The sequence below is a fragment of the Azotobacter tropicalis genome (genome assembly GCF_059739045.1).
Map to the genome: position 1 here is coordinate 341,185 of NZ_AP046059.1, position 438,816 is coordinate 780,000.

311 protein-coding genes, 4 tRNA genes, 2 rRNA genes, 48 pseudogenes and 1 riboswitch (2 of these 366 cut by a window edge) are annotated in these 438,816 nt (G+C 65.3%); of the genes and pseudogenes, 171 read left to right on the plus strand and 194 right to left on the minus strand.

What is annotated here, in order from left to right; all coding sequences use genetic code 11:
* Both Atro_RS01610 and Atro_RS01615 read left to right on the plus strand, forming a co-directional pair.
* Positions 1-454 carry the 3' end of a UbiD family decarboxylase gene (locus Atro_RS01610; protein WP_497926147.1) on the plus strand. It extends 1,061 nt beyond the left edge of the window, so the window shows 454 of its 1,515 coding nt (coding positions 1,062-1,515); its start codon lies off the left edge, out of view; the stop codon is at positions 452-454.
* A complete protein-coding gene (locus Atro_RS01615) occupies positions 451-1,053 on the plus strand; it encodes a UbiX family flavin prenyltransferase (RefSeq protein ID WP_497926148.1) in 603 nt (200 codons plus the stop codon). Before Atro_RS01610 ends, Atro_RS01615 begins: the two co-directional genes overlap by 4 nt.
* Positions 1,054-1,205: 152 nt before the next feature.
* Here the strand turns inward: Atro_RS01615 and Atro_RS01620 are convergent.
* The 3 genes and pseudogenes from Atro_RS01620 to Atro_RS01630 form a co-directional block, all read right to left on the minus strand.
* A pseudogene (locus Atro_RS01620) lies at positions 1,206-2,543 on the minus strand (class II 3-deoxy-7-phosphoheptulonate synthase); the annotation flags it as partial.
* Positions 2,544-3,088: 545 nt separating this feature from the next.
* A complete protein-coding gene (locus Atro_RS01625; RefSeq protein WP_497926149.1) occupies positions 3,089-4,318 on the minus strand; it encodes an MFS transporter in 1,230 nt (409 codons plus the stop codon).
* A gap of 170 nt (positions 4,319-4,488) precedes the next feature.
* On the minus strand, positions 4,489-4,767 hold the full coding sequence (locus Atro_RS01630) for a peptidylprolyl isomerase (protein ID WP_497926150.1): 279 nt from the start codon (positions 4,765-4,767) through the stop codon (positions 4,489-4,491).
* A gap of 122 nt (positions 4,768-4,889) precedes the next feature.
* On the opposite strand from Atro_RS01630, the gene Atro_RS01635 reads away from it, so the two are divergent.
* On the plus strand, positions 4,890-6,044 hold the full coding sequence (locus tag Atro_RS01635) for a PilT/PilU family type 4a pilus ATPase (protein ID WP_497926151.1): 1,155 nt from the start codon (positions 4,890-4,892) through the stop codon (positions 6,042-6,044).
* A 45-nt stretch (positions 6,045-6,089) separates the two neighbouring features.
* Here Atro_RS01635 and Atro_RS01640 read toward each other — a convergent pair whose 3' ends face one another.
* Both Atro_RS01640 and xthA read right to left on the minus strand, forming a co-directional pair.
* Positions 6,090-7,469 carry a substrate-binding domain-containing protein gene (locus tag Atro_RS01640; RefSeq protein ID WP_497926152.1) on the minus strand — a complete coding sequence of 460 codons (1,380 nt, stop codon included), beginning with the start codon at positions 7,467-7,469 and terminating at the stop codon, positions 6,090-6,092.
* Between the two features lie 134 nt (positions 7,470-7,603).
* Positions 7,604-8,416, minus strand: coding sequence for an exodeoxyribonuclease III (xthA, locus tag Atro_RS01645; RefSeq protein WP_497926153.1), 813 nt, complete (start codon positions 8,414-8,416; stop codon positions 7,604-7,606).
* 136 nt (positions 8,417-8,552) lie between these two features.
* Here xthA and Atro_RS01650 point away from each other — a divergent pair, with 136 nt between their 5' ends.
* From Atro_RS01650 to nfuA, 10 genes and pseudogenes are all read left to right on the plus strand, one after another.
* Entirely contained in the window at positions 8,553-9,191 is a 639-nt protein-coding gene (locus tag Atro_RS01650; protein WP_497926154.1) for a GNAT family N-acetyltransferase, read from the plus strand.
* A gap of 75 nt (positions 9,192-9,266) precedes the next feature.
* Positions 9,267-10,991, plus strand: a complete 1,725-nt coding sequence (locus Atro_RS01655) for an autotransporter assembly complex protein TamA (RefSeq protein WP_497926155.1) — start codon at positions 9,267-9,269, stop codon at positions 10,989-10,991.
* A complete protein-coding gene (locus tag Atro_RS01660) occupies positions 10,988-14,683 on the plus strand; it encodes a translocation/assembly module TamB domain-containing protein (protein WP_497926156.1) in 3,696 nt (1,231 codons plus the stop codon). Before Atro_RS01655 ends, Atro_RS01660 begins: the two co-directional genes overlap by 4 nt.
* Before the next feature lie 150 nt (positions 14,684-14,833).
* Positions 14,834-16,206: pseudogene (locus tag Atro_RS01665) on the plus strand (alanine/glycine:cation symporter family protein).
* 177 nt (positions 16,207-16,383) lie between these two features.
* On the plus strand, positions 16,384-17,691 hold the full coding sequence (locus Atro_RS01670; RefSeq protein ID WP_497926157.1) for an MdtA/MuxA family multidrug efflux RND transporter periplasmic adaptor subunit: 1,308 nt from the start codon (positions 16,384-16,386) through the stop codon (positions 17,689-17,691).
* Positions 17,688-20,783: an MdtB/MuxB family multidrug efflux RND transporter permease subunit gene (locus tag Atro_RS01675; RefSeq protein WP_497926158.1), complete on the plus strand. Its 3,096-nt coding sequence runs from the start codon at positions 17,688-17,690 to the stop codon at positions 20,781-20,783. The genes Atro_RS01670 and Atro_RS01675 overlap by 4 nt, the downstream gene beginning before the upstream one ends.
* Before the next feature lie 64 nt (positions 20,784-20,847).
* The gene (locus tag Atro_RS01680) at positions 20,848-23,955 is read left to right on the plus strand and encodes an efflux RND transporter permease subunit (protein WP_497926159.1); all 3,108 of its coding nucleotides are present in this window, start codon (positions 20,848-20,850) and stop codon (positions 23,953-23,955) included.
* Positions 23,952-25,490, plus strand: a complete 1,539-nt coding sequence (locus Atro_RS01685; RefSeq protein ID WP_497926160.1) for an efflux transporter outer membrane subunit — start codon at positions 23,952-23,954, stop codon at positions 25,488-25,490. Before Atro_RS01680 ends, Atro_RS01685 begins: the two co-directional genes overlap by 4 nt.
* A 66-nt stretch (positions 25,491-25,556) precedes the next feature.
* A pseudogene (locus tag Atro_RS01690) lies at positions 25,557-27,829 on the plus strand (fatty acid cis/trans isomerase).
* Between the two features lie 108 nt (positions 27,830-27,937).
* Positions 27,938-28,522, plus strand: a complete 585-nt coding sequence (gene nfuA / locus Atro_RS01695; protein WP_497926161.1) for a Fe-S biogenesis protein NfuA — start codon at positions 27,938-27,940, stop codon at positions 28,520-28,522.
* A 164-nt stretch (positions 28,523-28,686) separates the two neighbouring features.
* On the opposite strand, the pseudogene Atro_RS01700 reads toward nfuA, so the two are convergent.
* The 3 genes and pseudogenes from Atro_RS01700 to Atro_RS01710 all read right to left on the minus strand — a co-directional run bounded on the left by Atro_RS01700 (position 28,687) and on the right by Atro_RS01710 (position 29,892).
* Positions 28,687-28,952, minus strand: a pseudogene (locus tag Atro_RS01700) (DUF1652 domain-containing protein).
* 209 nt (positions 28,953-29,161) lie between these two features.
* Entirely contained in the window at positions 29,162-29,662 is a 501-nt protein-coding gene (locus Atro_RS01705) for a hypothetical protein (RefSeq protein ID WP_497926162.1), read from the minus strand.
* A gap of 53 nt (positions 29,663-29,715) precedes the next feature.
* The gene (locus Atro_RS01710; RefSeq protein ID WP_497926163.1) at positions 29,716-29,892 is read right to left on the minus strand and encodes a hypothetical protein; all 177 of its coding nucleotides are present in this window, start codon (positions 29,890-29,892) and stop codon (positions 29,716-29,718) included.
* Between the two features lie 221 nt (positions 29,893-30,113).
* On the opposite strand from Atro_RS01710, the gene Atro_RS01715 reads away from it, so the two are divergent.
* From Atro_RS01715 to Atro_RS01725, 3 genes and pseudogenes are all read left to right on the plus strand, one after another.
* Positions 30,114-30,947, plus strand: a complete 834-nt coding sequence (locus Atro_RS01715; RefSeq protein ID WP_497926164.1) for an undecaprenyl-diphosphate phosphatase — start codon at positions 30,114-30,116, stop codon at positions 30,945-30,947.
* Between the two features lie 13 nt (positions 30,948-30,960).
* Positions 30,961-31,609 (plus strand): annotated as a pseudogene (locus tag Atro_RS01720) (DUF1294 domain-containing protein).
* A gap of 34 nt (positions 31,610-31,643) precedes the next feature.
* Positions 31,644-32,156 (plus strand): DUF1993 domain-containing protein, encoded by a 513-nt coding sequence (locus Atro_RS01725; protein ID WP_497926165.1) that lies wholly within the window; start codon positions 31,644-31,646, stop codon positions 32,154-32,156.
* 53 nt (positions 32,157-32,209) lie between these two features.
* Here the strand turns inward: Atro_RS01725 and Atro_RS01730 are convergent, their stop codons facing one another.
* Together Atro_RS01730 and Atro_RS01735 are read right to left on the minus strand one after the other, a co-directional pair.
* Positions 32,210-33,799 (minus strand): ABC-F family ATPase, encoded by a 1,590-nt coding sequence (locus Atro_RS01730; RefSeq protein WP_497926166.1) that lies wholly within the window; start codon positions 33,797-33,799, stop codon positions 32,210-32,212.
* 1,876 nt (positions 33,800-35,675) lie between these two features.
* Positions 35,676-36,389: an SOS response-associated peptidase gene (locus Atro_RS01735; RefSeq protein ID WP_497926167.1), complete on the minus strand. Its 714-nt coding sequence runs from the start codon at positions 36,387-36,389 to the stop codon at positions 35,676-35,678.
* A gap of 262 nt (positions 36,390-36,651) precedes the next feature.
* Here Atro_RS01735 and Atro_RS01740 point away from each other — a divergent pair, with 262 nt between their 5' ends.
* Positions 36,652-37,230, plus strand: a complete 579-nt coding sequence (locus tag Atro_RS01740) for an antibiotic biosynthesis monooxygenase (RefSeq protein WP_497926168.1) — start codon at positions 36,652-36,654, stop codon at positions 37,228-37,230.
* 519 nt (positions 37,231-37,749) lie between these two features.
* A complete protein-coding gene (locus Atro_RS01745) occupies positions 37,750-40,236 on the plus strand; it encodes a bifunctional diguanylate cyclase/phosphodiesterase (protein ID WP_497926169.1) in 2,487 nt (828 codons plus the stop codon).
* Positions 40,237-40,262: 26 nt separating this feature from the next.
* On the opposite strand, the gene Atro_RS01750 is transcribed toward Atro_RS01745, so the two are convergent.
* Both Atro_RS01750 and gspG (Atro_RS01755) read right to left on the minus strand, forming a co-directional pair.
* Complete coding sequence (locus Atro_RS01750; RefSeq protein WP_497926170.1) at positions 40,263-41,453, minus strand: type II secretion system F family protein; 1,191 nt, start codon at positions 41,451-41,453, stop codon at positions 40,263-40,265.
* A gap of 11 nt (positions 41,454-41,464) precedes the next feature.
* Positions 41,465-41,893 carry a type II secretion system major pseudopilin GspG gene (gene gspG / locus Atro_RS01755; protein ID WP_497926171.1) on the minus strand — a complete coding sequence of 143 codons (429 nt, stop codon included), beginning with the start codon at positions 41,891-41,893 and terminating at the stop codon, positions 41,465-41,467.
* Positions 41,894-42,277: 384 nt separating this feature from the next.
* Between gspG (Atro_RS01755) and Atro_RS01760 the strand changes: the two genes are divergently transcribed.
* Positions 42,278-42,895 carry a lytic transglycosylase domain-containing protein gene (locus Atro_RS01760; protein WP_497926172.1) on the plus strand — a complete coding sequence of 206 codons (618 nt, stop codon included), beginning with the start codon at positions 42,278-42,280 and terminating at the stop codon, positions 42,893-42,895.
* Here the strand turns inward: Atro_RS01760 and queD are convergent, their stop codons facing one another.
* Positions 42,896-43,252, minus strand: a complete 357-nt coding sequence (gene queD, locus Atro_RS01765; protein ID WP_497926173.1) for a 6-carboxytetrahydropterin synthase QueD — start codon at positions 43,250-43,252, stop codon at positions 42,896-42,898.
* A 319-nt stretch (positions 43,253-43,571) separates the two neighbouring features.
* Between queD and Atro_RS01770 the strand changes: the two genes are divergently transcribed.
* Genes Atro_RS01770 through Atro_RS01780 form a run of 3 tightly spaced genes read left to right on the plus strand, consistent with a single transcriptional unit; the run spans position 43,572 to position 45,831 of the window.
* The gene (locus Atro_RS01770) at positions 43,572-43,850 is read left to right on the plus strand and encodes a PepSY domain-containing protein (RefSeq protein WP_497927738.1); all 279 of its coding nucleotides are present in this window, start codon (positions 43,572-43,574) and stop codon (positions 43,848-43,850) included.
* A complete protein-coding gene (locus tag Atro_RS01775) occupies positions 43,850-44,515 on the plus strand; it encodes a response regulator transcription factor (RefSeq protein WP_497926174.1) in 666 nt (221 codons plus the stop codon). The genes Atro_RS01770 and Atro_RS01775 overlap by 1 nt, the downstream gene beginning before the upstream one ends.
* Positions 44,512-45,831 carry a sensor histidine kinase gene (locus Atro_RS01780; protein WP_497926175.1) on the plus strand — a complete coding sequence of 440 codons (1,320 nt, stop codon included), beginning with the start codon at positions 44,512-44,514 and terminating at the stop codon, positions 45,829-45,831. The genes Atro_RS01775 and Atro_RS01780 overlap by 4 nt, the downstream gene beginning before the upstream one ends.
* Positions 45,832-45,934: 103 nt before the next feature.
* Here Atro_RS01780 and nuoN read toward each other — a convergent pair whose 3' ends face one another.
* The 24 genes and pseudogenes from nuoN to cspD form a co-directional block, all read right to left on the minus strand.
* Entirely contained in the window at positions 45,935-47,407 is a 1,473-nt protein-coding gene (gene nuoN, locus Atro_RS01785; protein ID WP_497926176.1) for an NADH-quinone oxidoreductase subunit NuoN, read from the minus strand.
* Between the two features lie 8 nt (positions 47,408-47,415).
* Positions 47,416-48,944: pseudogene (gene nuoM / locus Atro_RS01790) on the minus strand (NADH-quinone oxidoreductase subunit M).
* A gap of 27 nt (positions 48,945-48,971) precedes the next feature.
* Entirely contained in the window at positions 48,972-50,819 is a 1,848-nt protein-coding gene (gene nuoL, locus Atro_RS01795) for an NADH-quinone oxidoreductase subunit L (protein WP_497926177.1), read from the minus strand.
* Positions 50,816-51,124, minus strand: coding sequence for an NADH-quinone oxidoreductase subunit NuoK (nuoK, locus tag Atro_RS01800; RefSeq protein WP_497926178.1), 309 nt, complete (start codon positions 51,122-51,124; stop codon positions 50,816-50,818). The genes nuoL and nuoK overlap by 4 nt, the downstream gene beginning before the upstream one ends.
* A 4-nt stretch (positions 51,125-51,128) precedes the next feature.
* Positions 51,129-51,629 carry an NADH-quinone oxidoreductase subunit J gene (gene nuoJ / locus Atro_RS01805; protein ID WP_497926179.1) on the minus strand — a complete coding sequence of 167 codons (501 nt, stop codon included), beginning with the start codon at positions 51,627-51,629 and terminating at the stop codon, positions 51,129-51,131.
* A 13-nt stretch (positions 51,630-51,642) separates the two neighbouring features.
* On the minus strand, positions 51,643-52,191 hold the full coding sequence (nuoI, locus tag Atro_RS01810) for an NADH-quinone oxidoreductase subunit NuoI (RefSeq protein ID WP_497926180.1): 549 nt from the start codon (positions 52,189-52,191) through the stop codon (positions 51,643-51,645).
* Positions 52,192-52,202: 11 nt separating this feature from the next.
* Positions 52,203-53,192, minus strand: a complete 990-nt coding sequence (gene nuoH / locus Atro_RS01815; RefSeq protein ID WP_497926181.1) for an NADH-quinone oxidoreductase subunit NuoH — start codon at positions 53,190-53,192, stop codon at positions 52,203-52,205.
* Positions 53,189-55,902: pseudogene (gene nuoG, locus Atro_RS01820) on the minus strand (NADH-quinone oxidoreductase subunit NuoG). Before nuoG ends, nuoH begins: the two are co-directional and overlap by 4 nt.
* Positions 55,903-56,061: 159 nt before the next feature.
* Positions 56,062-57,411 (minus strand): NADH-quinone oxidoreductase subunit NuoF, encoded by a 1,350-nt coding sequence (nuoF, locus tag Atro_RS01825; protein WP_497926182.1) that lies wholly within the window; start codon positions 57,409-57,411, stop codon positions 56,062-56,064.
* Positions 57,408-57,900 (minus strand): annotated as a pseudogene (gene nuoE, locus Atro_RS01830) (NADH-quinone oxidoreductase subunit NuoE). Before nuoE ends, nuoF begins: the two are co-directional and overlap by 4 nt.
* Position 57,901: 1 nt before the next feature.
* Positions 57,902-59,682 (minus strand): annotated as a pseudogene (gene nuoC, locus Atro_RS01835) (NADH-quinone oxidoreductase subunit C/D).
* 73 nt (positions 59,683-59,755) lie between these two features.
* Positions 59,756-60,430 carry a NuoB/complex I 20 kDa subunit family protein gene (locus Atro_RS01840; protein WP_039803889.1) on the minus strand — a complete coding sequence of 225 codons (675 nt, stop codon included), beginning with the start codon at positions 60,428-60,430 and terminating at the stop codon, positions 59,756-59,758.
* A 10-nt stretch (positions 60,431-60,440) separates the two neighbouring features.
* Positions 60,441-60,854 carry an NADH-quinone oxidoreductase subunit A gene (locus Atro_RS01845; RefSeq protein ID WP_497926183.1) on the minus strand — a complete coding sequence of 138 codons (414 nt, stop codon included), beginning with the start codon at positions 60,852-60,854 and terminating at the stop codon, positions 60,441-60,443.
* 429 nt (positions 60,855-61,283) lie between these two features.
* Positions 61,284-63,248, minus strand: a complete 1,965-nt coding sequence (locus tag Atro_RS01850; protein WP_497926184.1) for a PhoX family protein — start codon at positions 63,246-63,248, stop codon at positions 61,284-61,286.
* A 177-nt stretch (positions 63,249-63,425) separates the two neighbouring features.
* Positions 63,426-65,021, minus strand: a complete 1,596-nt coding sequence (locus tag Atro_RS01855) for an isocitrate lyase (protein ID WP_497926185.1) — start codon at positions 65,019-65,021, stop codon at positions 63,426-63,428.
* 280 nt (positions 65,022-65,301) lie between these two features.
* Positions 65,302-66,110: pseudogene (locus Atro_RS01860) on the minus strand (secretin N-terminal domain-containing protein).
* A 123-nt stretch (positions 66,111-66,233) separates the two neighbouring features.
* On the minus strand, positions 66,234-66,659 hold the full coding sequence (locus tag Atro_RS01865) for a GNAT family N-acetyltransferase (RefSeq protein ID WP_497926186.1): 426 nt from the start codon (positions 66,657-66,659) through the stop codon (positions 66,234-66,236).
* Positions 66,652-67,817 (minus strand): annotated as a pseudogene (locus tag Atro_RS01870) (ribosomal protein uL16 3-hydroxylase). The gene Atro_RS01865 and the pseudogene Atro_RS01870 overlap by 8 nt, the downstream one beginning before the upstream one ends.
* A gap of 78 nt (positions 67,818-67,895) precedes the next feature.
* Positions 67,896-69,266 carry an adenylosuccinate lyase gene (purB, locus tag Atro_RS01875; protein ID WP_497926187.1) on the minus strand — a complete coding sequence of 457 codons (1,371 nt, stop codon included), beginning with the start codon at positions 69,264-69,266 and terminating at the stop codon, positions 67,896-67,898.
* Positions 69,267-69,364: 98 nt separating this feature from the next.
* Positions 69,365-69,988, minus strand: a complete 624-nt coding sequence (hflD, locus tag Atro_RS01880) for a high frequency lysogenization protein HflD (protein ID WP_497926188.1) — start codon at positions 69,986-69,988, stop codon at positions 69,365-69,367.
* Positions 69,985-71,103 (minus strand): tRNA 2-thiouridine(34) synthase MnmA, encoded by a 1,119-nt coding sequence (mnmA, locus tag Atro_RS01885; protein ID WP_497926189.1) that lies wholly within the window; start codon positions 71,101-71,103, stop codon positions 69,985-69,987. The genes hflD and mnmA overlap by 4 nt, the downstream gene beginning before the upstream one ends.
* Before the next feature lie 71 nt (positions 71,104-71,174).
* The gene (locus Atro_RS01890) at positions 71,175-71,609 is read right to left on the minus strand and encodes an NUDIX hydrolase (protein ID WP_497926190.1); all 435 of its coding nucleotides are present in this window, start codon (positions 71,607-71,609) and stop codon (positions 71,175-71,177) included.
* A 266-nt stretch (positions 71,610-71,875) separates the two neighbouring features.
* Positions 71,876-74,101 carry an NADP-dependent isocitrate dehydrogenase gene (locus Atro_RS01895; protein WP_497926191.1) on the minus strand — a complete coding sequence of 742 codons (2,226 nt, stop codon included), beginning with the start codon at positions 74,099-74,101 and terminating at the stop codon, positions 71,876-71,878.
* Positions 74,102-74,700: 599 nt separating this feature from the next.
* A pseudogene (gene cspD / locus Atro_RS01900) lies at positions 74,701-74,978 on the minus strand (cold shock domain-containing protein CspD).
* A 226-nt stretch (positions 74,979-75,204) separates the two neighbouring features.
* On the opposite strand from cspD, the pseudogene clpS reads away from it, so the two are divergent.
* Both clpS and clpA read left to right on the plus strand, forming a co-directional pair.
* Positions 75,205-75,566: pseudogene (gene clpS / locus Atro_RS01905) on the plus strand (ATP-dependent Clp protease adapter ClpS).
* A gap of 29 nt (positions 75,567-75,595) precedes the next feature.
* Positions 75,596-77,866, plus strand: coding sequence for an ATP-dependent Clp protease ATP-binding subunit ClpA (clpA, locus tag Atro_RS01910; RefSeq protein WP_497926192.1), 2,271 nt, complete (start codon positions 75,596-75,598; stop codon positions 77,864-77,866).
* 69 nt (positions 77,867-77,935) lie between these two features.
* Here the strand turns inward: clpA and infA are convergent, their stop codons facing one another.
* From infA to trxB, 4 genes are all read right to left on the minus strand, one after another.
* The gene (gene infA / locus Atro_RS01915) at positions 77,936-78,154 is read right to left on the minus strand and encodes a translation initiation factor IF-1 (RefSeq protein ID WP_002553999.1); all 219 of its coding nucleotides are present in this window, start codon (positions 78,152-78,154) and stop codon (positions 77,936-77,938) included.
* Positions 78,155-78,256: 102 nt separating this feature from the next.
* Positions 78,257-78,964: an arginyltransferase gene (locus Atro_RS01920; RefSeq protein ID WP_497926193.1), complete on the minus strand. Its 708-nt coding sequence runs from the start codon at positions 78,962-78,964 to the stop codon at positions 78,257-78,259.
* Positions 78,965-79,044: 80 nt separating this feature from the next.
* Complete coding sequence (gene aat, locus Atro_RS01925) at positions 79,045-79,725, minus strand: leucyl/phenylalanyl-tRNA--protein transferase (RefSeq protein WP_497926194.1); 681 nt, start codon at positions 79,723-79,725, stop codon at positions 79,045-79,047.
* 59 nt (positions 79,726-79,784) lie between these two features.
* Positions 79,785-80,732, minus strand: a complete 948-nt coding sequence (gene trxB, locus Atro_RS01930) for a thioredoxin-disulfide reductase (RefSeq protein WP_497926195.1) — start codon at positions 80,730-80,732, stop codon at positions 79,785-79,787.
* Between the two features lie 441 nt (positions 80,733-81,173).
* On the opposite strand from trxB, the gene Atro_RS01935 reads away from it, so the two are divergent.
* The 6 genes from Atro_RS01935 to cysG all read left to right on the plus strand — a co-directional run bounded on the left by Atro_RS01935 (position 81,174) and on the right by cysG (position 89,197).
* Complete coding sequence (locus tag Atro_RS01935; RefSeq protein WP_497926196.1) at positions 81,174-84,065, plus strand: DNA translocase FtsK; 2,892 nt, start codon at positions 81,174-81,176, stop codon at positions 84,063-84,065.
* A gap of 28 nt (positions 84,066-84,093) precedes the next feature.
* Positions 84,094-84,717 (plus strand): outer membrane lipoprotein periplasmic chaperone LolA, encoded by a 624-nt coding sequence (lolA, locus tag Atro_RS01940; protein WP_497926197.1) that lies wholly within the window; start codon positions 84,094-84,096, stop codon positions 84,715-84,717.
* A gap of 14 nt (positions 84,718-84,731) precedes the next feature.
* Positions 84,732-86,057: a replication-associated recombination protein A gene (locus Atro_RS01945; RefSeq protein WP_497926198.1), complete on the plus strand. Its 1,326-nt coding sequence runs from the start codon at positions 84,732-84,734 to the stop codon at positions 86,055-86,057.
* A complete protein-coding gene (gene crcB / locus Atro_RS01950; protein ID WP_497926199.1) occupies positions 86,054-86,428 on the plus strand; it encodes a fluoride efflux transporter CrcB in 375 nt (124 codons plus the stop codon). The genes Atro_RS01945 and crcB overlap by 4 nt, the downstream gene beginning before the upstream one ends.
* A gap of 20 nt (positions 86,429-86,448) precedes the next feature.
* Complete coding sequence (gene serS / locus Atro_RS01955) at positions 86,449-87,729, plus strand: serine--tRNA ligase (RefSeq protein ID WP_497926200.1); 1,281 nt, start codon at positions 86,449-86,451, stop codon at positions 87,727-87,729.
* 73 nt (positions 87,730-87,802) lie between these two features.
* Positions 87,803-89,197: a siroheme synthase CysG gene (gene cysG / locus Atro_RS01960; protein WP_497926201.1), complete on the plus strand. Its 1,395-nt coding sequence runs from the start codon at positions 87,803-87,805 to the stop codon at positions 89,195-89,197.
* A gap of 36 nt (positions 89,198-89,233) precedes the next feature.
* Here the strand turns inward: cysG and Atro_RS01965 are convergent.
* The 7 genes and pseudogenes from Atro_RS01965 to Atro_RS01995 all read right to left on the minus strand — a co-directional run bounded on the left by Atro_RS01965 (position 89,234) and on the right by Atro_RS01995 (position 92,719).
* Positions 89,234-90,219 (minus strand): annotated as a pseudogene (locus Atro_RS01965) (glycosyl transferase family protein).
* The gene (locus tag Atro_RS01970) at positions 90,216-90,551 is read right to left on the minus strand and encodes a TusE/DsrC/DsvC family sulfur relay protein (protein WP_497926202.1); all 336 of its coding nucleotides are present in this window, start codon (positions 90,549-90,551) and stop codon (positions 90,216-90,218) included. Before Atro_RS01970 ends, Atro_RS01965 begins: the two are co-directional and overlap by 4 nt.
* Entirely contained in the window at positions 90,548-90,844 is a 297-nt protein-coding gene (gene tusB / locus Atro_RS01975) for a sulfurtransferase complex subunit TusB (RefSeq protein WP_497926203.1), read from the minus strand. Before tusB ends, Atro_RS01970 begins: the two co-directional genes overlap by 4 nt.
* Positions 90,844-91,203, minus strand: coding sequence for a sulfurtransferase complex subunit TusC (gene tusC / locus Atro_RS01980; protein WP_497926204.1), 360 nt, complete (start codon positions 91,201-91,203; stop codon positions 90,844-90,846). The genes tusB and tusC overlap by 1 nt, the downstream gene beginning before the upstream one ends.
* A 1-nt stretch (position 91,204) precedes the next feature.
* Positions 91,205-91,597, minus strand: a complete 393-nt coding sequence (gene tusD / locus Atro_RS01985) for a sulfurtransferase complex subunit TusD (protein WP_497926205.1) — start codon at positions 91,595-91,597, stop codon at positions 91,205-91,207.
* Positions 91,598-91,688: 91 nt separating this feature from the next.
* Entirely contained in the window at positions 91,689-92,360 is a 672-nt protein-coding gene (locus Atro_RS01990) for a Bax inhibitor-1/YccA family protein (RefSeq protein WP_497926206.1), read from the minus strand.
* A gap of 197 nt (positions 92,361-92,557) precedes the next feature.
* Positions 92,558-92,719, minus strand: a complete 162-nt coding sequence (locus Atro_RS01995) for a hypothetical protein (RefSeq protein ID WP_497926207.1) — start codon at positions 92,717-92,719, stop codon at positions 92,558-92,560.
* 221 nt (positions 92,720-92,940) lie between these two features.
* Between Atro_RS01995 and Atro_RS02000 the strand changes: the two are divergent.
* The 4 genes and pseudogenes from Atro_RS02000 to Atro_RS02015 all read left to right on the plus strand — a co-directional run bounded on the left by Atro_RS02000 (position 92,941) and on the right by Atro_RS02015 (position 101,125).
* Positions 92,941-94,952: pseudogene (locus Atro_RS02000) on the plus strand (alpha-1,4-glucan--maltose-1-phosphate maltosyltransferase).
* Between the two features lie 26 nt (positions 94,953-94,978).
* Positions 94,979-98,305: a maltose alpha-D-glucosyltransferase gene (treS, locus tag Atro_RS02005; RefSeq protein WP_497926208.1), complete on the plus strand. Its 3,327-nt coding sequence runs from the start codon at positions 94,979-94,981 to the stop codon at positions 98,303-98,305.
* Positions 98,302-100,505: pseudogene (gene glgB / locus Atro_RS02010) on the plus strand (1,4-alpha-glucan branching protein GlgB). Before treS ends, glgB begins: the two are co-directional and overlap by 4 nt.
* An 86-nt stretch (positions 100,506-100,591) precedes the next feature.
* On the plus strand, positions 100,592-101,125 hold the full coding sequence (locus tag Atro_RS02015) for a hemerythrin domain-containing protein (RefSeq protein WP_497926209.1): 534 nt from the start codon (positions 100,592-100,594) through the stop codon (positions 101,123-101,125).
* A 24-nt stretch (positions 101,126-101,149) separates the two neighbouring features.
* Here Atro_RS02015 and Atro_RS02020 read toward each other — a convergent pair whose 3' ends face one another.
* Both Atro_RS02020 and cadR read right to left on the minus strand, forming a co-directional pair.
* Positions 101,150-101,845, minus strand: a complete 696-nt coding sequence (locus tag Atro_RS02020; RefSeq protein ID WP_497926210.1) for a P-loop NTPase family protein — start codon at positions 101,843-101,845, stop codon at positions 101,150-101,152.
* Positions 101,846-101,939: 94 nt separating this feature from the next.
* Positions 101,940-102,360: pseudogene (cadR, locus tag Atro_RS02025) on the minus strand (Cd(II)/Pb(II)-responsive transcriptional regulator).
* 104 nt (positions 102,361-102,464) lie between these two features.
* Here cadR and Atro_RS02030 point away from each other — a divergent pair.
* From Atro_RS02030 to Atro_RS02055, 6 genes and pseudogenes are all read left to right on the plus strand, one after another.
* On the plus strand, positions 102,465-103,106 hold the full coding sequence (locus Atro_RS02030) for a cation efflux transmembrane domain-containing protein (protein ID WP_497926211.1): 642 nt from the start codon (positions 102,465-102,467) through the stop codon (positions 103,104-103,106).
* A gap of 289 nt (positions 103,107-103,395) precedes the next feature.
* Positions 103,396-103,713: a DUF6482 family protein gene (locus tag Atro_RS02035; protein WP_497926212.1), complete on the plus strand. Its 318-nt coding sequence runs from the start codon at positions 103,396-103,398 to the stop codon at positions 103,711-103,713.
* Positions 103,706-105,256: a cryptochrome/photolyase family protein gene (locus tag Atro_RS02040; protein ID WP_497926213.1), complete on the plus strand. Its 1,551-nt coding sequence runs from the start codon at positions 103,706-103,708 to the stop codon at positions 105,254-105,256. The genes Atro_RS02035 and Atro_RS02040 overlap by 8 nt, the downstream gene beginning before the upstream one ends.
* A gap of 115 nt (positions 105,257-105,371) precedes the next feature.
* The gene (locus tag Atro_RS02045; RefSeq protein WP_497926214.1) at positions 105,372-107,990 is read left to right on the plus strand and encodes an ATP-binding protein; all 2,619 of its coding nucleotides are present in this window, start codon (positions 105,372-105,374) and stop codon (positions 107,988-107,990) included.
* A pseudogene (locus tag Atro_RS02050) lies at positions 107,987-108,684 on the plus strand (response regulator). Before Atro_RS02045 ends, Atro_RS02050 begins: the two are co-directional and overlap by 4 nt.
* Before the next feature lie 59 nt (positions 108,685-108,743).
* The gene (locus Atro_RS02055) at positions 108,744-110,642 is read left to right on the plus strand and encodes a potassium transporter Kup (RefSeq protein WP_497926215.1); all 1,899 of its coding nucleotides are present in this window, start codon (positions 108,744-108,746) and stop codon (positions 110,640-110,642) included.
* Positions 110,643-110,671: 29 nt separating this feature from the next.
* On the opposite strand, the gene Atro_RS02060 is transcribed toward Atro_RS02055, so the two are convergent.
* The 3 genes from Atro_RS02060 to nfsB form a co-directional block, all read right to left on the minus strand.
* Entirely contained in the window at positions 110,672-111,487 is an 816-nt protein-coding gene (locus tag Atro_RS02060; protein WP_497926216.1) for an IS5 family transposase, read from the minus strand.
* A 75-nt stretch (positions 111,488-111,562) separates the two neighbouring features.
* Positions 111,563-112,459 carry a hypothetical protein gene (locus Atro_RS02065; RefSeq protein ID WP_497926217.1) on the minus strand — a complete coding sequence of 299 codons (897 nt, stop codon included), beginning with the start codon at positions 112,457-112,459 and terminating at the stop codon, positions 111,563-111,565.
* 243 nt (positions 112,460-112,702) lie between these two features.
* Complete coding sequence (nfsB, locus tag Atro_RS02070) at positions 112,703-113,356, minus strand: oxygen-insensitive NAD(P)H nitroreductase (RefSeq protein ID WP_497926218.1); 654 nt, start codon at positions 113,354-113,356, stop codon at positions 112,703-112,705.
* 149 nt (positions 113,357-113,505) lie between these two features.
* Between nfsB and Atro_RS02075 the strand changes: the two genes are divergently transcribed.
* Entirely contained in the window at positions 113,506-114,432 is a 927-nt protein-coding gene (locus tag Atro_RS02075; protein WP_497926219.1) for a LysR family transcriptional regulator, read from the plus strand.
* Positions 114,433-114,436: 4 nt separating this feature from the next.
* On the opposite strand, the gene acuI is transcribed toward Atro_RS02075, so the two are convergent.
* Positions 114,437-115,423: an acrylyl-CoA reductase (NADPH) gene (acuI, locus tag Atro_RS02080; protein ID WP_497926220.1), complete on the minus strand. Its 987-nt coding sequence runs from the start codon at positions 115,421-115,423 to the stop codon at positions 114,437-114,439.
* A 237-nt stretch (positions 115,424-115,660) separates the two neighbouring features.
* On the opposite strand from acuI, the gene Atro_RS02085 reads away from it, so the two are divergent.
* Positions 115,661-115,876: a hypothetical protein gene (locus Atro_RS02085; protein ID WP_497926221.1), complete on the plus strand. Its 216-nt coding sequence runs from the start codon at positions 115,661-115,663 to the stop codon at positions 115,874-115,876.
* A 61-nt stretch (positions 115,877-115,937) separates the two neighbouring features.
* Here the strand turns inward: Atro_RS02085 and Atro_RS02090 are convergent, their stop codons facing one another.
* A complete protein-coding gene (locus Atro_RS02090; RefSeq protein WP_497926222.1) occupies positions 115,938-116,534 on the minus strand; it encodes a TetR/AcrR family transcriptional regulator in 597 nt (198 codons plus the stop codon).
* A 210-nt stretch (positions 116,535-116,744) separates the two neighbouring features.
* Between Atro_RS02090 and Atro_RS02095 the strand changes: the two genes are divergently transcribed.
* From Atro_RS02095 to Atro_RS02105, 3 genes are all read left to right on the plus strand, one after another.
* Positions 116,745-117,080: a carboxymuconolactone decarboxylase family protein gene (locus Atro_RS02095; RefSeq protein WP_497926223.1), complete on the plus strand. Its 336-nt coding sequence runs from the start codon at positions 116,745-116,747 to the stop codon at positions 117,078-117,080.
* A gap of 70 nt (positions 117,081-117,150) precedes the next feature.
* Entirely contained in the window at positions 117,151-118,026 is an 876-nt protein-coding gene (locus Atro_RS02100; protein WP_497926224.1) for a DMT family transporter, read from the plus strand.
* A 373-nt stretch (positions 118,027-118,399) separates the two neighbouring features.
* Positions 118,400-119,254, plus strand: a complete 855-nt coding sequence (locus Atro_RS02105) for a GNAT family N-acetyltransferase (RefSeq protein ID WP_497926225.1) — start codon at positions 118,400-118,402, stop codon at positions 119,252-119,254.
* 18 nt (positions 119,255-119,272) lie between these two features.
* On the opposite strand, the gene Atro_RS02110 is transcribed toward Atro_RS02105, so the two are convergent.
* The 12 genes and pseudogenes from Atro_RS02110 to Atro_RS02165 all read right to left on the minus strand — a co-directional run bounded on the left by Atro_RS02110 (position 119,273) and on the right by Atro_RS02165 (position 135,863).
* Entirely contained in the window at positions 119,273-120,241 is a 969-nt protein-coding gene (locus tag Atro_RS02110; protein WP_497926226.1) for a lysylphosphatidylglycerol synthase domain-containing protein, read from the minus strand.
* Positions 120,238-121,482 (minus strand): cardiolipin synthase ClsB, encoded by a 1,245-nt coding sequence (gene clsB, locus Atro_RS02115; protein WP_497926227.1) that lies wholly within the window; start codon positions 121,480-121,482, stop codon positions 120,238-120,240. The genes Atro_RS02110 and clsB overlap by 4 nt, the downstream gene beginning before the upstream one ends.
* Complete coding sequence (locus Atro_RS02120; protein ID WP_497926228.1) at positions 121,479-122,246, minus strand: endonuclease/exonuclease/phosphatase family protein; 768 nt, start codon at positions 122,244-122,246, stop codon at positions 121,479-121,481. The genes clsB and Atro_RS02120 overlap by 4 nt, the downstream gene beginning before the upstream one ends.
* Positions 122,247-122,419: 173 nt before the next feature.
* Entirely contained in the window at positions 122,420-123,754 is a 1,335-nt protein-coding gene (locus Atro_RS02125) for a zinc-dependent alcohol dehydrogenase (RefSeq protein ID WP_497926229.1), read from the minus strand.
* 36 nt (positions 123,755-123,790) lie between these two features.
* On the minus strand, positions 123,791-124,204 hold the full coding sequence (locus Atro_RS02130; RefSeq protein ID WP_497926230.1) for a CBS domain-containing protein: 414 nt from the start codon (positions 124,202-124,204) through the stop codon (positions 123,791-123,793).
* A gap of 173 nt (positions 124,205-124,377) precedes the next feature.
* Positions 124,378-126,555: a glycogen debranching protein GlgX gene (gene glgX, locus Atro_RS02135; RefSeq protein ID WP_497926231.1), complete on the minus strand. Its 2,178-nt coding sequence runs from the start codon at positions 126,553-126,555 to the stop codon at positions 124,378-124,380.
* A gap of 238 nt (positions 126,556-126,793) precedes the next feature.
* On the minus strand, positions 126,794-127,075 hold the full coding sequence (locus Atro_RS02140; protein ID WP_497926232.1) for a DUF2934 domain-containing protein: 282 nt from the start codon (positions 127,073-127,075) through the stop codon (positions 126,794-126,796).
* Between the two features lie 16 nt (positions 127,076-127,091).
* Positions 127,092-129,860 carry a malto-oligosyltrehalose synthase gene (locus tag Atro_RS02145; protein ID WP_497926233.1) on the minus strand — a complete coding sequence of 923 codons (2,769 nt, stop codon included), beginning with the start codon at positions 129,858-129,860 and terminating at the stop codon, positions 127,092-127,094.
* A complete protein-coding gene (malQ, locus tag Atro_RS02150; protein WP_497926234.1) occupies positions 129,861-131,936 on the minus strand; it encodes a 4-alpha-glucanotransferase in 2,076 nt (691 codons plus the stop codon). It lies immediately after the preceding gene.
* Positions 131,923-133,713, minus strand: a pseudogene (treZ, locus tag Atro_RS02155) (malto-oligosyltrehalose trehalohydrolase). The gene malQ and the pseudogene treZ overlap by 14 nt, the downstream one beginning before the upstream one ends.
* A gap of 15 nt (positions 133,714-133,728) precedes the next feature.
* Positions 133,729-135,273 (minus strand): glycogen synthase GlgA, encoded by a 1,545-nt coding sequence (glgA, locus tag Atro_RS02160; RefSeq protein ID WP_497926235.1) that lies wholly within the window; start codon positions 135,271-135,273, stop codon positions 133,729-133,731.
* A gap of 359 nt (positions 135,274-135,632) precedes the next feature.
* Positions 135,633-135,863: a hypothetical protein gene (locus Atro_RS02165; protein WP_497926236.1), complete on the minus strand. Its 231-nt coding sequence runs from the start codon at positions 135,861-135,863 to the stop codon at positions 135,633-135,635.
* Positions 135,864-135,961: 98 nt separating this feature from the next.
* Between Atro_RS02165 and Atro_RS02170 the strand changes: the two genes are divergently transcribed.
* On the plus strand, positions 135,962-137,620 hold the full coding sequence (locus Atro_RS02170; protein WP_497926237.1) for a SulP family inorganic anion transporter: 1,659 nt from the start codon (positions 135,962-135,964) through the stop codon (positions 137,618-137,620).
* On the opposite strand, the gene Atro_RS02175 is transcribed toward Atro_RS02170, so the two are convergent.
* Positions 137,607-137,795, minus strand: a complete 189-nt coding sequence (locus Atro_RS02175) for a ribbon-helix-helix protein (protein WP_497926238.1) — start codon at positions 137,793-137,795, stop codon at positions 137,607-137,609. The genes Atro_RS02170 and Atro_RS02175 overlap by 14 nt on opposite strands.
* 229 nt (positions 137,796-138,024) lie before the next feature.
* Here Atro_RS02175 and galU point away from each other — a divergent pair, with 229 nt between their 5' ends.
* Positions 138,025-138,864 (plus strand): UTP--glucose-1-phosphate uridylyltransferase GalU, encoded by an 840-nt coding sequence (gene galU / locus Atro_RS02180; RefSeq protein WP_497926239.1) that lies wholly within the window; start codon positions 138,025-138,027, stop codon positions 138,862-138,864.
* A 46-nt stretch (positions 138,865-138,910) separates the two neighbouring features.
* Here galU and Atro_RS02185 read toward each other — a convergent pair whose 3' ends face one another.
* Positions 138,911-139,333 (minus strand): VOC family protein, encoded by a 423-nt coding sequence (locus Atro_RS02185; RefSeq protein WP_497926240.1) that lies wholly within the window; start codon positions 139,331-139,333, stop codon positions 138,911-138,913.
* Positions 139,334-139,418: 85 nt separating this feature from the next.
* On the opposite strand from Atro_RS02185, the pseudogene gorA reads away from it, so the two are divergent.
* Positions 139,419-140,776 (plus strand): annotated as a pseudogene (gorA, locus tag Atro_RS02190) (glutathione-disulfide reductase).
* A 30-nt stretch (positions 140,777-140,806) separates the two neighbouring features.
* Here gorA and Atro_RS02195 read toward each other — a convergent pair.
* Entirely contained in the window at positions 140,807-141,283 is a 477-nt protein-coding gene (locus tag Atro_RS02195; protein ID WP_497926241.1) for a copper chaperone PCu(A)C, read from the minus strand.
* 211 nt (positions 141,284-141,494) lie between these two features.
* Here Atro_RS02195 and Atro_RS02200 point away from each other — a divergent pair.
* From Atro_RS02200 to Atro_RS02230, 7 genes and pseudogenes are all read left to right on the plus strand, one after another.
* Positions 141,495-141,584: transfer RNA gene (locus tag Atro_RS02200), tRNA-Ser, on the plus strand.
* Between the two features lie 131 nt (positions 141,585-141,715).
* Positions 141,716-142,359: pseudogene (gacA, locus tag Atro_RS02205) on the plus strand (response regulator transcription factor GacA).
* Positions 142,359-144,181 (plus strand): annotated as a pseudogene (uvrC, locus tag Atro_RS02210) (excinuclease ABC subunit UvrC). Before gacA ends, uvrC begins: the two co-directional pseudogenes overlap by 1 nt.
* 33 nt (positions 144,182-144,214) lie before the next feature.
* The gene (gene pgsA, locus Atro_RS02215) at positions 144,215-144,775 is read left to right on the plus strand and encodes a CDP-diacylglycerol--glycerol-3-phosphate 3-phosphatidyltransferase (protein WP_497926242.1); all 561 of its coding nucleotides are present in this window, start codon (positions 144,215-144,217) and stop codon (positions 144,773-144,775) included.
* Between the two features lie 63 nt (positions 144,776-144,838).
* Positions 144,839-144,914, plus strand: a tRNA-Gly gene (locus Atro_RS02220).
* Between the two features lie 43 nt (positions 144,915-144,957).
* Positions 144,958-145,031, plus strand: a tRNA-Cys gene (locus tag Atro_RS02225).
* Positions 145,032-145,196: 165 nt separating this feature from the next.
* Positions 145,197-145,283 (plus strand) — tRNA-Leu (locus Atro_RS02230).
* A gap of 71 nt (positions 145,284-145,354) precedes the next feature.
* On the opposite strand, the gene Atro_RS02235 is transcribed toward Atro_RS02230, so the two are convergent.
* Positions 145,355-146,296 (minus strand): tyrosine-type recombinase/integrase, encoded by a 942-nt coding sequence (locus Atro_RS02235; protein WP_497926243.1) that lies wholly within the window; start codon positions 146,294-146,296, stop codon positions 145,355-145,357.
* A 577-nt stretch (positions 146,297-146,873) separates the two neighbouring features.
* Here Atro_RS02235 and Atro_RS02240 point away from each other — a divergent pair.
* From Atro_RS02240 to Atro_RS02255, 4 genes are all read left to right on the plus strand, one after another.
* Positions 146,874-147,676, plus strand: a protein-coding gene (locus tag Atro_RS02240; RefSeq protein WP_497926244.1) for an IS5 family transposase whose coding sequence is annotated in 2 segments (ribosomal slippage) — positions 146,874-147,204 and positions 147,204-147,676 — 804 coding nt in all. Because the reading frame shifts where the segments join, the coding sequence is not laid out codon by codon here.
* Between the two features lie 49 nt (positions 147,677-147,725).
* Positions 147,726-148,166, plus strand: a complete 441-nt coding sequence (locus Atro_RS02245; RefSeq protein ID WP_497926245.1) for a hypothetical protein — start codon at positions 147,726-147,728, stop codon at positions 148,164-148,166.
* 462 nt (positions 148,167-148,628) lie between these two features.
* Complete coding sequence (locus Atro_RS02250) at positions 148,629-148,784, plus strand: hypothetical protein (RefSeq protein WP_497926246.1); 156 nt, start codon at positions 148,629-148,631, stop codon at positions 148,782-148,784.
* A complete protein-coding gene (locus Atro_RS02255; protein ID WP_497926247.1) occupies positions 148,781-150,436 on the plus strand; it encodes a glycoside hydrolase family 32 protein in 1,656 nt (551 codons plus the stop codon). Before Atro_RS02250 ends, Atro_RS02255 begins: the two co-directional genes overlap by 4 nt.
* A gap of 142 nt (positions 150,437-150,578) precedes the next feature.
* Here the strand turns inward: Atro_RS02255 and Atro_RS02260 are convergent, their stop codons facing one another.
* The 18 genes and pseudogenes from Atro_RS02260 to Atro_RS02345 form a co-directional block, all read right to left on the minus strand.
* A complete protein-coding gene (locus Atro_RS02260) occupies positions 150,579-150,923 on the minus strand; it encodes an MFS transporter (RefSeq protein ID WP_497926248.1) in 345 nt (114 codons plus the stop codon).
* Positions 150,924-151,082: 159 nt separating this feature from the next.
* Positions 151,083-152,705 carry a glycoside hydrolase family 32 protein gene (locus Atro_RS02265; RefSeq protein ID WP_497926249.1) on the minus strand — a complete coding sequence of 541 codons (1,623 nt, stop codon included), beginning with the start codon at positions 152,703-152,705 and terminating at the stop codon, positions 151,083-151,085.
* 80 nt (positions 152,706-152,785) lie between these two features.
* Positions 152,786-153,256: a type II secretion system protein M gene (locus Atro_RS02270; protein ID WP_497926250.1), complete on the minus strand. Its 471-nt coding sequence runs from the start codon at positions 153,254-153,256 to the stop codon at positions 152,786-152,788.
* Positions 153,257-154,414, minus strand: a complete 1,158-nt coding sequence (gene gspL, locus Atro_RS02275; RefSeq protein ID WP_497926251.1) for a type II secretion system protein GspL — start codon at positions 154,412-154,414, stop codon at positions 153,257-153,259.
* Positions 154,407-154,661 (minus strand): hypothetical protein, encoded by a 255-nt coding sequence (locus Atro_RS02280; RefSeq protein WP_497926252.1) that lies wholly within the window; start codon positions 154,659-154,661, stop codon positions 154,407-154,409. The genes gspL and Atro_RS02280 overlap by 8 nt, the downstream gene beginning before the upstream one ends.
* Before the next feature lie 8 nt (positions 154,662-154,669).
* Positions 154,670-155,350, minus strand: coding sequence for a type II secretion system minor pseudopilin GspK (gene gspK, locus Atro_RS02285; protein WP_497927739.1), 681 nt, complete (start codon positions 155,348-155,350; stop codon positions 154,670-154,672).
* 100 nt (positions 155,351-155,450) lie between these two features.
* Positions 155,451-156,077: a type II secretion system minor pseudopilin GspJ gene (gspJ, locus tag Atro_RS02290; RefSeq protein WP_497926253.1), complete on the minus strand. Its 627-nt coding sequence runs from the start codon at positions 156,075-156,077 to the stop codon at positions 155,451-155,453.
* Positions 156,074-156,439: a type II secretion system minor pseudopilin GspI gene (gene gspI, locus Atro_RS02295; protein WP_497926254.1), complete on the minus strand. Its 366-nt coding sequence runs from the start codon at positions 156,437-156,439 to the stop codon at positions 156,074-156,076. The genes gspJ and gspI overlap by 4 nt, the downstream gene beginning before the upstream one ends.
* Positions 156,436-156,954 (minus strand): type II secretion system minor pseudopilin GspH, encoded by a 519-nt coding sequence (gene gspH / locus Atro_RS02300; RefSeq protein WP_497926255.1) that lies wholly within the window; start codon positions 156,952-156,954, stop codon positions 156,436-156,438. Before gspH ends, gspI begins: the two co-directional genes overlap by 4 nt.
* Positions 156,917-157,293: pseudogene (gene gspG, locus Atro_RS02305) on the minus strand (type II secretion system major pseudopilin GspG). Before gspG (Atro_RS02305) ends, gspH begins: the two are co-directional and overlap by 38 nt.
* A 67-nt stretch (positions 157,294-157,360) precedes the next feature.
* Complete coding sequence (gene gspF / locus Atro_RS02310; protein ID WP_497926256.1) at positions 157,361-158,578, minus strand: type II secretion system inner membrane protein GspF; 1,218 nt, start codon at positions 158,576-158,578, stop codon at positions 157,361-157,363.
* A 5-nt stretch (positions 158,579-158,583) separates the two neighbouring features.
* Positions 158,584-160,098, minus strand: a complete 1,515-nt coding sequence (gspE, locus tag Atro_RS02315) for a type II secretion system ATPase GspE (protein ID WP_497926257.1) — start codon at positions 160,096-160,098, stop codon at positions 158,584-158,586.
* A gap of 6 nt (positions 160,099-160,104) precedes the next feature.
* On the minus strand, positions 160,105-161,991 hold the full coding sequence (gspD, locus tag Atro_RS02320) for a type II secretion system secretin GspD (protein ID WP_497926258.1): 1,887 nt from the start codon (positions 161,989-161,991) through the stop codon (positions 160,105-160,107).
* A gap of 406 nt (positions 161,992-162,397) precedes the next feature.
* Entirely contained in the window at positions 162,398-163,174 is a 777-nt protein-coding gene (locus Atro_RS02325) for an outer membrane protein assembly factor BamD (protein ID WP_497926259.1), read from the minus strand.
* A complete protein-coding gene (locus Atro_RS02330; protein ID WP_497926260.1) occupies positions 163,155-163,865 on the minus strand; it encodes a type II secretion system protein N in 711 nt (236 codons plus the stop codon). Before Atro_RS02330 ends, Atro_RS02325 begins: the two co-directional genes overlap by 20 nt.
* Positions 163,866-164,415: 550 nt before the next feature.
* A complete protein-coding gene (locus Atro_RS02335) occupies positions 164,416-166,005 on the minus strand; it encodes a glycoside hydrolase family 68 protein (RefSeq protein ID WP_497926261.1) in 1,590 nt (529 codons plus the stop codon).
* 488 nt (positions 166,006-166,493) lie between these two features.
* Positions 166,494-167,789, minus strand: a complete 1,296-nt coding sequence (locus Atro_RS02340; protein WP_497926262.1) for a dicarboxylate/amino acid:cation symporter — start codon at positions 167,787-167,789, stop codon at positions 166,494-166,496.
* 111 nt (positions 167,790-167,900) lie between these two features.
* Positions 167,901-168,776 (minus strand): alpha/beta fold hydrolase, encoded by an 876-nt coding sequence (locus Atro_RS02345; RefSeq protein WP_497926263.1) that lies wholly within the window; start codon positions 168,774-168,776, stop codon positions 167,901-167,903.
* Positions 168,777-169,034: 258 nt separating this feature from the next.
* Between Atro_RS02345 and Atro_RS02350 the strand changes: the two genes are divergently transcribed.
* Complete coding sequence (locus tag Atro_RS02350; RefSeq protein ID WP_497926264.1) at positions 169,035-169,949, plus strand: LysR substrate-binding domain-containing protein; 915 nt, start codon at positions 169,035-169,037, stop codon at positions 169,947-169,949.
* 64 nt (positions 169,950-170,013) lie between these two features.
* Here the strand turns inward: Atro_RS02350 and leuD are convergent, their stop codons facing one another.
* From leuD to Atro_RS02365, 3 genes are all read right to left on the minus strand, one after another.
* Positions 170,014-170,622 carry a 3-isopropylmalate dehydratase small subunit gene (gene leuD / locus Atro_RS02355; protein ID WP_497926265.1) on the minus strand — a complete coding sequence of 203 codons (609 nt, stop codon included), beginning with the start codon at positions 170,620-170,622 and terminating at the stop codon, positions 170,014-170,016.
* Between the two features lie 3 nt (positions 170,623-170,625).
* Positions 170,626-172,047, minus strand: coding sequence for a 3-isopropylmalate dehydratase large subunit (leuC, locus tag Atro_RS02360; protein ID WP_497926266.1), 1,422 nt, complete (start codon positions 172,045-172,047; stop codon positions 170,626-170,628).
* 141 nt (positions 172,048-172,188) lie between these two features.
* Complete coding sequence (locus tag Atro_RS02365) at positions 172,189-173,415, minus strand: YbfB/YjiJ family MFS transporter (protein WP_497926267.1); 1,227 nt, start codon at positions 173,413-173,415, stop codon at positions 172,189-172,191.
* A 129-nt stretch (positions 173,416-173,544) separates the two neighbouring features.
* Here Atro_RS02365 and Atro_RS02370 point away from each other — a divergent pair, with 129 nt between their 5' ends.
* On the plus strand, positions 173,545-174,441 hold the full coding sequence (locus tag Atro_RS02370; protein WP_497926268.1) for a LysR family transcriptional regulator: 897 nt from the start codon (positions 173,545-173,547) through the stop codon (positions 174,439-174,441).
* A gap of 950 nt (positions 174,442-175,391) precedes the next feature.
* Positions 175,392-175,745: a cyclophilin-like fold protein gene (locus Atro_RS02375; RefSeq protein WP_497926269.1), complete on the plus strand. Its 354-nt coding sequence runs from the start codon at positions 175,392-175,394 to the stop codon at positions 175,743-175,745.
* Positions 175,746-175,824: 79 nt separating this feature from the next.
* On the opposite strand, the gene Atro_RS02380 is transcribed toward Atro_RS02375, so the two are convergent.
* From Atro_RS02380 to Atro_RS02410, 7 genes and pseudogenes are all read right to left on the minus strand, one after another.
* Positions 175,825-176,289, minus strand: coding sequence for a (R)-mandelonitrile lyase (locus tag Atro_RS02380; protein WP_497926270.1), 465 nt, complete (start codon positions 176,287-176,289; stop codon positions 175,825-175,827).
* A 54-nt stretch (positions 176,290-176,343) separates the two neighbouring features.
* Positions 176,344-178,584: a xanthine dehydrogenase family protein molybdopterin-binding subunit gene (locus tag Atro_RS02385; protein ID WP_497926271.1), complete on the minus strand. Its 2,241-nt coding sequence runs from the start codon at positions 178,582-178,584 to the stop codon at positions 176,344-176,346.
* A gap of 4 nt (positions 178,585-178,588) precedes the next feature.
* On the minus strand, positions 178,589-179,035 hold the full coding sequence (locus tag Atro_RS02390) for a (2Fe-2S)-binding protein (protein ID WP_497926272.1): 447 nt from the start codon (positions 179,033-179,035) through the stop codon (positions 178,589-178,591).
* Positions 179,036-179,241: 206 nt separating this feature from the next.
* Entirely contained in the window at positions 179,242-180,150 is a 909-nt protein-coding gene (locus Atro_RS02395) for a LysR family transcriptional regulator (protein WP_497926273.1), read from the minus strand.
* A 101-nt stretch (positions 180,151-180,251) separates the two neighbouring features.
* Positions 180,252-181,445: an MFS transporter gene (locus tag Atro_RS02400; RefSeq protein ID WP_497926274.1), complete on the minus strand. Its 1,194-nt coding sequence runs from the start codon at positions 181,443-181,445 to the stop codon at positions 180,252-180,254.
* A 229-nt stretch (positions 181,446-181,674) separates the two neighbouring features.
* Complete coding sequence (locus tag Atro_RS02405; RefSeq protein WP_497926275.1) at positions 181,675-182,568, minus strand: LysR family transcriptional regulator; 894 nt, start codon at positions 182,566-182,568, stop codon at positions 181,675-181,677.
* Between the two features lie 118 nt (positions 182,569-182,686).
* Positions 182,687-182,968: pseudogene (locus tag Atro_RS02410) on the minus strand (NAD(P)-dependent alcohol dehydrogenase); the annotation flags it as partial.
* 20 nt (positions 182,969-182,988) lie between these two features.
* Between Atro_RS02410 and Atro_RS02415 the strand changes: the two are divergent.
* A complete protein-coding gene (locus Atro_RS02415; protein WP_497926276.1) occupies positions 182,989-183,306 on the plus strand; it encodes a hypothetical protein in 318 nt (105 codons plus the stop codon).
* A 109-nt stretch (positions 183,307-183,415) separates the two neighbouring features.
* On the opposite strand, the pseudogene Atro_RS02420 reads toward Atro_RS02415, so the two are convergent.
* The 3 genes and pseudogenes from Atro_RS02420 to Atro_RS02430 form a co-directional block, all read right to left on the minus strand.
* A pseudogene (locus tag Atro_RS02420) lies at positions 183,416-184,291 on the minus strand (LysR substrate-binding domain-containing protein).
* 67 nt (positions 184,292-184,358) lie between these two features.
* Positions 184,359-184,673: a hypothetical protein gene (locus Atro_RS02425; protein WP_497926277.1), complete on the minus strand. Its 315-nt coding sequence runs from the start codon at positions 184,671-184,673 to the stop codon at positions 184,359-184,361.
* A gap of 61 nt (positions 184,674-184,734) precedes the next feature.
* Positions 184,735-185,001 (minus strand): hypothetical protein, encoded by a 267-nt coding sequence (locus tag Atro_RS02430; protein ID WP_497926278.1) that lies wholly within the window; start codon positions 184,999-185,001, stop codon positions 184,735-184,737.
* Between the two features lie 772 nt (positions 185,002-185,773).
* On the opposite strand from Atro_RS02430, the gene Atro_RS02435 reads away from it, so the two are divergent.
* Both Atro_RS02435 and Atro_RS02440 read left to right on the plus strand, forming a co-directional pair.
* Positions 185,774-186,667 (plus strand): LysR family transcriptional regulator, encoded by an 894-nt coding sequence (locus tag Atro_RS02435; RefSeq protein WP_497926279.1) that lies wholly within the window; start codon positions 185,774-185,776, stop codon positions 186,665-186,667.
* A gap of 1,870 nt (positions 186,668-188,537) precedes the next feature.
* Positions 188,538-189,554, plus strand: a complete 1,017-nt coding sequence (locus Atro_RS02440) for a substrate-binding domain-containing protein (RefSeq protein ID WP_497926280.1) — start codon at positions 188,538-188,540, stop codon at positions 189,552-189,554.
* Between the two features lie 92 nt (positions 189,555-189,646).
* Here Atro_RS02440 and Atro_RS02445 read toward each other — a convergent pair.
* Both Atro_RS02445 and Atro_RS02450 read right to left on the minus strand, forming a co-directional pair.
* A pseudogene (locus Atro_RS02445) lies at positions 189,647-189,774 on the minus strand (IS5/IS1182 family transposase); the annotation flags it as partial.
* Positions 189,775-190,028: 254 nt separating this feature from the next.
* Positions 190,029-190,961: a LysR family transcriptional regulator gene (locus Atro_RS02450; RefSeq protein ID WP_497926281.1), complete on the minus strand. Its 933-nt coding sequence runs from the start codon at positions 190,959-190,961 to the stop codon at positions 190,029-190,031.
* 92 nt (positions 190,962-191,053) lie between these two features.
* Between Atro_RS02450 and Atro_RS02455 the strand changes: the two genes are divergently transcribed.
* Both Atro_RS02455 and Atro_RS02460 read left to right on the plus strand, forming a co-directional pair.
* The gene (locus Atro_RS02455; RefSeq protein ID WP_497926282.1) at positions 191,054-191,833 is read left to right on the plus strand and encodes an NAD(P)H-dependent oxidoreductase; all 780 of its coding nucleotides are present in this window, start codon (positions 191,054-191,056) and stop codon (positions 191,831-191,833) included.
* A 6-nt stretch (positions 191,834-191,839) separates the two neighbouring features.
* Positions 191,840-192,154, plus strand: a pseudogene (locus tag Atro_RS02460) (LysR substrate-binding domain-containing protein); the annotation flags it as partial.
* Positions 192,155-192,320: 166 nt separating this feature from the next.
* Here Atro_RS02460 and Atro_RS02465 read toward each other — a convergent pair.
* From Atro_RS02465 to glcC, 3 genes are all read right to left on the minus strand, one after another.
* Entirely contained in the window at positions 192,321-193,352 is a 1,032-nt protein-coding gene (locus Atro_RS02465; protein WP_497926283.1) for a substrate-binding domain-containing protein, read from the minus strand.
* 44 nt (positions 193,353-193,396) lie between these two features.
* Positions 193,397-193,702, minus strand: a complete 306-nt coding sequence (locus Atro_RS02470; RefSeq protein WP_497926284.1) for a hypothetical protein — start codon at positions 193,700-193,702, stop codon at positions 193,397-193,399.
* Between the two features lie 169 nt (positions 193,703-193,871).
* Positions 193,872-194,651 (minus strand): transcriptional regulator GlcC, encoded by a 780-nt coding sequence (gene glcC, locus Atro_RS02475; protein ID WP_497926285.1) that lies wholly within the window; start codon positions 194,649-194,651, stop codon positions 193,872-193,874.
* A 265-nt stretch (positions 194,652-194,916) separates the two neighbouring features.
* Here glcC and glcD point away from each other — a divergent pair, with 265 nt between their 5' ends.
* The 5 genes and pseudogenes from glcD (at position 194,917) to Atro_RS02500 (ending at position 201,359) form a co-directional block, all read left to right on the plus strand.
* Positions 194,917-196,416 (plus strand): glycolate oxidase subunit GlcD, encoded by a 1,500-nt coding sequence (gene glcD / locus Atro_RS02480; protein WP_497926286.1) that lies wholly within the window; start codon positions 194,917-194,919, stop codon positions 196,414-196,416.
* Positions 196,416-197,468, plus strand: coding sequence for a glycolate oxidase subunit GlcE (gene glcE / locus Atro_RS02485; RefSeq protein ID WP_497926287.1), 1,053 nt, complete (start codon positions 196,416-196,418; stop codon positions 197,466-197,468). Before glcD ends, glcE begins: the two co-directional genes overlap by 1 nt.
* A gap of 6 nt (positions 197,469-197,474) precedes the next feature.
* Positions 197,475-198,691, plus strand: a pseudogene (glcF, locus tag Atro_RS02490) (glycolate oxidase subunit GlcF).
* A 35-nt stretch (positions 198,692-198,726) separates the two neighbouring features.
* A complete protein-coding gene (locus tag Atro_RS02495) occupies positions 198,727-199,125 on the plus strand; it encodes a heme-binding protein (RefSeq protein WP_497926288.1) in 399 nt (132 codons plus the stop codon).
* A 56-nt stretch (positions 199,126-199,181) separates the two neighbouring features.
* Entirely contained in the window at positions 199,182-201,359 is a 2,178-nt protein-coding gene (locus tag Atro_RS02500) for a malate synthase G (RefSeq protein ID WP_497926289.1), read from the plus strand.
* A gap of 220 nt (positions 201,360-201,579) precedes the next feature.
* Here the strand turns inward: Atro_RS02500 and Atro_RS02505 are convergent, their stop codons facing one another.
* A complete protein-coding gene (locus Atro_RS02505; RefSeq protein WP_497926290.1) occupies positions 201,580-202,689 on the minus strand; it encodes an LLM class flavin-dependent oxidoreductase in 1,110 nt (369 codons plus the stop codon).
* 652 nt (positions 202,690-203,341) lie between these two features.
* On the opposite strand from Atro_RS02505, the gene Atro_RS02510 reads away from it, so the two are divergent.
* The 9 genes and pseudogenes from Atro_RS02510 (at position 203,342) to Atro_RS02550 (ending at position 217,383) form a co-directional block, all read left to right on the plus strand.
* The gene (locus tag Atro_RS02510) at positions 203,342-205,624 is read left to right on the plus strand and encodes a molybdopterin guanine dinucleotide-containing S/N-oxide reductase (RefSeq protein WP_497926291.1); all 2,283 of its coding nucleotides are present in this window, start codon (positions 203,342-203,344) and stop codon (positions 205,622-205,624) included.
* 909 nt (positions 205,625-206,533) lie between these two features.
* On the plus strand, positions 206,534-207,394 hold the full coding sequence (locus Atro_RS02515; protein WP_497926292.1) for a hypothetical protein: 861 nt from the start codon (positions 206,534-206,536) through the stop codon (positions 207,392-207,394).
* Between the two features lie 155 nt (positions 207,395-207,549).
* Positions 207,550-207,894: pseudogene (locus tag Atro_RS02520) on the plus strand (acetoacetate decarboxylase family protein); the annotation flags it as partial.
* A 517-nt stretch (positions 207,895-208,411) separates the two neighbouring features.
* A complete protein-coding gene (locus Atro_RS02525) occupies positions 208,412-209,947 on the plus strand; it encodes a patatin-like phospholipase family protein (RefSeq protein WP_497927740.1) in 1,536 nt (511 codons plus the stop codon).
* Position 209,948: 1 nt separating this feature from the next.
* Entirely contained in the window at positions 209,949-211,673 is a 1,725-nt protein-coding gene (locus Atro_RS02530; RefSeq protein ID WP_497926293.1) for a GMC family oxidoreductase N-terminal domain-containing protein, read from the plus strand.
* 144 nt (positions 211,674-211,817) lie between these two features.
* Positions 211,818-213,311, plus strand: coding sequence for a metallophosphoesterase (locus tag Atro_RS02535; protein ID WP_497926294.1), 1,494 nt, complete (start codon positions 211,818-211,820; stop codon positions 213,309-213,311).
* A gap of 2 nt (positions 213,312-213,313) precedes the next feature.
* Entirely contained in the window at positions 213,314-215,281 is a 1,968-nt protein-coding gene (locus Atro_RS02540; protein ID WP_497926295.1) for a CHAT domain-containing protein, read from the plus strand.
* A 195-nt stretch (positions 215,282-215,476) separates the two neighbouring features.
* Positions 215,477-216,208 (plus strand): annotated as a pseudogene (locus tag Atro_RS02545) (IS5 family transposase).
* A gap of 338 nt (positions 216,209-216,546) precedes the next feature.
* The gene (locus Atro_RS02550) at positions 216,547-217,383 is read left to right on the plus strand and encodes an HDOD domain-containing protein (protein WP_497926296.1); all 837 of its coding nucleotides are present in this window, start codon (positions 216,547-216,549) and stop codon (positions 217,381-217,383) included.
* A 64-nt stretch (positions 217,384-217,447) separates the two neighbouring features.
* On the opposite strand, the gene Atro_RS02555 is transcribed toward Atro_RS02550, so the two are convergent.
* The 5 genes from Atro_RS02555 to Atro_RS02575 form a co-directional block, all read right to left on the minus strand.
* Positions 217,448-219,223 carry an acyl-CoA dehydrogenase C-terminal domain-containing protein gene (locus tag Atro_RS02555; protein ID WP_497926297.1) on the minus strand — a complete coding sequence of 592 codons (1,776 nt, stop codon included), beginning with the start codon at positions 219,221-219,223 and terminating at the stop codon, positions 217,448-217,450.
* Positions 219,224-219,293: 70 nt separating this feature from the next.
* Positions 219,294-220,166 carry a 3-hydroxybutyryl-CoA dehydrogenase gene (locus tag Atro_RS02560; RefSeq protein WP_497926298.1) on the minus strand — a complete coding sequence of 291 codons (873 nt, stop codon included), beginning with the start codon at positions 220,164-220,166 and terminating at the stop codon, positions 219,294-219,296.
* A gap of 155 nt (positions 220,167-220,321) precedes the next feature.
* The gene (locus tag Atro_RS02565; protein WP_497926299.1) at positions 220,322-221,986 is read right to left on the minus strand and encodes a cation acetate symporter; all 1,665 of its coding nucleotides are present in this window, start codon (positions 221,984-221,986) and stop codon (positions 220,322-220,324) included.
* Positions 221,983-222,312: a DUF485 domain-containing protein gene (locus Atro_RS02570; protein ID WP_497926300.1), complete on the minus strand. Its 330-nt coding sequence runs from the start codon at positions 222,310-222,312 to the stop codon at positions 221,983-221,985. Before Atro_RS02570 ends, Atro_RS02565 begins: the two co-directional genes overlap by 4 nt.
* Before the next feature lie 136 nt (positions 222,313-222,448).
* Positions 222,449-224,071 (minus strand): acyl-CoA synthetase, encoded by a 1,623-nt coding sequence (locus Atro_RS02575; protein ID WP_497926301.1) that lies wholly within the window; start codon positions 224,069-224,071, stop codon positions 222,449-222,451.
* A 182-nt stretch (positions 224,072-224,253) separates the two neighbouring features.
* Here Atro_RS02575 and Atro_RS02580 point away from each other — a divergent pair.
* Both Atro_RS02580 and Atro_RS02585 read left to right on the plus strand, forming a co-directional pair.
* Positions 224,254-226,058: pseudogene (locus tag Atro_RS02580) on the plus strand (PAS domain-containing sensor histidine kinase).
* A gap of 568 nt (positions 226,059-226,626) precedes the next feature.
* A pseudogene (locus Atro_RS02585) lies at positions 226,627-227,247 on the plus strand (response regulator transcription factor); the annotation flags it as partial.
* A 73-nt stretch (positions 227,248-227,320) separates the two neighbouring features.
* Here Atro_RS02585 and acuR read toward each other — a convergent pair.
* Entirely contained in the window at positions 227,321-227,953 is a 633-nt protein-coding gene (gene acuR, locus Atro_RS02590; RefSeq protein ID WP_497926302.1) for an acrylate utilization transcriptional regulator AcuR, read from the minus strand.
* Between the two features lie 235 nt (positions 227,954-228,188).
* Between acuR and Atro_RS02595 the strand changes: the two genes are divergently transcribed.
* The 3 genes from Atro_RS02595 to Atro_RS02605 all read left to right on the plus strand — a co-directional run bounded on the left by Atro_RS02595 (position 228,189) and on the right by Atro_RS02605 (position 234,403).
* Positions 228,189-230,648: a patatin-like protein gene (locus tag Atro_RS02595; protein WP_497926303.1), complete on the plus strand. Its 2,460-nt coding sequence runs from the start codon at positions 228,189-228,191 to the stop codon at positions 230,646-230,648.
* 307 nt (positions 230,649-230,955) lie between these two features.
* Positions 230,956-232,779: a monovalent cation:proton antiporter-2 (CPA2) family protein gene (locus tag Atro_RS02600; protein ID WP_497926304.1), complete on the plus strand. Its 1,824-nt coding sequence runs from the start codon at positions 230,956-230,958 to the stop codon at positions 232,777-232,779.
* Positions 232,780-232,789: 10 nt separating this feature from the next.
* Positions 232,790-234,403 carry an FMN-binding glutamate synthase family protein gene (locus Atro_RS02605; RefSeq protein WP_497926305.1) on the plus strand — a complete coding sequence of 538 codons (1,614 nt, stop codon included), beginning with the start codon at positions 232,790-232,792 and terminating at the stop codon, positions 234,401-234,403.
* Here Atro_RS02605 and Atro_RS02610 read toward each other — a convergent pair whose 3' ends face one another.
* From Atro_RS02610 to Atro_RS02655, 10 genes and pseudogenes are all read right to left on the minus strand, one after another.
* Complete coding sequence (locus Atro_RS02610) at positions 234,404-235,690, minus strand: tyrosine-type recombinase/integrase (RefSeq protein WP_497926306.1); 1,287 nt, start codon at positions 235,688-235,690, stop codon at positions 234,404-234,406.
* A 137-nt stretch (positions 235,691-235,827) separates the two neighbouring features.
* A complete protein-coding gene (locus tag Atro_RS02615) occupies positions 235,828-237,009 on the minus strand; it encodes an acyl-CoA dehydrogenase (RefSeq protein ID WP_497926307.1) in 1,182 nt (393 codons plus the stop codon).
* 40 nt (positions 237,010-237,049) lie between these two features.
* A pseudogene (locus Atro_RS02620) lies at positions 237,050-238,251 on the minus strand (3-oxoadipyl-CoA thiolase).
* On the minus strand, positions 238,248-239,771 hold the full coding sequence (locus Atro_RS02625) for a 3-hydroxyacyl-CoA dehydrogenase (protein WP_497926308.1): 1,524 nt from the start codon (positions 239,769-239,771) through the stop codon (positions 238,248-238,250). Before Atro_RS02625 ends, Atro_RS02620 begins: the two are co-directional and overlap by 4 nt.
* A 156-nt stretch (positions 239,772-239,927) precedes the next feature.
* Positions 239,928-240,857: an electron transfer flavoprotein subunit alpha/FixB family protein gene (locus Atro_RS02630; RefSeq protein WP_497926309.1), complete on the minus strand. Its 930-nt coding sequence runs from the start codon at positions 240,855-240,857 to the stop codon at positions 239,928-239,930.
* Positions 240,857-241,606: an electron transfer flavoprotein subunit beta/FixA family protein gene (locus tag Atro_RS02635; RefSeq protein WP_497926310.1), complete on the minus strand. Its 750-nt coding sequence runs from the start codon at positions 241,604-241,606 to the stop codon at positions 240,857-240,859. Before Atro_RS02635 ends, Atro_RS02630 begins: the two co-directional genes overlap by 1 nt.
* Positions 241,607-241,636: 30 nt before the next feature.
* The gene (locus Atro_RS02640; RefSeq protein WP_497926311.1) at positions 241,637-242,779 is read right to left on the minus strand and encodes an acyl-CoA dehydrogenase family protein; all 1,143 of its coding nucleotides are present in this window, start codon (positions 242,777-242,779) and stop codon (positions 241,637-241,639) included.
* 13 nt (positions 242,780-242,792) lie between these two features.
* A complete protein-coding gene (locus Atro_RS02645; protein ID WP_497926312.1) occupies positions 242,793-243,974 on the minus strand; it encodes an acyl-CoA dehydrogenase family protein in 1,182 nt (393 codons plus the stop codon).
* 64 nt (positions 243,975-244,038) lie between these two features.
* A pseudogene (locus Atro_RS02650) lies at positions 244,039-244,878 on the minus strand (enoyl-CoA hydratase/isomerase family protein); the annotation flags it as partial.
* 61 nt (positions 244,879-244,939) lie between these two features.
* Positions 244,940-245,716 carry an enoyl-CoA hydratase gene (locus Atro_RS02655; protein ID WP_497926313.1) on the minus strand — a complete coding sequence of 259 codons (777 nt, stop codon included), beginning with the start codon at positions 245,714-245,716 and terminating at the stop codon, positions 244,940-244,942.
* Between the two features lie 190 nt (positions 245,717-245,906).
* On the opposite strand from Atro_RS02655, the gene Atro_RS02660 reads away from it, so the two are divergent.
* The 7 genes from Atro_RS02660 (at position 245,907) to Atro_RS02690 (ending at position 253,195) form a co-directional block, all read left to right on the plus strand.
* On the plus strand, positions 245,907-247,577 hold the full coding sequence (locus Atro_RS02660) for an AMP-binding protein (protein ID WP_497926314.1): 1,671 nt from the start codon (positions 245,907-245,909) through the stop codon (positions 247,575-247,577).
* Positions 247,578-247,624: 47 nt separating this feature from the next.
* Positions 247,625-248,392, plus strand: coding sequence for an SDR family NAD(P)-dependent oxidoreductase (locus Atro_RS02665; RefSeq protein ID WP_497926315.1), 768 nt, complete (start codon positions 247,625-247,627; stop codon positions 248,390-248,392).
* 17 nt (positions 248,393-248,409) lie between these two features.
* Complete coding sequence (gene badI, locus Atro_RS02670) at positions 248,410-249,192, plus strand: 2-ketocyclohexanecarboxyl-CoA hydrolase (RefSeq protein WP_497926316.1); 783 nt, start codon at positions 248,410-248,412, stop codon at positions 249,190-249,192.
* Positions 249,193-249,249: 57 nt separating this feature from the next.
* Positions 249,250-250,389, plus strand: coding sequence for a cyclohexanecarboxyl-CoA dehydrogenase (gene aliB, locus Atro_RS02675; protein ID WP_497926317.1), 1,140 nt, complete (start codon positions 249,250-249,252; stop codon positions 250,387-250,389).
* Positions 250,390-250,460: 71 nt separating this feature from the next.
* Entirely contained in the window at positions 250,461-250,946 is a 486-nt protein-coding gene (locus Atro_RS02680) for a MarR family winged helix-turn-helix transcriptional regulator (RefSeq protein ID WP_497926318.1), read from the plus strand.
* Positions 250,947-251,177: 231 nt separating this feature from the next.
* Positions 251,178-252,455 carry an OprD family porin gene (locus tag Atro_RS02685; RefSeq protein WP_497926319.1) on the plus strand — a complete coding sequence of 426 codons (1,278 nt, stop codon included), beginning with the start codon at positions 251,178-251,180 and terminating at the stop codon, positions 252,453-252,455.
* Positions 252,456-252,499: 44 nt separating this feature from the next.
* Positions 252,500-253,195, plus strand: coding sequence for a nitroreductase (locus Atro_RS02690; RefSeq protein ID WP_497926320.1), 696 nt, complete (start codon positions 252,500-252,502; stop codon positions 253,193-253,195).
* Positions 253,196-253,204: 9 nt separating this feature from the next.
* On the opposite strand, the gene Atro_RS02695 is transcribed toward Atro_RS02690, so the two are convergent.
* Positions 253,205-254,236, minus strand: a complete 1,032-nt coding sequence (locus tag Atro_RS02695) for a DNA-binding protein (protein WP_497926321.1) — start codon at positions 254,234-254,236, stop codon at positions 253,205-253,207.
* A 176-nt stretch (positions 254,237-254,412) separates the two neighbouring features.
* Between Atro_RS02695 and Atro_RS02700 the strand changes: the two genes are divergently transcribed.
* Both Atro_RS02700 and Atro_RS02705 read left to right on the plus strand, forming a co-directional pair.
* Positions 254,413-255,384 carry a site-specific integrase gene (locus tag Atro_RS02700; protein WP_497926322.1) on the plus strand — a complete coding sequence of 324 codons (972 nt, stop codon included), beginning with the start codon at positions 254,413-254,415 and terminating at the stop codon, positions 255,382-255,384.
* Between the two features lie 232 nt (positions 255,385-255,616).
* Positions 255,617-256,177, plus strand: coding sequence for a phosphoribosyltransferase family protein (locus Atro_RS02705; protein ID WP_497926323.1), 561 nt, complete (start codon positions 255,617-255,619; stop codon positions 256,175-256,177).
* Positions 256,178-256,192: 15 nt separating this feature from the next.
* On the opposite strand, the gene Atro_RS02710 is transcribed toward Atro_RS02705, so the two are convergent.
* Both Atro_RS02710 and Atro_RS02715 read right to left on the minus strand, forming a co-directional pair.
* Positions 256,193-256,825, minus strand: coding sequence for a dienelactone hydrolase family protein (locus tag Atro_RS02710; protein ID WP_497927741.1), 633 nt, complete (start codon positions 256,823-256,825; stop codon positions 256,193-256,195).
* Positions 256,826-256,848: 23 nt separating this feature from the next.
* Positions 256,849-257,529: a phosphoribosyltransferase gene (locus tag Atro_RS02715; RefSeq protein WP_497926324.1), complete on the minus strand. Its 681-nt coding sequence runs from the start codon at positions 257,527-257,529 to the stop codon at positions 256,849-256,851.
* Positions 257,530-257,645: 116 nt separating this feature from the next.
* Between Atro_RS02715 and Atro_RS02720 the strand changes: the two genes are divergently transcribed.
* Positions 257,646-258,125 carry a BCAM0308 family protein gene (locus tag Atro_RS02720; RefSeq protein WP_497926325.1) on the plus strand — a complete coding sequence of 160 codons (480 nt, stop codon included), beginning with the start codon at positions 257,646-257,648 and terminating at the stop codon, positions 258,123-258,125.
* 21 nt (positions 258,126-258,146) lie between these two features.
* On the opposite strand, the gene Atro_RS02725 is transcribed toward Atro_RS02720, so the two are convergent.
* Entirely contained in the window at positions 258,147-258,971 is an 825-nt protein-coding gene (locus Atro_RS02725; RefSeq protein WP_497926326.1) for an FAD/NAD(P)-binding protein, read from the minus strand.
* Between the two features lie 217 nt (positions 258,972-259,188).
* Here Atro_RS02725 and Atro_RS02730 point away from each other — a divergent pair, with 217 nt between their 5' ends.
* Positions 259,189-259,812: an Hsp20/alpha crystallin family protein gene (locus Atro_RS02730; protein ID WP_497926327.1), complete on the plus strand. Its 624-nt coding sequence runs from the start codon at positions 259,189-259,191 to the stop codon at positions 259,810-259,812.
* 207 nt (positions 259,813-260,019) lie between these two features.
* Here Atro_RS02730 and groL read toward each other — a convergent pair whose 3' ends face one another.
* The 3 genes from groL to phnN all read right to left on the minus strand — a co-directional run bounded on the left by groL (position 260,020) and on the right by phnN (position 263,218).
* Positions 260,020-261,633: a chaperonin GroEL gene (gene groL, locus Atro_RS02735; protein ID WP_497926328.1), complete on the minus strand. Its 1,614-nt coding sequence runs from the start codon at positions 261,631-261,633 to the stop codon at positions 260,020-260,022.
* A 3-nt stretch (positions 261,634-261,636) separates the two neighbouring features.
* Positions 261,637-262,578, minus strand: a complete 942-nt coding sequence (locus Atro_RS02740; protein ID WP_497926329.1) for a universal stress protein — start codon at positions 262,576-262,578, stop codon at positions 261,637-261,639.
* Between the two features lie 91 nt (positions 262,579-262,669).
* Positions 262,670-263,218 (minus strand): ribose 1,5-bisphosphokinase, encoded by a 549-nt coding sequence (phnN, locus tag Atro_RS02745; RefSeq protein ID WP_497926330.1) that lies wholly within the window; start codon positions 263,216-263,218, stop codon positions 262,670-262,672.
* Positions 263,219-263,499: 281 nt separating this feature from the next.
* Between phnN and Atro_RS02750 the strand changes: the two genes are divergently transcribed.
* A complete protein-coding gene (locus tag Atro_RS02750; RefSeq protein ID WP_497926331.1) occupies positions 263,500-264,120 on the plus strand; it encodes a thermonuclease family protein in 621 nt (206 codons plus the stop codon).
* Between the two features lie 8 nt (positions 264,121-264,128).
* On the opposite strand, the gene Atro_RS02755 is transcribed toward Atro_RS02750, so the two are convergent.
* Genes Atro_RS02755 through Atro_RS02770 form a run of 4 tightly spaced genes read right to left on the minus strand, consistent with a single transcriptional unit; the run spans position 264,129 to position 268,523 of the window.
* Positions 264,129-264,731: a nucleotidyltransferase family protein gene (locus Atro_RS02755; protein ID WP_497926332.1), complete on the minus strand. Its 603-nt coding sequence runs from the start codon at positions 264,729-264,731 to the stop codon at positions 264,129-264,131.
* Complete coding sequence (locus tag Atro_RS02760) at positions 264,728-265,744, minus strand: XdhC family protein (protein ID WP_497926333.1); 1,017 nt, start codon at positions 265,742-265,744, stop codon at positions 264,728-264,730. Before Atro_RS02760 ends, Atro_RS02755 begins: the two co-directional genes overlap by 4 nt.
* Positions 265,744-268,056 (minus strand): xanthine dehydrogenase family protein molybdopterin-binding subunit, encoded by a 2,313-nt coding sequence (locus tag Atro_RS02765; RefSeq protein ID WP_497926334.1) that lies wholly within the window; start codon positions 268,054-268,056, stop codon positions 265,744-265,746. The genes Atro_RS02760 and Atro_RS02765 overlap by 1 nt, the downstream gene beginning before the upstream one ends.
* Entirely contained in the window at positions 268,053-268,523 is a 471-nt protein-coding gene (locus tag Atro_RS02770) for a (2Fe-2S)-binding protein (RefSeq protein ID WP_497926335.1), read from the minus strand. The genes Atro_RS02765 and Atro_RS02770 overlap by 4 nt, the downstream gene beginning before the upstream one ends.
* 250 nt (positions 268,524-268,773) lie before the next feature.
* On the opposite strand from Atro_RS02770, the gene Atro_RS02775 reads away from it, so the two are divergent.
* Positions 268,774-269,676 carry a LysR family transcriptional regulator gene (locus Atro_RS02775; protein WP_497926336.1) on the plus strand — a complete coding sequence of 301 codons (903 nt, stop codon included), beginning with the start codon at positions 268,774-268,776 and terminating at the stop codon, positions 269,674-269,676.
* A 100-nt stretch (positions 269,677-269,776) separates the two neighbouring features.
* Here the strand turns inward: Atro_RS02775 and Atro_RS02780 are convergent, their stop codons facing one another.
* From Atro_RS02780 to Atro_RS02815, 8 genes are all read right to left on the minus strand, one after another.
* Complete coding sequence (locus tag Atro_RS02780) at positions 269,777-271,222, minus strand: efflux transporter outer membrane subunit (protein ID WP_497926337.1); 1,446 nt, start codon at positions 271,220-271,222, stop codon at positions 269,777-269,779.
* A complete protein-coding gene (locus Atro_RS02785; protein ID WP_497926338.1) occupies positions 271,222-272,793 on the minus strand; it encodes a DHA2 family efflux MFS transporter permease subunit in 1,572 nt (523 codons plus the stop codon). Before Atro_RS02785 ends, Atro_RS02780 begins: the two co-directional genes overlap by 1 nt.
* Complete coding sequence (locus Atro_RS02790) at positions 272,790-273,896, minus strand: HlyD family secretion protein (protein ID WP_497926339.1); 1,107 nt, start codon at positions 273,894-273,896, stop codon at positions 272,790-272,792. The genes Atro_RS02785 and Atro_RS02790 overlap by 4 nt, the downstream gene beginning before the upstream one ends.
* A gap of 3 nt (positions 273,897-273,899) precedes the next feature.
* A complete protein-coding gene (locus Atro_RS02795; RefSeq protein WP_497926340.1) occupies positions 273,900-275,138 on the minus strand; it encodes an NAD(P)-binding domain-containing protein in 1,239 nt (412 codons plus the stop codon).
* Between the two features lie 78 nt (positions 275,139-275,216).
* Entirely contained in the window at positions 275,217-279,254 is a 4,038-nt protein-coding gene (locus tag Atro_RS02800; RefSeq protein ID WP_497926341.1) for a non-ribosomal peptide synthetase, read from the minus strand.
* A gap of 707 nt (positions 279,255-279,961) precedes the next feature.
* On the minus strand, positions 279,962-282,106 hold the full coding sequence (locus Atro_RS02805) for an LTA synthase family protein (protein WP_497926342.1): 2,145 nt from the start codon (positions 282,104-282,106) through the stop codon (positions 279,962-279,964).
* Between the two features lie 244 nt (positions 282,107-282,350).
* Positions 282,351-282,992, minus strand: a complete 642-nt coding sequence (locus Atro_RS02810) for a c-type cytochrome (RefSeq protein ID WP_497926343.1) — start codon at positions 282,990-282,992, stop codon at positions 282,351-282,353.
* Between the two features lie 69 nt (positions 282,993-283,061).
* A complete protein-coding gene (locus Atro_RS02815; protein WP_497926344.1) occupies positions 283,062-283,379 on the minus strand; it encodes a hypothetical protein in 318 nt (105 codons plus the stop codon).
* A 452-nt stretch (positions 283,380-283,831) separates the two neighbouring features.
* Here Atro_RS02815 and Atro_RS02820 point away from each other — a divergent pair, with 452 nt between their 5' ends.
* From Atro_RS02820 to Atro_RS02835, 4 genes are all read left to right on the plus strand, one after another.
* On the plus strand, positions 283,832-284,023 hold the full coding sequence (locus Atro_RS02820) for a DUF2933 domain-containing protein (protein WP_497926345.1): 192 nt from the start codon (positions 283,832-283,834) through the stop codon (positions 284,021-284,023).
* Positions 284,010-284,660: a methyltransferase family protein gene (locus tag Atro_RS02825; protein ID WP_497926346.1), complete on the plus strand. Its 651-nt coding sequence runs from the start codon at positions 284,010-284,012 to the stop codon at positions 284,658-284,660. The genes Atro_RS02820 and Atro_RS02825 overlap by 14 nt, the downstream gene beginning before the upstream one ends.
* 75 nt (positions 284,661-284,735) lie before the next feature.
* Entirely contained in the window at positions 284,736-285,167 is a 432-nt protein-coding gene (locus Atro_RS02830) for a hypothetical protein (RefSeq protein ID WP_497926347.1), read from the plus strand.
* Between the two features lie 119 nt (positions 285,168-285,286).
* A complete protein-coding gene (locus Atro_RS02835; protein ID WP_497926348.1) occupies positions 285,287-287,656 on the plus strand; it encodes a heavy metal translocating P-type ATPase in 2,370 nt (789 codons plus the stop codon).
* On the opposite strand, the gene arsJ is transcribed toward Atro_RS02835, so the two are convergent.
* From arsJ to Atro_RS02855, 4 genes and pseudogenes are all read right to left on the minus strand, one after another.
* Entirely contained in the window at positions 287,600-288,880 is a 1,281-nt protein-coding gene (gene arsJ, locus Atro_RS02840) for an organoarsenical effux MFS transporter ArsJ (RefSeq protein WP_497926349.1), read from the minus strand. The two genes, Atro_RS02835 and arsJ, sit on opposite strands and share 57 nt — an antisense overlap.
* Positions 288,881-288,998: 118 nt before the next feature.
* Positions 288,999-290,002 (minus strand): annotated as a pseudogene (locus tag Atro_RS02845) (ArsJ-associated glyceraldehyde-3-phosphate dehydrogenase).
* A gap of 37 nt (positions 290,003-290,039) precedes the next feature.
* Entirely contained in the window at positions 290,040-290,753 is a 714-nt protein-coding gene (arsH, locus tag Atro_RS02850; protein WP_497926350.1) for an arsenical resistance protein ArsH, read from the minus strand.
* 25 nt (positions 290,754-290,778) lie between these two features.
* Entirely contained in the window at positions 290,779-291,135 is a 357-nt protein-coding gene (locus tag Atro_RS02855; RefSeq protein WP_497926351.1) for a metalloregulator ArsR/SmtB family transcription factor, read from the minus strand.
* A 222-nt stretch (positions 291,136-291,357) separates the two neighbouring features.
* Between Atro_RS02855 and arsB the strand changes: the two genes are divergently transcribed.
* The 3 genes from arsB (at position 291,358) to gcsR (ending at position 295,822) form a co-directional block, all read left to right on the plus strand.
* Positions 291,358-292,437 carry an ACR3 family arsenite efflux transporter gene (gene arsB / locus Atro_RS02860; protein WP_497926352.1) on the plus strand — a complete coding sequence of 360 codons (1,080 nt, stop codon included), beginning with the start codon at positions 291,358-291,360 and terminating at the stop codon, positions 292,435-292,437.
* A gap of 11 nt (positions 292,438-292,448) precedes the next feature.
* The gene (arsA, locus tag Atro_RS02865) at positions 292,449-294,209 is read left to right on the plus strand and encodes an arsenical pump-driving ATPase (RefSeq protein ID WP_497926353.1); all 1,761 of its coding nucleotides are present in this window, start codon (positions 292,449-292,451) and stop codon (positions 294,207-294,209) included.
* A gap of 95 nt (positions 294,210-294,304) precedes the next feature.
* Entirely contained in the window at positions 294,305-295,822 is a 1,518-nt protein-coding gene (gene gcsR, locus Atro_RS02870; RefSeq protein ID WP_497926354.1) for a transcriptional regulator GcsR, read from the plus strand.
* Between the two features lie 201 nt (positions 295,823-296,023).
* Here gcsR and Atro_RS02875 read toward each other — a convergent pair whose 3' ends face one another.
* Positions 296,024-296,512 (minus strand): LEA/WHy family protein, encoded by a 489-nt coding sequence (locus Atro_RS02875; protein ID WP_497926355.1) that lies wholly within the window; start codon positions 296,510-296,512, stop codon positions 296,024-296,026.
* Between the two features lie 534 nt (positions 296,513-297,046).
* On the opposite strand from Atro_RS02875, the gene gcvP reads away from it, so the two are divergent.
* The 3 genes from gcvP (at position 297,047) to gcvT (ending at position 302,651) form a co-directional block, all read left to right on the plus strand.
* Complete coding sequence (gene gcvP / locus Atro_RS02880) at positions 297,047-299,911, plus strand: aminomethyl-transferring glycine dehydrogenase (RefSeq protein ID WP_497926356.1); 2,865 nt, start codon at positions 297,047-297,049, stop codon at positions 299,909-299,911.
* A 123-nt stretch (positions 299,912-300,034) separates the two neighbouring features.
* Positions 300,035-301,411: an L-serine ammonia-lyase gene (locus Atro_RS02885; RefSeq protein WP_497926357.1), complete on the plus strand. Its 1,377-nt coding sequence runs from the start codon at positions 300,035-300,037 to the stop codon at positions 301,409-301,411.
* A gap of 115 nt (positions 301,412-301,526) precedes the next feature.
* Positions 301,527-302,651, plus strand: coding sequence for a glycine cleavage system aminomethyltransferase GcvT (gene gcvT, locus Atro_RS02890; protein ID WP_497926358.1), 1,125 nt, complete (start codon positions 301,527-301,529; stop codon positions 302,649-302,651).
* Between the two features lie 453 nt (positions 302,652-303,104).
* Here the strand turns inward: gcvT and Atro_RS02895 are convergent, their stop codons facing one another.
* From Atro_RS02895 to Atro_RS02940, 10 genes are all read right to left on the minus strand, one after another.
* Positions 303,105-303,821, minus strand: coding sequence for an ABC transporter ATP-binding protein (locus Atro_RS02895; protein WP_497926359.1), 717 nt, complete (start codon positions 303,819-303,821; stop codon positions 303,105-303,107).
* Positions 303,818-304,693 (minus strand): ABC transporter ATP-binding protein, encoded by an 876-nt coding sequence (locus Atro_RS02900; RefSeq protein WP_497926360.1) that lies wholly within the window; start codon positions 304,691-304,693, stop codon positions 303,818-303,820. Before Atro_RS02900 ends, Atro_RS02895 begins: the two co-directional genes overlap by 4 nt.
* Entirely contained in the window at positions 304,690-305,967 is a 1,278-nt protein-coding gene (gene livM, locus Atro_RS02905) for a high-affinity branched-chain amino acid ABC transporter permease LivM (protein WP_497927742.1), read from the minus strand. The genes Atro_RS02900 and livM overlap by 4 nt, the downstream gene beginning before the upstream one ends.
* A gap of 2 nt (positions 305,968-305,969) precedes the next feature.
* Positions 305,970-306,884, minus strand: a complete 915-nt coding sequence (locus Atro_RS02910; protein WP_497926361.1) for an ABC transporter permease subunit — start codon at positions 306,882-306,884, stop codon at positions 305,970-305,972.
* A gap of 152 nt (positions 306,885-307,036) precedes the next feature.
* Complete coding sequence (locus Atro_RS02915; protein ID WP_497926362.1) at positions 307,037-308,152, minus strand: branched-chain amino acid ABC transporter substrate-binding protein; 1,116 nt, start codon at positions 308,150-308,152, stop codon at positions 307,037-307,039.
* Positions 308,153-308,379: 227 nt separating this feature from the next.
* Positions 308,380-309,189: an N-formylglutamate deformylase gene (hutG, locus tag Atro_RS02920; protein ID WP_497926363.1), complete on the minus strand. Its 810-nt coding sequence runs from the start codon at positions 309,187-309,189 to the stop codon at positions 308,380-308,382.
* A complete protein-coding gene (gene hutI / locus Atro_RS02925) occupies positions 309,182-310,393 on the minus strand; it encodes an imidazolonepropionase (RefSeq protein ID WP_497926364.1) in 1,212 nt (403 codons plus the stop codon). Before hutI ends, hutG begins: the two co-directional genes overlap by 8 nt.
* A 123-nt stretch (positions 310,394-310,516) precedes the next feature.
* On the minus strand, positions 310,517-312,196 hold the full coding sequence (hutU, locus tag Atro_RS02930) for a urocanate hydratase (RefSeq protein ID WP_497926365.1): 1,680 nt from the start codon (positions 312,194-312,196) through the stop codon (positions 310,517-310,519).
* A gap of 375 nt (positions 312,197-312,571) precedes the next feature.
* Positions 312,572-312,847: a hypothetical protein gene (locus tag Atro_RS02935; protein ID WP_497926366.1), complete on the minus strand. Its 276-nt coding sequence runs from the start codon at positions 312,845-312,847 to the stop codon at positions 312,572-312,574.
* 263 nt (positions 312,848-313,110) lie between these two features.
* The gene (locus tag Atro_RS02940; RefSeq protein WP_497926367.1) at positions 313,111-313,539 is read right to left on the minus strand and encodes a hypothetical protein; all 429 of its coding nucleotides are present in this window, start codon (positions 313,537-313,539) and stop codon (positions 313,111-313,113) included.
* A 479-nt stretch (positions 313,540-314,018) separates the two neighbouring features.
* Between Atro_RS02940 and Atro_RS02945 the strand changes: the two genes are divergently transcribed.
* The 5 genes and pseudogenes from Atro_RS02945 to Atro_RS02965 all read left to right on the plus strand — a co-directional run bounded on the left by Atro_RS02945 (position 314,019) and on the right by Atro_RS02965 (position 319,073).
* Positions 314,019-314,201: a hypothetical protein gene (locus tag Atro_RS02945; protein ID WP_497926368.1), complete on the plus strand. Its 183-nt coding sequence runs from the start codon at positions 314,019-314,021 to the stop codon at positions 314,199-314,201.
* Complete coding sequence (locus Atro_RS02950; RefSeq protein ID WP_497926369.1) at positions 314,198-314,761, plus strand: winged helix-turn-helix domain-containing protein; 564 nt, start codon at positions 314,198-314,200, stop codon at positions 314,759-314,761. Before Atro_RS02945 ends, Atro_RS02950 begins: the two co-directional genes overlap by 4 nt.
* Before the next feature lie 19 nt (positions 314,762-314,780).
* Positions 314,781-315,536: pseudogene (locus Atro_RS02955) on the plus strand (AfsR/SARP family transcriptional regulator); the annotation flags it as partial.
* Between the two features lie 563 nt (positions 315,537-316,099).
* Entirely contained in the window at positions 316,100-318,382 is a 2,283-nt protein-coding gene (locus Atro_RS02960) for an AAA family ATPase (protein ID WP_497926370.1), read from the plus strand.
* Between the two features lie 430 nt (positions 318,383-318,812).
* The gene (locus Atro_RS02965) at positions 318,813-319,073 is read left to right on the plus strand and encodes a hypothetical protein (RefSeq protein ID WP_497926371.1); all 261 of its coding nucleotides are present in this window, start codon (positions 318,813-318,815) and stop codon (positions 319,071-319,073) included.
* Between the two features lie 284 nt (positions 319,074-319,357).
* Here Atro_RS02965 and Atro_RS02970 read toward each other — a convergent pair whose 3' ends face one another.
* Positions 319,358-320,374, minus strand: coding sequence for a substrate-binding domain-containing protein (locus Atro_RS02970; RefSeq protein ID WP_497926372.1), 1,017 nt, complete (start codon positions 320,372-320,374; stop codon positions 319,358-319,360).
* 388 nt (positions 320,375-320,762) lie between these two features.
* Between Atro_RS02970 and Atro_RS02975 the strand changes: the two genes are divergently transcribed.
* Positions 320,763-322,463, plus strand: coding sequence for a diguanylate cyclase (locus Atro_RS02975; RefSeq protein WP_497926373.1), 1,701 nt, complete (start codon positions 320,763-320,765; stop codon positions 322,461-322,463).
* Positions 322,464-322,469: 6 nt separating this feature from the next.
* Here the strand turns inward: Atro_RS02975 and Atro_RS02980 are convergent, their stop codons facing one another.
* Positions 322,470-322,925, minus strand: a complete 456-nt coding sequence (locus tag Atro_RS02980; RefSeq protein WP_497926374.1) for a hypothetical protein — start codon at positions 322,923-322,925, stop codon at positions 322,470-322,472.
* A 156-nt stretch (positions 322,926-323,081) separates the two neighbouring features.
* Here Atro_RS02980 and Atro_RS02985 point away from each other — a divergent pair, with 156 nt between their 5' ends.
* The 6 genes and pseudogenes from Atro_RS02985 (at position 323,082) to ahpF (ending at position 330,814) form a co-directional block, all read left to right on the plus strand.
* Positions 323,082-323,489: an MbcA/ParS/Xre antitoxin family protein gene (locus tag Atro_RS02985; protein ID WP_497926375.1), complete on the plus strand. Its 408-nt coding sequence runs from the start codon at positions 323,082-323,084 to the stop codon at positions 323,487-323,489.
* 3 nt (positions 323,490-323,492) lie between these two features.
* Positions 323,493-324,164, plus strand: a complete 672-nt coding sequence (locus Atro_RS02990) for an RES family NAD+ phosphorylase (protein ID WP_497926376.1) — start codon at positions 323,493-323,495, stop codon at positions 324,162-324,164.
* A 1,002-nt stretch (positions 324,165-325,166) separates the two neighbouring features.
* Entirely contained in the window at positions 325,167-326,696 is a 1,530-nt protein-coding gene (hutH, locus tag Atro_RS02995; protein ID WP_497926377.1) for a histidine ammonia-lyase, read from the plus strand.
* 16 nt (positions 326,697-326,712) lie between these two features.
* Positions 326,713-328,081 (plus strand): annotated as a pseudogene (locus tag Atro_RS03000) (formimidoylglutamate deiminase).
* Positions 328,082-328,209: 128 nt separating this feature from the next.
* On the plus strand, positions 328,210-329,040 hold the full coding sequence (locus Atro_RS03005) for an alpha/beta fold hydrolase (RefSeq protein WP_497926378.1): 831 nt from the start codon (positions 328,210-328,212) through the stop codon (positions 329,038-329,040).
* A gap of 208 nt (positions 329,041-329,248) precedes the next feature.
* Entirely contained in the window at positions 329,249-330,814 is a 1,566-nt protein-coding gene (gene ahpF, locus Atro_RS03010; protein ID WP_497926379.1) for an alkyl hydroperoxide reductase subunit F, read from the plus strand.
* Between the two features lie 85 nt (positions 330,815-330,899).
* On the opposite strand, the gene Atro_RS03015 is transcribed toward ahpF, so the two are convergent.
* Positions 330,900-332,015, minus strand: coding sequence for an alpha/beta fold hydrolase (locus Atro_RS03015; RefSeq protein ID WP_497926380.1), 1,116 nt, complete (start codon positions 332,013-332,015; stop codon positions 330,900-330,902).
* 333 nt (positions 332,016-332,348) lie between these two features.
* Here Atro_RS03015 and ppnN point away from each other — a divergent pair.
* From ppnN to Atro_RS03055, 8 genes and pseudogenes are all read left to right on the plus strand, one after another.
* Positions 332,349-333,721 (plus strand): annotated as a pseudogene (gene ppnN / locus Atro_RS03020) (nucleotide 5'-monophosphate nucleosidase PpnN).
* Between the two features lie 135 nt (positions 333,722-333,856).
* The gene (locus Atro_RS03025) at positions 333,857-335,839 is read left to right on the plus strand and encodes a hypothetical protein (protein WP_497926381.1); all 1,983 of its coding nucleotides are present in this window, start codon (positions 333,857-333,859) and stop codon (positions 335,837-335,839) included.
* A gap of 554 nt (positions 335,840-336,393) precedes the next feature.
* Positions 336,394-337,418 (plus strand): annotated as a pseudogene (locus tag Atro_RS03030) (LacI family DNA-binding transcriptional regulator).
* Between the two features lie 69 nt (positions 337,419-337,487).
* Positions 337,488-338,270 (plus strand): sugar phosphate isomerase/epimerase family protein, encoded by a 783-nt coding sequence (locus tag Atro_RS03035; RefSeq protein WP_497926382.1) that lies wholly within the window; start codon positions 337,488-337,490, stop codon positions 338,268-338,270.
* Positions 338,263-339,212 (plus strand): annotated as a pseudogene (locus Atro_RS03040) (sugar kinase). The gene Atro_RS03035 and the pseudogene Atro_RS03040 overlap by 8 nt, the downstream one beginning before the upstream one ends.
* Before the next feature lie 62 nt (positions 339,213-339,274).
* Positions 339,275-340,573: an MFS transporter gene (locus tag Atro_RS03045; RefSeq protein ID WP_497926383.1), complete on the plus strand. Its 1,299-nt coding sequence runs from the start codon at positions 339,275-339,277 to the stop codon at positions 340,571-340,573.
* A gap of 13 nt (positions 340,574-340,586) precedes the next feature.
* Positions 340,587-341,576 carry a 2-hydroxyacid dehydrogenase gene (locus tag Atro_RS03050; RefSeq protein ID WP_497926384.1) on the plus strand — a complete coding sequence of 330 codons (990 nt, stop codon included), beginning with the start codon at positions 340,587-340,589 and terminating at the stop codon, positions 341,574-341,576.
* A 231-nt stretch (positions 341,577-341,807) separates the two neighbouring features.
* Positions 341,808-343,070 carry an OprD family porin gene (locus Atro_RS03055; protein WP_497926385.1) on the plus strand — a complete coding sequence of 421 codons (1,263 nt, stop codon included), beginning with the start codon at positions 341,808-341,810 and terminating at the stop codon, positions 343,068-343,070.
* Between the two features lie 78 nt (positions 343,071-343,148).
* Here Atro_RS03055 and Atro_RS03060 read toward each other — a convergent pair whose 3' ends face one another.
* A complete protein-coding gene (locus tag Atro_RS03060) occupies positions 343,149-344,501 on the minus strand; it encodes an MFS transporter (protein WP_497926386.1) in 1,353 nt (450 codons plus the stop codon).
* Between the two features lie 190 nt (positions 344,502-344,691).
* Complete coding sequence (locus Atro_RS03065; RefSeq protein WP_497926387.1) at positions 344,692-345,915, minus strand: fumarylacetoacetate hydrolase family protein; 1,224 nt, start codon at positions 345,913-345,915, stop codon at positions 344,692-344,694.
* A 122-nt stretch (positions 345,916-346,037) separates the two neighbouring features.
* Between Atro_RS03065 and Atro_RS03070 the strand changes: the two genes are divergently transcribed.
* The 4 genes and pseudogenes from Atro_RS03070 to Atro_RS03085 all read left to right on the plus strand — a co-directional run bounded on the left by Atro_RS03070 (position 346,038) and on the right by Atro_RS03085 (position 352,038).
* The gene (locus Atro_RS03070; RefSeq protein ID WP_497926388.1) at positions 346,038-346,997 is read left to right on the plus strand and encodes a LysR family transcriptional regulator; all 960 of its coding nucleotides are present in this window, start codon (positions 346,038-346,040) and stop codon (positions 346,995-346,997) included.
* 220 nt (positions 346,998-347,217) lie between these two features.
* Positions 347,218-348,770, plus strand: a pseudogene (locus Atro_RS03075) (UxaA family hydrolase).
* A gap of 118 nt (positions 348,771-348,888) precedes the next feature.
* Positions 348,889-350,469 carry an aldehyde dehydrogenase (NADP(+)) gene (locus tag Atro_RS03080; RefSeq protein WP_497926389.1) on the plus strand — a complete coding sequence of 527 codons (1,581 nt, stop codon included), beginning with the start codon at positions 348,889-348,891 and terminating at the stop codon, positions 350,467-350,469.
* A gap of 294 nt (positions 350,470-350,763) precedes the next feature.
* The gene (locus tag Atro_RS03085; protein ID WP_497926390.1) at positions 350,764-352,038 is read left to right on the plus strand and encodes an OprD family porin; all 1,275 of its coding nucleotides are present in this window, start codon (positions 350,764-350,766) and stop codon (positions 352,036-352,038) included.
* A gap of 66 nt (positions 352,039-352,104) precedes the next feature.
* Here the strand turns inward: Atro_RS03085 and denD are convergent, their stop codons facing one another.
* Positions 352,105-353,064, minus strand: a complete 960-nt coding sequence (gene denD, locus Atro_RS03090) for a D-erythronate dehydrogenase (RefSeq protein ID WP_497926391.1) — start codon at positions 353,062-353,064, stop codon at positions 352,105-352,107.
* A 174-nt stretch (positions 353,065-353,238) separates the two neighbouring features.
* Between denD and Atro_RS03095 the strand changes: the two genes are divergently transcribed.
* From Atro_RS03095 to tpiA, 8 genes are all read left to right on the plus strand, one after another.
* Positions 353,239-353,973, plus strand: a complete 735-nt coding sequence (locus Atro_RS03095; RefSeq protein WP_497926392.1) for a FadR/GntR family transcriptional regulator — start codon at positions 353,239-353,241, stop codon at positions 353,971-353,973.
* Positions 353,974-353,977: 4 nt separating this feature from the next.
* Positions 353,978-354,886 carry an L-threonate dehydrogenase gene (gene ltnD, locus Atro_RS03100; RefSeq protein ID WP_497926393.1) on the plus strand — a complete coding sequence of 303 codons (909 nt, stop codon included), beginning with the start codon at positions 353,978-353,980 and terminating at the stop codon, positions 354,884-354,886.
* A gap of 3 nt (positions 354,887-354,889) precedes the next feature.
* Positions 354,890-356,167 (plus strand): 3-oxo-tetronate kinase, encoded by a 1,278-nt coding sequence (gene otnK, locus Atro_RS03105; RefSeq protein ID WP_497926394.1) that lies wholly within the window; start codon positions 354,890-354,892, stop codon positions 356,165-356,167.
* Positions 356,164-356,805: a 3-oxo-tetronate 4-phosphate decarboxylase gene (gene otnC / locus Atro_RS03110; protein WP_497926395.1), complete on the plus strand. Its 642-nt coding sequence runs from the start codon at positions 356,164-356,166 to the stop codon at positions 356,803-356,805. Before otnK ends, otnC begins: the two co-directional genes overlap by 4 nt.
* A 7-nt stretch (positions 356,806-356,812) precedes the next feature.
* On the plus strand, positions 356,813-357,589 hold the full coding sequence (gene otnI / locus Atro_RS03115) for a 2-oxo-tetronate isomerase (RefSeq protein WP_497926396.1): 777 nt from the start codon (positions 356,813-356,815) through the stop codon (positions 357,587-357,589).
* A 319-nt stretch (positions 357,590-357,908) separates the two neighbouring features.
* On the plus strand, positions 357,909-359,216 hold the full coding sequence (locus Atro_RS03120) for an MFS transporter (RefSeq protein ID WP_497926397.1): 1,308 nt from the start codon (positions 357,909-357,911) through the stop codon (positions 359,214-359,216).
* Positions 359,217-359,585: 369 nt separating this feature from the next.
* Positions 359,586-359,708 carry a hypothetical protein gene (locus tag Atro_RS03125; protein WP_497926398.1) on the plus strand — a complete coding sequence of 41 codons (123 nt, stop codon included), beginning with the start codon at positions 359,586-359,588 and terminating at the stop codon, positions 359,706-359,708.
* Positions 359,705-360,481, plus strand: coding sequence for a triose-phosphate isomerase (gene tpiA / locus Atro_RS03130; RefSeq protein WP_497926399.1), 777 nt, complete (start codon positions 359,705-359,707; stop codon positions 360,479-360,481). The genes Atro_RS03125 and tpiA overlap by 4 nt, the downstream gene beginning before the upstream one ends.
* A 168-nt stretch (positions 360,482-360,649) precedes the next feature.
* Here tpiA and Atro_RS03135 read toward each other — a convergent pair whose 3' ends face one another.
* Positions 360,650-361,474 carry an inositol monophosphatase family protein gene (locus Atro_RS03135; protein WP_497926400.1) on the minus strand — a complete coding sequence of 275 codons (825 nt, stop codon included), beginning with the start codon at positions 361,472-361,474 and terminating at the stop codon, positions 360,650-360,652.
* A 265-nt stretch (positions 361,475-361,739) separates the two neighbouring features.
* Between Atro_RS03135 and Atro_RS03140 the strand changes: the two genes are divergently transcribed.
* Positions 361,740-362,828 carry an MBL fold metallo-hydrolase gene (locus Atro_RS03140; RefSeq protein ID WP_497926401.1) on the plus strand — a complete coding sequence of 363 codons (1,089 nt, stop codon included), beginning with the start codon at positions 361,740-361,742 and terminating at the stop codon, positions 362,826-362,828.
* Positions 362,829-362,870: 42 nt separating this feature from the next.
* Here the strand turns inward: Atro_RS03140 and Atro_RS03145 are convergent, their stop codons facing one another.
* On the minus strand, positions 362,871-363,788 hold the full coding sequence (locus tag Atro_RS03145; RefSeq protein WP_497926402.1) for a LysR substrate-binding domain-containing protein: 918 nt from the start codon (positions 363,786-363,788) through the stop codon (positions 362,871-362,873).
* A 328-nt stretch (positions 363,789-364,116) separates the two neighbouring features.
* Between Atro_RS03145 and Atro_RS03150 the strand changes: the two genes are divergently transcribed.
* The 10 genes and pseudogenes from Atro_RS03150 to Atro_RS03195 all read left to right on the plus strand — a co-directional run bounded on the left by Atro_RS03150 (position 364,117) and on the right by Atro_RS03195 (position 379,281).
* Positions 364,117-364,866, plus strand: a complete 750-nt coding sequence (locus Atro_RS03150; RefSeq protein ID WP_497926403.1) for an SDR family NAD(P)-dependent oxidoreductase — start codon at positions 364,117-364,119, stop codon at positions 364,864-364,866.
* 81 nt (positions 364,867-364,947) lie between these two features.
* On the plus strand, positions 364,948-366,246 hold the full coding sequence (locus tag Atro_RS03155; protein WP_497926404.1) for an MFS transporter: 1,299 nt from the start codon (positions 364,948-364,950) through the stop codon (positions 366,244-366,246).
* Positions 366,247-366,265: 19 nt separating this feature from the next.
* On the plus strand, positions 366,266-367,108 hold the full coding sequence (locus Atro_RS03160; RefSeq protein ID WP_497926405.1) for a transketolase: 843 nt from the start codon (positions 366,266-366,268) through the stop codon (positions 367,106-367,108).
* Positions 367,108-368,117 (plus strand): annotated as a pseudogene (locus Atro_RS03165) (transketolase family protein). The gene Atro_RS03160 and the pseudogene Atro_RS03165 overlap by 1 nt, the downstream one beginning before the upstream one ends.
* 234 nt (positions 368,118-368,351) lie before the next feature.
* A complete protein-coding gene (locus Atro_RS03170; RefSeq protein ID WP_497926406.1) occupies positions 368,352-369,617 on the plus strand; it encodes an OprD family porin in 1,266 nt (421 codons plus the stop codon).
* 217 nt (positions 369,618-369,834) lie between these two features.
* A complete protein-coding gene (locus Atro_RS03175) occupies positions 369,835-370,770 on the plus strand; it encodes an AEC family transporter (protein ID WP_497926407.1) in 936 nt (311 codons plus the stop codon).
* 852 nt (positions 370,771-371,622) lie between these two features.
* Positions 371,623-374,091, plus strand: coding sequence for a glucan 1,4-alpha-glucosidase (locus Atro_RS03180; protein ID WP_497926408.1), 2,469 nt, complete (start codon positions 371,623-371,625; stop codon positions 374,089-374,091).
* Between the two features lie 76 nt (positions 374,092-374,167).
* Positions 374,168-374,692, plus strand: coding sequence for a sugar dehydrogenase complex small subunit (locus tag Atro_RS03185; RefSeq protein WP_497926409.1), 525 nt, complete (start codon positions 374,168-374,170; stop codon positions 374,690-374,692).
* Positions 374,693-374,694: 2 nt separating this feature from the next.
* A complete protein-coding gene (locus Atro_RS03190; RefSeq protein ID WP_497926410.1) occupies positions 374,695-376,272 on the plus strand; it encodes a GMC family oxidoreductase in 1,578 nt (525 codons plus the stop codon).
* Positions 376,273-376,689: 417 nt separating this feature from the next.
* Positions 376,690-379,281, plus strand: a complete 2,592-nt coding sequence (locus tag Atro_RS03195) for a M10 family metallopeptidase C-terminal domain-containing protein (protein WP_497926411.1) — start codon at positions 376,690-376,692, stop codon at positions 379,279-379,281.
* Between the two features lie 196 nt (positions 379,282-379,477).
* On the opposite strand, the gene Atro_RS03200 is transcribed toward Atro_RS03195, so the two are convergent.
* Together Atro_RS03200 and Atro_RS03205 are read right to left on the minus strand one after the other, a co-directional pair.
* The gene (locus Atro_RS03200) at positions 379,478-380,380 is read right to left on the minus strand and encodes a DUF2950 domain-containing protein (protein WP_497926412.1); all 903 of its coding nucleotides are present in this window, start codon (positions 380,378-380,380) and stop codon (positions 379,478-379,480) included.
* Positions 380,381-380,394: 14 nt separating this feature from the next.
* Positions 380,395-381,762: a DUF3300 domain-containing protein gene (locus Atro_RS03205; RefSeq protein ID WP_497926413.1), complete on the minus strand. Its 1,368-nt coding sequence runs from the start codon at positions 381,760-381,762 to the stop codon at positions 380,395-380,397.
* A 233-nt stretch (positions 381,763-381,995) separates the two neighbouring features.
* Between Atro_RS03205 and Atro_RS03210 the strand changes: the two genes are divergently transcribed.
* The gene (locus tag Atro_RS03210) at positions 381,996-382,397 is read left to right on the plus strand and encodes a hypothetical protein (RefSeq protein WP_497926414.1); all 402 of its coding nucleotides are present in this window, start codon (positions 381,996-381,998) and stop codon (positions 382,395-382,397) included.
* A 54-nt stretch (positions 382,398-382,451) separates the two neighbouring features.
* On the opposite strand, the gene Atro_RS03215 is transcribed toward Atro_RS03210, so the two are convergent.
* The 11 genes and pseudogenes from Atro_RS03215 to zwf form a co-directional block, all read right to left on the minus strand.
* Positions 382,452-383,066 (minus strand): cell wall hydrolase, encoded by a 615-nt coding sequence (locus Atro_RS03215; protein WP_497926415.1) that lies wholly within the window; start codon positions 383,064-383,066, stop codon positions 382,452-382,454.
* Between the two features lie 85 nt (positions 383,067-383,151).
* On the minus strand, positions 383,152-384,219 hold the full coding sequence (locus Atro_RS03220) for a hypothetical protein (RefSeq protein WP_497926416.1): 1,068 nt from the start codon (positions 384,217-384,219) through the stop codon (positions 383,152-383,154).
* 134 nt (positions 384,220-384,353) lie between these two features.
* Positions 384,354-385,250 (minus strand): hypothetical protein, encoded by an 897-nt coding sequence (locus Atro_RS03225; protein WP_497926417.1) that lies wholly within the window; start codon positions 385,248-385,250, stop codon positions 384,354-384,356.
* Between the two features lie 167 nt (positions 385,251-385,417).
* Positions 385,418-387,390, minus strand: a pseudogene (locus Atro_RS03230) (DNA topoisomerase III).
* Between the two features lie 526 nt (positions 387,391-387,916).
* Positions 387,917-389,155: a maltoporin gene (locus Atro_RS03235; protein ID WP_497926418.1), complete on the minus strand. Its 1,239-nt coding sequence runs from the start codon at positions 389,153-389,155 to the stop codon at positions 387,917-387,919.
* 580 nt (positions 389,156-389,735) lie between these two features.
* Positions 389,736-391,361: an NADP-dependent glyceraldehyde-3-phosphate dehydrogenase gene (locus Atro_RS03240; protein ID WP_497926419.1), complete on the minus strand. Its 1,626-nt coding sequence runs from the start codon at positions 391,359-391,361 to the stop codon at positions 389,736-389,738.
* Between the two features lie 76 nt (positions 391,362-391,437).
* Positions 391,438-392,750, minus strand: a pseudogene (eno, locus tag Atro_RS03245) (phosphopyruvate hydratase).
* The gene (locus Atro_RS03250) at positions 392,743-392,874 is read right to left on the minus strand and encodes a hypothetical protein (protein WP_349618597.1); all 132 of its coding nucleotides are present in this window, start codon (positions 392,872-392,874) and stop codon (positions 392,743-392,745) included. Before Atro_RS03250 ends, eno begins: the two are co-directional and overlap by 8 nt.
* A 15-nt stretch (positions 392,875-392,889) precedes the next feature.
* Positions 392,890-394,335 (minus strand): pyruvate kinase, encoded by a 1,446-nt coding sequence (gene pyk, locus Atro_RS03255; RefSeq protein ID WP_497926420.1) that lies wholly within the window; start codon positions 394,333-394,335, stop codon positions 392,890-392,892.
* A 72-nt stretch (positions 394,336-394,407) separates the two neighbouring features.
* Positions 394,408-395,097 carry a bifunctional 4-hydroxy-2-oxoglutarate aldolase/2-dehydro-3-deoxy-phosphogluconate aldolase gene (locus tag Atro_RS03260; RefSeq protein WP_497926421.1) on the minus strand — a complete coding sequence of 230 codons (690 nt, stop codon included), beginning with the start codon at positions 395,095-395,097 and terminating at the stop codon, positions 394,408-394,410.
* Between the two features lie 110 nt (positions 395,098-395,207).
* Positions 395,208-396,677 carry a glucose-6-phosphate dehydrogenase gene (zwf, locus tag Atro_RS03265; protein ID WP_497926422.1) on the minus strand — a complete coding sequence of 490 codons (1,470 nt, stop codon included), beginning with the start codon at positions 396,675-396,677 and terminating at the stop codon, positions 395,208-395,210.
* A gap of 174 nt (positions 396,678-396,851) precedes the next feature.
* Between zwf and Atro_RS03270 the strand changes: the two genes are divergently transcribed.
* A complete protein-coding gene (locus tag Atro_RS03270; RefSeq protein WP_497926423.1) occupies positions 396,852-397,721 on the plus strand; it encodes a MurR/RpiR family transcriptional regulator in 870 nt (289 codons plus the stop codon).
* A gap of 6 nt (positions 397,722-397,727) precedes the next feature.
* Here the strand turns inward: Atro_RS03270 and edd are convergent, their stop codons facing one another.
* The 4 genes from edd to Atro_RS03290 all read right to left on the minus strand — a co-directional run bounded on the left by edd (position 397,728) and on the right by Atro_RS03290 (position 405,366).
* A complete protein-coding gene (gene edd / locus Atro_RS03275; protein WP_497926424.1) occupies positions 397,728-399,554 on the minus strand; it encodes a phosphogluconate dehydratase in 1,827 nt (608 codons plus the stop codon).
* Positions 399,555-399,771: 217 nt separating this feature from the next.
* A complete protein-coding gene (gene gntR, locus Atro_RS03280; protein ID WP_497926425.1) occupies positions 399,772-400,803 on the minus strand; it encodes an HTH-type transcriptional regulator GntR in 1,032 nt (343 codons plus the stop codon).
* A gap of 626 nt (positions 400,804-401,429) precedes the next feature.
* A complete protein-coding gene (locus Atro_RS03285; protein ID WP_497926426.1) occupies positions 401,430-403,175 on the minus strand; it encodes a purine-cytosine permease family protein in 1,746 nt (581 codons plus the stop codon).
* A gap of 676 nt (positions 403,176-403,851) precedes the next feature.
* Positions 403,852-405,366 (minus strand): mannitol dehydrogenase family protein, encoded by a 1,515-nt coding sequence (locus tag Atro_RS03290; RefSeq protein WP_497926427.1) that lies wholly within the window; start codon positions 405,364-405,366, stop codon positions 403,852-403,854.
* A gap of 657 nt (positions 405,367-406,023) precedes the next feature.
* Here Atro_RS03290 and Atro_RS03295 point away from each other — a divergent pair.
* The 7 genes and pseudogenes from Atro_RS03295 to Atro_RS03325 all read left to right on the plus strand — a co-directional run bounded on the left by Atro_RS03295 (position 406,024) and on the right by Atro_RS03325 (position 415,267).
* Positions 406,024-406,950, plus strand: coding sequence for an AraC family transcriptional regulator (locus Atro_RS03295; RefSeq protein WP_497926428.1), 927 nt, complete (start codon positions 406,024-406,026; stop codon positions 406,948-406,950).
* A 533-nt stretch (positions 406,951-407,483) separates the two neighbouring features.
* A pseudogene (gene gpmI / locus Atro_RS03300) lies at positions 407,484-409,018 on the plus strand (2,3-bisphosphoglycerate-independent phosphoglycerate mutase).
* A 162-nt stretch (positions 409,019-409,180) separates the two neighbouring features.
* On the plus strand, positions 409,181-410,362 hold the full coding sequence (locus tag Atro_RS03305) for a lactonase family protein (protein WP_497926429.1): 1,182 nt from the start codon (positions 409,181-409,183) through the stop codon (positions 410,360-410,362).
* A gap of 406 nt (positions 410,363-410,768) precedes the next feature.
* A pseudogene (locus Atro_RS03310) lies at positions 410,769-411,589 on the plus strand (NAD-dependent epimerase/dehydratase family protein).
* A gap of 38 nt (positions 411,590-411,627) precedes the next feature.
* Positions 411,628-412,521, plus strand: coding sequence for an SMP-30/gluconolactonase/LRE family protein (locus tag Atro_RS03315; RefSeq protein ID WP_497926430.1), 894 nt, complete (start codon positions 411,628-411,630; stop codon positions 412,519-412,521).
* Between the two features lie 294 nt (positions 412,522-412,815).
* Positions 412,816-414,129, plus strand: a complete 1,314-nt coding sequence (locus tag Atro_RS03320; protein WP_497926431.1) for an MFS transporter — start codon at positions 412,816-412,818, stop codon at positions 414,127-414,129.
* 280 nt (positions 414,130-414,409) lie between these two features.
* The gene (locus tag Atro_RS03325; protein WP_497926432.1) at positions 414,410-415,267 is read left to right on the plus strand and encodes an aldose 1-epimerase; all 858 of its coding nucleotides are present in this window, start codon (positions 414,410-414,412) and stop codon (positions 415,265-415,267) included.
* A 1-nt stretch (position 415,268) separates the two neighbouring features.
* Here the strand turns inward: Atro_RS03325 and Atro_RS03330 are convergent, their stop codons facing one another.
* The 3 genes from Atro_RS03330 to Atro_RS03340 are packed head-to-tail and all read right to left on the minus strand — an operon-like array spanning position 415,269 to position 420,315.
* Positions 415,269-415,565: a DUF2149 domain-containing protein gene (locus Atro_RS03330; RefSeq protein WP_497926433.1), complete on the minus strand. Its 297-nt coding sequence runs from the start codon at positions 415,563-415,565 to the stop codon at positions 415,269-415,271.
* Positions 415,562-416,014 carry a MotA/TolQ/ExbB proton channel family protein gene (locus Atro_RS03335; protein ID WP_497926434.1) on the minus strand — a complete coding sequence of 151 codons (453 nt, stop codon included), beginning with the start codon at positions 416,012-416,014 and terminating at the stop codon, positions 415,562-415,564. Before Atro_RS03335 ends, Atro_RS03330 begins: the two co-directional genes overlap by 4 nt.
* Before the next feature lie 2 nt (positions 416,015-416,016).
* The gene (locus Atro_RS03340; RefSeq protein ID WP_497926435.1) at positions 416,017-420,315 is read right to left on the minus strand and encodes a cobaltochelatase subunit CobN; all 4,299 of its coding nucleotides are present in this window, start codon (positions 420,313-420,315) and stop codon (positions 416,017-416,019) included.
* 106 nt (positions 420,316-420,421) lie between these two features.
* A riboswitch (cobalamin riboswitch) is annotated at positions 420,422-420,554 on the minus strand.
* Positions 420,555-420,829: 275 nt separating this feature from the next.
* On the opposite strand from Atro_RS03340, the gene cfa reads away from it, so the two are divergent.
* The 5 genes from cfa (at position 420,830) to Atro_RS03365 (ending at position 425,467) form a co-directional block, all read left to right on the plus strand.
* A complete protein-coding gene (gene cfa / locus Atro_RS03345; RefSeq protein WP_497926436.1) occupies positions 420,830-421,993 on the plus strand; it encodes a cyclopropane fatty acyl phospholipid synthase in 1,164 nt (387 codons plus the stop codon).
* A gap of 14 nt (positions 421,994-422,007) precedes the next feature.
* Positions 422,008-422,229: a DUF2970 domain-containing protein gene (locus tag Atro_RS03350; RefSeq protein ID WP_497926437.1), complete on the plus strand. Its 222-nt coding sequence runs from the start codon at positions 422,008-422,010 to the stop codon at positions 422,227-422,229.
* Positions 422,230-422,448: 219 nt separating this feature from the next.
* Entirely contained in the window at positions 422,449-424,107 is a 1,659-nt protein-coding gene (locus tag Atro_RS03355) for a nitrite/sulfite reductase (RefSeq protein ID WP_497926438.1), read from the plus strand.
* The gene (locus tag Atro_RS03360) at positions 424,091-424,588 is read left to right on the plus strand and encodes a DUF934 domain-containing protein (RefSeq protein ID WP_497926439.1); all 498 of its coding nucleotides are present in this window, start codon (positions 424,091-424,093) and stop codon (positions 424,586-424,588) included. Before Atro_RS03355 ends, Atro_RS03360 begins: the two co-directional genes overlap by 17 nt.
* A 120-nt stretch (positions 424,589-424,708) precedes the next feature.
* Positions 424,709-425,467 (plus strand): IS5 family transposase, encoded by a 759-nt coding sequence (locus Atro_RS03365; protein ID WP_497926440.1) that lies wholly within the window; start codon positions 424,709-424,711, stop codon positions 425,465-425,467.
* A 78-nt stretch (positions 425,468-425,545) separates the two neighbouring features.
* Here the strand turns inward: Atro_RS03365 and Atro_RS03370 are convergent.
* The 3 genes and pseudogenes from Atro_RS03370 to sohB all read right to left on the minus strand — a co-directional run bounded on the left by Atro_RS03370 (position 425,546) and on the right by sohB (position 428,311).
* Positions 425,546-426,687: pseudogene (locus Atro_RS03370) on the minus strand (IS3 family transposase).
* Between the two features lie 295 nt (positions 426,688-426,982).
* The gene (locus Atro_RS03375; protein ID WP_497927593.1) at positions 426,983-427,081 is read right to left on the minus strand and encodes a transposase DNA-binding-containing protein; all 99 of its coding nucleotides are present in this window, start codon (positions 427,079-427,081) and stop codon (positions 426,983-426,985) included.
* A gap of 207 nt (positions 427,082-427,288) precedes the next feature.
* Positions 427,289-428,311 carry a protease SohB gene (gene sohB, locus Atro_RS03380; RefSeq protein ID WP_497927594.1) on the minus strand — a complete coding sequence of 341 codons (1,023 nt, stop codon included), beginning with the start codon at positions 428,309-428,311 and terminating at the stop codon, positions 427,289-427,291.
* Between the two features lie 203 nt (positions 428,312-428,514).
* On the opposite strand from sohB, the gene Atro_RS03385 reads away from it, so the two are divergent.
* Both Atro_RS03385 and Atro_RS03390 read left to right on the plus strand, forming a co-directional pair.
* On the plus strand, positions 428,515-429,225 hold the full coding sequence (locus tag Atro_RS03385) for a histidine phosphatase family protein (protein WP_497926441.1): 711 nt from the start codon (positions 428,515-428,517) through the stop codon (positions 429,223-429,225).
* Positions 429,226-429,281: 56 nt separating this feature from the next.
* Complete coding sequence (locus tag Atro_RS03390) at positions 429,282-429,596, plus strand: SCP2 sterol-binding domain-containing protein (RefSeq protein WP_497926442.1); 315 nt, start codon at positions 429,282-429,284, stop codon at positions 429,594-429,596.
* Between the two features lie 205 nt (positions 429,597-429,801).
* On the opposite strand, the gene Atro_RS03395 is transcribed toward Atro_RS03390, so the two are convergent.
* Positions 429,802-430,604 (minus strand): IS5 family transposase gene (locus Atro_RS03395; protein WP_497926443.1). Its coding sequence is split into 2 segments (ribosomal slippage): positions 429,802-430,274 and positions 430,274-430,604, totalling 804 coding nucleotides; the frame shifts between segments, so codons are not numbered across the junction.
* Positions 430,605-430,699: 95 nt separating this feature from the next.
* On the opposite strand from Atro_RS03395, the gene Atro_RS03400 reads away from it, so the two are divergent.
* Positions 430,700-431,553, plus strand: a protein-coding gene (locus tag Atro_RS03400) for an IS5 family transposase (RefSeq protein ID WP_497926444.1) whose coding sequence is annotated in 2 segments (ribosomal slippage) — positions 430,700-431,039 and positions 431,039-431,553 — 855 coding nt in all. Because the reading frame shifts where the segments join, the coding sequence is not laid out codon by codon here.
* Between the two features lie 73 nt (positions 431,554-431,626).
* Entirely contained in the window at positions 431,627-432,727 is a 1,101-nt protein-coding gene (locus Atro_RS03405; RefSeq protein ID WP_497926445.1) for an IS630 family transposase, read from the plus strand.
* Between the two features lie 208 nt (positions 432,728-432,935).
* On the opposite strand, the gene Atro_RS03410 is transcribed toward Atro_RS03405, so the two are convergent.
* A protein-coding gene (locus tag Atro_RS03410) for an IS3 family transposase (protein ID WP_497926446.1) occupies positions 432,936-434,092 on the minus strand; the annotation gives its coding sequence in 2 pieces (ribosomal slippage) (positions 432,936-433,834 and positions 433,834-434,092; 1,158 coding nt in all).
* A gap of 53 nt (positions 434,093-434,145) precedes the next feature.
* Here Atro_RS03410 and Atro_RS03415 point away from each other — a divergent pair.
* Positions 434,146-434,328 (plus strand): annotated as a pseudogene (locus Atro_RS03415) (IS630 family transposase); the annotation flags it as partial.
* Between the two features lie 231 nt (positions 434,329-434,559).
* Here the strand turns inward: Atro_RS03415 and Atro_RS03420 are convergent.
* From Atro_RS03420 to Atro_RS03430, 3 genes are all read right to left on the minus strand, one after another.
* The gene (locus tag Atro_RS03420) at positions 434,560-436,242 is read right to left on the minus strand and encodes a FimL-related protein (RefSeq protein ID WP_497926447.1); all 1,683 of its coding nucleotides are present in this window, start codon (positions 436,240-436,242) and stop codon (positions 434,560-434,562) included.
* Between the two features lie 264 nt (positions 436,243-436,506).
* Positions 436,507-436,622 (minus strand): 5S ribosomal RNA (gene rrf, locus Atro_RS03425).
* A gap of 156 nt (positions 436,623-436,778) precedes the next feature.
* Positions 436,779-438,816 (minus strand): 23S ribosomal RNA (locus Atro_RS03430) (it continues 854 nt past the right edge of the window).

Genomic DNA, 438,816 nt, shown 5'->3' on the forward strand with positions numbered 1-438,816 from the left:
CATGCCGGGCCTTCTGAAGAACGTCTACGCGCATACCGCCGGCGGCGGCAAGCTGCTCGCCGTGCTGCAGGTGGCCAAGCGCCGGCCGGGCGACGAGGGCCGCCAGCGCCAGGCCGCGCTCATCGCCCTGGCCGTCTACCGCGAGCTGAAGAACGTCATCCTGGTCGACGAGGACGTCGATCCGTTCGACTCCGACGACGTGCTCTGGGCCATGCAGACGCGCTACCAGGGCGACGTGGACACCATCTTCGTGCCCGGCGTGCCCGGCCATGTGCTCGATCCGTCGCAGATCCCCGAGTACAGCCCGTCGATCGCCGCGCGCGGGCTGACCTGCAAGACCATCTTCGACTGCACGGCCCCTTGGCATCTGCGGGAGCGCTTCGAGCGGGCGAAGTTCCGCGAGGTCGATCCGCATCCCTTCGCCCCCGCGCTCTTCCCGAAGGCCTGCCCATGAACGCGCAACGTCTGGTCGTCGGCATCAGCGGCGCCACGGGGATCGTCTACGGCATCCGTGCCCTGCAGATGCTCAGGAGCCTGGAGGTGGAAAGCCACCTGGTGGTGTCGCGCGCCGGGGAAATGACCCGCGCCTACGAAACCCGGCTCAAGCGCGACGAGCTGTATGCGCTGGCCGACCATGTGCATCCGATCGGCGATGTCGGCGCGAGCATTTCCAGCGGCTCGTTCCGGACGCTGGGCATGCTGGTGGCGCCCTGTTCGGTGCGTACCCTGGCGGAAATCGCCAGCGGCGTGACCTCCACGCTGCTGACCCGCGCCGCCGACGTGGTCTTGAAGGAGCGCCGGCGTCTGGTGCTGATGGTCCGCGAGGCGCCGCTGCATGCCGGGCATATCCGCAACATGCTGACGGTCACCGAGCTGGGCGGCATCATCCATCCGCCGGTGCCGGCCTTCTACACCGAGCCGCAGAGCATCGCCGACATCGTCGATCACTCGGTGGCTCGGGCGCTCGACTGCTTCGGTCTGGACGTGCCGGGCAGGCCGCGCTGGGGCGAAGACCTCGCACTGTCGCCGGCAGACCGGGGCCGGAGCGCCTGAGCGCGCCGGGGGCGAATTTCGCTCCCGGCGCCGCGACCATGACCGTCACCGGCGAGGTGCGGTCATGGTCGGTGTCGTACCTGGCCTCAGCGCACTTCCAGTAGCCGATGCCCGCGGTTCGATCGCTTATAACCCTGCCGGGGGAGTTGGGGGCGCACCGGCTTGATCGATTCAGCGATGAGAAAAGCCAGCTCGAGAGCCTGATCGGCATTCAGGCGCGGATCGCAGTGGGTGTGATAGCGATCGGACAGGCGATCTTCGGTGACCGTCCGGCTGCCGCCGATGCATTCGGTGACGTTCTGCCCGGTCATCTCGATATGGATGCCGCCGGCATGGCTGCCCTCGGCCTGATGCACGGCGAAGAACTGCCGCACCTCGCGCAGGATGCTCCCGAACTCCCGGGTCTTGTAGTTGCCGGCCTTGATGGTATTGCCGTGCATGGGATCGGAACTCCACAGCACCTGGCGGCCTTCGCGCTGTACCGCGCGGATCAGCGCCGGCAAGTGCTCCTCCACCCGGTTCGCGCCCATTCGCGCGATCAGGTTGAGACGGCCCGGCTCGTTGTCCGGGTTGAGGATATCGATCAGCCGCAGCAGCCCTTCGGGGTCGGTGGTCGGCCCGACCTTGACGCCGATCGGGTTGCCGACCCCGCGCAGGAACTCCACGTGGGCGCCGTCCGGCTGGCGGGTGCGGTCGCCGATCCACAGCATGTGCGCCGAGCAGTCGTACCACTCGCCGGTCAGGCTGTCCTGACGGGTCAGGGCCTGCTCGTAGTTCAACAGCAGCGCCTCATGGGCGGTGAAGAAATGGGTCTTGTGCAACTGCGGCGTGCTCTTCAGACCGCAGGCGCGGATGAAGGCGAGGCTTTCGTCGATACGGTCGGCGAGCTGTCGGTACTTCTCCGACAAGGCTTCGTCGGAAATGAAGTCGAGGTTCCACTGATGGAGTTGATGCAGGTCGGCGAAGCCGCCCTGGGCGAAGGCGCGCAGCAGGTTGAGGGTGGCGGTGGACTGGTGGTAGGCCTGCAGCAGGCGCTGCGGGTCCGGCGTCCGGCTTTTCGCGTCGAAGTCGATGCCGTTGACGATGTCGCCGCGGTAGGCGGGCAGGGTGACGCCATTCACTGTCTCGCTGCCGGCCGAGCGCGGCTTGGCGAACTGGCCGGCCATGCGGCCGACCTTGACCACCGGGCAGCCGGCGGCAAAGGTCATGATCACCGCCATCTGCAGTAGCACCTTCACGGTGTCGCCGATCTTGGCCGAGGAGAACTCGGCGAAGCTCTCCGCGCAGTCGCCGCCCTGCAGCAGGAAGGCGCGCCCCTGGCTGACCTCGGCGAACAATTGGCGCAATTCGCGGGTCTCGCCGGCGAAGACCAGCGGCGGATAGGCGGCCAGGGTCTGCTCCACCTGGGCGAGGTGGGCGGCATCGGGGTATTCGGGTTGCTGCTGGACGGGTTTGCCTCTCCAGCTGTCGGGATTCCAGGGGTGCTTCATCATCAGGTCCTTTGATTGGATAACGGCAAGGTGGATGTAACTGCTGGGTCGCGAAGTGATGCCGAGTCCTGCCGAGGCAGGCTCAGCGCTAGAACCACTCATTAACCATTGATTACGTTTACCGTTTACACCTGTGCAGAGGGTGGCTTGCGTCCTACCCAACCGGTGTCGGCGATGGCGAATGCGCTCTGGTTGCACCCGGGCGGATGTCCCTTCGAAACTCCCGCTCACCGCGTCCACGAAGACTGCACGCTTGCCCCCGTGGCGGCCTGCTCTGCTGCTGGCATGCCGCTCGGCATGCTGCCTCTGGGCAGGTGCCTAGAAGTAATGCACGCCCTGCGCAGAACGGGGCGGGCGGCCGACAAAAGGCACTGTCCGCACCGGAATTGTCGACAGGCGGCCCTTTGCGCCGCTACCGGAAGGCCTGGCTGATAGCGCGATGAGGGCACCGGCGAGCGGTCGCCGAGGGGGATACGGGACCCGGAGTCGCCCGGCCTCCTGGCGGAGGCAGCGGCGCCGGCCCGTCCCGGCTGGAGAGCGCGGCGCTAATCCGCCTCGACCGCCGCCAGCTCCGCCTCGACTTCACGGGGTTGACGGGCGCTGCGGTATTGCAGGGCCAGGGTCAGGCCGAGTCCGGCGAAGGAGGCCAGCGCGCAGACCAGGAAGATCGAACGGAAACCGTGGCTGCCGATCAAGAGACCGATCAGCGGACCGGCGACACCCAGCGCCAGGTCGAGGAACAGCGAATAGGCGCCGATCGCCGCGCCGCGGTTCGAGGCCGGCGTGCTCTTCACCGCCTCCACGCCGAGGGCCGGGAACACCAGCGAGAAGCCGAAGCCGCTCAGCCCCGCGCCGAGCATCGCCGACAGCGGACCGGGCGCCGCCCAGAGCAGCAGCAGGCCGGCGGCTTCGACCAGCAGGCAGGCGATGCCCACCCGGTAGCCGCCGAGACGGTCGATCGCCTGGGCGAACAGCAGGCGGGCGGCGATGAAGCTCAGGCCGAAGGCGGTCATCGCGTATTCCGCCCAGGCCCAGCCGCGGCTGTCGTAATACAGGGTGATGAAGGCGGCGATGGTGCCGTAGCCGAGGGTGCCCAGGGCCATCGCCAGTCCATACGGGCTGACCCGTCCGAGCACGTTCATGAAGCTCAGCCGCTCGCCGGCGACCACCGGCACGCCGGCCTTGCGCCAGGCCAGGGCGAGCCCGAGCAGGGCGATCAGCAGCACGCTGGCGCCCATCCAGGGCAGGCCGAAGCGCTCCACCAGCCAGACGCCGAACGGCGCACCCAGGCCGATCGCGCCATAGCTGGCGATACCGTTCCAGGAGATCACCCGGGCGGTGCCCGCACTGCCGACTTGGCCGATGCCCCAGGCGATCGCGGAGGCGCCGAGCACGCTGTGGGCTGCGCCCAGTACCAGGCGGCTGAGCACCAGGGTGAGCAGGCTGAGCAGCGGCAGGGCCAGCCAGAGCGTCGCCAGCAGCATCAGCAGGCCGCCCAGAGCGCAGCCGGTCAGCCCGTAGATGACGCCCTGCTTGGGGCCGGCGGTGTCGATCACCCGGCAGGAAAACGGGCGCACCAGCAGGGTGAGCAGGTACTGCAGGCCGATCACCAGACCGGCGACCAGGGTGCTGAAGCCCAGCTCGTGGTGGATCAGCCCCGGCAGGACCGCCATGGGGATGCCGATGCTCATGAAGCCGAGAAAGGAGAAGCAGACGATGGAGAGGATCTGCAGGGTGTCGCTCGGGACGGGCGTCGTGTCGGACTCGTGGGACATGGGATTTCCGGGCTGGAGGCTCTGGTGAGGTATGTCATCAGACAACTATTTTGACGACGACGCAACCGATGAGCGGCATCCGTGGATGATGCGTTCCCGAGCCCGGCAACGGAAGCCGCCCGCTGACAAGGCTGTGCGCTGATCGCCCGGCAAGCAGCGGGGCCATCCCTTCAGTCGCGATAGAACACCTGCACCAGGTGGTAGCCGAACTGCGACTTCACCGGGCCGTGAATTTCGCGCAGGGCCTTTTTGAAGATCACCTGGTCGATCGACCGCACCATCTGCCCCGGACGGACCTCGCCGAGGTCGCCTCCGCGCTTGCCCGAGGGGCAGAGCGAGTGGCGGCGGGCGAGCTGGGCGAAGTCCTCGCCCCTGGCCAGGCGCTGCTTCAACTGCGCGGCTTCGGCCTCGCTGCCGAGCAGAATGTGACGTGCCATCGCTTTGGCCATAGAAGGAGTCCTCAACTTGGAAGTCTGCGCATTGTGCCAGATCGAAAGGGCTGGCTAGAGTGCCGCGAGCCGGTTTGACAACCGCTTGATTTTCAACGACATATGCCTCGCGGACCTATTCCATGGATATTCAATCGATGCTGAGAGTCCTGGCCACCCAGGACGGTTCGGACCTTTACCTGTCCACCGGCGCGCCGCCCTGCGCGAAGTTCAACGGCGTGCTCAAGGCGCTCGGCCAGGAGCCGCTGCAGCCGGGCGCCGTGGCGAAGATCGCCGAGGGGCTGATGGACGCCGAGCAGCGCGTCGAGTTCGAGCGCGATCTGGAAATGAACCTGGCGATCTCCCTGCCGAACATCGGCCGCTTCCGCATCAACATCTTCAAGCAGCGCAACGAGGTGTCCATCGTCGCGCGCAACATCAAGCTGGACATCCCGTGCTTCGAGGACCTCAAGCTGCCGAAGATCCTCCTCGACGTGGTGATGGAGAAGCGCGGTCTGGTGCTGTTCGTCGGTGGCACCGGCTCGGGCAAGTCGACCTCCCTGGCGGCGCTGATCGACTACCGCAACCGCAACAGCGGCGGGCACATCATCACCATCGAGGACCCGGTGGAATACGTGCACCGGCACAAGAAGTCGATCATCAACCAGCGCGAGGTCGGGGTGGACACCCGCAGCTTCCACGCCGCGCTGAAGAACACCCTGCGCCAGGCGCCGGACGTGATCCTGATCGGCGAGATCCGCGACCGCGAGACCATGGAGCACGCCCTGGCCTTCGCCGACACCGGCCACCTGGCGATTTCCACCCTGCACGCCAACAACGCCAACCAGGCGCTGGACCGCATCATCAACTTCTTTCCCGAGGAGCGTCGCCCGCAGTTGCTCAACGACCTGGGCAACAACCTCAAGGCCTTCGTCTCCCAGCGCCTGGTCAAGACCCAGGACGGCAAGCGCCGGGCCGCGGTGGAGGTGCTGCTCGGCACGCCGACGGTGCGCGACCTGATCAAGCGCAGCGAGCTGTCCGAGATCAAGGAGATCATGGCGAAGTCGCGCAACCTGGGCATGCAGACCTTCGACCAGGCGCTGATCGAGCTGGTCAACGAAGGCGCCATCGGCGAAGAGGAGGCGCTGAAGAACGCCGACTCGGCGAACAACGTGCGCCTCCAGCTGAAGCTGCACCGCGACGGCGGGGTGGCCGGCGCCGACAAGAAGGCCGGGGAAAGCGCCTGGCAGGGGCTGAGCCTGGAGGTGGAGGAGCCGGAGGAGGCCGGCAAGGCCTGATCGCCCGGGCGGGGCGCCGCGCGGGCGCCTCGGCCTGCGCCGCGGTCAGTACACCCAGACCTCGACCCGGCGGTTCTTGATCCGGCCTTCCTCGCCGCTGTTGGCGGCCACCGGCAGGGCGTCGCCGAGCCCGACGATCTCGCGGAAAGTCGCGCCGCCCTTGGCCAGTTCGCGGCGCACCGCCATCGCCCGCAGCTTCGACAGCAGGGCGCTGCGCTCGCTGTCCTGCTTGGGATCGCCGAAGCCGACCAGCACCACCGAATTCTCCAGCTTGCCCTTCTCGCGCAGGTAGGCGAGCACGCGCTCGACATCGCGCAGGGCCTTGTTGTCGAGCAGGGCGCTGCCTTCCTGGAAGCGGAAGTTCACCGACAGGCGCTGCGCCCCGCGGGCCAGCTGCAGGTAGCTCTGCGGCATGCCGGCGTGCGGATCGACGTGCACCGCCTGCACCCGCTGGGCGATGAAGCCGCTCTGCGCGACCACTTCCTGGCCGCGCGGGCTGTGGGCGAACTCGACCAGCGCCTTGACCCAGGGGCCCGGCTGCTTCGGCGGGTTATAGAGGAATAGGCGCCGCGACAGGGGATAGTCCTCGGTGGCGACCAGGCTGGGCTCGGGCGGCATCGGCCGGGAGTCGCCGGCGGAGATCGCCAGGGCCTTGGCCTGGCGCACGTAGGGCAGGCCGATGAAGCCGATGCCCGCCAGGTCCTGAGTCACCGCGCCGGACAGCTGGCTGCTCGACTCGAAGCGCCGGGCCTCGGCGGCGAGGCTCTTGCCCTGGGGCTTGAGCACCAGTTCGTTGAAGGTGTCGAAGGTGCCGGAGTGGGCGTCGCGGGCATACAGGTGGATCGCGCCGCCGCGCCCGCCGAGTTCTTCCCAGGTCCTCACTTCGCCGGCGAACACCCGGGCCAGCTGTTCCAGGCTGAGGGCGCGCAGCGGGTTGTCCGGATGGAGGATGACCGCCAGGCCGTCGATGGCGATCACCTGCTCGGCTTCGAGGCTGCGCATGTCGCCCAGCGCCGCCAGCCCGGCGGCCTCGCCGTCCTTGATCGGCCGCGAGGAGGCGGCGAGGTCGGCGCTGCCCTCCTGCAGGGCGACGAAGCCGGTGCTGGAGCCGTGGGCGCTGATTTCCGCCAGCACCTGGCGGCCCTGGGCATCCAGGCCGACGACCCGCTGCTCGTTCGCCGACGCGCCATTCTCGACGTGCACTTCGCGCAGGCCCTGTTGCTCGAACAGGCCGACCAGCAGCGCCGGGCCGAGTTCGGCGCCGATGGTGTTGGAGCCCTGGATGCGCAGCACGGGAGACGGCGCGGCGGGCGTGGACTGGGCCGCCGCGACGCTCCATGGCAGGCTGGAGCAGAGCAGGGCGATCAGCAGGGAACGGGCAGGGCTTCGCGGGAAACGGGCAGGCACAGGCAGGGCGCGCGACATGGCTGGGGCACCTTCTTACTACACAGGTGGGAGGGTGGCGCGAGAATAAGTCGGTTTGGTTGCACTTCCGTGACAGTCGATCGGCGGTGCCGGCCGCCGTGCCGGGCTGTGAACCCGGTCACGGTATGTCGCGATCAGTCGATTTCCAGCCACACCGGCGCATGGTCGGAGGGTTTGTCCATGGCGCGCAGTTCGCAGTCCACGCCGGCACCGCGCAGGCGCGGGCGCAGGGCGCGGGAGGTAAGGATCAGGTCGATGCGCAGACCGCGCCGGGGATCGTCCTCGAAGCCGCGGCTGCGGTAGTCGAACCAGCTGAAGTGGTCGCAGACCTCCGGGTGCAGCTCGCGGAAGCTGTCCTGTAGGCCCCAGCCCTTGAGCCGGGCCATCCATTCGCGCTCTTCCGGCAGGAAGCTGCACTTGCCGGTGCGCAGCCAGCGCTTGGCGTTCTCCGCGCCGATGCCGATGTCGCCGTTCTCCGGCGCGATGTTGAAGTCGCCCATCAGCGCCAGCGCCTGGTTGGGGTCGAAGCGGCTCTCCAGCAGGGCCTGCAGGTCGGCGTAGAAGCGCGTCTTGGCGGGAAACTTCAGCGGATGGGCACGGCTCTCGCCCTGCGGGAAGTAGCCGTTCATTACGGTGACCGGCTGGCCGGCGGCGTCGGCGTAGACGCCCCAGATGAAGCGCTTCTGCGATTCCTCGCCGTCCTCGGGAAAGCCCTTCTGCACCTCCAGCGGCGGCTGCCGGGACAGCAGGGCGACCCCGTAATGGCCCTTCTGCCCGTGGTAATGCACGTGATAGCCCAGCGCCTCGATCTGCTCGCGAGGAAATTGCTCGTCGGCGACCTTGGTTTCCTGCAGGCCGATCACGTCCGGCCGGTGCTTTTCGATGAGTGCCGAGAGCTGGTGCGGGCGGGCGCGCAAGCCGTTGATGTTGAAGGAGACGATCTTCATGAAGGGCTGCCGGTTCGAAACGGGGGCGCCATGCTAGCCGATCGCTCCATCGCCAAGCCAGCCGCCTGGCGGCACCCGGGGGCCGATGCTAACGTGCAGGGAGGGGGAAACGAACCGCCGCCAGGAGGCCCTGCCCATGACCGCGCCTGCCGAAGTCCGGCTCATCGACGGCGGATACCTGCGCGAGTCCTGCTCGCTGCTCTACCAGGCCTACCGCCGCACGCCGACCTTCACCTACCTGCTCGAGTCCGACCGGCCCGGCTACGAACAGCGGGTGCGCGCCACCGTGCGCGAGCTGCTGTCGCGGCATTTCGCCGACGACCTGCCGGCGCTCGGCCTGCTGCTCGGCGAGCGGCTGATCGGCGTGGCGCTGATCTCCCCGCCGCAACGCCGCCTGGAGATCACCGAAAGCTGGAGCTGGCGGCTGCGCATGCTGCTGACCGCCGGCTTCCGCTGCACCCGGCGTTACCTGGACTACCACGAGGCGGTGATCGCCTGCCTGCCGCCGGGCGCCTACCACATGCTGCCGCTGATCGGCGTGCGCCCGGAGTTCCAGGGCTGGCGCTACGGCGAGCAGCTGCTCGGCGCCCTGCACCGCTGGTGCGCCGGGGACAGCAACTCGCGGGGCATCGTGCTCGACACCGGCGACCCGCACTATCTGGAGTTCCTCCGGCGCCAGGGCTACCAGGAGATCGGCCAGGTCGAGCTGGGCCCGGTGCACGAGCACATCCTCATCCATCCCAATCCGCAGCCGCTGGTGGAGACGGGCGCCTGAGCACGCGCAAGCGCCATGTAAACGCTTGGTAAGGGCGGTCGGAGCGGTCGAACAGCCGTGCTAGCATCCGTGGCCATGAGAGTTTCCATCCGTACAGGGACGTTCCTGGGCCTCCTGTTCTGCGCTTCCGCGGCGTTCGCCCAGGCTCGTCTGGAGGTGCAGGTCGAACCGGCCAAGAGCAGTCTGCGGAAGAACATCGAAGGCTATATCGGCGAACTCGGCGAGCGCGACGAACAGGCCCTGCGCATTCTCGCGCCGGCCGCCGAGGAGCGGGCCCGCAGCGCGGCCGAGGCGCTCGGCTACTACCAGGCGCAGATTTCCAGCGAGGTTCGTCCCGGCGCTCCGCCGACCCTGTTCCTGCACGTGATTCCCGGCGAGCCGGTACGCCTGCGCCACGTGGAGATCCGCGTCGAGGGGCCGGCCGCGCAGCTCGAGGCGTTCCGCGTGCCGCAGGGCTCGCACTTCAAGCCCGGCGCCCAGCTCAACCACGGGCGCTACGAGAGCGCCAAGCGGAGCATCCAGAACCAGGCGTCGCGCCTGGGCTTCTTCTCCGGCCACTTCCTCCGCCAGCGCCTGTTCGTCGACCCCGCCGCCGGTGTCGCCGACATCGAGCTGGTCTACGCCAGCGGGCCGCGCTACCGGCTGGGCGAGGTGGTCTTCCAGGGCGAGACGCCGTTCGACGAGGACTTCATGCGGCGCATGGTGCCTTTCAAGGCCGGTGCACCCTACGATGCCGGGCAGATCGCCAAGCTGCAGGAGAACCTCCAGACGCTCGGCTACTTCGAGGGCGTGCGAGTCGATGCCAACCCGGCAGGCGTCCGCGACGGAGTTGTGCCGGTGGTGGTCCAGCTGCAGATGCGCGAGCCGCGCAGCTTCGGTATCGGCGCCGGCTTCTCCACCGACGTCGGCCCGCGCGGCCGGGCCAACTGGACGCGCCGCTGGGCCAATGCCCAGGGGCACAGCTACGGCACGGAACTGGAGCTGTCGCAGCCCAAGCAGAACGTCGGTCTCTGGTACGACATTCCCCTCGACCCGCCGATGACCGACAAGCTGCGCTTCGTCGGCGGCTATCAGTACGAGGAGCTGGCCGACACCGACACCCGCAGCCGTCTACTCAAGGTTGGGCCGGAGTGGCACCGGCGCCTGGACAACGGCTGGCAGCAGGTGTTCTCGCTGAAGTGGCAGCATGAGGAGTTCCGCTACGGCGACGATAACGGCCTGAGCACCCTGCTGCTGCCGGGCGTGGCCTATTCCTACCTGGAGAGCGACCATCCCCTCGACCCGAGCCGCGGTTACCGCCTGCAGGTGGAGATGGCCACGGCGGCCGAGGGGCTGCTGTCGGACGCCAGCCTGCTGTACAGCTCGGCCATGCTCAAGGGGCTGACCACCCTGGCGGGCCGGCACCGCCTGCTCGGCCGGCTGCAGTTCGGCGGCAATTTCACCGACCAGTACACCACGGTGCCGCCGTCGCTGCGCTTCTTCGCCGGCGGCGACCAGAGCGTGCGCGGCTACGACTACCAGACGCTGTCGCCGGCCAACTCCGACGGCGACCATGTCGGCGGCCGCTACATGGTCGCCGGCAGCCTGGAATACCAGTATGCGCTGCTGGAAAAGTGGCGCGTCGCCACTTTCGTCGACCAGGGCAACGCCTTCAATTCCGAGACCTCGCCCGATCTCAAGACCGGCATCGGCTTCGGTGTGCGCTGGGTGTCGCCGGTCGGTCCGCTGCGCGTGGACGTGGCCCACGGCATCGACGACAACGGTTTCCGCCTGCACTTCTCCATGGGACCGGAATTATGAGAGGCCTGAGACTGGCGCTGTACGGCCTGCTGGCGGGGCTCGTGCTGCTCCTGGTGGCGCTGGGCGGGCTGCTCGGTACGGGCGCCGGCAGCCGCTGGCTGCTCGGCCGGGTGCCGGGGCTGCAGGTGGAGGATTTCTCCGGACGCCTCGCCGGCAGCTGGCAGGCCGATCGCCTGAGCTGGCGGCAGGGCGAGCGCCGCGTCGCGCTGAGCGAGGTCGCGTTCGCCTGGCGGCCGAGCTGCCTGCTGGGCCTGACCCTCTGCATCGACCGGCTGGTCGCCGGGCAGGTGGACCTGGAGCTGCCGCCGGGCGAGGAGAAGGAGGCGGGCGGGCCGCTGCAATTGCCGGCGCTGAAGCTGCCGCTGCAGATCCGCCTCGGCGAGGTACGCATCGGCCGGCTGCTGCTGAACGGCGGCGAACAGGGACAGGCGCTGCAGCTGGCGGCGCACTGGGACGCCGAGGGTCTGCGCATCGACGCGCTCAAGGCCCGCCGCGGCGAGCTGGCGCTCGACCTGCAGGGCCGGCTCGTGCCCACGGCCGGCTGGCCGTTGACGGCGAGCGGCAGCCTGCGCCTGCCGGCGCCGGAGGGCCAGTCCTGGGAGCTGGACCTGCAGGTGGAGGGCGACCTGCAGGAACGCCTGCGCCTGCAGGCCGACAGCCGGGGCTATCTGGCCGGACGGCTGAGCGGCGAGGTCCGGCCGCTCGCCGAGCACGTGCCGGCCAGTCTCAAGCTGAGCGCCGACGGCTTCAAGGCGGCCGCCGCGCTGCCGGATACCCTGCGCCTGGAGCGGATCGAGCTCGGCATCGAGGGCGACCTGCAGGCAGGTTACGCGCTGCAGGGCGGCGCCCGCCTGCCGGGCGAGGGCGGCGCGGTGGCGCTGTCCCTGCAGGGACGGGTGACAAGCGAAGGGGCTGAGCTGGCGGTGCTCGGGCTGGATGCCGGCGACGCGCGGCGCGTCGAGCTGGCCGGCAGCCTGGACTGGCGCGACGGGCTGGCCGGCGAGCTGCGCATCGACTGGCGCGACTTCCCCTGGCGGCGGTTCTATCCGACCGCCAGCGAGCCGGCGGTGACCCTCAAGCGCCTGACCGGCGAGTTGTCCTACCGCGACGGCGGCTATCTCGGCAACTTCGATGCCGCCCTCGAGGGGCCGGCCGGCCCCTTCAGCCTGGCCAGCCCGCTGAGCGGCGACTTCACCCAGCTGCACCTGCCGCAGCTCAGGCTGGTCGCCGGCCAGGGACGGGCGCAGGGCGTGCTCGGCCTGCGCTTCGCCGACGGTTTCGGCTGGAATGCCGACCTGCAGTTGAGCGACTTCGACCCCGCCTACTGGCTCGCCGAGCTGGCCGGCCGCCTCGGCGGTCCGCTGAAGAGCCGGGGCGAATACCGCGACGGCCGCCTGCAGCTGGATGCCGCCGTCGATCTTTCCGGCCAGTTGCGCGGCCAGCGGGCGCGCCTGCTGCTCGAGGCGCAGGGCGCGGATGCCGCCTGGGCGCTGGCGAAGCTCGACCTGACGCTCGGCGCCAACCGCCTCCAGGGCAGCGGACGGCTCGACGAGCGTCTGAGCGGGCGGCTGGAGCTGGCCATGCCGCAGCTCGGCCAGCTCTGGCCGGGGCTGCAGGGCAGCGCCGACGGGCGTCTCGATCTGGCCGGCACGCCGGCGGCGCCGCAAGGCAAGCTCGACCTCGCCGGCCGCCGGCTGCGCTTCGGCGAGCGGCGCCTGGACAGCCTGACGCTGAGCGGCACGCTCGACGCCGCGCAGCGCGGCCGCCTGGCCCTGGACGCCGGCGGCATCCAGTCCGGCGCTACCCGCCTGGGCCGGCTCCAGGCGCTGGGGCAGGGCGACCGGCGCACGCAGAGCCTGACCGTCGACCTCGACGGCCCGCAACTGACGCTGGCGCTGGCCCTCGACGGCCGCCTGGAGGAGCTGGCGCGGGGCTGGAACTGGCGCGGCCGGCTGAGCCGCGGCGAGGTGCGCAGCGGCGGCCAGGACTGGCGCCTGCAGGACCCGGCGCGCCTCGAACGGCTGGCCGATGGCCGGCTGAACCTCGCTGCGCATTGCTGGCGCTCCGGCCCGGCGAGCCTCTGCGGCGAGGACCAGCGGCTGCTGCCCGAGCCGCGGCTGAACTACCGGCTGCGCGATTTCCCGCTGGACAGCCTGGCGGCCTGGTGGCCGCGGGATTTCGCCTGGCAGGGCCGGCTGAACGGCGAGCTGCGCCTCGACCTGCCGGCCGCCGGTCCCCGCGGGCAGATCCGCCTGGACGCCGGCGGCGGCGTGCTGCGCCTGCGCAAGCAAGGCCGCTGGCAGGAGTTCGCCTACCGCGAGCTGGTGCTCGACAGCCGCCTGCAGCCGAAGCGCATCGACGCCCGCCTGGCCTTCGCCGGGCCGCAGCTGGGCGAGCTGGCGGTCCGCACGCAGATCGACCCGCGCGGCAGGAACAAGCCGCTCTCCGGCGAGTTCGTCCTGCGCGGGTTGAAACTGGGGGTGCTGCAGCCCTTCGTCGCGCCGGTCGAGGAGCTGGAGGGCACGCTCGACGGCAGCGGCACCCTGCGCGGCAGCCTGCTGCAGCCGCAGGTTGCCGGACGTCTCGACCTGCGCGGCGGGCTGGTGGCCGGCAGCACGCTGCCGACCCGCCTCGAGGACCTCGCCTTGCAGGCGCAGATCGTCGGCGACAGCCTGCGCCTGAACGGCGGCTGGCGCAGCGGCGAGCACGGCCGCGGCAGTCTGGACGGCACTCTGGACTGGCGCCAGGCGCTGACTCTGGACCTGCGCATCCGCGGCAGCCGCCTGCCGGTGAACGTGCAGCCCTACGCCGCGCTGGAGGTGGAGCCGGACCTGCAGGTGCGCCTGGTCGGCGCCGCCGCCGAGCGGCAACTGGCGCTGAGCGGCACGCTGGACGTGCCGCGCGGGGCGATCACCCTGCGCGAGCTGCCGGCCTCGACCGTCCGGGTTTCGCCGGATGCGGTGGTGGCCGGTCGCGAGGTCAAGCCGCGCCGGCAGCTGGCCATGCGCATGGACGTCGAGGTCGAGGTCGGCCGGGACAAGCTGGCCTTCAGCGGTTTCGGCCTGAACGCCGATCTGGCCGGCCACCTGCACATCGGCGATCACCTCGACACGCGCGGCGAGCTGAACCTGAACAACGGCCGCTACCGTGCCTACGGCCAGCGTCTGGACCTGCGCCGCGCGCGCCTGCTGTTCATCGGCCCGATCGACCAGCCCTACCTGGACATCGAGGCGATCCGCAAGGTCGACGACGTGGTGGCCGGCCTGCGGGTCGCCGGCAACGTCCTGGAGCCGCGTACCGAGGTGTTCGGCGAGCCGGCGATGGGCCAGGAACAGGCGCTCTCCTACCTGCTGCTGGGCCGGGCGCCGGGCAGCGCCAATGCCGGCGAGAGCAATATGCTGGCCAGCGCCGCGATCGGCCTCGGCCTGGCCGGCAGCTCCTCGCTCACCGGCAGCCTGGCGAAAAACCTCGGCATCGAGGAGTTCGAGGTGGGCACCCAGGGCACCGGCACGGAAACCAGCGTGGTGGCCAGCGGCAAGCTGTCCGAGCGCCTCAGCCTGATCTACGGGGTCGGCGTGTTCGAGCCGGTGAACAGCATCGCCCTGCGCTATCAGCTGACCCGCCAGCTGTACCTGGAGGCGGCCAGCGGCCTGGCCAGCTCGCTGGACATCTTCTACAAGCGCGACTTCTGAACGGGCCGCCGCTGTGGGCCGGAGCGGGGCGGGGGCAGGGCCGGAAGCCGTTCGTGCGCGGGCCGCCGAGCAAGCGGACCAAGCGTGCCGGCCTGCTTCGTGCTTCCATTGTCGGCTCGAACCGCCGTGCAACCACGAAGGAGCCTTCCGATGGAGTCCATCCACACCCTGGTCAACGCGCTCAACGGCATCGTCTGGGGGCCGCCGATGCTGGTGCTGATCCTCGGCACCGGCCTGTTCTTGCTGCTGATGCTGCGCTTCATGCCCTGGCGGCGGCTGCCGACCGGCTTCGCCCTGCTCTGGCAGGGGCGCGCCAGGGGGCGGGCAATACCGGCGAGATCAGTCCGTTCGAGGCGCTGATGACCTGCCTGGCGGCCACCGTCGGCACCGGCAACATCGCCGGGGTGGCCACCGCGATCTTCCTCGGCGGCCCCGGCGCGCTGTTCTGGATGTGGTGCACCGCGCTGGTCGGCATGGCCACCAAGTACTGCGAGGTGGTGCTGGCCGTGCACTACCGCGAGCGCGACGACCACGGCGAGCACGTCGGCGGGCCGATGTTCGCCATCCGCAACGGCCTCGGGCCGAAGTGGGCCTGGATGGGCGGCGCCTTCGCGCTGTTCGGCGGCCTGGCTGGCTTCGGCATCGGCAACATGGTGCAGGTCAACAGCATGGCGCATGCCCTGCAGGACAGTTTCGGCCTGCCGACCTGGGGCACCGGCCTGGCGACCATGGCGATCACCGCGCTGGTGATTCTCGGCGGCATCAAGCGCATCGGCCGGGTTGCCGAGGCGCTGGTGCCCTTCATGTGCCTGACCTACGTGGCCGCCGCCCTGGTGGTGCTGGTGGTCAACGCCGAGGCACTGCCCGGCACCTTCGCGCTGATCTTCGAGCATGCGTTCAGTCCGGCGGCGGCCAGCGGCGGCTTCGCCGGGGCGGCGGTGATGGCGGCGATCCGCTACGGGGTGGCCCGCGGCGTGTTCTCCAACGAAGCCGGACTCGGCACCGCCGGCATCGCCCAGGCCGCCGGCACCACCACCAGCTCGGTGCGCTCCGGGCTGATCGGCATGCTCGGCACCTTCATCGACACCATCGTGGTCTGCAGCATGACCGGCCTGGCGATCCTCAGCTCCGGCGTGTGGACCGGCGGCAAGAGCGGCGCGGCGCTCTCCGCGGCGGCCTTCGAGTCGGCCATGCCGGGCTTCGGCGCGGCGCTGCTCAGCCTGGCGCTGGTGATCTTCGCCTACACCACCGTGCTCGGCTGGAGCTTCTACGGCGAGAAATGCTGGGAGTTCCTCTGCGGCACCCGGGCGATCCTGCCGTTCCGGCTGATCTGGGTCGCGGCGATCCCCTTCGGCGCCATCGCCCAGCTGGACTTCGCCTGGCTGGTGGCCGACACCCTCAACGGCCTGATGGCGATCCCCAACCTGGTCGCGCTGCTGCTGCTGAGCCCGGTGGTGCTCAGGCTGACCCGGGAGTATTTCGCCGAGCAGCGGGCGGTGGCCGGGGGGCGCGCCTCCGGCTGACTGCCGGGCAGGCAGCTCTGGACGGAGGTCTTTTCCGGCCTCCGGACGGCCGGCTATCGCTCCGTTGCGCGCTCCGGACCGCCGGCGGCGAGAATAAGGTAAAAGACCCGTAAAGGCCCTTTGCTTGGTCGAGGCGACTACTTATCGTTCAGCCTCCCTTGAAAGTGGTTGTCCGTCATGTCCGAGCCGAACCTCACTCCTCCTTCTCCCGCTCCCCGCCGCCGCTGGCCCTACGCGGTGCTGGCGCTGTTCGTCGTCGGTGCGCTGGCCGCCTGGTGGCAGTGGCCGGCGCTGTCCGGCCTCTGGGCTTCGTCCGCGCCGACGGCAGCCGGTTCCAAGGCGGGTGGGCCGGGCATGGGCCGGCCGGGCGGGGCTGGTCCGGGAGGTCCCGGCGGCCCCTTCGGCGGGCCGGTGCCGGTGCGGGTGGGCGAGGTGAAGCTGGGCGACTTCCCGGTCGAGCTCAAGGCGCTGGGCACGGTCACCGCCTACAACACGGTGAACGTGCGTTCGCGGGTCGACGGCGAGCTGGTCAAGGTGCTGTTCCGCGAGGGGCAGCAGGTCAAGGCCGGCGACCTGCTGGCGGTGATCGATCCGCGCCTCTACGAGGCGGCGCTGAAACAGGCCGAGGGCACTTTGCAGCAGAACCGCGCGCAGCTGCGCAACGCCGAGCTCGACCTGGCCCGCTACAAGGGCCTGTACGCCGAGGACTCGGTCGCCAAGCAGACCCTCGACACCCAGGAGGCGCTGGTCGCCCAGTACCAGGGCACGGTGCGCTCCAACCAGGCGGCGGTCGAGGAGGCCCGGGTCAACCTGGACTACACCCAGGTGCGCGCGCCCATCGCCGGGCGCCTCGGCCTGCGCCAGGTGGACGTCGGCAATCTGGTCAGCAGCGGCGACACCACGCCGCTGGTGACCATCACCCAGACCCTGCCGATCTCGGTCAGCTTCACCCTGCCCGAAGGCGAGCTGCCGCAGGTGCTGGAGCAGCTGCACGCCGGCCAGCGCCTGAGCGTGGAGGCCTGGGACCGCAGCGAGCGCAACCGCCTGGCGCTGGGCGAGCTGGAGAGCCTGGACAACCAGATCGACCTGACCACCGGCACCGTGCGCCTCAAGGCGCGCTTCGAGAATGCCGAACAGCGCCTGTTTCCCAACCAGTTCGTCAACGTCCGGCTGCGCGTGACCACCCGCCAGCAGGCCACGCTGGCGCCGGCGGCGGCGCTGCAGTTCGGCTCCGCCGGCACCTTCGTCTACGTGGTCAGCGACGGCAAGGTGCAGCTGCGCTACATCACCGCCGGTCCCGGCGACGGCACCACCACGCTGATCGAACAGGGCCTGAGCGCCGGCGAGCGGGTGGTGCTGGAGGGCACCGACCGCCTGCGCGACGGCGGCAAAGTCGAGGTGATCGACGACAAGCGCCAGGCCAACGGCGAGTCCTCCCAGCCCGCGCCGGCCGGTCGGCGTCAGGCAGCGAAGCCCGACGCATGAACATCTCGCGCCCCTTCATCCTCCGTCCGGTCGCCACCACGCTGATCATGGTGGCGATTTTCCTCTGCGGGGTGATCGCCTACCGTCTGCTGCCGGTGTCCGCGCTGCCCGAGGTGGACTATCCGACCATCCGCGTGCTGACCCTCTATCCGGGCGCCAGCCCGGAGGTGATGACCAGCGCGGTGACCGCCCCGCTGGAGCGCCAGTTCGGCCAGATGCCGGGCCTCAAGCAGATGACCTCGACCAGTTCCGGCGGCGCCTCGGTGATCACCCTGCGCTTCAGCCTGGAGGTGGACCTGGACGTCGCCGAGCAATCGGTGCAGGCGGCGATCAACGCGGCCAGCAACCTGCTGCCCGACGACCTGCCGACCCCGCCGGTGTACAACAAGGTCAACCCGGCCGACACCCCGGTGGTGACCCTGGCGGTCACCTCGGCGACCATGCCGCTGCCGGAGATCAACGATCTGGTCGATACCCGCATGGCGCAGAAGCTGGCGCAGATCAGCGGCGTCGGCATGGTCAGCCTGGCCGGCGGCCAGCGCCCGGCGGTGCGCATCAAGGTCGATCCGCAGGCGCTGGCCACCTACGGCCTGAACCTCTCTGACGTGCGTGCGCTGATCACCGCCTCCAACGTCAACCAGCCCAAGGGCAATTTCGACGGCCCGACCCGGGTGTCCCAGCTCGACGCCAACGACCAGCTGAAATCCGCCGACGAATACCGCGACCTGATCCTCGCCCACCAGAACGGCGCGACCCTGCGCCTGAAGGACGTGGCGCGGATCGTCGACGGCGCCGAGAACGAGCGCCTGGCCGCCTGGGCCGACCGTAACGCGGCGGTGCTGGTGAACATCCAGCGCCAGCCGGGAGCCAACGTCATCGAGGTGGTCGAGCGCATCCAGGCGCTGCTGCCGCAGATCGCCGCGACCCTGCCGGCCAGCCTCGAGGTGATTCCCCTCACCGACCGCACTCAGACCATCCGCGCCGCGGTGCGCGACGTGCAGTTCGAGCTGGTGCTGGCGGTCGGCCTGGTGGTGCTGGTGACCTTCGTCTTCCTGCGCAAGCTGTCGGCCACGGTGATTCCGTCGATCGCCGTGCCGCTGTCTTTGATCGGCACCTTCGGGGTCATGTACCTGGCCGGCTTCTCCATCAACAACCTGACGCTGATGGCGCTGACCGTCGCCGCCGGCTTCGTGGTCGACGACGCCATCGTCATGCTGGAGAACATCGCCCGTCACCTGGAGGAGGGCGAGACGCCGCTGCAGGCCGCCCTCAAGGGCGCCAGGCAGATCGGCTTCACCCTGATCTCGCTGACCCTCTCGCTGATCGCCGTGCTGATCCCGCTGCTGTTCATGGCCGACGTGGTCGGCCGGCTGTTCCGCGAGTTCGCCATCACCCTGGCGGTGTCGATCCTGATCTCCCTGCTGGTTTCGCTGACCCTGACGCCGATGATGTGCGCGCTGTTCCTCAAGCCGGAGGCGCCGGCGGAACGCCAGGGCCGTTTCTACCGCGCCAGCGGCGCCTGGATCGACGGCCTGATCGCCGGCTACGACGTCGCCCTGCACTGGGTGCTGCGCCACCAGGCGCTGACCCTGCTGATCGCCGTGGCTACCCTGGGCTTCACCGTGCTGCTCTACCAGGCGGTGCCCAAGGGTTTCTTCCCGGTCCAGGACACCGGGGTGATCCAGGGCATCTCCGAGGCGCCGCAGAGCATTTCCTTCCGTGCCATGAGCGAGCGCCAGCAGCGCCTGGCCGAGGTCATCCTGCAGGACCCGGCGGTGGCCAGCCTGTCCTCGTACATCGGCGTGGACGGCGACAACGTCACCCTGAACAGTGGGCGCCTGCTGATCAACCTCAAGCCGCATGCCGAGCGCGAGGTCACCGCCAGCCAGGTGATCGAGCGGCTGCGTCCGCCGCTGGCCGCGGTGCCGGGCATCCAGCTGTTCCTCCAGCCGGTGCAGGACCTGACCATCGAGGACCGGGTCAGCCGTACCCAGTTCCAGTTCAGCCTGGAGTCGCCGGACGGCGATCTTCTGGAGCAGTGGACGCCGAAGCTGGTCGAGGCGCTGAACGCGCTGCCGGAGCTGACCGACGTGGCCAGCGACCTGCAGAGCCGCGGCATGCAGGTCTACCTGAACATCGACCGCGACGCCGCCGCGCGCCTCGGGGTGACGGTTTCCGCCATCGACGATGCGCTCTACGACGCCTTCGGCCAGCGGCAGATCTCGACCATCTACACCCAGGCCAACCAGTACCGGGTGGTGCTGGAGAGCCGGGCCGTCGACAGCCTCGGCCCGGCGGCGCTGGACGAGGTGCACGTGGCCAGCACCGAGGGCGGCCAGGTGCGCCTGTCCTCGCTGGCGCGCATCGAGGAGCGGGCGGCGGCGCTGCTGGTCAACCACATCGGCCAGTTCCCGGCGGTGACCCTGTCGTTCAACCTGGCGCCGGGCGTCTCGCTCGGCCAGGCGGTGGCGGCGATCGAGCGGGTGCAGCAGGAGATCGGCCTGCCGGGCGGCATCGAAAGCCGCTTCCAGGGCGCCGCCGAGGCGTTCCGCGCCTCGCTGTCGAGCACCCTGCTGCTGATCCTCGCCGCGGTGGTCACCATGTATATCGTGCTCGGCGTGCTCTACGAGAGCTACATCCACCCGATCACCATCCTCTCCACGCTGCCTTCGGCGGCGGTGGGGGCGCTGCTGGCGCTGCTGCTTTCCGGCAACGACCTGGGACTGATCGCGATCATCGGCATCATCCTGTTGATCGGCATCGTCAAGAAGAACGCGATCATGATGATCGACTTCGCCCTGGAGGCCGAACGCCATCAAGGCATGGAGCCGCGGGCGGCGATCCATCGCGCGGCACTCTTGCGCTTCAGGCCGATCCTGATGACCACCCTGGCCGCACTGTTCGGCGCCATCCCGCTGATGTTCGCCTCGGGCTCCGGCGCCGAGCTGCGCCAGCCGCTGGGGCTGGTGCTGGTCGGCGGCCTGCTGCTCAGCCAGCTGCTGACGCTGTTCACCACGCCGGTGATCTACCTGGCCTTCGACCGCCTGTCGCGGCGCTTCACGGGCCGCAGCGCGGCGGGGGTGGCGGTATGAGGGCGCTCTCGCTCCCGGCGGGCGCGGATACATGCGCGATGGCAGTGGTGACGGAGGGCAGGCGATGAACCTCTCCGCCCCCTTCATCCTGCGTCCGGTGGCGACCCTGCTGCTGAGCCTGGCGATCCTCCTGCTCGGCGCGGTGAGCTTCGGCCTGCTACCGGTGGCGCCGCTGCCGAAGATGGACTTCCCGGCGATCACCGTGGAGGCCAGCCTGGCCGGGGCCAGTCCGCAGATCATGGCCTCCAGCGTGGCGACGCCCCTGGAGCGGGCCCTCGGCGGTATCGCCGGGATCAGCGAGATGACCAGCCGCAGCAGCCAGGGCAGCACGCGGATCATCATCCTCTTCGACATCGGCCGCGACATCGACGCCGCTGCCCGCGAGGTGCAGGCGGCGATCAACGAGGCGCGCAACCTGTTGCCCAGCGGCATGCGCAGCATGCCCACCTACCGCAAGGTCAATCCCTCGCAGGCGCCGATCATGGTGCTGTCGCTGACCTCCAAGGTGCTCGACAAGGGCCAGCTCTACGACGTCGCCTCGACCCTCGTGGCGCAGAAGCTGTCGCAGGTGAGCGGGGTGGGGGAGGTGCAGGTCGGCGGCAGCTCGCTGCCGGCGGTGCGGGTCGAGCTGGAGCCGCGTCTGCTCGACCAGTACGGCATCGCCCTCGACGAGGTGCGCCAGGCGATCGCCGCGGCCAACGTGCGCCGGCCCAAGGGGGCGGTGGAGGACGACGAGCGCCACTGGCAGGTGCAGGCCAACGACCAGCTGGCGCGTGCCGCCGACTACCGGCCGCTGGTGATCCGCTACCAGAACGACGGTCCGGTGCGTCTGAGCGACGTGGCCAAGGTCCACGACGGCGTGGAGGACCGCTACAACAGCGGCTTCTACAACGACGAGGAGGCGGTGCTGGTGGTCGTCAACCGGCAGGCCGACGCCAACATCATCGAGACCATCGCCGAGATTCGCGAGCGTCTGCCGATGCTGCGCGCGGTGATCCCGGCCAGCGTCGAGCTGGAGGTGGCGATGGACCGCTCGCCGGTGATCCGCGCCACCCTGCACGAGGCCGAGCGCACCCTGCTGATCGCCGTGGGCCTGGTGATCCTGGTGGTGCTGGCCTTCCTCGGCCACTGGCGCGCCGCGCTGATTCCGGCGCTGGCGGTGCCGGTGTCGCTGGTCGGCAGCTTCGCGGTGATGTACCTGTGGGGCTTCTCGCTGAACAACCTGTCGCTGATGGCGCTGATCATCGCCACCGGCCTGGTGGTGGACGATGCCATCGTGGTGCTGGAGAACATCGCCCGGCACGTCGAGGACGGCGAGAAGCCGCTGGCGGCGGCGCTCAAGGGCTCGCGCGAGGTGGGCTTCACCCTGCTGTCGATGAACCTGTCGCTGGTGGTGGTGTTCCTTTCCATCCTGTTCATGGGCGGCATCGTCGAGCGGCTGTTCCGCGAGTTCTCGATCACCCTGGCGGTGTCCATCCTGATCTCCCTGGCGGTCTCGCTGACCCTGACGCCGATGCTCTGCGCGCGCTGGCTCAAGTCCGGGGCCGAGGCGCGCGCGCCTCGGCGCCTGGGGCGCTTCGCCGGCCGCCTGCAGGCGCGGGTGCTGGCCGGCTACGCGCGCAGCCTGGACTGGACCCTGCGCCACTCGAAGCTGATGCTGTTCGGCCTGCTGGCGACCATCGCCCTGAACGTCTATCTCTACGTCGCGGTGCCCAAGACCTTCCTGCCGCAACAGGACACCGGCCAGTTGATCGGCTTCATCCGCGGCGACGACGGGCTGTCCTTCCAGGTCATGCAGCCGAAGCTGCAGGCCTACCGCAAGGCGCTGCTGGCCGATCCGGCGGTGCAGAGCGTGGCCGGCTTCATCGGCGGCAAGGGCGGGATCAGCAATGCCATGGTCATCGTGCGCCTGAAGCCGATCGCCGAGCGCGGCCTCTCCGCCCAGCAGGTGATCGACCGCCTGCGCAAGAGCCTGCCGAAGATTCCGGGCGGCCAGCTGTTCCTCATGGCCGACCAGGACCTGCAGTTCGGCGGCCGCCAGGGACGTAGCTCGGAAAACGAGTACGTATTGCTCTCCAGCGACCTGGAGCTGCTGCGCACCTGGCTGCCCAGGGTCCGCGAGGCCATGGCCGCGCTGCCGCAGCTCACCGACATCGACGCCAACCAAGGCGAGGGCGCCCAGCAGATCCGCCTGGTGGTCGACCGCGAGAGCGCCAAGCGCCTCGGGGTGGACATGGACATGGTCACCGCGGTGCTGAACAACGCCTTCAGCCAGCGGCAGATCTCCACCATCTACGAGGACCTCAACCAGTACAAGGTAGTGATGGAGATCGACCCGAAGTACGCCCAGTCCCCCGAGGCGCTGGACATGGTCCAGCTGATCACCGACGACGGCCAGCGCGTGCCGCTGTCAGCCTTCGCCCGCTGGGAGCGCGGCCTGGAGGAGGACCGGGTGCAGCACCAGGGGCAGTTCGCCGCGGAAAACGTCGGCTATTCGATCGCCCCCGGCTACAGCGCCCTGGAGGCCAGCCAGGCGATCCAGCAGGCGGTGGCGCGGGTCGGACTGCCCACCGACGTGCAGGGCATGCTCGGCGGCACCGGCGGCGCGCTGATGCAGGCGCAGAAGGCCCAGCCGCTGATGATCCTCGGCGCCCTGGTGGTGGTCTACATCGTCCTCGGCATCCTCTACGAGAGCTACGTCCACCCGCTGACCATCCTCTCCACGCTGCCCTCGGCGGGCGTCGGCGCACTGCTGGCGATCGAGCTGGTCGGCGACCAGTTCAGCCTGATCTCGCTGCTCGGCCTGTTCCTGTTGATCGGCGTGGTGAAGAAGAACGCCATCCTGATGATCGACCTGGCGCTGCAGCTGGAGCGCCAGGAGCGGCTCAGCCCGCTGGAGTCGATCCGCCGTGCCTGCCTGCTGCGCTTCCGGCCGATCCTGATGACCACCCTGTCGGCCATCCTCGGCGCCCTGCCGTTGCTGCTGGACACCGCCGAAGGCGCGGAAATGCGCCGGCCGCTGGGCATCGCCATCGTCGGCGGGCTGGTGCTCAGCCAGTTGCTCACCCTCTACAGCACGCCGGCGGTCTACCTGTTCTTCGACCGCCTGCGTCACCGCTTCAACCGCTGGCGCGGCGCGCGCAGCGATGCCGCTCTGGATACCTCGTTATGACCGCATCCGTTTTATCCGTTCGACGGAGCCGCCTGGCCTGCTCGGTGGTGCTCGCCCTGGCCCTGGCCGGCTGTACCCTCGGCCCGGACTATGAGCGTCCGCAGCTGTCCACCCCGGACACCTTCAAGGAGGGCCAGGGCTGGAAGCTCGCCACGCCGGCCGACGAAGCCGAGCGCGGTCCCTGGTGGGAAATGTACGGCGATTCCCTGCTGAACGATCTGATGCGCCGGCTGGACGAGTCCAACCAGACCGTCGCCCAGTCGGTCGCCCAGTACCTGCAGGCGAAGGCGGCGGTGCGGGCGGCGAAGGCGGACTTCTTCCCGACCGGCCGGGTCACCGTCGACGAGACCCGCTCGGCGACGGCCAGCGGCGGCGGCGGTACCTCGCGCCTGCCCGACGGCTCCACGGTGAGTTCCGGCGGCGGTGGCGGCGATATCTCCAACAGCTACAACGCGGTCAGCAATATCAGCTGGGAACTGGACTTCTGGGGCAAGATGCGCCGCCAGCTGGAGTCGGATCGCGCCGGCCTGCAGGGCAGCGCCGCCGATCTCGCCGCGGTGCGCCTCAGCCAGCAGTCCACCCTGGCCCAGAGCTACCTGCAACTGCGCGTGCTGGACGGCCAGCGGCGCCTGCTCAAGGCCACGGTGGAGGCCTATGCGCGCAGCCTGCGCCTGACCGAGAACCAGTACCGTGCCGGGATGGTCACCAAGTCCGACGTGACCCAGGCGCTGACCCAGCTGAAGAGCACCGAGGCGCAGGCCATCGACCTGGACTACCAGCGCGCTCAGCTGGAGCATGCCATCGCCGTGCTGACCGGGGTGCCGCCGGCCGAGTTCGCCATCGCCGAGCTGGACAGCCTGCCGACGCTGCCGGAAATCCCCACGCTGCTGCCCTCGCAGCTGCTCGAGCGGCGCCCCGACGTGGCCTCGGCGGAGCGCGAAGTGATTTCCGCCAACGCGCTGATCGGCGTGGCCAAGGCGGCGCGCTTCCCGACCTTCAGCCTGAGCGCGGCCGGGGGCTATCGTGCCACCCACACGGACAACTGGTTCGAGAAGGACAACCGCTTCTGGAACATCAGCCCGGAGATGGCCCTGACCCTGTTCGACGGCGGCCTGCTGCGCTCCCAGGTGGATCAGGCGCGGGCCACCCACCAGCAGGCGGTGGCGACCTACCGGCAGACCGTGCTGGACAGCTTCCGCGAGGTGGAGGACTACCTGGTGCAGCTGAGCGTGCTGGAGCGCGAGAGCCTGGCCCAGCAGGAGGCGGTGGAGGCCGCCCAGGAGTCCCGCCGGCTGATGGAGAACCAGTACAAGGCCGGCACCGTCGACTACACCAGCGTGGTCGACGTGCAGACCGCGGCCTTGTCCAACGAGCGCACCAGCCTGACTCTCCTGAGCAACCGGCTGACCGCCAGCGTACAACTGATCGCCGCCCTCGGCGGCGGCTGGGACAGCGCCGAGCTGGACGAGCTGGAGAAGCTCGACGAGCGACTGGAGCAGGCGCGGGCGAAGCAGGAGGGATCGGAAGAGGACTGAAGGCCTCTGGCGATGACAGGATGCGCATTGCGGTTAGAATGCCGTCCCGCTTCCTGGACCTGCCTCATGCCGCTTCGCCTTTTCCTTCTCCTGCTGCTGGCGCTCGGCGCCGCCGTGGTGCGGGCCGAAGAGATCTCCTACCGCCGCGACGTCCAGCCGATCTTCACCGCCAAGTGCGTGGCCTGCCATGCCTGCTACGACTCGCCCTGCCAGCTCAACCTGGGCAGCGGCGAGGGCGCGCGGCGCGGCGCCCACAAGCTGCCGGTGTACAACGGTCTGCGTACCGAGGTTCAGGAAACCACCCGGCTGTTCCTCGATGCCGAGGGCGAAGCGGCTTGGCGGCGCAAGGGCTTTCATTCGGTGCTCGGGACCGACGGCCAGGCCGCGCTGCTGGCGCGCATGCTGGAGCTCGGCCGCAGCCAGCCGCTGGCGCACAACGCGCGGCTGCCGGAGGACCTGGAGATCGGCATCGGGCGCCAGAACAGCTGTCCGCTGCCCGGCGAATTCGAAGCCTTCGCTCGCGACAATCCCCGGCCGGCATGCCTTTCGCCGTCACCGGCCTGACCGACGACGAATACGCGACCCTGAAGCAATGGCTGGCGCAGGGCGCGCCGGTCGACGCGGCGCCACTCGAGCCGTCGCCGGCCGAGGCGGCGCAGATCGCCGACTGGGAGCGCCTGCTGAATGCACCGGACAAGCGCTCCCGGCTGGTCGCCCGCTGGCTGTACGAGCATCTGTTCCTCGCCCATCTGCATTTCCAGGGCGGCGCGCCGGGGCACTTCTTCCAGTTGGTGCGCTCGCGCACGCCGGCCGGCCAGCCAGTCGAGCCGATCGCCACGCGGCGCCCCAACGACGACCCCGGCAGCGACTTCCACTACCGGCTGCGGCCGATCGCCGACGTGATCGTGCACAAGACGCACATCACCTATCCGCTCGGTCCGCAGAAGCTGGCGCGGGTGCGCGAGCTGTTCCTCGCCGGCGACTGGCAGGTGGCCGAACTGCCGGGCTACGGCGCCCAGCGCCGCGCCAACCCGTTCGAGACTTTCGCGGCGATTCCGGCCGAGGCGCGCTATCGCTTCATGCTGGACAACGCCGAATACTTCGTGCGCACCTTCATCCGCGGCCCGGTGTGCCGCGGGCAGATCGCCACGGACGTGATCCGCGATCACTTCTGGACCCTGTTCCAGGCTCCCGAGCAGGATCGTTACCTCACCGATGCGCAGTACCGCGACGCCGTGACGCCGCTGCTCGCGCTGCCTGGCCAGCTCGACGACATCGCCGGCCTGTGGAGCCTCTGGGGCACCTATCTGGAGCGCTTCAAGCACTACGAGAGCCAGCGCCGCCAGGCCTATGCCGAGCACCCGGCAGAATGGTCGGATCTGTGGAGCGGCAACGACAACGCGCTGCTGACCATCTTCCGCCAGCACGATAGCGCCTCGGTGCGCAAGGGGCTGGTCGGCGCGGTGCCGCAGACCCTGTGGTGGCTGGACTTTCCGCTGTTCGAGCGCACCTACTACCAACTGGTGGCGAATTTCGACGTGTTCGGCAATGTCTCCCACCAGCTGCAGACACGCCTGTACTTCGACCTGATCCGCAACGGCGCCGAACAGAACTTCCTGCGCCTGCTGCCGGCCGGTACGCGCCAGGCGATCCTCGACAGCTGGTACGAGAACAGCGGCCAGCTCAAGCTCTGGCTGGCCTATACCGAGATCGACGGCCAGACACCCTCGGCCCTCGGACTGCCGCAGCAGCAGCCGATCCGCAGCTTCGCCGCGCACCTGCTGGAGCGGCATGCGGCGATCAATGCCCGGCCCGACCCGTTCAACCGCTGTCGCTCGGCGCATTGCTACCGCCCCGTGGTGGCGCGTGAGCTGCAGTACGCCGAACAGGCGCTCAGCCGTCTGGCCAGCCGGCCTGCCGCCAGCTTGCCGGCCGTGCTCGAGCTGCCGGAGGCCAGCCTGCTGCGTATCGAGTACGGCGAGGGGCGGCGGGAGATCTACAGCCTGCTGCGCAACCGTGCCCACAGCAACGTGGCGTTCATCTTCGGCGAGCATCTGCGCTATCAGCCGGCGCTGGATACCCTGACGCTCTATCCGGGGGTCATGAGCAGCTACCCGAATTTCCTGTTCAACGTTCGCGCCGACGAGGTACCGGAGTTCGTCGCGGCGCTGGAGCAGGCGAGGGCGCGGGCGAACTTCACGGCCGCGGTCGAGCGCTGGGGTATCCGTCGCAGTCATCCCGAGTTCTGGCGCTATTTCAACGATCTCTCGGCCTGGTTGCGGGAAACCGAACCGCTGGAGGCCGGGGTGCTGGACATGAACCGCTACCAGAATCTGTAAGGTGACCCGTCTGTGACGGTCCTTCGCGATTAATCCGACAAGCACACTAGGACTTTATCCACCAGGATGCTTGTCGTACACTCGTGAGCATATTCGCGAGGAGCTGCCATGAGCGCTATCACCATCACCGACGCCGCACACGACTATCTGGCCGAACTGCTGGCCAAGCAGAGCGGCACCGACATCGGTATCCGCATCTTCATCACCCAGCCCGGCACGCCCAGCGCCGAAACCTGCATCGCCTATTGCAGGCCGGCCGAGCGCAATCCGGACGATACCGCCCTGGCGCTGAAGAGCTTCACGGCATGGATCGACTCCGTCAGCGAGCCCTTTCTCGAGGATGCGGTGGTCGATTACGCCAGCGACCGCATGGGTGGCCAGTTGACCATCAAGGCGCCGAACGCCAAGGTGCCGATGATCGACGAGGACAGCCCGCTGGGCGAGCGGGTCAACTACTACCTGCAGACCGAGATCAATCCCGGCCTGGCCAGCCACGGCGGCCAGGTGAGTCTGGTGGACATCGTCGAGGAGGGCATCGCCGTGCTGCGTTTCGGCGGCGGCTGCCAGGGCTGCGGCATGGTCGACATGACCCTGAAGGACGGCGTGGAGAGGACCCTGCTGGAGCGCATTCCGGACCTCAAGGGGGTGCGCGACGTCACCGACCACAGCAACCGGGAAAACGCCTACTACTGATGGCAGCCGGTCGAGAGAAATGAAAAAGGCGGCCGAGGCCGCCTTTTCCGTTTGTTTCGCTTGGCGAGGGATGCGTTTCTGCCGTTCGGCTTCCTCTGTTGCACCCTGTCGCCTGCCGCAAAGCCCTGCCGAAGCAGGGCTTCTCATTCAATGGCGTTCGACGATCAGTCCGGCATCTTCCACGGGCCAGGTTGAAGCCTTGCCGAGTCAGTTCCTGACGGGTCTGCTGGATGACGGCAGCGAGTTTCTGCGGGTCGGAATAGGTCGAGCAGGGAATACGTTTATGACCCAGCGTCCGCGTATTGGCGTGGTCGACCACGGTCAGGTTCAGTTCGCTGTTGATTTCCTGGGACCAGGCGATGCATTGCAGGGGTTTGAACGCGCGGTTGGCGATCAGAAGGGCTTCGTTGAAACGGAGCGGGTTGGTCATGGATCGATCCCTCTTTGAGTACCATGATGAGGCCGTCTGACGCGGCCGTTTATCGTTACAGGCAGTTGAAAATCCATGTCACGCGCACGTGACAAGGGGTTTGGAACTTACCTGGGCGAACGGGTTCCTTCCGCTGCCCTGAAACTTACATGACATGGTTGGAGTATAGATCGGTATCCACCGAGTAATTCAAATTTTTCCGACGAATGTCAGCCCAGGGTGTCCGCCTGGCGGTAGAGCAGCAACAGCTTGCGGGTGATGGTGTTCTGGATGTCGATCCGCTCGAAGTTGGACAGGTGGTTGAGCTTGCTGACCTGAAGGCGATGCAGGTGGAGGTAGGGCAACTGCTGGCCGAATTCGCGCAGGTCGCCCTTCATGAGGATGGGCAGGAAGACGTCGCCGAGGCGCTTCTGGTTACTGATGATCTGCGCCAGCGCCTGTTTGAAGGGCATGCTCTTGGGCATCGACTCGCCGTCCTTCAGGTGTTTCGCCAGCATCAGGCCGGGTTTGCCGAAGACGCGGCCGGGCAGGACGAAGAGGCCGGTCGGTCGCACGGCGAGCGCATCGATGCCGTGCAGGGTGTCGTGGAAGGCGTAGGGGTTGGGCAGCACCACCATCTTGCGTCCGAGATCGGCCGGAAAGTGCAGGTTGTAGTTGGTGTACAGCTGGCGCACCGACTCCGAATAGACGCACAGGCGGTTCTCGAACAACTGGATGAAGCGCTCGGCCAGTTCGCGACGGGCGATATGGTCCAGCTCCCAGATCAGGTCGGGTTGATCGGTTTGCTGAAATCGACTTCCTGATGCTTCATGCTGCTCATGCGTGACTCTTTCTTGCGATCTAGTAATGAAGCTGCCGAGCGGGCGGCAGAATACCTGGCAAGCAACGGGCCGGAGAGCGCTTGCACAACCAGGCTGTGCTGCTGGCGATCGGTGTCCAATTAGCACCCGCGTCCACAGCATTCCAGCTCGCCCGCCTAATGCCAAGGAGCTATGTCTCAACTGCTGCAATCGCCATGGATTGAAGTTTGCGGCAGTTGCCGTTCCGCTCTGCTAGCATGCCGGCCCGCAAGAGGGGCGGGCAAGCGGGGTTCCGTTTCCTCCTGTACAGATCATTGGCCGGCGGATGGCCGGTCGCATTTTCGCATTTCGGAGGGGACCGATGGAGCTTTGGCTCGCTGCGCAGGCGTTCATCTTGGGGGTTGTCGAGGGATTGACCGAATTTTTGCCGATATCCAGCACCGGACACCAGATCATTATTGCCGATCTGATCGGCTTCGGCGGCGATCGAGCCAAGGCGTTCAACATCATCATCCAGCTCGGGGCGATCCTCGCCGTGGTCTGGGAGTTCCGCCAGCGGGTTTTCGGGGTGATCCTCGGTCTGCCGCGCGAGCGGCAGGCGCAGCGCTTCACCGCCAATCTGCTGATCGCCTTCTTTCCGGCGGTGATTCTCGGCGTGGCCTTCGCCGATCTGATCGAGCACTGGCTGTTCAATCCGATTACCGTGGCCAGTGCGCTGGTGATCGGCGGGCTGGTCATGCTCTGGGCCGAGAAGCGTCAGCACGCCGTCGAGGTGCATGCGGTGGACGACATGAGCTGGAAGCACGCCCTCAAGATCGGCTGCGCTCAGTGTCTGGCCATGATCCCGGGCACTTCGCGCTCGGCCTCGACGATCATCGGCGGCCTGCTGTTCGGCCTGTCGCGCAAGGCGGCGACCGAGTTCTCCTTTTTCCTCGCCATGCCGACCATGGTCGGCGCCGCTGTCTATTCCGGCTACAAGCACCGTGCCCTGTTCGAGAACGGCGGCGATCTGCCGGTCTTCGCTCTGGGCTTCGTCACCTCGTTCATCTTCGCCATGCTGGCCGTGCGTGCCCTGCTCAAGTTCATCGCCAGCCACAGTTATGCGCTGTTCGCCTGGTATCGCATCGGTTTCGGTTTGCTGATCCTCCTCACCTGGCAGCTCGGCGTGGTCGATTGGAGCACGGCGCAGGGCTGAGGACGAAAGACGCATGGAGCGACGCGGCATGCTGAAGAGCTGGGATGATCGCAAGGGCTTCGGTTTCATCCAGCCGGAGACGGGGGGGCGAGCCCTTGTTCGTGCATATCTCGGCGATGCGCGGCGACCGCCGGCCCAGGGCTGGCGAGAAGGTGCTCTTCGTCGCCGGACGCGATCGCGAGGGGCGGATGCAGGCCAGGCACATGCGTCACGCCGAGTTGAGCCTCGACTGCCCATCGATCTGCGAGTCGCGCCTGGCGACGGGTGGGGTGCGCAACCTGCCGGGCAAGCTCCTGGTCTTCTTGGCGTTCTGCGCATTGCCGCTCGGCGGTGCGCTGCAACTGGTGCGCGACGGTTCATTCTGGGTGCCGGGCGGCTACGCGCTGTTCAGCCTGGTCAGTTTCCTGCAGTACTGGCTGGACAAGCGTCGCGCGGCAACGGGTCGCTGGCGCATACCCGAGACCAGCCTGCACGCCGTCGAGCTGCTCGGCGGCTGGCCCGGTGTGCTGCTGGCGCAGCAGGCGTTCCGCCACAAGACCCGCAAGGTCGCCTATCAGCTGGGGTCCTGGGGCATCGTGCTGCTGCACCAGGCGGTCTGGATCGATTACCTGTATTTCCAGCGGCTGTTCGCCTCGGCCATCGCGCAACGCTTTCTCGGCTAGGCTGGTATCTCCCAACCCTTCAAGGAGCCGCACCATGCCGCTGTCCATGTATCAGGCGTCGATTCCCGTGTTTGTCCGCATGCTGGGCAACCTGTCCGCCATCCTGCATAAAGCCGAGGCCTATGCCGAAGCACGCAAGATCGCCCCTGCGGTACTGGTCAACGCGCGTCTGGCGCCGGACATGCTGCCGCTGAGCAGTCAGATCCAGATCGCCAGCGACACCGCCAAGGGCTGTGGCGCACGCCTGGCCGGCGTGGAGATTCCCAGCTACCCGGACACCGAGAGCAGCTTCGCCGAGCTGCAGGAGCGCATCGCCAAGACGGTGGCGTTTCTCGAGAGTATCGATGCCGCGCAGCTCGACGGCAGCGAGGAGCGGCCCATCACGCTGAGCTTTCCCAAAATGGAGCTGAGGTTCAGCGGCAGCGAATACCTGCTCGGTTTCGTCCTGCCCAACTTCTATTTCCACCTCACCACGGCCTACGCGATTTTGCGCCACAACGGCCTGGATATCGGCAAGATGGACTTTCTCGGCAAGCCGCCGGCCTGATCCGGGCAAAAAGCCCTGCGCGCGGCAGGGCTTGTTCCTTCTGCCGCACGTGCTCAGATGAGTACGCCCTGGCTGCGCAGGTAGTCGTCGTAGCTGCCGCTGAAGTCGGTCACGCCGCTTTCGGACAGTTCGATGATGCGGGTCGCCAGCGAGCTGACGAACTCGCGGTCGTGGCTGACGAAGATCAGCGTGCCCGGGTAGTTCTCCAGCGCCAGGTTGAGCGCCTCGATGGATTCCATGTCGAGGTGGTTGGTCGGCTCGTCCATCACCAGCACGTTGGGCTTGGCGAGGATCAGCTTGCCGAACAGCATGCGTCCCTGCTCGCCGCCGGAAATCACCTTCACCGATTTCCGGATGTCGTCGTTGGAGAACAGCATGCGTCCGAGGGTGCCGCGGATCAGCTGCTCGCCGCCCTGGGTCCACTGGCCCATCCAGTCGAACAGGGTCATGTCCTGTTCGAAGTCGTCGGCATGGTCCTGGGCGAAATAGCCGACCTCGGCGCTTTCGGTCCACTTCACCTCGCCGGACAGCGGCGGCATCTCGCCGACCATCGTGCGCAGCAGGGTGGTCTTGCCGATGCCGTTGGGGCCGATGATCGCTACCCGCTCGCCGGCCTCGATCTGCATCGACAGGTTCTTGAACAGCGCATTGCCGTCGAAGCCCTGGCCGACCTTCTCGAGGGTCACCGCCTGGCGGTGCAGCTTCTTGGTCTGCTCGAAGCGGATGAACGGGCTGACCCGGCTGGACGGTTTGACCTCTTCAAGCTGGATCTTGTCGATCTGCTTGGCGCGGCTGGTGGCCTGCTTGGCCTTGGAGGCGTTGGCCGAGAAGCGGCTGACGAAGGTCTGCAATTCGGCGATCTGCGCCTTCTTCTTGGCGTTGTCGGCTAGCAGGCGCTCGCGGGCCTGGGTCGCCGCGGTCATGTACTCGTCGTAGTTGCCGGGGAACAGGCGCAGCTCGCCGTAGTCCAGGTCGGCCATGTGGGTGCAGACGCTGTTCAGGAAGTGGCGGTCGTGGGAGATGATGATCATGGTGGAGTTGCGCGCGGTGAGCACGCCTTCCAGCCAGCGTATAGTGTTGATGTCCAGGTGGTTGGTCGGCTCGTCGAGCAGCAGCACGTCCGGATCGGAGAACAGCGCCTGGGCCAGCAGCACGCGCAGCTTCCAGCCGGGCGAGACGGCACTCATCGGGCCGAAGTGCTGCTCCAGAGGAATACCGACTCCGAGCAGCAGCTCGCCGGCACGGGACTCGGCGGTATAGCCGTCCATTTCGGCGAACTGCACTTCGAGGTCGGCGACTTTCATGCCGTCCTCTTCGCTCATTTCCGGCAACGCATAGATACGGTCGCGCTCGGCCTTGACCTTCCACAACTCCTCGTGACCCATGATCACGGTGTCTATCACCGTGAAATCTTCGTAGGCGAATTGGTCTTGGCGCAGTTTGCCGAGACGCACGTTGGGTTCGAGCATCACCTGACCGGCGGAGGATTCGAGATCGCCGCCAAGGATCTTCATGAAGGTCGACTTGCCGCAACCGTTGGCGCCGATCAGGCCGTAACGGTTGCCGTTGCCGAACTTGACGGAAACGTTCTCGAACAGCGGCTTGGCGCCGAACTGCATGGTGATGTTGGCGGTAGAAATCAAAATCTTGTCCTGCGGAAATTCAGAGGGGGAGAGGGTTTAAGCTGTACCACTTTTGTACCAATGTGGCCTTCGGAGGGCGAACTCACATCAATCGGTGCTTGAATTGATCCAGCCTGTATGGGCGAATCATAACATTTGTACGCCATTCCCAAGTTGAAGAGCGATGAAGGCTTGGAGTCATAGGCATGGCCGGTGGAGCGCCGTGCTGGCTTGATGGCGGCGCCTGGGGCAGCTCTCCGAGGGGACCGGGGAGGGAGAGAAGATGGGTAAGGCCGGTTACGCCGGCCAGTCGGGCACTCTGTCGCCGCTGGCATGCCTACCAGCAGGATAGGGCTGATGAACCCCCAGACTTGCAGATTACTCGGACAGGCTGCGCACCTTGCTGAGCACCGTGAGACTCAGCGCGGCCACCTCTTGGCAATGGCCAGCTAACGCCGCTTGCATACCGATCTGCCGACGGTATTTCTGTATTATATACAAATAATAATCGTTCTCAATGGGTGAGTGCAGGCTAGGAAAACCGCCTCGGACAACGTGGCTTTTCGATGGGTAGAGGACGTGAGTATGGCCGGTTACGCCGGCCAGGCGGTCACTCTGTCGACATCTGCGTGACTACAGATTGATTCCGGTGTTTTGACTTCCGTGTCTTGCAGATTACTCGAACCGACCGCGCGCCTTGCTGGGAGCGTGAGGCCCAGCATGGCCCCTAGCAAAGGCCGGCTGACGCTGGCGGCATGCCGATCTGCCGACGGCAGTTGAACAGTAGTCAAGTGGTGGCGCATCGCCAGTCAAGATTCGAAGCTTTAGGAAGCGTGATGCGGACTACTTCCCAGCCTGCTTGAGAAGGCAGGGAAATATGCATGGGGGCGGGGGAAAGGCCGTCTTTCCGGCCTGTCATCTGCTCTGTCGCCGGCTGCGCAGATACAGCCCGTATAGGTGGTATCGAAAGACCTAGGCTTGCGAATTACTCGAACCTGCAGCGCGCCTGGCAGACCATGAAGGGCACCATAGGCTGACGCTGCTGGCATACCGATCCGCCAACGGCTCGGATGAATAGTAGTCTGTTGAAATAGAAAAATGTAGTTTTAATACTATCATTTTTATCTATTGATTAATTTTTTTAGGTGTTTTTACCTTTTTTATTGGTTTTGTTCCACGTTTTCGCGGTTGCCAATGAGGGGCAGGATGAGCTGCTTGGCTCGATCCGCCAGAATCACAATCACTGGAGTGGTTTTGATGCTGGTGTGCTGAGAGGAGACAGCTGTTGGCGGATGCTGGATAGGGCGGTAGAAACGGCCCGCCGAGCTTGGCTGTCCGGGACCGTCCTCCGGCGCCTGTGTCTATGTCCGTACAGGCAGGCGATTGGCAACACCCCTGCACTGGGGATGGCGGAATGGTGAGGGTTCTGGAGGCAGCCGCGGCACAGGGTCATCGCGCCGGGCCATGACCGCTGCCGAACGACCGGGCTTTGGGCTATCGACGGTTGGCTGTTCTGGCTCGCGAGCGATCCCTAGTCTGCGGTGCGCTGTCCGAAATAACCCGGCCGGTGTGCCTTTTCTGTATCGCTCTGGCTTTTTCCTTCCAATAGGCATCGCCTTTGGGTTTGAACCGGCGAGGCTTCATGGCGATACGGATCGCTGTTACCGCAGCAGCCACTACGGCAAGCACGGCGGCGCTAATCCAAAGGGTGTCCATAGAGGGGATGTCCTTGTAATCAAGCAGCAGAAGGGGAGTTCCTGGGCTCTGGCCATCAAGGCGGAGTCCGGCTCCTTATGGCCCGAGGGCTGCGGGCAGACGAAAAGGCCATGAAGGGCGCGATCTTGCCAGTTTTTGCCCTGACCTGCCCAGCACCCTGGGTTGTCGCTCCGCTCCTGGTTCAGTCTGCTTTCGCCGGTCCCAACGGCTGGATCAGCCGGGCCCCTTCGTTATGCACATTTCCCACTGCCTGTCCGACGGGATACCACTCGAACGCCTGCGCCGGCAGTCCCCGATGCAGAGCGATTTCCTCGGCCTGGGCCGGGGTCTGCTGCGGATCGATCCAGGCCCGAGCCATTTCGGCTTCCAGAACCAGCGGCTGGCGATCGTGAATTTCGCCCATCGACCCCTCGCTGGTCCGGGTGATCAGCGCGAAGCCGTCGCCCTCGCGCGCTGCTGCGCCGTCCCGCGGAAAGCGGCCGATGGCTGGGAAGAACAGCGGTTCGCCGCTCTTCAAGCGAAAAAGAAAGGGCTGCTTTCGTCCTGCACCGACGGCATCCCGCTGCCATTCATACCAACCATCGGCCGGTACCAAGGCCCGTCCGGCCTTCCAGGCCTCGCGCCAGAAGCGGCTGCTCGCCACTGTCTCTGCTCGGGCATTGATCGCCGGCGAACGCGCCTGCGCTCCCTGCGCCCAGGCTGGCGCGTATCCCCAGACGACAGGCTCCAGGCGCAAGCCATCGGCATCCGCGTGGATCAGCAGTACCCGCGTATGTGGGGCCACGTTGTAGCGGGCGATCGGTGCTGGGTCGATGCCGGCCGCCAGCGGCATCCCACTCTGCAGTGCCTGCAGGTAATCGATCGCTGCCCGATACTGCACGAATCTGCCGCACATGCCGGCCTCCGCTGCTGGTCTGTCCATCGCGAAGTATTGCCAGCGTTCGTGCCGAAGGCCAGGGAATCTGTCGGGAGGCAAGAGTTCGACCCAGCAGCTCAGGCAAGGGGCTATTACCGGGTCATTTCCATCGCTCTCGGGGCTTGGTTCCGGGCCGCCGTATGGAGTAGGTTTGAGCTGCCTTGCGGAGCGTCTTACCCAGACCCTCCGTCTCTTCGGCAGGCCCTACCCGGGTAGTCGGATACTCAAAAGGAGATACTGGATGTCTAACGACCCCGTCACCCTCATGGTGGCGCGCCGCGTGGCTCGCGGACGCTACCGCGCTTTCAGCGCCTGGCTCGACGAAGGCCGTCGGCTGGCCGCCGGCTTCGATGGTTTTCTGGGCTCCGGGGTGCTGGCACCGCCGCCTGGCGATGACGAGCACCAGATCGTCTTCCGTTTCCGCGACGAGTCCACCTTGGCCAACTGGGAGCATTCCGCCTTGCGGCATGCCTGGCTGGCGCGCGGCCGGGGCCTCTTCGACGCTCCCCACGAACACCGGGCTACCGGGCTGGGCAGCTGGTTCCACGATGCCGTGGGCAACGGACCACCGCGCTGGAAGCAGGCTACAGCCATCTGGCTGGCATTTTTTCCGGTCTCCCTGGCGTTTCAGTGGCTATTTGGCGATGCCCTGGGCACGCTGCCGCTCGTCTTGCGCATACTGCTCAGCACGCTGCTGATGACGCCGCTGATGGTCTTCTTCTTCATCCCGCTGATCACCCGCCTACTGGCGCCTTGGCTCCAAGGGCGCTCCGATGTCGGCGGGCGTCTGGAGCGCCTGCTGCGTCCTGGCCGCATATAGCGAGCTACCCGGCCCCCGGCCGCCTATTAGCGGCCGGAACCGAGTCGATGCGTACTGCTTGTCGAAGGAGCCGATGACGCGCAGTGTCTGGGACCTCTCTATCGGCCCCGTGCCTCTGAACTTGAGTTGTCCAATCAGGTGAATAGGACATCCATCGGTTGTTTTTTTGAGCCTCTCATTTCAAGACACAGCCATTACAGTGCTGCCTTGCTTATCATAGTTTGATAGCGCACATGGCTAGGCTTGCCGTGCTTCGTGCCCCCTACTGTCGTCCTGCTGGAGCCAGATCGCGCGATGAGCCCGGCGAGATGTTGCCTGTGCCGACAACCGCTCGAAATTTGAAGGTCTTCCCAATTTCGGTGAATTTCCCTGCCATCATAGATTGATACGACATCTACACTGCGTGCAGTCTCTATCAATAAGTTGTCTGCAAGACATGGAGCGCAAGCATTTTGTACTTAATAACATGGATATGTTTTATTCGACCGTTGCCTGCCTTAACTGATGATAGAGTCCAAGATGCAAGAAAATAAGCATTTTGGCAATTGTCGATTTTGGGCCTCGTTGCTGCTAGGTGGTTGGATACTGATTTTTCTATTTGGGGACGAGTTGCCGCCGATAGGGCATTTTCTAATATTCCATCAGATAATGGAAGCAGCCTCTATTATAATAAGTGTACTAATCTTCTCCATTGGCTGGCACACGTTTAAAATGCACGCCAATCGTACCATCCTGATTGTCTCCTGCAGCTTTCTAGGAGTGGCGGTTTCCGACTTTGCGCACATGCTGTCCTATGTTGGGATGCCCGATTTTTTCGGCCCCAACTCCCCGGAGAAAGCGATTGGGTTCTGGTTGCTGGCACGCTATTTAACTGCGGCTGGTATTTTAATCATGGCCTGTCAGCCTTGGCGGTTGGTTGCCTCGAATCATTTCAGCTCTACAGATAAGGAAAGATATACTGCTCTTCTGGTCACCCTGTTTTTCATATCTTTCGCCAATTTGGCCTTGCTTCTGTTTCCAGAGTCTGTTCCGAAGACTTATCAAGAAGGTATCGGTCTCACGCTATTCAAACAGGGGGCTGAGCTTACAGTTATTCTGATTCATTGTGTTAGTATCGTCTTGCTGTTGGTGCACAGGCGTGGCGATACAGGGCTCGAAGCAAGTTTTCTGGTGTGTTCTTTGTCAGTCATGGTGATGAGTGAAGCTTTCTTCACGATATATCGCAATGTCACAGATGTGTATAACTTGTTTGGACATCTTTACAAGATAGCCGCCTACCTAATTTTATATAGGGCTATCTTTGTGGAGTCTATTCTTGCGCCCTACAAGTCACTGCAGGACTCGCGGCAGCATGTTCAGGCCCTTATGGAAGCACTGCCGGATATTATTCTCGAGGCTCGTCTCGATGGCCTCATTCTTAGTGCCCATGTTCCCACGGATGGAAAGCTGTTCAAGACGCAGGTTCCGGATGCCAAGGGTTATCTTCAGGATTTGCTTCCGGTCCAGGCTGTGGAGAGCCTGACAAGCGCGATGCGGGCAACAGAGAGCAATGGTCAGGTCTCGGGCTTTAAATTCCAGCTTGGCAATGCCGGGGAGAAACTGGTTTTCGAGGTTTCAGCGTCGCGACTCGCCCATTGGCCTGATGGGAGAAGTCATTTCGTGATTTTGATTCGAGATGTGACGGAACAGGCCAAGAGTCAAGCCAAGATCGAACAAATGGCACATTTCGATGCGCTTACAGGGCTTCCAAATCGTACACTGTTCAATACACGCTTCGATTTCGAGGCCACGCGCTGCGAGAGGAGTCGGCAGCCCTTGGCACTAATTTTTATGGATCTCGACAACTTCAAGAATGTTAATGACTCGCTGGGCCACAAGGCTGGCGATGCGCTGCTGATCGAAATTGCATCTCGCTTGGAAAAGATTCTGCGCCCGAGGGATATAGTGTCTCGCCAGGGAGGAGACGAGTTCATGTTCATGCTTCCTGAGGCAGATGCGCATCTGGCTGGGCAAATGGCCGAATGCATCAAGAGATCCATCGAGCTTCCCATTCAGGTAGGACAATATACGCTGCACGTTTCTGCATCGATGGGAATTTGTATTTTCCCTCAGGATGGTCGTGATCTCGACACCTTGTCTAGTCATGCCGATATCGCCATGTATCGGGCAAAACATGAGCGGCGCAGCCATTATGAGTTCTTCACAGAGGAAATACAGGCACGCACGGCTCGGACCCTGCTGTTGGAGGGGGCGCTGCGTGAGGCGATTCAGTGGGGACAACTGGACGTTTATTATCAGCCGCAGTTCGATATAACGGGCAAGAGACTGGAAGGGGCCGAGGCGCTGGTGAGATGGCAGCATCCCGAACTGGGCTGCATCAGTCCCGCCGAATTTATTCCAATCGCCGAAGTCAGTGGACAGATCATCAAGATTGGCGATCTGGTTCTGTACAAGGCCACGCAGCAGATGAGGCAATGGTTGGATGAGGGCCTTCCTGGGGACATGAGCATTGCGGTCAATATCTCCATGGCCCAGTTTCGCGATACAGCCCTGCTGGAAAAGATCGACAGGGCGCTTGCCGAAAGCCGGTTGCCGCCATGGGCGCTCGAGCTGGAGCTGACCGAAAGCGTGGCTATGGAGAATCCAGAGACGGTTATCGAGATCGTGAGCAGTTTACGTTCCCGAGGCGTGAAACTTTCTATCGACGACTTTGGAACAGGCTATTCGTCGCTCAGCTATCTGAAAAAGTTGCAGGTGCACAAGCTGAAGATCGACCGCTCATTCGTACAGGCCATTTCGGCTGGCAGCAGCGATCAAAGCATTGTCCGGGCCATCATTGGTCTTGCCAGGGATCTGGACATGCAGACTATTGCCGAAGGTATCGAGACCGAAGATCAGCGTCTGCTCTTGGAGGCGCTGGGCTGCGATTCGGGACAGGGTTACCTGTTCTGCAAGCCGCTGCCTGCGGCGGAGTTTCTGTCCAGGCTACTCGAGCATGCCGTGTGAGCTGAGTATTCCATTCCGCCCCGAGGCTATTGAATGCTCGACGCCAGCTCGAAGATCGGCATGTACATCAGGATCACGATCACCCCGATGATCAGGCCGATGAAGGTCATCAGCAGCGGCTCGAACAGGCGCACGAACCAGTCGATCCAGCGGCCGGTCTCCTCGTCGTAAAAGTCAGCGGTGCGCTCCATCATGATTCCGAGATTGCCGGCCTGTTCGCCGGCGCGCAGCATGCGCAGGGAAACCGGCGTCGCCAGGCGGTTTTCCTCCAGCGAGCGGGACAGGGCATGGCCCTCGCGGATGAGCTCGGTGGCCTTCTCCAGGCGGAGGCGCGAGGCAGGGCCGAGCAGGCCGCGTACCATGCCCAAGGCGGTGAGGATGGGAATGCCGCCCTGCAGCAGGATGCCGAGGGAGCGGTAGAAGCGCGCCATCTCGTAGATGAACAGGCGCTCGCGGATGGTCGGGACCTTTTCGATCAGCCGGCCCAGGGCCCGGCGGACCCGTTCCTGGCGCAGCAGGACGACGAGCCCGACCAGCGTCGGCAGCAGGCCGCCGAGCAGTGCGTTCTGATGGGCGTGGATGAACTGCCCGACGCTCAGCAGCACCTGCGACAGCCAGGGCAGGTTGGAGCCGAGCCCTTCGAAGACCAGGCTGAAGCGCGGCACCACGTAGCCGATCAGAAACAGCAGCACCCCGTTGCCGACCAGCAGCAGCAAAAGCGGATAGACCGAGGCGCTGACGATCTTCTGACGCACCTCGTCCATGCGGCTGCGGTAGGCGACGTAGCGGCCCAGGGCGTCGCCGACCGCGCCGGTCTTTTCGCTGGACTGCACCAGTGCCACGTAGAGCGGGGGAAAGATCGCGGGGAACTCGCCCAGCGCCTGGGAGAGGGACTTGCCTTCGTAGAGCAGACGCACCAGATCGCTGAGGGTCTTGCGCGTCTGGGCGTCGGACTCCTTCTCGGCGAGGCTTTCCAGGGCGTCGATCAGCGCCAGGCCGGCGTTCAGCAGAGTGGTCAGCTCCTGGCTGAACAGTACCAGCGGGAAGGCTTCGCGGCGTCGCCAGCGGGCCGGCGACCAGTGCCTTTCGGCGCGCAGGCTGAGGACCTTGAGGCCTTGGTGTTCGGCCAGGCGCAGGGCGTCGGCCGGGCTTGGGGCGTCCAAGACCAGCGACACCACCTCCGCTGTCTTGCGCATGCCCTTGACCTGAAAGCGCATGTCCGGCTCCGTCACTGCCAGCTGGTGATTTCCGCGTTCTCGCCTTCGCCGCCGGGCTGGCCGTCCTTGCCCAGGGTCAGCAGGTCGTAGTCGCCGTTCTCGCCCGGTGAGCGGTAGACGTAGGCGCGGCCCCAGGGGTCCTGCGGCACGCCTTTCTGCAGGTAGGGGCCGGACCAGCGCGGCTCGTCGCTGGGCGCCGCGACCAGGGCGTTCAGGCCCTGCTCGGTGCTCGGGTAGCGGCCGGTTTCCACGCGGTAGATGTCCAGCGCCTTGCTCAGCCCCTCGATCTGCGCGCGGGCGACCTTGGTTTCCGAGCGGCCGAGCTGATTGAAGTATTTGGGGCCGACGATGCCAGCCAGCAGGCCGAGCACGACCAGCACGACCAGCAGTTCCAGCAGGGTGAAGCCCGGACTGCGGCGAGCCGGGACAAGGGTTTGCATCCGTTTCATCTGGCGGACCTCGGGTTCCGGTGACAGAAGGGGCCATATCGCGACAATGCCTGGGGCCGCCGCTGCTTCGGGAGTCTCTGCGCCGGCACCCTGCCGACAGGTTCCACATATGGCCGGAAAACGCCGGAGCGCGCTGGTGGTTCAGCAATCTTCAGGCCAGCCGCCGAAGGCCGTCTTTCGGGGAGCCAAACGGTCTTGGGCTGGGGAATTTGGGGATTTTCACCCACCATTCCCCGCTTCGGGTGAATGCTCCTGGAACCGGTAAGGCCCGACCGGCGCAGACGTACGAGGGCGTTTTCCGGGGCAGCACGATTCTTGCCTGGCTGCTGTGCCGAAAGCCACCAAATAGCAGGTGGCCGGTATCGGGAGGGAGGCATGGGACGACTGGCGGCAGTTCTGCTCGGCATGATCGCCGCACTGGGAGCGGCAGTGCCCGCGTATGGCGATATCTACCGGGAAGTGGCGGCGGACGGCAGCATCACTCTCACCAATATTCACCGGCGCGAGCGCAAGAGCGTACGCCTGCGGCGTGAACCGGCAGCGCTGCCGGCAGTGGTCACGCCTGTTCCGGCGGCGAAGCACCGGCCGGTAGCCGGAGCGCTGCCCTATGCCGCGCTGGTGACCGCCGCGGCGGCCGAGCATGGCCTGCCCGAGGCGTTGCTGCACGCAGTGATCCGCGCCGAATCGAACTACGATCCCCATGCCGTTTCGCCGAAGGGGGCGGCGGGGCTGATGCAACTGATGCCGGATACCGCTCGCGAACTGGGGGTGGCGGACGTCTGGGACCCGGCCGCCAACATTCGTGGCGGTGCCCGCTACCTGAAGCGCCTGCTGGAGATGTTCGACCAGAACCTCGATCTGGCCGTGGCGGCCTACAACGCAGGCCCAGGGGCGGTCATCGGCAGCGGTAGCGCCATCCCGCCTTTCGCCGAAACCCAGCGCTATGTGCCCAAGGTGCTCGAGTTGTATCGGCGCCTGCAGGCAGGGGGCTGATCAATCGCCACGGTACTCGCAGCCGCTGGTGCAGGTTTCATGGATGCGCACCCGGGAGAGTTCGGGCAACAGGGGCTTGAGCTGCTGCCAGATCCACTTGGCGAGGATCTCGCTGGTCGGGTTCTCCAGGCCTTCGATTTCGTTCAGATAGTTGTGGTCCAGTCGCTCGTAGATGGGCTTGAAGATCGCCTTGATCTCGGAGAAATCGCGAATCCAGCCCGTGTAGGGATCGACCTCGCCCTCGATATAGATGGCCACGCGGAACGAATGGCCGTGTAGCCGTCCGCACTTGTGTCCAGCCGGGACGTGGGGAAGGCGGTGAGCCGCTTCGAATACAAATTCTTTGAATAATTCCACTGATCGTGCCTTGAATGAGGTGATGGGACGCTTGCCGCCCTGGAGGGGCGCGTCCTGCAGGCGTGCGGGGTGGATTTTAACCCGTGAGCCGGCTTATGGTTCCAGCGGGAGCGACCGAGCGTCGCCGTTCAGCTTGAATTAAGGCGCAGGCTTCAGGCTGGCCCAAGGTGCCGCTCTTACATGCGGCAAGCCTTGCCGGCAGCTTTCCCGCTTCATTTTTCGAGGAAGTTCTCACGTGTCTTTTCGCCGTCTCCTTTGCGGGACCCGCTCTCGGCCGACGGTATGGTCATGTTCCAGGTTCGGTGCCTGGGGGTGTGCCCTGCTTTTCGCCTCATGCCTGCCGAGCGTGGGTGCGCGGGACCTGAACCAGGACCAGGCCCTGCGTCTGCGTCAGGAAGGGGTCATCCAGCCACTCGAGCAACTGGTCAAGAACGCCATGGATCGCTATCCGGGGGCTCGGCTGCTGGAGGTCGAGCTGGAGATTGAGGACGGCATCTACGTCTACGAGGTGGAACTGCTCACGGCCAGCGGCGTCGTGCGCGAACTGGAACTGGATGCCCGCAATGGCCGCATCCTGCAGGACGAGGAGGATGATTGATGCGCCTGTTGCTGGTGGAGGATTCGGTCGGTCTGGCCTATGAACTGCTGGCCGGTCTGCAGCACCAAGGCTATGCCGTGGACTGGTTGGCCGATGGCCGTGACGCTGCCCGCCAGGGGAGCTGCGAGCCCTACGATCTGATGATCCTCGATCTGGGACTACCGGGCAAATCGGGGCTGGAGGTGCTGCGCGAGTGGCGCGCCCAGGGGATGAGCACGCCGGTGCTGGTGCTGACCGCCCGCGCTTCCTGGGCGGAGCGCATCGAGGGGCTGAAGGCCGGTGCCGACGACTATCTGTGCAAGCCTTTCCATCCCGAGGAGCTGCAGCTGCGCATCCAGGCGCTGCTGCGCCGCGCCCACGGTCTGGCCAACCAGCCGCAGTTGGAGGCGGGCGGGCTACAACTGGACGAGGCGCGCCAGGTGGTTCGCTGTGGCAGCGAGGAGATCGAACTCACCGCCGCCGAGTTCCGCCTCCTGCGTTATCTGATGCTGCATCCGGGACAACTGCTCTCCAAGGGGCAGCTCGCCGAGCATCTCTACGACGGGGAAACCGAGCGCGACTCCAACGTCATTGAGGTGCACATCAACCGCTTGCGCGGCAAGCTCGGCCGGCCGGTGATCGAAACCCGCCGCGGTCAAGGCTACCGCTTCGCCGGTGTGCGTTGAGGTCGATCCAGCGCCGGCTGGGGTTCGGTCTGATCGGCGTCCTGCTGGGCGCCGGGCTCTTGCTGGCGCAGACCACGCTCTGGATGTTCGATGTGGGGCTGCGCCGCTACCTGCAGGATAATCTGCGCGAGCAGGCGGAAACCTTGCTGACGAGCCTGGTCCGCGGGCAGAACGGTATTCAGCTGGATGAGCCTCGCCTGCTGGGCGTCTATCAGCGACCCTATTCCGGACATTATTTCCGTATTGACCTTGCCGACCAGAGCTGGCGTTCCCGCTCGCTCTGGGATCATGTCCTGAACCTTTCGGCCAACCCCGGTCTGCAGGACGGACTCGCCGATGGCCCGAACGGCCAGCGTCTGCTGCTCTACCGTGGCGACTACCGGCGCTTCGGGCAAGCCATCGTGATCAGTGTGGCCTCCGACTACACGCCTATCCTGCAAGCCTACCGGCGCGTGCAATGGCTCGGCTGCCTGCTCGGACTGGGCGTGCTGATGCTGGTGGTGATACTGCAGCGGCTCACGGTGCGCCGGGCCCTGCGGCCGCTCGAGGAAGTGCGCCGGCAGGTCGAGCAGTTGCAGCGCGGGCAGCGCCAGGCGCTTGACCCCGGCGTACCGGTCGAGCTGGAGCCGCTGGTGGCGCAGATCAACCATCTGCTGCATCAGACCGAGAGCACCTTGCAGCGCTCGCGGCATGCAGTCGGTAATCTCGGCCATGCCCTGAAGACGCCCCTGGCCGTGCTGACGAGCCTAGCCGCACGGGCCGAGCTGAAGGCCTGTCCGGAGCTGCAGGCGTCGCTATTGGAACAGCTGGCGCAGATTGAGCAGCGCCTGGCACGCGAGTTGGGGCGCGCGCGGCTGGCCGGCGAGGCGCTGCCGGCCAGCCATTTCGATTGCGCGGCAGAGCTGCCCGGGCTGTTCGCCACCTTGAGGATGGTCCACAACCGGGGGCTGGCGCTCGACTGGCAGGCTCCACCGGGAGTGCGCCTGCCTTGGGATCGGGAAGATGTTCTGGAGCTGCTTGGCAATCTGCTGGACAACGCCTGCAAATGGGCCAGGACGCGGGTGAGCCTGGAGATCGGCGCAACCTCGGAGGGCTGGCTGATCCGGATCGACGATGACGGTCCGGGGATGGCCCCCGAATTCCGTGGCGAGGTGCTGAACCGGGGGATACGCCTGGACGAGCAGGTTGCCGGTCACGGGCTGGGTCTGGCCATCGTGCGGGATATCCTCGATGCCTGGCATGGCCGTCTGGCGCTGCAGGACTCGCCGCTGGGTGGCTTGCGGGTGGCGATCGAGCTGCCGGCGCGAAGGGATTGAAGCTGAGGGCCGGCGGCAGAAAAATCCGGGAAGGCGGGAAAGGGGCAGCCGGTTGGTCCCGGTGCAGCGAGGCGGATCTGCTCGCTGCACCGGGCAACCAAGGTCAGCCGACCAGCAGGCCGCTCTGCTGCACCAGCTCCAGCAGGGGTTGCGGGTAGACGCCGAGGCCGAACGCCAGCAGGGCGATGAGCAGCAGCATGATACCGCCGCTGCCCAGGTTCCAGTGGAGCGGGGCATCGCGACGCTGCAGCTTCGGTTCGACGAGGAACAGGGTGACCATCACGCGCAGGTAGTAGTAGACGCCGATGGCGCTACCGATGACCAGCGCGGCGAGCAGCCACCATAGCCCGGACTCGACGCCCGCGGCAATCACGTAGAACTTGCCGATGAAACCGGCAGTCAGCGGGATGCCGGCCAGCGACAGCATCATGGTGGTGAGCACGGCGGTCAGGTACGGACGGCGCCAGAACAGACCGCGGTACTCGTACAGGGCATCGGCGTCACGACCGCTGTAGGGCGTGGACATCAGGGTGATCACTCCGAAGGCGCCGAGGCTGGTCAGCACGTAGGAAGCCAGGTAGACGCCGATCGCTTCCACGGCCACGCCCTTGCTGGCGATCAGTGCCACCAGCAGGTAGCCGAAGTGGGCGATGGACGAGTAGCCGAGCAGGCGCTTGAGATTGCTTTGCAGCAGCGCCAGCAGGTTGCCGAGCAGGATCGAGGCCACCGCGATCAGGCTCAGCAGGTCGTTCATCCAGCCGCCGGAGGTCGCCGGGGAGATCTGGTACAGGCGCAGCAGTACGGCGAACACCGCAACCTTGCTGGCCGTGGCCAGAAAGGCCGAGACCGGTGCCGGCGCACCTTCGTAGACGTCCGGCGTCCACAGGTGGAAGGGGACCAGCGACAGCTTGAAGGCCAGGCCGATGAGCATCAGGCCGATGCCGACCTGCACCAGGGTGCCCTGTACGCCGCCGGGTGCCATGGCGTTGCCCAGGGTGGCGAAGCTCAGGCTGCCGGATTCGGCGTAGAGCAGGGCCATGCCGAACAGCAGGAAGGCACTGCCGGCGGCCGAGAGCACCATGTACTTGATGCCGGCTTCCAGCGAGCGACGGTTGAAGAAGGCATAGGCGACCATGCCATAGACCGGCACCGAGAGCAGTTCCAGGCCGATGAACAGCCCGGCGAGGTGCTGGGCACCGACCAGCACCAGCGCACCGGCAGCGGCGAGCAGGATGAGGAGGTACATTTCCTCGCGGTTGCCGGGATAGCCCGGCGAGCCGCTCTTGTCGCCCATGTAGGCATGGATCAGGGTCACGCAGGCCAGGGTGGCGACCAGGACCAGTGCCATGTAGAAGCCAGCGAAGCTGTCCATCTGCAACAGCGGGGTGATCGCCAGCGGCGCGACCTTGACCGCCGGAATGATCGACAGCAGGGCGAGGTTGAGACCTGACACCGAGAGGATGAAGGTCAGCGAGTGGTTGCGCCTCCAGGCGATGCCGAGCATCACCGCCACGATGGTGGCAGAGGTGATGAGCAGCGGCAGCAGGGCGATGAGATGTTGAGTCGTCATTTGCATGGCTCTACTTACCGGGCCGAAACGAGTTGGGTGAGGGCGGTGCTCAACCACTGCTGCACGCCTTGCATGCTGGCGGCAGAGGTGTCGAGAACCGGCTGCGGGTAAACGCCGAGGAGGATCAGCAGTCCTGCCAGGCCGAGCACCATGCTCAGCTCGCGGCCGTTCAGGCCGAGCAGTCCGCCTTCCGTCTTGGCCGGGCCGAAATAAGCGCGATGGATCATGATCAGCGAGTAGACCGAGCCGAACACCAAGCCGGTGGAGGCCAGTACGGTGATCCAGGGAGCCTGCGGGAAGGTGCCGATCAGAACCAGGAATTCGCCGACGAAGTTGCCGGTGCCGGCAGGCCGAGTGCGGCGGCGGCGAAGAACAGGCTGACCGCCGGCAGCCAGGGCATGCGACTCCAGATGCCGCCCATTTCACGCATGTCACGGGTATGCAACCGCTCGTAGAGCTGGCCGCAGAGGATGAACAGCGCGGCGGCGGAGAGACCGTGGGCGATCATCTGCACCACGGCGCCCTGCAGGGCGATCTGACTGCCGGAGTAGATGGCGATCAGGATGAAGCCCATGTGCGACACGCTGGAGTAGGCCACCAGGCGCTTGATGTCGGTCTGTGCGAAGGACACCAGGGCGCCATAGACGATGGCGAACACGCCGAGCCCCATGGCGATCGGCGCGAATTCCGCCGAGGCGTTGGGGAACAGCGGCAGGGCGAAGCGCAGCAGGCCGTAGGCGGCGGTCTTCAGCAGGATGCCGGCCAGGTCCACGGAGCCGGCGGTCGGTGCCTGGGCATGGGCGTCGGGCAACCAGGAGTGGACCGGGATGACCGGAAACTTCACCGCAAAGGAGATGAAGAAGCCGAGCATCAGCAGGAACTCGGTGCCCGGAGCCAGCTGGGTCTTCAGCAGGTCGGCGTAGTTGAAGGTGAGCACGCCGGTCTGGCTGTAGTGGACGAACACCAGGCCGAGGATGGCTACCAGCATGATCAGGCCGCTGGCCTGGGTGAAGATGAAGAACTTGGTGGCGGCAGTGATACGGGTGCTGCCCGTGCTGCCACTATGACCCCAGAGCGCGATGAGGAAGTACATCGGCACCAGCATCATTTCCCAGAAGAAGAAGAACAGGAACAGGTCGACGGCGAGGAAGACGCCGACCACGCCACCGAGAATCCACATCAGGTTGAGGTGGAAGAAACCGACCTTCTGCTGGATTTCCTTCCAGGAGCAGAGGACCGAGAGCACACCGAGCAGGCCGGTGAGCACCACCATCAGCATCGACAGACCGTCGAGAGCCAGGTGCAGCTCGATGCCGAAGCGCTCGATCCAGCTCAGCCGAAATTCGGCGGTCCAGAGCGGGGCGGCTCCCGGTGCGGGGGCCAGGGTGAAGTCCCCGGTGGCCCACAGCCAAAGGCCGAGAACCAGCAGAAGGGACATGGTCAGCAGTGCGATCCAGCGTGGCAGGGTGGTGCCGAAGCGCTCACCTTGCCAGCACAGAAGGCCGCCGATGAAGGGGATCAGGATCAGCCAGGGCAGAATCATGACGGGCTCAATTCCTTTCGCAAAATGTCAGGCCAACAGCACGATGCCGAGCAGCAGCACGGCACCGCCGACGATGGAGCCGGCGTACCAGCGCAGCTGGCCGGTCTCGCTGCGACTCAGGACCCCATGACCGTCGCGCGCCAGGCGCGGAATCACGCTGATACCACGGTCGATCGGGTCGCGGCCAAGCAGGCGGCAAAGCTGTAGATAGGGTTTGACGAACAGCTGGTCGTAGAGCCAGTCGAAGCCCCAGGCGGCATACCACAGGGGGATCAGCTTGCGTGCCGGCTCGCTCTGCTCGAGGCTGTCGAGAAGTTTCCGGTCACCCAGGAAAAGCCGCGCGGCGAAGGCGATGCCGGCCAGGGCGACGATGGCGGAGATGACCTCGAGCACGTGCTTGGCTCCACCACCGGCATGGCCGACGCTTTCCGGCAGCACGCCGTGCAGCGGCGGAGTGATCCAGGCGCCAATGAAGGTGGAGAGGACGATCAACACCGCGAGCGGCAGATCGTGGGAAATGCCGTGTCCTGCATGCACCTCACTCTTGGCCTCGCCGTGGAAGGCGATGAAGATCAGCCGGAAGGTGTACAGGGAGGTCAGGAAGGCACCGACCAGGCCGGCGAAGAGCAGCAGGACGCGGCCGCTGGCGTAGGCTTCCCAGAGAATCTCGTCCTTGGAGTAGAAGCCTGCGGTCAGCAGCGGCAGGGCCGCCAGCGCGGCGCCACCCACCAGGAAACTGACATAGGCCAGCGGCAGCTTTTTCCACAGGCCGCCCATCTTGAAGATGTCCTGTTCGTGATGGCAGGCGAGGATCACCGAGCCCGAAGCGAGGAACAGCAGAGCCTTGAAGAAGGCGTGGGTCATCAGGTGGAAGATCGCCGCATCCCAGGCCCCGACGCCCAAGGCAAGGAACATGTAGCCGATCTGGCTCATGGTCGAGTAAGCGAGGATGCGCTTGATGTCGGTCTGCGCCAGGGCGGCGAAGCCGGCCAGCAGCAGGGTTACGCCGCCGACGATGCCGACCAGCTCGAGGATGCCCGGAGTCAGCAGGAACAGACCGTGGGTGCGGGCGATCAGATAGACGCCGGCGGTCACCATGGTCGCTGCGTGGATCAGCGCCGAAACCGGGGTAGGACCGGCCATGGCGTCGGCCAGCCAGGTCTGCAGCGGCAGCTGGGCGGACTTGCCGACCGCGCCGCCGAGCAGCATCAGGGTGGCGATCCACAGCCAGTGGTCGCCTTCAGCGTACTTCTGCGGGGCCAGAGCGACCAGGTCCTGAATGTTCAAGGTGCCGAGATTGAAGAACAGGATGAACAGGCCGATGGCCATGAACACGTCGCCGATACGGGTGACGATGAAGGCCTTGAGCGCTGCGTTGCCATTCTTGCGTTCGTGGTAGTAGAAGCCGATCAGCAGGTAGGAACACAGCCCCACGCCTTCCCAGCCGAAGTAGAGGAACAGCAGGTTGTCGCCCAGCACCAGGAAAAGCATGCTGGCGATGAACAGGTTGGTGTAGGCGAAGAAGCGCGAGTAGCCCTCTTCACCGCGCATGTACCAGCTGGCGAACAGGTGAATCAGGAAGCCCACGCCGGTGACCACGCCGAGCATGGTGACCGACAGGCCGTCCAGATAGAGGGTGAAGCTCGGCGCAAAGCCACCCACGCTCATCCATTGCCACAGCGTCTGGGTGAAGACGCCGCCTTCCGGCGGGGCGCTGTGGAACTGCCAGATGACATTGGCAGCGGTCAGGGCCGAAAGGCCCACGGAGCCGACGCCGATCAGCGCCGACAGGTTCTCGGAGAGACGTCCGCGGGAGAAGGCCAGCAGCAGCCAGCCGATCAGCGGAAACAGACAGGTAAGGAATAGTAGGTTCATCCGCGCATCTCGCTGGCAGCGTCGATATCGAGGGTATGGAAGCGGCGATACAGTTGCAGCAGGATTGCCAGGCCGATGCTGGCCTCGGCGGCTGCCAAGGTGATCACCAGAATGAACATGATCTGGCCGTCGGCCTGTGCCCAGCGGCTGCCGGCGACGACGAAGGCCAGAGCGGCCGCGTTCATCATGATTTCCAGGCTCATCAGCACGAACAGGATGTTGCGCCGTACCATCAGGCCGACCAGGCCGAGGCTGAACAGCACGCCGGACAGCGCCAGGCCGTGCTCCATGGGGATTGCATGCATGGGATCACTCCTTGGCTTCGTGGCGGCCGAGATGGTAAGCGGCGACCAGCGCTGCGAGCAGCAGCATGGAGGCCAGTTCCACCGCCAGCAGGTAGGGGCCGAACAGGGCGATGCCAACGGCTTTGGCATCCACGGTCTGCTGACCGACAACGGCGCCGCTCGAGGTACCGAACAGGACGTACAGCAACTGCATCAGGAGCAGGGCGGACAATACCGCCGGGCCGGCCCAGATGCCTGGCTTGAGCCATTGCCGTTCTTGTTCGGCGATGGTCGGACCGAGGTTGAGCATCATCACCACGAAGACAAACAACACCATGATGGCGCCGGCATAGACGATGATTTCCAGCACGCCGGCGAAGGGAGCGCCGAGACTGAAGAAACACATCGATACCGCCAGCAGGGAAACGATCAGATAGAGCAGGGCGTGCACGGGATTGGTATGGGTGACCACCCGCAGGGTGGACACCGCGGCGGCCCCGGCAGCGAAGTAGAACGCGAATTCCATCTTTCCTGGGTCCTTAAGGCAGCAGGCCTTTCACGTTGATCGGCTCGGCTTCGTTCTGCGCGGTGCCTTTCGGCTTGCCGGCGATCGCCATGCCCGCCACGCGGTAGAAGTTGTAGTCCGGGTTCTTGCCGGGGCCGGCGATCAGCAGGTCTTCCTTCTCGTAGACCAGCTCCTGGCGCTTGTACTCGGCCATCTCGAAATCCGGGGTCAGCTGGATCGCGGTGGTCGGACAGGCTTCTTCGCAGAGGCCGCAGAAGATGCAGCGCGAGAAGTTGATGCGGAAGAATTCCGGATACCAGCGGCCGTCGTCCTTCTCGGCCTTCTGCAGGGAGATGCAGCCGACCGGGCAGGCCACCGCGCAGAGGTTGCAGGCCACGCAGCGTTCCTCGCCGTCGGGATCGCGGGTCAGGACGATGCGGCCGCGATAACGCGGCGGCAGGTAGACGGGCTCTTCCGGGTATTGCAGGGTGTCGCGTTTGCGGAAGGCGTGGGAGAACACCATCACCAGGCTGCGCAGCTGGGTGAAGGTGCCATGCACGACTTCGAGCAGATAGTTGAACATGGTCATTCTCCTCACTGGGCCGCCAGCACGAGCGCGCCGGTCACCAGCAGGTTGAGCAAGGTCAAGGGCAAGCAGAACTTCCAGCTGAAGGCCATCACCTGGTCATAGCGCGGGCGCGGCAGGGCGGCGCGCAGCAGGATGAACAGCATGATGAAGAAGGCGGTCTTCAGGGCGAACCAGATGAAGGACAGCTGCGGCAGAATGTCGAACGGACCATGCCAGCCGCCGAAGAACAGGGTCACCAGCAGCGCCGAGACCAGCACGATGCCGATGTACTCGCCGACGAAGAACATGCCCCACTTCATGCCGGCGTACTCGATGTGGTAGCCGTCTGCCAGTTCCTGTTCGGCCTCCGGCTGGTCGAAGGGGTGACGGTGGGTCACCGCGACGCCGGCGATGAAGAAGGTGCAGAAGCCGAAGAACTGCGGAATGATGAACCAGAGGTGCTGCGCCTGGTATTCGACAATATCGCGCATGTTGAAGGAACCCGCCTGGGCAACCACGCCCATCAGTGCCAGGGCCATGAACACCTCGTAGGAGATGGTCTGGGCCGAAGCGCGCAGGCTGCCGAGCAGGGCGAACTTGTTGTTGCTCGACCAGCCGGCGAAGAGCACTGCGTACACCGCGAGGCCCGCCATGGCGAAGAAGAACAGCAGGCCGATGTTGAGGTCGGCCACGCCCCAGGTCGGGGTCACCGGCACCACGGCGAAGGCCAGCAGCAAGGCGCTCATGGCGACAATGGGCGCCAAGGTGAAGATCAGCTTGTCGGCGAACGGCGGTGTCCAGTCCTCCTTGAAGAACATCTTCACCATGTCCGCACCGAGCTGGAACATGCCGAACGGGCCGACCCGATTGGGACCATAACGGTCCTGCCAGAGGCCGAGCAGGCGGCGCTCGACGAAGCTGAGCAGGGCACCGCAGACCACCACGGCCAGCAGGATGACGATGGCCTTGAGAACGGCGACAACGATTTCGATGAGTTCGGGAGTGATCCAGCTCATTGCGCAGCCTCCTGCAGATCGCTGGCCAGACGGCCGAAAAGCGTGGCGGGGATGCCCGGCAGGCCAGCCGGCAGGGCCACCAGGCCGATGCCGAGGTTGGCATCCACCCGCAGCGGCAGGCGCAGTTCCACGCCATCGATACGCAGGCCGAGCAGGGCGCCCTCATTGACGCCGAGACGTTCGGCCTCGGCCGCAGCCAGGGCGACATAGGGCTGTGGGATGCGCTCCTGCACGGGAGCGGCGAGCGCACTGGTTTCCTCACTGCCGAACAGGTGATGGAACGGCACCACTTGCCAGTTGCCCCGTGGCGGGTTGAAGGCTGCCGGCAGTTCGCTGAACCACGCCAGGCGGTCACCTTGTGCCTCGATCAGGCGGATGCCCGGATCGCCGGCGCGCAGGTGACCGCCCACCTCGTCCTGGAACTTGTTCCAGGCCTGCGGCGAGTTCCAGCCCGGCGACCAGGCAAAGGGGATCTGCTGGCGATCTTCTTGGCTGCCGGCATAGCCCTCCATGGAGAAGGCGAAGGGACTGTCCTGATCCTGCGGCGTGCGCGGTTCGTGCACGCTGATGTTGGCGCGCATAGCGGTGCGGCCGCTGTAGCGGTGCGGCTCGCGAGCCAGCTTCAGGCCCTTGATGCGGAACGCAGCGGTCGGCGCAGCGTTGCGGATGCCGGCCAATTGCGGATAGGCACCGGCACAGGCCTCGGTGACGTGATCAAGCTGGGTCCAGTCGACAGAGCGGCCCAGGCGGGCACTGTGAAGGGCGTGCAGCCAGCGCCAGCCTTCGCGCACCAGATTGTTGCTGTCGTAGTAGCTCGGCTCGAAGACCTGGAAGAAACGCTGGGCACGGCCCTCCTGGCTGACCAGAGTGCCGTCGGCTTCGGCGAAGCTGGCCACCGGCAGCAGCAGATGGGCGCGGGCGGTGGTAGCGGTCTGCTGGTGATCGGCAACGATCACGGCTTTCGCGGCTACCAAGGCGGCATCCACACGGGCCGGGTCGGCACGGCGATACAGATCGTTCTCCAGAATCACGACGGCATCAGCCTCGCCGCCGGCGAGCCGCTCGAGTGCAGCGTCCAGCGACTGACCGCCGAGCAGGGCCAGGCCCAAGCTGTTGGCTTCCGGCACGACCAGACTGATACCGGCGTTTTTTTCTCGCTTGTGCAGGGCCTTGGCGATGTTCGCCGTGGCTTCGAGGATGGCCTGCGAACCCAGGGAGGTGCCGGAAACCACCAGCGGGCGCTTGGCGGCCAGCAGGGCATCGGCGATGCGCCGGGCCAATTCGCCGGCCTCGGCGTCGAGGCCCTCGACGGCCGGAGCTTCGGGGTCAATGGCATGGGCCACGGCGAAGCCCAGACGGGCCAGGTCGTCCGGCGCGGCATGCACGCATTCGGCTGCCACGTCATCCAGTCGGGTCGAGGCCAGGCTGGCAATGAACAAGGGGCTCAGCGCGTGCTGGGCGATGTTCTTCACCGCCGCATCCAGCCAGGGCTGGACCTTCATGTTGGCGGCCATCTCCTCGGCCTTGCCCTTGACCGACTGGCGTAGGGCCAGGGCGATGCGGGCAGCGGTCTGGGTCAGGTCCTCGCCAAGGATGAACACCGCATCGTGGTCCTCGATTTCGCGCAGCGAGGGAGTCGGCAGCGGGCCTTCCTGCAGAATCTGCAGGGCCAGTTGCAGACGCTCTAGTTCACTGGCCTCCATACCGCTGGAGAAATTCTCGGGACCGACCAGCTCGCGCAGGGCGAAGTTGCTTTCCAGGCTGGCGCGGGGCGAGCCGATGCCGATCACGCGGCGATCCTTGAGCAGGGCGACGGACTGGTCCAGGGCGGCGTCGATGCCGAGCTTCTTGTCGTTGCCCAGGAGTGGCTGGCGCGGGCGATCGGTGCGGTTGACGTAGCCATAGCCGAAGCGGCCGCGGTCGCAGAGGAAGTAGTGGTTCACCGAGCCGTTATAGCGGTTCTCGATGCGCCGCAGCTCGCCGTAGCGCTCGCCGGGGCTGATGTTGCAGCCGACCGAGCAGCCATGACAGATGCTGGGAGCGAACTGCATGTCCCACTTGCGGTTGTAACGTTCGGAGTGGGTCTTGTCGGTGAATACTCCGGTCGGGCAGACCTCGGTGAGGTTGCCGGAGAACTCGCTCTCCAGTACGCCGTCCTCGACGCGTCCGAAATAAACGTTGTCGTGGGCACCGTAGACGCCCAGATCGGTGCCGCCGGCATAGTCCTTGTAGTAGCGCACGCAGCGATAGCAGGCGATGCAGCGGTTCATCTCGTGGGCGATGAAGGGGCCGAGTTCCTGGTTCTGGTGGGTACGCTTGGTGAAGCGATAGCGGCGCATGGTGTGGCCGGTCATCACCGTCATGTCCTGCAGGTGGCAATGACCGCCTTCTTCGCACACCGGACAGTCGTGCGGGTGGTTGGTCATCAGCCACTCGACGACGCTCTCGCGAAACTGCTTCGCTTCTTCGTCCTCGATGGAGATCCAGGTGTTGTCGGTGGCGGGGTCATGCAGGACATGACGAGGCGGCCGCGTTTGTCGTTCTCGTCGTTGTACTGCTTGACCGCGCACTGGCGGCAGGCGCCGACGCTGCCTAGCGCCGGGTGCCAGCAGAAGTAGGGAATGTCGAGTCCGAGGGACAGACAGGCCTGAAGCAGGTTGTCCGCGCCATCGACTTCGAACGTCTTGCCGTCTACGTGGATAGTGGCCATGGTTCAGTTTTCTTCAATACCCGCCGGGGCGGGTGTGGCTAATGGAATCCGGTCAGTGGCGCTGCATGGGGCAGCCGCCGACGCAGGTCGGACGGGCGCTGGAGCCCGGGGAGCCATGGATCGCGCCCCGGCCCCGTACGACCTGCGTTTCGAACAAACTCAAACCTGTGAAGCGGCGATGCTCGGCCGTGTCTCGCTGGGGGCTCCCCGCACGCCGGCCTCGAACTCCTGGCGGAAGTACTTGAGGGCACTGCCCAGCGGCTCGACGGCGCCCGGTGCATGGGCGCAGAAGGTCTTGCCCGGGCCGAGGAAGTTGACCAGCTGCGCCAGGGTCTCCAGGTCGCCGGGCTGGCCTTCGCCGCGCTCCAGGGCGCGTAGCAGCTTGACGCTCCACGGCAGGCCGTCGCGGCATGGGGTGCACCAGCCGCAGGATTCGCGGGCAAAGAACTCCTCCATGTTGCGCAGCAGCGAGACCATGTTGATGCTGTCGTCAACCGCCAGGGCCAGGCCGGTGCCCATGCGGGTGCCGACCTTGCCGATGCCGCCGGCGTACATCTGTGCGTCCAGGTGCTCAGGGAGCAGGAAACCGGTACCGGCCCCGCCGGGCTGCCAGCACTTGAGTCGGTAGCCGTCGCGCATGCCGCCAGCGTAGTCCTCGAACAACTCGCGGGCGGTGATGCCGAAGGGCAGCTCCCAGAGGCCGGGGTTCTTCACCTTGCCGGAGAAGCCCATCAGCTTGGTGCCCATGTCCTCGCTGCCGGGGCGGGCCAGGGACTTGTACCAGTCGACGCCGTTACCGACGATCGCCGGCACGTTGCTCAAGGTTTCGACGTTGTTCACACAGGTGGGCTTACCCCAGACGCCGACGGCGGCGGGGAAGGGGGGCTTGGAGCGTGGATTGGCGCGGCGGCCCTCGAGGGAGTTGATCAGCGCGGTTTCCTCGCCGCAGATGTAGCGGCCGGCGCCGGTGTGCACGAACAGTTCGAAGTCGAAACCGCTGCCGAGGATGTTCGTGCCGAGCAGGCCGGCGGCCTTGGCTTCGGCGATGGCGCGGTTGAGGTTGCGGGCCGCATCGACGTATTCGCCGCGCAGGAAGATGTATCCGCGGTAGGCCTTCAGCGCTCGGGCGCTGATCAGCATGCCCTCGATCAGCTGATGCGGCAGCTGCTCCATCAGCAGGCGGTCTTTCCAGGTGTTCGGCTCCATCTCGTCCGCGTTGCACAGCAGGTAGCGGATGTTGATGGATTCGTCGGCGGGCATCAGGCCCCACTTGATGCCGGTGGAGAAGCCCGCGCCGCCCCGGCCCTTGAGGCCGGAGTCCTTCACGGTGGCGACGATGTCGGCCGGCGACATCTCGGCGAGTGCCTTGCGGGCCGCGGAATAGCCGTTCTTCTGCTGGTATTCATCGAGCCAGACCGGCTCGGCGTCGTCGCGCAGGCGCCAGGTCAGGGGATGGGTTTCCGCCGTGCGGGGAGTGCGGTTGGCGGGACCGATGGAGGTAAGAGTCATGGATAGGCCTCCAGCAGTTGGTCGATGCCTTCGGGAGTCAGGTTGCCGAAGGTGTCGTCGTCGATCATCAGGGCCGGGCCTTGTCGCAATTGCCCAGGCAGCATACCGGTAGCAGGGTGAAGCGACCGTCGCGGGTCGTTTGGCCGGGGGCGATGCCAAGCTTCTGTCGAATGGCGCCGAGCACGCCTTCGTGGCCGCCGATGTAGCAGGTCATGCTGTCGCACACGCGGATCACGTGGCGTCCCACCGGTACGCGGAAGATCTGGCTATAGAAGGTGGCCACGCCTTCGACGTCGCTGGCCGGAATGCCGAGAATCACGGCGATCGCCGGATGGCACCGTCCGGCACCCAGCCGCGTTCCTTCTGGACGATCTTCAGCGCCTCGATGGAGGCAGCGCGCGGATCCTCGTAGTGGTGCATCTCGTGCTCGATGGCCGAGCGTTCGGTTTCGCTGAGGACGAAACGGTCGGTCTGGATAATTGAGTTCATGTCAGCGGTCCACGTCGGCCATAACGAAGTCGATGCTGCCTAGATAGGCGATCAGGTCGGCCACCATGCTGCCGCGGATCACCGAGGGAATCTGCTGCAGGTGGGCGTAGCTCGGAGTACGGATCCGCGTGCGGTAGCTCATGGTGCTGCCGTCGCTGGTCAGGTAGTAGCTGTTGATGCCCTTGGTCGCCTCGATCATCTGGAAGGACTCGTTGGCCGGCATCACCGGACCCCAGGACACTTGCAGGAAGTGGGTGATCAGGGTTTCGATGTGCTGCAGCGTGCGCTCCTTCGGCGGCGGCGTGGTCAGCGGGTGGTCGGCCTTGTAGGGGCCTTCCGGCATATTCTTCAGGCACTGCTCGATGATCCGCAGACTCTGGCGCATCTCGCCCATCTTGACCATGCAGCGGTCGTAGGCGTCGCCGTTGTGCGCCAGCGGGACCTCGAACTCGAAGTTCTCGTAGCCGGAGTAGGGGCGCGCCTTGCGCAGGTCGAAGTCGAGACCGGTGGCGCGCAGGCCGGCGCCGGTGACGCCCCATTCCAGTGCCTGCTTGGTGTCGTACTGAGCCACGCCCATGGTACGGCCGCGCAAGATGCTGTTCTGCAGCGCCGCTTTCTCGTACTCGTCAAGGCGCTTGGGCATCCAGTCGATGAATTCCTTGACCAAGCCATCCCAGCCGCGCGGCAGGTCGTGGGCGACCCGCCGATGCGGTACCAGGCCGGATGCAGGCGGAAGCCGGTGATGGCCTCGACCACCTTGTAGGCGCGCTGGCGGTCGGTGAAGGTGAAGAACACCGGCGTCATGGCACCGACATCCTGGATGTAGGTGCCGAGGTAGAGCAAGTGGTTCAGGATGCGGAAGAACTCCGCCATCATGATGCGGATCACATCGACCCGTTGAGGCACCTTGATGCCGGCCAGTTTCTCGACCGCCAGCACGTAGGGCAGGTTGTTCATCACCCCGCCGAGGTAGTCGATGCGGTCGGTGTAGGGGATGAAGCTGTGCCAGCTCTGCCGCTCGGCCATCTTCTCGGCGCCGCGGTGGTGATAGCCGATCTCCGGCACGCAGTCGACGATCTCCTCGCCGTCCAGTTGCAGGATGATGCGGAAAGCTCCGTGGGCGGAGGGATGGTTGGGGCCGAGGTTGAGGAACATGAAGTCCTCGTGCTCGCTACCGCGCTTCATGCCCCACTCCTCGGGCTTGAAGCGCAGAGCTTCCTGCTCCAGGTCCTGCTTTGCCGCCGACAGGCTGTAGGGGTCGAATTCGGTGGCGCGGGCCGGGTAGTCCTTGCGCAGCGGATGACCTTCCCAGGTCGGAGGCATCAGAATACGGGTCAGGTGCGGGTGGCCGGCAAAATCGATGCCGTACATATCCCATACTTCGCGCTCGTACCAGTTGGCGTTCGGCCAGATGGCGGTGGCGCTGGGCAGCTTGAGGTCTCCTTCCTTCAAGGCCACCTTGATCATCACGTCGCTGTTCCGGTCAATCGACAACAGATGATAAAAGACGCTGAAGTCTGCATCCGGCAAGCCACGGCGCTGGGTACGCAAGCGCTCGTCGACGCCATGCAGGTCATAGAGCATGGCGTAGGAGCGCGGCAGGTTGCGCAAGAAGTGCAGGACTTCGATGAGTTTTTCCCGGGCTACCCAAAGCACGGGCATGCCCGTGCGGGTGCTTTGTACGGTGAAGGTTTCGGCACCAAAACGGGAATTGAGTTCGGCGACCACATCTTGGTCGTCAGCCTTGTACGGCGGAATGGACAGAATGCTGTCTGCAGTCATGGTCTCGGTCGCTTTCGGTCAACGGACAGAATGAGCCTGGGCTTGCCGCGCGAATAGGCGCGGACAGGCCGGCTCAGACTTCGTCGGGGCTGCGCAGGTTGGTGACCTGGATACGCTGTTCGCGGCGCAGTTCCCGTTGCGAGGGCATCTCGGCACGATAGATGCCTTGGTCGCCGACGACCCAGGAAAGCGGCCTGCGCTCCTGGCCGATGGACTCCTGCAGCAGCATCAGTCCCTGCAGGAAGGCTTCGGGGCGCGGAGGACAGCCGGGTATGTAGACGTCTACAGGAAGGAACTTGTCGACACCCTGAACCACAGAGTAGATGTCGTACATGCCGCCGGAATTGGCGCAAGAACCCATGGAAATGACCCACTTGGGCTCGAGCATCTGCTCATAAAGACGCTGGATGATCGGCGCCATCTTGATGAAGCAGGTTCCGGCGATGACCATGAAATCGGCTTGTCGCGGTGAAGCACGAATGACTTCGGCACCGAAACGCGCGATATCGTGGGGAGCGGTAAAGGCGGTGGTCATCTCCACGTAGCAGCAGGAGAGGCCGAAGTTGTAGGGCCACAGGGAGTTCTTGCGTCCCCAGTTGACCGCACCGCTCAGCACGTCTTCCAGCTTGCCCATGAAGATGCTGCGGTTGACCTGACCCTCGGTCGGATCGGTTACGGTTTCCCGCTCGCCGATCGGATACTGCTCGTAGGAGGCATCCGGATCGATCCTAGTAAGTTTGTATTGCATTGCCAAAGCCTCATTGTTTCAGCTTCGCCTGCCGATTGCGGCGGCCTTCCGGAGCCCAGTCAAGAGCGCCGATCCGCCAGAGATAGACAAGACCCGCCAACAGAATTGCTATGAAAATCGTTGCTTCGATGAGACCGGCCCAGCCGCTTTCGCGAACCGATACCGCCCATGCGAAGAGAAATAGGGCTTCGACGTCGAAGATCACGAAGAGCATCGCGACCAGATAGAATTTGGCCGAGAGGCGCAAGCGCGCGCCGCCGGTGGGAACGATGCCGGATTCGAAGGGCTCGTTCTTGCTACGGCCCACCGCCTTGCTGCCGAGTAGGCGTGAAACACCGAGCATAAAGGCACACAGGCCTGCGACGCCTAACAGGAATACTGCAAATCCCCAGTTGTGAGACAGCGTGGCGACGGCTTCGGGCATGCCGGAACTCCTCGATCAAGGGGCGCTTGGGTATGAATGGCTGCGGCAAATTGTAGCAGCTGCTTTGGGCGGCCACTTTATGCTTCTGCAGATTCAAAAGTATTGTTCTAGATCAATTTTTTGCCGCAAAAGTACTCTCCGCGCACTCTGTCGACATGACGTCAATCACGTTGCGCGGGGTAGAAAAATCGCAATGGCAATTCGCTATTGAGTGAGAAAGCTGTATTGCTCTCGGATAAAAGAATTTCCACGATGGCCGATGACGTTCGTTTCACAATAGCTCATTTATTGGAAAGGCAAGTTTCACTGCACATGACTCGGACAAGCGGCTGCAGCCTCTCTACGTAGATGGCGAAGAACGGCTTTCAGGAGGGCGAGCTTCAGCATAAAAGCCATGACCTGCCAAGGAGGTCATGGCTCCTGGGAAAGTTACAGTACTTGACGCCATCCTTCCCGGGTAATGACTACTGTCGCCGAACGCGGGCGTTTGTTCGGGCCGTCCGGCCAGGTTTCGGTGGGATGCTGGATGTTGACGAACAGCGTCCGGAAGTCCGGAGTAGCAGTGATGCCGGTGACCTCGCAGCCCACGGGACCGACCAGAAAACGCTTCAACTCGCCGCTCGCAGGGTCGGCCACCAGCATCTGATTGTTGCCGAAGGGTCCCGACTCCAGTTGGCTGCCACTCATGTCGGTCTGGATCCATAGGCGCCCTTTGGCGTCGAACCAGAGCCCATCCGGACTGGCCAGAATGTTATCCATACTGAGCGGCTGTCCATCCGGCCCGCGGCTGTCGCTCTGCGGCCCCCCCAAGAGGAAGATATTCCAGTCGAAACGGGTGCTGCTGTAGTCCTGGCTTGCTTCCTTCCAGCGGATGATATGGCCATAGGCATTGTTGGTCCGCGGATTGGCTGAGTCGGCTTCGATCCGGTTCGTATTATTAGTGAGGGTGAAGTAGACCTCGCCGGTTTCCGGATGTACGGCGCCCCATTCCGGACGGTCCATTTTGGTCGCACCCATGGTGTCGGCCGCCGTGCGGGTGTTGATCAGGACATCGCCTTGATCGGAGAAGCTGATACCTTTGGCGGTGCAGGCGGCTTGGAAGAGCGAGTCTTGAATGTCCAGGGGTAGCCAGTCGCCGCTGCCGTCGGCATTGAAGCGAGCAACATAGAGCGTGCCTTCATCGAGCAGGCGGCTATTGTCGGGATGGCCAGGGCGGAACTTGTCGCGGCTGACATATTTATAGATGTATTCGTTGCGCGAGTCGTCGCCCGAGTAGCAGACCAGGCGGTTGCCAGGTTTGATTGGAGCGAAGATTACCCCTTCATGGGCGAAACGTCCGAGGGCCGTGTGCTTGACCGGCACGGATTTCGGATCGAAAGGGTCGATCTCGACGATCCAGCCGAAGTGATTGGGTTCGTTGCGATAGTCGCCAATGGCTAGCTCGCTCTTGCGAGTGGCATCGAAGCGCACGAATTCATCGCCCTCTAGGGTCTCCCAGGCATAGCGGCTGGTGGTGCCTACGCCATAGCGGCTCAGTTCCCGCGGTTTTTCGCTGTCCTTGCTGGCGAAGTAGCCGGCCCAATTCTCCTCGCAGGTCAGGTAGGTACCCCAGGGAGTGAAACCGTTGGCGCAGTTGTTTTGGGTGCCACGGGTAGCCGTGCCGTCGGGACTATAGCGGGTGCTCAGCAGGGCATGACCACGCGCCGGGCCGCGGATCTCCATTGGCGTGGCAGCAGTTATACGGCGACCGAATTGAGAGTCGCCTACCACTTCCCAGTCTCCGTGCGAAGTACGACGGATTTCCACGACCGAGACACCGTGGGCGTTGATTTCCTTGCGTACTTCCTCGGCGACAGTGCGTTTGCCATCGACCATTGTAGGGCCCGAGGGATGCAGAAGTTCCACCTCGATGTATTCATGGTTGAGTACCAGAAGGCCATGTTCGCTATTGTGTCCGCCTTGGCCGTGCTGGACATCGATGGGGAAGTAGTGCATGCCGTCATGGTTCATGCCGGTCTGCTCGGCCTGTTCCTGGGCGGTGTTGTTGCCTTCCTCGCGATAGGCCGGATAGCTACCGCAGATCGGGGTACCCCATGGGATGAAGGTTTTGGTCTGGAAACCTTCGGGAGCGGTAATGGTGTCGGCGCGCGTCACGGCCACCGGGGTGAATGTCAGGCGGCTGGGCTGTTTGAGCAGATCGCTGGCTTCCCCTGCATTGCAGCTCCGTGGCACGGTCACGCCGAGAAAGGCCAGCATGCCCATGGCCATACCACCGGCAATCACCTGGCGACGACTGACGCCATTGATCAGGTCGTTGATGTGCGGATTGTTCGAGTGATTGCTGGGCAGTTCGTCGCCATTACCGAACAGGGTGGGGTCTTTATCGGTCGTCATTGGGAAGCTCCGTCTAAGGGGGGATCGAACGGAGACGAACCTAACGGCTGTGTGCGACAAGAGAGTGACACACATCGAGAGCGGGAGCCCGAGCTTTCGGCGTGTGTCGTGAGAAAAAGACATCCCCCGGCAGAGCCAGGGGATGTCGGTATTGCACTAGCTACGAACAGGTTCCAATCAGTGGAACTGGTTCATGGTGTTGTCCTTACCGCTTGCCTTCAGGGCAGCTTCACCAGCGAAGTATTCCTTGTGGTTGTCGCCGATGTCGGAACCAGCCATGTTCTGGTGCTTGACGCAGGCGATGCCCTGACGGATTTCCTGACGCTGCACGCCCTTCACGTAGGCCAGCATGCCCTGGTCGGCGAAGTAGCCTTTGGCCAGGTTGTCGGTGGACAGCGCGGCGGTGTGGTAGGTCGGCAGGGTGATCAGGTGGTGGAAGATGCCGGCGCGGGCAGAGCCATCACGCTGGAAGGTACGGATCTTCTCGTCGGCAACCTGGGCCAGCTCGGTCTCGTCGTATTCGACGCTCATCAGCTTGGCGCGGTCGTAGGCGGAGACGTCCTTGCCTTCGGCAACCATGGCGTCGAACACCTGCTGACGGAAGTTCAGGGTCCAGTTGAACGACGGGCTGTTATTGTACACCAGCTTGGCGTTCGGGATGACCTTGCGGACTTCGTCCATCATCTCGGCGATCTGGCCAACGTGCGGCTTCTCGGTTTCGATCCACAGCAGGTCGGCGCCGTTCTGCAGCGAGGTGATGCTGTCCAGGACGCAGCGTGCTTCGCCGGTGCCCTTGCGGAACTGGAACAGGTTGCTCGGCAGACGCTTCGGACGCAGCAGCTTGCCTTCGCGCTTGATCACGACGTCGCCGTTGCCCAGTTCGGCTTCGGAGATTTCTTCGCAATCCAGGAAGGAGTTGTACTGGTCGCCCAGGTCGCCCGGCTCATGGGTCACGGCGATCTGCTTGGTCAGGCCGGCGCCCAGGGAGTCGGTACGGGCGACGATCACGCCGTTGTCGATGCCTAGCTCAAGGAAGGCGTAGCGAACGGCGGCGATCTTGGCGAGGAAGTCGGCGTGCGGAACGGTCACTTTACCGTCCTGGTGGCCGCACTGCTTTTCGTCGGAAACCTGGTTCTCGATCTGGATGCAGCAGGCACCGGCTTCGATCATCTTCTTGGCCAGCAGGTAGGTGGCTTCCGGGTTACCGAAGCCAGCGTCGATGTCGGCGATGATCGGGACGATGTGGGTCTCGAAGTTGTCGATCTGCGACTGGATTTCAGCGGCCTTGGCGTTGTCGCCGGCTTCGCGGGCGGCATCCAGGGCGGTGAACAGCAGGTCCAGTTCGCGGGAGTCAGCCTGGCGCAGGAAGGTGTACAGCTCTTCGATCAGCGAGGAAACGGCAGTCTTCTCGTGCATCGACTGGTCCGGCAGCGGGCCGAACTCGGAGCGCAGGGCAGCGACCATCCAGCCGGACAGGTACAGGTAGCGCTTGTTGGTGGTCTTCAGGTGCTTCTTGATGGAGATCAGCTTCTGCTGGCCAATGAAGCCGTGCCAGCAACCCAGCGACTGGGTGTAGACGGACGAGTCGGCGTCGTACTCGGCCATGTCCTTGCGCATGATGTTGGCGGTGTACTGGGCGATTTCCAGACCGGTCTTGAAGCGATTCTGGGCGCGCATGCGAGCGACGGATTCCGGGTTGATGGCGCTCCAGCTGCTGCCGAACTTCTCTTTCAGTGCTGCTACGGCCTTGATGTCGTTTTGATATGCGGACATGGTCGATCCTTCAAAGTTGGAAGTGGATAAACACGGATTCCCACCTGAACCTGCATGTAGTCGATGATCGATACGAACAACATGCGGTAAAAAACGTCGAACCTTATGGGCAGTACAAGCACGGAGTCAGCTCGGCTGGTTGGCTAGAGCAGGCTCCGGAGACCCTTGCCAGGGTCCCTGGTTAGCGGGAGCGAAGCAATCATGCCTAGGGAGGGAATCGTCGTCAATGAATTTGTAGTGTGTTTTTTATGACACTACACGAAGGTCTGATACGAGTCCTTCACTCCAGAAGCTCGACCCGCAGGCGCATGGACAGTTCTTCGTGGCTGGATGTGGAATGTTGGCGTAGTACTCCCTCCTGGTCGTTCCAGCGACTTCCGCTGCTGCTGCCGAGATCGATCCATTCGCCCAAGCGACCGCTGACCTGAGTATCCAACTGCTGGATATCGATCACCCCGGGCTGAGAGGGATTCATCTGCTCATTGCTGCTGCTCAGGGTGAGATACACGACATCGCCGGAGATCCTCGCGGTAACGTAGACGCCGCGAGTGACATCGCGGTAGTGAGTTTCGCGGTATACCTGTCCGTAGGGGCCGATCTGCGTGCTGTGCAGTGGCACGCTCTGGCCTGTCTGGATCAGTGCCGGATAGCCCTCGGTGGCCTGGATCTGCTGCAGGGAATCGCGCCATCTGTCGGTACTGCGATTCAGGATACGTATCCGGTTCTGGCCATGAGTCTGGCCGTGGCCAGCTTGGATTTCGACGTTATTCGCATCAATCGAGCCATCCACGGCATAACCGCGCCGTTCACTGCTTCTCGCTTCTCCGCTGTCGACGCTGATCAGCAGGCGCCTGGGGGAAGGTCTAATTGCTCAAGTAATTCGCGCAATTCGCGTAGTTGTGTCGCCGGAGCATTGACGATGAGTTGGTTGCCATGGGCATGAATCCGTCCGTCCTCACCAATCACCGATTGCGCCATGGGTAACAGTTCGTCGGCCATCCGGTAATTCAGTTGGATGATCTCGGTGGCGGCCAGTGCATGGGTAGCGAAAAGCATCAGCGACACGACGAGCAGTCTGCAGATCTTCATGTGGGAACTCAGCAAAAACCATTCATGCCGACATTTTAGGCGGAGGAGTGGGAGAGTCTGTGCGTTGTGCAGCTCTATCCGGGACATCCTGCCCTGCCAGGGGCAGAACGTCCGCAGGCCGGATCAGCCGGTATGGCGAACCATTTCTACATGAGGAATGCCGGCCTCGAGATATTCATCGTTGATGATCAGGAATCCGAGGCGCTCATAGAAGGGCGTGGCATGTACTTGGGCACTCAGGACCAGACGGCGAAGCCCGCGATGTTCGGCTTCGGCAATCGCTGCATGCATCAGGGCATAGCCGATCTTCAGGCCGCGCCAGTCCTTGAGGACTGCGACACGGCCAATATGCCCGTCGCGTAGCAGGCGCGCCGTCGCCACGGCGCGCCTGCCTGCGAAGGCGAGAAAATGGACGGCTCCAGTATCGTCGTCATCCCATTCCAGCTCGGGAGGAACGGCCTGTTCGGCGATGAAGACACTTTCGCGAATCCTGCGGATATCGATATTGTCATTCTGCCAGTCGGCGATTCGTACCTGGACTTCAGTCATCGGCAAACTCCAGGCTGCCCTGCATAAGCAGTTGCCAGAGGAGCTGACTGCCATCTTCATCGGCTAACCACGCGGCCACGTTGCCTGTATGCAGGGCGTCGGCGCTGCAGACTAACTTGAGCAACTCGCGCAGATGGCCGGGAAGCAGGCGGCTCTGACCGCTGGCGAACAGCAGCAGATCCTGGCCGACTTCTGACCAGGCCAGGCGGGCGCTGGGATTGCGTACCAGCACGCCGCCTTCTTGCAGGTTAGCCAGAAAGTCCCTTTCGGACATTTCCGCGCCTGTAACCAGCTCCGGATAGCGCGGTTCAGTCATGAACTGGCCGAACCAAGTGAGCAGCAGGCGCTCGTCGCCCATATGTCCCTGGATCAGCCCCTTAAGGCGATCAAGGGCATCCTGCTGGATCTGGTGCGGATCCTCGCAGGGACGTATGTCCGGATCTCCGTAGCGCTCCTCGTCGGGTAGGAATTGGGCAAGGAAGTCGGTGAAATGGGTCAGTACCTCGGCCGCGCTGGGGGCTCGGAAGCCCACCGAATAGGTCATGCAGTCGTCGACAGCAGTCCCGAAGTGGGCCAGGCGGGGCGGAAGGTAGAGCATGTCGCCGGGTTCCAGAGTCCAATCCTCGCCATTTTGGAACTCGGCAAGGATGCGTAGATCGGCATGCTTCAACAGGGGACTGTTGCTGTCGCACATCTGGCCGATTCGCCAGTGCCGCTTGCCATAGCCTTGCAGCAGGAACACGTCGTAGTTGTCATAGTGCGGGCCTACGCCACCCCTGGTGCGGCGTAGCTGATCATCACATCGTCGATGCGCCAGCTGGGCAGAAAGCAGAAGTTCTCCAGCAGTTCAGCGACCTCGGGGACGAACTGGTCGACTGCCTGGACCAGCAGAGTCCAGTCGCGCTCGGGCAGATTCTGGTAGGTTTCCTCATCGAACGGACCGCGGCGCAATTCCCATGGATGATTGCCATGTTCGATAATCAGTCGAGACTCGACTTCCTCTTCAAGCGACAAACCAGCCAGTTCGTCTGGCGAGATGGGGCTTTCGAAACCGGGAATGGCTTGGCGGACCAGCAGAGGCTTTTTCTGCCAGTAGTCGCGCAGGAATTCGCGTGTGCTGATGCCGCCTAGGAATTGAAGAGGGATATCAGAGGTCATGGCTAAGTCCTTGCTCTGTAATGAGCGCTGAAAATAAAAACGCCCGGCACAGCCGGGCGTGAAGGTAACGAGACGGAGTCAGATGCGCTTGGCTTGGGTGATCGCATTGCCAATGTAGGCGGCAGGAGTCAGCTTGCGCAGCTCGGCCTTGGCAGCCGCAGGAATATCCAGGGTGTCGATGAAAATCTTGAGGGCTTCCGGGCCGATACCTTTGCCGCGGGTCAGCTCCTTGAGCTTCTCGTAGGGATTCTCTATGCCATAGCGACGCATTACGGTCTGCACTGGCTCGGCCAGTACTTCCCAGCAGGCATCAAGGTCTTCGGCCAAGCGTGCTGCATTCAGCTCCAGTTTGCCGATGCCCTTGAGGCTGGCCTCGTAGGCGATCAGGCTGTGCGCCAGGCCGACACCAAGGTTGCGCAGCACGGTAGAGTCCGTCAGGTCGCGCTGCCAGCGGGAGATCGGCAACTTGCTGGCCAGATGCTGGAGCAGGGCGTTGGCAATGCCGAGATTGCCCTCGGAATTCTCGAAATCAATCGGGTTGACCTTGTGCGGCATGGTCGAAGAGCCAATCTCGCCGGCTACGGTCTTCTGCTTGAAGTAGCCAAGAGAAATGTAACCCCACACGTCACGATCAAAGTCGATCAGGATGGTGTTGAAGCGGGCGATGGCGTCGAACAGCTCGGCGATGTAGTCGTGCGGCTCGATCTGGGTGGTATAGGGATTCCAGGTCAGGCCAAGGTCTCTCTCGATGAATTCGCGGGCGTTGGCCTCCCAGTCGACACTCGGGTAAGCGGACAGGTGGGCGTTGTAGTTGCCCACGGCGCCGTTGATTTTGCCGAGCAGTGGCACGGCGGCGACTTGGGCAATCTGGCGCTCGAGACGATAGACCACGTTGGCCAGCTCCTTGCCCATGGTCGTTGGCGAGGCCGGCTGGCCATGGGTACGCGACAGCATCGGCACGTCGGCGAACTGCACGGCCAAGGTGCGGATAGCCTCGGCTAGCTGGCGCATCAGCGGCAGCAGTACGGTGTCGCGGCCTTCGCGCAACATCAGGGCGTGCGACAGGTTGTTGATGTCTTCGCTGGTGCAGGCGAAGTGGATGAACTCGCTGATCTTCGCCAGCTCTGGCAACTTGGCGGCCTGCTCCTTGAGCAGGTATTCCACGGCCTTGACGTCGTGGTTAGTGGTGCGTTCGATTTCCTTGATGCGCTGGGCGTGTTCGAGCTGGAAGTTTTCTGCCAGCTCGTTGAGCAGGGCATTGGCCTCGGCAGAGAACGGCGCGACCTCCGGGATGCCGGCGTGGGTGGCCAGGCGCTGCAGCCAGCGGACCTCCACCATGACGCGGAAGCGGATGAGTCCGAATTCGCTGAAGATCGGGCGCAGAGTGCTGGTTTTGCCGGCGTAGCGGCCGTCGACGGGGGACACCGCGGTGAGCGAGGAGAGCTGCATGAGAGAGGTCTCGGACAGTCGGGCTACAAAAAGGGCTGCAATGATACACGAAGGCAGATGGGGCGACCGAATGCCATCTTCGGCCGGCCGTCTCTTCCTCAGTCGCGCCGCATCAGCGGATAAAGCTCGTCGAGCAGCTTGCGGCGACTGAACACCAACTGCCAGCGATGTCCGCTGAGCTGGCGCCACAAACGTGCCGAACGGATGCCGGCGAGCAGGAGGGCGCGGACCTTGGCGGCATTGGCAGAATTCTGCAGATGGCGCATCTCGCCATGGACTTGGATGCGCTGGCGAAAAGTGCTTAGCGTGTCTTCATACAGGGAGGCGAAGGCAGAAACCACGCTTTCGTGGGTAAGGCCCAGATGCTGAACCTGCAGTTGGATGTGGTCCAGTCGTTGTCCCATGAGTTGCAACATGTCATCGCGTTTGTCCAGTTGCCTTTCCAGCGTTACCAGTGCCAGCGCATAACGCAGCGGTTCGCGTTGCAAGCTTTGCGGGTTGCGCTCGAGTGCGCTGGCCAGGGCGCGGTAGCCGTCGCGCAGGTTGAGATCATCGCCGCCGAACACCTCAAGGGTGTCCTTGGGGTTACGCACCAATAGACTGCCGAGCATGCAGGCGAGATTGGCTTCGCCAGCCTGGCCAGTCTTGGCGATTTTGTCGACCAGATAGGTTGACTCGAATACGGCACCGAGGGCGATCAGTTGTTCCTGTCTGGGAGTCATGGTTGCAGGTCCTCGTGGCTACATGGCTCGGTGCTTTCGATGACACCGCCGCCCAGACAGATCTCGCCGTTGTAGAGCACCACCGATTGGCCGGGTGTTACGGCTCTCTGGGGGGCGTCGAACAAGATTCGGAAACCTTCGGCGGTCTTTTCTAAAATGCAGGCCTGGTCGGACTGCCGATAGCGAACCTTAGCAGTCAGTCGCTGCGGAAGTGGGAAGTCGAGCGGGTTCACCCAGAATATTTCCGACACAAGCAGGGCGCGTGAGAACAGCCAAGGGTGCTGGTTGCCCTGGCCGACGACCAGTACGTTGCGGGCTAGATTCTTGGAAAGCACATACCAAGGATCATCAGTGGCATTTTTCATTCCGCCGATGCCAAGCCCCTGGCGCTGACCGATGGTGTGGTACATCAGGCCATGATGCTGGCCAATGACCTTGCCATCGGTGGTCTCGATGGGGCCAGGTTGGGCAGGCAGGTATTGCTTGAGAAAGTCGCTGAAACGACGCTCGCCGATGAAACAGATACCAGTGGAGTCCTTCTTCCTGGCCGTGGCCAGACCATGCAGCTCGGCAATGGCGCGTACGGCCGGCTTTTCCAGTTCTCCAACCGGAAACAATGATTTGGCGAGTTGTTCACCACCCACGGCGTGCAGGAAGTAGCTCTGGTCCTTGTTGGAATCCAGTCCCTTGAGCAGTTCGGTTCGGTCCTCGGTATCGCGCCGGCGCACGTAATGGCCCGTTGCAATCAGGCTGGCGCCAAGTGATAACGCATAGTTGAGGAAGGCCTTGAACTTAATTTCGCGGTTGCACAGGATGTCCGGGTTCGGTGTGCGTCCGGCCTTGTATTCGGCGAGAAAGTGTTCGAATACATTGTCCCAGTATTCGGCAGCGAAGTTGGCGGTGTGCAGCTTTATGCCAATTCTGTCGCAGACGGCCTGCGCATCCGCAAGATCTTCTTTGGCCGTGCAATATTCGGTGCCATCATCCTCTTCCCAGTTTTTCATGAAAAGGCCTTCCACCTGATATCCCTGTTGTAGGAGCAGGAGGGCGGAAACGGAAGAGTCCACGCCGCCGGACATGCCGACGATCACGCGGGTATGGGCGGGATCATGCATATGGAGAGTCGGATCCTGAAAAGGAAAGATTTTATCAGGGACGCGGGGCCGGCTGCGAAAGTGCGAGCTGCTCAGCGAATAAGGCTCAGCGGAAAGCGCTCTCCGCTCAGGTAATCATCAATGCAGCACAACACGAGTGGGCTGCGCCAGCACTCCTGTTTTGCAAGCAATTGCTCTCGGCTCAGCCAGCGAGGAGCGATGATGTCCTTATCAAGCTGATAACAGGCGACTGGCTGCAGTGGACGTGCAGCAAAGCAGACGCGCTGATAAGTTACACCGTTTAAAGCCTTGTAAAGATATATACCGATCACAGCTGTGAGTTCGACCTGCCAACCGGTTTCCTCCAAGGTTTCACGCAAGGCTGCTTCGAGCAAGCTCTCGTTAGGCTCGAGGTGTCCTGCAGGCTGGTTGAGGACTGGTCGTCCATCCTGCAGTTCTTCTACCAAAAGAAAGAGGCCGTTGTTCTCCACGATCGTGGCAACGGTGACGTGCGCCTGCCAATCCATAAGTTTGCCCAAGTGCTTGCCGATAGCTGCGCATTATACGCGGCAATGTTGTTTGCAGCGGTATGTTGCAAGCTTGCATGCTGCGGTAAAACTTGAACGGGATGGTTCCGCCTATGTGAGGGATTGTCAGGGTTGGATTTCGCCCCGGTTGGCTTGTCGTGGGATATATGGGAAGAGGCCATAAAAAAGTGCCCCGGCTGAGAAGCCGGGGCACTTGTTAGGCAGGAGGCGAGGTAACTCACCTCCCCTAAGGCTGGTGTCACACCTTATGCAAACGCTGACAGAGCTGCATTGAAGGTTGTGCTCGGGCGCATAGCTTTGCTGGTCAGCTCAGTGTTCGGGTGGTAGTAACCAGCGATATCCACAGGCTTGCCTTGAGCTGCAGTCAACTCGCCAACGATCTTGGCTTCGTTGTCGGTCAATGCTTTGGCAAGGCCGGTGAAGCGTGCTTGCAGCTCCTTGTCTTCGGTTTGCGCAGCTAGAGCTTGGGCCCAATAGAGGGCCAGGTAGAAATGGCTGCCGCGGTTGTCGATCTCGCCAACCTTGCGTGCTGGCGATTTGTTATTGTCAAGAATTTTGCCAGTAGCCTGGTCCAGGGTTTTTGCCAGGACGAGTGCCTTGGAATTCTTGTATACGTTACCCAAATGCTCCAGGGATGCGGCAAGAGCCAAGAACTCACCGAGCGAATCCCAGCGCAGATAGCCTTCTTCGAGGAGTTGCTGAACATGTTTGGGCGCCGAGCCGCCCGCGCCAGTTTCGAACAGGCCGCCACCACTCATCAGCGGAACGATCGAAAGCATCTTGGCGCTGGTGCCCAACTCCATGATCGGGAACAGGTCGGTCAGATAGTCGCGCAGGACGTTACCGGTAACGGAGATGGTGTCCTTGCCTTCGCGAATGCGGGCCAGCGAGAAGCGAGTTGCTTCGACCGGCGACATGATGCGGATGTCGAGACCGCTAGTGTCATGATCTTTTAGGTAGCGTTCGACCTTGGCGATCACTTGGGCGTCGTGAGCGCGGGCAGGATCCAGCCAGAATACGGCAGGGGCGCCGGTTGCACGAGCACGGCTGACGGCCAGCTTGACCCAGTCCTGGATCGGGGCATCTTTCACTTGGCACATGCGCCAGATGTCGCCGGTCTCGACGGCTTGCTCCATCAGCACCTTGCCGCTGGCATCGGTCACGCGCACCACGCCGTCTGCAGGAATCTGGAAGGTCTTGTCATGGGAGCCGTATTCTTCGGCCTTTTGTGCCATCAAGCCGACGTTGGGCACGCTGCCCATGGTGGTAGGGTCGAAGGCGCCGTGCTGTTTGCAGTCTTCGATAACAGCTTGGTAGACCCCGGCATAGCAGCGATCAGGGATAACAGCCTTGGTGTCGTGCAGTTTGCCGTCGGCGCCCCACATCTTACCGGAGTCGCGAATCATGGCTGGCATCGAGGCGTCCACGATGACATCGCTTGGTACGTGCAGGTTGGTGATGCCCTTATCGGAGTTCACCATCGCCAATTGCGGGCGTTGGATGTAAACCGCTTGGATGTCCGCCTCAATCTCTTTCTGCTTCTCTTCAGGAAGGGTCTTGATGCGGGCATAGAGATCGCCAATGCCATTGTTGAGGTCGAAACCGATCTGCTTTAGGGTCTCGGCATGCTTGGTCAGGGTGCCCTTATAGAACTCGGCTACAATCTGGCCAAACATGATGGGGTCGGACACCTTCATCATGGTGGCTTTCAGGTGTACGGACAGTAGAACGCCTTGCTTCTTGGCGTCCTCGATCTCGGCGGCGATGAAGCTGCGCAGAGCTTTCGTGCTCATTACCGAGGAGTCGATGATTTCACCGGCCTGGACGGTGGTTTTTTCTTTCAGGACAGTGCTGCTGCCATCGTTGCCGATCAGCTCTATTTTCACGCTGCCAGCGGATTCGATCAGGACGGCTTTTTCGCTGCCGTAAAAGTCACCGCTGTTCATGTGGGCCACATGCGACTTGGAGTTTGCACTCCACGCGCCCATCTTGTGGGGGTGCTTTCTGGCATAGTTCTTGACGGAAAGCGGAGCGCGGCGGTCGGAGTTGCCTTCGCGCAGAACGGGGTTCACGGCGCTACCCTTGATCTTGTCGTAGCGAGCCTTGACATCTTTTTCCGTATCGCTCTTGGGCTCCTCGGGATAGTCAGGTAACTTGTAGCCTTGCTGTTGCAGCTCCTTGATTGCCGCTTTGAGTTGCGGAACGGAGGCACTGATGTTGGGCAGCTTGATAATGTTGGCTTCTGGTGTGGTAGCCAATTTCCCCAGCTCAGCCAGATCGTCAGAAATTTTCTGACTGTCACTCAGATATTCGGGGAAGGTAGCAATGATGCGACCTGCAAGAGAGATATCGCGAGTTTCAACGGCGATACCTGAAGATTCGGTGAACGCCTTAACGATTGGAAGCAGAGAGTAGGTTGCCAGTGCGGGTGCTTCGTCGGTAAGCGTATAGATAATCTTCGATGTGGACATTTTTTACATTAACCCCTCTGTATTGCTACATTTGCAAGTGCACAAACTCTTGATGCTCGCAGGGTAGGCGAAGTCGCCTAAAGGCATCAATGAGCGTAAAGTCGAGGTTCCTGGAGTAGTCCCGGGTGCCTTGGGTAGTGGTTTGCCAAGAGCAATCGTTGCCAGGTTCAAGTCTGTATGCTGCTTGGGTTTAGAGTGGCTCATTCCAGAGTGACTCTGGATCCAATGTCCTTTCAGTTGCGCCGAGTATATCAGTACGACATACCTTTTGCATTCGTGGGTTTTGGTGTGTCGGCCTCTCGTTAAAGTGCCCATCTTGATAGGCTGACGAGGGGAAGCCTGCAAAGCGTTTAATTTCTTTGCTTGTCCGGTGAGGGGTGTTTCAAGACTTTACTGGGCCTGCAGCCGGGGTTGAGGCTGTCCGGATCTTAATGGCTCGCGACTTGTTGAGTCTTGTTGGGGCAGGCGAGGCGTGCTTGGCGCTGTGAGCTACAGGCTACGTGGTTCATTTGATGCAGGTCATGCCGGTGAGGCTGGTCGTGACCGGTCCAGCACGGATCAGGCCTGTTTTGAGTGCCTGATCTGCTGGCCTACCTGGCTTATAAGGTGCCGGCAATATCCGAGATGGATGAAGGTTGTGCCAGACTGAATTTGGCCGAGCTTTCGGCTTGTGTCGGGCAGGGGCGGATATTGATGGCGTGAAGCCCCTTTGGGCCTGCAGCAGCTCGAAAGTCACTGCCTGACCGGCTTTTAAGGTCTTATAACCATCCATTTGAATGGCCGAGTAATGGGCGAACAAATCTTCGTCACGGCCATCTGCCACGATGAATCCGTATCCCTTGGCGTTATTGAACCACTTGACCTTGCCGCTTAGCATGCCGACATCCCTCTGCAAAGACTCCGTCACTGGAGTATCATCCGCCTTGGCCCTCGCCAATCCCGACCTTGTGGTCGGGACTATGATGGGGCCCCGAAACACCCTATTGGGTACTCATTGTTTTTATCATCGTTTGGCCGATAGTCAAGACGGGGCTGTGCTTGGCTGCCCAAGTGTGCAAAATCCCTCTAGTATCCGTATTCGCTCAACCGGAAGCTTCTCCAGCATGTTCGCAAGCACTGAGATTCGACTAACATTCTGTCAGGATCGTCCAGAGTCTCATGGGGACGATGCTTATGGGGGGTCGTGCAGGAGTCCAAGCCTGCGCTGAAGGTTCCACCCATGTACAAGGTGGTGATGTTCAATGACGACTACACGCCGATGGATTTCGTGGTCGAAGTGCTGGAGAAATTTTTCAACCTTAACCGCGAGTTGGCAACGAAGGTCATGCTGACTGTTCATACAGAGGGGCGGGCAGTGTGTGGGATGTTTACTCGTGACGTTGCGGAAACCAAAGCTATGCAGGTCAACCAGTATGCAAGGGAATGCCAGCATCCGCTGCTCTGTGAGATCGAGAAGGACGGTTAATGCCGACCGCTTGGGTATGAGGTGAAGCTATGTTGAACCGTGAGCTCGAAGTCACTCTCAATCTTGCCTTCAAGGAGGCTCGCGCAAAGCGTCATGAGTTCATGACGGTGGAGCATCTCCTGCTGGCGCTTCTGGACAACGAGGCCGCGGCTGCTGTACTGCGGGCCTGCGGTGCAAATATCGACAAGCTCCGGCATGACTTGCAGGAGTTCATCGACTCCACAACCCCGCTGATTCCTCAGCATGATGAGGAGCGTGAGACCCAGCCGACCCTCGGCTTTCAGCGAGTGCTGCAGCGTGCAGTGTTTCATGTGCAAAGCTCTGGAAAGCGTGAGGTGACAGGGGCCAACGTGCTTGTGGCTATCTTCAGCGAACAGGAAAGCCAGGCCGTCTTTCTGCTCAAGCAGCAGAGCGTGGCTCGAATAGACGTGGTGAACTACATCGCCCATGGTATTTCCAAGGTGCCGGGGCATGGCGATCATCCCGATAACGAGCATGAGATGCAGGACGAAGAGGGCGGAGAGACTTCCGCTGCCGGTCATCCTCTAGAAGCTTATGCTAGCAATCTGAACGAGTTGGCTCGTCAGGGGCGGATCGATCCTCTGGTTGGGCGCGAGTTCGAGGTCGAGCGGGTTGCTCAAATTCTGGCACGGAGGCGCAAGAACAATCCCTTGCTGGTGGGTGAGGCTGGTGTCGGCAAGACGGCCATTGCCGAGGGGCTAGCAAAACGCATCGTCGACAACCAAGTTCCGGATCTCTTGGCGCACAGCGTTGTTTACTCTCTGGATCTTGGTGCGTTGCTGGCGGGCACCAAATATCGCGGTGATTTCGAAAAGCGTTTCAAGGCGCTCCTCAATGAGTTGCGCAAAAAGCCTCACGCCATTTTGTTCATTGATGAGATTCACACTATTATTGGAGCTGGCGCGGCTTCTGGTGGGGTGATGGATGCTTCGAACTTGCTCAAGCCGCTGCTTTCTTCTGGCGAGATTCGCTGTATTGGTTCGACTACCTTCCAAGAGTTCCGAGGTATTTTTGAAAAAGATCGGGCTTTGGCTCGACGCTTTCAAAAGGTTGATGTAGTCGAGCCTTCGGTCGAGGATACGGTGGGTATTCTTCGTGGGCTCAAGCCACGCTTCGAGCAGCATCACGGCATCGAATACAGTGACGAGGCGCTGCGTGCCGCAGCAGAGTTGTCTTCTCGTTATATCAATGATCGTCATATGCCAGACAAGGCGATTGATGTTATTGATGAGGCCGGAGCGTTTCAGCGGCTTCAGCCAGAAGAGAGGCGAGCCAAGCTTGTTGATGTGGCGCAGGTCGAGGATATTGTTGCCAAGATTGCTCGCATCCCTCCCAAGCATGTATCCAGTTCTGATAAGGAATTGTTGCGTAACCTTGAGCGGGATCTCAAGTTGACGGTATTTGGTCAGGATGTTGCCATCGACTCGCTCGCCACGGCGATCAAGCTGTCGCGGGCCGGATTGAAGTCTCCAGATAAACCGGTCGGCTCTTTCCTCTTTGCTGGCCCTACAGGTGTGGGCAAGACCGAGGTTGCTCGGCAATTGGCCAAGGCGCTGGGTGTGGAGTTAGTGCGTTTCGACATGTCCGAGTACATGGAGCGACATACTGTTTCGCGCCTGATTGGTGCTCCTCCTGGGTATGTCGGTTTTGATCAAGGTGGGCTTCTGACCGAGGCGATTACCAAGCAGCCGCATTGTGTGTTGCTGCTGGACGAAATTGAGAAGGCGCATCCGGAAGTATTCAATCTGCTGTTGCAGGTTATGGATCATGGTACGCTGACTGACAATAACGGGCGCAAGGCTGATTTCCGCAATGTCATCGTTATCATGACGACTAATGCTGGTGCAGAAACTGCGGCTCGTGCTTCGATTGGCTTTACTCTACAAGATCACTCTTCTGATGCTATGGAGGTGATCAAGAAGAGCTTCACGCCCGAGTTCCGCAACCGTCTGGATACCATTATTCAGTTTGGTCGTCTGAGCCATGAGGTGATCAAGAGTATCGTCGACAAGTTCCTTACTGAGCTGCAAGCGCAGTTGGAAGACAAGCACGTGCAGTTGGATGTTTCCGAGCAGGCGCGTGGCTGGCTTGCGGAGCATGGCTACGATGCGCAGATGGGTGCGCGGCCGATGGCTCGTTTAATCCAAGACAAGATCAAGCGCCCCTTGGCTGAGGAGATTCTTTTCGGCGAGTTGGCCGGGCATGGGGGGGTGGTGCATATTGATCTGAAGGGCGGGGAACTGTCCTTCGAATTCGAGACTACTGTCGAGGTGGCTTGAGCGCATACTAGGCTCGAATCAGAACGGAAAACGCCCGGCTATGCCGGGCGTTTTCAATTGAATCCGTCTTTAGCGGGCGCGATAGGTGATACGTCCCTTACTCAGGTCGTAAGGGGTCAACTCGACGCGCACCTTGTCCCCGGTGAGGATGCGGATGTAATTCTTGCGCATTTTACCAGAAATATGCGCAGTAACGACGTGCCCATTTTCCAACTCCACGCGGAACATGGTGTTGGGCAGGGTGTCGACGACAGTGCCTTCCATTTCGAAGCTGTCTTCTTTCGACATTCAATAAAGCCCTCGGTATGCAGTGAATGGCCCAACGTAGTTGGCACGCCGAGCAAAACGGCGTGCATTGTGCCTGAAAATGCTTGTTGACGCCAAGAGTTCTCAGGTCAAAGCGACCCAGCGATGATTAACCAATAATTCGATCGGGCGATATTGGGTCTTATAGTTCATTTTGCGGCAATTTTTGATCCAATAACCCAGATATACCGCTTGTAGGCCCAGGCGTGCCGCTTCGCCAATCTGCCAGAGAATCGCATAGCGGCCGAGGCTGCGTCGCTCTTCATTTGGATCGTAGAAGGTATAGACCGCTGAAAGGCCGTTGGGGAGTACGTCGGTTACTGCGACAGCCAGTAGACGTCCGCATAGGCGAAACTCATAGAAGCGGGAAAAAGGTAGGTCGCGTACCAAAAAGGTACAAAATTGGTCGCGGTTAGGGGGATACATGTCGCCGTCGGCATGGCGCTGTTCGATATAGCGTGCATACAGCTTGTAATATTCTTCGTTGAAACTAGGGCGCACGGCTTGTACCGAGAGATCTACGTTGCGTTTCAGGATGCGTTTTTGCTGGCGATTCGGTGAGAAGCTTTTGGCCGGGATGCGGGCCGGGATGCAGGCATTGCAGCCTTGGCAATGAGGACGATACAGGTGATCGCCGCTGCGTCGGAAGCCGAGGTCCGAGAGTTCCGCATAGACGTGCATATCCATGGGTTGGCTGGGATCGAGGAACAGTGTCGTCGCCTGCTCGTTGGGCAGATAGCTGCAGGCGTGCGGTTGAGTGGCGTAGAACTTGAGGCGAGCCAGCTCGGTCATGATCAACCCCCGGAAAGCTCTTGGCGGGCCGCGATTGTTCAGCGGCACTCATCAAGTGTATGTCAGGCTGTGGGCCTCTACTAGGCGATCCAGTCAGCTGTGCTCGGTTGGTCCAGATAACACTCCAGATAGTCGGCGAACTCATTGCGACAAATGGTGCGGGCGCCGAGGCTCTGCAAGTGCTGGGTGGGCATTTGGCAGTCGATCAGCACGAAGCCCCATTGCTCGAGTCGTTTTACCAAAGTTGTGAAGCCGACCTTGGAAGCATTGTCGACATGGCTGAACATGGATTCGCCAAAGAATAGCTTGCCGATCGCCAAGCCATAGAGTCCGCCGACTAGAGTCTCATCCTGCCAGACCTCGACCGAGTGGGCGATGCCGCGGCGATGCAGTTCCCGGTAGGCAATTTGCATTTCCGGCGTTATCCAGGTTCCATCGGCGTAGTCGCGTGGGCCCGCGCAAGCTTGGATCACTGCAGGGAAGTCGCGATCGAAAGAGACTCGGAAGCGCTCTTGGCGGAGCGTTTTGCGCAGGCTGCGAGAAACATGCAGTTCCTGAGGGAGCAACACAGTGCGCGGGTCCGGAGTCCACCAGAGAATGGGTTGTCCTGCCTGATACCAAGGGAAGCAGCCGTGCCGATAGGCCTGGATCAGACGCTCGGCGGAGAGGTCGCCTCCGACGGCCAGCAGGCCGTTGGGTTCGCGTAGGGCTCTCTCCAGGGGAGGGAAGCTCAGGCTATCGCGTTGCAGACAGGTCAGCATGTGGGCGCCGCAGTAGGAGTGAAGGAGGGCGGGCCGATACAGCGCCCGCCAGGAATTGCTCAGTTATCCAGATAGCGCTCGGCATCCAGGGCTGCCATGCAGCCGGCGCCAGCCGAAGTGATGGCCTGGCGGTAGACATGGTCGGCCACATCGCCGGCCGCGAAAACGCCTTCAATGCTGGTCGCGGTGGCGTCGCCCGCGCTGCCGCCCTTGATCGACAGGTAGCCGTCGTGCATCTCGAGCTGGCCTTGGAAGAGTTCGGTGTTGGGCTTGTGGCCGATCGCGATAAAGACGCCGGTCAGGGTCAGCGTTTCGGTGGTGCCATTTCGCGTGTCCTTCAAGCGCACGCCAGTCACTCCGGATGCGTCGCCAAGCACCTCGTCCAGCGTTTGGTTCCAGTGCAGGCGAATATTGCCGTTTTGCACCTTCTCGAAGAGCTTGTCCTGGAGAATCTTCTCGGCACGGAGCTTGTCGCGGCGATGGATGAGGTGTACTTCCTTGGCAATGTTCGATAGATACAGTGCTTCCTCCACTGCGGTATTGCCGCCACCGACCACGCAGACAACCTGATTACGATAGAAGAAACCGTCACAGGTGGCACAGGCGGAAACCCCCTTGCCAGAGAAGGCCTCTTCCGAAGGCAGCCCCAGGTATTGTGCCGAGGCGCCAGTGGCGATGATCAATGCATCACAGGTATAGGTCGCGCTGTCGCCGATCAGCGTGAAGGGTCGCAGCTGCAACTTGGCGGTGTGAATGTGGTCGTAGACGATCTCGGTGTCGAAGCGCTCGGCGTGTTTCTGCATGCGCTCCATCAGGCCGGGGCCGGTCAGGCCTTCGATATCTCCAGGCCAGTTGTCTACTTCGGTAGTGGTGGTCAGTTGGCCGCCGGGCTGGATGCCGGTGATCAGCAGGGGCTTCAGATTGGCGCGCGCAGCATAGACGGCAGCGGTATAGCCGGCCGGGCCTGAACCCAGGATGATCAGCCGCGAATGCTTGACATCATTCATAAAAAGTCCCCGTAAGCCTTTGTCACAAAAGAAAATGCATGCTCCAATTGGGCATGCATGGGAATGATTGTCGACTATGCTACACCGAAGCGCGAGAGGTCGGCAAAAGGGTGGGAGATAGGTCACTGCATGGCATTGGGCAGGCAAAACCGTACAATAAGAGGACCCCGGCGGGCTGGCATCGCCGTTTTCTTGTGAAGAGTTATCGAGCGTGCTGGCGACTTGCCGGAGTCAAAAGGTACAGCAGAAGGCCGTATAAGACAGACGAGGTGAAATCAGGCGGAAGGCGTGGCATATGCTCATGGTAAATGGGTAGTCTGAGCTTGGTTTCAACGCTGCATGATTGGCTGTGAGGATTTCCGGCTGTCGCTGCCGCCCCAAGGCTCCCGACCGACAAGTAACCTGGATGGAACGCGCCATTGGCGCAGGAAAAGAAGCGTTTTGAAGAACTCCTCTACTAAAGTACGGCTCCCAGTGTGGCAGCAACAGCTGAGTTCGCGCCTCAAGGAGGGTGCCCTGATCGCCTTGAGTGCGCTGTGCCTGTACCTCTGGATGGCGCTGCTAAGCTACGATTCATCCGATCCCGGCTGGAGCCACAGCAGCAGTGTGGCGCAGGTGCAGAATGCTGCAGGCCGGGCAGGGGCTTGGCTCGCCGATATCTTGTTCATGGCTCTCGGCTATTTTGCCTATCTCTTTCCCTTGCTGCTGGTGATCAAGACGGCCCAGGCGTTCATGGCGCGTCACGATCCCTGGCCCTTGAGTGGCTGGCTGTTCTCCTGGCGCCTGACTGGCCTGGCGATCCTGATTCCGGCGGGCTCTGCGCTGGCCTACATTCACTTCCATTCGGCTAGCGGTCTGCCGGCCTCGGCCGGTGGAGCCTTGGGTGAGGTTCTGGGCAAGCTTGCCCTGGATGCGCTCAACGTGCAGGGCAGCACATTGGTGTTTCTTTCGCTGTTCCTTTTTGGACTGACTGTATTTGCCGATCTGTCCTGGTTCAGGGTCATGGATCTGACCGGCAAGATTACGCTCGATCTGCTTGAGCTGGTGCAGAGTGCTTTCGGACGCTGGTGGAGCGTCTTGGCCGAGCGTCGGCGCCTGGTCGCCCAGTTGCACGAAGCCGAAAAGCCGGCCAAGCCCCGCAGGATTAACGTCTTACGGAGCGAGCCGTCCCATATTGTCGAGCCGCAGGTTGCTGCACCGCCAGTTCAGATGGCGGCACATGCCGAGCCGATCAAGCCCAATGTGCAGCGCCGTAGTGCTGCTGCAGAGGTTCCGGCCAGATTCCAGCGTCCGCCGGAGGCTAGTGTATCGCGCAAGCCGCGTATCGAGCCGATGACCGAAGCGCTCAAGCCGCGCATCGAGCCCGAGCTTGTCATGTCCAAGCCTCGAGTCGAGCCTGAGCTTGCTTCGCCTAAGTCCTATATCGAACCTGCATTTGCTACGCCGCCTCGAATAGAGCCTGAGCTCGCCACGCCCAAGCCCCAGCTCCACAATGAGCCCGAGGAAGTTTCCGCCTGGACTGAAGAGTTCAGTGAGTTCGATGATCTGCCGTTGGATTTCCAGGAGCACGACGCATCAGAGGAGAGCTTGCCGGCCAGTTTCCCGCGCTTCGACAAGTCCGCGTCACCGGCCGCGACACCTATGCCGCCCATGCCGGCAGTCGAGCCGCGGCCATACAGCGCGCCGGAGCCGGTCGCAGCCAGGCCGGTGGTCGAGCCGGAGCGGCGCCCGTTACCGGTCACGCCGCTATCGGAAACCCTGGCTATGGAGCCAAAGCCGCAACCCATGCCCGTATCCCTGTTTCGGGAAAGTCCTGCTTCACTCGTCGACCCTGCCTTGGAAGGCACCCTGCCGCCGCTGTCTCTGTTGGATGCCCCTGAGCAGAAGTCGCAGAACTACTCGGTCGAGTCGCTCGAAGCGCTGTCGCGCCTGCTCGAGATCAAGCTCAAGGAGTTCGGCGTCGAGGTGGTCGTCGAGTCCGTGCATCCTGGTCCGGTGATCACCCGTTTCGAGATCCAGCCGGCACCGGGGGTCAAGGTCAGCCGGATTTCCAACCTGGCCAAGGACTTGGCCCGCTCGATGGCGATGATCAGCGTGCGGGTGGTCGAGGTCATTCCCGGCAAGACTACGGTGGGCATCGAGGTGCCCAACGAAGACCGGCAGATCGTGCGCTTCTCCGAAGTGCTGGGTTCTCCCGAGTACGAGGAGGCCAAATCGCCGGTCACCCTGGCGCTCGGCCACGACATCGGCGGCAAGCCGGTCATCGCCGACCTGGCGAAGATGCCGCACCTGCTGGTGGCCGGCACCACCGGCTCCGGCAAGTCGGTAGGGGTCAACGCCATGATCCTGTCGGTTCTCTTCAAGTCGACGCCCGAAGAGGCGCGCCTGATCATGATCGACCCGAAGATGCTCGAATTGTCGATCTACGAAGGCATTCCCCATTTGCTCTGCCCGGTGGTGACCGACATGAAAGAGGCGGCCAACGCCCTGCGCTGGAGCGTGGCCGAGATGGAGCGCCGCTACAAGCTGATGGCGGCCATGGGCGTGCGCAACCTGGCCGGCTTCAACCGCAAGGTGAAGGATGCCGAAGAGGCCGGCACGCCGCTCTACGATCCGCTGTACCGGCGCGAGAGCATGGACGACGAACCGCCGCTGCTGGCGCCGCTGCCGACCATCGTGGTGGTGGTCGACGAGTTCGCCGACATGATGATGATCGTCGGCAAGAAGGTCGAGGAGTTGATCGCACGTATCGCCCAGAAGGCCCGCGCCGCCGGCATCCACCTGATCCTGGCGACCCAGCGGCCCTCGGTGGACGTGATCACCGGCCTGATCAAGGCGAACATCCCGACGCGCATGGCCTTCCAGGTGTCCAGCAAGATCGACTCGCGCACCATCCTCGACCAGGGCGGTGCCGAGCAGTTGCTCGGTCATGGCGACATGCTCTATCTGCCGCCCGGCACCGGCCTGCCGATCCGCGTGCACGGTGCCTTCGTCTCCGACGACGAGGTGCACCGTGTCGTCGAGGCCTGGAAGCAGCGTGGCGCGCCGGACTATGTCGAGGACATCCTCGCCGGCGCCGAGGAGAGCGGCAGTGGCTTCGAGGGCGGCAGCGATGGCGGCGAAGGCAGCGAGGAGGACCCGCTGTACGACGAGGCGGTGCGCTTCGTGACGGAAAGCCGGCGCGCCTCGATCTCCGCCGTGCAGCGCAAGCTGAAGATCGGCTATAACCGCGCGGCACGGATGATTGAGGCCATGGAGATGGCAGGTGTGGTGTCCTCGATGAACACCAACGGCTCGCGGGAAGTGATTGCTCCCGCGCCGATTCGCGACTGATTTCCCAAGGCCTTCCATGAGGATTGTCATGCGCCTTTTCCGCATGCTGCTGTTGTCCGCCTTCTCCCTCATCCTCCTGCCCGCGCAGGCGGACGAGCGCTCCATCCAGCGCTTGACCCAGTTGCTCGACCAGGCGCAGACCCTGACTGCGCGCTTTTCCCAGCTCACCCTCGATGGCTCCGGCACCCAGTTGCAGGAAACCTCGGGTGAGATGGCGCTGAAGCGCCCGGGGCTGTTCCGCTGGCACACCGACGCCCCGCTGGAGCAGTTGCTGGTATCCAACGGCGAGACCGTCTGGCTGTACGACCCGGACCTGGAGCAGGTGACCATCCGTAGTCTCGACCAGCGTCTGACTCACACCCCGGCGCTGCTGCTCTCCGGCGACATTTCGAAGATCGGCGAGAATTTCGAGATCACCCACAAGGAGGCCGGCGGTGTAGTGGATTTCATCCTCAAGCCGAAAGCCAAGGACACCCTGTTCGACAACCTGCGCCTGTCCTTCCGTAATGGCGTGGTCAACGACATGCAACTAATCGATGGCGTCGGCCAGCGCACCAACATCCTGTTCTTCGGGGTGAAGATGAACCAGTCGATCGATACTGCCCAGTTCACTTTCAAGGTGCCGGAAGGTACCGACGTTATCCAGGAGTGATCCGGGCGGAACCCATGGACCTGTTTCGCTCCGATCCTCCCGCCCAGCCCCTGGCCGCGCGCCTGCGCCCAGCCAGCCTGGACGAGTACGTTGGTCAGGAGCACCTGCTGGCCCGCGGCAAGCCGCTGCGCGAGGCGCTGGAGCAGGGCGCCCTGCACTCGATGATCTTCTGGGGGCCGCCCGGGGTCGGCAAGACTACCCTGGCACGGTTGCTGGCAAAGGTCACCGACGCCCACTTCGAGACGATTTCCGCGGTGCTTGCAGGCGTCAGGGAGATTCGCCAGGCGGTCGAGGTCGCCCGCCAGCAGGCGGCTCAGCACGCTCGGCGAACGATCCTCTTCGTCGATGAGGTGCACCGCTTCAACAGGTCCCAGCAGGACGCCTTCCTGCCCTACGTGGAAGACGGCACCCTGATCTTCATCGGCGCCACCACCGAGAACCCTTCCTTCGAATTGAACAACGCGCTGCTCTCGCGGGCCCGCGTCTACGTGCTTAAGAGTCTGGACGAGGCGGCCCTGCGCCGGCTGGCCGGGCGTGCCTTGAGTGAGGAGCGCGGACTGGGCGGGCGCCGCCTGAGCCTGCCGGAGGAAAGCCTCCAGATGCTGCTGGCGGCAGCCGACGGCGACGGTCGGCGCCTGCTCAACCTGTTGGAGAACGCCGCCGATCTAGTCGAGGATGGCGAGGCGATCGGCGTCGAACTGCTCGGCAACCTGCTGGGTGACAGCCGCCGGCGTTTCGACAAGGGTGGCGAATTTTTCTACGATCAGATTTCCGCATTGCACAAGTCGGTGCGCGGCTCGAATCCCGATGCTGCGCTCTACTGGTTCGCACGGATGCTCGATGGCGGCTGCGATCCTCTCTATCTCGCCCGCCGCGTGGTGCGCATGGCCAGCGAGGACATCGGCAATGCCGACCCACGGGCGCTGCCTTTGTGCCTGGCCGCGTGGGACGTGCAGGAGCGTCTGGGTAGCCCCGAGGGCGAGCTGGCGCTGGCCCAGGCCATTGTCTACCTGGCCTGTGCGCCGAAGAGCAACGCTGTCTACAGCGCTTTCAAGGCAGCCATGGTCGATGCTGCACAGCAGGGCTCGCTGGAGGTGCCGCTGCACCTGCGCAACGCGCCGACCCGGCTGATGAAGGAGCTCGGCTATGGAGAGGAATATCGCTATGCCCACGACGAGCCAGAAGCCTATGCCGCCGGCGAGGATTATTTCCCGGAAAACGTGGAGCCGCGCCGCTACTACCAGCCGGTGCCGCGCGGCCTGGAGCTGAAGATCCGCGACAAGCTGCAGCATCTGGCCGAACTCGACCGTGCCAGTCCGTGGCGGAGGAGAAAGCCATGATCGGCGTGACTCTGGCGGTGGCGGCGGGCGGCGCACTCGGCTGCCTGCTGCGCTTCGTCACCAGCAACTGGGTGTCCGCACACTGGCCGCAGCATTTCTATGCCGCCACACTGGCGGTCAACATTGCCGGCTGCCTGCTGATCGGCTATCTGTATGGCCAGTTTCTGATGCGTCCCGAAGTGCCACTGGCGCTGCGGGCCGGGCTGGTCGTCGGCTTTCTCGGCGGCCTGACCACCTTTTCATCCTTTTCCCTCGACACGCTGCGCCTGCTGGAAAGCGGCCAGGCCCCGCTGGCCTTTGGCTACCTGGCGCTCAGCGTGCTGGGCGGTCTGCTCGCCACCTGGGCCGGCCTGACACTCACCAAGCTCTGATCGATAGACGAGAACATCCCATGCTCGACTCCAAACTGGTTCGTACCCAACTGCAGGAGACTGCGAACCGCCTGGCAACCCGTGGCTTCCAACTGGACGTGGCGCGCCTTGAGAGCCTCGAAACCCAGCGCAAGGCCGTGCAGACCCGCACCGAACAGCTGCAGGCCGAGCGCAACACCCGCTCCAAGGCTATCGGTCAGGCCAAGTCGCGCGGCGAGGACATCGCCCCGCTGCTGGCCGAGGTCGACCGCATGGGCAGCGACCTGGAGGCCGGCAAGCGCGAGCTGGAGGCTATCCAGGCCGAGCTGGACGGCCTGATGCTGAGCATTCCCAACCTGCCGCACGAGTCGGTGCCGGTCGGCGCCGACGAGGAGGGCAACGTGGAGGTGCGCTGCTGGGGCACCCCGCGGACCTTCGATTTCGAGATCAAGGACCATGTCGCCCTCGGCGAGCAGCATGGCTGGCTGGACTTCGAAACCGCCGCCAAGCTCTCCGGCGCCCGCTTCGCCCTGATGCGCGGTCCCATCGCCCGCCTGCACCGGGCCCTGGCGCAGTTCATGCTCGATCTGCACACCCGCGAGCACGGCTATGAAGAGGCCTACACCCCCTATCTGGTGCAGGCTCCGGCCCTGCAGGGCACCGGCCAGTTGCCGAAGTTCGAGGAGGATCTGTTCAAGATCAGCCGCGAGGGCGAAGCCGATTTCTATCTGATCCCTACTGCCGAAGTGTCGCTGACCAACATCGTGGCCGGCGAGATCCTCGATGCCAAACAGCTGCCGCTGAAGTTCGTCGCCCATACCCCGTGCTTTCGCAGCGAGGCGGGTGCTTCCGGCCGCGATACCCGCGGCATGATCCGCCAGCACCAGTTCGACAAGGTGGAGATGGTGCGGATCGTCGATCCGGCCACGTCTTACGAGGCGCTGGAAGAGCTGACCGCCAACGCCGAGAAGGTGCTGCAGCGGCTCGAACTGCCGTACCGTGTGTTGGCCCTGTGCACCGGCGACATGGGCTTCGGCGCGACCAAGACCTACGATCTGGAAGTCTGGGTGCCGAGCCAGGACAAGTACCGGGAAATCTCCTCCTGCTCCAACTGCGGCGACTTCCAGGCCCGGCGCATGCAGGCGCGCTGGCGCAACCCGGAAACCGGCAAGCCGGAGCTGGTGCATACTCTCAATGGTTCCGGCCTGGCGGTCGGCCGCACCCTGGTGGCGGTGCTGGAGAATTACCAGCAGGCCGACGGCTCGATCCGCGTGCCGGAGGTGCTCAAGCCCTACATGGGCGGCATCGAGGTCATCGGCTAAGCCAGGCCGATCGGCACCGAACGCGGGGTGGCCTTGGCCACCCCGTTTTGTTTCATCCGTCGAGAGTCGACCCATGGACTACCTTCCGCTGTTCCACAACCTCAAGGGGCGTCGCGTGCTGCTGGTCGGCGGCGGCGAGGTCGCCTTGCGCAAGGCGCGCCTGCTCGCCGATGCCGGCGCCGTGCTGCGAGTGGTGGCGCCGCAGATCGAGGGCGCACTCGTCGAGCTGGTGCAGGAGAAGGGCGGGCACTGCCTGGTGCGGAGCTACGCAGCAGAGGATCTGGATGGCTGCGTACTGGTCATCGCCGCCACCGACGACCACGACGTGAACGCCCGGATCTCCGGCGATGCCCAGGGCCGTGGCGTGCCGGTCAACGTGGTGGATTCGCCGGCCCTGTGCAGCGTGATCTTTCCGGCCATCGTCGACCGTTCGCCACTGCTCGTCGCGGTTTCCAGCGGTGGCGACGCGCCGGTACTGGCGCGGCTGATGCGTGCGCGGATCGAAACCTGGATTCCGGCCAGCTACGGCCAGTTGGCCGGGCTGGCGAAGAAGTTCCGTGAGCAGGTCAAGCGCCTGCTGCCCAACGTTCAGCAGCGGCGGGTGTTCTGGGAGGAGGTGTTCCAGGGGCCGATCGCCGAGCGGCTGCTGGCCGGGCAGGGCGCCGAGGCCGAGCGGCTGCTCGAGGCCAGGCTCGCCGGAGCGGCGCCCAAGGCGCTCGGCGAGGTCTATCTGGTCGGTGCCGGCCCGGGCGATCCGGACCTGCTGACCTTCCGCGCCCTGCGTCTGATGCAGCAGGCCGACGTGGTGCTCTACGACCGCCTAGTGGCCCCGGCGATCATCGAGCTGTGCCGGCGCGACGCCGAGCGCATCTATGTCGGCAAGCGCCGCGCCGAGCACGCCTTGCCGCAGGAGCAGATCAACCGCCTGCTGGTGCAGCTGGCGAGCGAGGGCAAGCGGGTGCTGCGCCTGAAGGGCGGCGATCCGTTCATCTTCGGCCGCGGCGGCGAGGAGATCGAGGAGCTGGCCGCCCACGGCATTCCCTTCCAGGTAGTGCCAGGGATCACCGCGGCGAGCGGCTGCGCCGCCTACGCAGGCATCCCGCTGACCCACCGCGACCATGCCCAGTCGGTGCGCTTCGTCACCGGTCACCTCAAGGACGGCAGCTTCGATCTGCCCTGGGCCGATCTGGTGGCGCCGGCCCAGACGTTGGTGTTCTACATGGGGCTGGTCGGCCTGTCGGTGATCTGCCAGCGACTGATCGAGCACGGCCGTGCGGCGACGACCCCGGCAGCGCTGATCCAGCAAGGCACCACCCCGCAGCAGCGGGTGATCGTCTCCACCCTGGCCGAGTTGCCCGAACGGGTCGCACAGGAGAAAGTCATGGCGCCGACCCTGCTGATCGTCGGCGAGGTGGTGCAGCTGCGCGACAAGCTGGCCTGGTTCGAGGGCCGGCAGAGCGCCGACTGAGCCCTGCTGCCGGGACTCTGCCGGCGGCCTCGTCGGTCACTTCGAGCGGTCGCGAGCCTCCCAGAAACGCTGCGCCTGGGCCAGGGCTTCCTCGCGCGGCGTGCCGAGGGCGCGCAGCGCCAGGGCCATGGTGCCCAGCACGGCCAGGCGGCCGTAGTCGTCTTCGGCTTCGCCGCGCCAGAAGGCCTGCAGTTGCGCCGGGTCGAGCCGCTCGGGCTTGACGTGGCGCTGCGGGCCATGGCCGGCCATTCTTCGTCCCAGTTCTCGCCGCCGGCAGTGCCGTACAGGTGGCTGACGCTATCGGGATTGATCTCGATCTCGCCGCCGTCGCCCTTGACCACCACGGCGGTGTCGCCGAGCAGGCGGCTGCCTTCGCGGTGGATGGCCTGATAGCCGGGGTGGAAGATGCTCTGCAGGCTGCAGCGTGCGCCGAGCGGGTTGAGCATGCGTGCCAGGGAGTGGATCGGCGAGCGCAGGCCGAGGGTATTGCGCAGCTCGATCATCCGCTGCAGGTGCGGCATCCAGGCGCCGAGCGGAATGAACGCCAGGTTGCGGGCCTGCAGCGCCTGTTCGACCTCGCCCCAGTTCTGGCACAGGGGAATCTCCAGCAGGCCGAGCAGTTGCTCGCTGTAGAGGCGCCCGGCGGTGTGCGCGCCGCCGCCGTGCATGAGGATGCGCACGCCGTTCTGCGCCAGGCATTTCACCGCCAGCAGATACCAGGGCAGGTGGCGCTTCTTGCCGGCGTAGCTCGGCCAGTCCAGGTCGACGGCGAGGCCTGCCGGGGGTTGCAGACGGGCGCGCACGGCCTCGGTGAAGCCGGCCAGCTCCTTGGCGCTTTCTTCCTTGTGGCGTAGCAGCATCAGGAAGGCGCCGAGCTGGATTTCCTCGGTCTTGCCATCGAGCAGCATGCCCATGGCCTCGCGGGCCTCCTCGCGGGTCAGGCTGCGCGCGCCGCGCTTGCCCTTGCCGAGGATGCGGACGAACTGGGCGAACGGGTGTTCCGGGGGCGTGACGATATTCATAGGCAGTTGCTCGGCTTCGGCAGGCCGGCCAGCTTGGCGGCCAGTTTGGCGGGAGTACCCTTGAACAGGCGGTTCAGGTGCAGGCTATTGCCCTTTTCCGGACCGAGTTTCAGGGCGACGTATTTGATCAGGGGACGGGTCGCCGGCGACAGCTGGAACTCCGCATAGAAATCGCGCAGCAGGCGAAGGATCTCCCAGTGTTCGGTGCTCAACTCCAGCTCTTCGCGCCGGGCCAGAGCCTCGGCGACGCTCTCGGACCAGTCCTGCAGTTCGGTCAGATAACCGTCCTTGTCCAGCGCCAGGCTGCGGCCGGCGACGTTCAGCGTGTTCATAGCCAGCCGTTGACCTTGTCGTAGCGGGTGCACAGCTCGACGAAGCCGGGATAGTCCACCACCTGCACGCGCTCGGGCGCCGTGAGGTGGCGCGCCTGCAGATCCTCTTCGAGGGCATGGATGGCGATGGAGGCGGGCAGATGCTCCAGCAGCTCGAGCGGCGCGCTGCCGGGCTGCAGTGCATGGCAGGCGTCGCCGCAGAGCAGCAGGCCGTCGCGAACCCCGAGCAGGCGCAGGGTGCTGTCCAGCGGGCTGGCGAACGGCGATTGGGAAAGCAGGTGCAGGGTCGTCATCAGAGGGTGATCACCAGATCGTAACGGTCGAAGAGGTCGGCCAGTTCCGGCCCTTCCAGCGCCGTGGCCGACAGGGCCAGGGGCTGGCCGTCCAGGCCGCGCAGACGCAGGCTCTGCCGGCAGATGTAGAGATCTTCCACGCCGAACAGTGGCAGGGCCTGCAGGTTGGCGGCGAGGTCCTTCTGCTCGAGGGCGGCGGGCTGCTGGCCGGGCAGCAGCTGGAACACCCCGTCGTCGAGGAACAGCAGGCCGATGGGCAGCTCGAAGGCGCCGCCGGCCAGGGCGATGTCCAGCGCTTCGCGGGCGCCCAGGCCGCTCCAGGGGCTGTGGCGGCTGACGATCAGCATCGATTTGGCCATTTCAGGCGCCTCCGAAGCAGACTAGGCGGTCGGCCTGCTGGGCGGCCTCGTGCAGCTGGCCGAGGCCGGACAGCTCCCAGGGCGGCGTCACCGCGACCGCCGCGCGGCCATAGCGCTGCGCCTCCTGCGCATCCAGCACGCCGCGGCGCAGGGCGGCGGCGATGCACACCACCGCGTCCAGCTCGTGCCGTTCGACGAAGGCGCGCCACTGGGCCGGCAGATCGAGCTCGTCCTGGGGCGTGACGATGCTGCCGGCGGCGTTGTACACGCCGTCCTGGTAGAAGAACAGCCGATTGATCTCGTGGCCGCCGGCGAGCACGGCTTCGGCGAAGCGCAGGGCACGCCGCGACGACGGCGCATGGGGCGGGGCGAACAAGGCGATGGCGAATTTCATGGGGCGACGGCCGCGGCAACAGGAAGGAAAATGATACGCCAGAAAAGCGAAAGCCCGCATCGCGCGGGCTTTCGTGAGGCCGGGTCGGCGATCAGTCGTCGCTGCTCATGATGCCGAAGATCTGCAGCAGGCTGACGAACAGGTTGTAGATCGACACGTACAGGCTGACCGTCGCCATGATGTAGTTGCGTTCCCCACCATGGATGATGGCGCTGGTCTGGAACAGGATGCAGGCCGACGAGAACAGCACGAAGCCGGCGCTGATTGCCAGTTGCAGGCCGCTGATCTCGAAGAACAGGCCGGCCAGGCTGGCGCCGAGCAGGACGAAGAAGCCGGCGGTGATGAAGCCGCTGAGGAAGCTCATGTCCTTGCGGGTGGTCAGCACGTAGGCGGACAGGCCGCCGAATACCAGGGCGGTCATGGCGAACGCCGAGGACACCACTTCGCCGCCGTTGGGCATGCCCATGTAGTGGTTGAGGATCGGACCCAGGGTGTAGCCCATGAAGCCGGTCAGAGCGAAGGTGGACAGCAGGCCCCAGGCCGAGTCGCGCAGCTTCACGGTGAGGAAGAACAGGCCGTAGAAGCCGATCAGCACCACGAAGATGTTCGGGTAGGGCAGGCGCATCTGTTGCGCCACGAAGGCCACCAGACCGCTGAAGCCGAGGGTCAGGGCCAGCAGGCCGTAGGTGTTGCGCAGGACGCGGCTGACTTCCAGCTGCTCCGCCTGGGCGGACTGGAGGACATAACTATTGGGTTCGTGCATGGCACAGCTCCTTGATATGAGGTTCCGTGGAGATGGACCGATCATAGCAAAGGAGAGCACGTTGCCGCCCCCAGAGTTTGACAGTGTGTTTCGTACGCTCTGGTGTCTGGCTGGGTGGAGGCATGGAGGGCGGGGCGGGCGGTTCGAGCGCGCTTGCCCGCCCGCCAGTTCGCACGAGCGCGGGGCTGCTCGGCCTTTCATTGCGGCTCCTGTTCTTCCTCCCCGTGGGACAGCTTGCCGTCGTTCGGCGGGGTGTACTTGACCTCCTCGGCCGGCTCGTATTCCGGCTGCTGCGGAAAGTCTCCCGGATGGTTCCAGACCACCGGATCGGGCTGGGGAATGTCGGATCGCTGGCTCATGGCGTAATCCTCGCATCAGGTCCAAGGTCGCCGCGCAGAAGGCCGTGACGCGCGGCATTTCTTCTATAACTCATGGATGGGGGCGCCGGCTGGAGCGTTCTGCCAACAGCCGGACACAGAACTTTTTCCATGCATCCGCCATCGGAAAAAGCATGGCCGGCCAACGCCGACCGTGCCAGTCGCCGGCTTTCCCATCGCTGTCCAGCAGAGGAACGAGCCTGATGTCCAGCTCCCACGAGGTGCGCCAGCCCGGCGTGCATTGCGAGAACCACCGTCCGACCCTGGACGAGGCGCTGCGCCTGCCGCGGATCGCCATCGAGCACACCGAACCGACCCTCGACAACGGTCGCTTCGCCGTCAAGGCGATCGCCGGCCAGCCGGTGACGGTGACCAGCAGCATCTTCACCGACGGCCACGACCAGCTCGGCGCCGCCATCTATTGGCGGGCCGACGGCGAGGCGGGCTGGCACCGCCAGCGCATGAGGTTCGTCGGCAACGACCGCTGGCAGGCCGAGTTCACCCCGCTGCGCGTCGCGCGGCACCTGTTCGTGGTCGAGGCCTGGTGGGACGTCTATGAAACCTACCGGCACGAGCTGCAGAAGAAGCATGCCGCCGGCGTGCCGCTCTCCCTCGAATTGCAGGAGGGCCGCCTGCACCTGCAGCGGGCCGTCGAGCACGGCCATGGCGAGGTACGCACCACGCTGGAGGATCTACTGCGGCGGCTGGAGCGGGCCTCCCATACCGAGGCCGTGGAGCTGCTTCTCGGCGGCGAGGCCAGCGCCGCCATGGGCGCTGCCGACGCCCATCCCCACCGTACCTACAGCAATGCCTTCCCGCTGGACGTGGAGCGCGAGCGCGCCCTGTTCGCCAGCTGGTACGAGCTGTTTCCCCGTTCGCAGACCGAAAGCCCGCATCGCCACGGCACCTTCAGGGACGTCATCGCCCGCCTGCCGGCGATCCACGACATGGGCTTCGACGTCCTCTACTTCCCGCCGATCCATCCGATCGGCCGGCGTTTCCGCAAGGGCCGCAACAACAGCCTGGAGGCCGGCCGGACGATCCCGGCAGCCCCTATGCCATCGGCAGCGAGGAGGGCGGCCACGAGGCCATCCACCCGCAGCTGGGGTCGCGCGAGGAGTTCCGCGAACTGGTCGCCGCCGCCGGCGAGTGCGACCTGGAGATCGCCCTGGACTTCGCCGTCCAGTGCTCCCAGGACCATCCCTGGCTGAAGCAGCATCCCGGCTGGTTCTCCTGGCGCCCGGACGGCAGCATCCGTTATGCGGAGAACCCGCCGAAGAAGTACCAGGACATCGTCAACGTCGACTTCTACGCCGCGGATGCCGTTCCCGACCTCTGGGTGGCGCTGCGCGACGTGGTGCTCGGCTGGGTCGCCGAGGGGGTGAAGATCTTTCGCGTCGACAACCCGCACACCAAGCCGCTGCCGTTCTGGGAGTGGCTGATCGGCGACGTGCGCGGCAAGCACCCGGAAGTGATCTTCCTCTCCGAGGCCTTCACCCGCCCGCCGATGATGCTGCGCCTGGGCAAGCTCGGCTTTTCGCAGAGCTACACCTACTTCACCTGGCGCAACACCAAGGAGGAACTCGGCGCCTACTTCAGCGAGCTGAACCAGGCCCCGGCGAAGCACTGCATGCGGCCGCACTTCTTCGTCAACACCCCGGACATCAACCCGGTGTTCCTGCAGACCTCCGGGCGTGCCGGCTTCCTCATCCGCGCCGCGCTGGCGACCATGGGCTCGGGGCTGTGGGGCATGTATTCGGGCTTCGAGCTGTGCGAGGCGGCGGCGCTGCCCGGCAAGGAGGAATACCTCGACTCGGAGAAGTACGAGATCCGCCCGCGCGACTACCAGGCGCCCGGCAACATCGTCGCCGAAATCGCCCAGCTCAACCGCATCCGCCGCTACAACCCGGCGCTGCAGACCCACCTGGGCTTTCAGCTCTACAACATCTGGAACGACAACATCCTGCTGTTCGGCAAGCGCACGCCGGACCTCTCCAACTTCGTCCTGATCGCCGTCAGTCTCGACCCGTTCAACGCCCAGGAAGCCCATTTCGAACTGCCGCTCTGGGAGTTCGGCCTGCCCGACCACGCCGCCATGCATGGCGAGGACCTGATGAACGGCCATCGCTGGACCTGGCACGGCAAGATCCAGTGGACCCGCCTCGACCCCCACTACCTGCCCTTCGGCATCTGGAAGCTGACCCCGCCGAACTGAACCGCTGGCATCAAGGAGCAGAGAACATGGAGCAATCGCCCAAGCCCGCCGCCTTCCTCGAGGACCCGCTCTGGTACAAGGACGCGGTGATCTACCAGGTGCACGTCAAGTCGTTTTTCGACTCCAACAACGACGGCATCGGCGACTTCCCCGGGCTGATCGCCAAGCTGGACTACATCGCCGACCTGGGGGTCAACACCCTCTGGCTGCTGCCGTTCTACCCCTCGCCGCGCCGCGACGACGGCTACGACATCGCCGAATACCGCGGCGTGCATCCCGACTACGGCAACCTGGCCGACGTGCGCCGCTTCATCGCCGAGGCGCACCGGCGCGGGCTGCGGGTGATCACCGAGCTGGTGATCAACCACACCTCCGACCAGCATCCCTGGTTCCAGCGCGCGCGCAAGGCCAGGAAGGGCTCGGCGGCACGCAACTTCTACGTCTGGTCGGATAGCGACGACAAGTACCAGGACACGCGGATCATCTTCCTCGACACCGAGAAGTCCAACTGGACCTGGGACCCGGTCGCCGGCCAGTACTTCTGGCACCGCTTCTACTCGCACCAGCCGGACCTCAACTTCGACAACCCGCAGGTGATGAAGGCGGTGCTCGGCACCATGCGCTACTGGCTCGACCTGGGCGTCGACGGCCTGCGCCTGGACGCCATTCCCTACCTGATCGAGCGCGACGGCACCAACAACGAGAACCTTCCCGAGACCCACGGGGTGCTCAAGCGCATCCGCGCCGAGCTGGATGCCAACTACCCGGACCGCATGCTGCTGGCCGAGGCCAACCAGTGGCCGGAGGACACCCAGCTGTACTTCGGCGGCACCCCGGAGGGCCGGGGCGACGAATGCCACATGGCCTTCCACTTCCCGCTGATGCCGCGCATGTACATGGCCATCGCCCAGGAAGACCGCTTCCCGATGACCGACATCCTGCGCCAGACCCCGGACATCCCGGCCGACTGCCAGTGGGCGATCTTCCTGCGCAACCACGACGAGCTGACCCTGGAGATGGTCACCGACCGTGAGCGCGACTATCTGTGGAACTTCTACGCTGCCGACCGCCGCGCGCGGATCAACCTCGGCATCCGCCGGCGCCTGGCGCCGCTGCTGGAGCGCGACCGGCGGCGCATCGAGCTGCTCAACAGCCTCTTGCTGTCGATGCCGGGCACCCCGGTGATCTACTACGGCGACGAGATCGGCATGGGCGACAACATCTACCTGGGCGACCGCGACGGGGTGCGCACGCCCATGCAGTGGAGCAACGACCGCAACGGCGGCTTCTCCCGCGCCGACCCGGCCGGGCTGGTGCTGCCGCCGATCATGGACCCGCTGTACGGCTTCCAGAGCGTCAACGTCGAGGCCCAGCAGCGCGACGTCTATTCGCTGCTCAACTGGACCCGGCGCATGCTCGCCGTGCGCAAGCAGCAGAAGGCCTTCGGCCGCGGCACGCTGAAGCTGCTGGCACCGGCCAACCGGCGCATCTTCGCCTACCTGCGCGAATACCATGGCGCGGACGGCAGCAGCGAAACCATTCTCTGCGTGGCCAACGTCTCGCGCTCGGCCCAGGCGGTGGAGCTGGAACTGCCCCAGTTCGCCGGCATGGTGCCGGTGGAGATGACCGGCGGCAGCGCCTTCCCGCCGATCGGCCAGCTGCCCTACCTGCTGACCCTGCCGCCCTACGGCTTCTGCTGGTTCCTGCTGGCGCCCGAGTCGCAGATGCCCAGCTGGCACATCAAGCCGGTCGAGGGCATGCCCGAATTCCAGACCCTGGTGCTGCGCCGCCTCGACGACCTGCTGGTGGACCCCAACCGGCGCATCCTGGAGAGGGAAATACTGCCGGCCTACCTGCCCAAGCGCCGCTGGTTCGCCAGCAAGGGCACGCCGCCGGGCAACGTGCGCATCGTCTACACGGTGACCTTCGGCAATCTGCCGCGCCCCGTGCTGCTCAGCGAGATCGAGGCCGGCAGCGAGGGCAGCCTGCAGCGCTACCAGCTGCCGCTGGGCTTTCTGCCCGAGGAGGAGTTCGGCAGCGCCTTGCCCCAGCAGCTGGCCATGGCCCGGGTGCGCCGCGGCCGGCGGGTGGGTCTGTTGACCGATGCCTTCACCCTGGAGGGCTTCGTCCGCGCCACGGTCCAGGCGCTGCGCGAGCGTAGCGTGCTGGCCTTCGAACAGGGCGAGCTGCGCTTCGTGCCCACCGACCCGCTCGACAAGGTCGAGCTGCCGGCCGACGCCGAGGTGCGCTACATCTCCGCCGAGCAGTCCAACAGCTCGGTAGCGATCGGCAACGCCCTGGTGCTCAAGCTGATCCGTCGGGTATTCCCCGGCGTGCACCCCGAGCTGGAGATGGGCCTGTTTCTCACCCACTGCGGCTTCGCCAACATCGCCAGCGTGCTCGGCCAGGTGTGCCGGGTCGATGCCGGGGGCGAATGCACCGCGCTGATGATCCTGCAGCGCTACCTGGAGAACCAGGGCGATGCCTGGGAGTGGACGCAGAACACTCTCGACCGCGCCATCCGCGACGAACTGGCCGGTGGCGAGTCGACCCTGGAGAGCCAGTACAGCGCACTGCACGAGCTGGAGAGCTTTTCCCGCCAGCTCGGCCAGCGCCTCGGCGAGATGCACATGGCCCTGGCCGCGCCCACCGACAACCCGGATTTCGCCCCCGAAACCGCCGGCCCCGCGGATGTCGCGCAGTGGACCGAGCGTGTCGGCGCCCAGCTGGAGCAGGCCCTGGCGCTCATCACCGAGCGCCAGGCGGCGCTGGACGAGGAGGCGCGTGCCGCGGCCGGGCAGCTGCTACTGCAGCGCGGCGCCCTGCTGGCGAAGATCGGCCGGCTCGCCGGGGCCTGTGCCGGCAGCCTGCGCATCCGCGTGCACGGCGACCTGCACCTCGGCCAGGTGCTGGTGGTGCAGGGCGACGCCTACCTGATCGACTTCGAGGGCGAGCCGTCGCGGCCGCTCGCCGAGCGCCGCGCCAGGCACAGCCCCTACAAGGACGTCAGCGGCGTGCTGCGCTCGATCGACTACGCTGCCGAAATGGCCATACGCAACGCGCAGAGCGTCGACAGCTCGGAGGTGGCCGACCAGGCCCGCCGGCGCATCGCCTCGCTGTACCGGGACAAGGCCCGCCAGGCCTTCCTGGCCGCCTACCGCCAGGCCACGGCCGCCCTCGGCCATGCCTGGGCCGCGGCGGACGGCGAGGAAGCCGCCGTGGCGCTGTTCAGCCTGGAGAAGACCGCCTACGAAATCGCCTATGAAGCCGAACACCGGCCCGCCTGGCTGGCCGTGCCGCTACACGGCCTGACGAGGCTGGCGCAACAGCTACTGGATGGAGATGTGCAATGAGCCTACCGCTGACCCAGCCCGCCTACGACGATTCCCTGCTGCCCGGCGAAGACGACCTCGATGCCCTGGTGCGCGGCGAACACGCCGATCCCTTCGCGGTGCTCGGCCCCATGACGACGGCGCCGGAACCCTGGTGCGCGTCTACCTGCCGCACGCCGTGGCCGTCGACCTGCTCGAGCGCGGCAGCCAGACCAAGCTGGCCGACATGCAGGCCAGCCGGGTGCCGGGTCTGTTCGCCTGCCGTCTCGCCGAGGCGCGCCCCTACCTGCTGCGCATCCGCTGGGCGCAGGGCGAGCAACTGACCGAGGACCCCTACAGCTTCGGCCCGCTGCTGGGCGACACGGATCTCTACCTGTTCGCCGAAGGCAATCACCGCAACCTCGGCCACTGCCTGGGCGCCCAGTGCCTGAGCGTGGACGGGGTGGCGGGGGTGCGCTTCGCGGTGTGGGCGCCGAACGCGCGGCGCGTCTCGGTGGTCGGCCCGTTCAACGGCTGGGACGGCCGCCGCCATCCGATGCGCCTGCGCCACCCGGCCGGGATCTGGGAAATCTTCATCCCGCGCCTCGCGCCGGGCGAGATCTACAAGTACGAGCTGCTCGGCCCCCACGGCATCCTGCCGCTCAAGGCCGACCCGCTGGCGCTGGCCACCGAGACCCCGCCGAACACCGCCTCGGTGGTCGCTGCGCCGCTGGAGCACGCCTGGCGGGACCAGGACTGGATGGGCCAGCGCACCGCCCGCCAGGCGGCGAATGCGCCGGTGGCGATCTACGAGCTGCACGTCGGCTCCTGGCGCCGGGAGGACGATGCGCCGCCGAACTGGCGGCAGCTGATCGAGCGGCTGATCCCCTACGTGCAGGAGATGGGCTACAGCCATGTGGAGCTGCTGCCGGTCATGGAGCATCCGTTCGGCGGCTCCTGGGGCTACCAGCCGCTGTCGCAGTTCGCTCCCAGCGCCCGCTACGGTTCGCGCGAGGACTTCGCCGCCTTCGTCGACGCCTGCCACCAGGCCGGCATCGGCGTGATCCTCGACTGGGTGCCGGCGCACTTTCCCACCGACAGCCACGGCCTCGGCCGTTTCGACGGTACCGCCCTGTACGAGTACGACCATCCCTTCGAGGGCTTCCACCAGGACTGGGACACCTTCATCTATAACCTCGGGCGTACCGAGGTGCACGGCTTCATGATCGCCTCGGCGCTGCACTGGCTGCGCGAGTTCCACGTCGACGGGCTGCGCGTCGATGCGGTGGCTTCCATGCTCTACCGCGACTATTCGCGCAAGGAGGGCGAGTGGATTCCCAACCGCTACGGCGGCCGCGAGAACCTCGAGGCCATCGAGTTCCTGCGTCACCTCAACGACGTGGTCAAGACCGAGGCGCCCGGCGCGCTGGTGATCGCCGAGGAGTCCACCGCCTGGCCGGGGGTCAGCAGGCCGACCGCCGAGGGCGGCCTGGGCTTCGACTACAAGTGGAACATGGGCTGGATGCACGACACCCTGAAATACATGGCCGAGGATCCGATCCACCGCGCCTACCACCACGACCGCATGACCTTCGGCCTGATCTACGCCTTTTCCGAGCGTTTCATCCTGCCGATCTCCCACGACGAAGTGGTGCACGGCAAGCGCTCGCTGATCGACAAGATGCCCGGCGACCGCTGGCAGAAGTTCGCCAACCTGCGCGCCTACCTGACCTTCATGTGGTGCATGCCGGGCAAGAAGCTGCTGTTCATGGGCTGCGAGTTCGGCCAGTGGCGCGAATGGAGCCACGATCACGAGCTGGACTGGTACCTGCTCAACTACGCCGACCACCGGGGCGTGCAGCAGTTGGTCAAGGATCTCAACCGGCTGTACCGTCGGGAGCGGGGACTCCACCAGCAGGACTGCGTGCCGGAAGGCTTCCAGTGGCTGATCGGCGACGACCGCCACAACAGCGTGTTCTCCTGGCTGCGCTGGAGCAGCGAGGGCGAGCCGCTGCTGGTGGTCGCCAACTTCACCCCGGTGGTGCGCCACGGCTACCGGATCGGCGTGCCCCGCGGCGGCGACTGGCAGGAGGCCCTCAACAGCGATGCCGAATGCTATGGCGGCTCCAACGTCGGCAATGCCGGCGGGGTGGCCGCCGACGAACTGGCCAGCCATGGCCAGCCGTTCAGCCTCGATCTCAAGCTGCCGCCGCTGGGCGTGCTGATCATGCGACCGGCCTGAAGGGCCCGACGGATGGCCGGGCCTTGGGCTGGAGGCTCCACTAGGCTGAGGAGCTATCGGTCCTCCAGATCCCCGGGAGCCAGCCCATGAGCCAGGCCATCGACGCGCTGCGCCACGAGCACGACGCCATCCTTTCCACCCTGCAGATTCTCCGGCGCATGGCCGAGCGGGCCCGGCAGGGCAGCGCCGACGCCGGCGACATCGCCGCACTGCTCGGTTTCCTGCGGGAGTTCGTCGACAAATGCCACCACGGCAAGGAGGAGGGGCTGCTGTTCCCGGCCCTGCAACGCGTCGGCCGGCAGGCCGATCTGGTCGGCGAGCTGACCGCCGAGCACGAGCAGGGCCGCGCCCTGGTCGCTGCCCTGCGTCGGGCCAGCGCGCCGGTTCTCGACGCCGAGGCGTTCGGCGCTGCCGCCGGAGACTATGCGACGTTCCTCGAGCGGCACATCGCCAAGGAGAACGACGTGCTGTTCCCCCAGGCCGAGCGGGCGCTCGGCGCGGACGAGCTAGCGGCGTTGCAGCAGGCCTTCGCCGACTTCGAGCTGAAAGTCATCGGGCCCGGTCGGCACGAGGAGCTGCACGACCTGCTGCATCGCTGGAAGGCCGCCTATGCCGCCTGAAGGCTGACGCTGCGCTGCGGGGCCTTAGACTTCTGCCGCCTCCAGCGCCTTGTAGGCGTGGTTCAGCCAGATCTTCACCCGCTGCCGCTCCAGCAGGCTCAGGGCGTCGGGATTGGCATCGTCGCGGTTCTGCGCCGCCCAGAAGCTGTAGCCGTTGCGGTCGATCTTGCCCATCACCGGCGGGTGCAGGCGCTTCAGGTCGATGACGGCGGCGTTCAGGTCCTGCGCACGCTGCTGTACCTCGGACTCCTCCAGGGCCTTGAACTCGCTGTCGCGCAGCTGGTTGCGCACCAGCACGTAGTCGAGGCGGGTGCCGAACTGGTCGAGCAGCTTTTCCAGCAGATCCACCGAATCCTTGCCCGAGTCCATGACGTTCCAGTAACGGATGGCGATGCCCAGTTCCTCGGCCAGCTCCAGCACGCCCGACTCGTCCATCCATTGGCTGAGCGGCCGGTGGGTCTGCGCGGCGAGATCGACGAGGATGCGCTGCTCCGGCTGCTCGGCGGCGCTTTCGACGATGGCGTCGAGGCTCTGGTAGCTGTCGATGACGGTGGGCGAGGCATAGTCGCCGTAGTAGCGCAGCAGCGCGCCATGGGAGCGGTCGGTGTCGAAGCCGGTGAACGGCAGGTTGCGATCGATCATGTACTGGGCCAGCAGACGGGCAACGACTGATTTGCCTACGCCACCTTTTTCGCCGCCAACCAGATGAATGGTCGTCATGTTTTCCTCTTGCGCGGGGTTGTTCGTCGGGGAATTGTACAGGCGATCATGAGGCCTTTTCATGACCGACGGATAACGGCCCCGCCTTTTTGACTCAGGACTGCTCCGCGCGCACCTCCTCCTGGGCGGCGGCGAGCAGTTCGCGCAGGATGCCGCAGTCCCCGGCCTGCCGCCCGTCGGCGCAGCGTCCGCGCAAGGCGGACAGCTGGCGCTCCAGCGCCTGCAGGCTGGCAAGGCGCGCCCGCACCCGCTCCAGCTGGGTTTCGATCAGCCGGTCGACGTCCGCGCAGTCGGTTTCCGGATGCAGCAGGAAGTCCAGCAGGCGCCTGACTTCGGCGAGGGGGATGTCCAGCGCCCGGCAGTGGCGGACGAAGGCCAGCCGCTCCAGGTGCTCCGCGCCGTAGATGCGGTAGCCGTTGGTGCCGCGCGCGGGGGGGGAGCAGGCCGGCCTTCTCGTAATAGCGGATGGTTTCGGTGTCGACGCCGGTGGCCTGGGCCAGTTCGCCGATGCGCATGGGTTTTCCTCCGCGGGCAGTTTGCAGGAAACGATGGTAGCCGTCTTGACCCTGGAGTCACTACAGGGTGTGCAATGCCGGAAAATTTCCCGAGGAGAGGCGCCATGCCCTGTTGCACTTCCTGTTCGTCGACGCCCCCGGCCGGCCCGCGCTTTCGCCGGGCCCTGTGGGTGGCCCTGTTCGTCAACGTGGCGATGTTCGCCGTGGAGATCGGCGCCGGAATCAAGGCGGGGTCGGTGTCGTTGCTGGCCGATGCCGTGGACTTCGCCGGCGATGCCGCCAACTACGGCATCTCCCTCGCCGTACTGGCCATGGGCCTGGCCTGGCGGGCGCGGGCGGCGCTGGTCAAGGGGCTGAGCATGGCGGCCTTCGGCATCTTCGTGGTGGCCAAGGCCGGCTGGGAGGCCTTCGCCGGCATTCCGCCCGAGCCGCTGACCATGGGCGTGGTCGCCAGCCTAGCGCTGCTCGCCAACGCCGGTGTGGCGCTGATGCTCTACGCGTTCCGCGACGGCGACGCCAACATGCGCTCGGTCTGGCTGTGCAGCCGCAATGACGCCATCGGCAACCTGGCGGTGATGCTCGCCGCCGCCGGGGTGTTCGGCACCGGCTCGGGCTGGCCGGATCTGCTGGTGGCGCTGCTGATGGGCGCCCTGGCGCTCAGCGCGGGCGTCACCGTGGTGCGTCAGGCGCGCCGCGAACTGGAGTCGAGCGTGACGACCGTCCAGGTGCCGACGCAGATCCTCTGAAGCCGGCGGGCGCCCGGGCCGGCGAGGGCCGGGCGCTCCCGTTCCGCCAGCCGGGCCTTCTTCCTTCTCGTCTCTATGCTGCCTGCAGGTTCCGCCTGTTTCAGCGCTTCCCGACATAGTCGTATCCAGGTTTCCGTACGCCTGAATGATGGCAAATAGGCACTATCGTGATAATACTGTGCCTGGAGAGCCGTCTGCGGCGGCGCTCCGAAATGCCTTCCAAGGATTTGTAAAGTTGTACAGCAGCTATATTTTGTAGCGCTCTTGTACAACTTTGCGAGGCACCCAGATGAACATGCAGCAGCTTTTCGACCAGGCGCGGGACGGGTTGGTCGACGAACTCACGCTGATCTCCCTCGAAGGCGGCATCTACCTGCTGGAGGCCCAGCAGGCCGGCCGGCGCCGGCTGCTGGTCGACGATCGCGGCGCCACCCTGCACCTGCGCTCGGTCGAGCATGCCCGCGACCTGCTGCAGGGCCTGCCCAGCGTACCTTTCTACCTGCTGCACAGCGTGGTGCACACGGAGATGTGCGGTGTCGCCGATGGTCCCCAGGAGCCGCTGCGCGTGCCGATCGCCTTGCGGTCGGCCTGGATGAAAGATGACTGAGCAGCGCCTGCCCGCGCGGCGTCTGGCCTTGGTGCAGGGCGACCAGCTGTCCTTCGAGCTGGCCTCCCTGCGTGGCCTCGATCCACAGCAGGACGCCGTGCTGCTCGCCGAAGTGCGGGAGGAGGCCACGCGCGTTCCTTATCACCCGAAGAAGCTCGCCCTGATCTTCAGCGCCATGCGGCATTTCGCCAAAGGCCTGCGCCGGCGCGGCTTTCGCGTGTATTACGTGACCCTCGACGATCCGGACAACTGCGGCTCGCTGCCCGGCGAACTGTGCCGCTGGGCCGACCGGCTGCAGGCCCGCGAGGTACACCTCACCGAGTGTGGCGACTGGCACCTGGAACAGGCCTTGCGGGGCTGCGAGCTGCCGCTGGTCTGGCACGCCGATACGCGCTTTCTGTGCGGACGCGGCGAGTTCGCCCGCTGGGCCGCCGGCCGCCAGCAGCTGCGCATGGAGTTCTTCTACCGGGAGATGCGCCGCAAGAGCGGTCTGCTGCTGGATGCCGACGATGCGCCGCTGGGCGGCGGCTGGAGTTACGAGGTGCGCAACCGCAAGCCCCTGCCGGCCGGCGTCAAGGTGCCGATGCGGGTGCGCTTCGCCCCGGATGCCATCACCCGCGAGGTGCTGACGCTGGTCGGCCGGCACTTCGCCGGGCATCCCGGCGTCCTCGACGGCTTCGACTATCCGGTCACCCACGGCGAGGCGCAGGCGCTCTGGCAGCATTTTCTCGGCTTCGCCTTGCCGTCGCTTGGCGACTACCAGAATGCCATGGTCAGCGGCGAGCCCTTCCTGTTTCTCGCGCAGATCGATGCGGCGCTGAACCTCGGCCTGCTCGATCTGCACCGCCTCTGCAGGGACGTCGAGAACGTCTACCGCACAGGCCTGCTGCCGCTGAGCGCCGCCGAGGGCTTCATCCGCCAGCTGATCGGCTGGCGCGAGTACCTGCGCGGCATCTACTGGCTGCAGATGCCCGAGTACGCGACGCGCAACGCCTTCGGCAATCGACGGTCGCTGCCGGCCTTCTACTGGACCGGGCGCACGGGCATGAACTGCCTGCGCCAGACCATCGGCCAGACCCTCGAACATGCCTATACCCACCCCATCCAGCGGCTGATGATCGCCGGCAACTTCGCCCTGCTCGCCGGCATCGTTCCGCAGCAGGTCTGCGACTGGTACCTGTCGATGTACCTGGACGCTCTGGACTGGGCCGCGCTGCCCAGCACCCTGGGCCTGGTGATGCACGCCGACGGCGATTACCTGAGCTCCAAACCCTGCTGCACCAACGGCCACTACATTCGCCGCATGTCCGGCTATTGCGAGACCTGCGCCTATCGGGTCAGCGAAAGCACCGGCGAGCAGGCCTGTCCGTTCAACGCCCTGTACTGGCACTTTCTCATGCGGCATCGCGACCGGCTCGGCGCCAATCCCTACCTGGCCATGGTCTACAAGACCCTCGAACGGATGCCGGAAACCCGCCAGCAGGCCCTCTGGCGGCACGGCGAAGAGCTGCTGGCGCGGCTGGCCAGAGGCGAGGAGCTGTGAGGCTGTCCATGCCGCCGGCAGACGATCCGCCCCCAAGGTTTTTACGGCTTCTTTACGGCAGCTGACCGGTGGACTGGCGATACTGGCAGCCAAGCCGATCTACCTTTATCCGTATATGAGCCACAGCATGAACGAAGCCCGCGACCTTGCCGTCCGAAGCGCCGGGCCGGCCTCCGGGTCCCTGCGCAGCGGCCGGCTCCGGGTCTACCTCGGTGCGGCGCCCGGGGTGGGCAAGACCGTCGCGATGCTCCAGGGGGCCGCGGAGCTGGTGCACCAGGGCATCGACCTGCGGGTCGCCAGCATCGAGCCCGCTAGCCGCAGCGAGGCCGGTCGCTCCCTGCAGACCTTGCTCGCCGCATTGCCGGGGGGCCGGGAGGCGACCGGCGGGCTGGACATCGATGCGCTGCTGGCCCGGCCGCCGGCGCTGCTGCTGATCGAGCGCCTGGCCGGCGCCAATCCTCCCGGCAGCCGTCATGCCCAGCGCTGGCAGGACGTGCAGGAACTGCTCGCTGCCGGCATCGACGTGCACACCACCCTCGACGTGCTGCACCTGGAAAGCCTGAAGAACCGGGTCGAGGCCCTCACCGGGCAGCCGGTGGTCGAGACGGTGCCCGACTGGCTGCTGGAGGAGGCCCATGAGGTATTGCTGATCGATTGCCTGCCGGCCGAGCTGGCGGACCATGCCTTCGATCTGACCACCCTGGCCGCGCTGCGCGCCCTGGCCCTGCAGGTGGTGGCCGGGCGTGCCGACAGCGAGGTGCAGCGCCGCTATCGGCCTTCCGGTCGCGTGGCGCCGGCAGTGCTCGGCCGCCTGCTGGTGGCGGTGGACGGCGACGAGCAGGCCGAGCACCTGGTTCGCCACGCCAGCCGGGTGGCACGGCGCCGCCAACTGCCTTGGAGCCTGGTCCACGTGGACAGCGGCCGCCCGCGCAGCGAGGAGTCCCGCCGCCTGCTGCACGCGGCCCAGCAACTGGCCGAGCGCCTCGGCGGCGAGGTGGTCGGCCTGCTTGGCGAGGAGGTCGCCGAGACCCTGCTGCGCCATGCCCGGGAGCGCCGTGCCAGCGTGCTGCTGGTCGGCAGCCGCCGCCGCGGCTGGTTCGGCCGGGGCGTGGTGGAGCGCCTGCTGCGCCAGGGGCGCGGCCTGGAGATCGACGTGCTGGCCGCCGAGGAGGCGCCTGCCGCTCCGGCGTTCGCCACGCACGAGCGCACCGCCGGCCCGTTCGACTATGCCTTGGCGCTGCTCGCCACGCTGCTGGCCAGCCTCGCGGCCTGGGGGATCTCCCGGGTGCTGGCGCTGCCGAACATTTCCCAGGTGTTCCTCGTCGCCGTCCTGCTGGTCGCCGTGCGCAGCGGTTTCGGCCCCGCGCTGTGCTGCGCGCTGCTGTCCTTCGTCGCCTACGACCTGCTGTTCATCTCGCCGACCTTCTCGCTGAGCGTGCAGCGTCATTCGGATGTGCTGACCCTGTCGTTCTTCCTCTTCATGGCCATGCTGACCGGCAACCTGGCGACCCGCCAGCGCCGGCAGATGCAGGCGCTGCGCGAGACCCAGGCGGAAACCGCGGCGCTGCTCGACCTGACCCGCAAGCTGAGCGCCGCCACCGACCGCCGCGCGGTGCTGGCGGCGGCCGTGGAGCAGTTCGCCGCCTGGCCCGATCTCGACGTCTGCCTGCTCGGCCCCGACGGCGCCGGCGGGCTGCGGGTCGAGGCGGGCATCGCAGGCGGCCTCGGCGAAGCCGAACGGGCCGCCGCCGACTGGGTCTGGCAGCACGAGCTGCCGGCCGGCCTCGGCACCGACACCCTGCCCGATGGGCGCTGGTGGTGGTGGCCGCTGTCCGGCGAGGAGGGACCGCTGGCGTTGCTCGGCATCGCCCCCAAGGATCGCCGGCCGCTGCCGGCTCCCCGCCGGCGCCTGCTGGCCGCCCTCGGCCAGCCGCTGGCCCAGGCCCTGGCGCGGGCCCGGTTGGCCGAGGAGCTGCAGGCCGCCCGCCTGCGCGGCGAAACCGAGCAACTGCGCAGCGCCCTGCTGGCCTCGGTGTCCCACGACCTGCGCACGCCGCTCACCGTCATGCACGGCGCCATCGACAGCCTGCTGATCCTGGACGGACAGATTGGCGCGGCGGACCGTCGCGAACTACTGGAGAGCACCCGCGACGAGGCCGAGCGGCTGGACCGCTATATCCAGAACCTGCTGGACATGACCCGTCTCGGCCACGGCGGCCTCAAGCTGGAGCGTGACTGGGTGGCGCCGGCGGACATCGTCGCCAGTTCCCTGCAGCGCCTGCGACCGGTCCTGGCCCCCTTCGCCCTGGAGACCCGCATCCCCGGGGAACTGCCGCTGCTGCACGTGCATGCGGCGCTGATCGAGCAGGCGCTGGTCAACGTGCTGGAGAACGCCGCGCGCTTCTCGCCCCCCGGCGGACGGCTGCGGGTGGCGGTCGAGAGCGACGGCGGCGAGCTGTGCCTGTCGGTGAGCGACCAGGGGCCGGGCATTCCGCCGGCCGAGCGGGAGAAGATCTTCGACATGTTCTACACCGCCGCCCGCGGCGACCGCGGCGGCCCCGGCACCGGCCTGGGCCTGGCGATCTGCCAGGGCATCCTCGGCGCCCACGGCGGGCGGGTGACGGTGGGCGAGGGGCTGGACGGGCAGGGCGCGACCCTGACCCTGCACTTGCCGCTGCAGCCGCAGCCGCTGGGCGAGGCCGAGCATGAGGACGAGCCGGTGAGCGCGCCATGAACAGTGCCCAGCAGAGCATCCTGGTGGTCGACGACGAGGCGCAGATCCGCAAGTTCCTGCGCATCAGCCTGGTCGCCCATGGCTATCGGGTGCTGGAAGCCGGCGGCGGGCGCGAGGGGTGGCGCTGGCGCTCGAGGCGCGGCCCGATCTGCTGGTGCTCGATCTGGGTCTGCCGGACATGGATGGCCAGGAGGTGCTCGCCGAGCTGCGCCGCGATTCCCAGGTGCCGGTGCTGGTGCTCTCGGTGCGCGCCGGCGACGGCGAGAAGGTGCTGGCGCTGGACGGCGGCGCCAACGACTACGTGACCAAACCCTTCAGCATCCGCGAGCTGCTCGCCCGGGTACGGGTGCTGCTGCGCCGGCCGGCCCCGCCCGATCAGCCGCCGGGCACGGTGCACTGCGGCCCGCTGGCGGTGGATCTGGAGGGCAGGCGGGTCAGGCTCGACGACCGGGAGGTCGCCCTGACCCGCAAGGAGTACGAGGTGCTGGCCATGCTCGCCCGGCAGCCGGGGCGTGTCGTCACCCAGCAGCAACTGCTCAGGGACATCTGGGGTCCCACCCATGTAGAGGACAGCCACTACCTGCGGGTGGTGGTCGGCCACTTGCGCCAGAAACTCGGCGACGATCCCGCCGATCCCCGTTTCATCGTCACCGAAGCGGGGATCGGCTACCGCCTGCGCGAGCATGCGTCATGAGGCGACGATTCTTTTTCCTGCCAGGGTCTGGCGGACAGCCATTTTCCAGGAGTGCATTCATGAGCGAACTTGCCTTGCAGTCGCCCCGTCAGCAACATGCCTCGTCCGGGCTGAGCCTGCTGGTCGCGGCCGCCGGGGTGGTCTACGGCGACATCGGTACCAGCCCCCTGTATACCCTGAAGGAGGTCTTCGCCGGCCACTACGGGGTGCAGGTCAACCACGACGGCGTGCTGGGCATCCTCTCGCTGATCTTCTGGTCGCTGATCTGGACGGTGTCGCTGAAGTACGTGCTGTTCATGCTGCGCGCCGACAACGACGGGGAGGGCGGGGTGATGGCGCTGACCGCCCTGGCCCGCCGGGCGACCGCCGCCTATCCGCGGCTGAGCGGCGTACTGGTGCTGCTCGGCCTGTTCGGCACCGCGCTGTTCTACGGCGACAGCATGATCACCCCGGCGATCTCCGTGCTGTCCGCCGTCGAGGGTCTCGACGTGGCACTGCCGGGCCTCGCCCACTGGGTGCTGCCGGTGACGGTCGTGCTGCTGATCGGCCTGTTTCTGATCCAGAAGCACGGCACCGCACGCATCGGCATCTTGTTCGGTCCGGTGATGGTGGCCTGGTTCGGCGTGCTCGGCGTGCTCGGCATTCGCGGCATCCTGCAGCGCCCGGAGGTGCTGGAGGCGCTCAACCCCTGGTGGGCGGCGAACTTCTTCGCCGCCCATCCGGGCATCGGCGTAGCCATTCTCGGCGCGGTGGTGCTGGCGCTGACCGGCGCCGAGGCGCTCTATGCCGACATGGGCCACTTCGGCCGCCGGCCCATCGCCCGCGCCTGGTTCCTGCTGGTGCTGCCGGGGCTGGTGCTCAACTATTTCGGCCAGGGCGCGCTGCTGCTGGCGGATCCGGAGGCGGCGCGCAACCCCTTCTATCTGCTGGCGCCGGAGTGGGCACTGCTGCCGATGATCGTGCTGGCTACCCTGGCCACCATCATCGCCTCGCAGGCGGTGATTTCCGGTGCCTTCTCCCTCAGTCGCCAGGCCATCCAGCTGGGCTACGTGCCGCGCATGCAGATCCAGCACACCTCCAGCGCCGAGCAGGGGCAGATCTACATCGGCGTGGTCAACTGGGCACTGATGGTCGGGGTGCTGCTGCTGGTGCTCGGCTTCGGCTCGTCCGGCGCGCTGGCCTCGGCCTACGGCGTGGCGGTGACCACCACCATGCTGATCGACACGCTGCTGGTATCGGCGGTCATGCTGCTGCTCTGGAAGGTGCCGCGCTGGCTGGCGCTCCCGGTGCTGCTGAGTTTTTTGCTGGTCGACAGCCTGTTCTTCGTCGCCAACGTGCCGAAGATCTTCCAGGGCGGCGCCTTTCCGGTGATCGCCGGGATCGGTCTGTTCACCCTGATGACCACCTGGAAGCGCGGCAAGGAAACCCTCTTCGAACGCCTGGGGGAAAGCGCGCTGCCGCTGTCGGCGTTCATCGAAAGCGTGCGCCTGCAGCCGCCGCACCGGGTGCAGGGTACCGCGGTGTTCCTCGCTGCACGGGCGGACGTGGTGCCCCATGCGCTACTGCACAACCTGCTGCACAACCAGGTGCTGCACGAGCAGGTAGTGCTGCTCACGGTGGCCGCCGAGGACAGTCCGCGGGTGGCGGAGGAGCGACGCTTCCAGGTCGACAGCTACGGCGAGGGCTTCTACCGCGTGGTGCTGCATTTCGGCTTCATGGAGGAGCCGGACATTCCCAACGCCCTGCGCCTGAGCCATCTGGAGAACCTCGACTTCAGCCCCATGCGCACGACTTACTTCCTCAGCCGGGAAACCATCATCCCCACCCGGGGCATCGGCATGGCCTACTGGCGCGAAGGCCTGTTCGTGTTCATGCAGAAGAACGCCAACCGCAGCATGCGCTACTTCCAGCTGCCGGCGAACCGGGTGATCGAGCTGGGCACGCAGGTGGAGATCTAGAGCCTGTTATTAACCCGTTCGTTTCTTGATCAGCCGAGTGTTGCCAAGGCCTTGAGAGCAGTCGGCAACATCAGGCAAACAAAGGCTATGAAGTGAAAGCCCGCCAGCGTCGAGGCCAGGCGCTCGTAATCCCGACTCAGTCTTCGAAAGCGGGCCATCCAGCCGAAGCTGCGCTCGACCACCCAGCGCCGGGGCAGCAGGATGAAGCCCTTCTTCGCTTCCGTGTGCTTGATCACTTCCAGCTGGATGCCATGCGCCTCTGCCTGCCGGGCCGCCGACTCGCCGCTGTAGCCCTGGTCGGCGAAGGCAACCTCCACCGCCTCACCGGTCACCCGCTGCACCTGCTCGGCGAGGGCGGCCACCTGGGCGCGGTCCTGTTCGTTGGCGGGCGTCACCCGCAGGGCGAGCAACTGCCCCAGCGTATCCACGGCCATATGCACCTTCGAGCCCTTGCGGCGTTTGGCCCCGTCATAGCCGGCCCGTGCGCCGCTTTCCGGCGTCGACTGCAGGGTGCGGCTGTCGAGGATCACGGCGCTGGGCTGAGCCTTGCGCTTGTCCGCCACCCGGATCAACTCGCGCACATCATGCAGCAGTTCCTCGAAGACGCCGGCCTCGATCCAGCGTCGGGTCTGCTGATACACCACCTGCCACGGCGGCAGATCATGCGGCATCTGCCGCCAGAGCAGGCCGCCGCGGACGATGTAGCGCAGGGCATTGAAGACCTCGCGCAGGCTGTGGACGCGATGGGCGGAGGATTCGGGCATCAGCGCCAGATAGGGCGCCACGAAGGCCCACTCCTCATCGCTGACATCGGTGGGGTAGGGTTTTCGGGTTGTCGTCTGCATAACTGCAAACGATAACCAAAGCAGTGGTTAATAACAGGCTCTAGGGGCCGGCTCGGCGTTGTCCGGGCCCGGCACTCAGGCGCCCTTGTCGAACGGCACGAAGGGCTCCAGCGGCCTCGGCAGCGGCTCGACGGGGCGCGGCTCGAGGGTGCTGTCGCGAATGGTGTTCAGCACCCTTTTCTGGGATTCCGTGGGCGCCGTGTCCACCGCGGCGTCCATCAGGCTGAGGCCGCGCTCCCTTTCCCCTTTCTGGTAATGGGCCTGCCCCAGGCTCATGAGGAACTGCGCATCCATGGCCGTCCTGAGGCCGGGAGAAGGCCAGCCCTCGTAGGTGGCGTTCTTCTCCAGCGCCAGCTTCAGCAGCTCGATCGCCTCGGCGGGCTTCTGCTGGGCCATCTTCACATGGGCGAGCTGGCTGTAGACCGCGGGTGCCGGCTCCTTTTCGCTGGCCAGGGCCAGCCGGGCATAGTGCTCGGCCTTGGCCAGGCTGGCCGGCTCGGCCAGCCGGCCGTCGCTGGAGGCTTTTTTCAGGTAGGCGCCGGTCAATTTGCTGTAGACGCTCGGCTTGGAGTGTTCGGACAGGCCGTTCGCGAGCGCTTCCTCGAAGCTGGCGATGGCCTCTTCGTCCAGGCCGCTGCGAAACTGGCTGGTCCCCAGGATGTTCAGCAGGCAAGGGTCGCCACGGCCGAGGGCCAGCTTGCCCTTGAGGAAGGCGATGGCTTCGGCTTCGTGGCGCGTCTCCACCAGGCACCAGCCCTTGAGCCTCACATAGTCGTGCCAGTCCTTGCCGGAGGTAGGCGGAGGCTCCTTGAGCGCGTCGATCTTCGCTTGCAGGTGCGGACAGGCCTTGGACCAGCCGTCGCGCTTGACGACGGCGATCAGTGCCTGCTGCGAGGTGTCGGCGGCGTGAGCGAGGCCGGCGGCGGCCATGCCGGCGGCGAGAAACGAAATGATTGCGTCCCGGGCGCTCATCAACGGCTCCTTGTTGCCCAGTGAGAACGGTTCGCAATTTGAGCCGTTCGGCTTGCCGCGGTCAAGCGCCGTGAGTGGTGTTCGGGAGCGGTCCGTGGCATTCCAAGCCTAGCCGAAGCCGGTCCGCTGCTGGAGACGCGGCGCCTGTCGCGTCCGCCCGGCGGAGGGAATACGCAGCGTGATGGGGAAGGTCGGCAGCGCAACACCGGTCGCCGCGCTCCCGGCGGGGCGCGGCGGAGCGGTTTACAGGAGGGTGAAGATGTCCTCGGCCGGCAGGCGCGACTTCGGCAGCTTGGCGTTGAAGTCGTCGTCGCTGCGGTAGCCCAGGCTGACGATCACCACGCTGGTGAAGCCACGCTCGCGCAGGCCCAGTTCCTCGTCGAGCTTGCCGAAGTCGAAGCCCTCGATGGGCGTGGCGTCCACGCCGAGCGCGGCGGCGCCGAGCAGCAGGGTGCCGAGGGCCAGGTAGACCTGCTTCTCCATCCAGTGCTGCAGGTCCTTGCGGTCGTAGCGGTGCAGGTTGACGTAGGAGCTGCGCACGTTGCCCTGGCCGGCCTTGCCTTCCGGATTGGCGAAGCGGCCGTCGAGGTCTTCCTGGTTGAGCACGGCCTTCAGGTGAGCCGCGTCCAGATCGGTGCGGGCGCAGAGCACCACCACATGGGAGGCGTTGAGGATCTTCGCCTCGTTGTAGGCGTAGCCGTCCTGGGTCGCCTTGGCGATGCGGGCCTTGCCTTCCTCGCTGGCGGCGATGACGTGGTGCCAGGGCTGCGAGTTCACCGAGGACGGGCTGTAGCGCAGCAGGGTCTGCAACTCCTCCATGGTGCTTTCGGGCACCTTGCGGCTCGGGTCGTAGGCCTTGGTGGTGTAGCGGGTCTTGGCGGCGGTGGCGATGGTCAAGGTTCGTTCTCCTGTCGAAATTTTCCAAGGGTGCTCGGCGGTCTCCGCTCCCGCCATCGGACGCGGCGAGCGGCTGGGTGGATGTTCGGCTGTGCAGCTTTCAATGAAAAGCAGCAGAATCAGCCAACACTTTCACTTGAGGAGTGAAAATGATCCGCCTGGAGGATCTGGCCCTGTTCGTCCGTTCCGCCGCCCTCGGCAGCTTTTCCGGCGCCGCGCGGGAAGTCGATCTGTTACCCGGGCAGGTCAGCGCGGCGATCAAGCGCCTGGAGCGGGATCTGGACATACGCCTGTTCGCCCGCTCGACACGCAGCCTGCGGCTGACCGCCGAGGGCGAGCAGTACCTGCCCTATGCCGAGCGGGTGCTGGAAACCCTGCGCGAAGGCCACGAACGCCTGCACCGGGAGCGGGCCGAACTGCAGGGCCTGCTGCAGGTCAGCGCGCCCTCCGACCTGGGGCGCAACCTGCTGCTGCCCTGGCTTTCCGAGTTCTGCCGCGAGCATCCGCGGCTGACTCTGCGCCTGCTGCTGTCCGATCAGGTCGCCGATATCTTTCGCGATCCCATCGACGTGGCGATCCGCTACGGGCCCATGGAGGACGCCAGCTTCGTCGCCCTGCCGCTGGCGCCGGACAACCGCCGGGTGCTGGTGGCCGCGCCGGATTACCTGGCGCGCAGAGGGCGGCCGCAAACACTCGACGAGCTGGCCGGGCACGCCTGCCTGGTCTACCTGCTGGGCGGGCGGGCCCACGACAAGTGGGGGTTCGAGGAGGAGGGGCGCCGGCGGGTGGTCGCGGTGCGCGGGGTGCTGCTCAGCGACGACGCCGACGTGGTGCGCCGCTGGGCCATCGCCGGGCACGGCATCGCCTACAAGTCCTGGCTGGACGTCGGTGAGGACGTGGCCAGTGGCCGCCTGGAGGTGCTGCTCGGCGATTGCCCCGGCGAGCCGGCGCCGCTGCATCTGGTCTGCCCGCACCGCAAGCAGTTCTCGCCGGCGGTCCAGCAGTTCCATGCCCTGCTCAGGAGCCGTTTCGCGGAGCTGGGCGAGCGCCTGCGGCGGCTGGCCGAGGCGCCCTGAGCGCTCAGCGGTTCACATCCACCACGACCCGCCCGCGCACCTTCCCGGCGAGCAGCTCGCCGGCTACGGGAATAGCCTCGTCCAGGCCGATCTCGTGGGTGATCTCGTCCAGCAGTGCCAGGTCCAGGTCGCGGGCCAGGCGTTCCCAGGCGGCGATGCGGTCCTCGCGGGGGCGCATCACGCTGTCGATGCCGGCCAGGGTCACGCCGCGCAGGATGAAGGGCGCCACCGTGGCCGGGAAGTCCATGCCTTGGGCCAGGCCGCAGGCCGCCACGGTGCCGCCGTAGCGGGTCGCGGCGCAGGCGTTGGCCAGGGTATGGCTGCCCACCGAATCGATCACCCCGGCCCAGCGCTCCCTGGCCAGCGGCCGGCCGGGCTCGGAGAGCGTGGCGCGGTCGACGATCTCGGCGGCGCCGAGCTTCTTCAGGTAGTCGGCCTGTTCCGGCCGGCCGGTGGAGGCGACCACCCGGTAGCCGAGGCGGGCGAGCAGGGCGATGGCGACGCCGCCGACCCCGCCGTTGGCACCGGTGACCAGGACCTCGCCGTGCTCCGGCGTCACGCCGTGGCGTTCCAGGGCCAGCACCGAGAGCATCGCAGTGTAGCCGGCGGTGCCGACGGCCATCGCCTGGCAAGCCGCGAAGCCCTGGGGCAGGGGAATCAGCCAGCGGCCGTCCAGCCGCGCCTTCTGCGCCAGTCCGCCCCAGTGATTCTCGCCAACGCCCCAGCCGTTGAGCAGCACCGCATCGCCGGGTTTGAAGTCCAGGTTGTCGCTGGCCTCCACCGTGCCGGCCAGGTCGATCCCCGGCACCATCGGGAACTTGCGCACCACCGGTCCCTTGCCGGTGATCGCCAGCGCATCCTTGTAATTGAGGGTGCTGTAGTCCACCCGCACGGTCACATCGCCCTCGGGCAGTTGCGCCTCGTCCAGTGGGGTGATCCGTGCGCGGTAACCCGCTTCGTCGTCCTTCTCGATCAGGATTGCCTTGAACATGTACAGCCTCTTTGTATAGACCGATCGTCTATTAATGGGCGAAAAATATGCCAGGTCGCCCATGACGCTCCTGGCTTTTCCCGCAGCGGCGCTGCAAGCCCGCTGGATTATAGACTGGTCGTCTCTAAAGGCAAGCCTGCCCGGCAGGCGAGCGGATAAAGGCTGTTTGGGAGGTGGTCAGCCGGGTTCTGGGCTATGGTGAACCGTGAGATGGCTGAAAGGGGCAAGGAGAAAACCATGGGCCCGAGCAAGGAAGAACTGCAAAAGGAAATCGAGCAGGGCATGAGCTGGCTGGAGGCTTTCGACAGGCCGGAAACCCGGAAGGCCGAGGCGCTGTTGACCTACATCGAGAGGCTGTCGGAGCAGATCGACAGGATTTTCCTGGGTGAGGCAATGTTCCAGCGGGACGAGTCCGTACAAGCGGTTCGAGCGGCTCGTCGCGACACCCAATGATTGTTGCGCTGCAGATCCGCTGCCGACCGGAGCATGTGCCGGCAGGCTGTTCTGCGGTCCTTCAGCCTTTCAGTCCGGGCAAGATCAGGTCGCAGAACTCCTCGGCGATCTGTTCGGGCGATTTCCGGCCCCCAGGGCGAATCCACAGGTAGCTGTAGTGGTGCATCCCCAGCACCGCCTTGACCGCCACCACGTCCGCTCGCGCGAATATCCCTTCGGCCACGCCGCGCTCGAGAATCTGCGTCCAGATGTTTTCGTAGCGGCGATGCAGGGCGAGCAGTTCGGCCTTGTGCTCCCCGACGACCGCATGGACCTCGCGAAAGCAGACGGTCAACTCGGCCAGGTGCTCGACGATGACGGACATGACCGTTTTCGAGTACTCCCGAAAGCGCGTTTCGGCGGGCATTTCGTCGGCCAGCAGGGCGTCGCCTGCTTCGATCAGGAGGTGCAGGTAGCGCGTGGTGATCGCGAAGAGCAATTCCTCCTTGCTGGAGATGTGGTAGTAGAGCGCGCCGCGGCCGAGTCCCGTGGCCTTTTCGAGATCCGCCATCCCGGTGGCGTGAAAGCCCTTCGTCGCGAAGAGATCGGCCGCCGTCTCCAGAATCCGTTCTTTCGTGCCTCTGGTCCCGGAGGCACGCGTATCCGCCTGCTTCACCATGAGATTGCCCGACCTGCCTCCATAAGCGGCCCACAGTAGCGGGGCGACGAAAACATCATAACCAAACAGACCGATCGGTACATTGTGTATTGACCGATCGGTACAGGAATTCTATACCTTCGTCCGTAGTCCGCGTTTCTGAACCGGATGCCCGGCGCTGCTTCCAGGCATTCCGAATACGTTTCGTCACTTCGAGAAGGCATAAAAACAATGATGGACTGGAACACTTATCGCGACCAACTGATGGTCGGAATCGGCGAGCTGGCCGCACTGACGCCCGATACCGTGCGGGGCTATCAGACAGCCAGCGGTGCAGGCAGCAAAACCAATCACCTCGATGCGAAGACCAGGGAGCTGATTTCGCTCGCCGTTGCGGTGACCACCCGCTGTGACGGCTGCATCGCGGTGCATTCGGCGCAAGCCGTCAAGGCGGGCGCCAGCCGCGAAGAAATTGCCGAGGCGCTGGGCGTCGCCGTCGCGATGAACGCGGGGGCGGCCCTGGTGTACTCGGCGCGGGCGCTCGATGCGGTGAATCACTCCGGCTGAATACCCGCCGGCTCCCGTCGCCTGCCCGCTCGGGCAGGCTCCATGCCCTTGTTCCCGGGAAGTCCTTCCGATGGATAGAAGCCTGCAGCAGAGCGGCGTATCGGTGCCGGGCGTCACCTGGTTCTGCACCGGCCTGGCCATGCTCGCGTTCGCGGGCAATTCGGTGTTGTGCCGGCTGGCCCTGAAGCAGACGTCGATGGATGCCGCCAGCTTCAGTCTGTTGCGTGTGCTGAGCGGCGCGCTGGGGCTGTACCTGCTGTGCGCCGTGCAACGCAAGCCGCTGGCCGGGAAGGGGAGTTGGCCGGGTGCGCTGGCCTTGGCGGTTTACGTTGCGGCCTTTTCCTTCGCCTATGTCGAGCTGAATACCGGGACAGGCGCCCTGCTGTTGTTCGGTGCGGTTCAGACGAGCATGCTGGGTTATGGCCTCTGGAGCGGCGAACGGCTCGGTCCGGCAGGGATCTGCGGATTGCTGGTGGCGATCGCCGGTCTGCTCGTGCTCATGCTGCCGGGGGCGGGCGCGCCTTCGGCGGTCCCGGCCATGATCATGCTGATGTCCGGCGTCGCCTGGGGCGTCTATTCGTTGCTCGGCCGGGGTGCCGGCGATGCGCTGGCGGTCAATGCGAGCAATTTCACCAGGGCTATCCCGCTGCTGGCCTTGGCCGGTCTGCCTTTCCTCGATGAACTCCGCTGGAACTGGCAGGGGGCTTGCTACGCCGTGCTTTCCGGGGCTGTCGCATCCGGAGCGGGCTATGCCGTCTGGTATGGCGCGGTGCGCCGGCTCGCGGCGTATCAGGCCGCGTCTGTGCAGCTGACGGTCCCGGTGCTCGCCGCGTTCGCCGGTATCGTGCTCCTTGACGAAGCGCTGACGGGGCGCCTGATCCTGTCGTCGGTGGCCGTGCTGGGCGGTGTGGCGCTCGTGCTGAGCCGCAAGCCGGGCAAGCGCTGATCTGCGCCTTTGTGCGAATTCTCGGCCGCTGGCCTATCCCTTCGACATGCAAACGCCGAGGCGGCAGGCATCGGAACCTTCTTTGTCCTGATATTCCCAAAATCGGAAATCAAGAAGGGGAAGAACCTTCACCCAAAATGCCCGTGCACCACTCAGCCATAGAGCAATCGGAAGAAAGGGATGGGGCACGGAGGTTGCCGGGGAATGGACATCGAGGGGCAGGGAAAAAGCGTGGCGATGGTTCCTGAGCCGCCTCGATGGAAGCTCAGGCCCGGGCTGCCGGGAATGACCCTCGTACTACGCTTTAACTGCTGGCGGTTGTCCGCCGCGCGGCATGGCCAGCACGGGACCATATCCATCCAGGGGGAATGGCATGCAGCAGGAAACCTATGAAATCAGCATCATGCGTCGCAGCGAAGTCGATCTGGCGCTCGACTGGGCGGCCGACGAGGGCTGGAATCCGGGCATTCACGATGCGGAGTGCTTTCATGCGGCCGATCCCAAGGGGTTCCTGATCGGGCTGTTGAACGACGAGCCGGTCGCCACGATCTCGGCGGTCCGCTATGGCGACTCGTTCGGCTTCATCGGCCTCTACATCGTCCGGCCGGAATACCGCGGCAAGGGCTACGGCAAGCAGGTCTGGACGGCGGCGATGAAGTACCTGGAAGGGCGCAACATCGGCCTCGATGGCGTCGTCGAGCAGCAGGACAACTACCGGAGGTCCGGCTTCAGGCTGGCGTATCGCAACGTGCGTTACGAGGGGCAGGGTATCGCTGTCACACCCTCCGGCGAGTTCGAGTTCGTGACGCTGTCCGCCCTGCCGTTCGCCGAGGTCGAGGCCTACGACCGGGGTTTCTTTCCCGAGCCCAGGGCGGAGTTTCTCCGCCGCTGGATCGACCAGCCCGGCGGCACGGCGCTGGGAATCCTGCGCGATGGCCGTCTGGCCGGCTGCGGTGTGCTGCGCCAGTGCCGCTCCGGTTACAAGATCGGTCCCCTGTACGCCGACAGCCCGGCGCTGGCGGAGTCACTGCTGCAGCGGCTGCGCGCCGCCGTCGGCCCCGATCAGTCCTTCTACCTGGACGTGCCGGAGGTCAACCGGGAGGCGATCACGCTGGCCGAGCGGCACGGCATGAGGGTCGTGTTCGAGACGGCGCGGATGTATACGGGAGCCGATCCGGCACTGTCGCTGAACCGGCTGTACGGGGTGACGACCTTCGAGCTGGGCTGAGATCGCTGGCGCCTCGCGCTACGCCGGCTTGCCGGCCTCCTTCCGGCGCATCCGTTTCGCACGCGCCTCGAGGCCGAGGTAGACCAGGCTGGCGGCCAGCAGCGGCAGGAGGTAGTAGATCGCCCGGTAGCCGAGCAGCGCGGCCAGCAGGCTGTCGCGCTCGACCTGCTGGTGGAGCAGGGCGACGAACACCGTCTCCAGTACGCCGAGGCCGGCGGGGATGTGGGTGAGCACGCCGGCGATGCTGGCGATCAGCAGCGTGCCGAGCACTGCGCCGTAGTCGACCTGCTGCTGCAGCAGGATATGGACGACCAGCGCCATCAGCAGCCAGTTGCCGGCGCCCAGGGCAAGCTGCCAGAGGGCCAGGCGCAGGTTCGGCAGGCCGAGCGAATGCCCGCGCACGGTCAGCACGCGGCGGCGCGAGAAAGCGCAGAGCAGCAGATAGAGCCCGGCCAGGAGCAGCAGCAGGATACCCAGAAGCTGCAGGCTGGAAGGACCGATCGCCCAGTGCGCGGGCGGGCGCACGCTGCCGCTGGCGAAGGCCAGGCCGGCCAGCAGCAGGTAGGCGATCCAGTTGGTCGTCAGGCTCAGGCTGTAGATCCGGGTGATCTGCTCGGCGGGCAGGCCGAGCCGCGAATAGAGCCGATAGCGCAGGGCCAGGCCGCCGATCCAGGCGCCGAGGTTGAGGTTGAAGGCATAGCAGACGAAGGTCACCGCCAGCACCTGGCGCCGCGGCAGCCGGTGTCCGGCGTAGCGGCGGCCGAGCAGGTCGAAGCAGCTGTAGAGCAGGTGGCTGGCGGCAGCGACGGCCAGGGCCGTCAGCAGGGTGCCCGGACGATAGCCGGCCAGCGTGGCGAATACGTTGTCCCATTCGATGGTGCGCGCCAGGCGGAACAGCAGCCAGGCCATCAGCACGAAGAAGGCCCAGACGAGCAGGCGCCGGACGAGTGGCCAGTGGCGGCGCGGCCGGAGGGCGAGGGCCTTCATGGGCTGGGCCTGCGCAGGTCGTTGCCGGTGTCCGGTCGGGAGCAGCCCCGCAAGACTTCCACCTTCGGGCTGTGCGCCGGCAGCCAGCCGACCCAGGCGGGAAAGTGGCTGAGGGTGTGATAGGCGAGGAAGGCCAGCGGCATGCGCCACCAGACATCGCGGGCGATCTTCTCCTGGGTCATGAGCCGGCAGTGGGTGCGCTTCAAGCGCACCAGCCGGTCGTTCAGCTCCTGGTTGAAGGCGCGGTCGCGAATGATCAGGTTGGCCTCCAGGTTGAGCGACAGGCTCAGCGGATCGAGGTTGCTCGAGCCGACCGTGGCCCATTCCTCGTCGGCCAGGGCGACCTTGCCGTGCAGCGGGCGCTCGCAGTATTCGTGGATGAGCACGCCGTCCTTGAGCAGGTACTCGTAGAACAGGCGCGCCCCGAATTTGGCGATCGGCATGTCCGGCTGTCCCTGCAGGATCAGCTCCACCTTGACGCCGCGCCGTGCGGCCCGGCGGATCTCCCGCAGCAGGCGGTAGCCGGGGAAGAAATAGGCGTTGGCGATCACCAGCCGGCGCCGCGCCTGGCGGATGGCCTGCAGGTATTGCTCCTCGATGTCGTTGGTGTGGGTGCGGTTGTCGCGGCTGACGAAAAGGGCCTGGGCATCGCCCTCCATCGTCGCCGGCGGCTGGTCGCTGGCGGCCTTGCGGGCGCGGAGCCGGCGCCGCCACCAAAGCCGCGACGGCTCCGTGGCCGCAATGCGGGCGAGGGCGAAGCGGTGGATGTCGCGGGTCACCGGGCCGATCACCTCGACGGAATAGTCCTGCTTGGCGGTCGGGCCGAAGTCGCCCAGATGGTCGGCGGAGAAGTTGATGCCGCCAATGAAGGCGCGTGTGCCGTCGATCACCACGATCTTGCGGTGCAGGCGGCGGAACAGGTTGGTGCGCATGCCGAACAGCTTCGGCCGCGGGTCGAACATGCGGATGCGGATGCCCACCTCGCTCATCGCGGCGATGAACTCCGGGGTCAGGTCCGCCGAGCCGTAGCCGTCCACGGTGATCTCGATGTGCACGCCGCGCCGCGCCGCGGCGATCAGCTCGCGGTGCAGGTCGTTGCCGACCTTGTCCTCGAAGAGGATGAAGGTCTCGATGAGGATTTCCCGGCGGGCCTGGCGGATGGCCTCGAACACCCGGGGAAAGAACTCCTCGCCGTTTTCCAGCAGCCAAAGGCGGTTGCCGTTTCGCCAGGGAAAGCTCATAGGCGCACCTCCGCCGCGAGGGGCAGGTGGTCGGAGAGGTGGGGCCAGGGGGTGTGGGACAGGACCTTGGCATGCTGCACAGTGGCGTTGCGCACGTAGATGCGGTCCAGGCGCAGCAAGGGCAGGCGTGCCGGGAAGCTGCGTGCGCAACGACCTTGGCTGTGTTCGAAGACCTCGACCAGGCCACAGTGGCGCAGGCGGTCGTTGGCGCGCAGGCGCCAGTCGTTGAAGTCGCCGGCGACCACGATGCTCGCCTCGGCCGGCAGCGAGTCGATCAGCTCGCAGAGCAGGCCGAGCTGTTTCTGCCGGTGGCTTTCGAGCAGGCCCAGGTGCACGCAGATGGCATGCACCGGCGGATGCCCCGGCACCTCCAGTTCGCAATGCAGCAGGCCGCGGCGCTCCGGGCCGGGGACCGAGATGTCGAGATTGCGGTGGCTGCGGATGGAATATTTGGACAGCACGGCGTTGCCGTGGTCGCCGTCCGGGTAGACGGCGTTCTGGCCGTAGGCGAAGTCGCCCCACATGCTGTCGGCAAGGAACTCGTACTGCGGGGTCTCCGGCCAGTTGCGATGGCGCCGGGCATGGCGCTCGTGGGTGCCGAGCACCTCCTGGAGGAAGACCAGGTCGGCCGAAACCTCGCGTACCGCCTCGCGCAGCTCGGGCAGGATGAAGCGGCGGTTGAGCGCGGTGAAACCCTTGTGGGTGTTCACCGTGAGGATATGCAGGGATTCGACGCGCAGTTCTCCGGGCGGGGTTTGGCTCACATCACTTTTCCTTGTGCTGGCGACGGCAGGGCGCCGTGCGGAGCGGGTCGCCGATGCCGCCGGCGGATCGGCGGCATCACGGATGGCGGGGCCTGGTCGCGGCCCCGCGCTCCGGGGGGGCTGCTGCGGCCCGTCGCGGCTCGGACCCGGGCTCATGGCTTGCTGCCGGGCGCTCAGCGCTGCTGCGGCCGCGGGCTAATGGAAACCGGATCGCTGGCGGGAAAGGTCTCCTCGATGCCCTCGTCGAGCAGACTCTCCGTGTTCACCACTTCCTCGCTGCCCACGCCGCCGCTGCCCTGCACTTGCTGCGGATGCAGCTCGACCTTGATCCAGCCGTGCTCGCGCCGGTCGAAGGCCTTGATGGCGGCGATGGCATCGCTGATCGGCTTGATCTGGGTGAGGACCTTCGCCGGATCGATGCGCTTGGCGAGGATCAGCTCGATCAGCTTGGGTATGTATTTGCGGTGATGGCAGTTGCCCATGTTGATGGTCAGGTTCTTCTCCGTCGCCTGGCCGATGGGGAAGCTGTGCGCCTGCGGCGGATAGACCCCGATGATCGACAGGGTGCCGGCCTTGGCCAGCGCCTCGACCGCCCACTCCAGCGCCTGGCTGGGCGCATCGCCCGGCCGCCAGTTGGTGCCGTCGGGATGGGTTTCGGGGGCCACGGCGGCGACTTCGCGGGCGAAGCGCTCTGCCTGCTCGGGATCCAGGGCCTGCTGGCCATGCTGATGTTCGGCATCCACGCCCACCGCGTCGATGGCACGGTCGACGCCGATGCCGTCGGTCAGCCGGCGCAGGGTCTCGACCGGGTCCTCGCAGTTGAAGTCGATGGTTTCCGCGCCCTGCTGGCGCGCCATCTGCAGGCGATCCGGGCACTGGTCGATGGCGAACACCCGGGCGGCACCGAACAGCCTGGCGCTGGCGATGGCGAACTGGCCGACCGGCCCGCAGCCGAACACGGCGACGGTATCGCCGTCGCGGATCTCGGCCATTTCCGCGCCGAAATAGCCGGTGGGGAAAATGTCCGAAAGCAGGATGGCCTGATCGTCGCTGATATCGCTGGGCAGCTTGACCAGGCCGATGTTGGCGAAGGGAATCCGCGCTTTTTCCGCCTGCAGCCCCTGGAAGGGCCCGCTCGACGCGGGACCTCCGTAGAAGGCGGTGCCGGCGCCCTTGCCGTTCGGGTTGGCCACGTCGCATTGGGCGTAGTAGCCGGCGCGGCAGTAGGCACAATTGCCGCAGGCGATGGTGGAGGGAATCACCACGCGATCGCCGATCTGCAGGTTGCGCACTTCCGCGCCTAGTTGCTCGACGATGCCGACCCCCTCGTGACCGAGGATGGTGCCCGGGCGCATGTCGCCGACGGTGCCGCGGATGAAGTGCAGGTCGGTCCCGCAGATGGCCGAGGCGGTCAGACGGACGATCGCGTCGGTCGGGGCTTCGATCTGGGGTTCCGGTACATCGTCCAGGCGGATGTCGCCGATGTCGTGGAAAACTACCGCTTTCATAGGCACCTCCCCGGAGGTTGTCGGTTGGCTCCGCTATCAGTGCGCTTGCGCCACGCCGTGCAGCACGGTGTCGCTGATCGAGGGGTTGTGGCAGTCGGCGATGTTGCCCAGCGAAACCACGCCGACCAGGCGCTTCTCGCGGTTCATCACCGGCAGGCGACGCACGTGGATGTCGGCCATGTTTTCGGCGACGTGCTGCACGTCCTCGTCCTCGAAGCAGTAACACACGTTGGGGGTCATCACCTGGCGTACCGGGGTATCGCAGTCCATGCCCTTGGCCACGGCGCGGATGGCGATGTCGCGGTCGGTCAGCATGCCGACCAGGCGGTCGCCGTCGTTGACCAGCAGGGCGCCGCAATCGACCTTCTCCATCATCTCGGCCGCCTCGCGCATGCTCTGGTCGATGCGGATGGTCTGTACGTCGCGGGTCATGATGTCTTGGATTTTCATGGTAATGCCTTCCTCTCCGGTGGGTGAAAGCAGGCCTGGTCACTACTCGGCCTGGCCAGCCGAGGTACTGCCGTACCTATCAAAACAAGACTGAATCCACGGAGTGGGGTTCCCGTTTTTTCGCGAGCGGTACGGGTCGTGGCTCAGCCGGCCGGCAAGCAGCGGCCGCTAGTTCAGGCCTTCAGGCTGGCGTTCCTGATCAGCTCGAACAGCAACAGCGAGCGGCCGGTGACGCCGTACTCGGCGCCGAAGGCGAAGCGTTCCTCGTCCTCGTTCGCGGTCGGCTTGTGGGTGTCCACCAAGCGCTTCCAGTGGCTGCCCTCGGGAACCTCGGGGAGGCGGAAATTGACCAGGTCGTAATGGGCGTTCACCACCAGCAGCAGGGTGGCGTCGGCGCCGGCGCGGCGGATGCCGGTCGGCTGGGCGCGGCCGTCGAGCAGCATGCCGAGGCAGCGGTTGTGCTCTTCCTCCCACTGTTCGATGGTCATCTCCGTGCCGGCGGGATTCAGCCAGGTGACGTCCTTGACGCCCAGCTCCTCGTTGAAGGCACCGACCAGAAAGCGCCCGCGGCGCAGGATGGGAAAGCGCAGGCGCAGGCGGATCAGGCGCCGGACGAAGTTCTGCAGCGCCTTGGCGTCCTCGTCGAGGTGCCAGTCGATCCAACCGATCTCGCTGTCCTGGCAGTAGGCGTTGTTGTTGCCGTGCTGGGTGCGGGCGAACTCGTCGCCGGCGACCAGCATCGGCGTGCCCTGGGAGAACAGCAGGGTGGCGAAGAAGTTGCGCATCTGCCGGAAGCGCAGTTCGCCGATCTCCGGATCGTCGGTGGGACCCTCGACGCCGTGGTTCCAGGACAGGTTGTTGTCGGTGCCGTCCTGGTTGTTCTCGTCGTTGGCCTCGTTGTGCTTGTCGTTGTAGGAAACCAGGTCGTTGAGGGTGAAGCCGTCGTGGGCGGTGACGAAGTTGACCGAGGCGAACGGCCGGCGGCCACGCTGGTTGTAGAGATTGCCGGAAGCGGTGAGGCGTCCGGCCATGTCGGCCAGCTGGTTCTCGTCGCCTTTCCAGAAGGCCCGCACGGTGTCGCGGAACTGGTCGTTCCATTCCGCCCAGCCGGGCGGGAAGCCGCCGACCCGGTAGCCGCCCGGGCCGCAGTCCCAGGGTTCGGCGATCAGCTTGGTCTGGCGCAGCACCGGGTCCTGGCGGCAGGCGACCAGGAAGCTGTGGCGCTCGTCGAAGCCTTCCGGGCGGCGGCCGAGGATGGTCGCCAGGTCGAAGCGGAAGCCGTCCACGTGCATTTCCGTGGCCCAGTAGCGCAGCGAGTCGGTGACCATCTGCAGCACGCAGGGGTGGGAGAGGTCGAGGGTGTTGCCGGTGCCCGAGTCGTTGATGTAGTAGCGGCGGTCGTCGGGGATCAGGCGGTAGTAGGTGGCGTTGTCGATGCCGCGCATGGAGAGGGTCGGGCCGCGCTCGTTGCCCTCGGCGGTGTGGTTGTAGACCACGTCGAGGATCACCTCGAGGCCCGCGTGGTGCAGGTGGGCGACCATTTCCTTGAATTCCTGGATCTTGCCGCTGGCCAGGTAGCGCGGGTGCGGGGCGAAGAAGCCGATGGTGTTGTAGCCCCAGTAGTTTTTCATGCCCTTTTCCAGCAGGTGCTGGTCCTGGACGAAGGCATGTACCGGCAGCAATTCGATCGCCGAGACGCCGAGCTGGCGCAGGTAGTCGAGCACCTCGGGCGACATCAGCCCGGCGCAGGTGCCGCGCAGCCCTTCGGGCACGCCGGGATGGCGCATGGTGAAGCCGCGCAGGTGGGTTTCGTAGAGGATGGTGCGGTCCCAGGGGGTCTGCACCGGGCAGTCGCGGCCCCAGGTGAAGGCCGGGTCGATGACCTTGCTCTTGGGCACGTAGGGGGCGCTGTCGCGCTCGTCGAAGCTGAGATCGGCGTCCGGGTGGCCGATGGTGTAGCCGAACAGGGACTCCGACCAGTGCAGCTCGCCGACCAGCTGCTTGGCGTAGGGGTCGATCAGCAGCTTGTTGGGGTTGAAGCGGTGGCCGGCATCCGGCGCATAGGGGCCGTGTACCCGGTAGCCGTAGACCTGGCCCGGATGGGCGTCCGGCAGGTAGCCGTGCCAGATCTCGTCGGTGTATTCGGGCAGTTCGATGCGCTCCAGCTCGGTCTGCCCGGCGTCGTCGAACAGACAGAGCTCTACCTTGGTGGCATTGGCGGAGAACAGGGCGAAATTGACGCCCAGGCCGTCCCAGGTCGCGCCAAGGGGGAAGGGCAGGCCCTCGCGGATGCGCGACGGGATTTTTACCTGCGGGGCTGCGCTCTTCTTTTGCCGGGGTTGCCGATCCATGCTCGTGTCTCCGACTGCTGGGGGAAGGAGTCTTCGTCCTGTTCCGATCAACGTTGCGCCGCCCGGCAGCGGGCAGCTCGGCGCGTGCCTTCCGGCGATCGCTCATGCGGCGGGGTTGAGCGCCTGAGGCCGGACGTCATCGGCGGCAGGACGCCGTGGCCGCGCTGTCTGCGCGTCCGGCTTGGCTCGCCCTTGCCTTGGGTCGCTGAGACGTGCAGGTCCTCGAGCGGCCGGCCTCTCAGGGGGTCGCCGGCCGTGCGCGGGTGGCGCGTGGCTTCTTTGCGGGCTTGGGCTCGATCGCGGCGTTGGCTGCGGGGGCGACCTCCACCCGCTTGGCGGCCGGGCTGGCCTTGCGCGTGGCCGCCGGCTTGCGGGTACGGGGAGGCACGCTGTCCTGCGATTCGCTCTCGGCCAGCTTGCAGGCCATCTGCCAGTGACGGTCGTGCTGGCCCTCGGGACAGCCCTCGGATTGCCAGATCTGGTAGGCCAGTTCGCGGATACGGTGTTCGTTGCTCGTCATGCCATTTATCCCTGTCTTATTTATCTTCATGTGCTTGAAAGAGGCCGACCGGAAAGGTCGCCAGGGCCTCGCTCACCCACAGCTCTCCCTTGCTGTCCGGGACGGCGGCACCCGAGAAAAGCCCGCGCAGCGCGAGCCTTGTGGGGAGCCGCAGCCGGGTGTCCGCCCACTGCGCCGGCTCGATCAGCGGCTGCGGCGCCTCGCCGAGCAGACCGCTGGCCAGGCGTGGCGCCAGTACTACCGCCCATTGCCCGGCATGCCGCCGGGCAAAGGCCAGCAACCGTCCGGCGTGTTCGCCGACGATCTGCAGCGGCAGGTAGTCGCCGGCGGCGAACAGTTCCGGGCAGCGTGCGCGCAGGGCCAGGGTGCGGGCGATCAGCGCCTGCTTGATGCGTCCGTCGCGCCAGTGTTCGAGCAGCTCGGCGGGTTCGCCGCCACGGGCCAGGGCCTGGCGGCGGGTGGCGAAATCGACGGGCCGGCGGTTGTCCGGATCGACCAGGCTGAAATCCCAGAACTCGGTGCCCTGGTAGAGATCGGGCACGCCGGGCGCGGTCATGCGCAGCAGCGTCTGCGCCAGGCCGTTGAGGGCGCCGGCCGGGGCGATGCGGGCGACGGCGGCAGCGATCTCCGCGCGCAAGCGGGCGCCCTCCGGCCCTTCCAGCAGGTCGTCGAGAAAGCCGCGGCAGGCTTCCTCGTAGGCCGCGTTGGGCGCGCTCCAGCTGCTGTGCAGTTTGGCCTCGCGCAGGGCTTTCTCCTGCCACTGGCGCAGGCGCCCGGCATAGGCGCGCAGGCCTTCGGCATTGTCCGCAGCCAGCTCCAGCGGCCAGCTGCCGAGCAGGGTCTGGTAGAGCATCAGCTCATCGGCGGGGGCCGGCACCGGGTTGTCGTCAAGGCTTCGGCGCAGCGGCTGGGCCAGCAGCATCCAGTGCTGCACCTGTTCCGCGTACCAGCCGGCGCGTTCGCTGAGCACGGCCAGCCGTGCGCGGCAGTCCTCGCCGCGCTTGTGATCGTGGGTGGCGCTGGCCAGCAGGTTGCCGGGGAAGCGTTCGCGCCGGCGCAGGCAGGCAGCGTGGAAGTCCTCCGGCGGGGCGCTGAAGCGCTGGCTGTCGAAGCCGACGTCGTTGCGCGAGAGCAGCACCCCCGAGCGGTAGAGGGCGGTGTCCTCCACCGCCTTGGCGGCCGCCGGCGCGGTGACCTGCTGGAAGCGCACGCAGGCATGGCGGCGCACCTTGCGCAGCGGCCCTGGGGGCAGGCAGCGCCAGGGCTCGCCGCCGAGCCAGCGCTCCAGGTGGGCGAGCAGCGGCCCGTCGGCTTCGCCGAGGCAGGCGCGGGCGCCCTCCAGGGCCTGACGGAAGAAGGTTTCGTCCTGCTCGGAACGCCCGCAGGCGCCGATATAGGTGCGGTACACGGGGAAGTGGGCGATCAGCTCGAGCAGTATCCGGCGGATCTGGCCGAGGGTGATGTCACGGGTCATCAGGTCGCCGCGCGCCACCTGCAGCAGCGCCTGGGCGGCGCTTTCGAAATCGCCGGCCAGGGTGCCGGTGAGCACAAATTGGCGGGCCTGGTGCACCTCCTCGAGAAACTCGGCGGGCCGTCCGCTGAGGCTGTGCCAGAGCATGCGCAGCGGCCCTTCGCCAGCCGGGTCGTGCTGCAGCAGCGACAGCTGGTTCATGAATTCGTAGCCGGTGGTGCCGTCCACCTGCCAGTCGTCATGCAGCTCCTCGCCCTGGCCGAGGATCTTCTCCACGTAGATCGGCCGATGCCGTTGCTGGCCGCCGCCGAGTCGCTCCAGGCGCCGGCGCAGGCGGCGGCAGTAGCCGCGCGGATCGGCCAGGCCGTCGATGTGGTCGATGCGCAGGCCGTCGATCAGGTCTTCCTCGAGCAGCTGGAAGATCTTCGCGTGGGTGGCCTCGAAGACCCGCGGGCGCTCCACGCGCAGGCCGCCCAGCTCGTTGATGTCGAAAAAGCGTCGCCAGTTGATGTCGTCCGCCGCGGTGCGCCAGCTGGCCAGCCGGTAGAACTGATGCTCGAATAGGGCATGCAGGCGTTCCAGACCTTCCGGCCGGCGCGCGTCGTAGGCGCCGAGCATGGCCTCGATGGCGGCGAGCACATCGGGCCGGGCGGCCAGTTGCGCCAGCCTGGCCTTCAGTTCGGCGGCCTGGCGATAGCCTTCTTCGCCGGCCAGGGCATCGAATTGCGGCGCCAGGTTCTGCAGGTCCGGATCATTGGTGGCGCGCAGCAGGTTGCCGTAGCTGGGCGGGCCGATGGGAAAGCGGTGCTCGTAATGGCTGGCGTGGAAGGTGCCGGTCTGGGCATCGAACTGCAGGGGGATTTCACCGGCCTGCAGGACCTCGCCGTAGTCGCTGCGCAGGAAGGGTACCAGCAACTGGCCTTCGAGCAGCGGGTCGGGGGAGTTCCACTGGATGTCGAAGAAGCCGGCGTAGGGACTGCGTCGGCCCCATTCCAGCACGTCCAGCCACCAGGGATTGCCGGCGCCGCCGACCGCCATGTGGTTGGAGACGATGTCCAGGATCAGCCCCATGCCGCGCCCACGCAGGGCATCGACCAGGCGCCGCAGGGCCGGCTCGCCGCCCAGCTCGGGGTTGATCCGCGTCGGGTCGATGACGTCGTAGCCGTGCAGCGAGCCGGGGCGCGCGGTGAGCAGCGGCGAGGCGTACAGATGGCTGATGCCGAGGTCGGCGAAGTAGTCGACCAGCGGCACGGCGTCGTCGAGGGTGAAACCCCGGTGGAATTGCAGGCGTAGCGTGGCGCGCAGTTCGCACATTCAACCTCTCCTGTGCGACGCCTCGCGGGCTTTCGCCAACAGATGCAGGCGTCGCGCCGCGGCCGCACCGTCGAGCAGCGCTTCGGTTTCGCCTGGCAGGCGGCGCCGCCAATTGGGATGACCGTCGATGGTGCCGGGCAGGTTGGCCTGCTCGTCGAGCCCCAGGGCGTCCTCCATGGGTAGCAGGACCAGAGGCGCCGGCGTCTCGCCGAGAAAGCTCACGCAGGCATCGATCAGGCTGTCGTGGTCCAGCGGCGCGTCGAGGGCCGGCCCGCCGTTTTCGGCGAGGGTCTCGCGCAGGGACTGGCGCTCGCGCCGGCGGGTTTCCCGGGCGGCCTCGGTGGCTGCGGCGTCGGCCAGCTGCAGGCGCTCGCGCCAGTCGATGTCGCGCTCCTGCCACCAGCCGGCCAAAGGCGGCAGGTCGTGGGTGGTGCTGGTCGCCAGGGCGTTGTCCGGCCAGTGTCGCGGCGGCGGAAAGCGCCCCGCGGCATCCTGTTCGAAGAGCAGCACGCGCATGCCGAGGATGCCGCGCTCGGCCAGCATCGGGCGAAAGCCTTCCGGAACGGTGCCGAGGTCTTCGCCGAGAACCACGGCGCGGTGCCGCCAGGACTCCAGCGCCAGCAGGCGCATCAGGTCTTCCTGCGGGTAGTGCAGGTAGGCGCCGTCGCGCTGTTCGCCGCCCGGCGGGATCACCCACAGGCGCCTGAGTCCCATCACATGGTCGATGCGGATGCCGCCGGCGTGGGCCAGGTTGGCGCGGAGCATCTCGATGTAGGCATGGAAGCCGTGCTGGCGCAGGCCCCAGGGCGAGAAGGCGGACACGCCCCAGCTTTGCCCGGAGCGGTTGAGGGCGTCCGGCGGCGCGCCGACGGTCAGCGTCGACAGCAGTTCGGCCTGGCGGCTCCAGGCCTGGCTGCCGCCGCCGTCGGCGCCCACCGCCAGATCGGCGATCAGGCCGATCGGCATGCCGGCGCTGCGCGCGGCGTTCTGGGTGCGCTCCAGGCCGCGGGCGATCAGCCACTGGGCGAAGACGTGGAAGGTGATCTCGTCGGCGTATTCGCGGGCGAAGCCGGCCACGGCGGCGCTGCCCGGGCAGCGCAGGGCCGGATCCCACTGGCGCCAGTCGTACAGGCCGTGGTGGCGGACGTGGTAGGCGTGCAGCGCCTCGAAGCGGCAGTGGTTCTCCAGCGCTTCGCCGCCGTTGCGCCGGAAGCTGGCGAGATCCTGCTCCAGGGGGTTGCCGCCGTGGCGGAATTCGGCATGCAGCGCGCGCAACAGGCGCAGCTTGGCGTCGGCGGCCGCCGGCCAGTCGATCAGTTCGAGCTGCTCCAGGCGTTGCCACTCATGGGTCAGTCCGACGGCTTCGAGTGCAGTGCGTACTTCGCGCTCGCCGAGGATGCAGCCGGGGGCGCTGTGCAGGACGTTGTAGAACAGCCGGCTGGATGGCGAGTAGGGGCTGAAGCGGTGGGTGTCGGCGCTGAACATGGCATGCAGCGGGCTGATGGCGATGCCGGCGGCGCCGAGCCGGGCGGCCTGGTGCACCAGGGTTTCCAGGGCCTGGGTATCGCCGATGCCGCCGTCGCCCGGACGGCGCAGGGCATAGAGCTGGACGGCGAGCCCCCACAGGCGTGACGGCTGGCTGGCGCTCAGTTCGTCCACCCCGATGCAGCGCGAGGGGGCGACGGCCAGGGTGATCCGCTGCTCGCCGATCGCCAGCTGGTGGTAGCCGGGCTGCGCGGAGGCCGGCAGGCGAGCGTGTGCGTCGAGCCGTCCGGACTGGCGCTGCCCGTCCTCCAGAATCAGCTCGAAGGCGCTGCCCGGGGCGAAATAGGCAGACAGGTCGAGGGGCTGGTGCTGCTCCAGGGTGAGCAGCGGGGGCAACTCGCCGCCCGCCTGTCGCAGGCGGACGAGGCTGTCCTCGATCTGGCTGTCGTTGTCGGCCGGAAGGTCCAGCCCGGCCAGTATCTGCCGCAGGACCTCCGGCCGGACTTTCTGCGGCTGTCCGTTGGCGTCGACCCAGTCGGTCGCTACCCCGGCGGCGGCAGCCAGGGTGTTGAGGCGCTCATCGTTGCTCATCCGGTGTTACCAGGTAGACACGGGCCATTCGGGAGGAAGCTTGCCCTGATGCTCGTGAAACTCTTCCATGTCCTGGCTGGCGAACAGCAGCCGGCCGTGCTTGTGGGAATCCAGTACCGGTACGGCCTGGTCGCCGAGGTTCAGTTCGATGCGCAGGAGGCTGCTGTCGCCCAGGCGCCAACGCGCCACCACGGCGGCCTCGCCCAGCACGTCGGCGCCCAGGGCCGGCTGCCCGGCAGGCGCGGGACGATCTCGCGGCGGCGCAGACCCAGCAGGTGGTGGTAGAGGGCCCGCCACTCGCCATGCTTGGGATCGAGGCAGCATTGGAAGTCCGGTTGCGAGGAAGTGAAGGTCTTTTCGTCGTTGGGGTCGGGAATCCGCTCGCAGAGGGACATGTCGTGGAACGGCTCGAACCGGCAGAACTCCCGGCGCCGGCCTTCCCGCACCGCCTCGGCCAGTTCCGGGCTCTGGTGGCAGGTGAAGTACAGGAAGGGACGGTGCGTGCCCCATTCCTCGCCCATGAACAATAGGGGCACCATCGGTGAGAGCAGCAGCAGGGCGGTGGCCGCGCGCAGGGCATCGGCGTTGGCGAGGCTGACCAGGCGTTCGCCGAAGGCGCGGTTGCCGACCTGGTCGTGGTTCTGCAGGAACAGGATGAAGGCGCTGGGCGGCAGGTGCGCGCTGGGCTCGCCACAGGGTTCCGACTGCCCCTGACGGGCGATCTGGCCCTGGAAGACCAGACCTTCGCTCAGGCAGAGGGCGAGCTTTTCCGCCGCCCCCTGGCAGTAGTCCGCGTAGTAGCCCTGCTGCTCGCCGGTGAGCAGGGTGTGCAGCACGTTGTGGCCGTCGTCGTTCCACTGCGCCACATAGCCTTCGCCGAGCAGGCTGGCCTGGTTCTTCTCGTTCTCCAGCATCAGGTGCACATGGCGGCCGGGCTCGACCGCAGCATGCACCCGCTGCGCCAGTTCGGTGAGGAAGTCGCGTTCGCTGATGGCGTGCACGGCATCCAGGCGCAGGCCGTCGAAGCGGTATTCCTGCAGCCACATCAGGGCGTTCTCGATGAAGAAGTCGCGTACTTCCTGATGGCGAAAATCGATGGCATCGCCCCAGGGGGTCTGTTCGTCATGGCGGAAGAAGGCCTTGGCGTAACGGCCGAGATGGTTGCCGTCCGGGCCGAAATGGTTGTAGACGACGTCCAGGAAGACCATCAGGCCATGGCCGTGGGCGGTGTCGATCAGGTGCTTGAGATCGTCGGGCGAGCCGTAGACGGATTCCGGGCGAAGGGCAGTGCGCCGTCGTAGCCCCAGTTGCGGGTGCCGGGGAACTCGCCGATGGGCATCAGTTCGATCGCGGTGACGCCGAGTTCGGCCAGTTCAGCCAGTTGCGCCTCTACGCCGTGGAAGCCGCCGAGCAGGCCGGCGTGCAGTTCGTAGATCACCGTTTCGTGCCAGGGCCGGCCGCGCCACTGGGGATGGTGCCAGTGGTAGGACTGGGGATCGACCACCATGCTCGGGCCGTGCAGGCCGACGACCTGGGAGCGTGAGGCCGGGTCCGGAACGCTGATTTCGTCGTCGATCCGGAAGCGGTACTGGGTGCCGGCGCCGCAAGGGGCATCGAGCACGAACCAGCCGCTCTGTTCCTTGCGCATGGGCAACCGGGTGCTGGTGAGGATTTCCAGGTCGACGCGCTCGGCGTCGGGGGCCCAGAGGGCGAAGCGGGTGTTTCGCCCGTCGAGCAGATGGGCTCCGAAACGTCGGTTATAGCTGGGAGTGGACATGGGTAGGGTCTCCGTTCATGCCTCGCCATGCCGGCATTCCAGTACTTGCCGGTAGAGATGCAGATAGGGGTCTATGGTCTGCCGCCAGAAGCAGGGCACGGCCATGGCGCGGCAACGCATGGCATGGAGGAGCGGCGGTGTGGCGAACACCCGGAAGGCGCGCAGCACGGCTTCGCGGTAGCTCTCCAGGCTGGCCTCTTCGAAGAGGAAGCCGGTCACGCCGTCCTCGATGGTGTCGGCAAGGCCGCCGGTCTTGCGCGCGACGGGCAGCGAGCCGAAGCGCTGGGCATACAGCTGGCTGAGGCCGCAAGGCTCGTAGCGCGAAGGCATCAGCAGGAAGTCGGCCCCGGCGAACATGCGCCGCGCGATGACCTCTTCGAAGCCGATGTTCACCCCCACATGGCCGGGAAAGCGCTCGGCCAGTTGCCGCATGCTGTCTTCCACCTGCGGCTCGCCGCGTCCCAGCACGGCCAGTTGCCCGCCGTGCGCGACCAGGGTTTCGGCGAGCGCATGGGTCAGGTCCAGCCCCTTCTGCTGGACCAGCCGGGAAACCACCACGAACAGCGGGCCGCTGGAGGGGACGAGGGCGAACTGGCGACGCACGTGCTCGGCATGCACGGCCTTGCCTTCCCAGTCGTTGATGCCGAAGTTGCGCAGCAGATGCTCATCGGTTTGCGGTTCCCAGCTTTCGTCGATGCCGTTGGGAATGCCGCTCAGCAGGCCGTGCTCGGCCTTTTCCCGCAGAAAGCCATCCAGGCCGCAGCCGAAGTCCGGGGTGGTGATTTCCCGGGCGTAGGTGGCGCTCACCGTGGTGATGCGGTCGGCGTAGGCGATACCGGCCTTGAGGAAGGACAGTTGCCCGTGGAACTCCATGCGCTCCATCCGCAGCGCCTCGTCCGGAATGGCCAGTTCCGCGCGGCATTCCGGCCGCCACAGGCCCTGGTAGGCGAGGTTGTGGATGGTGAACACGCTGGGTGTGTTCTGTCCGCGCCAGCGCAGGTAGGCTGGCGCGAGTCCCGCTGGCCAGTCGTGGGCGTGGATCAGGTCGGGGCGCCAGCTGACACTGGCCTCGCCGGCGGCGAAGTCGGCCGCGGCGAGACCCAGGCGGGCGAAGCGGATGTGGTTGTCCGGCCAGTCCTGGTTGCGCTCGTCGCCGTAGGGCGTGCCCTCGCGCTCGTAGAGTTCGGGGCTGATGAGGACATAGACGATCAGTCCGTCCTCCAGGTCGAGGCGGCCGATCCGGCAGCGCGGCAGGGCGGCATGGCCAGCCAGGGTGCCGACCAGGCGGATGGGATGGCCGCTCTGCATGACCTGGCGGTAGCCGGGCAGCAGCACGCGGACATCGTGATGAGCGCGCAGCGCACGAGGCAGGGCGGCGGAGACGTCGCCCAGTCCGCCGGTCTTGATCAGGTCGGTGAGTTCGGAGGTGACGAAGAGGATCTTTTTCTTGTTTTCGTTTTCCTGGACGGTGCGGATCTGCGGAGTGGGCCGGTTCGTTCCGACCTGCAGGGGCTGATCCCGACGTTCGATACGCTGAGCCTGTACAGCGGCATTACTCATGGTCATCCTCCAATCAAATCTTCCTTGCCGGATCTTCCGGTCCTCTTTCTGGCAAAAGAGGTGTCCGAAAGGCCCGCTGAGGTCCGCAGTCATCGATTAATTGTTAGAAACATGCGGCCAGAGCAGCCCTCCTGGTGCAGTGACCTTCCTTCAGTCGTTTCCGAGCGCGCGCCTACTGGAGACGTTCGTCAGGCCTTCTCGGAGCCATGACTGCCTGGCGAGCGTCAGCGACTCGCCATTCATGAAGTGTGGACGCCAATCGGCGAATAGACCTTGACCGTTGATCGAATGATTGCGCCCCCACAATCCTCATGACCACGAGGGTGGGGCGATGCGTGCTGCAACGAGAAAAGTGTGGTTCAGAAATGGATTTCCGCCAGCTTGATGCCGAGCCTCTGCAAGACTTCGATAAGTCCATCCAGCTGCGGAAAGGACTCGACTTCGTCGTGCTCGTCGACCAGGAAGAAACTGCGTCCCGTGCTCAGCTGGAAGAACGCGATCCATTCCCCGCTGCGGGCCGGATTGCGGATCAGGTGGGTGGCGAAGGTCTTGCCTTCGGCCTGCAGGGTTTCGACATCCTGGCGTTTCATGGTTTCTCCGGACGAGCCGAGGGGAGTGCGCCGGGGACTTTACCATTATCATCACATGTTAATATCACGCACATGTTCCGGCTTCGGGAGGACTATTGATGATCGCAATTCGTGAGGCTTGGCAGGCCGGCCTGCTGCGGCGGGAGCACTGGCTGCGCAATCTGGTGGCCGGGGTCATCGTCGGCGTCGTGGCGCTGCCGCTGGCCATGGCCTTCGCCATCGCCTCCGGAGTGAAGCCGGAGCAGGGCATCTACACCGCCATCGTCGGCGGCCTGCTGGTTTCCCTGTTCGGTGGCAGCCGGCTGCAGATCGCCGGTCCGACCGGCGCCTTCATCGTCATCCTGGCCGGTGTGACCGCCGAACACGGGGTCGATGGTCTGCAGATCGCGACCCTGATGGCCGGCGGTATCCTTCTGCTGCTCGGCGTCAGTCGTCTGGGCTCGGTCATCAAATACATCCCCGATCCGGTCATCGTCGGCTTCACGGCCGGTATCGGGGTGATCATCTGGGTCAGTCAGTGGAAAGACTTCTTCGGCCTGCCGGCAGCGACGGGCGCGCATTTCCACGAGAAGCTCTGGCATCTGCTGCAGTCGCTGCCGCAGCTGCACCTGCCGACCACGCTGCTGGCTTTGCTCAGTCTGGCGCTGGTCATCTTCGCGCCACGCCTGCAGGCGCTGCGGCGCATTCCCGGGCCCTTGATCGCGATGATCGTTGCCACCCTGATCCAATCGTTTTTTCATTTCGACGGTGTGGCCACCATCGGTAGCGCCTTCGGCGGCATTCCCCAGGGGCTGCCGCAGCTGGGGCTGCCGGAGATCAGCCTGACACGGCTCATCGACCTGCTCGGTCCGGCTTTCGCCATTGCCATGCTCGGCGCCATCGAGTCGCTGCTCTCGGCAGTGGTCGCCGACGGTATGGGCGGCACCAAGCATGACTCCAACCAGGAGCTGATCGGCCAGGGCATCGCCAACCTGGCCGCGCCGCTGTTCGGCGGTTTCGCCGCGACCGGGGCGATCGCCCGCACCGCGACCAATATCCGCAACGGCGGCAACAGCCCGCTGGCCGGCATCATCCATGCGATCACCCTGGTGCTGATCTTGCTGTTCCTGGCGCCGCTGGCGGCGAACATTCCGCTGGCCGCCCTGGCCGCCATCCTCTTCGTGGTGGCCTGGAACATGAGCGAACTGAAACACTTCAGGCGCATGCTGAAGCGGGCACCGCGGGCGGACGCAGGCATTCTGCTGATCACCTTCGGGCTGACGGTGTTCACCGATCTGGTGATCGCAGTGAACATCGGCATGATTCTGGCCATGCTGCAGTTCATGCGCCGTATGGCGTCCTCGGTGGCGGTGCAGCAGCAGTTCGAGCCGGAGTTGGAGCCGGAGCTGCTCAATAATGGTCAGAGCCATTTACCCAAAGGGGTACTGGTCTACACCGTGGAGGGGCCCCTGTTTTTCGGGGCGGCAGAGACTTTTGAGCGGACTCTGGCCAGCACCCATACCGATCCGCATCTGCTGATCATTCGTCTGAAACGGGTGCCCTTCATGGATATCACCGGTCTGCAAACGCTGGAGGCGGTCATCCAGCAGTTGGGCAGGCGCAGAATACGGGTCAAGCTCTGCGAGGCGAGTCCGCGGGTGCAGGGCAAGCTGGAGCGGGCGGGAATACTGGAGTTGATCGGTGCCCAGAATTATCACACGAGCTTCGTCGAGGCACTGTCCGCCAGTGCGGAGAGGGCGGGAGTCACGGTTTCCTGACGGCGGGGACGCGGCTCTGCGTGGCGTAGCTGATGCCGTGGGCTTCCAAGTAGTCGCGGATCAGCTGACGGACAACTTGGGATGGCGTCTGGTCCTGGGCGGCGCACAGTTCTTCGAAGGCTTTCTTCTTGACCGGATCGATGAGTACGGTGAGACGTGCTGTCTTGCTTTCCATGGGGAATCCGTCGTGATCGTTGCCAAATTTCGTCATATGTTAATCAAACCCTGCGGGCTCCAGCTACCGTCTCCAGCGGACCGGCGAACCCCGGCCCATCCGTATGGTCTTGATTCCTATGGTGTCTGTCATGCGCGCGTGCACGCCTCTCCGGTAGGATAGCGGGTGTGGCGCTGGGCTACTCCGGACGCCCGATCAGATTTGCCGCCATTCGTTCTTAAGGACTCCCATGATCAAGAAATGCCTGTTTCCCGCCGCCGGTTACGGCACCCGCTTCCTGCCTGCTACCAAGGCCATGCCCAAGGAAATGCTGCCCATCGTCAACAAGCCGCTGATCCAGTATGGCGTCGAAGAAGCGCTGGATGCCGGTCTGACGCAGATCGCGATGGTTACCGGCCGCGGCAAGCGTGCACTGGAAGACCACTTCGACATCAGCTATGAGCTCGAACATCAGATCCGCGATACCGACAAGGAAAAGTACCTGATCGGCATTCGCCGGCTGATCGACTCCTGCACCTTCTCCTATACCCGCCAGATCGAGATGAAGGGCCTCGGCCACGCGATCCTCTGCGGACGTCCGCTGATCGGCGACGAACCCTTCGCCGTGGTACTGGCCGACGACCTCTGCATCAACCTCGAAGGCGACGGCGTGCTGACCCAGATGGTCAAGCTGTACAATCAGTTCCGCTGCTCGATCGTGGCGATCCAGGAAGTACCGCCGGAAGAGACCTCTAAATATGGCGTCATCGCCGGCGAGATGATTCGCGACGACATCTACCGGGTCAGCGCCATGGTGGAAAAGCCCAAGCCGGAAGACGCACCTTCGAACCTGGCGATCATCGGCCGCTACATCCTGACGCCGGATATCTTCGATCTCATCGAGCAGACCGAGCCGGGCAAGGGGGGCGAGATCCAGATCACCGACGCGCTGATGAAACAGGCCAAAGACGGTTGCGTGATGGCCTACAAGTTCAAAGGCAGGCGTTTCGACTGCGGCGGCGCCGAAGGTTACATCGACGCCACCAATTTCTGCTTCGAGAACCTGTACAAGCTCGGCAAGGCCTATTGAGCCTTGAGGTTATGGCAGAAGGGCCACCTGCAGGTGGCCTTCCTGCTCAGACCTGCGGCATGTGTTCCGATCCCGGTCCCAGCGGCTGGCCGTAGCTGAATTCGACATAGTTGCCGGCAGGATCGCGCAGACCACAGTAATAGCCGACCGGATAGGGCTCATCGCGCGGTGCCCAGATCAGGCAGTCGGCGGCCTGGGCATCGGCTGCGACGGCATCGACCTGCTCGCGGCTTTCCAGGGCGAAGCCGAAATGGCTGTAGTCGTCTGCCGCCAAGTGGCGCAGGTGGCCGCCCAGCATCAGTACGAAGACGAACTCATGCTCGCGGCCGGGCTCGGCCATCCAGACGATGCGCGCACCCTTGCCGGGGCGCTCGTGGAATATTTGCATGCCGCAGAAGCGGCGATAGAACTCCACGCAGGCGTCGAGATCCGGGACGTGCAGAGCGAGGTGAGTGAGCGTGGGACGCATGCTGATCTCCTCCTGATCCGGGACAAGGCGGCCGGGCATCCGGCACATGGGGTATTCTGCCAGTCCGTTGAAGGGAGAACGATGCATGGCGTACGACTTCGATCTATTTGTCATCGGTGCCGGCTCCGGTGGAGTACGGGCGGCCCGGTTCGCGGCCGGCTTCGGCGCCCGCGTGGCGGTGGCCGAGAGCCGCTATCTGGGCGGTACCTGCGTCAATGTCGGTTGCGTACCGAAGAAGCTCCTGGTCTATGGGGCTCACTATGCCGAGGACTTCGAGCAGGCGCGCGGCTATGGTTGGAGCCCGGGCGAGACGCAATTCGACTGGGCTGCTCTGGTCTCCAATAAGGACCGTGAAATTCAGCGCCTGAACGACCTCTATCGCCGACTGTTGGTGAGCAGCGGCGTCACTCTGCTGGAAGGACATGCACGGCTGACCGATGCGCACGGTGTGGAGGTGAGCGGGCAGCGCTACAGCGCCGAACATATCCTCATCGCCGCCGGTGGTTGGCCCGTGGTGCCGGACATTCCCGGACGGGAGCATGCCATTACTTCCAACCAGGCCTTTCATCTGCCGGCATTACCGGAGCGGGTGCTGGTCGTGGGGGGGGCTATATCGCGGTGGAGTTCGCCTCCATTTTTCATGGACTGGGAGCGAAAACCAGCTTGTTGTATCGCCGCGATTTGTTCCTGCGCGGTTTCGACGGGGCCATTCGCGAGCACTTGCGTGATGAAATGCTCAAGAAGGGGATCGATCTGCAATTCAATACCGATATCGCCCGTATCGATCGTCAGGCCGATGGCAGCTTGCTGGCCACTCTGCGGGATGGGCGTAGTCTGGAGGCCGACTGCATCTTTTATGCGACCGGACGCCGGCCCATGCTGGACGATCTGGGACTGGAGAGTGTCAAAATCGAACTGGATGAGCGGGGCTACATCCGGATCGATGAGGAGTACCGCAGTAGTGTGCCCTCCATCCTGGCCATCGGCGACATCACCGGCAACATACAGCTTACGCCGGTGGCCTTGGCCGAAGGTATGGCAGTCGCTCGTCGGTTGTTCAAACCAGAGCAGTACCGTCCGGTCGACTACCGCCTGATTCCCACCGCGGTGTTCAGCTTGCCGAATATCGGCACCGTGGGCCTGACCGAAGAGCAGGCGCGCGAGGCGGGATATTCGGTGAAAATCTTCGAAAGCCGCTTTCGTCCAATGAAACTGACCATGACCGACAGCCAGGAACGCTGTCTGATGAAGCTGGTGGTGGATGCCGCTTCAGACCGAGTGCTGGGCTGCCACATGGTCGGTCCGGAAGCTGGTGAGATCCTTCAAGGGCTTGCCGTGGCACTCAAGGCCGGAGCGACCAAGCAGGTGTTCGATGAGACGCTGGGCATCCATCCGACGGCGGCGGAGGAGTTCGTCACTATGCGCACCGCTGTGGATCGCTGATAACGGCGATAACTGCCGAGGTACTTGGATTTACCCGCGGTGGTGTTCATGCTCTTCGCTGGCGGGAGCATCATTGAGGACTTCGACCTCGATGGTTATCTTGCCGGCCTTCTCGAACTCCAGGGTCAGTGGAAAGCGTCCGCCGGCTGCCAGCGGCCCCTTCAGGTTGAGGAGCATGATGTGATGTCCGTTCGGGGAGAATTTCACCTCCGTGCCAGCCGGAATGGCGAGCGAGTCGACTCGCTGCATACGCATGAGCTCACCCATTCTGATATGGGTATGCAACTCGGCTCTCGCGGCGCTCGGAGTTGCAGCACCGATCAGGCGGTCGTCCTCTGTCGGGCTGTTGTTCTTCAGGTTGAAATAGACGGCACCGGCCGGCGCGTTGGGTGGCAGTGCTCGGGCCCAGGGGGCATTGATCTGTAACTCCCCGATCTGATAGCTGGCGGCAAACACCAAGCTGCAAGCGAAGGCGAGAAGGGTGGAGCACAGGATGCGAGCGAACATTCAGACGACTCTCAAGCCGGATGAGACTCAGAAACTTAGCATAATCGCTCGGCGAAGTTCTCCTTCGCAGGCGTGTGATGGAGCCTTTGCTATACACCATATGAAAATGCCTGAGATTTCATATTTATTGCCCAGTTATCTCGGAGCGTTTTCAAAACAACCGTTTGACAGTCGGGATCGATCCGGTAAAAATTGCCGTCCGCACTTATGCGGAGGTGTGGCCGAGTGGTTTAAGGCAGCGGTCTTGAAAACCGCCGAAGGGGAAACTCTTCCGTGAGTTCGAATCTCACCGCCTCCGCCACCTTCTGGTCGAGTCGACTGGCTTTGTCCGCTTGGCAAGTGACTGGTCGATCACTCTGAAGGTTTGGCTACGGCTGAATTTTGTCCAGGCAGGTCGCGCGCGGTCCGTACTGACACGAAACGAGGTGTCCGTTGATTAGGGTGCTTGTGGTCGATGATCACGATCTGGTTCGAGCTGGCATCACCCGGATGCTGGCCGATATCGACGGTCTGCAGGTGGTCGGACAGGGAAGCTCTGGCGAAGAAGCCCTGAGGAAGGCGCGCGATCTCAAGCCAGATGTGATCCTGATGGACGTCAAGATGCCGGGCATCGGCGGCCTTGAAGCGACCCGCAAGCTGCAGCGCAGCAATCCAGATATCAAGGTAATAGCGGTGACCGTCTGTGAGGAAGATCCCTTCCCACGCGTCTCATGCAGGCTGGAGCGGCTGGCTACCTGACCAAGGGGGCGGCGCTCGACGAGATGATCCAAGCCATTCGCCAGGTTTTTGCCGGACAGCGCTATATCAGCCCGCAGATTGCCCAACAACTGGCCTTGAAGTCTTTCCAGCCGCAGCAGGGCGGCTCTCCCTTCGATCTGCTTTCCGAGCGGGAAATCCAGATTGCCTTAATGATCGCCAACTGTGAGAAAGTGCAGAGCATCTCGGACAAGCTCTGTCTCTCGCCGAAGACTGTAAACACCTATCGTTATCGTATTTTCGAGAAGCTTTCCATCACCAGCGACGTGGAGTTGGCGTTGCTGGCAGTTCGCCATGGCATGGTTGACGCATCCAGTTGATGGAGCAGCTTTTCGACAGTACCGCCTTTCTAGCTCATTGCAGCAGTCATCCCGGTGTTTATCGGATGCTGGATGCGGAAGGGAAGCTGCTCTACATCGGCAAAGCCAAGAACCTAAAGAAGCGGCTATCCAGTTATTTCCGCACCACGGGGCTGGCGCCGAAGACCGCCGCCCTGGTAGCGCGGATAGCTCAGATCGAAACCACCATCACTGCCAACGAGACCGAGGCACTGCTGCTGGAGCAGACTCTGATCAAGGAGTGGCGGCCGCCGTACAATATTCTGCTGCGTGATGACAAGTCTTATCCCTATGTATTCCTGTCCGATGGAGCCTTTCCGAGACTCGGCATTCACAGGGGGCGAAGCAGCAGAAGGGGCGTTATTTCGGGCCTTATCCCAGTGCCGGCTCCATACGCGAAAGCCTGAGTCTCCTGCAAAAGGCTTTCTTGGTTCGCCAATGCGAAGATAGCTATTTCAAGAACCGGACTCGCCCCTGCCTGCAGTATCAGATCAAGCGCTGCAAGGGCCCCTGTGTCGGCCTGGTCGATCCGGCTGAATATGCCGAAGATATCCGCCATTCAATCATGTTCCTCGAAGGGCGCAGTAATGCGCTGGCCGAGGAGCTTTCGGTGGCCATGGAGCGGGCGGCTGCTCATCTGGACTTTGAGCATGCTGCCGAGTTGCGAGACCAGATCGCCCTGCTGCGCCGAGTCCAGGATCAGCAGAGCATGGAGGGTGGCAGTGGTGATGTGGATGTGCTGGCTGCAGTGGTCAAGCCCGGTGGTGCCTGTGTCCATCTGATCAGTGTGCGGGGAGGGCGGGTATTGGGCAGCAAGAACTTTTTCCCGCAGGTGGGTATCGAGGAAGGGGGCGGAGAGGTTCTGGCCGCCTTTCTCGGCCAGTACTACCTGGCCAATCCCGAGCGGGATCTGCCTGGCGAAATAATCGTCAATACCATGCATGAAGATTTCCCCGCATTCGCGTCGGCTCTTGGCGAGCAACATGACCGCGAGTTGCATATCAGGCATCGAGTGCGCGCCACTCGAGCTCGTTGGCAACAGTTGGCGGTTGCCAACGCGGAACAGGCGCTGTCTGCACGTTTGGCGCATCGTCAGCATCTGACGGCTCGCTTCGAAGCCTTGGCGGAGGCCCTCGATCTAGACGCGCTGCCTCAGCGTATGGAGTGTTTCGATATCAGTCACTCAAGCGGTGAGGCGACCGTTGCCTCCTGTGTGGTATTCGGGCCGGAGGGCGCCCTGAAAGGGGAGTATCGCCGTTACAACATTGAAGGCGTCACTGCCGGCGACGATTATGCAGCCATGCAGCAGGCACTGACCCGGCGCTTCGGCAAGTTGCGGGAGGGGGAGGGAAAGCTTCCCGACATCCTTCTGATCGATGGCGGTAAAGGACAGTTGGCAATAGCGCAGGAGGTTTTGCACGAATTGGCTGTGCCAGATCTAGTCCTGCTCGGTGTGGCCAAGGGTGTCACCCGTAAGCCCGGCCTGGAAACCCTTTATTTGAACGATGCAGCCCATGAATTCACCTTGCCGGCCGATTCGCCGGCTCTGCATCTGATTCAGCAAATCCGCGACGAGGCCCACCGCTTTGCCATTACCGGGCACCGGGCGCGGCGTGGCAAGACGCGGCGTACTTCCAGTCTGGAAGAGGTCGTCGGGGTGGGGCCGAAGCGCCGGCGCGAACTGCTCAAGTATTTTGGAGGGCTTCAGGAGCTTTCTCGGGCCAGCATCGATGAAATCGCCAAGGCGCCGGGGATCAGCAAAAAGCTAGCCGAGTCGATTTATGCGGCTTTGCACAGCGAGTAGAATGCCAGTTTACTCCGTAGCCCAGTCGTGCCGATGAACATCCCTAACATTCTTACAATTCTGCGCGTTCTGTTAATCCCGGTTTTCATCCTTCTATTTTATTTGCCTTTCACCTGGAGCTACTTGGCAGCCAGTGCCGTATTTACCTTTGCGGCCATTACTGATTGGTTTGATGGCTATCTCGCCCGGCGTTTACAACAGAGCACTCCCTTTGGCGCCTTTCTTGATCCTGTAGCAGATAAGCTGATAGTCGCTGTGGCGCTCGTGCTGTTGGTCGGGGAGCATGCCAATCTTTGGCTGACCCTTCCGGCCATTATTATCATTGGGCGCGAGATTATGGTGTCGGCCTTGCGCGAATGGATGGCTGAGCTGGGGGCACGGGCGCAAGTCGCGGTTTCGAGTCTGGGTAAATGGAAGACTGCGGCGCAAATGGTGGCTTTGGTTCTACTTTTAGCCAATCCACCTTTGTTGAACTTCTGGGTTGTGCTTGGCTATGCGTTGCTAATTGTCGCTGCCGGACTCACGCTATGGTCCATGATGCAGTATCTATTGGCAGCTTGGCCTCATCTCACTACCACAGCTGAAAAAAAATAAGTTTTCGAATCAAGGGCTTGACTGGAGACTGCGAATCTATAGAATGGCGCACGTCACCAAGACGCGGGAATAGCTCAGTTGGTAGAGCACGACCTTGCCAAGGTCGGGGTCGCGAGTTCGAGTCTCGTTTCCCGCTCCAGTTTTTCGTGCGAGATTACCGATTTAGCGGTTAATTGCTCACAGGCCGGGTGGCAGAGTGGTCATGCAGCGGATTGCAAATCCGTGTACGCCGGTTCGATTCCGACCTCGGCCTCCATACGTGGTAAAACCCCCACAAGTAAATCTTGTGGGGGTTTTTCTTCATCAGCTAGAGAATGAGCATATGGCAGGGTGAAAAGTTATATGCTTTCTCTTGTTTCATAGGCCTGAACTGTTATATTCCCAAAGGCTTAGCATAAGCCTAATCTATCGCAGAATAGTTGCCCGGATGGCGAAATTGGTAGACGCAAGGGACTTAAAATCCCTCGCTGGCAACAGCGTGCCGGTTCGATCCCGGCTCCGGGCACCAGTCATTACGCGGCCTATATCGAACATCCTCAATTAGTAAGTTTTCCGCAATTCTTAATTTTTTCCGCAATCCTATTTTGTAGGGCTAACTTTCTTTCCTTTGCGCTCGCGGATATATGCCTCAGTCATTACAACTGTTGTATGTCCCAATTGATCGCGAGCCTGAAGAATATCACCGCTCGACTCTGCTTTATCAGTCCCCGCTTTAGCCCGTAAGTCGCGTAGTTGGAATGCCGACTTTTCAATTCCGGCTGCCTCCCTGGCAATATCGAATCTTCCCCGCAACATGCTGGCCGTCATGGGCTTGCCATCTTCCGTGACGATCAACCGCGTCGACCTGACCTTGTGCCCTGCCTTGCGCGCCATGATCCTGGCGATCAGCGCGGCCAGTTCCCCGACAATCTCGATTCGCCGCTTGGCCTTGGTCTTGGCCTGGACGACCCAGATATGCCCGTCCCTGATGTCGCGCTCGTCCATCCTGAGCGTGTCGCCCACCCGCTGCCCGGTCAGATAGGCTAGGTCCATCGCATCCCGCAGGCCGATATCCGCACGGTCGTGGACCGCCTTGTACAGGGAGTCCTCGATGTAGACGTCCCTCCCGGTTTCCTTGTTACCCTTGATGCCCGCGCATGGGTTCGCCAGTGCGGTGTAGCCGCACTGCCTGGCAAAGTTCCAGATGGCGGACAGCAGCGCCTTTTCCCTGTTCGCCCTGACGGGCGCCGACTTCCTCCAGCGCAGATACTGGTGGACGTGCTGCGGTTGTATGGCGTCCAGCGGGGCAGGAGGGTCGCTAAAGAAGGCGAGTAGCTGCTTCAGTTCCCGGGCGTTGTCCTTCTGCGTGGCGGATGACTTGGTCGGCACCACCTCGACCATGTAGCGCTCGGCCACATAGGCAAAGGTGATCACCTGTCTCTTGAGGTCATCTGCCGTCCTGTCGCGCTCCAGCTCTGCGTATTTCATGATCGCTAGAGCGATCTGATGGTACAGGCCGCACTGACGCTGGCCCTGTTTCATAAATGTTGCTCATAGGCGCATTCGAGTGTGCGTGGCTAATCAGGCGGAGGGCGCCGCCTATAGTCGTTGGCCAGCCATGTGAAGCGCCCCCGGCACGCGGACATGTGCAGAGAAAGATCAATCGTCGAATGGCTACCACGGCCAGGAGGAGTCATGAGCGATAGCCTCCAGGGCAAGGCCGTCGTTATCGCGGGCGTGAGCAGTGGACTGGACGAAGCTGTAGGCGTGGGCTTGAAATTCCCCAGAGGCTTGCCGGCGCCGTCGGCAGTTGCGACGGCGTGTGTTCGACCCCGCCCCTGCCGTGAGCAGAGTCTCTGTTCTCGCCGTGCCTGGTCGTTAACTTGGGTTTGAAAAGCGAGCCTGCGGCACAGATCATTTTTTCACGCGTGATTACCGATGATAGCAATCGAAGCTATCGAGCCCGGCAACTCGCCAGTAACTATTGTGGTTATGGGCGTTGCCGGATATGGAAAGGCGAGTGTGGCCAGTGCAATCGCTAATAGTCTGAGTGACGTTCTGATTAAGAGCGGCTAACAAAACCATCCTTAGCTCCGGCCCGGAGTGAGACAATCCGGGCATGAAGCATCGAATTCAAATCAGCGAAGAGCTCTGGTCGCGCATCCAGCCACTGCTGCCTGCAGTGAAACGATCTCCCAAGGGCGGGCGGCCACGGTTAGATGATCGGCGCGCTCTCAACGGCATCGTGTTCGTACTGAGCACGGGCATTCCCTGGGAAGACCTGCCCCAGGAGATGGGCTGTGGCAGTGGCATGACCTGCTGGCGCAGGTTGCGGGACTGGCAGGAGGCTGGCGTCTGGCAGCAGTTGCATCAATGGCTGCTGAACGAGCTGCGACAGGCGGACAAGCTCGACCTGAGCCGAGCCAGTATTGATGGTGCCTGCGTCGCCAGCCCCCGGGGGGTTCGGAAACAGGCCCCAACCCGACAGATCGAGGCAAACTCGGCAGCAAACGCCACCTGATCCCTGACAGGAGCGGTACTCCGCTGGCGCTGTGTGTCACCGGAGCCAACCGCCATGACTCCATCGTGTTCGAGTCACTGGTCGATGCCCTGCCTGCCATCCGGGGCAAGCGCGGCCGGCCGCTACGCTGGCCGACCAAGCTGCATGCTGATAAGGCTTACGACTGCCGACGCTGTCGCGAGCACCTGCGCCAACGGGGCATCCAGTCCCGCATTGCACGCAAAGGTATCGAGAGCAAGGAACGGCTCGGTCGGCACCGGTGGGTCGTCGAGCGGACCCACGCCTGGCTGGCGGCCATGGGCAAGCTACGAACGCGCTTCGAACGGCGGCTGGATATTCATCTGGCCTTGTTATGTCTGGGGTGTTGCGTAATTTGCATCAGACAATTAGCGAGGTTTTGATAGCGGCTCTAAGGGTGGCAGATTTCACCTGGAATGAAATATACGGAAGATGCGAGACGGCAGCTCTTTGACAGATGCTGAGCGGGCCGCATGGCTCACATTAATTAACGAAGAGTTGCACCGTATAGTAGTCGTCGCGGAACAATTGCCAATAATGGGTCGTTCAGCCTTGAAGCAGCGCTATCGTGATGCTTTGAAGAACGGACTTTCCTCGCTGGCGATAGTATTTCTTCAGCTACCGCAGGCGATGGCTGAAAGCCGTGTTGCATCACGAACCGATCATTACATGCCGGCATCTCTCGGGGCCAGTCAATTTGCTGATCTAGAACTGCTGCAAGCCGGGAGAGGTATTGTTTCTACCGACGCAACGATACCGCTGGGGAAATTGTTACTCAGCTGGAGTCATGGTGGCATCTGCTACAGTGAAACAGCCGGTAAAACAAAACTTTATTGGATGATTATTTGGTATCTGTCTCTTTCTTTGGTCTAAATAGATAAAAAACACCACTCATTTGAATGGCGTTTTTTATTGGTTCATCGCATTTTTCCGGAAAAGCCTTCATCCACACGCGCTATGTTCTCGGTCGATCACACATCAACAACGTGACAGTACCTCCTCCAGATGACCGACTTGACCTGCGTTCGGGATGGTCTTATATTAATGATAACGTTAACTATGTCGACGGCTTCTCTTCTACGAACCCGTTTCAGACCATCCATGGAGCGTGTCGGAAAGTGGCCCCTTCATGTGAGTGAAGTGTTCTTTTCATAGGAATGGGGTACGAAAACACCCACGCTGTTTCTATGGCGGCGCGTGGATTCAAGTTCAGGCGACGGGTGTCTCGAAGCGCTCGTCCCCCCGAGAGTCCGCGGAATTCCGAGGATCCGCATCAGCTCGCAGGTGGTTGCGCGCTCAGCGGGATCCGATTCACTGAGAGCGGAGCCTCTCATTTTGCAAATCGATTTGGCGTTGGCCTGCGTGGCCGAGAATTCCTCGAGTGACGCATCCGCTTCCCAAATCCTGCTGCGAAGACGCATCGAGGATTTCGATGAACGCCTCGGCGGCAAGCTCTGCTCGGTGCTCGACACCCAATACGGAGAATCATGAACCGCAATCCCACCTCGAGGCGCGCAACTCGGCGCGCATCGGTCTGCGCGCTCGCCGCGCTGCTCGTCGCCGCGATCGTGGCGGTACTCGTGTTCGCGTCTGGTCCGGCAACCTCGTCAGGCCCCGAGCCGTCGAGCCCGCCGCCGACCCAGTCATCCAAGCTCACGCGGCCGGCCGACTGGTCGCCCTACCGGCCCGCGGTGCACCTCACCCCCGCCAAGCACTGGATGAACGATCCCCAGCGCCCGATCCTGATCGATGGCGTCTGGCACTACTACTACCTCTACAACGCCGACTACCCCAAGGGGAACGGCACCGAGTGGTACCACGCGACCTCGACCGACCTCGTGCACTGGCAGGATCACGGCGTCGCGATCGACAAGTACAAGAACGGCCTTGGCGACATCGAGACCGGCAGCGCCGTGATCGACACCGGGAACACCGCGGGCTTCGGCGCCGGCGCGGTGATCGCCGTCATGACCCAGCAGCACGAGGGCGTGCAACGGCAGTCGCTCTTCGTCTCGACCGACGGCGGCTACCGCTTCAAGGCGTATGACGGCAACCCCGTTATGGACAACCCGGGCGCCGAGCACTGGCGTGACCCGAAGATCATCTGGGACGACGCCCGCGACGAGTGGCTCATGGCGCTCGCCGAGGGCGACAAGATCGGCTTCTACACGTCGCCCGACTTGAAGCGCTGGACGTACCGATCGGGCTTCGAGCGCGACGACCTCGGCATCCTCGAGTGCCCCGACCTGTTCCGCATGTCGGTCGACGGTGACCCGGCGAGCACGCGATGGGTGCTCGCGGCAGGCGCGAACGGTGCCAGCAAGGGCATGACCACGGGAACCGTGTACTGGACCGGCAACTGGGACGGCGAGCGCTTCACCGCGGATCGCGACGAACCGCGATGGCTCGACTCGGGCGCCGACTTCTACGCCACCGTGACGTGGGACGACCCGCGCCAGGACGACGCCGAACGCCTCGCCTCTCGCTACGCCATCGGCTGGCTCAACAACTGGGCCTATGCGACCAAGCTGCCGATCGACGACTGGCACGGCGGCGCCGACTCGATCGTACGACGCATCGAGCTGCGGTCGGTCGACGGCGAGCCGCTGCTCGTCTCGCAGCCCGTCGAGGCGCTCGACAAGCTCGAAGGCAACGCCGAGGTGCGCTCCAAGATACGGGTAACGGCAGCCTCGGGGACGACGCTCCCCCAGCCGGAATCCGATGCTTACCGACTCCAGGTCGAGCTCGACGCGGCCTCGGGCGCCGACGAGGTGCGCTTCCGCGTCAAGGAGGGTGGCGGGCACTTCACGACCGTCGGGTACGACTTCGTGCACGGCGTCGCCTTCGTCGCACGCGACGCGGATGCTGTGGCCGAGCGGATGCCCGCAGTCTACCGCGAGGTTCGTACGGCCCCGGCGCCAGCGCGTGACGGCGTCGTCACCCTTGACGTCATCGTCGATGCGGTCTCGGTCGAGGTCTTCGTGAACGACGGCGAGGCCGTGCTCTCGAATCTCGCGTTCGGGGCCCCGGCGCGAACGGGCTCTCGGTCGAGTCGCTCGGCGGCGACACCGAACTGCGTTCCTTGCGACTCACGCCGCTCGCGATCGCGCCGATTGAGCGGCATATGGAGCAAGCGCCCGTAGACTGAGCGCATGACGAATCCTCATGAGCCAGTACTGTCACGTTGTTGATGTACGACCGAGTGAAAGCGCAGAGCGCGAGGATGATGGACTCACGCGGCGAACCGTCCGAGCATCGGGATGCACGTCACCCATCCCCAAGCCGCTAAGGCTTGGGTGCGTAATCTCCGTCAACCTGCCAACAACGCGACCGTACCTTGACCAGCACCTGCGAGGAGTTCAGGTAGCCGTAGGCGCGGGTGCCTTGCTCCGGGGTGGGGAAGAAGGAGGCGAAGTACACCGGGAACTGCTGCTCGTAGATCATGTAGATCCCGGCGACCCCGGTCAGGAACAGGCTGAACGCCCAGAAGCGCGGCAGGCGCAGCAACTGCAGGATGTCGGCGGTGTGTACCGGCACGGACTCGCCGCCCTGCGCCTCAGGGTTCCGGAAGACGTCCATGTCCAGCCGGGAGAGGATCAGCAGGAACGCCAGGCCGGCGGCGCTGCTCATGTAGAAGGCGATGTCCGGGTCGATGTTGAAACCACGCCGACCACGCCCGTCGCGGCTGCCCAGTCCAGCCAGCCCAAAGCGATCTATTGCGCTACTTCCGCCGGCTCGCTGTCAAGGGCGATCTCTCGCCTGTAGGGCATAGTACAGTTGCCGGCCCGGTCAGCCCCGGCGCACCGGCGGGGCGGGCGCGAGCGGGGCGACGCTCATCGAGCGGATGACCGCTAGCCCGTCGAACGCCTCGGCGGTGAGGCCGTTCGTGTCGTTCGCCCCGTACACGACCGCGCTCAGCGCGCGCTCGTCGCCATTCACGAACACCTCGATCGAAGTGCGATCGACGACGATGTCGAGATCGACAACACCGTCTCGCGGCCGGATGCGGATCGTGCGCCCGTGGCGGTACACCTCAGTCAGTTCGTCCGCGATCGCATCGCGGTCGCGGACGATGAATGCCGTCTCGGCGGCAAAGTCGTAACCGACGGTCGCGAAGTGTGTGCCATCCGTTTTGAGCTTCAGTCGTACCTCCCGGGCCGGGTTGCGCGGATCCTGCGCGATAGAGGCGCGCAACCGATAGGCGGCACTCGTTGGCTGCGAAACCGCCCTAGTTTCTCCGGGGCCGATCAGAAGCTGCTCGATACGGGCCTGTTCGCCCTCGAGCGCATTGATCGTGTCGATCGGGCGCGAGGTGAGCGCAAGCCGGCCGTCGATGTCCTTCAGGTGCACCGTGCGCACGAGCGAGAGGTGGCTGCCGCCCCATTCGCCGGCGGGGAGCCGGCGGGCGTAGTCCCAGTTGTTCACCCAGCCGATGGCGTATCGGGTACGCAGCTGTTCTTCGGTGGTCTGCTGTGGGTCAGTCCAGGTGACGGCAGCGTAGAAGTCCGACCCATTGTCGAGCCACTGGGGTTCGGCCTGATCGGGGTGGAAGTTCGTTCCGTCCCACTCGCCGGTCCAGTAGGCATACCCGGAATTCATGCCGTAGTTGAAGCCGTTCGCGCCGGTCGCGAGCACCCAGGTCGTGCGCGACGGGTCGCCCTCGACCGACATGCGAAACAGCTCCGGGCATTCCATGATGCCCAGGTCGTCGCGCCCGAAGCCCGACAGGTAGGTCCATTCCTTCAGGTTCGTGGAGGTGTAGAAACCGATCTTGTGCGGTTCGGAGACGAGCATCAGCCAGCGCGAATGCTCCGCATCCCAGGTGATCTTCGGATCGCGAAAATCCCCGCTGCCCGCCGGGTTGCGCATGATGGGGTTGCCTGCGTACTGCTCGAAGGTGTAACCGCCGTCGGTGGAGTAGAACAGCGACTGGGTCTGCACGGCATCCAATTGCTGCGTCGCGACGACAACGATCGCGCCGGCACCGAACCCGGCCGTGTCGTTCGCATCGATGATGGCGCTGCCGGACTGGATATCGCCGTCGCCGCGCGTGTACTTGTGGATCGCCACGCCCTCGTCGAACCAGTGCACCAGGTCGGTCGAGGTGACGTGGTACCACTCGGTACCGTTCCCGTTCGGGTAGTCCTCGTTGTAGAGGTAATACAAGTGCCAGCGGCCATCGAGAAAAAACGGCCGCTGCGGGTCGTTCATCCAGCCGCTCGCCGACGTCAGGTGCACCTCGGGGCGCAGTTCGCCGAGCCCCTCGGCGCTCACCCGCGAGGCGAAGACGGGGTTGCTCTCTTCAGCGGTCGCGGGTGCAGTGATGCTGGCGGCGAGCATGGCTGCGACGGCTGCCGCGACGATACATCGCGATCCTGGTAGCGCGGTGAGCCGAAATCGCTTGATGGTCATGGGGAATGCTCCTCCCACTCCTTCTTTCGTCGTTGGGCCCGGTGCTCGTCATGCCGGACGGCAGATGGGCTGTTGAGGCGTTACTTGGAAAACGTCAGCTGCGCGCCTACCCGGCCGGGCGCGGCGGCGCTGCGCAGGTCGGCCTCGAGCAGGCGGATACCGTCCCGGCTCGACTGCTCCAGCAGTTGCAGAAGCCGGCTGAAGTCGGCGTTGTCGAGGGCTAACACGACTTCGCCCGCGCCGCCGGGGGTGACGCGCTCCATCTTGAGCTGCAGGCGCGAGGTCTGATCCGCCAGCAGCCGTTCGAGGGGCTCGTCGCTCGGCGCCGACGGGGTGCCGGACGGCTGCAGGCGTTTCGCTTCTTCGCTCGCGGCACTCATCCAGACGACCAGGGCCTGCTTGCGCTCCACCTGTTCCTGTAGGCGCGTCCGCTCCGCCGCCATGGGGCGCCAGGCGAGCAGGTAGAGCAGCACGGCGAGAGCCAGCAGCGTGCCTCCCGCAAGAAGCAGTCTTTCCCGGTCGCTCAGCTCCTGTATCCAGGCTTTGCTCATCTAGTCGATCCCCTCTACGGCCATCTGGGCGATGGTGTCTTGCTGGCGCTTCTGCACCTGGCCGAGCCGGGCCCGCAGTCCGTTCTGCTCCAGCGCGGCGGCGAAGCGCTCGAAGGCGGACTGTTCAGCCGCTTGCAGCTCCAGCTCCAGGCGCCGCTCGTCTTTCGTGTAGCGCATGCCGGTCACTCTGACGGCGCCATTCTGGCGAAAGGCCGGAACGCTTTTTTCCAGCAGGCGCAGAAAGCGCGAGCCCTGCCGGCGTTGACGCAGTTCGTCGAGCTTCTGTTCCAGTTGGGCCCGCGGGTCGACGATTTTCCGCACCTCCGGAAAGGCCTCGCGGAACAGTTCGACGACCTGCTGGTCGAGCGCTTCCTTCTGGCGGGCCAGGCGATGGTTTTCGAGGCCCAGGGCGGCGAAGCCCAGGATCAGCGTCAGCAAGCCCAGCGCCGCGGGAATCCTCAGGCTGCGCAGCCGTGTTCCGGGTGCCTCCTGCAGCCGGTACTCGCCCTGCAGCAGGTCGATGGCCTGCTCGGGCGACAGGCGCGCGGCCAGCGCCGCCAGGGGCGGGGCATCCGGCGCGGCGGGCAGCACCTCCAGGGCGCCGTGCCGTTCCAGGAGCGGTCGCCAGCTCGCCAGTTCCGCGCTGGCGAACGCCAGGCCGGCCAGGCCGGCGCCGTTGATCAGCAGGCGTTCGCCCAGGGGCGTCGCGATCGGTCGCTCCGGGTCGCCGTGCAGGCTCTGGGCATCGGCGAACAGCGCCCTGGCCGGGATCGAGGCCGCGCGCAAGCGGTCGCGCCAGGACGCGATCAGCGTGCGCGCGACGATCGCCACCGGGTAGCGGTGCTCCGCGCAGGGGCTGCCCACCGCGAAATGCAGCAGGGCCGGGTCGTCGCAGAGTTGTTCTTCGAGCTGGTAGGGAATCGCCCGCCGGGCGGCGCGGCTGGCGTTGGGCAGCCGGACTTCGGTCACCAGCACCTGCTCCTGGGGCAGCAGCGCATAACAGGGATGGCTACGGGCCAGCTGCGCCAGCTGGGGAAGCTCGTCGGCATGGGCGAGCCGTCCGACGGCGACGCAGCGGGCCTCGTCCCGATTCCAGACCAGCCACTCGACGGGCGCCTCGGGCCGTGGCCCGAGACTCACCAGCAGAAATTCATTCATCGAGAGCTCCATAGTGGCGTTGGTACACGGTGGAGGTGCCGTTGCGCACCTGGATCCGTGACTGCAGCACCAGATTCGCGTCGTGGTAGTCGACCTCGATCCGGGCCAGAAAGAATTCGGAAGAGACCTTGAGCTGCGTCTTGACGGCCGCATCGACGTCGCTGGAGAGCGTGTCGTCGCCGCTCTGGCGCAGCAGCCCCCAGAACTCGTCGACACTGCCAAAGCCTTCTGCGGGCCGTTCGCTCAACCATTGCGTCAGCAGACCGAGGGGACCCGTCCCTCGAACAGGGCCGAGAGGAGCGGCGCCTGCTCCGGGCCGAGGGTATTCACGTTGACCAGCAGCTTGGTGTCGGGCAGGGCGCACAGATAAGGGCGAAGCCGGAGCAGAGAACCCTGTTCGTCGTCCCGAGCCTTGGCGGCCAGTTGGCGGAAGCCGTCGACGAAATGAAGCTCCGTCGGATCCGCCAACGGGCCGTTCGCCGGCAGATAGGCCGGCTCCAGGCCGGTGTAGAACAGGTCTTCGGCACCCTTGAGTCCGGTCGGCAAGGTGTCGTTGTCGAGCCAGTCGCGCAGCGGTTCGACCAGTTGCGCCGTCTGCGACTCGTCGGCCCCCAGCTCCACCAGCAGGCGGACGAACTGGCGCAACAGCAGCGGGTCCTTGGTTTGGGCGGCGTCCTGGGGCGTGTTCAACGTGCTCAGGGCATTGAGATTGAAGCAGGCGCTCTGGTCCTGGATGCGAATTCTGATGACGCCGCCGTCGATCGGATAGCTGAGCTGCGGATCGGCCCAGGCCTGCCGCAGGTGGGCGCGCTTGTCGGTCTTGAGGGCCGACTCCAGCAGATTGCGCGCCAGTTTCTCGCCCCCAGGGCGAACCAGTAGGCCTGCTGATATTGCTCGCGGTTGGCCGCCTGCCGGATGTTGAGCTGGACCAGCGATCCCAGGTGGGTCGCGATGAGGGAGATCAGGGCCACCACCAGCAAGACGACCATCAGCGCCATGCCGCGGCCATGCTGCCTGGCCGCCAGTGCCGAGCCCTTCATGGCGCGCTCGGCAGCAGCACGATCTGCGCTACCGCTCCATAGCGGTCGGTTTCGATGGTCAACTCCAGCGCCTGAGGGAGCATCGCGGGCGAAGCCTCATCGGCCGCGCCACGCAGCGGCGGCCACTGATCGATCCAAGTGCGGTTGTAGAAAAAGCGCAGGTCGACGTCCGCCACCGCTTCCAGCAGCGTGGTGCTGTGCCATTGCATTCCCCGCGGGGTATCGATCAGGGGCGAGCTTTCGCGAATCAGACGCTTGTCGCGCAGGCGATAGCGCACGCGCTCGAGGCCGGACCCCGGCGACGAGCGGGACAGGATGCGCCGGCCGGCCTTGTAGAAATCCAGGAGCACCCCTTGCGGATCGCCATCGGCAGGGGCCATCAGCACCTGGGTCCGAACGTCGCCCCGTTCGTTCCGTCCCTGGCGGACGACCAGTTGTTCCAGGTCCCGGCGCAGCAGCTGCTGGGCCAGCTGCAGGCGCTGCAGCGACTCGATGCTTTCGCCCACCACCTGCTGGCTGCGCAGACCGCTGTTGAGCGTCAGCGCCGCGGCGAGTCCGAGCAGTGCCAGCAGGGCCATTGCCACCAGCACTTCGAGCAGGGTGAAGCCGCCACTGCTTTTCACGGCGTCGCGCCCATGAAGGCTTGCAATTCGCTCAGCAGCCGGTCGTCGTCTGTCGTCCGGGCCGTCACCCGACGAATATCGGGATTGCCGGTTCCCTCCACCTGTTCGGTGAGGGTGAACTTGTACCCCGCCAGCTCGACCTTCCGGGTGCGCTTGCCGAGGGCCGGCCAGGCCGGCTGCAGATGCAGACTCGCCAGGTGGTTCTGGGCCGCCAGCTGGGCGAAGTAGCGGAGCTCGAGCTGCCCGGCATGCCGTCCGTGCTCGCCGACGATCTTGAGCAGGGCGCCGGCGGCCAGGGCGAAGATGGAGAGCGCCACCAGCACCTCCAGCAGCGTGAGGCCGCGCTGTCGTGACCGATTCACGGTTGCTCCAGGCGCAGATCGCCTGCGAAGCTGGCGCGGATCACCTGCGGCCACCGCGCGTCGGGATGGCCGAGGGTCAATTCGAACTCGCTGATCTGGCCGTCGCTGGCGATGAAGATCTGCGGCTCGCGCGCCTTCCCGCGCGTATCGACCGTTTGTCCCGCCATGCGCAGGCGCAGGGTGGTCCCGTCGTTCAGCGCCCGGGCCGCCAGACGCGGATCGCTGTCCACCGGCAGCCAGCGCGCCTTCTCGCGCCGGTAGAAGCGATAGCCGGCGTCGCCCAGCCACAGGCCATAGTCGCGATTGCGGTAGATGGCCTGTTCCGCCGCCAGCCCGATCTGCGCCTTGAGGCGGCGCGCATCGCTTTCCAGGCGTTGCTGGGACGGTTCCGGCAGCGCCAGGGAGACGGTGACCGTCAGCAGGCCCAGAATCGCCATCACCAGCATCACCTCCAGCAGGGTGAAGCCGCGGGCAGGATTAGTTGCCGACATCCGCCGCAAGTCCTTCTCCCCCATCTCGCCGTCCGCACCCAGCGAGTAGACGTCGAACGCCTTCTTGGTGCCCGGCTGCAGGTACTGGTAGGGATTGCCCCAGGGGTCGGTGGGCAGGCGCTTGATGTAGCCGTTGCTGTTGTAGCGCTTGGGCTGCGGGCCGGTTTCCGGTTTCGTCACCAGCGCCTCCAGCCCCTGGTCGGTGGTGGGGTACTGGAAGTTGTCCAGCTTGTACATGTCCAGCGCCTGCTCCAGCAGGGCGACGTCGGCCCTGGCCTTCTCGACCATCGCCTTGTCCTGGTTCTGCAGGACATTCGGCGCCACCAGCGCCACCAGGAGGCCGAGGATCACCAGCACCACCATGATTTCCAGCAGCGTGAAGCCCTGCTGCCGGCGCGTTCGGATCGTTGCGTTCAAGAGCGTGTCTCCTTCAAAACGAGGTCAGGTTGTTGAGTTCCAGGATCGGCATGAGAATGGCCAGGACGATGCACAGCACGATGCCGCCCATGACCAGGATCAGCGCGGGTTCGAACAGCCCGAGCAGCCAGGCGACGCGGCTTTCGAACTCCGCCTCCTGGTTCTCGGCCGCCTTGTCCAGCATCTTCTCCAGCTCGCCGCTGCGTTCGCCGTTGGCGATCATGTACACCAGCAGCGGCGGGAAGGGACCGGACTGTTCGAGGGCGCGGGACAGCGAGCAGCCTTCCCGCACCAGGTCGCCGGTGTTGACCACCGCCTGTTTCAGATAGAGGTTGGTCATCGGCCCGGCGGAGACTTTCAGACTGTGCAGCAGGTCGATGCCGCTGCCGACCAGGATCGCCAGGGTCCGGGCGAACTGCAGCGACTGCTGGCCCAGCACGAAGGTGCTGACCAGCGGCAGGCGCAGCTGTGCCTTGTGCCAGCGGGTACGTCGCCCGGCGTCATGCAGCCACCAGCGCGCCAGCAGCGCGAGGCCTGCCAGCGCCGCGAGCATGTGCAGGCCGTATTGCTGCAGGACATCGCTGATCAGAATCAGGTAGCGGGTCAGCAGCGGCAGCGTCTGTTCGGCATGGGTGAACTGTTCCACCACCTTGGGCACCACGTAGGTCATCAGCGAGACGATGACCCCCACCGCCACCAGCGTCAGAAACACCGGATAGATCAGCGCCACCTGCACCTTGCTGCGGATCTTCTGCAGCCGCTCGCCATATTCCGCCAGACGCAGGAGCACGCCGCTCAGATGCCCGGACTCCTCGCCGGCGGTGATCATCGCCCGGTACAGCTCGCTGAAGCTGCGCGGGTATTCCGAGAGGGCCGAGGCAAGGCTGTGGCCCTCCAGAATCCGCGCCCGCACGGACAGCACGGTGGCCTTCAACACGGCGTTGTTGGTCTGCCGGGTGATGGCATAGAGCGCTTCTTCCAGCGGCAAACCGGAGTCGATCAGGGTCGCCAGTTGCCGGGTTAGCAGCGCCACGTCGCGGGCCGGCAGCGGCCGGGCCAGGCGAAGCCTGCCGGCCCTGGCGGCGCGGGCCGGGCTGGCGGCCTCCACGGCAGTGGGCAGCAGGCCCCGCTCGCGCAGCAGCGTGCGGGCGTGGCGTGGCGAATCGGCTTCGATCAGACCGTTTTTGGTCTTGCCGTCGGCGGTCAGGGCGCAGTAGCTGAAGGCGGCCATGGCGGTCAATCGCTGCGAATGATGCGCAGCACTTCATCGACGCTGGTCATGCCGCGGGTAACGAGAAAGCGCGCTTCGTCCATCAGGGAATTCATCTTGCTGCTCAAATACTGTTGCATCTCCAGTTCGCCGGCCCGCTGGTTGATCAGTGCCGCCAGTCCGGCGTCCACCACGGCCAGCTCATAGATGCCGACCCGGCCGCGATAGCCGGTCTGGTTGCACTGCTCGCAGCCGTGGCTGCGATAGCCATCCGTTCCCGCCAGTTCGGGCCTGTTGAGCCACTGCGCTTCCTCTTCGCTGATCCGCGCCGGTTCGCGGCAGTGCTGACAGAGTCGCCGCACCAGCCGCTGGGCCAGCACGCCTTTCAGGCTGGACGCCACCAGATAGGAGTCGATGCCGATGTCGCGCAGGCGGGTGATCGCACCGGCCGCGCTGTTGGTGTGCAGGGTCGACAGCACCAGGTGGCCGGTCAGGCTCGCCTGGATCGCCACCTCGGCGGTTTCCGCATCGCGGATTTCGCCGATCATCAGCACGTCCGGGTCCTGGCGCAGCATCGCCCGCAGCCCCTTGGCGAAGGTCATGCCGGCGCGGGTATTCACCTGGGTCTGTCCCACGCCCTCGATGGCGTATTCGACCGGATCCTCCACCGTGAGGATGTTGCGCGAGCTGTTGTTGAGCATGCCGAGGCCGGCATAGAGCGTAGTGGTCTTGCCCGAGCCGGTGGGGCCGGTGACCAGGATGACGCCGTTGGGCTGCAGCAGCAGGCGCTCGAAGGCCCGGTGGGTGTTCTCGGGCATGCCGAGGTCGCTGAGGCTGAGGCGCGCCGTCTGCTTGTCCAGCAGGCGCATCACCACCCGTTCGCCGTAGCTGGAGGGCAGGGTGGAAACCCGCACGTCGAGGGCGCGGCCGCCGATGCGCAACGCCGTGCGACCGTCCTGCGGCACACGCTTCTCAGCGATGTCGAGCTTGGCCATGACCTTGATGCGCGAGGTCAGCAGGGTGGCCAGCTTGTAGTTGGGCGACAGTATTTCGCGCAGCACGCCGTCGATGCGAAAGCGCACCGACAGACGCTTTTCGTAGGGTTCGATGTGGATGTCGGAGGCGCCTTCCTTGATCGCCTCGGTCAGCATCGCATTGATCAGGCGAATGATCGGCGCATCGCCTTCGGCGGCGAGCAGGTCTTCGTTCTCCGGCAATTCGTCGATCAGCTCGAACAGATCGTCGTCGTCGCCGATCTTCTCGATCAGTTGCATGTCGGCCTGACCGCTCTGCTGGTAGAGCCTTCCCAGGCGCTGTTCCAGTTGCTCGGCCGTGACCGGCACCAGCGTCAGTTCCGCATCGAGGAAACGCCTGGCTTCGAGGATCGCCTCGAGAGGCGTCTGCTCGATGTGGTAACAGCTCAGGCGGCCCGCTTCGGGCTCGACGACCAGCCGATAGCGATCGGCGAAGCCGAACGGCAGCCGCGGGGGCAGAGTCGTGGCATCCGCCTGCTCTGCGACGGGAATCGCTGAATCGACCATGTCCGTTTACTTCTTGGGCGGCAACACGTTGATCGAGGTGGGGCCGAGCCCCGTCCACTCGGGCAGGACGGCCGGCGCCTCTTCCGGAAACAGCTCCACGGCACTGTCTTTGTCTGTCAGTTGTCTGTCCCGAATGGAGCCGTATTTGGCTCTGCTGACCGAGGTCAGCATCTCCTGGTCGCGAATGATGGTGGGACGTATGAAGACCATCAGATTGCGACGGGCAATCCGGCTGCCGTCCGAGCGGAACAGGCGACCCACCACCGGCAAGCTGCCCAGCCCGGGCACCTTCGATCCCGCTTCGCGGATGTCGTCGTCGATCAATCCGCCCAGGACGATGGTCGCACCGTTATCGACCAGGACGGCGGTTTTGATCTGACGCTTGTTGAAGCTGACGCCGTCATCGCCCACCTCCGCGCCCAGCGAGGAGACTTCCTGTTCGATCTGCAGTTGCACGGCACCGCCCTCGTTGATCTGCGGGGTGATGAGCAGCTTGACGCCGACGTCCTTGCGCTCGATCGTCCGAAATTGGTTGTTCGCGTCGTTGTCGTTACTGAGCGTCGAACCCGTGGACACGGGTATTTCCTGGCCCACCAGTATGGAGGCCGCCTGGTTGTCCAGGGTCAGCAGACTGGGGGTGGAGAGAATGTTCGACTTCGTATCGTCCTGCAGCGCCTTCAAGAGCACGGCGAAGTTCAGGCCCGAACCGCTGAAGCGCCCCACGCCGGCAGTCAGGCCGCCGACGTTTCGCAGTGCGCCTGCCACCGACTGCTCGCCATCGGAGGTGGCGTCCAATATGTTGTTGAGGCCATTGCCGAGATTGGTGAAGTTGGTTCCGGCCAGTGCCCGTCCGCTGCCGTTGCGATCGGCGAGCAGCCACTGGACGCCCAGTTCCTTGGCGCGTTCTTCCGACATTTCGACGATGATCGCTTCCACCATGACCTGGGCGCGGCGGATATCGAGTTGATCGATCAACTGCCCGAGATCGCGAATGATCCTCGGGCTGCCCGACATGACGATGCTGTTGGTCGCCTCGTGGGCCTTGATATGGATAGCGTCCTGATTGGTCCCGGCGGACTCCTCCGGGGAGGCCTTGTCCTTCTCTTCGCTGACGATGCCGCTGATCTTTTCCAGCACTTCCGCCAGGTCTTCGGCCTTGGCGTATTTGAGGTAGTGGACCCGGGTGTTGTTGTCGGTCTGGACCTCGCTGTCGAGTTCCCTGATGACTTGGCGGAGATACTCGCGATTCGACTTGTCGGCCCGGATCAACAGGCTGTTGGTCCGGGGATCCGCCTTGATGATGGGCATCAGGCGCGAGCCCTCGTTGCCCTTGGTCTGCTCGCGGACCAGGGCCTTCAGGGTTTCGCTCACTTCCGGTGCGGAGGCATGCTCCAGCCAGATGATCTCGGTATCGTCGCTGTCGGCCTTGTCCACCCGCTCGATGACTTCCAGTAGCCGCCGAACATTGGCCTCGCGGTCGGTGATCAGAATGACGTTGGAGGCGGGGTAGGGCGTGATGATGCCGCTCTGGTTGTCCACCAGCGGACGCAGGGTGGGCACCAGGGCGGCTACGTCGACGTTTTGCACCTGAACGACACGGGTGACGATCTTTTCGCTGGTACGTGGCAGGGTAGGGCCGCCACCCTGAACTTCGATCCCTTCCAGTTTCGCGCCTTGCTGGGGAATCACCTTCAGAATGTCTTTTCCGACATTGATGACGGAGTATCCGTTGACGCCGAGCTGCACCAGAAAGATTTCGTAGAGTTCCTCTTTCGTCACCGATTTCGGCGTGCTGATGCTGACCTTTCCCTTGACGCGCGGGTCCATGACGATGGTTTTGCCGGTGAGCTTTCCGATGCTGGCGATGAACTCCGCAATATCGGTGTCGCGCATGTCGAGGCTGTAGTCGTCGGCCCCGGCCGGGCATGCCATCAACCACGAAGTGAACAGTAATGACGCGACAAGCGCCTTGAGAGACAGTTTTCCCGGTCTGCCTGCGTACGTCGGCTGGTGTAGGTCTGAGAAGGACGCTGTCCTGCTTTCACCCCCCATCGACTGGGTAACCACTGCATCTGCGTATCGAGAAGATCCTGAGGCAGATAAGTCAGAAGTGAATGGGTATCTAGAATGCACTGCTGTATCCGTTTATTCGTCAAACCATGAAATGTCGCGTTAAACGGATCCATCCGTAATATTTCTCGGGAAACTCCGAAAAGCCTCACTTTCACGAGATCACATGCCCTGTAAGCCGCATGGCGATTATTGGTTCGTGATTTCCAGAAAAAGTCTTTTTCAGACCCTAGGGTGGCACGCTGCCTTTGCGTATCGCCCTGGTACTGTCGGCCAGCTCATTCAGGCCGAGTTGCCGATAAGCGTTGATCATCAGCTCCAGTGCGCCGCTGACGGCGGCGCTATCGGGATAGCGCTCGATGATGTAGCGACAGCGGTTCAGCGCCGCGACGGGCTGATTGCGCTGCGACTGGAGCCTGGCTGCCTGTAGTTCGTTGTCCGCCAGACGTTCCTCGACCTTGGCCAGCGTTTCCTTGGCGCGTTCGGCGTATTGGCTGTCGGGGTAACGCTGTCTCAGGCGCTCGAGATCTTCTGCTGCCTGACGAACCTGCGCGGCCGAGGGGGCGGGGCGGAGGGCCAGCAAGGCATTGGCGCGCAGATAGAGCGCATAGTCCATACGCGCTGTTTCGGCATTTTCTTCGATCACCCGAGTCGCTATCCGGGCGGCTTCCTTCGGCCGGTCGAGCTGCAGCTGGCTGTAGGCCAGGGCCAGCGCCGCCTCGATGCGCAGCTCGCCCTGCGGGTCGGTGCGCAGCAGCTCTACCAGTCGGGTCGCCGCCGCCTCGGGCTGGCGGGACTGGATGAGTTCCATGCTCTCGTCGTAGAGCGCCCGCTCTCGCGATGCCCCCTCGGGCGGGGCGGAGCGCAGGTTCTTTCCGAAGGGGGTGCAGCCAGCTGCCAGCAGCGCCAGCAAGGCGACTGAAACGAAACGGCTGGCTGATCGACAGGTCATCATCCCGGTCTGTATCTCTCTGCAAAAGAGCGGCTCAGGGAGCAATTTCGGCATCCCGCGTCCGCTTGTCCCGGCGCGCGATGAGCCGAGTACCCTCGTCAGCCGCCTCGGCTTCGTCCCGTTGCAGCGATCGGCTTGTCTGACCGGGCGCCGTGGTGACGACGGAAATCCTCGCGTTGTTCATGGTGGGCCTTTCCAGCTCGACGTATTGCTGTTGGCCGGATACCTCGAGCACCACCCGATCCGCCAGGATTTCGGCCACCCTGGCGCCGTTGTTGACGGACAGCCTGTCGTCGACGGCATAGGCGCGCTGCCGGCCGGCTTCCGCGAGAATGGCCACGGAAGCGTTCCCCTGGGAGCCCCTGACGACACCCAGAAGCTTGACGTCCAGACGGCTTTTCACCTGCGTCGCAAGCGCCTTTTGCGCTGTCTCTTCCACAAGCGGGCCGAACAGTTCGGCCTGCTGGATTGCCTTGAGATCCAGCATCGGCATATCGCCCGGCGTCGCCTCTCGTGGCTTGGCTGGCGCCACGGCGGTCGATGACTCGGGCCAAAAGAGCGTTCTGGCGATCCCCACCGCCTGGATCGAGGCAACTGCCAGCAAAATCATGCTGATCGCTTTGGGGAGCGTCGTGGCGGCTATCCGCTGCCTAATCAGGTCATTCAACATGCGTAAAGCCGTCTCGAAACGGTGCGGATCGGAATTTCGGTCAGGGGGCAGCCCGCTGGCGAGCCGCTCCTTCAAGCGAACCGCTCGGCGACGAGCAGGCTCACTCCTTGGCCTGGGTGTCCGGAACCCAGGCGGTCAGGTAGCCCTTCATATCCACGTCATGGCGCAGCCACCGTGCATGCCCGGGACTATGCAGCGCTGCGTGGGCCGCTCGGCATCGGCGAGGGAGGTGAAACGGCAATGCCGGAACGCGAAAGACGTGTCGGTCTTCACGAAGGGCTACTTTCCGACACATTCGATGGATGGCCTGGGATGGATTCTGCGGAGGGCGGAATCCGTTACCAGAGTTAACGTTATCAACAATATAACCCCACCCCGAACGCAGGTCAAGCCGGTCATCTGGAGGAGGTACTGTCACGGTGTTGATGTGCAGCCGAGCGAAAACGTGACCGATGAGCTCACGCGGCAAGACGTCCGGGCATCGGAGCACGCGTCACCCGTTCCCAAGCCGCGAAGGCCTTGGTGCGTGCCGCTCAGGTCGGCTCCGGCAACGTGACAGTATCCCGGGCACACACAGCGAGGCGCCCGGCTGGAAATCCAGCCGGGCGCCTGTTCGTGAGATCCGTTACTTCTTCTGCGGCTGATTCTGGCCGCCCGGATTCACATTGAGGTTCGCCGGGATGTCGGCCCAGCCACCCAGCCCGCCGCCGTAGGTACCGTAGGAGTAGTCGACCGCCGACGATGCCCCTTCGATGTCGATCTTCACAGTCGGTGCGAGGGTGCCGCCGCGCCGGAAGTTGCCCTCGGTGCCGATCGTGTCGATGAACGACTGCACCAGGCCGCCCGGCATTACGTAGTGCGAGTACGACTGGAAGTGGCCGAAGGGCTGGTTGTAGTCGGGAGCGAAGGGGAACCCGCCGTTGAAGTTGAGGTTCGTCGGGTTGCCGAGCACCAGCCCGGATCCCTGGTTCATCGGCTGGTAATCGCTGCGGATACCGTCGCCCACGAAGCCGTACACGCCCTCGGGGCCATCGAGGCCGGCCGCGTAGGTGCCGCGGTGGCTGATGGTGAAGAGGTAGTACTTGCCGTCCTTCATGTAGATCTGCGGCCGTTCGGTCTGGTCGGTCACGCAGTTCGCCGAGAGGATCGGCGGCAGGAACTCCCACTCGGTGAGGTCGGCGTTCTTCGCCTTCGCCAGACCGATGTTGCCGATCTGGTAGGTCGCACCCGACGCGTTCACCTGCTCGACGGTCTCGGCGTAGGGGTCGCCCTCCCGGTAGCCGAGGTCCTCCGCGTTGCACGTGGCGGACTCTCGCGGCATGGCCGAGTTGCCCTCGAAGACCATGAAGGTCTCGCCCGGGTGGGCCGGGTCCTCGAAGGTGAACGGGTCGCGGAAGTTGAAGTACGGGTTCTGCTCGCCGGTCTGGTAGTAGGTACCGTCGGCCGCCAGGAGCGGAATGACCTTGTCGAAGCCGGTGAACTTCACGCCTTCCTTGTTGGCGTGCACCTTGCCGACGCTGAGCGCGATCTGCGGGTCGTACGGCTTGATGTCCTTGCCCGCGGCGTCGCGATAGAACGCGACATCGGTGAAGAACAGCTTGATCTCGCCGCTCGGGAAGATGCGCGCCGAGCCCGACCACTGCGTCTGGTGGCTGTACGACTGGTCCTTGAAGATCTGGCCGGTGACGCCCTCGTCGAAGACGAGACCGCCGTAGGTCCAGCCGCCGTTCGCCGGCCGCAGGCTGGCGGGGATGCCGGCCGGGCGGTAGAAGTAGCCGATCTTCGCGAACACGTGGCGATCGTCGAAGCCGAGGTTCCGGTCGGCGACGAGGGAGAAGATGATCTCCTGCCCGTTGACGCTGTACTGGTTCGCGTTGGCGTCGGTCAGGGGCCAGGAGTCCCACACCCAGACCTGCCCGTTCGACATGTCGGGGAAGTCCTGCGGGACGTTGGGCATGGTGTATGCCGCGGGCATCGAACTCTGGCGCGAGACGGCCCGCGGGTCCGACATCCGCTTGATCTGACGCGCGTCGGCACGAGTCCACTTCGCGGTGAAGTTGGACTCGGGCGCGAATGCCTGCTGCGTGTGCACGGTGGGCTCGGGGCCGGGTTCCAGGTGGGGAGCCGCAACGGCTGCCGTGGCGCTGCTGAACAGTGTCGTCGCCGCGATCCCGCTGACGAGCGATCGCCGAATACGTTGGTCGATGAGTAACATCATGTTTCCTTTCGTGTTTAAAAGCGGGCGCGATCCTAACACACACACTGGTTAACGTTAACTGACTGTTTTGTTAAGGTTAACTAATGATGTTGGTTAGAAATTCGTTTGCATAAGAAGCGGCCGAAACCAGGATTCCATCGGCTGTCCCTGATCCACCCGAAGGGTTTCGCCTGAGCGTTGTGCTCGGCGATGTAGCCCGGATGGCGTATTCCAGCGCCCGCGTGGAGCGGAACCGGCCTCGCCTGTGCTGGCGGGCGGCGCACCAGCCGGTGTGGGTGGCGCCTTTGGGGAGCGTCTTCAGTATCGTGCTGACGACACGCTCGATCTGCTCGTCCAGAAGGGTTCGGGGAACTCTTGGGCGAGAAGTCCTGCCGTCCCCTACTCGATGCCTTGCGCAAGCCCTATGTGAGCGTGACCACTGCTGCCAACAGTAGTCACGCTCATCGTGGAGAGTTTCAACAGGCTGCTAACTACCGCCCAACGGCTCAATCGCGTTGAGCAACTCCCGTGAGCAGGCGACGATCGCGCTTCAAGGCGATCGGCCCCAGGCGCGAGCGGTCCAGCTCGCCTTCCCAGGCGGCAACTACTACCCCCGCGACTGCATTACCGATGATGTTGGTCAGCGACCGGCATTCGGCCATGAAACGATCCACCCCCAGGATCAGTACCATCGCCTCGACCGGCACCGTGGGCACCGTGGCCAGGCTCGCGGCCAAAGCGACGAAGCCGGCCCCGACCACTGCGCCGGCGCCCTTGGAGGTGAGCATCGTCACTATCAGCAGGGTCAGTTGCTGTTCCAGGGTCAGCGGGATGTTGCAGGCCTGGGCCAGGAACAGCACCGCCAGGGTCATGTAGATGTTGGTGCCGTCCAGGTTGAAGGTGTAGCCGGTAGGCACCACGATGCCGACCACGCCTTTCGAGCAACCGACGTCCTCCAGCTTCTGCATCAACTGCGGTAGTGCCGACTCCGAGGAACTGGTGCCCAGCACGATCAGTAGCTCGGCCTTGATGTACCCCAGCAGGCGGAAGATGCTGAACCCGGCCTGCCTAGCGATGCTGCCGAGCACGCAGACGACGAAGACGAAGGCGGTAAGGTAGAAGGTGCCGATCAACTTGAGCAGTGGCACCAGCGAACCCAAGCCGTACTTGCCGACGGTGAAGGCGATCGCCCCCAGCGCGCCGAGTGGCGCCACCCGGCTGATCATGCCGACGATGCGGAAAAATACTTCGGACGCCTGGTTGATCAACTCGACCAGCGGCTGGGCGCGCTCGCCGATCAGCACCAGAGCGATGCCGAACAGCACCGAGACCATCAGGATCGGCAGGATCTCGCCTTTGGCGAAGGCATCGAAGAAGGTGCTGGGTATCGTGTGCATCAGGAAGCCGACCATGCCCTCGCCATGCGAGGCCTGACTCACGTAGCCAGAGATGGCACTGGCATCCAGGCTATGCACGTCGACGTTGAAACCATCGCCGGGACGCACTAGGTGTGCCGCCAGCAGGCCGATCATAAGCGCCACAGTGGAAACCAGCTCGAAGTACAGCAGGGCCTTGCCGCCGACCCGGCCGACCCGCTTGATGTCCTGCATGCTGGTGATACCGGAAACCACGGTACAGAAGATGATCGGGCCGATGATCATCTTGATCAGCTTGATGAAGGCATCGCCCAAGGGTTTGAGTTCAGTGCCGGTCTGTGGCCAGAAATGCCCGATCAGAATGCCTAGCACGATGGCGATGACGACCTGAACGTAGAGGGTGCCGAGTAGCTTCTTGATTGTCATTGTTGTTGTCCTGGTAGCGCCGCGCCTGGCGGCGGATAAAAGACTCCCGTAGTGCGGGGACGCGTGGTCACGCACTGGACTGGATAAGCGCTATGGGGGAGGGCTCCGGCTTCAGAGCAGGAAGGCGAGCACTTCTTCGAGCAGCAGTTCGGGGACTTCTTCGGCCAGGTAATGGCCGGCGGGCAGCGGCTTGCCGCGTACGTCGTCGGCCACCTTGCGCCATTCGGCCAGCGGGTCGAAACATTTGCCTACCGTGCCGTCGCCGCCCCACAACGCCAGGAGCGGCGTGACCATCAAGCGCCCTGCCTCAAGGTCCGCCTGGTCGTGCTCCAGGTCGATGCCGGCACTGGCGCGGTAGTCGCCGCAAATTCCATGCGCGGTGCCGGGCAGCTTCAGGCAGCGCAGGTATTCGGCGAAGGCCTCGTCGGTGAACGGGCGCATGCCGGCACTGCGGCTGCCCATCACGCTGCGCAGATAAAGTTCCGGATCGGCCTCGATCAGGGTTTCCGGCAAGGGGGCTGGGCGGATCAGGAAGAACCAGTGCCAGTAGGCACGCGCAAAGGCTTCCGTGGTTTGCCTGTACATCGCCAAGGTCGGTGCGATGTCCAGCAGAATCAGACGGCGCACCGCAGCCGGATGGTCCAGTGCCAGCCGGTGGGCAACCCGCGCGCCGCGGTCATGGGCCAACAGGTCGAACTGGGCGAGTCCCAGGGAGGCCATCAGCTCGACCATGTCGCAGGCCATCTCGCGTTTGCTATAGACAACCTGATCAGCATCGGCCTCGGGCTTCTCGCTGTCGCCGTAGCCGCGCAGGTCGGCAGCGACCACCGTGAAGTGCCGCGCCAGCGCCGGTGCGACCTTGTGCCAGATGACATGGGTCTGCGGGTGGCCGTGGAGCAGCAGCAGACCCGGTCCGCTGCCCCCTATGCGATAGGCGATCTGCACGCCATTGACCTGGCGCGTGTCTTTCTGGAAATCGGTGAACATGGCAGTCACTCCTCATTGATTGCGCTCTCCATCCTAGGTTTTTGCAGCCGGCCATCAAGGGTGGAATTGTGATCTGACTGTTCATGAGATGTGTATTAAACCGCCGTATTGCGGCACGATTGCCGACGAAAACATGCAGTGGCGAAAGCTCGAAAGACTGCTTGGGGAGCCTTTGGTTGGGATAGGAAACGGAGGTTTGCCCGGCTCTCGGCTGTTATCTTCCGCCCTCCGTGCGAAAACCGGCCAGATAGGTATCCAATGAGCACAGTACGTGACCAATTGCCCCTGCCCGAAGACCTGCGCGTCTTCCTCACCGTGATCCGCAAGCAAGGCTTTGCCGCGGCGGCGGAAGAGCTGGGGCTGTCGCCGGCCTATGTCAGCAAGCGCATTCGAATCCTCGAGTCGACCCTCAAGGCGCGTCTGCTGCATCGCACCACCCGGCGCATCGCTCTGACCGAGGACGGCGAACGCGCCCAGCGCTGGGCGGTGCGTATCCTGGGTGACCTCGACGACCTGTTCGACGAGTTGTCCCAGGTCCGGCAGACGCCGCGCGGTCTGCTGCACATCAGCAGTACCTTCGGCTTCGGGCGCAACCACGTGGCGCCGGCCATCTCGCTGCTCGCCGAGCGCTATCCGGAACTGGAGATCCGCCTGGAAGTGTTCGACCGGGTGGTGGACATCGTCGGCGAGGGCTTCGACCTGGAGATCCGGGTCGGTGACGATCTGCCCAGCCAGCACATCTGCAAGCGGCTGGTGAGCAACAAGCGGGTGCTCTGCGCCACGCCGGACTATCTGGCGAGGTGCGGTACACCCACCAACCTGGACGACCTGCAACGCCACGATTGCCTGGTACTCAAGGAGCGCAACAATTCCTTCGGCGTCTGGCAGCTTTCACGCAATGACAAGCCCATCAGCGTGCGCGTCAGCGGCCCGCTGTCGTCGAACAACGGGGAGATCGTGCTGGAGTGGGCGCTGCACGGGCGGGGCATCCTGTTGCGCTCGCTGTGGGATGTGAAGCCGCTGCTGGAGCAGGGGCGGCTGGTGCAGGTGCTGCACGATTACACCCAGAGCGCCAATGTCTGGGCGGTCTATCCGACGCGGCTGGCCAATTCGGCGAAGCTGCGGGTCTGCGTCGAATTCCTCGAGCAGCACTTCAAGGGAATTTCCCTGTAGGCAGGTTACGGACGCACGCTGCGAACCGCGACGCCGGGGACGGCGCGCGGTTCATGGGCAGGGGTCAGGCGAGCCAGGGGTTTTCCTGCAGGTGCCGGCGTTCGAAGGCGCGGATCTGCTCGGCCCGCTGCAGGGTGCTGCCGATGGCATCCAGTCCCTGGATCAGCGCCTCCTTGCGCAGCGCATCGATCCGGAAGCCGATGGCCCGGCCGTCCTGCAGGCGGATCTGCTGGGCCGGTAGATCGACGGAGATCTGGTTGCTTTCCGGCTGGCCGACCACCCGGCCCAGCTCGCGCAGCTCATCCTCTTCCAGCTTGATGGTGAGCACGCCGTTGCGCTGACAGTTGTCGTAGAAGATGCCGGCGAAGCTGGTGCCGATCAGCGCGCGGATACCCAGCTGCTTGAGGCCCCAGACCGCATGCTCGCGGCTCGAGCCGCAGCCGAAGTTGGGGCCGACCACCAGAAACTTCGCGCCTTGCCAGGGGCTCTGGTTGAGGATGAATTCCGGGTTCGGCGCGCCGGACTCGAGAAAGCGCAGGGCGAAGAACAACCCGCGATCCAGGCCGCTGCGGTCGATGCCCTTGAGGAACTGCTTGGGCATGATCACGTCGGTGTCGACGTTGGCGGCGAGGAAGGGCGCGGCCTTGCCGCTGACGGTGAGAAAGGGTTCCATGCTTCAGGCCTCCGGAGACAGCGAGCGGACATCGGTCAGGCGACCGGCTAGGGCGGCGGCGGCGACCATCGCCGGACTCATCAAATGCGTGCGCGCACCGGCGCCCTGACGCCCCTCGAAGTTGCGGTTGGTGCTGGAGGCGCAGCGATCGCCGGCGTCCAGCACATCGTCGTTCATCGCCAGGCACATGGAGCAGCCGGACTGGCGCCACTCGAAGCCGGCGGCGAGGAAGATCTTCGCCAATCCCTCGGCTTCGGCCTGGGCACGTACGGCGGTGGAGCCGGGCACGATCATCGCCCGCACGCCGGAGGCGACCTGGCGGCCCTTGACCACCTCGGCGACCTGGCGCAGGTCCTCGATGCGGGCATTGGTGCAGGAGCCGATGAAGGCATGACTGATGGCGATTTCGTCGAGCCGCTGCCCGGGTTCGAGCCCCATGTAGTCCAGGGCGCGTTGCAGGTCTCGGCGGCGAATCGGGTCTTCTTCGCAGGCCGGATCGGGCACCCGGGCACCGATGGGGGCGGCTTGGTCCGGGCTGGTGCCCCAGGTGACCATCGGCTGGATGGCCGCGGCGTCAATCGAGACCTCGCAATCGAACACGGCGCCTTCGTCGCTTTTCAGCGCGCGCCATTTGGCCACGGCCTGCTCCCAGTGCTCGCCCTTCGGTGCGCGGGGCTTGTCCTTCACGTAGGCGAAGACCTTGTCGTCCGGAGCCATGAAGGCACCCCGGGCGCCGGCCTCGACCGCCATGTTGCAGATGGTCATGCGTGCCTCGACGCTCAGCGCATCGATGGTCGAGCCGGCGAACTCGATGGCATAGCCCGTGGCACCGGAAGCGCCGATCCTTTCGATCAGCGCCATGATGATGTCCTTCGACACCACGCCCAGTCCGAGCGTGCCCTCCACGGTCACGCGCATGGTCTTCAGGCGCTTGTAGACCAGGGTCTGCGAGGCCAGCAGGTGCTCGATCTCCGAGGTGCCGATACCGAAGCCGAAGGCGCCCAGGGCACCGTAGGTGGTGGTGTGGCTGTCGCCGGCGGCGACCACCATGCCGGGCAGGATGAAGCCCTGTTCCGGAGCGACCACGTGCTCGATGCCCTGGCGCTTGTCGAGCACATCGAACAGCTCGATACCGAAATCGCGGCAGTTCTCGGCCAGGTAGGACACCTGGCGGGCGCCGCCATCGTCGGGCATGGCGGCAATGCGCTGCGGCGCGGTCGGGTTGACGTGATCGACCACGGCGAGCGCAGTTTCCGGACGCCAGACGCTGCGTCCGGCCTCGCGCAGACCGCTGAAGGCCTGGGGGCTGGTGTATTCGTTGAGGACCTGGCGGTCGATATAGAGCAGTACGTGGCCGTCGTCGTCGAGCGGGCACAGGGTGTGCGAGTCGATGTGCTTGTCGTAGAGCGTTCGTGGTTGTTTCATTCGTTGGGGCTCGCTGTTTTATGGCCGTGCGAGAGTCCCGAGCCTGGCAGCGCAAGACCCGGAAGACTTCCCCTTCAAGAATATTGAACACTTCTTTGCCATCAATGGCGTATTCGTAATGTATTTATACACATTTCATATTCAATCAGCCGTGGTCGCGCCGGTTCCCGTGGAAGGGCGGACGATTTCCTTGAATACCAGCAGCAGATCCAGCGCCAAGGCCAGGCCAATGGCGCCCATGGCGACGGAGAACAGCAGCGCGTACTGGCCGTGGCTGGCGGAGAACAGCGCCGAATAGGCGTAGCCGGCCAGGGCCTGGAAGCTCGCGAAGGACACGGTGGCACGGCTCCAGGTGGCGTTCTGCCGGTGCTGGTCGGCGACCAGCTGATGTACGCGGGCCAGCGCCAGCGGCACGATGCCGGGCGGAAACGAGCCTATCACCAGCGCCGCGACGGCCAGCAGGCGCAGGTCGGCGACCGTCGCCAGTACCGCGAGAGCAGCGGCCTGGGCCAGCAGCACCAGGCGGATCGCCGAGCGCGCGCCCCAGCGGTCGGCCAGGAAACCGTACACCACCGGCCCGACGATGGCGCCCACCCCGTACAGCGTCCAGATCAGCGCGCCGCTATGGCTGCCGGCGTCGAGGCCACGGCTGACGTAGTCGACCAGGAACATCATCGGCGCCACCAGCCCGGCGGCCATCAGCGCGTATTGGGCAAACAGCACGTAGATGCCCGTCGAGCCGCGTACGGCGGATGCGCTCGAGCTGGCCGGCGCATGCGGGTTCTCCCGAGGCCAGCCGAACCAGCTGGTGGCGGTCAGCAGCAGCGCTACCCCGCCCAGGCCCAGCCAGGCCTGCAACAGGCCGAAGGAGAGCAGGAACGGCACCAGGCTGCCCGAGCCGGCGATGCCCAGGCCGACGCCGAGGAAGATCGCGCCGCTGGCCAGGCCGCGACGGTTCGGCGCGACATGCGGCAGGATGGTGCTTGCCGCAAGCACCATGATCACCCCGCCGGCGATGCCGGACAGCAGGCGCCAACCGAAAAACCAGGCCATGGACAGCGGTACGGCGCAGGCGAGGAACGACAGGGCCACCAGCACCATCATGGCGCGCAGCACGCCGGTGCTCGACCAGCGGGCGGCGAGCGGCCGTCCTCCCAGCGCGCCGATGAGATAGCCGGCGAGATTGGCCGCCCCCAGGTAGGCCACCACCGATGGCGAGAACCAGTGCGCTTCGATCAGCGCGGACATCAGGGGGGTATAGGCGAAGCGGGCAAGGCCGATGCCGACCAGGCTGGCGCACAGACCGGCCCAGATCGGCAGCCATGGCGAAGGGCGGTTGGTAATGAGAGAGGAGCGTTCGGCATTCATGATGACCCCCTTGCGCCTGTCGAGACGCGCAGTCAGTGGCGATAGGGGGAGCATAAGGGCGCTGATTGCTGAAATAATGCAGCGATTTCAATTGCCATACATGCAAATTTGCATCACCGAGGACTCCTCATGAACTGGGACGATGCACGGATCTTTCTCGCCCTGTGTCGCGAGCAGACCCTGCGGGGCGCGGCCCGGGTGCTGGGTGTCGACCAGGCCACCGTCGGACGCCGGCTGGCCTCCCTGGAGCACGCCCTGGGCGCCACCCTGTTCCTTCGCACCTCCGGCGGTTACAGCCTGACGGCCGCCGGCGAAGTGGCGATGGCCGCAGCGCTGAACATGGAGGCTTCAGCTGCCGAGTTGCAGCGGCAAATCCTCGGCATGGATGAGCGCATGAGCGGCGTGGTGCGGATCACCACCACGGACTCGTTCGCCATCGATATCGTCATCCCGGCGATCGCCCGCCTGCACCGGGCGCATCCCGGCATCGAGGTGCAGCTGCAGGCCTCGACCCAGCTGCTCAATCTGAGCAAGCGCGAGGCGGACATCGCGGTGCGCACCCTCAAGCCGGAGAACCCCGATCTGATCGTGCGTCGCGTCGCGCGCTGGAGCAGTGCCATCTTCGCCTCGGCGGACTACGTTCAGGCTCGCGGTATGCCCGAGCCCGGCACGGCATTCGCCGGGCATGACCTGGTGCTCTACCAGCCGTATCTGGACAGCGGCAAAGAAGTGACCCTGGCTTCCGAACCCATCACCCATGGCCGCATCGCCATGACCTGCACTTCCGGCCTGCTGGTGAGGCGCGCGGTTGCCAATGGCCTGGGCATCGGCGAGATCCCGCTGCCGCTCGGCGAGGCCGACGGTTTGCTGCGTCTGTGGCCCGCGCGCGCATGCCCGCCCTACGACATCTGGCTGGTGACCCACAAGGACGTGCGCCATACCGCCAGGGTCCGGGTGGTCATCGACGCTATCGTCGAGGCATTCGCTGCAGTAGGCTCGGAAAGCACGGCCGCGCTCCGCGTGTAGCCAAGGCCGGCTGGCAAGAGCAATCACCATGCGATGTACGTGCGAAGAACCCCTCCAGTTCAGACGCGGTATCGCGTTCTATAACGGCGCGCGGAGCGTGCGCTTCGACGAGCAGTGGGTGGCGGTTCCCCTGGCGTTGTTCCGGAGCAGCCTTCCACGCAGAGGGCGGTTGATCGGCGGTCGAACAAAGCCAGGGTCAAAGCGGGCAGGCAGAGGTTTGTCTGTCGGGACTGAACCCGTTAGCCAGCGTGGGGTGGTCACCTGGCCCGTGCCTCCCACACCACACCGGCAATGGCGACCATCGAGAGCAACGTCCAGAAGTGCAGTTCAACATCCATGGCAGACCTCCACAGCAATATCACTGAGCGATCACCAGTGACTTCTACTCCTTGGCTGCAAGGAGCGGAACTGAGTTTGTTAAATCGATTCAGCTACCGTAATAGAGGGATCGGATACTGCCACGTTGCCGATGTGCGGCCGACCGACTGTGTGGCGCGAAGAGGAAGAACCCATGCGGCGGGATGTCCTGTTCAACCTGGCGTGCCATGCGGCCGATCGGGCGATTTTCAGGTAGAGAAACTTTCCCTCGATGCCCGGCTCGTCTGAAGACGCGACTTGCCACTCGCTAAAGCATGTTTGCCCTGACTCGTACTTGTAGGCTGGGCCAGGTCAGTGCCACAGCGCAATCACGCTCCCTCGGCTCCATTCATGAGCGCTATTCATGGCTTCATTCGCTGCCAGCGGATCAATGCGTGGCGGATTTCATATATAGATGGCGCCGCGACGAGAGAACTCCAGGAGGCGCCATGCCGGTCAGGCTTTTCAGAGCGCGGTTACTACCGATAGCGGCCTTGATGGCCTCCATGGCGACGATTTCGGCCAACGCCGGAACGGGCACTGGCACAGATCATCCTGACACGCGATCGCCCGTCCTTCGCCAGGAGAACAGCATGCAGATCAGCATCGAGATAGAGGGAACCACCATCACCGCGACACTCGAGGATAGCGAGGCCGCCAGGGACTTTGCCTCTCTGCTGCCGCTTTCGCTGATGCTCGAAGACTATGCCGCCACGGAGAAGATCAGCGATCTGCCGAAGCCTTTGTCGACCAGCGGCGCGCCCGCCGGTATCACCCCCAAGGTTGGCGATCTGGCCTATTACGCTCCGTGGGGAAACCTCGCCATCTTCCACAAGGACTTTCGCTACTCCAGCGGCCTGGTGAGGCTGGGCACGCTGGATTCCGGAGTCGAACTCCTGCGTCGCCCGGGAGCCTTCAAGGTCACCATCCGCAAGCTCGAGCGCTGAGGCCGCAGCGCTGAACCCGACGGCAGCGCTGCCGTCGGATGGCAAGGGAGAGCAGCCGGGCGCTTCGCAAGGGTGGGCGTCACTGCCTGTACTGTTCGTCGCCGACCTGCTCCAGCCATTCGACATTCTTGCCATCGACGGCCTCCTGGAGGGCGATATGGCGCATGCCGTTGCTGGCGGTAGCCCCGTGCCAATGCTTGACGCCAGGGGCGATCCGCACCACATCGCCCGGCTCGATCACTCGCCTTTCCTTGCCCCATTCCTGTACCCAGCCCTTGCCGGAGGTGACGATCAGCGTCTGCCCGCGTGGATGGGTATGCCAGGCCGTGCGGGCGCCCGGCGCGAAGGTGACGTGACCGCCGCTGACCTGGCTGTATTCCGTGGGGCTGAACAGCATGTCGACCACGACGGCGCCGGTGAAGTAGTCGGCCGGGCCCGCCATGCTGGCCTGGTCGCCATTGGGTATCACCTCGATGCCATCGGCGAGCGCGGCGCCGGTGCAGAGCTGGGCGAGAAACAAGGTGGCCTGGAAGGGACGCTTCATGGTCGGCGGTTTCCTTACGGGTAGCGGAGGATGGGATGAGGCCGGGCCGGCGCATCACGCGCCAGCGAAGCGGGTCCTGGACAGGGGAAGGCTGCGCACGCGCTGCCCGGTGAGCGCGGCCACCGCGTTGATCACGGCCGGCGGGACGCTCGGCAGTCCGGGTTCGCCGACGCCGCCCATGGGCGCGCCGCTCTCGACGATGCGCACATGCACGCGGGGCATCCGGCCGGGCGGCAGGATGGCGTAGGCGCCGAAATTGCGCGCGCGGGGCATGCCGTTCTCGTACACGACCTCCTCCAGCAGGGTGGACGAAAGCCCCAGTGCCACGGCGGACTTCACCTGGGCCTCGACGATGGCGGGGTTGACGATGCTGCCGGGGTCGAAGGCCACCCAGACCTCGTGGACCACCACCGAGCCGCTTTCGATGGACACCTCGGCAATGGTGGCGACCTCGCTGCCGAACGGTGACGCCATGGCCACACCCCGGGCGCGCTGGCTGCCGTCGCCGGCGGTGAAGGGACCTCGTTTCCAGCCGCCCGAGAGCTCGGCGACCGCCTGCAGCAGCGCCTTGTGCCGCGGTTTGTCCGCCAACAGGCGCAGGCGCAGCGCGTACGGGTCCTGCTTGCCGGCATCGGCCACTTCATCGAAGAAGGACTCGTAGAAGAAGTCGTTCATCGAGTGCCCGACCGAACGCCAGAAGCCAATGCTGGGCGGGTGTTCCAGGTAGACCTGTGCCACGCGGCGGTTGGGAATGGCGTAAGGCTTCTCGGCGATGCCCTCGACCGCCGCGTCGTTGGCCTTGTCCGGCTGGCGGCCGAACCAGCGCTCGGTGGGGCTCTCGCCGACGGCCTCGGCGTACAGGGCCTGCGGCAGGCCGTTCTCGTCGATTCCGGCGCGAAAGCGCGCCAGGCCCATCGGCCGCAGCGCATCGCGCAGGAACTCCTCTTCGCGGCTCCAGATCAGTTTCACCGGACGTCCGACGGCCTTGGCCAACTGGATGGCCTGGGGAAAGGGGTTCGCCGTGCCGTAGAGGAAGTGCCGGCCGAAGAAGCCGCCCAGCGGCGAGGAGTGGAGGATGACCTTGTCGGGGGCGATGCCCGCGACCTTGGCGGCGGCCTGCTGGAACAGCTCCGGCGCCTGGTTGGGTAGCCAAAGCTCGAGGGTGCCGTCCGCGTTCCAGCGGGCCAGTGCCGATGGTGGCTCCAGTTGGCCGTGGGCCAGATAGGGCGCGTCGTAGGTCGCCTCGATCACACGGCTGGCCTGCTCCAGCGCCTTGGCGGCATCGCCGCTTTCCTCGGCGGCGATGCCCGGACCGGGAGCGGCGGCCAGCGCGGCGCGCATGCCGGCGGAGGAAAAATCGGCGGGCATGGCGTGCGGGGTGCCCGGCGCGGCGTCCTTCCAGCCGACCTTGAGCGACTCCACGGCGCGCCGGGCCTGCCACCAGCGTTGGGCCACCACCGCGACGGCGCCGGGCAGGCGATGGATCGAGTGCACGCCCGGCATCGCCTTGACCTCCGCCTCGTTGGCGATGGCCTCGGGCTCGCCGCCCATGCGCGGTGCATGCTGGACAGCCGCCAAGAGCATGCCGTCGACCTCCAGGTCGATGTTGTAGGCCACCTTGCCGGTGGACTTGTCGCGGGCGTCGAGGCGCGGCACGGGCTTGCCGATCCAGCGGAAGTCCTTCCTGGCGCGCAGGGGCACCTGCTCGGGGGGCGACAGCTCGGCGGCGAGGGCGGCCAGTTCGCCGTAGCCCAGGGTACGGCCGGAAGCCTCGTGCACCACGGTGCCGGGTTGCGTGGTGAGGCTGTCCGGCGGCACGTCCAGCCTGGCGGCGGCGGCCTGCAGCAGCATGTGGCGTGCGCAGGCTCCCAGGCGGCGCATCACCTCGTAACTGGAACGTACCGAGAAGCTGCCGCCCGTGAAGCGGGCGCCATTGACCAGCAGGTAGTCGGCTCCCGGCGGCGCGCATTCGACGGAAAAGCGCTCCGGCGTGATATCGAGTTCCTCGCCGACGATCTGTGCGAAGGCGGTGTCGATGCCCTGGCCGCCTTCGACGAAGGGGCTGCGCAGCAGGGCCGTGCCGTCCGGGCGGATTTCCAGGAAGGCCGGAATACGGGTGCCCGGCTTGATTTCGGAGGCCTGGCTCTGGGCGGCTCTGACCATCTTGGCGGGCAGCAGGACGCCCAGGACCAGGGCGCCCAGGGAGGCCCCCAGGAACCGGCGGCGGGAGAGATTGCAGGGCTTGCCGTCCGTGGGCAGGGCTTCGGAAAGCTGAGGCATGTTCATCGGCGTCATCTCCTCAGCCCTTGGCCAGTTGCCGCATGGCATCGGCAATCGCGTTGTAGGTGCCACAGCGGCAGAGGTTCACCATGGCCGCGGCGATTTCCGCCTCGCCGGGCCTGGCGTTTTGTTTCAGCAGGGCGGTCGCGGTCAGCACCTGGCCCGACTGGCAGTACCCGCACTGCGGCACCTGGTGCTCGACCCAGGCCTCGACCACGCGCTTGCCCACCGGGTCTTCTTCGATGGCCTCGATGGTGGTGATGGCCTGGTTGGCCACGCTGCTCACCGGCATGACGCAGGAGCGGATGGGGCGACCATCCGCCAGTACGGTGCAGGCCCCGCACTGGGCGACCCCGCAGCCGTACTTGGTGCCGGTCAGGCCCAACTCCTCGCGGATGACCCAGAGCAGCGGCGTATCGGGGGACACATCCACCTGGTGCTTCTGCCCATTGATCGTCAGCTCCATAGGTTTTCTCCTCGGATGGATGGGTACGCGTCAGGCATCGCAGTGTTCTTGACTCGCCGGGAAGTGGCCCGGTCGCAGTCTCCGGATATTAGTCCAGACGAAATGCCAGCCCCGATAGAGGGGAAAATTGCATGGACCTATGTGTCCCATCGATTAATCGGCATGGGACGGCGGCTGCGTGACCTGCGCGCGGGCCTGACCCCGGCCTACGTCTCGTAACGCAAGGCCGCAATCAGCAGGGACATGGCTCCCGAGGGTTGCCGGCGGCTGGGGTAGTAGAGGTGGTAGCCCGACCAGTAGGGGCACCAGTCTTCCAGTACGGATACCAGGTGACCGGTGCGGATGTAGGGCAGCGCCATGTCCTCCGGCACGTAGGCCATGCCGAGGCCGGCCATCGCGGCGTCGAGGCAGTCGTAGATGCTGTTGTAGGTGAGCTGGCCGTTCACGCGGACGTCCATCTGCCGTCCGTCTTTTTCGAACTCCCAGGCCCAGCGTCCTCCGTAGGTGGGCAGGCGCAGGTTGATGCAGTTGTGCTGCATCATGAGGTCATCCGGCGTTCCGGGGAGAGAATGGCTGGCGAAGTATCCTTTGGTGGCCACCACGGCAAAGCGGATGTCCGGGCCGATGCGTAGCGCGATCATGTCCTGCGCGACGATCTCGCCCAAGCGAACGCCGGCATCGAACCGCTCGGCGGCGAGATCGACCAGGCCACTGTCGGCAAACAGTTCGACCTGGATACCCGGATACTTCGGCAGGAATTTCTTCAGTCTGGCTGCCAGCACGCTACGGATCGCGTGATCCGAGGCGGTGATGCGGATTGTCCCCATGGGGCTGTCGCCCAGCGCCGACAAGGCGGACATCTCGGCATCGATTTCCTCCAGCTGCGGAGCGACCGTCTCCAGCAGCCTTTCGCCAACCTCGGTGGGCGAGACCGTGCGCGAGTTGCGCGCCAGCAGGCGAGCGCCGAGCTTCGTCTCCAGCGCCCGCACGGCATGGCTGACGGCCGATTGCGACAGGCCAAGGTGCGCCGCTGCCCGGGTGAAGCTCTTTTCGCGGGCCACGGCAACGAACGCCACCAGTCCGCCGAAGGACTCCCGCAGGATGTCGTCTCTCATGCCCGCTCAGTCTTCGTCATACGCATGGCGCAACCATACCACCGCCGTTCTTCAGCCAAGACGCCCTCATGTCGGGCCGGGAGCGAGCCGCGGCTCTGAGCTCAGGCCCGTGCCGGTTTCCTGATCCGGGTGCCGTTGCCGATGACCAGCGCGGAAAGGACCAGCAGGACCGCGCCTCCCACCAGGGGGGCAGACGCATTCACCTGGTCCAGGAGCTGGCCGCCCAGTGCGCCGCCCATCATGATCGCCAGCTGGATCGAGGCGACCAGCAGTCCGCCGCCGCTTTCCGGCTCGTCATCGATTTCCCTGGCCAGCCAGGTCGACCAGCACACCGGTATGGCCGCGTTCAGTGCTCCCCAGCCGACCATCATGGCCGCCACTGCCCAGAAGAGATGCCCGGCCCCCATCATGGCCAGGGTGACGGCGGCGAGGGCCAGGGGGAGATAGCGCAGGAGCGGGTAGAGGCGCTGCCGATGGAGCATGGCGCCGGCGAAGTGGGTTCCCGCGAATCCGGCCAGGCCCAGGCCGAGCAGCAAAAGCGACAGCTGGCTCGGACTCACGCCCATCTCGGCTTCCAGGAAGGGGCGGAAGTAGGTGAAGGCGCCGAACGCACCCGCGAACGTCAGCATGGTCGAGAGCATGCCCAGGGCGACGTGCCGGCGTTTGAGCAGCCCGAACAGGCGGGTGACCGGGATGGCCGCCCGCGGCGGCATCGAGGGAAGGCTCCTGGCCTGCCAGAGCAGATTGGCGATCACCAGCGGCACGAGGCCGCCGAACACGACCCGCCAGCCGAACAGTTCCCCCACATAGGCCCCGATCGGTGCGGCGAACGCCGTGGCGATGGCATTGCCCATGTAGATGGCGCCAAGCGCCTGCGGCACGCGCTCGGCGGGCACCAGGCGGATGACGGTCGCCGTGGCCAGCGACCAGAAGCCGCCGATCGCCAGTCCCAGCAAGGCGCGGGCCGTCATCAACAGGGAAAAGTCGGGCGCCAGGGCGATCATCACCAGCGACAGCAGCATCAGCAGGGTCATGCCCATCAGGACGTGCCGGCGGTCGAAGCGTCCGGCGATCGGCGCGATGAACAGGCTGGACAGCACCGCGAAGAAACCGGACACCGAGATGGCCTGTCCCGCCAGGCCCTGGGTGGCCTGCAGGTCTTCGGCGATCGGGGTCAGCAGGCTGACCGGCATGAATTCGGAGGCGATCAGCATCGCCACGCAAAGCGCCATGGAGCCCACGGCACTGCCCATCTGTCGTTGGGTCGATTCAAGTTCGAGAGTTGAAGTCGTCATCGGTTTTACTCTGGCAATGCGCAACCCGGCACCGCCTCGCGGAGGAGGAGCGCAACATGGTCGAGGTCAGGTGGAAGTGCGGCCGGGTGTGCAGGATGTCGCGAGCGGGATGGTTCGCTGGCTGCCGCTGTTGGAGCCTGATGATAGAGAGGCCGGGCTGCTCGAAGAACACCGGATGCCGAATAGAGCCATGAGCCGAAGTAATCAATCCAGCGGGTTGCGGGCGAGGCTATTCCCCATAGCGCAGCGCCTCGATCAGGATCTGCATGGCCCGCGAGGTTTCGCGCTGGCTGGAGTAGTAGAGGTGATACCCGGGAAAGGTGCGCCACCAGCTCTTCATCACCGGCAGCAGGCGTCCGGATTCGAGATGCGGGCGGGCCAGGTCTTCGGGAACGTAGGCCAATCCAAAGCCCGACAACGCGGCGTTCACGATCTGGTAGATGCCGTTGAACACCAGTTGGCCGTCTACCCGCACATTCAGCTCGCTCTGGTCCTTCTTGAGTTCCCAGGCGTACAGGTTGCCCCGCGTCGGCAGCCTGAGATTGATGCACGCGTGGTCCGTCAGCTCCTGGGGGCTGGCAGGCATCGCGTGTGCGGCGAAATACGACGGCGCGCCGACGATGGCGAATTGCAGGTCGGGCGCGATGCGCACGGCCGAGCTGTCCCTGGTCAAGCCGTCGCCCAGGCGCACGCCGAAGTCGTACCTGCCCTGGACGATATCGGTGAGGGCGTAGTCGGAACTCAGCTCCACCTTGAGCTTCGGGTAGGCGCTCAGAAGCTCGGCGAGCTTCGGCCACAGCAGCGTGTCGATGGCGTGCTCGGTGGCGGTGATGCGGAGCGTGCCGGCGGGCGTTTCGCTCAGCTCGGCGACATGCCGCAGCTCGGACGCGATGTCCTTGAACCGCGGGGCGACCACGCGCAACAGCCGTTCGCCGGCCTCCGTGACCGATACGCTGCGCGTGGTCCGCGTCAGCAGCCGCACCCCGAGCCGTGCCTCCAGTCCACGGATCGTATGGCTGAGCATCGACTGGGAGATGCCGAGCCGGGCGGCGGCGCGGGTGAAGCTGCGCTCCTCGGCAACGGCCATCAACGCGAGCAGATCGCTGTAGTGTTCCCGGGGCATCGATTCGTTCCAGGCAGGGACGGTGGGATTGTACCCGCCGGATACCCCGGCGGCCGATGGCGCCTGCCGGGGGCGAAGGTGGCTCCGGGGGGGCAGTACGCGGTGAAACCGCTCCCGGTCAAACCGCCAGGGTGGCGGAGTCGATCACGAAGCGGTACTTGACGTCGCCCTTGAGCATCCGCTCGTAGGCCTCGTTGATCTGTTCGGCCCTGATCAGCTCGATATCCGCGACGATGCCATGCCCGGCGCAGAAGTCGAGCATTTCCTGGGTTTCCGGGATGCGGCCGATCATCGAGCCGGCGATCGAGCGGCGCTTGAAGATCAGGTTGAACACATCGGGAGACGGGTGGGGCGAGGCCGGCGCGTCCACCAGCGTCAGGGTGCCATCGCGCTTCAACAGGCTCCCGGGAAGGGAAATCAGTGGCTGTGCTGGCCGACCGCGTCGCCGGGCGCCGGGGTCTCGGGTTGCCGGTACGCATCAGCAGAGTCATGAGGAAACCGATCACCAGCAGGGCGCTCAGGAACAGCAGGCCGTTGCCGGCACTCTGGCTGTCGCCCTTGACCAGGCCGATCATCGACGGGCCGACGAAGCCGCCGAGGTTGCCCACCGAGTTGATCACGGCGATCGACACCGCGGCGGTGGAGCGGGTCAGGAACAGCGTCGGCAGTGCCCAGAACGGCGACTTGAAGGCGTACAGGCCGGTCAGCGCCAGGCAGATCATGCCGATGGCGACATGAGGCTGATCGTACGAGCGGGGTGGGGGCGTGAAAATTGAAGTATCGCCAAGGGAGCGTTCGCCGATGGAGAACGCTTCAAGTACGGCTCATGGCCGCGAGAGCCGAACGGTCACTGGCGCAGGTGATCGATCAGGGTGCGCAGCGTCGGCGAGGCCGCGTCGTACTTGCGAAACACCATCAGCAACGAACGCCGCGCCCAGGGTTCGTCGAGGGTCACCATGCGCAGTCCGTGGCTGCGCAGGTACTGGCGCACCACGCTGCGCGGCAGTACCGCCAGGCCCATGCCGGCCGAGCCGGCACATGCAGTCGAAGCTGCTGATGCGTACTCGCAGCCTCAACGGCTTGCCCAGCGCCTCCACCTCGCGGGTCAGCAGGGCGTGCACCGCGCTTTCCAGGTGCGGGCCGACGAACTCGTGGTCGAGCACTTCTTCGAAGCGGATCGACGTGCGGGCGGCCAGGGGGCGGTCGGCGGGCATCACCAGGGTCAGCTCGTCGCCGCGGTAGGGCCGGTATCCAGGCCCTGGGCCGCGGTCTGCATGGCTATGATGCCGAACTCGGCGCGGCCGTCGGCCACCGCGCGGACCACTGCCGAGCCGACCCGCTCCTCGATGTCGAACTTGATCTCGGGATAGCGGGCGACGAGGCCGGCGATGTCCTCCGGGAGGAATTGCGACAGCACCGAGGTGATGGCATGGATATGGATATGGCCCTTGACGCCGCTGGCGTACTCGCTGAGCTCGTTGTCCAGCCGGGCCAGGGTCTGCTTGACCTGGCGGGCATGGAACAGCAGCGACTGCCCGGCCGGGGTCAGCTCGACACCGCGGGCGTTGCGGATCAACAGGGGCAAGCCGACCTGGTCCTCCAGTTCGCTGATGCGCTTGCTCACCGCCGAGACCGCCAGGTGCTTGAGGCGCACGGCGCGGGTGAGGTTGCGTTCCTGGGCGATGGCGATGAACAGGTCCAGGCTGGTGAGGTCGTAGCGCATGGCAGAACTTCCCGTCGAATGGCTACAGGATAACCGGCGAAACTCGCGGACAGGTCGCAGAAATCGCTCAGCGAGAGAAGGGCGTACGCTGAGGCAGTTCCCGGGCGGAGCGGCGGGCGCGTTCCGGGAGGTCCGCCATGTCCACGCCGAGCAGTTGTCCGTCCTGCTTGACGATCCGGCCGTCCACCAGCACCGTCCGGGCGTTTTCCGGCCGCGCCGAGTAGACCAGCAGCGCGGCCGGGTCGCCGCCGCCGAAGCCGCCCAATGCCGGGTCCAGCGTCATCACGTAGCCGCCCTGTACGAGCAGCGCCTCGTCCGCGGACCCGGCACCTGCCTGCCAGGACAGGCAGGCGATCAGCAGGAGGGACAGCAGGCGCGCCATGGCCGTCCTCCGGCGCAGCGACAGCGGATGCTGCGAGCGAAGCGAGAGGGCGGGCAGGATATCAAGGCTCCCCGTCACTATTATTTTTGTGCCGCACGAGCCGGCCGGCGAGCCACAGCATCCCGACAAGCAGTGCCGAACAGGCAAAGAACAGCGGAAAGACCGCCAGCAGTGCGATATACAACGCCGCCGCCAGGAGGGAGAGGAAAACATGAAGGCCCTGCCTGATGCACCTAAAGACGATAGGCACTGGCGGCTTTGGATTTGCCAGGGGCATCGGTGTGTTCGTCCAGGCTCGATCGATTTCTTTCAGATCGTTCAGGTTCATGGCTACACCTCCTTGTGGAATGCCGGAGCTGTGCTCGCGTTTTCTTCAGTTGCGCCTCCACGTACCGGTGCAGGGCGATGACGAGCAACTCGAATCCGCTACGCAAGCTCCCTCTACGCTCGCCGAGCCATCCTGGAGCGCTGCAATAGCTCGCCTGGTGGCCTGGGTAAGTCCCTTCCTCTGGTAAATCTAGGGGGCATTTTCCTTTGAATCCAATCGAAACATTCATTCCCAGCCGATGATTCGAGGAAATCACGGCCGGACAGCCCGGCCAGTGCGCGGATCGCCCGCTGGGCACCTCGTCGTCCCGGATCAAGGGCGACAGGCTTTCCGGGGCGATGCGTGCCAGGCTGATGGCCTTGAGTTGCGGGTCGATTTTTAGGAAGAATTTCCCCGAGTTTTGTTTCTATTGAGCCTGCAAATGCGCCTTTTCGATGATTTCGGTGCTGATGTCATGGGGCTTGCGGATCAGCTTGGAGGTTTCCTCCGGCGACAGACGCTGGCGCTGCGCAGACACACCCTCAAGACTGGGTCGAAAAGGGCGCGGCGGATGGTTTCACGCTGTACTCCGCGCTGCCCGACAGCTTGCAGTACTTCACCGAACTGGTCGTGCCCGTCAACCGCTACAACGCGAAACGCCTGGCATGAGGCCCTGGCCGGCGCCTGTCGTCTTCCGTTTCCTGCGGCGAGCCGTCCTATCGCACTGGTCCGGCAAGAGGAACGAAACTATTATTTTTAAACATTTTCTATTTCCTCATTATGTCCCTACCGAATGAAGCTTGATGACATAACGGCCTTCATGTCGGCGGTCCGCTGCCAGTCCATCATTCACGCTGCCGAGTCGTTGCAGCTGACCCAGCCGGCGATCACGCGACGCATCCAGAATCTCGAGCATGACCTGGGGGTCGAATTGCTCGACCGCAACACCAAGCCGCTCAAGCCGACCGTCATCGGCTTGCGTGTCTACAAGCAATGCCTGGCGATTCTGTGCGAGATGGAAAACCTGCGCGAACTGGTGGCCAGCGACCGGCCGCCCAGCGGAATGTTGCGCATCGGCGTTCCGCAGGCCTTGAGCGATGTCGTGCTGCCGCATGCCTTCAAGCAGCTGAAGGCGGCCTATCCGGACCTGCACACCCAGGTGTCCACGGATTGGGGAAGCCATCTGCTCGGTGGCATCGAAAAGGACGAACTGGATGCGGCCGTCGTGTTCTTCCCGTCCCGCAAGGTGTTCCCCGGCAGTGTGGTGGCCAACAGCCTCGGCAGCATGAACCTGCTGGTGGTCTGCGCGAAGGAGCAGGCGCCCAAGCGTCCCTGCAAGCTGGTCGACTGCTACCAGAGCGGCTGGGTGTTGAATCCCGACGGTTGCGGATTCCGCTCCAGCCTGCAGCACACCCTGATGGAGCAGGGGCTCGAGCTGCGGGTCAACCTGGAAACCTTCGGTGTCGAGCTGCAACTGGGCCTGATCGCCGACGGCCTGGGCCTGGGGCTGGTTCCTGGGCCGCTGCTGGAGCGCAGCGCCCATTACGAGCGGCTGGCCGTGGTGAGTCTCAAGGATTTCAAGCCGATGATCGACCTGTGGCTGCTGCAGCCGCGTTTTCTGGGCAACTTGCAGGAACCTGTCGCTTTTTTCCAGAAACTGATCGGGCAGACGCTGAGTTTTCTTTGATCGTTCCGAAGGAAACGGGGCCGCTTTTCCCTTGCTTGAAGAGGTGGCCTGAGGGGGAACCGGAGATCCATCGATTCCGAGCGCAGCACTTCGCTGCCGCGGTCACGATCGAGCTTGACGCTGGTGTGCGATCACACCAGTGGTCATTTTGCTTGCCTGGCCGATGGCCAACTGCCGAAAGCCTGGCAGTGAGTCCGGAGAGACGGGGACTCGAGCATGGTATGAGCGTCTCAGGCATTGCGGTCGAAGCCCATTATCGCCTTCCCATCGATCTGCCTGAGTCACCCTGCCACAGTGACGGCATGTCACGGTGACGTGGTCCGCCGTTTGGGTACACACTGCAGATGGTCATCACTGTGAGCTTTCTGCTTCTTGCACGCCTTGCCGGCATGTTGTCCTCCAGCAGCATCGCCGGCTTCTTCTTTTATCGGCTACTGCCCATGGCGCCCCCGCCACCCGTTCCTACATTCATATCCCTCTGCCCGAGCCGCCCATCCCCCAGGCGCGACCGTTCAGCCGATACGCGGTAAACGAAGCGGCGAAATGATGTTAGGGTCCTCGCCGCTGTAATTGGCAGGACGCCAGTTGCTGCTGCCGTTGTGTGCCCCCGCTGCCGCTGCCTGTCGGCCGGGGGCTTTTTATCGTTCAGGCTGCTTCCCGCGCGTGGCTGATGTAGAACGCGATAGTCCGGATGGGGCGCCAATCGACTTGGGTGTGGAGATGAGGTCTGGGAGCGCAGCGATGCACTGGACGGCCGTCTTTCTCCGGCGCACACAAAAACGGCGAGGGATTAGCCTCGCCGTTCGATGTTTCCTTCCGTCCGTGTACTCGTCATCCTGACGAATTATTCGCTTATCCTGCGACGTTCCCTTGGCTGCCATCCATGGGCCTGCGTCGTTCCATCGACGTCTTGGTGTGGGTCAATCTACCGAGACGGTCGCTGCGCACCAATTGGGCAAGTTCTCGACCTGTTGTAGGTGATGGCTTACAGAGGAGAGCAGCAGGGCTATCTCCTGTCTGTGGCGATATTTTGCTATGCAAAAAAATCCCTCCGCAAGGGAGGGGAAAAGGTACTCGTGTAAACCACGCACCTCCGAGTACATGAAGCTCTTATAAGTCTAGACAGATCACACGCGTAAACATTCAATATATTTTTGCTATGCAAAAAAAATCTATCTGGAAGCCCCTTGGGGGAGATGCTGCTCAGCCAATTAGATGGCAGGACTTTATTCTGCTTGCGCACTCGCTCGGAGAGACCACGCCTGAAGGCCTGAAAACCGCCTTGCCACGCGTTTTGGGATGAGACGGCGCTTGGCTGTTCTCTCCCATAGCCGCCATTGCCGGATCGGTGCAGCCTGTCGGGCCCAGCGCCCCGGTGTCTCGCCGATGCACAGGTGCAGTGCCGTAACCGAAACGGTGTTTACTCGCGACGCAAGGCGCGGGTAAGCTGCCCTGGCGTTTAGTAGCAGTAGGGAAACCTGCGCTGCCGCGCCGTTGGAGCCCCCGGTTCTGTCGAAAGGCAGGCCCGGGGGCTTTTCTTTTCTGTCACCAATGCAATGCAAGAAATTTGAAACGATTCAGCAGGCAGTGCACGGAGCGGCTACGCTTTCAAGGTCACTGCGGCGCCTGGAGAACTGCCGCCCTTGCCCTGACTGCTGCCCGGCGCAGTCGGGGTTTTCTTTTCATACCGCCGGCGCCATGAGGCGGTCTGTTCTTACAGAGATGGATAAAATATCTATTCTAGGGGGTCGCAGAGTGTTGTACTCAGCGATGTAGGTCCGGATGGCGTACTCCATACTCCAGAACGATCCTGCTACCGCTGAAACCTATGACACGCCAACCTGCATATTGGGACCCGCAAGGATCGGCCTTGAACAAGCCGCTCGCTCTCTGCCTTCTATCCACTATGGGTTTGCTCTGCGGATTGCTGCTCACCAGTCCAGCCACCGCCGAGCCCTTGCAGTTCGCGATGATCCCCAAACGCGTCGATCAGCGCTTCTTCATTTTGGCTGGCGAGGGCTGTGCCGAGGCTGCCCAGACCCAGGGCGATACCTGCCTATTACTGGGCTCCTCCGGGCCGGCGCATTTTCGCTTGCAGAACAAGGTGCTGGAGCAGGCCCTGGAAAGGGATCTGGATGGCATAGCCCTGGCAGTGACCCATTCGAAATGGCTGGCCGAACACGCTTTGCAATGGGCCAGCAAGTTACCGCTGATCACCTTCGATGCAGACTTGAGTCCTGCAGAACAGCACCTGCGCAGGGGCTACGTCGGGATCGACAATCTGGCGTTCGGCCGTCATCTCGGCAGGCTTGCCCAGCATTTCAGGCCCCAGGGCGGCAGGCTGTGCGTCTTGACCGGCGAATTGCAGGACACCTATCAGCAGGAGCGCCTGCAAGGCATCCGCCAGCAGCTCAGCGCTATTCCGAACCATCAATGGGGCGACCGGCTGAACGGAGAGAATGGCTGGAGCGAGCCGCATCGCTGCCCGCTGGAGCGCGCCGAGACGCCGGAAGGCGCGCTGCTCCAACTCACTACTTTGCTGAGCACCCGCCACTTCGACGCGATCATCAGCCTCGGCAATTGGCCGGTCCATCACGCCGACAGATACCGTCAGCAGGTCGGCCCGCTGCTCGCCGAACTCGATGCCCAAAATAGCCACCCGGCCATCATCATCGCCTCAAGCGAGCCGGATGCGGCACAGCGCGCATTGCTCGACGAGGGGCTGGTCCAGGCCTACCTGGACATGAACAGCCGTGAGATCGGCCGACAGAGCTACTGGATGCTCAAGCGCCTGGCACGCGGCGAGCCCATCGCCGAGAAATTTCTCATAGACAGCTACATCGTCTACCTGCCCAAAGCGCCACCGACCGTGACCGTGAAGCCATGACCATGAGGTAGGCCCAGGGCCTTCCGACGCCGAGAACCGGCCAACAGCCCGCAGGGCGACCTGTCCTGTTCCGGTGTCTTCCCAGGGCCTGTTCAGAGTCTTTTGAGTAGAGGGCACACGAAAGCCAGGTGGACGAACTGCAAGCTGGTGTTGAGCAGCCGCTCGCCGTTCTTCCACAGCCGCCTGTTTTTTCCAGCCAAGCGGAACTGCGCTCGACAATCCGGATCCAGCGGCCGGCATGTCAGTGTCGACGAGCAGGAGCAGGGCACCGTGCTGGCCTGCTGTATCCAGGCGCAGAGCGGCTTGAGTCTGAAGGTGCTGGGCAAGTTGAGGAAGTCGGTCTGCAAGGGGTCGCTTCCGCTGGCGCAGATGCCGTCGGGATCCCCGACGGGAGACAGGCACGCATGGAGCCGATTGGCGCAGGCGAGTGCCGGGCCGATCGGTTTCGAGAAGTGCAGTGCTGTGGTCTGCGGCCTAATGACCCGGCCGCATCTGTTCGATTCCCGGTATGCCGCCAATTTGCTCGGCGAGAAAGTCGACCAGTAGCCGGACTCGGGTAATGCCTGCACGCTCCGGGACAATCAGCATGCTCAGCGGGACGGCGGGCAACGCATAGTCCGGGAGGATTGCCTCAAGCCGCCCGGCCGCCAGCAGATCGTCGATAAGCCATTGATGGGCCGGTGCGATGCCTCGTCCTGCGGTCAGCGCCTCGCGCACGGCAAGCCCGTGGTCGACCCGAAATCGCCCTCCGAAGGGCACCGCATGGCGCACGCCGTCCGGCCCCTGCAAGGTGAGGATATCGCTTCCCGCCACGTTCGACATGCGGATGCCTTCATGGCCGGGCAGGTCCTGCGGGATCGTCGGCCTTCCTCGCGCTGCCAGATAATCTGGCGCCGCCACAAGTAGACGCCGGGACTGGCCGAGGCTTCGCAATTTCATGGAGCTATCGGTGAGCGGCCCCAGGCGAAGCGCGATATCGACGCCTTCCCGGACGAGGTCTACGCGCTCGTCGGTGAGGCTGAGATCGATCCCGATGTCGGGGTAGCGATCCTGAAACGCGAAGATCAACCGGCCGATGTGCAAGACCCCGATAGCCGCCGAGCAGGATATCCGAATGGAGCCGGCCGGCGCCCCGCGCGTGCCCCGAGCCTCGTCGCCAGCCTGCTCAACGAGGCGCAGAATCTGGACGCTGTTGACGTAGTAGCGACTTCCTTCGTCGGTCATCGTGACACGCCGCGTTGTCCTGCTGAGCAAAGGCACGCCGATGGCCTCCTCGAGCTCCTGCAGATGCCGCGTGATCGTCGATTGCCCTACCCCAAGCTCACGCGCGACGGCCGACAGACTTCCGCGCTCGGCTACACGGACGAAGGTGCGCATGCGCTCGAGGGTGATATCTGGCTTATCCATTATTCGGCATAGTCTTATGTATTACCAAGCTATAGAGGATAGCCTGTGCATTAGCTTACCTTTAAGTCAACGTCCCCTCTGAGGAGCTGACCATGAAGGTGCTGCTTGTTTTCGCCCATCCCGAACCGCGCTCGCTCAACGGCGCGCTCCGCGACATAGCCATCCAGGAGCTCAAGGCCCAAGGCCACGAGGTGCAGGTGTCGGATCTCTATGCTGACGGTTGGAAATCCATGGTCGACCGTGCCGACTTTCCGTCACTGGCGCCAGAGGTGCGTTTCAAGCCTGCCAAGGCCTCCGGTGAAGCGTTTGCCAACGATTCGCTCACCGCCGATGTCAAGGCCGAGCAGGCAAAGCTGTTGTGGGCCGATGTCTTGATTCTCCAGTTCCCTCTCTGGTGGTTCTCCATGCCGGCCATCCTCAAGGGGTGGGTCGACCGGGTGTATGCCTATGGGTTCGCGTACGGCGTCGGCGAACACAGCGACAAGCGATGGGGGAACCGCTACGGTGAAGGCACTTTGGTGGGGAAGCGTGCCATGCTGCTCGTGACCGCTGGTGGCTGGGAGGAGCATTACACCGCCCGCGGAATCAACGGGCCAATCGATGACCTGCTGTTCCCGATCAATCACGGCATTCTTCATTATCCGGGCTACGACGTTCTTCCGCCGTTCGTAGCCTACCGAGTCGATCGTCTCGATGAGACCGATTTCGAGCCCATTGCCGAGCGTCTGCGTGAGAGAATGCGGACGCTCGCAAGCACCCCGCCCATTCCTTATCGACGCCAGAATGGCGGCGACTATCTTATCCCGACCATGCAGCTTCGTTCCGAACTCGGCGATCCGGGCGCGACTGGCTTTGCGCTTCATCTGCAGTAGCATGTTCGCGGCGTGGTGCCGACTCCGACCGGCCAGGCGCTGCTGCGCCATGCCCGCCAGCTGATGCGCGACATGGAGCGCCTGCAGGGCGAGCTGAGCGAATACGCGGAAGGGGCGCGGGGCCACGTACGCATCCTGGCCAACGTGTCCTCGATCATGGAGTTCCTGCCCGAGGAGATCTCCGAGTTCCTGCTGGCCAACGAACATATCTAGGTGGACATCGAGGAGCGCTTCAGCCCGGATGTGGCACGCGGGGTGGCCGAGGGCAATGCCGATCTCGGCATCTGCCGCAAATCCATGGCCAGCGGCGATCTGGAGTTCAACCGCTCCGACCGTTCCGGCGACCGCAAGAGCTACCTGCTGGGCTGCATGCTGGCCGCGGCGGTGGGTTACGGGCTTGCCTGCTTCTTTTCCGACAACGCCCTACTTCCGCCTGTCCCTGGCATTCGAAACCTCGGCGCCTCGGCAATGCGCTGGCGTATGGCGCCTATCTGCTTGGCTGAGCATCCAGCGCGGGCGGCTCAGGGCCACCCGCCGTCTTGGGCAGATAGGCATGGGTATCGACGAGAATCCTTTCCGGAGCGTCGAGGCCCTGCGCCAGGCGCTTCATCATCCAGTAGGCCTGGCGGCCCATTTCACGGCTCTCGATGCTCAGACAGGCCTTGATCAGCCCCTCGTCGAGCAGAGCCTGCTGTGCCGCATCGAACTCGGGGGTGGTGACGATGAGGGCCGGGCGCATGCCCTTCGTATCGAGTTCGGCGAGCAGCGGGCCGAGTTGCCGGCGGAACTCGCCGGGGCGATGCACCGGCCAGCTGCCGAGACTGACGATGATGTCGGCTTGGGTGGAGTTCAGCAGGGTGGTGAGCTGGAACAGCACGCTCTGCTGATCATTGGCGCTATACAGCGGACAGCGGTCCAGTTCGTGCCAGCCGTTCTCGCCGGCAAGCCGTTCGACTTTGCCATCACCGCCCTCGATGCCGCGCAGCTGCTGACGGACGCCTTTGAGGCGCTCCTGGAGGTTGGGGTCCCGCGGGCTGGCGCTGAGGATGCACAGCCTTCCGCCGTGCGGCCGGAGGCGCTGGGCGAGCCGGCCGAGCTGCCGGCCGAAGGCCAGATTGTCGAGCCCGACATAACCCCGGCGCAGATGCCGTTCGCCGGGTCCCAGATCCGAGTCGAAGGTGATCAACGGTGTCTTGCCCAGCCGTTTCAGGGCATGTTCGGCCAGCCACTTCGAGTGGATCACCGACAGGGCGATGCCATCCAGATCCTGACCGAGCGCCTGCTCCAGGGCTTGGTTCTGCAGGCGGAAATGCGCCGGTCCCGCGGCGCCGAGCAGCCGGCAGGTGTCGCCTTGAGCCCGGGCGGCTTCGGCACAACCCTCGCCGACCAGACGAAAGAAGGGGTGGTCGATCCGTTTGGCGAGAATCGCGAACTGCAAGGGCTCGGCGGGAGAGGCGAGGGGCAGCCCGCAGAGCAGGACGGCAGCGCAAAGGAGACGAGAAAAGGGCTGATGCTTCACGACGAATCCTTGCAGAGTTCAGCAAAGCAGCCGAAATCATACGCTCAAATCCCCTCTTCATCAGGGCAAGGCAAGTGCCCTGGAGCCGCCTGCTGCCAGGGTGGTTCCCTGCGCCTCAACTGAAGCCGTTGTACCGCGAAGATTTGAAATTGAAGATCATCAGGAAGTTGGCCAGGAACGCACCCAGCAAGGAATGGAGCATTCTCGATGGGACGAAACAGGGCGCCGAAGTTGCCCTCGCCGAAACTCAGGTTGTTCTCGCGCTGGATGATCTCGACGAAGATCGGGCCGATGATGTTCCTGGTGAAGATCTGCAGCAGGTAGCCGTCCTGGTCGCCGTCGACCAGCACGTGGTATCAGGCTGTCGCCGATGCCGTAGATGGCCGGGTAGGGCAGGTCGCAGTTTCGATGCGGCGGCCCGCCAGTTCAGCGACCGTTGGGGGCCACGCCTGCTGCTGTTTTCGGTAATTTCAGTCTGGCGCACTGATGCCGTAAGGAGGGGGAGTCCATTTCATCGCTCTAGTTCCAGCCTTCCAGGCGCATTGTCGCCCGCACCAACCGCTGTTCCTCCTGTTCGATCTCCTTGAGGCTGTCGCGAATGCTGTGGATATGCTCACGGGCAGCCCGCTGTGCCTGGCTCGGCTGGCGCTCGCAGATTGCGTAGTAGAGACGCGCATGCTGCCGATCGATCTGCCGCTTCTGCACTGGCCGGTGATAGAGATTGTTCACCGAGGCGAATACCGTGCTCAGCATCAGTTCGCTGAGCGACTGCAGCGTGTGCACCAGGATCGGGTTGTGCGAAGCCTCGCTGATCGCCAGGTGGAACGCATGGTCCCGGCGCGCGTGCTCGCGCGGATCGGACGGCCGGGGCTCGTGGTCGAGGGCGAGCATTGCCTCGTAATGGCGCTTGAGCAGGATCAGGTCCGCGTCGGTCGCCCGTAGCGCGGCGAGCCGGGCCGACTCGCCTTCGAGCAGCGAGCGCACCTCCAGCAGGTCGTAGAGGGTGCGCGACTGGGAACTGAACAGGTGCATCAGCGGCGAGGCGTCGGCGACGCGGTTCAGGTCCGCCACGAACGAGCCGCGTCCATGCTCGGTGTCGATGATTCCCCGTCCGCGCAATATGCGCAGTCCCTCCCGCAGGGCCGAGCGCGAGCAGCCGAGCTTCTCCACCAGCCGCCGCTCCGAGGGCAATGCCTGCCCCTTCTTCAGCACACCGTCGACGATCAGGCGCTCGATGCGTTCCGCCACCTGGTCGGCGATCCGCTGCCCCTTCTGATTCCCGCCACTTCCACCGCTCATCGACCCGCTCCACAACTGGTAGGACCACAAACCGGACAGGCGAAAAATATAGGGCGCATCCTCCCACTAACCAAGTATTTACCGCCACTTCAGTCCGCGACACAGCAGAAAACTGGTATGACCAGTTTTGCGGCATATGGCGCAGCGCCGCAGCCTGAACCACTCTTGACGCGTCCATAGAGCAGCGAGTCCGACCTGGGATCTCCTTTCATCAAGGTCACGGCTTGGCTCCAACAATTACAAAAACACCACCGTGTGAATATCCATGAACATTCTCTATGACGAGCGCCTCGATGGCGCACTGCCCAGGGTGGACAAGGCCGCGCTGCTCGCCGAGCTGCGGGAAACCCTGCCCGACCTGAAAATCCTCCATGCAGAGGAGGATCTGCGGCCCTACGAGTGCGACGGCCTCTCCGCCTACCGGACCACGCCGCTGCTGGTGGTGCTGCCCGAGAGCGTGGCGCAGGTCGAAACCCTGCTGAAGCTCTGCCATTCCCGCCGGGTTCCGGTGGTCGCCCGCGGTGCCGGCACCGGCCTGTCCGGCGGGGCCCTGCCGCTGGAGCAGGGCATCCTGCTGGTGATGGCGCGCTTCAACCGCATCCTCGAAGTGAACCCCGAAGGCCGCTTCGCCCGGGTCCAGCCCGGCGTGCGCAACCTGGCCATCTCCCAGGCGGCAGCCCCTTATGCGCTCTACTACGCCCCCGACCCTTCGTCCCAGATCGCCTGTTCCATCGGCGGCAACGTGGCGGAAAACGCCGGCGGCGTGCATTGCCTGAAATACGGCCTGACCGTGCACAACCTGATCAAGGTCGAGATCCTGACGATGGCGGGCGAGCGCCTGACGCTGGGCTCCGACGCGCTGGACAGCCCCGGCTTCGATCTGCTGGCGCTGTTCACCGGTTCGGAGGGCCTGCTCGGCATCGTCACCGAGGTGACCGTCGAGCTGCTGCCCAAGCCGCGGGTGGCCAAGGTGCTGCTGGCCAGCTTCGACTCGGTGGAGAAGGCTGGCCGGGCGGTGGGCGATATCATCGCCGCCGGCATCATTCCCGGCGGTTTGGAGATGATGGACAACCTGTCGATCCGCGCCGTCGAGGACTTCATCCACGCCGGCTATCCGGTGGACGCCGAGGCCATCCTGCTCTGCGAGCTGGACGGCGTGGAGGAGGACGTCCACGACGACTGCCTGCGCGTCAGGACGGTACTCGAGAAGGCCGGCGCCACCGAAGTGCGCCAGGCTCGCGACGAGGCCGAGCGGGCCAGGTTCTGGGCCGGGCGCAAGAACGCCTTCCCGGCCGTCGGGCGTATTTCGCCGGACTACTACTGCATGGACGGCACCATTCCGCGCCGCGAGCTGCCGCGGGTCCTCAAGGGCATCGCCGAGCTCTCCGAGGCATACGGCCTGCGGGTGGCCAACGTGTTCCACGCCGGCGACGGCAACATGCACCCGCTGATCCTCTTCGATGCCAACCGACCCGGCGAGCTGGAGCGCGCCGAAGCGCTGGGCGGCAAGATCCTCGAACTCTGTGTCGAGGTGGGCGGCAGCATCACCGGCGAGCATGGCGTGGGCCGCGAGAAGATCAACCAGATGTGCGTCCAGTTCAACGCCGACGAGCTGACCCTGTTCCATGCGGTGAAGGCGGCCTTCGATCCGAGCGGCCTGCTCAATCCCGGCAAGAACATCCCGACCCTGCACCGCTGCGCCGAATTCGGCGCCATGCACGTGCACCACGGCAAGCTGCCTTTCCCCGAACTGGAGCGTTTCTGATGCAGCACGACTACGACGCCAGCGCGGCGCTGCTGGAGCAGGTCAACGACGCGCTCGATCAGGGGACTCCGCTGCGCATCCGGGGCGGCGGCACCAAGGATTTTCTCGGCCGCCCCGTGCCGGGCGCGGAACTCGACACCCGCCGGCACCGCGGCATCGTCAGCTACGACCCGACCGAACTGGTGCTGACCGCCCGTGCCGGTACGCCCCTGGATGAGATCGAGGCGGTGCTGGATGCGGCCGGGCAGATGCTGCCCTGCGAGCCGCCGCATCTGGGCGCCGGCGCCACCCTGGGCGGCATGGTCGCGGCCGGCCTGTCCGGCCCGCGCCGCCCCTGGGCCGGTTCGGTACGCGACTACGTACTGGGCACCCGGCTGATCACCGGCCACGGCAAGCACCTGCGCTTCGGCGGCGAGGTGATGAAGAACGTGGCGGGCTACGACCTGTCGCGGCTGATGGCCGGCAGCTTCGGCTGCCTGGGCCTGCTCACCGAAGTCTCCCTCAAGGTGCTGCCCAAGCCGCGGAGCTGCTTCAGCCTGCGTCTGGAAATGGGCGTCGACCGAGCCCTCGGCCAACTGGCCGAATGGGGCCAGCAGCCGCTCCCGATCAGCGCCGCGAGCCATGATGGCGAGGTGCTGCATCTGCGCCTGGAGGGCGGCGAAGGCTCGGTGCAGTCCGCCCGCCAGCGCCTTGGCGGCGAGGCGGTCGACAGCCGCCATTGGCAGGAACTGCGCGAGCAGCGCCTGTCCTTTTTCGCCGGCACGGACCCGCTGTGGCGCCTGTCGCTGCCGGTCAACACCGGCCCGCTGGCCCTGCCGGGTTCCCAGCTGATCGACTGGGGCGGGGCCCAGCGCTGGCTCAAGTCCGCTGCCGAGGCCGAACTGATCCGCAGCGTGGTCGCCGAGGCCGGCGGCCACGCGACGCGCTACGGCCAGGGCAACGACGCCTTTGCGCCGCTTGCCGCGCCCCTGCTGCGCTATCACCAGAGCCTGAAGAAGCAGCTCGACCCCAGGGGGATCTTCAATCCCGGGCGTATGTATGCGGAGGTCTGAGGCGCCATGCAAACCAATCTGAGCGAACAAGCCAAACGCCTGCCACGCGCCGCGGAAGCCGAACGCATCCTGCGTTCCTGTGTGCACTGCGGCTTCTGCACCGCGACCTGTCCGACCTATCAGCTGATGGGAGACGAGCTGGACGGTCCCCGCGGGCGCATCTACCTGATCAAGCAACTGCTGGAAGGCCACGAGGTCACCGCCAAGACGCAGCTGCACCTGGACCGCTGCCTGACCTGCCGCAACTGCGAAACCACCTGTCCGTCCGGCGTGCAGTATCACGATCTGCTGGACATCGGCCGGGCCGTGGTCGAGGCGAAGGTGGCGCGCCCCCTGGGCGAGCGCGTCCTGCGCGAGACCCTGCGCGCGGTGGTGCCGCGCCCGGCGCTGTTCCGGGCACTGGCCCAGGCCGGCCAGGCCTTTCGTCCGCTGCTGCCGCGCACGCTGCAAGCCGAGCTGCCGCGCCGGCCCCAGCCGGCCGGGCAGCGTCCGCAACCGCGCCATGCGCGCCGCGTGCTGATGCTGGAAGGCTGCGTGCAGCCCACGCTGTCGCCCAACACCAATGCCGCCGCGGCGCGGGTACTGGATCGCCTGGGGATCAGTGTCGTCCCCGTCCCCGCGCTGGCTGCTGCGGCGCGGTGGACTACCACCTCAATGCCCAGGAACAGGGGCTCGAGCGCGCCCGGCGCAACATCGACGCCTGGTGGCCGGCCATCGAGGCCGGCGCCGAAGCCATCGTGCAGACCGCCAGCGGCTGTGGTGCCTTCGTCAAGGACTACGGCCACCTGCTGGAAGGCGACCCGGCCTATGCGGCCAAGGCCGCACGGGTCAGCGCCCTGGCCCGCGACCTGGTCGAGGTGCTCGGCGGCGAACCGCTGGAGCGGCTCGGCATACGCGCCGGCAAACGCCTGGCCTTCCACTGCCCCTGTACGCTGCAGCACGCGCAGAAGCTCGGCGGCGCCGTCGAGGCCGTGCTCGTCCAGCTCGGCTTCGACCTCAGCGCCGTACCGGACAGCCACCTGTGCTGCGGCTCGGCCGGCACCTATTCGCTGACTCAGCCGGAGCTGTCGCGGCAACTGCGCGACAACAAGCTCGATGCCCTGGAAAGCGGCCATCCCGAACTGATCGCCACGGCCAACATCGGCTGCCAGAGCCACCTCGACGGGGCCGGACGCACCCCGGTCCGGCACTGGATCGAGCTGGTGGACGAAGCCCTCAATTAACCGGACAAGTTCTTCATCAACGAAGGGATAACAGCATGCAAAGCAAAGCCGTACTCGGCCGACAGGAGGTGGCCCGTATCCTCGCCGGCGCTCGTGAAGAGGCCCGGCACAACCAGTGGGCGGTGGCCATTGCCGTGGTCGACGACGGCGGCCACCCGCTCGCTCTCGAACGCCTCGACGGCTGCGCGCCGATCGGCGCCTACATCGCCCTGGAGAAGGCCCGCAGCGCGGCGCTCGGCCGTCGCGAGACCAAGGGCTACGAGGAGATGGTCAACGGCGGACGGACCGCCTTCGTCAGCGCGCCCCTGCTGACCTCGCTGGAAGGGGGCGTGCCTGTGGTGATCGACGGCCAGGTGGTCGGCTCGGTCGGCGTATCCGGCGTCAAGGCCGAGCAGGATGCCCAGGTGGCCAAGGCCGGCATCGCCGCGCTCTGAGCGCCAATCCCTATCCCCGTCCAAGGGGATGCCATCGAGCGACAGTGGAGAACGACATGACCGAGCGTGTGCAGTGCCGGCGCCTGCTGGTGGCCAGCCAGTACAAAAACTTCATCGAGCAGGAGGTGCTCCCTGGCACCGGCATCGACGCCGCGGCGTTCTGGAACGGCCTGGACGAGCTGGTGCACGACCTGGCGCCGCAGAACCGGGCGCTGCTGGCTGAACGCGACCGCCTGCAGGGCGAGCTGGACGCCTGGCACCGGGCCAACCCGGGTCCGATCGCCGATATGGCTGCCTACCGAGCCTTTCTTGAGGGCATCGGCTACCTGGTGCCTCAACCCGAGGCGGTGCGGATCGACACCGCCAACGTCGACGCCGAGATCGCCGTGCAGGCAGGGCCGCAGCTGGTGGTGCCGGTGATGAACGCGCGCTATGCGCTGAACGCCGCCAATGCCCGCTGGGGCTCGCTGTACGATGCCCTGTACGGCACCGACGCCATTGGCGAGGACGGCGGCGCCGAGAAGGGCGCGGGCTACAACCCGGTGCGCGGCGCCCGGGTGATCGCCTTCGCCCGCGCCTTCCTCGACCAGGCCGCCCCCCTGGCCCGCGGCAGCCATGCCGACGCCAGCGCCTATGCCATCAATGCTGGCACGCTGCAGGTCACCCTCAGGGACGGCAGCGTCACCGGCCTCGCCCGGCCGGAGCAGTTCGCCGGCTACCAGGGCGATGCCGCGGCGCCGAGCGTCGTGCTGCTGAAGAATCACGGCCTGCACATCGAGATCCAGATCGACCGCGCCAGCCTGATCGGCAAGAGCGACGCTGCGGGGGTCAAGGATCTGCTGCTGGAGTCCGCGCTGAGCACCATCATGGACTGCGAGGACTCGGTCGCTGCGGTAGATGCCGCCGACAAGGTGCTGGTCTACCGCAACTGGCTCGGCCTGATGAAGGGCGACCTGAGCGAGGAGCTGGACAAGGGGGGCCAGCGCATCGTCCGCCGCCTCAATCCGGACCGCCTGTACCGGGCCGCTGGCGGTGGCGAGCTGCGCCTGCACGGTCGCGCCCTGCTGTTCGTGCGCAATGTCGGCCACCTGATGACCAACCCGACGATTCTCGACGACGAGGGCCGGGAAATTCCCGAGGGCCTCCTCGATGCGGTGACCACCAGCCTGATCGCTCTGCACGATCTCGAGCGCCGCGGCAATTCGCGCACCGGCAGTGTCTACATCGTCAAGCCGAAGATGCACGGCCCGCTTGAGGTGGCCTTCGCCGACCGGCTGTTCGGCCGCGTCGAGGGCCTGCTCGGCCTGCCGCGCCATACCCTGAAGATGGGAATCATGGACGAGGAGCGGCGCACCAGCGTCAACCTCAAGGCCTGCATCGCCGCCGCCGGCTCGCGCGTGGCGTTCATCAATACCGGCTTTCTCGACCGCACCGGCGACGAGATGCATAGCGCCATGGAGGCCGGCGCCATGCTGCGCAAGGGCGACATGAAGTCGAGCGCCTGGATCCAGGCCTACGAGCGCAACAACGTGCTGGTCGGACTGAGTTGCGGCCTGCGCGGCCGTGCGCAGATCGGCAAGGGCATGTGGGCCATGCCCGACCTGATGGCCGCGATGCTCGAGCAGAAGATCGGCCACCCGAAGGCCGGTGCCAACACCGCCTGGGTTCCCTCGCCGACCGCCGCCACCTTGCACGTCCTGCACTACCACCAGGTCGACGTGCAGGCCATCCAGGCAGAGCTGGAACGCATCGACCTGGCCGCCGAGCGCGACGATCTGCTCGCCGGCCTGCTCAGCGTGCCGGTCAGCCCCGAGCGCGCCTGGAGCGCCGAGGCCATCCAGGAGGAGCTGGACAACAACTGCCAGGGCATCCTCGGTTACGTGGTTCGCTGGGTCGAACAGGGCGTCGGCTGCTCCAAGGTACCGGACATCCACAACGTCGGCCTGATGGAGGATCGCGCCACCCTGCGCATCTCCAGCCAGCATATCGCCAACTGGCTGCACCACGGCGTGGTCGGTGCGGAGCAGGTGCGCGAGACCCTGCAGCGCATGGCCCGGGTGGTCGATGCCCAGAACGCCGGCGACCCCGCCTACCGGCCCATGGCCCCCGACTTCGACAGGTCGCCCGCCTTCGGTGCCGCCAGCGATCTGGTGTTCAGGGGCTGCGAGCAGCCCAGCGGTTATACCGAACCGCTGCTGCACGCCTGGCGCCGGCGTTTCAAGCAGGAGGCCTGAGCGCCGAGCACCGCGGAGGCCCGTTTGCCGGAGCCTTCGCCAATGAGCGTTGAACGTCGGCAGCGGAGATCCCGCGCCGGCATACACGGGCCGTCAGGCTCCAGCACCGGCAGCGGCGATCCCGCTGCCGGTCTCCGCCCTCGTTGAACCTCGTGAATTATCCAGGGCTCCTGGAGGGCCGTGCTGGTCGCGCTGATGGCTCGTCAGGGCGCCACGTGCTTCAGCCGGCCAGGCTTTTCGGCGCGGCGGACTGGCCGTTCACCAGGTTGCGGATGCGCGGCAGCAGTTCCTGCCCGTACTCGACCGCATCGCGCAGCGGGTCGAAGCCACGGAACAGGAAGGTGGTCACGCCGACGTCGTAGTACTCCAAGGCGGCCTCGGCGACCTGATCGGGGGTTCCGACCAGGGAGGTCGAATTGCCCGCGGCGCCGGTCAGTGCGGCGATCTCGGTCCACAGGCGCTTGTCGTGCACGGGCTTCTGGCGCGAGAAGTCGACCAGGCGCTCGGCGCCCACGTTGCTCTTGCCGCCCTCCTTGAAGCGGCGCCAGCCGCCCTGCTGGCCCACTAGCCGGGTGGCACTTTCCAGGATGCGCCGGGAACGCGCCCAGGCTTCCTCTTCGGTCGCGCCGAGGATCGGGCGCAGCGACAGGCTGAAGCGGATGTGCTTGTCCCGGCCGTACTTGGCCGCCGCTTGGCGTACCTGGGCGATGCGCTCGCGGATGTTCTCCAGCGGTTCGCCCCACATCATGTAGACGTCCGCGTGCTTGGCCGCGACTTCCACGGCGGCATCGGAGGCGCCGGAGAAGAAGATCGGCAGGTGCGGCTTCTGCACGGGTTTCACCTGGGTCAGGTTGTCGGTGATCTGGTAGTGCTTTCCCTGATGGTCGAAAGGCTCGGTGCTCGTCCAGGTTTTCTTGAACACGTCGAGATATTCGTCGGTGCGCCGGTAGCGCTCGTCCTTGTCGGCGAGCAGTTCGCCGTCCCGCTGCAGGTCGCCGCTGTCGCCGCCGGTGATCACGTTGATCGCGGCGCGCCCGTTGCTCAACTGGTCCAGGGTGGCGAACTGGCGGGCCGCGAAGGTGGGGGTCTGGAAGCCGGGACGGTGGGCGACCAGCAGGCCCAGCCGTTCGGTATGGGCTGCGGCGTAGCTGGCCAGCACCAGGGAGTCGGGTGCGCTGGTGTTCACGGCCAGCAGGGCCTTGTCGAAGCCGCCGTATTCCTGGGCCTGGGCGAAGGCCTTGATGAATTCCCGGTCGACCTGGGGGCCGCGTGCGGCCAGGGCTTCGCTCGCTTCCTGCGGGCCGATGAAGCCGATGAATTCCAGACTCATTTCACGTGTTCTCCATTCTGAAAGGTGCTTGCCCGGTATATGGCAAGACGGATTTGCGCTGCCGTCGAGATGCTAGGAAAAGCTGCCTGTATATGCAAAAACATTATAGAAATATCTATATAATGATTTAATTTTATATAGCTGCGATGAGCGGCCACCTTCGCAGCGCAGGGCGTCGGCATGTGCGGGCTGGATTGCCTGGGGAGCCCGGACGTTCCGCTGTGCCGTGGCGGTAAGGAAGCGCGCGGGCAAGTTCCTGTCGTTCTTTTCGGTCGCGTACGGACGCAGTCAGGTCGCTCGAGGCCTACAGAAGGCATAGGCGCTATCCGTGAGGCCTCAAGTGTTTTTATTATAAAATTGCATAATAAATATATTATTTATCAGTATTTAGCAGTTTAAGCGCTGTGTCATAGGCTTGCCCGCCGTGCTTTCGAGGGGCTTCCCAGCGCCAGCCATGCCCTCTGATAGCGAGGCAGGTGGCGGCCTGGTGATGGAAGAGGCTGTTCCGATACCGCGGTGCACCTTGGGGGCGCGCCGGGTCCAGCGAGGCCGGCCAATCGTTTCGACTTTCGGGAGATTCGTCCATGACCGCGTTGACTGAAGGCGTTCGCCTTTCCTCTGGCCTTGACCGCTTGTCGGACGAGCGATCCCGATGACATATACCTCGCTGCATTGGGGGGCCTACCAGCCCCTGGTCGAGAACGGCCGGCTGGTGGAGATGCGTCCGGTGCCCTGGGATCGCGATCCGTCGCCGATCGGCGGCTCCTTGCCGGGGGCCATCGACTCGCCCAGCCGGATCCTGCGTCCGGCCGTGCGCCGGGGATTTCTGGAGCGACCGGGCCAGTCCGGCGAAGGCCGGGGGGGCGAACCCTTCGTGGAGGTCGACTGGGATACGGCGCTGGATCTGGTCGCCGCCGAGTTGCAGCGGGTCCGCCGGGAATACGGCAACCGGGCGATCTTCGGCGGCAGCTACGGCTGGAGCAGCGCGGGCCGCTTCCACCATGCGCAGAGCCAGCTGCATCGCTTTCTCAACGGCTTCGGCGGCTACGTCTCCAGCCGCGACAGCTACAGCCTGGGCGCCGGGCGCGTGCTGATGCCGCATATCGCCGGCGACATGGACTGGCTGCTGGCGCAGCACACCTCCTGGGACAACCTGGCCGAGCATTGCCAGCTGTTCGTCGCGTTCGGCGGCCTGCCGCTGAAGAACGCCCAGGTCAGCCCGGGCGGCGCCAGCGATCACCTGCTGCGCGAAGCCATCGGCAAGCTGTCGCGGGCCGGGGTTCGTTTCGTCAACCTCAGTCCGCTGCGCAGCGACCTGCAGGGGGCGGCCGACGGCGAGTGGTGGCCCCTGCGGCCGGGCAGCGACACCGCGCTGATGCTGGCGCTGGCCTATGTGCTGGTCGACGAAGGTTTGCACGACCAGGCCTTCCTGGCGCGCTACACCGTGGGTTTCGAGCGCTTTCGCGACTATCTGCTCGGAAGCGTCGACGGCCGACCGAAGGACCCGCTGTGGGCGGCGGCGCGTACCGACATTCCTGCGCCGCGCATCGTCGAGCTGGCCCGGCGCATGGCCGCCAGCCGCACCATGATCAACGTCGCCTACGCCCTGCAGCGCGCCGTGCACGGCGAGCAGCCGTTCTGGATGACCGTGGCGCTGGCGGCCTTGCTGGGCCAGATCGGCCTGCCCGGCGGCGGTTTCGGCCTGGGTTATGGCGCGATGAACAATACCGGGAGCGGGCGCAAGCCGTTTTCCGGTCCGCGCCTGGAGCAGGGCCGTAACCCGGTTCGCGATTTCATTCCCGTCGCGCGCATCGCCGACATGCTCCTGCAGCCGGGCGCGCCGTTCGACTACGACGGTCAGCGCCACCACTATCCGGACATCCGCCTGGTGTACTGGGCGGGCGGCAACGCCTTCCATCACCACCAGGACCTCAACCGTTTCGTCCGTGCCTGGCAGCGCCCGCAGACCATCGTGGTTCACGAGCAGTACTGGACGGCCCAGGCCAAGTACGCCGACATCGTGCTGCCGGCGACTACGGCCCTGGAGCGCGACGATATCGGCAGCGCCAGCTCGGACCGCTTCATGTTGGCGATGAAACAAGCCATCGCCCCCGTCGGCGAGGCGCGCCACGATTACCGCATCTTTCTCGAGCTTGCCCGGCGCTTGGGCTTTGCCGAGGCCTTTGGCGAAGGGCGCGACGAAATGGACTGGCTGCGCCACCTCTACGAGGGCTCGCGGCAACGCGCCGGGGCACAGGGCATCGAGTTGCCGGACTTCGACGGTTTCTGGACGGAGGGCCGTTTCGAGGTGCCCCGGCCGGCGGAACAGACCGTTCTGCTCAAGGCTTTCCGTGACGATCCGCAGGCCCACCCGCTGGGTACCCCCTCCGGCAGGCTGGAGCTCTACTCCGAGCGTATCGCCGGGTTCGGTTATGCCGATTGCCCCGGCCATCCGGTCTGGTTCGAGGCGCCGGAGCCCCGCTATCCGTTGCACCTGATCTCCAACCAGCCGAAGACCCGCCTGCACAGCCAGTACGATCACGGCGCCTACAGCCGGGGATCGAAGATCCGCGAGCGAGAGCCGCTGACGCTGAATCCGCAGGATGCCCTCGCACGCGGCATCGGCGACGGGGATATCGTGCGGGTGTTCAACGAGCGTGGTGCGCTGCTGGCGGGCGCGATCCTCAGCGACCAAGTACGGCCTGGAGTCGTACAGCTGGCCACGGGCGCCTGGTATGACCCCTTCGATCCGACCGAGCGGAACAGCCTGGAAAAGCACGGTAATTCCAACGTAGTGACCTGCGATGTCGGCGCATCCAGTCTCTCTCAAGGGTGTACCGCTCACACCGCGCATGTGGAGATCGAGCGCTGGGTGGGAGAGTTACCGCCGGTGACTGCGTTTCAGCCACCGCGTTTCGTCAGGCCCGGCTTATGAGGCGAGCCTGCACGCGTGGGTTTCGACAACTGACGGCCGCTCCGGTATGCGCCAGGCCATCGTTGCTTCTTTCTGTAAACAAACTTCTAACTCATACCCTCATAGTAGGCGGCCGAATGTCCCCGTGAAGACGATCACCTTTATGGGGTCTGTGTCATCCTTTTAATAACCATAATATTCTTGATACTATTTTGTCTTCTCACTGAGTATGACGAATGGATCAATCAGGGAAAGAGCAAGGGATGATGGCGCTCGCGCTTGGCGCAGACATTGCCCATCAAACGCTCGAAGCACATGGACTTCGAAATGCGATAACTCTTCGGCCTTCGGGGAGCGTAGTGGTTGGCTTACCGCCCGTAGGCCTAGGACATAAGTGGCATCCCCAGGGCGAGTCCGCCCTGTTCCAGATTTCGCCTGATATTGCCCAAATTTCTCTGAGTCTTGCTGGGCGGTTAGCGGCGCTGCAGGTGCGGGCTTCGGAGTTTTGCAGGGCCATATACAGAGCAGTGGTTCCCGGAAAGCTAATTGGCGGCGCTTTCATGCTCTCTGGATACGGGGCGGCATTTCAAGGCCGGAGCGTGTATCTATTTCAAGTTGCTCCTTACTGAAATGCCTGGGTGTTGCATTACAGGGGGGGCGGTCGCTTTAAGGTTTCTCTTCGAGAAAGATACATAAACATAATCCAGGGCTCTCGTTATCAAGGATGCCGGTGTCATGCCTTCAAGCGCCTTTATTAAAAGTAATATTTATACGAAGCGCATTGTTCCTTTTGTTGCAGGTGATGGTAGGCCGCTGAATCTCATCAATATAAGATCTTCCGAGAGAGTGCCTAGCAAAGGCCCCGTAATTTTGGTTCATGGGGCTGGTGTTCGGGCTTCTATATATCAGGCCCCCGTAGAAACGGACATCGTGGATGCACTGATAGCCAGCGGATACGATGTCTGGCTGGAGAACTGGCGTGCCAGCATCGATTTCGAGGCTAACCTCTGGACGCTTGACCAGGCTGCCTTGTTCGATCATCCGGCAGCAGTGAACACGATCATCGCCGAAACCGGGGCCCAGACAGTGAAGGCCATCATTCACTGCCAGGGATCGACCAGTTTCACCATGTCGGCTATCGCCGGGCTGCTGCCCCAGGTTTCAGTCATCATCAGCAACGCCGTCTCGCTGCATCCGGTAGTACCAGAGTGGTCATCCTTCAAGCTGAACCGGATGCTGCCCGTAGTCAAACTGATGACTCAATACCTCAACCCCCACTGGGGCGTGGAGGCTCCCACACTGGCGGCCAAGCTGATCACCTTGATGGTGAATCTGACCCATCACGAGTGTGACAACCCTGTCTGCAAGCAGGTCAGTTTCACGTATGGAAGCGGATTTCCGGCACTCTGGCGGCATGAGAATCTCAATGACGAGACCCATGAGTGGATTAAGTCCGAGTTCGGTGCTGTACCGCTGCGCTTCTTCGAGCAGATAGTTCGCTGCACCAGACGAGGCAACCTGGTATCGGTTGAGGGTTTTGCGGAGCTTCCCGAGGATTTCGCAGCCTTCGAGCCCAAGACTGAGGCCCGGTTTGCCTTTTTCGCCGGTGAAAAGAATCTCTGCTTCCTGCCGGAAAGCCAGGTCAGAAGTTATGAATATCTTTCCAAGTGGCGTCCGGCTTATCACGCATTACATTTATTGCCTGAATATGGCCACCTGGATGTATTCATGGGAAAAAACGCGGCCCGGGACATATTTCCATTGATGCTCGATGAACTTGAAAGGCAGTGACGGCACTTGCTCTAGCACTTCACGATCAAGAACTAAGGAGAGATTCGTTGTTCGACAAGATTCCGGAGCGTATAAGAAACTACGCTGGTCGCTTTTCGCTGGTTGATGGTGTGCCGTTCAAGTTGCCTGTGGCGGCCACCCACTCTCCGGCTTTGATGGCTATCTTCCCGATCAATGCGGAGAAGGCCAAGGCGTTCTTGCCCAAGGACATACATCCGTTGCGCCTATGGAAGAAGGCCCTGCTGATCGTGACGGTAATCGATTACCGGGAAACGCCCATCGGCAAGTATGTTGAGTATAGCATCGCCATTGCCTGTACCCATGGCAAGAAGCCCGCTCCCAGGTTGTTGCCGGCACTGTTCATGGATTTTTTCAAGGCCGGACAGTATGTGGTGGACCTTCCGGTTTCTTCGGAAATTTCCGTGAAGGGAGGGAAGGGGATATGGGGCATGCCGAAACACCAGGGGCATCTGAATTTCAATATCTCGGAAGAGCGCATCAGCAGCCAGTATGACCTGGACGGAAAGCTGGTCGCCTACGTCGAGATCGAGCCTCCGAAGAAAACCTGCATTCCGGTACGCACCAAGGCCTCCAACTACTGCTCGTTTCGCGGCATGTTGATGAAGTCGGACATCTTTCTCGATGCCCGCTGCGGCATTCGCCTGTTCCGCCATGCCAAGGCGGCCCGCTTTGTGATTGGCGATCACCCGCGTCTGCAGGCCATGAAGGAGCTGGAAATCGGCGATGCCATTGCCACCGTATTCTTGCCCTCGATCACCGGGACCCTGGATGATCACATCGAAAGCTGGTTTCTAGATTTCGATCAGCTGCCGGAGAAGGCTCCGGAAGGAATGGAGTCGGTTGTCGACCTGAGCCTGAGCGAGGACTGGCTGTCTCCGCCTTCCGCGCCGATTCCCCCCGTACGGATGGCAGGCACTAACCCATGTCCATGCCCGCCAATTCGTTGCCGCAGGGGGCAGCAACGTCACCCCCGATGGACCCCGAAGAGCCCTGATCCTGCCCGGAGGCGGATTGCGCCTTTCCTATGCCGCGGGTGCCTTGTCGGAGATCTTTGCGCGCGGACTCACCTTTCAGCACATGGATGCCACCTCGGGTGGGGCACTCAATCTGGCCATGCTGTTCTCGGGGCTCGGCATCGAGGAGATCTGTCAGCGCTGGCGAACCCTGCGTATGCGGGACACCTTCTCGCCGATGCCGCTGGCCAATTATCTCCTGCCTTCGAGATTCATGGCCGCCAGCGCTTCGAAGTCTTTTCGCGAGAAGGTTTATCCGCATCTGGGGATCGATTTCGAAAGACTCAGAGCTGTGGAGGGCATTCAGGGAACCTTCAACCTCTGCGATTTCTCGACCAAGACGAACCGGGTCATCCCTCATCAGGAGATGACCGAGGATTTTCTGGTCGCCAGTATGTCGCTACCGGCAACTTTGCCGCCCGTCGAGGTCGACGGTGTTCATTATCTGGACTCGGGGTTCATTCAGGACGCCAACCTGATGGAGGCCGTGCGGCGGGGAGCCAGCGAGCTCTGGCTCATCTGGGTGATGGGTAATGTCCCGCACTACCGTAGCGGCCCGCTGAACGCCTATGTGCAGATGCTGGAAATGAGCGCGAACAGCGCCCTCGTCCGGGAAATGCGGCACATCGGCGAGATAAACGAACGCATTGCTCGCGGAGAGCAGCCTTATGGTCACCGGCAGCCCATCCGGCTCCACCTGATCAAACCCAAACACCCTCTGCCTTTGGATCTGGCTCTTTATACCGGCGCCATCACCCATGGCGAGCTGATCGAAATGGGGCGGGCCGATGCGCGCGCTTATTTCGCCAGCATGGTCCCGGAAGGTGTTTCATTAGAACCTGAGACTTTAAAAATGACGGTACGGAATCCCGGTTTACAGTTCAAGGAAACCATGGCGGGCGGTTTTGTCCTGGGCGTTACCGAGGCAGCGCAAGGGCTGGCCCAAGGCACGCAGCAGAGCCAGCAGCTGGTCATGCATGCGGAAGTTGGCATCGATGACATGAGCGCCTTCGTCAACGACCCCGCGCACAGGGGGCAACTGACGGGAAGTATCGACTTCGCTCCGCTGGGAACGGGTATTAAGGCGAGTACAGGCGTATTTAACCTGTTCAAGCCCACCGATGACCCCGCCATGACTTTCATGGTCTATGAGCTGGGCTTCCGGCACGAAGGCAAGGATTACTATCTGGCCGGCCGCAAGGAAGTGCGCAACGGCCCGGTCTTCAGGTTGTGGCCGGAAACCACCACCCTCTATACCCGCCTCCATGAAGGCACGGACGCGAGCGGTCCGGTCATCGGTGCCGGGACACTGAGCCTTGGCATGACGGACCTGATGAGGCTGCTATCGACCGTCCGTGTTACCGGGGCAGATGGCCTGTCGGCACGCCTGAAAACCCTGTGCAGCTTTTTCACTTTCTTTGCCCGGTCGCTCTGGGATACCTATGTGAGGCACACCCGGAAATCGACAACGCCCGTGAATGGACTCTCCGAAAATCCTGTTCAAGGATCACAAGAATAAGATGAGCATCAAGTATGACTATGAAGCTGTCGTGATCGGCAGCGGTTTCGGCGGTTCGATCAATGCCTGTCGCCTGGCCAAGCGCTGGCCGGGAGCGGTCCTGCTGCTGGAGCGCGGCAGGCGCTATCCCATGGGCTCGTTTCCGCGTTCCCCCCACGATATAGCGAACAGCTTCTGGAATTTGCTTCCCGAGCAGAGGCAACGGCCGAAGGCCATTGCCACTCAAGAAGCTCGTGGACTGTTCGACATCAGGAATTTCGATCACATCGATGCAGTCGTCAGCGCCGGGCTGGGAGGTGGCTCGCTGATCTACGCCAACGTGTTCCTGGAGCCGCCCGAGGAGGTGTTCGACGACAACTGGCCCGCAGCTGCCAAGAAAGAAGCTCTGCAGCCCTACTATGCGATTAGCAAGGAAGTCTTGGGGGCGAGGCCGGTACCGCAGGACAGCGACCCGCGGCGCAAGGTCATTCGCACCGAGCTGTTTCAGGAGTTCGCGCAATCCGAGGGGCGCGAGTCGAAGCTGCTGGACATCAATGTATTCTTCGGCAACGACTTCGACAATCCGACCCCCATCGGTCTTCAGGAGAAGAACCGCTACGGTGCAGTGCAGACTTCCTGTGTGTACTGTGCGGAATGCGACCTGGGTTGCAATACGCACTCCAAGAACTCTCTGGATCTCAACTACCTGCATGTTGCCGAACAACGCTATGCGGCCCGCATAGAGACCGAAGCCCTCGGACAGAGGATCGTTCCCCTGAACGAACAGGGCGAGGAAGATCCGTCGGCGACCGGGGAGCATGGCTACCGGGTCTACTGGCTCGATCTCAAGAACGGGCATGCCCAGTGCAGTGCCCTGAGCCGTCGCGTGGTGGTGTCCGCCGGTACGCTGGGTTCCACCGAACTGCTGATGCGCTGCCGGGATCTCTACAAGACGCTGCCCGGTATCAGCCCGCAACTGGGGCAGCACTTCTCCGCCAATGGCGATTTTCTCTCCTTCGTGATCGATGGAAAGAAAGCGGCCAATCCGAACTATGGCCCGGTCATCACCCAGGGGACGGATTACAACCTGCTCAAGGATTTCGACCGCAAGCACGCCTTCATCCTCGAGGACGCCAGCTATCCGAACTTTGCCGCCTGGTATACCGAGGGCATCCGGCCGGGACTTTCGCACTTCCATGCCTTCGTGCGCACCGTGCGGCTGATGGCTTCTCGTTTCCTGCGGGGCCTCAGTACCGGGCATATCGGCTATGCCTTCAACGAGTTGCTCAAGGGTGGCCTGTCCTATACCAGCATCGTGCTGCTGTGCATGGGCATCGACAAGGGCAACGGCGTGATGAGCCTTTGCAAGGAAGGATTCATCCACGTGAAGTGGCCCTACAAGGAAAACATGGGCCTCTATGACGCCATCGAACGCATGGGCAAGCGCTTCCGGGACTGGACTGGCGCCAAGGTCTTCGTGCCTCTGCCGAACTGGCTATGGCCCATGAAGCGTAACGTGACCGTGCATGCGCTGGGCGGCTGCCGTCTGGCCGACAGCCCGCAGCGGGGCGTGACCAGCGCGGCGCCGGAGACCTTTGGCCAGGTGTTCGGCTATCAGGGGCTCTATGTGGCCGATGGCGCCTTGCTGCCCACCGCCGTGGGGGCCAATCCGGTGGCAACCATCAGCGCGCTTTCCGAGCGGGTGGCCGAGGGCATCACCGGTATTCGCCCCACGGCGGATCTCTGAAGAGAAGCGGCTTCTCACGGTATCCGGGCAGGGAAGACAGTTACCTGGCCGGCAGACGCGACGTCTGCCGGCACTCTGACCGGGCCTGGGGCAATCGAGCAACGTCTGCGCGCCGAGCATTGGCCGCATCAGGACTGGATTCTTATGGAATATTTTCCCGAGTTCGATGAAATCCATGTGATTTCGGACATTCACATGGGGGGCGACACCCCCGATTTCCAGATTCTCCGGGAAACGGAGCGACTCGCCGGCTATATCGGCTGGGTGGGCCAGCAATGTCCCGAGGGGCGGGTGGCGCTGGTATTCAATGGTGATGTGTTCGATACCCTCGCCGAGCGCTCCACCGGATACATCGCCATCGAGCGGGCCGTGGAAGTCGTCGGCCGCATCATGGGCGATCCTTCCTTCAAAGGCATCTGGGATGCGCTGGCGCGTTTTGTCGCGCTGGAAGGGCGAACACTGGTTTTCGTGATCGGCAACCATGACATCGAGATGTCGTTCACTGGCGTGCAGCGGCTGATCCTCAACCGGCTGGCGGGAGACGATCCGCTGAAGCGGGGCCGGATCGAGTTTTCCACCGTAGGGGCCGGCTACAGCTGCACGGTCGGCGGCGCCAGGGTCTATTGCACCCACGGCAACGAGGTGGATGCCTGGAACTACAACCATTACGAGAGTCTGGCCAGGGTCGGGCGGCGCCTGAATGCCGGCCTCGGTTTCGATCTGCGCGAGTGGCGGCCGAATGCCGGAACGCGGATGGTCAAGGAGGTCATGAATAGCGTCAAGGAGCGCTACAAATGGATCGATCTGCTGAAACCGGAAACCCAGGCTGCCGTCGGGACGCTGGTGGTGCTCGATCCCGCCCAGGCAAAGAAGATCGGCGATCTGTTCTCCATCCTGGGAGAGAAGGTGCTGAGCGAAAAGGACATGAACCAGCGCCTTTCCGCCGATGATCCAGTTTCCCGGTCGCCGGAGTCGGTCGGCACCGCCACGCCGGTGAAAGAGCCCTGGTTGGGGCCGAACCTGGGCGCGGCCTCGGTGCAGACGACCGCCGATGCGGACAGCCTGCTGCTTCAGGCCGAGATGAATCTCGGCAAGCCTCTGTCCCAGCTGGCAGAGCAGGATGGCCAGTTGGGAACCGGGCAGCTGATCGTGGATCGCCTGACCGGCTGGATGCGCAATATCACCAAGGACGAAGCCCTGCGCCGGGCCTTGAAGGATTGGCTGGCCGACGACAAGAGCTTCGACCTGCAGGATCGGGACGACACCTTCAAGGCGGTTACCGCCAATGTGGGACAGTCCGTCGACTTCATCGTGACGGGGCACACCCACCTGGAGCGGGCGATCGACATGGGGGGCGGTCGTTACTACTTCAACTGTGGCACCTGGATTCGCCTGCTGCGCTTCAGCCAGGCCATGCTCAAGGATCAGGCATCCTTCAAGCCCGTCTACGACGTATTGATGGACGGGCGTATGGATGCCATCGACAAGGCGAAATTCGGAGACGCTTCCTTCGTCATGAACCAGACCAGTGCCGTAGCCATCCGCCAGGAAGGGGGACAGGTGGTAGGTCGTCTCTACCATGTACTGGGCGACGGCACGGGGACTCCCGAAGAAGTCCGGAAATTCGCGAGGCCCTGAACATGCAGGAAGATTCCGCTATTGCCAGTGTCAAGCTGGAGCTGCTACGGAGCGGGCCGGCCCATAACCAGCTGCTGTCCCCGCTGACCACCTACATTGCGCTGTGCGGCTCCGATGGGCCGGTGACGCTGAACATGCCCTTCGAGCAGCGCCAACTGCTGAGCCGCCTGCAACGCCTGCGCTATCAGACGGACAAGACCCAGACCTCCGAGGATCAGCGCCAGTCGGAGCTGCGCGATCTGGGCGAAGTGATCGGCAAGGTGCTGGGACAGGTGCCTACGCTGCTGGCCGAGCTGGGTAGTGCCAGTTGCACCACCGGCCGGCTCGTCCACCTGCGCCTGGTGATGTCCGCCTTCGAACTGGGCATGGTGCCTTTCGAGACCGCCATCGCTGCGGAGGGCTTTCCGGGAGCCGGCTCCCCTCTGTTCCTGCAGACGCGCATGCCGATCTGCGTGACCCGCGAGTTCCGGCGTGGCCGCGCCCTGCCGCTCGAGTGGAACCGGGAGCCGCGCATACTCTTCGCCTTCGCGGCGCCGGATGGGCTGTATGTGCCGGCCCAGAGCCATCTACAGGCCCTGCGGGAAGCCATCGAGCCCTGGGTCAGAATCAAGGAAGATCCCATGGCTCGCGTCGAGGAAGTCAAAAAGCGGCTGGCGGTGCTGCCCAATGCTTCCCTCGAGCAAATCCGCATGCTCTGTGCCTCGGGCGAGTTCACCCATGTGCACATCCTGGCCCACGGCAAATCCTTCCGGCACTGCGGGGACGAGCGCTATGGCCTGGCCCTGTGTGCCGAAGGCGGTACGGCGACCGACGTCGTGGATGGGGAGCGGCTGGCCATCGCATTGATCGCTACCGATCCACTGGGCCATACTCGGCACCGTCCGACCCTGGTCAGCCTGGCCACGTGCGACTCCGGCAATGTCGGTTCGCTCCTGACGCCGGGGGGCAGCATCGCCCACGAACTGCATGCGGCGGGCATTCCCTGGGTCGTCGCTTCCCAGTTCCCGCTGTGGATGAAAGCCTCGGCCGTTGCGGTCAGGGAGCTGTATTCCGGGCTGCTGAAGGGAACGGACCCGCGCTGGGTGCTTTATGAACTGCGCCAGCGTCTGCGCACGGATGTTCCGGAAACCCACGACTGGGCCAGTATCGTGGCTTACTCGACCGTCTCCAAGGATTTCGAGCAGCAGGTCAGTCAGTTCCGTGATCAGCAGACGCGGCGGCGGATCGAGGTCAAGTTCGAGCGGATCGACGAGTTGGTCGGCGCTAACAACGAGGCTGGAGCCGAGCGTCCGACGCTGACGGAGGCCCAGAAGCAGGAACTGGCACCGCTCGCCGCGGCCATTCGCGCGGATCTGGAAAGCTGGCGGGCCGAATCGGGATGTGCGACGCCGGGCAATACGGAAATGGCCCACCGCTTTGGTATCAGTGGCGCCTGTGAAAAGCGTCTGGGCATCGCCTTCAACCAGATCGATGAATCGGCAGAGCAGCGGGCGTATGAAGCCTGCCGGGATTTTTACTTTCAAGCCTGGAGGCTCGATCCCTGCAACCACTGGCTCATCACCCAGTGTCTGGCGATACGGGCCATCTTGGCACTGCGGGATGAAGAGGGCCGCTCGCCGGACAGGATCGAGCAGGAGGCCAAGCAGCTGGCGGCCGACTACGGTGTGATCTGGCAGGCGGTTCGTCAGGTGGTCGACTGGCGCATACGCAACTTATCGGGACGTGAACAGGCTTATGCCTATAGCACGCAGGCAGAGCTGGATCTGCTGGGGACTGTCTATGCCGGCACTACGAATGGCAAGGCATTGAGAGAGCAGTTGATTTTGAACTGCAAGGCCCTGAAGGAATGCGGCGTGACCAACACCCAACCGCTGGTTTCGGCGCGTCGCCAGTTCCGGCGTTATCTGCAGGACTGGCCCAGCCCGCTGTGGAATGACCTAGCCAGAACTGCGGAGGAAAATCTGTCTTAAGACCTATCTGTTTAGTCCTGAGAAGAATGGTCGGGATTGTCTTTGAAGTACTGTTGTGGATCCTTCACTGTTCTAGATAAAACCAATGGGAGTAGCGATCCAGAGGGGCAGTAGCGTTTTTTATCGGAACACAAGGCAGCTGTAGCGGCGTCAGAGCCTGGTCAACGGCTCGGCGGGATACCGGATACTGCGGGTATGAGACACCGTTATCCCAGTGACATCAGCCGTGATCAGTTCGAGCAGATTCGTCCTCTGCTGGAAAGGGCACGCAAGAAGACCGCCCCACGGAAAGTGGACCTGTACGACGTGTTCTGCGCGGTGCTGTACCTGCTGCGTACAGGCTGCCAGTGGCGTGCCTTGCCAAGCGACTTACTCGTACTTCGCCATTTGGAGTGAGCCGCGCGACGACAGCAGCCTGCTGGCGCAGGCGCTCAAAAAATCGGGTTGGCGTGACCCGCGAGAGACGGGGGCGCAACGCCTGCAGCACGCTCTTGATCGTGGATCGCAGAGCGTGAAGAACACGGACACGGCGAGGCTGAAAGGCTATGACGCTGGGAAGAAGGCCGCGGGCATCAAGAGCCATATTGCAGTCGACACGCAGGGCCTGCCGCAAGCACTGACCACGGCAGAGGTGACGGATCGCAAGGGTGCACTGCAGGCCCTGTGCCGCTGCAAGCCTGGACTCGGACGAGTACAAAAAGCCTGCTGGCCGACAGCGGCTATGTGGGGAGGCTTTTCGCGCAGGGCGTAAGCGAAATCCTGGGCGGGTACGTCACGATACAGATAGCCAAGCGCTGGGTAGTGGAGCGCAGCTTCGCTTGGCTGGAAAAGAACCGGCGGCTGTGGAAGAACTGCGAGCGGCTGCTTAACACCAGCCTGCAGTTCATCCACTTGGCCTTCCTGAGCCTACTACTTAAAAGATTTTGAACAGGGTCTCAGGGAAGCCGAGCGCAGGGCGCTGGGCCCCATAAGCGCATCCTCGACCGTGTCGCGGCTACAGAAGCGGCAAGGCTAACCAGTTGCCGATCACACGGCTGTATCTTTTAAATCGGCATTTCAGACTCACAGGGAGACACTTTTCAGTCGGCATTGACAGGTATCAATGGTGTCAGGCTTGGCAACGTGCGAATTTCGTGATTGCTCAATGAGTTCCATGTCTTGGTCGATGGCAAAATCTCCTTGCCGATCAAACATTTTATCGATGGTCGATAAAACCGGCCGCTTTGATCGAACTTGATTGATGAGTAGGAGCAGGAAGAAACGAGATGAGCGAGCTTGCCGAAAAAGTTCAGCGAGAATTGATTGAGGCCATCGACAATGATGAGCTGATATTGCCTACATTGCCCGAGGCTGCCTTGGAAGTACGTGAGGCTGCACGTGATCCGGAGATCAGCATCGGCGCCCTCGCGAGAGTGATTGGGCATGACGCTGCACTGAGTGCGCGGCTCATCAAGGTGGCGAACAGCCCTCTGATGCGTGCCAATCGGGAAATCATCGATTTGCAGACAGCCATCGGTCGCCTAGGCATTAACTATACCTGCACGCTGGCTACCGGCTTAGCCATGGAGCAGATGTTCCAGGCGAACTCTCCTGTGGTGGACCGCAAGATGCGTGAAGCTTGGCGCAAGAGCAGCGAAGTTGCTGGTATCTGTTACATGCTGTGCCGCCACTACACCCGGCTGGTGCCTGAACAGGCGACCCTGGCCGGCCTGGTGAGCCGGATCGGCATCTTGCCTATCCTGACCTATGCGGAAACCCATGAAGAATTGCTGGCCGATCCTGAGGTCTTTGAGCAGATCATTGAGCAGGCCCATCCAGTACTCGGCGACAGAATCCTGCGCCGCTGGGAATTTCCCACTCCCATTGCCATCGTTCCCGGTGAATACCTGAATTTCGTCCGGGAGTCACCACAGGTAGATTATGTGGACATCGTCCAGATAGCGGAACTGTTGAGCTACGTCGGCACTGGACATCCGTTTACACAGCTCGACTGGAAGGGGATCTCGGCGTTTGCCAAGCTTGGCCTCGACCCCAGTCTGGACGTGCAGGCCGATGAGGACCTGAGTGCTTCGATGGATGCGGCGATGAGCATGCTTCAGTAAGGAGGCGATATTGGTGCTGAGAGGCAGCCGGCTCTACATAGGGCCTCGCCAGCTGCCAGGGACTTCAGAAGTGATCACCGGTCAGTTCTAGAAGCGGCGCGCTGCCGGCGCGGATGACAGTATCCAGGGATTGAATGCGCGGCAGCAGTTTGCTGAAGTAGAACTGCGCAGTGGATAGCTTGGCGCCGTAGAAGGCTTCGTCGCTGTCGCGACTGGCCTGAGCCACGGCTGCCATACGTGCCCACATATAGGCGTAGGCGACGTAGCCGAACAGATTCAGATAGTCCACTGCCGAGGCATTGACCAGTGCTGGATCTTTTCGCGACTGTTCGAGCAGCCAGGCGCTGACGCCTTCCAGACGCTCCACGGCGGCCAGCAGCTGGTCGGCGAACGGCCGGGAGGCGGCTGGCGCATCGGCGAAGGCGCGGATTTCTCGGGCGAACAAGCGCAATGCTTCACCTTCGTTGGCCACGACCTTGCGTCCCAGCAGATCGAGGGCCTGGATACCGTTGGTGCCTTCGTAGATCTGCGCGATGCGTACATCGCGTACCAACTGTTCCTGACCCCACTCGCGGATGTAGCCGTGTCCGCCGAACACCTGCTGTCCGTGAACGCAGCTTTCCAGGCCCGTATCGGTGAAGAAGGCCTTGGCGACGGGGGTGAGCAGTGCCACCAGCGCTTCGGCTCGACGGCGCTCGTCGTCTTCGGCGTGCTTGGCAAGATCCAGTTGCTGGGCGACATAGGTGGAGAAGGCTCGTCCACCCTCGGTCAGGGCCTTCATGGTCAGCAGCATGCGCCGCACGTCGGGATGGACGATGAGGGGATCGGCGCTTTTCTGCGGCGCCTGGGTGCCCCCCGGAGCGCGTCCTTGCAGGCGTTCGCGGGCATAGGCCAGCGCGTTCTGGTAGGAGGCCTCGGCACAGCCGATGCCCTGGATGCCGATGGACAGGCGCTCGTAGTTCATCATGGTGAACATGGTCGCCAGGCCCTTGTTCGGTTCGCCGACCAGATAGCCGGTGGCGCCGTCGAAGTTCATCACACAGGTGGCCGAGGCCTTGATGCCCATCTTGTGCTCCAGCGAGCCGCAGGACAGGCTGTTGCGCGCGCCAAGGGAGCCGTCGGACTCGACCAGGAATTTGGGTGCCAGGAACAGCGAGATGCCCTTCGAGCCGGCCGGCGCCTCGGGCAGGCGGGCCAGCACCAGATGAACGATGTTCGCCGTCAGGTCTTGTTCGCCGCCGGTGATGAAGATCTTGCTGCCGCTGATGGCGTAGCTGCCGTCGGCCTGTGGTTCGGCGCGGGTGCGTAGCAGGCCGAGGTCGGAACCGGCATGGGCTTCGGTCAGACACATGGTGCCCGCCCATTCGCCGCTGTACAGACGCGGCAGATAGCGCTGCTTGAGTTCCTCGCTGGCGTGGGCGTCCAGTGCCAGGCAGCAGCCGGAGGTCAGCGCCGAATACAGGGTAAAACTGGCATTGGCGGAATAGAGCATTTCCTCGAATTGGACGGCGAGCATCTTCGGCATGCCCAGGCCGCCGTAGGCGGGGTTGCCGGCCAGGCCGACCCAGCCGCCCTCGATATAGGTGGCGTAAGCCTCGCGGAAGCCGGCCGGGGTGGTGACCCGGCCGTTGTCCCACTGCGCACCTTCCTCGTCGCCGCTGCGGTTGAGTGGGGCGAGCAGTTCGCCGGTGACCTTGGCGGCCTCTTCGAGGATGGCGTCGGCAGTCTCGGCATCCACCGTCTCGGCCAGCGCCGGCAGGCGTGCCCAGATTTTGTCGGCAGCAAACACTTCGTGCAGTACAAAGCGCATGTCGCGCAGGGGGGCGTGGTACTCGGGCATGACGGACCTCGTTGCTTGTCATGGAGCGCTCGTCCGGTACGAAGCGGACGGCCGGTGTCGGAACTGCGGATCAGGCGTGGACGTGAAAGCCGCGGCCGCTCTTGCGGCCCAGGTAGCCGGCGGCGACCATTTCCTTGAGCAGGGTGGCCGGACGGTACTTGGGGTCGCCGAAATCGCGATAGAAGGTTTCGAGGATCGCCAGCAGCGTATCCAGGCCGATCAGGTCGGCCAGAGCCAAGGGGCCGATAGGATGGTTGCAGCCGAGCTGCATGCCGGTGTCGATGTCCTGGGCGCTGGCCAGCCCTTCTTGAAGGACGAAGATCGCCTCGTTGATCATGGGGCAGAGGATCCGGTTGACCACGAAACCCGGACTGTTGCGCACCGAGATGGCGGTCTTGCCGACATGCTCGGCGAACTCCAGCGCCCGGGCATGGGTTACTTCGGAAGTCTGCAGACCGCGTATGACCTCGACCAGGGTCATGACTGGCACCGGATTGAAGAAGTGCAGGCCGATGAAGCGTTCGGGGTTGCTCAGGGCGCTGCCCAGTTCGCTGATCGACAGCGAGGAGGTGTTGCTGGCGATAAGGGTGCCGGGCTCGATCACCTCCTCGATCGAGCCGAGGATCTGCCGCTTCAGGTCGAGATTCTCGGTAGCCGCCTCGATGACCAGATCGGATCCGGCCAGGGCGGCGTAGCTGGTGACCGGATGGATACGTGCCAGGGCGGCCTGTCGGTCCGCTTCAACGATGGTGCCCTTTTTCACCTGGCGTTCGAGGTTGGTGGACAGGGTGGCGAGACCGCGCTCCAGCGCGCGGTCGGAGATATCCACGAGGGTGACCGAAAGGCCGGCCAGTGCGCAGACCTGGGCGATGCCGTTGCCCATGGTGCCGGCACCGATGATCGCGATGCGTAGATCGCGGGCGTTCTTCAGATGATCGTTCATGCTCATGTTCCGTGTTGGCGGGATCGGCTGATTTCCTGATGGCTTCGGCCCGTAAGCCCAGGCCCCATGTTGCACACAGTAGGTGCTGGCAGCGCTGGTCGCCAGAGGCTGGAGACCGCACCCTGTCCCCGGCAGGGCACGGTCTGCTCAAGACCTCAGTGTGCGCTGGCCGCGGCAGCCCCCAGGCCGGTCTGAGCCCGGACGAACTGGTCGTCGAAGGCCGCCCGCTCTTTTTCGGCGCGAGCGCTGCGGTCGAGCTTGGAGACCACGACGATGACCAGGAAGGCCAGCGGCATGGAGAACAGCGCCGGATGATCGTAGGGGAAGATTGCCTTGGCATTGCCCAGCACCGTCACCCACACCGCCGGCGACAGGATCACCAGTAGGAGGGCGCTGGCCAGGCCGGCACAGCCGCCCCACAAGGCACCGCGGGTGGTCAGGTCCTTCCAGTACATGGCCATGATCAGCACCGGGAAGTTGGTGGAGGCAGCGACACCGAAGGTCAGACCGACCAGGAAGGCGACGTTCTGCTTCTCGAACACAATGCCGAGACCGATGGCCACCAGGCCCAGACAGATGGTGGCGATACGAGTCACGCGCATCTCGTCCTGCTCGCTGGCGCTGCCTTTCTTCAATACGGTGGCGTACAGGTCGTGGGAGATCGCCGAGGCGCCGGCCAGGGCCAGGCCGGCGACCACTGCGAGAATGGTGGCGAAGGCCGTGGCGGAGAGGAAGCCGAGGAACAGGTTGCCGCCTACTGCCTTGGCCAGGTGCATGGCGACCATGTTGCCGCCGCCGATCAGCGCTCCCTTGAGGTCGCCGCCGACGAAGTACTGGGGGTCGGTACCGACGATGACGATGGCCGAGAAGCCGAGGGTGACCACCACCAGGAAGAAGAAGCCGATGAAACCGGTGGCGTAGAACACCGACTTGCGGGCCTCCTTGGCGTTCGGCACGGTGAAGAAGCGCATCAGGATGTGCGGCAAGCCGGCGATGCCGAAGGCCAGTCCCAGCGACATGGAGGCGGCATTGAGCGGGTCGGCGAGCATCGAACCGGGGCCCATGATCGCCTTGCCGATGGCATGGGTGTCGATGGCGCGGGCGGCCAGGGTCTCGTAGCTGAAGCCGAACTCGGCCATGGCCAGCAACGCCAGGACGGTGCCGCCGGCGAGCAGCAGCACTGCCTTGATGATCTGCACCCAGGTGGTGGCGATCATGCCGCCAAAGATCACGTAGACCAGCATCAGCAGGCCGACCACCATCACGGCTACGGGATAGTCGAGGCCGAACAGCAGCTTGATCAGCTGGCCGGCGCCGACCATCTGTACCACCAGGTAGCAGCACACCACGGTCAGCGAGCCGAAGGCGGCGAAGGTGCGGATGCGGGTCTGGTCGAGACGGTAGGAAACGATATCGGCGAAGGTGAAACGGCCGAGGTTGCGCAGCCGCTCGGCCATCAGGAAGGTGATCAGCGGCCAGCCGACGAAGAATGCCACGGTGTAGATGAAGCCATCGTAGCCCTTGGCGAACACCAGGCTGGACAGGCCGAGCAGGGTGGCAGCGGACATGTAGTCACCGGCGATCGCCAGGCCGTTCTGGAAGCCGCTGATGCCGCCGCCAGCGGTGTAGAAGTCTGACGTGGAGCGGGTCTGGCGGGCGGCCCACCAGGTGATCACCAGGGTGCCGAGGACGAAGACGAAGAACATGCCGATAGCGTGCAGGTTAAGCGGCTGTTTTTCCGCCACGATCACCGGGGCGGCGAAGGCGCCGGCGGAGAACAGGCTGAGGCCGGCAAGGCCGAGGGCGCGAAGCAGACTCATGGCTGGCTCTCCTCGAGGATCTGGGCACTGAGGGCGTCGAAACGGGTGTTGGCGCTGCGTACGTACCAACCGGTGAGCAGCCAGGAGAAAACGATGACCGCTGCGCCGACCGGAATGCCGACGGTCAGCAGGCTGGCTTCGCCGAGCGGTCGGTGCAGCCATTGAGGAGCGAAAGCCACTGTCAGCATGAACAGGCTGTAGGCGCCGAGCACCAGTGCGCTCAGCGACCAGGCCAGGCGTGAGCGGCTCTGCACCAGTTGACGGAACTTCGGGTTGTTGCGGATTTGGTCGTAGCTCTGGGCATGTTGTGAAACAGGTCGGTCCATGTTGGGCTCCGGATTGTTGTTGTTGTCGCCGTACCATTCGCGTTGCGCCTTTTCGGGCGCGTCGCGTTCCGTGGCGCCCAGCCGGGGCTGGACGCCAGAATCTGCTCGATCTGTTTTTTGGCGTCGCCGGAGGACGCTAGAGCGTCTTGGCTCTCTCTCGCAGGACGTATTTCTGGATCTTGCCGGTAGAGGTCTTTGGCAGTTCGCTGAAGACCACGCGTTTGGGGATCTTGAAGCCGGCCAGGTGCTCGCGGCAGAAGGAGATGATTTCCGCCTCGCTGGTTTGTTCGTGACCGGCCTTGAGGGTGACGAAGGCGCAGGGCGTTTCGCCCCATTTCTCGTCGGGTCGGGCCACCACGGCCGCCTCGAGGACGCCGTGATGGCGGTAGAGCACACCCTCGACCTCGATGGTGGAAATGTTTTCGCCGCCGGAAATCACGATGTCCTTCAGGCGGTCCTTGATCTCCACATAGCCGTCCGGATGCCAAACGCCCAGATCGCCGGTGTGGAACCAGCCGCCTTCGAAGGCCTCGGCGGTGGCCGTGGGGTTCTTCAGGTAGCCCTTCATCACGGTGTTGCCGCGCATGAAGATTTCGCCGACGGTCCCGCCATCGCGCGGCACCGGCTTCAGGGTCTGCGGATCGGCCACCATCACGCCTTCCAGGGTGGGGTAGCGCACGCCCTGGCGCGCCTTGATTCGTGCCCGGTCGTCCAGCGGCAACTCGTCCCATTCCTCGTGCCAGGCGCACACGGTGACCGGGCCGTAAACCTCGGTGAGGCCGTAGACATGGGTGACCTTGATGCCCATTTCCTCCACTGCGCCGATCACCTTGGCCGGCGGCGCGGCACCGGCGACCATGGCGTTGACCGGGTGGTCGATGGCGGCCTTGGCCGAGTCGGGCATGTTGACCAGCGCGTTGAGCACGATGGGCGCGCCGCACAGGTGGGTGACGCGGTGCTCGTGGATCAGGGTGAGGATCTTCTGCGGGTCGACGCGGCGCAGGAACACGTGTACGCCGGCCAGGGCGGTGACGGTCCAGGGGTAGCACCAGCCGTTGCAGTGGAACATCGGCAGGGTCCACAGGTACACGGGATGGTTGCCCATCGCCCAGACCATCTGGTTGCCCAGCGAATTCAGGTAGGCGCCGCGGTGATGGTAGACCACGCCCTTTGGATTGCCGGTGGTGCCGGAGGTGTAGTTGAGGCTGATCGCCTGCCACTCGTCGTCCGGCCACTGCCAGGCGAATTCGGGATCGCCCTCGGCGAGCAGCGCCTCGTATTCCAGATCGCTGACCGGCTGGCCCTCGCCGTATTCCGGATCGTCGACGTCGATCACCAAGGGCGGGTGGGCGAGCATGCCGATGGCGGCATGGATTACCTCATGATACTCGCGGTCGGCGATCAGCACCTTGGCCTCGCCATGCTGCAGCATGAAGGCAATCGCCTCGGCGTCCAGACGCACGTTGAGGGTGTTGAGCACGGCACCGATCATCGGCACGCCGAAGTGCGCTTCCAGCATTTGCGGAGTGTTGGGCAGCATCACCGCCACGGTGTCGCCCTTGCCGATGCCGCGACCGGCGAGAGCGGAGGCCAGGCGCCGGCAGCGCGAATAGGTTTCGGCCCAGTTACGGCGGAGCGAACCATGGATCACGGCGGGGCGGTGTGGATAGACAGAGGCGCTCCGCTCGATGAAGCTCAGCGGAGAAAGAGGGATATGGTTGACGGCAGAGCGCGACAGGCCCTGTTCGAAGATCGACATGTTTCTATCCTTCCGGCTGATTATTCTTATTGCCTTCCAGCCTTACCCTTTAGGTAGGCCTGGTACATCCTTCGCAGACCTATATAGCAACCTCTATTTGATATGTAAATACTACCGAATGAATATGGTTATTCTACTATATTGGCGCATTGAAAACTTCGCTCACCAACCGGAATAAGGCCATGCCCACGCACCCTATTCCTACCAGTACCTCGCCGCTGCTGGCGCTCGACCCGCAACCGAGTCTGCTGCTGGATGTCAGGGCGCGCCCCCTCGAGCTGAATGCAGCCCTGCTGGCGTTGCTCGGCGAGTCCGGCCCGAAGGCACTGGCCGGTTGCCTGCCGGCAAATCACGTGCAACTGGTGCGCGCTTGTCTGGAACAGCAACGAGCCATTGAGGAGGTCGAGGCGCAATTCGGCGAGCGAGTCCTGCTCTGGAGCTTCATTCCCGATCCGCAGGAGAGGAGGGTGCTGGCGCGCTGTCGGGAAGCCACCACGCAGATTCTCGGCGAGCGCGAGGCGGCCCGGGCACGGCGGTTGTATCGGCTGATCACCGAGAACACCACGGACCTGATCTCCCGCCACGATCCCAGCGGCCGCTTCCTGGACGCCTCGCCGGCTTCCTGGACGCTGCTCGGCTACTGGCCGGAGGACCTGCGTGGCAAGCCAGTACGCGCGCTCGTGCATGTCCGCGAGCGAAAGCAACTGTACTGTGCCCGGGAGGCGCTGGAGCAGCATGGCTATCACACCATGAGCTATCGGGTACGCCATCGCGCCGGGCACTACCTGTGGTTCGAGACGGCCAGCCGGGCGATCCGCGACACTTATACCGGGGCGGTGGTGGAGGTGATCAGTGTGTCGCGGGACATCACTGCCCGGGTCTTGGCCGAGGAGAACAACCGGCGGTTGGCCGATGTGGTGGAGGCCAACACCGACCTGGTGCTGTTCATCGATCCGGCCGGACAGATCACCTACCTCAACCCGGCTGCCCGACGCACCCTAGGGATCGGCGAGCACCAGCCGATGCCGCCGCTCGCCGGACTTTTTGCCCGCGAGGATCTGGCCCGCCTGCAGGCGGAAGGCTGGAGCACTGCTGAGCGACAGGGCGCCTGGAGCACCGACGCACGCCTGCAGCCCAGGGGAGGGGGGCCTTGGTGCCGGTTTCGCTGGTGTTGCTGGCGCACTCGGCGGTCGGTGGCGAACGCTATTACTCGCTGGTGGCACGCGACATGACCGAGCGAGAACTGCGCGAGGCGCAGCAGCACCGCCACCAGGACGAGCTGGCGCATACCGCGCGGCTGGTCAGCCTCGGCGAACTCGCTTCGGGGCTCGCCCATGAGATCAACCAGCCGCTGGCGGCGGTAGTCAACTACGCCAGCGCCAGCCAGCGCTACTTGCAGTCCCTGGAGCACAACCCCCAAGCGGCGCTGCGCGTAGCTCAGGGGTTGGAACGCATCACCGAACATGCTCAGCATGCCTCGGAAGTGATCAAGCGGCTGCGCGCCTTCCTGCGCAAAGGGCAACGCCGTATGCAGGCGCTCGATGTGGCTGAGGTGGCACGTGGCGCGGTGCGCCTGTGCGGTTGGGAGGCGAACGCCAGCCAGGTGACCATCGAAGCGCAGTTGCCGGACGACCTGCCGCCGGTCTACGCCGATCGGGTGCTGCTCGAGCAGGTGCTGCTCAATCTGCTGCGCAATGCCATCGACGCCAATCGTGAGGCACATCCCGGACAGCCGACCAGCATCGTGCTGACCGCCCATGCCGGCAACAATAGTCAGATGGCGATCGAAGTACGTGACTGCGGGCCGGGGCTGAACGATGCCGAGCTGGAGCGGGTATTCACGCCGTTCTATACCAGCAAGCCGGAAGGCCTTGGGTTGGGTCTGTCGATGAGCCGCGGCATCGTCGAGGGGTTCGGTGGCTCTCTCGATGCACAGCGCATAGAGGCGGGAGGGCTGTCGATGCGCTGTCTGCTGCCCATCCAGTGAGGTGCACGGAGCCTTTCGTAGCCGATCGCTATATAGGCCGGGCCCAAGCCGAGCAAGTTGAGTTGACACAAAGACCCAGGCTGCACTTGCAGGCAGCGATCCCGGCATAGGCAAGCCGAACCTGCTCTCACTGCCTTCATGGCAGATTTGTACCATGTCGAGTGGTGCTCTTTCGCAGAGCCGATTTCTCATTCTGCGTAACAGCTGACGACGGCCGATTCCCTTGGGACGTTGCCAAGATTTGCTTCGGCGCATTCTTGTCTCACTCCATACTCCATAAATCGGAAGTAAAAAGGCATTCAAAGTTTCCTTGTAATCGGAAATACAAGGAAACTTCACTTATTTATCTTCTCAGTCGATTTTTCCAAAATCGGAAATCAAAAGAGGGGCAAAACTTTCCCCAAAAACCATTTACAACAAACAAACCCGTAATCAGGAAAAAGCTCGATTACAGCAATTGCCCGCGAGCGGACTCTTCTCCATGCTTGTGGCCGGCTTTCCGGGGCAGGGCGTGGCTGGCAATTTCCCGGAAAGGCCGGCCCAAGAACCACAACCCAGGAGAATTTCGATGGAGCAGGTGGTGTATGTCGTGGACGACGACCAGGGCATGCTGGACTCGACCGTCTGGCTGCTCGAATCGGTAGGGCTCAAGGCCTTGCCGTTCATCAGCGGTCGCGAGTTTCTCGACGCCTGCGACCCTAGCCTCAACGCCTGCGTGCTGTTGGACGTGCGGATGCCCGGTATGGGGGGGCTGAATGTGCAGGAGGCGATGCGCACACGGGGCATCGACCTGCCGGTGATCTTCGTCAGCGGGCACGCCGACGTGCCCATCGTGGTGCGGGCCTTCAAGGCCGGGGCCTGCGACTTCATCGAGAAGCCCTACAATGAGCAACTGCTGCTCGACAGCGTGCAGCAGGCCCTCGGCAGTTTCGGCGAGCGCCGCTCCGGAAGCCGCGGTCAGGAGGCGGTACAGACGCGGTTGGAGGCGCTGACCCCGCGCGAGCGCGACGTGCTGCTGCCGCTGGTGCAGGGCTATACCAATCGGGAAATCGCCGAGCAACTGGCGATCAGCGTGAAGACCGTCGATCTCTACCGTATGCGGGTGATGAAGCGCATGCAGGCCGAACGGCATGCCGATCTGGTCGGCATGGCCATAGCGGCTGGTCTGGTCGATCCGTTGAACCTGCGAACGCCCGTACCGGCCCTGGCCGCTGCCGGCCAGGGGGGAGGGCGCGACCTTCGGCAGACGGGGAGCCTGGCCGCTAACGCGGTAGCCCGGCGAGAAAGCCTTCGAGAAAGATATCCAGCGGCGCGCCGTTGCGGACCAGCCGGGCGCGTAGCACGGCGCCTTCCCAGCCGATCCAGAAGAACGCCGCCAGCTCCTCGCAGGTAGCATCGGCAGCCAACTGACCATGCTCCTGGGCGAGTCGCAGACAGTCCGCCAAGCGACGCTGCCAGTCGCACAGAGTAGCCTCCAGCTGCGCGCGGAAGCTCTCCGGCAGGATGGCCACTTCCTGACCGAGGTTGCCAACCAGACAACCGCGTCGGAACTCGTATTTCGCCATGCCGGCCTTGGCGTCCTCGACGAAATCGCGCAGGCGCTGAAGCGGCGGCACCTCGTCCTGCAGCAGCCAGCGGTCCAGCTTGCGGGCGAAGTAGGCGCCATAGTTTTCCAGCACCGCCTGGCCGAAGGCTTCCTTGCTGTCGAAGTAGTGATAGAAGGAGCCCTTGGGCACGCCGATGCGCTTGAGCACGGCCTCGATGCCAGTGGACATGAAGCCTTGTTCGGTGAGGATTTCCATCCCGCACCGGATCAGCGCTTCGCGGGTGTCCGGGAAGTCCCTGGCGACCTTGGGCGGGCGACCGCGACGGGGTTTGGGAGTCATGATGTTCATGGGGCGATTCTGGAGGGCTCGTCGATGAAGTCAACCGTTCCCGCCTGTATTTCCCTGGTGAAGAGGTCTTGGGGAGGAGGGTGGGCAAGGCTCCCGTGGGGCCCTGCGTAGCTGTCGAAACGCTTTCACTTTCCCACTCCCTGAACTAGCTTTGTCAACGCTCCATATCCAGAAGTCGGGCCACAGGGGGCGTCCGCAGGGCGATCGGCTCTGGCGGGCCCGGTACAGACTGACGATGAAAGAGAAAGAGCTTCGATTGGCGGTCGTCCTGTTTGGCGGCGTGTCGCTTGCGATTTACCAGCACGGCATCACGCGGGAACTTCTCAATTTGGTCCGGGCCTCGAAGCTCTACCACGGCGACAGATCCGGCGAGAGCCGGGAAAAGACGTTCCGCCGCCTTCATGAGGTTTACCCGGACGAGCCGGAGAGCTCTACCGGCGACATCTATCGCGAATTTCTGGAAGCCGTGGGAAAGGACATCAGCCTGCGGGTGATCGTCGACGTCATCGCCGGCTCTTCGGCGGGCGGCATCAACGGCGTGACCCTGGCCTCGGCCCTGGCCCACGACCGCAGCCTGAGGCCGGTCACCAGCATGTGGCTTGAGGAGGCCGACATGCTGAGCCTGCTGGCTCCCGAGGCCAAGGCGCGCCTGTGGAGCAAGTGGTATTTCGGCCCCCTGGTGCGCCCCTTGCTCACCCGGCTCGACCGCGAGGGCCTGTTGCCGGGGAAGGCCGATGCCGAAATGGAAAAGCGGATTTCGGTCTTCCTGCGCTCCCGCTGGTTCAAGCCGCCCCTGGACGGTCGGCGCCTGACCGTGCTTATCCTCGATGCCCTGACGGCGATGAAAACCTCCAGCTCGCCGTGGGAGTCGCTGCTGCCCCAGGGGGCCAGGCTCGACCTGCTGGTCACCGTCACGGATTTTCGCGGCATCGACCGGCCGATCTTCATCCACGATCCGCCGGTGGCCTACGAACGAGAGCATCGCCATCTGCTGCGCTTCGGTCTGGAACATCGCAGAACAGGACATCTTCTCAGCGATTTCGACATCGACAACTTTCCCTCCCTAGCCTTTGCCGGACGGGCGACGGCCTCCTATCCGGGGGCTTTTCCGCCCGCGCGGATTCGCGAAATCGACGATATCCTCGCGGAACGTCACATCCCCTGGCCGGCCCGCGCGCATTTTCTGGAGCGGAATTTCCGCCATTACCGCGAGCGCGGCGAAAATCCCGAGGAGGCGATCCTGCTCGACGGCAGCGTGCTCGACAACAAGCCGATCACGGCTTGCGTCGAAGCCATCCGTACGCATTGTGCCTTTCGCGAAGTGGACCGCCGCCTGGTGTTCATCGATCCCCATCCAGGCATCGGCACGGCGGCTTCCGGCGCCGGTATCCCGGGTTTTTTCGCCACCCTGCGGGGCGCGCTCTCGGACCTTCCGCGGCATGACCCGGTGTACAACGAATTGTCGCTCATCAGCCGCTACAACGTGCAGGCCAGGCGCCTGAAGATGGCGATCTCCAATGCCCGGCCCCTGGTCGCCAGACTGATCGAGCAGGCGACGGCCGGGGGACTGCGGGGACGCTTCACGGCCAACGATCTTCGCCATTGGCGGCTCTCGTCGATCAGCTTGCTGGCCGGCACCACGGTCGTCTACGACGTGTGGATGCGTTCGCTGGTGCTCGAGGCCCTAGACTTCGTCGTGCAGATCATTGCCAGCGCCTGCCAGTACACCGCCCACTCGCCGGAGGCCTGCCGGGTACAGGAGCGCATCGAGAGCTGGGCCAGGCAGCAGGGGATCATCGCCGACTCCTACGTCATGCCCGACAATCTCTACCAGAATGTCGAACTGCCGCCATACGGAAAGATGATTCTGGATTTCGGCGTGATCTACAAAAGACGGCGGTTGAATTTCGTCCTGCACGAAATCAACGATCTCTATCCGGAGGTTTCCGGCGATCCGGACAGCATCGCTCATTCGGAGTCCCTCGATCTGTTGAAGATCAAGATCCACAAGTGCATCGATGAGTTGTCCATCTACGACAATATCGATTTCCTCAGTCGTCAGGCCGTCACCAACTGTCGGGAGATCTTTCTGGAGGAGGAGGGCGAAGGCGCGGCGCGCATGAGCGAGCCGGGCACTTTCGAGGAAATCTCCCGCCTGGTCGACCGCCTGGCGCAGGAGTGCGACCTTGCCAGAACGGCGGACAATGCCGACGCTGCACTGGCGTCGCCCCTGGTGCTGAACCTTGAAGAGGCGAGCCGCAACGCCATCCTTACCGGCTATCTGGGCTATTTCTTCTGGGACATCATCCTGCGCCCGACCGTGAGTGCGTTGTCGCTGGATACCGATGCGGGACCCATAGAGGAAATCCTGGTGGACCGCATCAGCCCCGAGGATGCGACCAGTCTGCGCCTGGAAGGCCAGAAGAGCGTGCTGCTCGGCCGTTCGTTCGCCAGTTTCGGCGGCTTTCTCGGCCGCTCGATTCGCGAGAACGACTACCTGTGGGGGCGTCTGCATGCCGTGGACCGGCTTTTCGATATCCTGCTCAGCACGGTTCCGGTGAACATTCGCGGCAAGTTCGATATCAATGCCCTGAAGAAGCGGGCCTTCGAGCTGGTGCTCGAGGAGGAGGAGCCGCAGCTGCACGCGGTTCAAGCCTTGATCGCCCAGCTCAGGGAGGCTGTCGAGCGGCTTTAGTCCGTAGTCCGTTTGCCGGAGCCTTGCCATGACCGCTAAGGGCGAAGCTGTTCTGTTTATGGCCTACATGTAATTTAACATAATATACATTATGCAAACTTTAGGTTTGGCTTTCCGAAAACACGGAACACGATGATATACGGGCTTGCCTCCGAAGCTGATGCGCTTCGCCGACACAGTCACTGATTGGCATCAGCTGCCAAAAGGCCACGGCAGATGCACAATTAAAGACTCGCTCGGATTGGCTGGGCGCTCGCCGCACCGGTTCAGTTCGTCTCCCAAGGCTCGCTCATCGAGGTATTTCACAGTGGAACATGAGTCGCGCCTCTTGCAGGCCAGTGTGGTGTGTCTGCTCGCCATGGTCGTGCTCGTACCACTGGCCAAGCGCATGCAGCTGGGGGCCGTGCTCGGCTACCTGATCGGCGGCGTGCTGATCGGTCCCGGCGTGCTCGGCCTGATCGACCAGCCCGGCAGCATCATGCGGATCTCCGAGCTGGGCGTAGTGATGCTGATGTTCATCATCGGCCTGGAGTTGTCGCCGAAGCGCCTCTGGCTGATGCGTCGCGCGGTGTTCGGTGCCGGGCTGGCGCAGGTGCTGCTCTGCGGTGCGGCCATCGGCGGTGTGGCCATGGCGCTCTTCCGGCAGTCCTGGACCAGCGCCCTTGTCCTCGGTCTCGGGTTGGCGCTGTCCTCCACCGCCTTCGTCCTGCAGTTGCTCGCCGAGCGCCGCGAACTGCACATGCCGCATGGACGCCTGGCGTTCTCGGTGCTGCTGTTCCAGGACATCGCAGCGATTCCGCTGATGGCGCTGGTCCCCCTGCTCAGCGGCGTCAGCCAGCCGGACAGCGGCGAAGATCCACTGGTCGAGCTGCTCACAGTGGTCGCCTGCGTGGGTGGGCTGGTCGTCGGCGGACGCTACCTGCTGCGCCCGGTGTTTCGCATCGTGGCCAAGGGCGACCTGCAGGACATCCTCACCGCCACCGCGCTGCTGGTGGTGATGGGCAGTGCCCTGCTGATGGAGTGGATCGGCGTTTCCATGGCCCTCGGCGCCTTCCTGGCCGGCGTGCTGCTGGCCGAATCCGAGTATCGTCATGCTCTGGAAGCGAAGATCGAGCCCTTCAAGGGCATGCTGCTCGGGCTGTTCTTCCTCGGCGTCGGCATGAACATGAATCTCGACCTGCTGGTCGGGTCGTTCTGGACGGTGCTCGGCCTGGCGCTGCTGCTGATCCTGCTCAAGTTGCCATTGGTCGCCTTCGTCGGCCGGTTCGCCGGAAACCTGCAGCCCGACTCCGCCCTGCGCCTGGGCGTGGTGCTCGCCGGCGGCGGCGAATTCGCCTTCGTGATCTTCTCGATCGCCCGCAGCCACGGTCTGTTCGACAAGGAGCTCTACGACCTGCTGGTCCTCACCATCACCCTGTCGATGGCCCTGACGCCGCTGGTGGTCATGCTGCTCTCGTGGCGGTCCGGACCGGCCCGCCAGCCGGCCGCGCAGCCCCAGGAGGAGCCCTATATCGACCACGAGCCGCGGGTCATCATCATGGGCATGGGCCGGGTCGGCCAGGTCGTCGCCCGCCTCCTCCATGCTCAGCGCGTGTCTTTCGTGGGCTTCGACACGGCGGTCGAAGCGGTGGAGTTCAACCGCAAGATCAGCAACCTGCCGATCTACTACGGCAATCCCCTACGCCTGGAGATCCTGCACGCCGCCAAGGCCGAGCATGCGCAGTTCTTCGTCATCGCCAGCGACGACGGCCAGGCGAACATCCAGACGGCTCGCCTGGTCCGCCAGCGCTATCCGCACATGAAAGTGATCACCCGCGCCCTGGACTGGACGCAGTTGCATACCCTCCTGGATCTGAATGCCGGCCCGGTGCGCGAGACCTTCTTCTCCAGCCTGGAGATGGGCCGCCAGGTGCTGCTCGGACTGGGCCTCAGCGAACAGCAGGCCACCGCGCGCATCGAACGCTTCCGCCGTCACGACGAGCACATGCTGCAGGAGCTGCACAAGGTGATCAGCGACGAGGCCGCCAGCCTCAAGGCCACCCATGCCTACTTCGACGATCTCGAAAGCCTGTTCGCCCGAGACGTTCTGGAAGACCCCGTCACGCCCCCGAAATACTCCGATCCGCTCTAGGAATCCTCGAATGAGTTTCACCCTGTTCAGCCGTTATGCCTGCTTCGCCGCCTGCGTACTGCTTACCCTGGTCACCCTGCCCCTCCTCCCCGGCTCGCCCGGCCTCTGGCCACTAACCCTGATCGCCGGGCTGCTCAGCCTCGTGGGCGTCAACGATCTGCGGCAAACGCAGCACGCGGTGCGGCGCAACTACCCGGTGCTCGGCAACATCCGCTATCTGATCGAGTACATCCGCCCGGAGATTCGCCAGTACCTGCTGGAAACCGACGAGGAATGCCTGCCGTTCTCGCGGAGCCAGCGCATGCTGGTCTACGCGCGGGCCAAGAACCAGAGTGCCGACAAGGCGTTCGGCACGCTGCACGACGTCTACCAGAGCGGCTTCGAGTTCATCACCCACTCGATGCGCCCGGCCGAGCTGGGCAAGCCCGAAGACTTTCGCGTCACGATCGGCGGGCCGCAGTGCGGCAAGCCCTATTCGGCCTCGATCTTCAACGTCTCGGCGATGAGCTTCGGCTCGCTCAGCGCCAATGCCGTCCGCTCGCTCAACCTGGGCGCCAGGCTCGGCGGCTTCGCCCACGACACCGGCGAAGGCAGCATCAGCCCCTATCACCGCGAGCACGGCGGCGACCTGATCTGGGAAATCGGCAGCGGCTACTTCGGCTGCCGCAGCGACGACGGCTGTTTCGACCCCGAGCGCTTCGCCAGCCAGGCGCAGAGCGACCAGGTGAAGATGATCGAGATCAAGCTGAGCCAGGGCGCCAAGCCCGGTCACGGCGGCATTCTGCCGAAGAACAAGATCACCCCGGAAATCGCCGCCACCCGCGACGTGCGCATGGACCGCGACTGTGTCTCGCCGGCCCGCCACAGCGCCTTCTCCACGCCGCGCGAGCTGCTCGGTTTCGTCGCCCGGCTGCGCGAGCTGTCCGGCGGCAAGCCGGTCGGCTTCAAGCTCTGCCTCGGCCATCCCTGGGAGTTCATGGGCATCGTCAAGGCCATGCTGGAAACCGGCATTCTCCCCGACTTCATCGTCGTCGACGGCAAGGAAGGCGGTACCGGCGCCGCCCCCCTGGAGTTCTCCGACCACATGGGCGTGCCCCTGCGCGAAGGCCTGCTGTTCGTCCACAACACCCTGGTCGGCGCCGGTCTGCGCGACGGCATCCGCCTGGGGGCCAGCGGCAAGATCATCAGTGCCTTCGACATCGCCAGCGTGCTGGCCATCGGCGCCGACTGGGCCAACTCGGCGCGCGGCTTCATGTTCGCCCTCGGCTGCATCCAGTCGCAGAACTGCCACACCAACCGCTGCCCGACCGGCGTGGCGACCCAGGATCCGCTGCGCCAGCGTGCCCTGGTGGTACCGGACAAGGCCGAACGGGTGCGCAACTTCCATCGCAACACCCTCAAGGCCCTGGCCGAGATCGTCGCCGCTGCCGGCCTCGAGCGCCCCGCGCAACTGGAGCCCCGCCACCTGCTGCGGCGCATGTCGGAAACCGATATCCGCCAGTACGCCCAGTTGCATGCCTTCCTCAAGCCGGGCGAATTGCTCGGCGACAGTATCGGCAGCGAGTTCTACGCACGCATGTGGCGGATGGCGCGGGCCGACGGCTTCGAGCCGGCGCCTTTCTGATCAGCGGCGCTTCAGCCGCCGCGGGCGTCCGGTGGGCGTCCGCTCCGGTGCGACGCTGTGGTAGTAGATGTCATGGGTGGTGCTCGCCTTGGCATGTCCCAAGTCGACCTGCAGGCTCCTGAGCGGCCGGAGCGGCGCGTCGTAGCTGGCGCTGGTGTGGCGCAGCCAGTAGGTGCTGGCGGCGCGTAGGCTGGCGATTTCCCGCTCGCCGCGACCCTCGGCCTGCATCCGTTTGACCGCGGTGTCGAAGCACTTCTGCACGATGTTGCGGATCTGCCGGTCGGTCAGTCCGCCGCGGCCGTCCAGCTTCAACAGCAGCGGCACGTTCTCGCCGGGCTGCGGCAGCGGCGTCAGGTTGCGCGACATGCGGTAGCGCTTGAGGTAACCGAGCAGCTCGCTGCCGACCGAGATCCGCCGCTCCTTGCCGCCCTTGCCGACGGTCACGTACCACCAGGCGCCGCCTTCGTCCTGCTGGAAGGCCTGCATGGTCGGATGCCAGTCGGGACGCCCGGCCAGCTCGGAGATGCGCAGGTACAGGGAGAACAGCACGGCGACCACGAACAGCGTGCGCTCGTGCCGCTCCGCGTCCTGGTGGGCCATCCACTCCGCCGTCTCGATGACGAACGCCCATTGCAGCGGATTGAGCACCTTGCCCTCGATCGAGGGCGCGCGCTTCTCGAAGAAGCGGCCCGGCTCCTCGATGGCGCGGAACGGGTTGTCGAGCAGCGTGTTCTGCCCGACCAGGAAGTCGTAGAAGGAACAGCAAATGGTGAAGGCCTGCTTCAGCGAACTCGCCGTGACCTTGTAATGCTCTGGCGCCTGGCGCGGCATGCCGGTCTCGTCGGCGAGCTTGCGCGCCGCCTTGCTGCCGAGGCTCTCGTAGGGACGCCACTGCGGATTGGGCACCAGCTCGCCCGGCTCCTCGCCGGCGATGAAACGCCGGCGTACCGCTTGGCCGACCCACTCCATGTCCGGCTCGCGGCAGAACTCGAGGAAGGCCTCGGCGTCCTCGCGGGTCAGCTTCAGCACCGAACTCCCCTTCTTCAGCCAGCCCCACAGCAGCAGCCGCTCCACCTGGATGCGGTAGGCCTTGTAGGTGGTTTCCCAGCCGGCATAGTCGCGCAGGAAATCCCGGGTATGCAGGTAGTCCGCCTTGGCCGGGATCTCCGGCTCGAGCTTGTTGAGAAAGCGCACGACGAAGCGGTTTTCGAACACCAGGCTGCTGGGAGACAGCGCCAGGAAGCGTGCATGGGTGTCGAACAGCGGCTGGGGAACGAGTTCGGTCATCGGGCAGGGAGTTTGTCGGGTGGCTGGGCGTCTAGGTACTTATTCCGATTATAGGCATAACCGGAGTCCGCCTGCCTGCAAGAGCCTTATGAAATGCGAAAGCCCGGCGCGAAACCGGGCCTTCGCATCCAATCCGTTCAGAAGAACGCCTGAATGCCGGTCTGCGCCCGTCCGAGGATCAGGGCGTGGATGTCGTGGGTGCCCTCGTAGGTGTTCACCACCTCCAGGTTGACCAGGTGGCGGGCGATGCCGAACTCGTCGCTGATGCCGTTGCCGCCCAGCATGTCGCGGGCCAGGCGGGCGATGTCCAGCGCCTTGCCGCAGCTGTTGCGCTTCATGAGCGAGGTGATCTCCAGCGCCGCAGTGCCCTCGTCTTTCATCCGTCCCAGACGCAGGCAGCCCTGCAGGCCCAGGGCAATCTCGGTCTGCATGTCGGCCAGCTTCTTCTGGATCAGCTGGTTGGCGGCTAGCGGGCGGCCGAACTGCTTGCGGTCGAGCACGTACTGCCGCGCGGTGTGCCAGCAGGCCTCGGCGGCGCCCAGGGCGCCCCAGGCGATGCCGTAGCGCGCCGAGTTCAGGCAGGTGAAAGGCCCCTTGAGGCCGCGCACCTCGGGGAAGGCGTTTTCCTCGGGGACGAACACCTCGTCCATGACGATCTCGCCGGTGATCGAGGCGCGCAGCCCGACCTTGCCGTGAATCGCCGGGGCGGACAGCCCGGCCCAGCCCTTCTCCAGCACGAAGCCGCGGATCTCGCCGGCCTCGTCCTTGGCCCAGACCACGAAGACGTCGGCAATCGGGCTGTTGGTGATCCACATCTTGCTGCCGGTCAGCCGGTAGCCGCCGTCGATCTTCTTCGCCCGGCAGGCCATCGAGCCCGGGTCGGAGCCGTGATCGGGTTCGGTCAGGCCGAAGCAGCCGATCCACTCGCCGCTGGCCAGCTTCGGCAGGTACTTCTGCCTCTGCGCCTCGCTGCCGAACTCGAAGATCGGCAGCATCACCAGCGAGGATTGCACGCTGAGCATCGAGCGGTAGCCGGAGTCGATGCGCTCGACCTCGCGGGCGATCAGCCCGTAGCACACGTAGTTCAGGCCGCTGCCGCCGTATTCGGCGGGAATGGTCGCGCCGAGCAGGCCGGTTTCGCCCATCTCGCGGAAGATCGCCGGGTCGGTGTGCTCCCGGCGGAAGGCTTCCAGCACCCGCGGAGCCAGTCGTTCGGCGGCGAACTTGCGGGCGCTATCCTGCACCATGCGCTCCTCGTCGCTCAGTTGCTGGTCGAGCAGCAGCGGATCTGCCCAGTTGAAGCTTGCGTGGTTGGCCATGTCGGTATTCCTCGATATCGGTCTTGTTGTGAGTATGGGTTCAGTCGAGCCGCTCGACGACGCAGGCGATCCCCTGCCCCAGGCCGATGCACAGGCTGACCAGCGCATGGCGCCCGCCGCTGCGTTCGAGCTGGCGCAGCGCGGTCAGCACCAGACGCGCGCCGGAGGCGCCCAGCGGATGGCCGATGGCGATGGCGCCGCCATTGGGGTTGAGGCGCGGGTCGTCGTCGGCCAGGCCAGTTCGCGGGCGCAGCCCAGCACCTGGGCGGCGAAGGCCTCGTTGATCTCGATCGTGTCCATGTCGGCCAGGCCCAGTCCGGTGCGCTGCAGCACCTTGCGGATCGCCGGCACCGGGCCGAGGCCCATCAGCCGCGGCTCCACCCCGGCGATGGCGCCGGCGAGAATGCGCGCCCGTGGCTTGCGGCCGTAGCGCACGCCGACCGCCCGCGAACCGAGCAGCAGGGCCGCAGCGCCGTCGTTCACCCCGGAGGCGTTGCCGGCGCTGACCACACCCCCGGCGAACAATGCCGGCAGCCGCGACAGCGACTCCAGGCGGGTGTCCGGGCGCGGGTGCTCGTCGCTCGCCACGACGTTCGGCGGCTGGCGGCGTCCCTGGGCGACCTCGATGGGCAGGATCTCGTCCGCGTAGAAGCCGGCCTCGGCGGCCGCGGCGTACAGCCGCTGGCTGCGCTCGGCGTAGCGGTCGGCCGCCGCGCGGTCGATGCCCAGGGCACGGGCCACGTTGTCGGCGGTTTCCGGCATCGAGTCGGCGCCGAACCCGGCCTCTACCCGCGGGTTGGGAAAGCGCGCACCGATGGTGCTGTCGAAGGCGCGGAACTCGCGGGCGAAGGGGCTTTCGCTCTTGGCCAGCACGAAGGGCGCGCGGCTCATGCTCTCCGCGCCGCCGGCGACGAACAGCTCGCCCTCCCCGACCCGTACGGCGCGCGCGGCGTCCAGCACTGCCGCCAGCCCCGAGCCGCACAGGCGGTTGACGGTCACTCCGCCGACTCCGATCGGCAGGCCGCTGAGCAGGCCGACATGCCGTGCCAGGTTGCGCGCGTCCTCGCCGGCCTGGTTGCTGCAGCCGGCGACGATGTCCTCGTAGGCCTCGCCGGGGAACGGATTGCGTGCCACCAGCGCGCGCACCACGCTGGCCAGCAGGTCGTCCGGGCGCACTGTGGCCAGGGCGCCGGCATAGCGGCCGAAGGGCGAGCGCAGGCCGTCGTAGATATAGGCTGTCATGCCGATTGCTCCTGTCGTTCCGGGGTGGTCAGTGGCAGGCCGAGCTGCACGCGGCGGCGCAGCCAGGGGCTGACCCGGTAGCGCGGCTCCTGATACTGCTCGTGCAGGGCGTGCAGGATCTGCGCGATCCGCGCCGCGCCGAAGCGCTCGCCGAAGCCCAGCGGACCGTGCGGATAGCCCAGGGCCAGCTGCACGGCGCGGTCGAGCACCGCCGGACTGGCGATACGCCGCTGGGCGATCTCGCAGCCGAGGTTGACGATGCAGGCCAGCACGCGCTGGGCGACGAAGCCCGGCGAGTCGTCGATCACCTCCACCGGCACGCCGTCGGCACCCAGCGCCTGGCGGGCCTGGGCCAGCAGCCCGGCATCCAGCCCCGGCTGGCGCATCAGCACCCGGCGTCGGTCGAAGCCGGCCAGGGTTTCCAGGGCCAGGCTGCGCGCTACCGGCAAGCCTTGGCGGGCGATCAGGCTGCTGGCGTCCTCGCCCAACGGCGTCACCAGGCAGATGGCCCGTGCCGAGGGCTGCTCGCCCTCCTCCAGTTCGGCGCCGGCCACCGCCAGCAGCGCCGCCACCTGCCGGCGAACCCCGGCATCACGGCTATCCAGCCAGAACGGCCGTGCGATGGCCACTGGCAAGGGCGCCGGCTCGGCCTCGACCTGCGCCTGGCCGTCGAGGTAGCGATAGAAGCCCTGCCCGCTCTTGCGTCCGAGCAGGCCGGCGGCCAGCCGCGGCGCGACCAGCCAGGACGGGGTGTAGCGCGGGTCCTGGTAGAACTGCCGGTACACCGAGTCCATCACCGCCTGGGTCACGTCCAGGCCGACCAGGTCGATCAGCTCGAACGGCCCCATGCGAAAACCCAGGCTGTCGCGCATGATGCGGTCGATCTGCGCCGGTGTGGCCACGCCTTCGGCCAGAATCCGCAGCGCCTCGGTGCCATAGGCGCGCCCGGCATGGTTGACCAGAAAACCGGGGCTGTCCGGCGTGCGTGCCGGGAAATGCCCCGCCCGCTCGGCCAGCGCCGCCAGGCGCTCGATCACCGGCGGATCGGTGCGCTCGCCGCGGATCACCTCGACGATCTTCATCAGCGGCACCGGGTTGAAGAAGTGAAAACCGGCGACCCGCTCGGGATGCCGGCAGGCGCCGGCGATCCGGGTCACCGACAGCGACGAGGTGTTGGTGGCCAGCACCGCGTCGGCGGCGACCAGATCCTCCAGATCGCGGAACAGCGCCTGCTTGGCCTCGAGGTCCTCGACGATGGCCTCGATCAAGAGATCGCAGTCGGCCAGCGCCGCGAGGCTCGCGGCCGGCTGCATCCGCGCCAGAGTCGCGTCGAGCTCCGCCCGGCTAAGCCGCCCCTTGGCGGCCGCCCGCTCCAGCGTTTCGCGGTTGTAGGCCAGCGCCTGGTCGATGGCCTCGCGCCGGCTGTCGTGCAGCAGCACCTGCACGCCGGCCGTGGCGAACAGCTGGGCGATGCCGCGTCCCATCGCGCCGCTGCCGATCACCCCTATTTGTTTGAACATCCTTGCCTCCTTCTCTGTGGCGAGCCTTTCATTCGCAAGCCGAACCGCACCGCTCTCTGTAGGAGCGGATTCATCCGCGACCGAGGCAACACCTGAAGCCTCCTGCCTCCCCCGGTCGCGAATGAGTTCGCTCCTACAGAGGTCTTGGTCATGGCCTCAGAGTTGGCGCTCCAGCTCGGGCACGATTTCGAACAGATCGCCCACCAGGCCGTAGTCGGCCACCTGGAAGATCGGCGCCTCCTCGTCCTTGTTGATCGCGACGATCACCTTCGAGTCCTTCATCCCGGCCAGATGCTGGATGGCGCCGGAGATGCCCACGGCGATGTACAGCTCCGGCGCGACGATCTTGCCGGTCTGCCCGACCTGCATGTCGTTGGCGACGAAGCCGGCGTCCACCGCTGCCCGCGAGGCGCCCACCGCCGCGCCGAGCTTGTCGGCGACCCGGTAGAGCAGCTGGAAGTTGTCGCCGCTCTGCATGCCGCGCCCGCCGGAGACGACGATCTTCGCGCCGGTCAGCTCGGGACGTTCGGACTTGGCGATTTCCTCGCCGACGAAGCGCGAGAGGCCGGCGTCGCTGCCGTCGCCCACCGCCTCGATGGAGGCGCTGCCGCCCTCGCCCGCCACGGCGTCGAAGCCGGTGGTGCGAACCGTGATCACCTTCACCGCGGCGCTGGACTGTACGGTGGCGATGGCGTTGCCGGCGTAGATCGGCCGCTGGAAGGTGTCCGGCGCGAGAACCCTGACGATCTCGGAGATCTGCTCGACGTCGAGCAGCGCGGCGACCCGCGGCAGCAGGTTCTTGCCGGCGCTGGTGGCGGCGGCCAGCACGTGCCCGTAGTCGCGGCCGAGTTCGGCGACCAGCGGGGCAAGGTTTTCCGGCAACTGATGGGCGTAGGCCGGCTGGTCGGCCAGCAGCACCTTTCTCACCCCGGCGATCTTGGCGGCGGCCTCGGCGACGGCACTGCAACCGCTGCCGGCCACCAGCAGGTGGATGTCCCCGCCGATGGCCTGGGCCGCGGCGACGGTGTTCAGGGTGACAGCCCCCAGGGTGGCGTTGTCGTGTTCGGCAATGACGAGAGTAGCCATCAGATCACCTTCGCTTCGTTCTTCAGTTTTTCCACCAGCTCGGCCACCGAGCCCACCTTGATGCCGGCCTGCCGCTCGGCCGGCGCCTCGACCTTGAGCACCTTGAGGGTCGAGGCGACCGACACGCCCAGATCCGCCGGCTTGAGCGTCTCCAGCGGCTTCTTCTTGGCCTTCATGATGTTCGGCAAGGAGGCGTAGCGCGGCTCGTTGAGGCGCAGGTCGGTGGTGACGATGGCCGGCAGGCTCAGCTCCAGGGTCTGCAGGCCGCCGTCGATCTCGCGGGTGACCATGGCCTTGTCGCCGGCAAGTTCGACCTTGGAGGCGAAGGTGCCCTGGGCGTAGCCGGTCAACGCGGCGAGCATCTGCCCGGTCTGGTTGTTGTCGCTGTCGATGGCCTGCTTGCCGGTGATGATCAGCTGCGGCTGTTCCTTGTCGACCACCGCCTTGAGCAGCTTGGCCACCGCCAGGGAACCCAGTTCCTCGTCGGTCTCGATCAGGATCGCGCGGTCGGCGCCGAGGGCCAGGGCGGTGCGCAGCTGCTCCTGGGCGGCAGCGGGACCGACCGAGACCGCCACGATCTCGCTGGCGATGCCCTTCTCCTTCAGGCGCACCGCTTCTTCCACGGCGATCTCGCAGAAGGGGTTCATGGCCATCTTGACGTTGGCCAGGTCGATGCCGCTCTGGTCGGGTTTCACCCGTACCTTGACGTTGTAGTCGACCACGCGCTTTACCGTGACCAGTATCTTCATCTTGTTGTCCTCGGGTCGTCGGGGTGGAATTCAGGCGGTCTTCAGCAGCCGGGCGTAGGCCGCCAGGTGATGGTCGTCGTCGCCCAGCTGGTGGCCGAGCATGACCAGGCGCTTGGCGTGGTGGGCCAGGCTGTATTCCCAGGTCATGCCGATGCCGCCGTGCAGCTGGATCGCCTGTTCGGCGACGAAGCGCGCGGCGCGGGTGACGACGAACTTGGCGGCGGAAAGGCGCCGCTCGCGCTCCTCGCCGTCGGCCTCGTCCGCCACGCAGGCGGCGAGGATGGCCATGGAGCTGGCCAGTTCGAGTTCGGTGCGCATGTCGACCATGCGGTGCTGCAGTGCCTGGAACTTGCCGATCGGCGTGCCGAACTGCTGGCGCGTCTTCAGGTAGTCGAGGGTCAGCCGGCAGGCCTCCTGCATGCTGCCGACGGCTTCGGCACACTGGGCGGCAATGGCCCGGCCCTGCTGGTAGCGCAGCGCCGCCAGCGCCTGGCCCGGCTCGCCGAGCAGGTCGCCGGCGCCGACCGGCACCCGGTCGAGAAACAGCTCGCAGGCCTTCGGCCCGTCGATGGTCGGATAGACCCGGCGGCTCAGGCCGCTGGCGCGGGCATCGACCAGGAACAGGGAAATCCCCTGCTCGTCCCGCCCTTCGCCGTGGGTGCGCGCGGAAACCAGCAGCAGCCCGGCGCTGTGTCCGCCGATCACCACCGCCTTGCGTCCGCTCAGCTCCCAGCCGCCCTCGACCCGCACCGCGCAGGTCTGCACGTCGTGCAGCCGGTAGCGGCTCTGCGGCTCCTCCAGGGCGACCGCCAGCTGCAGCTCGCCGGCGATCACCACCGGCAGCAGGCGCTCGCGCTGTTCGGCGCTGCCCAGTTGCTGCAGCAGGCCGCCGGCGTGGATCTGCGACTGCAGATAGGGCTCCAGGCACAGGCCGCGGCCCAGCTCGGTCATGATCAGCAGGTTGTCCACGCCGCTGCCGCCGAAACCGCCGTGGGCTTCGGCGAAGGGCACCCCGGTGAGGCCCAGCTCGCCCAATTGCTGCCAGAACGCGCGGCTGAAACCCGCCTCGCTGCGGTAGAAGTGCTCGCGCTGCTCGAAGCCGTAGTGCTCGCGCACCAGGCGGGCGACGGTGTCCTGCAGCATCTGCTGCTCTTCGCTCAATCGGAAATCCATGGGGTGTTCTCCTCTACAGATCCAGGATCGCCTTGGCGACGATGTTCTTCTGGATTTCATTGGAGCCGCCGTAGATCGACAGCTTGCGCAGGTTGAAGTACTGGCTGGCCGGTCCGGCGCTGTAGTCGGCGTGCAGCGGCTCGCCGGCGAAGGCCGGGCTCAGTTCGTCCTCGAGGAACGGCAGCGCGTAGGCGCCGACCACCTTGCGCAACAGGTGGCTGATCGCCTGGCGGATCTCCGAGCCCTTGATCTTGAGGATCGAGCTTTCCGCGCCGGGCACGCCGCCGGCCTGGGCCGCGGCGAGGATGCGCAGGGTGCTGACCTCGATGGCCAGCAGCTGCATTTCCACTTCGGCGATCTGCGCGCGCAGCAGCGGCTCGTCGAGCAGCCCTTCGCGGGCGGCGACCCGCTTGAGGTGGGCCAGCGCGGCCTTGGACGGGCCGATGCCGGCCTGGCCGGTGCGCTCGTGGGTCAGCAGGTACTTGGCGCAGGTCCAGCCCTGGTTCTCCTCGCCGACCCGGTCGGCCACCGGCACCCGCACGTTGTCGAAGAACACCTCGTTGACCTCGTGCTCGCCGTCCAGGGTGACGATCGGCCGCACGGCGATGCCGGGGCTGTCCATGTCGATCAGCAGGAAGGAGATGCCCTGCTGCTGGCGAGCCTCGGGGTCGGTGCGCACCAGACAGAAGATCCGGTTGGCGTGCTGGCCGAGGGTGGTCCAGGTCTTCTGGCCGTTGACGATGTAGTGATCGCCCTCGCGCACTGCGCGGGTCTTCAGTGAGGCCAGGTCGGAGCCGGCGCCCGGCTCGGAGTAGCCCTGGCACCACCAGTCGCGGCCGTCGAGGATGCGCGGCAGGTAACGGGCCTTCTGCTCCGGGGTGCCGAACCGGATGATCACCGGCGCGACCATGTTGACGCCGAAGGAGATCGGCCTGGGCGTGCCGAAGGCGGCGCACTCCTCCTCGAAGATGTGCTTCTGCACCACGCTCCAGCCGGTGCCGCCGAACTCCACCGGCCAGTTGGCGGCATACCAGCCGCGGGCGTTGAGGAGGCGCTGCCAGCGCAGGTGATCCTCCTTGCCCAGGTGCTTGCCGAGACGCACGCGCTCGGCGATGTCGGCCGGCAGCTCGGCGCGCAGGAAGGCGCGCACCTGGTCGCGGAAGGCGAGCTCCTCGGCGCTGTAGTTGATGTCCATGGGGATTCCTCGGGTGATCGGTGGGGAGATGGCATGCGGCTCAGCCGGCGGCCTGCTCGCGGCGCGCCTGGCGTTCGGCGAAGAAGGCCGCCACCAGCGCCTCGCGCTGCGGCGAGCGCAGGCATTCCTCGAACAGCACGCGCTCGCGTTTGAGCCCCTCGGCCAGCGGCAGCAGGGTCGCCGCCTCGACGGCAGCGATGGCGCGCGGCGGCGAGAACAGCCCGGGCTGGGTTTCTTCCACCTCGCGGCGCCTGGCGGCGAACAGCGCGGCGCAGTCGCCCGCCAGCAGCTTTCCGTTGCGCTCGCCGGTACGCCGCGGTCCGCAGCGGTCGGCCAGCAGGCGTTCGGCGAAGGCCAGTCCGGCGGCCTGCGGCTCGCCCTCGAACAGCTCGTCGACCAGCCCGCAGGCCTCGGCCTCGGCGGCGGCGATCGGCGTGCCGCTCAGGATCATGCGCAGCGCCCGGGCCACGCCGACCAGGCGCGGCAGACGCTGGGTTCCCCCGGCGCCGGGCAGCAGGCCGAGCCTGACCTCCGGCAGACCGAGCGCGGCATCGCAGCGGGCGATGCGGTAATGACAGGCCATGACGACCTCCAGGCCGCCGCCCAGGGCCGAGCCGTGGAGCGCCGCCACGCTGAGCTTGCTGCCGGCCTCGATCGCCTCGACCACCTCCGGCAGGCGCGGCGCTTGGGGCGGCTGGCCGAACTCCTTGATGTCGGCGCCGGCGATGAAGGTCCGGCCGCTGCAGGCCAGGACCACGGCCCGGACGTCTGGATCGGCCTCGGCGCGGCGGAAGGATTCCAGCAGGCCGGCGCGGACGGCCTGGCCGAGGGCATTGACGGGAGGGTTGTCGACCGCGATCAGGGCGATGGCGCCCCGCCGGGCGAAGTGCACGGGAGATGACATGGGGTAGCTCCTGCAGGCGTCGTCGCCTGCTTTGTTGTTCTTGTCGAAGCGAGTGTGCGGATCAGCGGTGCGTCCACTGCGGCGAGCGCTTTTCCGCGAACGCCTGCATGCCCTCCCGGCGATCCTCGGTGGCGAAGCTGGCATGCAGCAGCCGGCGCTCGAAGCGCACGCCCTCAGCCAGGGTGGTTTCGTGGGCGCGGTTGACCGCTTCCTTGTTGAGGCGCACCGCCATCGCCGAATGGCCGGCGATCTGCGCCGCGGCGCTCAGCGCCTCGTCGAGCAGGCGCTCGAGCGGCACCACCCGGCTGACCAGCCCGTAGCGCAGGGCCTCCTCGGCATCCAGGCTGCGCCCGGTCAGGCACATATCCATGGCCTTGGCCTTGCCGATGGCGCGGGTCAGCCGCTGGGTACCGCCGGCGCCGGGCAGCGTGCCGACCTTGACTTCCTGCTGGCCGAAGCGGGCGTTGTCGGCGGCGACGATGAAGTCGCACATCATCGCCAGTTCGCAGCCGCCGCCCAGCGCCAGCCCGGCGACCGCGGCGATCACCGGCTTGCGGCAGCGGGTGACCTCCTCCCAGCCGGCGGTCACGAAGTCCTCCAGGTAGACGTCGGAGAAGCTCTTGGCCTGCAGCTCGACGATGTCGGCGCCGGCGGCGAAGGCCTTGTCGTTGCCGGTGACGACCGTCGCCCGGATCGCCGCGTCGCGCTCGAAGCGGCGCAGCGCCTCTCCCAGCTCTTCCATCAGCGCGCCGTTCAGGGCGTTATGTACCTGCGGGCGGTTCAGGCGGATCAGCCCGACCGCACCCTGCACCTCCACGCGGATGTTCTCGAACTCCATGACTCCCTCCTTCCTGCCTGGGCAAGCCTCTCGAAGCGGGGGTGCTTGCCGTCCTGGAACCGAGCTTAGGTCGCCCGAAAATAAAAGACAACATGTTGACATAAAATTCTTCAACTCCTATCTTCAGCCTCCATCAGGGAAGCCGATGCAGTGCCCGCCAGAACAATAAAACCCGTAGAGGGAGGAAGGCATGAAAGTAGCGACGAACATGCACGAGGGACGGCGTGCGGAGATGTATGCGTGCGGTGCCTGGAATGACATGATCATTACAGACTACCTGGACAGGGTCGTGGCATCCGCGCCGGATCGGACGGCCCTGGTGGGCTATCGGGTCCCAGTCGGTGACCGCCGCGTCCTGAGCTACGCCGAGCTGGACCGGCATGTCGCGCGCATGGCCGCCGGGCTGGCCGCGCTGGGGGTCGAGCCGGGCGATGTGGTGTCCTGCCAGTTGCCCAACTGGTGGCAGATGAACGCCCTGTTCCTGGCCTGCGTGCGCATCGGCGCGGTGATCAATCCGCTGATGCCGATCTTCCGCGAGCACGAGCTGCGCTTCATGCTGGCGCATGCGCGCAGCCGGGTGCTGGTCATTCCGCAGAGCTTTCGCAACTTCGACCACCGACAGATGATCGAGGGCCTGCGCAGCGAGCTGCCGGACCTGGCCCATGTGCTGGTGGTCGAGGGCGACGGCGAGCAGTCGTTCGAGCGGGTGCTGCTGGAGCGCGCCTGGGAAGCCGAATGCGACACCGCCCGCCTGTTCGCCGAGCGCCGTCCGTCCCCCGACGACGTGGTCCAGGTGATCTACACCTCGGGCACCACCGGCAAGCCCAAGGGCGTCATGCACACCTGCAACACCCTGCTCAGCCACATCCGCCCGTTCTGCGAACGGCACGGGCTGAGCGAGGACGACCGCATCCTGATGCCCTCGCCGCTGGCCCACCAGCTCGGCTTTCTCTACGGGCTGATGACGCCGGTCTACCTGGGCGCCGGCGTCATCCTGCAGGACGTCTGGAACCCCCTGTTCGCGGTGCACGTCATCGCCCAGGAGCGCCCCGGCCTGACCCTTGGCTCCACGCCCTTCCTCGCCGATCTGGTGGAGGCCGCGACCGACTACCGGGAGCAGCTGTCCTCGCTGAGGACCTTCATCTCGGCCGGCGCGCCGATTCCCGGCGCGCTGGTGGAAAAGGCCGCCGGCCTGCTCGACACGCGCATCGTCTCGGCCTGGGGCATGACCGAGAACGGCGCGGTCACCAGCACCCGGCCGGAGGACCCGCCGCACATGGCGGTGGTTAGCGACGGCCTGGCCCTGCCCTGGATGGAGGTCAAGGTGGTCGGCGAGGACGGTCGGGAACTGCCGGCCAACCAAGAGGGCGACCTGCTGGTGCGCGGCTCCAGCCTGTTCGTCGGCTACCTCGGCGAGCCGGAGCTGTACAGCGTGGACGCCGAGGGCTGGTTCCCCAGCGGCGACATCGCGCGGATGAGCGTCGACGGCTACATCCGCATCACCGGGCGCAGCAAGGACATCGTCATCCGCGGCGGCGAGAACATCCCGGTCGCCGACATCGAGAACCTGCTCTACAAGCACCCGGCGATCCGTAGCGTCGCCCTCGTGGGCGCGCCCGACCCGCGTCTCGGCGAGCGCCTGTGCGCCTACGTCACCCTGCACGACGGCAAGGCGCAAACCCTGACCTTGAAGGACGTGACCGACTATCTGCTGGAGCAGCAACTGACGCGCCAGTACCTGCCGGAATACCTGGAGGTCATGGACGAACTGCCGCGCACCCCCTCCGGGAAGATCCAGAAATTCAGGCTGCGGGAAATGGCCAAGGGCCTGTTCCTCGACGACCAGAAGCTTCACGCCTGACCCCAGGCGGTTACCCCCATTCCATCAATAAAAAGAGAGAACACACCATGAAAGGTCTGGCTGGAAAAACAGTAATCGTCACCGGCGGCGGCGGCGGCATCGGCCGCGCGGTCTGCCGGCGCTTCGCCGAGGAAGGCGCCCTGGTCGCGGTGCTCGACCGCGACGCCGATGCCGCGCAAACCACCGTCTGGCTGATCGCCGAAGCCGGCGGCAAGGCCCGCGCCTACGCCGCCGACATCACCGACTACGCGGCCATCGTCGCCACCGTGGCGGCCATCGAGCAGGAGCTGGGGATGCCCACCGTGCTGGTCAACAACGCCGGCTACGACCGCTTCATGCCCTTCCTCAAGACCGAGCCGGCGATGTGGGAGCAGCTGATCGCCGTCAACCTGACCGGCGCGCTGAACATGCACCACGTGGTCCTGCCGAAGATGCTCGAGGCCGGCGGCGGCAAGGTGATCAACGTCGCCTCCGATGCAGCCCGCGTCGGCTCCTCCGGCGAGGCCGTGTACGCCGCCTGCAAGGCCGGTCTGGTCGGCCTGTCCAAGACCTTGGCCCGCGAAATGGCGACCAAGAACGTCACCTTCAACGTGGTCTGCCCCGGCCCGACCGACACCGCGCTGCTGAAAAGCGTGGCCGACACCTCGAGCAACCCGGAAAAACTCCTGGAAGCCTTCCGGAACGCCGTGCCCATGCGGCGCATCGGCCAGCCGGAGGACTATCCGGGGATCATCGCCCTGCTCGCCAGCGACGATGCCAACTTCATTACCGGACAGGTCATCAGCGTGTCCGGCGGCCTGACCATGGCCGGTTGATTAAGGAGATCGAATCCATGAACTACGAAGACATCCTCTACGAAGAGCGCAACGGCGTCGCCACCATCACCATCAACCGTCCGGAGCGCTACAACGCCTTCCGCGGCCAGACCTGCCTGGAGCTGATCGACGCCTTCAACCGCGCCGGCTGGAACAAGGCGATCGGCGTGATCGTCTTCACCGGCGCCGGCGACAAGGCGTTCTGCACCGGCGGCGACCAGGGCGCCCACGAAGGCCAGTACGACGGCCGCGGCCTGATCGGCCTGCCGGTCGAGGAATTGCAGGGCCTGATCCGCGAAGTGCCGAAACCGGTGATCGCGCGGGTCAACGGCTTCGCCATCGGCGGCGGTCATGTGCTGCATGTGCTCTGCGACCTGTCGATCGCCTCGGAAAAGGCCGTCTTCGGCCAGGTCGGGCCGAAGGTCGGCTCGGTCGACCCGGGCTTCGGCACCGCCTACCTGGCCCGGGTGATCGGCGAGAAGCGCGCCCGCGAGATCTGGTACCTGTGCCGCAAGTACAGCGCCCAGCAGGCGCTGGAATGGGGGCTGGTCAACGCCGTGGTGCCGCACGAGCAGCTCGACGAGGAAGTCCAGAAGTGGTGCGAGGAGATCCTCGAGAAGAGCCCCACCGCGCTGTCCATCGCCAAGCGCTCGTTCAACGCCGACAGCGAGAACATCGCCGGCATCGGCGGCCTCGGCATGCAGGCCCTGAGCCTGTACTACGACACCGAGGAATCCAAGGAAGGCGTCGCCGCCTTCAAGGAAAAGCGCAAGCCCGAGTTCCGCAAGTTCTACAAGTGATCCCTCGTGCGGGAGCGGATTCATTCCGCTCCTGCGACTTCGCCATCGGAGGCAACCATGGATTTCGCATTCACCGAACAACAACAAGCCATCCGTGAAAGCGTGGCGCGCCTGGCCGCCGACGTGCTGGCGCCGCGTTACCGGCAGCGCGAGCAGGAAGGCCGCATCGAGCGCGCTGTCATCCGCCAGTTGGGCGAACTCGGCTGCCTGGGCGGCGAGCTGCCGGAGGAATTCGGCGGCAGCGGCCTGGACTGCGTCACCGCCGGCATCATCATTGAGGAGATCGCCAGGGGCGACTTCAACGTCGGCTACCTGCCGCTGCTGGCCTCGCTGAACGGGCAGATCATCGCCAGCCACGCCGAGCCGGAGCTGGCGAAAGAGTGGCTGAGCGAGATCACCGCCGGGCGCAAGATCGTCTGCATCGCGCTGACCGAACCGCACGGCGGCTCGGATGCCGCCAGCTTGCGTCTGAAGGCCGAGCGCAAGGGCGACGTCTACCTGCTCAACGGCGAGAAAACCTCGATTTCCATGGCCGACCAGGCCGACGTCGCCGTGGTGTTCGCCCGCACCGGCACGCCCGAGCAGCGCGCCGCCGGCATCAGCGCCTTCCTCGTGCCGATGGACCTGCCGGGCATCTCCACCACCCGCTTCGAGGATTCCGGCCAGCGTGCCATCGGCCGCGGCTCGATCTTCTTCGACAACGTCGCGGTGCCGGCCAGCCACCGCCTCGGCGAGGAAGGCAAGGGCTTCAGGCAGGTGATGCAGGGCTTCGACTACAGCCGCGCGCTGATCGGCCTGCAGTGCCTGGCCGTCGCCCAGCAGTCGCTGGACGAGACCTGGCAGTGGCTCACCGAGCGCCAGGCCTTCGGCCAGCCGCTGGCCGCCTTCCAGGGGCTGACCCATCCGCTGGCCGAATACCAGACCTACGTCCAGGCGGCGCGCCTGCAGTGCTTCTACGCGCTGTGGCTGAAGGACAACAAGCTGCCGCACAACGCCGAGGCAGCCATGAACAAGTGGTGGGGCCCCAAGCTGGCCTTCGACGTGGTGAAGCAGTGCCTGCTGGCCCACGGGCACACCGGCTACGGCGAGGACCTGCCGCTGGCTCAGCGCCTGCGCGACGTTCTCGGCCTGCAAATTGGTGACGGCACGGCGCAGATCATGAAAAATATCATCGCTCGCGAGTCCATCCCCAAGTGACCGCCCTCTTCCGGTCTGTCCGGGAATGCCTGTGGCTAGCGAGCGCCGCCAGTGACCACTGTGGACGCACGATGACCGACAGCCAAGCCAGAGCCATTCCCAACCGACTGTTCTTCCGCCTGTTCCAGACCGGCAACGTGCTGCAGCGCCAGGTCCAGAAGGAAATGGGGGTCAGCACGGTGCAATGGGCGGTGCTGGGCGCCCTGTCCCGCCCGGGCTACGAGAACGGCATCTCGTTCAACGAGCTGACCGAGTACCTGATCGTCAGCCGGCAGAATCTGGACGGCGTGCTCAAGCGGCTCGAGCGCAACGATCACGTGGTCCGCGTCGCCCACCCCCAGGACGGGCGCGCGCGCCTGGTGCTGATGACCGCGCAGGGTCGCGCGTTCTGGGAAAGCCTGCAGCCGAAGATCGACGAGTTCTACCGGCAGGCCCTGGCGAGCTTCGGCTTCGACGACCAGGTGAGCCTGCTGCACTACCTGAACAAGCTGAACGTCGATCTCGCCAATGTCGAGATCGATCCGGCGAAGGCCACGACCGAACCCACCGTGGACTGAGTCCCGACTTCTCCCTCACGGTGCCCGCATCCCGCTGGCACCGCCGCACGCCCCCGACCCTCCCCCGCCCGCCACCTGATATTCGTCTTTCGAGTTATTGGGTAAACACATTGACATTAATACAGGTGAAACCTAGCCTGAAAGCGTGGCCATGAACAGGTATAAGCCACGACAAAGGCCGGCATCTGCCGATGCCTTGATACCCTGACAATAAGAACAAAAGTAAACATCATGCATAAATACCCGTTTCAGCATATCAAGGGACTGAATCTGCTGACGTTGTGCGGCTGCCTGCTTCCGCTGGCCGCACAGGGCGGTTTCGTCGAGGACAGCCATCTGAGCCTGGAGCTGCGCAACTTCTACATGAACCGCGACTACCGCGACGCCGGCCTGCCCGACACGCCACGGTTCAAGGGGCAAAGCAAGGCCAAGGCGGAAGACTGGGGACAGGGGTTCATGCTGCGCTTCGAGTCCGGCTTCAGCGACGGACCGGTCGGCTTCGGCCTCGATGCGCTCGGCCTGCTCGGCATCAAGCTGGATTCCGGGGGCGGCACCAGCGGGACCGGCGCCCTGGCGCGCAATCCGCGCAGCGGCGAAGCGGCGGACGAGTTCAGCTTCCTCGGCCTGACCGGCAAGGCGCGGATCGCCCAGACCCAGCTCACGGTCGGCACCCATTCCCCGCTGATGCCCGTATTGATCCGCAACGACACCCGTCTGCTGCCGCAGACCTTCCGGGGCGCGCAGCTGCAGTCGAAGGACATCGAGGGCCTGACCCTGACCGCCGGGCAATTCCGCCAGACCCGCCTGCGCGACTCGAGCGACTACCAGGACATGAGCATGTTCGCCGACGGCGCCACAGGCGGCGTGGAGAGCGACCGCTTCGACTTCGGCGGCATCGCCTATGCCGCATCGCCACAGCTGACCGGCACCTACTACTACGCCCGGCTCGAGGACAACTACCGCCAGCACTACCTCGGCCTGCTGCACACCCAGCCCCTGGGCGAAAGCCTGAAGCTGAGGTCCGAGCTGCGCTATTTCGACAGCGACGACGACGGCCGGACCACGGTCGACAACCGCAACCTGGGCGCCATGTTCACCCTGAGCTACCGGGGACACGCCCTCGCCGCGAGCTACCAGCGGCAGACCGGGAATACCGGCCAGCCCTTCATCGCCGGCGGGGCCGATCCCTTCGTCTTCAACACCCAGACCTACCACCACTTCCTGCGCGCCGACGAGGATTCTTGGCAGGCCCGTTACGACTACGACTTCGCGGCCCTCGGCATCCCCGGCCTGACCCTGATGGCGCGCTACGTGCGCGGCAGCGACTTCGAGATCCGCCAGCGCGACGCCCACGAATGGGAACGCGACGTCGACATCGCCTACGTGATCCAGAGCGGCCCGCTCAGGAACCTGAGCCTGCGCTGGCGCAACGTCGCCTACCGCGGCAGCCGCACCACCGACATCGACGAGAACCGCCTGATCGTCAATTACGTGCTGAAGTTCTGGTGAACCGAGTCGCCCGCCACAGCATCTGTCCAGAAAGGAGAACCGGCATGCATGTCGATGAAGCCATCCAGTCGCGCCGCTCGGTGCGCCGCTTCCTGCCCACCGAGGTCCCGCAGGAGATGATCCGCCACATCCTGAGCGTGGCCTCGCGCGCGCCCAGCGGCAACAACATCCAGCCCTGGCGCGTCCATGCGCTCTGCGGCGAACCGCTGCAGGCGCTGTGCCGGGACATCATGCAGGCGGCGAGCGAAGCCGCGGAGCAGCATCGGCCCGAGTACGAGTATTACCCCAGCCAATGGGTCGAGCCCTACTTGGAGCGCCGCCGGCAGAACGGCTTTGCCCTCTACGAAGTCCTAGGCATCGACCGCCACGACCTGCCGCGGCGCGAGCAGCAGATGCTGCGCAACTACTCGTTCTTCGATGCGCCGGTCGGCCTGCTGGTGACCCTCGACCGCCGCCTGAACACCGGCAGCTACATGGACCTCGGCATGTTCATCCAGAACATCCTCGTCGCCGCCCGCGGCCAGGGGCTGCATACCTGCGCCCAGGCCGCCTTCGCCCCTTTCCATGCCGTCGTGCGCCGGCATCTGCCGCTGTGCGAGGACGACCTCCTAGTCTGCGGCATCGCCCTGGGCCACGAGGACACCCGGGCCCCGGAAAATCGCCTGCTGACCGGGCGGCAGCCGGTCGAGGAATTCGCCAGTTTCCATGGCTTCGACGCAGCCACGGAAAGGATGTGCTGAGCGCTGCGCTCAGGACTCCTCCTGCCGCTCCAGCGCCGCCTCTGGCTCGGGCGCCCTCTCCTGCAGGCTCGCCACGGCCTGGCGCAGCAACTGCAGCTCCGTGTTGGCCGCCGCCAGGCCGATGTGCAGCGCCTGCGCCTCCTGGCGCTGCGTATCGAGAGTGGCCTTCAGCTCGCCCGCATCCGACTGCAGCAGACCCAGGCGCTCCTGCAGAACCTCTTTGGCGGCATGGGACTGGACCAGCTGGCCCTGTAGCGCGGCCAGCTCGCCCGTCTGCCGTTCCAGCCGGTCGCGCTGCTCGACCAGCTCCTGCGTCCTGTAGGCGTTCTCGCTGGCCAGGCGCTCGTTGGCGCGGTTCAGCTGGGTCACCTCGTCCTGCTTGAGAATCAGGGTCTGCTGCAGCTGGCGCAGCTCCATCTGCACCTGTTGCAGTTGGGCTTCGTGGCGACGCTGCTCCTGCTCGCGCTGTTCCTTGCTGGCCTGGCGGTAGTGCTCCAGCGCCTCGCGGCTGTGGCGATGCTTTTCCTCCAGCGAGCGCACCTGCTCGTCGCGATCCTTCAGGTGCGCGGCTTGATCCTGATTGGCCTGGCGCAGGCGTGCCTGTTCCACCTCGGCCAGCTGCAGCTGCTGGCGGCTGTGCTGGTGACGTTCCGTCTCGGCCTGCAACTGGCCTGAAAGACTATCGACCTGTGCCTGCAACTGGTCGATCCGCTCCTGGGCCTCAGCCAGGCGCGCCTCGAAATCCGCCCGTTCGGCGTCGCACTGCTGGCGCATCCGCGTGGCGGTTTCCTCGGCCTCGCCCTGCAGACGCGCGGCCAGCGGCGCGATCAGGGCGGCCAGCTCGTCGCTCAGGCCAACGGCCGTCTTCGCCTGCCCGGCTTCGCTTTCTTCCAGTTCCTTCAGATAGCGGTGAATGGTGGTCTTCGAACCGGTATTGCCCAGCTCGACGCGTACCGCATCGATGCTGGGATGTTCACCGCGGGCCAGCAGCGCCTGCCGCGCCTGCATGACCAGTGCCTTGTTGATGCCGCCGCGTGCCATGGGAGTCTGCTCTCCGGCTTATTTCGTACTGTTTTACATATTACGTAATTACATACTAATTTTCATCCAAATAAGCGATCAAAATTGCAATCTCTAAGATTTGATAATGAAGGATTATCCGCTGACAGCCACGCAGGCAGCTGCGAGAATGGCGCTTTTCGTACTGGAGACGGACGATGAGCGAGATCGAGCGTTACCTGCAGGCCGGCACCCGGGAAAACACCCGGCGCAGCTACCAGACGGCCATCGAGCACTTCGAGGTGAGCTGGGGGGGATTTCTGCCGGCGACCAGCGACAGCGTGGCGCGCTATCTGGTCGCTCATGCCGACAAGCTGTCGCTCAACACGCTGAAGCTGCGCCTCGCCGCCCTGGCCCAGTGGCACATCACCCAGGGCTTTCCTGATCCGACCAAGGCACCGGTGGTGCGCCAGGTGCTCAAGGGCATCCGCGCCCTGCATCCGGCGCGGGAAAAGCAGGCCGCGCCGTTGCCGCTGCAGCATCTGCAACAGGCCATCGGCTGGCTCGATGCCGAGGCCGACGAGACTGTCACCCGGAACGACAACGCCGCCCTGCTGCGCTGCCGACGGGATGCGGCGTTACTGCTGATCGGTTTCTGGCGCGGCTTTCGCAGCGACGAGCTGTGCCGTCTGGAGGTCGAGCGCATCCAGGCGGTGGCCGGCGTGGGCATGGAGATCCACCTACCGCGCAGCAAGGGCGACCGCGACTTTCTCGGCACTACCTACCGCGCCCCGGCGCTGAAACGGCTGTGTCCGGTACAGGCCTATCTGAAGTGGATCGAGCTGGCCGGCCTGACCCAGGGGCCGGTGTTCCGCCGGCTCGACCGCTGGGGCAACCTCGGCGCGGAAGGCCTCAACCCCAACAGCCTGATCGCCCTGCTGCGGCAGATCCTCGAACGTGCCGGGGTGCCCGCCGAGTCGTACAGCAGCCACTCGCTGCGCCGCGGCTTCGCGACTTGGGCTGCAGCCAATGGCTGGGACCTCAAGAGCCTGATGGGCTATGTCGGCTGGAAGGACGTGAAATCGGCCATGCGCTACATCGACCCCACCCTGTCCTTCGGCGGATTGGCCGTTCAGTCGCTTCCTGAGCACCAAACCGCTTCCCTGGCGAAGCTCGCCGATCCGCTTTAGCCGCTTTTCTGTTGATTACAGTTTTTAGATGAGAGTGTGTTTGAGATTAATTGGGTGAAGTTTTCACAGACCATTGATTTCCGATTTCAGTAAAATTCTCGAGAAATACCCCACGTGACCCGTGCGGCTTGGAGGCTATTTTCTTGGCCGCTTGCAGCGGTATACGCTGCCCCAACATGGCTGCCCGAAGCCGATCGGCTATGGTTTCAGGGAGCTGGCAATAAGTGCGGGGATGGTAATGAGCGGCGTCGAGCGGCAGCTGTGCATCTACACTGGCGTCGAACTGGAACAGGTGCTGCAACGCATGGCGCAACAGGCCGCACAGCTGTTCCAGCCGGGACGCCCGCTGCGCGTGGTAGGTCTGCTGCGGCGCGGCGAACCGCTCGCCCGGATGCTCGGCGAGCGGCTGCGCCCCTTGCTCGGACTGGCCGAGCTACCGGTCATCCCCTTACGGGTCAAACGCTATGCGGACGACCTGACCCTGCTGCACCCCACTACCCTGCTGGAGGAAAACCCGGCCCTCGCCGGCCTGGAGCTGGCCGGCACCCCACTGCTGCTGGTCGACGACGTGCTCTATGGCGGGCACTCGCTGCTACGCAGCTGCGCCTACCTGAGCCGGCTGGGAGCCGACGAGATACGTACGGCGGTGCTGGTCGACCGCTGCGCGAGCAGCCAGCCGGTGCATGCCGATATCTGCGGGGTTCGTTTACAGATCGCGCCGGGAGATATCATCGATTGCCACGTCCCGCCCTATGAGACGGAGTTTCGCATCGATCTGCGCCGCCGCTGCTGAGGTGTGCCGGGCGTTTCAATCCGCCAGGTGCTGGAGGAACCACTGGCCGGCCAGCCGCTCCACCTCCTCCAGGGTGCCCGGCTCCTCGAACAGATGGGTCGCGCCCGGCACCACCTCCAGCGCATGCTGGCACTGCAGCCGCTCGGCGGCCTTCCGGTTCAGGGCGAGAACTTCGTGGTCCAGTTCGCCGACGATGAACAGCGCGGGCGCGTGCACCTTGTCCAGCACATCGGCCGCCAGGTCGACGCGCCCGCCACGGGAAACCACGGCGGCGACGTCGGCCGGCCGCGCCGCCGCGGCGATCAACGCGGCAGCAGCGCCGGTGCTGGCGCCGAACAGGCCGATCTTCAGGTCGCGCAACTCGGCGTTGGCGCGCAACTGGTCGACCACCCCGCTCAGCCGCTCGCCGAGCAGCGGAATATCGAAACGGAACTGGCGGGTCACCTCGTCGATGGGCTGCTCCTCCTCCGTGAGCAGGTCGAACAGCAGGGTAGCCATCCCCAGTCCGTTGAAAAAGCGCGCGACGCTGCGGTTGCGCGGGCTATGCCGGCTGCTGCCGCTGCCATGTACGAACACCACAAGCCCCTGCGCCTCCTCCGGGGCAATCAGGTCGCCATGCAGCCTGACCTTGCCCAGGGGGAAACGCATCGGATGCGGCACAACAGGACTCTTCATGCTTGTCTTTCTCCATCGTTCTTTTGGTCTGACCATGCCTGTCGCAGCAACTCCTGTACTTCACGGTCGGAAGTCTGGCTGAAATCGCGATACCAGTAGCCGATCGCGCCGAGTTCCTGCGGCGTATACAGGCAGATTACCCGATCTGCCTGCCGGAGTAGCTGGGCAACCGTTTCCGGCGCACCGACCGGCACGGCAACGATCACCTGCATCGCCCCGAGGAGCTTCACCGCCTCGATGGCGGCACGCATGGTGGCACCGGTCGCCAGACCGTCGTCAATCAGGATCACCGGCCGCTCGCGCACCGATGGCAGCGGCCGCTCCCCGCGATAGGCGCGCTCGCGGCGCTGCAGCTCCTGGAGCTCCCGCTCGGCGACGACGTCGACGGTAGCCGGCGGCACATGGGCGTAGTGGACGATGTCTTCGTTCATCACTCGCACGCCACCGCTGGCAATAGCGCCCATCGCCAGCTCCTGATGACCCGGCAGGCCGAGCTTGCGTACCACCAGGATGTCCAGCTCCAGCCCCAGGCGGCTGGCCACCTCGTAGGCCACCGGCACGCCTCCGCGCGGCAGGGCCAGCACCAGGCCATTTTCCCAGCGGCCTTCCTTCGCCAGCCGCTCAGCCAGGGCCCGGCCGGCATACACCCGGTCGGGAAAGGGAATGTTCAGGTTCATTTGCGCGGCTCCGCTGCACTTCTATGCTTTGAGTCTGGACCAAGAAATCCGCGTCATGGATGGGCAGGCGGAAATCGCGACGGATAGCCGAACTCCCGATGCAGCGAGGTGCTGTCATGGACACGCGACATGATCAACTGTACCAGCCTGAAGTCCACGATCCCTATCTCCGCCACTGGCATGCCCACGGCAATGCGCTCTGTCCGGAGTGCGGGGTTTCCTACCAGGCGGGACGCTGGTCCTGGCAGGCACTGGACGACGCCGAGCATGCCGAGCGCTGCGTTTGCCCGGCCTGCCGGCGCATCGCCGACAAAGCCCCGGCCGGCAACCTGACCCTGTCCGGCCGCTTCGTCAAGGAACACACCGACGAGATCTGCAATCTGCTGCATAACACCGAAGCGCTGGAAAAGCGCGAACATCCCCTCGAGCGGCTGATGGGCATCGGCGACGAACCCGAAGGGCTGGTGGTGACGACCACCGGCATACACCTGGCGAATCGCCTGGGGCACGCGCTGGAGGCGGCCTTCAAGGGCCATGTCGACTACACCTACAGCGACGACCGGACGGCGCTGCGGGTCCGCTGGGAACGCAACTGAATACTGGACGGCCGCGCCAGCTCAGCAGGGCCGGCGCGCATCCTGCTCCTCGGCGAGCAGGTCGAGATAGCGGTCGTAGCGATAGACCGGTCCTTCCTGACAGCTCGAGCTGCGCCCGACATGACAACGGCCGCAGCGCCCCATGCCACACTCCAGACGCCGCTCGACCGACAGCCAGACGCCCGTCGGCGGCACCCCGTGCGCCAGGCAGAGTTCGGCGACCCCCTGCATCATCGGCTCCGGTCCGCAGCAGAGCACGGCCTCCGGAGGCTGGCTGGCGAGCAGGGCCCGCAACGGCTCCAGCGGACTGCAGCCGACGCGCCCGTCCTCGCGCCGCTCGAGAATCTCGATAAGCTCCAAATGGCTTCGCCACTGCGCGCGCTCCGCGGCCAACACCTGATGGCCGGGACTGCGCGCACCGTAGACCAGGGTCAAGGCGTCCTGACGGCCTCCGCGGATCAACGCCTCGACCATCCCGGCCAGCGCCGCCAGGCCGCTGCCGCCGGCGACCACCAGTACCCGCCGGATGCCCGACAGTTCGGGCCAGCCAATGCCGAAGGCACCGCGATAGCCCAACCGTGTGCCCGGCTCCAGCCCGAACAGGGCGGAACTCACCATGCCCTCCTTGCGGATCAGCGCCGAGAAGCGTCCCTGCCAGTCCGGCGGACGGACATAGGTGAAGGGCGCCTCGCCCACGCCCGGCACCGTCAACATGAAAAACTGCCCGGGCATGACCGCCTGATCGCCGGGACGCGGCGACTGGAGAGCGAAGCTGAAGCGCCTGGCCCCCTCGCCTTCGTCGTGGAACTCGAGCAACTGCATGGGCCGCGGAACCAGGCTGACCATGATGATTCGATCCTCTGCATAGGATGCACATGACAGGCGGGGGTGCCATTACCCTGAAACAAGCGGCGGGTATGGCGAGGGAATACTATCCTTTCCGTGCAGCGCACTGTCCGGTATTTCGTCGCCTGCCCGGGGCCGGACATAGAATTCGGCCGGGCATGTGCTTGACTGTTTTGCGCTCGCACTTCTTTCCATCACCCCTGTGGAGGAAACAGTCATGGCTCAAGCAGATCAAAACGTTCCCGTCAGCCGGGAACAGCAGCCCCAGCAACCCACGTCCCTCTCCGAGTCCGGTAACGACCCCTGGCGCCCGCTGAGCAACCTGCGCCGGCAGATCGACCATCTTTTCGAGGATTTCGATCGCTTCTCGCCGTTCGGATCGATGATGGGGCGCAACGCCTTCAACTTCGGCAACATGATGGAACCCTTCGGCCGGGGCGCCGCCGGCGGCATGAACATGCCTGCGGTGGACATCGTCGATCAGGAGCAGGCCATTCTCATCACGGCTGAACTGCCCGGCATGGACGAGCAGAACATCGAGCTCAAGCTGTGTAACGGTAACCTGATGCTCAAGGGCGAGAAGAAGAGCGAGCGTGAAGAGAGCGGCAAGGGCCGTTACCTCTCCGAGCGCAGCTACGGCTCCTTCCAGCGCAGTTTCGCCCTGCCGGACAGTGTCGATGCCGACAAGATCGAAGCCAGCTTCGACAGAGGCGTGCTGACCATCACCCTGCCGAAACGGCCGGAAGCGCAGCAACCGGAGAAGTCCATCGAGATCAAGCGCGGGGAAGCGGCTTCCCAGCAGAACCAGCAGGACGCCACGGGGCAGACCACCCACCACTGAAGGACTGGCCCACGATCGCCAAGCAGTCCGCATAACCCAGGTCTCTGGGGCGCGAAGATGAGCAGGCCGCAACCCGGCCACCCTCATCGGGGGCGCCCCAGCCAAAGAGTCCGAGGCTTCGGCCCTTCTCTCCCTGAACCACTTCCCTCCCCTCCGGGCCGGCGATGCCTGCCTCGCTGCGGATCGCCGCCCCCATACGGCGGCCCCTCACTCCGGCAGGCGCGGCTCCTCGGGCTTGGGTTCGGGCAGCTCGGTCATGGTCGCCTCGGTCAGCAGCAGGATGCTGGCGACCGACACCGCATTCTCCAGAGCCACCCGCACCACCTTGGTCGGGTCGATGATGCCGGCCTCGAACATGTCGACATAGCGGTTCTGTGCCGCGTCGAAACCGACGTTGCCCTCCTCGGCGAGCAGTCGGGCGACCACCACGCCGTCGTCCACCGCGGAGTTCTCGGCGATGGTCCGTACCGGCATTTCCAGGGCGCGACGCAGGATCTGCAGGCCGGTGCGCTCGTCGCCCTCGGCCTGCGCCTCCTCCGCGAGCAGCGCCGGCACCGCGCGCAGCAGCGCCAGACCGCCGCCGGGCACCATGCCTTCGGCGATCGCCGCCTTGGTCGCGGAAATCGCATCGTCCAGGGCATCCTTGCGGGCCTTCATCTCCGCCTCGGTCGGCGCTCCGGCGCGGATCACCGCCACGCCGCCGGCCAGCTTGGCCAGGCGCTCCTGCAGCTTCTCGCGGTCGTAGTCGCTGCCGGTCTTGTCGATCAGGGCGCGGATCTGCTTCATTCGTGCCTCGAGCGCCGCCGAGTCGCCGGCGCCGCCGATCAGGGTGGTGCTTTCCTTGTCGATCACCACCCGCTGGACGCGGCCGAGCTGGGCCAGGGTGGTGTCCGCCAGGCTGCGTCCCAGATCGCGGCTGATCACCTCGCCGCCGGTCAGGATGGCGATGTCCTCCAGCATGTCCTTGCGCCGGTCGCCGAACCCCGGCGCCTTGATCGCCACCGCATGCAGCACGCCGCGGATGTGGTTGAGGATCAGCGTGGCCAGGGCTTCGCCCTCGATGTCCTCGGCGATGAACAGGAGCGGCCGACCGGCCTTGGCAACCTCCTCCAGCAGGGGAATGAGGTCCTGCAGCAGGCTGACCTTCTGTTCGCAGAGCAGCACGAAGGCATCCTCCAGCACCGCCTGCATCTTCTCGGGGTCGGTGACGAAGTACGGCGACACGTAGCCGCGCTCGAACTGCATGCCCTCGACCACCTCGAGGATGGTCTCGGTGGTCTTCGACTCTTCCACCGTGATCACGCCCTCGCCGCCGACCTTCTCCATGGCCTCGGCCACCAGTTCGCCGATCTGCTCGTCGTTGTGCGCGGAGATGCTGGCGACCTGCGCCTTTTCCTTGCGCGCCACCACCGGCCGCGACTGCGCCTGCAGGGAGGCGACGGTCACCTGCAGGCCGCGGTCGAGGCCGCGCTTCAGGTCGATGCCGCTGGCGCCGGCGACCACGTTGCGCACGCCGTCGGCGAAGATCGCCTGGGCCAGCACCGTGGAGGTGCTGGTGCCGTCGCCGACCGCCTCGCCGGTGCGCTCGGCGGCCTGGCGCAGCATGGCCGCACCGAGGTTCTCCTCGGCGTCCTCCAGATCCAGTTGCTTGGCGATGGTCACCCCGTCGTTGCAGACCGTCGGCGAACCCCATTGGCGCTGGATCAGCACCGACTTGGACTTCGGTCCCAGAGTCACGCGCACCGCGTCGGCCAACTGGGTCGCCCCTTGCAGGACCTTCTCGCGTGCCGCATTGCGAAACAGAATACGGGTCTTGGCCATGCCTCACCTCCGGTGGTATTCGGGTTCGCAGACCCCTTCCGGGTGAACCACCAGCACGCTGCAGGGCAGCCGGTAAAGCAGCGCCTCGCTGGTGCTGCCGAGAATCTCGTATTCGAGAGACTTGCGCAGGCTGCTGCCCAGCACCACCACATCGATTTCGCTGCGGATGGCGTAATCGGTCAAGGTCGGCACCGGCGGCCCCAGCAGGAAATGCCGCTGCCGCTCCGGCACCCCGTGGCGGTCGGCGAGCAGGCGGAAAGACTCCTGGGCCGTGCTCTTCATTTTCGCTCCCAGCGTGCCGAGCCAGGGCAGGTTGAGCGTGGCGCTGCCAAACGGCTGGCCGCCCATGGCGTTGCAGGCATGCAGCAGGTGCAGCTCGGCGCTGCATTGCAGGGCCAGGTCGCCGGCCGCGCGGATGATCCGGTCGTTGAACTCGCTGGCCCCGTCGGTGTGCACGAAGGGATCGACCGCCGCCGCCACCTTGTGCGGCAGCGGATTGTGCGCATCGGTCACCAGATGCAGCGGCACCGGGCAGCGACGCAGCAGTTGCCAGTCCAGCGGGGTGACGAAGGCGCGCATCACCGCCGACTCCGGACGCACGTCCTTGATCACCAGGTCCACCGGCATTTCCCGCACATGGGTGATGACTTCCTCGGCTGGACGCTTGGTCCAGACCACTTCGGTGGTCACTTGCAGGCCCTGGTTGCGCAGGATCGAGGCCTCCTCCTCCAGCCATTCGCGATGTCCGGCCAGATAGTTGTCCACGGCCTGTTTCATCCCCTCCGGGTTGAACCGACCGACCGCCGCCAGGGTTTCCACATGGGTGAACAGCGCCATGTGCAGGGAAGCGCCACAGGCCCTGGCCAGGGCGACGGCACGCTCGAAGGCCGGCGTTCGGCACATGTCCGGGGTGACGACCAGCAACAGGTGTTGGAACTGGCTCATGGGCAAACCCTCCGGGTGACAGGCCACGCATTCATAGTAGTAGGCCTGCCGGGGAGCGGCTCGCAGCGCGCTACCCGGACGGAGAGTGCCGCTAGTGCCGCTGCACGGCCTGCAGCAGCTGTCCGAGCGCCATTTCCAACGCTCCGCTGTTGTCGATGACGATGGCGTCCGCCGGCCGCTGCACCGACAGCCGCCGGGCGCGCTCGACCCGTGCGGCGATCTCCTGCGGCGTCTCCCGGCCGCGGGCGCTCAGGCGCTGCTGCAGCAGCGCCGGGTCGACCTGCAGCAGCAGCGGCACCAGACGCCGGCCATAGCGCAGCCGGGCCTGCTCCAGATGGGCGCGCGAGCCGTTGACCAGCACGTCCAGCCCCCGCTCCAGCCAGCAATCGATCTCCAGGCCGACGCCGTAGCGGTAGCCGTTGGCACCCCAGTGCAGGGCGAAGGTGCCTAGCCTCAGGCGCTGCTCGAACTCGGCCTCGCTCAGCCACAGGTGGTTTTCCCCCTGCAGCTCGGGCGGCCGGGTGATGTAGCGCGAGGCGATCAGGCAGGAGCAGGCGCCGAGCCGTTCGCGGGCGCGGAGCAGCAGGGAGTCCTTGCCGGCTCCCGAGGGGCCCATCAGATAGAACAACCGACCCTGCATATTCATCTCTCCCCCACGCCATAGCGGCGAACCAATGTGCCGAAGCGTTCCGGTAAAAGCACAAGAATCATGCTGTCATTCGAACAGCAATTGAAAATTTCAGGGATTGCTTGTGCTTGGTTATGCAGGTTGTCCCTTGTGAAGATAATGATTGCCATCACTGAAGCCATTAGCTAGCATTTTGCCCGGTATGTGACCAGGTTCAATGATTTCAGCCGAGCGGCTTGAGAACAAGAGCATTCACTGCACGGGGGAGCGATGCCCCCGCAAGGAGGCGAACAATGACCCATCGCACCCCCTCTACACACCAGACAGCCGTCAAAGGCAGCCTGCTCTCCATGTTGCTGCTGCTGGGCAGCGGCCAGGCCCTCGCCGAGGAGATCGCCGGCCAGGTGATCGAGGTCATCGATGGCGACACCCTCAGCCTGCTTACCTCCGACGACTGGCAGATCCGCGTCCGTCTGGCCGGTATCGACGCCCCGAACGCCGACCAGCCCTACAGCGACAAGGCCAGGCAGACGCTCTCCGCCCTGGCCCTCGGCAAGCGCGCCACCCTGCAGGTGCAGGCCCGCGATCTGAGCGGGCGCAGCATCGCGCAGATGTTCATCGAGGGGCAGGACATCAATCGCGAACTGGTCCGGCGCGGCGCAGTCTGGGTAGCCCACGACCATGCCAGCCCGCCGGCCCACCTGCTGCCCGACGAGACCGAGGCCAAGCGGGCGCGCCGCGGACTCTGGGGCCAGCCGCAGAAGGACATAGTGGCGCCCTGGGTGTGGAGCAACAGCAAGCGCGAACCCCTGCAGACGGTGGTCTCGAGCTGCGCCGGCCGCTCCGGCACGCCGAACTGCCCCGTGCGCCGCCTGAACTGGGCGCCGCAGGAAGAACAGCAACCGCGGCACTGAGCCTCCCCTCACGCAGGCCGTGCTTCCGTGAAGGCCAGCGCGCTCGGCTCATCGACATCCCAGAGCACGCCACGATCCTCGACCGCCAACTCGTGCACCGGCCCCTCGCGCAGCAGACGCTTCGCTCCGCGCTCGCCATCCAGCGCCATGAGCGCCGCCTGATAAATGCGGCCGAAGCCGACCGGATGCCCGTAGCGCCCCTGCCAGGTGGGCACCACCAGCGGTTGCTCCTTCAATGCCGCCAGCACACGCCCGACCGTTGCCGGCAAGACGAACGGCATGTCGCCCAAGGCGATCAGCCAGCCCGCGCAGTCCGCCGTCCGCGCCACCGCCGCGGCGATGCTCTGGCCCATCCCGGCTGAGTCCAGGGTCAGGACTTCGCAGCCGTGCGCCTCACCCAAGGCGATCACCCCGCCATTATCGGGGCGGGTCACCAGCAGGATTCGCGCGAGATTCGCCCGCAGAGCCAGCAGCGCATGCTCCAGCACCGCCCGCTCGCGGCCGTCGCGACCGCAGCAGTGCGCCAGCAGCTTGTCCTGCCCTTCCCCTGCGGCCGCGCGATAGCGGCTGCCCTGCCCCGCCGCCAGCAGCACGGCGCAGATGCCGCTCATACCGGCTGTCCGTTCGCCTGCGGGGCCGACTGGGCGGCAGCGACCCTATCGTTGGCGCCCCCGTCTTTAGTGACCCCGTTCTTCAGCGCGACGATCTGGGCCAGCAGCGACAGGGCGATCTCCGCCGGCACCCGGCTGCCGATCGGCAGGCCGATCGGGCCGTGCAGACGTTCGATATCGCTTGCCGCCAGACCGAGGAAGGCCAGACGCTCGCGGCGCTTGGCGCTGTTGACCCGCGAGCCGAGGGCACCGACGTAGAAGGCGCGCGATTGCAGCGCGGTGAGCAGCGCCATGTCGTCGAGACGCGGATCGTGGGTCAGCGCGACGATGGCGGTGCGCTCGTCCGGCTCGATGGCCAGCACGGCGTCGTCCGGCATGCCGGGCACGAAGCGGGCGGTGCCGTCCTCCCAGCCGAAGGCGAACTCCTCGCGCGGATCGCAGATCAGCACCTCGAAGTCGAGCATCCGCGCCATCTCGCTGACATAGCGCGACAGCTGCCCCGCGCCGATCAGCAACAGGCGCCAGCGCGGTCCGTAGACCGCGCGCAGGCGCTGCCCGTCGAAACTCAGGGCATCGCCGCGGGAGGCCTCGTGCAGACTGACCGCGCCGCTGGAAAGATCCAGCTCGCGGGCAATCAGCTCGTGATTTTCGCAGCGCGCCAGCAGCGCCTCGACCCAGCCGGTCTCCAGTACCTCCTCCTCGGTCAGGCGCAGGGTGCCGCCGCACGGCAGGCCGAAGCGTGCCGCTTCCTCGCGGGTCACCCCGTAGGTCACCAGGGACACCGGCCGGCCCGGCGCGCTGCGCCCGTCGCGCAGCCGCTCGATCAGGTCGTCCTCGATGCAGCCGCCGGACACCGAGCCGATCAACATGCCGTCGCCGCGCAGGGCGAGCATGGCGCCGGGCGGCCGGGGCGCGCTGCCCCAGGTCTGCACCACCGTGTAGAGCAGCACGCGCTGGCCGGCCTGCCGCCAGGCCAGCACGCTGCGCAGAACATTCAGGTCGGCACTGTCCATCAGGCCTCCCACCAGCCTTTGAGCTGGTCGCGGATCGGCAGTTCGCGAATGCGCTTGCCGGTGGCGGCGAAGATCGCGTTGGCCAGCGCCGGGCCGACCGGCGGCACGCCCGGCTCGCCGACCCCGCCGAGCGGCACCTCGCCGGCCGGACGGACCGGATGCACGGCGATGGTCTTCGGCGCCAGCGGCAGGCGCGCCACCTCGTACTGGTGCAGGTTGCTCTGCTGCACCCGACCGTCCTTGAAGCTGATCTCGCTGACCACGGTGTTGCCGAGGCCCATCACGCAGGCGCCCTCCATCTGCGAGCGGATGCGCTCGGGGTTGATCTGCGGGCCGCAATCCACCGCCATGTCCGCCCGGTGCACGACCAAGGCGCCGTCGTCCCGGACCTCCACATCGAGCACCACGGCGACATAGGTGACGAAGCTGTAGTGCACCGCCAGTCCCAGGCCGCGGCCCTTGGGCAGCTCCTTACCCCAACCGGCCTGGCGGGTCGCCTCCTCGACCACCGCGCGCAGGCGGCCGGTGTCGATGGGATACAACGCGGGAGACTCGCCATGGTTCCAGGTGTCGCCCAGGCTGTGCGGATCGATCCGGCGCGCCGGCCCGAGCAGCTCCAACAGGAAGTCGCGGTGATCCCGGCCGGCGGCGGCAGCCAGCTCGGCGATGAAGCTCTGCACGGCGAAGGCATGGGGAATGTTCGACACCGAGCGGTACCAGCCGACCCGGGTGTGGGCCGCCGCCTCGGGGTTCTCCAGGCGCAGGTTGGGCAGCGCGTAGGGCATGCTGACGAAGCCCATGCCCAGCTCGATGGGGTTCTCGTGCCTGGGGTCCGGTCCGAACAGCGCGCCGATGCTCGGCGCCACGCTGCGGTGCAGCCAGGCGCTCGGCTTGCCGTCGGCGTCCAGCGCGCCGCGCAGGTACTCCACCGAGACGGTGTGGAAGTAGGAATGCTGCAGGTCGTCCTCGCGGGTCCACTGCACGCGCACATGGCGGCCGGGGAACTCCTTGGCCAGCAGCGCCGCCTCAAGGATGAAGTCCGGCTTGGACTTGCGGCCGAAGCCGCCGCCGAGCAGGGTCACGTTGACCTTCACCTTGTCGAAGGGAATGCCCAGGCGCTCGGCGATGCGCTCGCGGGTGACCTGCGGCGCCTGGCTGGGCGCCCAGACCTCGCAGGCGCCGTCGGCGAAGTAGGCGGTGGCCACTGGCGGCTCCATCGGCGCCTGGGCCAGGTGCGGAATGTAGTACTCGGCCTCGACCAGCCGCCCGCCCCTGGCGAACACCGCCTCCACGTCGCCGGCCTCGCGCACCACCTTGCCGGGCGCTCTCGCCGCCCGGCTCAGGGCCTGGTGGTAGGCGACCGAGTCGTAGGCGGCATTGGCGCCGTCCTCCCAGTCGAGCTTCATGGCCTGCCGGCCCTTGATCGCCGCCCAGGTGTTGGCGGCCACCACCGCCACGCCGCCCAGCGGCTGGAACTCCGAGGGCAGCGGCGAGCCGGCGATCTCCAGCACCTTGACCACGCCCGGCACCTGGAGCGCGCCGCTCGCCTCCAGCGTCTTCAGCGTGCCGCCGTAGACCGGCGGGCGGGCCAGCACCGCGTAGAGCATGTTCTCGAAGCGCGGGTCGAGGCCGTAGACGGCACGGCCGTTGACGATGTCGGCGCCGTCGATGGCGCGGGTCGACTCCTTGCCGATGTAGCGGAACTGCTCCGGCGCCTTCAGGCGCAGGCTGTCACGCGCCGGCACCGGCAGGGCCGCGGCGGCTTCGGCCAGCTCGCCGTAGCCGAGGCTGCGCCCGCTCGGGACGTGCACGACCTTGTGCAGCTCGGCCCGGCATTCGCCGACCGGCACCTGCCAGCGCTGGGCGGCGGCCTGCTCGAGCATCTGCCGCGCCGCCGCGCCGCAACGGCGCAGCGGCCCGAACCAGTGGCGCATGCTGCGCGAGCCGTCGGTGTCCTGGTTGCCGTAGCGCTGCTCGTCGCCCGGTGCCTGCGCCACCCGCATCATCGCCCAGTCGGCCTCCAGCTCGTCGGCGACCACCATGGCCAGGCTGGTGCGCACCCCCTGGCCCATCTCCGAGCGGCTGCAGACGAAGGTCACCAGCCCATCGGCGCCGAGGGCGAGGAACACCTTGGGATCGTCGACCCAGCCGTTGTCCATACCGTCGGCGCCGTACTTGCGCTCCGCGGCGACAGCTTGGCGCCAGCCCCAGCCGGCGGCGATCAGCAGCGCGCCGCCGGCCGCCACGCCCTTGAGAAAGCCGCGCCGGCTGAGGTTGGCGACGGCGAAGTCGTCCATGTCCGTCCTGCTCATGCCTTGCCCTCCCGCAGCTTCCGGGCGGCGACCTGGATGGCCGCGCGAATCCGGTTGTAGGTGCCGCAGCGGCAGACGTTGCCGGCCATCGCCGACTCGATCTGCGCCTCGTCGGGGTTCAGGTTGCCCTTGAGCAGTGCGGTGGCGGTCATCAGCTGACCGCCCTGGCAGTAGCCGCACTGCGCCACGCCGAGCTCCAGCCAGGCGTCCTGCAGCGCCTGCCCGACCGGGTCGGCGTGCAGCGCCTCGAGGGTGGTGACCTTCTTGCCGGCCGCCACGCCCACCGGCGTGATGCAGGCACGGGTGGCCTGGCCGTCGACATGCACGGTGCAGGCACCGCACAGGCCCATGCCGCAGCCGAACTTGGTACCGCTGTAGCCGGCGACGTCGCGGATGGCCCACAGCAGGGGCATGTCTTGCGGCACGTCGAGGGAGTGATCCTTGCCGTTCAGGTTGAGGGTGATCATGGAGGTGTCCGTGCGTGGTCCTGAGTCCGTGGGAGTGGGTCCGGGAAGGCCCCCGGGTGGAGAGCGTTAGCGAAAACTGTAGCGGTGCCCGCGAAACCCGGGGCGCATCAGGCCTGACGATGCGTATGAGATCCTCCGGGGCAAAGCGGGCTGCGGACAAGCGCCGCAAAAGACGGGTTAATCTATCTCATGTACCGTTGAATCAGGCTCAATAATTCATTGATTTCACGGCAAGCATGGGAGATTTCGGATGCCGGCCTTCACCCGCGCGGAACTCGCCGACCTCAACGTGTTCATGACCATCGTCCGGCGCCGCAGCTTCCGCCAGTCGGCCATCGAGCTGGGCGTCACCACCTCGGCGCTCAGCCACGCGATGAAGAACCTGGAGTCGCGCCTGGGCGTGAAGCTGCTCAACCGCACCAGCCGCTCGGTGGTCCCCACGCTGGCCGGCAGCGCCCTGGCCGAGCGCCTCGAACAGGGCTTCCAGACCATCGCCGAGGCCCTCGCCGAGCTGGACGCCCACCGCGACGCGCCGGTCGGCCGGCTGCGCCTGAACGTGCCCCGTGACGCCTCGCGCCTGCTGCTCGGCCCGGTCCTGCCGGGCTTCTTCGCCCGCTACCCGGAACTGCAACTGGAGGTGGCGGTCGAGGATCGCATGGTCGACATCGTCGCCGACGGCTTCGATGCCGGCATCCGCTACGGCGGCACCGTGCCCCGCGACATGATCGCCATGCCGCTGACCGGCGAGCTGCGCTGGATCGTGGTCGCCGCCCCCGACTACCTGAGCCGCCACGGCCGCCCGCAGGTGCCCGAGGACCTGCTGCGCCACCAGTGCATGCGCATCCGCCTGGGCGACAACACGTTGTACAAGTGGGAGTTGGGCGACGGTCCGCAGGCGGTCCATCTGGATGTGCCCGGCTCGCTCGGCGCCAACGAGACCGACATCCTGCTGCAGGCCACGCTCGACGGCCTGGGCCTGGCCTACTGCCTGGAGCTGCGGGTGGCCGAGGAACTGCGCAGCGGCCGGCTGGAGAGGGTGCTGCCGGAGTGGTCGTCGATGGGCCCGCCCCTCTGCATGTACTACCCCAGCCGCCGCCAGCCCCAGCCGGGGCTGCGCCAGTTGATCGAGAGCATACGGGAACTGGGACTTTGAGCCCATGGACTCAGCGCCACGGAGGAAAGCGCGGCCAGCGATGCGGCAGGGACGGAAAGCACCTGCCTGCAGCATCGACCGGCTGCTCGAGTCGCCATCCCTATTCGGCCTTGGCGATACGCTCCTCCTCCTTCTTGGCCTCGGACTCATCCCAGCCGCCCCCCAGTGCCTCGACCAACCACGCCGTGGCCAGCAGACCATCGGTTTGGCTGCGTACCCGCCTGCGGGTGAGCGACAGCGAGTCGTCCTTGGCGCTGGTGACCTCCAGGTAATTGTTCTGCCCCAGCGCGTAGCGGGCCTCGGCGACGGTCGTGCGACGCCGGGTGGCCTCCAGCGCCTCGCCGAGGATGCGCATCTGCTCTTCGGCCGCCTGGACCTGGGTCAGGGCGTCGTCCACCTGGCGCAGAGCGATCAGGACGGTGACCTTGTGCACGTTCGCCGCCTGGTGGTAGCGCAGGCGCGCCGCCTCCAGATTGGCCCGGTTGCGCCCGGCGTCGAAGATCGGCAGGTTCAGCGACAGGGGGACGAAGGAGAACTCCCGGGAGCTGTGTTTCATCAGGTCCTGCAGGTCCTGAGAAGCGAAACCGTAGCGACTGGTCAGGCTGATGCTGGGATAGAAGGCGGTCTCGGCGATCCGCTCCTGGGCGATGAGGCCGCGCAGCCGATGCGCCGAGTCGATCAGGTCCGGGCGGCGGGACAGGATGAGCGCCGGCAGGCCGGGGGTCACCCGGGGAATGGCCGGCAGGACATAGTCCGGGTTGGCCGGCACACGGAAATCCTTCACCGGCTCCACCATCAGGATCGCCAGCTCCTGCTCGTTCATGTCGCGCTTGATGGCGGCCGCCTGCATTTCGGCCTCCACTTTCGCCAGCTTGACCTTGGCGTCGATCAGGTCCTGCTCGGTGTTGAGACCGATATCCAGGCGCAGACCGATCAGCCGTACCGCTTCGGCCCGCTCGGCGCGGATCTGCCCCAGGAGGCTGTGATCGGCCTCGGCGGCGCGGAACTGCCAGTAGGCGACCGCCACCTCGCGGGCGAGGACCAGCGCCACGCTGCGCCGGGTGGCCTCGGCCACCCCCAGCTTGGCCTTGGCCAGCTCGACGGACTGGGCGATCCGCCCCCAGAGGTCGACCTGCCAGCTGCTGTTGGTGACCAGCCGGTTGCTCTGGCCGGCGATGGTCCCCTGCTGGAGCAACTCGCCCAGCGGGGTGTTGGTCGAGGTGTGGCTTTCGTCCCGGCTGGCGCCGAAGTTCAGATTGGGGAACAGGTCGGCCCGGGCGGCGAGCACGCTGGCCTGGCCTTCGGCCACATGCAGCTCGCCGAACTCGGTGTAGGGGTTGCGCTCCAGCACGCGCTCGACCAGGTAGTCGAGCACCGGATCCCCGTACATCCGCCACCATTGGACTTCCACATTGCTCGGCACGTCCGCCGACGCCTTGCGGTAGCTGGGCGGTGCCTCCGGCTCGGGGGCCGGGACGAAGGTGCCCAGGTTGCAGCCCTGCAGCAGGACGGTCAGCCCCAGCAGAAAAGGGAGTCTGTTGCCCATCAGTGGCCCTTCCCTTTGTTGCCGGGAGCCACGATGCGATCGGCCAGCCATACCAGGCCGACCGATGCCAGCAGCATGCTGCCCAGGATGAAGAAACTGTCGCTGTAGGCCATCACGAAGGCCTCGCGCTGCACCACGCCGTTCAGGGTGGCCATGGTCTGATGAGTGGCAAGGGCGATGTCGCCGCTGTTGTTCATATGCATCGTGGTAATCGCCGCGATCCGTTCGCGAGTGGCTGAGGAGAACAGGGAAACCGCTTCGACCAGGTGCTCGGAATGCAGGTGCTCGCGCATGGTGATGGCCGTGGACAGGATGGCCGTGCCGACCGCACCGCCCAGCACGCGGGTCATGTTGTACAGGCTGGAGGCCGAGGAAAGGTTGGCCAGCTCGATCCGGTGGATGGCCATGTTGGACAGGGTGATGAGGATCAGCGGCTGTCCGAGGGCACGGAATATCTGCGAGGCGATCAACTGGTCGTAGCCGGTGTCGGCTGTCATGTAGGCGTTCATGAAGCAGGAAACGGAGAACAGCAGCAGGCCGACCGAGCAGATGACGCGGTTGTCGATCTTCTTGGCCAGCACCGCCGCCACCGGGGTCATGAGGATCTGCGGCAGGCCCATCCACATGATGGTCTCGCCGATCTGCCGCGAGTTGTAGTCGGCGATGTGGGCGAGGAACAGCGGCAGGACGAAGGTCGAGCCGTACAGTCCCAGGCCCGCCACCGCGCCGACCCCGGACGACACCCAGAAGTTGCGCCGGCCGAACAGCCAGACGTTGACGAAGGGGTCGGGGCGCAGCAGCTGGCTGCCGATCCACAGGAGGATGCCGGCGAAGGCGACGAAGCTGGTGGTGCGGATGAACTCCGAGTCGAACCAGTCCTTGCGGTTGCCCTCTTCGAGAAAGACGATCAGCGCGCCCAGGCCGACGATCATCCCGGCGATGCCCAGCCAGTCCATCTTCAGCAGTAGCTCGAACTTCTTCGGCTGCGCATCCAGACCGATGGCGATGCCGGCCAGCATCAGGACGCCGGGAAGCCAGTTGATGTAGAAGATCCACGGCCAGCTGTAGAACTCGGTGAGGATGCCGCCGACCGTCGGTCCCAGGGTCGGCGCCAGGGTACTGGCCAGCATCAGCCAGGCGAGCGCCATCGGCCGCTTGCCCAGCGGCAGGCTGACGATGATCAGGGTCATCGCCGTCGGGATCAGCGCGCCGCCGAAGAAGCCCTGCAGCGTGCGGAACACGATCATCGACTCGAGGTTCCAGGCCATCCCGCAGAGGGTCGAGAACACCAGGAACAGCACCGTGTTGCCCAGGATGAACGCGCGCGGGCCGAAGACCCGCAGGAAGACGCCGGTCAGCGGAATGGCCACCACCTCCGCCGCGAGGTAGGTGGTGCTCATCCATGAGCCCTCCTCCATCGAAGCCGACAGCGAGCCGAGGATCTCCGGCAGCGAGGCGTTGGTGATCTGGGTGTCGAGCACCGCCATGAACACCCCGAGGACTGCCGCGCCGATGGCGATCCAGGTCCGCGAAGTCACCTGATCCGCGCCGGGTGTGGGCTGGCCGCTCATTGGGCAGCTACCCTGGGCGGTTCCTGGCGCAGATCGATCTCGATCAGCGCCGACATGCCCGGCACCACCCGCTCCATCAGCGCCTTCGGCGTTTGCGGAGCGAAGGTGATCTTCACCGGCACGCGCTGGACGATCTTGGTGAAGTTGCCGGTGGCGTTTTCCGGCGGCAGCAGGGCGAACTTGGCGCCCGAAGCCGGCGCGAAACTGTCCACCCGGCCCTCGATCGCCTGCCCGGGGAAGGTGTCGAGACGGATGTCGACCTTCTGCCCCGGGAGCAGATCGCGCAGCTGGGTTTCCTTGAAGTTCGCCGTCACCCAGACCCCGTCCTGGATGATCGCCACCAGACGCTGCCCCTTCGCCACATGGTCGCCGACCTCGACCGACTTGTTGCCGATCCGGCCGTCCACCGGCGCCTTGATGGTGGTGTACTCGAGTTGCAGCTCGGCATCGCGCAGCCTGGCGGCGAGCACCTCCTTGCGGGCGAGCTGGACGGCGCGCGACGAGCGGGTCGCCTCGACGCCGGCCTGGGCCGCGCGGATCTCCTCCTGCTGGGCGGTGTAGTCCGCCTGGGCGCCGTCGCGGGCGGCGATGGCCGCGTCCAGCTCCGTCCCGGTCACGGCCTTCATGTCCTGGTTGCGCAGAGCCAGCTGGCGCTCGGCATCCAGCCGGTAACGCCTGAGCTCGGCCTGGCGCCGGGCAGCCCCGGCGGTCAGGGCACGCACCTTGGCCTCGCCCTGCTCGATGCTGGCATCGAGCCTGAGCAGTTCGGCATCGAGCTCCAGGAACTGGGCCTTGATCTCCTCGACCCGTACCGCATAGTCGGCCGGATCGAGCTCGACCAGCACGTCGCCGGCGCGGACCTTCTGGTTGTCCTGGAACAGGACGCGGGTCACCACCCCATCGACCCGCGGAGCGATGGCGCTGATGTAGCCCTCCACGTAGGCGTTGTCGGTTTCCTCGAAATAGGTGCTGCGCCACCACATGCGCCCCACGACGGCGAGGCCGATGAGGGCGATCAGCGCGAGAATCACCTTGGCCTTGCGGGCGCTTCCCGGTGCCGGGCCTGGGGGTTGTGCGGCGTTCGCCGGTGCTCCTTCACTCACGACCTAGCCCTTCCCGTTGTCCCGTGCCTGGATGTGTCCGGCGATGTGCTCGGCGTCTTCGCCGACGCCGCTCAACAGCCCGGAGCGCTTGTTGTACAGCCAGGGCAGGCCGACGAAGTAGAGCCCCGGCTGGGCCGTGGCGCCGCGCTGCTGCAGCGGATAGCCGTCCTCGTCGAACACCGGGAACTTGACCAGATCGAAGCTGAAGCCGTAGCCGGTGGCCCAGATCAGCGTGGTGACGCCGGCCTCGGCCAGGTCGAGCCGCTCGGTCAGCGGTGCGGCGTAGCCGTCTTCGAGGCGCTCGGGCTGCTCCTCGGGCAGATTCAGCTTGCGCATGCTCACCAGCATGTCGATCTTGCCCAGCAGTTCGGCCTCGCGCTGGTCGGTGCCGGACAGGTTGTCGTGCAGGTCGGGGGCGATGTTCAGGCAGGTTCCGTCGATGTCCTGCAGCGTGCCGAGCAGCCGCACGCCATTGCGGGCCAGCCGGTGCACGTTGAGGCTGCCGCCTTCGCGGCGGCCGGCCATGATCGGATTCGGGGTGAACCTGAGCTTCGGCGACGGCAGGCTGTCGACGGTCTGGTCGGCCAGCCCGGACAGGCGCATCCACTCGAAGATGTCCTTGCCGCGATAGCGGCGCGGCGCCCGGTCGTGACGGCCGACGCACAGGTAGACGGTGCGCCCGGCCCGGTTCAGCTCGTCGGCGATCTGGCAGCCGGACTGCGAGCTGCCGACCACCAGCACCGCGCCGGGTGCCAGCGCCGCCGGATTGCGATAGGCGCCGGAGTGCATCTGCACGATCGACGGGGGCAGCCCGGCCGCCATCGCGTGCCGGCGCGGAAACTGGAACAGCCCGGTGGCGACCACCACGTTGCGCGCGGTGTAGGCGCCGTCGCGGGTGGAGACGCGGAATCCGGCCGGATCGGCGCAGATCTCGGTGACCTCGCAATTGAACTTCACCGGCAGCCGGTAGCGCTGGACGTAGTCGGCGAAGGTCCGGACGATCTGTTCGCGGGGCATGAAGCCGTCGGGATCATCGCCGGCGTAGGTGGCGCCGGGCAGGCGGAAGTCCCAGTTGGGCGTGACCAGGGTGAAGGCGTCCCAGCGGTCGTCGCGCCAGACGGGCGCGGGGATATCGCCGCGCTCCAGCACCAGGTGCGAGCGTTTCTGCTGGGTCAGGTAATAGCTCGTAGAGAGCCCGCCCTGGCCGCCGCCGACGATCAGGGTGTCGAAATGTCCACTCATTGAAGTTTCGATCCGTAACTGGAAAAGAAGACGACCGCCCGCTGCGGCTACGGCAGGGGCGGCGCGGTTATCCGGTTTCTACCAGCAGGCGACCTCGCTGGAATTCGCGAGGTGCGCCAGGATTTCGCGCAGGGAGTCCCGCCCGACCACCGAGAAGTGATCGCCCTCCCAGTCGACGACCTGGAGACTCGCGGCCTCCGCCAGGGCGAACGGCGCCAGCAGCGGGAAGTCCATGCTCCGGCTGGCCCGGTACAAGCGCGCAGGCGTGGCCGTCGGGCGCGGCGCATGGCCGACCAGCGCATCGTAGTTGGCCCGGTACTCGCCCAGGAGGGCGAGGAACTCCTCCCGGGACAGGTCGGAGCCGATGCCGCCGGCCTGCTTCAGGGCCTGCACGATGGCGGTCGGCCGCTCGGCCTCGTCCAGCCGCGACAGGCTGTCGAAGTCGATCGGCAGCGGCTCGCCGGACAGCAGGTCGCGGAGGAAGTTGAGCAGCAGAGCCTCCCCTTCCAGACGCCGGCCACCCTCGGGCTGCGGCGCGGCCATCCAGCTGTCGATCATGGTCACCCCGTTCGGCACGATGCCGCGCGCCTCCATCTGCCGGGCCATCTCCTGGGCGATCACCCCGCCCATGGACCAGCCCAGCAGGTGGATCGAGGCCGGCTCGGCAACCTGGGCGCAGAGGGCATCCACGTAGCTGGCGGCCAACGCCTCCAGCTGGCGCGGGGCACCGTCGCCGGGGGACTGCAGGCCGAGCACGCTCACCCCGGCGGGCAGCAGCTCGATCAGCTCCCGGTAGCAGAGAATGTTGCCGCCCACCGGGTGGACCAGAGCCACGGTGCTCTGCCCGCCCTCGCGCATCACCGCCAGCGGCGTGCGCTGCTGGCCGGCGTGCTCGGCCGCGTCGAGCATGCCGGCCTGGGCGGCGATGGTGCCGTGGCGCAGCAGCGACACCAGCGGCAGGGTCTGGCCGAACTCGCTGGTGATGGCGTTGATCAGGCGCACCGCCAGCAGCGAGGTACCGCCCAGCTCGAAGAACTCGTCGTCCACCCCCAGCTCCTCGAGGCCGAGCAGCTGGCGCCACAGACCGGCCAGCCGCTGCTCGGTCTCGCTGGTCGGACTGCGCCGGGGACGCTCTTCGGGGCCGATCGCATCGGCCATGATCGACAGCGCCTTGCGGTCGACCTTGCCGTTGGCGGTGACCGGCAGGCTGTACAAGGCCATGAACTGGGACGGGATCATGTAGGGCGGCAGGGCGCTCGCCAGATGGGCGCGGATCGCCTCGACCTCCAGCGGTTCGGCCGACGGCTGGTAGAAGGCCACCAGGCGGCTGTCGTCGCCGCTGCGTACCGCCACCGTGGTGACGGCGCGGATGCCCGGGCAGCGCGCGAGGTTGGCGTCGATCTCCTCCAGTTCGATGCGGAAGCCGCGGATCTTCACTTGGCCGTCGAGGCGGCCGAGGAACTCCAGGCAGCCGTCCTCGAAGTAGCGGCCGACGTCGCCAGTGCGATACAGGCGCTCGCCGCTCTGCGGATGGACGATGAAGCTCTCGGCGGTGCGTTGCGGGTCGCCGTAGTACTCCCGGGCCAGACCGATGCCACCGATGTACAGGTCGCCCGGCACCCAGTCGGGAGCCGGCTCGAGTTCCCGGGTCAGCACATGGAAACTCTGGTTGGACAGCGGCCAGCCGTAGGGAATGCTCCTCCAGCCCGGCGCGATCCGCTCAACCGGGAAGTAGTTGGACCAGATGGAGGCTTCGGTGGCGCCGCCGAGGCTGATCAGGGTGACGCCCGGCACCACCTTCTTCAGGCGCTCCGGCAGGGTGATCGGGATCCAGTCGCCGCTGAGCATCACCAGCCGCAGGCTGTGCATGTGGGCGGCGGCCTGCGGGCCGAGGAACTCGATCAGCATCTCCAGCGAGGCCGGCACGGTGTTCCACACCGTCACCCCATGGTCGCGCACGCAGGCGGCCCACTGGTCCGGCGCCGGCGTCTCGCTATGCGGCGGCAGCACCAGGGCGGCGCCTGCGGCCAGACCGCCGAAGATGTCGTGCACCGACAGGTCGAAGTTGAAGCTGGACAGGCCGATCAGCCGGTCCTCGCAGGTCAGGCCGAAACGGGCGATCACGTCCTGGATGGTGTTCACCGCGCCGCGATGGTCGATGGCCACGCCCTTGGGCTGGCCGGTCGAGCCGGAGGTGAAGATCACATAGGCCAGATCGCGGTCTCCCTGGGCCGGCTCCAGCGCCACCGCCGGCGGCGGCGCATCGGGCAGCGCATCCTCCAGCAGCAGCACGCGGACGTCCGGCGGCAGACTCAGGCCGGTGGCCAGCTCGCGCTCGATCAGCACGACCTTGACCCCCGGGCGGGCGATCAGCCATTCCTTGCGTGCCGTCGGCTGGTCGCTGGTGATCGGCAGATAGGCCGCGCCGGACTGGACCACCCCGAGCAGCGCGGTCACCTGGCGCCAGCCGCGCTTGGCCACCACGGCGACCAGATCGTCGCTACCCACACCGGCCTGACGCAGGCTGGCCGCGAGGTTGGTACTCCAGCCCCACAGGCCCTGGTAGTCGACGATGCGGTCGGCGGCGATGATCGCCGCCCGCTCGGGATAACGGGCACAGGCCTCGGCGACGAAGTGCTCCAGCCGGCCGCTCGGCAGCTCGCGCTCGGTCCGGTTGGCCGCCTGGCGCGCCAGCAGCGCCTGAGGCGGAACCCGGGGCAGCAGCGGCGCCTCCTGGGGCGCTTCGTGCTGCAGGATGGCCTCGATCTGCTGCGCGAAGGCCTCGAACATGCTCTCGATGACCCCGGGCAGGAACAGGCCTTCCACGTAGTCCCAGTTCAGCACCAGCTCATCGAGGTACATGTAGGCCTGGCAGTCCAGCCAGACCTGCGGGGTGTGCAGACCGCCGCCCATGTTCTTCAGGCCGAACTCGTTGGGCAGCAGCAGGCCTTCCGGCAGGTCGAGGCCGAGGGAGCTGGCGAACACTACCGGCATGACCGGCAGGCCGGTGCCGGTGCTGCCCATGGCGCGGATCACGTCGACGCCCTCGACGCGGGAATGGCGTATGTCCCGCGCCAGCTGCCGCTGCAGCACCTTGGCCCGCTCGACGAACAGCCCCGGGCTGTCGGCGCACTCCAGCAGCAGGGTACTGCCGAAATTGCCGAAGGCGCGCTGGAAGCGTGGATCGCCCGAGGGGCGGTGGCTCATCAGCATGTTGATGGTGAAGGCCCGATTGCGCGACCACAGGCGCAGCACATCGGTATAGGCGGTGCAGAACAGCATGCTGGTGCTGATCCCCAGCTTGCGCGCCTGCTCGTTGAGCCGGGCGGCCCGCTCGGGACCGAACACCAGGCGGATGCGCCGGAAACGCGACTCCTCTGGCATGCGCTCATGGTCGACCACCGGCAGCTCCGGAGCGTTGCGCAGCGTGGCGATCCGCTCCTGCCAGTACTGCATGGAGCGCTGGAAGACGCTGGTCTCCTTGAGCGCCTGGCGCTTGGCCATGAACTCGGCGAAGAAGGCGCGCGGCTCCTCGGGCAGGCCCATGCCGTTATAGACCCGCACCAGGGCGTTGTAGAACAGGCGAACCGAGAAGGCGTCGAAGGAGATCAAGCGGAAGCCGAAGTTGACGTAATAACCGTCGGCGACACGATCCAGGAACGCCGTCACCTGCACCCTGGCGCCGAGCAGCGCCAGCTTGCTCTCCATGTCCTTCTTGCGCAGCTCCTGCAGCTCTGCCGTGTCGATCGGCGGCTGACCGCGCCAGTCGGTCATCTCGAGGGAAATCTTTCCGATCGGCGCCTGTGCCGGACGCTGAGTGCCGTCGGGGAGAAACTCCATGGACAACTCGGGATAAGCCTCGAGTACCGTCTGGAGCGCCGCTTCGAACCGGGGAACATCGAGGTCCTCGGTGAAGTAGCAGAAATAAAGGAACGGAATAGTGTGAAACTTGTAAACCTTTTGCTCGCCAACCCAATAGGCGTGCTGCAATCCGGTCAACGGGTATGCCTCGGAGACGGACTCGCAGGCAGCCGGCCGATGTTCCAGTACGTCAAACATGCTCAATTCGCTTGAATAAAGAACTAAGGGGGAATTCGAAAAGGAAATGCACGGCATAGATGGCCATGCCGAAAGTTTGCACGTAAAAGAATGGCTGAAAACCGTCGCCAAAAAATCGACAGTATCGAGACCCGCTTTCGGCTATCCTGTCCGAATCAACTTGTTTTATAGAATTTCCGCGCTTCTATCCGGCACCTACGACATAAATGCCTTTAATTTCAAGTAATTACGTAGCAAAAAAACAAAGGACATGCTTCGGTTATCCTGTCCGAACCAATTAATTTTATAAACTTTCCGAATTCCGCCGGACAACTGCAGCACAACGCTCGTTATTGCGAAGCGCTTAATCCGGTAACAGGCGAAGAACACGCCCGACTGCTTTTTCTGGGCGCAGGAGAATAAACCATTTTTTTATAATGGTTAAGTATGGCGATTTCATGATTCGTGTGCAACACAGCGGCCGAATGCAAAATGACGCACTGTGACGCAACCACTCAAGTCACAAATTCAATTGAACATCCCCCTCGAACCACTTGCGCGAGCCAATATTCAGCACGCAGACAACCCCGCCCACTTGTATCCGGGAAAACTCCGAACTCCCCCGACGAATCTCCCGAAATAGACACTTCGCGCATCGCGAGTGGTGCACCGGATAGCGCCCCGGCATGAACGGCCGGCCAGGAGCGTCCCATCGATGCCGTACCCTGCCTCGGAGCCCATGCAACCCTCTCAACGTTTTCGAAGCAATCGAGCAGAGAACGGCTTCAGCGCCCCGACTCGCCACCGCTCGCTCCGGCGGTATTCTCCAGCAGACTGGCGGTCGCGGTTTGCAGGAAGGCGTTCAGCTCGCGCTCGAGCAGCGCCTCGTCGGCGGCCCCGGCGAGCGGCTGGCTGGCCGGATCGCTACCGAGACGGTAACGGTAGAGCTTCGCCGGCAGGCCACGCGGCTGCACCAGCACCCGGTCGCCGCTGACCAGGGCGACCGTCTGGTCGCCGCCCGAGGGCTTGATGACGCCGAATCCCGGGCTGTCCGCCGGCTGGGCGAGCAGATCGCGGCCCCAGCACTGGTGGCGGACTTCGCCGCCCAGGCGAGCCATGACGGTCGGCACTATGTCGACCTGGGTGCCGACGATGTCGCGACGGGCGCCGAACTTCTCCTGCATGCCCGGACCGATCAGCAGCAGCGGCACGTTGAAGCGCAGCAGGTCCATCTCGGTGAGCTGCTCCTTGCTGCCGAAGCCGTGATCGCCGACCACCACGAACAGGGTGTCCTTGAAATAGGGCGACCGACGCGCCTTGTCGAAGAAACGGCCGAGCGCCCAGTCGGCGTAGCGCATGGCCGTCAGGTGCCGGTCCTGCTCGCCGAAGCCGCTCACCGGGGCCACCGGCAGGTGTTCCGGCAGGGCGTAGGGCGTGTGGTTGGAGAGTGTCTGCAACAGGGCGTAGAACGGCCGCCCGTCCCGGCTGCGGCGCTCCAGTTCCTGGGCGGCGCGATCGAACATGTCCTGGTCGGAAACGCCCCAGGTCGGGTCGGAGAACACCGGGTCGGCGAAATCGTGGCGGCCGATGAAGGTCTTCATCCCCTGGCTGCCGAAGAAACCGGCCTGGTTGTCCCAGGCGAAATCGCCGTTGTAGACGTACAGACTGTCGTAGCCGCGCTCGCCGAGCAGTTGCGGCAGGCCGGAAAAACGATGGCCGCCCTCGGGCGTCTGCATCAGGTATTCGAAGCCCGGCAGGTTGGGGAAGCAGGCCATGGTGGCGAACATGCCCTGGTGGGTGTGGGTGCCGTTGGAGAAGAAGCGGGTGAACAGCAGCCCCTCCCCGGCCAGCCGGTCGAAGTTCGGCGTGATGTCGCCGGGCGCGCCCAGGGCGCCGACGTAGTGGCCGGCGAAGCTCTCCATGAGGATCACCACCACGTTGCGGACCGCCAGACTGCTCCCGGCCGACGGCAGGGAATCGCGGCGGACCGCCGCACTGGTCGCGTCCACCAGCCGGTCGTTGTCGTCCAGCAGCATCCGGCGCACGGTCTGGCGGGCCTCGCCGTCCGCCAGGCTGCGCTTCCAGACGTTGTCGCGCTGGTCGGAAAGCTGGCTGCGCGCGGCCTCTATCAGCGTCAGGGTGCCGTTGAGGCCGAGCCGGTTGGCGAACATCGAGTCGGTGGTGAAGGCATCGCCCCAGCGCAGCGGCGGCCCCTGGCGCAGGGTGCCGCGCACGGCGAGCACTGCCAGGACCAGGCAGACCGCGAAGGCCAGGGCGCGCACCTGCCAGCGGCACTCCTCGGCCTGCCGGCCGGCTTCGCGCGGCGAGCGGGTCAGCCGGTCCAGGCGCCCGAAGGCCCAGCCCAGCAGCAGCGTCGCCAGCAGCCAGGCGGCCAGGTAGCGGAGAACCGGAAAGCCATGCCAGAGCATGCTCAGTACGGTTGCCGGGTCTTCCTTCACATACTGGAAGACCAGGCCGTTCAGGCGCTGGTGGAACTCGCGGTAGAAGTCCAGTTCCAGCACGCCGAGAAACAGGGTCAGGCTGGCGCACAGGGTCAGCCAGGCGCGCAGCGGCGCCCTCGCCCGCATCGCCCGCCGGCTCGCCAGCGCCAGCAGCAGGGGCGCGCAGACATAGACGACCAGGCGCAGGTCGAAGCGCAGGCCGTTGAAGAAGGCTTCGGCGAGGGTCGCGGCGGACGCCGTGCCGATCTGCTCGCCGTTGTAGAGCAGCAGCGCCAGACGCAGCAGGGAGTACAGCAGCATCAGCAGGACGGCACAGGCCAGGGTGAAGGCCAGGTGCTGATCGAGAGAGACGGTATAGGACGTTCGAGCGACAGACTGCGGAATACTTGCCTCGTCCGGGGTCCATGGACGCGATTTCTGGAAGTGTCTTCGCAGAAAGGCGAGTCCGACAGGGCGGCTCGAGAACATGGTTACCAGGCTCCTTGAAAGAACAGTGGTAACCACTCTATTCACGGGGCCATGCAAGGCCCGTCAAAAGCGGGTGAACAAAGCGTCAACATGCTGCCCGTCCGCCACGTGGACGTCACGAGCGAGAGGAAGCCCGCCAGCCCCAGGGTATCGGCCATGCCCAGCCGCGTGAGCGTGCCGCCCTCGCGGTCGATGAGCGAATTGCCATCTTCGGACCCGCCCGCCTGGCCCGGAGGCCGGACAGTCAATGGACGTGCCGCTTCCCGTCGGCATGGATGTGCACCTTAGAGGCCGGCGCGGCGACCTCGGGATCGGCACCGCCCTGCGCCGCCCCCTGTCCGTGCAGCATGCTCTCGCCGCCACCGTGGCGATGGCCGGGGCTGCTCTCGACCAGGGCGCGGTAAGCCCCGGCATCCAGGCTCGGCAATCGCTCGAGGAAGGCCACCAGTTCCCAGATGTACGGATCGGCCATGCTCCGTCCCCAGGCCGGCATGCCCGAAGCCTTGATGCCGTGCTTGATGGCCCAGAAGGCGCGGGCCGGATTGCCGGCCACCGGACTGCCGGCGCGACTCAGATCCGGTGGCGTCGGGTAGAGCCCCTTGCTCAGTTCCGTTTCGGCCAGCCCAGGCGCCAGGTGGCAGCCGACGCACATGGCGTCATAGTTTCCGGCCCCGGCGCGGATCATCGCCTCGTCGGCGAGCCCCGGCACCCGGATGTCCCGGGCGCGCACGGCGATCGAGCGTTCCCGCACCGTCTCCAGCAAGGCATGGACCGGCACGGGATGCGGCGCATCGGCGCCCACGTCGATCAGCCCCGAATACACCACGCCGGCACCGCCCGCAGCCATCGCCAGGCCCGCCACAGCCAACGTCTTGAAAACTCCCATGGTTATCCTTGTCAGTACGTTTCCGCCAGCGGCAGCGCGAGCACGGACACCCCGCCGCCATCAGGAAGATCATTCTTCCGCGTCGTCGCCCTCGTAGTCCCCCTCCTCGTCATCGGGCGCATTCTGACCGCTGTGATCCATATCGCCGTTATCCATGTGCTGCTTGTGCATGTCCTCCATCATCTTCTCGTGCTCCTCCTTGTTCATCTTGTGCTCACCGCCCATGGTGCCGCTCTTGTGCTCCTGAGACTGCTTGGTGCTGCCGGAGGAGGACTCGCCCTCCTCGTGCTCGTGGTGCGCCGCCAGTGCGGGCAATTGCAGGGCGGCGCCCAGGAGCAGCGCCAGAGAACCGGCCAGCAGGGTCTTGCGTTTCGGAAGGGTGCTCATTTTTCGACTCCTTTTTATGGATGAGGCAAAACAACGGCGGTCGAGAAAGGCCGACCATGCCATCAAGAGAAAAATAGTTGCTCTATCGGCTTCCACTAATCTGCCATGCCGACAAGAAGGCTTTGATTACATTTATGCAAGGTTGGCAACAACCCGCCCGAACCGATGGCAAACTGCACCATGACTCGATAAACACGGGCCGAATTACATTCCTGTCAGCTGCGATCTTCCCGACCTGACAGCACTACACTGGATACAAACTCATGAACAGCAAACGAAAAACAATAAAAACTTGAGCAATATCACTATGGACCGGCTCGAGCGGTGGATAGCTATAAAGATCTACCAGCTTCTTCGGAAAATTCGTATGGAGGAATAATCATGAAGCATGAGCATGGAACCCACGAACCCCAGAGGACTTCTGGCACTCGCGCTATGCCCTCGGCCTGTTGGTGATCGGAGCGGTGGCGGGTTATTTCCTTCTTGCCGAACACGGCGCCCATGTTCTGAGCGCATTGCCGTACCTGCTGTTTCTCGCCTGTCCCTTGATGCACCTGTTCATGCATCACGGACACAGCCATGGCACAAAACGACAGGCAAGGAATAAAGCAATAAACAAGGAGTATCCTCATGAACCACGCTGAGCCGGCCTATGGATTATGGTCGCTGGTCATTCTGAATTCGGCTGTCTTCATCATGTTTGCCTTCAGTTTCTTCAAACCGGCGAGCGCACGGGACTGGCGGAGCTTCGGAGCGTTTTCCGCGTTCATTGTCGCGCTCTTTGTCGAGATGTATGGATTTCCGCTGACCATCTACCTGCTGTCCGGCTGGTTGCAGAGCAAACATCCGGAACTCGATCTCCTGTCCCATGATGCCGGACATCTCTGGTCGACCCTGGCTGGCGAAAAGGGCAATCCCCATTTCGGTATTTTCCATATCGCCAGTTATCTCTTTCTCGTTTTTGGTTTCTATCTGCTGGCCAACGCCTGGAATGTCCTCTATCAGGCGCAACGCAACCACAGCCTGGCGACTACCGGCCCCTACGCACGCATTCGCCACCCACAATACGTGGCATTCGTACTGATCCTTCTGGGATTCCTGTTGCAGTGGCCGACACTGCTGACCTTGATCATGTTTCCGATCCTGCTGTTGATGTACGGCCGCCTGGCGCTTACCGAAGAAGCGGAAATGCGCCAGCAGTTCGGCCAGGAGTTCGAGCAATACGCCCGGCACACGCCCCGGTTCTTCCCCCGTTGGAAACGGGAAGCCCGAAACCTCTGAAGCGGGTTGACGAATACCGGTCATTGGATGATCGAGGGCAGGAAACATCTTCCTCTTTAAATCAGGAGAAGCACCATGCTCCCTCGGATACAAGCCATCCAAAACGCTCCAGACCGGAGAATTGCAACCTGGTTGGCCACTGCGTTGATCCTGCCTTTTCTCTGGCTTTCGCCGTGGGAGGCCATGGCGCAATCGATGCAGGAGCGGGAAGGTGTGACGCTGTATTGGGGGCTCGTGCCAGGCGCCGTCTTTACCGACAAGCATGCGCTGGATGAAATGCATAGGCAGGATGGCCAGGGCGAACCCCACCACCTGGTCGTCGCCCTGTTCGACACGGCCACTGGAAAGCGCATCGGCACTGCTGCCGTGCGCGCCCAGCTCATCGAGGCCGGGATCGCCGAAACGCCCGCGAAGGCTCTGGCGCCCATGGAGATCAACGGCCTGATGTCCTACGGGCAGTTGTTCTCCATGGTCAAGAAAGGCCCTACCGGTTCCGGATATTCGTGAAGCTGTCCGACCGGGAAGATGAGATCGAGTACTCCATTTCCGCAGCATCGCCCCATCCGGGCCAGAACTGATACACATCCGGGCAGCATCGAATCATGTCCGATAAGGGTGAGGGACCTATGAATACCGTGGCAACCGAACGCTCCCCGGCAGTAGACCCCGTCTGCGGCATGCCGGTCGAGGAAACTCCGGCAGCGCCCCGCACGACTTACCAGGGCCAGTCCTACCTGTTCTGCTCGCCGCACTGCCTTGAGAAGTTCGAGGCGGCGCCCGGCAAGTATGTGCGGGCTCCCGCGGCCCGAATGCCATCGCCGGCCGGTCCCCACAGCGGGCACGATCTGCCGATGCAGGCCGCCACCGGCAAGGGTCGAGCGGGCCTGGCCAAGGACCCGGTCTGCGGGATGATGGTCGACAAGGCCTCCGCCCTGCACAGCGAGCGCGGCGGGCGGACCTACTACTTCTGCAGCGCCAGCTGCCAGCGTATCTTCGAGTCGCCGGAGGCCGAGCTGAAATCCATGCGCCGACGGGTGACCATCGCCCTGACCGGCGTACTCGCACTGGCCATCCTGCGCGCCGGGGCCTTCATCGGCCTGGCGGCCGGGGCGACGATTCTCACCTGGGCGCCGATTCCCGCCCTGCCCTGGTTTACCTGGGGCATGTGGCTGTTCCTGCTGGTCACCCCGGTGCAGTTCATCGGCGGCTGGAGCTTCTACAAGGGCGCCTTCAACGCCCTGCGCAACCTATCGATCAACATGGACCTGCTGATCGCCCTGGGCACCTCGGTGGCCTACTTCTACAGCGTGGCGGTGCTGTTCTTCCCCGAGGTGCTGCCGGTGAAGGTGGACGAGCGGGCGGTCTATTTCGAGGTATCCGCGGTGATCATCGCCTTCGTGCTGCTGGGCAAGTACATGGAGGAGATCATCAAGAAGCACTCCTCGGCGGCGGTGCGCAAGCTGCTCGACCTCAAGCCCGCCACCGCCCGGGTGATCCGCGACGGCGTGGAGACGGAAATCCCCGCCGACAGCGTGATGGTCGGCGAAACCGTCGTGGTTCGTCCCGGCGAGCGCATCGCCACCGACGGCCAGGTGACCGAGGGCAGCTCGGCCGTCGACGAGTCCATGTTGACCGGCGAGTCCATGCCGGTGGAGAAGCAGCCCGGCGCCCGGGTCATCGGCGGCACCCTCAACCGCACCGGCAGCTTCCGCTTCGAAGCCACGCGGATCGGCGCCGAGACGGCGCTGGCGCAGATCATCCGCATGGTCGAGGAGGCCCAGGCCAGCAGCGCGCCGATCCAGCGCATCGCCGACCAGGTGACCCGCTACTTCGTGCCGGCGGTGGTCGGCACCGCCGTGCTGGCCTTCGCCGGCTGGTGGCTGGCCGGCAACTTCCCGCAGGGCCTGCTGGCGTTCATCGCCGTGCTGATCATCGCCTGTCCCTGCGCCCTCGGCATCGCCACCCCGGCGGCGCTGATGGTCGGCGTCGGCCGTGGCGCCCAGGCCGGCGTGCTGATCCGCGGCGGCGAGATCCTCGAGAAGGCGCAGAAACTCGACACCGTGGTCTTCGACAAGACCGGCACCCTGACCCGCGGCGAACCGGCGCTCACAGACGTATTGCCGCTGGACGGCTTCGCTCGCGAGGACGCCCTGCGCCTGGCCGCCAGCCTGGAGGTCGGTTCCGAGCACCCGCTCGCCGAAGCCCTGCTCGAGGGCACCAGGGTTCAGGGCATCGCGCCGGCCCCGGTGCAGGGTTTCGATTCGATCCCCGGCCACGGCGTGCGCGGCGAGATCGATGGACAGCCGGTACTGCTCGGCAATCGCCGGCTGATGGAGCGCGAAGGCGTGGCGCTGGGCGACGCCGCGGCCGAGCTGGAGCGTCTGCAGGCCGACGGCAAGACCGCGATGCTGCTGGCCGCGGGCGGCCGCCTGGCGGCCGTCGTCGCGGTGGCCGACACCCTCAAGCCCGAGGCCCGGGAAGCCATCGCCGGACTGCGCGCCGAGCGCATCGAGGTGGTGATGCTCACCGGCGACAACGCCCGCACCGCCGCGGCGATCGGCCGGGCGCTGGGCATCGACCGGGTGATCGCCGACGTGCTGCCCTCCGACAAGGCCAGGGCGATCAAGGACTTGCAAGCCGCGGGCAAGGTCGTGGCGATGGTCGGCGACGGCGTCAACGATGCCCCGGCGCTGGCTACCGCCGACATCGGCATCGCCATCGGCTCGGGCTCGGACGTGGCCAAGGAAACCGGCGGGATCATCCTGGTGCGCAGCGACGTGCGCGACGTGGTGACCGGCATCCGCCTGTCGCGGGCGACGATGCGCACCATCAAGCGCAACCTGTTCTGGGCCTTCGTCTACAACAGCGTCGGCGTGCCGATCGCCGCCTTCGGCCTGCTCAATCCGATCCTCGCCGCCGCGGCCATGGCCCTGTCGTCACTATCGGTGATCCTCAACTCCGCCCTGCTCAAGCGGGCGCGTCTGGAACGCGCCTGAGGCGACGGTCGGCGCGCCCGGCAAGCCCAGGGAGATCAGCGCCGCCAGCAGCACGAAGAGGCTCGACACCCACAGGCAGGCCGTGAGCCCCCAGACCTGGAACACCCAGCCCGACAGCAGGGTGCCGAGCAGCCGGCCGAGGGCGTTGGACATGTAGTAGAAGCCCACGTCTAGCGACACGCCGTCCTCCCTGGCATAGCTGACGATCAGGTAGCTGTGCAGCGAGGAGTTGATGGCGAACAGCGCCCCGAACAGCAGGAGGCCGCCGATCAGCACCGTCTGCGCGGAAAGCGTGGTGCCGAGGCCAAGGGCGATGGCCGCCGGCAGCCCGGCCAGCGACAGCGCCCAGGCGAAGGCCGCGCTACCGTCCGGCAGCTGGCCGCGGCGCTTGCCGGTGAGATGCGGCGCGAAGGACTGGACGATGCCGTAGCCGATCACCCAGACGGCGAGAAAGCCGCCGACCTGCCAGAAGTCCCAGCCGAACTGGCTGGCCAGATACACCGGCAGCGCCACCACGAACCACACATCGCGGGCACCGAACAAAAACAAACGCGCGGCGGAGAGGATGTTGATCGCCCGGCTCTTCGACAGCAGTTCGCGGAACTTGGGCTTGATTTTGGCCTTGCCCAGATCCTTCTTCAGGGTCGCCAGGCTGGCCAGCCAGATCAGCGCCAGCACCGCGGCCATGCCCAGCACCGCGCCGGTGAAGCCGAGCAGTGCCAGCAGCGCGCCGCCGAGGAAGAAGCCGACGCCCTTGAGGGCATTCTTCGAGCCGGTCAGCAGCGCCACCCACTTATACAGCGTGCCCTGCTGGCCGTCCTTCACCAAGAGCTTGATCGAGCTCTTGGCGCTCATCTTGTTGAGGTCCTTGGCGATGCCGGACAGCGCCTGCGCCGCCATCACCCAGGGCACCGTGAGCATGGCGCTGGGCACGGTGAGCATCAGCAGCGCCAGCACCTGCAGGCCCAGGCCGAGGTTCATGGTGCGGTTGAGGCCCAGGTGCGCGCCGAGCCAGCCGCCGACCAGGTTGGTGACCACGCCGAAGAATTCGTAGAAGAGAAACAGCGCGGCGATCTCCAGCGGGCTGTAGCCGAGGCCGTGGAAATGCAGCACCACCAGCATGCGCAAAGCGCCGTCGGTGAGGGTGAAGGCCCAGTAGTTGCCGGTGACCAAGAGGTACTGGCGGACTTCCGGGGACAGATGGGACAGAGACAAGGCGTGCATGGGGGAATCCGGGCTATCTGGCGCAGGATGGAAATTGATCGTGGCCACGCTCCTGCGTGGATACGGCGTCCACAACAGGCTCCCACGCCGGAGCGTGGGAGCCATCACCCTACGGGGATCAGCCGGCCAGACCGACCTTGCGAGCCAGCTCCGCGGTACGGTTGGCGTAGCCCCACTCGTTGTCGTACCAGGCATAGAGCTTCACCTGGGTGCCGTTGACCACCATGGTCGACAGGGCGTCGACGATGGACGAGCGCGGGTCGGTGCGGTAGTCGATGGACACCAGCGGACGCTCCTCGTAGCCGAGGATACCCGCGAGAGACCCCTCGGCAGCGGTCTTGAGCAGGGCGTTGACCTCCTCCACCGTGGTCGCGCGCTCCACCTCGAACACGCAGTCGGTCAGCGAGGCGTTGGCCAGCGGTACGCGCACGGCATGGCCGTTCAGGCGGCCGCGCAGCTCGGGGAAGATCTCGGCGATGGCGGTGGCCGAACCGGTGGTGGTGGGAATCAGGCTCATGCCGCAGGCGCGGGCGCGGCGCAGGTCCTTGTGCGGCTGATCGAGAATGCTCTGGGTGTTGGTCAGGTCGTGGATGGTGGTGATCGAACCGTGGCGGATGCCGAGGTTCTCGTGGATCACCTTGACCAGCGGCGCCAGGCAGTTGGTGGTGCAGGACGCGGCGGTGACGATGCGGTGCTGCGCCGGATCGAACAGATGGTCGTTCACCCCATCACCACGTTGAGCGCACCGGGCTCCTTGACCGGCGCGCTGACCACCACGCGCCGGATGCCCTGCTCCAGATAGGCCTGCAGCAGGGCGACCTTGGTCATCTTGCCACTGGCCTCGATCACCAGGTCGCAATCCGACCAATCGGTGTCGGCGATGGCCTTGTTGGCGGTGACCGGAATGCGCTTGCCGTCGATCACCACGCAGTTGCCGTCGCTGCCGGCCTCGCGCTGCCAGCGGCCGTGCACCGAGTCGAAGTTGAGCAGGTGGGCGTGGGTGGCGGCGTCGGCGGCCGGGTCGTTGATCTGCACGAACTCCAGTTCCGGCCAGTCCCAGGCGGCGCGCAGCGCCAGCCGTCCGATGCGGCCGAAGCCGTTGATGCCTACCTTGATGGTCATGAAGGTTTCCTCGTTTCAACAATCGGGGGGTTCGGTCTCACAGGGCGCCCTGGTCGACGCGGCGGGACAGTTCCTCGGCCGACTCCTTGCGCTCGGAGTAACGGTCGACCAGGTAGTCGACACGACCGCGCAGCAGCAGGGTGAACTTGACCAGTTCCTCCATCACGTCCACCACCCGGTCGTAATAGGCCGAGGGCTTCATCCGTCCGACCTCGTCGAACTCCATAAATGCCTTGGGTACCGAGGACTGGTTGGGGATGGTGAACATGCGCATCCAGCGGCCGAGCACGCGCATCTGGCCGACCGCGTTGAACGACTGCGAGCCGCCGCAGACCTGCATCAGCGCCAGGGTCTTGCCCTGGGTCGGGCGGATCGCCCCCTGGGTCAGCGGGATCCAGTCGATCTGCGCCTTGAACACCGCGCTCATCGCGCCGTGGCGCTCCGGCGAGCACCACACCTGACCTTCCGACCAGAGCACCAGCTCGCGCAGCTCCTGCACCTTGGGATGGGTGTCCGGCACGTCGTCCGGCAGCGGCAGCCCGGCCGGCGAGAAGATCCGCGGCTCGGCGCCGAGCCGCTCGAGCAGGCGCGCCGCCTCCTCCACCAGCAGGCGGCTGTAGGAACGCTCGCGGTTGGAGCCGTAGAGCAGCAGGATGCGCAGCTTGTGCTCCGGCTGCGACGGCAGGCCGAGCTTGTCGAGGCTCGGCACGTCGAGCAGCGCGGGATCGAGGTTGGGCAGGTCGTCGGGCATGGGCTGTCTCCTTGTAGTCGCCGGCTCAGACGCAGAGGGGCGTGCGCCCCGAGCGATCGCGCATCGCCTCCAGGCGCTGCACCACGGGAGCGAGCCAGTTGCGGTTGGCGGCCAGGACGGTGCGCAGCGTTTCGTGCACCCAGTCCGGCAGGTGCGGATGCAGGCGGTAGTACACCCACTGGCCTTGGCGTCGGTCCGCCAGCACGCCATTGCCGCGCAGCAGCGCCAGGTGCCGGGAAATCTTCGGCTGGCTTTCCTCCAGCGCCGCGGTCAGCTCGCAGACGCACAGCTCGCCCTCGCGGGCGATCAGCAGGGCCAGCCGCGCCCGGGTCTCGTCGGCCAGGCATTTGAAGAGCGCGGTGGGAGTCAGGTGCTCGACCATGGCAACCCTCGGAGTGCTTGCTCGATGAATGGGAAGCGCAGAATATATGGATTGCCGTATATCAAGTAAAGCGGGCCCTCCGGCCCGTATCCTCCGCTTTTCCAACACGGCTTTCCATGCAGACAGACCGGGCCGGCCCCGTTCAGGCGACGCATATTCGGACAGCCAGATGAAGGAATCATGACCTTCGACGCGAACGGACCGGAAAAAGGAGATGTCCCCATGTCCAGCCCATGCGAAGCGGCAGCCGCCAGGGCCGCCGGCGCCCCGCTCGGCCTTTTCGAGCGCTACCTGACCCTCTGGGTGTTCCTCTGCATCGTCGCCGGCACCCTGCTCGGCCGCTTTGCGCCGGCGGCGGCGCAGGCCATCGGCGCGCTGGAGATCGCCCAGGTCAATCTCCCGGTCGGCGTGCTGATCTGGGTGATGATCGTCCCCATGCTGATGAAGATCGACTTCGGCGCACTGCATGAGATCTACCAGCAGAAGGCCAGCATGGGCGTCACCCTGTTCGTCAACTGGGCGGTCAAGCCGTTCTCCATGGCCCTGCTCGGCTGGCTGTTCCTCGAGCACGTGTTCGCGCCCTGGCTGCCGGCCGGCGAGATCGACAGCTACATGGCCGGGCTGATCCTGCTCGGCGCCGCGCCCTGCACGGCGATGGTGTTCGTGTGGAGCAACCTGTGCGGCGGCAACGCCAACTTCACCCTGACCCAGGTGGCCCTCAACGACCTGGTGATGGTGTTCGCCTTCGCGCCCATCGTCGCCCTGCTGCTCGGCGTGTCGTCGATCCCGGTGCCCTGGGACACCCTGCTGCTGTCGGTGGCGATGTACATCGTCATCCCGCTGGCCATCGCCCAGTTCCTGCGCAAGCGCCTGCTGGCCCGCGGCCCGGCAGCCTTCCAGGCGGCGCTGGCGAAGATCGCGCCCTTCACCATCGTCGCCCTGCTCGCCACCTTGGTGCTGCTGTTCTCCTTCCAGGGCGAGGCCATCGTCGAGCGGCCGCTGATCATCGCCATGCTGGCGGTGCCCATCTTCCTGCAGACGCTGTTCATCGCTGCCCTGGGCTACTGGCTCAACCACAGCCTCAAGGTGCGCCACGACATCGCCGGCCCCTCGGCGCTGATCGGCGCCTCGAACTTCTTCGAGCTAGCGGTGGCGGTGGCCATCGTGCTCTATGGTTTCGACTCGGGCGCCGCGCTGGCCACGGTGGTCGGCGTGCTGATCGAGGTGCCGGTGATGCTCGCCCTGGTGAAGCTGGTCAACGACAGCCGCGCCTGGTACGCGCGCGGCCTGCCGCACAACTGAGGAGACAACCCATGGAATTTCTCGAGCAGCCGCCGCGCTTTCTGTTCTTCACCGGCAAGGGCGGCGTCGGCAAGACCTCGATCGCCTGCGCCACCGCCATCCGCCTCGCCGAAAGCGGCAAGCGGGTACTGCTGGTCAGCACCGACCCGGCGTCCAACGTCGGCCAGGTGTTCGGCATCGCGATCGGCAACCGCATCACGCCCGTGCCGGCGGTGGCCAACCTGTCCGCACTGGAGATCGACCCGCAGGGTGCCGCCCAGGCCTACCGCGACCGCATCGTCGGCCCGGCCCGCGGCGTGCTGGCGGAAGACGTGGTCAAGGGCATGGAGGAGCAGCTGTCCGGCGCCTGCACCACCGAGATCGCCGCCTTCGACGAGTTCACCGAACTGCTGGTCGACTCCGAGCTGACTGCCGCTTACGAGCACATCCTCTTCGACACCGCGCCGACCGGCCATACCATCCGCCTGCTGCAGCTGCCCGGCGCCTGGAGCGGATTTCTCGAGGCCGGCCAGGGCGACGCCTCCTGTCTCGGCCCGCTGGCCGGGCTGGACAAGCAGCGCAGCCAGTACCGCGAAGCCGTGGAGGCGCTGGCCGACTCGCAGCGCACCCGCCTGGTGCTGGTAGCCCGCGCCCAGCAGGCGACCCTGCGCGAGGTGGCGCGCACCCATGAGGAGCTCGCCGCCATCGGCCTGCGCCAGCAGTACCTGGTGATCAACGGCGTGCTGCCGGCCAGCGAAGGCGAGCGGGACCCGCTGGCCGCCGCCGTCTGCGCCCGCGAGCGGGCGGCACTGGAGGCCATGCCCGAGGCGCTGCGCGCCCTGCCCTGCGACCGGATCGCCCTCAAGCCGTTCAACCTGGTCGGCCTCGAGGCCCTGCGCCAGCTGCTCGACGGCGCGAGCGGCGTGCTCCCCGAAGCGCCGGCCGCCATCCCCGCGCTGCAGGCACCGAGTCTCGCCGCGCTGGTCGACGAGATCGCCGCCGCCGGCCACGGCCTGGTGATGCTGATGGGCAAGGGCGGCGTCGGCAAGACCACCCTCGCCGCCGCGGTGGCGGTGGAGCTGGCGCACCGCGGCCTGCCCGTGCACCTGACCACCTCCGACCCGGCCGCCCATCTGGCGGAAACCCTCGACGGCTCGCTGGACAACCTCACCGTGAGCCGGATCGATCCGCACGCGGCGACCGAGGCCTACCGCCAGCATGTGATGGCGACCAAAGGCGCCAGCCTCGACGAGCAGGGCAAGGCGCTGCTGGCTGAGGACCTGCGCTCGCCCTGCACCGAGGAGATCGCCGTGTTCCAGGCCTTCTCGCGGGTCATCCGCGAGGCCGGCCGCCAGTTCGTGGTCATGGACACCGCGCCCACCGGCCACACCCTGCTGCTGCTCGACGCCACCGGCGCCTACCACCGCGAGATCCAGCGGCAGATGAGCGCCAGCGGCATGCGCTTCACCACGCCGATGATGCAGTTGCAGGACCCGCGGCAGACCAAGGTGCTGCTGGTCACCCTGGCGGAAACCACCCCGGTGCTGGAGGCCGCCAACCTGCAGGCCGACCTGCGCCGCGCCGGCATCGAGCCCTGGGCCTGGGTGATCAACAACAGCATCGCCGCCGCCCGCACCGACTCGCCCCTGCTGCGCCAGCGGGCGCGCAACGAACTCGCCGAGATCGACGCCGTGGCCCACACCCATGCGCGCCGCCACGCCGTGGTGCCGCTGCTCGCCGAGGAGCCGATCGGCGTGCAGCGCCTGCTGGCGCTGAGCCGGCGCACTTCGTGAAACCCGCGAGACCGGCGAAACCGGCGCCGGCCGTTTTCCGCGGCGGCGCCAGGCCGCATACTTGCGCGCTCTCTCGATAACCTGTTTCCTCATCCATGCGCATTCACGTCACCTTCATCGATCGCGTCGGCATCACCCAGGAAGTGCTCGCCCTGCTCGGCGGGCGCAATCTCAACCTGGACGCCGTGGAGATGGTCCCGCCGAACGTCTACATCGACGCGCCGACGCTCAGTGCCGAAGTGCTCGAGGAGCTGCGCGGCGCCCTGTTCAAGGTGCGCGGGGTGCAGGCGGTGGAGGTGGTCGACATCCTCCCCGGCCAGCGGCGCAGCCTGCAGCTGTACGCCCTGCTCGCCGCCATGCCCGACCCATTGCTGGCGGTGGACGGCAGCGGCCGGGTGCTGCTGGCCAACCCGGCGCTGATCGAGCTGGCCGGCCGCGACCCCGACGGCGAGACGCTCGGCGAGCTGTTCGCCGCTCCGGAACTGCACGAGGAGCTGCTGGCGCAAGGCCTGCGCCTGTCGATGCGCGAGGTCACCCTCGACGGCCGGACCCTGCTGCTGGATGCCATACCGATCGGCGAGAACGCCGGACTGGCCGGCGCCCTGCTCACCCTGTACGCGCCCAACCGCCTCGGCGAGCGCCTGGCCGCCCTGCATCACGAGCAGGCCGAGGGCTTCGATGCCCTGCTCGGCGACTCGCCGGCGCTGCGCACGCTCAAGGCCCGCGCCCAGCGCGTGGCGGTGCTCGACGCGCCGCTGCTGATCCAGGGCGAGACCGGCACCGGCAAGGAGCTGGTGGCGCGCGCCTGCCACGCGGTCAGCGCGCGGCGCAATGCGCCCTTCCTCGCTCTCAACTGTGCGGCCCTGCCGGAGAACCTCGCCGAGAGCGAGCTGTTCGGCTACGCCCCCGGCGCCTTCACCGGCGCCCAGCGCGGCGGCAAGCCCGGCCTGCTGGAGCTGGCCCACCAGGGCACGGTGTTTCTCGACGAGATCGGCGAGATGTCGCCCTACCTGCAGGCCAAGCTGCTGCGCTTTCTCAGCGACGGCAGCTTCCGGCGCATCGGCGGCGAGCGCGAGATCCGGGTCGATGTGCGCATCCTCAGCGCGACCCACCGCAACCTGGAGCAGATGGTCGGCGAGGGGCGCTTCCGCGAGGACCTGTTCTACCGGCTCAACGTGCTCAACCTGGCCGTGCCGCCGCTGCGCGAGCGCAGCGAGGACATCCTGCCGCTGGCCCGCCACTTCCTGCAGCAGGCCTGCGCGCAGATCCGCCGCCCGCCCTGCCGCCTGGCGCCGGACACCTACCCGGCGCTCTTGGCCAACCGCTGGCCGGGCAACGTGCGTCAGTTGCAGAACGTGATCTTCCGCGCCGCGGCGATCAGCGAGGGCAGTCTGGTGGAGATCGGCGACCTGGACATCGCCGGCACCGCCGTGGCGCCACAGGCCGATGAGATCGGCAGCCTCGGCGCGGCGGTGGAGAACTTCGAGCGCGGCATCCTGGAAAAGCTCTACGCCAGCTACCCCTCCAGCCGCCTGCTGGCCGCCCGCCTGCAGACCTCGCACACGGCCATCGCCAAGCGCCTGCGCAAGTACGGGATTCCCGCCAGGCCCTGATCGGCCGGGCGTCGTTCGAAGGGATAGGACGGGAGTGAGGTATGGGAAAGACCTGAAAACCAGCTCTTTCAAGGTCTCCGATCGAACGCCGGCTGGCAGCTTGTCAGCAAACCTGCAGGAGCAGGCTCATCTGCGGTTGTCGGCGAGAAAGGCAGAAGTCTCGCGAACGAATTCGCTTCTGCCGAAGCGAATACTGCCCCTCTAGCGTGGGTCCTCGATGCCGCCGGTCAAGGAAGGATTGCCGGCGAGCATCTCGCCATTGTTCAACTCGCCGCTATGAAAGAACGGCACCTTGCGTCCGAACAGGCGGCCGGTCTTGACCTCCCCGCTGACCCGATAAGGGATGGGGTCTTCGGCTTTCTTCAACAGCTTGACAAGGGGTTTCATGCGCCGCCAGAGGTTCGTCGTGACCGGCACCTCGAAGTCCTGGTAGCTACCGGCAGCCACGGTGAACGACTGGCTCGACTCACCGTCGGTCACCAGCTCGATATCGTCCAGATGCACCTTGTAGGCCAGACCACGGACCGCCAGCTTGCTTTCGTTGGGATTGCTGATCCGGAAATGCAGGACGAAATCCTGCTCCAGCAGGCCGGCCTTGGCGAGGTCGACTTGAGTCAATTCCAGGACGGGAGGCTTGAACCCTTCGCCCGCCCAGCTCGTGGAAACGGCCGTGCCGGCCAGGAGGGACATGAGCCAGAAGCCGAAAACTCTTGATGCAGGTGCCCGTGAACGCATGGGTTTGCTCTCTTGTATTGCGGATGCCAGTGTAGCAGTCCCTGTACTTCTCTTAAACACCAATAATAATTAATCGCATCTACTTGCTATCGCTATCGAATCAGTGTGGCAAGGGAGCATCAGCCGCTGAATGACCGGCGTCATACTTTGGTTGATTATTGCGACAAGCGTGTGACCGGTGGCCTCGCTCTGAAACGCTACGCCTGCCACGCACCTCGTAACGAAATCGCTACAACGGAATGCTTTCGTAACAGAAACGGCTGCCGCCCGTCAGATCAGGCATTGGCACTGAAGCGCCAGCTTTTCCGTAACGATTCCGTTCCAGAAAATTCCACTATCGCCTCTAAAATAAAACATAACTAATTGATTTATAATGAATTTATAAAAATTGGCATCTGCATTGCTCAAGAGCCGGCAACCGCTCGTCGCCCTGCACGAGCCCTCGATCCCTCGCCCGCCGAATGGCAGGCGAACCTTCAGGATTCACCGATGACCGATCGCCGCGCCCTCTGCACCACCAACGAATTCATCGCCCGCCATATCGGCCCGCGCGAGGCCGATATCGCCGCCATGCTCGGCCAGCTCGGCTACGCCTCGCTGGATGCTTTGGGCGAGCGGGTGATTCCCGACAGCATCAAGGACAGCAGTGTGCTGGATGCCGGCGACGGCCTGGGCGAGGCCGAGGCCCTGGCCCGGCTCAAGGCCATCGCCGCGCAGAACCGCCAGTTCACCAGCTTCATCGGCCAGGGCTACTACGGCACCCACACCCCGGCGCCGATCCTGCGCAACCTCTTGGAAAACCCGGCCTGGTACACCGCCTACACGCCCTACCAGCCGGAAATCTCCCAGGGCCGCCTGGAAGCCCTGCTGAACTTCCAGACCCTGATCGGCGACCTCACCGGCCTGCCGATCGCCAACGCCTCCCTGCTCGACGAGGGCAGCGCCGCCGCCGAGGCCATGACTTTCTGCAAGCGCTTGTCGAAGAACAAGGCCGCCCGCGCCTTCTTCGCCTCCCGCCACTGCCTGCCGCAGACCCTCGACGTGCTGCGCACCCGTGCCGAGCCGCTGGGCATCGAGGTGGTGGTCGGCGACGAGCATGAGCTCAGCGACGCCAGCCCCTACTTCGGCGCCCTGCTGCAGTACCCGGCCTGCGACGGCGAGCTGTTCGACTACCGCGCAACGGTCGAGCGCTTCCACGCCGCCGGCGCCCTGGTGGCGGTGGCCGCCGACCTGCTGGCGCTGACCCTGCTCACCCCGCCCGGCGAGTTCGGCGCCGACGTGGCCCTCGGCAACACCCAGCGCTTCGGCGTGCCGCTGGGCTTCGGCGGCCCGCACGCGGCCTACTTCGCCACCCGCGACGCCTTCAAGCGCGACATGCCCGGCCGCCTGGTCGGCCTGTCGGTCGACCGTCACGGTCAGCCGGCGCTGCGCCTAGCAATCCAGACCCGCGAGCAGCACATCCGCCGCGAGAAGGCCACCAGCAACATCTGCACCGCCCAGGTGCTGCTGGCCAACATCGCCAGCATGTTCGCCGTCTACCACGGCCCCGAGGGCCTCAAGGCCATCGCCCGGCGCGTGCACGGCCTGACCGCGATCCTCGCCCGCGGCCTGATCCAGCTGGGCCAGCGCATCGAGCAGGAATACTTCTTCGACACCCTGACCGTCGCCAGCGGCGCGCGCACCGCCGAACTGCACGAGCGGGCCCGCGCCCAAGGCATCAACCTGCGCGAGATCGACGCCGGCCGCCTCGGCCTGTCCCTCGACGAGACCACCACCGCAGAGCAGGTCGAGACGCTGTGGGCGATCTTCGCCGGCGAAGGCCAGGCCCTGCCGGACTTCGCCGCGCTGGCCGCCGGCGCCGGCGAGCGCCTGCCGCCGGCGCTGCTGCGCACCTCGGCATTCCTCCAGCAGCCGGTGTTCAACCGCTACCACTCGGAAACCGAGCTGATGCGCTACCTGCGCCGGCTGGCGGACAAGGACCTGGCGCTGGACCGCAGCATGATCCCGCTCGGCTCCTGCACCATGAAGCTCAACGCCGCCAGCGAGATGATCCCGATCACCTGGGCCGAGTTCGGCAACCTGCACCCCTTCGCCCCGGCCGAACAGAGCCAGGGCTACGCCCGGCTGACCGCCGACATCGAGCGCATGCTCTGCGCCGCCACCGGCTACGACGCCGTGTCGCTGCAGCCGAATGCCGGCTCCCAGGGCGAGTACGCGGGCCTGCTGGCGATCCGCGCCTGGCACGCCAGCCGCGGCGAAGGCCAGCGCGACGTCTGCCTGATTCCGGCCTCGGCCCACGGCACCAACCCGGCGACCGCCAGCATGGCCGGCCTGCGCGTGGTGGTGGTGGCCTGCGACGCCCAGGGCAACGTCGACATCGACGACCTGCGCGCCAAAGCCGAGCAGCACGGCGCGCAACTGGCCGCGCTGATGATCACCTACCCCTCGACCCACGGCGTGTTCGAGGCAGGCGTGCGCGAGATCTGCGAACTGGTCCACCAACACGGCGGCCAGGTGTACATCGACGGCGCCAACATGAACGCCATGGTCGGCCTGTGCGCGCCGGGCCGCTTCGGCGGCGACGTCTCGCACCTCAACCTGCACAAGACCTTCGCCATTCCCCACGGCGGTGGCGGCCCGGGCGTCGGCCCGATCGCGGTCAAGTCGCACCTGGCGCCGTTCCTGCCCGGCCACGGCCAGCTCGAGCGCCGCGAAGGCGCGGTCTGCTCGGCGCCGTTCGGCAGCGCCAGCATCCTGCCGATCACCTGGATGTACGTCAGCATGATGGGCGGCGCCGGCCTGCGCCTGGCCTCGCTCATGGCGATCCTCAATGCCAACTACATCGCCAGCCGCCTGAAGGAGCACTACCCGGTGCTCTACACCGGCGAAGGCGGCCTGGTCGCCCACGAGTGCATCCTCGACCTGCGCCCGCTCAAGGAAACCAGCGGCATCAGCGTCGACGACGTGGCCAAGCGCCTGATCGACTTCGGCTTCCACGCGCCGACCATGTCCTTCCCGGTGCCCGGCACGCTGATGATCGAGCCGACCGAGAGCGAATCGAAGGAGGAGCTGGACCGCTTCTGCGACGCCATGATCGCTATCCGCGAGGAGATCCGCGCCGTGGAAAGCGGCGCGCTGGACAAGGACGACAACCCGCTGAAGAACGCGCCGCACACCGCGGCCGAGCTGGTCGGCGAGTGGCGCCACCCGTACGGCCGCGAGCAGGCAGTGTACCCGCTCGCCAGCCTGGTCGAAGGCAAGTACTGGCCGCCGGTGGCGCGGGTCGACAACGTCTACGGCGACCGCAACCTGATCTGCACCTGTCCTGCGCCGGAGGCCTACCAGGACGTCTGACGGCACGCCGGCTCCCGGCCAGGAAAGATGCCGACCTTCGCGGCATTTTTCCGGTCTATATAAGGACAATAAGACCATCTTGCCGGGAGCCCGCCTGTCGAGTCCCGGCGCCGGAGTTTCAGCATGTCCCTCAGCGTTTTCGACCTGTTCAAGATCGGCATCGGCCCCTCCAGCTCGCACACCGTCGGCCCCATGCGCGCCGCGACGCGCTTCGTCGAGGAGTTGCGCCGCGACAACCTGCTGGCCGCCACCGCCCGCGTCAAGGTGGAGCTGCACGGCTCGCTCGGCGCCACCGGCAAGGGGCACGGCAGCGACAAGGCGGTGCTGCTCGGCCTGGAGGGCGAGCACCCGGAGCGGGTCGACACCGACCGTATCCCCGAGCGCCTGGCGACGATCCGTGCCAGCGGCGAGCTGCGCCTGCTCGGCGACAAGTCGATCCGCTTCGTCGAGAAGGACGACCTGGCGCTGATCCGCAAGGCGCTGCCCTACCATCCCAACGGTATGATCTTCCGCGCCTTCGATGCCGCCGGTCTGCAGCTCCGCAGCCGCGAATACTATTCGGTGGGCGGCGGCTTCGTGGTCGATGCCGACACCGCCGGCGCCGGCCGCCTCAAGGAAGACTGCCGGCCACTGCCCTACCCGTTCAGGAGCGCCGCTAAGCTGCTGGCGCTGTGCGCCGAGCAGGACCTGTCGATCAGCGAGCTGATGCGCGTCAACGAGATGGCCTGGCGTCCGGACAGCCAGACCCGCATCGCCCTGCGACGCGTCTGGCAAGTGATGCAGGAGTGCGTCGAGGCCGGCTGCCGCAGCGAGGGCGTGCTGCCCGGCGGGCTGCAGGTCAACCGCCGCGCCGCCGCGCTGTACCGCCAGCTGCGTCGCCAGCCGGAGTCCGGCCTGCGCGATCCGCTGCTGGTGCTCGACTGGGTCAACCTCTACGCCTTGGCGGTGAACGAGGAGAACGCCAGCGGCGGCCGCGTGGTGACCGCGCCGACCAACGGCGCCGCCGGGATCGTTCCGGCGGTGCTGCACTACTACATGCGCTTCGTCCCCGGCGCCAGCCTGGAAGGCGTCGAGCGCTTCCTGCTCACCGCCGGCGCCATCGGCATCCTCTACAAGGAGAACGCCTCGATCTCCGGCGCCGAGGTCGGCTGCCAGGGCGAGGTCGGCGTGGCCTGCTCGATGGCCGCCGGCGGGCTCTGCGAGGTGCTCGGCGGCACCCCGCAGCAAGTCGAGAACGCCGCCGAGATCGGCATGGAACACAACCTCGGCCTGACCTGCGACCCGGTCGGCGGGCTGGTCCAGATACCGTGCATCGAGCGCAACGCCATGGGCGCGGTGAAGGCGATCAACGCCGCGCGCATGGCCCTGCGCGGCGACGGCCGGCACTTCATCTCGCTGGACAAGGTGATCGCCACCATGCGCCAGACCGGCGCGGACATGAAGAGCAAGTACAAGGAAACCGCCCGCGGCGGACTGGCGGTGAACATCATCGAATGCTGAGCGGCGCCCCGCCGTCTCGGCCTGCCCCTACGGGAGCGAGCCTGCCCGCGATCCGGCGACACCCGCATCGCGCCCCAGCCCGCGCCTATCCCCAATCGACCTTCGGAGTTCCTGCATGACCACGGAAACCCTCGCCACAACCCCGCTGCACGCCCTGCACCTCGAACTGGGCGCGCGCATGGTGCCCTTCGCCGGCTACGACATGCCGGTGCAATACCCGCTGGGCGTGCTCAAGGAGCACCTGCACAGCCGCGACCAGGCCGGGCTGTTCGACGTCTCGCACATGGGCCAGATCCTTCTGCACGGCGCCGATGCCGCCGCGGCCCTGGAAACCCTGGTGCCGGTGGACATCGTCGACCTGCCGGTGGGCCTGCAGCGCTATGCGCTGTTCACCGACGACAACGGCGGCATCCTCGACGACCTGATGGTCGCCAACCTGGGCGGCGAGCGCCTGTTCCTGGTGGTCAACGCCGCCTGCAAGGAGCAGGACCTGGCCCACCTGCGCAAACACATCGGCGAGCGCTGCCGGATCGAATCGCTGTTCGACTCGCGCGCCCTGCTCGCCCTGCAGGGCCTCAAGGCGGTGGATGTGCTGGCCCGCCTGGCGCCCGAGGTGGCGAAGATGACCTTCATGCACATTGCCGAGGTCGAGCTGCTCGGCATCCCGTGCATCGTCAGCCGCTCCGGCTACACCGGCGAGGACGGCTTCGAGATCTCCGTGCCGGTCGAGCACGCCGAGAAGCTCGCCCGCGCCCTGCTCGCCGAACCGGAAGTCCAGCCGATCGGCCTCGGCGCCCGCGACTCGCTGCGCCTGGAAGCCGGCCTGTGCCTGTACGGCCACGACATGAGCACCGCCACCACCCCGGTCGAGGCCAGCCTGCTGTGGGCCGTCTCCAAGGCACGTCGCGCAGACGGCGCTCGGGCCGGCGGCTTCCCCGGCGCGGCGCGGATCTTCGCCCAGCAGCAGGAAGGCGTGGCCAGCAAGCGCGTCGGCCTGCTGCCGCAGGAGCGCACGCCGGTGCGCGAAGGCGCGGAAATCGTCGATGCCGAAGGCGCGCCGATCGGCAAGGTCACCAGCGGCGGCTTCGGCCCGAGCCTGGGTGCGCCGCTGGCCATGGGCTACGTCGCCAGCAGCCATGCCGCCGAGGGCAGCGAGGTCTGGGCCATCGTCCGCGGCAAGCGCGTGGCGATGAAGGTCGCCAGGACCCCGTTCGTGCCGCAGCGCTACTACCGCGGCTGAGCCCCCGCAGCCCCCTCTCCCGTCTCTGGAAAAGGGGGCGAGCAAGGGCCCGTCGGACGCTGCTGGACAAGTACTCGCGCCACTTCGGCGTACTCGACCTGGTGACGGAGAAAGCCGGCTGGACGAGTGCCCTATCGCCGCCAGGTGATCCGCCTCAACGAGATGCCGCAGGTCGAGATGCACATCGAGCCCTCAGAGCCGGCGGAGCCGGAATGAGGCGCCTGCAGAAGGCCGGCTCCGGGGCCGTCGCCAGCGCTCGCCTAATGGCGAATGCCCTGCCAGACCATGCCAGCCAGCGCCAGCACGGAAATCCCCAGCCAAAAATGAAATTCGATATCCATATCGCAGACCTCCGGGCAACGACACGCCCGACTTCAAAATCCAAGTCAGTCACTATTTCACGGCAGGGATTTCCGAGCGCCCCCTCGTTCGAGGGGGAAGCCGGCTCCCCCCTCAGTGCCCGCCCAGGTAGGCGCTGCGCACCTCCGGGTTGCCGAGCAGCTCCTCGCCCGTCCCCGACAGACGGATCTGCCCGTTGACCATCACGTAGCCGCGGTCGGAGAGCTTCAGCGCATGGTTGGCGTTCTGTTCCACCAGGAACAGGGTCATGCCGCCGGCCGCCAGCTCGCGGAGGATCTGGAAGATCTGCCGGACCACGATGGGCGCCAGGCCCAGCGACGGCTCGTCGAGCAGCAGCAGCTTCGGCCGGCTCATCAGCGCGCGGGCGATGGCGAGCATCTGCTGTTCGCCGCCGGAGAGGGTCATGGCCCGCTGGTTGCGCCGCTCCTCGAGGCGCGGGAACAGCTCGAACATCCGCCGCAGGTCCTCGTCGGCGTGCGCCATGCCGATGGGTATGGTGCCCATCAGCAGGTTCTCCTCCACGCTCATGTCGGGGAACACCCGGCGCCCCTCCGGCGACTGGGCCACGCCGCTGGAGGCGACATGGTGGGCCGACTTGCGGGTGATGTCCTCGCCACGATAGAGGATCTGCCCGGCGCTCGGCCGCGGCTGGCCGAAGATCGACATCAACAGGCTCGACTTGCCCGCACCGTTGGCGCCGATCAGGCTGACCGTCTCGCCCTCGTCGACGTGCAGGCTGACCTGGCGCAGCGCCTGGATCGGCCCGTAGTGCAGGTCGACAGCGCGGAATTCCAGCATGGGCACGCTCATGCCAGCTCCTCCTCGTCGGCGCCCAGGTAGGCGGCGATCACTCTGGGATCGTGGCGGATCGCCGCGGGCGGCCCCTCGGCGATCAACTCGCCCTGGTCGAGCACCAGGATGTGGTCGGAAATGCCCATCACCAGGCCCATGTCGTGCTCGATCAGCAGCACGGTGACCTCGTGCGCGTCGCGCAGGGTGCGGATGATGCGGCTGAGCGCGGCGGTTTCCGCCGGATTGAGGCCGGCAGCCGGCTCGTCCAGGCAGAGGAGCTGCGGCCGGGTGCACATGGCCCGGGCGATCTCCAGGCGGCGCTGCTGGCCGTAGGACAGCTCGCCGGCCAGGCGGTTGGCACAATCGGTCAGATCGACCACCTCCAGCCAGTAGAAGGCGTGCTCCAGCGCCTGCTCCTCGGCCCGACGAAAGCCGCGGGTGTTGAGGACGCCGGCCAGCAGGTTGCGGTTGACCCACAGGTGCTGGGCCACCAGCAGGTTCTCCAGCACCGACATCTCGCGGAACAGGCGGATGTTCTGGAAGGTGCGCGCCAGGCCGGCGCGGTTGACCAGGTGGGTGCCGCCGAACAGCTTGTAGCGCAAGCGGCTGGCGAAGCGCCGCGGGTTGAGGAAATCGCCCGCGCGGAACGGCCCGCCGAGCACCTGCAGCACGTCGGTGCTGCGGCCGCGGGCATTCAGGCGGATGCTGCCGCTGCTGGCCCGGTAGAAGCCGGTCAGGCAGTTGAACACCGTGGTCTTGCCGGCGCCGTTGGGGCCGATCAGCGCGGTGATGGAGTGGCGCTTCACGCCCAGGCTGACGTCGTGCAGCGCGCGGATGCCGCCGAACTGCATGGACAGTTGCTCGACGCGGAGAATCTCGTCGTCGCTCATGGTGCCACCCCCGGACGCTGCGCGAAGCCGCGGCGGCTGATGCGGATCAGTCCGCGCGGCCGCCAGATCATCATCAGCACCATCAGCACGCCGAACAGCAGCACCCGGTAGTCGGCGAAGCTCCTGAGCAGCTCCGGCGCCACCGTCAGCACGAAGGCGGCGATCACCACGCCCAGGGTCGAACCCATGCCGCCGAGCACCACGATGGCGAGGATCAAGGCCGACTCGAAGAAGGTGAACGAGGTCGGGTTGACGAAGCCCTGGTAGCTGGCGAAGAACACCCCGGCCAGCCCGGCGGTGGAGGCACCGAGCATGAACGCCGAGAGCTTGACCAGTACGTGGTTGAGGCCCATGGCGCGGCAGGCGATCTCGTCCTCGCGCAGCGCCTCCCAAGCCCGGCCGATCGGCATGCGCACCAGCCGGCCCTTGACGTAGAGCACCAGCAGCACGGTGAGCAGCAGCACGACGTAGATGAACAGGAACTTGAAGTTGGGATCGTAGGCGATGCCGAAGAACTCGTGGAACGGCACCCCGCCGTCCTTGGCCCGGCGGCCGAACTCCAGGCCGAGGAAGGTCGGCGCCGGCACCGACATGCCGTTCGGCCCGCCGGTGAAGGACAGCCAGTTGTTCAGCACCAGGCGGATGATCTCGCCGAAGCCCAGGGTGACGATGGCCAGGTAATCGCCGTGCATGCGCAGCACCGGGAAGCCGAGCAGCGCGCCGGCCAGCGCCGCCATCAGCGCGGCCAGCGGCAGCACGCTCCAGAAGCCGAGGCCGAGGTGCTCGTAGCCGAGCGCCAGGCCGTAGGCGCCGATCGCGTAGAAGGCCACGTAGCCCAGGTCGAGCAGCCCGGCGAGGCCGACCACGATGTTCAGGCCGAGGCCGAGCAGCACGTAGATCAGGCCGAGGATGACCACGGTGAGCAGGTACTTGGTGGCGAAGAACGGGAAGATCAGCGCGGCTAGCAGCACCAGCGGCAAAACCCAGCGCAGCCGCGAACGGTAGTCCGGCGCCAGCACCTGCACGCCGGCGCCGCCGCCTTCCAGGCGCTGCACCCAGCCGCGGCCGGTGGCGCTGTGCAGGAACAGGCTGAGGGCGAAGCGGCCGAGCATCACCGCGCCGACGATCCAGGCCACGCGCGCGGGCTGCAGGTCGAAGCCGTAGCCGTCGAGCACCACGCCGACGATGGGGCCGAACACCACCAGGGCGATCAGCCCGGCCAGCAGGCTGTCGAGCAGCGGCTGGCGGATATCCAGGGAAGAACGCTCTGCCATGCTCATACCTTCGTCACCTGGGGCCGACCCAGGAGTCCTTGCGGTCGGAAGATCAGGATCAGCACCAGCAGCGAGAAGCTGAACACGTCCTTGTAGTCGGTGTTGACCATGCCGGAGAACTGCGCCTCGGCGACGCCGAGGATCAGGCCGCCGAGCATGGCGCCGGGCAGCGAGCCGATGCCGCCGAGCACCGCGGCGGTGAACGCCTTGATGCCGATGACGAAGCCGGCGTAGAAGTCGAAGGTGCCGTAGTTCAGGGTGATCAGCAGGCCGGCCAGCGCGGCCATGGCGGCGCCGATGACGAACACCCAGGAGATCACCCGGTCGGTGTCGATGCCGAGGATCTGCGCCATCTTGCGGTCCTGCTGGGTGGCGCGGCACATGCGCCCGAGCCGGGTGCAGTGGATCACCCAGGTCAGCGCGGCCATGCCGGCGAAGGCGGCGACCAGGATGAACACCTTGGTGTAGCTGATCTGCAGGAAGCCCTCGCCGATATGGAAGCGGAAGGCGCCGTCGAGCAGGGTCGGGATGCCCTGCTGGCGCGCGCCCTGGCTGAGCTGCACGTAGTTCTGCAGGATCAGCGAGATGCCGATGGCGCTGATCAAAGGCGCCAGGCGCGTGGAGCTGCGCAGCGGCCGATAGGCGATGCGTTCGATCGTCCAGCCGTAGAGGCCGGTGACGCAGACGGTGAACAGCAGCGTGCCGAAGATCAGCAGCGGAAAGGATTCGAGGCCGAAGAACGTCAGCAGGGCCAGGCCGATGGCCGACAGGTAGGCGCTGATCATGTACACCTCGCCGTGGGCGAAATTGATCATGCCGATGATCCCGTAAACCATGGTGTAGCCGATGGCGATCAGGCCGTAGACCGACCCGAGGGTCAGCCCGTTGATCAGTTGTTGCAGGAAGATGCCGTCCATGCGTAAGTCTCGTCTATGGGCGGTTCATGAAGAATGCGGCTGCGCAGCGTCGTGGAGAGGAAAACCCGCGCAGCGGTTTTCCCCCGGACCGCACCGCCGGCAGGTGGAAAAGACCTGCGGTCGTTTTCCACCCTACTCGGCCTGGGCGGTCGTTACCGCTGGTGATACTTGCCCTGGCTGTCCCACTCGTAGATCACGTAGTCGCTGACCTTCAGGTCGCCCTTGGCATCCCACTCCTTGGTGCCCATCACGGTCGCTACCGGATGGCTCTTCAGCCACTGGGCGGCCTTTTCCGAGTCGCTCTTGCCGACCGCCTTGAAGGCCGCGGCCAGCGCCTGCAGCGAGGCGTAGGCGTACAGGGTGTAGCCCTCCGGCTCGTAGCCGCCGGCGCGCAGCTTCTCGACCAGCGCCTGGCCGTCGGGAATCTTGCGCGGATCGGCGCCGAAGGTCATGAAGGCACCCTTGACGTACTGCGGGCCGCCGGCGGTGGTGACCAGCTCGTCGGTGACGATGCCGTCGCCGGAGACGAAGGCGGCGGTCAGGCCCTGCTCGCGCATCTGCCGCAGCAGCGGTCCGGCCTCGGTGTGCAGGCCGCCGAAGTAGACCACGTCGACGTTGGCGCCGCGCAGCTTGGTGACCAGCGCGTTGAAGTCCTTCTCGCCGCGGGTCAGGCCCTCGTAGAGCACCGCGGTCACGCCGCGCTTGCCCAGCTGGGTGCGGGCGGAGTCGGCGATGCCCTGGCCGTAGGTGTCCTTGTCGTGAATGACCGCCACCCGCTTGCCCTTCAGGGTGTCGACGATGAAGTCGGCGGCGACCTGACCCTGCTGGTCGTCGCGGCCGCACATGCGGAACATGCCGGTCAGGCCGCGCTCGGTGACCTGCGGGTTGGTCGAGCCGGGGGTGATGGCGAGGATGCCCGCCTCGTCGTAGACCTCGGAGGCCGGAATGGTCGAGGAGGAACAGAAGTGGCCGATCACCGCGGCGACCTTGTCCTGGTCGACCAGCCGGTTGGCCACGGCCACGGCCTGCTTGGGCTCGCAGGCGTCGTCGCCCTTGACCAGCTTGACCGGTTCGCCGTTGATGCCGCCGGCGGCGTTGATGTCGGCCGCGGCCTGACTGGCCCCACGCCAGTATTGCTCGCCGAAGGCGGCATTCGGCCCGGTATGCGGACCGGCGACGCCGATCAGGATGTCGGCCCGGGCCAGGGAGGACAGGCCCAGCGCAGCCGAAACCGCGAAAGCCAGGATGCCTTTTCTCACCATCGTCATGAAGTGAAGCTCCTTGTTGTTGGAGGTATTGGGGAGTGACGTTTCGTTTTCAGCGAGACGTGCCGTCCGCTGCATCCAGGCCCCGACGGTTGTCCTGCGGGGAAGTCCGGAAATGGGCGCGCGAGGTGCAAAGGCACACTCGCATGAGGGGTATATAGTTCGCGGAATGAGTTTAAACAATGACTTACGAGCCGTCGACGGCGCGCCGTCGGAGCTGCCCGCCCTCGTCACGGATTGTACCGGTTCTGCTCCTGGCCCCAGGCCAGCATAGCCTCCAGCAGCGCGCGCAGCACCACGCGGGTCGGTGCGGCGAGATCCTCGCGGTAGCGGAAGGGCTCGTCCTCCTCCATGTAGCGGCACTGCACCAGCTCCAGCTGCACGGCGTGGATGCCCTCCTCCGGCCGCCCGTAGTGGCGGGTGATGTAGCCGCCGGTGAAGCGCCCGTCGAGCACCCGGCTGTAGCCCTCGGCCGCCGCGCATACCGCCATCAGCCGTTCGGCCAGGCGCGGATCGCAGCTGGCGCCGGAATGGGTGCCCAGGTTGAGGTCGGGCAGGCGCCCCTCGAACAGCCAGGGCACCACGGCGCGGATCGAATGGGCGTCAAACAGCAGCGCGTAGCCGAACTCCGCCTTCAGGCGCGCTAGCTCGGCCGCCAGGGTCTGGTGATAGGGCCGCCAGATGCGTTGCAGGTACTCGGCCCGCTGCTCGGCAGCGGGTTCCCGTCCGGCCTGAAACAGCGGCATGCCGTCGAAGAAGCTCGCGGGGAACAGGCCGGTAGTCGGCGTGGCGTACAGCGGGCTGTCGTCCGGCGGACGGTTGAGATCCACCACGTAGCGCGAATAACGCCCCACCAGCAGGCTCGCGCCCAGCCCGGCGGCGAAATCGTAGAGCCGCGGCAGGTGCCAGTCGGTGTCCGGCAGGCGGCGGGCAGCCGGCACCAGAGCGGCCTCGATCTCGGGCATCAAGCATGTGCCGGCGTGGGGAATGCTGATCAGCAGCGGCAGCCGGCCGCGGCTGAACTCCAGGACTTCATCCATGGCGGACCTCTTCTCCATGAAAGACCACGCGCCCGGGCAGCTCGCCGCCGAGCCAATAGGCCAGCTCGGCCGGACGGTGGATGTCCCAGGCGACGAAATCGGCGTACTTGCCGACCTCCAGGCTGCCGTGGTTCTCCACCAGACCGAGGGCGCGGGCCGCGTTCAGGGTGACCCCGGCCAGCGCCTCCTCCGCGGTCAGGCCGAACGAGGTACAGGCCATGGCCAGCATCAGGCGCAGCGACAGCACCGGCGCAGTGCCGGGGTTGAGGTCGCTGGCCAGGGCCATGGGCACGCCGTAGCGGCGCAGCGCCTCGACCGGCGGCAGACGACGCTCGCGCAGCAGGTAGAAGGCCGCCGGCAACAGCACGGCCACCGTGCCCGCCTCGGCCAGGGCGACGACATCCTCCTCCTCGGCGTACTCCAGGTGGTCGGCGGACAGCGCCCAGTAACGCGCCGCCAGCCGCGTGCCGCCCAGGGCGGAAAGCTGTTCGGCGTGCAGCTTGACCGGCAGGCCGAGCGCCTGGGCACGGCAGAACAGCTGCTCGACCTGCTCCGGCGAGAAGGCCAGCTGCTCGCAGTAGGCGTCCACCGCGTCCACCAGCCCTTCCTCGGCCAGCGCCGGCAGCAGTTCGTTGCAGATATGCGCGATGTAGTCGTCGGCGCGCCCGGCGTACTCCGGCGGTACGGCATGGGCGGCCAGGCAGGTGGTACGCACCGTCAGCGGCAGGCGCTCGCCGAGCCGGCGGGCGACGCGCAGCAGCTTGCGCTCGTTGGGCAGATCCAGGCCGTAGCCGGACTTCACCTCCAGACAGGTCACCCCGTCGCGCAGCAACTGCCGGGCGCGGCGCAGGGCACAGTCCAGCAGCTGCTCCTCGCTGGCTGCGCGGGTGGCACGCACCGTGCTGGCGATGCCGCCGCCGTGGGCGGCGATCTCGGCGTAGCTGGCGCCTTCCAGGCGCAGCTCGAACTCGGCGCTGCGCTCGCCGGCGAACACCAGATGGGTGTGGCAGTCGATCAGTCCCGGCGTGACCCAGGCGCCGCCCAGGTCGATGGCCTCGCAGTCGCCGGGCGGCAGGGCGTCGCGCGGGCCGATCCAGGCGATCCGTTCGCCGCGGGCGAGGATCGCGGCGTCCTCAATCACCGAATAGTGCCCGCCGGCCATGGTGGCGACGTGGCAGTGGAACCAGCAGCGGGTGTCGGTCATGGTCGGGCGGGCTCCCCTCGATCGCCGGCGCCGCTCCCGCAGGAGTCAGCTTGCCGGCGATGCTTTTTCGCTGTCATGGATCGCCAGCAAGCTGGCGCCTACCGCACCTGCAGCAGGCCGGCATCAGGAATCCCCGAGCATCGGCAAGTTCAAGCCCTGCTCGCGGGCACAGGCGATGGCTTCCGAGTAGCCGGCATCGGCGTGGCGCATCACGCCGCTGGCCGGATCGTTGTGCAGGACCCGGGCGATCCGCGCCGCGGCCTCGTCGCTGCCGTCGCAGACGATGGCCACCCCGGCATGCTGCGAGTAGCCCATGCCGACGCCGCCGCCGTGGTGCAGGGACACCCAGGTGGCGCCGCTCGCCGTGTTCAGCAGGGCGTTGAGCAGCGGCCAGTCGGACACCGCGTCCGAACCGTCGCGCATGGCCTCGGTCTCGCGGTTCGGACTGGCCACCGAGCCGGAGTCGAGATGGTCGCGGCCGATGACCACCGGCGCCTTGAGCTCGCCGCGCCGGACCATCTCGTTGAAGGCCAGACCGAGCCGGGCGCGCTGGCCGAGGCCGACCCAGCAGATCCGCGCCGGCAGCCCCTGGAAGCGGATGCGCTCGCGGGCCATGTCCAGCCAGCGGTGCAGATGCGGATCGTCGGGGATCAGCTCCTTGACCCTGGCGTCGGTACGGTGGATGTCCTCGGCCTCGCCGGACAGCGCCACCCAGCGGAACGGACCGATCCCCCGGCAGAACAGCGGGCGGATATAGGCCGGCACGAAGCCGGGAAAGTCGAAGGCGTTCTCCACCCCCTCGTCCCAGGCCATCTGGCGGATGTTGTTGCCGTAGTCGAACACCGGCACGCCCCGGGCGTGGAAAGCCAGCATGGCGCGCACCTGCTCGGCTATCGACTGCTTGGCCGCCTTGACGGTCGCGGCCGGCTCGCGGGCGGCACGCGCGCGGTACTCGGCCCAGCTCCAGCCCCTGGGCAGGTAGCCGTTGAGCGGGTCGTGGGCACTGGTCTGGTCGGTGACCAGGTCCGGACGCACCCCGCGGCGCACCAGCTCCGGCAGAATGTCCGCGGCATTGGCGCAGAGGCCAACCGAGACCGCCCGCCCCTCGCCGCTATAGCGGGCAATACGCGCCAGGGCGTCGTCCAGGTCGCGGGCCTGCTCGTCCAGGTAGCCGGTCTTCAGGCGGAAGTCGATGCGGCTCTGCTGGCACTCGACCAGCAGCGCGCAGGCCCCGGCCAGGGTCGCCGCCAGCGGCTGCGCGCCGCCCATGCCGCCGAGTCCCGCACTGAGTAGCCAACGCCCGCGCAGGTCGCCCTCATAGTGCTGGCGGCCGGCCTCGACGAAGGTCTCGAAGGTACCCTGGACGATGCCCTGGCTGCCGATGTAGATCCAGCTGCCGGCGGTCATCTGCCCGAACATGGCCAGGCCCCTGGCGTCCAGCTCGTGGAAGTGTTCCCAGGTGGCCCAGTGCGGCACCAGGTTGGAGTTGGCGAGCAGCACCCGCGGCGCGTCGCGATGGGTACGGAACACGCCCACCGGCTTGCCCGACTGGATCAGCAGGGTTTCGTCGTCCGCCAGGGCCTTCAGCGTCTCGACGATCCTGTCGAAGCACTCCCAGTTGCGCGCCGCCCGGCCGATGCCGCCGTAGACCACCAGCTCCCTGGGATTCTCGGCCACCTCGGGATCGAGGTTGTTCATCAACAGGCGCAGCGGCGCCTCGCAGAGCCAGCTCCTGGCGTTCAGCGTCGTGCCGCGCGGGGCGCGGATCTCGACGTCGCGGTACTTGTGGAAGGACTCGCCCATGGGGACACCTCGCACTGCGGCCTGCACCAAGCATAGCCGCCGGGGCCGGGCTCACCCGAACGGGAAACACGCAATGCAAGGCGGATGGCATCGGCCGCGCTTGCGGGCCACCAAATCCGCCGACCGGAGTCCAGCAGGGACGCCAAGGGCATCCCCGGACAATAGCGGGAGCCATGACGCTGTCGGTCGCCGGCCTTTCAAGGTTTCTGGCTGAAAACCGTCTGGCTGCTTGTCAGCGGAATGGCAGGAGCAGCCTTATCTGCGCTTGGCGGCGACAACAGAAACAGCGCCAATAAAGTTGCCCCTACAAAACGACATCGACTTCTCGTCCTTGGCTATTCGCCATGGAAAAGTACAAGGCCTCGCTCGGGCCCATTAATAATGGGCGACCGAAGAGTATTTCTCATGCAAATAGAGAAGTTCGCAATGCATCCGCTCGGCATCTCCCTTATCGACAAGTTTCCTGTCGGCCAGTGCTGCAATATAACCATACAGCCAGACGACGGAATCACGGTGCATTTGCCGAAGAAGGGCCGGCCGGTCTTCCTCGGGAATCTTCATTCTTTCCCAATCCAATATCGAGATGCCTTGCAGGCTATGCAAACGCATATTGAATCCTGCAGAGCGGGCAGCCAAGTCTTTAAGCATCATTGCTTTCTTACTCCCTGTTACTTAGACATTAGCGGAACGCCTTGAAGAAGGGTAGACGATACTCTGGAAAATGGACTGTCAAACCTTATGCGAACAAATCGAAGCGGTATCGAAAAGTATCCCTTTGCCAGTTTTTGGAAAGCGCTTTCAGGTCCGCCCCCTGTCTGGCCGATTCGGCACACTAGCACTTCGCACAGAATTCCAAAGGCGTTACCATTTCATTAATAAATAAAATACCTATATCTTTCAATTAGTTGTACAAACTAATGCGCCGCCGCCGAACTGAGTGGCGGACTCCACTGGTCGCCCTCGGCTCCGGATATTTTACTTTTTACCACTGATAAACCAACAGTTGATGCAAAACATTCGGTCATTCTTTCAGGATTCTCTATCCCATTGCAGGCGCGCCACTGGGTATCCTGCGTCAAGGCTTTGCTCAGCGCATCCGGGTCGAGCATGCGCTCTTCGCAGGCCAAATAACGGCGGATACCCTCCTCGCCAGGACGTCCGTCGAATTCCAGATCGCAAGTTCTGGCCATTTGCGTATTCCAGAGCAACCCATCGTGCCGAGCCACCATGCTGGCGGCGAATCGCTCGTGTAGTTCGTGACTTTCCTGGCGTGCTCGCTCCTGCATATAGAACCCGCCGGCGATAACACTGACTGTGACAAGAGTGCCAATGAAGTTTTTCACCAGATACCTCCCTGTTCATATCCGATATGGCTGGACGTGTACGTCAAACTTCCACAGGTGGATAGCGATCAAGGCGGTATATAAAGACTGTATGCCCTGACCCAACTTTCATTTTAGGTTCGGTTGCAAAAAGTCCAGTGCTGAAACTGGCTTTTCCGAACACGGACCTGAAAACATTCCGCGCGGCGCGCAGCCTCTCCACCATACAAGCCGTTTTCGTCCCGGCGTCGACGGCCAGCCACCGTGGTTCATGCACCCCAGACGCTCGAACGCCCGGGGCCTCGCGTCCTGTCCGGCGACTTGCGCAGCCCTGGGGAACGCATGGGGAACGCAGGCCTGATATCAAAGCGCTGCTTATTCATGGCAATGTGACCACCGAATCGGGCAATGTTTAATTTTGTTTTTAAAACAAATACTTAGAGTGCATATCAAGCAGAAGATGCACTTTGGCATACAGGTAGCGTTGAGAGGATGTTGACGTGAAAAAGATTCTCCTGGCGGAAAGCGAGCAAGGAGCTTGCGATAAAGTGGCCGGCTACTTGCGGGGAGCCGGATACGAAATCATCGAAGCCACCTCGTCGGACGAGTGCCTCCGTCTGTGCGACTGGCAGAAACCCGATGTCGCCATCATCGGGACTCCCTGCATGACCTCGACTGGTTGACCCTGACGGCGCGCTTGCGCGCCATGCAGCCCCAGCTCGGCATCATCCTGATCGCTTCCCGGAACGACGATCTCGACCATGTTTCCAGCCTGGATGCCGGTGCGGACAACTATTTCCCCAATACGCTGCATCCGCATGTGGTGCTGGCCGCCGTACGCAATGCCGTGCGCCGCGCACAGAGACAGGAGCACAAACCCTTGTTCGAAATGCGGCTCGGCCACTATAGGGTGAACCTGCTGACACGGCGGATCAGCGATGCCGAAGGCCGGGAAGTCACCCTGACGCCTGGCGAATACGCCTTGCTGACGGGCCTGATCAGGCAGCGCGGAGAGCCGGTCAGCCGCGGCGAGCTGTTCGCCAACCTGCGTCCCGTGGGCGACTCCTGCGAATTGGGCGATCTCCGAACGATCGACGTCCTGATCGGCCGGCTGAGGCGTAAACTGGATCGCAACCCGAACCGCCCGCTCCTGATTCAGACCGTGTATGGCAAAGGCTATCGGCTCGCCGGGGAGAATGAGCTGGATACGGCGTGGCCCGCGCCCGGCAAGCTGAATCGATGAGCAGAATGAATGCGCCCCTATGCCTGATGACGGCGACACACCCAGTCCATCGATCCGCGTCCACCTTTTGCGTGCCCTGCATATCGAGCGCGACGGGCTCGCCTGCACCCTGAAGTACCAGAAATCCCGCCTCCTTCTCGCCTGGCTGGTGCTGCATGCCGGGCAGCGCTACGAGCGGGACTGGCTGGCCGAATGGCTATGGTCGGAAGAAGCGCTCTCCGCCGGACGGCGCAAGCTCAAGCGCAGCCTTTTCGAACTGCGCGAACTCTTCGCAACGACCCTGGAAAGCGGGCGCAACCACGTCTGCCTGCAGCCCGGGAACCATCTCTGGGTGGATGCGCAGGTGTTCGCCGAGCGCCTGGCCATGCTGAATGCCGCCGGCGCTTGCCAGCCGGGAAACGACAGCCTCGAGTTGCTGGAGTGGCTGGAAAGCGCGGCCGGCCTGTATGGCGGCGGCTTCCTCGAAGGCCTCCAGGCGACCGCCAGGGACGCCTGCGGCATGTGGCTGCAGGATTGCCGCGACCACTACAGGCGGGAGGCCGCGCATCTCTACCGGCGACTCGCCGAGGGCTTCGCGGTGCACGGCGACCGGCTCCGGGCGCTGAGTTACGGCCGCCGGCTGACGCGCGAAGAGCCCTGGAACGAACGTGCCTGGCAATGGCTGATCGGCCTGCTGGTCGGCTACGGCCATCGCCCGGAGGCGCAGAAGGTGCTGGCTCAGTGCCGAGCCGCGCTTGCCGAGGAGCTGGATGCCGAGCCGAGCAGCGAAACCCTGGCACTGCTTCAGGCGCCGCAGCTCGCTCCCGCTCCGGAACAGCGCTGGATGACGGTCCTCTGCTGCCGGTTGCACGTCCCGGGCAGTACCGATCCCGACGACTGGCTGGCGCTGCAGGCGCCGACCAGCCGCTGCCTGCAGCTGCTCGGCGAAGCCGGCGCCCTGGTGCGCCGTGTGGCCACCGACGACCTGCTGGCGTTCTTCGGCTATCCCCAGGCCATGGAAGGCGCCGCTCAGCGGGCGCTGCTGGCGGCGCTCAAATGCCAGCAGGCGGTGGCCGCTCCCGTGAGCGTCGTCTGCGCGTTGCACAGCGGCCTGGCCCTGAGCCTTCCCGAAGAAGACCTGCCGGACATCGGCGGGCGCTTGTCGCGTCCGGCCCTAAGGCTGGCGGACCTCGGCGCCGCGGGGCAGATCCTGGTCACCCAGGCGACGGCCGACCTGCTTCCGGCCGATCAGTTCGAACTGCAGGCAGGCGATCCGGTCTGCCTGTCGGGCAGCAGCGAGCCGCTCCCGGTGTGGCGGGTGAGCGGCCATCACCGGCCGCCGCGGGACATCGAGGCCCCGTGGGACGCGACGACCTATGGCCGTTCCTGCAGGAACTCTGGCAGCGGGCCGCCTCGGGGGAAGGCGTCAGCGTGCTGGTCAGCGGCGAGGCCGGGATCGGCAAGTCCACGGTGCTGCGCTTCTTCTGCTTCAGCCAGGCCATCGCGGGCGTGCACCTGATCTGCAATCCGGAGTCGGCGGCGACCCCGCTGCACCCGCTCCTGCACTGGCTGCAGTCGCTGGAAACCCCGAAGGATCGGCCGGGGCATCAGGCCTTGACGGCCCTGCGCGAACTGCTCGCCCCGCACCGCCCCGCACCGGCCCTCGCGCAGGACATCCATGCGCAACTGCTCGCCCTGCTGCGCAGCCAGGTGCCGCCTGGCGGGGTGATTTGCGTCGACGACGCGCATTGGGCCGACCCCTCGACCCGCGAATTGCTGGGGAAGCTGATCCACAGTCCGCTGCCCGGCCGCCTGCTGCTGATCGGCAGCCGCGAAGCGCTGACTCCGGCCTGGGAGGCACCCGGCAAAGTCGAGCACCTGCATCTGCAAGCCCTCTCGGAGCCGGCCAGTCACGAGCTGATCGGCCGCCTGAGCGGGCCGAACCGCCTGAGCGGCCCGACGCTGCAGCAAGTCACCCGCCTTTGCGCCGGCGTGCCGCTGTTCATCGAAGAAATGACCCGGGCGCTGCTCGCCTCCGATAGCGCCGACGGTGCGACGGCGCCCCTGCCCCGCAGCCTGCAGGAGCTGCTGACGGCGCATATCGACAACCTCGGCCAGGCCAAGGCCGTGGCCCAGCTGGCTTCGGCCTTCGACGGCAGCTTCAGTCCCGCGCTGCTGGCGGAAGCGGCGGAGCTGCCGCTCGAAACGCTGATGCCACTATTGCTGCCCTTGCGCCAGCAACGCCTGCTCGTGCCCGTCGACAGCCGAAACCTGAGCTTCCGCCATGCACTGCTGCGCGAAGCGGCCTACCAGTCCATGCCGCGCAGTCGGCGGCAAGCGGTCCACGGGCGCATCCTGGCCAGCCTGCTGCGCCTGCAGCCGACGCTGGCCGTCGAGGACCCGGCCCGCCTGGCTTGGCACAGCGAGCATGCCGGGCAGTGGCGTGCCGCCCGCGGCCATCTGCTGGCGGCCGGGCGGCAGGCCGTGCTGCGCTCGGCCTATCGCGAGGCGCTGGAGCATTACCGTCATGGCCAGGAACTGCTCGATACGACGGCCGATGCGCAGGAGGAATTGCAGTTGCGCATGGCCATGGGCACGCCGCTGGCGATTCTGCAGGGCAACGGCGCCCACGCCTGCCGCGAGAACTTCGAGCGGGCCCTGGAGCTGGCCGAACCCCTGGGCGACGATCCGCAACTGTTCCCGGCCTATTGGCACCTCTGGCTCGGCTCCAGCTCCTGGCGGAGCTTCGTCGACAGCGAACGCATCGCGCGTCAGCTGATCCGCATGGCACAGCAGGCGGACGATACCGATCTGCTCGGCCACGGCTACTACGCGCTGGGCAACAGCCTCTATTCCAGGGGGCATTTCCAGGCGGCGACGGACGCTCTGCGCCAGGCCTGCGCCCTGCCCCTGGGAAGCATGAAACCCTTGCGCTTCGGCGAGGATGCACGGGCCAACAGCCTCTCGTTCCTGGCCTTGTCGCTGTGGTTCTGCGGGCATGCCGGGGAGGCCTTCCGGGTCAGCACGCAGGCCATACAGCGCGCCCGCAGCCTGGACGCGACCTACATGCTGTGCCAGACCCTGGCGCTGGCGGCGTTGCTCGGGCAGGTGAGCGGCAATGCGACCTACGCCGACGCATGCGCCCGGGAAGGGCTGGAGATCGCCCGGCAACACGGCATCGCGCTGTGGCAGTTGGCCTGTACGGTCTTGCTGGGCTGGGCGCAGGCGGCCCGCGGCCAGACGCAAGCGATCACCGCGATGCTCGCCAGCAGTGCCGCCGTCCCCCAGGTCATGGGCGGCAGCGATGTCTTCTTCCAAGCGATCATCGCCGACGCGGCCTGGCATGCCGGGCTGTCCGACCACGGGCTGGCAGCGATCGAGCGCGGACTGGCGCTGGCCGAACGGCACACCGGCAACTATGCCCTGGCCGAGTTGCAACGGCTCAAGGGCGAGTGGCTGTCGCGCACTCCGGCAACCGCCGACAGCGCCCTGCCCTGGCTGGAGCGCGCCCTGGAAACCGCCTGCCGACAGGACTGCCCGCCCCTGATAGTGCGCGCCGCCGAGAGCCTGCTGCGGCATCGACCGGGCGACCGCGTCCTGCAGGAGCTGCTGGCGGCCGCTCGGGAACGCATCGCCGGCTGAGTTCATCGACTGCGCCGGCCCGCTCCCGAGCATTCCGATCAGCCTCTGAAAACCGCGCAGATGATCCGCGACGCCATGGCCGGTCGCTTGTCCCCGGACTGGTGAAGATCGCCGAAAGATCCATACTTGGTCGAAATACCCAACCTGGATGTCTCCGGGAAAAGGGAAAAATAATTTGAACGATATCGAAGACCGCTATTGGTAACTCTTTATGACCGGACCGAATTGTCGAATGGTTCGACAAGTTCTATGGGGTGTCATGAACTTCGATAGTGCGGAACGCACATCCTGCTGGACTGTCTATCTGAATAGACATACTTTGAAAATATTCATACAAAAATTTATAAGTTGAGGAACAGGAAGAAAAATTTGCATCGGCAATAATATCCAGCGCCACGGATGGCCGCTTTCCCAAGGAGGTACTACTCCTATGTCCAACATGCCCAACCTCGAACACAGTGGCACTGCCCGTGTTCATGCCAGCGACCTCGTACGGCATGCCCGCGACAACAAACGTGTCGCCAGGGAACTCGATCAGCTCCATCTGCACGAGCTGGCCAATGACTTGCGGGGCTTCGCCGACAATCAACTACGCATGGCCAGGATGTGGCTGCCGCGCCGAAGGAACAGATACTTTGGCGGCTCCTGGCAACTTCGACCGATCAAGTTACGTCGGGAACATGGAAGTTGAGTATGTCCGATACGCCTGCTGTACAGACTGCACACTGGCGCAACTATGGATAGCCGCCCCGCAACTTTCCCGGCAACTTTTTCCCGTTTCGTAGTTCGCCAGCCCGAGGCATTCCGGCAATAAAGGCTTGAATGCCTCTTCGTCTTCCTGACTTGCGATAACCCGGTTTCCAGCAAGCCGGAAAGCGTTCGTTGTCGTCATATACCGGCGGCGATCCGGGCTGATGGCGAGACGGAAAATCGCGCCACGACCACCAGCACGACCGGGTCCGCTCTGGCTGTATTTCAAGGCTCCGCGGGCCTGTCCTGCTCCGCCTCGGGCAGGTAGGTGTCGAAGCTGTCGATAATGACCCGCTCGGGGACGGGCTCGCCCTGCACCAGACGCTTGAGCATCCAGTAACTCTGCCGGCCGAGCTCACGGCTGTTCATGTCCAGATAGGCCTGCACCAGACCCTCGTCGAGCAGGGCGCACTGCGCGGCATCGGGCGCCGAAGTGGCGATGACGATGGTCGGGCGTCGCCCTTCCCCACCCAGCCCGGCGAGCAGCGGAGCGAGCCGCTGGCGATAGGCGTCGGGCTGGTCGATCAGCCAACCGCCGATGTTGACGATGACATCGAATTGTCGGGTGTTCAGCAAGGTGGTGAGTTGGAGCAGCGCATGCTCCTGGTTTTCGGCGCGCTCCAGCGGGCAGCGGTTCGGCTCGCTCCAGCCGTTCTCACCGCGCAATCGGTCGATTCCCGCCTGGTCAGGAATGCCGGCAAGTTGCCGGCGAATGCCTTGCAGACGCTCGTTGTGGTGGGGCTCCTGCAGGTTGCCGGTCAACACGCACAGCTTCCCGCCTTGCGGCCTGAGGTGCTGCAAGAGCATGCCCAGACGTCGGCCGAGAGCGAGGTTGTCGAGCCCGACGTAGCCTTTGCGCAAATGCTGCTCCGCAGGCTCCAGATCCGAATTGAAGGTGATCAGCGGCGGCCGTCCTTGCTGTTTTTTCAGGGCATGTTCGGCCAGCCACTCGGAATGGGTCACGGCCAGGGCGATACCGTTCAGCCGCCTGTCGAAAGCCTGCTCCAGTGCCTGGTTCTGCCGGCGAAAATGCGGCGCCCCGGCCGACCCCAGCAAGACACAGCTATCGCCCTGCGCCCGGGCCGCCTCGGCACAGCCCTCGCCGGCCTGGATGAAAAAGCGCTGGTCGGTCTGTCTGGCGAGCAAGGCGAACTGCAACGGTTCGGCCTCGGCGGGAGCGACGAAGGGCAGCGCGCAGAGCAGGCCCGACGCGCATAACAAGCGTAAGAGTGGGCTTTTCACAACGATCCTTGTTGTTGTTCGTGCCAGACGGCATACGGCTGTTTGCAAAACCATTCTGAATCCGCCCTGGCTCTTGGTCGAGCTTTTGTAGTGGGGAAACGAACACTTCCCGTGGGTGCCTAGAGCAGCATAAAAGGAGACTTCGGAAAAGGGTTCTGAAACCGATGCGAGGTCGCGAGACCGACTTTCCGGACCCGGCGGGCCGGGCATTGGCCGGCGCTCGCCTGCCGTGCAGGTCCGGGCGAGTGCGGCAGCCTGTGCCCAGGAGCATTTCGGCGGAAAAATAGTCTGATGGCCTTCGGCGTCGATTGACGATCTGCGTCACAGATCGATTACTGTCAATGTGACAGCTGCTGCCCGCAGCGCCGCCCTTCTTGGATGGAATCTGATGAAGACTCGCCTGCTCCTCGCCCTGCTCCTGCTGCTCGCCTCGCTCCGTGGCATGCCGGCCTTTGCCGAGGACCGCCCTCTTCCGGCGAACGTCTCCCAGAGCGGTCCCATCGGTCTCCACGCCAGCTATCTGATGGAGACGAGCGGCACGCTGAGCCTGGAACAGGCCGTCGCCGCCTATGCCCACGGCACCTTCAGGGCTGTCGGCGCCCCGGTGCCGAATTTCGGCATCGGCTCGGCTCCCGTCTGGCTCCACCTTGTCGTGGACAACCCGACGGAGCAGCCGCTGGAGCGCCAGTTGCACATCAAGACACCCTGGCTCGACCGGGTGGAGGTGCATTTCCGTCACCTGGAAACGAGCCGGGCCAACCATCTGGTCGCCGACCGCAAGGCATTCGGACAGTCTCCGGGCGACAACCGCTTCTTCATGCTCGAGCATGCCTTCGCGCCCGGGCTCACCGAACTCTTCATCCGCGTGGAAAAACCCGACCCCATGGTCGTTCCGCTCTATCTGCTGACGGAGGACGAGGCGCACGCCCGGGAGCGCCTCCAGGACTACAGCTACGGCTTCTTCTACGGCTTCCTGTTCGCCCTGCTGGCCTACAACTTCATGCTCTACGCCGGTCTGCGGGATCCGAGCTACCTGCTCTACTCCGCGTATCTCGGCGCCTTCCTGCTGATGAACGGCGCCTATACCGGCCACGGCTTCCAGTGGCTCTGGCCCGACTCCAGGGTCTGGGCGCAATGGTCCAATCCGCTGCTGGTGCTGCTTTACGGGAGCAGCGGGCTGGTTTTCGCCCTGCGCTTTCTGGACATCCGCCGGCATTTCCCGCGTCTCTACCAGGCCATGCTCGGCTATCTGGGCGTATTTGCTTCTCTGATGCTGCTCGCCATCCTGGCCGGCAGCCGGAAATACGCCCTGCTGCTCGCCTTCGTATTCGTCCTCCTGTTCGCGGGCATCATGCTGGCACTTGGCGCGATTTCCATGCGTTCCGGGCAGAAGCCGGCGAGATACTTTCTGCTGGCCGCCATCGCGGCGATGCTCGGCGCGGCCATCAGTACACTGTCGGTTTGGGGCCGCATCCCGACCAATGAATGGACCTATCGCGCGGCCGATATCGGCATGATGCTGGACGCCACCCTGCTGGCCTTGGCGCTCACCTACCGCTTCCGCGTCACCCAGGCCGAGAAACTGCGCGCCGAGCAACTGGCGACGCTCGATCCCCTGACCGGCGTCGCCAACCGGCGGGCCTTCCACGACAAGGCGCTGCCGCTCTGGAACCGGGCCCATCAGGAGAATCTGGAACTGTCGCTCATCCTCCTCGACATCGATCATTTCAAGTCGATCAACGACACCCACGGCCACGCCTGCGGCGACAAAGTGCTGATCGCCACGGCCAGGATTCTCGAAGCCGCCATCCGGAAGCAGGACGTACTGGCCAGATGGGGCGGCGAGGAATTCATCCTGCTCCTGCCGGAGACCGGCCTGAGCGAGGCCGCCCGCCTGGCCGAGCGTCTGCGCGCCGCGCTGGAGGGCCTCCGCCTGCAGCATGACGGCAAGGACATCTCCCTCACCGCAAGCTTCGGCATCGCCCAGCGGAAAGCCGGCCAAGCCGATCTGGAGCGTCTTGTCTCGGAAGCGGACGAGCTTCTCTACCGTTCGAAGGAAATGGGCCGGAACCGGGTCAGCCTCGCCTGAGACGCCTCAGCTCGAGATCTCGCGCAGGTAGTCGAGCACTTCCTGCGAGCTGATCTTGAGAAACACGAACGAGACGGCGTGGAACACGATGATCGAGAAGATGACCCCGAGATAGACGCTCAGGGTGGTGCCGAACAGGAAGCCGATGCCCGCCAGCAGGCCGATGTGCGAGGCGACGAAGGCCGCACCGACCAGGGTGCCGAGGAAGGTGGCCGCTCCGTACGACAGCAGCACGGAGAGCAGCAGGCCGACGATCGCGACGATTCGCCGCCTGGGATCCCTCACCAGACAGGCAACCCGGACGATCAGCACCGGCGCCGCGATGAATGAAGCGAGCACCTTGACCGGGTGACTGGCGATGCGCCGGAACACCGTACCGAGTCGCCCCTTCTCGTTGGCGGCATTCCTGGCCAGTGCGGAAAGTCCGCTTCCCAATACCTCACCGGCAGCTTTTCCGAACATCGGCACTCCCCGTCGCAGCGCAAGACCCGATGGCCTCGGGTTTCATCGCCGCAATGGTAGCGCACTGGACGGGAGCAGGCCTGGCACTGTTCTCTTTGATACAAATATGGACTATATTTGCTTTAATATGCAAATCAGGACAGTCACGGAGCCTCCATGGAATCCCCTACCCGCACCGCCTCGGCCGGCCGCGCCGGTGTCGACACGCCGCAAGCCGGTCGCGTGGCGCTGACCTTCTTCTTCCGCCTCGCCGCACTCTGGGGGCTGAGCGCGGAGGAACAGATGGTGCTGCTCGGCGGCATCGGCCGCTCCACCTACTTCAACTACCGCAAGCTCCCCGAGGTTCGCCTGGGCCGCGACCTGCTGGAGCGCATCTCCCACCTGATGGGCATCCACAAGTCGCTGCGCATCCTGTTCGGCGACTCGCCCTCCGCCTACGACTGGGTCAAGCGCCCGAACAAGGCCGCGCCCTTCAACGGCGACACGGCACTGCAGCGGATGCTAGCCGGTTCGCTGGTCGACCTGTCGGACGTCAATCGCTATCTGGCGGCGCAGCGGGGCTAGGCAATGAACGAGGTCACCCCTGCCTGGCAGGCGCACCGGCTGGTCGCCAGCCACTTCCCGCCCATCGGCGTGTTCGAGGACACCCTGGACCCCGCCGACCTGGAAATCGCCTTCGAGATCGAGGCACTGACCAACGACCGGTTGCGCGAAGAGGCCGGCGAGATCCGCCTGGTCGTGCCCGAAGACCGGATTGCCGGACCCGGCTCCAGCCCGGTCATGGCGGCCTTCACCCATATCGGCAGTCCGAGCCGCTTCACCGACGGCAGCTATGGCGTCTACTACGCGGCCGACAGCCTCGAAGCGGCCATCGCGGAAACCCAGTTCCACCGCGCCCGCTTCCTTGCCGCCACGGAGCAGCCCAGCCTGGAGCTGACCATGCGCTGCTACCTGAGCCAGATCGTCCGGCCGCTGCTGGACATCCGCGCCGGCGACCCGGCCCTCTACGACCCCGATCCCGCCCACTACGGCCCGGCCCAGACCTTCGCCGCCCGCCTGCGCCTGGAAGGCGTCTGGGGCCTGCTCTACGCCAGCGTGCGCCGGCCGGGCGCCGAGTGCGCGGCGCTGTTCCGCCCGCCGGCGACCAGTATCCCGGTGCAGGGCAAGCACCTGCGCTACGTCTGGGACGGCCAGCAGCAGGCCTTCACCCACGTGCTGGAAGTGTCGGAAATCCGTTAGCCGACCTTGGCGCCCGTCCGTCGTCAGCGGCGGGCGCCCCCCTGTGCGGCCAGCACAAGCCCTCTGCCACCCTCTCGCTGCCTGTCCGCCGCTTTCCGGCGCGCGCCCTGGTCGAGCCTTGTTTGCCTGTAGGCGCTTTTTTGTGGGCTGGCAGAAATTCAACGATGAAATATTTACTCCAGCCACAGATTTCCGATTTAAGGAAACATACCGAGTGCAGCCAAGCAACTAGGCTTTTCCCTGAATGCCACTGATGGCATACATTGATTTCCGATTTAAGAAATATATCGAGCAAGCATCATGCGCTGGCGTTCGGTGCGGAAATCCCCATGCTTTTCTCCCGGCATGGCCGGCAAGCAGCCATGGCCACGAACGTCAGAAAGGGCGTCCCTGATCCCGGCTCTGCCGCCTCGGCCGCTGGCACGCTCGAACACCGCGGCCCGGCGGCCGGTCGCCATCGGCGCCGCCCTGGGAGCCACCGCAGAGACGCCGCCGCTCGAAGCGCCAGGCCTGCGCGCCCAGTACCCGAAACCATCCCTGCGGCAAAAGCACTTGGCCAGCCCCACCCCAGGAGCCACGCCAGCTGCAGACCAGTTCCTGCCGTTCGTCGGGACGCTCACCAGAACCGTCTTGGCAGGCTCTTTTTGATGAAACTTTCACACGCCATGGAGCACCATAACTGTGGCTGAAGGATCAGCCCCATCGTTTGACGGAGCCCATCGTTGTTTTGGTGGGCTTTTTCTTGCCCGCCTGTTTTTCGGTTTTCCAGCACGGCGCCGCCCCCCTCCCCCTGCGCCGTTTTTCGACCTCTCGACTGCCCCACCCGACGCTTCCGAAAACCCGCACCCACACTGACGGACAGGCAACAGTGGCCATCCCCGCCATAGATTTCCGATTTATGGAAAAGCGCCGAACGACGGCGCCAAGGCAGCCCCCTCCCCCGGCGAAACTCCGGCTTTTTGCCTATCTATATGGATACGACCTTCTCTGCAGGATGTCCCCATGACCTCCGCCCTGCTCCTTCGCCCCGGCCGGCTCGTTCTCGACGACCTGCGCGGCATCTACTGGAACCAGGCGCCGCTCGACCTCGATCCGGCCTGCCGGGCCGAGGTCGAGGCCGGCGCGCGCAGCGTCGCGGCGATCCTCGCCAGCCAGCGCACCGTGTACGGCATCAACACCGGCTTCGGCCTGCTGGCGCGCACCCCGATCCCGGCCGATTCCCTCGCCGCCCTGCAGCGCAACCTGGTGCTCTCCCACTGCACCGGCACCGGACCGCTGCTGGACGACGCCAGCGTCGGGCTGATCCTGGCACTGAAGGTCGCCTCCTTGGCGCGCGGCTACTCCGGGGTCGGCTGGGCGGTGATCGAGGCGCTGCTCAAACTCTACGCAGCCCGGGTCTATCCGTGCATCCCCTCCCAGGGCTCGGTGGGTGCCTCCGGCGACCTGGCGCCGCTGGCGCATCTGGCGGCGACGCTGCTCGGGGTCGGCCAGGTGCGCCACGAAGGCCGGCTGCTGGAGGCGAGCGAAGGACTGGCCCTCGCCGGCCTTAAGCCCCTGACGCTCGGCCCCAAGGAAGGCCTGGCGCTGCTCAACGGCACCCAGGTGTCCACCGCCCTGGCGCTGCGCGGGCTGTTCACCGCGGAGCGGCTGTTCGGCGCGGCGGTAGTCGCCGGCAGCCTGAGCGTCGAGGCGCTGAAGGGCTCCTTCGTGCCCTTCGATGCGCGCATTCAGACGGTGCGCGGCCAGCCGGGGCAGATCGCGGTGGCCGCGCTGTACCGCGAGCTGCTCCACGACAGCGCGATCAACCGCTCCCACGCGCGGTGCAAGCGGGTCCAGGACCCCTACTCGCTGCGCTGTCAGCCGCAGGTGATGGGCGCCTGCCTGGATCACCTGCGCTTCGCCGCCGGGGTGTTCCTGCGCGAGGCCAATGCGGTGTCGGACAACCCCCTGGTGTTCGCCGGCGATGCCGAGGTGCTGTCCGGCGGCAACTTCCACGCCGAGCCGGTGGCCATGGCCGCCGACGTGCTGGCCCTGGCCATCGCCGAGATCGGCGCGCTCTCCGAGCGGCGCATCGCCCTGCTGGTCGATCCGGCGCTGTCCGGCCTGCCGGCCTTCCTGGTCAAAGAAGGCGGGCTGAACTCCGGCTTCATGATCGCCCAGGTCACCGCGGCCTCGCTGGCTTCGGAGAACAAGAGCTTGGCCCACCCGGCCTCGGTGGACAGTCTGCCGACCTCGGCCGGCCAGGAGGATCATGTGTCCATGGCCACCTTCGCCGCCCGCCGCCTGCAGGACATGGCCGGCAACGCCGCCGCGGTAGTGGGCATCGAACTGCTGGCCGCCGCCCAGGGCGTGGATTTCCATGCGCCGCTGTCCAGCTCGCCGCAGCTTGGCGAAGTGATGGCGCTGATCCGCAGCCGGGTGGCGCATTACGAAGAGGACCGCTACTTCGCCCCGGACATCGCCACCGCGCGCGCCTGGGTCGAGGGCGGCGCCCTCGAACGCTGGGTGCCCTGCGCCCGTCTCTACTCCTGAACGCCGCGAGGCCGCCATGACGACCATCCTGTTCGCCGAACGCGCCCTGTTGCCGGGCGGCTGGGCGCGCGACGTGCGCCTGGAAATCGACGCCGCCGGCCAGCTCGGGCGGATCGAGCCCGATGCCCGCGCCGAGGGCGCCGAACGCCTGTGCGGGCCGCTGCTGCCCGGCATGCCGAACCTGCACGGCCACGCCTTCCAGCGCGCCATGGCCGGACTGACCGAGGTCGCCCTCGGCGCCGAGGACAGCTTCTGGAACTGGCGCGAGCGGATGTACCGGCTGGTCGCCCGGCTCGAGCCGGAGCAGTTCGAAACCATCGCCCGCCAGCTCTACATCGAGCTGCTCAAGGCCGGCTACAGCAGCGTCGCGGAGTTCCACTACCTGCACCTCGAGCGCGATGGCCGGCCCTACGCCGACCCCGCCGAGCTGTCCCTGCGCCTCTCCCGCGCCGCCCGCGAGGCCGGCATCGGCCTGACCCTGGTGCCCACGCTCTACAGCCACTCAGGCTTCGGCGGCCTGCCGCCGGGGGGGAGCAGCGACGCTTCATCCTCGACACGGACGGCTACCTCGACCTGCTGGCGCGCCTGCGCCCGGCGCTGGAGCAGGCCGGACAGTACCTGGGGCTGGGCTTCCACTCCCTGCGCGCGGTGACGCCCGGACAGCTCGCCCGGGTGCTGGCCGCCTCGCCCATCGCCGGTCCCATCCACATGCACATCGCCGAGCAGCAGAAGGAGGTCGACGACTGCCTGGACTGGAGCGGCCGGCGGCCCCTGCAGTGGCTGTTCGAGCACTGTCCGGTGGACGCGCGCTGGTGTCTGGTGCACGCCACCCAGGCACAGCCGGACGAGCTCGCCCTCCTCGCCGCCAGCGGCGCGGTCGTCTGCCTTTGCCCGACGACCGAGGCCAACCTCGGCGACGGCCTGTTCCCGGCCACGGACTACCTGGCCCGGGCGGGCGCTTCGGCATCGGCTCGGACAGCCAGGTCTCGGTCAGCGTGGTCGAGGAACTGCGCTGGCTGGAATACGGCCAGCGCCTGCGCGACCGGCGGCGCAACCGTCTGGTCCAGGCCGGCCGCCCGGCGGTCGGCGCCGCGCTCTACCAGGGCGCCCTGAGCGGCGGTGCCCAGGCCCTCGGCCAGCCGGTCGGGGCGCTGGAAAGCGGCCGGCGTGCCGATCTGCTGGTGCTGGACGGTGCCGATCCCTATCTGGCCAATGCCGAAGGCGACCAGATCCTCAACCGCTGGCTGTTCGCCGGCAGCGACCGCCAGGTCCGCGATGTGATGGTCGCCGGCCGCTGGGTGGTGCACGAAGGCCGCCACGCGGACGAGGAACACAGCGCCCGCGCCTTCGCCGCGGTGCTGGCGAACCTCTCCGCGACCCACTGAGCGCCGGCAGGCGGGCGATTTCGCCCCCGCCGGCGATCCGGCTTGCGAACCGACCCGGTATTCGGATTGGATAGCCGCGCAGGGCCGCTGGCCCGGCTCGTCATTTCATCCCTCAAGGAGCTTCACCCATGTCGTCGATGCAGGAAGCGCAGCACGCAATCCAACAGGACCTGTGGCTGGAAACGCCCGACGGGCGTGTCTTCGCCCGCATCTGGACGCCGGTCATGGCAACCCACGCAGAGCCGCCAAGCCCGATCGTGCTGTTCCACGACTCCCTCGGCTGCGTGGAGCTGTGGCGCGGCTTTCCCGCACGGCTGTGCGCCAGCACCGGCAGGCAGGTGATCGCCTACGACCGACTCGGCTTCGGCCGGTCCACTCCGCGCCGCGAACGACCGTCGTTCGCGTTCATCGCCGAAGAGGCCGAGCGCCATTTCCCGGCGGTTCGCGAGCAGCTCGCCGTCCGCCGCTTCGTCGCCTTCGGCCACAGCGTCGGCGGCGGCATGGCCGTCCACTGCGCGCACCGCTTCGCCGATGCGTGCGAGGCCCTGATCACCGAGTCCGCCCAGGCCTTCGTCGAGGACCGGACCATCGCGGGCCTCCTGGAAGCCAAGGCGCTGTTCGGGCAGGCCGAGCAGTTCGAGCGGCTCGAGAAATACCACGGCGACAAGGCCCGCTGGGTGCTCGATGCCTGGCTCGACACCTGGCTTTCGCCGGAATTCGCCGCCTGGTCCCTGGCCCCCGTCCTACCCGGCGTGGGATGCCCGCTGCTGGCCATTCACGGCCTCGACGACGAATACGGCTCGCCCCGCCATCCCCAGCTCATCGCGCAACTGGCCGGCGGCCCTGCGCGCGCCGAGGTGCTGGCCGACACCCGCCATGTCCCGCACCGCGAGCGGGAGCAGGCCGTCGTGGAACTGGTCGCCGGCTTCCTGCGTGCAGAGCGGCAGGCCGCTCGTTGATCCGCCCCGGCGTCCCCGCCGCAGCGGCCTGCCATTCCCCTCCCACGACAGACGGCCGGACCTGCGGAGTCTCGTCCGGCCGCTCTCCGGCGGTCAGATAGAAAAACGAAATCGACCCGACAAGTTCAATCGATTAGTCAAAATGCCCTCTGCATCGTAAGGTTGCACCCATCAAAAGTTCTTCACCCCCATCGAGGAGTCGAAACCCATGTTGGACGAGAGCCTTAAGACGCAGCTGCAGGCCTACCTGGAACGCGTCACCCTGCCCTTCGAGATCGTCGCCACCCTTGACGGGAGTGCCAAGTCGCAGGAGATGCTCGGCCTGCTGCAGGACATCCAGGGCCTGAGCGACAAGATCACCCTGCGCACCGACGGCAAGGACGCACGCGTCCCGTCCTTCGCCCTGGAGCGTCCGGGCGCGGACATCTCCCTGCGCTTCGCCGGCATCCCCATGGGCCACGAGTTCACCTCCCTGGTGCTGGCCCTGCTGCAGGTCGGCGGCTACCCGTCCAAGGCCAGCGAGGAGTCCATCGCCCAGATCAAGGCCCTCGACGGCGAATACCGCTTCGAGACCTACTTCTCGCTGTCCTGCCAGAACTGCCCGGACATCGTCCAGGCGCTGAACCTGATGGCGGTGCTCAACCCCCGGGTCAGCCATGTCGCCATCGACGGCGCGCTGTTCCAGGACGAGGTCGAGAAGCGCCAGATCATGGCGGTGCCGACCATCTACCTGAACGGCGAGCTGTTCGGCCAGGGCCGCATGGAGCTCGAGCAGATCCTCGCCAAGCTCGACACCGGCGCCAGCGCCCGCGAAGCCGAGAAGCTCAACGCCAAGGAAGCCTTCGACGTGCTGGTGGTCGGCGGCGGCCCGGCCGGCGCCTCGGCGGCCATCTACGCGGCGCGCAAGGGCATCCGCACCGGCGTGGTGGCCGAGCGCTTCGGCGGCCAGGTGCTGGACACCATGGACATCGAGAACTTCATCTCCGTGCCGGAGACCGAAGGTCCGAAACTCGCCCGCGCCCTGGAAGAGCACGTCCGCCAGTACGAGGTCGACATCATGAACCTGCAGCGCGCGGTCAAGCTGGTGCCGGCCGCCGCCAAGGGCGGTCTGCACGAGGTACAATTCGAGTCCGGCGCCTCGCTCAAGGCCAAGGCCGTGATCCTCGCCACCGGCGCCCGCTACCGCGCCCTCGGCGTGCCCGGCGAGCAGGAATACCGCACCAGGGGCGTGGCCTACTGCCCGCACTGCGACGGCCCGCTGTTCAAGGGCAAGCGCGTGGCAGTGATCGGCGGCGGCAACTCCGGCGTCGAGGCGGCCATCGACCTGGCCGGCATCGTCGCCCACGTGACCCTGCTGACCCACGGCGAGGCGCTGCGCGCCGACGCGGTGCTGCAGCGCAAGCTGCACAGCCTGCCGAACGTCACCGTGCTGCTCAACGCGCCGATCGCCGAAGTGGTCGGCGACGGCCAGAAGGTCAACGGCCTGGTCTACAAGGACCGCGCCAGCGGCGAAGCGCACCGCGTCGAGCTGGAGGGTGTGTTCGTGCAGATCGGCCTGTTGCCGAACAGCGAGTGGCTAAAAGGCAGCGTCGAGCTCAACGAGCGCGGCGAGATCATCACCGACGCCCACGGCGGCACCACGGTGCCCGGCGTGTTCGCCGCCGGCGACGTCACCACGGTGCCCTACAAGCAGATCGTCATCGCCGTGGGCGAAGGTGCGAAGGCTTCGCTGGGCGCCTTCGACCACCTGATCCGCACCTCGGCGCCGGCCTGACGGCTGCCCCCGCCCAGCGCAAACACGCAAACGCCGGCCCTGAGGCCGGCGTTTGCGTGCGCGGCGGCCGGGCGCATCCTGGCTTCTACTGCACGGCAATCCAGCGGGCGATCTCCGGCCAGTGCTCCGTGAGCGTCCTGGCGCCCATGAACAGGCCGATATGGCCGCCGGGCACCAGCTTGCGGACGATGCGTTCCGGCGGGGTTCCGAAACGATCCGCCGCGTCGAACACCTGCTCCGGCGTCGTGATGTCGTCGGTTTCGCCGGCCAGCAGGTAGGCGGGACAGGTGATGTTGCGCAGGTCCAGCCTCCGTCCCAGGCCGACGAACTCCCCCTTGGCGAGGCGGTTCTCCTTGAAGAGCTGGCCGATGACCTGGAGATACCAGCGCCCCGGCAGATCGATCGGATTCTCGTACCAGCTCTCGAAGACTTCCTTCTTGCGGAGGTACGCCGGATCATCGATATGCTCGTAGAGATCGATGTGCTCCAGGATGTAATGCTGCCCGGCGTGCATGTTCTTCCAGCCCTGCAGCATGAGCTCGCCCTTCATCAGGCCGCCGCCGAGCGCCACCAGCTCCTCATAGAAGGAGATCGGCGACGCGTGGGCCATATTCCTGATCGGGCCATTGCCGGCATCGGTGTCGATGGGCGCGCCGGCGAGTACCAGCGCATTCACCTTGTCCGGAAAGCGTGCAGCCACCATGGCCGCCACCCAACCGCCCTGGCACAGGCCGACGAGATTGACCCGGCCGCCGAGGTCGTCGATCGCCACGACGATGTCGGCGAGATAGTTGTCGATCTCCAGGTCCTTCATGTCTTCCGTCGCCGACTTCCAGTCGGTCAGGGCGACATGCCCGATGCCGTTGGCCAGAAGCGTTTCGACCAGGCTCTGTCCTGGGTGGTAGTCGGCGATCATCGCGGTATGGCCGGCATGTGGCGCGTCGATCAGCGTGGGCATCCCGCCCGGTGTGCCGTAGTCGCGCAGAAACATGCTCCGCAGATCGAGCCGTACCCGATTCGGGGTCGCCAGGCTCGGCCTGAGTTCGCCGTGGATCTTGATCTCCTCCTCGACGAAGCGAAGATTCCTCGCGTAAAGCGCCAATCCTTCCTCGGCCAGCGCGGCCGCCATCGCCATTGGCCAGAACGCCGGAACGCTGGTGCGCGACAGTTCGGAAGATCCGGAGGGATGTGCTTGCGTCATGGGGTTACCTTCCCTTGCAGTTGGCCGAGAACTCTCTCCATTGCAGCAGACGCGATGCTGCAGCGCTGCTGCCGGACAGCTGCCGCGTGATTCGTTGCGCCGCCGGCGTGCCGCTTCGCACGCGGCCAGCGTAAGATCGGAACGGATTGCCGGCCTTCGGCGGCCGCCTTCCCTTCATGCGGGAAGCGTTCGCCCCGGCGATCCCGGCGCAACGTTTGCCGTTTCGCCCGACCGATAGAGAAAATGCCCGCTGCGCACGACCGCGTTCGGCGCTCATCATTCTGATGCGAGCGGCCCTCCCCGGCCGTCGGCATCGTTCACAGGGGACCGAAAATGGACTCACGACACGTCATCAACGCTTCGGTAAGCCCCAAGGGCAGTCTGGAAACGCTGTCCCAGCGCGAAGTCCAGCAACTGAGCGAAGTCGGGGCAGGCAGCCTCTACACGCTGTTCCGCCAGTGCGCCCTGGCGATCCTCAACACCGGCGCGCGTACCGATAACGCCAAGACCATTCTCGAGTCCTACCAGGACTTTGAGGTGCGCATCCACCAGCAGGACCGCGGCGTCCGTCTGGAACTGCTCAACGCGCCGGCGGACGCCTTCGTCGACGGCGAGATGATCGCCAGCACCCGCGAGATGCTGTTCAGCGCCCTGCGCGACATCGTCTACACCCAGAGCGAGCTGGACAGCCTGCGCATCGACCTGAGCACCTCCCAGGGCATCACCGACTACCTCTTCCACCTGCTGCGCAACGCCCGCACCCTGCGCCCCGGCGTGGAACCGAAGATGGTGGTGTGCTGGGCGGCCACTCGATCAGCGTCGAGGAGTACAAGTACACCAAGAAGGTCGGTCATGAGCTGGGCCTGCGCAAACTGGACATCTGCACCGGCTGCGGGCCGGGCGTGATGAAGGGGCCGATGAAGGGCGCCACCATCGCCCACTCCAAGCAGCGGCTCGTCGGCGGCCGCTACCTGGGCCTGAGCGAGCCGGGGATCATCGCCGCCGAGACGCCCAACCCGATCGTCAACGAACTGGTGATCCTGCCGGACATCGAGAAGCGCCTGGAGGCCTTCGTGCGCGTCGGCCACGGCATCGTCATCTTCCCCGGCGGCGCCGGCACCGCCGAGGAATTCCTCTACCTGCTCGGCATCCTGATGCACCCGGACAATCGGGAGCTGCCGTTCCCGGTGATCCTCACCGGCCCGAGGAGTGCGGCGCCTTACCTGGAGCAGCTGCACGCCTTCGTCGGCGCCACGCTGGGGAAAGCCGCGCAGCACCATTACCGGATCATCATCGACGATCCGGTCGAGGTGGCCCGGCAGATGACCCACGGGCTGAAGGAGGTCAAGCAGTTCCGTCGCGAGCGCAACGACGCCTTCCATTTCAACTGGCTGCTGCGCATCGAGGAAGGCTTCCAGCGCCCCTTCGACCCCACCCACGCCAACATGGCCGGCCTGCAGCTGAGCCGCGACCTGCCGCCTCACCAATTGGCGGCCAACCTGCGCCGCGCCTTCTCCGGCATCGTCGCCGGCAACGTGAAAGACAAGGGCATCCGCCTGATCGAGCAGTACGGCCCCTACGAGATCCATGGCGAAGCGTCGGTGATGCAGCCGCTGGACGAACTGCTGCAGGCCTTCGTCGATCAGCACCGGATGAAGCTGCCGGGCGGCACGCCCTACGTGCCCTGCTATCGGCTGGTGACCTGACGGACGGAACCCGGCCTGCCTCGTCGCCCTCCAAGACGTCGAGAGCAGGCCGGAACCGCGGAGTCATCGTGGTATAGTTCGCGGCTTTTTCCGCACCACGTCGGCCTGCCGACCCCAACGCATAGGTATTCCCGTTTGGAGCACAAACCTCTCATCGAGCGTTTGTGGGGCATTGCTCGCACCCACAGTTTTGCCGCTTTCGAATCCTGCCTGCATGAAGCCTGTCCCGATGGCTCGCTCAAGGCGCTGACCTGCGCCCTGCGCCAGCTGAGCGACGTCGACCAGCACGCGCTTGCCCAGGAGCTGCTGAGCGAATCCCTCGAGAACCATGTCGCCTCGCCGCAAATTCTCTGGCGCCTGGACATGGTCCTGCTGCTCGGACAGCCGGGGACCGGCCAGGACGCGGGCGGCGCTCAGGATCTGGCCACGCTTGAAAAGCGGGTGAAGGAACTGGTCCAGGCCAACCGGCTGGACGACGCGATCGACCATGTCAGCAAGGCTGCCAAGGCCGGCGCGGCCCCCGAGCTGTACGAGCTGCTGGGGCGTCTGCACCTGCGCCGCAGCGCCGGCCAGACCGGCGCCGCCCCGGCGCCCGACGCCGCACGGCCCGAACCCGCCGCCCCCGTGGCGCAGCCGCTGCAAACCGCCGTTGCGCCGGCAAGCGCAGCACGTGCCGAAGAAAAGCCGGAGATTCCGACCCGGCCGCAGGCGACGGCCGTCCGTGTGGAAGCCCGTCCTCCGGTCGAGCGGCCGGCAGCCCCCCCGCATGCGACGCCTGCGCTCGCGGTGCCGGGCGCGAAAGTCGAGACGCCTCGCCCGCTCGCCCCATCCACCCCGTCCGTCAGCGCCGCGCCGCTTTCCGCCCGCGCCGCGGAGCCGCGGCCGTCCGCATCCACGCCGCCGGCAGAATCGGCGGCCAAGGCCCCGGCCGCAGAGCCGCCGCAGTGGGTGGCCGAGGAACTGCTCAAGGCGCGCGCCAGAGCGCAGGAAACCATGCAGAAGCGGGCCGAAGCCGCCCCCGTCGCCAAGCCGGCGATAACCGCCGTCGCCGCGCCCACCGCCAAACCCGAACCGGCGCCTGTCGAGGCACCGGCGCCGGACGAACCCAAGGAGCAGGTGTTCGCCCGCCTGCGCGAAGCCTTCGCCAGACTCGGCAAGATCGAGCGCAAGCTGCTGGCCTGGATCATGGCCAATCCCAACCAGAATGCCGCTCAGATCGCCAAGAACACCGAGCTGGGCAGCGCGGAAGTCGCCACCGCCCTCAAGGGCCTGACCGGACTCTGGCTCGACCCCTTCACCTTCGCCGGCTACACCGTGCGGGACTATGTGCTGGAGTGCATGTCCATGGGCAAGCAGGCGCCGAGCGGCGCCCGCCCGTCCACGCCGGCCAGCGCCAGCCGCGCATCGACGCCCGCCGCCGCGCGGGTCGCCGAAACGCCGCGCGCCTCCACGCCGGCCCCGCGGGCGGAAGCCGCGCCGGCCGCATCGAAACCGGCCCGCCCCGCTGCCAACTCGGCCGCACTGGCCGGGCTGAGCGGGCTGGACAGGCAGGTGCTGGAGTACATCTGCAACCACCCGGGCTGCACACCGGACGAGGTGATGGACGCCATGGGACCGGACGAGCCGGCCTCGGTCTCCCTGGTCACGCTGCGCCGGGAGTGGCTGGACCGCGACCCGGAGGGTCGCTACCGGATCAAGCCGGGAATGCTCGACCGGATACCGACCGGCGAGCAGCCGCCGGAGCCTCCTGCCCGTAAAGCCAAGGCGGAAGACGACGAAATCCTCGCAGAAGCTCGCCCGGCCAAGTCGCGCATCATGGAGACACTGGCGGCCTCGCCGCTCGCCGTCAGCGCCGCCAATCCACTGTCGAAGGAACAGGCCAAGCTGGCCAAACTGCCCAAGGGACAGCGCCAGATCCTGCAGTTCCTGTACGACAACGGCCAGGCACGCACCAAGGACATCGCACGCGCCCTCGACCAGGACGCCGCCAAGGTCAACAGCGCCCTCCTCGGCCCGCTTGCCGGCTTCGTGTCGGTGATGCACAGCTTCTGGCGGCTGAACGACGAGATCCGGCCGGCACTGGCACCGGACGAACTCGACGACGTGGCCGAAGGCTGAAGCCTGGCGCCTGACCGGCCCCCGAGACCTGGGCATCGCCCCGGACGCGGCGGCTGCTCGCCGTTCAATGGCGAAGCAGCCGCATGACGGGCTTGATCCACCCATGCCAGGCGCGGCGATCCATGCCGGAAAGCACGCTGCCGATGCGGTTCGATGGCTCGGCCAACCCACCGAAAGCTCTCCCACCACTACCGGTGCGAGGGCTTTTTCGCTTCCCGAAGCCCGCAAGAGCCGCGCTGGAAACGCACGCTTGACCCGCTCCGGCACCTCGCCCAACACCTGCCGGAAACCTCGCCGACCACTCTGGCGGTGGTGCTGATCCCCCTAGTTCTGCTGTTCGGCATGGAGCGCCTACGGCCCCACTCGCCGCCGCCCCGGACGGCAGGGGTAGGCAGCATCGCCGCATGCGTGGGTCGGGCACGCAGTAACTCAGCTTGCTGGTGGCCACTCCCATCTCCGCCCCTTGACGCCAGCCATTTTTTTGGCTTTACTGAAACCGGTTTCACGTTGATACAAACCAACCCATAACACCAAGAACAAGAGGTTCCAGGTCCGTGAACGGCCCTTCCCCGTCCGCCCGCAGCAGCCGCGTCACCATCAGCGAGGTGGCCGAGGCCGCCGGCGTTTCCAAGGCCAGCGTGTCGCGCTATATCGGCGGCGACCGCCAGTTGCTCGCCGATGCCACCGCCCTGCGCATCGAGCAGGCCATCGAGCGGCTCGGCTATCGCCCGAACCAGATGGCCCGCGGCCTGAAGCGCGGCCGGACCCGGCTGATCGGCATGCTGGTCGCCGACATCCTCAACCCTATTCGGTGGCCGTGATGCATGGCGTGGAAACCGCCTGCCGCCAGCACGGCTACACCCTGGTGGTGTGCAACACCGACCGCAGCACCGAGCAGGAGATCCAGCACTTGGCGGCCCTGCGCTCGTACAACGTCGAAGGGCTGATCGTGAACACCCTCGGCCACCACGCCGGCGAGCTCCTGTCCCTGCACAACGAGCTGCCGATGGTGCTGGTCGACCGCAAGGTCGAGGCGCTGGAGGTCGATCTGGTCGGCCTGGACAACCGCGATGCGGTGCAGCAGGCCCTGGAGCATCTGCAGCAGCGCGGCTACCGCGACCTGCTGCTGATCAGCGAGCCCCTGGACGGTACCAGCTCGCGCCAGGAGCGCGTCGAGGCCTTCAAGGCCGAGATCGCCCGGCGTCCCCTGCTCCAAGGCCAGGTGTTGCAGACCGGCGGGGCCTTCCGTGAATCCCTGCAGAATTTTCTCGTCGCTCCCGGCCCCGGCCCCAAGGCGCTGTTCGCCGCCAACGGCATGGCTGCCCTGGCCGCCACCCGGCAACTGCGCGAATTCGGCTACCGGCTGTTCGAGGAGATCGGCCTGATCGCCCTCGACGACCTCGACTGGTATCCCCTGGTGGGCAGCGGCATCACCGCCCTCGCCCAGCCGACCGAGCGGATCGGCGTGGCCGCCTTCGAGTGCCTGCTCGAGCGCTTGCGCGGCGACCGGGAGCCGGCCCGTCATTTCGATTTCAAGGCACACCTGATTATCCGAGGTTCCACCCACCCACGCGGCTGACAGTCCGCCGGCGACTAGCCGGCGGATCGTTCGGTCAAAAATGAAACCGGTTTCAGAGGAATAACGACAATGCCCCTCTACCCCGTCTCCGTGAGTCTTTCCAGCTATGGCGCCAGTCTGGTGCGCGAGCGCGGCCAGGCCAGTTTCCTGCCGCTGCTGGCCCAGGCCGGCGTCGCCCGCGCCGAGCTGCGCGAGGAGCTGTTCGCCGCCCCGCCGGACCCGCAGGCTCTGAGCAGCGCCGTCCATGCCCTGGGGCTCGACTGCCTGTATTCCGCCCCGCTCGAACTGTGGACCGAACAGGGCCGGCTCGACGCGGCCCTGGCTCCGACCCTGGCGCGTGCCCAGGCCTGCGGCGCACGCTGGCTGAAGGTCTCGCTCGGCCATTACCGCGCCGGCTATGACCTCGGCGAACTGGCGCAGCAACTGGCCGGCCAGCCCGTGCAGCTGCTGGTGGAGAACGACCAGACCGCCCAGGGCGGCCGTATCGAGGCGCTGCAGGCGTTCTTCGCCGACGCCGAGGCCCAGGATCTCGACGTCGGCATGACCTTCGACATCGGCAACTGGCTCTGGCAGACGCAGCCGGTCGACGAGGCGGCCCAGCGGCTCGGCCGTCACGTGCGCTACGTACATTGCAAGGCGGTCCGGCACAACGCCGACGGCAAGCTGGTGGCCCTGCCCCCCGACGACACCGACCTGCAGCAGTGGCAGCGCCTGTTCCGCCAGTTCCCGGCAGGCGTGCCGCGCGCCATCGAGTACCCCCTGCAGGGCGACGACCTGCTGGCCGTCACCCGCCGGCACGTCGACAGCCTCGCCCGCCTCGGTCAAGCGCAGGAGGAACGCCGGCATGCATGACATCGACGTACTCTGTTTCGGCGAAACCATGGCCATGTTCGTGGCCGAGGAATGCGGCGACCTGGCCCGCGTCGAGCGCTTCGGCAAGCGTATCGCCGGTGCCGACAGCAACGTGGCCATCGGCCTGTCGCGGCTGGGCTTCAAGGTCACCTGGCTGAGCCGGGTCGGCAACGACGCGCTGGGCCGCTTCGTGCTCGACAGCCTGACCCGCGAAGGTCTCGACTGCCGCCATGTGCAGGTCGACCCGGCGCATCCCACCGGCTTCCAGCTCAAGTCCCGGGAAACCGACGGCAGCGACCCGAAGGTCGAGTATTTCCGCCGCGGCTCGGCGGCCAGCCACCTGTCGATCGCCGACCTGGTGCCCGACCTGCTGCGGGCCCGTCACCTGCACGCCACCGGCATTCCGCCGGCGCTCTCGGAGAGCTGCCGCGCGCTGTCCCGCGAACTGATGGAGTGCATGCGCAGCGCCGGGCGCAGCCTGTCCTTCGACCCCAACCTGCGCCCGTCGCTGTGGCCGAGCCAGGCACGGATGGTCGCCGAGATCAACGAGCTGGCCGCCCTGGCCCACTGGGTGCTGCCGGGGCTCGAGGAAGGCCGCGTGCTGACCGGCTACGACAGCCCCGCCGACATCGCCGCCTTCTACCTGGAGCGCGGCGCCGAAGCGGTGGTGATCAAGCTCGGCCCGAAGGCGCCTACTACCGCACCGCCGATAGCGAGGGCCGCATCGACGGCGTGCCGGTCGCCCAGGTGGTGGACACCGTCGGCGCCGGCGACGCCTTCGCCGTCGGCGTGATCAGCGCCCTGCTCGAAGGGCGGAGCCTTGCGCAGGCCCTCAAGCGCGGCAACGCCTTCGGCAGCCGCGCCGTGCAGTGCATCGGCGACATGGAAGGCCTGCCCCATCGCCACGAACTGCCGGAGGAGCGACAGCCCGAGAACGCCTGACCAATGACCGCCGGCCCCGCCGGCACCTGCTGCGACAAAAACAACAAGCTCAGGAGACATCCATGCAAAGCTCCCGTCTCGCCAGCCGTCGCTGGTGGTACCTCATCCCGATCATCTTCATCACCTACAGCCTGGCCTACCTGGACCGAGCCAACTACGGTTTCGCCGCCGCCTCCGGGATGGCCGCCGACCTGAACATCACCCCCGGCCTGTCGTCGCTGCTGGGCGCGCTGTTCTTCCTCGGCTACTTCTTCTTCCAGGTGCCCGGCGCCATCTACGCGCAGCGGCGCAGCGTGAAGAAGCTGATCTTCGTCAGCCTGATCCTCTGGGGCAGCCTGGCGACCCTCACCGGGATCATCCCCAACGTCTACCTGCTGATCGTCATCCGCTTCCTGCTCGGCGTGGTCGAGGCCGCGGTGATGCCGGCGATGCTGATCTACCTCTGCCACTGGTTCACCCGTGCCGAACGCTCGCGGGCCAACACCTTCCTGATCCTCGGCAACCCGGTGACCATCCTCTGGATGTCGGTGGTGTCCGGCTACCTGATCGAGCAGTTCGACTGGCGCTGGATGTTCATCATCGAGGGCCTGCCGGCAGTGCTCTGGGCCTTCATCTGGTGGCGCCTGGCCGACGATCGCCCGGCCCAGGCCGACTGGCTCACCGAGCGCGAGAAGGAGGACCTGCAGCAGGCGCTGGCCGCCGAGCAGCAGGGCCTGAAGCCGGTGAAGAACTACCGCGAGGCGTTCCGCTCGCCCAAGGTGATCCTGCTCTCGGTGCAGTACTTCTGCTGGAGCATCGGCGTCTACGGCCTGGTCCTCTGGCTGCCGTCGATCCTCAAGGACGCGGCCAAGCTGGACATCGTCCAGGCCGGCTGGCTGTCCTCGCTGCCCTACCTGGCCGCGGTGATCGGCATGCTCGGGGTGTCCTGGGCCTCGGACCGCTTCCAGCAGCGCAAGCGCTTCGTCTGGCCGCCGCTCTTGATCGCCTCGCTGGCCTTCTACGGCTCCTACGCCCTGGGCAGCGAGCACTTCTGGCTGTCCTACGCCCTGCTGGTGGTGGCCGGCGGCTGCATGTACGCCCCCTACGGGCCGTTCTTCGCCATCGTCCCGGAAGTGCTGCCGGTCAACGTCGCCGGCGGCGCCATGGCACTGATCAACAGCATGGGCGCGCTCGGCTCGTTCGCCGGCTCCTGGCTGGTCGGCTACCTGAACGGCGCCACCGGCAATCCCGGCGCCTCCTTCCTGCTGATGAGCGGCTCGCTGCTGATCGCGGTGGTGCTGACCCTGCTGCTCAACCCCACCAGCGGCGACCGCCCGGCGCCGCTGTCCGGCCGCCCGCTGCAGCCGGCGACCAATCCCTGAGGAATCCGCGTCCATGAAGAACATCGTGCTCTACAAGAAGCTGTCCGCCGAGCTGATGACCCGCCTGCGCCAGCAGGCGCAGGTCACCTGCATCGACGACCTGTCGGCCGACGGCCTGGCCCGCCTGCGCGACGCCCTGCCCACCGCCCACGGCCTGCTCGGCGCCAGCCTCAAGCTGGATGCCGGACTGCTCGACCTCGCGCCACAGCTGGAGGCCGTCTCCAGCGTCTCGGTGGGTATCGACAACTACGACCTGGACTACCTGACCCGGCGCGGCATCCTGCTCACCAACACCCCCGACGTGCTCACCGAGACCACCGCCGACACCGGTTTCGCGCTGATCCTGGCGACCGCCCGGCGGGTGACGGAACTGGCCGCCTGGGTGCGCGCCGGACACTGGAAGAAGAGCATCGGCCCGGCGCACTTCGGCAGCGACGTGCACGGCAAGACCCTCGGCATCGTCGGCATGGGCCGCATCGGCGAGGCGCTGGCCCGCCGCGGGCACTTCGGCTTCGGCATGCCGATCCTCTACCACAGCACCTCGCCCAAGCCGGAGGTCGAGCAGCGCTACGGCGCCGGCTACCGCTCATTGGAAGCGCTGCTGGAAGAGTCCGACTTCGTCTGCCTGACGGTGCCGCTGAGCGCCGCCACCGAAGGCCTGATCGGCGCGCGGGAGCTGGCACGGATGCGCTCGGAGAGCATTCTGGTCAACATCTCGCGCGGCAAGGTGGTCGACGAGACAGCGCTACTCGAAGCCCTGCAGGCCGGCCGCCTGCGCGGCGCCGGGCTGGACGTGTTCGAGCGCGAGCCGCTGCCCGCCGACTCGCCGCTCCTGCGCCTGGACAACGTGGTGGCGACCCCGCACATCGGCTCGGCTACCCACGAAACCCGCGAGGCCATGGCCCGCTGCGCCGTCGACAACCTGCTGGCGGCGCTGGCCGGCCGGCGCCCGGCCAACCTGGTCAACCCGGCCGCCTTGGAGGTCGCCCGGACCATCGGCTGAGCCGACTGATCGGCAGCCCCTCTCCCTTGACCGGGCGAGGGCGCAATCCGTGACGACAACGACAACAACGAACGGGAAAACCGCATGAACACTCCGCTCCGCCCCCGCTCCAGCCCCTGACTCCCAGCCCGGCGCGCCGCCGGGCCTTGCCCCTTTCGCCAACGCATCCGCGCCCGCGGAGGGGCCTTTTTGCGCCTTTTCCACTGACTCTTCGCCGGTAACAACAACAATATGAAGAACAGCACCCCACGCTTTCCGCTCCGTCCGTCAACCACCCTCGCCTTCGCCCTGGCGCTCGCCGGCGGCGGTGCTCAGGCTGAATTTTTCGACGACGCCAAGGGCACCCTGACCCTGCGCAACTTCTACATCCACCGCAACTTCGTCGACGACAGCGCCACCCGCAGCAAGGCCGAGGAATGGACCCAGAGCTTCATCCTCGACCTGCAGTCCGGCTACACCGAAGGCCCCGTCGGCTTCGGCATCGACGTCCTCGGCCTCTGGTCGGTCAAGCTCGACGGCGGCAAGGGCACCGGCGGCACCCAACTGCTCCCCGTCGGCAAGGACGGCGACCCGGCCGACCAGTTCGGCCGCCTGGCAGTGGCCGGCAAGCTGCGCTTCTCGAAGACCGAGGTGAAGGCCGGCGAATGGTCGCCCATTCTGCCGATCCTGCGCTCCGACGACGGCCGCTCGCTGCCGCAGACCTTCCAGGGCGGCATGCTCACCTCGAAGGAGATCAGGAACCTGACGGTCTACGGCGGGCGCTTTCGCGGCAACAGCCCGCGCGACGACAGCAGCCTCAACGACATGAGCTGGGTCGGCAACGCCACGGTCACCTCCGACCGCTTCAGCTTCGCCGGCGCCGAATACGCCTTCAACGACAACCGCACCACCGTCGGCGCCTGGTTCGGCCAGCTGGAGGACATCTACAAGCAGCGCTACTTCCAGCTCGTGCACACCCAGCCGCTGGGCAAGGACTGGAGCCTCGGCGCCAATATCGGCTACTTCGACGGCGAGGAGGACGGCAGCGCCCAGGCCGGCGACCTGGACAACACGCTGCTCTCCGGGCTGTTCTCGCTCAAGCACGGCGCGCACGTCTTCTACCTGGGCCTGCAGCGGGTCACCGGCGACGACCGCTGGCTGCGGGTCAACGGCACCAGCGGCGGCACGGCGGCCAACGACAGCTACAACGGCAGCTTCGACAACGCCCGCGAACGCTCCTGGCAGGCGCGCTACGACTACGACTTCGCCACCCTGGGCGTCCCCGGCCTGACCCTGATGACCCGCTACATCAAGGGCACCAACGTGCATGCCGGCACGGTCGACGACGGCGAGGAGTGGAACCGCGAGACCCAGCTCAGCTACGTGGTGCAGAGCGGCCCGGCGAAGAACCTGACCCTGCGCTGGCGGAACTCGACGGTGCGCCGCGACTGGGGGGCGAACAACAAGTTCGACGACAACCGGCTGATCGTCCAGTACCCGCTCTCGCTGTTCTGAAAAGGATCGCCGGCAGGAAAGCCGGCGGGAGGGAAAGAGCTGGCTCCGGGCCGACAACGGCCCGGAGCCAGCGGGGCCTTACTTCGAGCCGGCGAGTCCGGCAGCGGGCTGCACCGTCTCGACCGGCCTGCGGCTACCGTGAAGCCTCCAGAGCAGGCCGACGCCCACCAGCCCGGTCAGCGACAGGCTGAGCATGCCGGCCTGGGGGCTGGCGAACCAGGCCTCCATATGGGCCTTGAGCATCGGCGCGAGGAAACCGCCCAGGTTGCCCAGCGAGCCGATCAGGGCGATGCCGCCGGCCGCCGCCACACCGCCCAGGTAACCGGTCGGCAGGGTCCAGAACAGCGGCTGCACGGTGACGAAGCCGGAGGCGGCAAAGCAGAAGGCCAGCAGCACCGGGGCGAAGCTGTTCACCAGCACCGAGGCGGCGATGCCCAGGGAAGCCATGGTCAGCATGCACATGGCCATGGGCAGGTGGGCGGCGTGCCGGTCGGCGAAATGGGTCACCAGGTACATGACCACCGCCGCGCACAGCCAGGGGATGGCGATGAACAGCCCGACCTCGAGACCGACCGTGGTGCCGAGCAGGCCGGCGATGCGGGTCGGCAGGTAGAAGATCACCCCGTAGACGCTCATCTGGACGCTGAAGTAGATCAGGATGAAGCTCAGCACGCGGCGGTTGCTCAACAGCCCCAGCAGGTTGCGCGGGCCGTGATCGAGCTTGTGCTGGTCCTCGAGCTGCAACTCATGGCCGAGCGCACTCTTTTCATCAGGGGTCAGCCATTTCGCCTCGTGCGGTTTGCTGTTGAGGTAGAACAGCGCCACGACCCCCACCACTACCGCGGCCAGGCCCTCGACCAGGAACATCCACTGCCAGTTGGTCAGGCCGAACATGCCATGCATGTCCAGCAGCCAGCCGGACAGCGGACTGCCCAGCAACAGGGCACCCGGCAGGCCGAAATAGTAGATGCCGATCGCCTGGCCGCGGCGCGCCGCCGGGAACCAGTAGGTCAGGTAAAGGATCACCCCCGGCGAGAAGCCCGCCTCGGCGACGCCGAGCAGAAAGCGCAGGCAGTAGAAGGTGGTCTCGTCGCGGGTGAACATCATGGCGGCCGAGACGAAGCCCCAGGTGATCATGATCCGGCTCAGCCAGACCCGGGCGCCGACACGGTGCAGCATGAGGTTGCTCGGCACCTCGAACAGCGCGTAGCCGATGAAGAAAATCCCCGCCCCCAGGGCGAAGGCGGCGTTGCTCAGGTTGAGGTCGGTCTGCAGGGCAGCCTTGGCGAAGCCCACGTTGGCGCGGTCGATCATGGCCAGCGCGAACATCAGCGCGAGGAACGGCAAGAGGCGCCAGCGGCACTTGGCAATGGCGCTGTCGATATGGGCAAGGTGGTCTGCACGGGTCGTGCTTCTTGTACTTATTGTCATGGTATCCCCAGCAGGGTCTGCGGAACGAAGAAATGGATGGCCGCCCATGAGATAATATGGCGGCCGGCAGTCTGTCACGCCCGGACGGCGCACGGTGTCGAGCGGACGGTTGGTCTAGTTCACATGTTCGGCCCTCCTCGGCCAGCGTGGTGGTGATGCAGGTGCGGGCCCGCGCACCTGCCGGATGGCCTCAGTCGCCGACCAGCTCGGCCGCCGGGGCCGGCGCCAGACGGCCATCAAGCAGGCCGCGCGCGGCGAGATTGCCGATCAGCGCACGCAGGCCGAAGGTCCAGGGCTTGGCCTGGCTGCTGTGGTTCACCCGGTTGTGCAGGCTGCCCAGCAGCGGACTGCCGATGCTCACCTTGTCGCCCAGCTTGTGGGTGAAGCCGCCGCCGGGCTGGTCACGGTCCTCGGTGGGCGCGAACAACGTACCCAGGAACAGCAGGAAGCCGTCCGGGTACTGGTGGTTGGCGCCGATGGTCTGGGCGACCAGTTCCAGCGGATCGCGACTGATCTGCTGCATCGAGCTGGTGCCTTCGAGCCGGTAGCCGTCGCGCCCCTCCACCCGCAGCTCGACCACGCACTGGCGCACGTCGTCCAGACCGAAGCGCTCGTCGAACAGGCGGATGAAGGGACCGACGGCACACGAGGCATTGTTGTCCTTGGCCTTGCCCAGCAGCAGCGCGCTGCGCCCCTCGAAGTCGCGCAGGTTGACGTCGTTGCCGAGCGTCGCGCCGAGCACCTGGCCGCGGCTGTTGACCGCCAGCACCACCTCCGGCTCGGGGTTGTTCCATTGCGAGCGCGGGTGGATGCCGATCTCGCTGCCGCTGCCCACCGCCGCCAGCACCGGCGACTTGGTGAACACCTCGGCGTCCGGGCCGATGCCGACCTCCAGGTACTGCGACCAGAGGCCCTGCTCGACCAGCAGCGCCTTGAGGCGGGCCGCCGCCTCGGAGCCGGGCTTGATGGCGCGCAGGTTGTCGCCGATCGCCGCGCGGACGATCTGCCGCACGCTCTCGGCCTTGCCGGCGTCGCCGCCGGCCTGCTCCTCGATCACCCGCTCGATCATGCTGGCAGCGAAGGTCACCCCGGCCGCCTTGATCACCTGCAGGTCGGCCGGTGGCAGCAGAAACGGCCGGGCGGGGTCGGGCGCGCAGCCGCTGTTGTCCAGCAGGCTTTCCAGGCTGCAAAGGCGCCGGCCCGGCAGGCTGCGCACCTGCTCGAGCGGCGTCAGGCTTTCCAGCAGGTCGCTGAGGGTGGCGAAATGCTCGGACAGGTCGAACACGTCCTCGCCGCGCAGCACGATCGGCGAAGGCCCAGCCACCTTGCCGGGCACCCAGGCGCGGCCGATCAGGGTGCCGGCGGTGCCGTCGACGGGCAAGGTGTTGGCCGGGTCAAGTCTCAAGGGAGTCATCGGAAGTACCTTGTGGGTCCAGGAAGGGAATGGACTCAAACTAGAGAACCCGCCCGATAAATCCCAATGACAAATCTTCAATATTTGATATCTTCTGGTTATCGCATTGCCCGAGTGTTCCGATGTCCGGCTCCGACATTTCCTTCTCCAGCCTGTGCAACTGGCTCAGGCTCAAGCATCTGGTTCTGATCGACACCCTCGCCCGCACCCGCAACATGCACGCGGCGGCCGAGCAGATGAACCTCAGCCAGCCGGCGGTCAGCAAGATGCTCCGCGACCTGGAGGAAGCGCTGGGCTTTCCCCTGTTCGAGCGCCTGCCGCGCAGCATGCCGCCCACCGAACTCGGCGAGTACGTGGCCCGCTACGCCCGCATGACCCTCAACGACACGCAGAAATTCGTCGAGCAGGTGAACCGGCTGAGCAAGGGCGGCCACGGCTACCTGAAGGTGGGCGCCATCTTCGCCGCGACTGCCGTCGTGCTGCCCGAAGCCATCGCTCGGATCAAGGCCGAGCGGCCTCTTTTGTCCATCGAGGTGATGGAGCAGACCAGCAACCAGCTTCTGGAGATGCTCGAACAGAAGAAGCTCGATCTGATCATCGGCCGCTTCACCGAGGAGCGTTACCAGCAGATCTTCGACTTCCGCGGGCTCGGCCCCGAGCCCTTCTGCCTGGTGGTCAACGGCCATCATCCTCTCGGCCAGCTCGAGGAAGTGCCTCTGGCCGAGCTGGAGCGCTGGCCCTGGATCCTCTACCCGGCGAGCACGCCGATCCGCCGCCGCATGGAGCAGGCCTTCGCCGAATTCGGCATCAGGACGCCGAGCAACACCGTGGAGACCATTTCCATGCAGACCTTCCTGCAGTTGCTGCAGTCCGATCCGATGATCGCCATGCTGCCCGAGTCCATGGTGCAGTCGCAGCTGCAGAGCGGCCAGTTGCGGATGCTGAACACCGCGTTCCACGTCGAGCCGCTGGAGTACGGCATCATCACCCGCAAGGACGAACCCCTGCCCGCAGCGGCGCAGGAGTTCGCCGAAATCCTGCTGGAGTTCGCCCGCCTGCGCCGGGAGGGCACGCCGGGCTAGGCGACTCCCTTCTGGCGGCATGACGAAAGGTTATCGGCCAATCCAAAGCTCTCATTGGGCAAGCCGCCGGGGTCTGATTACAGTGGCCCCAGCCTTGCCGTGCAGCGTCCCGGCCCGTCCAACGACAACACCCGCAGCGCCCAGGCGACGAGACATCGCATAGCGTCCCAGCGCAGGGCGATCGTCTTGGCGCCTGCTTGCAGTAGTGGAGATCCGCCCCATGCAACTGATTGCCAGAACCGGCGACAACGGCAGCGCCGTGATCCGCCTCAACGCCCAGGACGACGTCCTGATCGCCCGCCGTCCCCTGGAAGCGGGTCAGCTCCTTCCCGAAGAGAACCTGCAGGTGCGCCAGGCCATTCCCGCCGGGCACAAGGTCGCCGTTCGGGCCCTGGCCGCCGGCCAGCCGCTGCGCCGCTACGGGCAGATCATCGGTTTTGCCAGCGCCGCCATCGAAGCGGGCGAGCACGTCCACGTGCACAACCTGAGCATGGGCGAATTCAGCCGCGACTACGCCTTCGGCGCCGATGCCCGGCCCGCTGCCGCGGCGCTGGAAGGCCCCACCTTCATGGGCATCGTGCGCCCTGACGGGCGTGTCGCCACCCGCAACTACGTGGGCATCCTCACCTCGGTGAACTGTTCGGCCACGGTCGCCCGGGCCATCGCCGACTACTTTCGCCGCGACATCAACCCCGCCGCCCTCGCCGACCATCCCAACGTCGACGGCGTGGTCGCCTTGACCCACGGCTCCGGCTGCGCCATCGACGCCAGCGGCGAGGGCCTCGGCATGCTGCGCCGGACCCTCGGCGGCTATGCCGCGCATGCCAACTTCGCCGCCGTGCTGGTGGTCGGCCTGGGCTGCGAAACCAACCAGATCGACAGCCTGCTGGCCAGCCAGGGGCTCGGGCGCAGCGATGCGCTGCGTACCTTCACCATCCAGGACAGCGGCGGCACCGCCCGGGCCGTGGCCAGCGGCATCGCCCAGGTCAGGGAACTGCTGGCCGAGGCCAACCGCGTCGAGCGCCGGCCGGTCAGCGCCCGGCACCTGGTCGTCGGCCTGCAGTGCGGCGGCTCGGACGGCTATTCCGGCATCACCGCCAACCCGGCGCTGGGCAATGCGGTGGACCGCCTGGTGGCCTGTGGCGGCACCGCGATCCTCTCCGAAACCCCGGAAATCTACGGCGCCGAACACCTCCTGACCCGCCGTGCGGTCAGCCGCGCGGTCGGCGAGAAGCTGATCGCCCGCATCCGCTGGTGGGAGGCCTATTGCGAGCGGATGGGCGCCGAGCTGAACAACAATCCCTCGGCCGGCAACAAGGCGGGCGGCCTGACCACCATCCTCGAGAAGTCGCTGGGTGCCGTGGCCAAGGCCGGCTCCAGCAACCTGGTCGAGGTGTACGAATACGCCGAGCGGGTCCGCGCCCAGGGTCTGGTGTTCATGGATACCCCGGCTACGACCCGGTTTCGGCTACCGGCCAGGTCGCCGGCGGCGCCAACCTGATCGCCTTCACCACCGGCCGCGGCTCGGCCTACGGCTGCGCGCCATCGCCGTCGATCAAGCTCGCCACCAACACGGCGCTGTGGCAGCGCCAGGAAGAGGACATGGACATCAACTGCGGCGGCATCGCCGACGGCTCGACCGACATCGAGGTCTGCGGCGAGGCGGTGTTCGAACTGATGCTGCGCATCGCCTCGGGCGAGCGCAGCAAGAGCGAGCTGCACGGCTACGGCCAGAACGAGTTCGTGCCCTGGCAGATCGGCGCCGTCACCTGAAGCGCCTCGGCCGTCCTTCCCCAAGAAGGCCGCCGCCTCCCTTTTCCCTCGAAGCCTGTTTCCTTTCGCCGGTCGCGCCGGCGATGGCTTCCTATTTCCTCAGATCAAGGAGTTCCAGATGACTGCGATACTCGGATTGAATTTCATCGGCGGCGCCCGCAGCGGGAAAGGCGACGTCGTCGTCCACAGCGTCGAGGCGACCACGGGCGAAAAGTTATCCTATGACTTCTACCAGGCCACCCCTGAAGAAGTGAACGCCGCCGCCGAGGCCGCCGCCGCCGCCTACCCGGCCTTCCGCGCCCTGCCCGCCGCCCGCCGCGCCGCGTTCCTTGAGGCCATCGCCGCCGAACTCGACGCCCTCGGCGACGACTTCGTCGCCATCGTCTGCCGCGAGACCGCCCTGCCCGCCGCGCGCATCCAGGGCGAGCGCGGCCGCACCAGCGGCCAGATGCGCCTGTTCGCCCAGGTCCTGCGCCGCGGCGAGTTCCACGGCGCGCGCATCGACCGCGCCCTGCCCGACCGTCAGCCGCTGCCGCGCGTCGACCTGCGCCAGTGCCGCATCGGCGTCGGCCCGGTCGCGGTGTTCGGCGCCAGCAACTTCCCGCTGGCCTTCTCCACCGCCGGCGGCGACACCGCCGCGGCCCTGGCCGCCGGCTGCCCGGTGGTGTTCAAGGCGCACAGCGGCCACATGGCCACCGCCGAGTGCGTGGCCGACGCCATTCTCCGCGCCGCCGAGAAGACCGGCATGCCCGCCGGGGTGTTCAACATGATCTACGGCAACGGCGTCGGCGAGGCGCTGGTCAAGCACCCGGCGATCCAGGCGGTCGGCTTCACCGGCTCGCTCAAGGGCGGCCGCGCCCTCTGCGACATGGCCGCCGCCCGGCCGCAGCCGATCCCGGTGTTCGCCGAGATGTCCAGCATCAACCCGGTGCTGCTGCTGCCCGCGGCCCTGAAGCAGCGCGGCGAGCAGATCGCCAGGGAGCTGACCGCCTCGGTGACCCTGGGCTGCGGGCAGTTCTGCACCAACCCCGGGCTGATCGTCGGCCTGCGCTCGGCGGAGTTCTCCGCCTTCCTGGAAACCTTCGCCGCCGCCATGGCCGACCAGGGCCCGCAGACCATGCTCAACCCCGGCACCCTGAAGAGCTACGAGAAAGGCCTCGCCGCCCTGCACGCCCATCCCAAGGTCAAGCACCTGGCCGGCCAGCCGCAGGAAGGCAACCAGGCCCGCCCGCAGCTGTTCCAGGCCGACGTCGCCCTGCTGCTGGAAGGCGACGCGCTGCTCCAGGAAGAGGTCTTCGGCCCGACCACCGTGGTCGTCGAGGTGGCCGATGCCGCCGAGCTGATCCGCGCCCTGCACGGCCTGCACGGCCAGCTCACCGCCACCCTGATCGCCGAGCCGGCGGATCTGACCGCCTTCGCCGCCCTGGTGCCGGTGCTCGAGCAGAAGGCCGGGCGCCTCTTGGTCAACGGCTACCCGACCGGCGTGGAGGTCTGCGACGCGATGGTCCACGGCGGCCCCTACCCGGCCACCTCGGACGCCCGCGGCACCTCGGTGGGCAGCCTGGCGATCGACCGCTTCCTGCGCCCGGTGTGCTACCAGAACTACCCGGACGCGCTGCTGCCGGAGGCCCTGCAGAACGCCAACCCGCTGGGCATCCTGCGCCTGGTCGACGGCCAGCCGAGCCGCGAGGCGCTGTAAGGGCGCTCCCCCTCGCGGGAGACGCCCAGTTTCACCCGGGGGCGTCCGCCCCCGGCTTCCGTGACGACAACGACAACAACGAACGGGAATCCCGCATGACCACTTCGCTCCGCGCGCGCCGCCGTATTCCGCCGCATTCCCACACCTCCGGCACGCCGCCGGGAACGCCGCTCGCCTGATCTGCCAGACCCGGTCACCGTCGCCGGGCTTTCCCCCTTTCGCCCAACGCATCCGCGCCCGCGGAGGGGGGCCTTTTTGCGCCTTTTCCACCGATCTTCGCCGGTAACAACAACAATGAAGAACAGCCTCTCGCCTTTTTCGCTCCGCCAGTCCCCTGCCCTCGCCCTCGGCCTGCTCCTGGCCAGCAGCGGCGCCCAGGCCGAATTTTTCGACGACGCCAAGGGCAGCCTGACCCTGCGCAACTTCTACATCCACCGCAACTTCGTCGACGACGGCGCCACCCGCAGCAAGGCCGAGGAATGGACCCAGAACTTCATCCTCGACCTCAAGTCCGGCTACACCGAAGGCCCGGTCGGCTTCGGCGTCGACGTGCTCGGCCTCTATTCGCACAAGCTCGACGGCGGCAAGGGCACCGGCGGCACCCAGCTGCTGCCGCTCGACAAGGACGGCAAGCCGGCCGACCACTACGGCCGCATCGCCGTCTCCGGCAAGATGAAGTTCTCCGAAACCGAGCTGCGCGTCGGCGAGTGGTTCCTGGTCCTGCCGATCCTGCGCGCCGACGACGGCCGCTCGCTGCCGCAGACCTTCCAGGGCTCGATGCTCACCTCCAGGGAGGTCAAGAACCTGACCCTCTACGCCGGCCACATCACCGGCAACAGCCCGCGCGACGACGGCAGCATGGAGGACATGACCCTGAACGGCACCAACCCCTACACCAGCGACCGCCAGTCCGACGACTTCGACTTCGGCGGCGCCGAATACACCTTCAACGACAAGCGCACCACCGTCGGCGCCTGGTACGCGCGCCTGAAGGACATCTACAAGCAGCGCTATTTCCAGGTGCTGCATACCCAGCCGCTCGGCAAGGAATGGACCCTCGGCGCCAATATCGGCTACTTCGACGGCGAGGAGGACGGCGAGGCGCTGGAGGGCCATCTGGACAACAAGCTGCTCTCCGGGCTGTTCTCCCTGCGCTACAACGCGCACACCCTCTACCTGGGCCTGCAGCGGGTCAGCGGCGACGACCGCTGGCTGCGGGTCAACGGCACCAGCGGCGGCACGGCGGCCAACGACAGCTACAACGGCAGCTTCGACAACGCCCGCGAGCGCTCCTGGCAGGCGCGCTACGACTACGACTTCGCCTCCCTGGGCATGCCCGGCCTGACCCTGATGACCCGCTACATCAAGGGCACCCACGTGCACACCGGGAATATCGACGACGGCGAGGAGTGGAACCGCGAGACCCAGCTGAGCTACGTGGTGCAGAGCGGCCCGGCGAAGGACCTGATCCTGCGCTGGCGGAACTCGACGATCCGCCGCGACTGGGGCGCCAACAACAAGTTCGACGACAACCGGCTGATCGTCCAGTACCCGATCTCGCTGTTCTGAGGAGCAGCCCCGTCCAGGAGGCGGCACGGCCTGCCGCCTCCTCCCGGACACACCCGGCGCCCACGATCACTGGGTTTGCATGAAGCGCTGGTGAGCCTCGACGATGGCGTCGAAGTCGCGGTCGACGCCGAAGCCGAGCCGCAGCGGACGCCGGATATCGAAGTCGCCCGGCCAGCTGCAGACGATGCGTTCGATGCGCGGATCGGGCTCGTGGCCGACCAGCGCGCGCGCTTTGCTCCCGCCCAGTCGCGCGAGGCTGTCGAGCATCTGCCCGACCCGCACGCTGATGCCCGGCAGGTTGAGTGTGCGCCGCAGGCCCAGGACCGGACCGTCGAGGCGTGCGGCATGCAGCAGGTTGGCGATCACTGTGTCCGGCGACGACAGCCATAGGCGAGTGTCCGGAGGCACCGGGCAATTGCTCGACAGGCCGGCGAGCGGCTCGCGGATGATCCCGCTGGCGAACGAAGAAGCCGCCGCATTGGGCTTGCCGGGACGCACCGAAATGGTCGGCAGGCGGCAGACTCGACCGTCGATATACCCCTTGCGCGAATAGTCGCCGACCAGCAGCTCGGCCATCGCCTTCTGCGCGCCATAGGAAGACTGCGGCAGGGGCGCCAGATCCTCCGGCACTTTGTCCGGCAGCTCGCCTCCGAATACTGCCAGTGAACTGGCAAAGATCAGGGTGGGCGTTCTGGCGCGCTGCCGGCAGGCTTCCAGCAATACCCGGGTGGCATCCAGGTTGACCCGCATGCCCAGGTCGAAGTCCGCCTCGGCCTGGCCGCTGACGACCGCCGCCAGGTGGTAGACGACGGTGGTCTCGGCATCGACCAGCCTGGCGAGGCACGCCGGGTCGGCGATATCGCCGATCACCGATTCGACCCGCGGGTCCTCGTAGGGATAGGGTGCCAGGTCCAGCGAGACGATACGCCCATGGCTGGGCAGGAGATCGAGTGCTTCCGGTTGCAGCAGGGCTTGAATGAGGCGGCTCCCCAAGAAGCCGGCACCACCGGTGACCAGGATTTTCATGCTGTGGTTACCTTCGTGTGAGGGGGCGGGATGCCCCGATTTGTTTTTGGATGAAAGGCCGTGACAAGCATTTGTCATGTTGTATTATGAATTTCAGGTCAGCGCAATCGACCGTAAGCGAAAGCCCCCTCGCCGAGGACCCGCTCGTCACGAGCGATTGCCAGGAGAAGCCCCGTGGAAACATTGAACCAAGCCACTCCCAACCTCACCGAACGTCTGGCGCAGCGCCTGACCCAGGCGATTCAGGATGGGACTCTGCCGGCAGGCAGCCGCCTGCCCACCGAGCAGAGCCTGTGCGACCAGTACGGGGTCAGCCGCATGGTGGTTCGTGAAGCCATTTCGATGCTCAAGCGCGAGAAGCTGGTGGTCTCGCGCCAGGGCAGCGGCACCTATGTGAGCAGCACGCCGACGGTCGTCCTGCGCCTGGCTTCGCCCCAGGGCAACGTGCAATCGGTGACGGAGATTCTCGAACTGCGCAGCGCCCTGGAGACCAAGGCGGCCGAACTGGCGGCACGCCATCGCGACAAGGCGCAGCTGCGCGCCATGCGCAATGCCCTGGAAGCGCTGGAGGAAGCCGTCGAGCGCGGCGAGGACGGCGTGCGCGAGGATCTCGCCTTCCACCGCGCCATCGTCGTCGCCACCGGCAACCAGCACTTCCTGAGCACCATCGATTTCCTCCACCAACTGCTCTACCAGGCGATCAGCGTGACCCGCCGCAACGAGGCCCGCTATCCGCTCTACATGCGCCAGGTGGACGAGGAGCACCAGCGCCTCTTCGAGGCCATCGCCGCGGGCGATGCGGAAGCCGCGCGGCTGGCCGCCAGCCACCATCTGGAAAACGCCAAGGAGCGCCTGTGCCGGGCGCAGACCGCCATCGACGAATCCGACAATCCAACAATAAAGAGGTGATTCAATGAGTACTCCCTTGCCATCCTGCGGCGTCATCGGCCTGGGTTCCATGGGGCTGGGCATGGCCCGCTCGCTGCTGCGGGCCGGCCTTCCCGTCTGGGGCTACGACATCCGCGAAGAGGTTCGTGCGGCCTTCGCCAGCGAAGGCGGCCAGCCACTGAACGGCCCGACCGAGCATGCGGCGACGACCGACCTGCTGTTCATCGTGGTGGTCAACGCCGAACAGACCGAGCAGGTGCTGTTCGGCGAACAGGGCATCGCCGCACGTCTCAAGCCCGGCAGCGTGGTGCTGACCTGCGCGACGATTTCCGCCCAGGCGGCCCGGCGCATCGCCGGGCGCCTGACGGAGCACCGGCTGCTGATGGTCGACGCGCCGATCTCCGGAGGCGCACAGCGGGCGGCCAAGGGTGAACTCACGATCATGGCCTCGGGGCCGGAACAGGCCTTCCAGCGCGCCGAGGCGGCGCTCGCGGCCGTCGCGACCCAGGTCTACCGGCTCGGCAACGAGGCCGGCCAGGGCTCGCAGATCAAGCTGGTCAACCAGTTGCTGGCCGGGGTGCACATCGCCGCCGCGGCCGAGGCCATGGCTTACGGCATCCGCCAGGGCTGCGATCCGGCCACGCTCTACGAAGTCATCAGCCACAGCGCCGGCAACTCCTGGATGTTCGAGAACCGCGTGCCCCACCTGCTGGCCGGCGACTACCAGCCGCGCTCGGCGGTGAACATCTTCGTCAAGGATCTCGGTCTGGTGCTGGACAGTGCCCAGGACGCGGTCTTCCCACTGCCGCTGACGGCCAGCGCGCACCAGATGTTCAAGCAGGCCTCGGCCGCCGGCTTCGGTCGCGAGGACGACATCGCCGTGGCGAAGATCTTCCCCGGCATCCGCCTGCCCCACGACGGCACGGAGGGCTGAGCGATGCCGCTACTCGGATGTATCGCCGACGACTTCACCGGCGCCACCGACCTGGCCAGCATGCTGGTCCGGGGCGGCGCCCGCACCGTGCAGACCATCGGCGTACCGGACCGGCCCCTGCCGACCGGGGATGCCGACGCCCTGGTGGTCGCCCTGAAATCGCGCACCCTGCCCGCCGAGGAGGCCGTCGCCCAATCCCTGGCGGCGCTCGCCTGGCTGAAGAGCCAGGGTTGCCGGCAGTTCTACTTCAAATACTGCTCGACCTTCGACTCGACTGCCGACGGCAACATCGGCCCGGTCAGCGATGTCCTGCTCGATGCCCTCGGCAGCCGCTTCACCGTGGCTTGTCCGGCCTTTCCGGAAAACCGCCGCAGCGTGTTCAACGGCTACCTGTTCGCCAACGACGTGCTGCTGAACGAGAGCGGCATGCAGGACCATCCGCTGACCCCGATGCGCGATGCCAACCTGCTGCGCGTCCTGCAGCCGCAGACCCGCCGTCCGGTCGGCCTGATCGACTACCGCAGCCTGCGCGCCGGTGTCGAGGCCACCCGGGCGCGGATCGCCGAGCTGAGCGCCGCAGGCGTCGGCATCGCCATCTGCGACGCCATCGACAACGGCGATCTGGAAGTGCTGGGCAAGGCCTGCCTCGACCTGCCCCTGGTCACCGCCGGCTCGGGCCTGGCCCTGGGGCTGGCCAGCGCCTGGCGCGAGAGCGGCGTCCTGACCTCGGCCGCCACGGCCGACCGCCTCGAGTCCCCCCACGGCCGCCGGGCGATCCTCAGCGGCAGCTGCTCCAAGGCCACCCTCGCGCAGATCGCCGAGGCCAAGGTGCACTACCCGTCCTTCCGCCTCGAGGCCGGCGCGCTGATGGCGCGCGGCACCGCACTGGTCGAGGAGGCCGTCGCCTGGGCCGCCCGTCAGGATGCCGCGACTCCGGTGCTGATCTATGCCAGCAGTTCCCCCGAAGAGGTGCGCCGGGTTCAGGAGCAGTTCGGTACCCAGCAGGTCGGCGAGCGTGTCGAGCAGGCCCTGGCGAGCATCGCCCGCACCCTGGTGCAGGAGCAGGACGTCGGCCAGCTCCTGGTGGCCGGCGGAGAAACCTCGGGCGCGGTGGTCGGTGCCCTGGATATCGCGGGCCTGCGCATCGGTCCGAGCATCGATCCCGGCGTGCCCTGGACGCAGCCCCTGTCCGGCGGAGATCGTCCCCTGAGCCTGGCCCTGAAGTCCGGCAATTTCGGCAGCGTCGATTTCATGGTGAAAGCCTGGGAGGTGCTGGCATGAGCAAGGAAACCCGACTGCGCGAGGAGATCGTCGAGGTTGGCCGCTCCCTGCACATGCGCGGCCTGAGTCCGGGCTCCTCGGGCAACATCAGCGCGCGCCTCGACGACGGCTGGCTGCTCACCCCCACCAACGCCTGCCTGGGCGAGCTCGATCCGAACGACATCGCCAAGCTCGACTGGGAAGGCAACCATCTGGCGGGCAAGCCGGCCTCCAAGGAGGCCTTCCTGCACCATGCGGTCTATGCCGGGCGCGAGGACTCCGGGGCCATCGTCCACCTGCACTGCACCCACTCGGCGGCGGTGTCCTGCCTGGACTGCCTGGACCCCCACTCCGCCCTGCCGCCGCTGACGCCCTACTTCGTCATGCGCGTCGGCCGGCTGCCGCTGGTTCCCTATCACCGCCCGGGCGACCCGCGCCTCGGCGAGGCGATCAGCGGCCTGGTCGGCAAGCACAGCGCGGTGCTGCTGGCCAACCACGGCCCGCTGGTGTCCGGCAAGACCCTGGAGGCGGCCGGCTACGCCATCGAGGAGCTGGAAGAGACGGCCAAGCTGTTCCTGCTGCTGCGCCAGCAGCCGGTGCGCCTGCTCGACGAAGAACAAATCGAAGAACTGCGCCAGACCTTCGGCGCCCAATGGTGAGATGCCCATGCCCAGATTCGCCGCCAACCTCAGCATGCTGTTCAACGACGCGCCCTTCCTCGACCGCTTCGCCCGCGCCGCGGCGGCCGGGTTCAGGGGGGTCGAGTTCCTGTTTCCCTATGACTACCCGGCCGAGCAGATCGCCGAACAGCTCGACAGGCACGGCCTGACCCAGGTGCTGTTCAACATGCCGCCCGGCGACTTCGCCGCCGGCGAGCGCGGCCTGGCGGCGCTGCCCGGCCGCGCGGCGGAATTCCGCGAAGGCGTGGACCGCGCCATCGACTACGCCCGCGCGCTGGGCTGCACGCGCCTGCATGCCATGGCCGGCCTGGTAGCGGACGAGGCGATGCGCCCGCAGATGCGCGCGCAATACCTGGAAAACCTGCGCTATGCCGCACGCCGCCTGCACGAGCACGGCCTGACCCTGCTGATCGAGCCGATCAACTCGCGCAGCATTCCCGGCTATTTCATCAACCGTCAGGCCGAGGCCCACGCCATCCGCGCCGAGCTCGGCGAGCCCAACCTCAAGGTGCAGATGGACTTCTTCCATGCGCAGATCATGGAAGGCGACCTAGCCGCCACCTACCGGCGCTTCCAGGCCGGCGTGGGGCACGTGCAGATCGCCGGGGTTCCGGACCGGCACGAGCCGGATAGCGGCGAGGTCAACTATCCCTATCTCTTCCAGCTCCTCGACGACAGCGGCTACGACGGCTGGATCGGCTGCGAATACTCGCCACGGGGTCTCACCGAAGCGGGGCTCGGCTGGTATTCCCACTGGCGGTGACGGATCGATGCGCTGACCGGGTTTTGCCACTTCTCCTGAAGAACGGGAGGAGTCAGGAAAACTTCAAACAACCCCCAATGGAGGCTCGGCCATGAACAGGGACGGCTAAACAACTCTCACCATTTCACCCGGACTTATTGTTTTCTCGATCTTGCTCTACACGGTCGCCTTTATCGAGCGATCCGCAGTCGGCTTCGCCAAATTCGGCATGACCGCCAACTTCGGTAGCAACATAAACGCACTGTGCGATTGGCTACGTCCTCATACCGGGGACGGCCTATGAAAAACATCCATAACAACAACAATCGGAGGTTTTGCCATGAATCCGGAAAAACAGATAATTCGCACGATCACACTCCGGCTTATTCCCTTCCTGATTCTGCTCTACATGGTCGCGTTCATCGACCGCTCCGCCGTCGGCTTCGCCAAGTTGCACATGGCGGCCGATCTCGGGATCAGCGATATCGCCTACGGCTTCGGTGCCGGCCTGTTCTTCATCGGCTATTTTCTCTTCGAAGTCCCCAGCAACCTGATGCTCGAGCGCTTCGGCGCGCGACGCTGGTTCGCCCGCATCCTCATCACCTGGGGCGCGGTCACGGTGGGCATGGCGTTCATACAGGGGCCCTACGGCTTCTATGCGATGCGCTTTCTGCTGGGCGCCGCCGAGGCGGGCTTCTTCCCCGGCGTGCTCTACTACATCACCCGCTGGTATCCGGTTCGCCATCGCGGCAAGGTGCTCGGCCTGTTCATCCTGGCCCAGCCCATTGCACTGATGATCACCGGTCCCCTGTCCGGGGCGCTGCTGGGTCTGAACGGCATCTATGCTCTGGCCGGCTGGCAGTGGCTGATGCTCTCGATCGGTCTGCCGGCCATGCTGCTGGCCTGGCCGACCCTGCGCATCCTGCCGGATACGCCGGCCCAGGCACGCTGGCTTCCGGAAGCGGATCGCCAGTGGCTGAACAACCAGTTGGAAGCCGACCGCAAGGAGTACGGCCAGACCGAACACAGCAATCCCCTTAATGCCCTGAAAGATCCCCGCGTGCTGCTGCTGGCGCTGCTCTACCTGCCGGTCACCCTGACCAACTATGGCCTCAGCCTGTGGCTGCCGACCTTGGTGAACCAGTTCGGCAACAGCACTCTGGTCACGGGCTTCATCTCGGCGGTGCCCTATGTGTTCGGCATCATCGGCCTGCTGATCGTGCCGCGCAGTTCGGACCGCCTGAACGATCGCTACGGCCACCTTTCCGCGCTGTACTTCCTGGGAGCGCTGGGAATGTTTCTGGGCGCCTGGGCAACCCTGCCGGCGATGCAACTGATGGCGCTGAGCCTGACGGCCTTCACCATCTTCTCCGGCACCGCCCTCTTCTGGACACTGCCGGGACGTTTCCTCACCGGCGCCGGCGCCGCGGCCGGTATCGCCCTGATCAACTCGATCGGCAACCTGGGCGGTTACCTGGGACCCTTCGGCATCGGCGCCCTCAAGGAATATACCGGCAGCCTGGCGGCAGGGCTTTACTTCATTTCAGCGGTAGAGATTCTCGGTGTGCTGCTCACTGCGCTCATCTACTTCAAGCTCGAAAGGAAAACGCTGCCTCAGCCCACTCGCTTGGCCGGACAGAGATCGTGATCGCCGAGGTCGGCTAGTGGCACGATGCGCAAGTCCATCTCGGAAATGAGCTTGAACTTGCGCATCTAAAACGGTCCGCAAAAAAGCGGCAGCCCGTCGTCCCGGCAGCGCAATGCTCATCTGCATCGCGAAGTTATCGAAAAACGCTCGAACTTGCCTGCTTGGAACAGCTTGCGAAGTTATCTCCCCTTCCGCCGACGGTGCGGACCGCACGCCCATTACGACATTTTCGGCCAAGACGCGAACTTACCCAGAGAAAACTGGTGCGTGAACTTCCGAGCCGCTCCGCCGGACATTGCCGGCAAGGCAGGTTGCCAACTGCGCCATTTGGGTTTTTCCACGAATGACCTCCCTGAAGGAACGCAAGCCATGCTGCGAAGAAACAAGATCGCCGCCATCCTCTCCGGCACGGAGCGGATCGGCGGGAACAACCAGTGGCTACGCATCGAGAAGACGCCATGGAGGCTCCTGTGCTGCGGAGGTACGGCATGAGAGGCAAACGGGTCATCGGCAACTGGAAGATGAACGGCGACTTGGCCGCCAACCGGCGCCTGCTGAACGAACTGCTGCCGTCGCTGGCGGCGCTGCAGGGCGTCGAGCTGGCGGTCTGTCCGCCCTTCCCCTACCTGGCGCAGGTCGCCGCCCTGCTGGAAGGCTCCGGCGTGGTGCTGGGCGCGCAGAACCTCAACGCGGCGGAGAAAGGCGCCTTCACCGGCGAGGTCGGCGCTGGGATGCTCCGCGAGCTAGGCTGCCGCTTCGTGCTGGTCGGCCACTCGGAGCGGCGCAGCCTGTACGGCGAATGCGACGAGGGGGTGGCGGAGAAGTTCGCCGCGGCGCTCGCGGCAGGCCTACTGCCGGTGCTCTGCGTCGGTGAGACCCAGGCGCAGCGTCGCCAGGGCCAGACCGAGCAGGTGGTATCCGCCCAGCTGCAGGCGGTCCTGCGCCGCTCGGGCATCCAGGGCCTCGCCGCCGGGCTGATAGCCTACGAGCCGGTGTGGGCCATCGGCACCGGCGAAACCGCCACGCCGGAGCAGGCCCAGGCGGTGCACCGGCACATCCGGGCCTTGCTGTTCCAACACGATCCCGTGCAGGCCGAGACCACGCCGATCCTTTACGGCGGCAGCGTCAAGGCCGACAACGCCAGAGCGCTGTTCGCCCAGCCGGACATCGACGGCGGGCTGATCGGCGGTGCCTCGCTGGAGGCCGCCGCGTTCGCCGCGATCTGCCAAGCCGCCAGCCAACGACAAGGGAGACAGGAGCCATGAGCACCGAGAAGCGTCTGCCACTGATGGACTTGCCGTTATGTGGTGCAGGCGGCCCGGCGAAGGATCTGCCCCTGCGCCGGCGGAACTCAACTGTGCGCCGCGGCTGGGGGAACATCAGCGGGCGGGAACGCACAGGGTCAATGGGCAAGGGCGCGCCGGGGCAGACTGCTAGATAGTGAAGACCTCACGCCGGAGCAGCTCCCAGGAGGCCTTGTCCGGGGCGATCAGCAGGCCGCCGTCCAGGTGCCGCGGCAGATAGGAGGTTCCATCGAAGCGGGCGGCGTAGGCGCCGGCCTCCTGGCAGACCAGGGTGCCGGCCAGGTGATCCCAGGGCATCAGCTTGTAGTACATCAGGTAATGCACGTGGCCGGCGGCCATGGTCCGGTGCTCGTGCGCCGCACAGCGGTAGTTGGCGGCAAAGCGGACCTTGGACAGGTTCGCGAGGATTTGCGGCTGCTTGTCCTTCGGCAGATAGCCGGTCGAGGCCATGCCGACCATCTGCTCGAGGGCGACAGGGGCGGCCACGGAAAGCCGCTGCGCTTCGCCGTCCGGCCGCCGCAGCCAGGCGCCGCCGCCTTTTTCCGCCATCACCCAGTCGTCGCCCATCGGGTCGTAGATGATGCCGGCAACCGTCTCGCCGGCGACCACGACCGAGGCCATGACGCCGAACGCTGGGATACCCGAGGCGAAGTTGAAGGTGCCGTCGACCGGGTCGACGATGATGGCGAACTCGGCGTCTTTCAGCCCGCCCAGCAGCGCCGGGTCCGCCGCGACCGACTCCTCGCCGATGAACAAGGCGTCCGGCCAGAGCCTGGCGATCTCGGCTTTCATCATGCGTTCGGCCTGTTCGTCGGCCTCGGTCACCAGATCCGTCGCCTCCGTCTTGGCCCGCACGTCGGCGCTGCCCAGGCGCCGGAAACGCGGCACTATTTCGGCCTTCGCCGCCCGTCGCAGCAGATCGGCCAGTGCCGTTACATCGACTTTCGCAGTCATGGCATTTCCTGTGTGAAGACGTTGAATACGCTCAGATAACAGCCATCTGCCCGGAGTTCAATCCCCGTCCCGCCCTTCGCCGCCATCGGCGGATATCTTGCCGGGAATGGCAGTCCAAACACTCGCCTACTGGCTCGACCGTTGTCGCCGTACCCGGCCTCGCCGAGGCGTATTCGATCGAGGATGTCTTTCAGTGCCTTGCCCGGCTTGAACCCCGGCAGCCTGGCGGCAACGATAGGGAAATGGGCGAACAGGAGAATCCGAGATGGTGTTTTTTGCTCGACGTGCCGATGGGCTCAGGCGCGAACGCATGCAGGCCTCCAGGCAGTATGCCGGCGGCGGCTTCATGAACACCTACCCGGCCAGCGTGCAGCGCGTGCCCGAGGGGCGGCCGACGCTGACCGACTTCCTGTTCCGTGGCGAGGGCCGCACGCCGGCGCTGCCGCTTCCGGCCATCGACCCACGCGAGACCTGGGCGCGGCCCGTCGAAACCGGGCTGCGCGCCACCTGGCTCGGCCATTCGACCGTGCTGCTGGAAATCGACGGCCACCGGGTGCTGACCGATCCGGTCTGGGGGATGCGCGTCTCGCCGTTGCCCTTCCTCGGCCCCCGGCGCTTCCAGCCGGTGCCGGTCGACATCGCCAGCCTGCCGCCGCTCGATGCGGTGCTGATCTCCCACGACCACTACGACCATCTGGACTACCCGAGCATCCGGGCGCTGGCCAAGCGGCGGGTGCCCTTCGTCACCTCGCTCGGCGTCGGGTTGCATCTGGAGGCCTGGGGCGTGCCGGCCGAGCGCATCGTCGAGCTCGACTGGTGGGAGCACACCAGGCTGCCGGGCGGCCTGACGATCGGCGCCGCGCCGTCGCATCACTACTCCGGCCGCGGACTGCGCGACCGCAACCTGACCCTCTGGTCGTCGTTCGCCCTGCGCGGCGAGCGCCACGCGGTGTTCTTCAGCGGCGATACCGGGCTCTCGCCGGCCTTCGCCGAGATCGGCCGGCGGCTCGGTCCCTTCGACCTGGTGATGCTCGAGGTCGGCGCCTGCCATCCGGCCTGGGGGAATGTGCACCTGGGCCCGGACAACGCCCTGCAGGCCTGGGCACAGCTAGGCAGCGGGCATTTCCTGCCGGTGCACTGGGGCACTTTCAACCTGGCGATGCACTCATGGTCCCAGCCAGCGGACGTGCTGCTGGCGCACGCCTCGGAGGGGCTGGTCATGCCGCGCCTCGGCGAGCCGGTCGAGCCGGCCCGGGTCGACGCGGTACAGCCGTGGTGGCGGGGAGCAGCCGAAGCCGATTGGCAAAGCGTGCCGCAGGAGGCCGCAAGCCTGGTGCTGCCCGTGAAGGACTAGACAGTTCCCGGCCCGGCGGGAAAACGCCGGAAGAGGCGCCTGTCAGTAGGCGAAGGGATGCCCCAGCTCCGTCTGCATCCAGGCGAGGAAGCGCCGCACGCGCGGATAGTCGGCGTGCGTGTGCGGGAAGACCAGATGATGCGCGCTGACCGGGCTGCGCAGCTCGTTGCCGAACACCGGGACGAGTTTGCCCGTCTGGATGTAGTCATGGGCCAGCAGCGTGCTTTCCAGCGCGAAGCCGAGGCCGTGGACCGCCGCCTCCAGGCTCATGTAGGAGCGGTCGAAGCTGAGCGGGTAACGGCGCTCGGGCATCGACAGGCCCTGCTGCGCGAACCACTGCGGCCACTGCACCAGCGGCGCTTCGGAGAGGATCAGATCGGCATCGAGCAGATCGTCGGGACTGTCGACCTTCTTGGTCTGGAGCAGGGACGGTGCGGCGAACACGGCGATGCTTTCCTGGGGAACGGTGCGGATCTCCAGGTTCGGCCAGTTCGCCAGGCCATAGCGGATATCCACGTCCATCTTGTCCCGGCTGAAGTGCAGGGACTCGTAGGAGCACGACAGGTTGATCTCCAGGTCGGGGTTGCTGGCGCGCAGCTGCTCGAGGCGCGGCAACAGCCAGAGCAGGCCGAAGCTGGGGACCGAGTGCAGGCGCAGACATTCCTGGTTGGTATCGGTGGCGGCACGCTCGGTCGCCGTGCCCAGGCGCTGCAGCGCGCCCGAGATGTCGTGCAGGTACTGGCTGCCGACCGGCGTCAGCTCCAGCCCCTTGCTGCTGCGGTGGAAGAGCGGACGACCGATCGTCGCTTCGAGCTTGGCGATCTGGTGGCTCACGGCCGAGGGCGTCAGGTTCAGGTGTTCCGCCGCCCGGGCGATATTGCCGAAACGGGCCGCCTGTTCGAAGGCAAGGATGGCTTTGAGCGGCGGGATATGCAGCGGCGTCTTTTCCGGGCGGATCATTGTTCTGCTCTCTTGGCCGGGCTGGTTCGACAGAGCATGCCATCGGCTCCCGACATCGCGTCAACCCTGAAGCAAGCCCGGTAAGGCGCTGAATTTTTTTCAGCGATTGCTGAGCGATTCGGCCATCCAGATAGATGCCTTGCTAAGTATTTGCCTTATTCCGCCACATTTCCGTCAGTTTTCATGGGCGGCTTCGCTTGGGTGCTGAATTTTTTTCAGCATCGACTGAAGGATGCTGCGTTGTGAGCAAGGGCATAACAGCCGAACCTTCCGACACCCCGCCAACCACGGCGGTTCTTGAACAAGAACGATATCAGGAGTGTCCAGCATGCTGCTCGAAGGCAAGATCGCGATCATCACCGGTGCCGCCTCGCAACGCGGGATCGGCCGCGCCATGGCCCGTACCTTTGCCCGTCATGGCGCCCGGGTCGCCATCCTCGATCTGGAGGAAAAGGCAGCGCAGGAGGCAGCGGCCGAGCTCGGTCCCGACCATCTGGGCCTGGCGGCCAACGTCGCGGACGCCGCCCAGGTGACCCGTGCGGTCGAAGCAGTGATCGAGCGCTATGGGCGCATCGATGCGCTGGTGAACAACGCCGGCATCACCCAGCCGCTGAAAACCCTGGAGATTCGCGGCTCGGACTACGACAAGGTGCTGGACGTCAGTCTGCGCGGCACCCTGCTGATGTCCCAGGCGGTCATCCCGACCATGCGCGCGCAGAAGTCCGGCAGCATCGTCTGCCTGTCGTCGGTGTCGGCCCAGCGCGGCGGCGGCATCTTCGGCGGACCGCACTACAGCGCCGCCAAGGCCGGCGTGCTCGGCCTGGCCCGCGCCATGGCCCGCGAGCTGGGGGCGGACAATATCCGCGTCAACTCCATCACCCCCGGCCTGATTCATACCGACATCACCGGCGGCCTGCTCTCCGACGAGCGCCTGAACGGCATCCTCGCCGGTATTCCGCTGGGCCGTCTGGGCGAGGCGCAGGAAGTCGCCAACGCGGCGCTGTACCTGGCCAGCGACCTGTCGACCTACCTCACCGGCATCACCTTGGATGTGAACGGCGGCATGCTGATCCACTGACGGCACGCCGTGGCTGGCGGCCGAATTTCGTCCGCCGGCCTGCTTCACCCTCAACGCTCAACAACAATAAGAGAGCGAAAAATGTCCACCATGACTCTCGAAGCGGTGAATACCACCCGTTCCAGTGCCTATCGGAAGACCGCATGGCGGCTCATGCCGTTCCTCATGCTGTGCTACCTGTGCGCCTACCTGGATCGCGTCAACGTCGGTTTCGCCAAGCTGCAGATGATGCAGGATCTGAGCTTCAGCGATACCGTCTACGGCCTTGGCGCCGGTCTGTTCTTCATCGGCTACTTTCTCTGCGAAGTCCCCAGCAACCTGCTGCTCCACAAGATCGGCGCGCGGATCTGGATCGCCCGGATCATGATCACCTGGGGCATCCTCTCGGCCATGTTCGCCTTCGTCGAAACGGCCTGGCAGTTCTACCTGCTGCGCTTTCTGCTCGGCATGGCCGAAGCGGGGCTGGCGCCCGGCATCCTGCTCTACCTGACCTACTGGTTCCCGACCTACCGCCGCGCCCGGCTGACGGTCCTGTGGTTCGTCGCCATTCCCCTCTCCGGCATGCTCGGCGGCCCGCTCTCGGGCTGGATCATGAACCAGTTCGCCGGTGCCTATGGCTGGGCCGGCTGGCAATGGATGTTCGTCCTGGAGGCGATCCCCACCGTGGTGGTCGGCCTGTGGGTGCTGAGCTACCTCAAGGACCGGATCGAGGACGCCACCTGGCTCGACGACGAGGAAAAGCAGCTGATCCGGCGCGAGCTGGCCGAGGACAACCAGCAAAAGACCGAGCATGCGTCGGTGCGCGCCTTCGTCGGCGACCGCCGGCTGTGGCTGTTGGCCGCCATCTACTTCGCCGTGGTCATGGGCCAGTACGCCATCACCTTCTGGCTGCCGACCCTGGTGCGCAACGCGGGCGTCGCCGATCCGCTGTACATCGGCCTGCTCACCAGCGTGCCCTACCTCTGCGCGATCGTCGCCATGCTCCTGGCCGGGCGCAGCAGCGACAAGCACCGCGAGCGGCGCTGGCATGTGGTGCTGCCGATGTGGGCGGGCGGCGCCGGTCTCACCCTGGCGGCGATCTTCGGCCACGACGTCGGCCTGTCGATCCTCGGCCTGTCGCTGGCGGCCGCCGGCGTCCTCTCGGCCTCCTCGCTGTTCTGGATGCTGCCGACCTCGCTGCTCGGCGGGGTGAGCGCCGCCGCCGGCATCGCCGCGGTGAACAGCATCGCCAACCTGGCCGGTTTCTGTTCTCCCTACCTGATCGGCTGGCTCACCACCGCGACCGGTTCCAGCCAGGTGGGCATGTACCTGATCACCGCCGTACTGGCCTCGGGTGCGCTGCTGGTGCTCCGCCTGCCGGCCAACTTGACCAACCGTTAATCCTAGGAGCCTCTTCATCATGTCGACCCACGCCACAGCCCCTGCCGTCTCCCTGGCAGAACGGGCCTACCGGATTCGCCGCAACGCCCTGCTGATGGGCCAGGTACAGGGCCAGGGCTATATCGGCCAGGCCCTGGGCGCCGCCGATCTGCTCGCCGTCGCCTACTTCCATGCGATGGACTACCGGCCGCACGAGCCCGCCTGGGAAGGCCGCGACCGCTTCTACCTGTCGATCGGCCACTACGCGATCGCCCTCTACGCAGCGCTGATCGAGGCCGACATCGTCCCCGCCGAGGAACTGGAAACCTACGGCTGCGACGAGAGCCGCCTGCCGATGTCCGGCATGGCCTCCTACACCCCGGGCATGGAAATCACCGGCGGCTCCCTGGGCCACGGCCTGGGCATCGCGGTGGGCGCCTGCCTGGGCCTCAAGCGCAAGCGGTCCGCCTCGTTCGTCTACAACCTGCTGTCCGACGGCGAGCTGAACGAGGGCTCCACCTGGGAGGCGGCGATGTCCGCCTCGCACTGGAAGCTGGACAACCTGATCGCGGTGATCGACGTCAACAACCAGCAGGCCGACGGCCATTGCGCCGAGATCCTCGCCTTCGAGCCGATCGTCGAGCGTTGGCAGTCCTTCGGCTGGTTCGCCCAGCGGGTGAACGGCAACGACCTGGAGGCGCTGGTCGCCGCCTTCGACGCGGCCCGCAACCACCCCGTCGCCCAGCCGCGGGTGATCATCTGCGACACCCGCATGGGCAAGGGCGTGCCCTTCCTCGAAACCCGCGAAAAGACCCATTTCATCCGTGTCGACGAACACGAGTGGGAACAAGCCCTGACCGCCCTGGATGCCGGGAGACAGTAATGAAGAACACCACCGAACCGGCCGCACCGGCCAAGAAGCGCCTGACCACCTCGGCGATGATCGCCTCCATCGCCGCCGAAGGGCAGCCGACCCGCCCCGCCCCTTCGGCCACGCCCTGACCGCACTGGCCCGGGAGCGCCAGGATCTGGTCGGCCTGACTGCCGACCTGAGCAAGTACACCGACCTGCACATCTTCGCCAAGGAGCTCCCCGAGCGCTTCTTCCAGATGGGCATGGCCGAGCAGCTGCTGATGAGCGCGGCGGCGGGCATGGCGCGCGAAGGCTTCGTGCCCTTCGCCACCACCTATGCGGTGTTCGCCTCCCGGCGCGCCTACGACTTCATCTGCATGGCGATCGCCGAGGAAGACCTCAACGTGAAGATCGTCTGTGCGCTGCCGGGCCTCACCACCGGCTACGGCCCCAGCCACCAGGCGACCGACGACATCGCGATCTTCCGCGCGATGCCCAACCTGATGGTCATCGATCCCTGCGACGCCCATGAGCTGGAGCAGGCCGTGCCGGCCATCGCCGCGCACAAGGGGCCGGTCTACATGCGCCTGCTGCGCGGCAACGTACCGCTGGTGCTGGACCGCTACGACTACCGCTTCGAAATCGGCAAGGCCAAGACGCTCACCAGCGGCAACGAGGTGCTGGTCATCTCCACCGGCCTGATGACCATGCGTGCGCTAGAGGCGGCCGAGCAGCTCAGGGCGGACGGCGTGGAGGTCTCGGTGCTGCATGTACCGACCATCAAGCCGCTGGACGAGGCCGCCATCCTGGCCGAGGCGCGCAAGCCCGGCCGGCTGGTGGTGACCGCGGAGAACCATTCGCGGATCGGCGGCCTGGGCGAGGCCGTGGCCACCCTGCTGATGATCAACGGCGTCACCCCCACCTTCCGGCAGATCGCCCTGCCGGATGCCTTCCTCGACGCCGGCGCACTGCCGACCCTGCACGACCGCTACGGCATTTCCACCGAGGCGGTGTGCGCGCAGATCAAGGGCTGGCTGTAAGGCCGGCGGAGGCTGCGGCCTCCCCTTCATGACCCCGGGCAGACAGCCCGGGCCCTCGAAGCGACTCGACGACAGGCACGGGAGCCGGCCGGCTCCCGGGGTCTGCCGCGCCCAGGGGATGGGCGACCCTCCGCTGCCGGCCGGGCTCCGACCGCGCGGATAGCCGGCGCCCGGTGTCCTGCTCCGGCAGGCGCCGGACGTGTTCACCACCGATTTCGACTGAAAACAACAACAATGAAAAACAGTACTTCTCATCTCGCCAGTCAGCATTCTCTGGTCATCGCCCTCTCTTTCGCCGGCGTGTTTTCGAGCGCAGGCGCCCAGGCCGCCTTCGTCGACGACGCCAAGGGCACCCTGACCCTGCGCAACTACTACATGCAGCGCAACATGGTCGACCGCGCCACCCTGGGCAAGCGCGAGGAATGGGCCCAGGGCTTCATCCTCGACCTGGAGTCGGGCTACACCGAAGGTCCGGTCGGCTTCGGCATCGACGTGCGCGGCCTGTGGGCGATCAAGCTCGACGGCGGCAAGGGCACCGCCGGCACCGAACTGCTGCCGGTTCACGACGACGGCCGTCCGGCCGACGACTTCGGCCGCGTGGCGGTGGCCGGCAAGCTGCGCTTTTCCAGGACCGAACTGAAGATCGGCGAATGGAGCCCGGCCCTGCCGATCCTCAACTCCAACGACGGCCGCGTGCTGCCGCAGACCTTCCAGGGCGGCATGCTCACGGTGAAGGAAATCCCCCACTTCAGCTTCTACGGCGGCCAGATGCGCGCCAACAGCCCGCGCAACGACGCCAGCATGCAGAACATGTCGCTCAACGGCTCGCCCGAGGCCACCTCCGACCGCTACAACTTCGGCGGCGTCGAGTACAGCTTCAACGACAACCGGACCACCGTCGGCGCCTGGTTCGGCCAGCTCGAGGACATCTACAAGCAGCGCTACTTCGAGATCCGCCACCTCCAGCCGCTGGGCAAGGACTGGTCGCTGTCCTCGCGGGTGGGCCTGTTCGACGGCGAGGAGGACGGCCGGGCCGAGGCCGGCGCTCTGGACAACCGGACCCTGACCGGCCTGTTCGCCCTCAGGACCGGCGCCAACACCTTCACCTTCGCCTTCCAGCGCCTGACCGGCGACGACCGCTGGCTGCGCCTCAACGGCGCCATCGCCAGCATGCTGCCCAACGACACGTTCACCAGCAGCTTCGACAACGCCCGCGAGGAGTCCTGGCAGCTGCGCCACGACTACAACTTCGCCGCCTTCGGCCTGCCGGGACTGACCTTCATGAGCCGCTACATCAGCGGCAAGAACGTGCATACCGCGACGGTCAGCGACGGCGAGGAATGGTCGCGGGAGAACGAGGTGGCCTACGTGGTGCAGAGCGGAAAGCTGAAGAACCTGTCGATGCGCTGGCGAAACTCCAGCCGGCGCGCCGACTGGGGCAGCAACAACAGCTACGAGGAGAACCGGGTGATCGTCCAGTACCCGATGTCGCTGTTCTAGAAAGGGGTTCGCAACGGGCCGCCCATCGGTGGCGGCCCGCCGGCCTTTCCAGAGGCTCCGGAGACGCAACGATACGTGAGCAGGCATGCCCAGGCATTCGCCACGCGCCCATGGAAAGGGAAGCGTCTTGCCTGGCAGGGAGGGTCAAGCGTGCAGTACCGTCTGCGAATACCCTCCGCGCCTTTTTCCCCTGCCTATCCCGTCAAGGTGGTCCGCCGTGCTGCAGATCCTCTCCATCACCCTGCCCATCTTCATCCTGATCGGGCTGGGCTTCTTCGCCGTGCGCTTCGAGGTGATCAGCCGCGAGCAGATCCGCGGCCTGGGCAGCTTCGTCATCACCTTCGCCCTGCCGGCGCTGGTGCTCAAGGCCGTGTCGGACAGCCCCTTCCAGGAGGTGATGAACTGGCAATACCTGCTGGCCTACACCCTGGGCTCCTTGACGGTCTACCTGCTCGGCCTGCTGCTCGCCCTCAGGCTGCGCCGCGAGCCCCTGACCAGCGGCGCCATCACCGCGCTGGGCATGGCCGTGTCCAACAGCGGCTTCGTCGGCTACCCCATCGTCGCCATGCTGCTCGGCCCGGCGGCGGCCATCGGCCTGGCGCTGAACATGCTGGTGGAGCATCTGTTGATCATCCCGCTCAGCCTGACCCTCGCCGAGGCCGGCCGGCAGCAGGGCTCCGCCGCCAAGGTGCTGCGCGAGACGGCCAGGCGCCTGGCCCGGACCCCGCTGATCCTCGCCATGCTGACCGGCCTGCTGCTGTCCCTGCTGGAAGCGCGCCTGCCGGCGATTCCGGGCAAGGTGGTGGAGATGCTCGCCGCGGCCTCGGCGCCGGTGGCGCTGTTCGTGATCGGCGGCTCGCTCTACGGCCTGAAGCTGAAAGGCCTGTTCGCCGAGCTGCCGCTGATCGCCGCGGGCAAGCTGGTCCTCCATCCGCTGGCGGTCTTTTTGCTCTTTACGCTGCTGCCGGACGCGGACCCGGCGCTGAAGGTGGCCGGCGTACTGTTCGCCAGCTCGCCGATGCTGAGCGTCTACCCGATCTTCGGCCAGCGCTTCGGCATCGAGGGCCGCTGCGCCGCCGCCCTGCTGTTCACCACGCTGATGTCCTTCTTCACCATCAGCCTGCTGATCGGCATCCTGAAGCCCCACCTATAGCGGCGTCGACCACGGTCCCGCCGCCGGCATGTCTGATGAATTACGGGGCAGCCTCCGGTCGTTCGGCGGTGCTCACCGATGAATCCGTTCCACGACTCTGCCGCAACAATCGAGGGCCTGAAACAATGGAGTCTGCAGAGGCCCCGGAGAACGAGTCCTTCCGGCCTCGATGAAGCCGGAACCTTCCCCCTGCTCATTCAAAGGTCCGGGCGTTCCGTCGCAACCATGCCCATGAGCCTTGCCGGGAGCAACTCCCGGCAGGCTTTCATATCGACAGCGACCCGCCGGTTAAAAGCTGTCCGACATTCTCTCCATGCTCGCTTACATTCGTCGGATCAAGCCCGACTTGCCAGACGCAAAGCGCCATGCATAAGATAGCGCTACCTTTGAGAAAGCCGGCATGTGCGTGCCAATCAATCGATCCGGTTTCTCTCGACCACCCGTTTCGTTTCGACGCCAGCAGCCGAGCGAGAAGGGATAAGAACAACAAGATCAGGGAGACAGACAGGCTTTGCGAGGCACTCGCCGATCCGCAAAGACAGCGCTGCCTCAGTACCAGGGTGTTCCATGGGTATCTTCGACGACGCGCCCGCATCAGGCAGGCATTCGCCCCGTGTACGGCTTTCGCCCACAAGTGCGCGGCATCCCGCTCCCCCTTCCCCTTTCGAGACTTGCAAAGGCCGGTGTCGGCGATGCAACTGACGACCGCTCACCCCGCTCCGACGGCGACCCCGTACCGGTACGAAGACAGGCCGAAGCCAGACACGAGACGCGCCTGAACCGGCTTTCGCTCGCCCATGCCGCCAGGCGGCGACTCTTTCATAACGTCCACAAGAAAAAAGAGAAGGTCATATGCAACAGCCAGTAAGGTTCCGTAAAACTCTGCTGAGCGTCCTGATCGGCGCTCTGGGCATCGGTCAGGTCGCGATGGGCGCCGACCAGGTGGCGCCGGGTGCGCCGGGAGCGGCGCCGTTCTGGTCGTATTCGGGCAAGACCGGCATCGGCACTGCCTACGAGCAGTACAAGGACGGCCAGTACTCGCCGCAAGCGGCCACCGGCGAAGTCTCGAAGGTCTGGTTCTCGCTGGCTCAGGGGATCGTCACCGAAACCATGTTCGGGCTGATCCACGAAGCCCAGCTGCGCGAAATGCAACTGGTGATCCAGGGCCCCGACTTCCTGGACCTGGAAGCCCAGGACACCGACAGCGAAGTGCAGTATCTGTCGGTCGACGGCGAAGGCCGCCCCACCTCGCTGGCCTACAGGATCGTCAACCGCGACAAGCAGGGCCGCTACGAGATCGAGAAGCACGTCTTCACCGATCCGGAGGCCAACTCGCTGATGATGCGGGTCATCTTCCGCAGCAAGGAGCCGGGCATCCAGGCCTATGTGCACGTCGATCCGGCCCTCGGCAACGACGGCAGCGGCGACAGCGCCTTCGTCGACGGACAGGCTCTATACGCCCGGGACGGCGAGACGACCCTGGTGGTCAAGGCCAGCCGCCCCCTGGAACAGCCTACCGTCGGCTTCGCCGGCGTTTCCGACGGCCTGACCGACCTCAAGGACGGCAAGCTCGACAACCTGTACGCCAGCACCGGGGATGCACCTGGTAACGTCACCATGCTGGCACGCCTGCCCCAGACGGGCACCGAAACGACCCTCGACCTGGTGGTCGGCTTCGGCAACGACCGCCAGCAGGCCGACCGGGCGGCGGACGCGACACTGGCCCGCGGCTATGCCAAGGTGCTGGCCCACTACAACGGCGAGGGCGAGGCGATCGGCTGGCAGGACTACCTGGCCTCGCTCTCCGGCCTGCCGGCCATGTACGCGCAGAGCACCGACAACGGCAAGCTGCTCAACGTCAGCGCCCTGGTGCTCAAGGCGCAGGAAGACAAGAGCAACGCCGGGGCGCTGATCGCCTCCCTGTCCAACCCCTGGGGCGAGACAGTGCCGGCGGACAAAGGCACCACCGGCTACAAGGCGGTCTGGCCGCGCGACTTCTACCAGTGCGCGATGGCGCTGCTGGCGCTCGGCGACCGCGAAACGCCGAAGGTCGCCTTCGAATACCTGAAGAAGGTCCAGGTCAGCGAAGCCACCTCGCTCAAGCAGGGCGACACCTCGGCCTACATCCACGAACAGAAGCAGGACGGCAAGACCGAGAACGCCGGCCCCGGCGCCACCGGCTGGTTCCTGCAGAAGACCCACGTCGATGGCGAGATCGAATGGGTCGGGGTGCAGCTCGACCAGACCGCTATGCCCATCATGCTGGGTTGGAAGCTCTGGCAGGCCGGCGTGCTCGACGACGCCCAGATCAGGCACTGGTACCGGACCATGCTCAAGCCGGCGGCGGAGTTCCTGACCAAGGGCGGCCAGGTGAAGGTCGGCTGGAACGACTGGAAGGTGGTCCCGCCGCAGACCCAGCAGGAGCGTTGGGAAGAGCAATGGGGCTATTCGCCCTCGACCACCGCGGCGGTCATCGCCGGCCTGGTGGCCGCCTCCGAACTCGCCGGCCATGCCGGGGATGCCGAGGCGGCGCAGCGTTTCCTGGGCGCCGCGAAGGGCTATTCCGACAGGCTGGAAGCGACCATGTTCACCCAGAAGGGCAGCCTGGGCGACGGGCGCCATTACCTGCGCATCACCCAGAACGACGACCCCAACGACGGCGCCCCCCTGCTCGACAACAACAGCCGGCCCGGCCTGCCGGAGAGCCAGGTGCTCGACGCCGGCTTCCTGGAGCTGGTGCGCTACGGCGTGCGTCCCGCCAGCGACCCGCACATCGTCGGCAGCCTGGACGAGCTCGACAGCCAGAAGCTGCCCGAGAACCTGAAGGTCAAGTACCTGTTCAGCTATCCGGGGGTCGAGGGCGAATTCCCCGGCTGGCGCCGCTACGGCAACGACGGCTACGGCGAGAGCGAAATCTCCGCCATCAACTTCCCAGCCACCGAGGCGCCGGTGCTCAACTCCGGGCTGCGCGGCCGCGTCTGGCCGATCTTCACCGGCGAGCGCGGTCATTACGAGCTGGCGCGCAGCAAGGCCCAGTTGCCGGAAGGCGTCGAGGCGCTGAATGCCGAGCAGTTGGCGAAGCTGAAGAACACCTACGTCAAGGCCATGGAGCTGTTCGCCAACGAGGGCCTGATGCTGCCGGAGCAGGTATGGGACGGCGTGGGCAACAACAGCCGCCACGGCTACGTGAAGGGCGAAGGCACGGACACCGCCACCCCTCTGGCCTGGAGCCACGCCGAATACGTCAAGCTGGTCCGTTCGCTGACCGACCAGAGGGTTTGGGACCACTACCCCGTCGTCTCGGACAAGCTCGCCAAGTGACCTGAGCGTCCACCCGGCGCCAGGCAGCGCTAACGCGCTCGTCTGGCGCCATCCAGCTACGACAAGAGAGGTTTGCATGTCCAACCATGCCTCCGTCCCCCCCGGCCCAGTGCCCGTGCCTGCGTTCACCCTTTCCCGCCGCCGCCTGCTCGGCGCGGCCTGCGTCGGCGCCGCCACCGGCGCGCTGCTGCTGAGCCCGACCGCTCCGGTCTGGGCGGCAGCCGCCGCCGAAGCCGAACTGGCGACCTTCATGGAGCTGTCCAGGCGCCTCACCGGGCGCAACGACCTGGATGCCAAGGTCGGCCAGAGTCTCCACGAAACCCTGCTCAAGCGTGATGCCGGCTTCGCCGCACGCCTCGGCGAGCTGCAGGGCAAGCTCGGCAAGCCCCCGCAAGGCCTGAGCGAAAAGGCCCAGGACGCGGCCCGGCAGATCCTCTCCGCCTGGTATCTCGGCATGGTCGGCAGCGACTACACCGCCACGGTGGTCAGCTACCCGGATGCCCTGATGTTCAAGGCCGCGGGCGGCGTCATCAAGCCGCGGGCCTTCTGTTACGGCATGCCCGGTTCCTGGGCCGAGAAGCCTGCCGTCGGGAGGGCCTGAGCATGGCCACAGCACAAAAGGCCGATTTCGTCATCGTCGGCTCCGGCGTGGCCGGCGCCCTGGTCGCCCACCAGATGGCCCTGGCCGGTAAGGATGTACTGATCCTCGAGGCCGGTCCGCGCATGGCGCGCCACGAGATCGCCGAACGCTTCCGCAAACAGGCGGACAAGTACGACAACCAGGCGCCCTACCCGTCGCCCGCCCATGCCCCGCACCCGGAGTTCAATCCGAACAACCACTACCTGATCCAGAAGGGCGAACATCCCTACGACGTGCAGTACATCCGCGCTGTCGGCGGCACCACCTGGCACTGGGCGGCCTCGACCTGGCGCTTCCTGCCCAACGATTTCAAGCTCAAGACCCTCTACGGCATCGGCCTCGACTGGCCGATCGAATACGCCGACCTGGAGCCCTGGTACGGCCGCGCCGAGGTCGAACTGGGCGTCTGGGGCCCCGGCGACGAGGACCTCGGCTCGCCGCGCTCGACGCCCTATCCGATGGCGCCGCTGCCGCTGTCGTGGAACGAGGAGCGGGTCAAGAGCGTGCTCAACGCCAACGGCTATCGCGTGGTCACCGAGCCGGTGGCACGCAACAGCACGGTCTACGACCAGCGTCCGTCCTGCTGCGGCAACAACAACTGCATGCCGATCTGCCCGATCGGCGCCATGTACAACGGTATCGTCCACGTCGACAAGGCCGAGAAGGCCGGCGCCCGGCTGATCGAAAACGCCGTGGTGTTCAAGCTCGAGAAGGGCAAGGACGGGCGCATCGTCGCCGCCCACTACAAGGACCCGCAGGGCAACGACCACCGCGTCGAGGGCAGAACCTTCGTGCTCGCCGCCAACGGCGTCGAGACGCCCAAGCTGATGCTGATGTCCGACGTCGGCAACCGCTCGGACCTGGTCGGCCGCAACCTCATGGACCATCCCGGCACCGGCGTGACCTTCCTCGCCAACGAGGAGCTCTGGCCCGGCCGCGGGCCGCAGGAAATGACCTCGCTGATCGACTTCCGCGACGGCCCCTTCCGCCGCGACTACGCCTCGAAGAAGATCCACCTGTCGAACATGTCGCCGCTCGACCGGATCGCCGGCACGCTGATCCACAAGGGTCCGCTGCTCTTCGGTGCCGAGCTGGAGGCGAAGATCCGCGACCAGGCCGCCCGTTCGGTGCGCTTCGACAGCTTCCACGAGATCCTGCCCAACCCGAGGAACCGCATCGTGCCCAGCGCCAGCGAGCGCGTGGCCGGCATTCCCAAGCCGGAGTTCACCTATGCGCTGGACGACTACGTGCGCAAGAGCGCCGTGCACACCCGCGAGGTCTACGCCCACGCGGCGAAGCTGCTGGGCGGAACCGAGGTGGTCTTCGAGGATCACTTCGCCAACAACAACCACATCGCCGGCACCGCCCTGATGGGCAACGACCCGAAGACCTCGGTGGTGGACAGGGACTGCCGCAGCCACGACCACGCCAACCTCTACCTCGCCGGCGGCGCGGTGATGCCCAGCGTGGGCTCGGTCAACACCACCCTGACCATCGCCGCCCTCGCCCTGCGCCTGGCCGAACGCCTGAAACAGGCCTGATCTCCCGCACGCAGGGATGCGTGCTTTCCTCCCATCCGCAGCTCAAACCCTACCCGCAATCGCCGGGGTTCGGCCTGGCCGGCTCCGGGGCGGGCGGCCCGACTTGCCCGCCGGCTCGATCAGCCTGCTCCTCCCGGCTTGGCCGGACGCATCCTGGCAGTGGATGCCAGCGCTCTCCGCTAGGCGAAGCGACAGTGCCATCGACGCGGGAAGAAAAAGCATCCGACAAAACCTCGTCATGGCGAAACCAATGCCGTTCAGCGGTGCCTGAGTTCGGCAAAGCCATCCGGAGGAGCGCTCGGCCTGCTCTCCTCGACCGGGCCTGTGCACTCATCGCCCGGCGCCCGATCGAAGGCTTCGCTGACGCTCTCAACCACTCGCCAAGAACAATAACTCCAGACCCAAAAGGATCGTTGAATGACAAGCACAGGTAAGCTGCTCATCGATGTAGTCGGAGGGCACGACTACGGCTATGGCCTGGCCCTGCAATCCGATGGCCGGATTCTGATCGCCGGCCAAGGCTCGTCGAACTTCGGCGTGGTCCGACTGAACGCCGACGGCAGCCTCGACACCGGCTTCAGCGGCGATGGCAAGGCCACCTTCGATATCGCCGGCGACTACGATTACGGCCGCAGCCTGGTCCTGCAGCCCGACGGCAAGATCCTGCTGGCGGGATACAGCTTCAACCCTGCCAATGGTAATCACGATTCCAGCATGATCCGGCTGAACGCCAACGGCTCCCTCGATACCGGCTTCAGCGGCGACGGCAAGTTCTCCTTCGACGGCGGCGACGATTACGGTTACGACCTGACTGTGCAGTCCGATGGCAAGATCCTGCTGAGCGGCCGTACCAATAACGACTTCAGCCTGATCCGGCTGAACGCCGACGGCAGCCTCGATACCGGCTTCGGCAGCGACGGCAAGGCCGTCTTCGATCTCGCGGGAGACTACGACTCCGGCCAAAGCCTGGCCCTGCAGCCCGACGGCAAGATGCTGCTGGCGGGATTCAGCTTCAACTCCGCCAACGGCAATTACGATTTCAGCGTGATCCGCCTGAATGCCGACGGAACCCTCGATACCGGCTTCGGTGGCGATGGCAAGCTGACGTTTGATGGTGGGCACGACAGCGACGATTTTGGTTATGACCTGATCGTGCAGACCGATGGCAAGATCCTGCTGGGCGGCAGCACCAACGACGACTTCAGCGTGATCCGAATGAATGCCGACGGCACCTTCGATACCGGCTTCGGCAGCGGCGGCAAAGCCGCCCTCGATCTCACCGGCGACTCCGACGACGGCCGAAGCCTGGCCCTGCAGCCCGACGGCAAGATCCTGCTGGCGGGATTCAGCTTCAGCTCCGACAGCGGCAGTTATGATTTCAGCGTGATCCGGCTGAATGCCGACGGCAGCCTCGATCCCGGTTTCGGCAGCGGCGGCAAGGCCGTCTTCGATCTCGCGGGTAGCTACGACGAAGGCCAAAGCCTGGTTGTGCAACCCGACGGCAAGATCCTGATCTCGGGCTCCAGCTACAACCCCGACAGCCGCAAGTACGACATCAGTGCAATCCGGCTGAACGCGGACGGCTCGCTCGACAGGACCTTCGGAGCGCCTGACGAACAGGCCCCCAGCCTCGAAGGCACCGACGGCGACGACGTTCTGATCGGCAGCGACGGGCGCGACTCGATCCTCGGCAAGGGCGGCGACGACCTCCTCGACGGCGGCGCCGGACGCGACAGCCTGAGCGGCGGCACGGGTGCCGACCTGTTCCGCGTTTCGAGCCGCACGGACAGCTACCGCACCGCCAGCGAGAACTTCGCTGACCGGATCCGCGACTTCGATCCCGGCGAGGACCGCCTCGACCTCTCGACGCTCGGCTTCATCGGTCTGGGCGACGGCCACGATGGCACCCTGGCCGTGCAGACGAACGACGCCGGCACCCTCACCTACCTCAAGAGCTTCGAAGCGGATGCCGAAGGACAGCGCTTCGAACTCGTCCTGCAGGGTAACCTCGCCGGTCTGCTCGGCAGCGGCAGCCTGCTATTCGCGCCAGTCTCAGTTGAAGGCAGCGGGGACAGCGACAACCTGCAGGGCAGTCCGGTAGCCGAGATCCTCGCCGGCAAGGACGGCGACGACCGCCTGCATGGCGCCGGCGGCGACGACCTGCTCGACGGCGGCGCCGGGCGCGACCGGCTGATCGGCGGCAGCGGCGCCGACGTATTCCGCATCTCGGCCCGCGAGGACAGCTACCGCACCGCCAGCGGGAACTTCGCCGACCGGATCCGCGACTTCGATCCGGGCGAGGACCGCCTCGACCTTTCGGCGCTGGGCTTCAGCGGCCTGGGCGACGGCCACGACGGCACCCTGGCGGTGCGGGTGAACGAGGCCGGCACCCTGACCTATCTGAAAAGCTTCGAGGCGGATGCCGAAGGACGGCGCTTCGAGATCGCCCTGGAGGGCAACCTCGCCGACCGGCTCGACAGCAGCAATGTGCTTTTCGCTCCTGCGGCCGTCGAGGGAACCGAGGCGAGCGACACCCTGCTCGGCAGCGCGGCGGCGGAAAGCCTCGCCGGCGGGGCCGGCGACGACGACCTGCATGGCGGCGCCGGCGACGACCGCCTCGACGGCGGCCTCGGCCGCGACACCCTGATCGGCGGCGCAGGGACCGACACCTTCGTCTTTTCCGCCCGCGAGGCCAGCTACCGCACCGACGGCGAGGGCTTCGCCGACCGGATCCTCGACTTCGCGGCCGGCGAGGACCTGATCGACCTCTCGGCGCTCGGCTTCTCCGGCCTGGGCGACGGCCACGGCGGCACCCTGGCCGTGCAGCTGAACGACGCCGGCACCCTCACCTACCTCAAGAGCTTCGAGGCGGACGCCAAGGGGCGGCGTTTCGAGGTCGTTCTGGAGGGCAATCACGTCGATCAACTTTCCGCCGATGCGTTGGTCTTCGCCGCAGCGGTCGACCCGCTCCAGATCATAGGCTCCACGCAGATCGAGCAGGCCGGTTGAAAAGCGCGGGCCGCTGCCCGGCGGAGGCGGAAGCCCCCATGCGCCGCTGGACGGGGTATTGCCTTGAAGCGGTCCGCGCCTGTCGCTCGCAGGAAGTCCGGCAGTCGGGGCGAGGCAATCTTGTGGATCACCACAAAGTGCAGCCGGCCCGTCACAGGCAATCCATGCACTCTACCGGGACAGCCGGCGGCCCCCGTCACTCCTGCCGGGCCATGCCGGCCGACTCCTCGACCTCGTGCCAGCTGCTGTCCGGATCGAAGCGGGTCATCGCCAGGGCGATCTGCGTGCCGTCAGGTCCCATGTCCTTCTCGAACACCTGGCCGTCGTGGCTGATCATGAAGCTCATCACCCCGCTGTCGGCGTACTCGGCCGGCCAGGCGATCAGTGCGAAGCCACGGGTCATGTTGTCGCCGAGCTTGTAGCCGTAGGCGCCGCCCGGCGCGGAAGGGCCCTGGGCATCGAGGATGCGGTAGCGGTAGCCATGCCACTCGCCGTCCGGCAGCTCGTCGCCGAACAGCGGGCCGAGCGGGCTTTCCTCGACGCCCGGCTCCTCGGGCCAGTACAGGCCGTCGTACTGGCCGTCGCTGCTCAGGAACTTCTGCGCGTACTCGAGCACGCCGTCGCCGTCGCGGTCGACCTCGGCGTAGTCCATCTGCGCGTCGTGGTAGGCGCGCACCGCCTGGATGGCGTCCAGTTCGTTGCGGCCGATGCGCCGCGCGCGGATCTCCTCGCCGCCGGCCTTGGGATCGAAGCGCCAGCCGTCCTGACCGCGGACCAGCGGCAGCGGGAAGGTCCAGGGCGTGTTACCGACCACCAGGTGCGCCCGCTCCGGCCCTGCGGGCTGGATCGCGTGCTTCTCGCGGTAAAGGGCGAGAAAGGCATCGACGTCCTGGCGCTCGATACGGTCGGTGGGGATCCAGGTCTGCCAGTCGGCGCCGAGCAGCGCGGCCATGCGCCCGGGATCGGCGTGCTCGGTGCCCAGCGCGACGACCAGCGTCTCGACGGCGGCATCCGGCGTGGAAAAGGCCTGCTGGGCGCGCACCGCCGAAATCGGCAGGGCCAACAGTGCGGCAAGGAAGATACGGGATGCGGTGTTCATGGCGACTCTCCCTGTCAACGGCGACGGCCGCCGCCCCGTGGCAGCGAAGCCCGCTGCACCGGCCGGCTGCTGCGCTCCGCCTTGGGCCGGCTGGCGGAGGCGCGACTGGCTTCGCCACGGCTGGCGACAGCCCGCGACCGCGAGGGATCGCGCGCCCCGGCAAAGGCATTGTTGCTGCGCGTGTTCTGGCTGCCGGTGAACTTTTGCCGCGCCTGCTGGCGGGCCTGCACGCTGCTTTGCGTGCGCTGGCGCGGCTGGGCGCTGGCCTGTGCGCGCTGGCGTGCCTGCGGCTGGTCGCGCATCTCGCGGCCGGCGACCTGGGCCCGCTCGCGCGCCTCGCGGTTGCTGGTGGCCGGCGCCTCGATGCCGCGCTGGCTCAGGGTCTGGCGAGCGCGGGCGCGGTCGGCGGCACGCGTCGGCTCGCGGCCACGCAGGGCGGCGCGCTGCTCGCTGCCGGGCAGGCGCTGGCTATAGCGCTCGCGGCTGGCGCGGTCGCGATAGGGCACGCCGTCGCGATTGATCGCATTGTGCTGCCACTTGGTCTGGCTGGCGTCGAGCTGCCGGGTGCGGTTGAGGTTGTTGTAGCGGTCGACGTCGATGTCGATGTCGTCGTGGTCCCAGTCGCAGTCGCCCCAGATCGAGTCGATGACCGCCACGCCCGCGGCGAAGCCCAGGCCGGTGACCAGTGCGGAACCGAAGTAGTAGCCCGGCGGCGGCGGATAGTACGCCGGCGGGTAGGACGGATTGGGCCAGGTGCCGTAGACCACGCTGGGGTTGTAGCTGGGCACGTAGACGACCTGCGGGTCAGCCGGCTCGATGACGATGGTCTGCGTGGGGGCCGGCGCCTGCACCACGGTGGTGGTGCTGGCCGGCGGTGCCGGCTGCACGATGACCCGCTGCTGCTCGGTGGACTGGAGGTTGCCGGCGGCATGCGCCTGGCGGCGCAGGCGCTGCACCGAATCCATCACGTCGCCGGGCTGGGCGAGGAAGGCATCGCCGACGCGCTGCACCCAGGCCGGATCCTGGCCGAGGGTGGCCAGCACCGCCGGAAAGGCGACCAGCGACTGCACGCTCGGGTCCCAAGGCTCGTTGGCCACCTGGCCCACGGCGTCGTCGCCGCTGGCATCCGGATGCGCCCTGGACCAGGCCACGGCGTCGGCAACATCGCCCGGGTAGGTGCTCGCCATCAGCACCTGGGCCAACAGGGGGTCGGGATACAGGGCCAGCGGCGCCAACATCTGGTCGAGTTCCTCCTGGCGGAAGACGGCTGCGCCCTGGGCCGCCGCGGCGGGAGGATCGGCAGCCCGGGCGGCCTGCTCCGGCCAGCCTGCCAGGGCCAGCCAGGCAAGCAGAACTGCGCTGAAACGACGATCGATACGCATGGCGCTTCTCCTTGGACAGGCAAGCTGGCATAAGCCACGGGATGACGACGGCCATCGGCGACGGGCTGCGTCCCACGAAGCATAGGCGGCGTTTCCGGGGTCGCCCACGCACGCCTGTATTGCTCCGGTTTCGCGGACGCATCCGAGCCGTTCAGTAGGGTCGATGGGGGTCGGCTATCGTCGTGCACACCGTCCATGGGCAGCGCTGATCGCGGACCGCTATGATCGGTGCCATGACGTCCTCATTGCCGATCCGCCAGCCCTGCCCGCCCGGTGCCTGCACCTGCGGACACGAGCGCCTGCTGGAGACGCCCGGCGCCGACCTGCGCATCCTGCGCCTGACCCGCCAGGAGGAAAAACGCCTGCTCGAGCGCCTGGAAAATCTCGAAAGCCTGGCCGACCTCGAGCGCATGCAGCGGCGGATGTACGAGCAGTTGGGCATCCGCCTGGAAATCGCCCCCGGCTTCAACGAAGTACGCAGCATGCGCGGCATCGCCATTCACATCGACGAACTGCCCGGCCTGTGCCGCAAGACCCGCCAGTCGATTCCGGCAGCGATCCGTCGCGGCCTGGAGAAACGCCCGGAGATCGCCTACCGGCTGCTCGATGCCCACGACCTCCTGCGCGATGCCTGAGGGGCCTCTCGAAAAGCCGGCAACGGACGGCCGGGAGCGCGCAAACTCGAAACGCTACTGTGCCGCATCGCCGCGAGGCTTGTAGAAGAGAAACTTGCCGGTCTGGGCGGTCCTGCGGTACTTCTTGGCCCAGTCGGGGGACACGGTCCTGTCGTGGAAATACAGGGCGCCACCGGTGCGGTCCCGCAGTTGCTGGTTGAGCGCTTTTCGCGCCACTTCCTTGGCTATGTCGTAGCGCTCGTCCTCCTTGACCTGATCCGCGCGACCGTCGCACCACCAGGAGAACTGACAGGAGCCCTGTTCGGAGCCTTGCTTGACGACCGCGCAAAGGGTGTCGGGAAAGCCTTCGTGGCCCAGCCGGTTCATGGCGACGTTGGCGACGGCCTCCATATCCGCCGACTTCCCGCCCTTGGCCTCCCAGTAGATGCTGCGTGCAAGGCAGGTGATCGCATCGTCGAGGGGCGCCTTGCCTGCCGGATCGACCGCCTGCGCTTCGGGCTTGGTGATGGCCTTGACCCGCGGCAGGTTTTTCGCGCCCTCCTCGGCCGCCGCCTTCTGCTCCAGCACCTCCGCCTTTTCCACTGCCGCTTCCGCGAGTTGCTGCCGTTCTGTCGCGATCGCCTGTGTCCCCATAAGGGTGGTCGCGAAACATATCCATACAAGACGCATGATCGATCCTTCCGAATGAACCCCAATTGGCCCCCGCCCACGCTCTGTCCGACCAGCCATTCCAAGACTCGCCAGGGGTGTCGACTTATTCACTTGCCCTCTTACTCAGCTGAAGGGGTTGCTCACCCGGCCGGGGCATCTCGCCCGACAGCCGTTCGGAGCGGCCCGACCGCGTAACGCCATTGGCCAGACTTCCCTCGACTTGTGCGGATATGTAATAGACCCCGGCCAGCACTCCCGTGTCGGAGTTGCGCATCAGATCGCGCCACTCCGCATCGAAGGTGGCTTTCAGGTTTTTCCGCAACTGTGCCTCCATCGCCGGCCGTTCGCTCTCGCGCAGCATGGCGCTGACCCCCATCGCCCCCAGGGAAATCACCATGCCTGCCGCCCGGCCGACCGCCGTCGAAACCGCGCTGGCGACGCTGCTGGTGGCGAGCTCTTTGGTCAGGCTTTCGCTGGTCCGTTTCACCACCAGCGAGATGCCCTCGTTCGACGACCAGTTCACCGGGCTGCCGGGGATATTGCGGATGCGCGAAACCAAGGCCACATAGGCCGGCAGCCTGCTGACCGGCTCGGCGTGAATGATCTGGTGGAGCGACGCGCTGTGGGTGGCCGGGGGAGCCAGCGCGATCGCCGGAATCCCCTTGAGCCGGCGATTGAACTGATCCGCGGGCACACCGTAGCGCTGCGGGATTCTCCCCAGCAGTTCGCCGAGGAGCCAGATGTAGAGTTTCGTCGCCTGCTCCATGACCCGGCTGGGATCGACCTCCCTGGCGACAGGCTTCAGCACGCGATAGCGGTATTGCTCCTGCAGATAGATGGCCAGGCGCTCCACGGTCTGCTCCTTATCCCCTCCTGCGTCCATCTTGTACCAGGTCACCTTCATGCTCAGCCATTTCCGGGTCCAGTAGCTGGAAAACCACGGAATGAACACCGCATCGGTGCGCTTGTAGACGAGGTTCATCCAGTCCCTCATGGAATCTTGTGCGAAATGCGTGGCCTGCGCCTTCGCATCCAGCGACACGGCGACGATCTCCCTGTCGATCTGCCGCCAGGTACTTTCCGGAACCACAACCGGCCGCGCCACGGGGGGACGCTGTGGCGTGGCGCAGCCCGCCAGCAGCACCAGCAAGACCACGATCAGGGAGCGCATGCTCGACATCACCGGCTCCTAAAACAGACTCAACCGCAGTAACTCCCTGCCATCGGATATGGCAGGGATTGCCGCCGCCACGCCCCCCATGCGTCGCCGACAGCCGGCGCAGGCTTCTCAGCCCGGCGCGCGCCTCAGGTCCACTCCCGTTCCGCGCGCGTGCCCTGTTCGCCCCAGAGCAGCCGGGCGGGAAGATCGTCCAGCGAATAGGCGCCGGCCTGCAGCTGCGGCAGCGCCCGCACGGCGGCCAGCATCATGCGCGCCGCCAGCTCCGTCTCGTTGAAGCGCGCCTCCAGCAGCAGGGCGGCATGGCCGGTGGCGCTCGCCGCCGCATGGCGCTCCAGCACCAGGCCCCGGTTGGCTTCCTCCAGCGTGGCGATGCTGTCGACCGGGAACACCAGGGTTTCCTCGTCCAGGTAGAGCGGGTCCTGGCGAATCGTCTGCTCCACGGCGGCGGCATCGGCGCCGGGTTCCAGTTCGACGTACACATAGCGCTGGAGCCTGCCGCCCTGGGCCTTCAGCTCGGTCGCCAGCGCCTTGCCGACACCCGCGATCCCCTCCGCGGCCAGCGTGTGGTGCAGGCTGGCGCCGACATGCAGGGTGCTATGGGTATGCCCGTGGGGGATCAGCAGCGCGAACTGGTTGCGAAACAGCGAGAGGATGCCCGGATCGCAGCCCGCGCCCACCACCGCGGGCGTCTTGCGCAGGCGCGCCAGCCGCTGCATTTCCGCCTTGTGGGCGAGGAAGGCGTCGCCGTGCAGCCGTGCGCACTCCACGAGCGGAAGTCCCCTTTGCAGCAGCTCGTTGGCCATGCCGAGAATCCTGTCCGGGGGGACGCAGAGCAGCGCGGCATCGACCTCGTTCAGCTCGGCGACATGGCCGACGACCGGGATGCCGCCCAGCCAGTCGAGCGGCGCCGGACTGCGCCGCACCACCCCGGCCAGCGCCAGGGCCGGATCGGCCAGCAGCGCCTCGGCACAGCTGCGCCCCAGCTTGCCCAGGCCGATGACTGCAATCCGTGGTTTTTTCATAGGGTTTCTCGCCTGTCTGGCCGGATCTCGCCGTGAAATCCTGCAAGCGAAACGGTTTGGAGAAGGACGCCGGCCCTGGGCACACTATAGACAAGCAGAGAGTCCGGGGCGGCGGAAGCGGACAAACGCGAGCCGCAAGGCGTGGCTCGCGCCGGGACCGTTACCGGTCAGTCCGCGACGACCGGCTTTCCGCTGCGCCGGCCGGTCGCCTTGCCGGAGGCGCTCTTGCGTGGGGCGGCCTTGCGCGAGGTGGCCGTCCGCTTCTTCTTCCAGGGCGCGGCGCCGCCCCGGCCGGGACCGGCGGGCCGCTGATGGTCAGACGCAGGCCGGCGCAGCGCTCCACCAGCTTGCTCATCCAGGCCGACTGCTTGGCGACGAACTCCTCCAGCGGCATCTCGCCGCTCTGCACCATGTCCAGCGCCTGCTCCCAGATCGCCGTGGTGCCGGGGTCGGCGATCGGCCGCGGCACCGCGTCGATCAGGCTGAAGGCGGCCGGCGTGGCGGCCAGCGCCTTGCCCTGCTTGAGCAGATAGCCGCGATCCAGCAGGCCCTGGATGATCCCGGCGCGGGTCGCCTCGGTGCCGATGCCGGTGGTGTCCTTGAGCTTCTGCTTGAGGCGCGGATCGTCGACCAGCTTGGCGACGTTCTTCATCGCCTTGATCAGGTCGCCCTCGGTGAACGGCTTGGGCGGCTGGGTCCAGAGGTCCTTGAGCGTCACCTCGCCCACCGCGCAGTCCTGCCCTTCGCGAAGCGCCGGCAGGGCCTGCGGTTCGGGCGCCTCGCGCCCTTTCGCCGCAGTCAGCGCCTCGGGCAACGCGCGCCGCCAGCCGGGCTCGACGATGCGTTTGCCCACCGCGCGCAGGGCGTGGCCGGCGCAGTCGAAGTCGGCCTGGGTGCGGTCGTACTCGTGGTTGGGCAGGAACTGCGCCAGGTAGCGGGCACGGATCAGGGTGAACACCGCACGCTGCTTGCCGACCAGACGGTCGAGGCTCTGCGCGGCGGCGGTGGGGATGATGCCGTGGTGGGCGCCGACCTTGGCGTCGTTCCAGGCCCGCGAGCGGCGCTGCGGATCGAGGTGCGGCATCAGCGCGGCCAGCGCCGGATCGGCACGGCCCAGCGCGGCGAGGATCGCCGCTGCCTCGCCGTGCTGGCTCAGCGGCAGGTAGCCGCAATCGCTGCGCGGATAGGTGATGACCTTGTGCGTCTCGTAGAGCGCCTGGGCGATGTCCAGGGTTTCTTGGGCGCCGAGGCCGAGCTTCTTCGAGCAGACCTCCTGCAAGGTGCCGAGGTCGAACGGCAGCGGCGGCGCCTCGCGCATCCGCTCGATCTTGAGCTCCACCAGCCGTGCGCTGCCGGCGCGGCGCATGGCCTCGGCTGCCTGCTGCGCCAGCTCCTGCTTGAGGCAGCGGCCCTGCTCGTCGCAGGCGTCTTCCGGCGCGCGCCACTGGGCGACGAAGGGCGTGCCCTCGGCGAGCAGCTGCACCTCGATGGCCCAGTAGGGCACCGGCACGAAGTCGGCGATGCTGCGGTCGCGGTCCACCACCAGGCGTAGGGTCGGCGTCTGCACGCGGCCGACCGAGAGCACGCCCTGGTAGCCGGACTGGCGCCCCAGCAGGGTGAACAGCCGGCTCATGTTCATGCCGATCAGCCAGTCGGCGCGCGAGCGGCCCAGCGCCGCATGGTAGAGATTGAAGGTCTCGGCACCGGGCTTGAGCGCCTTGAGCGCCTTGCGGATCGAGGCATCGTCCAGCGCCGACAGCCACAGCCGCTGGATCGGCCCGCGATAGCGGCAATGCTCCACCAGTTCGCGGGCGATCATCTCGCCCTCGCGGTCGGCGTCGGTGGCGATCACCAGCTCGCGGCATTCGCCGAGCAGGCGCTTGACCGCCTTGAACTGGCTGGCGGTCTTGGGCTTGACCAGCATCTTCCACTTGTCGGGAACGATGGGCAGGTCGGCCAGACTCCAGCGCTTGTAGCGTTCGTCGTAGGCATCCGGCGGCGCGGTTTCCAGCAGGTGGCCGATGCACCAGGTCACGGTCACGTCCGTGCCCAGCCAGCAGCCGTCGCCGCGCCGGGTGGCCTGGAGCACCTTGGCGATGTCCTTGGCCTGGGAAGGTTTTTCGCAGAGGAAGAGCCGCATGGTCGCCATCGTAGGTTGTCGCGATGGCGCAAGCATGTGCAGTAACGGGCGTTCAGGCAACCATTATCTGTATACCCATACAGATAACGGAGCCCGTGTTACCAAGAGCCATTAGGAGGCACGTTCGAGGCAACATTGTCGGCGCGGTGCCTCTCCCCGACAGGATTCAGGTTCTGCTTCTGCAGATCCTATCGAGAAACCAACAACAAAGGACACACCCGTGAAAACGCACGGGCGATGGCCTTGCCAAAAGGCTCTCAGAACGCTATGTTAACGTTAACAAAAGAACATATAAAAACAAGAGGCGTAGATGTCCGGTTCGACAAGGGCGGGCTTGTACAGCACCATCACACAGGCCTTGCGGACTCCTGGGGCGGAGTCGCGGCGCTCGCTCTCGAGCAGAGACAGGCAGAAAGGGAGCCTCGACTCCCCTTCCCTTCCGGCCATCGCCTGCCCGGATCCTGCTGCCCATCGGGCACGGGCCAGGGGCTTTCGTCTGCCACGCCGAAGCGGCCGGCCCCCGGTTTCACTTCCACCAGTATTCAACCTGCACGCCGAAGTTGCCGCCATGGCGGTCGGAACCGAAGGCGCCGGTCTCGGACAGCGCGGACTCGGGGTTCATCTCGGTGGCCGCGCGCTGCGCCGCCTCGTTCCAGGTGGCGTAGGTGTAGTAGACGCGCAGTTCCGGCCGCGCCCAGAAGCCCGGGCCGCCCGGCGACCAGGTCGGCGCGACGGTGAACTTGGTCAGCTTGCGGGTGCCGTCGGTCGCCTTGATCTGGTCGTGGCCAACCTCGGCGCTCACCTTGAACGTCTCGGTGAAGGCATAGACCGGCCGCACGCCGACCGACAGCCAGCGCATGTTGTCGCCATCGGGACGGACGTCCTTCTGGTAGACCAGCTGGAACTGGCCGCCGAAGCGCTCCGTGGTCTGCCAGTCAAAGTACTCGACCATGCGCCAGCTCTTGTTCTCCTTGTCCAGTTCGCTATCGCCGGTGTAGCCCAGCCTGGTGCCCGGCCCCTCGCCGTATTGCAGGGCGAAGGTGTTGTACTTGCCGCCGAGGAAGCCTTCCTGCTTGTGCTGCACGGCCACCGACCAGCCGCTGTGGCTATCATCGCCGCTCGGCTTTTGCAGATAGCTGAGGCCCACCTGCACTTCACCGCCGGGGTTGGTCTTGAAGCCGTTGACGTTGAAGTCGTGGCGGGTGACATAGGGGTTCTGCCAGTAATCGTCCTTGCGCGAGAAGACGTAGCTGTAGCGCAGGTCGCCGATCGGCACTTCGTCGAAACCGAAACCGGTGGCGCTCTGGTTCCAGTAGTAGTAGTCGGTCATGTGGATGTCGTTCCGCTTGTAGTAGCGGCGCCCGACCCAGAAGTTGCCGCCGTTGAGCACCGCGGCATTCTTCCACTCGACGAACATCTGCTGGATCCGCGAGGAGCCACCGCCATGTTCGTTGGAGTCCTTGAACTTCGGCTTGTGCCCGATGGGGTTGTAGAAGCCGCCCATGACCATGCCGGAGAGCGTCGACCCATCGGCAAGGGCGATATCGTGGTCCCAGGCCAGTTCGCTCCACAACTCGCACTCGTTGCCGAGCCGGTATTTCGAGGGCGCGCCGGGCAACTGGAAGCAGGATTGCGTACCGCCCTTGGTGTTGCCGCCGACCCCGAGGCGGTAATAACCGCTGAAGTTCAAGGCCTCGGCCGTCAAGGGCAACGCAAAAAAGGCGCACAGTGGAATAAGTGCCTTTTTCACCGACATTCTTTTCATATCCGCTCCGATTCTTATTGTTTTCTGGCCGGTAAGGAGCTGTACCCAGAACAGTCGCCGATTACCGTCAGGAATTCGCGATCAATGAGATAGCGCTATCCGTGCAGCTACCATTGCACGATGGACTCCATTACGCAGGGCTGGCTTTACCTTCGCCCTAGCGCCTTCTCAGGTCGTCAGGAGCCAGACGCGAGCAAGGGACTTCGCACCGCTCTACAGGAACGCATCCACAGGGGGCCGCTCGGCCGGACGCAGACAGTCGGAAAACGGATAAGGGAGAGGCAGCGTACGAATTCAGGAAGCAAAGATGGGCAATACAGCATGTTATTGAACCTTCTTATATTTATTCGAAGCCATGAGGAGCATTCCTCAGACTGAAACAACGCACCGAGCGTGCTGAAGCCTTTAGCTGAATCGTTTCAGCTTGATCTATGATAGAGCAACTTCGTTTCAAGGTATAGCCGGATCCGCTATCCGGATATGGTTTTCTCTGTCTGTATCCGCCCATTGGAGAAGCACGGACGGGACAAGGCCCGGATGGCTGCCGGACAGCCTGGAAAGCGCTGTCCGGCAGTGTCCGTCAGAAGATGTAGTCGGTGCTCAGGAAGCTCGACTCGCGATTGCGGATGATCGAGCTGATCAGCTGCTTGTTGTCTTCCTGGAACTTGGTCGCCACCAGGGTACGGATCGAGAACACCCGCAGCGCGTCGTACACCGACAGCGTCCCCTCCGCCGAGTTCTTCCGGCCGTTGAACGGGAAGCTGTCCGGACCGCGCTGGCACTGGGCGTTGATATTGATCCGCCCGACCTGGTTGGCGAAGGCGTCGACCAGCCGACCGACCTGCTTGGGATCGTTGCCGAAGATCGACAGCTGCTGGCCGAAGTCCGACTCGCGCACGTAGTCGATCACCGTCTGCAGGTCGCGGTAGGGCACCACCGGCACCAGCGGGCCGAACTGCTCCTCCTGGTAGACGCGCATCTCCGGGGTCACCGGGTAGAGCACCGCCGGGTAGAAGAAGGTTTCGCGCACCTCGCCGCCGCCCGGGTTGACCACCTTCGCGCCCTTGGCCCGGGCGTCGGCCACCAGGGTGGCGAGGAAGTCGGTCTTGCCCGGCTCCGGCAGCGGGGTCAGCGCCACCCCCGGCTCCCAGGGCATGCCCGGCTTGAGCGCGGCCAGCTTGGCGTTGAACTTCTCGAGGAACGCATCGACCACCTGCTCGTGGACGAAGAGGATCTTCAGCGCCGTGCAGCGCTGGCCGTTGAACGACAGGGCGCCGGTGATCGCCTCGCTGACCGCGTTGTCCAGGTCCACCTGCGGCAGGACGATGCCGGGGTTCTTGGCGTCCAGGCCCAGCGCGGCGCGCAGGCGGTGCGGGCGCGGGTGGAGTTTCTTCAGGTCGCTGGCGCCCTTGTTGGTGCCGATGAAGGCGAACACGTCGATCTTGCCGGTCTCCATCAGCGCGCTGACGGTCTCGCGGCCGCGCCCGTAGATGATGTTGATCACCCCGGCCGGGAAGCTGTCGCGGAACGCTTCCAGCAGCGGGCGGATCAGCAGCACGCCGAACTTGGCCGGCTTGAACACCACGGTGTTGCCCATGATCAGCGCCGGGATCAGGGTGGTGAAGGTCTCGTTCAGCGGGTAGTTGTAGGGTCCCATGCACAGCGCCACGCCCAGCGGCACGCGGCGGATCTGGCCGAGAGTGCCCTGCTCCAGCTCGAAGCGGCTGGAGCGGCGATCCAGCTCCTTGAGCTCCTGGATGGTGTCGACGATGTAGTCGCAGGTGCGGTCGAACTCCTTCTCGGAATCCTTGAGGTTCTTGCCGATCTCCCACATCAGCAGCCTGACCACCGCCTCGCGCTGCTCGCGCATGCGGGCCAGGAAGGTCTCGACGTGCTGGATGCGTTCGGCCACCGGCATGCTCGGCCACAGGCCCTGGCCGTTGTCGTAGGCCTTGACCGCGGCGTCCAGGGCGGTCAGCGCGGCCTCGGCATCCAGCAGCGGGGTGCTGCCGAGGATGACCTGCTCGTCACCCTTGTCGGTCTTCAGGTGGATGGGGCTGCGCACGGCGGCCAGCGGGCCGTCCCAGCGGCGCAGCGCGCCGTCGACCAGGTACTCGCGCTGCTCGAGGGGCGCGCCCGGACGGTATTGCTCGGGGATGTCGTTGGCAGAGGGGAAAAGGTTTTGCAGACGGCTCTCGGTGCTCATGGCTTGCGTCGTCCTCGTTGTGATTATGGAAATGCGCCCGGCTTGCCGTCGGGCGCATCGACCGTCCAAGTCAATGTTAGTGGCTGCAGCAGCGGCGCTTCAGCAGCGCTTCGGCGCTATAGGGCGCCTTGCCCTTCAGTTCTTCCTCGATGCGCAGCAGCTGGTTGTACTTGCCCACCCGGTCCGAGCGGCACAGCGAGCCGGTCTTGATCTGCCCGGCGCGGGTCGCCACCGCCAGGTCCGCGATGGTGGTGTCCTCGGTCTCCCCCGAACGGTGCGAGATCACCGCCGTGTAGCCGGCTTCCTGGGCCATGCGGATGGCATCCAGGGTCTCGCTCAGGCTGCCGATCTGGTTGAACTTGATCAGGATCGAGTTGCCGATGCCCTTCTCGATGCCTTCCTTGAGGATCTTGGTGTTGGTGACGAACAGGTCGTCGCCGACCAGTTGCACCTTGTCGCCCAGCTGCTCGGTCAGGTAGGCCCAGCCCGCCCAGTCGCTCTCGTCCAGGCCGTCCTCGATCGAGACGATCGGGTAGCGCGCGCAGAGGCTCGCCAGGTAGTCGACAAAACCTTTGCTGTCGAAGCTCTTGCCCTCGCCGGCCAAGGTGTACCGGCCGTCCTTGTAGAACTCCGAGGCGGCGCAGTCCAGGGCCAGGGTGATGTCCTTGCCCAGCACGTAGCCGGCGCGCTCGACCGCCGCCTGGATCACCACCAGCGCTTCCTCGTTGGAGGACAAGGACGGCGCGAAGCCGCCCTCGTCGCCCACCGCGGTGCTCAGGCCGCGCTCGGAGAGCACCGCTTTCAGGGTGTGGAACACCTCGGCGCCGATGCGCAGCGCTTCCTTGAAGCTGGCCGCGCCGACCGGCTGGATCATGAACTCCTGGATGTCGACGTTGTTGTCGGCATGCTCGCCGCCGTTGAGGATGTTCATCATCGGCACCGGCAGGCTGAACTCGCCGGGGGTGCCGTACAGCCCGGCCAGGTGCGCGTAGAGCGGCAGGCCGCGGGCCGCGGCGGCGGCCTTGGCGGTGGCCAGCGATACGGCGAGGACGGCGTTGGCGCCGAGGCTCGCCTTGTTGTCGGTGCCGTCCAGCGCGAGCATGGCGCCGTCCACCGCGCGCTGGTCGAGCGCGTCGAGGCCGAGCACCCGCTCGCGGATGGCGCCGTTGACATTGTCCACCGCCTTCATCACGCCCTTGCCCTTGTAGCGCAGTGCGCCGTCGCGCAACTCGAGGGCCTCGCGGCTGCCGGTGGAGGCCCGGAGGGCACGCTGGCGAGGCCCACGGCGCCGCCGGCCAGGGTGACCACCGCCTCGACGGTGGGGTTGCCGCGCGAATCGAGGATCTCGCGGGCGACGACCTGCTGGATCAGGGTGCTGGCATTACTCATCGTTGTTGTGGTCCTGTGCGGGAGTGGACGCGGCCTCGCCCTCGGCGAGCAGTTCCTGTTGTTCGGCATGGGAGGCGCGGATATCGAAATCGCGCGGCCAGTCCTGCTGTTCGTTCGCTTGCATCGAATCGCCCTCCCTTCAGTGGATCACGTCGCCGACGCGCACGATGCGCAGGGTGTCGGTGCCGCCCTGGGCCTGGCCGGCGCCCTTGGTGATCAGCACCAGGTCGCCCTCGAACACCAGGTTGCGCTGCATCAGCTCCTTGACCGCCCGGGCGTTCAGCTCGCTCTCGGGGATCCGGTCGGTGTCGAAGGGGATCGGGTTGACCCCGCGGAACAGCGCCACCCGGCTCTGCGTGCGCGGATGGCGGGAGAAGGCGTAGATCGGCAGGTGCGAGCGGATCCGCGACATCAGCCGCGGGGTGTCGCCGCTCTCGGTCAGGCAGACGATCGCCTTGACCCCTTCCAGGTGGTTGGCCGCGTACATCGCCGACAGGGCGATGGTCTCGTCGATGCGGTGGAACACCTGGTCCATCCGGTGCTTGGAGCGGTGCGCCAGCGGGTGCTTCTCGGCACCGAGGATGATCCGCCCCATGGCCTCCACGGTCTCCACCGGGTAGGAACCGGCGGCGGTCTCGGCCGAGAGCATCACCGCGTCGGTGCCGTCGAGCACCGCGTTGGCCACGTCGAACACCTCGGCGCGGGTCGGCAGCGACTGGGTGATCATGGTCTCCATCATCTGCGTGGCGGTGATCACCGCGCGGTTGAGCACCCGCGCCCGCTCGATGATGCGCTTCTGCACGCCGACCAGCTCGGCGTCGCCGATCTCCACGCCCAGGTCGCCGCGGGCGACCATCACCGCCTCGGAGGCGAGGATGATGCCGTCGAGCACCTGCGCATCGGCCACCGCCTCGGCGCGCTCGATCTTCGCCACCAGCCCGGCGTTGCCGCCGGCTTCCTGCATCAGCCGGCGGGCGTGCTGCATGTCGGCGGCATCGCGCGGGAAGGACACCGCCAGGTAGTCGACCTGCATGCTCGCGGCGGTCTTGATGTCCTCGCAGTCCTTGTCGGTCAGCGCCGAGGCGGACAGGCCGCCGCCCTGGCGGTTGATGCCCTTGTTGTTGGACAGCGGGCCGCCGACCTGTACCTCGCAAACCAGCTGGGTGGCCTCGACCTTGAGGGTCTTGAGCACCACGCGGCCGTCGTCGAGCAGCAGGATGTCGCCGGGCTTGCTGTCGGTGATCAGCGCCTCGTAGTCGATGCCGACACGGGTGGCGTCGCCGGCGTTCTTGTCCAGCGCGGCGTCGAGGATGAACTGCTGGCCCTTCTCCAGCAGCACCTTGCCGTCGGTGAAGCGCGAGATGCGGATCTTCGGCCCTTGCAGGTCGGCGAGGATGGCGACGAAGCGCCCGTGCTTGGCGGCCATCTCGCGCACCAGCTCGGCGCGGGCCTTATGTTCCTCGGCTTTGCCGTGGGAGAAGTTCAGGCGCACCACGTCGACCCCGGCCTTGACCAGGCCTTCGATGGCTTCGGGGGTTTCGGTGGCCGGGCCGAGGGTGGCGACGATCTTGGTTCTACGCAGCATCTTGTAGAGTCCTCCAGGGGAACTTTTTTATCGGTGCAACAGCGGGCAAACGGAAAACCTTCGGCTGATCGGTCAGCCCAGCAGCTGCAGGGCCTCGGCACTGGCCTGCTGAACGCGCTGCCAGTCGCCTGCGCGCGTCCAGGCGCTGTCCAGCATCCAGGAGCCGCCCACGCACATCACGTTGGGCTGGGCCATGTAGTTCTTGACGTTGCTCGGGTTGACGCCGCCGGTGGGGCAGAAACGGACGTTGCCGAACGGCCCGCCGAGCGCCTTCAGCGCCGGGATGCCGCCGACGATCTCGGCCGGGAACAGCTTGAAGCGGCGGTAACCCAGGGCGTAGCCGACCATGAGCTCGGAGGCGCTGCCGATGCCCGGCAGCAGCGGCACCGGGCAATCCACCCCGGCCTTCAGCAGTTCGGGGGTGCTGCCGGGGGTGACGATGAACTGCGCGCCCGCTGCCACGGCGTCGGCCAGCATGCTTTCGTCGAGCACGGTGCCGGCACCGACGCAGAGCTCCGGGCGTGCCTCGCGCAGCACGCGGATGGCGGTCAGGCCGTGCGCGGAGCGCAAGGTGACCTCCAGGGTGCGCAGGCCGCCGGCGGCCAGGGCATCGGCCATCGGCAGGATGTCCGCCTCGCGCTCGATGGTGATGACGGGAAGGATGCGCGCCTCGGCGCACAGCCGATCGATCAGGGCGACCTTGTCGGCCATGCTCGGCACGCTCTGGGAAGGGGTCGGCTTGTTGTTCTGGATGCTGCTCATATCGGTGGGTCCTTCGGGCTCACGAGCGCCGGTTGGAGTTCGGAAAAATGCGGAAAGGGGCACGAATCGCCGCCGCATGGACAGCGCTGTCCCCAGTGACGGAAAGGGGCTCAGAAATCGCCATACCAGCTGTTCCCGTCACGGGTGATCAGTGCAATCGACGACAAGGGTCCCCAGCTGCCCGCCGCGTAGGGCTTGGGCGCCTCGCCCTGCAGGCGCCAGCCGGCGATCAGCCGGTCGCACCACTGCCAGGCGTGCTCGATCTCGTCCTTGCGCACGAAGAGGTTCTGGTTGCCCTTCATCACCTCCAGCAGCAGCCGCTCGTAGGCGTCGGGGATCCGCGCCCGGCGGTAGGTGTCGGAGAAATTCAGCTGCAGGGGGCCGCTGCGCAGCTGCATGCCCTTGTCCAGGCCCTGCTCCTTGGTCATCACCTGCAGGGCGATGCTCTCGTTCGGCTGCAGGCGGATGATCAGCTTGTTGCCGATCAGGGGGCGCTGCTCCGCGGCGAAGATGTAGTGCGGCGGCGCCTTGAAGTGGATGACGATCTGCGACAGCTTCTCGGGCATGCGCTTGCCGGTGCGCAGGTAGAACGGCACCCCCGCCCAGCGCCAGTTACGGATCTCCGCGCGCAGGGCGACGAAGGTCTCGGTGCCGCTCTGCGCGTTGGCGTTGTCCTCCTCCAGATAGCCGGGCACCGGCTTGCCGAGGATGCTGCCGGCCACGTACTGGCCACGCACCACCTGCTGGCTGAGCTGGGCGGCGTCGATCGGCGCCAGCGCCTTGAGCACCTTGACCTTCTCGTCGCGGATGCTGTCGGCCGACAGGTCGCTCGGCGGGTCCATGGCGATCAGGCAGAGCAGCTGCAGCAGGTGGTTCTGGATCATGTCGCGCAGCTGGCCGGCCTTGTCGAAGTAGCCCCAGCGGCCCTCGATGCCGACCTGCTCGGCCACGGTGATCTCCACGTGGGAGATGTGGTTCTGGTTCCACTGGGTCTCGAACAGGCTGTTGGCGAAGCGCAGGGCGATCAGGTTCTGTACCGTCTCCTTGCCCAGGTAGTGGTCGATCCGGTAGGTGCGGTCCTCGGGGAAGTGCCGCGCCACCGCGTCGTTGACCTTGCGCGAGGAGGCCAGGTCGTGGCCGATCGGCTTCTCCAGCACCACGCGGGTGCGCTCGGCCAGCCCGGCCTCGGCCAGCCCGGCGCAGATCGGCTCGTAGAGCGCCGCCGGGGTGGCGAAGTAGGCGACCAGCCGCTCGGCATCGCCGACCCGGTCGGCCAGCGCGGCGTAGGCGCCGGGCTCGAGGAAGTCCATCGCCAGGTAGTCCAGGCGGCCGAGGAAGCGCTGCACAACGCCCTCCTCCAGCTCCGCGCCCGGCACGTGGCGGCGCAGGTGCTCGGCGATGGTCGCTAGGTGACGGCTCTCCTCGCCGGCATCGCGGGCCAGGGCCAGCAACCGCGTATCCGGGCACAGCAGGCCGGCGCGGTCCAGCTGGTAGAGGGCGGGGAACAGCTTGCGCAAGGCCAGGTCACCCAAGGCTCCGAACAAGGCAAAAGTGCAAGGCTCGACAGGAGTAACAGTCATGGTGTTTGTTCTTTTATCAAAGTCGCGATTTATGAAAGCATTCTTGAATCGTTTCATCAACAAAAATTACGTAATAAAACAACATTTCTCCATAACTGGGATTTTCAGTGGCTCCCTCCGGAAGCGCCCAGTTACGATAAGACCCTCAACGCATCGTCCGTCCCAGGAACCAACATGGATCGCACGCGCAATCTGCTGGAACAGATCCAGAGCCGTCTCGAAGAGCTGAACAAGGCCGAGCGCAAGGTCGCCGAAGTCATCTTGCAGGACCCGCAACAAGCCACCCGCTACAGCATCGCCTCGCTGGCCCAGGCCGCCCAGGTCAGCGAACCGACCGTCAACCGCTTCTGCCGCTCGTTCGGCGTCAGCGGCTACCCGGAACTGAAACTGCAACTGGCGCAGAGCCTGGCCAGCGGCGCCGCCTACGTGAGCCGTGCGGTGGAGGCCGACGACGGCCCCGAGGCCTACACCCGGAAGATCTTCGGCAGCACCATCGCCTCGCTGGACAGCGCCTGCCAGGCGCTCGACCCGCAGGCCATCGACCGGGCCGTCGACCTGCTGATCCAGGCCCGGCAGATCCACTTCTTCGGCCTCGGCGCCTCGGCCTCGGTGGCCCAGGACGCCGAGCACAAGTTCTTTCGCTTCAACCTCGCCGTGTCGGCGCAGAGCGACGTGCTGATGCAGCGCATGCTCGCCTCGGTAGCCCACACCGGCGACCTCTTCGTGATCATTTCCTACACCGGACGCACCCGCGAGCTGGTCGAGGTGGCGCACCTGGCCCGCGAGAACGGCGCCTCGGTGCTCGGCCTCACCGCCGCCGACTCGCCGCTGGCCAGGGCCTGCACCCTGAGCCTGGACATCCCGCTGCCGGAGGACACCGACATTTACATGCCGATGACCTCGCGGATCATCCAACTCACCGTGCTCGACGTGCTGGCCACCGGCATGACCCTGCGCCGCGGCATCGACTTTCAGCCGCATCTGCGCAAGATCAAGGAAAGCCTCAACCCCACCCGCTACCCCAGCGACGACGAGCTCCTCTAGCCAGCCTTACTTCAGCGCCTCCAGACCGGCGGTGAAGGCGCTCGCGCCCTGCTCCGCGGTGCTGAAGGACGCGCGCATGAAGGAGAACAGCTCGCGGCCGCAGCCGACGCCCGCACCCTGCGGGGCGCTCGCCGGTTCGCGGGCGGCCAGCTCGGCGGCCTCGACCAGCACCTCCAGGGTGCCGGCCCGGCCATCGACACGCACCACGTCGCCGTCGCGCAGCTTGGCCAGCGGGCCGCCGTCGATGGCCTCCGGACAAACGTGGATGGCCGCCGGCACCTTGCCGGAAGCGCCGGACATGCGCCCGTCGGTCACCAGCGCCACCTTGAAGCCGCGGTCCTGCAGCACGCCCAGGTAGGGGGTCATCTTGTGCAGCTCGGGCATGCCGTTGCTGCGCGGGCCCTGGAACAGCATCACCGCCACCAGGTCGCGCTCCAGCTCGCCGGCCTTGAAGGCATCGGCCAGCTCCTGCTGGTCGCGGAACACCCGCGCCGGCGCCTCCACCACCTGATGCTCGGGCGCCACCGCGGACACCTTCATCACACCCCGGCCGAGGTTGCCGACCATCACCCGCAGGCCGCCCTCGGCCGAGAAAGGCTGCGCCGCCGGGCGCAGGATGTTCTCGTCGAGGCTCTTCGCCGGACCGTCGCGCCAGACTAGCCGCTCCCCGTCGAGGAAAGGCTCCTGGGCGTAGCGACGCAGGCCGCGGCCGACCACGGTATTGACGTCCTCGTGGAGCAGCCCGGCGTCGAGCAGCTCGCGAACCAGGAAGGCCACGCCGCCGGCGGCCTGGAAGTGGTTGATGTCGGCCTTGCCGTTCGGATAGACCTTGGTCAGGGTCGGCACCACCTCGGAGAGGTCGGCCATGTCCTGCCAGGTCAGCTGGATGCCGGCAGCCTGGGCGATGGCCGGCAGGTGCAGGGTGTGGTTGGTGGAGCCGCCGGTGGCGTGCAACGCCACCACCGAGTTGACCAGCACGCGCTCGTCGACGATCTGGCCGAGCGGCATGAACTGCCCGCCCTGCTTGGTCAGGCGGGTGACCTGGCGGGCGGCCTCCTCGGTCAGCAGGTCGCGCAGCGGGGTGTCGGGATTGACGAAGGAGGAGCCCGGCAGGTGCAGCCCCATCACTTCCATCAGCATCTGGTTGGTGTTGGCGGTGCCGTAGAAGGTGCAGGTGCCGACGCCGTGATAGGCCTTCATCTCGGACTCGAGCAACTCGTCGCGGCTGGCCTTGCCTTCGGCGTAGCGCTGTCTCACGTCCGCCTTTTCTTTGTTCGACAGGCCCGAGACCATCGGCCCGCTGGGCATGAACAGCGCCGGCAGATGACCGAAGCGCAGGGCGCCCATCAGCAGGCCGGGGACGATCTTGTCGCAGATGCCGAGGTACAAGGCGGCGTCGAACATGTTGTGGGACAGCGCCACCGCCGTGGACAGCGCAATCACTTCGCGGCTGGCCAGGGCCAGCTCCATGCCCGGCTCGCCCTGGGTCACGCCGTCGCACATGGCCGGCACGCCACCGGCAACCTGGCCGACCGAGCCCATGTCGCGCAGGACGCGCTTGATCCGCTCGGGATAGTGCTCGTAGGGCTGGTGGGCGGAGAGCATGTCGTTGTAGGCGGTGACGATGGCCACGTTGACGGAGTCCATCAGCCGCAGGCGCTGCTTGTCGCTGCCGTCGCAGGCGGCCACGCCGTGGGCGAAGTTGGCGCACTGCAGCTTGCCGCGCTGCGGCCCCTCAGCGGCGGCCGCCTGGATCATGGCCAGATAGCGCTCGCGCGTGGCACGGCTGCGTTCGACCAGGCGTTCGGTTACCTCAAGGACGCGGGGATGCATGGGATAGACTCCAGGTAGCGGCTATGTTTGTTGTATAAAAACAACCATACCCTGTATTAACGGAAAAAACAGCCCTTAGCTTGTATATATTGATTTTGTTTTAACAACAAAAATAAACACCAAACGAAAGCCGCCCCGACCACCGAATCCAGGCGGGCAACGGCTGCGCAATCTGCCGGGCAGGCGCAGGCCTCCTCCCCTACCGGCGCGCAAACGCTCAGGTGCTCTCGCGCACCATCAGCTCGAAGCCGATGTCCTGCACCGGCTCGGCGATCGATTGGCCGGCCATCAGCGCGAGCAGCAGTTCGGCGGCACGGCGGCCGATGGCTTCGCGCGGCGTGCGGATGCTGCTGAGCCGCGGCACCGTGAAGGACGAGGCCGGCAGGTCGTTGAAGCCGAGCACCGCTACCTGCTCGGGAACCTTCACGCCGCGGCGCATGGCCTCCAGCAGGGCACCGTGGGCCAGGTCGTCGTTGCCGAAGAAGATCGCGTCGATCTGCGGATGGCTGGCCAGCAACTGGTTGAACAGCTCGCAGCCCAGGCCGACGGACGATGCCCGCGGGGTCAGCAGCTCCAGGGCCGGATCGTAGAGTCCGGCCTGCTGCAGGGCACGGCGGAAGCCCTCGCCGCGCAGCAGGGTGCGCTGGTCGAGCTGGGCGCCGACGAAGGCCATCCGCCGCCGGCCGCGGGCGATCAGGTGCTCGGCCGCCGCCGCGCCGGCGCGCAGCTGCGAGAAGCCGACGCAATGCAGGCCGGCGCCGGAGTCCAGATCCATCATGTAGACACAGGGGATGCCGCTGGAGTCAAGCATGCGCCGTGCGCTCTCGGTCCGCTCGAAGCCGGTGAGCAGCAGGCCGCGCGGCTGGTAGGCGAGGTAGTTGCGGATCAGGTCCTCTTCCTCGTCGCGCGAGTAGTGGGAGTTGCCGATCAGCACCTCCAGCCCCTTCGGCCGCATCACCGCATGGATGGCTTCGAGGGTTTCGACGAACAGCTGGTTGCCCAGCGAGGGCACCACCACCGCCACGGTCTGGCTGCGCGCGGAGGCCAGCGCCCGCGCCGCCGGATTGGCCACGTAGCCCAGCTCGCGGGCCGCGTCGCGGACCCGCTGCGCCAGCTCCTCGGCGACGCTGGGAATGCCGCGCAGGGCGCGGGAGGCGGTGATCGGACTGACGCCGGCGCTGCGCGCCACTTCGTTGAGCGTCGGACGTCCGGTGGTACGAGTATTCTTGTCGTTCTTAGGGGGGGTCATCAGGGCAGTCGCACCATATTGCAGCATCGGGGTCGAACGGCAGGCACCATCTGGGCCGCAGCGTCCGCAGGGCGGCTATTCTCGCCTCGCTCCGCTGCCGCTGTCTGCCCCGTATCGCGTCCGGCCTGCTTATCTAACAAGAGTGCTGACCCTAGGATAGCGCTGTCCATGTAGCACAGCAATCGTCCGGAGTGGATGCGATCCATCGCTCGCCATCGGCGCCGGGCAGCACTCGGATTCTCCTGCCCACCCCTGAAGGAGCGTCTGCGCAATGCCAGGACCTGGCTTCTCGTACCTCGAACAGCCCTTGGCCGTTGCCCGTCATGTCGCCCCGCGCATCGACCACTGAATGCCGGCGCGCCTGAGCGACCGCCCGCCTCAAAGACAGCGATATCTCACTGAAACGGAAGATAAGGGGAATCAATGGAGGTCGCCTTCGCCAACCCGGGCTTACCGTGGCGAATCCGCCACCTCAGGAGGCTGAGCCGGAACCATGAGCGTTTCCGGACCTATCGTCCGGGCTTGGCCGGATGGATAACCGCTTGATCCAGTCATTACCAGAACGATACCGACTTGTCCGGAGTTCTCCAGGGAAACTCCGGACAAGTCCGACCCTCGCTATTTACTCATAGAAGAACAGGCTGACCCAGTTCCTGAGCCTCGGTAAGCGCTTTGCGCCGACGCATCGCCCAATAGGCAGCCGCGAAATAAATCACGGTACAAGCGAACCCCACATCGTAGAAAGCACCGCGATTTGCTTCGTAAGTCGCCATGTCGGGGCTAAAGAACATCGTGTTGCCAGCCAGCAACAGGGCAATGGCCAAACTGGCGCGGGCCACTATGTGGAGCAATTTCGAAAAAGCGGTGTTGTCCTGGACCGGCATCTTGTAGGCCTTGGCCTGTTCTTCCTGGAAAGCCTCGACCTTCTTGTCAAAAGACAGTAACGCGGCCTCCTCCTCCGGATACTGCTCCCCAGCGCCGTATTTCTTGGCCATGAGCGTGTACACGATGATCGTAAAGATCCAGGTCGGAACGAACAGATAATAGAAGGAGATGATATCCAGGGCATTCAGGCCAAAGCCGAACACAAGGCCTGCGCCCCACGAGGCCACTGCCGGAGTGCTATGGCTGAGTTGCCGATAGGTTACCCAGTAGCGGGTCAAACCGAGCCGGGAAAACAGGAAGTGCTCGGCGAAGACAATCGCTCCGACCGGCACAACCAGCAGGCCCGCATAGGTCAGCAAAGGCAGCATTTTCGAAAAGACAAACGGGAAACAAGCCACGATCACTGTCACGACACCCACAACCAATGTTGTCTGCTTAAGCGAATACTTATGGAAGATCGCCTGTGCGGCGAGGCCAGCCCGGTAGAGATTGGCATTGGCAGTCGTCCAACCGGCGACGATCACCACCACGAACCCCGACAGACCTAGTGCATGGAAGGCCACGTCACCCGGATCCAGAGTGGTAATTGAAGTCTTTAGAATGACAGCGGTGCCCGCCCCCATGATCCCTGCAGCAATCCAGGCGATATAGTGGCCGAACAGCATTCCCGAACTCGTGCAGAGGCCATAGGACTTTTTCTTGGAATAGCGCAACAAGGCCATGTCAATCAAACCGAAGTGCGTAATCGTATTGGCCGCCCATGCGAAACCAATCACCTCGAGCAGCCCGATGCCCGGTTCTCCCTGAGCATTCACCCCTGTCCAGACCGACTGACTGCCAATCTGTATGAAGTCGCTCCAGCCACTCAAGGTGGTGTGCCCCAGGACCGACTCCGCTAAGGCGGGCATCAATACAAGTCCGCCACAGGGAAACATGATAAATAGCCATGGCGCGCAGATTCCCGAAAAGTCGGAAACGGCATTGAAACCATACATGGCCACAAAGACCACGATCATGCCGACGGTCAGCACAACCATGACGAACCAAGGATCTGTCGGATACCAGTTCAACTGTGCCGGTATGTCGAACAAGAACCGCACCGCTGTCGAAGATACGGTTATCATTGCCGCCGAAATCACGGTAAAGATAATGACATTTGCCCAGTTATAGAGCTTCGTCATATTTCCACCCGCAATCTTGTGCAGGTAGGTATACAGGCTCAACCGGGTTTCCACCGCAATCGGCGTGGTAATCAAGGTCCAACTCAGGATTGCCAGGATGTTGCCGATCAGCAGCCCCAGGAGGATATCCATGATTTGGGCGCCCATCGCCACAAAAGTTGCCCCGATGACAAACTCGGTTGCGGCAACATGCTCGCCGGCATACAACCCCATGAAGTGGGTCCAGCCGTGAAGTTTATGTTTCGGTATGGGCAATTGCTCTTCGCTCATGCCAGCGAAATCTCGATCATGCGTTTCTGCTTTCATGTCAGTGCTTCTTATAATTACACCGCTCAAAGAATTCCTGAAAAAGACTGGCCCAGCTCAAGCCCCTGCCTTTGCAGATTCCTTGGTTACGGGCTCTAGCCATCCGCTGGCGGAACGGAAGCAGTCTTTCTCAGACTCGGAAGATCATCTTGTTCGGGCGCTAGCCTACGGGAGGAGCGGAAGCAGATTCTTGCAGAGCCTTGTGAGATAGAAGCGCAACGGAGAGAGCAAGCACATGCGGGGTTACTGTAGGTTTCATTATTATTCACTCCTGCTGATCGCACGATCAGCCCTTTTATCTTTATTGTGACCCTCTCCCTGCGAAAGAGAATATTCAACGAGGAAGCCAGGGTGAAATGAATTACACCGAGCATTCACCAGCAAGACAAATTCATAAACAGCCAAAAACCTGTACTTTTTTGTACAAAAATAATGATCCGACCAAACACCCCCTCCCCTCAGAACAAAGATTCAAAAATCAACGAACCACAAAACATATACTTCCCCTGAAAAACCAACGAGGCCGCAAGGCTTATTGTCTTTTATATTTCACACGACGAATGCCGATCCGCTTCGTACAAAGCGATGAAACACACCATGAAATGGCCGACTCATGGCAGGGCGATATATATGTAAGACGAGCTTATCCGGCGCTCTCCGAACAAGCCCTCCCCGTTCAAGTCAAGGTTGCCAATTTCCTTTCGTCCACGCCAACCTCCTCTGCCATCGTCAACTCAAGCGTGGCACGCACGCCGAGTGCCTGCAGACGCTCGAGCTGCAGGCGGAAGGTCGCCACGAATGGCGCAGAAGCCGGAATCCTGTGCCCGAACACATCCTCGAGCCCCAGGAAATTCTCGACCAGACGCTCCTTGAGGCATGCGGCCGGCTGTAGCAAGGCGGCGCGCGGATCGACAATCGGATAGGTTTCCCCTCGCTCGTCGAGGCCGCGCAGGTAGTGGCACCAGGCGGCCAGGATCAGCGTCGTGCGCCGCATGTCGACGCCAGATTCAAGCTGACCAAGCAGGGTCGGCAGTACGAACTTCGGAAGCTTGGATGAGCCATCGGAGCAAAGCCGGCTGATCTGGTCACAGATTGCCGTGTTGGAAAAACGCTCGATCAACGTGTCCTTGTAGTGCTCCAGATCGATGCCGGGCACCTCGGCCAGCAGCGGCGTGACATCCCGGTCCATATAGGCGCGGACAAACTCCGACAGCTGCGCATCCTGCATCGCCTCGTGCGCATAGCGGTGACCGAGCAAGGCACCGAGGTAGGCCATCGCCATATGGCTGCCGTTGAGGAGACGAATCTTCATCTCCTCATAGGGCGTGACATCCTCGGTGAACTGTACGCCGACCTCTTCCCAGGCCGGACGGCCGTTGCAGAAATCGTCCTCCACCACCCACTGCAGGAAAGGCTCGGCCACCACCGGCCAGGCATCCTCGATGCCGGTTTCTTCGAGCAATTGGCAGCGATGCGCATCACTGGTCATCGGCGTGATCCGGTCGACCATGGCATTGGGAAAGCTGACGTTGCCGGCAATCCAGTCATGGAGCCCGAGGTCGCGCAATTTGGCGAAACTCAACAGGGCATTGCGAGCCACTTGGCCGTTATGCGGCAGGTTATCGCAGGACATCACGGTGAACGGCGTGACGCCGGCTGCACGACGGCGGGCCAGGGCTTCGGTCAGAAAGCCGAATACCGTCTTGGGCTGCCGTGGATTGGCCAGGTCATGGCGAATCTGCGGCAGATCGGCATTGAACTGGCCGCTACTGTCGTCGGTGCAATAGCCACCCTCGGTGATGGTCAACGATACGATCCGGGTTTGCGGATCGGCCAGCTTGCGAATCAGCGCTTCGGGGCCGTCCTCGGCGAGCAGGAAATCGCCGAGGGCGCCGACCACCTGAATCTGCGGGTTGTCGCTGTCGCCCAGCTCATAAAGGGTATAGAGATAGTCTTGGGACACCAGGGCCTCCTGCATGGCTCGATCTTCCGAGCGCAGCCCCACCCCGCAAATGCCCCACTCGCCGGCCTTGCCCCGGTTGAGCAGCATCTCGGTATAAATCGCCTGATGGGCGCGATGAAAGCCACCGACACCGATATGCACGATCCCCTGCTGGACCTGCTTGCGGTCGTATAGAGGCCGCTGAACACGCTCAGGAAGTTGAGACAGATTTTTGGTATTGAGTTTCACGTTTTTCTACCTCTAGACCGCTCGGATTTGTCAGGAACCAACGAAGCCCGGCCTTTCGTCAGGCAACAAGAATCCCGGCGCGCCGGAAGACGCGCATTAAAAAGAGTTCGAAGTAAAAGGCGAGGCTGGGGAAATCAGGCCGACCAGGCTGACGGGCTTGGTTTTCGCGAAACGTGGTGGAACCCTCGTTTGCCTTGACGAAGCTCTTCAAGATTAAGAAAGCCATTCCCGGCGTGACGGAGGCGGCGACAAATCGCCTTATGGGATAGTGATAAGTAACGAGCAGGCTGCACGGCCAGGCTTGATGGATAGCGCATGATTGCCAAGTCCTCTGCCGATCACTCGATCAGCTGTTTTTTATCTTTCTTGTCCATCTCCCTTCACCAATGAAGGATATTCGCCGGGAGACTCAGGATGAGATGGATTACACCGGGCATTCATTACCGAGACAAACTCATAACCTCCCAAAAACCTGTACTTTTTTGCACAAGTAACAGGCGCACCCAGCTAGGCCGGCGTCAAAATGAAAAATAAATCTATAAAAATCAATCCTTTAAATATGCCGAGCTTGCTTGCGAAGTTTTAAAATGTACAAGCTTTATTGATTTATATATGTTGTGCAGCACGTACGTCCCGACAAGATTCAAGCCCAAGGTGATGAACAAGCGAGCCACTACACGTCAGTCATCCCCCTCCTACGAGCTGATCCCCCCGAAGGAGCACAGCTCGATTCTTTATCGGAAGCACGGCTTTCCCGACCCTCTGGTCCGCTGGCACTATCACAAGGAATACGAGTTGCACCTGATCACCCACAGCAGCGGCAAGGTGTTCGTCGGGGATTACATTGGCAACTTCTATCCCGGTACTCTGTTCCTGATCGGCCCCAACCTTCCCCATAACTGGATCAGTCATACGGAAGAACAGGCGATCTATCCGGAGCGGGATCAGGTTGTCGTATTCATCGACGAAATGATTCAGGCGGCACGCAATGTCCTGCCGGAGTTCACCGAGCTGGATGGTTTATTGCAGCGGGCAAGCTTTGGCATCGAATTCCAGGACGCAGCGACCATCCGTGAAACACAGCGCTTGATGCAGAAAATAGCGACTTCCAATGGATTGGAATCCCTGGCCCACTTCTTGTCCGTCATGGGCCTTCTCGCCAAGACAGATCAGTACCAACTACTTTCCAGTGAACACTATCTGACCATCACCAGCGAGAAGAACCAACAGCGTGTCAATCAGGCGGTCAACTACATTTTCGATCATTACCACGAGAATATAAACCTGGAGGAAGTTGCCGAGGAACTCGGCATGCAACCCACCTATTTCTCGAAGTTCTTTCGCCAGGCGACCGGGCGGCGTTTTGTAGAATTCGTCAACAGCCTGCGCATCACCCGCGCCTGCGATCTGCTGGTCCACAGCGACCTACCGATTACAGATATCTGTTTCGAAGTGGGCTTTACCAATATATCCAATTTCAATCGCCATTTTATGGCTCTCAAGGACATGACCCCATCCAGCTATCGCAAGTTGGCGGGAGTTGCCTGCTTGCCTGACTTCCACGACGACACGTTGGCGAAATAGTTTGAGCCATACCAGGCTGCAGCCGGTCGCCGATGAAATCCGAACTCCCTCGGAACGAGAAGCCGCATCCTGAAAAAGTCGCCCGGACGCTCTTGCCAGGCCGCGCGGGATTGCCGGCCGCCGCAGGCCTTGGGGCACATCCGCACTCGTGAACCCCCGATGCACAGCACCGCGAAGTTAACGAACAAACACCTTTGAATTGGTAATAAAACGCACATAATCTTGACTTGGCAAAATCAAAAGCCGTAAATTTGCGTAAAATTACTACAAATCTACCAAATGCGCATGACGGCCCGCATTACTCGACCCCATACGAAACCTCAGCCGGACAGCGCTCGCTTGTCCACAAGCAGACGCATGCCGAGGCCCCGGCCATGTAACTGCGCATCCCTGCCGCCCCACCCCCTCTTCCAGCACGCCCGCCAGCCCAAAGCCGGGAGAGCGCCCATCGGCAACCGCCTTTACAGAATTCCAGGACGCCCGGCCTGCCGGGCCTTCTTCCCCAGCCTCAGCCTCCCCAGGAGGGTCGCAACATGACTGCTACGCCCAAACCGCTGGTCCTCGTCATCCTCGACGGCTTCGGTCACAGTGACAGCCCCGCCCACAACGCCATCCTCGCCGCCCGCACCCCGGTGCTCGACCGCCTGAACGCCAGCTGCCCGCACGGCCTGATCTCCGGCTCCGGCATGGACGTCGGCCTGCCCGACGGCCAGATGGGCAACTCCGAGGTCGGCCACATGAACCTCGGCGCCGGCCGCGTGCTCTACCAGGACTTCACCCGGGTGACCAAGGCCATCCAGGACGGCGAGTTCTTCGACAATCCGGCCATCTGCGCCGCCGTCGACCAGGCGGTCGCCGCCGGCAAGGCGGTGCACATCCTCGGCCTGCTTTCCGAAGGCGGCGTGCACAGCCACCAGGACCACATCGCCGCCATGGCCGAACTGGCCGTGCGCCGCGGCGCCGAGAAGATCTACCTGCACGCCTTCCTCGACGGCCGCGACACCCGCCGAAAAGCGCCCTGAGCCCCCTGCTGACCCTCGACGCCTGCTTCGCCCGCCTCGGCCAGGGCCGCATCGCCAGCCTGATCGGCCGCTACTTCGCCCTGGACCGCGACAACCGCTGGGACCGCGTCGAGCAGGCCTACCGGCTGATCGTCGACGGCACGGCCGAGTACGCCGCCGCCACCGCCGCCGCCGGCCTGGAGGCCGCCTACGCGCGCGGCGAGAGCGACGAGTTCGTCAAGGCCACCGCCGTCGGCGCGCCGGTGAAGGTGGAGGACGGCGACGCCGTGGTGTTCATGAACTTCCGCGCCGACCGCGCCCGCGAACTGACCCGTGCCTTCGTCGAGACCGACTTCCGGGAGTTCGAGCGCCCGCGCCTGCCGCAGCTGGCCGGCTTCGTCACCCTCACCCAGTACTCGGCGAGCATCCCGGCGCCCTGCGCCTTCCCGCCCACGGAGCTGAGCAACGTGCTCGGCGAGTACCTGGCGAAGCACGGCAAGACCCAGCTGCGCATCGCCGAGACCGAGAAGTACGCCCACGTCACCTTCTTCTTCTCCGGCGGCCGCGAGGAGCCGTTCGCCGGCGAGGAGCGCATCCTGATCCCCTCGCCGCCGGTCGCCACCTACGACCTCAAGCCGGAGATGAGCGCGCCGGAAGTCACCGACCGCATCGTCGAGGCGATCGAGAGCCGGCGTTTCGACGTGATCGTCGCCAACTACGCCAACGGCGACATGGTCGGGCATACCGGGGTGTTCGAGGCGGCGGTCAAGGCGGTCGAATGCCTGGACACCTGCCTCGGGCGCGTCGTCGCGGCGCTGGAGAAGGTCGGCGGCGAGGCGCTGATCACCGCCGACCACGGCAACGTCGAGCAGATGGAGGACGAGGCCACCGGCCAGGCGCACACCGCGCACACCTGCGAGCCGGTGCCCTTCCTCTACGTGGGCCCGCGCAAGCTGCGCATCCGCGCCGGCGGCGTGCTGGCCGACGTGGCGCCGACCATGCTGAAGCTGCTCGATCTGCCGCAGCCGCAGGAAATGACCGGCCAGCCGCTCATCGAGCCGGCCTGAGGCAGCGCCTCGCCGAAGGTGCTACTGCTTGATGGATAACCGGATGGCCTGCTCGGATCCAGGCCATTCGGGACGGGACCTCCCGTTCAGCCGCGGCCGGCAGGGGCCGTGGCAGCCGTGCGACCCGCTCACAACGACAAGTCCTGGAAGGCGAACTCCCCGATGACAAGAACAACAATGCAGCGCGCCGCTGCAATCTGCATGCTTGCCGCCCTCCCCCTCGCCAGCATGGCGGAGGAACAGACCTATCCGCTGTGGATCGGCAGTTATACCGCCGGTCCCAGCGAGGGCATCTACGTGCACCGCTTCGACAGCCGGAGCGGCACCCTCTCCAGCCAGCCGCTGCAGGTGGTGAAGACGGAAAACCCCAGCTGGCTGGCCTTCTCCCCCGACCGCCGATATCTGTTCGCGGTCAACGAGAACGGTCCGGGCCAATCGGACATCGTCGGCCGCGTCACTTCGTTCCGGGTCGACCCGGCCAAGGGCAGCCTGGAAAAGATCAACGAGGTGAAGTCGCTCGGCAGCGAACCAACGCATCTCAGCGTCAGCCGCGACGGCACGCACCTGTTCGTCTCCAACTATTCGGTGGCGGCCGATCCGGGAGGCACCCTGGTGGTGATCCCGGTGGACGCCGAGGGCCGGCTCCAGCCGGTCAGCCAGGTCAAGACCCATCGCGCCAGCCAGGCCCATCCCGAGCGCCAGCAATCGCCCCACGTGCATTCGGCGGTCGAGTCGCCGGACGGGCGCTATGTATTCGCCCAGGACCTCGGCGCCGACAAGATCTACGTCTACCGCTACGATCCGGCGACCCATCCCGAGCAGCCGCTCAGCGCCAGCCAGACGCAGCCCTTCGTCGAGCTGCCGGCAGGCTCCGGCCCTCGTCACCTGGTGTTCGGTCCGACCGGCAGGCAGGCCTACGCGACCCTGGAGATGCAGGGGAGCATCGCCGTCTTCGACTATGCCGACGGCCGGCTCACGCCCAAGCAGACCGTCCCGCTGGCCGCCGGGGACTTCCAGGGCCAGAACAAGGCTGCCGCCCTGCACGTCTCGCCGGACGGCCGCTTCCTCTACGCGACCAACCGCGGCACCGCCAACGAGCTGGTGGTCTTCCGGATCGATCCGGACGACGGGCGGCTCGGCCTCGTGTCGCGTCATTCGGTGCAGGGCGAAGAACCGCGCGAATTCACCTTCGATCCGACCGGCCGCTTCATTCTGATCGCCAACCAGAACAGCAACGCCATCGTCGTCATGGAGCGCGATCCGGACACCGGCAAGGCGGGCAGAATCACCCAGACCCTGGCGTTTCCCTCGCCGTCCGACGTGAAGTTCGCCACCAGCCCCTGAGGCATCACGGCCAGCTTGTATGACAGGCTGATTGCCTTCCGCTGCTCGATAAAAACCAGCAAAACCGCACCTCTTGAACAGGTGCGGGTCGGGAGCGCGCCAGCATTCCTCATAGTCATCATACAACAATAACGACAGCTCATCGTCTTCGCCACGCTCTGACACAGCAAATCGCCATTACTCAAGCCGGCTCGCAATCATCCGACAACTTGCCACCGACGCTGCCGAATCGAGCCATTTAGCGCCTGGATGCAGCGCCAGTAGCATCCCTGCCTCTATGCACTCTCATCACCAGCAAAGCCCTCGGCGGCGTTGACAAAGACGACGGAAGCTGTCGATAATTTTCCATGTCATACGACGACATATGACAAATCCAGACAACAATCAGACAGAACGGATCATCGCCATGTCTCAGCCTGCACCGAGCCCCACCCTCAATCGCCTCCTGCTCACCGGCGCGGCCGGCAACCTCGGAAGGTCCTGCGGGAAAGCCTGCGTCCCTATGCCCGCATCCTCCGTCTGTCCGATATCAGCCCGATGGCGCCGGCTGCCGGCGACCACGAGGAGGTGGTGACCTGCGACCTGGCGGACAAGGCCGCGGTCCATGCCCTGATCGAGGGCGTGGATGCCATCGTCCACTTCGGCGGCATCTCGGTGGAGCGGCGCTTCGAGGAGATCCTCGAGGCCAATATCCGCGGCACCTTCCACCTCTACGAGGCGGCACGCCGGCACGGCGTCCGTCGCGTGGTGTTCGCCAGTTCCAACCACGTCATCGGCTTCTACAAGCAGAGCGAGACGCTCGACGCCGGCGCCGCCCACCGGCCCGACGGCTACTACGGCCTGTCCAAGGCCTACGGCGAGGACATGGCCAGCTTCTACTTTGACCGCTACGGCATCGAGACGGTGAGCATCCGCATCGGTTCCTCCTTCGACGAGGCGCAGAATCGCCGGATGCTCAGCACCTGGCTGAGCTATCGCGACCTCACCGACCTCATCGGCCGTGCGCTGTTCACCCCCGCTGTCGGCCACACCATCGTCTACGGCGCCTCGAACAACCGCGACCTCTGGTGGGACAACCGCCTGGCCGCGCATCTGGGCTACGAACCGCAGGACAGCTCGGAAATCTTCCGCGCCAAGGTCGAGGCCCAGCCGGCTCCGGCAGCGGACGACCCGGTGGCGGTCTACCAGGGCGGCGCCTTCACCGCCGCCGGCCCGTTCGACGACTGATCCGCCCGCGCCCGATAACGACAAGAGACAGCGCTGCCATGCAAGCCGAACTCGTGCTCGACGCCCGCAACGGCACCGGCGAAAGCCCGGTGTGGAGCGTGGCCGAACAGGCCCTCTACTGGGTCGACATTCCCGCCCGCCGGCTGCACCGCTGGCGTCCGACGGACAACGCCACAGAAAGTTGGGAAGCCGCTGAGATGCTCGCCTGCATCGCCCGCCACCCGGCGGGAGGCTGGCTGGCCGGCATGGAGAGCGGCCTGTTCCACCTGCGCCCCGGCGACGACGGCCGCCTGGCCACCACCCGCCTGGCCGAGGTTCGCCATGCTATGCCCGCGATGCGCTGCAACGACGGCCGCTGCGACCGCCAGGGCCGCTTCTGGGTCGGCAGCATGCACCGGGACATGGCCGCCGGGCACCGTGCCGGCATGCTCTACCGCTTCGTCGGCGACGCCGACGGCGTAGCGCTGCTGCCCTGGCTGGACGACCTCATCGTCCCCAACGGCCTGGGGTTCAGCCCCGACGGGCGGACGATGTACCTGTCCGACTCGCACCCCTCGGTACAGGCCATCTGGGCCTTCGACTACGACCCGGACGACGGCATCCCGCACAACCGCCGGCTGTTCGTCGACATGCGCCAGCATCCCGGCCGTCCCGACGGCGCGGCGGTGGACGAAGACGGCGGCTACTGGATCTGCGGCAACGATGCCGGCCTGGTCCATCGCTTCAGCCCCGACGGCCGACTCGACCGCTCGCTGGCCGTGCCGGTGAAGAAGCCGGCGATGTGCGCCTTCGGCGGCCCCGGCCTCGACACGCTGTTCGTCACCTCAATCCGTCCGCAGGGCGTCGACCTCGCCGACCAGCCCCTGGCCGGCGCGGTGTTCGCCCTGCAACCCGGCGTTCGCGGCCTGGAGGAGCCCGCCTTCCAGGGCTGAGCCGGCCCCGGCAATTCCGCCACCGCTCCAACAAAAACAATCAGGAGACTCGCTTCATGATCGGCACACGCAACGAGCCATCGCTCGCCCTCCCGCTCGCCTTCCGCCTGTCCGGCTATCCCGCGAGCCCGCCCGACTAAGTATCCGAACGGAAAGCTTCCCGAACTCGTACTGCTCCGAACTGCGATCCCCGCATTTCGGCGGCCCGGATGGGCATGCGCAGAAAAGAAGGCGAATGCTTTTTCTGCGCGCCCCTATACCGGCAATACAACAAAAACCCACTGGGACAAAGCGATGACAGCTCAGATTGCTCCACCCCAAACAACCTTGATCGGCAAATACCGATGGGTGATTTGCGCACTTCTGTTCATTGGCATTGGTATCAACTATATCGACCGCCAGATGATCGGCATCCTCAAGCCGACCTTGCAGGCCGATCTGAAGTGGACCGAAACCGATTACGCCTCCATCGTTTTCTGGTTTCAATGCGCCTATGCCATTGGCTTTCTAACGTTCGGGCGAATCATCGACCGGCTTGGCGTGCGTGTCAGTTATGCAATTGCCTTCACCATCTGGACGCTTGCCACCATCGGTCACGGCCTCGTCCACACGGTCGTGCAATTCGCCATAGCCCGTTTTACGTTGGGCTTCGGTGAGTCCGGCAGTTTTCCGGCCAGCTTGAAAGCCGTTTCGGAATGGTTCCCGCAAAAAGAACGCGCCCAGGCTACCGGCATCTTCAATGCCGGCACCGCGTTGGGCCCCATCATCACGCCACTGCTTATTCCGGCCATCACCTTGGCCTGGGGCTGGCGTGCGGCATTCATCTCCATCGGAGTGATTACCTCCCTGTGGCTGGTCGCCTGGTTACTGGTCTATCGTCGCCCGCACGAGCATTCGAAAGTAGGTGCTGCGGAACTCGCGCATATCCGCTCCGACGACGCCCTCTCGATACCCTCGGAAGCCAGCGCTTCGGTGAAGGTATCCTGGCTCAAGCTGCTGACCTTCAAGGAAACCTGGGCCTACGCCCTGGGAAAATTCCTGACCGATCCGATCTGGTGGCTGTATCTGTTCTGGCTCCCGGATTTTCTCGGCAAGACTTACGGCCTCGATCTGAAAACCTTTGGTCCGGCACTGATTGCCATCTACATTCTGGCGGATGCCGGCTCGATCATTGGCGGCTGGGGCTCGTCAAGGCAAATGAAAGCCGGCCGCCCCGCGAACATGGCACGAAAAACCACCATGCTCGTCTGCGCTTGCATGGTTGTACCGATCATCACTGCTCAGTTCGTATCCAATGTGTGGCTTGCCGTTCTGATCATCGGCTGCGCCGCGGCAGCACACCAGGCCTGGTCGGCCAACCTGATGACCTTGCCGTCGGATCTTTTCCCCAAAGAGGCCGTGGCTTCCATTATCGGCATCGGGGGTACCGCCGGAGCCATCGGTGGAATGCTGATGTCGACTTACAACGGCTACATCCTGGAAGTGTTCAAGTCTTACCAGCCCATCTTCATCGTTGCCGGAACCACTTATCTGGTAGCGCTTCTTGCCATCCATACCCTGACTCCGCGGCTAAAACCTGTGCCGTTGGAAAAAATGCAAGCCAACTAGCGCAAGTATCCCCCGGCAAAGCCGAGGGACTTCATATTCCGGGCGGTCGCCGAATAAATAGGAATGCAGTATCCGGCACCGGGCTGCCCGGAGGAGTTCATCCGCAGTGGCCTGTCACCGGTCGACGCATTGGCCCCATCCCTCTTTGGCGTCATCTCCGCTTTCTCGGCAGCCACCTATATCCCGATCATCTTTCCCTGGCTGCCGGGCATGATGCCCCGGCCCTGCCCGATGCCCGCCTTCGGCGGGCACTCTCACGTTTCCGCTCTCGGAGGTTCCCATGCTGACTCTGCAAGACGGCCTGACCCGCCTGACCCTGGCCCCGGAAATCGGCGGCAGCCTGGTCGACTGGCGTGCGCTGGACTCGGGCCCTCCCCTGTTGCGCCCGTCGTCGGCCGACGACCTCGCCAGCAGCAGTCCGCGCCGGCTGGCCTGCTACCCCCTGGCGCCCTGGTCGAACCGCATCGACCGGGGCGGCTTCGCCAATCCCGACGGCTGGCTGGCGCTGGCGCCCAACAGTCCGGGCGAGCCCTATCCGATCCACGGCAGCGCCTGGCAACAGCCCTGGACGCTGGCCGAGTACAGTGCCCGCCACGCCCGCCTGGCGCTGGACAGCGCCAGCCCTTTCCCCTACCGCGCCGAGCAGCGTATCGGTCTCGACGAGGGGCGGCTGGAATTGGAACTGGAAGTGCAGCATCTGGGCGATACGCCGGCTTGGTACGGCCTCGGCCTGCACCCCTACCTGCCGCGCACTCCGGCCACCCGCCTGCAGGCGCTGGCGAGCGGCGTCTGGTACGAGGACGGCCGGCGGCTGCCCGAACGCTGCATCGACCTGCCGGCGGGCTGGGACTTCGGGGAGCCGCGCGCCCTGCCGCAGGCGACGGTCGATCATGCCTTCGACGGCTGGGACGGGCGCTGCCGCATCCTCCAGCCGGATGCCGGCTACGCGCTGGAGTGCCGGGCCGAGGGCGCCGGGCTGTTCCTGCTCTATACCCCGCAGGAGCGGGACTTCTTCTGTTTCGAGCCGGTCAGCCACCCGGTCAATGCCCACCACCTGCCGGGACGGCCGGGACTTCGCCTGCTGGAGCAGGGGCAACGGCTGCGCCTGGACTGGTCGATGCACTATCGCCCTTGGTGACTCACTTGCCAATCAGAATCAGCTTGCCGGTCTGCGGGTCGCGGTAGACCTGGCCGACGCTCTCCAGGCCCTGGCCGGCGGCGCCGTCGAGGCTGTCCGGCAGGCGCGGCAGCTCGCGACCGCGCTCCACCGCCAGCGGCTGGCGTTCGGCCTTGAGCTGGGTGAGCAGGTCGGTGCGCGCGGCCAGGGCCACCAGCAGGCCGCAGGCGAACACCAGCATCAGGTCGACCAGATTGGCCACCGAGCCGAGCGGGTCGGTGTCCACCTCGTCGAAACGGCTCGATCGCCAGCGGCTCATCGGGCGCCCTCCCGTTCGCGCTCCATGGCATCCAGCAGTTCGTCGTACCAGCGCCGGCGCAGGCGGCCGAGGACGAAGCCGGCCATGCCGCCGAGCAGGCCCATGACAGTGGCGTCGAAGGCCACCCGCATGGCCACGCCGAGCACCTTGAGGTCGCCGTCGCCGAGCGCCGCCAGGCCCGGGCCGAGCGGGATCAGGGTACCCATCAGGCCGAGGATCGGTCCCAGCCGGGCGATCAGGTCGGAGCGCTCCAGGCGCCGCCGGGCGCGCCGCTCGACCTCGGGCGCCGGCAGCCGGCGCCAGCGCGCCAGGCCGCCGAAGCGCTCGCCGCAGGCCACGCCGACGTCCCAGACCGCCAGCGCCAGCAGCGCCAGCATGGCGACGGTCACCGGCTCCAGCAGCCAGCCGACCAGGTGGTGAATCCAGGCGAAGATCGCACTGTCCAGCATCCTCACACTCCTTTCGCAACGCGCGGGCCGCGCCCGCGCCAGATTCCCAGACCGAGCAGCAGAACCAGACCGGCCAGTGCCAGCCAGAGATGTTCGTCCACCGCCTGAGCCAGGTTTTCCCCCCTGTCGGCCTGCGCCTGCGCGCCCTGTTCGGGCGTCTCGTCCTGCGCCGCCGGCTGCAGTTCGCTGAGCGTGCTCGGCGACTTGACCTCGGACGTCGGCAGCTGTGCAGCCTGCAGGCGGCTTTCGAGGCCGGCGCGCAGTTCGGCCGGCAGTTGCGGCAGCAGCCACTGCAGCATCGGATGATCCGGCCGGGTATGGCCGCTGCCCGGCAGGCCGTGGGCATCGACCAGCCGGGCGAACTGCTCGCCGAGCTGGCGGACGGTGGCCTCGTCGGCCTGCCAGAAGCCCTTGTGGATCGCCACCAGCATCAGCGCCAGCATGTTGCTCTTCACATGGACGTTCTGTCCCTGCTCGAGGAAGCCGGCCAGGCCGAGCCGGTAACGGTCGTCGAGGTACACCGCCTTGACCTCCTGCCAGACGCTATCGCCGATGATCTCCGGATTGGTCACCTGCCAGCCCCAGAGGTATTCGAGGAACTCGCTGCCCATGGTCCGCGCGCCGGCGTAGTCGTGGCGCATCAGCGCCTCGATCCAGGCCGGGTTGAGGAAGCGCCCGCGCAGCTCGGCCAGGAGCGCCTGCGCCAGCGGCTGCAGGCGCACTTGGGCCGGATCGTTGTGCCAGGCGACGAAGTTCTCCGGCACCTGCCCGGAAAGCTGCTCGACCGCCAGGCTCAGGCCACCGAGATAGTCGAAGGCGTCGTTGTTGTCCATCAGCCCGTAGAGGTTGCTGGAGCGGCCCAGGTAGGTGCGCCGCACCTGCCTGAGGTTGTCGGCGAAGGCCGCCTGCGCCGCCTCGCCCTGCCGGTCGAGGCCGTAGGCGTGGCCCATGCGGGTGACGTAGGCGCGGGCCAGCTCGCCGCGCTCCAGCCAGCTGCCGGAGCGCTCGACCAGGCGGTTGATGCCGGCCCCGTAGGTGCCGGGCGCCACGCCGAACAGGCGCAGCGCGGCCAGGCGTCCGGCCTCGCCGGCGGACAGGCCGGCCTTGAGCCGCCCGGCGGCGTCCTCCACCCAGTGCGCCGCCACCCGGTTGCCGTCCAGGTTCTCGCTACCGCCCTCGCCCGCGCCCTGCAATGGCTCCAGCGCCTCGGCCAGTGCCGGGCGCAGGGCCGGGTAGTCGCGACGGATGCGCTCGGCGGAGGCGTTCAGCGCCAGCAGCACGGCGCGCTCGAGCAGGGCCAGTTGGTCGGCATAGAGGTCGCGGAACAGCCCGGAGGTGGTGAACAGCAGGTCGCGGCGCTGCTCGTCCGGCGCCAGCTCGCGCAGGCGGATGCCTTCGACGATGCCGCGGCTGTTCCACTGCGGCTCGGCGCCGAGCAGCTCGAGGCCGAAGGCGATCATCGCGCCCTCGTCGCGCACCGTGTCCGAGGCCCAGAGGATCACCGCCTCGCGGCCGTCCGCCGGTAACGGGCGCGCCCGTGCCTTGGCGGCCATCTCGCTGCCGATGCGCCAGCCGATGCGGCTGGGCAGCAGGCTGCTGTCGAGGGCGTGAAAGTTGCGCCCGGTCGGCAGCGCCTCGGGGGTGCGGATCGGGTCGTTGCCCTTGCCGGGAGCGACGAAACGGCCGTCCAGCGCATTCAGCAATGCCGCCATCTCGGCCCGCGGCGAGTCGACCAGCGCCGGGCGGAAGGCCTCGCCGCCCTCGCCCATGGACCTGATCAGGGTATCCACCGCCTCCGGCTGCCAGGGCTTGCCGAACACGTGCAGGCCCATGGGCATGAAGCGCTCCTGGATGGCTGTCAGGTAGTGGCCGAGTTCGTGCACCAGCAGGTCGTCGTCGGCCTGCTCGAAAGCGATGCCGCGTGCCGCCAGCGGCTCGGCCATCGACTGGCGCAGTTCCGGCTCCAGCCCGGCGCTGCCGATCAGCCGGCGGATCTCGGCGATGGTCGCGCGCCGTGCCGGACCGTCGACCTGGCCGCTGCCGGCCTCGAAGCTCTCGATCAGCTGGCGCAGGCGCAGCAGGTCGTCATACAGCGGCGTGGCCACCAGCGGCGGGGTCAGGTGGTCGATCATCACCGCCAGACCGCGGCGCTTGGCCTGGATGCCCTCGCCGACGCCGTCGACGATGTAGGGATAGATGCTCGGCAAGTCGCCGACCACCTGCAGCGGGTAATCCTCGTCGCTCAGCCCGGCGCGCCGGCGCGGCAGGAACTCGTAGGTGGAATGCCGGCCGAGGTGGATCAGCGCATCGGCGCGGAAGCCGTCGCGCAGCCAGTGGTAGAAGCCCAGGTACTGGTGTGGCGGCGGGAACACCAGGTTGGCATGCAGCAGTTCCTGGTCGATCTCCCAGCCGCGCGGCGGCTGCGGGCCGACGAACACCTTGCCGAAGCGGATGCCCGGCAGCAGCAGGCGCTCGCCCTGCACCATCACCCGTCCCGGCACCTCGCCCCAGCCGCGCAGCCCCTCGATGCCGGTGGCGGCGAGCGCCTGCACCAGCGCCTCGGCCTGCGCCCAGTCGGCCTGTCCCGGCGCGTCCAGGGCGGCACGGTAGAGGGTTTCGAGCTGGGCCAGCAGGTCCAGAGCGCGCGAACGCGCCGGATGCGCCACGCCATCCAGCACATGATGCAGCTCGCCGGAGCCGTTCTCGAAGAGGCTGCGGGCGATCTCGCTGCGGCCGCTGTCCAGGGCGCGGCGCAGCTGGGCGTGCCAGTAGCCCAGCGGCCCCTGCACCATCTCCGCCTGCAGTGCCGCCGGCAGGGTTGCGAACCAGCGGCGGTAGTCCTCGGCGCTCAGGCTCTGCACCTTGCCCGCCATGGCCGCCAGGGCGTCGCCCTGCTCCGGCAGGTTGACGCCGCGCTCCTGCAGCAGATCGAGCAGCGCCGCCGGCGACTCGGGCAGCGGGCCGGTGTCGTAACCTTCGGTCTTGAGCCGGGTGAGGATCTCGAACAGCGACTCCGGCACGTCGAGGTTGTCCGCGCCGATGTTGTGCCGGCCCGGCGGGTGGTTGTAATAGATGATGGCCAGGCGCTTGTCCGCATTGGCCTTCTGCTGTAGTGCGCGCCAGCGCTGGATGCGCGCGGCGAAGGCATCGAGCTGGGCCGGCAGCGGCGCGGCGACGCCGAAGCGGATGCCCGACAGCGGATCCTCCTGGCGCTCGTGCCAGGCCGCCAGCACCGTGGCCTGACTGCTGCCCTGCAGCTCGGGCATGGCCAGTTGGTAGTGCACCTTGTCGCGCGCCAGGCCGTCGCCGGACAGCTGCCAGCCGGTCTCGTCGCGATCCTCCAGACGCAGGCCCTTGAGCACCGGTACGTTCAACTGCTCGAACAGCCCGGTGACCTCCTCGCGGCCCTCGCCGCCGCCGACCACGAAGTCCTGCAGCACGACGATGGCGCCCAGCGGCGGGTGTCGCCCCTCCTTCAGCCAGCGCACCGCCGCGAGTGAGCCCGGCCCCCAGTCGGCGAACAGGCTGACGCAGGAAAGGCCCCGGCTTTCCAGGCGCTGGCAGAGGGCGTCGTTCAGCTCGCGGTCGCCGGCGCGGTCGGCGCGCCCGTGGTCGATCACGGCGACCAGCGCGTCGCCGGAGTACGTCAGCTCGCCCTCGCTGCGCAACGCACCACGCTGCTGGAAGCGCAGCGACGGGCGCGCCTGCACAGCCGGGACCTTCACCTCCGGGTCATGGCGGGCCGCCAGCCAGGCCAAGAGGCCGGCGATGTTGTCGATGCCGCCGGCCTGCCAGTAGCTGCGCGCGGCGATCCACTCGGCCTGGCGCGGATGTTCGGCCTGCTGGCGGGCGATCCAGCCGGCCAGTTCGCCCTGCGGGCGCAGCCGGCCGAGGGTTTCGACCGTCTCGCGCGAATCGAACAGCGGCTGCCCGCGGCTGCGACTGAGCTGCACCAGGGCATGCTCGCTGTGCATGAGGAAGCTGTCCGCCGGCGCGACCTGGCCGAGCAACGGCCCCAGACGCTCCACCTCGGCGCCGAACAGGCCGACGCCGAGCAGCGCCCGGCCCTCGCCCAGCCAGGTGCGCAGTGCCGGCTCGTCGAGTTCGGCGAGCTGCTCCGGGGTGCGCGCACTGATTTGCCAATGCGGATTCTGGTGCTGGAACTGCTCGACCGCGCCGGCGAACTCGGCGGCGCTGTAGCGGGAAACGATGGCGTTGAGTTGCGCCGCCGAGGCCCAGGGAGCGAGCAGCCCGAGCAGCAGAACCAGGCCGAAGCGGCGAAGGAAAAGTAGAGATGGCATGCCCAATCCCGGATCGAAAGGCGGTGGGCACGTGAAACGGACGCAGCATCGGCGGCAAGGCACCGGAACGACCACAGCTGGCGACCGCACGGCCGCCCACCGCGACCTGCTTCGGGAGAACGGGCTGGTGTCGGGCTCGACCGTGGAACGGCCCTACCGTTGCGGGGGCAGCGTCAGCTTGGACTGACTTCCCATTTACCCCGGACCTCGATCCGGGCACCACAGTCTCCATGTCGCCGGCCGAGGCCGGCAGGGGCGCCACCTTACGCGGCAGGCCGCAATGGAGCAAGGCCAAGGACTCGGGGTACAGCCGCTGGCGACGGCCAGCTGCCGAGGCACTGGCGGAGCCGCCTCGCTGGCGGTTTTCCAAAGTCTTTGCTACGGATTATTGGCCGTCCTGCCAGTCCCTGCCTAATCTGACTTTGCTTGGGTGCATTGCCTCGACCGGTAGTGGACAGCTTTCGGGGTACCCCTCGGGACTGCTCTGCCAGAGCGAGGCAAGGATGGGACAACCATGAGCCGAGAATTCACCTTCAACGCCGGGTCCGGCTACCTTTCGCAGGACTCCGGGCTACACCGCCTGACGGTCGAGCTGTTGCAGCAGGCCGACATCCGCATCGACGGTGGCCGCCCCTGGGACATGCAGCTCAAGGCCGGCGGAGTGCCCGAGCGGGTCTTCGCCCAAGGCAATCTGGGCTTGGGCGAAGCCTACATGGAAGGCGCCTGGGAAGCGGAGCGGCTGGACGAATTCTTCTTCCGCCTGCTGCGTGCCGGCATCGACCAGCAGGTGAAGCCGACGCGGCTGATCCTCTATGTGCTGCGCGCGCGCCTGCTCAACCTGCAGAGTCGCCGGCGCGCCTGGCAGGTCGGCGAGGCCCACTACGATCTCGGCAACGACTTCTACGCGGCCATGCTCGACCCGCGCATGACCTACACCTGCGGCTACTGGCGGAGCGCCGGCAATCTGGCCGAAGCCCAGGAGGCCAAACTGGAACTGATCTGTCGCAAGCTCGGCCTGGAACGTGGCATGCGCGTGCTGGACATCGGCTGTGGCTGGGGCAGCTTCATGGGTTATGCCGCGGAGCGCTATGGCGTGCAGTGCGTCGGGGTGACCATTTCCCGGGAGCAGCAGGCCTGGGCCCGGGAGCGCTACGCCGGGCTGCCCGTGGAGTTCCGCCTGCAGGACTATCGCGAGATCCAGGGCCGCTTCGACCGCATCGTCAGCATCGGCATGTTCGAGCACGTGGGGCGCAAGAACCATCGCCGCTTCTTCGAGGTCGCCACGCGCTGCCTGACCGACGACGGCCTGTTCCTCCTGCACACCATCGGCAAGAACCAGCGCCACTCGACGTCGGATCCCTGGATCGATCGCTACATCTTCCCCAATGGCGATCTGCCTTCACTGGGCCAGATCGGCGATGGGCTGGATGGTCTGTTTCTCCTCGAGGATCTGCACAATTTCGGCGCCGACTACGACAGGACCCTGATGGCCTGGCATGCCAACTTCGAAGCAGCCTGGCCGCGCTTCGCCGCCGAACTGGGCGAAAGGTTCCGGCGCATGTGGCGCTACTACCTGCTGTCCTGTGCCGGCGCCTTCCGGGCCCGAAATCTCCAGCTTTGGCAGTATGTGCTGTCGAAGAACGGCGTACCGGGCGGCTACCGGCGCCCGCTGCTTTGAAGCGGAGGTCCCCCATGACCGATGAGCATGACGACGACAAGCCCCTGACCTTCCGGCAGATGCTGCACAGCGTGCTGGCCGCTGCCCTCGGCGTGCAAAGCGGCAAGAACCGGGCACGGGACTTCTCCCGGGGCAAACCCGGCCATTTCATCCTGCTAGGCGTGGGATTTACCGTCCTGTTCGTGCTGGTCCTGATCGGCGTGGTCAAGTTGATCCTGCATCTGGCGCAAGCCTGAACCAAATCCCTTCCTGTCTCGCCGCAGAGCCGCTTCGGGTCGAACCTCGGGCCATGAAGTACTCTCGTGCACCATGCAATAACTAAAAACTCTAGCGTTATAGATAAACATTACTTTTATGTATAACTCTGAGCTGTTATTGTGGCCAGCTCTCCGAAATGCGGTGCGCGGCCGTTCGCGCGAAAAAAGCAGTAAGCAGCCTGACCGACAGGACACTTCATGTACGTATACGACCAGTACGATCAACATATCATCGAGGACCGGGTCCGCCAGTTCCGCGACCAGACCCGCCGTTACCTGGCCGGCGAGCTGAGCGAAGAGGAATTCCGTCCGTTGCGCCTGCAGAACGGCCTGTACGTCCAGCGCTATGCTCCCATGCTGCGCGTGGCCGTGCCCTACGGGCTTCTGTCTTCCCGCCAGCTACGCAAGCTGGCCCAGATCGCCCGCGACTACGACAAGGGCTACGCCCACATCAGCACCCGGCAGAACGTGCAGTTCAACTGGCCCGAGCTGGAGGAGGTCCCGGAGATCCTTGCCGAGCTGGCAACGGTGCAGATGCATGCGATCCAGACTAGCGGCAACTGCATCCGCAACACCACCACCGACCAGTTCGCCGGGGTGGCCCGCGACGAGTTGGTGGACCCGCGCCCTTGGTGCGAGATCATCCGCCAGTGGTCCACCTTCCATCCGGAGTTCGCCTTCCTGCCGCGCAAGTTCAAGATTGCCGTCAACGGCGCCGTGAACGACCGTGCCGCCATCGAGGTGCACGACATCGGCCTGGAGGCCGTGCGCAACGGTGCCGGCGAGCTGGGCTTCCGGGTTTCCGTGGGCGGCGGCCTGGGCCGGACGCCGATCGTCGGCAGCTTCATCAACGAGTTCCTGCCCTGGCAGCACCTCCTGACTTATCTGGATGCCGTGCTGCGGGTCTACAACCGCTATGGTCGCCGTGACAACAAGTTCAAGGCGCGCATCAAGATCCTGGTCAAGGCGCTGACCCCGGAGGTATTCGCCGAGCGGGTCGATGCCGAATGGGCCCATCTCAAGGACGGTTCGAGCACCCTCACCGAGGCGGAAGTCGAGCGCATCAGCCGCTGCTTCGTCGATCCGGCCTACCAGACCCTCGAGGCTCAGGACGCCGCCCTCGCCCGTCTCGACGCCGAACATCCGGGCTTTGCCCGCTGGCGCACGCGCAACGTGTTCGCCCACAAGAAGCCGGGCTATGCCGCCGTGACCCTGTCGCTGAAGCCCACCGGCATCGCCCCGGGCGACATCACCGACAAGCAGCTGGACGCCCTCGCCGACCTGGCCGACCGCTACAGCTTCGGCGAGGTGCGCAACTCCCACGAGCAGAACATCATCCTGGCCGACGTCGAACAGGCCCGCCTGTTCGAACTGTGGAGCGAGCTGCGCGAGCTGGGTTTCGCCACCCCGAACGTCGGCCTGCTGACCGATATCATCTGCTGCCCGGGCGGCGACTACTGTTCCCTGGCCAACGCCAAGTCGATCCCGATCGCCGAGGCTATCCAGCGCCGCTTCGACGATCTCGACTATCTGTTTGACATCGGCGAACTCGACCTGAACATCTCCGGCTGCATGAACGCCTGCGGCCATCATCACGTCGGTCACATCGGCATCCTCGGCGTGGACAAGAAGGGCGCGGAGTTCTACCAGGTGTCTCTCGGCGGCAGCGCCAGCCGTGATGCCAGCCTGGGCCAGATTCTCGGCCCATCCTTCGCCCAAGAGGAAATGGCCGAGGTGATCGAGAAGATCATTACCGTCTATGTGGAAAAGCGCGTCGAAGACGAGCGTTTCATCGATACTTTCCGCCGCATCGGCATCGAACCGTTCAAGGAGCGCGTTTATGCAGCGAATCATTAAAAACGGCCAGGTGATCGACGAAACCTGGCATCTGCTGGACAAGGACGCCACGCTCGACGGCCTGTCCAACTCCGATGATCTGATCGTTCCTCTGGCGCTGTGGCGCGAGCATGCCCATGCCCTGAAAGTCCGCGATGGCGGTCTTGGCGTGTGGCTGGACAGCGACGAGGAAGTAGAGGAAATCGCCGATGACCTTGGCAATTTCCAGGTCATCGCCCTGAACTTCCCCAGCTTCGCCGATGGACGCCATTATTCGAGTGCCCGCCTGCTGCGCGAGCGCTATGGCTATCAGGGCGAGATCCGCGCTGTCGGCGACGTGCTCCGCGACCAGTTGTTCTTCATGCAACGCTGTGGCTTCGATGCCTTCGCCATTCGCCCGGATCGCGATCCCCACGACGCTCTGCAGAGCCTGCAGGACTTCTCGGTGTGCTATCAGGCTGCTGTCAACCAAGCACCTCTGTTTCGCCGCCGGCAAGGCTGAAGCTCAAGCCATCCTCAACGAAAAGCCCCGCTAAGCGGGGCTTTTCTTTTGAAAGCGCTCCATGAATCTTTCAACTAGGTTCTGTTGACGCAAGCCCAGTGCTAAAACTGGGCTTTTGCCATGACTGACAGAAGCCGTCTGAGCGATACCGACGGGTCCCGTATCCAAAGTCTGCTGAGCGCCACGAAGGGGATCCGGCTGACCCGTACTCTCGGCTGTCGCCGCTTTGTCGAGGCGGTGCTCTGGATACTACGCAGCGGCGCTCAATGGCGGATGCTGCCTCGTTGCCTCGGCTCCTGGAACAGCGTTTTCAAACGCTTCACCCGCTGGTGCCGGCTCGGCATCTGGGACCGGCTTCACTCGGTACTGGCTCGGGACGCCGACCTTCAGCGCGTCTGCATTGGCAGCTCCGTCGTGCGTGCCCATGCCTGTGCAGCCGGGGCGGCCAGCAGTACTGCGGCCCAGGAGGCACTGGGGCGTTTGCGAGGAGGCTTCAGCAGCAAGATCCATGTGTTGACCGATGCGCTGGGGTTACCGATTCGCTTCATCCTGACGGAAGGCCAAGCGGCCGATATCAGCCAGGCGATCCCACTCATGGCGGGGATCGCCACGTCGGCACTGCTGGCCGACAAGGGCTATGACGCCAACCCGCTTCTGGCCTGGCTGAAGGAGCGCCAGATCCAGGCCGTCATTCCCGCCAGGCGGAACCGCATCGAGCAACGCTCCTGCGACTGGCATCTCTACAAGGAGCGGCACGTGATCGAGTGCCTGTTCGGCAAGCTGAAGCACTACCGGCGGATCACCACTCGCTATGAGAAGAGGGCCAGCCATTTCAAGGGAATGCTGGCTTTTGCGGCTGTTTTGCTATGGCTGCGCTGATACGTCAACAGAACCTAGCCATAAGTAGTGCTCTCGGCCATGTAGTGGTCAATTAATTCTGGACACAGTTTTAGGAGCTCAGGCCGCCAGCGCCTCCATGGCCACCGGCGTCCTGTAGCCGTTGCTGCTGTGCAACCTGATCTGGTTGTAGTAGCAGGTCAGGTAGCGCAGTACATCGGACTCTGCTTCAGCCGGGCTGCCATAGCCGCTGGCAGGTATCCATTCGGTTTTCAGACTGCAAAAGAAGCGCTCCATCGGGGCGTTATCCCAGTAGTTGCCGCGCCGGCTCATGCTCTGGATGATGCCGTGTTTCTGCAGCGTCTGGCGGAACTGCCGGCTGCTGTAGTGACAGCCCTGATCGGAGTGAAACATCAGCTCTTTGGGTTTGTCGCGTGCCTCGAAGGCCATGTTCAGGGCGCGACTAGTCAGTGTTGAGTCCGGGCTGCTACCCAGGGCCCAGCCCACCAGACGTCTTGCGTGCAGATCCAACACTGCTGCCAGATAGATCCAGCGATTTCCACCCCAGATGTACGTCACATCACCACACCAGACCTGATTGGGGACTCTCACATCAAAGCAGCGCTGCAGATGATTGGGTGCAATCACGGACTCCTCCACAGCCAGCCGATAACGATGGCGACGCTGCTGCGTGCTGACCACACCGGCCTCTCGCATCAGGCGGGCCGCCTTGTAACGGCCAACAACCTGGCCTTCACTGCGTAGCGCGGCTGCCAGTGTGCGGGCTCCTGCCGAGCCCCGGCTACGCTCGTGCAGCACGACCAGCCTGGCCCGCAGGCGATCCCGACGGGGATTGCGCCGGGCCTACCGGCTGCGCTGCTGGTAATAGCTGCTACGTCCAACGCCGAAGGTCAGGCACTGCTCGATGACCGGGAATTGTGTGCTCAGCATGCCGATCAGGCTCACCGATCGAGCGAGTCGGACATCAAGAGCGCAGTAGCCTTTTTTAGGATTTCGTTCTCCCGCTCGACCCGGCGAATACGGGCTTCCAGCGCCTGAATGCGCTGCTGCTCCGGCGTCATCGCCTTTGATTTCGGCGTCTTCTTGCCGTCACGTTCGAGCCGGAGCTGTTTGACCCAGCGGCGCATGGCCGTCGGTTCGACACCCATCGCCGTGCAGGCCTCGGTCACGCTGTAGTGGCGATCAAGCACGAGGGCTGCTGCTTCGTGCCTGAACTCAGTGGAGAAAGATCGTTTAGCCATATTCTGTTACCTCGCTGTGTGGCGGTAGCGTACCGCCCTATCGGGGGTGTCCAGAATCATTAGGCCATTACACCTCACTATGGAACGATATTGCCAGGTGACGGACCCGAAAGACTCAACGCTTTTCCGAGCGGAGATAGGGGTGAGAGTGCCGATCTGTTCGGGATGCGCCTGCTTGCATAAGAATTGGGTCGTATCCTGAAGAAAGACCAGCCGGGGAGCATCGAATGCGCGTCGACTGGAAATGCCCGGGCAGAATCCGAGCCTCGCCTACTGCAGTGCCGGAAAGAGAGCGCTAAGCCGCTTTGATATTCGCCCAATCCTGGCATGCCAGCGGAATGGATTCTCCCACGGCACTCGCCATTTGCAGCAAGCGTCCAGCCCTCCGGCCCAGACGCTCGTCCTAGAACGTCGAGCCGGCGAGCTCCCGTTCAACCCAGGAGGCGTCAGCCAAGACAGAGCGATCCATGGGGCGTCTCGACTATGTGTTTCGATGCCACCCCATGAATCATGGGGGTGATCTCTTGTCACAAGCCCATATGGGCCGTCCGCAGATGAGGATAATTGAAAGGCTTATGGATCGATTACTGTCTTTTTTCGATTATTGGTAGCGACTCTGATTCAGACGCTCCCACCAACTCAGGAGAATGCGATCCACGGCAGAGGCAGCCCCTAGGCCGAAGCGCTCTTGCAAGCTTTTCTTCTCGGCATAGTGCAGTTGAAACAGCTCCGCACTATCGGCTTTTCCTGCCAGGTATTCATCGCTGGTTATCAACTCATCGACCAGCTGCTTCTCCAGAGCGCTCTGACCGAGCCAGATCTCGCCAGTGGCGATTTCATCGATAGACAACTGCGGCCGGTAACGGGCAACGAAGTTCTTAAAGAGCTCATGGGTGGTTTCCAGATCCTCCTGGAACTTTTCCCGGCCCTTCTCCGTATTCTCACCGAATACCGTCAAAGTGCGCTTGTACTCTCCAGCAGTAAGCACCTCGAAATCAATATCGTGCTTTTTCAGCAGCCGGTGCAGGTTTGGCAACTGAGCCACCACGCCGATGGAGCCGAGAATGGCAAAAGGTGCTGAGAGGATTCGCTCGCCAATACAGGCCATCATATAGCCACCACTGGCCGCCACCTTGTCGACGCACACCGTCAGCGGTACACCTGCCTGACGAATACGACCCAACTGAGAAGCAGCCAGGCCATAGCTATGCACCAAGCCCCCACCACTTTCCAAACGCAGCACGACTTCGTCTTCAGGCTTTGCCATGCTCAACACAGCGGTCACCTCATGACGCAACTTATCGGTAGCGGTAGCTCGAATGTCACCATCGAAATCCAGTACAAAGACTCTAGGCTTTACCTTGCCCGCCTTCCTGTCTTGCTTCCCAGCCTTGGCTTCCGTCTTGCGCTTGGCCTTGAGATGTTCTTTGTCCAGTACTACCTGTTCCAAGCTTTCCCGCAGGGCCTTATAAAAATCATTGAGCTTGTGCACTTCGAGATGCCCATCGCTCTTGTGACGGCTCCTGCTGCGCAATGTCGAAATGGTGATCAATATCACCACAACAGCCACCAACACTGTCAGGGTTCTGACCAGAAAGCCAACATAATCGAGAAGAAACTCCACAGCCATCCCCTTGATCCAATACACCAATAAAACACCCGGACACGAGCGTTGTCGAAGCTTTCGAGCATACCGAGTGGGTTATGCCCCGACCAGCATGATAAAAGGAAGTAAAGTCCCTATGGACGATACAGAACCAAGCATTGACAGCCTTCCGCCCGCCCTCCTAACCTCGGAAAAATAACAAGAACCACAAGGAAAGGGACGTGGGTAGCATCTACTTGATTCGACATGGGCAAGCCTCGTTCGGCGCCCTTGATTACGACGTGCTCTCGCCTTTGGGCAAGCGCCAGGCTGAGATACTTGGCGCTCACCTCGGTCGCCTAGGAGTTAGTTTTGATCGCTGTATCAGTGGTTCGCTCAGGCGTCAACAACATACTGCTAGCGCAACACTGGAACAATTGCACCTCGCCGGCATGAAAATCCCAGTAATCGAAACCGATCCAGCCTTCGATGAGATCAATATCGATGCAATGCTCCAGGCTCATTTGCCAGACCTGTTCCCTGCCCGTCAAGATATGCAGCAAGCCTTGCAGCAGGCAGCTGCACAACCGAGTAGTTTCCAGCGGCTGTTCGGTCAAGTCATTGGACAATGGATTTCCGGCAGGCACGAGAAAGCGACACTGGAGAGTTGGAACAGTTTTCGTGAACGAGTTCAAGGCGGTCTGAAGCGTCTGCTTGATGAGGCGCCCTCACAAGCACGGATCGCCGTGTTCACTTCCGGCGGGCCCATCATCGCTCTGCTTCATCTGACTGCTGGCGTATCCGCTCAAAGAGCGTTCGAATTTGCTTGGCAGATCGCCAATACCTCGTTCAGCCAGTTAAGCTTCCACGACAACGTGGTGACTCTGACGTCTTTCAATAGCCATGCACATCTGGAAATGATGCAGACTCCGGAGCTCATCACCTATCTATGAATTTTGAAGCTTTTTTACGACTACTACCTTAAGCCTACCCTTAAAAGGATCAAAAAATGACTTCTGTTGCCGACATCATCGAAACCATGAAATCCCGATTTGACTCCAGCGCTGCTTCCGGCCTGGATTTGATCTTCCAGTTCACAATCAAGGATGCCGATAATCATTATTTGATCGTCAAGGATGGTACCTGTGAAGTCCACCATGGTGATGCTGACGAGCCCAATGTCACTCTGATCATGGACAGCAAAACTTTCAAGGGTATTACTACTGGTGAAATCGGCGGTATGCAGGCTTTTATGTTTGGTAAGCTACGTGCAGAGGGCGATGTGAAATTAGCCATGAAGTTAAGCGAGCTGTTTCCGTTCTAATTCCGATCTAGAATTGCTCGTCCGAGATCCTTTCGGAGAATTGGATCCGCTAACTGAACCAAGTCTCCGAAAGCGCCGAACAAGCATGGATAAAAGCTTCAAAGTCCCTCTCATTGGACTTATCAATGTGTAGGAAGACATCCGCACCAAGAGCACTCTACTCAAACGAAAGCAACAGCTCAAGAGATTGAGTTAAGAGCCGCTATCAAAACCTCGCTAATTGTCTGATGCAAATTACGCAACACCCCAGACATAACAAGGCCAGATGAATATCCAGCCGCCGTTCGAAGCGCGTTCGTAGCTTGCCCATGGCCGCCAGCCAGGCGTGGGTCCGCTCGACGACCCAGCGGTGCCGACCGAGCCGTTCCTTGCTCTCGATACCTTTGCGCGCAATGCGGGACTTGATGCCCCGTTGGCGCAGGTGCTCGCGACAGCGTCGGCAGTCGTAAGCCTTATCAGCATGCAGCTTGGTCGGCCAGCGTAGCGGCCGGCCGCGCTTGCCCCGGATGGCAGGCAGGGCATCGACCAGTGACTCGAACACGATGGAGTCATGGCGGTTGGCTCCGGTGACACACAGCGCCAGCGGAGTATCGCTCCTGTCAGGGATCAGGTGGCGTTTGCTGCCGAGTTTGCCTCGATCTGTCGGGTTAGGGCCTGTTTCCGACCCCCCCGGGGGCTGGCGACGCAGGCACCATCAATACTGGCTCGGCTCAGGTCGAGCTTGTCCGCCTGTCGCAGCTCGTTCAGCAGCCATTGATGCAACTGCTGCCAGACGCCAGCCTCCTGCCAGTCCCGCAACCTGCGCCAGCAGGTCATGCCACTGCCACAGCCCATCTCCTGGGGCAGGTCTTCCCAGGGAATGCCCGTGCTCAGTACGAACACGATGCCGTTGAGAGCGCGCCGATCATCTAACCGTGGCCGCCCGCCCTTGGGAGATCGTTTCACTGCAGGCAGCAGTGGCTGGATGCGCGACCAGAGCTCTTCGCTGATTTGAATTCGATGCTTCATGCCCGGATTGTCTCACTCCGGGCCGGAGCTAAGGATGGTTTTGTCTGAAAAGTCGGTCCGGCTAAAATGCCGCCTCCGTTGTTCCGAGCACAGCCATGTCAGGCCGTTACGAGATTTCCGCCCAGCGCTGGGCGATGATCGAAGCCACCGTTTCTCCCCCTCAACGCATGGGCCGCCCTCGGCGAGATGACCGCCAGATGCTCAACGGCATCTTCTGGATTCTGTGCTCCGGGGCCAAGTGGCGCGATCTTCCCGAGCGTTATGGCCCCTGGAAGACGGTATATCAGCGCTTCAGGCTGTGGCGTGACAACGGCACCTTCGAGCAGGTGCTGCGGCATCTGCATCTGCGCCTGCGTGAGGATGGCTTTATCGACCTGGATACCTGGATGGTCGACTCAACGTCGATTCGAGCCACCAGAGCCGCCAGCGGTGCGAGAAAAAAAGGGGCCCGCAAGAGCCACAGCACCAATGTCTCGGCCGAAGCCGTGGTGGGCTGACCACCAAGCTTCATCTGGCCTGTGACAGCAACGGGTATCCGCTGGCCGTGATGCTTTCACCCGGGCAGGACGCCGACTCGCGCTATTTCATGCCCTTGCTTGAGCAGATCAGCCTGCCTGGCAGCCAGGGTCGTCCGCGCAAGCGTTGCCGGTATGTACTGGCCGACAAGGGCTATGACAGCGAAAGCCTGCGCCACTACTGCGACCGGTATGGCATGAAGCCCATCATTCCCTTACGCAAGATGCACCGTAAGCCTCGACCGGGCTTGCCTCGCCTGTTTGACAGACCGCAGTACCGAAAGCGCAACGCCATTGAACGACTGTTCAGTTGGCTCAAGGAAAAGCGCCGTCTTTGCACCCGTTATGACAAGCTGGCCAGCAGTTTCAAGGCCATGGTCACGCTGGCCTGCATTGAAAAATGCTTGCGTGCCGACTTTTCAGACAAACCCTAGTGTGGTGAATCACAACTACTCAGGATAAATCTTGTCTACCGCGGAGCTGACAGAGTTTTTCGGAGGGCATGCGATGAAAACAGGCCGCCCAGCCGTTCGGATCGAACTGACCGAACAAGAGCATGCCGAACTCACCCGCCGCCGAGCCAGGCACAAGGGGCCTGCCGATATGCAGCTGCGCGCCGAGATCATTCTGTCCTGCGCTCGAGGCGAGTCCGGCTCTTCCATTGCTCGACGGCTTGGCATTACGGCGCAAACCGTTTCGAGGTGGCGCCTTCGCTTCGCCCGTTTGGGCCTGCAAGGCCTCAATGACGAGCCGCGCTCAGGCCGCCCACGCAGCATCAGTGATGAAAAGGTCCAGGAAGTGGTCGACCGGGTGCGGCAGACCAGGCCCGACGATGCCAGTCATTGGAGCTCGCGCCGGATGAGCAAGGCCACCCATATTTCACCGGCGAGCGTACAGCGTATCTGGCGAGCCTTCGGGCTCAAGCCCCACCTGGAGCACACCTTCAAGCTGTCCACCGATCCTGCCTTTGTCGACAAGGTGCAGGATATCGTCGGGCTCTATCTAAATCCCCCTGATAAAGCGCTGGTACTGTGTGTCGATGAGAAAAGCCAGATCCAGGCGCTCAATCGAACACAGCCGGGGCTGCCGCTGGAGCCTGGGTATCCGGCGACCCGTACCCATGATTATCAGCGCCATGGCACGACGTCCTTGTTTGCCGCCCTGGATGTGGCCACCGGCGAGGTGATCGGACGTCTCAAGCGCCGTCACCGCAGCGCAGAATTCCTGGAGTTTCTCAGGGCCATCGAGGAATCGGTCGAGAGCGACAAGGCCATCCACCTGATCATGGATAACTATGCCGTGCACAAGACCGACAAGGTGCGTGCCTGGCTTGTCGCGCACCCGCGTTATCACGTGCACTTCACCCCGACGTCTGCGTCATGGCTGAATCGGGTGGAGCGCTTTTTCTCGATGCTCACCCAGAAGTGGATAAAGCGCCAGGCCCATACCAGCGTGAAGGATCTCGAGCAGTCCATCGAGTATTACCTGGCGACCTACAACCAGAATCCAAGGCCTTTCCGCTGGAGTAAGGGAGCAGGTGAAATCCTGGCCTCTGTCGGCAGGGCTGCTCGAGCCTTGCAAAGAAATAATAATGAAGCGAACTTGTGATTCACCACACTAGTAAAGGGGGATAAGCAAGCCCTGGACGCTGCGCGCGATAAAGCTCAATAAGAACGAGCTATCGAGTAAGTCGGGGCAATAACAGCAGGTCGGTCAGGCTAAACCAGCGGGCATCCTCGATCTTTTCAGTTTAGAGGAGATCTCACCTCCAGCGTAAGCAGCATGATGATCTTGCCCAGCCCTCGTGGACACAGGTTTAAGCACTCATCCAGGCCTCGAAGGCTTCCGGACTGATGTATCCCAGTGTGCTATGACGACGCTGGCGGTTGTAGTCGGTTTCGATGTACTCGAACACGGTTTGACGCATCTGGGCATGCGTACCGAAGCGTTCCCCATGGATGCACTCGACCTTCAGACTGTGAAAGAAGCTTTCGGCACAGGCGTTGTCGTAGCCATTGCCCTTCGCGCTCATGCTGCCGCGCAGCCGATGGGCACGAAGCAGTTCCCGATAGGCCGCCGAACAGGACTGGCTGCCTCGATCCGTATGCACGATCACGCCTTGAGGCTGCTTGCGCCGCCACAGGGCCATGCGCAGGGCATCGCAGACCAGCTCGGCCGTCATGCGCTCGCCCATGGCCCAGCCGATCACCCTGCGCGAGTACAGGTCGATGATCACGGCCAGATACAACCAGCCTTCTTCCGTGTGCAGGTACGTCATGTCGCCTACCCACTTCCGGTTTGGCGCCGCTGCCGTGAAGTCCTGCCGGAGCAGGTTGTCCGCCACCGGTAGTGAGTGCCTGGAATTCGTGGTGGCCTTGAACTTCCTGGCAGCCTTGGCCCGCAGTCCCTGGCGCCGCATCGAAGCAGCCACGGTCTTGCGATTGCAGGGCAGGCCCGACGCCTTCAGGTCGAGGCATAACCGCGGAGCCCCGCTGCGCCCCTTCCGCTTGTGGTCGGCCTGAGCTACCAGGCGGTCCAGTTGGGTCTGTTGCTGGCGGCGCTTCGAGAGCTTGCGCGAACACCAGGCGTAGTAGCCGCTGCGGGCAATGCCCAGCACACGGCACATGACCTTCAGTGGAAACTGCCGAGTATGGGCTTGCATGAAGGCGTACTTCACTTGAGGCTCCCGGCAAAGTACGCGGCGGCTTTTTTTACGATGGCCAACTCCTCGGACTGTTCGGCCAACAGCCGTTTGAGGCGGGCGTTTTCGTCGGCCAACAATTGCTCGCGCTCGCTGCTGGTCTGGGCCTGCTGTTTCCTGCTCCGCCAGCCATAGAGCTGGGAGGGGTGCAGCCCAAGCTGTTCGGCCGCTTTGCTGACGCCAATCCGTTCGGCCAAGGCCAGCGCTTCGTCCTTGTAGGCTTGGGAGTGGCGGATACGGGTTGGTTTCATCGGGCTTGCTTGCCTTGCCATGGATCACCTCGTTGCAGTGTATCGCTTAACGGGGTGTCCACTGAGGCTGGGCAAGATCATTCCATCGTGATGCCTTCAGCAGCGTGGCTGATCTGAGAGCGGCTATTCGTCGGTTCATTGAGGCTCATAACGAACATTCGGCCAAACCGTTCCGCTGGAACAAAACGGCTGAGTCGATTATCGGCTCGGTGCATCGAGCAAAGCTGGCAGTTATTCGGAATGAGTTATTGGATTAACCAGACAGGCCACTAGTCCGCCCCCCTGAAGGCCAAGTAGAAAATGATGCAGACAATACGCCAGCACCAAGCCATCTGATAAGAAATCGACATTTACTCTAAAACTCTAATAAGATTCATCCTTCGGAGAGATTTTCACATACAAACCGGCTAGAGATCATAAAAGCACTTGGCCTTATACTTACAAATCATACATATAAAATATTTTATAAGTTTTTGGCTATATAACTATCAGATCAGAACATTTACCGCGTCCATATCTTTTATGGCAAGCTCAGATACAGTCAGGGCACTTAAAGTTTCACCAGCAAGATCAAGAATATGCAATTGAGTATCAGGTGCACCACCCTCCAAATAATACTCTAAGCTAGTCAATGCATCAGCCAAGGTCTCAAGCATGTGTTCCGCAGGTATTTGCTGAGAGTCTAACATTCTGGACTGGATATATTCGGCACAAGCACCAATCAACGAAGATGCACGCTCCAAACCAAGAAACCAGAGTCCTCCGCGCACTGCATCTAAGCTGATTGGCAGGTTAGCCAAATGCATTCTGTCTCCTTGAGACTCCAAGTAAGCAATAATAGCTCGTTTAGCAAGCGCCAGGCTGGCTTTAGCCTCATCTAAAACGACAATCCGTGCCTCGCTTAATTGATGCCTAGTAAAACAGTCAGTCTCCTGCTCAGGCTGTAGGGAGCGCTCACCACATTCAAGGCCGGCAACAATACCCTCTACATGCAGTAAAGCCTCCGCTAGGCGAGCGAGGAATAGTGGATCAAGCGGTTGTATCAACCCCCAACTAGTTAAGGTCGGCAATAAGCCTTGCAAAAGATTACCTGCCGAGATCAAACCAACCATTACGAGCGTTTTGGCTAGCCTTCCCAACGAAATCCGCAAACCACTTAGACTCTCTTCTTGTCCACAACCACGCTCAATAAGATCTATGGAGTCTTTGATGCTAGCTAACTCCTCACGGATAGCCGAAGACAAGGAGCGCATAACTGCTCTGCCTGGGCCAGCCAAGCGCAAATATTCTTTCTCCAAGATTTGATCAGTAAAAGGCAGTGCCTGAAGCCCAAAAATCTTACGCAGCTCCTTGACGCGCGGGCCACAACTCTCCGTTAAAGCCACAAGATAAAGTAACTCTTTTAAGAGGCCCTGAGGAGCCTCATAATGAGAGTAGGCTAAAGATTGTTTGAGTTCACGCTCGACACGAGCAAACAAATATTTTCGCGATTTACGGGGCAAGAGCTGGCCATCCAGCTGAGCCTCAAGAGCCGCAGCGCAAATCCAAAAAAGGCGGCCTTGTGGTTGGCTGGCAAAAATCTTATCTAACCGTGACATTGCATGAGCCATAAGGCGTAAGCTAGCGGATAAGCTTTGCTCACGAATAAAACCAAGCAGCCCAATCTGATACATATGTCTTAATCGTGCTACTTCATCAGCCTGAATACTCGCCCCCTCTAGGTAGGAGTAGTAAACGGGACGGGGTGCATCTAGACAAACACTGAAGAACTGGCTGTCTGGCAGAGGGCTTAGCCCGACAAATTGACGTAACTCATTTATCGTTGGCAATAATAACTCTGGCAGACCTTGGTTGCCTGCTTCAACGTCCTCAAGATAACGCCGTAGTATATGCAAAGCACTGCTCAAAGCAGCCAGCCGACCATCTTGATCTTGGCCAACACCTACAGGTATATCAATTGTCTGCTGCAAAACTTCAAGGGCAAGCAACTCAGCTGCTGCCAGTTCAATCAAACTGAGGATGCCACGCACCTGTTGCAAATTAATAACAACCTGCTGCAAAAGGCTACCATTGTTGCGTTCGACTATAAATTGCTCGAGCCTCTGCTCAGCCTCCTCAATGGTGGCGAACAGCTCATCACGCACCAAATTGAGAGACATAGCATTGACCATGAACTTATTGCGCCTTCCATAATAAAAATTTTGTAGTTATCAGCTATCGAAGCTGTAACCTCACAACTCATCAAGAGCCTTCCTGGCAACTATAGCAATTAGCGCACCACCCACGATGCGACCCAGTACGCGGCTTAAAGCAACAACAGCACTACTGCAAGAACAGGATTATCCAAGCTCTTTCGCAAGTGTTTACCGTGGGCGTTGGACGCTTCAAACAAAAACCCCGAGCCGTCTGTTGCGGCTCGGGGGTTCGGGATAGGCGCTTGACGATGACCTACTCTCGCATGGGGAAACCCCACACTACCATCGGCGATGCGTCGTTTCACTGCTGAGTTCGGGATGGGATCAGGTGGTTCCAACGCTCTATGGTCGTCAAGCAATTCGGTGGGGACGTCGCGGTCAGGCGCCATCCCGTATCGGGCATGTGATACTGCAGTCTCGGTGGCTTTGCGGTTCAGCCAAATTTTCGGCTCAGTCGGCTTCGACCTCACCCCTGCACCGCCCTGTCGGGGGCCAGATTGTTTGGGTGTTATATGGTCAAGCCTCACGGGCAATTAGTATGGGTTAGCTCAACGCCTCACAACGCTTACACACCCCACCTATCAACGTCGTAGTCTTCGACGGCCCTTCAGGGAGCTCGAGGCTCCAGTGAGATCTCATCTTGAGGCAAGTTTCCCGCTTAGATGCTTTCAGCGGTTATCTTTTCCGAACATAGCTACCCGGCAGTGCCACTGGCGTGACAACCGGAACACCAGAGGTTCGTCCAACCCGGTCCTCTCGTACTAAGGTCAGCCCCTCTCAAATCTCAAACGTCCACGGCAGATAGGGACCGAACTGTCTCACGACGTTCTAAACCCAGCTCGCGTACCACTTTAAATGGCGAACAGCCATACCCTTGGGACCGGCTTCAGCCCCAGGATGTGATGAGCCGACATCGAGGTGCCAAACACCGCCGTCGATATGAACTCTTGGGCGGTATCAGCCTGTTATCCCCGGAGTACCTTTTATCCGTTGAGCGATGGCCCTTCCATACAGAACCACCGGATCACTAAGACCTACTTTCGTACCTGCTCGACGTGTCTGTCTCGCAGTCAAGCGCGCTTTTGCCTTTATACTCTGCGACCGATTTCCGACCGGTCTGAGCGCACCTTCGTACTCCTCCGTTACTCTTTGGGAGGAGACCGCCCCAGTCAAACTGCCCACCATACACTGTCCTCGATCCGGATAACGGACCAGAGTTAGAACCTCAAGCATGCCAGGGTGGTATTTCAAGGATGGCTCCATGGGAACTGGCGTCCCCACTTCAAAGCCTCCCACCTATCCTACACAAGCAGGCTCAAAGTCCAGTGCAAAGCTACAGTAAAGGTTCACGGGGTCTTTCCGTCTAGCCGCGGATACACTGCATCTTCACAGCGATTTCAATTTCACTGAGTCTCGGGTGGAGACAGCGCCGCCATCGTTACGCCATTCGTGCAGGTCGGAACTTACCCGACAAGGAATTTCGCTACCTTAGGACCGTTATAGTTACGGCCGCCGTTTACCGGGGCTTCGATCAAGAGCTTCGCTTGCGCTAACCCCATCAATTAACCTTCCGGCACCGGGCAGGCGTCACACCCTATACGTCCACTTTCGTGTTTGCAGAGTGCTGTGTTTTTAATAAACAGTCGCAGCGGCCTGGTATCTTCGACCGGCATGGGCTTACGGAGTAAATCCATCACCCTCACCGGCGCACCTTCTCCCGAAGTTACGGTGCCATTTTGCCTAGTTCCTTCACCCGAGTTCTCTCAAGCGCCTTGGTATTCTCTACCCGACCACCTGTGTCGGTTTGGGGTACGGTTCCTAGTTACCTGAAGCTTAGAGGCTTTTCCTGGAAGCAGGGCATCAACCACTTCGCCTTCGTAAAAGAAGGCTCGTCATCAGCTCTCGGCCTTGAACACCCGGATTTGCCTAAGTGTTCGGCCTACCACCTTAAACTTGGACAACCAACGCCAAGCTGGCCTAGCCTTCTCCGTCCCCCCATCGCAGTAACTAGAAGTACGGGAATATTAACCCGTTTCCCATCGACTACGCTCTTCAGCCTCGCCTTAGGGACCGACTCACCCTGCGTCGATTAACGTTGCGCAGGAACCCTTGGTCTTTCGGCGTGGATGTTTTTCACACCCATTGTCGTTACTCATGTCAGCATTCGCACTTCTGATACCTCCAGCAAGCCTCTCGACTCACCTTCACAGGCTTACAGAACGCTCCTCTACCGCGCATCTTGCGATGCACCCGTAGCTTCGGTGCCTGGTTTGAGCCCCGTTACATCTTCCGCGCAGGCCGACTCGACTAGTGAGCTATTACGCTTTCTTTAAAGGGTGGCTGCTTCTAAGCCAACCTCCTAGCTGTCTAAGCCTTCCCACATCGTTTCCCACTTAACCAGGACTTTGGGACCTTAGCTGACGGTCTGGGTTGTTTCCCTTTTCACGACGGACGTTAGCACCCGCCGTGTGTCTCCCGTGCTGACACTTGCCGGTATTCGGAGTTTGCATCGGTTTGGTAAGTCGGGATGACCCCCTAGCCGAAACAGTG

What these genes read in the sequence shown, in the direction of transcription:
- Atro_RS01615 (WP_497926148.1), top strand. Translation starts at nt 451, where the DNA reads ATGAACGCGCAACGTCTGGTCGTCGGCATCAGCGGCGCCACGGGGATC.
- Atro_RS01625 (WP_497926149.1), bottom strand. Translation starts at nt 4,318, where the DNA reads ATGTCCCACGAGTCCGACACGACGCCCGTCCCGAGCGACACCCTGCAG.
- Atro_RS01630 (WP_497926150.1), bottom strand. Translation starts at nt 4,767, where the DNA reads ATGGCCAAAGCGATGGCACGTCACATTCTGCTCGGCAGCGAGGCCGAA.
- Atro_RS01635 (WP_497926151.1), top strand. Translation starts at nt 4,890, where the DNA reads ATGGATATTCAATCGATGCTGAGAGTCCTGGCCACCCAGGACGGTTCG.
- Atro_RS01640 (WP_497926152.1), bottom strand. Translation starts at nt 7,469, where the DNA reads ATGTCGCGCGCCCTGCCTGTGCCTGCCCGTTTCCCGCGAAGCCCTGCC.
- xthA (WP_497926153.1), bottom strand. Translation starts at nt 8,416, where the DNA reads ATGAAGATCGTCTCCTTCAACATCAACGGCTTGCGCGCCCGCCCGCAC.
- Atro_RS01650 (WP_497926154.1), top strand. Translation starts at nt 8,553, where the DNA reads ATGACCGCGCCTGCCGAAGTCCGGCTCATCGACGGCGGATACCTGCGC.
- Atro_RS01655 (WP_497926155.1), top strand. Translation starts at nt 9,267, where the DNA reads ATGAGAGTTTCCATCCGTACAGGGACGTTCCTGGGCCTCCTGTTCTGC.
- Atro_RS01660 (WP_497926156.1), top strand. Translation starts at nt 10,988, where the DNA reads ATGAGAGGCCTGAGACTGGCGCTGTACGGCCTGCTGGCGGGGCTCGTG.
- Atro_RS01670 (WP_497926157.1), top strand. Translation starts at nt 16,384, where the DNA reads ATGTCCGAGCCGAACCTCACTCCTCCTTCTCCCGCTCCCCGCCGCCGC.
- Atro_RS01675 (WP_497926158.1), top strand. Translation starts at nt 17,688, where the DNA reads ATGAACATCTCGCGCCCCTTCATCCTCCGTCCGGTCGCCACCACGCTG.
- Atro_RS01680 (WP_497926159.1), top strand. Translation starts at nt 20,848, where the DNA reads ATGAACCTCTCCGCCCCCTTCATCCTGCGTCCGGTGGCGACCCTGCTG.
- Atro_RS01685 (WP_497926160.1), top strand. Translation starts at nt 23,952, where the DNA reads ATGACCGCATCCGTTTTATCCGTTCGACGGAGCCGCCTGGCCTGCTCG.
- nfuA (WP_497926161.1), top strand. Translation starts at nt 27,938, where the DNA reads ATGAGCGCTATCACCATCACCGACGCCGCACACGACTATCTGGCCGAA.
- Atro_RS01715 (WP_497926164.1), top strand. Translation starts at nt 30,114, where the DNA reads ATGGAGCTTTGGCTCGCTGCGCAGGCGTTCATCTTGGGGGTTGTCGAG.
- Atro_RS01725 (WP_497926165.1), top strand. Translation starts at nt 31,644, where the DNA reads ATGCCGCTGTCCATGTATCAGGCGTCGATTCCCGTGTTTGTCCGCATG.
- Atro_RS01735 (WP_497926167.1), bottom strand. Translation starts at nt 36,389, where the DNA reads ATGTGCGGCAGATTCGTGCAGTATCGGGCAGCGATCGATTACCTGCAG.
- Atro_RS01740 (WP_497926168.1), top strand. Translation starts at nt 36,652, where the DNA reads ATGTCTAACGACCCCGTCACCCTCATGGTGGCGCGCCGCGTGGCTCGC.
- Atro_RS01745 (WP_497926169.1), top strand. Translation starts at nt 37,750, where the DNA reads ATGCAAGAAAATAAGCATTTTGGCAATTGTCGATTTTGGGCCTCGTTG.
- Atro_RS01750 (WP_497926170.1), bottom strand. Translation starts at nt 41,453, where the DNA reads ATGCGCTTTCAGGTCAAGGGCATGCGCAAGACAGCGGAGGTGGTGTCG.
- gspG (WP_497926171.1), bottom strand. Translation starts at nt 41,893, where the DNA reads ATGCAAACCCTTGTCCCGGCTCGCCGCAGTCCGGGCTTCACCCTGCTG.
- Atro_RS01760 (WP_497926172.1), top strand. Translation starts at nt 42,278, where the DNA reads ATGGGACGACTGGCGGCAGTTCTGCTCGGCATGATCGCCGCACTGGGA.
- Atro_RS01775 (WP_497926174.1), top strand. Translation starts at nt 43,850, where the DNA reads ATGCGCCTGTTGCTGGTGGAGGATTCGGTCGGTCTGGCCTATGAACTG.
- nuoN (WP_497926176.1), bottom strand. Translation starts at nt 47,407, where the DNA reads ATGCAAATGACGACTCAACATCTCATCGCCCTGCTGCCGCTGCTCATC.
- nuoL (WP_497926177.1), bottom strand. Translation starts at nt 50,819, where the DNA reads ATGAACCTACTATTCCTTACCTGTCTGTTTCCGCTGATCGGCTGGCTG.
- nuoK (WP_497926178.1), bottom strand. Translation starts at nt 51,124, where the DNA reads ATGCATGCAATCCCCATGGAGCACGGCCTGGCGCTGTCCGGCGTGCTG.
- nuoJ (WP_497926179.1), bottom strand. Translation starts at nt 51,629, where the DNA reads ATGGAATTCGCGTTCTACTTCGCTGCCGGGGCCGCCGCGGTGTCCACC.
- nuoI (WP_497926180.1), bottom strand. Translation starts at nt 52,191, where the DNA reads ATGTTCAACTATCTGCTCGAAGTCGTGCATGGCACCTTCACCCAGCTG.
- nuoH (WP_497926181.1), bottom strand. Translation starts at nt 53,192, where the DNA reads ATGAGCTGGATCACTCCCGAACTCATCGAAATCGTTGTCGCCGTTCTC.
- nuoF (WP_497926182.1), bottom strand. Translation starts at nt 57,411, where the DNA reads ATGACTCTTACCTCCATCGGTCCCGCCAACCGCACTCCCCGCACGGCG.
- Atro_RS01840 (WP_039803889.1), bottom strand. Translation starts at nt 60,430, where the DNA reads ATGCAATACAAACTTACTAGGATCGATCCGGATGCCTCCTACGAGCAG.
- Atro_RS01845 (WP_497926183.1), bottom strand. Translation starts at nt 60,854, where the DNA reads ATGCCCGAAGCCGTCGCCACGCTGTCTCACAACTGGGGATTTGCAGTA.
- Atro_RS01850 (WP_497926184.1), bottom strand. Translation starts at nt 63,248, where the DNA reads ATGACGACCGATAAAGACCCCACCCTGTTCGGTAATGGCGACGAACTG.
- Atro_RS01855 (WP_497926185.1), bottom strand. Translation starts at nt 65,021, where the DNA reads ATGTCCGCATATCAAAACGACATCAAGGCCGTAGCAGCACTGAAAGAG.
- Atro_RS01865 (WP_497926186.1), bottom strand. Translation starts at nt 66,659, where the DNA reads ATGACTGAAGTCCAGGTACGAATCGCCGACTGGCAGAATGACAATATC.
- purB (WP_497926187.1), bottom strand. Translation starts at nt 69,266, where the DNA reads ATGCAGCTCTCCTCGCTCACCGCGGTGTCCCCCGTCGACGGCCGCTAC.
- hflD (WP_497926188.1), bottom strand. Translation starts at nt 69,988, where the DNA reads ATGACTCCCAGACAGGAACAACTGATCGCCCTCGGTGCCGTATTCGAG.
- mnmA (WP_497926189.1), bottom strand. Translation starts at nt 71,103, where the DNA reads ATGCATGATCCCGCCCATACCCGCGTGATCGTCGGCATGTCCGGCGGC.
- Atro_RS01890 (WP_497926190.1), bottom strand. Translation starts at nt 71,609, where the DNA reads ATGGATTGGCAGGCGCACGTCACCGTTGCCACGATCGTGGAGAACAAC.
- Atro_RS01895 (WP_497926191.1), bottom strand. Translation starts at nt 74,101, where the DNA reads ATGTCCACATCGAAGATTATCTATACGCTTACCGACGAAGCACCCGCA.
- clpA (WP_497926192.1), top strand. Translation starts at nt 75,596, where the DNA reads ATGTTGAACCGTGAGCTCGAAGTCACTCTCAATCTTGCCTTCAAGGAG.
- infA (WP_002553999.1), bottom strand. Translation starts at nt 78,154, where the DNA reads ATGTCGAAAGAAGACAGCTTCGAAATGGAAGGCACTGTCGTCGACACC.
- Atro_RS01920 (WP_497926193.1), bottom strand. Translation starts at nt 78,964, where the DNA reads ATGACCGAGCTGGCTCGCCTCAAGTTCTACGCCACTCAACCGCACGCC.
- aat (WP_497926194.1), bottom strand. Translation starts at nt 79,725, where the DNA reads ATGCTGACCTGTCTGCAACGCGATAGCCTGAGCTTCCCTCCCCTGGAG.
- trxB (WP_497926195.1), bottom strand. Translation starts at nt 80,732, where the DNA reads ATGAATGATGTCAAGCATTCGCGGCTGATCATCCTGGGTTCAGGCCCG.
- lolA (WP_497926197.1), top strand. Translation starts at nt 84,094, where the DNA reads ATGCGCCTTTTCCGCATGCTGCTGTTGTCCGCCTTCTCCCTCATCCTC.
- Atro_RS01945 (WP_497926198.1), top strand. Translation starts at nt 84,732, where the DNA reads ATGGACCTGTTTCGCTCCGATCCTCCCGCCCAGCCCCTGGCCGCGCGC.
- crcB (WP_497926199.1), top strand. Translation starts at nt 86,054, where the DNA reads ATGATCGGCGTGACTCTGGCGGTGGCGGCGGGCGGCGCACTCGGCTGC.
- serS (WP_497926200.1), top strand. Translation starts at nt 86,449, where the DNA reads ATGCTCGACTCCAAACTGGTTCGTACCCAACTGCAGGAGACTGCGAAC.
- cysG (WP_497926201.1), top strand. Translation starts at nt 87,803, where the DNA reads ATGGACTACCTTCCGCTGTTCCACAACCTCAAGGGGCGTCGCGTGCTG.
- Atro_RS01970 (WP_497926202.1), bottom strand. Translation starts at nt 90,551, where the DNA reads ATGAACACGCTGAACGTCGCCGGCCGCAGCCTGGCGCTGGACAAGGAC.
- tusB (WP_497926203.1), bottom strand. Translation starts at nt 90,844, where the DNA reads ATGACGACCCTGCACCTGCTTTCCCAATCGCCGTTCGCCAGCCCGCTG.
- tusC (WP_497926204.1), bottom strand. Translation starts at nt 91,203, where the DNA reads ATGGCCAAATCGATGCTGATCGTCAGCCGCCACAGCCCCTGGAGCGGC.
- tusD (WP_497926205.1), bottom strand. Translation starts at nt 91,597, where the DNA reads ATGAAATTCGCCATCGCCTTGTTCGCCCCGCCCCATGCGCCGTCGTCG.
- Atro_RS01990 (WP_497926206.1), bottom strand. Translation starts at nt 92,360, where the DNA reads ATGCACGAACCCAATAGTTATGTCCTCCAGTCCGCCCAGGCGGAGCAG.
- Atro_RS01995 (WP_497926207.1), bottom strand. Translation starts at nt 92,719, where the DNA reads ATGAGCCAGCGATCCGACATTCCCCAGCCCGATCCGGTGGTCTGGAAC.
- treS (WP_497926208.1), top strand. Translation starts at nt 94,979, where the DNA reads ATGGAGCAATCGCCCAAGCCCGCCGCCTTCCTCGAGGACCCGCTCTGG.
- Atro_RS02015 (WP_497926209.1), top strand. Translation starts at nt 100,592, where the DNA reads ATGAGCCAGGCCATCGACGCGCTGCGCCACGAGCACGACGCCATCCTT.
- Atro_RS02020 (WP_497926210.1), bottom strand. Translation starts at nt 101,845, where the DNA reads ATGACGACCATTCATCTGGTTGGCGGCGAAAAAGGTGGCGTAGGCAAA.
- Atro_RS02030 (WP_497926211.1), top strand. Translation starts at nt 102,465, where the DNA reads ATGCCCTGTTGCACTTCCTGTTCGTCGACGCCCCCGGCCGGCCCGCGC.
- Atro_RS02035 (WP_497926212.1), top strand. Translation starts at nt 103,396, where the DNA reads ATGAACATGCAGCAGCTTTTCGACCAGGCGCGGGACGGGTTGGTCGAC.
- Atro_RS02040 (WP_497926213.1), top strand. Translation starts at nt 103,706, where the DNA reads ATGACTGAGCAGCGCCTGCCCGCGCGGCGTCTGGCCTTGGTGCAGGGC.
- Atro_RS02045 (WP_497926214.1), top strand. Translation starts at nt 105,372, where the DNA reads ATGAGCCACAGCATGAACGAAGCCCGCGACCTTGCCGTCCGAAGCGCC.
- Atro_RS02055 (WP_497926215.1), top strand. Translation starts at nt 108,744, where the DNA reads ATGAGCGAACTTGCCTTGCAGTCGCCCCGTCAGCAACATGCCTCGTCC.
- Atro_RS02060 (WP_497926216.1), bottom strand. Translation starts at nt 111,487, where the DNA reads ATGCAGACGACAACCCGAAAACCCTACCCCACCGATGTCAGCGATGAG.
- Atro_RS02065 (WP_497926217.1), bottom strand. Translation starts at nt 112,459, where the DNA reads ATGAGCGCCCGGGACGCAATCATTTCGTTTCTCGCCGCCGGCATGGCC.
- Atro_RS02075 (WP_497926219.1), top strand. Translation starts at nt 113,506, where the DNA reads ATGATCCGCCTGGAGGATCTGGCCCTGTTCGTCCGTTCCGCCGCCCTC.
- acuI (WP_497926220.1), bottom strand. Translation starts at nt 115,423, where the DNA reads ATGTTCAAGGCAATCCTGATCGAGAAGGACGACGAAGCGGGTTACCGC.
- Atro_RS02085 (WP_497926221.1), top strand. Translation starts at nt 115,661, where the DNA reads ATGGGCCCGAGCAAGGAAGAACTGCAAAAGGAAATCGAGCAGGGCATG.
- Atro_RS02090 (WP_497926222.1), bottom strand. Translation starts at nt 116,534, where the DNA reads ATGGTGAAGCAGGCGGATACGCGTGCCTCCGGGACCAGAGGCACGAAA.
- Atro_RS02095 (WP_497926223.1), top strand. Translation starts at nt 116,745, where the DNA reads ATGATGGACTGGAACACTTATCGCGACCAACTGATGGTCGGAATCGGC.
- Atro_RS02100 (WP_497926224.1), top strand. Translation starts at nt 117,151, where the DNA reads ATGGATAGAAGCCTGCAGCAGAGCGGCGTATCGGTGCCGGGCGTCACC.
- Atro_RS02105 (WP_497926225.1), top strand. Translation starts at nt 118,400, where the DNA reads ATGCAGCAGGAAACCTATGAAATCAGCATCATGCGTCGCAGCGAAGTC.
- Atro_RS02110 (WP_497926226.1), bottom strand. Translation starts at nt 120,241, where the DNA reads ATGAAGGCCCTCGCCCTCCGGCCGCGCCGCCACTGGCCACTCGTCCGG.
- clsB (WP_497926227.1), bottom strand. Translation starts at nt 121,482, where the DNA reads ATGAGCTTTCCCTGGCGAAACGGCAACCGCCTTTGGCTGCTGGAAAAC.
- Atro_RS02125 (WP_497926229.1), bottom strand. Translation starts at nt 123,754, where the DNA reads ATGAAAGCGGTAGTTTTCCACGACATCGGCGACATCCGCCTGGACGAT.
- Atro_RS02130 (WP_497926230.1), bottom strand. Translation starts at nt 124,204, where the DNA reads ATGAAAATCCAAGACATCATGACCCGCGACGTACAGACCATCCGCATC.
- glgX (WP_497926231.1), bottom strand. Translation starts at nt 126,555, where the DNA reads ATGGATCGGCAACCCCGGCAAAAGAAGAGCGCAGCCCCGCAGGTAAAA.
- Atro_RS02140 (WP_497926232.1), bottom strand. Translation starts at nt 127,075, where the DNA reads ATGACGAGCAACGAACACCGTATCCGCGAACTGGCCTACCAGATCTGG.
- Atro_RS02145 (WP_497926233.1), bottom strand. Translation starts at nt 129,860, where the DNA reads ATGTGCGAACTGCGCGCCACGCTACGCCTGCAATTCCACCGGGGTTTC.
- malQ (WP_497926234.1), bottom strand. Translation starts at nt 131,936, where the DNA reads ATGAGCAACGATGAGCGCCTCAACACCCTGGCTGCCGCCGCCGGGGTA.
- glgA (WP_497926235.1), bottom strand. Translation starts at nt 135,273, where the DNA reads ATGAGTAATGCCGCTGTACAGGCTCAGCGTATCGAACGTCGGGATCAG.
- Atro_RS02165 (WP_497926236.1), bottom strand. Translation starts at nt 135,863, where the DNA reads ATGAAACGCCAGGATGTCGAAACCCTGCAGGCCGAAGGCAAGACCTTC.
- Atro_RS02170 (WP_497926237.1), top strand. Translation starts at nt 135,962, where the DNA reads ATGATCGCAATTCGTGAGGCTTGGCAGGCCGGCCTGCTGCGGCGGGAG.
- Atro_RS02175 (WP_497926238.1), bottom strand. Translation starts at nt 137,795, where the DNA reads ATGGAAAGCAAGACAGCACGTCTCACCGTACTCATCGATCCGGTCAAG.
- galU (WP_497926239.1), top strand. Translation starts at nt 138,025, where the DNA reads ATGATCAAGAAATGCCTGTTTCCCGCCGCCGGTTACGGCACCCGCTTC.
- Atro_RS02185 (WP_497926240.1), bottom strand. Translation starts at nt 139,333, where the DNA reads ATGCGTCCCACGCTCACTCACCTCGCTCTGCACGTCCCGGATCTCGAC.
- Atro_RS02195 (WP_497926241.1), bottom strand. Translation starts at nt 141,283, where the DNA reads ATGTTCGCTCGCATCCTGTGCTCCACCCTTCTCGCCTTCGCTTGCAGC.
- pgsA (WP_497926242.1), top strand. Translation starts at nt 144,215, where the DNA reads ATGAACATCCCTAACATTCTTACAATTCTGCGCGTTCTGTTAATCCCG.
- Atro_RS02235 (WP_497926243.1), bottom strand. Translation starts at nt 146,296, where the DNA reads ATGAAACAGGGCCAGCGTCAGTGCGGCCTGTACCATCAGATCGCTCTA.
- Atro_RS02245 (WP_497926245.1), top strand. Translation starts at nt 147,726, where the DNA reads ATGCGAGACGGCAGCTCTTTGACAGATGCTGAGCGGGCCGCATGGCTC.
- Atro_RS02255 (WP_497926247.1), top strand. Translation starts at nt 148,781, where the DNA reads ATGAACCGCAATCCCACCTCGAGGCGCGCAACTCGGCGCGCATCGGTC.
- Atro_RS02260 (WP_497926248.1), bottom strand. Translation starts at nt 150,923, where the DNA reads ATGAGCAGCGCCGCCGGCCTGGCGTTCCTGCTGATCCTCTCCCGGCTG.
- Atro_RS02265 (WP_497926249.1), bottom strand. Translation starts at nt 152,705, where the DNA reads ATGACCATCAAGCGATTTCGGCTCACCGCGCTACCAGGATCGCGATGT.
- Atro_RS02270 (WP_497926250.1), bottom strand. Translation starts at nt 153,256, where the DNA reads ATGAGCAAAGCCTGGATACAGGAGCTGAGCGACCGGGAAAGACTGCTT.
- gspL (WP_497926251.1), bottom strand. Translation starts at nt 154,414, where the DNA reads ATGAATGAATTTCTGCTGGTGAGTCTCGGGCCACGGCCCGAGGCGCCC.
- gspH (WP_497926255.1), bottom strand. Translation starts at nt 156,954, where the DNA reads ATGGGGGAGAAGGACTTGCGGCGGATGTCGGCAACTAATCCTGCCCGC.
- gspF (WP_497926256.1), bottom strand. Translation starts at nt 158,578, where the DNA reads ATGGCCGCCTTCAGCTACTGCGCCCTGACCGCCGACGGCAAGACCAAA.
- gspE (WP_497926257.1), bottom strand. Translation starts at nt 160,098, where the DNA reads ATGGTCGATTCAGCGATTCCCGTCGCAGAGCAGGCGGATGCCACGACT.
- gspD (WP_497926258.1), bottom strand. Translation starts at nt 161,991, where the DNA reads ATGCGCGACACCGATATTGCGGAGTTCATCGCCAGCATCGGAAAGCTC.
- Atro_RS02325 (WP_497926259.1), bottom strand. Translation starts at nt 163,174, where the DNA reads ATGCCGAAATTGCTCCCTGAGCCGCTCTTTTGCAGAGAGATACAGACC.
- Atro_RS02335 (WP_497926261.1), bottom strand. Translation starts at nt 166,005, where the DNA reads ATGTTACTCATCGACCAACGTATTCGGCGATCGCTCGTCAGCGGGATC.
- Atro_RS02340 (WP_497926262.1), bottom strand. Translation starts at nt 167,789, where the DNA reads ATGACAATCAAGAAGCTACTCGGCACCCTCTACGTTCAGGTCGTCATC.
- Atro_RS02345 (WP_497926263.1), bottom strand. Translation starts at nt 168,776, where the DNA reads ATGTTCACCGATTTCCAGAAAGACACGCGCCAGGTCAATGGCGTGCAG.
- Atro_RS02350 (WP_497926264.1), top strand. Translation starts at nt 169,035, where the DNA reads ATGAGCACAGTACGTGACCAATTGCCCCTGCCCGAAGACCTGCGCGTC.
- leuD (WP_497926265.1), bottom strand. Translation starts at nt 170,622, where the DNA reads ATGGAACCCTTTCTCACCGTCAGCGGCAAGGCCGCGCCCTTCCTCGCC.
- leuC (WP_497926266.1), bottom strand. Translation starts at nt 172,047, where the DNA reads ATGAAACAACCACGAACGCTCTACGACAAGCACATCGACTCGCACACC.
- Atro_RS02365 (WP_497926267.1), bottom strand. Translation starts at nt 173,415, where the DNA reads ATGAATGCCGAACGCTCCTCTCTCATTACCAACCGCCCTTCGCCATGG.
- Atro_RS02370 (WP_497926268.1), top strand. Translation starts at nt 173,545, where the DNA reads ATGAACTGGGACGATGCACGGATCTTTCTCGCCCTGTGTCGCGAGCAG.
- Atro_RS02375 (WP_497926269.1), top strand. Translation starts at nt 175,392, where the DNA reads ATGCAGATCAGCATCGAGATAGAGGGAACCACCATCACCGCGACACTC.
- Atro_RS02380 (WP_497926270.1), bottom strand. Translation starts at nt 176,289, where the DNA reads ATGAAGCGTCCCTTCCAGGCCACCTTGTTTCTCGCCCAGCTCTGCACC.
- Atro_RS02385 (WP_497926271.1), bottom strand. Translation starts at nt 178,584, where the DNA reads ATGACGCCGATGAACATGCCTCAGCTTTCCGAAGCCCTGCCCACGGAC.
- Atro_RS02390 (WP_497926272.1), bottom strand. Translation starts at nt 179,035, where the DNA reads ATGGAGCTGACGATCAATGGGCAGAAGCACCAGGTGGATGTGTCCCCC.
- Atro_RS02395 (WP_497926273.1), bottom strand. Translation starts at nt 180,150, where the DNA reads ATGAGAGACGACATCCTGCGGGAGTCCTTCGGCGGACTGGTGGCGTTC.
- Atro_RS02400 (WP_497926274.1), bottom strand. Translation starts at nt 181,445, where the DNA reads ATGACGACTTCAACTCTCGAACTTGAATCGACCCAACGACAGATGGGC.
- Atro_RS02405 (WP_497926275.1), bottom strand. Translation starts at nt 182,568, where the DNA reads ATGCCCCGGGAACACTACAGCGATCTGCTCGCGTTGATGGCCGTTGCC.
- Atro_RS02425 (WP_497926277.1), bottom strand. Translation starts at nt 184,673, where the DNA reads ATGGCGCGCCTGCTGTCCCTCCTGCTGATCGCCTGCCTGTCCTGGCAG.
- Atro_RS02430 (WP_497926278.1), bottom strand. Translation starts at nt 185,001, where the DNA reads ATGAACCTGAACGATCTGAAAGAAATCGATCGAGCCTGGACGAACACA.
- Atro_RS02435 (WP_497926279.1), top strand. Translation starts at nt 185,774, where the DNA reads ATGAAGCTTGATGACATAACGGCCTTCATGTCGGCGGTCCGCTGCCAG.
- Atro_RS02450 (WP_497926281.1), bottom strand. Translation starts at nt 190,961, where the DNA reads ATGGATAAGCCAGATATCACCCTCGAGCGCATGCGCACCTTCGTCCGT.
- Atro_RS02455 (WP_497926282.1), top strand. Translation starts at nt 191,054, where the DNA reads ATGAAGGTGCTGCTTGTTTTCGCCCATCCCGAACCGCGCTCGCTCAAC.
- glcC (WP_497926285.1), bottom strand. Translation starts at nt 194,651, where the DNA reads ATGAGCGGTGGAAGTGGCGGGAATCAGAAGGGGCAGCGGATCGCCGAC.
- glcD (WP_497926286.1), top strand. Translation starts at nt 194,917, where the DNA reads ATGAACATTCTCTATGACGAGCGCCTCGATGGCGCACTGCCCAGGGTG.
- glcE (WP_497926287.1), top strand. Translation starts at nt 196,416, where the DNA reads ATGCAGCACGACTACGACGCCAGCGCGGCGCTGCTGGAGCAGGTCAAC.
- Atro_RS02495 (WP_497926288.1), top strand. Translation starts at nt 198,727, where the DNA reads ATGCAAAGCAAAGCCGTACTCGGCCGACAGGAGGTGGCCCGTATCCTC.
- Atro_RS02500 (WP_497926289.1), top strand. Translation starts at nt 199,182, where the DNA reads ATGACCGAGCGTGTGCAGTGCCGGCGCCTGCTGGTGGCCAGCCAGTAC.
- Atro_RS02505 (WP_497926290.1), bottom strand. Translation starts at nt 202,689, where the DNA reads ATGAGTCTGGAATTCATCGGCTTCATCGGCCCGCAGGAAGCGAGCGAA.
- Atro_RS02510 (WP_497926291.1), top strand. Translation starts at nt 203,342, where the DNA reads ATGACATATACCTCGCTGCATTGGGGGGCCTACCAGCCCCTGGTCGAG.
- Atro_RS02530 (WP_497926293.1), top strand. Translation starts at nt 209,949, where the DNA reads ATGAGCATCAAGTATGACTATGAAGCTGTCGTGATCGGCAGCGGTTTC.
- Atro_RS02535 (WP_497926294.1), top strand. Translation starts at nt 211,818, where the DNA reads ATGGAATATTTTCCCGAGTTCGATGAAATCCATGTGATTTCGGACATT.
- Atro_RS02540 (WP_497926295.1), top strand. Translation starts at nt 213,314, where the DNA reads ATGCAGGAAGATTCCGCTATTGCCAGTGTCAAGCTGGAGCTGCTACGG.
- Atro_RS02550 (WP_497926296.1), top strand. Translation starts at nt 216,547, where the DNA reads ATGAGCGAGCTTGCCGAAAAAGTTCAGCGAGAATTGATTGAGGCCATC.
- Atro_RS02555 (WP_497926297.1), bottom strand. Translation starts at nt 219,223, where the DNA reads ATGCCCGAGTACCACGCCCCCCTGCGCGACATGCGCTTTGTACTGCAC.
- Atro_RS02560 (WP_497926298.1), bottom strand. Translation starts at nt 220,166, where the DNA reads ATGAACGATCATCTGAAGAACGCCCGCGATCTACGCATCGCGATCATC.
- Atro_RS02565 (WP_497926299.1), bottom strand. Translation starts at nt 221,986, where the DNA reads ATGAGTCTGCTTCGCGCCCTCGGCCTTGCCGGCCTCAGCCTGTTCTCC.
- Atro_RS02570 (WP_497926300.1), bottom strand. Translation starts at nt 222,312, where the DNA reads ATGGACCGACCTGTTTCACAACATGCCCAGAGCTACGACCAAATCCGC.
- Atro_RS02575 (WP_497926301.1), bottom strand. Translation starts at nt 224,071, where the DNA reads ATGTCGATCTTCGAACAGGGCCTGTCGCGCTCTGCCGTCAACCATATC.
- acuR (WP_497926302.1), bottom strand. Translation starts at nt 227,953, where the DNA reads ATGAACATCATGACTCCCAAACCCCGTCGCGGTCGCCCGCCCAAGGTC.
- Atro_RS02595 (WP_497926303.1), top strand. Translation starts at nt 228,189, where the DNA reads ATGAAAGAGAAAGAGCTTCGATTGGCGGTCGTCCTGTTTGGCGGCGTG.
- Atro_RS02605 (WP_497926305.1), top strand. Translation starts at nt 232,790, where the DNA reads ATGAGTTTCACCCTGTTCAGCCGTTATGCCTGCTTCGCCGCCTGCGTA.
- Atro_RS02610 (WP_497926306.1), bottom strand. Translation starts at nt 235,690, where the DNA reads ATGACCGAACTCGTTCCCCAGCCGCTGTTCGACACCCATGCACGCTTC.
- Atro_RS02615 (WP_497926307.1), bottom strand. Translation starts at nt 237,009, where the DNA reads ATGGCCAACCACGCAAGCTTCAACTGGGCAGATCCGCTGCTGCTCGAC.
- Atro_RS02625 (WP_497926308.1), bottom strand. Translation starts at nt 239,771, where the DNA reads ATGTTCAAACAAATAGGGGTGATCGGCAGCGGCGCGATGGGACGCGGC.
- Atro_RS02630 (WP_497926309.1), bottom strand. Translation starts at nt 240,857, where the DNA reads ATGGCTACTCTCGTCATTGCCGAACACGACAACGCCACCCTGGGGGCT.
- Atro_RS02635 (WP_497926310.1), bottom strand. Translation starts at nt 241,606, where the DNA reads ATGAAGATACTGGTCACGGTAAAGCGCGTGGTCGACTACAACGTCAAG.
- Atro_RS02640 (WP_497926311.1), bottom strand. Translation starts at nt 242,779, where the DNA reads ATGGATTTCCGATTGAGCGAAGAGCAGCAGATGCTGCAGGACACCGTC.
- Atro_RS02645 (WP_497926312.1), bottom strand. Translation starts at nt 243,974, where the DNA reads ATGGACATCAACTACAGCGCCGAGGAGCTCGCCTTCCGCGACCAGGTG.
- Atro_RS02655 (WP_497926313.1), bottom strand. Translation starts at nt 245,716, where the DNA reads ATGGAGTTCGAGAACATCCGCGTGGAGGTGCAGGGTGCGGTCGGGCTG.
- Atro_RS02660 (WP_497926314.1), top strand. Translation starts at nt 245,907, where the DNA reads ATGAAAGTAGCGACGAACATGCACGAGGGACGGCGTGCGGAGATGTAT.
- Atro_RS02665 (WP_497926315.1), top strand. Translation starts at nt 247,625, where the DNA reads ATGAAAGGTCTGGCTGGAAAAACAGTAATCGTCACCGGCGGCGGCGGC.
- badI (WP_497926316.1), top strand. Translation starts at nt 248,410, where the DNA reads ATGAACTACGAAGACATCCTCTACGAAGAGCGCAACGGCGTCGCCACC.
- aliB (WP_497926317.1), top strand. Translation starts at nt 249,250, where the DNA reads ATGGATTTCGCATTCACCGAACAACAACAAGCCATCCGTGAAAGCGTG.
- Atro_RS02680 (WP_497926318.1), top strand. Translation starts at nt 250,461, where the DNA reads ATGACCGACAGCCAAGCCAGAGCCATTCCCAACCGACTGTTCTTCCGC.
- Atro_RS02685 (WP_497926319.1), top strand. Translation starts at nt 251,178, where the DNA reads ATGCATAAATACCCGTTTCAGCATATCAAGGGACTGAATCTGCTGACG.
- Atro_RS02690 (WP_497926320.1), top strand. Translation starts at nt 252,500, where the DNA reads ATGCATGTCGATGAAGCCATCCAGTCGCGCCGCTCGGTGCGCCGCTTC.
- Atro_RS02695 (WP_497926321.1), bottom strand. Translation starts at nt 254,236, where the DNA reads ATGGCACGCGGCGGCATCAACAAGGCACTGGTCATGCAGGCGCGGCAG.
- Atro_RS02700 (WP_497926322.1), top strand. Translation starts at nt 254,413, where the DNA reads ATGAGCGAGATCGAGCGTTACCTGCAGGCCGGCACCCGGGAAAACACC.
- Atro_RS02705 (WP_497926323.1), top strand. Translation starts at nt 255,617, where the DNA reads ATGGTAATGAGCGGCGTCGAGCGGCAGCTGTGCATCTACACTGGCGTC.
- Atro_RS02710 (WP_497927741.1), bottom strand. Translation starts at nt 256,825, where the DNA reads ATGCGTTTCCCCCTGGGCAAGGTCAGGCTGCATGGCGACCTGATTGCC.
- Atro_RS02715 (WP_497926324.1), bottom strand. Translation starts at nt 257,529, where the DNA reads ATGAACCTGAACATTCCCTTTCCCGACCGGGTGTATGCCGGCCGGGCC.
- Atro_RS02720 (WP_497926325.1), top strand. Translation starts at nt 257,646, where the DNA reads ATGGACACGCGACATGATCAACTGTACCAGCCTGAAGTCCACGATCCC.
- Atro_RS02725 (WP_497926326.1), bottom strand. Translation starts at nt 258,971, where the DNA reads ATGGTCAGCCTGGTTCCGCGGCCCATGCAGTTGCTCGAGTTCCACGAC.
- Atro_RS02730 (WP_497926327.1), top strand. Translation starts at nt 259,189, where the DNA reads ATGGCTCAAGCAGATCAAAACGTTCCCGTCAGCCGGGAACAGCAGCCC.
- groL (WP_497926328.1), bottom strand. Translation starts at nt 261,633, where the DNA reads ATGGCCAAGACCCGTATTCTGTTTCGCAATGCGGCACGCGAGAAGGTC.
- Atro_RS02740 (WP_497926329.1), bottom strand. Translation starts at nt 262,578, where the DNA reads ATGAGCCAGTTCCAACACCTGTTGCTGGTCGTCACCCCGGACATGTGC.
- phnN (WP_497926330.1), bottom strand. Translation starts at nt 263,218, where the DNA reads ATGCAGGGTCGGTTGTTCTATCTGATGGGCCCCTCGGGAGCCGGCAAG.
- Atro_RS02750 (WP_497926331.1), top strand. Translation starts at nt 263,500, where the DNA reads ATGACCCATCGCACCCCCTCTACACACCAGACAGCCGTCAAAGGCAGC.
- Atro_RS02755 (WP_497926332.1), bottom strand. Translation starts at nt 264,731, where the DNA reads ATGAGCGGCATCTGCGCCGTGCTGCTGGCGGCGGGGCAGGGCAGCCGC.
- Atro_RS02760 (WP_497926333.1), bottom strand. Translation starts at nt 265,744, where the DNA reads ATGGACAGTGCCGACCTGAATGTTCTGCGCAGCGTGCTGGCCTGGCGG.
- Atro_RS02765 (WP_497926334.1), bottom strand. Translation starts at nt 268,056, where the DNA reads ATGAGCAGGACGGACATGGACGACTTCGCCGTCGCCAACCTCAGCCGG.
- Atro_RS02770 (WP_497926335.1), bottom strand. Translation starts at nt 268,523, where the DNA reads ATGATCACCCTCAACCTGAACGGCAAGGATCACTCCCTCGACGTGCCG.
- Atro_RS02775 (WP_497926336.1), top strand. Translation starts at nt 268,774, where the DNA reads ATGCCGGCCTTCACCCGCGCGGAACTCGCCGACCTCAACGTGTTCATG.
- Atro_RS02780 (WP_497926337.1), bottom strand. Translation starts at nt 271,222, where the DNA reads ATGGGCAACAGACTCCCTTTTCTGCTGGGGCTGACCGTCCTGCTGCAG.
- Atro_RS02785 (WP_497926338.1), bottom strand. Translation starts at nt 272,793, where the DNA reads ATGAGCGGCCAGCCCACACCCGGCGCGGATCAGGTGACTTCGCGGACC.
- Atro_RS02795 (WP_497926340.1), bottom strand. Translation starts at nt 275,138, where the DNA reads ATGAGTGGACATTTCGACACCCTGATCGTCGGCGGCGGCCAGGGCGGG.
- Atro_RS02800 (WP_497926341.1), bottom strand. Translation starts at nt 279,254, where the DNA reads ATGCCGTGCATTTCCTTTTCGAATTCCCCCTTAGTTCTTTATTCAAGC.
- Atro_RS02805 (WP_497926342.1), bottom strand. Translation starts at nt 282,106, where the DNA reads ATGTTCTCGAGCCGCCCTGTCGGACTCGCCTTTCTGCGAAGACACTTC.
- Atro_RS02810 (WP_497926343.1), bottom strand. Translation starts at nt 282,992, where the DNA reads ATGGGAGTTTTCAAGACGTTGGCTGTGGCGGGCCTGGCGATGGCTGCG.
- Atro_RS02815 (WP_497926344.1), bottom strand. Translation starts at nt 283,379, where the DNA reads ATGAGCACCCTTCCGAAACGCAAGACCCTGCTGGCCGGTTCTCTGGCG.
- Atro_RS02825 (WP_497926346.1), top strand. Translation starts at nt 284,010, where the DNA reads ATGAACCACGCTGAGCCGGCCTATGGATTATGGTCGCTGGTCATTCTG.
- Atro_RS02830 (WP_497926347.1), top strand. Translation starts at nt 284,736, where the DNA reads ATGCTCCCTCGGATACAAGCCATCCAAAACGCTCCAGACCGGAGAATT.
- Atro_RS02835 (WP_497926348.1), top strand. Translation starts at nt 285,287, where the DNA reads ATGAATACCGTGGCAACCGAACGCTCCCCGGCAGTAGACCCCGTCTGC.
- arsJ (WP_497926349.1), bottom strand. Translation starts at nt 288,880, where the DNA reads ATGCACGCCTTGTCTCTGTCCCATCTGTCCCCGGAAGTCCGCCAGTAC.
- arsH (WP_497926350.1), bottom strand. Translation starts at nt 290,753, where the DNA reads ATGCCCGACGACCTGCCCAACCTCGATCCCGCGCTGCTCGACGTGCCG.
- Atro_RS02855 (WP_497926351.1), bottom strand. Translation starts at nt 291,135, where the DNA reads ATGGTCGAGCACCTGACTCCCACCGCGCTCTTCAAATGCCTGGCCGAC.
- arsB (WP_497926352.1), top strand. Translation starts at nt 291,358, where the DNA reads ATGTCCAGCCCATGCGAAGCGGCAGCCGCCAGGGCCGCCGGCGCCCCG.
- arsA (WP_497926353.1), top strand. Translation starts at nt 292,449, where the DNA reads ATGGAATTTCTCGAGCAGCCGCCGCGCTTTCTGTTCTTCACCGGCAAG.
- gcsR (WP_497926354.1), top strand. Translation starts at nt 294,305, where the DNA reads ATGCGCATTCACGTCACCTTCATCGATCGCGTCGGCATCACCCAGGAA.
- Atro_RS02875 (WP_497926355.1), bottom strand. Translation starts at nt 296,512, where the DNA reads ATGTCCCTCCTGGCCGGCACGGCCGTTTCCACGAGCTGGGCGGGCGAA.
- gcvP (WP_497926356.1), top strand. Translation starts at nt 297,047, where the DNA reads ATGACCGATCGCCGCGCCCTCTGCACCACCAACGAATTCATCGCCCGC.
- Atro_RS02885 (WP_497926357.1), top strand. Translation starts at nt 300,035, where the DNA reads ATGTCCCTCAGCGTTTTCGACCTGTTCAAGATCGGCATCGGCCCCTCC.
- gcvT (WP_497926358.1), top strand. Translation starts at nt 301,527, where the DNA reads ATGACCACGGAAACCCTCGCCACAACCCCGCTGCACGCCCTGCACCTC.
- Atro_RS02895 (WP_497926359.1), bottom strand. Translation starts at nt 303,821, where the DNA reads ATGAGCGTGCCCATGCTGGAATTCCGCGCTGTCGACCTGCACTACGGG.
- Atro_RS02900 (WP_497926360.1), bottom strand. Translation starts at nt 304,693, where the DNA reads ATGAGCGACGACGAGATTCTCCGCGTCGAGCAACTGTCCATGCAGTTC.
- livM (WP_497927742.1), bottom strand. Translation starts at nt 305,967, where the DNA reads ATGGCAGAGCGTTCTTCCCTGGATATCCGCCAGCCGCTGCTCGACAGC.
- Atro_RS02910 (WP_497926361.1), bottom strand. Translation starts at nt 306,884, where the DNA reads ATGGACGGCATCTTCCTGCAACAACTGATCAACGGGCTGACCCTCGGG.
- Atro_RS02915 (WP_497926362.1), bottom strand. Translation starts at nt 308,152, where the DNA reads ATGACGATGGTGAGAAAAGGCATCCTGGCTTTCGCGGTTTCGGCTGCG.
- hutG (WP_497926363.1), bottom strand. Translation starts at nt 309,189, where the DNA reads ATGGATGAAGTCCTGGAGTTCAGCCGCGGCCGGCTGCCGCTGCTGATC.
- hutI (WP_497926364.1), bottom strand. Translation starts at nt 310,393, where the DNA reads ATGACCGACACCCGCTGCTGGTTCCACTGCCACGTCGCCACCATGGCC.
- hutU (WP_497926365.1), bottom strand. Translation starts at nt 312,196, where the DNA reads ATGGGCGAGTCCTTCCACAAGTACCGCGACGTCGAGATCCGCGCCCCG.
- Atro_RS02935 (WP_497926366.1), bottom strand. Translation starts at nt 312,847, where the DNA reads ATGATGCTTAAAGACTTGGCTGCCCGCTCTGCAGGATTCAATATGCGT.
- Atro_RS02965 (WP_497926371.1), top strand. Translation starts at nt 318,813, where the DNA reads ATGTCCAACATGCCCAACCTCGAACACAGTGGCACTGCCCGTGTTCAT.
- Atro_RS02975 (WP_497926373.1), top strand. Translation starts at nt 320,763, where the DNA reads ATGAAGACTCGCCTGCTCCTCGCCCTGCTCCTGCTGCTCGCCTCGCTC.
- Atro_RS02980 (WP_497926374.1), bottom strand. Translation starts at nt 322,925, where the DNA reads ATGTTCGGAAAAGCTGCCGGTGAGGTATTGGGAAGCGGACTTTCCGCA.
- Atro_RS02985 (WP_497926375.1), top strand. Translation starts at nt 323,082, where the DNA reads ATGGAATCCCCTACCCGCACCGCCTCGGCCGGCCGCGCCGGTGTCGAC.
- Atro_RS02990 (WP_497926376.1), top strand. Translation starts at nt 323,493, where the DNA reads ATGAACGAGGTCACCCCTGCCTGGCAGGCGCACCGGCTGGTCGCCAGC.
- hutH (WP_497926377.1), top strand. Translation starts at nt 325,167, where the DNA reads ATGACCTCCGCCCTGCTCCTTCGCCCCGGCCGGCTCGTTCTCGACGAC.
- Atro_RS03005 (WP_497926378.1), top strand. Translation starts at nt 328,210, where the DNA reads ATGTCGTCGATGCAGGAAGCGCAGCACGCAATCCAACAGGACCTGTGG.
- ahpF (WP_497926379.1), top strand. Translation starts at nt 329,249, where the DNA reads ATGTTGGACGAGAGCCTTAAGACGCAGCTGCAGGCCTACCTGGAACGC.
- Atro_RS03015 (WP_497926380.1), bottom strand. Translation starts at nt 332,015, where the DNA reads ATGACGCAAGCACATCCCTCCGGATCTTCCGAACTGTCGCGCACCAGC.
- Atro_RS03035 (WP_497926382.1), top strand. Translation starts at nt 337,488, where the DNA reads ATGCCCCTCTACCCCGTCTCCGTGAGTCTTTCCAGCTATGGCGCCAGT.
- Atro_RS03045 (WP_497926383.1), top strand. Translation starts at nt 339,275, where the DNA reads ATGCAAAGCTCCCGTCTCGCCAGCCGTCGCTGGTGGTACCTCATCCCG.
- Atro_RS03050 (WP_497926384.1), top strand. Translation starts at nt 340,587, where the DNA reads ATGAAGAACATCGTGCTCTACAAGAAGCTGTCCGCCGAGCTGATGACC.
- Atro_RS03055 (WP_497926385.1), top strand. Translation starts at nt 341,808, where the DNA reads ATGAAGAACAGCACCCCACGCTTTCCGCTCCGTCCGTCAACCACCCTC.
- Atro_RS03060 (WP_497926386.1), bottom strand. Translation starts at nt 344,501, where the DNA reads ATGACAATAAGTACAAGAAGCACGACCCGTGCAGACCACCTTGCCCAT.
- Atro_RS03065 (WP_497926387.1), bottom strand. Translation starts at nt 345,915, where the DNA reads ATGACTCCCTTGAGACTTGACCCGGCCAACACCTTGCCCGTCGACGGC.
- Atro_RS03070 (WP_497926388.1), top strand. Translation starts at nt 346,038, where the DNA reads ATGTCCGGCTCCGACATTTCCTTCTCCAGCCTGTGCAACTGGCTCAGG.
- Atro_RS03080 (WP_497926389.1), top strand. Translation starts at nt 348,889, where the DNA reads ATGACTGCGATACTCGGATTGAATTTCATCGGCGGCGCCCGCAGCGGG.
- Atro_RS03085 (WP_497926390.1), top strand. Translation starts at nt 350,764, where the DNA reads ATGAAGAACAGCCTCTCGCCTTTTTCGCTCCGCCAGTCCCCTGCCCTC.
- denD (WP_497926391.1), bottom strand. Translation starts at nt 353,064, where the DNA reads ATGAAAATCCTGGTCACCGGTGGTGCCGGCTTCTTGGGGAGCCGCCTC.
- ltnD (WP_497926393.1), top strand. Translation starts at nt 353,978, where the DNA reads ATGAGTACTCCCTTGCCATCCTGCGGCGTCATCGGCCTGGGTTCCATG.
- otnK (WP_497926394.1), top strand. Translation starts at nt 354,890, where the DNA reads ATGCCGCTACTCGGATGTATCGCCGACGACTTCACCGGCGCCACCGAC.
- otnC (WP_497926395.1), top strand. Translation starts at nt 356,164, where the DNA reads ATGAGCAAGGAAACCCGACTGCGCGAGGAGATCGTCGAGGTTGGCCGC.
- otnI (WP_497926396.1), top strand. Translation starts at nt 356,813, where the DNA reads ATGCCCAGATTCGCCGCCAACCTCAGCATGCTGTTCAACGACGCGCCC.
- Atro_RS03120 (WP_497926397.1), top strand. Translation starts at nt 357,909, where the DNA reads ATGAATCCGGAAAAACAGATAATTCGCACGATCACACTCCGGCTTATT.
- Atro_RS03125 (WP_497926398.1), top strand. Translation starts at nt 359,586, where the DNA reads ATGCTGCGAAGAAACAAGATCGCCGCCATCCTCTCCGGCACGGAGCGG.
- tpiA (WP_497926399.1), top strand. Translation starts at nt 359,705, where the DNA reads ATGAGAGGCAAACGGGTCATCGGCAACTGGAAGATGAACGGCGACTTG.
- Atro_RS03135 (WP_497926400.1), bottom strand. Translation starts at nt 361,474, where the DNA reads ATGACTGCGAAAGTCGATGTAACGGCACTGGCCGATCTGCTGCGACGG.
- Atro_RS03140 (WP_497926401.1), top strand. Translation starts at nt 361,740, where the DNA reads ATGGTGTTTTTTGCTCGACGTGCCGATGGGCTCAGGCGCGAACGCATG.
- Atro_RS03145 (WP_497926402.1), bottom strand. Translation starts at nt 363,788, where the DNA reads ATGATCCGCCCGGAAAAGACGCCGCTGCATATCCCGCCGCTCAAAGCC.
- Atro_RS03150 (WP_497926403.1), top strand. Translation starts at nt 364,117, where the DNA reads ATGCTGCTCGAAGGCAAGATCGCGATCATCACCGGTGCCGCCTCGCAA.
- Atro_RS03155 (WP_497926404.1), top strand. Translation starts at nt 364,948, where the DNA reads ATGTCCACCATGACTCTCGAAGCGGTGAATACCACCCGTTCCAGTGCC.
- Atro_RS03160 (WP_497926405.1), top strand. Translation starts at nt 366,266, where the DNA reads ATGTCGACCCACGCCACAGCCCCTGCCGTCTCCCTGGCAGAACGGGCC.
- Atro_RS03170 (WP_497926406.1), top strand. Translation starts at nt 368,352, where the DNA reads ATGAAAAACAGTACTTCTCATCTCGCCAGTCAGCATTCTCTGGTCATC.
- Atro_RS03180 (WP_497926408.1), top strand. Translation starts at nt 371,623, where the DNA reads ATGCAACAGCCAGTAAGGTTCCGTAAAACTCTGCTGAGCGTCCTGATC.
- Atro_RS03185 (WP_497926409.1), top strand. Translation starts at nt 374,168, where the DNA reads ATGTCCAACCATGCCTCCGTCCCCCCCGGCCCAGTGCCCGTGCCTGCG.
- Atro_RS03190 (WP_497926410.1), top strand. Translation starts at nt 374,695, where the DNA reads ATGGCCACAGCACAAAAGGCCGATTTCGTCATCGTCGGCTCCGGCGTG.
- Atro_RS03195 (WP_497926411.1), top strand. Translation starts at nt 376,690, where the DNA reads ATGACAAGCACAGGTAAGCTGCTCATCGATGTAGTCGGAGGGCACGAC.
- Atro_RS03200 (WP_497926412.1), bottom strand. Translation starts at nt 380,380, where the DNA reads ATGAACACCGCATCCCGTATCTTCCTTGCCGCACTGTTGGCCCTGCCG.
- Atro_RS03205 (WP_497926413.1), bottom strand. Translation starts at nt 381,762, where the DNA reads ATGCGTATCGATCGTCGTTTCAGCGCAGTTCTGCTTGCCTGGCTGGCC.
- Atro_RS03210 (WP_497926414.1), top strand. Translation starts at nt 381,996, where the DNA reads ATGACGTCCTCATTGCCGATCCGCCAGCCCTGCCCGCCCGGTGCCTGC.
- Atro_RS03215 (WP_497926415.1), bottom strand. Translation starts at nt 383,066, where the DNA reads ATGCGTCTTGTATGGATATGTTTCGCGACCACCCTTATGGGGACACAG.
- Atro_RS03220 (WP_497926416.1), bottom strand. Translation starts at nt 384,219, where the DNA reads ATGCGCTCCCTGATCGTGGTCTTGCTGGTGCTGCTGGCGGGCTGCGCC.
- Atro_RS03225 (WP_497926417.1), bottom strand. Translation starts at nt 385,250, where the DNA reads ATGAAAAAACCACGGATTGCAGTCATCGGCCTGGGCAAGCTGGGGCGC.
- Atro_RS03235 (WP_497926418.1), bottom strand. Translation starts at nt 389,155, where the DNA reads ATGAAAAGAATGTCGGTGAAAAAGGCACTTATTCCACTGTGCGCCTTT.
- Atro_RS03240 (WP_497926419.1), bottom strand. Translation starts at nt 391,361, where the DNA reads ATGAGCACCGAGAGCCGTCTGCAAAACCTTTTCCCCTCTGCCAACGAC.
- Atro_RS03250 (WP_349618597.1), bottom strand. Translation starts at nt 392,874, where the DNA reads ATGCAAGCGAACGAACAGCAGGACTGGCCGCGCGATTTCGATATCCGC.
- pyk (WP_497926420.1), bottom strand. Translation starts at nt 394,335, where the DNA reads ATGCTGCGTAGAACCAAGATCGTCGCCACCCTCGGCCCGGCCACCGAA.
- Atro_RS03260 (WP_497926421.1), bottom strand. Translation starts at nt 395,097, where the DNA reads ATGAGCAGCATCCAGAACAACAAGCCGACCCCTTCCCAGAGCGTGCCG.
- zwf (WP_497926422.1), bottom strand. Translation starts at nt 396,677, where the DNA reads ATGACTGTTACTCCTGTCGAGCCTTGCACTTTTGCCTTGTTCGGAGCC.
- Atro_RS03270 (WP_497926423.1), top strand. Translation starts at nt 396,852, where the DNA reads ATGGATCGCACGCGCAATCTGCTGGAACAGATCCAGAGCCGTCTCGAA.
- edd (WP_497926424.1), bottom strand. Translation starts at nt 399,554, where the DNA reads ATGCATCCCCGCGTCCTTGAGGTAACCGAACGCCTGGTCGAACGCAGC.
- gntR (WP_497926425.1), bottom strand. Translation starts at nt 400,803, where the DNA reads ATGACCCCCCCTAAGAACGACAAGAATACTCGTACCACCGGACGTCCG.
- Atro_RS03285 (WP_497926426.1), bottom strand. Translation starts at nt 403,175, where the DNA reads ATGAAAGCAGAAACGCATGATCGAGATTTCGCTGGCATGAGCGAAGAG.
- Atro_RS03295 (WP_497926428.1), top strand. Translation starts at nt 406,024, where the DNA reads ATGAACAAGCGAGCCACTACACGTCAGTCATCCCCCTCCTACGAGCTG.
- Atro_RS03305 (WP_497926429.1), top strand. Translation starts at nt 409,181, where the DNA reads ATGACAAGAACAACAATGCAGCGCGCCGCTGCAATCTGCATGCTTGCC.
- Atro_RS03315 (WP_497926430.1), top strand. Translation starts at nt 411,628, where the DNA reads ATGCAAGCCGAACTCGTGCTCGACGCCCGCAACGGCACCGGCGAAAGC.
- Atro_RS03320 (WP_497926431.1), top strand. Translation starts at nt 412,816, where the DNA reads ATGACAGCTCAGATTGCTCCACCCCAAACAACCTTGATCGGCAAATAC.
- Atro_RS03325 (WP_497926432.1), top strand. Translation starts at nt 414,410, where the DNA reads ATGCTGACTCTGCAAGACGGCCTGACCCGCCTGACCCTGGCCCCGGAA.
- Atro_RS03330 (WP_497926433.1), bottom strand. Translation starts at nt 415,565, where the DNA reads ATGAGCCGCTGGCGATCGAGCCGTTTCGACGAGGTGGACACCGACCCG.
- Atro_RS03335 (WP_497926434.1), bottom strand. Translation starts at nt 416,014, where the DNA reads ATGCTGGACAGTGCGATCTTCGCCTGGATTCACCACCTGGTCGGCTGG.
- Atro_RS03340 (WP_497926435.1), bottom strand. Translation starts at nt 420,315, where the DNA reads ATGCCATCTCTACTTTTCCTTCGCCGCTTCGGCCTGGTTCTGCTGCTC.
- cfa (WP_497926436.1), top strand. Translation starts at nt 420,830, where the DNA reads ATGAGCCGAGAATTCACCTTCAACGCCGGGTCCGGCTACCTTTCGCAG.
- Atro_RS03350 (WP_497926437.1), top strand. Translation starts at nt 422,008, where the DNA reads ATGACCGATGAGCATGACGACGACAAGCCCCTGACCTTCCGGCAGATG.
- Atro_RS03355 (WP_497926438.1), top strand. Translation starts at nt 422,449, where the DNA reads ATGTACGTATACGACCAGTACGATCAACATATCATCGAGGACCGGGTC.
- Atro_RS03360 (WP_497926439.1), top strand. Translation starts at nt 424,091, where the DNA reads ATGCAGCGAATCATTAAAAACGGCCAGGTGATCGACGAAACCTGGCAT.
- Atro_RS03365 (WP_497926440.1), top strand. Translation starts at nt 424,709, where the DNA reads ATGACTGACAGAAGCCGTCTGAGCGATACCGACGGGTCCCGTATCCAA.
- Atro_RS03390 (WP_497926442.1), top strand. Translation starts at nt 429,282, where the DNA reads ATGACTTCTGTTGCCGACATCATCGAAACCATGAAATCCCGATTTGAC.
- Atro_RS03405 (WP_497926445.1), top strand. Translation starts at nt 431,627, where the DNA reads ATGAAAACAGGCCGCCCAGCCGTTCGGATCGAACTGACCGAACAAGAG.
- Atro_RS03420 (WP_497926447.1), bottom strand. Translation starts at nt 436,242, where the DNA reads ATGGTCAATGCTATGTCTCTCAATTTGGTGCGTGATGAGCTGTTCGCC.